421 protein-coding genes, 2 tRNA genes, 5 pseudogenes and 1 riboswitch (1 of these 429 only partly in view) are annotated in these 454551 nt (G+C 64.8%); of the genes and pseudogenes, 230 read left to right on the plus strand and 198 right to left on the minus strand.

The genetic code is table 11. From position 1 onward, the window contains the following. Window positions 1-423, plus strand: the 3' portion of a protein-coding gene (locus tag ACE10Z_RS01305; protein WP_375786337.1) for a DUF1330 domain-containing protein. Its footprint begins 3 nt before the window's first position; 423 of the gene's 426 nt are visible here — the last part of the coding sequence; its start codon lies off the left edge, out of view; it ends in the stop codon at window positions 421-423. 213 nt (window positions 424-636) lie between these two features. On the opposite strand, the gene ACE10Z_RS01310 is transcribed toward ACE10Z_RS01305, so the two are convergent. From ACE10Z_RS01310 to ACE10Z_RS01320, 3 genes are all read right to left on the minus strand, one after another. After that, entirely contained in the window at window positions 637-1863 is a 1227-nt protein-coding gene (locus ACE10Z_RS01310) for an ABC transporter substrate-binding protein (protein WP_375786338.1), read from the minus strand. Between the two features lie 380 nt (window positions 1864-2243). After that, on the minus strand, window positions 2244-3464 hold the full coding sequence (locus ACE10Z_RS01315; protein ID WP_375786339.1) for an ABC transporter substrate-binding protein: 1221 nt from the start codon (window positions 3462-3464) through the stop codon (window positions 2244-2246). Window positions 3465-3591: 127 nt separating this feature from the next. Next, window positions 3592-3954 (minus strand): DUF1304 domain-containing protein, encoded by a 363-nt coding sequence (locus tag ACE10Z_RS01320; RefSeq protein WP_375786340.1) that lies wholly within the window; start codon window positions 3952-3954, stop codon window positions 3592-3594. 205 nt (window positions 3955-4159) lie between these two features. Between ACE10Z_RS01320 and ACE10Z_RS01325 the strand changes: the two genes are divergently transcribed. After that, window positions 4160-4684: a methylated-DNA--[protein]-cysteine S-methyltransferase gene (locus tag ACE10Z_RS01325; protein ID WP_375786341.1), complete on the plus strand. Its 525-nt coding sequence runs from the start codon at window positions 4160-4162 to the stop codon at window positions 4682-4684. 643 nt (window positions 4685-5327) lie between these two features. Here ACE10Z_RS01325 and ACE10Z_RS01330 read toward each other — a convergent pair. The 3 genes from ACE10Z_RS01330 to ACE10Z_RS01340 all read right to left on the minus strand — a co-directional run bounded on the left by ACE10Z_RS01330 (window position 5328) and on the right by ACE10Z_RS01340 (window position 8235). Further along, entirely contained in the window at window positions 5328-5714 is a 387-nt protein-coding gene (locus ACE10Z_RS01330) for a response regulator transcription factor (RefSeq protein WP_375786342.1), read from the minus strand. A gap of 89 nt (window positions 5715-5803) precedes the next feature. Then, window positions 5804-6475 carry a response regulator transcription factor gene (locus ACE10Z_RS01335; protein WP_375786343.1) on the minus strand — a complete coding sequence of 224 codons (672 nt, stop codon included), beginning with the start codon at window positions 6473-6475 and terminating at the stop codon, window positions 5804-5806. Then, the gene (locus tag ACE10Z_RS01340; protein ID WP_375786344.1) at window positions 6469-8235 is read right to left on the minus strand and encodes a PAS domain S-box protein; all 1767 of its coding nucleotides are present in this window, start codon (window positions 8233-8235) and stop codon (window positions 6469-6471) included. The genes ACE10Z_RS01335 and ACE10Z_RS01340 overlap by 7 nt, the downstream gene beginning before the upstream one ends. 387 nt (window positions 8236-8622) lie before the next feature. Between ACE10Z_RS01340 and ACE10Z_RS01345 the strand changes: the two genes are divergently transcribed. From ACE10Z_RS01345 to ACE10Z_RS01355, 3 genes and pseudogenes are all read left to right on the plus strand, one after another. Then, the gene (locus tag ACE10Z_RS01345; RefSeq protein WP_375786345.1) at window positions 8623-8889 is read left to right on the plus strand and encodes a hypothetical protein; all 267 of its coding nucleotides are present in this window, start codon (window positions 8623-8625) and stop codon (window positions 8887-8889) included. A gap of 367 nt (window positions 8890-9256) precedes the next feature. Beyond that, entirely contained in the window at window positions 9257-10627 is a 1371-nt protein-coding gene (locus ACE10Z_RS01350) for an HlyD family secretion protein (RefSeq protein ID WP_375786346.1), read from the plus strand. Then, window positions 10624-12570 (plus strand): annotated as a pseudogene (locus tag ACE10Z_RS01355) (glycosyltransferase). Before ACE10Z_RS01350 ends, ACE10Z_RS01355 begins: the two are co-directional and overlap by 4 nt. Before the next feature lie 231 nt (window positions 12571-12801). Here ACE10Z_RS01355 and ACE10Z_RS01360 read toward each other — a convergent pair. Continuing rightward, the gene (locus tag ACE10Z_RS01360) at window positions 12802-15594 is read right to left on the minus strand and encodes a [protein-PII] uridylyltransferase (protein ID WP_375786347.1); all 2793 of its coding nucleotides are present in this window, start codon (window positions 15592-15594) and stop codon (window positions 12802-12804) included. A 199-nt stretch (window positions 15595-15793) separates the two neighbouring features. On the opposite strand from ACE10Z_RS01360, the pseudogene ACE10Z_RS01365 reads away from it, so the two are divergent. The 5 genes and pseudogenes from ACE10Z_RS01365 (at window position 15794) to ACE10Z_RS01385 (ending at window position 20043) form a co-directional block, all read left to right on the plus strand. Beyond that, window positions 15794-16768: pseudogene (locus tag ACE10Z_RS01365) on the plus strand (aliphatic sulfonate ABC transporter substrate-binding protein). 228 nt (window positions 16769-16996) lie between these two features. Further along, window positions 16997-17833: an ABC transporter permease gene (locus ACE10Z_RS01370; protein ID WP_375786348.1), complete on the plus strand. Its 837-nt coding sequence runs from the start codon at window positions 16997-16999 to the stop codon at window positions 17831-17833. Beyond that, entirely contained in the window at window positions 17833-18618 is a 786-nt protein-coding gene (locus tag ACE10Z_RS01375; protein WP_375786349.1) for an ABC transporter ATP-binding protein, read from the plus strand. Before ACE10Z_RS01370 ends, ACE10Z_RS01375 begins: the two co-directional genes overlap by 1 nt. 56 nt (window positions 18619-18674) lie before the next feature. Beyond that, window positions 18675-19184: an OsmC family protein gene (locus tag ACE10Z_RS01380; protein WP_375786350.1), complete on the plus strand. Its 510-nt coding sequence runs from the start codon at window positions 18675-18677 to the stop codon at window positions 19182-19184. A 58-nt stretch (window positions 19185-19242) separates the two neighbouring features. Then, complete coding sequence (locus ACE10Z_RS01385) at window positions 19243-20043, plus strand: hypothetical protein (protein WP_375786351.1); 801 nt, start codon at window positions 19243-19245, stop codon at window positions 20041-20043. Between the two features lie 189 nt (window positions 20044-20232). Here ACE10Z_RS01385 and mutS read toward each other — a convergent pair whose 3' ends face one another. Further along, the gene (gene mutS / locus ACE10Z_RS01390; RefSeq protein ID WP_375786352.1) at window positions 20233-22962 is read right to left on the minus strand and encodes a DNA mismatch repair protein MutS; all 2730 of its coding nucleotides are present in this window, start codon (window positions 22960-22962) and stop codon (window positions 20233-20235) included. 213 nt (window positions 22963-23175) lie between these two features. Between mutS and pcaF the strand changes: the two genes are divergently transcribed. The 7 genes from pcaF to ACE10Z_RS01425 all read left to right on the plus strand — a co-directional run bounded on the left by pcaF (window position 23176) and on the right by ACE10Z_RS01425 (window position 28809). After that, a complete protein-coding gene (gene pcaF, locus ACE10Z_RS01395; protein WP_375786353.1) occupies window positions 23176-24384 on the plus strand; it encodes a 3-oxoadipyl-CoA thiolase in 1209 nt (402 codons plus the stop codon). A gap of 105 nt (window positions 24385-24489) precedes the next feature. Next, on the plus strand, window positions 24490-25191 hold the full coding sequence (gene pcaH, locus ACE10Z_RS01400; RefSeq protein WP_375786354.1) for a protocatechuate 3,4-dioxygenase subunit beta: 702 nt from the start codon (window positions 24490-24492) through the stop codon (window positions 25189-25191). Then, window positions 25192-25794, plus strand: a complete 603-nt coding sequence (gene pcaG, locus ACE10Z_RS01405; RefSeq protein WP_375786355.1) for a protocatechuate 3,4-dioxygenase subunit alpha — start codon at window positions 25192-25194, stop codon at window positions 25792-25794. A 158-nt stretch (window positions 25795-25952) separates the two neighbouring features. Then, window positions 25953-26276: an ArsR/SmtB family transcription factor gene (locus tag ACE10Z_RS01410; RefSeq protein ID WP_375786356.1), complete on the plus strand. Its 324-nt coding sequence runs from the start codon at window positions 25953-25955 to the stop codon at window positions 26274-26276. Between the two features lie 10 nt (window positions 26277-26286). Beyond that, window positions 26287-26751 carry an SRPBCC domain-containing protein gene (locus ACE10Z_RS01415; RefSeq protein WP_375786357.1) on the plus strand — a complete coding sequence of 155 codons (465 nt, stop codon included), beginning with the start codon at window positions 26287-26289 and terminating at the stop codon, window positions 26749-26751. A 20-nt stretch (window positions 26752-26771) separates the two neighbouring features. Then, a complete protein-coding gene (locus tag ACE10Z_RS01420; protein ID WP_375786358.1) occupies window positions 26772-27623 on the plus strand; it encodes a shikimate dehydrogenase in 852 nt (283 codons plus the stop codon). Window positions 27624-27639: 16 nt separating this feature from the next. After that, window positions 27640-28809 (plus strand): Gfo/Idh/MocA family protein, encoded by a 1170-nt coding sequence (locus ACE10Z_RS01425; protein ID WP_375786359.1) that lies wholly within the window; start codon window positions 27640-27642, stop codon window positions 28807-28809. 191 nt (window positions 28810-29000) lie between these two features. Here the strand turns inward: ACE10Z_RS01425 and ACE10Z_RS01430 are convergent, their stop codons facing one another. The 4 genes from ACE10Z_RS01430 to ACE10Z_RS01445 all read right to left on the minus strand — a co-directional run bounded on the left by ACE10Z_RS01430 (window position 29001) and on the right by ACE10Z_RS01445 (window position 33997). Further along, entirely contained in the window at window positions 29001-30311 is a 1311-nt protein-coding gene (locus ACE10Z_RS01430; protein WP_375786360.1) for an ABC transporter substrate-binding protein, read from the minus strand. 279 nt (window positions 30312-30590) lie between these two features. Then, on the minus strand, window positions 30591-32147 hold the full coding sequence (locus ACE10Z_RS01435) for an MDR family MFS transporter (RefSeq protein ID WP_375786361.1): 1557 nt from the start codon (window positions 32145-32147) through the stop codon (window positions 30591-30593). A 202-nt stretch (window positions 32148-32349) separates the two neighbouring features. Beyond that, window positions 32350-33522: an HlyD family secretion protein gene (locus ACE10Z_RS01440; RefSeq protein ID WP_375786362.1), complete on the minus strand. Its 1173-nt coding sequence runs from the start codon at window positions 33520-33522 to the stop codon at window positions 32350-32352. Beyond that, window positions 33515-33997: a MarR family winged helix-turn-helix transcriptional regulator gene (locus tag ACE10Z_RS01445; protein WP_375786363.1), complete on the minus strand. Its 483-nt coding sequence runs from the start codon at window positions 33995-33997 to the stop codon at window positions 33515-33517. Before ACE10Z_RS01445 ends, ACE10Z_RS01440 begins: the two co-directional genes overlap by 8 nt. Window positions 33998-34177: 180 nt before the next feature. Here ACE10Z_RS01445 and ACE10Z_RS01450 point away from each other — a divergent pair, with 180 nt between their 5' ends. Beyond that, complete coding sequence (locus ACE10Z_RS01450; RefSeq protein WP_028338147.1) at window positions 34178-34663, plus strand: Fur family transcriptional regulator; 486 nt, start codon at window positions 34178-34180, stop codon at window positions 34661-34663. Between the two features lie 171 nt (window positions 34664-34834). Then, window positions 34835-35791, plus strand: coding sequence for a DMT family transporter (locus tag ACE10Z_RS01455; protein ID WP_375786364.1), 957 nt, complete (start codon window positions 34835-34837; stop codon window positions 35789-35791). Between the two features lie 291 nt (window positions 35792-36082). Here the strand turns inward: ACE10Z_RS01455 and ACE10Z_RS01460 are convergent, their stop codons facing one another. Beyond that, complete coding sequence (locus ACE10Z_RS01460; protein ID WP_375786365.1) at window positions 36083-37120, minus strand: IS110 family transposase; 1038 nt, start codon at window positions 37118-37120, stop codon at window positions 36083-36085. A gap of 197 nt (window positions 37121-37317) precedes the next feature. Next, window positions 37318-38193 (minus strand): sulfurtransferase, encoded by an 876-nt coding sequence (locus ACE10Z_RS01465; protein ID WP_375786366.1) that lies wholly within the window; start codon window positions 38191-38193, stop codon window positions 37318-37320. Window positions 38194-38502: 309 nt separating this feature from the next. On the opposite strand from ACE10Z_RS01465, the gene ispG reads away from it, so the two are divergent. From ispG to ACE10Z_RS01500, 7 genes are all read left to right on the plus strand, one after another. Continuing rightward, window positions 38503-39792 carry a flavodoxin-dependent (E)-4-hydroxy-3-methylbut-2-enyl-diphosphate synthase gene (ispG, locus tag ACE10Z_RS01470; protein ID WP_375786367.1) on the plus strand — a complete coding sequence of 430 codons (1290 nt, stop codon included), beginning with the start codon at window positions 38503-38505 and terminating at the stop codon, window positions 39790-39792. Window positions 39793-40079: 287 nt separating this feature from the next. Beyond that, window positions 40080-40973, plus strand: a complete 894-nt coding sequence (locus ACE10Z_RS01475) for a TauD/TfdA family dioxygenase (protein ID WP_028343560.1) — start codon at window positions 40080-40082, stop codon at window positions 40971-40973. A 139-nt stretch (window positions 40974-41112) separates the two neighbouring features. After that, entirely contained in the window at window positions 41113-41619 is a 507-nt protein-coding gene (locus ACE10Z_RS01480; protein ID WP_375786368.1) for a hypothetical protein, read from the plus strand. Window positions 41620-41728: 109 nt separating this feature from the next. Next, entirely contained in the window at window positions 41729-42775 is a 1047-nt protein-coding gene (locus ACE10Z_RS01485; RefSeq protein ID WP_375786369.1) for a TAXI family TRAP transporter solute-binding subunit, read from the plus strand. After that, the gene (locus tag ACE10Z_RS01490; protein WP_375786370.1) at window positions 42772-43395 is read left to right on the plus strand and encodes a hypothetical protein; all 624 of its coding nucleotides are present in this window, start codon (window positions 42772-42774) and stop codon (window positions 43393-43395) included. Before ACE10Z_RS01485 ends, ACE10Z_RS01490 begins: the two co-directional genes overlap by 4 nt. Before the next feature lie 5 nt (window positions 43396-43400). Further along, complete coding sequence (locus ACE10Z_RS01495) at window positions 43401-44033, plus strand: hypothetical protein (RefSeq protein ID WP_375786371.1); 633 nt, start codon at window positions 43401-43403, stop codon at window positions 44031-44033. 180 nt (window positions 44034-44213) lie between these two features. Further along, entirely contained in the window at window positions 44214-45554 is a 1341-nt protein-coding gene (locus tag ACE10Z_RS01500) for a Rieske 2Fe-2S domain-containing protein (protein ID WP_375786372.1), read from the plus strand. A 156-nt stretch (window positions 45555-45710) separates the two neighbouring features. Here ACE10Z_RS01500 and ACE10Z_RS01505 read toward each other — a convergent pair whose 3' ends face one another. After that, entirely contained in the window at window positions 45711-47318 is a 1608-nt protein-coding gene (locus ACE10Z_RS01505) for a Na+/H+ antiporter (RefSeq protein WP_375786373.1), read from the minus strand. Window positions 47319-47426: 108 nt separating this feature from the next. Further along, window positions 47427-47801 carry a nuclear transport factor 2 family protein gene (locus ACE10Z_RS01510; protein ID WP_375786374.1) on the minus strand — a complete coding sequence of 125 codons (375 nt, stop codon included), beginning with the start codon at window positions 47799-47801 and terminating at the stop codon, window positions 47427-47429. Between the two features lie 98 nt (window positions 47802-47899). Here ACE10Z_RS01510 and ACE10Z_RS01515 point away from each other — a divergent pair, with 98 nt between their 5' ends. Further along, complete coding sequence (locus tag ACE10Z_RS01515; RefSeq protein ID WP_375786375.1) at window positions 47900-48346, plus strand: GFA family protein; 447 nt, start codon at window positions 47900-47902, stop codon at window positions 48344-48346. Between the two features lie 6 nt (window positions 48347-48352). On the opposite strand, the gene ACE10Z_RS01520 is transcribed toward ACE10Z_RS01515, so the two are convergent. Further along, complete coding sequence (locus tag ACE10Z_RS01520) at window positions 48353-48811, minus strand: hypothetical protein (RefSeq protein WP_375786376.1); 459 nt, start codon at window positions 48809-48811, stop codon at window positions 48353-48355. Between the two features lie 259 nt (window positions 48812-49070). Between ACE10Z_RS01520 and ACE10Z_RS01525 the strand changes: the two genes are divergently transcribed. Further along, window positions 49071-50969: a caspase domain-containing protein gene (locus ACE10Z_RS01525; protein WP_375786377.1), complete on the plus strand. Its 1899-nt coding sequence runs from the start codon at window positions 49071-49073 to the stop codon at window positions 50967-50969. A gap of 224 nt (window positions 50970-51193) precedes the next feature. Here the strand turns inward: ACE10Z_RS01525 and ACE10Z_RS01530 are convergent, their stop codons facing one another. Next, window positions 51194-51874: a DUF1345 domain-containing protein gene (locus ACE10Z_RS01530; protein ID WP_375786378.1), complete on the minus strand. Its 681-nt coding sequence runs from the start codon at window positions 51872-51874 to the stop codon at window positions 51194-51196. An 18-nt stretch (window positions 51875-51892) separates the two neighbouring features. Then, entirely contained in the window at window positions 51893-52813 is a 921-nt protein-coding gene (locus tag ACE10Z_RS01535) for a polyprenyl synthetase family protein (protein WP_375786379.1), read from the minus strand. A 128-nt stretch (window positions 52814-52941) separates the two neighbouring features. Between ACE10Z_RS01535 and mtgA the strand changes: the two genes are divergently transcribed. From mtgA to ACE10Z_RS01555, 4 genes are all read left to right on the plus strand, one after another. Beyond that, entirely contained in the window at window positions 52942-53685 is a 744-nt protein-coding gene (gene mtgA, locus ACE10Z_RS01540; RefSeq protein ID WP_375786380.1) for a monofunctional biosynthetic peptidoglycan transglycosylase, read from the plus strand. 157 nt (window positions 53686-53842) lie between these two features. Next, the gene (gene rpmF, locus ACE10Z_RS01545) at window positions 53843-54028 is read left to right on the plus strand and encodes a 50S ribosomal protein L32 (RefSeq protein ID WP_021077536.1); all 186 of its coding nucleotides are present in this window, start codon (window positions 53843-53845) and stop codon (window positions 54026-54028) included. A 143-nt stretch (window positions 54029-54171) separates the two neighbouring features. Then, window positions 54172-54789, plus strand: coding sequence for a hypothetical protein (locus ACE10Z_RS01550; protein ID WP_375786381.1), 618 nt, complete (start codon window positions 54172-54174; stop codon window positions 54787-54789). A 19-nt stretch (window positions 54790-54808) separates the two neighbouring features. Further along, window positions 54809-55279, plus strand: a complete 471-nt coding sequence (locus ACE10Z_RS01555) for a YybH family protein (protein WP_375786382.1) — start codon at window positions 54809-54811, stop codon at window positions 55277-55279. 15 nt (window positions 55280-55294) lie between these two features. On the opposite strand, the gene ACE10Z_RS01560 is transcribed toward ACE10Z_RS01555, so the two are convergent. Next, complete coding sequence (locus tag ACE10Z_RS01560) at window positions 55295-55579, minus strand: hypothetical protein (RefSeq protein ID WP_375786383.1); 285 nt, start codon at window positions 55577-55579, stop codon at window positions 55295-55297. Between the two features lie 219 nt (window positions 55580-55798). Between ACE10Z_RS01560 and ACE10Z_RS01565 the strand changes: the two genes are divergently transcribed. After that, on the plus strand, window positions 55799-57490 hold the full coding sequence (locus tag ACE10Z_RS01565; RefSeq protein WP_375786384.1) for a putative bifunctional diguanylate cyclase/phosphodiesterase: 1692 nt from the start codon (window positions 55799-55801) through the stop codon (window positions 57488-57490). Window positions 57491-57664: 174 nt separating this feature from the next. On the opposite strand, the gene phaR is transcribed toward ACE10Z_RS01565, so the two are convergent. Beyond that, window positions 57665-58255 (minus strand): polyhydroxyalkanoate synthesis repressor PhaR, encoded by a 591-nt coding sequence (gene phaR, locus ACE10Z_RS01570; protein ID WP_298370742.1) that lies wholly within the window; start codon window positions 58253-58255, stop codon window positions 57665-57667. A gap of 312 nt (window positions 58256-58567) precedes the next feature. Between phaR and ACE10Z_RS01575 the strand changes: the two genes are divergently transcribed. The 3 genes from ACE10Z_RS01575 to ACE10Z_RS01585 all read left to right on the plus strand — a co-directional run bounded on the left by ACE10Z_RS01575 (window position 58568) and on the right by ACE10Z_RS01585 (window position 61747). Then, on the plus strand, window positions 58568-59746 hold the full coding sequence (locus ACE10Z_RS01575; protein ID WP_212311967.1) for an acetyl-CoA C-acetyltransferase: 1179 nt from the start codon (window positions 58568-58570) through the stop codon (window positions 59744-59746). A 269-nt stretch (window positions 59747-60015) separates the two neighbouring features. Continuing rightward, on the plus strand, window positions 60016-60741 hold the full coding sequence (phbB, locus tag ACE10Z_RS01580; RefSeq protein ID WP_375786385.1) for an acetoacetyl-CoA reductase: 726 nt from the start codon (window positions 60016-60018) through the stop codon (window positions 60739-60741). Between the two features lie 139 nt (window positions 60742-60880). Then, on the plus strand, window positions 60881-61747 hold the full coding sequence (locus tag ACE10Z_RS01585) for a DMT family transporter (protein ID WP_375786386.1): 867 nt from the start codon (window positions 60881-60883) through the stop codon (window positions 61745-61747). 116 nt (window positions 61748-61863) lie between these two features. Here the strand turns inward: ACE10Z_RS01585 and ACE10Z_RS01590 are convergent, their stop codons facing one another. Together ACE10Z_RS01590 and gloB are read right to left on the minus strand one after the other, a co-directional pair. Further along, the gene (locus ACE10Z_RS01590) at window positions 61864-62319 is read right to left on the minus strand and encodes a cupin domain-containing protein (protein WP_375786387.1); all 456 of its coding nucleotides are present in this window, start codon (window positions 62317-62319) and stop codon (window positions 61864-61866) included. Further along, window positions 62319-63086, minus strand: a complete 768-nt coding sequence (gene gloB, locus ACE10Z_RS01595; RefSeq protein WP_375786388.1) for a hydroxyacylglutathione hydrolase — start codon at window positions 63084-63086, stop codon at window positions 62319-62321. Before gloB ends, ACE10Z_RS01590 begins: the two co-directional genes overlap by 1 nt. A 183-nt stretch (window positions 63087-63269) precedes the next feature. On the opposite strand from gloB, the gene ACE10Z_RS01600 reads away from it, so the two are divergent. Beyond that, complete coding sequence (locus ACE10Z_RS01600) at window positions 63270-64022, plus strand: class I SAM-dependent methyltransferase (protein WP_207834498.1); 753 nt, start codon at window positions 63270-63272, stop codon at window positions 64020-64022. A gap of 61 nt (window positions 64023-64083) precedes the next feature. Here ACE10Z_RS01600 and ACE10Z_RS01605 read toward each other — a convergent pair whose 3' ends face one another. The 5 genes from ACE10Z_RS01605 to ACE10Z_RS01625 form a co-directional block, all read right to left on the minus strand. Beyond that, window positions 64084-64863, minus strand: coding sequence for a DUF4167 domain-containing protein (locus ACE10Z_RS01605; protein ID WP_375786389.1), 780 nt, complete (start codon window positions 64861-64863; stop codon window positions 64084-64086). Between the two features lie 514 nt (window positions 64864-65377). Next, entirely contained in the window at window positions 65378-66268 is an 891-nt protein-coding gene (prmC, locus tag ACE10Z_RS01610) for a peptide chain release factor N(5)-glutamine methyltransferase (RefSeq protein WP_375786390.1), read from the minus strand. Between the two features lie 100 nt (window positions 66269-66368). Continuing rightward, window positions 66369-67448, minus strand: coding sequence for a peptide chain release factor 1 (prfA, locus tag ACE10Z_RS01615; protein ID WP_375786391.1), 1080 nt, complete (start codon window positions 67446-67448; stop codon window positions 66369-66371). Between the two features lie 57 nt (window positions 67449-67505). Beyond that, entirely contained in the window at window positions 67506-69773 is a 2268-nt protein-coding gene (gene ptsP / locus ACE10Z_RS01620) for a phosphoenolpyruvate--protein phosphotransferase (RefSeq protein ID WP_375786392.1), read from the minus strand. A 437-nt stretch (window positions 69774-70210) separates the two neighbouring features. Continuing rightward, window positions 70211-71467 carry an aspartate kinase gene (locus tag ACE10Z_RS01625; protein ID WP_375786393.1) on the minus strand — a complete coding sequence of 419 codons (1257 nt, stop codon included), beginning with the start codon at window positions 71465-71467 and terminating at the stop codon, window positions 70211-70213. Between the two features lie 210 nt (window positions 71468-71677). Here ACE10Z_RS01625 and ACE10Z_RS01630 point away from each other — a divergent pair, with 210 nt between their 5' ends. Both ACE10Z_RS01630 and ubiG read left to right on the plus strand, forming a co-directional pair. Continuing rightward, window positions 71678-72145 carry a PH domain-containing protein gene (locus ACE10Z_RS01630; RefSeq protein WP_375786394.1) on the plus strand — a complete coding sequence of 156 codons (468 nt, stop codon included), beginning with the start codon at window positions 71678-71680 and terminating at the stop codon, window positions 72143-72145. A 14-nt stretch (window positions 72146-72159) separates the two neighbouring features. Next, the gene (gene ubiG / locus ACE10Z_RS01635) at window positions 72160-72918 is read left to right on the plus strand and encodes a bifunctional 2-polyprenyl-6-hydroxyphenol methylase/3-demethylubiquinol 3-O-methyltransferase UbiG (protein WP_375786395.1); all 759 of its coding nucleotides are present in this window, start codon (window positions 72160-72162) and stop codon (window positions 72916-72918) included. A 1006-nt stretch (window positions 72919-73924) separates the two neighbouring features. Here the strand turns inward: ubiG and ACE10Z_RS01640 are convergent. Further along, window positions 73925-74962 (minus strand): IS110 family transposase, encoded by a 1038-nt coding sequence (locus tag ACE10Z_RS01640; protein ID WP_375784156.1) that lies wholly within the window; start codon window positions 74960-74962, stop codon window positions 73925-73927. Between the two features lie 118 nt (window positions 74963-75080). On the opposite strand from ACE10Z_RS01640, the gene ACE10Z_RS01645 reads away from it, so the two are divergent. Then, window positions 75081-75362 carry a GIY-YIG nuclease family protein gene (locus ACE10Z_RS01645; protein WP_375786396.1) on the plus strand — a complete coding sequence of 94 codons (282 nt, stop codon included), beginning with the start codon at window positions 75081-75083 and terminating at the stop codon, window positions 75360-75362. Between the two features lie 170 nt (window positions 75363-75532). Then, on the plus strand, window positions 75533-76432 hold the full coding sequence (locus ACE10Z_RS01650) for an EamA family transporter (RefSeq protein WP_375786397.1): 900 nt from the start codon (window positions 75533-75535) through the stop codon (window positions 76430-76432). A 64-nt stretch (window positions 76433-76496) separates the two neighbouring features. On the opposite strand, the gene ACE10Z_RS01655 is transcribed toward ACE10Z_RS01650, so the two are convergent. From ACE10Z_RS01655 to ACE10Z_RS01675, 5 genes are read right to left on the minus strand one after another with little or no spacing between them, the layout of a single operon-like run. Further along, window positions 76497-76925: an EamA family transporter gene (locus ACE10Z_RS01655; protein WP_375786398.1), complete on the minus strand. Its 429-nt coding sequence runs from the start codon at window positions 76923-76925 to the stop codon at window positions 76497-76499. Beyond that, the gene (locus tag ACE10Z_RS01660; protein WP_375786399.1) at window positions 76922-77392 is read right to left on the minus strand and encodes a DUF1178 family protein; all 471 of its coding nucleotides are present in this window, start codon (window positions 77390-77392) and stop codon (window positions 76922-76924) included. The genes ACE10Z_RS01655 and ACE10Z_RS01660 overlap by 4 nt, the downstream gene beginning before the upstream one ends. Then, entirely contained in the window at window positions 77389-78267 is an 879-nt protein-coding gene (locus ACE10Z_RS01665; RefSeq protein WP_092120177.1) for a carbon-nitrogen hydrolase family protein, read from the minus strand. Before ACE10Z_RS01665 ends, ACE10Z_RS01660 begins: the two co-directional genes overlap by 4 nt. Next, window positions 78267-78539 (minus strand): glutaredoxin 3, encoded by a 273-nt coding sequence (gene grxC / locus ACE10Z_RS01670; protein WP_375786400.1) that lies wholly within the window; start codon window positions 78537-78539, stop codon window positions 78267-78269. Before grxC ends, ACE10Z_RS01665 begins: the two co-directional genes overlap by 1 nt. A 30-nt stretch (window positions 78540-78569) precedes the next feature. Further along, a complete protein-coding gene (locus tag ACE10Z_RS01675) occupies window positions 78570-79379 on the minus strand; it encodes a ComF family protein (RefSeq protein ID WP_375786401.1) in 810 nt (269 codons plus the stop codon). 78 nt (window positions 79380-79457) lie between these two features. On the opposite strand from ACE10Z_RS01675, the gene ACE10Z_RS01680 reads away from it, so the two are divergent. Then, window positions 79458-80300 carry a methyltransferase domain-containing protein gene (locus tag ACE10Z_RS01680; protein ID WP_375786402.1) on the plus strand — a complete coding sequence of 281 codons (843 nt, stop codon included), beginning with the start codon at window positions 79458-79460 and terminating at the stop codon, window positions 80298-80300. Window positions 80301-80647: 347 nt separating this feature from the next. Here the strand turns inward: ACE10Z_RS01680 and ACE10Z_RS01685 are convergent, their stop codons facing one another. From ACE10Z_RS01685 to ACE10Z_RS01695, 3 genes are all read right to left on the minus strand, one after another. Continuing rightward, window positions 80648-81685, minus strand: coding sequence for an IS110 family transposase (locus ACE10Z_RS01685; RefSeq protein WP_375784156.1), 1038 nt, complete (start codon window positions 81683-81685; stop codon window positions 80648-80650). 351 nt (window positions 81686-82036) lie between these two features. Continuing rightward, window positions 82037-82447, minus strand: a complete 411-nt coding sequence (locus tag ACE10Z_RS01690) for a (deoxy)nucleoside triphosphate pyrophosphohydrolase (protein WP_176528513.1) — start codon at window positions 82445-82447, stop codon at window positions 82037-82039. After that, entirely contained in the window at window positions 82429-82626 is a 198-nt protein-coding gene (locus tag ACE10Z_RS01695) for a hypothetical protein (RefSeq protein ID WP_375786403.1), read from the minus strand. Before ACE10Z_RS01695 ends, ACE10Z_RS01690 begins: the two co-directional genes overlap by 19 nt. On the opposite strand from ACE10Z_RS01695, the gene ACE10Z_RS01700 reads away from it, so the two are divergent. After that, on the plus strand, window positions 82625-83974 hold the full coding sequence (locus tag ACE10Z_RS01700; RefSeq protein WP_375786404.1) for a TadE/TadG family type IV pilus assembly protein: 1350 nt from the start codon (window positions 82625-82627) through the stop codon (window positions 83972-83974). The genes ACE10Z_RS01695 and ACE10Z_RS01700 overlap by 2 nt on opposite strands. Window positions 83975-84129: 155 nt before the next feature. Here ACE10Z_RS01700 and argJ read toward each other — a convergent pair whose 3' ends face one another. After that, the gene (argJ, locus tag ACE10Z_RS01705; protein ID WP_375786405.1) at window positions 84130-85371 is read right to left on the minus strand and encodes a bifunctional glutamate N-acetyltransferase/amino-acid acetyltransferase ArgJ; all 1242 of its coding nucleotides are present in this window, start codon (window positions 85369-85371) and stop codon (window positions 84130-84132) included. Window positions 85372-85625: 254 nt separating this feature from the next. Continuing rightward, window positions 85626-86564, minus strand: a complete 939-nt coding sequence (locus ACE10Z_RS01710) for a peptidylprolyl isomerase (protein WP_097671099.1) — start codon at window positions 86562-86564, stop codon at window positions 85626-85628. A gap of 392 nt (window positions 86565-86956) precedes the next feature. On the opposite strand from ACE10Z_RS01710, the gene secA reads away from it, so the two are divergent. After that, window positions 86957-89821 (plus strand): preprotein translocase subunit SecA, encoded by a 2865-nt coding sequence (gene secA / locus ACE10Z_RS01715; RefSeq protein WP_375786406.1) that lies wholly within the window; start codon window positions 86957-86959, stop codon window positions 89819-89821. A 56-nt stretch (window positions 89822-89877) separates the two neighbouring features. On the opposite strand, the gene ACE10Z_RS01720 is transcribed toward secA, so the two are convergent. Continuing rightward, window positions 89878-90099, minus strand: coding sequence for a hypothetical protein (locus ACE10Z_RS01720; RefSeq protein WP_375786407.1), 222 nt, complete (start codon window positions 90097-90099; stop codon window positions 89878-89880). A gap of 432 nt (window positions 90100-90531) precedes the next feature. On the opposite strand from ACE10Z_RS01720, the gene ACE10Z_RS01725 reads away from it, so the two are divergent. Next, window positions 90532-91134 carry a hypothetical protein gene (locus ACE10Z_RS01725; RefSeq protein ID WP_375786408.1) on the plus strand — a complete coding sequence of 201 codons (603 nt, stop codon included), beginning with the start codon at window positions 90532-90534 and terminating at the stop codon, window positions 91132-91134. A gap of 167 nt (window positions 91135-91301) precedes the next feature. On the opposite strand, the gene ACE10Z_RS01730 is transcribed toward ACE10Z_RS01725, so the two are convergent. Beyond that, window positions 91302-91892 carry a hypothetical protein gene (locus ACE10Z_RS01730; RefSeq protein ID WP_375786409.1) on the minus strand — a complete coding sequence of 197 codons (591 nt, stop codon included), beginning with the start codon at window positions 91890-91892 and terminating at the stop codon, window positions 91302-91304. Window positions 91893-92191: 299 nt separating this feature from the next. Next, window positions 92192-92632: a VOC family protein gene (locus tag ACE10Z_RS01735; RefSeq protein WP_375786410.1), complete on the minus strand. Its 441-nt coding sequence runs from the start codon at window positions 92630-92632 to the stop codon at window positions 92192-92194. Between the two features lie 351 nt (window positions 92633-92983). On the opposite strand from ACE10Z_RS01735, the gene ACE10Z_RS01740 reads away from it, so the two are divergent. Beyond that, the gene (locus ACE10Z_RS01740; RefSeq protein ID WP_375786411.1) at window positions 92984-95419 is read left to right on the plus strand and encodes a hypothetical protein; all 2436 of its coding nucleotides are present in this window, start codon (window positions 92984-92986) and stop codon (window positions 95417-95419) included. A gap of 14 nt (window positions 95420-95433) precedes the next feature. Here ACE10Z_RS01740 and ACE10Z_RS01745 read toward each other — a convergent pair whose 3' ends face one another. Continuing rightward, window positions 95434-95877: a MarR family winged helix-turn-helix transcriptional regulator gene (locus ACE10Z_RS01745; RefSeq protein WP_038387042.1), complete on the minus strand. Its 444-nt coding sequence runs from the start codon at window positions 95875-95877 to the stop codon at window positions 95434-95436. A 178-nt stretch (window positions 95878-96055) separates the two neighbouring features. Between ACE10Z_RS01745 and ACE10Z_RS01750 the strand changes: the two genes are divergently transcribed. The 8 genes from ACE10Z_RS01750 (at window position 96056) to ACE10Z_RS01785 (ending at window position 104892) form a co-directional block, all read left to right on the plus strand. After that, window positions 96056-97237 carry a substrate-binding domain-containing protein gene (locus ACE10Z_RS01750; protein ID WP_375786412.1) on the plus strand — a complete coding sequence of 394 codons (1182 nt, stop codon included), beginning with the start codon at window positions 96056-96058 and terminating at the stop codon, window positions 97235-97237. Between the two features lie 146 nt (window positions 97238-97383). Next, window positions 97384-98547 (plus strand): substrate-binding domain-containing protein, encoded by a 1164-nt coding sequence (locus ACE10Z_RS01755; protein WP_375786413.1) that lies wholly within the window; start codon window positions 97384-97386, stop codon window positions 98545-98547. A gap of 169 nt (window positions 98548-98716) precedes the next feature. Continuing rightward, window positions 98717-100231, plus strand: a complete 1515-nt coding sequence (locus ACE10Z_RS01760; RefSeq protein WP_375786414.1) for an amidase — start codon at window positions 98717-98719, stop codon at window positions 100229-100231. A gap of 42 nt (window positions 100232-100273) precedes the next feature. Next, the gene (locus ACE10Z_RS01765; protein WP_194457249.1) at window positions 100274-101131 is read left to right on the plus strand and encodes a branched-chain amino acid ABC transporter permease; all 858 of its coding nucleotides are present in this window, start codon (window positions 100274-100276) and stop codon (window positions 101129-101131) included. A gap of 5 nt (window positions 101132-101136) precedes the next feature. Next, window positions 101137-102357: a substrate-binding protein gene (locus tag ACE10Z_RS01770; protein WP_375786415.1), complete on the plus strand. Its 1221-nt coding sequence runs from the start codon at window positions 101137-101139 to the stop codon at window positions 102355-102357. 7 nt (window positions 102358-102364) lie between these two features. Next, on the plus strand, window positions 102365-103477 hold the full coding sequence (locus ACE10Z_RS01775) for a branched-chain amino acid ABC transporter permease (RefSeq protein WP_375786416.1): 1113 nt from the start codon (window positions 102365-102367) through the stop codon (window positions 103475-103477). Next, window positions 103464-104198 (plus strand): ABC transporter ATP-binding protein, encoded by a 735-nt coding sequence (locus tag ACE10Z_RS01780; RefSeq protein WP_375786417.1) that lies wholly within the window; start codon window positions 103464-103466, stop codon window positions 104196-104198. Before ACE10Z_RS01775 ends, ACE10Z_RS01780 begins: the two co-directional genes overlap by 14 nt. Then, window positions 104191-104892 (plus strand): ABC transporter ATP-binding protein, encoded by a 702-nt coding sequence (locus ACE10Z_RS01785; protein WP_375786418.1) that lies wholly within the window; start codon window positions 104191-104193, stop codon window positions 104890-104892. Before ACE10Z_RS01780 ends, ACE10Z_RS01785 begins: the two co-directional genes overlap by 8 nt. A 5-nt stretch (window positions 104893-104897) precedes the next feature. On the opposite strand, the gene ACE10Z_RS01790 is transcribed toward ACE10Z_RS01785, so the two are convergent. Beyond that, window positions 104898-105875, minus strand: a complete 978-nt coding sequence (locus ACE10Z_RS01790; protein WP_375786419.1) for a hypothetical protein — start codon at window positions 105873-105875, stop codon at window positions 104898-104900. A 61-nt stretch (window positions 105876-105936) separates the two neighbouring features. Between ACE10Z_RS01790 and ACE10Z_RS01795 the strand changes: the two genes are divergently transcribed. Both ACE10Z_RS01795 and ACE10Z_RS01800 read left to right on the plus strand, forming a co-directional pair. Next, on the plus strand, window positions 105937-106215 hold the full coding sequence (locus ACE10Z_RS01795) for a metal/formaldehyde-sensitive transcriptional repressor (protein ID WP_375786420.1): 279 nt from the start codon (window positions 105937-105939) through the stop codon (window positions 106213-106215). 146 nt (window positions 106216-106361) lie between these two features. Then, window positions 106362-106553, plus strand: coding sequence for a hypothetical protein (locus ACE10Z_RS01800; protein ID WP_375790072.1), 192 nt, complete (start codon window positions 106362-106364; stop codon window positions 106551-106553). Between the two features lie 34 nt (window positions 106554-106587). Here ACE10Z_RS01800 and ACE10Z_RS01805 read toward each other — a convergent pair whose 3' ends face one another. From ACE10Z_RS01805 to ACE10Z_RS01825, 5 genes are all read right to left on the minus strand, one after another. After that, window positions 106588-106983, minus strand: coding sequence for a nuclear transport factor 2 family protein (locus ACE10Z_RS01805; RefSeq protein ID WP_375786421.1), 396 nt, complete (start codon window positions 106981-106983; stop codon window positions 106588-106590). A gap of 204 nt (window positions 106984-107187) precedes the next feature. After that, complete coding sequence (locus ACE10Z_RS01810; protein ID WP_375786422.1) at window positions 107188-108681, minus strand: L,D-transpeptidase family protein; 1494 nt, start codon at window positions 108679-108681, stop codon at window positions 107188-107190. A 229-nt stretch (window positions 108682-108910) separates the two neighbouring features. Continuing rightward, window positions 108911-109873, minus strand: a complete 963-nt coding sequence (locus tag ACE10Z_RS01815) for an acetyl-CoA carboxylase carboxyltransferase subunit alpha (protein WP_375786423.1) — start codon at window positions 109871-109873, stop codon at window positions 108911-108913. 324 nt (window positions 109874-110197) lie between these two features. Further along, a complete protein-coding gene (gene xerD, locus ACE10Z_RS01820) occupies window positions 110198-111181 on the minus strand; it encodes a site-specific tyrosine recombinase XerD (protein ID WP_375786424.1) in 984 nt (327 codons plus the stop codon). A gap of 16 nt (window positions 111182-111197) precedes the next feature. Then, window positions 111198-111344, minus strand: coding sequence for a hypothetical protein (locus ACE10Z_RS01825; protein ID WP_050405944.1), 147 nt, complete (start codon window positions 111342-111344; stop codon window positions 111198-111200). Between the two features lie 145 nt (window positions 111345-111489). Between ACE10Z_RS01825 and ACE10Z_RS01830 the strand changes: the two genes are divergently transcribed. From ACE10Z_RS01830 to ACE10Z_RS01840, 3 genes are all read left to right on the plus strand, one after another. After that, a complete protein-coding gene (locus tag ACE10Z_RS01830) occupies window positions 111490-112122 on the plus strand; it encodes a shikimate kinase (protein WP_375786425.1) in 633 nt (210 codons plus the stop codon). Beyond that, window positions 112119-113261, plus strand: a complete 1143-nt coding sequence (aroB, locus tag ACE10Z_RS01835; RefSeq protein WP_375786426.1) for a 3-dehydroquinate synthase — start codon at window positions 112119-112121, stop codon at window positions 113259-113261. Before ACE10Z_RS01830 ends, aroB begins: the two co-directional genes overlap by 4 nt. Before the next feature lie 117 nt (window positions 113262-113378). After that, window positions 113379-114689, plus strand: a complete 1311-nt coding sequence (locus tag ACE10Z_RS01840) for an HlyC/CorC family transporter (protein ID WP_223972130.1) — start codon at window positions 113379-113381, stop codon at window positions 114687-114689. A 254-nt stretch (window positions 114690-114943) separates the two neighbouring features. On the opposite strand, the gene ACE10Z_RS01845 is transcribed toward ACE10Z_RS01840, so the two are convergent. Together ACE10Z_RS01845 and ACE10Z_RS01850 are read right to left on the minus strand one after the other, a co-directional pair. Continuing rightward, entirely contained in the window at window positions 114944-115432 is a 489-nt protein-coding gene (locus tag ACE10Z_RS01845; protein WP_375786427.1) for a hypothetical protein, read from the minus strand. Window positions 115433-115520: 88 nt separating this feature from the next. Then, entirely contained in the window at window positions 115521-115796 is a 276-nt protein-coding gene (locus ACE10Z_RS01850) for a BolA family transcriptional regulator (protein ID WP_028338206.1), read from the minus strand. 109 nt (window positions 115797-115905) lie between these two features. Here ACE10Z_RS01850 and ACE10Z_RS01855 point away from each other — a divergent pair, with 109 nt between their 5' ends. Further along, on the plus strand, window positions 115906-116541 hold the full coding sequence (locus tag ACE10Z_RS01855; protein WP_092120102.1) for a J domain-containing protein: 636 nt from the start codon (window positions 115906-115908) through the stop codon (window positions 116539-116541). A 296-nt stretch (window positions 116542-116837) separates the two neighbouring features. On the opposite strand, the gene ACE10Z_RS01860 is transcribed toward ACE10Z_RS01855, so the two are convergent. Further along, entirely contained in the window at window positions 116838-117932 is a 1095-nt protein-coding gene (locus tag ACE10Z_RS01860; protein WP_375786428.1) for a citrate synthase/methylcitrate synthase, read from the minus strand. Window positions 117933-118008: 76 nt separating this feature from the next. Between ACE10Z_RS01860 and ACE10Z_RS01865 the strand changes: the two genes are divergently transcribed. Further along, window positions 118009-119232: a citrate/2-methylcitrate synthase gene (locus ACE10Z_RS01865; protein ID WP_375786429.1), complete on the plus strand. Its 1224-nt coding sequence runs from the start codon at window positions 118009-118011 to the stop codon at window positions 119230-119232. Here ACE10Z_RS01865 and ACE10Z_RS01870 read toward each other — a convergent pair whose 3' ends face one another. Further along, the gene (locus ACE10Z_RS01870; protein WP_375786430.1) at window positions 119233-119895 is read right to left on the minus strand and encodes a DedA family protein; all 663 of its coding nucleotides are present in this window, start codon (window positions 119893-119895) and stop codon (window positions 119233-119235) included. 291 nt (window positions 119896-120186) lie between these two features. On the opposite strand from ACE10Z_RS01870, the gene cobS reads away from it, so the two are divergent. From cobS to ACE10Z_RS01910, 8 genes are all read left to right on the plus strand, one after another. Continuing rightward, window positions 120187-121185: a cobaltochelatase subunit CobS gene (gene cobS / locus ACE10Z_RS01875; protein ID WP_050405952.1), complete on the plus strand. Its 999-nt coding sequence runs from the start codon at window positions 120187-120189 to the stop codon at window positions 121183-121185. Between the two features lie 3 nt (window positions 121186-121188). Beyond that, the gene (locus tag ACE10Z_RS01880) at window positions 121189-121599 is read left to right on the plus strand and encodes a GNAT family N-acetyltransferase (RefSeq protein ID WP_375786431.1); all 411 of its coding nucleotides are present in this window, start codon (window positions 121189-121191) and stop codon (window positions 121597-121599) included. Continuing rightward, window positions 121596-123494 carry a cobaltochelatase subunit CobT gene (gene cobT / locus ACE10Z_RS01885; protein WP_375786432.1) on the plus strand — a complete coding sequence of 633 codons (1899 nt, stop codon included), beginning with the start codon at window positions 121596-121598 and terminating at the stop codon, window positions 123492-123494. The genes ACE10Z_RS01880 and cobT overlap by 4 nt, the downstream gene beginning before the upstream one ends. 3 nt (window positions 123495-123497) lie before the next feature. Beyond that, entirely contained in the window at window positions 123498-124604 is a 1107-nt protein-coding gene (locus tag ACE10Z_RS01890; protein ID WP_375786434.1) for an esterase-like activity of phytase family protein, read from the plus strand. A gap of 133 nt (window positions 124605-124737) precedes the next feature. Then, window positions 124738-125850, plus strand: coding sequence for an NADH:flavin oxidoreductase/NADH oxidase (locus ACE10Z_RS01895; protein WP_375786435.1), 1113 nt, complete (start codon window positions 124738-124740; stop codon window positions 125848-125850). 106 nt (window positions 125851-125956) lie between these two features. Then, on the plus strand, window positions 125957-127057 hold the full coding sequence (locus tag ACE10Z_RS01900) for an LLM class flavin-dependent oxidoreductase (RefSeq protein ID WP_375786436.1): 1101 nt from the start codon (window positions 125957-125959) through the stop codon (window positions 127055-127057). A 214-nt stretch (window positions 127058-127271) separates the two neighbouring features. Further along, window positions 127272-127403 carry a hypothetical protein gene (locus ACE10Z_RS01905; protein WP_375786437.1) on the plus strand — a complete coding sequence of 44 codons (132 nt, stop codon included), beginning with the start codon at window positions 127272-127274 and terminating at the stop codon, window positions 127401-127403. Between the two features lie 177 nt (window positions 127404-127580). Then, entirely contained in the window at window positions 127581-128000 is a 420-nt protein-coding gene (locus ACE10Z_RS01910) for a hypothetical protein (RefSeq protein WP_298378177.1), read from the plus strand. Here ACE10Z_RS01910 and ACE10Z_RS01915 read toward each other — a convergent pair whose 3' ends face one another. Then, window positions 128001-128621 (minus strand): TetR/AcrR family transcriptional regulator, encoded by a 621-nt coding sequence (locus ACE10Z_RS01915; RefSeq protein ID WP_375790073.1) that lies wholly within the window; start codon window positions 128619-128621, stop codon window positions 128001-128003. A 52-nt stretch (window positions 128622-128673) separates the two neighbouring features. Here ACE10Z_RS01915 and ACE10Z_RS01920 point away from each other — a divergent pair, with 52 nt between their 5' ends. The 4 genes from ACE10Z_RS01920 to ACE10Z_RS01935 all read left to right on the plus strand — a co-directional run bounded on the left by ACE10Z_RS01920 (window position 128674) and on the right by ACE10Z_RS01935 (window position 135513). Further along, window positions 128674-128931 (plus strand): hypothetical protein, encoded by a 258-nt coding sequence (locus tag ACE10Z_RS01920; protein WP_375786438.1) that lies wholly within the window; start codon window positions 128674-128676, stop codon window positions 128929-128931. A 286-nt stretch (window positions 128932-129217) separates the two neighbouring features. Next, window positions 129218-132676, plus strand: coding sequence for an acyl-[ACP]--phospholipid O-acyltransferase (locus ACE10Z_RS01925; RefSeq protein WP_375786439.1), 3459 nt, complete (start codon window positions 129218-129220; stop codon window positions 132674-132676). Between the two features lie 63 nt (window positions 132677-132739). Next, entirely contained in the window at window positions 132740-134515 is a 1776-nt protein-coding gene (locus ACE10Z_RS01930; protein ID WP_375786440.1) for an NAD(P)-binding domain-containing protein, read from the plus strand. Window positions 134516-134550: 35 nt separating this feature from the next. Then, window positions 134551-135513 carry an alpha/beta hydrolase gene (locus ACE10Z_RS01935; protein WP_375786441.1) on the plus strand — a complete coding sequence of 321 codons (963 nt, stop codon included), beginning with the start codon at window positions 134551-134553 and terminating at the stop codon, window positions 135511-135513. A gap of 200 nt (window positions 135514-135713) precedes the next feature. Here the strand turns inward: ACE10Z_RS01935 and ACE10Z_RS01940 are convergent, their stop codons facing one another. Continuing rightward, on the minus strand, window positions 135714-136931 hold the full coding sequence (locus ACE10Z_RS01940) for an ABC transporter substrate-binding protein (RefSeq protein ID WP_375786442.1): 1218 nt from the start codon (window positions 136929-136931) through the stop codon (window positions 135714-135716). 387 nt (window positions 136932-137318) lie between these two features. Next, window positions 137319-137546, minus strand: a complete 228-nt coding sequence (locus ACE10Z_RS01945) for a hypothetical protein (RefSeq protein ID WP_375786443.1) — start codon at window positions 137544-137546, stop codon at window positions 137319-137321. A gap of 981 nt (window positions 137547-138527) precedes the next feature. On the opposite strand from ACE10Z_RS01945, the gene ACE10Z_RS01950 reads away from it, so the two are divergent. Then, entirely contained in the window at window positions 138528-138725 is a 198-nt protein-coding gene (locus ACE10Z_RS01950) for a hypothetical protein (protein ID WP_375786444.1), read from the plus strand. A gap of 403 nt (window positions 138726-139128) precedes the next feature. Then, window positions 139129-139233: a DUF3223 domain-containing protein gene (locus ACE10Z_RS01955; RefSeq protein WP_375786445.1), complete on the plus strand. Its 105-nt coding sequence runs from the start codon at window positions 139129-139131 to the stop codon at window positions 139231-139233. 108 nt (window positions 139234-139341) lie between these two features. On the opposite strand, the gene rpmB is transcribed toward ACE10Z_RS01955, so the two are convergent. Next, the gene (rpmB, locus tag ACE10Z_RS01960; RefSeq protein ID WP_021080171.1) at window positions 139342-139650 is read right to left on the minus strand and encodes a 50S ribosomal protein L28; all 309 of its coding nucleotides are present in this window, start codon (window positions 139648-139650) and stop codon (window positions 139342-139344) included. A gap of 354 nt (window positions 139651-140004) precedes the next feature. On the opposite strand from rpmB, the gene ACE10Z_RS01965 reads away from it, so the two are divergent. The 6 genes from ACE10Z_RS01965 (at window position 140005) to ACE10Z_RS01990 (ending at window position 148731) form a co-directional block, all read left to right on the plus strand. Next, window positions 140005-140835: a DUF3108 domain-containing protein gene (locus tag ACE10Z_RS01965; protein WP_375790074.1), complete on the plus strand. Its 831-nt coding sequence runs from the start codon at window positions 140005-140007 to the stop codon at window positions 140833-140835. A gap of 651 nt (window positions 140836-141486) precedes the next feature. After that, on the plus strand, window positions 141487-145056 hold the full coding sequence (locus ACE10Z_RS01970) for a helicase-related protein (RefSeq protein ID WP_375786446.1): 3570 nt from the start codon (window positions 141487-141489) through the stop codon (window positions 145054-145056). Window positions 145057-145077: 21 nt separating this feature from the next. Continuing rightward, on the plus strand, window positions 145078-145362 hold the full coding sequence (locus tag ACE10Z_RS01975) for an RNA-binding S4 domain-containing protein (protein WP_375786447.1): 285 nt from the start codon (window positions 145078-145080) through the stop codon (window positions 145360-145362). Between the two features lie 218 nt (window positions 145363-145580). Then, the gene (gene fdxA, locus ACE10Z_RS01980) at window positions 145581-145919 is read left to right on the plus strand and encodes a ferredoxin FdxA (protein ID WP_092120017.1); all 339 of its coding nucleotides are present in this window, start codon (window positions 145581-145583) and stop codon (window positions 145917-145919) included. 419 nt (window positions 145920-146338) lie between these two features. Then, window positions 146339-147130, plus strand: a complete 792-nt coding sequence (locus ACE10Z_RS01985) for a CarD family transcriptional regulator (RefSeq protein ID WP_375786448.1) — start codon at window positions 146339-146341, stop codon at window positions 147128-147130. Between the two features lie 380 nt (window positions 147131-147510). Next, entirely contained in the window at window positions 147511-148731 is a 1221-nt protein-coding gene (locus ACE10Z_RS01990; RefSeq protein ID WP_375786449.1) for an MFS transporter, read from the plus strand. On the opposite strand, the gene ACE10Z_RS01995 is transcribed toward ACE10Z_RS01990, so the two are convergent. The 8 genes from ACE10Z_RS01995 to cyoA all read right to left on the minus strand — a co-directional run bounded on the left by ACE10Z_RS01995 (window position 148712) and on the right by cyoA (window position 156277). After that, window positions 148712-148888: a hypothetical protein gene (locus ACE10Z_RS01995; protein ID WP_375786450.1), complete on the minus strand. Its 177-nt coding sequence runs from the start codon at window positions 148886-148888 to the stop codon at window positions 148712-148714. The two genes, ACE10Z_RS01990 and ACE10Z_RS01995, sit on opposite strands and share 20 nt — an antisense overlap. A gap of 246 nt (window positions 148889-149134) precedes the next feature. Next, window positions 149135-149671: a response regulator transcription factor gene (locus ACE10Z_RS02000; protein WP_375786451.1), complete on the minus strand. Its 537-nt coding sequence runs from the start codon at window positions 149669-149671 to the stop codon at window positions 149135-149137. Continuing rightward, complete coding sequence (locus tag ACE10Z_RS02005) at window positions 149661-151043, minus strand: ATP-binding protein (RefSeq protein ID WP_375786452.1); 1383 nt, start codon at window positions 151041-151043, stop codon at window positions 149661-149663. Before ACE10Z_RS02005 ends, ACE10Z_RS02000 begins: the two co-directional genes overlap by 11 nt. Then, window positions 151015-151803, minus strand: a complete 789-nt coding sequence (locus tag ACE10Z_RS02010) for an SURF1 family protein (RefSeq protein WP_375790075.1) — start codon at window positions 151801-151803, stop codon at window positions 151015-151017. Before ACE10Z_RS02010 ends, ACE10Z_RS02005 begins: the two co-directional genes overlap by 29 nt. Before the next feature lie 269 nt (window positions 151804-152072). Continuing rightward, window positions 152073-152474 (minus strand): cytochrome o ubiquinol oxidase subunit IV, encoded by a 402-nt coding sequence (gene cyoD, locus ACE10Z_RS02015; protein ID WP_375786453.1) that lies wholly within the window; start codon window positions 152472-152474, stop codon window positions 152073-152075. After that, entirely contained in the window at window positions 152471-153100 is a 630-nt protein-coding gene (cyoC, locus tag ACE10Z_RS02020) for a cytochrome o ubiquinol oxidase subunit III (protein WP_212311896.1), read from the minus strand. Before cyoC ends, cyoD begins: the two co-directional genes overlap by 4 nt. Further along, a complete protein-coding gene (gene cyoB, locus ACE10Z_RS02025) occupies window positions 153097-155100 on the minus strand; it encodes a cytochrome o ubiquinol oxidase subunit I (protein ID WP_375786454.1) in 2004 nt (667 codons plus the stop codon). The genes cyoC and cyoB overlap by 4 nt, the downstream gene beginning before the upstream one ends. Before the next feature lie 10 nt (window positions 155101-155110). Next, entirely contained in the window at window positions 155111-156277 is a 1167-nt protein-coding gene (cyoA, locus tag ACE10Z_RS02030) for a ubiquinol oxidase subunit II (RefSeq protein WP_375786455.1), read from the minus strand. A gap of 246 nt (window positions 156278-156523) precedes the next feature. Between cyoA and ACE10Z_RS02035 the strand changes: the two genes are divergently transcribed. Further along, window positions 156524-157816, plus strand: a complete 1293-nt coding sequence (locus tag ACE10Z_RS02035; RefSeq protein ID WP_375786456.1) for an MFS transporter — start codon at window positions 156524-156526, stop codon at window positions 157814-157816. A gap of 158 nt (window positions 157817-157974) precedes the next feature. Here the strand turns inward: ACE10Z_RS02035 and ACE10Z_RS02040 are convergent, their stop codons facing one another. Next, entirely contained in the window at window positions 157975-158784 is an 810-nt protein-coding gene (locus tag ACE10Z_RS02040) for a transporter (protein ID WP_375786457.1), read from the minus strand. A gap of 218 nt (window positions 158785-159002) precedes the next feature. On the opposite strand from ACE10Z_RS02040, the gene ACE10Z_RS02045 reads away from it, so the two are divergent. Next, a complete protein-coding gene (locus ACE10Z_RS02045) occupies window positions 159003-159404 on the plus strand; it encodes a cytochrome c family protein (protein WP_097671042.1) in 402 nt (133 codons plus the stop codon). Window positions 159405-159689: 285 nt separating this feature from the next. On the opposite strand, the gene ACE10Z_RS02050 is transcribed toward ACE10Z_RS02045, so the two are convergent. Both ACE10Z_RS02050 and ACE10Z_RS02055 read right to left on the minus strand, forming a co-directional pair. Beyond that, a complete protein-coding gene (locus tag ACE10Z_RS02050; RefSeq protein ID WP_375786458.1) occupies window positions 159690-161129 on the minus strand; it encodes a M48 family metalloprotease in 1440 nt (479 codons plus the stop codon). Window positions 161130-161237: 108 nt separating this feature from the next. Then, window positions 161238-161960, minus strand: a complete 723-nt coding sequence (locus ACE10Z_RS02055; protein ID WP_375790076.1) for a thermonuclease family protein — start codon at window positions 161958-161960, stop codon at window positions 161238-161240. A 210-nt stretch (window positions 161961-162170) separates the two neighbouring features. Between ACE10Z_RS02055 and ACE10Z_RS02060 the strand changes: the two genes are divergently transcribed. From ACE10Z_RS02060 to ACE10Z_RS02075, 4 genes are all read left to right on the plus strand, one after another. Next, entirely contained in the window at window positions 162171-163376 is a 1206-nt protein-coding gene (locus ACE10Z_RS02060) for an ABC transporter substrate-binding protein (protein WP_375786459.1), read from the plus strand. Between the two features lie 140 nt (window positions 163377-163516). Then, a complete protein-coding gene (locus tag ACE10Z_RS02065) occupies window positions 163517-164311 on the plus strand; it encodes an enoyl-CoA hydratase (RefSeq protein ID WP_375786460.1) in 795 nt (264 codons plus the stop codon). Between the two features lie 15 nt (window positions 164312-164326). Then, the gene (locus tag ACE10Z_RS02070; RefSeq protein WP_375790077.1) at window positions 164327-165082 is read left to right on the plus strand and encodes a hypothetical protein; all 756 of its coding nucleotides are present in this window, start codon (window positions 164327-164329) and stop codon (window positions 165080-165082) included. 444 nt (window positions 165083-165526) lie between these two features. Next, window positions 165527-167641 (plus strand): acetate--CoA ligase family protein, encoded by a 2115-nt coding sequence (locus ACE10Z_RS02075; RefSeq protein WP_375790078.1) that lies wholly within the window; start codon window positions 165527-165529, stop codon window positions 167639-167641. A 160-nt stretch (window positions 167642-167801) separates the two neighbouring features. Here the strand turns inward: ACE10Z_RS02075 and ACE10Z_RS02080 are convergent, their stop codons facing one another. From ACE10Z_RS02080 to ACE10Z_RS02090, 3 genes are read right to left on the minus strand one after another with little or no spacing between them, the layout of a single operon-like run. Beyond that, on the minus strand, window positions 167802-168602 hold the full coding sequence (locus ACE10Z_RS02080; protein WP_024582673.1) for an enoyl-CoA hydratase/isomerase family protein: 801 nt from the start codon (window positions 168600-168602) through the stop codon (window positions 167802-167804). Window positions 168603-168620: 18 nt separating this feature from the next. Further along, a complete protein-coding gene (locus ACE10Z_RS02085) occupies window positions 168621-169781 on the minus strand; it encodes an acyl-CoA dehydrogenase family protein (protein WP_097671039.1) in 1161 nt (386 codons plus the stop codon). 30 nt (window positions 169782-169811) lie between these two features. Beyond that, window positions 169812-170879 (minus strand): acyl-CoA dehydrogenase family protein, encoded by a 1068-nt coding sequence (locus ACE10Z_RS02090; protein ID WP_375786461.1) that lies wholly within the window; start codon window positions 170877-170879, stop codon window positions 169812-169814. 382 nt (window positions 170880-171261) lie between these two features. Here ACE10Z_RS02090 and ACE10Z_RS02095 point away from each other — a divergent pair, with 382 nt between their 5' ends. Then, on the plus strand, window positions 171262-172023 hold the full coding sequence (locus tag ACE10Z_RS02095) for an N-acyl homoserine lactonase family protein (protein WP_375786462.1): 762 nt from the start codon (window positions 171262-171264) through the stop codon (window positions 172021-172023). Between the two features lie 230 nt (window positions 172024-172253). Further along, the gene (locus ACE10Z_RS02100) at window positions 172254-173036 is read left to right on the plus strand and encodes an SDR family NAD(P)-dependent oxidoreductase (protein WP_375786463.1); all 783 of its coding nucleotides are present in this window, start codon (window positions 172254-172256) and stop codon (window positions 173034-173036) included. Between the two features lie 78 nt (window positions 173037-173114). On the opposite strand, the gene ACE10Z_RS02105 is transcribed toward ACE10Z_RS02100, so the two are convergent. Together ACE10Z_RS02105 and ACE10Z_RS02110 are read right to left on the minus strand one after the other, a co-directional pair. Next, on the minus strand, window positions 173115-173393 hold the full coding sequence (locus tag ACE10Z_RS02105; protein ID WP_024582682.1) for a GlsB/YeaQ/YmgE family stress response membrane protein: 279 nt from the start codon (window positions 173391-173393) through the stop codon (window positions 173115-173117). 36 nt (window positions 173394-173429) lie between these two features. Next, window positions 173430-174032 (minus strand): YidB family protein, encoded by a 603-nt coding sequence (locus ACE10Z_RS02110; protein WP_375786464.1) that lies wholly within the window; start codon window positions 174030-174032, stop codon window positions 173430-173432. A 176-nt stretch (window positions 174033-174208) separates the two neighbouring features. Here ACE10Z_RS02110 and ACE10Z_RS02115 point away from each other — a divergent pair, with 176 nt between their 5' ends. The 3 genes from ACE10Z_RS02115 to ACE10Z_RS02125 are packed head-to-tail and all read left to right on the plus strand — an operon-like array spanning window position 174209 to window position 175924. After that, the gene (locus tag ACE10Z_RS02115) at window positions 174209-175216 is read left to right on the plus strand and encodes a 2-dehydropantoate 2-reductase (protein WP_375786465.1); all 1008 of its coding nucleotides are present in this window, start codon (window positions 174209-174211) and stop codon (window positions 175214-175216) included. A gap of 56 nt (window positions 175217-175272) precedes the next feature. After that, window positions 175273-175479: a hypothetical protein gene (locus ACE10Z_RS02120; RefSeq protein WP_375786466.1), complete on the plus strand. Its 207-nt coding sequence runs from the start codon at window positions 175273-175275 to the stop codon at window positions 175477-175479. Between the two features lie 22 nt (window positions 175480-175501). Next, window positions 175502-175924, plus strand: a complete 423-nt coding sequence (locus tag ACE10Z_RS02125) for a CAP domain-containing protein (protein ID WP_375786467.1) — start codon at window positions 175502-175504, stop codon at window positions 175922-175924. Here ACE10Z_RS02125 and ACE10Z_RS02130 read toward each other — a convergent pair. The 3 genes from ACE10Z_RS02130 to ACE10Z_RS02140 form a co-directional block, all read right to left on the minus strand. Next, window positions 175914-176582 carry a hypothetical protein gene (locus tag ACE10Z_RS02130; protein ID WP_375790079.1) on the minus strand — a complete coding sequence of 223 codons (669 nt, stop codon included), beginning with the start codon at window positions 176580-176582 and terminating at the stop codon, window positions 175914-175916. The genes ACE10Z_RS02125 and ACE10Z_RS02130 overlap by 11 nt on opposite strands. 215 nt (window positions 176583-176797) lie before the next feature. Then, on the minus strand, window positions 176798-177895 hold the full coding sequence (locus ACE10Z_RS02135) for a helix-turn-helix transcriptional regulator (protein WP_375786468.1): 1098 nt from the start codon (window positions 177893-177895) through the stop codon (window positions 176798-176800). Window positions 177896-178090: 195 nt separating this feature from the next. Then, window positions 178091-178741: a TetR/AcrR family transcriptional regulator gene (locus ACE10Z_RS02140; protein WP_375786469.1), complete on the minus strand. Its 651-nt coding sequence runs from the start codon at window positions 178739-178741 to the stop codon at window positions 178091-178093. Between the two features lie 85 nt (window positions 178742-178826). Here ACE10Z_RS02140 and ACE10Z_RS02145 point away from each other — a divergent pair, with 85 nt between their 5' ends. The 5 genes from ACE10Z_RS02145 (at window position 178827) to ACE10Z_RS02165 (ending at window position 184220) form a co-directional block, all read left to right on the plus strand. After that, window positions 178827-180332 (plus strand): flavin-containing monooxygenase, encoded by a 1506-nt coding sequence (locus ACE10Z_RS02145; protein WP_375786470.1) that lies wholly within the window; start codon window positions 178827-178829, stop codon window positions 180330-180332. Window positions 180333-180456: 124 nt separating this feature from the next. After that, a tRNA-Arg gene (locus tag ACE10Z_RS02150) sits at window positions 180457-180533 on the plus strand. Between the two features lie 152 nt (window positions 180534-180685). Then, complete coding sequence (locus tag ACE10Z_RS02155; protein ID WP_375786471.1) at window positions 180686-182092, plus strand: UbiA family prenyltransferase; 1407 nt, start codon at window positions 180686-180688, stop codon at window positions 182090-182092. A 2-nt stretch (window positions 182093-182094) separates the two neighbouring features. Next, window positions 182095-183474 carry an FAD-binding protein gene (locus ACE10Z_RS02160; RefSeq protein WP_375786472.1) on the plus strand — a complete coding sequence of 460 codons (1380 nt, stop codon included), beginning with the start codon at window positions 182095-182097 and terminating at the stop codon, window positions 183472-183474. Beyond that, window positions 183474-184220: an SDR family oxidoreductase gene (locus ACE10Z_RS02165; RefSeq protein ID WP_375786473.1), complete on the plus strand. Its 747-nt coding sequence runs from the start codon at window positions 183474-183476 to the stop codon at window positions 184218-184220. The genes ACE10Z_RS02160 and ACE10Z_RS02165 overlap by 1 nt, the downstream gene beginning before the upstream one ends. Here the strand turns inward: ACE10Z_RS02165 and ACE10Z_RS02170 are convergent. Further along, the gene (locus tag ACE10Z_RS02170; RefSeq protein ID WP_375786474.1) at window positions 184201-185454 is read right to left on the minus strand and encodes a glycosyltransferase family 87 protein; all 1254 of its coding nucleotides are present in this window, start codon (window positions 185452-185454) and stop codon (window positions 184201-184203) included. The genes ACE10Z_RS02165 and ACE10Z_RS02170 overlap by 20 nt on opposite strands. Window positions 185455-185767: 313 nt before the next feature. On the opposite strand from ACE10Z_RS02170, the gene ACE10Z_RS02175 reads away from it, so the two are divergent. Further along, window positions 185768-186526: a tetratricopeptide repeat protein gene (locus tag ACE10Z_RS02175; RefSeq protein WP_375790080.1), complete on the plus strand. Its 759-nt coding sequence runs from the start codon at window positions 185768-185770 to the stop codon at window positions 186524-186526. A gap of 422 nt (window positions 186527-186948) precedes the next feature. Here ACE10Z_RS02175 and ACE10Z_RS02180 read toward each other — a convergent pair whose 3' ends face one another. Continuing rightward, window positions 186949-187662 carry a hypothetical protein gene (locus ACE10Z_RS02180; protein ID WP_375786475.1) on the minus strand — a complete coding sequence of 238 codons (714 nt, stop codon included), beginning with the start codon at window positions 187660-187662 and terminating at the stop codon, window positions 186949-186951. A 320-nt stretch (window positions 187663-187982) separates the two neighbouring features. Between ACE10Z_RS02180 and ACE10Z_RS02185 the strand changes: the two genes are divergently transcribed. Further along, window positions 187983-189527 carry an aspartate ammonia-lyase gene (locus ACE10Z_RS02185; RefSeq protein WP_375786476.1) on the plus strand — a complete coding sequence of 515 codons (1545 nt, stop codon included), beginning with the start codon at window positions 187983-187985 and terminating at the stop codon, window positions 189525-189527. A gap of 15 nt (window positions 189528-189542) precedes the next feature. On the opposite strand, the gene ACE10Z_RS02190 is transcribed toward ACE10Z_RS02185, so the two are convergent. Next, entirely contained in the window at window positions 189543-191378 is a 1836-nt protein-coding gene (locus ACE10Z_RS02190; protein WP_375786477.1) for a di-heme-cytochrome C peroxidase, read from the minus strand. Window positions 191379-191652: 274 nt separating this feature from the next. Here ACE10Z_RS02190 and ACE10Z_RS02195 point away from each other — a divergent pair, with 274 nt between their 5' ends. Then, window positions 191653-192357 (plus strand): alpha/beta family hydrolase, encoded by a 705-nt coding sequence (locus ACE10Z_RS02195; RefSeq protein WP_375786478.1) that lies wholly within the window; start codon window positions 191653-191655, stop codon window positions 192355-192357. Window positions 192358-192487: 130 nt separating this feature from the next. On the opposite strand, the gene ACE10Z_RS02200 is transcribed toward ACE10Z_RS02195, so the two are convergent. Together ACE10Z_RS02200 and ACE10Z_RS02205 are read right to left on the minus strand one after the other, a co-directional pair. Continuing rightward, window positions 192488-193270 (minus strand): SDR family oxidoreductase, encoded by a 783-nt coding sequence (locus ACE10Z_RS02200; protein ID WP_375786479.1) that lies wholly within the window; start codon window positions 193268-193270, stop codon window positions 192488-192490. 36 nt (window positions 193271-193306) lie between these two features. Next, entirely contained in the window at window positions 193307-194281 is a 975-nt protein-coding gene (locus tag ACE10Z_RS02205) for a ketopantoate reductase family protein (protein ID WP_375786480.1), read from the minus strand. Window positions 194282-194460: 179 nt separating this feature from the next. Between ACE10Z_RS02205 and ACE10Z_RS02210 the strand changes: the two genes are divergently transcribed. Next, on the plus strand, window positions 194461-195261 hold the full coding sequence (locus tag ACE10Z_RS02210) for an enoyl-CoA hydratase-related protein (RefSeq protein WP_375786481.1): 801 nt from the start codon (window positions 194461-194463) through the stop codon (window positions 195259-195261). A 10-nt stretch (window positions 195262-195271) separates the two neighbouring features. On the opposite strand, the gene ACE10Z_RS02215 is transcribed toward ACE10Z_RS02210, so the two are convergent. Continuing rightward, window positions 195272-195523 carry a hypothetical protein gene (locus tag ACE10Z_RS02215; RefSeq protein WP_375786482.1) on the minus strand — a complete coding sequence of 84 codons (252 nt, stop codon included), beginning with the start codon at window positions 195521-195523 and terminating at the stop codon, window positions 195272-195274. Window positions 195524-195598: 75 nt separating this feature from the next. Beyond that, window positions 195599-196483 (minus strand): LysR family transcriptional regulator, encoded by an 885-nt coding sequence (locus ACE10Z_RS02220; protein WP_375786483.1) that lies wholly within the window; start codon window positions 196481-196483, stop codon window positions 195599-195601. A gap of 118 nt (window positions 196484-196601) precedes the next feature. Here ACE10Z_RS02220 and ACE10Z_RS02225 point away from each other — a divergent pair, with 118 nt between their 5' ends. The 4 genes from ACE10Z_RS02225 (at window position 196602) to ACE10Z_RS02240 (ending at window position 200737) form a co-directional block, all read left to right on the plus strand. Beyond that, window positions 196602-197963 (plus strand): FAD-dependent oxidoreductase, encoded by a 1362-nt coding sequence (locus tag ACE10Z_RS02225; RefSeq protein ID WP_375786484.1) that lies wholly within the window; start codon window positions 196602-196604, stop codon window positions 197961-197963. Between the two features lie 12 nt (window positions 197964-197975). Next, window positions 197976-198980 carry an ABC transporter substrate-binding protein gene (locus tag ACE10Z_RS02230; protein WP_375786485.1) on the plus strand — a complete coding sequence of 335 codons (1005 nt, stop codon included), beginning with the start codon at window positions 197976-197978 and terminating at the stop codon, window positions 198978-198980. A gap of 163 nt (window positions 198981-199143) precedes the next feature. Next, a complete protein-coding gene (locus ACE10Z_RS02235) occupies window positions 199144-199917 on the plus strand; it encodes an ABC transporter ATP-binding protein (protein WP_375786486.1) in 774 nt (257 codons plus the stop codon). Beyond that, window positions 199910-200737 carry an ABC transporter permease gene (locus tag ACE10Z_RS02240; protein ID WP_375786487.1) on the plus strand — a complete coding sequence of 276 codons (828 nt, stop codon included), beginning with the start codon at window positions 199910-199912 and terminating at the stop codon, window positions 200735-200737. The genes ACE10Z_RS02235 and ACE10Z_RS02240 overlap by 8 nt, the downstream gene beginning before the upstream one ends. A gap of 161 nt (window positions 200738-200898) precedes the next feature. Here ACE10Z_RS02240 and gtdA read toward each other — a convergent pair whose 3' ends face one another. Further along, the gene (gtdA, locus tag ACE10Z_RS02245; protein ID WP_375786488.1) at window positions 200899-201939 is read right to left on the minus strand and encodes a gentisate 1,2-dioxygenase; all 1041 of its coding nucleotides are present in this window, start codon (window positions 201937-201939) and stop codon (window positions 200899-200901) included. A 158-nt stretch (window positions 201940-202097) separates the two neighbouring features. Here gtdA and maiA point away from each other — a divergent pair, with 158 nt between their 5' ends. From maiA to ACE10Z_RS02260, 3 genes are read left to right on the plus strand one after another with little or no spacing between them, the layout of a single operon-like run. After that, entirely contained in the window at window positions 202098-202730 is a 633-nt protein-coding gene (gene maiA / locus ACE10Z_RS02250) for a maleylacetoacetate isomerase (protein WP_375786489.1), read from the plus strand. Then, on the plus strand, window positions 202720-203232 hold the full coding sequence (locus tag ACE10Z_RS02255) for a MarR family winged helix-turn-helix transcriptional regulator (protein WP_375786490.1): 513 nt from the start codon (window positions 202720-202722) through the stop codon (window positions 203230-203232). Before maiA ends, ACE10Z_RS02255 begins: the two co-directional genes overlap by 11 nt. Beyond that, window positions 203232-204416 (plus strand): 3-hydroxybenzoate 6-monooxygenase, encoded by a 1185-nt coding sequence (locus ACE10Z_RS02260; RefSeq protein WP_375786491.1) that lies wholly within the window; start codon window positions 203232-203234, stop codon window positions 204414-204416. Before ACE10Z_RS02255 ends, ACE10Z_RS02260 begins: the two co-directional genes overlap by 1 nt. A 310-nt stretch (window positions 204417-204726) precedes the next feature. On the opposite strand, the gene ACE10Z_RS02265 is transcribed toward ACE10Z_RS02260, so the two are convergent. The 6 genes from ACE10Z_RS02265 to ACE10Z_RS02290 form a co-directional block, all read right to left on the minus strand. Continuing rightward, window positions 204727-205764: an IS110 family transposase gene (locus tag ACE10Z_RS02265; protein WP_375784156.1), complete on the minus strand. Its 1038-nt coding sequence runs from the start codon at window positions 205762-205764 to the stop codon at window positions 204727-204729. Window positions 205765-205949: 185 nt separating this feature from the next. Further along, the gene (locus ACE10Z_RS02270) at window positions 205950-207560 is read right to left on the minus strand and encodes a benzoate-CoA ligase family protein (RefSeq protein WP_375786492.1); all 1611 of its coding nucleotides are present in this window, start codon (window positions 207558-207560) and stop codon (window positions 205950-205952) included. Beyond that, window positions 207557-208687 (minus strand): FAD-dependent monooxygenase, encoded by a 1131-nt coding sequence (locus tag ACE10Z_RS02275; protein WP_375786493.1) that lies wholly within the window; start codon window positions 208685-208687, stop codon window positions 207557-207559. Before ACE10Z_RS02275 ends, ACE10Z_RS02270 begins: the two co-directional genes overlap by 4 nt. Window positions 208688-208801: 114 nt before the next feature. Beyond that, window positions 208802-209014 carry a hypothetical protein gene (locus tag ACE10Z_RS02280; protein ID WP_050403806.1) on the minus strand — a complete coding sequence of 71 codons (213 nt, stop codon included), beginning with the start codon at window positions 209012-209014 and terminating at the stop codon, window positions 208802-208804. A gap of 109 nt (window positions 209015-209123) precedes the next feature. Then, the gene (locus ACE10Z_RS02285) at window positions 209124-209345 is read right to left on the minus strand and encodes a cysteine rich repeat-containing protein (protein ID WP_375786494.1); all 222 of its coding nucleotides are present in this window, start codon (window positions 209343-209345) and stop codon (window positions 209124-209126) included. 40 nt (window positions 209346-209385) lie between these two features. Next, window positions 209386-210156 (minus strand): cysteine rich repeat-containing protein, encoded by a 771-nt coding sequence (locus ACE10Z_RS02290; protein WP_375786495.1) that lies wholly within the window; start codon window positions 210154-210156, stop codon window positions 209386-209388. 204 nt (window positions 210157-210360) lie between these two features. Here ACE10Z_RS02290 and ACE10Z_RS02295 point away from each other — a divergent pair, with 204 nt between their 5' ends. Together ACE10Z_RS02295 and ACE10Z_RS02300 are read left to right on the plus strand one after the other, a co-directional pair. Next, window positions 210361-211563, plus strand: a complete 1203-nt coding sequence (locus ACE10Z_RS02295) for an efflux RND transporter periplasmic adaptor subunit (RefSeq protein ID WP_375786496.1) — start codon at window positions 210361-210363, stop codon at window positions 211561-211563. A gap of 10 nt (window positions 211564-211573) precedes the next feature. Next, a complete protein-coding gene (locus ACE10Z_RS02300) occupies window positions 211574-214744 on the plus strand; it encodes an efflux RND transporter permease subunit (protein WP_375786497.1) in 3171 nt (1056 codons plus the stop codon). Between the two features lie 563 nt (window positions 214745-215307). On the opposite strand, the gene ACE10Z_RS02305 is transcribed toward ACE10Z_RS02300, so the two are convergent. After that, a complete protein-coding gene (locus tag ACE10Z_RS02305) occupies window positions 215308-216309 on the minus strand; it encodes an NADP-dependent oxidoreductase (protein WP_375786498.1) in 1002 nt (333 codons plus the stop codon). Window positions 216310-216538: 229 nt separating this feature from the next. Between ACE10Z_RS02305 and ACE10Z_RS02310 the strand changes: the two genes are divergently transcribed. Together ACE10Z_RS02310 and ACE10Z_RS02315 are read left to right on the plus strand one after the other, a co-directional pair. After that, window positions 216539-217828 (plus strand): dicarboxylate/amino acid:cation symporter, encoded by a 1290-nt coding sequence (locus tag ACE10Z_RS02310; RefSeq protein WP_375786499.1) that lies wholly within the window; start codon window positions 216539-216541, stop codon window positions 217826-217828. A 12-nt stretch (window positions 217829-217840) separates the two neighbouring features. Further along, the gene (locus ACE10Z_RS02315) at window positions 217841-218797 is read left to right on the plus strand and encodes an amino acid ABC transporter substrate-binding protein (RefSeq protein ID WP_375786500.1); all 957 of its coding nucleotides are present in this window, start codon (window positions 217841-217843) and stop codon (window positions 218795-218797) included. A gap of 112 nt (window positions 218798-218909) precedes the next feature. Here the strand turns inward: ACE10Z_RS02315 and ACE10Z_RS02320 are convergent, their stop codons facing one another. The 3 genes from ACE10Z_RS02320 to ACE10Z_RS02330 form a co-directional block, all read right to left on the minus strand. Beyond that, a complete protein-coding gene (locus tag ACE10Z_RS02320) occupies window positions 218910-219137 on the minus strand; it encodes a hypothetical protein (RefSeq protein WP_375786501.1) in 228 nt (75 codons plus the stop codon). A 71-nt stretch (window positions 219138-219208) separates the two neighbouring features. After that, a complete protein-coding gene (locus ACE10Z_RS02325; RefSeq protein ID WP_375786502.1) occupies window positions 219209-219355 on the minus strand; it encodes a hypothetical protein in 147 nt (48 codons plus the stop codon). 116 nt (window positions 219356-219471) lie between these two features. Further along, window positions 219472-219738, minus strand: coding sequence for a hypothetical protein (locus tag ACE10Z_RS02330; protein WP_375786503.1), 267 nt, complete (start codon window positions 219736-219738; stop codon window positions 219472-219474). Between the two features lie 189 nt (window positions 219739-219927). Here ACE10Z_RS02330 and ACE10Z_RS02335 point away from each other — a divergent pair, with 189 nt between their 5' ends. Both ACE10Z_RS02335 and ACE10Z_RS02340 read left to right on the plus strand, forming a co-directional pair. After that, a complete protein-coding gene (locus ACE10Z_RS02335; RefSeq protein WP_375786504.1) occupies window positions 219928-220296 on the plus strand; it encodes a response regulator in 369 nt (122 codons plus the stop codon). Between the two features lie 26 nt (window positions 220297-220322). Next, window positions 220323-220523, plus strand: a complete 201-nt coding sequence (locus tag ACE10Z_RS02340) for a hypothetical protein (protein WP_375786505.1) — start codon at window positions 220323-220325, stop codon at window positions 220521-220523. A 33-nt stretch (window positions 220524-220556) separates the two neighbouring features. Here the strand turns inward: ACE10Z_RS02340 and ACE10Z_RS02345 are convergent, their stop codons facing one another. Beyond that, entirely contained in the window at window positions 220557-221492 is a 936-nt protein-coding gene (locus ACE10Z_RS02345; protein ID WP_375786506.1) for a RimK family alpha-L-glutamate ligase, read from the minus strand. A 297-nt stretch (window positions 221493-221789) separates the two neighbouring features. Here ACE10Z_RS02345 and ACE10Z_RS02350 point away from each other — a divergent pair, with 297 nt between their 5' ends. From ACE10Z_RS02350 to ACE10Z_RS02360, 3 genes are all read left to right on the plus strand, one after another. Beyond that, on the plus strand, window positions 221790-222563 hold the full coding sequence (locus ACE10Z_RS02350; RefSeq protein WP_375786507.1) for a ferredoxin--NADP reductase: 774 nt from the start codon (window positions 221790-221792) through the stop codon (window positions 222561-222563). A 236-nt stretch (window positions 222564-222799) separates the two neighbouring features. Next, a complete protein-coding gene (locus ACE10Z_RS02355; RefSeq protein WP_375786508.1) occupies window positions 222800-223669 on the plus strand; it encodes a patatin-like phospholipase family protein in 870 nt (289 codons plus the stop codon). Between the two features lie 648 nt (window positions 223670-224317). Continuing rightward, complete coding sequence (locus ACE10Z_RS02360; protein ID WP_375786509.1) at window positions 224318-225943, plus strand: FMN-binding glutamate synthase family protein; 1626 nt, start codon at window positions 224318-224320, stop codon at window positions 225941-225943. Window positions 225944-226043: 100 nt separating this feature from the next. On the opposite strand, the gene ACE10Z_RS02365 is transcribed toward ACE10Z_RS02360, so the two are convergent. The 12 genes from ACE10Z_RS02365 to ACE10Z_RS02420 all read right to left on the minus strand — a co-directional run bounded on the left by ACE10Z_RS02365 (window position 226044) and on the right by ACE10Z_RS02420 (window position 238611). Beyond that, window positions 226044-227513, minus strand: a complete 1470-nt coding sequence (locus ACE10Z_RS02365; protein ID WP_375786510.1) for an FAD-dependent monooxygenase — start codon at window positions 227511-227513, stop codon at window positions 226044-226046. 121 nt (window positions 227514-227634) lie between these two features. Continuing rightward, window positions 227635-228549, minus strand: coding sequence for a cation diffusion facilitator family transporter (locus ACE10Z_RS02370; RefSeq protein WP_375790081.1), 915 nt, complete (start codon window positions 228547-228549; stop codon window positions 227635-227637). 23 nt (window positions 228550-228572) lie between these two features. Then, window positions 228573-228881 carry a hypothetical protein gene (locus tag ACE10Z_RS02375; RefSeq protein WP_375786511.1) on the minus strand — a complete coding sequence of 103 codons (309 nt, stop codon included), beginning with the start codon at window positions 228879-228881 and terminating at the stop codon, window positions 228573-228575. A gap of 323 nt (window positions 228882-229204) precedes the next feature. Then, window positions 229205-230515: an AAA-associated domain-containing protein gene (locus ACE10Z_RS02380; RefSeq protein ID WP_375786512.1), complete on the minus strand. Its 1311-nt coding sequence runs from the start codon at window positions 230513-230515 to the stop codon at window positions 229205-229207. A gap of 13 nt (window positions 230516-230528) precedes the next feature. Then, on the minus strand, window positions 230529-232265 hold the full coding sequence (locus ACE10Z_RS02385; protein WP_375786513.1) for an ABC transporter permease: 1737 nt from the start codon (window positions 232263-232265) through the stop codon (window positions 230529-230531). A gap of 165 nt (window positions 232266-232430) precedes the next feature. Continuing rightward, entirely contained in the window at window positions 232431-232925 is a 495-nt protein-coding gene (locus ACE10Z_RS02390; RefSeq protein ID WP_375786514.1) for a hypothetical protein, read from the minus strand. Window positions 232926-233116: 191 nt separating this feature from the next. Continuing rightward, the gene (locus tag ACE10Z_RS02395) at window positions 233117-235114 is read right to left on the minus strand and encodes a carbohydrate porin (RefSeq protein ID WP_375786515.1); all 1998 of its coding nucleotides are present in this window, start codon (window positions 235112-235114) and stop codon (window positions 233117-233119) included. 307 nt (window positions 235115-235421) lie between these two features. Continuing rightward, entirely contained in the window at window positions 235422-235661 is a 240-nt protein-coding gene (locus ACE10Z_RS02400; protein ID WP_375786516.1) for a hypothetical protein, read from the minus strand. Then, on the minus strand, window positions 235658-237319 hold the full coding sequence (locus tag ACE10Z_RS02405) for an NRAMP family divalent metal transporter (RefSeq protein ID WP_375790082.1): 1662 nt from the start codon (window positions 237317-237319) through the stop codon (window positions 235658-235660). Before ACE10Z_RS02405 ends, ACE10Z_RS02400 begins: the two co-directional genes overlap by 4 nt. A gap of 37 nt (window positions 237320-237356) precedes the next feature. Beyond that, the gene (locus ACE10Z_RS02410; RefSeq protein WP_375786517.1) at window positions 237357-237650 is read right to left on the minus strand and encodes a hypothetical protein; all 294 of its coding nucleotides are present in this window, start codon (window positions 237648-237650) and stop codon (window positions 237357-237359) included. Further along, complete coding sequence (gene hisE, locus ACE10Z_RS02415; protein WP_375786518.1) at window positions 237634-238029, minus strand: phosphoribosyl-ATP diphosphatase; 396 nt, start codon at window positions 238027-238029, stop codon at window positions 237634-237636. The genes ACE10Z_RS02410 and hisE overlap by 17 nt, the downstream gene beginning before the upstream one ends. Window positions 238030-238317: 288 nt before the next feature. Next, entirely contained in the window at window positions 238318-238611 is a 294-nt protein-coding gene (locus ACE10Z_RS02420) for a hypothetical protein (RefSeq protein ID WP_375786519.1), read from the minus strand. Between the two features lie 337 nt (window positions 238612-238948). Between ACE10Z_RS02420 and ACE10Z_RS02425 the strand changes: the two genes are divergently transcribed. Continuing rightward, window positions 238949-239218, plus strand: a complete 270-nt coding sequence (locus ACE10Z_RS02425) for a metal-sensing transcriptional repressor (protein ID WP_375786520.1) — start codon at window positions 238949-238951, stop codon at window positions 239216-239218. 69 nt (window positions 239219-239287) lie between these two features. Here ACE10Z_RS02425 and ACE10Z_RS02430 read toward each other — a convergent pair whose 3' ends face one another. Beyond that, window positions 239288-240094, minus strand: a complete 807-nt coding sequence (locus ACE10Z_RS02430; RefSeq protein ID WP_375786521.1) for a creatininase family protein — start codon at window positions 240092-240094, stop codon at window positions 239288-239290. A gap of 145 nt (window positions 240095-240239) precedes the next feature. Between ACE10Z_RS02430 and ACE10Z_RS02435 the strand changes: the two genes are divergently transcribed. The 7 genes from ACE10Z_RS02435 to ACE10Z_RS02465 all read left to right on the plus strand — a co-directional run bounded on the left by ACE10Z_RS02435 (window position 240240) and on the right by ACE10Z_RS02465 (window position 246763). Then, on the plus strand, window positions 240240-241271 hold the full coding sequence (locus tag ACE10Z_RS02435; protein ID WP_375786522.1) for an ABC transporter substrate-binding protein: 1032 nt from the start codon (window positions 240240-240242) through the stop codon (window positions 241269-241271). A gap of 256 nt (window positions 241272-241527) precedes the next feature. Continuing rightward, window positions 241528-242334 carry an ABC transporter ATP-binding protein gene (locus tag ACE10Z_RS02440; protein ID WP_375790083.1) on the plus strand — a complete coding sequence of 269 codons (807 nt, stop codon included), beginning with the start codon at window positions 241528-241530 and terminating at the stop codon, window positions 242332-242334. Next, entirely contained in the window at window positions 242331-243119 is a 789-nt protein-coding gene (locus ACE10Z_RS02445) for an ABC transporter permease (protein WP_375786523.1), read from the plus strand. The genes ACE10Z_RS02440 and ACE10Z_RS02445 overlap by 4 nt, the downstream gene beginning before the upstream one ends. Next, a complete protein-coding gene (locus ACE10Z_RS02450; RefSeq protein WP_375786524.1) occupies window positions 243119-244102 on the plus strand; it encodes a 2-hydroxyacid dehydrogenase in 984 nt (327 codons plus the stop codon). The genes ACE10Z_RS02445 and ACE10Z_RS02450 overlap by 1 nt, the downstream gene beginning before the upstream one ends. After that, complete coding sequence (locus tag ACE10Z_RS02455; RefSeq protein ID WP_375786525.1) at window positions 244102-244797, plus strand: AprI/Inh family metalloprotease inhibitor; 696 nt, start codon at window positions 244102-244104, stop codon at window positions 244795-244797. The genes ACE10Z_RS02450 and ACE10Z_RS02455 overlap by 1 nt, the downstream gene beginning before the upstream one ends. Window positions 244798-244996: 199 nt before the next feature. After that, a complete protein-coding gene (locus ACE10Z_RS02460) occupies window positions 244997-245392 on the plus strand; it encodes a YciI family protein (protein WP_097670979.1) in 396 nt (131 codons plus the stop codon). Between the two features lie 87 nt (window positions 245393-245479). Continuing rightward, a complete protein-coding gene (locus tag ACE10Z_RS02465; RefSeq protein ID WP_375786526.1) occupies window positions 245480-246763 on the plus strand; it encodes an RNA polymerase sigma factor in 1284 nt (427 codons plus the stop codon). A gap of 20 nt (window positions 246764-246783) precedes the next feature. Here the strand turns inward: ACE10Z_RS02465 and ACE10Z_RS02470 are convergent, their stop codons facing one another. Then, on the minus strand, window positions 246784-247224 hold the full coding sequence (locus ACE10Z_RS02470; RefSeq protein WP_375786527.1) for a hydrogenase: 441 nt from the start codon (window positions 247222-247224) through the stop codon (window positions 246784-246786). A 245-nt stretch (window positions 247225-247469) separates the two neighbouring features. On the opposite strand from ACE10Z_RS02470, the gene ACE10Z_RS02475 reads away from it, so the two are divergent. Both ACE10Z_RS02475 and ACE10Z_RS02480 read left to right on the plus strand, forming a co-directional pair. Then, window positions 247470-248498 (plus strand): putative zinc-binding metallopeptidase, encoded by a 1029-nt coding sequence (locus ACE10Z_RS02475; RefSeq protein ID WP_375786528.1) that lies wholly within the window; start codon window positions 247470-247472, stop codon window positions 248496-248498. Beyond that, window positions 248495-249529, plus strand: a complete 1035-nt coding sequence (locus tag ACE10Z_RS02480) for an ATP-grasp domain-containing protein (RefSeq protein ID WP_171947882.1) — start codon at window positions 248495-248497, stop codon at window positions 249527-249529. Before ACE10Z_RS02475 ends, ACE10Z_RS02480 begins: the two co-directional genes overlap by 4 nt. A gap of 9 nt (window positions 249530-249538) precedes the next feature. On the opposite strand, the gene ACE10Z_RS02485 is transcribed toward ACE10Z_RS02480, so the two are convergent. The 3 genes from ACE10Z_RS02485 to ACE10Z_RS02495 all read right to left on the minus strand — a co-directional run bounded on the left by ACE10Z_RS02485 (window position 249539) and on the right by ACE10Z_RS02495 (window position 251916). Continuing rightward, complete coding sequence (locus tag ACE10Z_RS02485) at window positions 249539-249811, minus strand: hypothetical protein (RefSeq protein ID WP_375786529.1); 273 nt, start codon at window positions 249809-249811, stop codon at window positions 249539-249541. A 364-nt stretch (window positions 249812-250175) separates the two neighbouring features. Continuing rightward, on the minus strand, window positions 250176-250922 hold the full coding sequence (locus tag ACE10Z_RS02490; protein WP_375786530.1) for a Crp/Fnr family transcriptional regulator: 747 nt from the start codon (window positions 250920-250922) through the stop codon (window positions 250176-250178). 16 nt (window positions 250923-250938) lie between these two features. After that, entirely contained in the window at window positions 250939-251916 is a 978-nt protein-coding gene (locus ACE10Z_RS02495) for a lytic transglycosylase domain-containing protein (RefSeq protein ID WP_375786531.1), read from the minus strand. A 187-nt stretch (window positions 251917-252103) separates the two neighbouring features. On the opposite strand from ACE10Z_RS02495, the gene ACE10Z_RS02500 reads away from it, so the two are divergent. From ACE10Z_RS02500 to ACE10Z_RS02510, 3 genes and pseudogenes are all read left to right on the plus strand, one after another. Next, window positions 252104-253102 carry a L,D-transpeptidase gene (locus tag ACE10Z_RS02500; protein ID WP_375786532.1) on the plus strand — a complete coding sequence of 333 codons (999 nt, stop codon included), beginning with the start codon at window positions 252104-252106 and terminating at the stop codon, window positions 253100-253102. Between the two features lie 146 nt (window positions 253103-253248). Further along, a complete protein-coding gene (locus ACE10Z_RS02505) occupies window positions 253249-254784 on the plus strand; it encodes a serine hydrolase domain-containing protein (RefSeq protein ID WP_375786533.1) in 1536 nt (511 codons plus the stop codon). A gap of 175 nt (window positions 254785-254959) precedes the next feature. Next, window positions 254960-256075: pseudogene (locus ACE10Z_RS02510) on the plus strand (integrase core domain-containing protein); the annotation flags it as partial. Window positions 256076-256529: 454 nt separating this feature from the next. Here ACE10Z_RS02510 and ACE10Z_RS02515 read toward each other — a convergent pair. Next, window positions 256530-256706: a hypothetical protein gene (locus tag ACE10Z_RS02515; protein WP_375786534.1), complete on the minus strand. Its 177-nt coding sequence runs from the start codon at window positions 256704-256706 to the stop codon at window positions 256530-256532. 369 nt (window positions 256707-257075) lie between these two features. Here ACE10Z_RS02515 and ACE10Z_RS02520 point away from each other — a divergent pair, with 369 nt between their 5' ends. Then, entirely contained in the window at window positions 257076-257219 is a 144-nt protein-coding gene (locus tag ACE10Z_RS02520) for a hypothetical protein (RefSeq protein ID WP_375786535.1), read from the plus strand. A gap of 121 nt (window positions 257220-257340) precedes the next feature. Here ACE10Z_RS02520 and ACE10Z_RS02525 read toward each other — a convergent pair whose 3' ends face one another. The 4 genes from ACE10Z_RS02525 to ACE10Z_RS02540 are packed head-to-tail and all read right to left on the minus strand — an operon-like array spanning window position 257341 to window position 260943. Continuing rightward, complete coding sequence (locus ACE10Z_RS02525) at window positions 257341-258096, minus strand: GntR family transcriptional regulator (RefSeq protein ID WP_298373612.1); 756 nt, start codon at window positions 258094-258096, stop codon at window positions 257341-257343. Between the two features lie 6 nt (window positions 258097-258102). Then, a complete protein-coding gene (locus ACE10Z_RS02530) occupies window positions 258103-259083 on the minus strand; it encodes a Gfo/Idh/MocA family protein (protein WP_375786536.1) in 981 nt (326 codons plus the stop codon). Next, window positions 259080-259964: an NAD(P)-dependent oxidoreductase gene (locus ACE10Z_RS02535; RefSeq protein WP_375786537.1), complete on the minus strand. Its 885-nt coding sequence runs from the start codon at window positions 259962-259964 to the stop codon at window positions 259080-259082. Before ACE10Z_RS02535 ends, ACE10Z_RS02530 begins: the two co-directional genes overlap by 4 nt. 19 nt (window positions 259965-259983) lie before the next feature. Then, entirely contained in the window at window positions 259984-260943 is a 960-nt protein-coding gene (locus tag ACE10Z_RS02540) for a Bug family tripartite tricarboxylate transporter substrate binding protein (RefSeq protein WP_375786538.1), read from the minus strand. A gap of 137 nt (window positions 260944-261080) precedes the next feature. On the opposite strand from ACE10Z_RS02540, the gene ACE10Z_RS02545 reads away from it, so the two are divergent. From ACE10Z_RS02545 to ACE10Z_RS02555, 3 genes are all read left to right on the plus strand, one after another. Then, a complete protein-coding gene (locus tag ACE10Z_RS02545; protein ID WP_097670965.1) occupies window positions 261081-261470 on the plus strand; it encodes a carboxymuconolactone decarboxylase family protein in 390 nt (129 codons plus the stop codon). Between the two features lie 71 nt (window positions 261471-261541). Continuing rightward, window positions 261542-262903, plus strand: coding sequence for a 3-carboxy-cis,cis-muconate cycloisomerase (pcaB, locus tag ACE10Z_RS02550; protein ID WP_375786539.1), 1362 nt, complete (start codon window positions 261542-261544; stop codon window positions 262901-262903). Window positions 262904-263022: 119 nt separating this feature from the next. Further along, window positions 263023-264279 (plus strand): aminopeptidase, encoded by a 1257-nt coding sequence (locus ACE10Z_RS02555; RefSeq protein ID WP_375786540.1) that lies wholly within the window; start codon window positions 263023-263025, stop codon window positions 264277-264279. Between the two features lie 194 nt (window positions 264280-264473). On the opposite strand, the gene ACE10Z_RS02560 is transcribed toward ACE10Z_RS02555, so the two are convergent. Genes ACE10Z_RS02560 through ACE10Z_RS02570 form a run of 3 tightly spaced genes read right to left on the minus strand, consistent with a single transcriptional unit; the run spans window position 264474 to window position 267326 of the window. Further along, a complete protein-coding gene (locus tag ACE10Z_RS02560; RefSeq protein WP_375786541.1) occupies window positions 264474-265403 on the minus strand; it encodes a GNAT family N-acetyltransferase in 930 nt (309 codons plus the stop codon). An 11-nt stretch (window positions 265404-265414) separates the two neighbouring features. After that, a complete protein-coding gene (locus ACE10Z_RS02565) occupies window positions 265415-266464 on the minus strand; it encodes an amidohydrolase family protein (protein WP_375786542.1) in 1050 nt (349 codons plus the stop codon). A gap of 46 nt (window positions 266465-266510) precedes the next feature. After that, complete coding sequence (locus ACE10Z_RS02570; RefSeq protein WP_375786543.1) at window positions 266511-267326, minus strand: MBL fold metallo-hydrolase; 816 nt, start codon at window positions 267324-267326, stop codon at window positions 266511-266513. A gap of 174 nt (window positions 267327-267500) precedes the next feature. Here ACE10Z_RS02570 and ACE10Z_RS02575 point away from each other — a divergent pair. Further along, window positions 267501-268433: pseudogene (locus ACE10Z_RS02575) on the plus strand (alpha/beta fold hydrolase); the annotation flags it as partial. A 215-nt stretch (window positions 268434-268648) separates the two neighbouring features. Here the strand turns inward: ACE10Z_RS02575 and ACE10Z_RS02580 are convergent. Together ACE10Z_RS02580 and ACE10Z_RS02585 are read right to left on the minus strand one after the other, a co-directional pair. Then, window positions 268649-270166 carry a permease gene (locus ACE10Z_RS02580; protein ID WP_375786544.1) on the minus strand — a complete coding sequence of 506 codons (1518 nt, stop codon included), beginning with the start codon at window positions 270164-270166 and terminating at the stop codon, window positions 268649-268651. Continuing rightward, window positions 270163-270915 (minus strand): ABC transporter ATP-binding protein, encoded by a 753-nt coding sequence (locus ACE10Z_RS02585; protein ID WP_375786545.1) that lies wholly within the window; start codon window positions 270913-270915, stop codon window positions 270163-270165. The genes ACE10Z_RS02580 and ACE10Z_RS02585 overlap by 4 nt, the downstream gene beginning before the upstream one ends. Before the next feature lie 292 nt (window positions 270916-271207). Between ACE10Z_RS02585 and ACE10Z_RS02590 the strand changes: the two genes are divergently transcribed. From ACE10Z_RS02590 to ACE10Z_RS02615, 6 genes are all read left to right on the plus strand, one after another. Beyond that, window positions 271208-272083 (plus strand): branched-chain amino acid ABC transporter permease, encoded by an 876-nt coding sequence (locus ACE10Z_RS02590; RefSeq protein ID WP_375786546.1) that lies wholly within the window; start codon window positions 271208-271210, stop codon window positions 272081-272083. 10 nt (window positions 272084-272093) lie between these two features. Further along, entirely contained in the window at window positions 272094-273245 is a 1152-nt protein-coding gene (locus tag ACE10Z_RS02595) for a branched-chain amino acid ABC transporter permease (RefSeq protein ID WP_375786547.1), read from the plus strand. Further along, complete coding sequence (locus tag ACE10Z_RS02600; RefSeq protein ID WP_050403853.1) at window positions 273242-274000, plus strand: ABC transporter ATP-binding protein; 759 nt, start codon at window positions 273242-273244, stop codon at window positions 273998-274000. The genes ACE10Z_RS02595 and ACE10Z_RS02600 overlap by 4 nt, the downstream gene beginning before the upstream one ends. A 10-nt stretch (window positions 274001-274010) precedes the next feature. Next, window positions 274011-274790, plus strand: coding sequence for an ABC transporter ATP-binding protein (locus ACE10Z_RS02605; RefSeq protein WP_375786548.1), 780 nt, complete (start codon window positions 274011-274013; stop codon window positions 274788-274790). A 140-nt stretch (window positions 274791-274930) separates the two neighbouring features. After that, a complete protein-coding gene (locus ACE10Z_RS02610) occupies window positions 274931-276769 on the plus strand; it encodes an AMP-dependent synthetase/ligase (RefSeq protein ID WP_375786549.1) in 1839 nt (612 codons plus the stop codon). Window positions 276770-276847: 78 nt separating this feature from the next. Beyond that, the gene (locus ACE10Z_RS02615; RefSeq protein ID WP_375786550.1) at window positions 276848-278047 is read left to right on the plus strand and encodes an ABC transporter substrate-binding protein; all 1200 of its coding nucleotides are present in this window, start codon (window positions 276848-276850) and stop codon (window positions 278045-278047) included. Between the two features lie 126 nt (window positions 278048-278173). Here the strand turns inward: ACE10Z_RS02615 and ACE10Z_RS02620 are convergent, their stop codons facing one another. Continuing rightward, complete coding sequence (locus ACE10Z_RS02620) at window positions 278174-278926, minus strand: transglutaminase-like cysteine peptidase (RefSeq protein ID WP_375786551.1); 753 nt, start codon at window positions 278924-278926, stop codon at window positions 278174-278176. Between the two features lie 594 nt (window positions 278927-279520). Here ACE10Z_RS02620 and ACE10Z_RS02625 point away from each other — a divergent pair. Further along, window positions 279521-283684 carry a VCBS domain-containing protein gene (locus ACE10Z_RS02625; RefSeq protein ID WP_375786552.1) on the plus strand — a complete coding sequence of 1388 codons (4164 nt, stop codon included), beginning with the start codon at window positions 279521-279523 and terminating at the stop codon, window positions 283682-283684. A 93-nt stretch (window positions 283685-283777) separates the two neighbouring features. Further along, the gene (locus ACE10Z_RS02630; protein WP_375786553.1) at window positions 283778-286012 is read left to right on the plus strand and encodes a CHASE2 domain-containing protein; all 2235 of its coding nucleotides are present in this window, start codon (window positions 283778-283780) and stop codon (window positions 286010-286012) included. A gap of 185 nt (window positions 286013-286197) precedes the next feature. On the opposite strand, the gene ACE10Z_RS02635 is transcribed toward ACE10Z_RS02630, so the two are convergent. Beyond that, window positions 286198-287781 (minus strand): ABC transporter substrate-binding protein, encoded by a 1584-nt coding sequence (locus ACE10Z_RS02635; protein WP_375790084.1) that lies wholly within the window; start codon window positions 287779-287781, stop codon window positions 286198-286200. A 267-nt stretch (window positions 287782-288048) separates the two neighbouring features. On the opposite strand from ACE10Z_RS02635, the gene ACE10Z_RS02640 reads away from it, so the two are divergent. From ACE10Z_RS02640 to ACE10Z_RS02670, 7 genes are all read left to right on the plus strand, one after another. Beyond that, window positions 288049-289668, plus strand: coding sequence for an ABC transporter substrate-binding protein (locus ACE10Z_RS02640; protein WP_375790085.1), 1620 nt, complete (start codon window positions 288049-288051; stop codon window positions 289666-289668). Between the two features lie 197 nt (window positions 289669-289865). Beyond that, complete coding sequence (locus tag ACE10Z_RS02645; RefSeq protein WP_021080294.1) at window positions 289866-290819, plus strand: ABC transporter permease; 954 nt, start codon at window positions 289866-289868, stop codon at window positions 290817-290819. Window positions 290820-290910: 91 nt separating this feature from the next. Next, window positions 290911-291798, plus strand: a complete 888-nt coding sequence (locus ACE10Z_RS02650) for an ABC transporter permease (RefSeq protein WP_375786554.1) — start codon at window positions 290911-290913, stop codon at window positions 291796-291798. 3 nt (window positions 291799-291801) lie between these two features. Then, the gene (locus ACE10Z_RS02655) at window positions 291802-292875 is read left to right on the plus strand and encodes an ABC transporter ATP-binding protein (protein WP_375786555.1); all 1074 of its coding nucleotides are present in this window, start codon (window positions 291802-291804) and stop codon (window positions 292873-292875) included. After that, the gene (locus ACE10Z_RS02660; protein WP_092119665.1) at window positions 292872-293063 is read left to right on the plus strand and encodes a hypothetical protein; all 192 of its coding nucleotides are present in this window, start codon (window positions 292872-292874) and stop codon (window positions 293061-293063) included. Before ACE10Z_RS02655 ends, ACE10Z_RS02660 begins: the two co-directional genes overlap by 4 nt. Beyond that, on the plus strand, window positions 293060-294472 hold the full coding sequence (locus tag ACE10Z_RS02665; RefSeq protein WP_375786556.1) for an amidase: 1413 nt from the start codon (window positions 293060-293062) through the stop codon (window positions 294470-294472). The genes ACE10Z_RS02660 and ACE10Z_RS02665 overlap by 4 nt, the downstream gene beginning before the upstream one ends. Beyond that, window positions 294469-295446, plus strand: a complete 978-nt coding sequence (locus ACE10Z_RS02670; RefSeq protein WP_375786557.1) for an ABC transporter ATP-binding protein — start codon at window positions 294469-294471, stop codon at window positions 295444-295446. The genes ACE10Z_RS02665 and ACE10Z_RS02670 overlap by 4 nt, the downstream gene beginning before the upstream one ends. Here the strand turns inward: ACE10Z_RS02670 and ACE10Z_RS02675 are convergent. Further along, complete coding sequence (locus ACE10Z_RS02675) at window positions 295443-296351, minus strand: LysR substrate-binding domain-containing protein (protein ID WP_375786558.1); 909 nt, start codon at window positions 296349-296351, stop codon at window positions 295443-295445. The genes ACE10Z_RS02670 and ACE10Z_RS02675 overlap by 4 nt on opposite strands. 112 nt (window positions 296352-296463) lie before the next feature. On the opposite strand from ACE10Z_RS02675, the gene ACE10Z_RS02680 reads away from it, so the two are divergent. The 3 genes from ACE10Z_RS02680 to ACE10Z_RS02690 all read left to right on the plus strand — a co-directional run bounded on the left by ACE10Z_RS02680 (window position 296464) and on the right by ACE10Z_RS02690 (window position 300475). Continuing rightward, window positions 296464-297258: an acyl-CoA thioesterase domain-containing protein gene (locus ACE10Z_RS02680; RefSeq protein WP_375786559.1), complete on the plus strand. Its 795-nt coding sequence runs from the start codon at window positions 296464-296466 to the stop codon at window positions 297256-297258. Between the two features lie 149 nt (window positions 297259-297407). Next, the gene (locus ACE10Z_RS02685) at window positions 297408-299156 is read left to right on the plus strand and encodes a type I secretion system permease/ATPase (RefSeq protein ID WP_375786560.1); all 1749 of its coding nucleotides are present in this window, start codon (window positions 297408-297410) and stop codon (window positions 299154-299156) included. 8 nt (window positions 299157-299164) lie between these two features. Further along, window positions 299165-300475 carry an HlyD family type I secretion periplasmic adaptor subunit gene (locus ACE10Z_RS02690; protein ID WP_375786561.1) on the plus strand — a complete coding sequence of 437 codons (1311 nt, stop codon included), beginning with the start codon at window positions 299165-299167 and terminating at the stop codon, window positions 300473-300475. 309 nt (window positions 300476-300784) lie between these two features. Here the strand turns inward: ACE10Z_RS02690 and ACE10Z_RS02695 are convergent, their stop codons facing one another. After that, window positions 300785-301267, minus strand: coding sequence for a CinA family protein (locus ACE10Z_RS02695; RefSeq protein WP_375786562.1), 483 nt, complete (start codon window positions 301265-301267; stop codon window positions 300785-300787). Window positions 301268-301440: 173 nt separating this feature from the next. On the opposite strand from ACE10Z_RS02695, the gene ACE10Z_RS02700 reads away from it, so the two are divergent. The 3 genes from ACE10Z_RS02700 to ACE10Z_RS02710 are packed head-to-tail and all read left to right on the plus strand — an operon-like array spanning window position 301441 to window position 304038. After that, a complete protein-coding gene (locus tag ACE10Z_RS02700; RefSeq protein ID WP_375786563.1) occupies window positions 301441-302517 on the plus strand; it encodes an amidohydrolase family protein in 1077 nt (358 codons plus the stop codon). Beyond that, the gene (locus ACE10Z_RS02705) at window positions 302514-303623 is read left to right on the plus strand and encodes an amidohydrolase family protein (protein ID WP_375786564.1); all 1110 of its coding nucleotides are present in this window, start codon (window positions 302514-302516) and stop codon (window positions 303621-303623) included. The genes ACE10Z_RS02700 and ACE10Z_RS02705 overlap by 4 nt, the downstream gene beginning before the upstream one ends. A gap of 1 nt (window position 303624) precedes the next feature. Then, window positions 303625-304038, plus strand: a complete 414-nt coding sequence (locus ACE10Z_RS02710; RefSeq protein WP_375786565.1) for a Rieske (2Fe-2S) protein — start codon at window positions 303625-303627, stop codon at window positions 304036-304038. Window positions 304039-304155: 117 nt separating this feature from the next. Here the strand turns inward: ACE10Z_RS02710 and tcuB are convergent, their stop codons facing one another. The 4 genes from tcuB to ACE10Z_RS02730 form a co-directional block, all read right to left on the minus strand. Next, a complete protein-coding gene (gene tcuB, locus ACE10Z_RS02715) occupies window positions 304156-305271 on the minus strand; it encodes a tricarballylate utilization 4Fe-4S protein TcuB (RefSeq protein ID WP_375786566.1) in 1116 nt (371 codons plus the stop codon). A gap of 29 nt (window positions 305272-305300) precedes the next feature. Then, window positions 305301-306701: an FAD-dependent tricarballylate dehydrogenase TcuA gene (gene tcuA / locus ACE10Z_RS02720; protein WP_375786567.1), complete on the minus strand. Its 1401-nt coding sequence runs from the start codon at window positions 306699-306701 to the stop codon at window positions 305301-305303. Window positions 306702-306833: 132 nt separating this feature from the next. Then, window positions 306834-308162, minus strand: coding sequence for an MFS transporter (locus ACE10Z_RS02725; protein WP_375786568.1), 1329 nt, complete (start codon window positions 308160-308162; stop codon window positions 306834-306836). Window positions 308163-308330: 168 nt separating this feature from the next. Next, window positions 308331-309230: a transcriptional regulator GcvA gene (locus ACE10Z_RS02730; RefSeq protein ID WP_375786569.1), complete on the minus strand. Its 900-nt coding sequence runs from the start codon at window positions 309228-309230 to the stop codon at window positions 308331-308333. A 117-nt stretch (window positions 309231-309347) separates the two neighbouring features. Between ACE10Z_RS02730 and ACE10Z_RS02735 the strand changes: the two genes are divergently transcribed. Together ACE10Z_RS02735 and ACE10Z_RS02740 are read left to right on the plus strand one after the other, a co-directional pair. Beyond that, a complete protein-coding gene (locus ACE10Z_RS02735; protein ID WP_167529377.1) occupies window positions 309348-309566 on the plus strand; it encodes a DUF1127 domain-containing protein in 219 nt (72 codons plus the stop codon). Window positions 309567-309635: 69 nt separating this feature from the next. Continuing rightward, window positions 309636-310259, plus strand: coding sequence for a GNAT family N-acetyltransferase (locus tag ACE10Z_RS02740; RefSeq protein WP_375786570.1), 624 nt, complete (start codon window positions 309636-309638; stop codon window positions 310257-310259). Between the two features lie 315 nt (window positions 310260-310574). On the opposite strand, the gene ACE10Z_RS02745 is transcribed toward ACE10Z_RS02740, so the two are convergent. Continuing rightward, entirely contained in the window at window positions 310575-311405 is an 831-nt protein-coding gene (locus ACE10Z_RS02745; RefSeq protein WP_173640291.1) for an enoyl-CoA hydratase, read from the minus strand. 163 nt (window positions 311406-311568) lie between these two features. Then, window positions 311569-312270 carry an SDR family NAD(P)-dependent oxidoreductase gene (locus ACE10Z_RS02750; protein WP_375786571.1) on the minus strand — a complete coding sequence of 234 codons (702 nt, stop codon included), beginning with the start codon at window positions 312268-312270 and terminating at the stop codon, window positions 311569-311571. Window positions 312271-312341: 71 nt separating this feature from the next. Here ACE10Z_RS02750 and ACE10Z_RS02755 point away from each other — a divergent pair, with 71 nt between their 5' ends. After that, window positions 312342-314126: an acyl-CoA dehydrogenase family protein gene (locus tag ACE10Z_RS02755; RefSeq protein ID WP_375790086.1), complete on the plus strand. Its 1785-nt coding sequence runs from the start codon at window positions 312342-312344 to the stop codon at window positions 314124-314126. A 53-nt stretch (window positions 314127-314179) separates the two neighbouring features. Further along, window positions 314180-315268 (plus strand): Zn-dependent alcohol dehydrogenase, encoded by a 1089-nt coding sequence (locus tag ACE10Z_RS02760; protein ID WP_092119616.1) that lies wholly within the window; start codon window positions 314180-314182, stop codon window positions 315266-315268. A gap of 141 nt (window positions 315269-315409) precedes the next feature. Here the strand turns inward: ACE10Z_RS02760 and ACE10Z_RS02765 are convergent, their stop codons facing one another. The 4 genes from ACE10Z_RS02765 to mbfA all read right to left on the minus strand — a co-directional run bounded on the left by ACE10Z_RS02765 (window position 315410) and on the right by mbfA (window position 319403). Then, window positions 315410-315763, minus strand: coding sequence for a nuclear transport factor 2 family protein (locus tag ACE10Z_RS02765; RefSeq protein ID WP_375786572.1), 354 nt, complete (start codon window positions 315761-315763; stop codon window positions 315410-315412). Between the two features lie 148 nt (window positions 315764-315911). Further along, a complete protein-coding gene (locus ACE10Z_RS02770; RefSeq protein WP_375786573.1) occupies window positions 315912-317384 on the minus strand; it encodes an amidase in 1473 nt (490 codons plus the stop codon). A gap of 161 nt (window positions 317385-317545) precedes the next feature. Then, window positions 317546-318412 carry a hypothetical protein gene (locus ACE10Z_RS02775; protein ID WP_375786574.1) on the minus strand — a complete coding sequence of 289 codons (867 nt, stop codon included), beginning with the start codon at window positions 318410-318412 and terminating at the stop codon, window positions 317546-317548. A 19-nt stretch (window positions 318413-318431) separates the two neighbouring features. After that, window positions 318432-319403, minus strand: coding sequence for an iron exporter MbfA (gene mbfA / locus ACE10Z_RS02780; RefSeq protein WP_375786575.1), 972 nt, complete (start codon window positions 319401-319403; stop codon window positions 318432-318434). A 165-nt stretch (window positions 319404-319568) separates the two neighbouring features. Here mbfA and ACE10Z_RS02785 point away from each other — a divergent pair, with 165 nt between their 5' ends. After that, the gene (locus tag ACE10Z_RS02785; protein WP_375786576.1) at window positions 319569-320291 is read left to right on the plus strand and encodes a hypothetical protein; all 723 of its coding nucleotides are present in this window, start codon (window positions 319569-319571) and stop codon (window positions 320289-320291) included. 78 nt (window positions 320292-320369) lie between these two features. Here the strand turns inward: ACE10Z_RS02785 and ACE10Z_RS02790 are convergent, their stop codons facing one another. Continuing rightward, entirely contained in the window at window positions 320370-320741 is a 372-nt protein-coding gene (locus ACE10Z_RS02790) for a hypothetical protein (RefSeq protein ID WP_194458035.1), read from the minus strand. Window positions 320742-320952: 211 nt separating this feature from the next. Next, window positions 320953-322098, minus strand: a complete 1146-nt coding sequence (locus ACE10Z_RS02795; protein WP_375786577.1) for an alpha/beta fold hydrolase — start codon at window positions 322096-322098, stop codon at window positions 320953-320955. Between the two features lie 104 nt (window positions 322099-322202). Between ACE10Z_RS02795 and ACE10Z_RS02800 the strand changes: the two genes are divergently transcribed. Then, a complete protein-coding gene (locus ACE10Z_RS02800; protein ID WP_375786578.1) occupies window positions 322203-322709 on the plus strand; it encodes a hypothetical protein in 507 nt (168 codons plus the stop codon). A 248-nt stretch (window positions 322710-322957) separates the two neighbouring features. On the opposite strand, the gene ACE10Z_RS02805 is transcribed toward ACE10Z_RS02800, so the two are convergent. After that, on the minus strand, window positions 322958-324502 hold the full coding sequence (locus ACE10Z_RS02805) for an acyl-CoA synthetase (protein ID WP_375786579.1): 1545 nt from the start codon (window positions 324500-324502) through the stop codon (window positions 322958-322960). 193 nt (window positions 324503-324695) lie between these two features. Between ACE10Z_RS02805 and ACE10Z_RS02810 the strand changes: the two genes are divergently transcribed. Further along, window positions 324696-325733: an IS110 family transposase gene (locus ACE10Z_RS02810; protein ID WP_375784156.1), complete on the plus strand. Its 1038-nt coding sequence runs from the start codon at window positions 324696-324698 to the stop codon at window positions 325731-325733. A 342-nt stretch (window positions 325734-326075) separates the two neighbouring features. On the opposite strand, the gene ACE10Z_RS02815 is transcribed toward ACE10Z_RS02810, so the two are convergent. Next, window positions 326076-327248 carry an acetyl-CoA C-acetyltransferase gene (locus tag ACE10Z_RS02815; protein ID WP_375786580.1) on the minus strand — a complete coding sequence of 391 codons (1173 nt, stop codon included), beginning with the start codon at window positions 327246-327248 and terminating at the stop codon, window positions 326076-326078. Window positions 327249-327446: 198 nt separating this feature from the next. Between ACE10Z_RS02815 and ACE10Z_RS02820 the strand changes: the two genes are divergently transcribed. The 9 genes from ACE10Z_RS02820 (at window position 327447) to ACE10Z_RS02860 (ending at window position 337161) form a co-directional block, all read left to right on the plus strand. Continuing rightward, a complete protein-coding gene (locus tag ACE10Z_RS02820) occupies window positions 327447-328112 on the plus strand; it encodes a TetR family transcriptional regulator (RefSeq protein WP_375786581.1) in 666 nt (221 codons plus the stop codon). A gap of 46 nt (window positions 328113-328158) precedes the next feature. Further along, window positions 328159-328917, plus strand: a complete 759-nt coding sequence (locus ACE10Z_RS02825) for an SDR family NAD(P)-dependent oxidoreductase (protein WP_066513200.1) — start codon at window positions 328159-328161, stop codon at window positions 328915-328917. A 248-nt stretch (window positions 328918-329165) separates the two neighbouring features. Beyond that, a complete protein-coding gene (locus ACE10Z_RS02830) occupies window positions 329166-329972 on the plus strand; it encodes an enoyl-CoA hydratase/isomerase family protein (protein ID WP_375786582.1) in 807 nt (268 codons plus the stop codon). A gap of 41 nt (window positions 329973-330013) precedes the next feature. After that, window positions 330014-331879, plus strand: a complete 1866-nt coding sequence (locus ACE10Z_RS02835; protein WP_375786583.1) for an AMP-binding protein — start codon at window positions 330014-330016, stop codon at window positions 331877-331879. A 188-nt stretch (window positions 331880-332067) separates the two neighbouring features. Further along, a complete protein-coding gene (locus ACE10Z_RS02840; protein ID WP_375786584.1) occupies window positions 332068-333195 on the plus strand; it encodes an acyl-CoA dehydrogenase family protein in 1128 nt (375 codons plus the stop codon). Between the two features lie 131 nt (window positions 333196-333326). Beyond that, window positions 333327-334574, plus strand: a complete 1248-nt coding sequence (locus ACE10Z_RS02845) for an acyl-CoA dehydrogenase (RefSeq protein WP_375786585.1) — start codon at window positions 333327-333329, stop codon at window positions 334572-334574. A 28-nt stretch (window positions 334575-334602) separates the two neighbouring features. Continuing rightward, window positions 334603-335847 carry an acyl-CoA dehydrogenase gene (locus ACE10Z_RS02850; protein WP_375786586.1) on the plus strand — a complete coding sequence of 415 codons (1245 nt, stop codon included), beginning with the start codon at window positions 334603-334605 and terminating at the stop codon, window positions 335845-335847. 135 nt (window positions 335848-335982) lie between these two features. Further along, a complete protein-coding gene (locus tag ACE10Z_RS02855; protein ID WP_375786587.1) occupies window positions 335983-336681 on the plus strand; it encodes a nitroreductase in 699 nt (232 codons plus the stop codon). Between the two features lie 69 nt (window positions 336682-336750). Beyond that, window positions 336751-337161, plus strand: coding sequence for a hypothetical protein (locus ACE10Z_RS02860; RefSeq protein ID WP_375786588.1), 411 nt, complete (start codon window positions 336751-336753; stop codon window positions 337159-337161). Here ACE10Z_RS02860 and ACE10Z_RS02865 read toward each other — a convergent pair. Further along, a complete protein-coding gene (locus ACE10Z_RS02865; RefSeq protein WP_375786589.1) occupies window positions 337158-338153 on the minus strand; it encodes a helix-turn-helix transcriptional regulator in 996 nt (331 codons plus the stop codon). The two genes, ACE10Z_RS02860 and ACE10Z_RS02865, sit on opposite strands and share 4 nt — an antisense overlap. 83 nt (window positions 338154-338236) lie before the next feature. On the opposite strand from ACE10Z_RS02865, the gene ACE10Z_RS02870 reads away from it, so the two are divergent. Next, entirely contained in the window at window positions 338237-338890 is a 654-nt protein-coding gene (locus ACE10Z_RS02870; protein ID WP_375786590.1) for a glutathione S-transferase family protein, read from the plus strand. 14 nt (window positions 338891-338904) lie between these two features. Continuing rightward, the gene (locus ACE10Z_RS02875; RefSeq protein WP_375786591.1) at window positions 338905-339339 is read left to right on the plus strand and encodes a DUF6157 family protein; all 435 of its coding nucleotides are present in this window, start codon (window positions 338905-338907) and stop codon (window positions 339337-339339) included. Window positions 339340-339660: 321 nt separating this feature from the next. On the opposite strand, the gene ACE10Z_RS02880 is transcribed toward ACE10Z_RS02875, so the two are convergent. After that, entirely contained in the window at window positions 339661-340446 is a 786-nt protein-coding gene (locus ACE10Z_RS02880) for an enoyl-CoA hydratase/isomerase family protein (protein ID WP_375790087.1), read from the minus strand. A gap of 11 nt (window positions 340447-340457) precedes the next feature. Beyond that, window positions 340458-341570, minus strand: coding sequence for a cyclic nucleotide-gated ion channel (locus ACE10Z_RS02885; protein WP_375786592.1), 1113 nt, complete (start codon window positions 341568-341570; stop codon window positions 340458-340460). A 317-nt stretch (window positions 341571-341887) separates the two neighbouring features. Here ACE10Z_RS02885 and ACE10Z_RS02890 point away from each other — a divergent pair, with 317 nt between their 5' ends. Together ACE10Z_RS02890 and ACE10Z_RS02895 are read left to right on the plus strand one after the other, a co-directional pair. Then, the gene (locus ACE10Z_RS02890; RefSeq protein WP_375786593.1) at window positions 341888-342556 is read left to right on the plus strand and encodes a Crp/Fnr family transcriptional regulator; all 669 of its coding nucleotides are present in this window, start codon (window positions 341888-341890) and stop codon (window positions 342554-342556) included. Then, entirely contained in the window at window positions 342553-343467 is a 915-nt protein-coding gene (locus tag ACE10Z_RS02895; protein WP_375786594.1) for a DUF6537 domain-containing protein, read from the plus strand. Before ACE10Z_RS02890 ends, ACE10Z_RS02895 begins: the two co-directional genes overlap by 4 nt. A gap of 127 nt (window positions 343468-343594) precedes the next feature. On the opposite strand, the gene ACE10Z_RS02900 is transcribed toward ACE10Z_RS02895, so the two are convergent. Genes ACE10Z_RS02900 through ACE10Z_RS02910 form a run of 3 tightly spaced genes read right to left on the minus strand, consistent with a single transcriptional unit; the run spans window position 343595 to window position 344304 of the window. Then, window positions 343595-343816, minus strand: coding sequence for a hypothetical protein (locus tag ACE10Z_RS02900; protein ID WP_375786595.1), 222 nt, complete (start codon window positions 343814-343816; stop codon window positions 343595-343597). A gap of 47 nt (window positions 343817-343863) precedes the next feature. Then, window positions 343864-344079, minus strand: coding sequence for a hypothetical protein (locus ACE10Z_RS02905; protein ID WP_375786596.1), 216 nt, complete (start codon window positions 344077-344079; stop codon window positions 343864-343866). 33 nt (window positions 344080-344112) lie between these two features. Continuing rightward, window positions 344113-344304, minus strand: a complete 192-nt coding sequence (locus ACE10Z_RS02910; protein WP_375786597.1) for a hypothetical protein — start codon at window positions 344302-344304, stop codon at window positions 344113-344115. Window positions 344305-344547: 243 nt separating this feature from the next. Here ACE10Z_RS02910 and ACE10Z_RS02915 point away from each other — a divergent pair, with 243 nt between their 5' ends. The 5 genes from ACE10Z_RS02915 (at window position 344548) to ACE10Z_RS02935 (ending at window position 347668) form a co-directional block, all read left to right on the plus strand. Further along, entirely contained in the window at window positions 344548-344754 is a 207-nt protein-coding gene (locus ACE10Z_RS02915) for a hypothetical protein (protein WP_375786598.1), read from the plus strand. A gap of 92 nt (window positions 344755-344846) precedes the next feature. Beyond that, window positions 344847-345209: a PRC-barrel domain-containing protein gene (locus ACE10Z_RS02920; protein WP_375786599.1), complete on the plus strand. Its 363-nt coding sequence runs from the start codon at window positions 344847-344849 to the stop codon at window positions 345207-345209. A gap of 199 nt (window positions 345210-345408) precedes the next feature. Further along, window positions 345409-346167, plus strand: a complete 759-nt coding sequence (locus ACE10Z_RS02925) for a Crp/Fnr family transcriptional regulator (RefSeq protein WP_375786600.1) — start codon at window positions 345409-345411, stop codon at window positions 346165-346167. Window positions 346168-346442: 275 nt separating this feature from the next. After that, window positions 346443-346673, plus strand: coding sequence for a DUF6894 family protein (locus tag ACE10Z_RS02930; RefSeq protein ID WP_375786601.1), 231 nt, complete (start codon window positions 346443-346445; stop codon window positions 346671-346673). Window positions 346674-346966: 293 nt separating this feature from the next. Continuing rightward, on the plus strand, window positions 346967-347668 hold the full coding sequence (locus ACE10Z_RS02935; protein ID WP_375786602.1) for a Crp/Fnr family transcriptional regulator: 702 nt from the start codon (window positions 346967-346969) through the stop codon (window positions 347666-347668). Here ACE10Z_RS02935 and ACE10Z_RS02940 read toward each other — a convergent pair. Beyond that, complete coding sequence (locus tag ACE10Z_RS02940) at window positions 347657-347872, minus strand: hypothetical protein (RefSeq protein WP_375786603.1); 216 nt, start codon at window positions 347870-347872, stop codon at window positions 347657-347659. The genes ACE10Z_RS02935 and ACE10Z_RS02940 overlap by 12 nt on opposite strands. 458 nt (window positions 347873-348330) lie before the next feature. On the opposite strand from ACE10Z_RS02940, the gene ACE10Z_RS02945 reads away from it, so the two are divergent. After that, on the plus strand, window positions 348331-348573 hold the full coding sequence (locus ACE10Z_RS02945; RefSeq protein ID WP_375786604.1) for a hypothetical protein: 243 nt from the start codon (window positions 348331-348333) through the stop codon (window positions 348571-348573). Between the two features lie 273 nt (window positions 348574-348846). On the opposite strand, the gene ACE10Z_RS02950 is transcribed toward ACE10Z_RS02945, so the two are convergent. Then, complete coding sequence (locus ACE10Z_RS02950; RefSeq protein ID WP_375786605.1) at window positions 348847-350247, minus strand: TAXI family TRAP transporter solute-binding subunit; 1401 nt, start codon at window positions 350245-350247, stop codon at window positions 348847-348849. Window positions 350248-350664: 417 nt separating this feature from the next. Here ACE10Z_RS02950 and ACE10Z_RS02955 point away from each other — a divergent pair, with 417 nt between their 5' ends. Together ACE10Z_RS02955 and ACE10Z_RS02960 are read left to right on the plus strand one after the other, a co-directional pair. Further along, the gene (locus tag ACE10Z_RS02955) at window positions 350665-351018 is read left to right on the plus strand and encodes a DUF3307 domain-containing protein (RefSeq protein ID WP_223965945.1); all 354 of its coding nucleotides are present in this window, start codon (window positions 350665-350667) and stop codon (window positions 351016-351018) included. Window positions 351019-351192: 174 nt separating this feature from the next. Then, window positions 351193-351600 carry a hypothetical protein gene (locus ACE10Z_RS02960; RefSeq protein WP_375786606.1) on the plus strand — a complete coding sequence of 136 codons (408 nt, stop codon included), beginning with the start codon at window positions 351193-351195 and terminating at the stop codon, window positions 351598-351600. Window positions 351601-351664: 64 nt separating this feature from the next. On the opposite strand, the gene ACE10Z_RS02965 is transcribed toward ACE10Z_RS02960, so the two are convergent. Beyond that, entirely contained in the window at window positions 351665-352000 is a 336-nt protein-coding gene (locus tag ACE10Z_RS02965) for a YkgJ family cysteine cluster protein (protein ID WP_375786607.1), read from the minus strand. After that, the gene (locus tag ACE10Z_RS02970) at window positions 352000-352698 is read right to left on the minus strand and encodes a YafY family protein (RefSeq protein ID WP_028336549.1); all 699 of its coding nucleotides are present in this window, start codon (window positions 352696-352698) and stop codon (window positions 352000-352002) included. Before ACE10Z_RS02970 ends, ACE10Z_RS02965 begins: the two co-directional genes overlap by 1 nt. 182 nt (window positions 352699-352880) lie before the next feature. On the opposite strand from ACE10Z_RS02970, the gene ACE10Z_RS02975 reads away from it, so the two are divergent. Both ACE10Z_RS02975 and ACE10Z_RS02980 read left to right on the plus strand, forming a co-directional pair. Beyond that, window positions 352881-353114 carry a hypothetical protein gene (locus ACE10Z_RS02975; RefSeq protein ID WP_097677111.1) on the plus strand — a complete coding sequence of 78 codons (234 nt, stop codon included), beginning with the start codon at window positions 352881-352883 and terminating at the stop codon, window positions 353112-353114. A gap of 64 nt (window positions 353115-353178) precedes the next feature. Continuing rightward, complete coding sequence (locus ACE10Z_RS02980) at window positions 353179-353913, plus strand: glutathione S-transferase family protein (RefSeq protein WP_375786608.1); 735 nt, start codon at window positions 353179-353181, stop codon at window positions 353911-353913. On the opposite strand, the gene ACE10Z_RS02985 is transcribed toward ACE10Z_RS02980, so the two are convergent. After that, window positions 353910-354545 (minus strand): pyridoxamine 5'-phosphate oxidase family protein, encoded by a 636-nt coding sequence (locus ACE10Z_RS02985; RefSeq protein ID WP_375786609.1) that lies wholly within the window; start codon window positions 354543-354545, stop codon window positions 353910-353912. The two genes, ACE10Z_RS02980 and ACE10Z_RS02985, sit on opposite strands and share 4 nt — an antisense overlap. Window positions 354546-354663: 118 nt before the next feature. On the opposite strand from ACE10Z_RS02985, the gene ACE10Z_RS02990 reads away from it, so the two are divergent. Continuing rightward, the gene (locus tag ACE10Z_RS02990) at window positions 354664-355557 is read left to right on the plus strand and encodes a LysR family transcriptional regulator (protein WP_375786610.1); all 894 of its coding nucleotides are present in this window, start codon (window positions 354664-354666) and stop codon (window positions 355555-355557) included. Between the two features lie 17 nt (window positions 355558-355574). Here the strand turns inward: ACE10Z_RS02990 and ACE10Z_RS02995 are convergent, their stop codons facing one another. The 4 genes from ACE10Z_RS02995 to pobA form a co-directional block, all read right to left on the minus strand. Continuing rightward, complete coding sequence (locus ACE10Z_RS02995) at window positions 355575-355940, minus strand: hypothetical protein (RefSeq protein WP_375786611.1); 366 nt, start codon at window positions 355938-355940, stop codon at window positions 355575-355577. 352 nt (window positions 355941-356292) lie between these two features. Then, the gene (locus ACE10Z_RS03000) at window positions 356293-356748 is read right to left on the minus strand and encodes a PaaI family thioesterase (protein ID WP_375786612.1); all 456 of its coding nucleotides are present in this window, start codon (window positions 356746-356748) and stop codon (window positions 356293-356295) included. Between the two features lie 122 nt (window positions 356749-356870). Continuing rightward, window positions 356871-357449 (minus strand): glutathione S-transferase family protein, encoded by a 579-nt coding sequence (locus ACE10Z_RS03005; protein WP_375786613.1) that lies wholly within the window; start codon window positions 357447-357449, stop codon window positions 356871-356873. A 203-nt stretch (window positions 357450-357652) separates the two neighbouring features. After that, on the minus strand, window positions 357653-358822 hold the full coding sequence (gene pobA, locus ACE10Z_RS03010; protein ID WP_375790088.1) for a 4-hydroxybenzoate 3-monooxygenase: 1170 nt from the start codon (window positions 358820-358822) through the stop codon (window positions 357653-357655). A gap of 267 nt (window positions 358823-359089) precedes the next feature. On the opposite strand from pobA, the gene ACE10Z_RS03015 reads away from it, so the two are divergent. The 9 genes from ACE10Z_RS03015 to ACE10Z_RS03055 all read left to right on the plus strand — a co-directional run bounded on the left by ACE10Z_RS03015 (window position 359090) and on the right by ACE10Z_RS03055 (window position 368110). Beyond that, window positions 359090-360115 (plus strand): TRAP transporter substrate-binding protein, encoded by a 1026-nt coding sequence (locus tag ACE10Z_RS03015; protein ID WP_375786614.1) that lies wholly within the window; start codon window positions 359090-359092, stop codon window positions 360113-360115. A 188-nt stretch (window positions 360116-360303) separates the two neighbouring features. Then, window positions 360304-360813 carry a TRAP transporter small permease gene (locus tag ACE10Z_RS03020; protein ID WP_375790089.1) on the plus strand — a complete coding sequence of 170 codons (510 nt, stop codon included), beginning with the start codon at window positions 360304-360306 and terminating at the stop codon, window positions 360811-360813. An 18-nt stretch (window positions 360814-360831) separates the two neighbouring features. Next, on the plus strand, window positions 360832-362136 hold the full coding sequence (locus ACE10Z_RS03025) for a TRAP transporter large permease (RefSeq protein ID WP_375790090.1): 1305 nt from the start codon (window positions 360832-360834) through the stop codon (window positions 362134-362136). A 4-nt stretch (window positions 362137-362140) separates the two neighbouring features. Further along, window positions 362141-362602: a DUF3237 domain-containing protein gene (locus ACE10Z_RS03030; RefSeq protein WP_375786615.1), complete on the plus strand. Its 462-nt coding sequence runs from the start codon at window positions 362141-362143 to the stop codon at window positions 362600-362602. Window positions 362603-362857: 255 nt separating this feature from the next. Continuing rightward, window positions 362858-363652 carry a crotonase/enoyl-CoA hydratase family protein gene (locus ACE10Z_RS03035; protein WP_375786616.1) on the plus strand — a complete coding sequence of 265 codons (795 nt, stop codon included), beginning with the start codon at window positions 362858-362860 and terminating at the stop codon, window positions 363650-363652. Then, the gene (locus tag ACE10Z_RS03040) at window positions 363649-365532 is read left to right on the plus strand and encodes a feruloyl-CoA synthase (protein WP_375786617.1); all 1884 of its coding nucleotides are present in this window, start codon (window positions 363649-363651) and stop codon (window positions 365530-365532) included. The genes ACE10Z_RS03035 and ACE10Z_RS03040 overlap by 4 nt, the downstream gene beginning before the upstream one ends. Before the next feature lie 20 nt (window positions 365533-365552). Then, window positions 365553-366314: an SDR family NAD(P)-dependent oxidoreductase gene (locus ACE10Z_RS03045; RefSeq protein ID WP_375786618.1), complete on the plus strand. Its 762-nt coding sequence runs from the start codon at window positions 365553-365555 to the stop codon at window positions 366312-366314. Between the two features lie 63 nt (window positions 366315-366377). Continuing rightward, complete coding sequence (locus ACE10Z_RS03050; protein ID WP_375786619.1) at window positions 366378-366797, plus strand: acyl-CoA thioesterase; 420 nt, start codon at window positions 366378-366380, stop codon at window positions 366795-366797. A 161-nt stretch (window positions 366798-366958) separates the two neighbouring features. Beyond that, window positions 366959-368110 carry an ABC transporter substrate-binding protein gene (locus ACE10Z_RS03055; RefSeq protein WP_375786620.1) on the plus strand — a complete coding sequence of 384 codons (1152 nt, stop codon included), beginning with the start codon at window positions 366959-366961 and terminating at the stop codon, window positions 368108-368110. A gap of 89 nt (window positions 368111-368199) precedes the next feature. Here ACE10Z_RS03055 and ACE10Z_RS03060 read toward each other — a convergent pair whose 3' ends face one another. From ACE10Z_RS03060 to ACE10Z_RS03075, 4 genes are all read right to left on the minus strand, one after another. Beyond that, window positions 368200-368595, minus strand: coding sequence for an endonuclease domain-containing protein (locus tag ACE10Z_RS03060; protein ID WP_375786621.1), 396 nt, complete (start codon window positions 368593-368595; stop codon window positions 368200-368202). A 229-nt stretch (window positions 368596-368824) separates the two neighbouring features. Continuing rightward, window positions 368825-369556 (minus strand): ABC transporter ATP-binding protein, encoded by a 732-nt coding sequence (locus tag ACE10Z_RS03065; protein ID WP_375786622.1) that lies wholly within the window; start codon window positions 369554-369556, stop codon window positions 368825-368827. After that, complete coding sequence (locus tag ACE10Z_RS03070; RefSeq protein WP_375786623.1) at window positions 369553-371322, minus strand: ATP-binding cassette domain-containing protein; 1770 nt, start codon at window positions 371320-371322, stop codon at window positions 369553-369555. The genes ACE10Z_RS03065 and ACE10Z_RS03070 overlap by 4 nt, the downstream gene beginning before the upstream one ends. Window positions 371323-371327: 5 nt before the next feature. Next, window positions 371328-372368 (minus strand): branched-chain amino acid ABC transporter permease, encoded by a 1041-nt coding sequence (locus ACE10Z_RS03075; protein ID WP_375786624.1) that lies wholly within the window; start codon window positions 372366-372368, stop codon window positions 371328-371330. A 179-nt stretch (window positions 372369-372547) separates the two neighbouring features. On the opposite strand from ACE10Z_RS03075, the gene ACE10Z_RS03080 reads away from it, so the two are divergent. After that, the gene (locus ACE10Z_RS03080; RefSeq protein WP_097676731.1) at window positions 372548-373066 is read left to right on the plus strand and encodes a MarR family winged helix-turn-helix transcriptional regulator; all 519 of its coding nucleotides are present in this window, start codon (window positions 372548-372550) and stop codon (window positions 373064-373066) included. A 91-nt stretch (window positions 373067-373157) separates the two neighbouring features. Here ACE10Z_RS03080 and ACE10Z_RS03085 read toward each other — a convergent pair whose 3' ends face one another. After that, window positions 373158-373643: an adenosine-specific kinase gene (locus tag ACE10Z_RS03085; RefSeq protein ID WP_375786625.1), complete on the minus strand. Its 486-nt coding sequence runs from the start codon at window positions 373641-373643 to the stop codon at window positions 373158-373160. A 339-nt stretch (window positions 373644-373982) separates the two neighbouring features. On the opposite strand from ACE10Z_RS03085, the gene ACE10Z_RS03090 reads away from it, so the two are divergent. Further along, window positions 373983-375152: a saccharopine dehydrogenase family protein gene (locus ACE10Z_RS03090; protein WP_375786626.1), complete on the plus strand. Its 1170-nt coding sequence runs from the start codon at window positions 373983-373985 to the stop codon at window positions 375150-375152. A gap of 66 nt (window positions 375153-375218) precedes the next feature. Here ACE10Z_RS03090 and ACE10Z_RS03095 read toward each other — a convergent pair whose 3' ends face one another. Next, on the minus strand, window positions 375219-376016 hold the full coding sequence (locus tag ACE10Z_RS03095) for an adenosylhopane nucleosidase (protein WP_375786627.1): 798 nt from the start codon (window positions 376014-376016) through the stop codon (window positions 375219-375221). Window positions 376017-376332: 316 nt separating this feature from the next. Between ACE10Z_RS03095 and ACE10Z_RS03100 the strand changes: the two genes are divergently transcribed. Next, a complete protein-coding gene (locus tag ACE10Z_RS03100; protein WP_375786628.1) occupies window positions 376333-377550 on the plus strand; it encodes a GNAT family N-acetyltransferase in 1218 nt (405 codons plus the stop codon). On the opposite strand, the gene ACE10Z_RS03105 is transcribed toward ACE10Z_RS03100, so the two are convergent. The 11 genes from ACE10Z_RS03105 to ACE10Z_RS03155 form a co-directional block, all read right to left on the minus strand. Continuing rightward, entirely contained in the window at window positions 377519-378802 is a 1284-nt protein-coding gene (locus tag ACE10Z_RS03105) for a glycerate kinase (protein ID WP_375786629.1), read from the minus strand. The two genes, ACE10Z_RS03100 and ACE10Z_RS03105, sit on opposite strands and share 32 nt — an antisense overlap. Window positions 378803-378823: 21 nt before the next feature. Next, complete coding sequence (locus ACE10Z_RS03110; RefSeq protein ID WP_375786630.1) at window positions 378824-380056, minus strand: ABC transporter substrate-binding protein; 1233 nt, start codon at window positions 380054-380056, stop codon at window positions 378824-378826. A gap of 190 nt (window positions 380057-380246) precedes the next feature. After that, on the minus strand, window positions 380247-381473 hold the full coding sequence (locus tag ACE10Z_RS03115) for an ABC transporter substrate-binding protein (RefSeq protein WP_375786631.1): 1227 nt from the start codon (window positions 381471-381473) through the stop codon (window positions 380247-380249). Between the two features lie 161 nt (window positions 381474-381634). Beyond that, window positions 381635-382864, minus strand: a complete 1230-nt coding sequence (locus ACE10Z_RS03120) for an ABC transporter substrate-binding protein (protein ID WP_375786632.1) — start codon at window positions 382862-382864, stop codon at window positions 381635-381637. Between the two features lie 226 nt (window positions 382865-383090). Next, complete coding sequence (locus tag ACE10Z_RS03125; RefSeq protein ID WP_375786633.1) at window positions 383091-384317, minus strand: ABC transporter substrate-binding protein; 1227 nt, start codon at window positions 384315-384317, stop codon at window positions 383091-383093. 118 nt (window positions 384318-384435) lie between these two features. Then, on the minus strand, window positions 384436-385665 hold the full coding sequence (locus ACE10Z_RS03130; protein ID WP_375786634.1) for an ABC transporter substrate-binding protein: 1230 nt from the start codon (window positions 385663-385665) through the stop codon (window positions 384436-384438). A 29-nt stretch (window positions 385666-385694) separates the two neighbouring features. Next, on the minus strand, window positions 385695-386717 hold the full coding sequence (locus ACE10Z_RS03135) for a branched-chain amino acid ABC transporter permease (RefSeq protein ID WP_375786635.1): 1023 nt from the start codon (window positions 386715-386717) through the stop codon (window positions 385695-385697). A gap of 2 nt (window positions 386718-386719) precedes the next feature. Then, window positions 386720-387598, minus strand: a complete 879-nt coding sequence (locus ACE10Z_RS03140) for a branched-chain amino acid ABC transporter permease (RefSeq protein WP_163160471.1) — start codon at window positions 387596-387598, stop codon at window positions 386720-386722. A 12-nt stretch (window positions 387599-387610) separates the two neighbouring features. Further along, on the minus strand, window positions 387611-388324 hold the full coding sequence (locus ACE10Z_RS03145) for an ABC transporter ATP-binding protein (RefSeq protein WP_375786636.1): 714 nt from the start codon (window positions 388322-388324) through the stop codon (window positions 387611-387613). Then, window positions 388321-389118 carry an ABC transporter ATP-binding protein gene (locus ACE10Z_RS03150; protein ID WP_095731499.1) on the minus strand — a complete coding sequence of 266 codons (798 nt, stop codon included), beginning with the start codon at window positions 389116-389118 and terminating at the stop codon, window positions 388321-388323. Before ACE10Z_RS03150 ends, ACE10Z_RS03145 begins: the two co-directional genes overlap by 4 nt. A gap of 69 nt (window positions 389119-389187) precedes the next feature. Further along, window positions 389188-390054: an IclR family transcriptional regulator gene (locus tag ACE10Z_RS03155; RefSeq protein ID WP_375786637.1), complete on the minus strand. Its 867-nt coding sequence runs from the start codon at window positions 390052-390054 to the stop codon at window positions 389188-389190. A gap of 170 nt (window positions 390055-390224) precedes the next feature. Between ACE10Z_RS03155 and ACE10Z_RS03160 the strand changes: the two genes are divergently transcribed. The 6 genes from ACE10Z_RS03160 (at window position 390225) to ACE10Z_RS03185 (ending at window position 398930) form a co-directional block, all read left to right on the plus strand. Then, a complete protein-coding gene (locus ACE10Z_RS03160; protein ID WP_375786638.1) occupies window positions 390225-392321 on the plus strand; it encodes a 3-hydroxyacyl-CoA dehydrogenase NAD-binding domain-containing protein in 2097 nt (698 codons plus the stop codon). Between the two features lie 157 nt (window positions 392322-392478). Further along, complete coding sequence (pimA, locus tag ACE10Z_RS03165; RefSeq protein ID WP_375786639.1) at window positions 392479-394140, plus strand: dicarboxylate--CoA ligase PimA; 1662 nt, start codon at window positions 392479-392481, stop codon at window positions 394138-394140. A gap of 23 nt (window positions 394141-394163) precedes the next feature. After that, the gene (locus ACE10Z_RS03170; RefSeq protein ID WP_375786640.1) at window positions 394164-395351 is read left to right on the plus strand and encodes an acetyl-CoA C-acyltransferase; all 1188 of its coding nucleotides are present in this window, start codon (window positions 394164-394166) and stop codon (window positions 395349-395351) included. A gap of 167 nt (window positions 395352-395518) precedes the next feature. Then, a complete protein-coding gene (pimC, locus tag ACE10Z_RS03175) occupies window positions 395519-396709 on the plus strand; it encodes a pimeloyl-CoA dehydrogenase large subunit (RefSeq protein ID WP_375786641.1) in 1191 nt (396 codons plus the stop codon). Between the two features lie 192 nt (window positions 396710-396901). Then, a complete protein-coding gene (gene pimD / locus ACE10Z_RS03180) occupies window positions 396902-398047 on the plus strand; it encodes a pimeloyl-CoA dehydrogenase small subunit (RefSeq protein ID WP_375786642.1) in 1146 nt (381 codons plus the stop codon). A gap of 109 nt (window positions 398048-398156) precedes the next feature. Then, window positions 398157-398930: an SDR family NAD(P)-dependent oxidoreductase gene (locus ACE10Z_RS03185; RefSeq protein WP_375786643.1), complete on the plus strand. Its 774-nt coding sequence runs from the start codon at window positions 398157-398159 to the stop codon at window positions 398928-398930. A 138-nt stretch (window positions 398931-399068) separates the two neighbouring features. On the opposite strand, the gene ACE10Z_RS03190 is transcribed toward ACE10Z_RS03185, so the two are convergent. Then, entirely contained in the window at window positions 399069-400262 is a 1194-nt protein-coding gene (locus tag ACE10Z_RS03190) for an O-succinylhomoserine sulfhydrylase (protein WP_375786644.1), read from the minus strand. A 76-nt stretch (window positions 400263-400338) separates the two neighbouring features. Beyond that, a riboswitch (SAM riboswitch) is annotated at window positions 400339-400418 on the minus strand. A 181-nt stretch (window positions 400419-400599) separates the two neighbouring features. Between ACE10Z_RS03190 and ACE10Z_RS03195 the strand changes: the two genes are divergently transcribed. The 3 genes from ACE10Z_RS03195 (at window position 400600) to ACE10Z_RS03205 (ending at window position 404767) form a co-directional block, all read left to right on the plus strand. Next, complete coding sequence (locus ACE10Z_RS03195; protein WP_375790091.1) at window positions 400600-401658, plus strand: 2'-deoxycytidine 5'-triphosphate deaminase; 1059 nt, start codon at window positions 400600-400602, stop codon at window positions 401656-401658. 480 nt (window positions 401659-402138) lie between these two features. Further along, window positions 402139-403194, plus strand: coding sequence for a hypothetical protein (locus tag ACE10Z_RS03200; RefSeq protein WP_375786645.1), 1056 nt, complete (start codon window positions 402139-402141; stop codon window positions 403192-403194). Window positions 403195-403324: 130 nt separating this feature from the next. After that, on the plus strand, window positions 403325-404767 hold the full coding sequence (locus ACE10Z_RS03205; protein ID WP_375786646.1) for an MATE family efflux transporter: 1443 nt from the start codon (window positions 403325-403327) through the stop codon (window positions 404765-404767). A gap of 180 nt (window positions 404768-404947) precedes the next feature. Here ACE10Z_RS03205 and ACE10Z_RS03210 read toward each other — a convergent pair whose 3' ends face one another. Genes ACE10Z_RS03210 through ACE10Z_RS03220 form a run of 3 tightly spaced genes read right to left on the minus strand, consistent with a single transcriptional unit; the run spans window position 404948 to window position 406656 of the window. After that, window positions 404948-405364, minus strand: coding sequence for an SRPBCC family protein (locus tag ACE10Z_RS03210; protein ID WP_375786647.1), 417 nt, complete (start codon window positions 405362-405364; stop codon window positions 404948-404950). A gap of 36 nt (window positions 405365-405400) precedes the next feature. After that, window positions 405401-405760 (minus strand): VOC family protein, encoded by a 360-nt coding sequence (locus tag ACE10Z_RS03215; RefSeq protein WP_375786648.1) that lies wholly within the window; start codon window positions 405758-405760, stop codon window positions 405401-405403. 56 nt (window positions 405761-405816) lie between these two features. Beyond that, entirely contained in the window at window positions 405817-406656 is an 840-nt protein-coding gene (locus ACE10Z_RS03220; protein WP_375786649.1) for a helix-turn-helix transcriptional regulator, read from the minus strand. Between the two features lie 183 nt (window positions 406657-406839). On the opposite strand from ACE10Z_RS03220, the gene ACE10Z_RS03225 reads away from it, so the two are divergent. The 3 genes from ACE10Z_RS03225 (at window position 406840) to ACE10Z_RS03235 (ending at window position 408909) form a co-directional block, all read left to right on the plus strand. After that, complete coding sequence (locus tag ACE10Z_RS03225; RefSeq protein WP_375786650.1) at window positions 406840-408390, plus strand: 4-amino-4-deoxy-L-arabinose transferase; 1551 nt, start codon at window positions 406840-406842, stop codon at window positions 408388-408390. Between the two features lie 106 nt (window positions 408391-408496). Continuing rightward, window positions 408497-408570 (plus strand) — tRNA-Gly (locus ACE10Z_RS03230). An 87-nt stretch (window positions 408571-408657) separates the two neighbouring features. Next, window positions 408658-408909 (plus strand): DUF3551 domain-containing protein, encoded by a 252-nt coding sequence (locus ACE10Z_RS03235; RefSeq protein WP_375786651.1) that lies wholly within the window; start codon window positions 408658-408660, stop codon window positions 408907-408909. 426 nt (window positions 408910-409335) lie between these two features. Here ACE10Z_RS03235 and ACE10Z_RS03240 read toward each other — a convergent pair whose 3' ends face one another. After that, entirely contained in the window at window positions 409336-410355 is a 1020-nt protein-coding gene (locus ACE10Z_RS03240) for an LLM class flavin-dependent oxidoreductase (RefSeq protein WP_375786652.1), read from the minus strand. Between the two features lie 247 nt (window positions 410356-410602). Here ACE10Z_RS03240 and ACE10Z_RS03245 point away from each other — a divergent pair, with 247 nt between their 5' ends. The 4 genes from ACE10Z_RS03245 to ACE10Z_RS03260 all read left to right on the plus strand — a co-directional run bounded on the left by ACE10Z_RS03245 (window position 410603) and on the right by ACE10Z_RS03260 (window position 414170). After that, window positions 410603-411769, plus strand: coding sequence for an NADH:flavin oxidoreductase/NADH oxidase (locus ACE10Z_RS03245; RefSeq protein WP_375786653.1), 1167 nt, complete (start codon window positions 410603-410605; stop codon window positions 411767-411769). Window positions 411770-411807: 38 nt separating this feature from the next. Continuing rightward, window positions 411808-412737, plus strand: coding sequence for a dihydrodipicolinate synthase family protein (locus ACE10Z_RS03250; RefSeq protein ID WP_375786654.1), 930 nt, complete (start codon window positions 411808-411810; stop codon window positions 412735-412737). A gap of 129 nt (window positions 412738-412866) precedes the next feature. Next, entirely contained in the window at window positions 412867-413970 is a 1104-nt protein-coding gene (locus ACE10Z_RS03255) for a hypothetical protein (RefSeq protein WP_375786655.1), read from the plus strand. A 5-nt stretch (window positions 413971-413975) separates the two neighbouring features. Continuing rightward, entirely contained in the window at window positions 413976-414170 is a 195-nt protein-coding gene (locus ACE10Z_RS03260; RefSeq protein ID WP_375786656.1) for a hypothetical protein, read from the plus strand. A 253-nt stretch (window positions 414171-414423) separates the two neighbouring features. Here ACE10Z_RS03260 and ACE10Z_RS03265 read toward each other — a convergent pair whose 3' ends face one another. The 12 genes from ACE10Z_RS03265 to ACE10Z_RS03320 form a co-directional block, all read right to left on the minus strand. Continuing rightward, window positions 414424-415671, minus strand: a complete 1248-nt coding sequence (locus ACE10Z_RS03265; protein WP_375786657.1) for a DUF445 domain-containing protein — start codon at window positions 415669-415671, stop codon at window positions 414424-414426. Window positions 415672-415686: 15 nt separating this feature from the next. Next, window positions 415687-416526 carry an EcsC family protein gene (locus ACE10Z_RS03270; protein WP_375786658.1) on the minus strand — a complete coding sequence of 280 codons (840 nt, stop codon included), beginning with the start codon at window positions 416524-416526 and terminating at the stop codon, window positions 415687-415689. Beyond that, the gene (locus ACE10Z_RS03275) at window positions 416523-418640 is read right to left on the minus strand and encodes a heavy metal translocating P-type ATPase (RefSeq protein WP_375786659.1); all 2118 of its coding nucleotides are present in this window, start codon (window positions 418638-418640) and stop codon (window positions 416523-416525) included. Before ACE10Z_RS03275 ends, ACE10Z_RS03270 begins: the two co-directional genes overlap by 4 nt. A 26-nt stretch (window positions 418641-418666) precedes the next feature. Next, window positions 418667-419224, minus strand: a complete 558-nt coding sequence (locus ACE10Z_RS03280) for an HMA2 domain-containing protein (protein WP_375786660.1) — start codon at window positions 419222-419224, stop codon at window positions 418667-418669. Between the two features lie 147 nt (window positions 419225-419371). Then, window positions 419372-419767: a DUF5132 domain-containing protein gene (locus ACE10Z_RS03285; RefSeq protein ID WP_375786661.1), complete on the minus strand. Its 396-nt coding sequence runs from the start codon at window positions 419765-419767 to the stop codon at window positions 419372-419374. A 279-nt stretch (window positions 419768-420046) separates the two neighbouring features. After that, entirely contained in the window at window positions 420047-421216 is a 1170-nt protein-coding gene (locus tag ACE10Z_RS03290; protein WP_375786662.1) for a cytochrome P450, read from the minus strand. Between the two features lie 107 nt (window positions 421217-421323). After that, on the minus strand, window positions 421324-422121 hold the full coding sequence (locus ACE10Z_RS03295) for a helix-turn-helix transcriptional regulator (protein ID WP_375786663.1): 798 nt from the start codon (window positions 422119-422121) through the stop codon (window positions 421324-421326). A 61-nt stretch (window positions 422122-422182) separates the two neighbouring features. Further along, the gene (locus ACE10Z_RS03300; protein ID WP_375786664.1) at window positions 422183-422545 is read right to left on the minus strand and encodes a nuclear transport factor 2 family protein; all 363 of its coding nucleotides are present in this window, start codon (window positions 422543-422545) and stop codon (window positions 422183-422185) included. 106 nt (window positions 422546-422651) lie between these two features. Further along, complete coding sequence (locus ACE10Z_RS03305; protein ID WP_375786665.1) at window positions 422652-422972, minus strand: cupredoxin domain-containing protein; 321 nt, start codon at window positions 422970-422972, stop codon at window positions 422652-422654. A gap of 11 nt (window positions 422973-422983) precedes the next feature. Then, window positions 422984-423505 carry a DUF4142 domain-containing protein gene (locus ACE10Z_RS03310; protein WP_375786666.1) on the minus strand — a complete coding sequence of 174 codons (522 nt, stop codon included), beginning with the start codon at window positions 423503-423505 and terminating at the stop codon, window positions 422984-422986. A 94-nt stretch (window positions 423506-423599) separates the two neighbouring features. Continuing rightward, the gene (locus ACE10Z_RS03315; protein WP_298375871.1) at window positions 423600-424289 is read right to left on the minus strand and encodes an RNA polymerase sigma factor; all 690 of its coding nucleotides are present in this window, start codon (window positions 424287-424289) and stop codon (window positions 423600-423602) included. A gap of 103 nt (window positions 424290-424392) precedes the next feature. Further along, on the minus strand, window positions 424393-425301 hold the full coding sequence (locus ACE10Z_RS03320; protein WP_375786667.1) for a LysR family transcriptional regulator: 909 nt from the start codon (window positions 425299-425301) through the stop codon (window positions 424393-424395). 107 nt (window positions 425302-425408) lie between these two features. Here ACE10Z_RS03320 and ACE10Z_RS03325 point away from each other — a divergent pair, with 107 nt between their 5' ends. Both ACE10Z_RS03325 and ACE10Z_RS03330 read left to right on the plus strand, forming a co-directional pair. Continuing rightward, window positions 425409-426473: a Rieske 2Fe-2S domain-containing protein gene (locus ACE10Z_RS03325; protein WP_375786668.1), complete on the plus strand. Its 1065-nt coding sequence runs from the start codon at window positions 425409-425411 to the stop codon at window positions 426471-426473. 307 nt (window positions 426474-426780) lie between these two features. After that, window positions 426781-427821, plus strand: coding sequence for an alpha/beta fold hydrolase (locus ACE10Z_RS03330; protein ID WP_375790092.1), 1041 nt, complete (start codon window positions 426781-426783; stop codon window positions 427819-427821). A 78-nt stretch (window positions 427822-427899) separates the two neighbouring features. Here ACE10Z_RS03330 and ACE10Z_RS03335 read toward each other — a convergent pair whose 3' ends face one another. Further along, on the minus strand, window positions 427900-428250 hold the full coding sequence (locus tag ACE10Z_RS03335; RefSeq protein WP_375786669.1) for a RidA family protein: 351 nt from the start codon (window positions 428248-428250) through the stop codon (window positions 427900-427902). 212 nt (window positions 428251-428462) lie between these two features. Then, complete coding sequence (locus ACE10Z_RS03340; RefSeq protein WP_375786670.1) at window positions 428463-429908, minus strand: CDGSH iron-sulfur domain-containing protein; 1446 nt, start codon at window positions 429906-429908, stop codon at window positions 428463-428465. 105 nt (window positions 429909-430013) lie between these two features. Here ACE10Z_RS03340 and ACE10Z_RS03345 point away from each other — a divergent pair, with 105 nt between their 5' ends. The 4 genes from ACE10Z_RS03345 (at window position 430014) to ACE10Z_RS03360 (ending at window position 437897) form a co-directional block, all read left to right on the plus strand. Next, window positions 430014-430361, plus strand: a complete 348-nt coding sequence (locus ACE10Z_RS03345; protein ID WP_163153530.1) for a helix-turn-helix domain-containing protein — start codon at window positions 430014-430016, stop codon at window positions 430359-430361. Between the two features lie 522 nt (window positions 430362-430883). Continuing rightward, complete coding sequence (locus ACE10Z_RS03350) at window positions 430884-432857, plus strand: autotransporter assembly complex family protein (RefSeq protein WP_375786671.1); 1974 nt, start codon at window positions 430884-430886, stop codon at window positions 432855-432857. A gap of 122 nt (window positions 432858-432979) precedes the next feature. After that, a complete protein-coding gene (locus ACE10Z_RS03355; protein WP_375786672.1) occupies window positions 432980-437203 on the plus strand; it encodes a translocation/assembly module TamB domain-containing protein in 4224 nt (1407 codons plus the stop codon). A 334-nt stretch (window positions 437204-437537) separates the two neighbouring features. Then, window positions 437538-437897 carry a hypothetical protein gene (locus ACE10Z_RS03360; protein WP_375786673.1) on the plus strand — a complete coding sequence of 120 codons (360 nt, stop codon included), beginning with the start codon at window positions 437538-437540 and terminating at the stop codon, window positions 437895-437897. A 93-nt stretch (window positions 437898-437990) separates the two neighbouring features. On the opposite strand, the gene ACE10Z_RS03365 is transcribed toward ACE10Z_RS03360, so the two are convergent. After that, complete coding sequence (locus tag ACE10Z_RS03365; protein WP_375786674.1) at window positions 437991-439649, minus strand: FAD-binding dehydrogenase; 1659 nt, start codon at window positions 439647-439649, stop codon at window positions 437991-437993. Between the two features lie 277 nt (window positions 439650-439926). Here ACE10Z_RS03365 and ACE10Z_RS03370 point away from each other — a divergent pair, with 277 nt between their 5' ends. The 6 genes from ACE10Z_RS03370 to ACE10Z_RS03395 all read left to right on the plus strand — a co-directional run bounded on the left by ACE10Z_RS03370 (window position 439927) and on the right by ACE10Z_RS03395 (window position 445247). Then, window positions 439927-440403, plus strand: coding sequence for a hypothetical protein (locus ACE10Z_RS03370; protein WP_375786675.1), 477 nt, complete (start codon window positions 439927-439929; stop codon window positions 440401-440403). A gap of 71 nt (window positions 440404-440474) precedes the next feature. Next, entirely contained in the window at window positions 440475-440711 is a 237-nt protein-coding gene (locus ACE10Z_RS03375) for a hypothetical protein (protein WP_375786676.1), read from the plus strand. Window positions 440712-440729: 18 nt separating this feature from the next. Next, on the plus strand, window positions 440730-441320 hold the full coding sequence (locus ACE10Z_RS03380) for an SCO family protein (protein ID WP_342709080.1): 591 nt from the start codon (window positions 440730-440732) through the stop codon (window positions 441318-441320). A 91-nt stretch (window positions 441321-441411) separates the two neighbouring features. Next, complete coding sequence (locus tag ACE10Z_RS03385; RefSeq protein ID WP_375786677.1) at window positions 441412-442455, plus strand: transporter substrate-binding domain-containing protein; 1044 nt, start codon at window positions 441412-441414, stop codon at window positions 442453-442455. 120 nt (window positions 442456-442575) lie between these two features. Further along, entirely contained in the window at window positions 442576-444216 is a 1641-nt protein-coding gene (locus ACE10Z_RS03390) for a lysine--tRNA ligase (RefSeq protein WP_375786678.1), read from the plus strand. A gap of 245 nt (window positions 444217-444461) precedes the next feature. Then, a complete protein-coding gene (locus tag ACE10Z_RS03395; protein WP_375786679.1) occupies window positions 444462-445247 on the plus strand; it encodes a class II aldolase/adducin family protein in 786 nt (261 codons plus the stop codon). 226 nt (window positions 445248-445473) lie between these two features. Here ACE10Z_RS03395 and ACE10Z_RS03400 read toward each other — a convergent pair whose 3' ends face one another. Further along, a complete protein-coding gene (locus ACE10Z_RS03400; RefSeq protein WP_375786680.1) occupies window positions 445474-446127 on the minus strand; it encodes a helix-turn-helix transcriptional regulator in 654 nt (217 codons plus the stop codon). A 200-nt stretch (window positions 446128-446327) separates the two neighbouring features. Here ACE10Z_RS03400 and ACE10Z_RS03405 point away from each other — a divergent pair, with 200 nt between their 5' ends. Continuing rightward, a complete protein-coding gene (locus ACE10Z_RS03405; protein WP_163153508.1) occupies window positions 446328-446672 on the plus strand; it encodes a DUF952 domain-containing protein in 345 nt (114 codons plus the stop codon). Continuing rightward, on the plus strand, window positions 446669-447766 hold the full coding sequence (locus ACE10Z_RS03410; RefSeq protein ID WP_375786681.1) for a quinone-dependent dihydroorotate dehydrogenase: 1098 nt from the start codon (window positions 446669-446671) through the stop codon (window positions 447764-447766). Before ACE10Z_RS03405 ends, ACE10Z_RS03410 begins: the two co-directional genes overlap by 4 nt. A gap of 150 nt (window positions 447767-447916) precedes the next feature. Here ACE10Z_RS03410 and ACE10Z_RS03415 read toward each other — a convergent pair. The 5 genes and pseudogenes from ACE10Z_RS03415 to ACE10Z_RS03435 all read right to left on the minus strand — a co-directional run bounded on the left by ACE10Z_RS03415 (window position 447917) and on the right by ACE10Z_RS03435 (window position 453286). Continuing rightward, window positions 447917-449242 (minus strand): annotated as a pseudogene (locus ACE10Z_RS03415) (MATE family efflux transporter). 114 nt (window positions 449243-449356) lie between these two features. Further along, the gene (locus ACE10Z_RS03420) at window positions 449357-450091 is read right to left on the minus strand and encodes an MBL fold metallo-hydrolase (protein WP_375786682.1); all 735 of its coding nucleotides are present in this window, start codon (window positions 450089-450091) and stop codon (window positions 449357-449359) included. 22 nt (window positions 450092-450113) lie between these two features. Next, window positions 450114-450419, minus strand: coding sequence for a DUF6460 domain-containing protein (locus tag ACE10Z_RS03425; RefSeq protein ID WP_375786683.1), 306 nt, complete (start codon window positions 450417-450419; stop codon window positions 450114-450116). Between the two features lie 96 nt (window positions 450420-450515). Beyond that, entirely contained in the window at window positions 450516-452210 is a 1695-nt protein-coding gene (locus ACE10Z_RS03430; protein WP_375786684.1) for a cisplatin damage response ATP-dependent DNA ligase, read from the minus strand. Then, window positions 452207-453286, minus strand: coding sequence for a ligase-associated DNA damage response exonuclease (locus tag ACE10Z_RS03435; protein ID WP_375786685.1), 1080 nt, complete (start codon window positions 453284-453286; stop codon window positions 452207-452209). Before ACE10Z_RS03435 ends, ACE10Z_RS03430 begins: the two co-directional genes overlap by 4 nt. Before the next feature lie 133 nt (window positions 453287-453419). On the opposite strand from ACE10Z_RS03435, the gene ACE10Z_RS03440 reads away from it, so the two are divergent. Further along, on the plus strand, window positions 453420-454346 hold the full coding sequence (locus tag ACE10Z_RS03440) for a class I SAM-dependent DNA methyltransferase (protein WP_375786686.1): 927 nt from the start codon (window positions 453420-453422) through the stop codon (window positions 454344-454346). Window positions 454347-454551: the final 205 nt, after the last annotated feature.

Raw genomic sequence — 454551 nt, forward strand, 5'->3', positions numbered from 1 at the left:
GGCCATATCGATCCGACCAAGGACGTCTTCGCGCAATTCCGGGACAACAACCGGCCGGGCCCGATCCACATGCTCAATCTGGTACGGCTGCGTGAGTGGGCCGCCTATCCCGACGGCCGCAAGGCGACCGGCGCGGAGGCCTATGCCGCCTATGGCCGCGAGAGCGGCCCGGTGTTCGAACGACTTGGCGGGCGTATCGTGTGGCAGGGCCGCTTCGAGCTCATGCTGATCGGACCGCAAGACGAGCGCTGGGATCACTGCTTCATCGCGGAGTATCCAAGCGTTGCCGCCTTCGTCGAGATGATCCGCGATCCCGTCTATCGCGAGGCGGTGAAGCACCGCCAGGCCGGCGTCGAGGACTCGCGGTTGATCCGCCATGCCGTGCTGCCGGTCGGGAAGAATTTCGGCGAGATTCCGGCGTGACATCGCGTTAGCGCGAGGCGAATCTCTATCACCGTCACCCTGAGGAGCGCGCAGCGCGTCTCGAAGGGTGCACGGCCCGGTAGGTGGCCGTCGACCCTTCGAGACGCCGCTTCGCGGCTCCTCAGGGTGACGGGGATAGATGGTGCGGAAGCACCCAAAAACAAAATCGGCGGCCTGGAGGCCGCCGATTGCATCTCAAACCTGCGCGAACCGCTAGCCGGCCGCGCCGGCGTCCTCGAGGATCGGGCCGAACAGCTCCCAGCGCTCGCCGTTGAACTTCATCATCTGCAACTGCTTGTTGACGCGATAGTCGTTCGGCGTGGTGTTGCCCTTGATGCCCGGCAGCGCCATGTCGAGCTCGACGTTCTTCAGGTTGGTCGCCTGCTTCAGCACGTTCTCGCGCGTCAGCTCGTCGCCGCACTGCTTCAGCACATGCACCATCAGCTGGGCGGTGGAGTAGCCGTAGGTGTTGAAGTTCGAGTTCTTGTCGCCGTCGGGATAGTACTTGGCCATGAAGTCGAAATAGCGCTTCATGCCCGGATCGTCCTTCCACTGCGGATCGGCCGGATCCTTGCCGTAGTTGGTCGAGATCAGGCCCTTGGAGGCCTCCAGGCCCGCCGGCTGCAGCACGGCGCCGACCGAGGTGGCGTTGATGTCGACGATGTGGACCGGATGCCAGCCGAGCTCGGCGATCTTCTTGATCGCCTGGGCTGCCTGCTTCGGCGTCGAGGCTGAGAAGAACAGGTCGGCGCCGGCGTCCTTGATCTTGATCACCTGGGAATCGATGGTCGGGTCGGAGACCTCATAGGAGGCTTCGGCCACGATCATCTTGGCGGCCTTGTCGCCGAGGCCGGCCTTGATGCCGTTCAGATAGTCCTTGCCGAGGTCGTCGTTCTGATAGAGCACGCCGATCTTGGCGTTCGGATGCTCCTTCAGGATGTACTGGCCGTAGATGCGGCCTTCGACGAAGTAGTTCGGATTGAAGCCGAGCGTCCACGGGAAGTTCTTCGGATCGGTGAACTTCGAGGCGCCGGTGGCCGCGAACAGCTGCGGCACCTTCTTGGCGTTGAGATATTTCTGCACGGCGGCGTTCGACGGCGTGCCGACGATCTGGAAGGTCAAGAGCACCTCGTCGCTCTCGACGAGCTTGCGGATCTGCTCGACGGCCTTCGGCGGCGAGTAGGCGTCGTCATACTGGATCAGATTGATCTTGCGGCCGTTCACGCCGCCCTGATCGTTGATCATCTTGAAATAGGCCGCCTGGGTCTTGCCGATCGAGGCATAGGCGGAGGCCGGTCCGGAGAAGGGGACGGTCTGGCCGATCTTGATCTCGGTATCGCTCGCGCCGGGATCGTATTTCTTCTGCGCGGAGGCCGACGTTGCAGACAGCGCGATCGCGAGCGCCGTTCCCGTGACCAGGTGGAAAATCCCGTTCCTCATAATGCTGTTTTCCTCACGTGACTGATGGTTGGCCGATGATCTTGTCCGCGGGTTCAAGGTCCCGCGGTCGCCATCGCTGGGCCGGGATACTGGCGGAACCGTTGCTGCGACGCAAGACGACGGATGCCGAAAAGGTGAGCGATTTCAGTCAACGAAAGTAGGGGGCGGTGCGCAAAAGACGGCGGGGCCGCGGGCGAGCACCGGGCTGCGTTTCACCTCGCCCCGCTTGCGGGGAGAGGTCGCATCGCATCGAAGATGCGATGCGGGTGAGGGGGAGTCTCCGCGGGCGTACCTACATCCGTTGCGCGGCAGCAGCCCCTCACCCCAACCCTCTCCCCGCAAGAGCGGGGCGAGGGAGCACATCTCGTCTTTGGCGCGACCTAGCCCGCCGGTCCGGTGTCCTCGATGATCGGGCCGAACAGCTCCCAGCGCTCGCCGCTGAACTTCATCATCTGCATCTGCTTGTTGATGCGATAATCGTTCGGTCCGGTCGTGATCGACATGCCCGGCAGCGCGAGACTCGGCACGAACTTCTTCAGGCTGGTCACCTGCTTCATCAGGTTCTCGCGGGTGAGGTCGTCGCCGCACTGCTTGAGCACCTGGATCAGGAGCTCGGCCGTCGAATAGCCGTAGGTGTTGACGGTGTTGAGCTTGTCGCCTTCCGGGTAATATTTGTCCATGAAGGCGAAATAGGCCTTCACGCCGGGATCGTCCTTCCACTGCGGATCGGCCGGGTCCTTGCCGTAATTGGTCGAGATGATGCCCCTGGAGATGTCGAGGCCGGCCGGCTTCAGCGTCGCCGACACCGGGCTCGCATTGATGTCGAGGATGTGCACCGGGTGCCAGTCGAGGTCCGCGACCTTGCGGATCGCCTGCGCGGCGAATTTCGGTGTCGACGCGTTATAGAGCAGGTCGACGCCAGCGGCCTTCAGCTTGACGATCTGGGAATCGACGGTCGGGTCGGTCAGTTCATAGGACACCTCGGCGACGATCATGCTCGCGGCCTTGTCGCCGAGCCCGCTCTTCAGGCCGGTGATGTAGTCGCGGCCGAGATCGTCGTTCTGGTAGAAGATGCCGATCTTGGCGTTGGGATGATTGGCCAGGATGTATTTGGCGTAGATGCGTCCCTCGGACTGGTAGTTCGGGTTGAAGGCGATCGTCCACGGCGCGTTCTGCGGATCGGAGAAGCGTGAGGCTCCGGTGGAGGCCAGCAGCTGCGGCACCTTCCTGGCATTCAGATATTTCTGCACGGCGGCATTTGAGGGCGTGCCGATGATCTGGAAGGTGAACAACACCTCGTCGCCCTCGACCAGCTTGCGCAGCTGCTCGACCGCCTTCGGCGGCGAATAGGCGTCGTCATACTGGATCAGGTTCAGCTTGCGGCCATTGATGCCGCCCTGATCGTTGATCATCTTGATGTAGGCCGCCTGGGTCTTGCCGATGCCGGCATAGGCGGATGCGGGGCCCGAGAACGGCACGGTCTGGCCGATCTTGATCTCGGTGTCGGTCGCGCCGATGTCGTATTTCTTCTGCGCGGTGGCCGATGTAACCGACAACGCGATGGCAAGCGCTGTCGCAGCGAGCAATTGCACGCTCCTCATGTCCGTGACCTCCCATGTTGCCGGTGATCTTGTCCGCAAGCATTGGCCGGCGGATGTCACCGTTATCAGGGATGATGGAGGAACGCTGAGAGCATTGCAAGGCGATGCCCCGGCGCGCGATGTCGCGTCAGGCGAGCCAGAGCAGGATCAGCGCGAGTGCGGCGGGCGCCGCCTGCACATAAAGGATGCGCCGGCTGACGGTGGCGGCGCCATAGGCGCCGGCGACGATCACGCAGAGCAGGAAGAATGTCTTGATCTGCAATGCGAAGGCGGCATTGCCGTGCACCAGGCCCCAGATCAGTCCGGCGGCGAGGAAGCCATTATAGAGCCCCTGATTGGCGGCAAGCACCGCCGAATCGGTCGCCTTCTCGATCGAGTTGCGAAAGGTCCTCAGCCCGAGCGGCTTGGTCCACAGGAACATCTCGAGCACAAGGAAATAGACGTGCAGCGCGGCCACCACCGCGACCAGGACATTGGCAAGCAAAAGCATATTGCGGTCCCCCAGAGCTTCGGTTCTGATTGAATCAGAACCGAAGCTCAAGCTTCTTATTTTGACGCGGTTTCTTCACGCGAACCGGTGTCCCCTTCGCTCGAAAACGCTCTCACCGGAATTCGGGTGGACGCTAGCATGCGGGCGGTGAATTGTATGCCGAGCGACCCGTTTCGAGCGCGATGACTTTCCAGAGTGACGACAAATGGCCGACCGCAAGACCGCGCAGACCTTCAACCTCGACCGCCTCAAGACGCCGATCGGCACCGCGCTGCTGGTGACCGATGACGATGGCGTGCTGCGCGCGCTCGACTGGGACGATTATGAAGGGCGGATGCTCGACCTGCTGCGGCTGCATTATGGCGCCGTGACGTTGCGGGACGGCCGCGCACCGGCCACGATGCGCAAGGCGCTCGGCGATTATTTCAAGGGCGATCTCGATCGGCTGGCGGAAGTCGAGTGGCGCGTCGCGGGCACGCCGTTCCAGCAGAAGGTCTGGCACGCGTTGCCGAAGGTTCCGCCGGGCACCACGATGAGCTACGGTGCGCTGGCGGCGAAACTGAAAGTGCCGAACGCGATGCGCGCGGTCGGCCATGCCAACGGCTCCAACCCGATTAGCGTCGTCGTGCCCTGCCACCGCCTGATCGGCGCCAACGGCTCGCTGGTCAAATATGGCGGCGGGCTGGAGCGCAAGCGCTGGCTGTTGCGGCACGAGGGCGTGGAGATATAGCGGCCGAACTCAGCCGCAGTGAGACGATCAATCAAGATCCTCGCGCGGCATGTTGCGCAGATCGCGCACGATGTAGAAGAATACAACGAGCGAAGGCACCCACGCAAAAATCCGGCCTTCGCCGTCAGATCAGTTCTTCCGATGGGCCGCCGGTTCTCGGAGGGGATAGAGCCACTTCCAATAGACCTTGTTGCGCTCCAACTGCCGCTTGTAGATCTCGCGGCACTTCGTCGAGCAAAATTGCTCGAAGTACCAGCTGTGCCGGATCAGTCCGAAGGGCCGCCGGCATCCCGGATTCCCGCAACGGCCTGTCATGATGCTGCCTCCGCATTCGCTCGCCAAAGCCAGCGAATGAAGTTCTCCTGACCCTTGTGAAGACAGAGCCGCCCGCAGTAGCGTTCACCCGCTGGATTTCGCAGGCAGATGATCTTGGCATCTTCACTGTCACACTGGGCGCAGCGCAGTTCCGTACGCATGGCGACTTCCCTCCAAGGAACTGCCATTTGCCAATCAAGAATGTCTGATGCTGTCGTTGCCGCCGGTCTTCCTGAGGGACGGCGCCGCGAAGTCTCGCGCTGCCACCGTCCGTGTGCAACTTGTCCAGATGTTTCTCGGCATCATCCTTGCGTATATTGGTTTGAGCTCACGCGCGTGTCGCTGTGACATGCTGTGCGAGAGCGGCATCGAGGCATTTGACCAGCGCATCTCCGTCAAACGGCTTGATCAGAAAGCAGATCGCACCCGCCTCCATGGCTCGGGCCCGATCGGCTTCGACGGAGAAGGCCGTGATGAAAATGAACGGAAGGCGCCGACCATCGGCAATCAGACGTGCCTGCAGGTCGAGCCCGCTCATGGCCGGCATCCTGACATCGGCTATCACGCAGGAGGTGTCGTTCAGTTGCGGCGAATGCAGGAATTCTTCGGCTGACGCATAGGTCTGGACCGCATAGCCCAGCGACCTGACCAGATTGTCGGTCGCGGTGCGGACCGACATGTCATCGTCGACGATCGAGATCACCGGGTTGGACAAGAAGGGCTTCCTGGAACGGCCAGAGGGGCCTCTGGTGTCTGCTCTCACGGCGCCACAGTGCGTCGTCGGCCGCGGCCGGAGAATCATACTTAGGTTTGTGCGCTGCCGGATGCCTGCTTGATCCCGAGGATCTGCGCCATCCTGACCAGATCCGGCAACGACTTTGCCGCCATTTTCCGCATAATGTGCCCGCGGTGTATCTTGACTGTGATCTCGGCCACGCCGATTTCGGCGGCGACCTGCTTGTTCATGAGCCCCGCGGTGACGAGGCTCATGATCTGGCGTTCGCGAGGGGTCAACGTTGCGAAGGCTGCGCGCAGGCTCGCGAGCGCCCTGGCCTCATTGCGGCGCGTTCGGTCTCGTTCGATCGCAGTCGTGACGGCATCCAGCATGTCCTGATCGCGGAACGGCTTGGTCAGGAAGTCGACGGCTCCGGCCTTCATGGCCCTGACCGTCATCGGGATATCGCCATGGCCGGTCATGAAGATGATCGGAATATGAATGTCGGCCTTGGCCAACTCTGCCTGGAAGTCGAGGCCGCTCAGCCGCGGCAGCCTGATGTCCAGGATCAGGCAGCTCGGAACATCGGGGAGCTTGTGCTGAAGAAATTCATGGGCCGACCCGAACGCTGCGGTTCGCAGGCCGACCGACCGGAAAAGATTGCCCAGCGAGTCTCGCACTGACGCGTCGTCGTCGACGACGAACACGATCGGCTCGGCGTTCGCGAGGGCGGGAGACGATGCCGCGTGTCCAATCACCATGCATGATCCTCATGACGCAGCGGCAGGGTGAACTGGAATGTCGTGCCGGGGCCGATATTTCTTGACATGGACAGGCGCCCTCGGTGGGCTTCGACGATCGAGCGGCAGATCGACAACCCCATTCCCATGCCGCTGGCTTTGGTGGTGTAGAAGGCGTCAAACAACCGCTCGGCATTCTCTGTCGCAACCCCGACACCACAGTCGCTGACCGTGACCAGGATCTGCCCGGCATCGTCATGGCGCGTCCGGATCACCAGTTCCCGTGGCCTGTCCGTGACCGGCTGCATTGCCTCGATGCCATTGACGACGAGGTTGAGGATGACTTGCTGCAGCTGGACGCGGTCGGCGACGACAGGCGGGAGCGCGGGAGCGAGGTCCAGCTGCAGGGATACAAGGTGGCTCTGCAGTTCATGCTGCACCAGGCCAATCACCTGGTTGATGGCTTCATTGATGTCGAGCGGCGCCATCTGACCGGTTGTCTTGTTCACCAGCGCGCGGACGCGCTGGATGACCTCGCCTGCCCGGTTGCCGTCGCTGATGATCGACCGGACCGCCCCGCGCGCCTCGTTCAGGTCGGGGGCCGCCCGGTTGAGCCAGCGCAGGCATGCCGCGGCGTTGGCGACCACGGCGGCAAGCGGCTGGTTCACTTCATGGGCGATCGATGCGGCGAGCTCGCCGAGCGCCGTCACGCGCGTGACGTGCGCGAGGTTGGTCTGCGCGTCATGCAACTCCGCCTCGGCGCGCTTGCGGGCGGTCATGTCGGTGACCGCTCCGATGAATTCGATGTCGCCCGAGGGGTTGGTCACCGCATGCGCCCTGGCGTGAACATATTTGATCGCACCGTCCGGCATCAGCAATCGGTAGCCGTGCTCGAAATCCTTGCCGTCGAGCGAGGCGCTGTCGACGGTCCGTTGCACGCGGGTGCGATCATCCGGATGGATGCGTTGAAGGACCGTGGCATGCTTGATGGAGGGAGCCCTGTCGAATCCGAAGATCCTGAACGTCTCTTCCGACCAGATCACCTCACCGCTGGCGACGTGCCAGCCAAAGCTGCCGGTGTGGCTCAATCGCTGGGCTTCGCTCAGGTACATTTCGCTCTGCTGCAGTGCGTTTTCGGCCTGTTTGCGCTCGGTGATATCCTCGCATGCGATCAGGACGATCAATCGATCGTCCTGCCGCCGCACGGCCTTGGCATTTTCACGAACCCAAAGTCTTGAACCGTCCTTGCGGACCTTCCGGATTTCCCAATTGTGGGTTTGGCCGATGTTCTCGAGGCACGCCGCGACGTTGCGCTGGACCGTCTGATGGTCTTCGGCGGCAAAGACCCGCAGCACGGATTGTCCAAGCAATTCGTCGACGGTGTAGCCGAGCTGCGCCGCGCCGAACGTGTTGACCGACAGCACGAGACCCGTCGCGTCGACCATGAAGTACATGACCGGGTTGTGCTCGAACACCTCTCGCCATTGCGCTTCGCTGTTGCGCAGGGCCTCGACCGCGCGCTCTTCGCCGCTGGCCCGGCCGCGCAACATGGCTTCCATCTGCCTGTGGGTGCGGCCCACCACCCCCATCATCAGCAATGCGGCGGCAAGCGAGGCGATCAGCAGCGCCAGCGCGATCAGATGGGCGGAAGCTGCAGGCTGCGGACCAAGCAGCAGCCCTATGCAGGTTGCGGCCAAAGCCAGCACCATGCCGCCGAGCAGCCATTGCTCGGCCGACCAGGACTTCGTGGTCGGGATGCGCATCATCGGCAGCACCAGCACTTGGCTATCCAGCACTTTGGCCGTCCAGCACTTGGCCATCATGGGCCGCGCTGCGTCGCTAGGTGACCGCTACCATCAGCGGCGACAACGTCGCCCTCCTAACAAACTGCACATTAGCAGCTTTCCCGACGTCCGAACGGGATCGTGGGGGCGATTTTTGGCGATCCACTCGCATCGCGTGAGATCGCGCGGAAAGCGCAATCGTCGGACGAACGCAGGCCCAGGTTGCGGCTAAACCAAAGTATGTCGTCCCCATCCGAATGTAACGGCCGGATCAACCTCCGTTCAATGGCCGGTTTCCTCCCGGTGGCTACGCTTATTGGGTAACTCGATGACAGTAGAGGCCTCCAGGGTTCAGCAATCGCCAATCAGAGACGGGAGACTGAAATGCCCAACGCGCGCCTGCATCTGATCCTTTGCTCCAACGACGTCGAGCGCGAGACCGCGCGTCAGACACGCAACCGCAGCTTCCAGCCCTTCGTCATCGATGGCGGCAAGCCAGCAGCGAGCGTGCAGGCCGGCAATTCCTGGATCGATCTGCTCGACGTCTTCGATTTGGGCGTGGTGCTCTGTCAGGCGAGCTACCTGGCCTTGCTGGGGGCAAGCCTCGCGGCGCTGCAGCCGCAATTGAACGTGCCGGATCCAGGGTCGTAGCCCGCTCTGGATCCAAGTCCGGCAGGCTGCCGGGACCGACGCGCTGGCTGCTCACGCCTGGGTCGCGCAAACGGGTCCGACAACAGCCTCCGTGAGAGCCCGGAATCCACGCCCCACTAGCCCCGGCCCTGATGGATTCCGGGCTCAGCCTCTTCGGTCCGCTCCCCAATGACGGCGGAACAAGGCCGGCGCCGTCGCTGCGCCATCGATCTTCTGGCCGTCGCAAATTGCAGACATTTTTCCGAAAGATGCCCGGTTCGCTTTAGCCGCTTTTGAAGCACCTGATTGTTGGATCGGTCCGGCAACGGCATCGCTCCGCGGAGCTGTGCGTTGGGTTCGCGCACTGACAGTTCAGGGGCCGGTCAACATGAATCAGGCACAGCAGCAGAAGCCTTTTCCTGAAGGCGATGCTTCCGTCACCAAGGATGAGGAAGCGGGCGCACGCGGATTGCAGCGCGACTTGCAGGACCGGCTGCAGCCGGCGCACGACGAGCCGGTCAGCGAGCCCGTCGGCGACAGCACGCCCCACCCGGAAGCGCCTGCAGGCTCGGGACGGTGGCTTCGACGCCTGCTCAAGGTCGGCATCGGCCTTGCGATCGTTGCCGTGTTCGGATGGCTGCCGCTGAAAGCCGTGCTGCAGACCTCAAGCGTCGAGGCCGTGGTCAATGCCCGGATCGTGACCTTGCGCTCGCCGATCGACGGCACCGTAAGCGCGAAGCCGCCGCAGGGCTCGACGCAGCTCAGCGTGGTCCACGAGGGCGATGCGATCCTGCACGTCGTCAACGCGCGCGGCGATCGCGTGCGGCTCGACGATCTGCGGCGGCAAATGTCGCGGATGGAGAATGAGCGCCCGAGTCTCGCCGCCAAGCTGGCCGCCGCCGAGACGGCGCAACAGGACCTTGCCCGCCAGGCCGGCCAGTTCCGTGACGGTCGCATCCTTCAGCTCCAGGCACGCATTGCCGAAATCCAGACCGCGATCGAGGCCGCGGCCGCGCGGCGGGAGGAAGCCACCGCGGCGGTCGAGCGCGCCTCCTCGCTGATCAAATCGGGCAGCGTCTCGACGGTCGAAATGGCCCGGCTGACGCGCGAGCAGTCGATCGCCCAGCAGACCGAGATCGGCGCGCAGCGCCGGCTCGACGCCGCCAAGGTCGAACTCACGGCGGCAAGGAACGGCACCTATCTTGGCGATAGCTACAATGACCGGCCGAGTTCCGCGCAGCGCGAAGAGGAGATGCGCCAGCGCGTCAGCGATCTGCGCGCCGACCTGGCGCATTCCGATGCCGAGATCGATTGGCTCACCCACGAGATTGCCTCGGAGCAGCTGCATTACGTCAACCGGGCGGAAGCCGACATCAGGGCGCCGGTGACCGGGCGCATCTGGGAGATGATGACGTCGGCCGGCGAGGATGTCAGGGCCGGGCAGCCCCTGCTCAAGCTGCTCGATTGCAGCGGCGCGGTGGTCACCGCCAACGTCACCGAAGGCGTCTATAACCGCCTCAAGCTCGGCGAGCAGGCGAGCTTTGAGCCGAACGACGGCAGCGCCGCGATCCAGGGTGAGATCGTCAACCTCACCGGCGCGTCGGGTGCGCCCGCAAACCTTGCGATCAATCCGGATGCGCTGAACAAGGAACCGTATCGGGTGACGGTCTCGATGCCGGAGCTCGACACATCGGGCAAGGAATGCGCGGTCGGCCGCACCGGGCGGGTGGTGTTCAACACCGACGCGGCCAAGCCATGATGGCGGCATTCGCGCCCGGGCTGGTCGCCTTCGGCTCCTGCCTTGCGATCCTGCCTTTGCTCCGGCGCGAGCAGACGTTGGCCCGCATCATGATGACCGGCATGTCGTTCGTTCTGCTGCTGCACTACTTCATCTGGCGGGTGACCCAGACCTTGCCGCCTCTGGGGCTTACCGCCGATGCGATGGTCGGCTATCCCTTCGTGGTGGCCGAGGCGGCCTCGATGATCGCGGTGTGCCTGTCGCTGCTGTTCCTCAGCCGCACCATCGACCGCTCGCCCGAGGTCAATGCCATCCTGCGCCGGTCCAGGGCGTCGGCCGATGCGCCGCGCGTCGACGTCTTCATCTGCACCTAAAATGAAGAGAAGGCGATCCTCGAGCGCACCATCATCGGTGCGACCGGGCTGAACTATCCCAATTATCGCGTCTGGGTGCTCGACGACGGGCGAAGGCTGTGGCTGCGCCGGCTCGCCCAGGAGCTCGGCTGCAATTATCTGACCCGCCCCGACAACCGCCACGCCAAGGCCGGCAACATCAATCATGCGCTCCAGCACGTGTCCGCGCTAGCGGACCGGCCGGAATTCGTCTCGATCCTCGATGCGGATTTTGTCCCGATGCCGGACTTCTTGACGCGGGCGATGAGCCTGATGCAGGACGGCACCGTCGGCGTCGTACAGACGCCGCAGCATTTCATCAATCCGGATCCGATCCAGACCAATCTCGCTGCAACCGACGTCTGGCCCGACGAGCAGCGCTTCTTCTTCGACATCCTGATGCCGGCCAAGGACGCCTGGGGCACCGCATTCTGCTGCGGTACCTCATCGCTGATCCGCTTTTCCGGCCTGATGCAGATCGGCGGCTTCCCGACCGACTCGGTGACGGAGGATTACCTCGTCACGCTGCGGCTCAAGGAGAAGGGCCTGCGCACGGTCTATCTCAACGAGCGCCTGACCATCGGTCTCGCGCCGGAGGGATTGAAGGAATACATCACCCAGCGCGGGCGCTGGTGCCTCGGCTTCATGCAGATCGTCCGCGGTCGCAGCGGGCCGTTCTCGCGGCAATCCAGGCTCGAATTCATGGACCGGCTGTCGTTGGTCGACGCCTTCATGAGCTGGTCGGCGGTCTATGGCACCAAGGTGTTTGGCCTGGTCGTGCCGTGGCTCTTTTTGTTGTTCGGGATCAAGGCGGTCCACGCCGACCTGTCCGAGCTGCTGAAATACTTCATGCCGTTCTATGTCTGGCACGCCTTCACGATGGCCTGGATTTCGCACGGCCGCTCGCTCGCGATCATGACCGACGTTTCGCAATACATCGCCGCGCCCGCGGTGCTGAAGGCGGTCGTGACCGGCCTTGCCAAGCCGCAAGGCCACAAGTTCAAGGTGACGGCCAAGGGCGGCGACCGCAACCGCCGCTTCATCGAGTGGCCGCTGCTGCGGCTCTACGGGAGCGCCTTGCTGATCACGCTGGTGGCCATCTCCTACGCCTTCATCCTGCATCTGCGCGGCGAAAACATCGCCTATGGCGGACTGGCGCTGGCCTGGAGCCTGTACAATTGCGTCGTGCTCGCGATCGTGTGCTTCATCTGCATCGAGCAGCCGCGGCGCCGCAAGGCCGAGCGTTTCGAGCGCGACGAGCCGGTCCTGATCCACGAAGGCGCCGAGCCGCGGCTGGTGCGGATGGCCGACATCTCGATCTCGGGCGCGCGGTTCATCGATCCCGCCCCGCCCGCCATCGGCGCCTCGATCAAGTGCGATGTCTACGGACAGAACGTGGCCGCGCTCGTGGTCCGCCGCACCCGCGACGGCTTCGGCGTCCGTTTCGAAGACGCGGTTGCGACGCGGGTCAGTGTGGTGCGCGCATTCTATGCCGGCGAATATGTCCGCGCCTTCCGCAGCGTGCGCGCGGCGCCGGTCGGCAAGGCGCTGCTGATGCGGCTGTTCGGTTGATTCGCCAGGATTGGGCTTCGCAGCGCGGCCTTCCGTTCCGTCATCCCCGCGCAAAGGCTTCGCCTTTGTCGCTGCAGGAGCGCGGAAGCGCGTCTCGAAGGATCGACGGCCTGGATATTCATGCGTACTTCGACTCTTCCGCGGCAACAACGGGGCCGTCGATCCTTCGAGACGGCCGCTCCGCGGCCTCCTCAGGATGACGGATCTTGTACGCTTAGTTGCACGTTTGATCTAAGCCGCCGGCTTCGCCGCCTGGTCCTCGCTCGACAACAGATGCAGCAGCGCGCTCTTGATCGCGGCCTGCCGGGTCGGCGCGGTGATCTGGGCGCCGAGCAGGTCGGTGACGTAGAACACGTCGCGGGCGCGTTCGCCGAAGGTCGCGACATGCGCCGAGGCGATGTTGAGGTTGAGCTTCGAGATCGCGGTGGTCAGCTGGTAGAGCAGGCCGGGGCGGTCGAGGCCGGAGACCTCGATCACAGTGTAGCGGTCGGACCACTGGTTGTTGATGGTTACTTCCGGCTCGACGATGAACGGCCGCGCCTTACTGCGCACCGCGCGCTTGGCCACCGCCTCGGGCAGCCGCAGCTTGCCTTCCAGCACCTGCTCGATCATCTCGCCGATCCGCGTCGCGCGGCGGCCTTCGTCATCGTCGCGGTCGTATTCGCGCGAGATCGAGATGGTGTCGAGCGCGCGGCCGTCGGTCGTGGTGTAGATCTGCGCGTCGACGATGTTGGCGCCGGCCGAGGCGCAGGCGCCTGCGATGATCGACAGCAGCCAGGGATGGTCGGTCGCCAGGATTGTCAGCTCGGTGACGGCGCGGACCTCGTCGAAGCCGACATTGATCGCAAGCTTGTGGCCGGCCTGCTCGCTGGCGCGGATGAAGCGCGCCTGGCGGATCTTGCGCTGCAGCTCGACCTTGAGCCAATAGGCCGGGTAGTGCCGGCCGATATAGGCATTGAGCTCGACCTCTGGCCATTCGGTGAAGGCGCGGCGGAATTCGGCCTGCGCCACCGCGATGCGCTGGGCGCGGTTGACCTCCGAGAAGCCGCCGGTCAGCACCGGCTCTGTTTCATAGTACAGCGTGCGCAAGAGCTGCGCCTTCCAGCCGTTCCAGACACCCGGGCCGACGCCGCGAATGTCGGCGGTGGTCAGGATCGTGAGCAGCTTCATCTGCTCGACCGACTGCACCACGGCGGCGAAATTCTCGATCGTCTTGCGGTCCGACAAATCGCGCGATTGCGCCACCGTCGACATCGTTAGATGTTCCTCGATCAACCACGCCACCAGTTCGGTGTCGGCCGCGGAGAAGCCGAGCCGCGGGCATAGCCGCCGCGCCACCTTGGCGCCGGCGATCGAGTGATCCTCGGGCCGGCCCTTGGCGATGTCGTGCAGCAGGGTCGCGATATAGATCACCGGGCGGTGCTCAGGACGAATCTTGCGGAACAGGTCGCTGGCGACCGTGAATTCCTCGTTGCCGCCGCGCTCGATGTCCTGCAGGAAGCCGATGCAGCGGAGCAGATGCTCGTCCACCGTATAGTGGTGGTACATGTTGAACTGCATCATCGAGACGATCTTGCCGAAGGCGCGGATGAAATGGCCGAGCACGCCGGTCTCGTTCATCCGCCGCAGCACGGTCTCCGCATCGTTCGAGGTCAGGATCTCCATGAACAGGCGGTTGGCTTCCTCGTTGTCGCGGAGCTGGGTGTTGATCAGCTTCAGCGAGCGCGTCACCGTGCGCATCGCATCGGGATGGAAGGCGAGGTTGTTCTGCTGCGCGAGGCGGAAGATCCGGATCAGGTTGACCGGATCGTGCTTGAACACATCGGGCGCGGCGAGGTTGATGCGGTTGTTGTCGACGATGAAGTCGTCGCTGCCGGCCACCCGCCGTCGCTTGGCGCCGGGCCGCAGCCGCGCCACCATCCGGCTCAGCACCGGCGCCGGCTTGTTGTGCTCCTCTTCGAGCTTGGCGCACAGGATCGCGGTGAGGTCGCCGACGTCTTTCGCGATCAGGAAGTAGTGCTTCATGAAGCGCTCGACATCCTGCATGCCGGGATGCGAGGTGTAGCCGAGGCGCACCGCGATCTCGCGCTGCATGTCGAACGACAGCCGCTCCTCGGCGCGTCCGGCGAAGAAGTGCAAATTGCAGCGGACCGACCACAGGAAGTCGGCGCAACGGCGGAAGGTGCGGTACTCCTGCGCGTCGAACACGCCGCGTTCCAGCAGCTCGTCGGTCTCGCGCACGCGGTAGACGTATTTCGCAATCCAGAACAGCGTGTGCAGGTCGCGCAGGCCGCCCTTGCCGTCCTTGACGTTCGGCTCGACCAGATAGCGCGACTGGCCGGCGCGGCGATGCCGCTCCTCGCGCTCGGCGAGCTTGGCGGTGACGAATTCCGCCGCGGTGCCCTGCACCACTTCCTTGTCGAAGCGTTCGACCAGCTCGTCATAGAGCGGCTGGTCGCCGGTCAGGAAGCGCGTTTCCAGGATCGCGGTGCGGATCGTCATGTCGCCGCGCGCCTGGCGGATCGATTCATCGACCGAGCGCGTGGCGTGGCCGACCTTCAGCCCCATGTCCCAGAGACAATAGAGGATGGCTTCGGCGACCTGCTCGCCCCACGCGGTCTGCTTGTAGGGCAGGATGAACAACAGATCGATGTCGGACTCCGGCGCCATCAGCCCGCGGCCATAGCCGCCGGTCGCGACCACGGCCATGCGCTCTGCGCCCGAAGGGATCGGCGAGTGATACAGATGCCGGGTCGCCGCCGCGTAGAGGATGCGGATGATCTCGTCCTGCACGAAGCAGAGCCGTTCGGCGCAGCGCCGGCCGTGGCGGTCCTTCAGCAGCAGCGTCTGCGCCGTGGCGCGCGCTGCGATCAGCTCGGCCTTGAGCAGTTGCGCCATCGCGGCGCGGAACTGGTCCTCGCGCCCGGCATGCTGTTCGGCGAGTGCATTGACCGCCGCGGTGATCCGCTCGGTCTCGAAACGATCATCCGCTTCAGGGCGGACTTCGGCTACGACGCTGTCCATACGTTCATCCGATATCGGACCAAGCTGTTGCTGTCACTGACCAAAGTATAAGGACAGCAGCTCCATTCTGTTTCCTGGGCACCCTGAGCAAGTCTGTGCTCGCGCCGCCAAACAAAGGGTAGAGATTTTCTCGTTGACCGCAAGGCTAACTCATTGAATTAAAAGTGTGTTTCTTGATCAACCCAAGGGGGGTCGACGAATGCAGAATTTTTCCCGGCGCGCGTTTGCTGCGCTGCTCGCGGTCTCGACATTCTTGCCCGGCGCGGCGCTCGCCGCCGACGCGCTGAAGGAGATCCGGATCGACTGGGCGACCTACAATCCGGTGTCGCTGGTCCTGAAGCAGAAGGGCCTGCTCGAGAAGGAGTTCGCCAAGGACGGCATCAGCATCGTCTGGGTGCAGTCGGCCGGCTCCAACAAGGCGCTTGAATTCCTCAACGCCGGTTCGATCGATCTCGGCTCGACCGCGGGCTCGGCCGCCTTGGTCGCCAGGATCAACGGCAACCCGATCAAGTCGATCTACGTCTATTCGCGCCCCGAATGGACCGCACTGGTCACCACCAAGGACTCCAAGATCGCCTCGGTTGCCGACCTCAAGGGCAAGCGCGTCGCGGTGACCCGTGGGACCGATCCGCACATCTTCCTGGTCCGCGCGCTGCTCGGCGCCGGTCTGACCGAAAAGGACATCACACCGGTGCTGCTGTAGCACGCCGACGGCAAGACTGCGCTGATCCGCGGCGATGTCGACGCCTGGGCCGGCCTCGACCCGATGATGGCGCAGGCGGAAGTCGAGGACGGCGCAAAGCTGTTCTACCGCAAGGCCGATGCCAACACCTGGGGCATCCTCAATGTGCGCGAGGAGTTTTTGAAAGCTCATCCGGATATCGTCCGCCGCGTGCTCGCGACCTATGAAGAGGCGCGGAAATATTCGCTCGCGAACTATGACGAGCTGAAGAAGACCTTCATCGCGGTCACCAAGCTGCCCGACGCCGTGGTCGACAAGCAGCTCAAGGAGCGCACCGAGTTGACCCACAGCCGCATCGGCAGCCCCCAGCGCGAGTCGATCTTGGCCGCGGGCCTCGCCTTGCAGCAGGCCGGCGTGATCGATGCCAAGACCGACGTGAAGGCCGCGCTGGATTCGTTGATCGATGACCAGGTCCCTCTGCCCACCAACTAGCCGCCGCTGCACCCTCTCCCCTTGTGGGAGAGGGTCGCTTCGCGCAGCGAAGCGGGGTGAGGGGTTCTCTCCCCTCGGCGCACTCTCGCAATCGGATAGAGACCCCTCATCCGTCGCGGACTGCGTCCGCGCCACCTTCTCCCACAAGGGGAGAAGGGAAGAGGGCGCTGCGGCTCGCGTTTCGATCCACCTTGCAATCCCGCCGGAAGAATAGTTCTTGCTATGGTCATGACCGTTGACCTGCCCGCGCTGGAACAGACGGCCGCGCCGCGTGCGGCGGCGGCGCGGTGGTCGCGTTTTGCGCGCCCGGTGCTCGGGCTCGTGGTGCCGGTCGTGCTCGCGCTGGGCTGGGAGTTGCTCGTTGGTCTCGGCTATTCCAACGGCCGCCTGGTGCCGCCGCCGTCGAAGGTGTTCGAGACCATCGTGGCGCTCGCCAAAAGCGGCGAGCTGTCGCGCCATATCTTCGCGACGTTATGGCGCGTCGGCGCGGGCTTTGCGCTCGGCGTCGTCGCCGGCACCATCATGGGTGCGATCTCCGGCTACTGGGATTTTGCCAAGCGGTTGCTTGACCCGACGGTACAGGCGCTGCGCGCGATCCCCTCGCTCGCCTGGGTGCCGCTGTTCGTGCTCTGGCTCGGCATCTTCGAGACCTCGAAGGTGGCGCTGATCGCGGTCGGCGTGTTCTTTCCGATCTATCTCGGCGTGATGGGCGCGATCCTGGCGGTCGATCGCAAGATCGTCGAGGTCGGCCGCGTGTTCCGCCTGTCCGGACCGGCGATGATCCGCCGCATCCTGTTGCCGGCCGTGCTGCCGGCCTACGTGGTGTCGCTGCGGGTCGGCCTCGGCCTCGGCTGGATGTTCGTGGTCGCGGCCGAACTGATCGGCGCCTCCGAAGGCCTCGGCTATCTCCTGCTCGACGGCCAGCAACTCGGCAAGCCGGCGCAGATCCTCGCCGCGATCGTGATCTTCGCGATCCTCGGCAAGCTGACCGATTGGCTGATCGAGGTCGCCACGGCGCCGCTGCTGCGCTGGCAGGATGCGTTCGGCGCGCGGGGAGGGCAGTGATGCTGGCGCTGAAGGACGTCGGCAAGACCTATCCGAACGGCGTCCACGCGCTGGAACGCTTCTCGGCCGAGGTCCAGCCTGGCGAGATCATCGCGATCATCGGCGGCTCCGGTTGCGGCAAGTCGACCTTGCTGCGCGCCATCGCGGGCCTCGATCGCGCCACCACGGGCAGCGTGACGCTCGACAATGCGGTGATCACCTCGCCGCACGCCAAGATCGGCATCATCTTCCAGGAGCCGCGGCTGCTGCCCTGGCTCACCGTCGCCGACAATATCGGCTTCGGTCTCGCCGACCTCGCGGCCGACGTCAGGCGTCAACGGATCGCCGCGGCGCTGGCCCGCGTCGGCCTTGCCGACAAGGCCGCCGCATGGCCGCGCGAATTGTCCGGCGGGCAGGCGCAGCGGGTTGCGATTGCCCGCGCGCTGGTGCCGCAGCCGGAGGTGCTGCTGCTCGACGAGCCGTTCTCGGCACTCGATGCCTTCACGCGGCGCGACCTGCAGGATCACCTGCTCGATCTCTGGGCCGATACGCGGCCGACCCTGATCCTGGTCACCCACGACGTCGATGAGGCGGTGGTGCTGGCCGACCGCGTGCTGGTGATGCGGCCGCGGCCGGGCCGCCTGTTCGAGGAGATCACCATCAACCTGGCGCGGCCGCGCGACCGCAAATCGGAGCTGTTCGACACCTTCAAGCGCCGCGTGCTGACCGCGCTCGACCGCTCGCTGGACCGTCCGGTGCGTGACGTCACGGACAAATCCAACGCCGGCGAGGCGATGTGGTGGTGACATCGGCGCTATAAGGCCTTACATCGGAATAAAGAAGAACAGCCGGGAGCAGAACCATGGACTCCGCCGAACTCCGCGCAATGCAGGCCCCGATCAAGGAACGCTACAAGTCCGATCCTCAGGCCGCGGTGATCACCTTGAAGGCCAAGGGCACGATCGACAACGAAAGCCTGTCCTGCAAGGTCGAAACCGGCCGCGCGCTCGCGGTCGCCGGCCTGCATCCCGCCACCGGCGGCTCCGGGCTCGAGCTCTGCTCCGGCGACATGCTCTTGGAAGCGCTGGTCGCCTGCGCCGGCGTCACGCTGAAATCGGTCGCGACCGCCGTCGAGGTGCCGCTGAAGGTCGGCAACGTGTTCGCCGAGGGCGATCTCGATTTCCGCGGCACGCTCGGCGTCGACAAGGAGGCTCCGGTCGGCTTCCGCGAGATCCGCCTGCGCTTCGACGTCGGCACCGACGCGCCGCAGGACAAGCTCGACCTGCTGCTGAAGCTCACCGAGCGCTATTGCGTGGTCTATCAGACCATCAAGAACGGCCCGAAGGTGTCGGTGACGATGCAGCGGGTGTGATGTCTCGCTTACCCTCCCCTGGAGGGACCCTCCAGGGGAGGGTCAAGAAAAACAAGAAATGTCCCCCGAACTCCACTTCGTCCTGATCCTCGTGTTGCGCATGGCGGTTGCCGCCGCCTTCGTGGTCAGCGCGTCCGTCATCACGGAACGGTCGGGGCCGGTGATCGGCGCGCTGATCGCAACCCTGCCGATCTCGGCCGGGCCGTCCTACACCTTCCTCGCGCTCGACCATGACGCCGCCTTCATCGCCGAGGGCGCGCTGTCGAGCCTGCCGGTCAATGCCGCGACGATCTTCATGGGCCTCACCTATGCCGTGCTGGCGCAGCGCCGCAACATGTGGATCAGCGCGGGCTCCGCGATCGCGTTGTGGCTCGTGCTCGGCACTATCATTCGTCAGTTCGCGTGGACGCTTGCCGGCGGACTGATCCTCAATGCCATTGCTTTTGCGATCTGCATTCCGCTGCTGAGGCCCTATCGGCACGTCGCGAAAATGCCGCTGATCGCGCGCCGCTGGTACGACATTCCGCTGCGCGCCGCGCTGGTCGCAAGCCTGGTCGGCACGGTGGTCACCGCGTCGACCTGGGTCGGTCCGCGCGTCACCGGCGTGATCGCGCTGTTCCCGATCGTGTTCTCGTCGATGATGCTGATCCTGCATCCGCGCATCGGCGGCCCCGCCACCGCCGCCGTGCTCGCCAACAGCGCCTGGGGCCTGCTCGGCTTCGGTCTCGGCATCGCCGTGCTGCATGTCGCGGTCGCGCAATTCGGCTCGCCGATCGGCCTCAGCTGCGCACTCGCCACCTGCATCGTCTGGAATCTGGCGCTGTGGCAGCTCGGGCGGAGGAAGAAGGTGCGAGCCTAGCCGTCATTGCGAGGAGCGAAGCGACGAAGCAATCCATCGTTCCGCATCTCGGAGCGATGGATTGCTTCGCTTCGCTCGCAATGACGAGTGAGACATTCGTAGCCCGGATGGAGCGCAGCGCAATCCGGGGCGGTTGTGCAACGGAGAGAGCGTTCCCGGATTTCGCTTCGCTGCATCCGGGCTACAAAATCACTGCTTCGGCAGTTTCGCCCGCAGCGCATACAGCGCATCCAGCGCCTCGCGCGGCGACATCTCGTCGGGGTGCAGCGCCTTCACCGCCTCGACCAGCAAATCCGTCTCGCTCGGCGGCTTGTCCTCACTGGCGGCGCGGGAGGGGACGGCGAACAGCGGCAAATCGTCGGCGAGTGCGCGCGCGGTCTGGCCGCGGTCCTGGGCTTCGAGTTTTGCCAGCACCGATTTGGCGCGCGTAATCACGGCGGGCGGAAGGCCGGCGAGTTTGGCGACCTGGATGCCGTAGGAGCGGTCGGCGGAGCCCGGCAGCACCTCGTGCAGGAACACGACGTCGCCCTGCCATTCCTTGACCCGCACCGTGGCGTTGAACATCCGCGGCAGTTTCGCCGAGAGCGCCGTCAGCTCATGATAGTGGGTGGCAAAGAGCGTGCGGCAGCGGTTGCTTTCATGCAGATGCTCGATCGCGGCCCAGGCGATCGACAGGCCGTCGAAGGTCGCAGTGCCACGGCCGATCTCGTCGAGGATCACCAGCGACCGCTCGCTCGCCTGGTTCAGAATCACCGCGGTCTCGACCATCTCGACCATGAAGGTCGAGCGTCCCCGCGCCAGATCGTCGGCGGCGCCGACGCGCGAGAACAGCCGGTCGACGATGCCGAGCCGCGCCCGCGACGCCGGCACGTAAGAGCCGATCTGCGCCAGCAGCGCGATCAGCGCGTTCTGGCGCAGGAAGGTCGATTTGCCGGCCATGTTCGGACCGGTGATCAGCCAGAGTTGGCCGGACTTCTGTCCCGGCGCCGGCGACAGATCGCAGGCATTGGCGATGAACGGCTGGCCGTCGCGCTTCAGCGCCTGCTCGACCACCGGATGGCGGCCGCCCCCGATCGCAAAGCCCAGCGAGCCGTCGACGTCGGGCCGCACATAATTGTCGTCGATCGCAAGCTTCGCCAGCGAGGTCGCGACGTCGAGCATCGCAAAGGCATGCGCGGCGTTGCGCAGATCGTCGCTGGCGGCGAGCGCCAGCGCGCTGAGGCGTTCGAAGATCTCGAGCTCGAGATTGAGCGCGCGCTCGCCGGCATTGGCGATCTTGGCTTCGGTCTCGCCGAGCTCTGACGTGGTGAAGCGGACCTGCCCGGCCAGCGTCTGGCGATGGATGAAGGTCGCATTCAGCGGCGGCGCGAACAGCTTGTCGCCGTGCTGCGTGGTGACCTCGACGAAATAGCCGAGCACATTGTTGTGCCGGATCTTCAGCGTCTTGATGCCGGTGTCCTCGGCATAGCGCGCCTGCATCGCGGCGACGACGAGGCGCGAGGCATCGCGCAAATTCCGGCTCTCGTCGAGCGCGGCCTCATAGCCCTCGCGAACGAACCCGCCGTCGCGCTTGATCAGCGGCAATTGCTCTGACAGTGCCCGCGTGAATTCCCGCGCCAGGTCGCGCGAGGGGCGCTGCAAGGCCGCCATCACGGTGGAGACTTCCGCCGGCGGATTGGAAAGCTGCGCGAGCAGCTCCAGCGCCTGGTCGGCGGCGAGGATGCCGTCGCGCAGGCTGGCGAGATCGCGCGGGCCGCCACGGCCGACCGAGAGCCGTGCGAGCGCGCGCGACATGTCGGGCGCCGCGCGCAGCACGGTCCGGATGTCCTCGCGCGCCGCGGAATCCGCAACGAAGGCGGAGACGGCATCGAGCCTCCGCGCGATCACGGCCACATCGGTAAGTGGCGCGGCAAGGCGCTGCGCCAAGAGCCGCGAGCCGGCCGCGGTCACGGTGCAGTCGATCGCATCGAGCAGCGAGCCGCGGCGCTCGCCTGCGAGCGTCCGTGTCAGTTCGAGGTTGGCGCGGGTCGCCGGATCGATCGCCATCGTGGTGCCGGCGGCCTCGCGCGCCGGCGGCGACAGCGGCGGACGTTTGCCGACCTGGGTGCGGTCGATATAGGTGACGGCCGCGGCCGCGGCGGTCGCTTCCAGCCGCGACATCGCGGACAGGCCGTCCATGGTCGCGACCGCGAAATAGTCGCACAGCCGACGTTCTGATGTGGCGCTGTCGAACACGTCGCGGGTCAGCGGCGTCACCGACGGCAGTTCGCGCAAGGTCGGCGCGAGTTCATTGTCGCTGTAGAGCGCGTCGGTGACGATCGCCTCGTTCGGATTGATCCGCGCCAGCGTCGCCGCAAGCTCCGCGGTCGAACACTCCGTCACCATGAATTCCGAGGTCGAGATGTCGATCCAGGCAAGGCCAAGACGATCCGCGCCGGCCGAGCCGCGGGCGCGCGCGATCGCGATCAGGTAATTGTTGGTGCGGGCGTCGAGCAGCGTGTCTTCAGTCAGCGTGCCCGGCGTCACCAGCCGCACCACGCCGCGGCGGACCACGCTCTTGTTGCCGCGGGCTTTTGCCTCCGCGGGATTTTCCGTCTGCTCGCACACGGCGACACGGTGTCCCGCGCCGATCAGGCGGTGCAAATAGTCCTCGGAGCGTTCGACCGGAACGCCGCACATCGGGATGTCCATGCCCTGATGCTTGCCGCGCTTGGTCAGGACGATGCCGAGCGTCTTCGAGGCGATCTCGGCGTCCTCGAAGAACAGCTCGTAGAAATCACCCATCCGGTAGAACAGCAGCAGGCCGGGGTGGGCGGCCTTGATCTCCAGGTACTGTTCCATCATCGGCGTGACGCGCGATGGCGCCTCGGCGGCGGGGGGTGGCTCAGGCGGGGCGGGGATGGGCTGCTGAATGGTCATGAGGTGGCGGAAACTACAAAATTTCGTCGCGCGGTCCTATCCGCGAGGTCGGGGTTTTCCACCCTGTCCACGGTGCGAATTGTGTCAGCCCTCACGGTAATGCGTGCAGGGCGCGCTATGGCGTCAATTGACCTGCCGCGGGCACGCTCCTAAAACTCACCTCAAGTTCCAGCCGATCCAGCGCCTAAGTCGCGGCATTCAGGGAGAGATTCAATGCGTGATGTGTTCATTTGCGATGCCGTCCGGACACCGATCGGCCGTTTCGGCGGTTCGCTCGCCAAGGTGCGCGCCGACGATCTCGCGGCGGCCCCGATCAAGGCGCTGATGGCCAAGCATCCGACGCTGGACTGGAATCAGGTCGACGAGGTCTATTTCGGCTGCGCCAACCAGGCCGGCGAGGACAACCGCAACGTCGCGCGCATGGCGCTCCTGCTCGCCGGCATGCCGGAATCGGTTCCCGGCCAGACCCTGAACCGGCTCTGCGCGTCCGGCCTCGATGCGGTCGGTGCCGCGGGCCGCGCCATCCGCGCCGGCGAGATCGATTTCGCGATCGCGGGCGGCGTCGAATCGATGACGCGTGCGCCGTTCGTGATGGGCAAGGCTTCGGAAGCCTTCTCACGCTCGTCGGAGATCTACGACACCACGATCGGCTGGCGCTTCATCAATCCCTTGATGAAGGCGCAGTACGGCGTCGATGCGATGCCGGAGACCGGCGAGAACGTCGCCGAGGAATTCCAGGTGTCGCGCGCCGATCAGGACGCGATGGCGATCCGCTCGCAGCAGCGCGCGGGTGCTGCGATCGCGTCGGGCTATTTCGCCGAGGAGATCGTGCCGATCCAGGTGCCCGGCGGCAAGGCCGGTCCCATCACTGTCGACAAGGACGAGCATCCGCGTCCCGAAACCACGCTTGAAGGATTGGCGAAACTGAAGCCGATCGTGCGCAATCCGGGCACGGTGACCGCGGGCAACGCGTCGGGTGTCAATGACGGCGCCGCCGCGATGATCCTCGCCTCGGAAGCCGCGGTGAAGAAGCACGGCCTGACGCCGCGGGCAAAAATCCTCGGCCTCGCCTCGGCCGCGGTGCCGCCGCGCATCATGGGCATCGGCCCGGTGCCGGCGACCAAGAAGCTGGTCGAGCGTCTCGGCATCAAGGTGTCGGACTTCGATCTGATCGAGCTCAACGAGGCCTTCGCCTCGCAGGGCATCGCCTGCCTGCGCCAGCTTGGCGTCAAGGAAGACGCCGATTTCGTCAATCCGCATGGCGGCGCGATCGCGCTCGGCCATCCGCTCGGCATGAGCGGCGCGCGGCTGGTGCTGACCGCCGTGCACGGCATGGAGAAGCGGGGCGGGAAGCTTGCCTTGGCAACTATGTGCGTCGGAGTCGGCCAAGGCGTCGCGGTCGCGATCGAAAAGCTTAACTAATCCAATGGCTTGGAAGGGCTGAAAACAGCCCTTCCCCAATTTGGTTATGCATTATAATGATCTGATGTGAGCTCACCGGGCGCGTGGGCCGCGGAGGAATTCGCCATGACCCTGTTGTACCCGCTGCAATCGCTTGCGGCCCATCCGGCGCGGCTGTCGCCGGATTATCGCTCCACCGTGAAGCGCTCGCCGCAGAAGCCGCTGATCCCGATGCGGCACACGCTCTCGGAATTGACCGGGCCGGTCTACGGCCATGAGACGGTGCGCGCGCACGACAACGATCTCACCATCCAGGCCAAGGGCGAGCCGCTCGGCGAGCGCATCATCGTGCATGGTCATGTGCGCGACGAGGACGGCCGCGGCGTGCCGAACACGCTGGTCGAGCTGTGGCAGGCCAATGCCTGCGGCCGCTACATCCATGTCGTCGACCAGCATCCGGCGCCGCTCGATCCGAATTTCACCGGTGCCGGCCGCACGCAGAGTGATGCCCAAGGCTATTACAAGTTCATCACCATCAAGCCCGGCGCGTATCCGTGGGGCAATCACCACAACGCCTGGCGGCCCGCGCACATCCATTTCTCGGTGTTCGGCCACTCCTTCATCTCGCGGCTGGTGACGCAGATGTATTTCCCCGGCGATCCGCTGTTCCCGTTCGATCCGATCTTCAATTCGGTGTCCGATGAGAAGGCGCGGGCGCGGATGATCTCATCCTTCGATCTCGAGAACACCAAGCCGGAATGGGCACTGTGCTACCGCTTCGATATCGTGCTGCGTGGGCGCAACGCCACGCCGATGGAGACCAAGTAAGTGTCGAACCCGCGTCCTGATGGAATCACGCCCTCGCAGACCGTCGGTCCCTATTTCAAATACGGCCTGACGCCGAACGGCGAATATGAGTGGAACGATGCCTTCACCAACAATCTGCTGACGCCCGACGTCTCGGGCGAACGCATTCGTGTCGAGGGCACTGTCTATGACGGCGACGGCGCCGTGATCCCGGATTGCATGCTGGAGATCTGGCAGGCCGACAGCCAGGGCCGCTTCTCCGATCCGCAGGATGCGCGCGCGCTGCCCAACTCCTCGTTCAAGGGCTTCGGCCGCTGCGGCACCGACAAGAGCGGTGGCTATGCGTTCGACACCATCAAGCCGGGCGTGGTGCCGGATGCCGACGGCAAGCCGCAGGCGCCGCACATCGTGCTCGCGGTGTTCGCGCGCGGCATGCTGCTGCATCTCTACACCCGGATCTATTTCGACGACGAAGCCGGCAACGCCGGCGATCCCGTGCTCGCGCTGGTGCCGGCCGATCGACGCGCCACGCTGATTGCGAAGCGCAAGGCCGGTGCGGGCAACACCTACACGTTCGACGTCCATCTGCAGGGCGACAACGAAACGGTGTTCTTCGACGTCTAGCCGGCCGCCGCCTGCCTCGCGCGCCGTGAGCGGCGCGCAAATCCAGCAATGAACGGACGACCCAAATCTGCTGCGCGCCCTCGCCGCAGCGGATTTCGCTTGACTATGCGCAATCGGTTATATAGCAAGTTGGTTATATAACTGAGATGAGATCAAGCATGCCCAGCCTCGACGCCGCATTCTCCGCGCTCGCCGACCCGACCCGTCGGGCGATCCTGGCGCGCCTCGCCCTTGGCGAAGCGACGGTGATGGAGCTCGTCGAACCGTTCGAGATGACCCAGCCCGCGATCTCCCGCCATCTCAAGGTGCTCGAGGGCGCCGGCCTGATCGTGCGGCGTGTTGAAGGTACCAAGCGCCCATGCCGGCTGGCCCCGACGGCGGTCGCCGAGATCGATCAATGGCTCGGCATGCTCAGGCGGGCGCTGGAGGCCAATTACGACCGGCTGGACGGAGTGCTGGCCGCCATGAAGCCAGAGAAGTGAAGGGTATCCCATGAGCAAGTTGACGCTGAAGACCGAAGGCGATCGCCACATCGTTGTCACCAGGCGCTTCGTCGCGCCGCCCGAGGCGGTGTATCGCGCGCATACCGAGCCGGCGCTGCTGCAGAAGTGGCTGCTCGGTCCGGAAGGCTGGACCATGCCGGTCTGCATCAGCGATCTCAGGCCCGGCGGCAAGCTCCGCTACGAATGGACCGACGGCAAGGGCGGTGGCTTTCATCTGACCGGCGAATATCTCGAGCTCGAACCGTTCAGCCGCATCGTGCATGTCGAGCGCATGCATCTGCCGGATCCGACGCCGGACAATCATGTCGAGACGCGGTTTGCGCCCGACGGTGACGGCACCGTGATGACGATGCGCATGACATTGCCGAATGCCGAGACGCGCGCGGCGATGCTCGCGACCGGCATGGAGCACGGCATGGAAGACAGCTATGCTCGGCTCGACCGCATGAGTTGAGCACACTGACGTGAGGGACAATGCGCGATCGTTTCCTGACCGGTCTGATCGGGTATCCGATCGCGCATTCGGCGGCGCCCGCGATGCACGAGCAGGCCGCAGCAGCGCTGGGTGTTCATTGTCACTACCAGCTCATCGAGGTGAAGGGTGCCGGGCGCGATGAGCTGCGCGCGATGTTAGAGGGCATCAGGCGGCTCGGCTTTGCCGGCGTCAACGTCACCTTTCCTTACAAGGAGGCGGTCGTCGATCTGCTCGACGACCTCGCGCCGGATGCGCGCGCGATCGGCGCGGTCAACACCATCGTCGCCAGCGGCGCGCGGCTGGTCGGGCACAACACCGACGCGACGGGCTTTGCGCGTGCGATCGAACCGCTGCTGGCGTCGACGCCGCGCGGCCCGATCGCGCTGATCGGTGCCGGCGGTGTCGGCAAGGCGATCGCCTTCGCGCTGGTCGGCCTCGGCGTCGCCGGGATCAGGATCTTCGACGCCGATGTCGGCAAGGCCGCGCAGCTTGCTGGCCAGTTGCGGGATCGCCATGCGGTCCACGCCACCAGCGTCGCGGCCGCGGTGGACGGTGCCGCCGGTCTCGTCAATGCAACGCCGGTCGGCATGCTGCCGGGCCGCGACACGCCGGTGCCGGACGCGCTGCTGCATCCGGCGATGTGGGTCGCCGACGCCGTCTACACGCCGCTCTGGACGCCGCTGCTGACGGCAGCCAAGGCCAAAGGCGCAAGCGTCCTGACCGGACGTGAGCTCGCGATCAACGCCTCGGCCGATGCATTCAAGCTGTTCACGGGATTGTCGCCGCCGCATGTGGCGATGGCAAATGCGTTCGACGCCGTGATGGCTGCACGCTACTCTCCGCCTGCCTGAAGGGCGGAGGCATGAAATGAAAAAAATCAAGATCGGTCTGGCCGGCTGCGGCTTCGTGTCGGAGCTGCACATGGTTGCGTATCGTCGGGTCTATGGCGTCGATGTCGAGGTGAGGGCGGTGGCGGCGCGCGGCGATCATGTGGTCGAGTTCGCGCGCAAGCACGGAATCGCGAACGCCTGTCGCAGCTTCGCCGAGCTGGTCGCCGACCGCGAGCTCGACGTCATCGACATCTGCACACCGCCCAACCTGCACGCCGCGATGATTGTGGAGGCGATGCAGGCCGGCAAGCATGTGATCTGCGAGAAACCGTTCAGCGGCTATTTCGGCCGCGAGGGCGACAAAGCGCCGATCGGCAGACACGTCCCGAAGGCGCTGATGTACCAGCGCGTGATGGAGGAGATGGAAGCGACCCGCGCCGCGATCGAAAAGACCGGCAGGCTGTTCATGTATGCCGAGGATTGGATCTACGCGCCCGCGGTGACCAAGACCGCGGAGATCATCCGCGCGACAGGCGACAAGATCCTGTTCATGAAGGGCGAGGAGAGCCATTCCGGCTCGCATGCGGCGCACGCCGCAGAGTGGGCCATGACCGGCGGCGGCTCGCTGATCCGGATGGGCTGCCATCCGCTGGCGGCCGTGCTCTATCTCAAGCAGGTCGAGGCGAAGGCCCGCGGGGAGACCATCAACGTCGCGAGCGTCACCTGCGATGTCGGGAATGTCACCGCCGGTCTCAAGCCGGAGGAGCGCGCCTACATCAAGGCCAATCCGGTCGATGTCGAGGATTGGGGCACGCTGACCGCGACCTTCTCCGACGGCACCAAGGCCACGGTGTTTTCCGGCGACATGATCATGGGCGGCGTCCGGAATCTGATCGAGACCTACACCTCGGGCGGCTCGCTGTTCGCCAACATCACGCCGAACACGCATCTTGTGAGCTACCAGACATCAGAGCAGAAGCTTGCCTCCGTCTACATCACCGAGAAGGTCGATCGCAAAACCGGCTGGCAGTACGTTTGCCTCGAGGAGGAATGGACCCGCGGCTATTTGCAGGAGATCCAGGACTTCATGGAATGCGTCGCCACCGGCCGCGCGCCGCTCGCCGACCTCGCACTGGCGTTCGAGACGACGAAGGTGAACTACGCCGGCTATTGGGCCGCGGATGAGGGCAGGCGGGTGGTACTGTAGGTTAAGCGCAGCAGTGGAATTCCCTTCGCTTTACTCGCCCATGCCAGACCCGTCATCCTGAGGTGCGAGCGGAGCGAGCCTCGAAGGGTGCGCGGCCCCGCCGGTTGCCGTCGATCCTTCGAGACGCGGCCAAGAGGCCGCTCCTCAGGATGACGGGGCTGAGCTCACAGCATGCTGCAAGAGGCGGGACTCTACGCCCCGTACACCGAGCCCTTCGGCAGCGGAAACACCGGGTCTTGCGTCCTTATGTTGGTCGGCCACACCACGGTGATGCGCTCGCCGGCGTTCTGCATCACGACGGGTGTTGAGCGCTCGTTTTGGCCGGACATCGGCGTGCCCGGCGGATAGAACTTCACGCCGTAGCCCTGGATGGTGCCGCCCGGCGGGATGTCGACATCGAGCGCGGCCTTGCGGATCGCCTCGGGGTCGAAGCCGCCATATTTCTCCTTGGCGACCGGCAGCACATTGTTGAGCAGGACCCAGGTCTGGTTGAAGCCCATTGAGCAGTGCGGCGGCACTTCGGTGGCGCTGGTCTTCTCGCGATAGCGCGCCACCATCACCTTGGTGAGGTCGCCGACCCCCGGCGCCAGCTTGGCGGGATCGAGCAGCTGCGCCGGAACGGGGTCGATGTTGCAGAAATTGTCGATATCGGCGCCGAACGTCGTGCGCAGCTTGTCGAGCTGGCTGTAGCCGGCGCCTGCGCCGAACAGCATCTTGAACTTCAGCCCGCTCTCGCGCGCCTGGCGCAGGAACAGCGTGATGTCGGGGTTGTAGCCGGCATGCGAGATGATGTCGGCCTTGGCGCGCTTCAATTTGGTCACCAGCACCGAGAGGTCGGGCGCGGAGGCCGAATAGCCCTCCTTGAGCACGACCTGCAGCCCGGCTTCCTTCGCGAACATCTCGTCGGCGGCGGCAACGCCGACGCCGTAGGGACCGTCCTCATGGATCAGCGCGACCTTGACGTCCTTCGGCTCCATGCCGAGCCTGGCCTTGGCGTGCTCGGCGAGGAAGCCGCCGAAGGCCTGGCCGTACTGGTCGGAATGGATCTGGGCGCGGAACACGTATTGCAGGTTCTTGTCCTTGAACACGGCGGTCGAGACCGCGGTCGTGATCCAGAGGATCCGCTTCTGCTGCTCGACCTTGGCGGCGAGCGGCACTGCGTGCGAGCTCGCGAACACGCCGTTGAGGATGTCCACCTTCTCCTGGTCGATCAGGCGATTGGCCTCGTTGATCGCGACATCGGGCTTGCTCTGGGAATCGACGTTGACCGGCGCGATCTTGTACTTGCCACCGACGCCGCCTTTCTCATTGACGAGATCGATCGCGATCTGCGTGCCGATCGAGGAGGCGACCGAGCCGCCGGCGGCAAACGGGCCGGTCAGGTCATAGATCACGCCGATCCGAACCGTTTCGGCCTGCGCCTGCGCGCGTGTCCAATCGAAGCTGAAAGCAGCGGCGGCAGCCGCTGAAGTCTTCAGCAGCGTCCTGCGTGAAGTCGGCATCGCGTCCTCCCCTGAAGCCGTCATTTGCGACGGGTATCTGCTTTTTGCGAAGTATTGGGAGGCGAGGTCGGAAAGTCAACGCGGATGCGGCGGCGGTTCTTCACTCGTTGGTAGGGGTTCGCCATCAATCCCGTCATCCTTGAGGCGCGAGCTCTTGCGAGCCTCGAAGGATGCACGGCCCCGCTGGTGGCCGTCGATCCTTCGAGACGCCGCTACGCGGCTCCTCAGGATGACGGTCGGATAGTTTGCTCCGGGGCTCGGAGAAAACAGGCCGCAAACCTACTCCATCACCGCGGCATGATCCGACGGCGCCGATTGCGCGCGCAGCGTGGCCTTGGTCGAGCCGATCATCAGCGCGAGCGGGATCGAGACCAGGATGAACAGCATCACCAGCTGATAGTCGTGCGAGAACGCGATGATCTGCGACTGTGCCGCCACCATCCTGTCGGCCATCGCGCGGCCGGCATCGGTGTTGAGGTTGATCATGCCTGCGACGTCGGGCATCTGCAGCGCGTGGTTGAACGGATTGATCTGCTCCGACAGCTTCGCGTAGATCCGCCGCCCGCCTTCCGTCAGCTGCGCGATCACGATCGAGATGCCGACCGAGCTCGCGACGTTGCGGAACAGCGTCAGCATCGAGGTGCCGTCGGTGCGCAACTGGTTAGGCAGCGTCAGGAACGCCACCGTCGACAGCGGCACGAACACGAGGCCGAAGCCGAAGCCCTGGATCACGCTGACGACGATGATCTCGCTCGCCTGCGTCATGTCGGTCCAGCCGGTCATCTGGAACAGCGACGCCGCAGTCAGAGAGAGACCCGAGACGATCAGCGTCCGCGCCTCGATATAGCGCATCAGGCGGCCGACCAGCATCATCGCGACGAAGGTGCCGGCGCCGCGGGTCGCCAGCAACAGGCCGGCGGTGATGATCGGATAGCCGACCACGTTCTGCAGATACGGTGAGGACAGCGCCATGGTCGAATACAGCACGAGACCCATCACCGTCATGAACACGACACCGCCGAGGAAATTCCGGTCCTTGAAGATCGCAAACTGGATGAACGGCTTGTCGGTGGTCAGCGAATGGGCGAAGAAGAAGTAGGCGCCGACCGCCGCCACAATGAACTCGATCACGATCTCGTTGGATTCCAGCCAGCCGAGCTGTTCGCCGCGGTCCAGCGCGAGCTGCAGCGCGCCGATCGCGACCGCGAGCGCGCCAAAGCCGAACCAGTCGAAGCGCAGCGCGTGGTCCTGCCTGGTCTCGTCCATGAAGATGATCAGGCCGAGCACCGTGAACAAGCCGAACGGCAGGTTGACGAAGAACACCCAGTGCCAGGAATAGGTCTCGGTCAGCCAGGCCCCGAGCGAGGGGCCCATGATCGGGCCCATCATCACGCCCATGCCCCAGATCGACATCGCCTTGGCGCGCTCATGCAGCGCGTAGGAATCGAGCATCACCGCCTGCGACAGCGGCACCAGCGCCGCGCCGAACACGCCCTGCAACAGGCGGAACAGCACCATCTGGTTGATGTCCTGCGCCAGGCCGCAGAGCACCGAGGCGACGGTGAAGCCGGCCGAGCAGATGATGAAGATGCGTTTGCGGCCGAAGCGGTTGGCGATCCAGCCCACCGGCGCGGTCATGATCGCGGCTGCGACGATGTAGGAGGTCAGCACCCAGTTGATCTGGTCCTGCGAGGCCGACAGCGAGCCCTGCATATAGGGCAGCGCGACGTTGGCGATCGTGGTGTCGAGCGCCTGCATGATCGTCGCGGTCATCGCGCAGATCGTCACCATGTTCCGGCGCATGCCGGGCACGGCGGATGGTGACGGTGCATTCATTCAGGTCGGTCCTGTTGCAGCGACGGAAGTCACCTCTCCCCAACGGGGAGAGGTCGCGCCGAAGGCGCGGGTGAGGGGGATCTGGCCCCATGAGAGAGCTGAACCCCTCACCCGGATTGCATCTTGCGATGCAATCCGACCTCTCCCACAAGGGGAGAGGTGAACGAGCGTGCGGGTTCGGTCACTTCTCATTCAGCCATCACTACTCGTGGTCCGGGTGCGCGGAGGCTGAGCGCAGCCCGAGCAGGCCGGCCAGCGTGCGGCGGTGGTTGGTGTCGATCGTCGCGTAGACGCTCATGCCGGCCTTCAGCTTCTTCACGAACGGATCGTTCTCGTCGAAGTAGATCCGCACCGGCACCCGCTGCACCACCTTGACGAAGTTGCCGGTGGCGTTCTGCGGCGGCAGGATCGCGAACTGCGCGCCGGTGCCGGGCGACAGCGAGCCGATCTTGCCCTTGAATTCGTGGTTCGGAAACGCGTCGACGTCGAGCGACACCGGCTGGCCGACCGCGACATAGGTGAAGTCGCTTTCCTTCGGATTGGCGTCGACCCAGGGATGGTCGACGTCGATCACCGAGAACACCGGCGCACCCGCGGCGACGAAGCGGCCGAGCTGGATCTGGTCGACCTGGGTCGCCACGCCGTCCATCGGCGCGCGCAGCACGGTGTGATCGAGATTGCGCTGGGCGTCGTCGAGCTTGGCCTTGGCCTGGGCGTAAGGCGGGAACCGCTCGATCGGCAAATCGACGTCGCCGAGCAGCTGCGTCTTGGCGTTGGAGATCTGCTGCCTGATATATTGCGCCAGGCTCTCGGCCGTGACCTGCGCATTGGCCGCGTTGTCGAGGTCGAGCTGCGAGCCGAAATTCTGCTTGGCGAGCGTCGATTTGCGATCGACGTCCTTCTTCTTCAGCTCGATGCTCTGCTGGGCGAATTCCAGCATCCTGGTGTTGATCTTGATGTTGTCGACCAGATTGTCATAGGTGGTCCTGGTCTGGTCGAGCGCGGCCCTGGCCTGGTCGACCGCAAGGCGGAACGGCACCGGATCGATCTCGAACAGCTCGTCGCCCTTCCTGACGTGCTGGCCTTCCTTCACGACGATCTTGTCGATCTTGCCGGAGATTTCCGGCGTGATCAGCACCTTCTGCGCGCCGACATAGGCGTCGTCGGTGCCGACATAGCGGCCGCCATTGAGATAGAACGCGCCGCCGCCGATCACCGCCACGATCGGCAGCACGACGAGCAGCAGCACCCGGCGATAGCGCCGCAGGCCTGCCATCAGGCGGCGGCGCGGCGCGCGGCTCGCCTTGCCCGACGGCGCCGGCTCGCCCGGATTGCTCTTCTGCTCAGGGGCCAGTTTGAGAACGGGTTCAGCCATAGCGCTGTTCCTTTCGGGAGGGCTCGCCGGCTGGCTTTTGGATGGCATTGCGAACGTTTTCCTTGATCGATTCCAACTGGGTGAGCAGGCGATGCGCATCAGTGGGGCTGATGCCCTCGAGCGCGGTCGCGGTGAGTTCGGAGCGCAGGCCGGCCAGCTTCCCGAGCAGCGGGCGCGCGGCCTTTTTCAAATAGAGGCGGTTGACGCGGCGGTCGTTCTCGTCGCTGCGGCGCTCGATCCAGTCATTGTCGCAGAGCTTGTCGATCAGCCGCGTCAGCGTGATCGGCTGCATCTCGAGCAGCTCGGCAAGCTCGGTCTGCTTCAGACCTTCCTGGCGTTCCACCTTCGACAGGACGGCCCATTGCGCACGGGTGATGCCGTAGCGCGCGGCCTCCTTGTCGGCATAGACGCGGATCAACCGGAACAATTCGCCCAGCGTAAACATGAAGTTCGCGTCCACGGAACCGCGCATCAATCCTGCCTCCATAAGCTTGCAATATAATAAGCTTGCTTATGAATTCTGCATGCCGGGTTAACGGGAGGCTGCCCCGCATTGCACACATGGCTGCAAGGCGGTGAGGGACTGGCTTAGGTACTGGGCTTGGGCCGCCGCCGGGCTATGGGAACGGGCGCGGAAATGCTACATATCCAGGCAATGAGCCTCGCCAAGCCGACGTTTCCTGCTCCCGACCACGATCACGGCCGCTGCGCCGCGGACGCGATGGCGCATGCCGAGCAGGTTTGCGCGCGCCGCGGCCAGAAATTCACCCCGATCCGGCGTCAGGTGCTGCAGGCGCTGCTGTCGAGCCATCGCCCGCTCGGCGCCTATGAGGTGATCGACGAACTGGCCAAGACCATGCCGCGCCCGGCACCGATTACCGTCTATCGCGCGCTCGACTTCCTGATGGAGAACGGCCTCGTTCACCGCATCGAGAGCCGCAACGCCTTCCTCGCCTGCGCGCACGATCATGACGAGACCTCGATGGTGGCGTTCCTGATCTGCGACCATTGCGGCTCGGTCGGCGAGATTCCCGCCGCACCCGTCGCGCAAAGCCTGACCGCCGCGGCGCGGGCGTCGGGCTTCATCCCGAAACTGTCCGTGGTCGAGATCGCCGGCACCTGCGCGCATTGCCAGAAATGATCGTGCAAGACCCTTCCCCGTCATTGCGAGGAGCGAAGCGACGAAGCAATCAGCTCGCAATGATGTTGGGGGCAAGCTCTTCCTTACACCCTCCCCTGGAGGGGGAGGGTGGGCAGCAATGAGTGTCCGTTAAAGCAACAACAACGGCAGCAAGCCGGCCCGCGAGGAAACATGTCGACCCAAGCGATCTCCGCCAGCGTCACGAGGCCCGTCAGCGTCGGCCACGGGCTGCCGCCCGGCGCCATCGCATTGATGCTGATGCTGTGCGTGAGCTGGGGCTTCAACCAGCTTGCGGTCAAGCTCGCGCTGCCCGACGTGCCGCCGATGCTGCAGGCGATGATCCGCTCCTCGGGCGCGCTGCCGGTCATGCTCATCGTCGGCTGGCTGCGCGGCGTCAAATTCTTCGAGCGCGACGGCACGCTCGTCCCCGGCGTGATCGCCGGGCTGATGTTCGGCTGCGAGTTCGTGCTGATCTTCACTGGCCTCACCTTCACCTCGGCGTCGCGCGCCTCGGTGTTCCTGTACACCGCGCCGTTCTTCGTCGCGCTCGGCTCGCATCAGTTCCTCGGCGAGCGTCTTTCGACCGTGCAGTGGAGCGGGCTGGCGCTGAGCTTTGCCGGCGTCGCGCTCGCGATCGGCGTGCCGCAGCCGAACGTCGACGCCAAGGTGCTGCTCGGCGACCTCATGGTGGTCGGCGGCGGCGCGCTGTGGGCGGCGACCACGCTGGTCGCCAAGGGTACGAACCTGCGCAAGGCCGCGCCGGAAAAGGCGCTCGGCTACCAGGTCGCGATCTCGATCCCGATCCTCGGGTTCGCAGCCTGGATCGCCGGCGAGCGCATCGAGCACGTGCCGAGCGCGCTGTCGATCTCGCTGCTCGCCTATCAGGCGGTCTGGGTGGTGGGCTGCACTTTTGTCATCTGGTTTGCGATGGTGAAGACCTATTCGGCGAGCAAGCTGTCTGCCTTCACCTTCGTCACACCGCTGTTCGGCGTGGTCGCGGCCTATTTCATCATGCACGACACCCTGACGGCGGTGTTCGGCGTCGCCGCGCTGCTGGTGATCGCCGGCCTCTATCTCGTCAACAAGCCCGACCCGAAGGTGACGCCGGATCCGAACGTTCCGGCGTGAGGCTCAGCGTCGTCCTGGCGAAAGCCAGGACCCATATGTGGACGGCCCCCGTGGCACAAGAGCTTTCTGAGTAGATCGGATCGCTGCATCCATATGTCCGGCCTGTTGATGCGACGCGCAAAGGTCGCTGGCCAAGATGGGTTGCGCGACGCGAGCTCCAAACAACCCCGCGACCTGTTGGCGGCCAATGGGTCCCACGGACTGTCTCGCATCGTTGATCGACCGATTGCTCCATCTGCTCTTGCAGCTTCCGGGTCGGCTGGTGGGCGAACCCGCCGGCCGGCCAATCTGTTAGGCGGCGGCCGCCATGGCATTGAGCCGCGCGGCATCGTAACTCTCGCCCGTCGCCATCAGCTTCCAGGCGATGCGGGCAACCTTGTTGGCGAGCGCCACGGCGGCCAGCTTCGGCGGCTTGCGCTTGAGCAGCGCCAGCAGCCAGCGCGACGGATGGCCTCGGCCCCGCCGAACCTGCTGGATGACCGCAGTCGCCCCAACCACGAACAAGCGGCGCAGGTCTTCGTCACCGGCCCGCGTGATCTTGCCGAGCCTGGTCTTGCCGCCGGTGGAATGATCCTTCGGTGTGAGGCCGAGCCAGGCCGCAAAATGCCGGCCGGAGCGGAACGCATGCGGATCGGGCGTCTTCATCACCAGCCGTGTTGCGGTGATCGGGCCGACGGATGGGATCTGCGCCAGACGCCGGCTCAGCGCATCGGCGCGGTGCCAGGCCATCAGCCTAACCTCGAGTTGCTTGAGTTCGGCTTGCAGAGCAGCGTATTGGCGTCCCTGCACCGCAAACACCTCGCGCGCCATGGTGGGCAAGCTGTCGTCCTGCGCGATCCGCGCCAGCAGCGGCTCGATCTTGTCGAGCCCCTTGGGCGCGATCAGGCCGAGCTCCGCCGCATAGCCGCGGATCGCGTTGCTCAGCTGGGTGCGCCGGGCGATCAATCCATCGCGCAGCCCCGCCAGCATCAGCGCGGCCTGTTGCTCGGCCGTCTTGACCGGCACAAAGCGCATGTTCGGCCGGTCCATCGCTTCACACAGCCCTTCTGCATCGCGCCCGTCATTCTTGTTCCGCATCACGTAAGGCTTCACCAATTGCGGGGCCATCAGCCTCACCGCGTGACCGAGCTTGCCAAGCTCCCGCGCCCAATACTGCGAAGCTCCGCAGGCCTCCATCCCGATCACGGTCGGCGGCAATTTGGCGAAGAACTCCAGCACTTGCTTGCGCGACAGCTTCTTGCGCAGCACCACCTGCTCCGCCGCATCAACCCCATGAAGCACAAAAATATGCTTCGACGTATCCATTCCAATGCGGATAATCTCTCCCACGGACGGCTCCTTTGTCTGAGATTTGCAACAACCTCATTCTGGCACACTGATGCCGTAGGGGGCCGTCCACACCATCAACCCCAAATGTCGGTTGTCGCCCGGCGCTGGGGCCGCGTTCCCGTTCACAAGCAAATCCTGTGGTTATGGGTCCTGGCTTTCGCCAGGACGACGGAGGAGAGGCATCACGCCTCCGTCCGCTACCCCACTTCGATCGGCAAAGACTCATCCTTCGCCCATTCGCCCATCGAGCCGTCATAGAGCGTGAGATTGTCGTAGCCGAGCCGATGCAGCTGGAACAGGTCGATGGTCGCGGAGATGCCGCCGCCGCAATAGGCGACGATGCGCTTGTCCTTGCCGATGCCTTGCGCGGCGAAGGTCGCTTCCGCCTCCGCAAGCGGTACGAACGTCTTGCCCTTGGGATCGATCAGGGTTGCCGCCGGCACGCTGACGCTGCCGGGAATGCGGCCGGGCCGGCCGTAGCGGCTCGGCTCGAGCCCCTTGTAGAATTGCGGGCCGAGCGCATTGACGATCACGGTGTCGCGCTCCGTGGTCGCGGCGAGCACGTCGCGCTTGCTGACGAACATGCCGTCCCTCGGCCGCGCCGAGAACGTCGCCTGTGGATAGCCGCCGGCAAGCCCGGTCTCGATGTCGCGTCCCTCGGCAGTCCATTTGTCGATGCCGCCGTCGAGCACCGCGGCGCCGTCAAAGCCGAGCGAATGCAGCATCCACCAGAACCGCGTCGCCCACATCGCGGTGCCGATCGAATAGAGCACCACGCGGCTGCTGGCCGAAATGCCATGCCGGCCGAACGCGGCCTCGAGCTGGGCCGTCGGCGGCATCATGAAGCGCAGCTCGGTGCGGGGGTCGGAGAATTCGGCCTGCAGATCGAGGAAATTGGCGCCAGGGATGTGGCCGGCCTCGAACGTCTGGCGGCCCGAAACGACGATATAGGGAATGCCGCTGCCGGCGGGGGCCGGCTCCAGATAGGTCGTACAGTCGAACAGGCGCAACTCGGGGCGGGTCAGGATGTCGGCGAGTTCCGCCGTGGTGATCAGCTCGCTGTGGCCGGCCATGTCGCGCCCTCCCGGAATGATCTTAGGGGGATGCTAGAGCATGATCCGAGAAAGTGGGTACCGAAAAGATCATGCTCAGACCCAGGGAGTCCGCCAGACCAGATGAAAAGCTGTCACTTTGCCCTTTGATTCACCCCAATTCGGCCCAATATAGCTGTCCATGCAGGACGCCGCTGCATGGCTTGCGTTTGGCCTCAATCGGCGCCATAAGCTGTTGAATTCACTCCGAAACATCACCGTTTGGCCTGCCACGCGCGGGGCCCATCGTCCCCTTGGTGAATGTCACCAAAACCTGATATTCGAGACGCCATGAACAAGCCCGAGATTTTGCCGCAAGACGACGTCGCCGGCCCCGCACCGCGGCACAAAACCACGCAGGTCATGGTCGGCAACGTCGCCGTCGGCGGCGGTGCGCCGATCGTCGTGCAGTCGATGACCAACACCGACACCGCCGATATCGAGGGCACCATCGCCCAGGTCGCGGCATTGACCCGCGCCGGCTCCGAGATGGTGCGCATCACCGTCGACCGCGAGGAGGCCGCTGCCGCCGTGCCGCACATCCGCGACGGCCTGCGCAAGATGGGCATCACCACGCCCTTGATCGGCGACTTCCACTATATCGGCCACAAGCTGCTCGCCGAGTATCCGGCCTGCGCCGAGGCGCTCGACAAGTACCGCATCAATCCGGGCAATGTCGGCTTCAAGAACAAGCGCGACACCCAGTTCGCCGACATCATCGAGATCGCCAACAAGAACGGCAAGCCGGTGCGCATCGGCGCCAATTGGGGCTCGCTCGACCAGGAGCTGCTCACCAAGCTGATGGACGAGAACACGGCATCGCCCAATCCGCGCGATGCCCGCGCGGTGACCCGCGAGGCGATGGTGCAATCGGCATTGCTGTCGGCGGCCCGCGCCCAAGAGCTTGGCATGCCCAAGAACAAGATCATCCTGTCGGCGAAGGTCTCGGCCGTGCAGGATCTGATCGCGGTCTATCAGGAAGTCGTGCGCCGCTCGGATTACGCGATCCATCTCGGCCTCACCGAGGCCGGCATGGGCTCGAAGGGCATCGTCGCCTCCTCGGCCGCGCTCGGCATTCTCCTGCAGCAGGGCATCGGCGACACCATCCGCATCTCGCTGACGCCGGAGCCCGGCGGCGATCGCACGCTGGAAGTGCAGGTCGCGCAGGAATTGCTGCAGACCATGGGCTTCCGCACCTTCGTGCCGCTGGTTGCGGCCTGCCCGGGTTGCGGCCGCACCACCTCGACCACGTTCCAGGAGCTGGCGCGCTCGATCCAGGATTTCATCCGCGACGAGATGCCGGCCTGGAAGACCAGGTATCCGGGCGTCGAAGAGCTCAACGTCGCGGTCATGGGCTGCATCGTCAACGGCCCCGGCGAATCCAAGCACGCCAATATCGGCATCTCGCTGCCCGGCACCGGCGAAGCGCCGGCCGCGCCTGTCTTCGTCGACGGCAAGAAGTTCCGCACCCTGCGCGGTCCGGGCATCGCCGCCGACTTCAAGGCGCTGGTGATCGACTATATCGACCAGCGTTACGGCAGCGGCGCCAAGGTGCCGGAGCCGGCGGGCGCCGCGGAGTAATTTCGCTCCGCGCGTGATCCACACTCAACTGTCGTCCCTGCGAAAGCAGGGACCCATAACCACAAGACGTGGTTATGGCACGAGATGTGAGTTACCAGCCTTCGCAAAACACAATCCTGTGGTTATGGGTCCCGGATCTGCGCTCCGCTTCGCGGAGCCTGTCATCGGGCGGCGCTCCGCGCCGACCCGTTGGCTTGTCCGGGACGACGGATATGCTTGCGGCGCGGATTGCGCTTCGCTCCATCCGGGCTACGATGGTGAAAACAAGAACCATCGGGAGAACGCCCATGAGCTCGCTGTCCGGCAAGCAGGGTCCGCGTTACCGCCACCTCGCCGACCAATCCGAGCCCTATGAGACCATCGGCGTCGAGAAGCTGACACCGATCATCGGCGCGGAAATCTCCGGTGTCGATATTGGCAAGCTGGTTGGCGACGATGCGCGCTCCAACCGGCAGATGGACGAGATCCATCGCGCGCTCGCCGAGAACCTCGTCATCTTCTTTCGTGACCAGCACATCAGCCCCGACCAGCACCTCGCCTTCGGCCGCAAGTTCGGCGAGCTGCACGTGCACCCGGCCGCGCCCAATGAGGGCGATCCGGCGTTGATGAAGATCTATGCCGACAAGGATTCACCGCGTGCCAACGGCGAAGGCTGGCACACCGACGTGTCCTGCGATCTCGAGCCGCCGATGGGCTCGATCCTCTACATCAAGCAGTGCCCGCCGCGCGGCGGCGACACGCTGTTCGCCAACATGTATGCCGCCTATGAGGCGCTGTCGGACCGCATGAAGGCCTATCTCGACGGGTTGACCGCGCTGCATGACGGCGAGCAGACCTATCGCGGGCTCTACGCCAATTATGGCGTCGCCGACAAACGGGAATATCCCCGCGCCGAGCATCCGGTGGTCCGCACCCACCCGGTGACCGGCAAGAAATCCCTCTACGTCAATCGCGGCTTCACCCGCTTCATCGTCGGCATCCCGCGCGACGAGAGCGATGCCATGCTGGCCTATCTCTACCAGCATGCGGAGAACCCGCTGTTCCAGTGCCGCTTCCGCTGGACCGAGAACGCGATCGCGTTCTGGGATAATCGCTGCGCCCAGCACCGCGCGATGTGGGACTACTGGCCGCACACCCGCTCCGGCACCCGCGTCACCGTGAAGGGCGAGCGGCCGGTGTGAGGACAGCGCTGGCCTTGCGGCCGTCGCGGCGGCCGCGGCTGAGCTCGATGCTTCAGTGCCCAAAGCGGTGCGTTAACAGGGGTAATCCTTGCGGGTCATAGTATCCGTGAGCCGGTGAGCCCTATGATGGCGCATCATATTGGGCGATATCACCATGCTGCAGGTGATACTGGCGCGCAGACATGAAAGCATCGTCATTCGCGTCGACGGGAATTCAGCTTGTGAAAGTGCCGGCTCGCGCGTCAGATCGAATCGAGCGCCATTTGCTCCGAGGATGATGCGCCGGGCGGCTCCGCTATGGTGCGCAGCAACCCTCGCGCTGACGTGTCCTTCGGATGTACCGGGTTCTGGCGGCGGCGCGCCCGCGCAGTCCAACGGCATCGCCGGCAATTCCCCGCAACTTGCACAAGCCAGGACGAACCCTGCGAGTGACGTTGGTCCAGCCGCAGAACAGCCGCAAAGCGCGGACGTGCTCGCCCGCGAACTCGCCGAAAAACTGAAAAAATCGCTGAAGAACATGCCGCAAGGCGACGTGGCGGACTTGCAGAGATCGTTGCGAGAGGAGCGTGGCGTCCCTCTCGAACTGGGGAACGTATGGAACGTGCGGCGATGCGACCAAGGCGCGCGATCTCTATGCGAAGGCTGAGGCCGGTGAATCAAGGGGGCAAGGCGCGATTCAAGGCGCTGCGTTGATCGAACGATCTTTGCAGCAAGAGCGAACGCGCTGACGGGATATCGTGCAAAGGAGTTGGTCGATGAAAAGGTCTACCGGATTGCGTCCGCTGCTTCTGCTTGCGGCCCTGGTGTCGCTGCTCCTTGCGCCGCAGCCGCCCGTGGCGGATGCGGCGCCGCAGTCTGGTCGACCTCAAAAGGCTCGCTTGATCCGGGCTGAACCGCCTCCGCCCAGGCCTGAAGCTCTGGCCATGAATGCCTGGACCGTGGGCCTCGCTGGTGGCCTGCTCGAGGGCGCGCCGATCCGCCTGGCCGCGGAGATGGCCCGCGTGGTCGATGACGGCGACAATCTGCACGTTCTGCCGGTGGTGACGCGGGGGCCCGTGGAGAACCTGAACTCGCTGCTGTATCTGCGCGGCATCGACGCGGCGATCATCAATTCCGACGCGCTGGAGGAATACAAGAGCCAGGTGCCGGATATCCAGCGACGGATCACCTACGTCCTGAATCTGTTTCCGTCCGAGCTGCATATCTTCGTCCGGCCGGAAATTCAGAGCCTGAGCGACCTCGCCGGCAAGAAGGTGAACTTCAACAGCCAGGGTACGGCCGCAGCCTATTCAGGTCCGCTGATCTTCAGTCGCCTCGGCATCGAGGTCCAGAAGACCTTCATTCCGCACCAGATCGCACTCGAGCAGATGCGGAAAGGCGAAATGGCGGCCGTCGTCTTCATTACATCGAAGCCGGTCGATGCATTTGTGAAAGGCCGATTTGAATCGGGCTTCAAGTTTCTGCCCGTGCCGTATGACAGCAAGTTCGAAGACTACTATCTGCCGGCGGCTCTCGATGCGGCCGATTACCCAAATCTGATCAAGCCGGGTGACCGCGTCACCACGATCGCCGTGCCGACCGCTCTTGTCGCCTTCAATTGGCCGGCCAACAGCAACCGGTTCGAGCGCGTTGCACGCTTCGTCGATCATCTGTTCTCGCGTATCGACAAGCTGCAGGGAGCCGGCTTCGACCCGAAGTGGAAATCGATCAACCTCGGAGCGACCGTGCCCGGTCTCGCGCGCTTTCCTGCGGCGCAAACGTGGCTCGAAGGTCAGTCGTCGACGGCACGGGCATCGCGATGACCAGGATCGCCGCCCCGCTTCTTGTGGCAATCGCCGTCGTCAACGGCGTTGCCCTTGCGCAGGGGGTGGAAGATCCCATGGCACAGCTTCGGGCCTGTTCCCAGCTGCAACGTGAAGCGCGTCTGGAGTGTCTCGACAAGCTGTCGCGCGCCACTGCGCCGCCCCGCCGTGAGGCGTCGAAGGCGGATCATTGGACGATCAGCGAGACGACGTCCCCGGTCGATTATTCACCGATCGCCACTGCGACGACGTCCGATTCGGTCGATTCGTCCATGAAGCTGTCGATCCGGTGCCGCGGCGGGCGGACCGAATTGTCCTTCGTGGGGCCGGCTATCTCCGGCCGCGGCGACGGCTATGTGATCTCCTATCGCATCAACGACGGTCCGCCGGTGCAGGTCGCGGCGACTGTGCCGGCGCTTGGTTCCGGCGTCGCTGTCGCGGGCGATGCCGTTCGCTTGCTGCAATCGCTTCCCGATAACGCGGTCCTTGCCGTCCACCTCTCACCCGGTGCCGGGGCTGCCCATGACGCAAGATTCTCGCTCGCGGGGCTGGACGCGATGCGGGCGAGGATGGCCGCGACCTGCAAATGGCCGCTCGCTGTCGCAAGGCCCAGCAATTGAGAACTGTGTTCGACGATTTTTCGAGATGGAGATGCTTGATGCCCAATTCTAAGTCTGTTGCGAAATTCATTGCGATGGGTGCCATCGCTGTGCTGGCTTCCGCGTCCCTGGCGGTGGCCGAGCAAGGCGGAAAATACTGGGTGCCGGGTGAGCAGTCCGCAACTCACCGGACAAGCGACGCCCGGAAATCTGAAACGTCGCGATCCGCAGCCGAAGTACGCAAGCGCGCCGCATATGCGCGCATGCACGATCCGGCGGCGCCGAAAGAGAAAGAGCATCATCTGATCCTGCAGGTGAACAGCAATGATCCTGCCGCCATGAATCTCACGCTCAACAACGCAACCAACGTGGCCGAGTACTACAAGGGCCTCGGCGAAAAGGTGAGGATCGAGGTGGTCACGTTCGGCCCGGGCCTGCACATGCTGCGCGAGGATACGTCGCCGGTGAAGGCGCGCATCGAGGAAATGGCCCTCAGTTCACCCGAGGTGTCGTTCAAGGCCTGCGGCAACACCCAGGAGAAGATGCAGAAGGCCGAGAACAAGTCGATCCCGATCGTCAAGCAGGCGGAAGTCGTGAAGTCCGGCGTCGTGCGCGTGATGGAACTGCAGGAGAAGGGATGGGCCTACGTGAAGCCTTGAGCCGGAAGGCCAGCCTGCCTTGAAACACTCTGCGCGGGCGCGGACCGGCCGCGCAGAGAACCGGTTTAAATCCATCAGTGCGCGGGACAGGGTTGCCGGCCGCGCAGCCAATCGCATTGACGCCGCGCATCCGCTACGCCAAGCTCCGGGAAAATCAAAAACAACTCCCGGGGAAACGCCATGCTCCGCGCCGAAGACAACAAATTCCTCACCGAATCCGGTACCGGAACGGGAATGGGCGAATTGCTGCGCCGGTTCTGGATTCCGGTACTGCTGTCGGAAGAGCTGCCGGAGCCGGACAGCGACCCGAAGAAGATCGTGGTGATGGGCGAGGAGCTGCTGGCCTTCCGCGACTCGAGGGGCGTGGTCGGAATCATCGATCAGTATTGCCCGCACCGCGGCGCCAATCTCTGGCTCGGCCGCAACGAGGAATGCGGCATCCGCTGCGCCTATCACGGCTGGAAGTTCGACACCGACGGCCGCTGCGTCGACATGCCGACCTCTTATCCGGACCTCAACGCCAAGGACCTGATCCGCATCAAGTCCTACCCGGTGCGCGAATGGGGCGAGATGATCTGGGCCTATATGGGTCCAGCCGAGGCGATGCCCGAATTGCCCGCGCTGGAGATGGCGCTACTGCCGGCCTCGCATCGCTTCGTCACCAAGAAGTGGCAGGACTGCAACTGGGTGCAGGCGGTGGAAGGCTCGATCGACACCGCGCATTTCACCTTCGCGCATCTCTCCTTCGAGAAGGAGGAGAACGAAATCCTCGACATCAAGAAGCACTTTGTGAATCCGCTGACGCGGGTCGCGACCGACCACATGCGCTGGATCGCCGAGGATCCGCGGCCGGTGATCAAGATCAATCCGCATGAGGCCGGGCTGACGGTCGCGGGCGGGCGGCTCACCGGCAGCGACAATATCTACTGGCGCATCGCCCAGTTCCTGATGCCGTTCCACAGCTATGCGCCGAGCTCGATGCCGGGCGAGAACATGTTCGGCCAGACCTTCGTTCCGGTGACCGACACCAATTGCTGGATCTACACCTATGCGTGGAACCCGCATCGGCCGCTGACCGATGCCGAACGCGACGGCTATGCCAATGGCAACGGCGTGATGGCAGTGGTCGACGAGAACTACGTGCCGCTGCGCAACAAGGCAAACGACTATCTGATCGACCGCCAACTGCAGCGGACCAAGAGCTACACCGGGATCAAGGGCGTCTCCGAGCAGGACGCCGCGGTGCAGGACAGCCAGGGCCCGATCGCCGACCGCACCCGCGAGCATCTCGGCCCGACCGATCTCGGCATCATGCATTTCCGCAAGCTGGTGCTGGAGGCGGCCCGCGCGCTGCAAAAGGGCGAGGCGCCGCCGCACGCCAGGCATCAGGATCGCTACACCGTGCGCTCCGGTGCCTGCGTCACCAGCAAGACCAAGGACCTCACGGCCGTGATGATCGAGCGGTTCGGCGATCCCGCTGGCTTCGTCGGCGGTCCCGGCCAGAACGCCGCGGCGGAATAGGCACCGCTGTCGTCCCTGCGAAAGCAGGGACCCATAACCACAGGATGTGGGATCGAGCGAGCTGGGACCACAGCGTCGCGCAACAACAGCGCCCTGTGGCTATGGGTCCCGGGTCGCGCTTCGCTTGCCCGGGACGACGTGTGGAGATACCGCGCGCTACAACGGGATCCTGCGATACTCGCGGTTGGAGAGGCTCGCCTCCTCCAGATCGAGGTCGCGCTCGATGCGCCGCCTGGTCTCGTCGGTGATCTTGCCGTCGCGCAGCAGCATGTGGATGAACTTGCGTTCGGACGAGATCAGCTCCCGCGTCAGCGCGGTGCCGGCGGCGGAGACGTCGTGCTTGTCGGGATCGAGCGTATCAGGCAGCTGGTTGATGCGGATCTCGTGGCGCGACCGCAGCAGCTTGATCACTTCGTCGGAGAGCTCGCGGTCGTCGGTGATGGCGTCGAGCGATTTCAGCGCGGCGTTCAGCGCCTCGCGGCGCGCCTCGATTTCCTGCTCGTGCTCGGCGATATGCTCGTTGCGCCCGTCCTTGGCGAGGCCGAGCAGGCGCACCACCGGCGGCAATCCGAGGCCGAGCCCGACCAGGGTCACGAAGATCACGCCGAAGGCGACGAACAGGATCAGGTCGCGATACGGGAAGGCCTCGCCACCAGGCAATGTCAGGGGCAGCGCAAGCGCTGCGGCGAGCGAGACCGCGCCGCGCACGCCGGTGAAGCCGACCACGAACACCGCCCGCCACGACGGCAGCGGATCGCGCTCGCGCACGCGGGCGCTGATCCAGCGCGGCAGATAGGTGCCGGGAAACACCCAGACGAAGCGCGCGACGATCACGATGACGGCGACCAGCGCGGTGGCGGTCAGGATGTCGTGCAGCGGGAATGCCTTCGATTTCTCGTACAGCGAGCGCATCTGGAAGCCGGTCAAGAGGAACAGCAGGCCCTCGATCAGATAGATGATCAAGTCCCAGAAGAAGATGCCCTGCAGGCGCGTCGCGGCCGAGATCAGCAGCGGTCCGTTCCAGCTCATATAGAGGCCGCAGGCGACGGTTGAGATCACGCCGCTGCCGCCGAAATGCTCGGGGATCCAGTAGGCCAGATAGGGCGTGATCAGCGACAGCGTGATCTCGACCTGCGGATCCCTGGCGCGGCGGCGGGCGCGCAGGCTGAGCCAGCCGACCGCCGTGCCGAACGCGATCTCGCCGGCAACGATGACGAGGAACGTGCCGGTCGCCTTCGGCAGCGAGAACAGGCCGGTGGTGATGGCGGCGAGCGCGAAACGGTAGAGGATCAGCGCGGTCGCGTCATTGGCGAGCCCCTCGCCCTCGAGCACCACCAGGATGCGGCGGGGCATGCCGAGCTTGCGCGCGATCGCGAGCGGCGCCACGACATCCGGCGGCGCGACGATCGCCCCGAGCAGGAAGCCGATGCTCCAGGGCAGCCCGATCAGATAGTGGGTCGCGGCCGCGACCATGAAGGCGGTGAAGATCACGCAGCCGACCGAGAGCAGGATGATCGGCCGCAGATTGGCCTTGAACTCGCGCCAGCTCATCGCGACGCTTGCCGAATAGATCAGCGGCGGCAGCACCATCAGAAGCACGAGCTCGGGCGGCAGTTCCAGCGACGGCATGCCGGGCACGAAGGCGAGCACGATGCCGACCAGCAGGAGCAGGATCGCCGGCGCGATATCGGTCCGCCGTGCAACCAGGGCGGTTCCCGCCAGCACGCCGAGCAGGGTGAGAAAGATCTGAAACTTGGCTTCCATAATGGGCTCAATTCGCCCGGAAACCAGCGCCAGTCAATGCGGTCCGGCCGCAGCCGGACCGCTGGGGCGTGTCATAAAGCCGTCGGAGGGATGCGGTGGGCCGCCCGGTCAGTCCCGCACGTCGTAACGGTACGACTTAGAGACGATCTGCCAGCCATCGGCGAGCTTCATTGCGACGAGGTAGTCGGTGAAATAACGCGGCGGCAGCTGGCAACGCACCTTGATGAAGGCGGTGTTGTCGTCGGAGCGGTCGATGGTGACGATGAAATCCTCGCGCGGCTTGCCCTCGGCCTTCGCCGACGGCCGCTTGCGCACCAGAGCGAGCCAGTCCGGCACGCTGAGGACCTTCAGCTCGCCCTGGTCCACCCAGCGCAGGTCGGCACTGGGATGAAAGGCCGTCGCAAGCTTGTCGGCATTGCTCTCGTAGAGACCGTCGAAATAGGTTTGCACGACGCTCTCGACGCTGGATCGATCTTGGCTCATTGGTTAGTCCTCCCGGCAGGATTTGGCTGCCAGGATTTAGGCATGATCCGCCGGATAGCGCCATGGCCGGAGACAAAATTCCGCGTGAGGAGCAAGTTGTGACCGCATCTGCAGATTCGAACGCAAGTTCGAGCGAAACTATCCTGACCGGCGAGTGCTTCTGCCGCGACGTGCGCTACGAGGTGGCCGACGCATTTGGCTATGCGCTGAATTGTCACTGCTCGAATTGCCGGCGCACCACGGGCTCGGCGTTCAAGCCGTTCGCAGGCATCGTGCGCGAAAAATTTATCGTCACCCGCGGCGCCGAGGGTCTCTTGATCTACGGCGACGAACTCACCCACGACGCGCATTGCGGCCGCTGCGGGTCGCTGCTCTATTCGCAGGTCCGTAGCGGCGCCTATGTCCATGTCACGATGGGTACGCTGCGCGATGCGCCGACGATCCGGCCGACCGCGCATATCTTCGTCGGCTCCAAGGCGCCGTGGTACGAGATACTGGACGACCTGCCGCAATATCAGGAACATGTGACGCAGAGCGGGGAATAAGTCCGCTCAAGGCAGGTTCTTGCCCTGAGTTTGGTCCGCTTGTACCGCCGACGTCTCGGACGGCCCCAGCGAGAAGGCGAGCACGACGTCGTCGGCGCGCTGCTTGAACTCCTTGCCGACCGCGGCGCGCGCGGCGGCGGCGAGTTCATGCAATGGCTTGTCCTGTAGCAGGCTGGGGAAGGTGACGGTGACCGACGTGAGCCGGCCATTGTGCCAGTTGAACCCGACCGCCGGTTTGACCCCGACCATCGCAACCAGATCGTTCTCCACGGCCTTGGCGTGCTTGAAGCCGTCGAACACGGCGTCGACCAGGCCGCAGCCCGCGGCGCAGCCGGCCAACAGCGCGAGAGCGAGGAGGGCCTTTGCCATGCTGCGGACCTTGCCGGCTCTGGCGGATGGAACCGCCGCGCTTGTGCCCTGCATCATGTCCTCCGTGGCTCTGTTCTTGTTGCCGCGATCGTGCACGAAATCTCGTGACCAGCCAAATCCGAACCGCCGGTCTGTTTCGTCGACTAACAGTCAGGAAGGCATGGTCCACACCGTCGCAGATCGTGAGGCGCCTCACAAAGCACCCCGCCTGCTTCTGGTAAACGGATCTGCATGCTAGAGCGTTTTCGAGCGAAGCGGATACCGGTTCGCGTGAAGAAAACGCGTCAAACGAGAAACCAGAGCTTCGTTCCGATTCAACCGGAACGGGGCTCTAGGATACGGCCAGAGTGTCGCCATGAATGGGTCTGGGCTCTTGAACTTGAACCGGTTGCTGCTCGCCGTCGCGGCCTTGCTGCTGATCGTCTGCCAGCCCGCCTTCGCCGAGAAGCGCGTGGCGCTGGTGCTTGGCAATTCGGCCTATCGGAACACCGCGCCGCTGGCCAACCCGGTCAATGATGCCTCGGTGATGGCCGCGACGTTGAAGAATGCCGGCTTCGACGTGGTCGACTTCCGCAAGGACCTTCCGGCCGTCGAGACCCGCCGCGCGCTGCGCGAGTTCGCCGACCTCGCTCGCGATGCCGATATCGCGCTGGTCTACTACGCCGGCCACGGCATCGAGGTCGACGGCGCCAATTATTTGATCCCGGTCGATGCCCGGCTGGAGCGCGATACCGACGTCTATGACGAGGCGTTTTCGCTCGACCGCATCCTGGTCGCGATCGAGCCGGCGAGGCGACTGCGGCTGGTGATCCTCGATGCCTGCCGCGACAATCCGTTCGCCAAGACCATGAAGCGGACGCTGGCGACCCGGGCGATCGGGCAGGGGCTCGCCAAGGTCGAGCCGACCAGTCCGAATGTGCTGATCGCCTATTCTGCGAAGGCCGGCTCGACCGCGGCCGACGGCGACGGCAAGAACAGCCCGTTCACGATCGCGCTGTCGAAATTCCTGCCGACCCCCGGTCTCGATGTGCGCCGCGCCTTCGGCTATGTCCGCGACGAGGTGCTGAAGACCACCAACAACCGCCAGGAGCCGTTCGTCTATGGCTCGCTCGGCGGCGAGGACGTGCCGCTGGTGCCGGCACCGGCCAAGCCGGCGCCCGCCGCCGCCGCTGCCGCGCCCACAGCCCCGGCACCGACGCCGCAGTCGGAGGCCCGGCGCGATTACGAGCTGGCGCTGCAGATCGGCAACAAGAGCGCGATGAACGCCTTCCTCGCCCAATATCCCAGCGGCTACTACGCCAACCTCGCCAGGTTGCAGCTCGAGAAGTTCACCGCCGAGGACGCGCGCGTGGCCGCCACCGAGAAGGCGCGTCTGGCCGAGCAGGAGCGCGCCCGGCTCGCCGCCGAGGGCGCGCAGAAGGCGCAGCAGGCCAGGGCCGAGGCCGATGCGAAAGCCGCCGAAGCGGCGCGTCTTGCCGCGGAACGGGCCAAGCAGGTCGCACAGGACCAGGCCGCGGCCGCCGAGCAGAAGCGGCAGGCCGATGCCGCGCTGGCCGACCGTGATGCGACGAACACGGCGGTGACCGATCAAGCGGCAACGCAGGCTGCGGCCGCCGCGCCGCCTCCGCCGGCTGCTCCCGAGAAGACCACGACGGTGGCCGCATTGGCCACCGGGTCACCCGAGGTGGATGTGGTCAAATCGGTGCAGACCGAATTGCGCCGCGTCGGCTGCCTGACCGGCACCGTCGATGGCGACTGGAACGCAGCCTCGCAGCGCTCGCTGACGCTGTTCAACCGCTATGCCGGCACCAAGCTCGACATCAAGACCGCCAGCGTCGATACCCTCGATGCCGTCAAGCTGAAGCAATCCCGCGTCTGCCCGCTGGTCTGCGAGCACGGTTACAAGGCTGACGGCGATCGCTGCAGCAGGATCGTGTGCGCCGAGGGCTCGTTCCTCAACGACGACAATGAGTGCGAGAAGCGGCGCGAACGGAAGCCGGTCGCCAAGCGCGACAGCGACGAGCGGCCATCGCGCCGCGACCGCGAACGCGCCTTCCGTCCGCAGCGTGAGCCACAGGTCCCGTCCGCGGACATTCCGCGCCCGCAGGGCCGTGCGAGGGCGGAAGGCGGCGGCAGCGGTCAGATCATGTGCGATGCCTATCTGTGCCGTCCGGTGAGGCGCGGCTGCCATCTCGAGTACCGCGGCGGCGGCGGCCCCGGCGGCAACGTCGGCAATGTCGAGGTCTGCAACTAGAGCAGGATGAGTTTGGGTTGAATCGCGACCGCAGACTGCGGCTTACCTCTCCCCATTGGGGAGAGGTCGATTTGCGCAGCAAATCGGGTGAGAGGCCGCGGCTCCAATGAGAGAGTGTAACCCCTCACCCGGCGCTACGCGCCGACCTCTCCCAAGGGAGAGGTGAATTTCCGCTGCCGCTCCAGATCAAACCCTAATCTCATCACGCATCTAGCGCGTAGCGGCTAGATCGCGCTCGCGGCGATATTCACCATCAGGGCCAGCAGCGCGGTGTTGAACATGAACGAGATGATGCCGTGCACGGTCGCGGTGCGGCGGATGATCTTGTCGGTGATGCCGACGTCGGAGACCTGCGCGGTCATGCCGATCACGAACGAGAAATAGACGAAATCCCAGTAATCGGCGTCGGTATGCTGATCGCCGCTCGGGAACTGCAATCCGCCGGGCGTCTTGCCGCGGTAGAACTCGTGGGCGTAGTGCAGCGCGAACGCGGTGTGGACCGCAGCCCATGACAACGTGATGGTGACGATAGCCACCGCCAGTCCGGCCGAGGTGCCCTTGGATGCGCCGAGTTCGAACACGATGGCCAGCAGGCTCGCCAGCGCGCCGAACGCGGTCAGCAGCAGGATCAGGAAGCGGCCATCGTCCTGCAATATGGCGCTGCGCTTGATGTGGGCGACGCCGCAGCGCAGCATCATCACATAGGCGAGCACGAGATAGAGCGCCGCGAAGGCGTCCCAGCCGGCCAGCATGCGGGTGACGAGGCGCATCGAGCCGGGGATCAGCAGCGCAACGGCGATGCCGACCGTGATCGAAACGAAGGTGCGCGGCCGGCCCACCACCACGCGGACCGGCATCGGCAGCTTTCGGAAACGAACAAGGCGATCGTCGAACTCCTTGTTCATTTCGCGCTTTGCTTTCGGTTAGTTCTTGCGCTCTGCGACGAAGCGGGCGGCCGCGCGCAGCACGTCGCCCCGGTTCCCGAACACCGACAGCGCGGCGTCGGCGCGCGCCAGGAGGTCGCGCACGCGCTGCTTGGCGCCGTCGATGCCGAGCTGGGTGACGAAGGTGGTCTTGCCGAGCACGGCGTCGGCGCCTGCGGGCTTGCCCAGTGCGGCGGCATCGCCCTCGACGTCGAGCAGATCGTCGGCGATCTGGAAGGCTTCGCCGAGCGCTTTGCCGTAATCGTCGAGCGCCTGGTATTCCTTCTGCGAGGACTGGCCGAGGATCGCGCCGGCGATGCAGCCGAAGCGGAGCAGCGCGCCGGTCTTCATCTGCTGCACGCGCGCGACGTCGACCGGCTCGCGGTCGCCGAACCGGCCTTCGCCGGCGAGGTCGAGGATCTGGCCGCCGGCCATGCCGCCGACGCCGGAGGCGCGCGCCAGCGCACGGGTCAAGAGCAGGCGCACCTGCGCGTCCGTGTGGATCGCATCGCGGGTGATGATGTCGAAAGCAATGGTCAGCAGCGCGTCGCCGGCCAGGATCGCGGTGGCGTCGTCATAGGCCTTGTGCAGGGTCGGGCGGCCGCGGCGCAGATCGGAATTGTCCATCGCCGGCAGATCGTCGTGGATCAGCGAGTAGCAGTGGATGCATTCGAGCGCGGCGCCGACCAGCAGGGCGGATCCGCGAGGGATGCCGAACACCGCGGCGCTCTCGACCGCGAGGAACGGCCGCAGCCGCTTGCCGCCGCCGAGGCTCGAGTAACGCATGGCCTCGATCAGCCGCTTCGGGCGCACGATCTCGTCGCTCTCGGTCGCATCGGACAGTAGTTTGGCGAGCAGGGCTTCGGTATCCTCCGCGGTCTGGTCCAGCCGCTTGGAAAACTCTGCAGTACCGGTCGTCATTAAGAATTGCTCCAGATCGATTTTCGGCCGGACAATCGTTGATGGGATCGGCTTCGTCAATTCCCGCCCTGCGGCGGATTGCGCCTTAAAAGTGCTGGAAAAACCGTGAATTATCCCCCAGACGTCTGATGACGCCGGCCGGGTTCTGGCGGGCGGGTCCCAAATCCTCCCTGGAAAGGTCCTCCCCGGAAACCCCAGCTTTGCGCATTGTCCGGATTTTATTGCTGCTTTTGCTGGCCCTGCTGTTGCTGCCCTATCTGGTGACGCCGTTCTACCGCACCGGTCAGCCAGTTTCGGCCCTGATGGCGTGGCGGACCCTGCGAGGGGCCCCGGTCACGCGGCATTGGATCGATTTCGGCGCCATGTCGCCCTATCTGCCGCGGTCCGTGGTCGGCTCGGAGGACGCCCATTTCTGCAAGCACCGGGGCGTCGATTGGGGCGCGCTGCGCGAGGTGATCGACGACGCCGGGGACGGTGAGGCGGCGCGCGGCGGCTCGACCATCACCCAGCAGGTGGCCAAGAACCTGTTCCTGTGGCCCGGCCGCAGCGTCATCCGCAAGGGGCTGGAACTGCCGCTGGCGCTCTGGATCGATTTCGTGCTGCCCAAGCAGCGGATCCTCGAAATCTACCTCAACATCGCGGAAATGGGGCCATCCGGGCAGTTTGGGGCCGAAGCCGGTGCCCAATATGCCTTCGGCCGGTCGGCGGCAGAGCTGTCACCCCGGGAGGCGGCGCTTTTGGCGGCGATCCTGCCGAATCCGGTCAAAAGGAGTGCCCGGAACCCGGGTCCGGGGGTCCGCAGGCTGTCCGGCACCTATATCGCCCGGGCCAACTCGGTGACGCGTTGCTGGCGCGAAAGTCGCGGCTCTTGAGCGCGATTTCGGGCGGATTTTGCTATCTCCGGGCCTAGATTTACGCGGTCCCTTCCTCTATAAGCGCGGCCTTACCGGCATCGCAGCTTGCGCTTCGAAGCGCTGAGCCCGTCCGCATTTCGGACGATGCCTCCGCAACACCCTAGAGGACACCGTCATGGCCGTTCCCAGAAGAAAAACCTCGCCGTCGCGCCGTGGCATGCGCCGTTCGGCCGATGCGATCAAGACCCCGACCTATGTCGAGGACAAGGACTCCGGCGAACTGCGCCGTCCGCACCACCTCGACCTGAAGACCGGCATGTACAAGGGCCGCCAGGTCCTGAAGGCCAAGAAAGAGTCCTGATCGGACCTTCGGCTGTCGCGCCACAGCCATGCGGCGCTGCGCCTGAATTCGGCCAACGAGTGCGGTCAAGACGGGCGCGTCGGCGGCGAGGCCAATGAGCATCGCCGCATTGCTGGTTCTCCCTGAATAAGGCGCAAGCCCCGATGGTCGGTTTTCCGCTGCTGCTCGTTCCGCTCGCGGTCTACAACATCATCGCCTTCCTGATGCCCGGCGTGTCCTTCACGGACCCGCTGATCAGGCTGACATTGCTGTCGGGCGAGCAGTGGCAGATCACCCTCAGCGACATGCTGCTCGCCGTCGGCGTGCTGATGTTGCTGTTCGAGGTCATCAAGGGCGCGCGCCCCGGCGCGAAATATCTCACCGACCATCTGCTGTCGCTGATCGTGTTCGGCGCGGCGGCCGCCGAATTCGTGCTCTGGCCGAAATTCGGCAACTCGACCTATTGCCTGCTCACGCTGCTGGCGCTGGTCGATTTCATTTCCGGAATTGCGCTGCGCACCCGCCGCCGTGCGGTGGTCGCTGCGCCGGCGCCGGTCAGCAAGTCGCAGCCCGAGGCGCCACGGCACGCGCCTGCGGTGGAGCCTGCCCCGCCGCGGCCTGAGCCTGCACCTATCGTCACACCAGCGCCCGCCGCACCGATTCCTCCAGCGACGTCGGTTGCGGAATCCGTGCTGCTCGATCAGTCGGCGCCGAAGCCGACGGTCAATTCGCCGGATTTGCAGCCCGGCAGCCAGCCATCGTCGGACACGCCGCAACGCTAGAGCGTTCTCGAGGACGATCATGAGCGGAGAAACGGCCCTTCCGATCGCCGATTCGACGACCACTCAATCGATCTTCGATTGGCTCGAACGGTTCGCCGCCTGCGTCAGGGCGGTCGACTATGCGGCCGCCCGTCCGTTCTGGCATTCGGACATCATCTCGTTCGGCACCTATCAGGAACTCATCCACGGCCGCGCGCGCTGGACCGAGATGCAATGGGACAATGTCTGGCCCCGCACCGCGGACTTCGCCTTCGATCTCGAACATACGGAAGTGCTGATCAGCGCCGACGGCGGCATGGCGACGGTAATCACGCCGTGGACGAGCACCGGCTTCCATGCGGACGGCAGCCGCTTCGACCGGCCGGGGCGGGCGACGATCATTCTCGCGCGTCAGGCCGACGGGCGCTGGCTCGGCATCCATTCCCATATGTCGCTGCGCCGCGGCGTACCGCAGGACAGCCACGGCAACCGGCCCGTCAAGGCCCGTTGATCGCGAGATGATCAGCTAGATGATTTGCCGGGTGCGCCGCGCGACGCTGCGGCGTTCGTCGACATGCGGGCCGTAGGCGCTCTGCGCGTCGGCCAATGACCCACGCCGCAGCCCGCAGGTCTGCGGCTCATGGGCGGCGGTGGCGATCAGATGGGCGACAAACGACGGGTCGGCATGCGCCAGCGGGATCTTGGGCGCCCAATGCGTGGTCGCGGCCAGCGGCACCAGAGCCGTGCCGGTCGCCCCGGCAGTGTCTGTGAACTCGCCGTCCAGGACCTCTGATTGATCGATATCGCGCATCGCCTGCGACCCGTTGGAGCGTCATAGTCTGGGACGTTGCGTCCCTCTGCAACACCCTCATGGCAAGGGTCATGCCCGCCATCCCCAGTTCGTTCCGCGGCATTCGAAAACGTGGTTTCCAGATTATTTATCAAGTTCTCCTAGCGTTGGATTCGCCGGAACCACTATCTTGAGAGTGTATAGAATCACCGGGTGCCGTCCCAAATCGAGACATTGTCGATGCTCCCTGTCCCGCCGGCTGCCAGCATCCTCGCCTCGCTCGGCCAAGCGACATTCGCCTGGGACCTGGCGACCGACGCGATTGCCTGGAGCGACAATGTGGCGACGGTCTTCCCGGATATCCCCCTCACTGCGCTCGCAAGCGGCACCGAGCTCGCAAAGCTGATCGAGCCATCGCGCTCGGTCCGCATGGATGCGCTTGGCCAGTCCGCGCTGGTGCAGAGCGGCGAGGGCATTCCCTACCGGATCGAATATGGCGTGCGGGCCGTTACCTCAGCGCCGGTGATCTGGATCGAGGAGACCGGCTGCTGGTTTGCCGGCGCCGACGGCAGGCCGGCGCGCGTGCAGGGCGTCGTCCGCATCAACAATGAGCGGCACGCCCGCGACGAGCAGCTGTTGAAATTGTCGCGGCACGATCCGCTGACCAACGAGCTCAACCGCACCCATCTGATCGCCTCGCTCGCCGAGACGATCGAGGAGTGCGCACGCTTCCGTACCTCCTGCGCCTTCATGCTGATCGGCATCGATCATCTGGCGCGGGTCAACGATGCGTTCGGCTTCGACGTCGCGGACGCCGTCATCGCCGAGGTGGCGAAACGGATTCGTGCCCGGCTGCGCAGCGGCGACATGCTCGGCCGTTTCTCCGGCAACAAGTTCGGCCTGATCCTGCGCAACTGCACCGTCGACGACACTAACGTCGCGGCCGAGCGCTTCCTCGCCGCGGTGCGCGACGAGGTGGTGCCGACCAGGTCCGGCCCGGTGTCGGTGACGGCATCGATCGGCGCCGTCACCATCCCGCGCCATGCGAAGTCGGCGGAGGAGGCGGTCAATCGCGCCCAGGAGACGCTGGACGCCGCCAAGAGCCGCCGCGCCGGATCGTTCGCGCTGTGGAAGCCGAATGTCGAGCGCGATGCCCAGCGCCGCGTCAACATCCGCGTCACCGACGAGATCGTCACCGCATTGAACGAGCGCCGCATCGTGATCGGCTTCGAGCCGGTGGTCGATGCGCGCTCGCGGCAGCCTTCGTTTTACGAGTGCCTGGTCCGCATGGAGCAGGACGACGGCCGCGCGCTGCTCGCGCCCGATATCGTGCCGGTTGCCGAGCGGCTCGGCCTGATCCGGATGGTCGATCATCGCGTGCTGGAGCTTGCGATCGCCGAGCTCGCTGCCGCGCCGAGCGTGCAGCTCAGCCTCAACATCTCGCCCGACACCACGATGGATCCGGACTGGTGGGCCACCATCGAATCGTTGATGCACGCGCATCCCGGCGTCGGCGAGCGGCTGATCGTCGAGATCACCGAGACGGTCGCGATCCAGGATATCGACGACGTCCGTGGCTTCGTCACGCGGCTGAAGAATTTCGGCAGCCGGATCGCGATCGACGATTTCGGCGCCGGCTACACCTCGTTCCGAAACCTGCGCAAGCTCGGCGTCGACATCGTGAAAATCGACGGCGCCTTCGTGCAGAACATCGTGCGTTCGGCCGACGACCGCGCCTTCGTGCAGACGCTGATCGATCTCGCGCGCCGCCTTGAAATCAAGACGGTCGCCGAATGGGTGCAGGACGAAGAGGCCGCCGTGATGCTGCGCGAATGGGGCTGCGACTTCATCCAGGGCCGCCTGATCGGGCTCGCTTCGCCGGACCGGCCGTGGAACGCGCCGGCGGAGAAGGCCGTGCCGGCTGCGGGGTGATATCTGTTCGCCAAATCGACGGTGTCGTCCCGGCGAAAGCCGGGACCCATACGCCGCGGCTTCTCAATGAGGCAAAGTGGCAGACGCCTCGTTCAAACAACCGACATTTGTGGTTATGGGCCCCGGCTTTCGCCGGGGCGACGTTGGGGTGAGTAGCGGGCGCAAGAACGAGACCTACTCGTCCTTCTTCGTCGGCTGCGACATGCGCTCGAGGCGTTCCTGCATGTCCTTCATCTGGCGGCGAAGGTCGTCGATGTTGCCGTCCTCGGCCGCGGGCTCCGGCGCCTTCTCGGCTTCAGTGCCGCCACGTTGCGGCACGAACGGCTTGAACATCGAGAAGGTCTGCTGGAACAGCTCCATGTTGCGGCGGACCTGTTCTTCCAGGGGAGCAAACGGCGTCCCGCTCAGGGCGCCCGCGATCTGCTTGCGGAATCTCTCTTGTTCCCGGGTCAGCGTATCGATCGACTGCTCGAGATATTTCGGCACCACCATCTGCATGCTGTCGCCATAAAACCGGATCAGCTGGCGCAGGAAGGTGGTCGGCAGCAGGTTCTGTCCGGCCTTGTTTTCCTGTTCGAAGATGATTTGCGCGAGCACGGAGCGGGTGATGTCGTCGCCGGTCTTGGCATCATAGACGAGGAAATCCTCGCCTTCCTTCACCATCGCCGCGAGATCCTCGAGCGTCACATAGGTGCTCGTACCGGTATTATAGAGCCGCCGGTTCGCGTATTTCTTGATCGTGGTCGGTTGTTCAGATTTTGCCATGGGCTCACACTTCAACACCGAAGGACCTGGAACCCGGCAGCATCGCCGCTGGGCTAAATGCAACGCATCGCAGCAAAGGTAAGCATTTTCAAAGCCGTTCGGCTACCGTTTTGTGCTGCACGGTTAATCCCAAAGCAAAGGTATTGCTCAGGAAAGTGCCAAGGACGTCATTTTGAGTGCGTCGCGGCGCGATTTGCGCGTCAGCGCGATTGACATGGCTCAATGAGGTTTACAGGATAGCCATTAAGAGACAGGTCCGCCAACCGGCCGCCCGCCGTCGAGAAACCCAGCTACAACCCATAGGAGATGTCCATGTCAGACGATGTCGTCATCGTCAGCGCCGCCCGCACCCCGGTCGGCAGCTTCAACGGCGCGTTCGCCACCACGCCCGCCCACGACCTCGGCGCGATCGCCATCAAGGCGGCGCTGGAGCGTGCCGGCGTCGAGGGTGGTCAGGTCTCCGAAGTCATCATGGGCCAGATCCTCACTGCGGCGCAGGGCCAGAACCCGGCCCGCCAGGCCTCGATCGCGGCCGGCATTCCGGTGGAAAGCCCGGCCTGGGGCGTCAACCAGCTCTGCGGCTCGGGCCTGCGTACGGTGGCGCTCGGCTACCAGGCGCTGCTCAACGGCGACTCCTCGATCGTGGTCGCGGGCGGCCAGGAGTCGATGAGCATGGCTCCGCACGCGCAGTATCTGCGCGGCGGCGTCAAGATGGGTGACCTTCAGCTGATCGACACCATGATCAAGGACGGGCTGTGGGATGCCTTCAACGGCTACCACATGGGCAACACCGCCGAGAACGTCGCCAAGCAGTACCAGATCACCCGCTCGCAGCAGGATGAGTTCGCCGTCGGTTCGCAGAACAAGGCCGAGGCGGCGCAGAAGGCCGGCAGGTTCAAGGACGAGATCGTCCCGGTCACCATCAAGTCCCGCAAGGGCGACATCGTGGTCGACACCGACGAGTATCCGCGTCATGGCGCCACGATCGACGCGATGGCCAAGCTCCGCGCCGCGTTCGAGAAGGACGGCACCGTGACCGCCGGCAACGCTTCGGGCATCAATGACGGCGCCGCCGCCGTCGTGCTGATGACCGCCAAGGAAGCCGCCAAGCAGGGCAAGAAGGTGCTCGCCCGCATCGTCTCGTGGGGCCAGGCCGGCGTCGACCCCAAGATCATGGGCACCGGGCCGATCCCCGCCTCGCGCACCGCGTTGAAGAAGGCCGGCTGGAACATCGCCGACCTCGACCTGATCGAGGCCAACGAGGCGTTCGCGGCGCAGGCCTGCGCCGTCAACAAGGACCTCGGCTGGGATCCGGCCAAGGTCAACGTCAACGGCGGCGCGATCGCGATCGGCCATCCGGTCGGCGCGTCGGGCGCCCGCGTCCTTGTGACGCTGCTGCACGAGATGCAGAAGCGCGATGCCAAGAAGGGCCTCGCGACGCTGTGCATCGGCGGCGGCATGGGCATCGCTATGTGCGTTGCACGCGACTGAACAAGAGGCAGCGAGGTCGGTTAGGTGATGAAAAGATCATCTGTCAACCACGGCGCGAACTGATAAACATGATGCCCGGCTTTGCGCCGGGCATTTTTGTTTCGAGAGCATGATCCGGAAAAGTGCGAAGCGGTTTTCCGAAAGGATCATGCTCAGAAGAGGGAGCCAAAGCGCGATGACGATTGAGCCTAATCTCATCGCGCTTTGTTGAGTGAGTGCGCAAGACCGGAGCGATCCGGTCATAAAAGACGGCCAAGGAGGAGACGGACATGGCACGTGTTGCATTGGTGACGGGCGGAACGCGCGGCATTGGAGCTGCGATCAGCAAGGCGCTGAAAGCGGCGGGCTACAAGGTGGCGGCAAGCTACGCCGGCAATGACGCCGCGGCGGAGAAGTTCAAGGCGGAGAACGGCATTCCGGTCTACAAGTGGGACGTCGCATCGTTCGACGCCTGCGCGGGCGGCGTGAAGCAGGTCGAGGCCGATCTCGGTCCGATCGACGTGCTCGTCAACAATGCCGGCATCACCCGCGACACCGCCTTCCACAAGATGACGCTCGAGCAGTGGAATGCCGTGATCAACACCAACCTCGGCTCGTTGTTCAACATGACGCGCCAAGTGATCGAGGGCATGCGCGCCCGCAAATTCGGCCGCATCATCTCGATCTCCTCGATCAACGGCCAGAAGGGCCAGTTCGGCCAGGTCAACTACTCGGCGGCAAAGGCCGGCGACATCGGCTTCACCAAGGCGCTCGCGATCGAGAATGCCAAGGGTGGCATCACCGTCAACGTGATCGCGCCCGGCTACATCAACACCGAGATGGTGCAGGCGGTGCCGAAGGACGTGCTGGAGAAGAATGTCATCCCGCAGATCCCGGTCAACCGTCTCGGCGAGCCCGAGGAGATCGCGCGTGCGGTCGTGTTCCTCGCCGCCGATGATGCCGGCTTTATTACCGGCTCGACGCTGACCATCAACGGTGGCCAGTACCACGCCTGACGCGAGAAGCGTCGTCACGCCGCAGGCGCTCCATCAATGACGTCGTGATGCCCGGCCTTGTGCCGGGCATTTTCGTCGTTACAACCGCGAGGCGCGAAGCAAAGACGTGGCTGGCCCGGCCACGACGGATTGAATTCAGATGACGACCCGAACTGCCACCCTTGTCGGACTGACCGCCATCCTGATGTGGTCGCTGCTGTCGGTCATGACGGTCGCGACCGGGGCGATCCCGGCGTTCCAGCTCGCCGCCATGACGTTTGCGATCGGCGCCGCGGTCGCGTTCGCAAGCTTTCTCTTCCGTCCCGCAGCGTTCGGCGCACTGAAGCAGTCGCCGATTGCCTGGCTCGTCGGCGTCGGCGGCCTGTTCGGCTATCACGCGCTGTATTTCCTGGCGCTGCGCTTCGCGCCTCCGGCCGAGGCTGGCCTGCTCAACTATCTCTGGCCGCTGTTGATCGTGCTGTTCTCGTCGCTGCTGCCGGGCGAGCGGCTTGCGGTTCATCACATCATCGGCGCGCTGCTTGGCCTTGCCGGCACCGTGCTGCTGTTCGCCGGCAACACCGGCGCCTTCACAAGCGCGCAGATTCCAGGCTTCGCGGCGGCCTTTGTCGCGGCGTTCGTCTGGGCCGCCTATTCGGTGATGTCGCGCCGGCTCAAGGCGGTGCCGACAGATGCGGTGGCGGGCTTCTGCCTTGCGACAGCCGTGCTTGCCGCGCTGGTGCACCTGATGGTGGAAACCACGGTGTGGCCCGCGACACCGCTGCAATGGCTCGCGGTGATCGCGCTCGGCATCGGTCCGGTGGGGGCTGCCTTCTTTGCCTGGGATGTCGGCATGAAGCGCGGCGACATCCGCGTGCTCGGCGCCGCATCCTACGCCACGCCGCTGCTCTCGACCGCGTTCCTGATTGCCGCGGGCTTCGCCAAGCCCAGCGCCAACATCGCCATCGCCGCGATCCTGATCGCCGGCGGCGGGCTCATCGCGGCGAAAGACATGGTGCTGAAGAAGTAGGGTGGGCAGGGCGGGCCGATTCACCGTCACCCTGAGGAGGCCGCAAAGCGGCCGTCTCGAAGGGTCGACGGCCCGATTGTGGCCGTGCATCCTTCGAGGCTCGCTGCGCTCGCACCTCAGGATGACGGGGAAGGATCCTGCGACGCCGGCTCCCAGCCCTTCGGTGCCAGCTCAAACTTCGCGAACTCGAAGCCCGGCGCCACGGTGCAGCCGACCAGCGTCCAGTCGCCGCGGCTTTCCGCGGCCTGCCAGGCGCCTGCCGGCACGATCGCCTGGGGCTGTTCGCCGCTGATGACGTCGGGTCCGAGCGTGACCGCATGCGGTGGGGCGCCGTCCTGCGCGATCTTCAGCGTCAGCGGCGCGCCCGCGTAATAATGCCACATCTCCACGGCGTCGATGCGATGCCAGTGCGAGCGCTCGCCGCGCGCGAGCAGGAAATAGATCGCGGTCGAATGCGCGCGTCCGCCGGCGCCGCAGCGTTCGTCGCGAAACGTCTCGCGGTAATGCCCGCCTTCGGGGTGCGGCTGCAGCGCGAGCCGCGCGATGATGTCGGCAGCCGAGAGGTCGGCCATCACGACTTGTTCTTGCGCTCGCGGAGCTCGCCGAATACCAGCGCCGGGTCGGCGCCCTTCATGTGCAGCTTGGCGGCGACGACAGGCTCGTCGGCGCGCAGGAACACGTTGGCCTTCTTCTCGTCGCCCAGCAGCACCGGAATCGTCGGCTTGTTCTCGGCGCGCAGCTTCGTCACTTGCTCGGCGCGGGCCTGCAAATGCGGATTGTCGGGCTCGATGGTGAGTGCGAACTTCACGTTGGAGGCGGTGTATTCATGGCCGCAATACAGACGGAAATCGTCCGGCAGCGAACGCAGCTTCAGAAGCGAATCCCACATCATCGGATAGGTGCCTTCGAACACCCGGCCGCAACCGATCGAGAACAGCGTATCGGCGGCGAACACCGCCTTCTCGCCGTCGAACACATAGGAGATATGGTCGAGCGTATGGCCGGGAGTTTCAACCACACGGGCCAAGAGGCTGCCGACCTTGATGACGTCGGCATTGGCAGCGCGCAGATCGACATTGGCGATCTTGGCCGACTTGTCGTGCGGGGCGACGACGCGGCAGCCGTATTTCTGCTTCAGCCCGGCGACGCCGCCGACATGGTCGCCATGGTGATGGGTGATCAGGATGTCGGTCAGCGTCCAGCCTTCGCGCTCCAGCGCCTTGATGATCGGGCCGGCCTCCGGCGCGTCGATCGATGCCGTCGCCTTGGTGGCGGGATCGTGGATCAGGTACCCGAAATTGTCGGTGAGGCAGCTGAAGGTGCGAATTTCGGCGGTCATGATATCTCCACGAACAAACGGGACGGACGCGTCAGAGCATGATCTTTTCGAAATACCGGTGTCGCCGTTTCCGGATCATGCTCTCACCGCGCCCAATATAGGGGTGAAATATGGCGTTAACGCTCCGGCGGCAACGCAAATTTCGGCGCTCCCCGGCTGCAAGGGGCATGTTAGGCTGGGATCATGGACGTCATCGACCTCCGCGACTTCTATTCGCAGCGCCTCGGCATCGTGGCGCGGCAGCTGATCAACCGCGGCATCCGTGCGCGGTGGCCGAATGCGGAAGGCCTACGCGTGCTCGGGCTCGGCTATCCGACACCTTATCTCGGCCTGTTCCGCGATACCTGCGAGCGCTGCATCGCCTTCATGCCGGCGGCCCAGGGCGTGCTGAAATGGCCGACCGGCCGGCCTGCGCTGGCGACCCTGATCGACGAATTCTCGATGCCGTTGCCGGATGCCGCGGTCGACCGCGTGCTGCTGGTGCATGCGCTGGAGATGTCCGACGATCCCGAGCGGCTGCTGCGCGAGGTGTGGCGGGTGCTGTCGCCGTCGGGGCGGCTGATCGCGATCATCCCGAACAGGCGCGGCGTCTGGACCCGCACCGATGCCACGCCGTTCGGCCATGGCCGGCCCTATTCGCGGGCGCAGATCACCCAGCTGTTGCGGCAGACCTGGTTCACGCCGGCGTCATGGGGCGAGGCGCTGTTCATGCCGCCGGTGCAGGGCAGCTGGTTCCTGCGCTCGGCGATGGCGTGGGAGCGGGTCGGGGCGGCGCTGTCGATGCCGTTCGCCGGCGTGCATATCGTGGAAGCGAGCAAGCAGGTCTATCGCGCGATCCCGGCGCGCCGTGAGCGCACGCAACTGATCCCGTCGTTGCGTCCGGTGCTGGTGCCGTCCTCGACGGCGACGCGCAAATCCAGTCACGCGGAGTCGTAGACGACGCTGAGCCGTGGCACGGATTAGCCACCCTCCAGGGGAGGGTGGCTGCGCAGTTGCGTTACTCGTTGCCCGGATTGAAGTCGTCGCTCGGCGCCGGCTGCGCCGCCATGTCGGGGCGCGGGCCGTGCGGACGGCGGCGGCGGCGCGGAAAGCGCTCGCTCCGTTCGCCGCGTTCTGCGCCGCCATTGTTGGCGTCATAGGCGCCACCGTTGACCTGCGGCTGCGCGCCACCGGTGATGAACGAGGGCAGACGATCGACGCCGCCGGCATCGGCCAGCACCGGCTGCGGCTGGATCTGCGGTTGCGGCTGATACTGCGGCTGCGGACGATGCTCGCGTTCGCGGTGCTCACGCGGCTGCTGCTCGCGCGGCTGCTGGTCACGCTCGCGGTGCTCGCGCGGTTGCTGCTGGTAGGGCTGCTGGCCATTGTCGCGCATGAACGGCTGTTGCTGCTGCGGCACGAAGCCCGGCTCCTGGCCGAAGCTCGAATAGCCGTCGCTGTCGTCGTCGCCGTCTTCGCTCTGCGTCACCTCGGCGTCGGGGCGCGCCGGCTGCTGATTCTGCCGGAACTGCTCCTGCGCGGCCGCGATGATCCGGTAGTAGTGCTCGGCGTGCTGGTAGTAGTTTTCGGCTGCCACCGGATCGCCGGAGGAGCGTGCATCGCGCGCAAGCTGGACGTATTTCTCGGCCACGTGGGAGGCCGTGCCGCGGATCTTGATGTCGGGTCCGTTCGATTCGTACACCCGTGTCAGGGGATTCTGGCCGCGCCGGTTATTGTTGTTGTTATTGTTGTTGTTATTCCGGTTGCGCATCCGCTTGTTGTTCTGACCGTTTCTCATCTGTCGCCTTTTATTCCAGCCCTGAAGTTATTGCAGTCCACAGTCCGATTTCTCAGAAGTCCGAATTCTCAGAAGTCCGATTCCCAGAGTCCGATTCCCAGAGTCCGATTCGGCGCGCGCCTAGGCACACGGAATCGCAATACCGTTCGAAGTGGCATCGATGTCGCCGACCATCTCGTTCAGCAAAGTCGCGTTCAGCAAAGACGCGTTCCCCAACCGCCGCCGGCCAAACGCGCCAGCGACAAAATCATTACGCCCGTTGAGACAGGCCCAGTTCTCGTGCGTAAGTGTTCAAGCGCAATAACAGGCTTTCGTTCGCTTGGCGGTCGAGAGCAGCACAGCTTCGGCTATTGCGCTCAATGAGACCTGCGTTCCTGGAACCTTTCGATCGGCGGGCTCTGCTGAACCCTGGTCATCACCCGTAACGGTTACGGGGCCAGCACCGATGTTGTGGCCGGAACGTAGTCGTTCCCGGGGGATATTCCAAGAGGTTTTTTTGCGTTCCAATAGGACTTTATCGGGGCAGCCGGCGGGCTGAAACGGCCCTCGGAACGCCCCCGAGATCGGCCTTGGGCGGCCCCGTTGGGGATAACCCGGAAGCCGTCATCAGCGCTTCAACGTCGGCGCTCTGGCCTTGTCCGACTTCCACAACCAGAAATCCACCCGAGGTCAAAAGACCCGTAGATTGCGAAATCAGCGCGCGGTAGGCGTCGAGCCCGTCGGCCCCGCCATCGAGCGCCGCGCGCGGATCGTGCGTGCGCACCTCGATGTCGAGACCCGCGATCTCGGCCGAGGAAATGTAGGGCGGATTGGACACGATCAGGTCGAACGTGCCGGTCAGCGCGCTGCCGTAGTCGCACGCGATCCACGTCGCTCGATCCGCAAGTCCGAGCTCGGCGGCGTTCCGGCTCGCTGTCTTCAGCGCCTCCGCCGAGATGTCGGTGGCAAAGCCATGCGCGTGCGGCAGTTCCGAGAGCAGTGCCAGCAGGATCGCGCCGGAGCCGGTGCCGAGATCGGCGATCCGCAACGCGCGCCCGGCCGCACCGTCGGCGCGCAGCAGTTCGAGCGCGCGCTCGACCACGGTCTCGGTGTCGGGGCGCGGCACCAGCGTCGCGGAGGAGAGATGCAGCGGCAGTCCCCAAAATTCCTTGATGCCGAGAATGCGCGCGACCGGTTCGCCGGCGAGGCGGCGCCGCGCGAGGTTTTCGAGGTGGTTCGCTTCGTCTTGGGTCAGGATGCGTCTGGCGCCGCTGATCATGCCGGTCAGGTCGAGCCCCAGCGCGGCGCCGGTCAGCAGCCGCGCATCGAGCTCGGCGGAATCGTTGCCGGCCGATTGCAGTCGCGCAGCAAGTGCGCGGCGTGTTGCGTCGATGGTCTGGCCAGCAAATTGACTCACCGAGAACACCGTCCCGTAGCCCGGATGGAGCGAAGCGAAATCCGGGGAAGAGTTGTCCGCATGCACGACACCCGGATTGCGCTTCGCTCCATCCGGGCTACGGACATCGTCACGCCGCCGCGCCCTGTGCCGCGAGCTGCGCGGCCTGGTGTTCGGTGGTCAGCGCATCGATCAGTTCGCCGAGCGCCTCGCCCGCGATCACCTGCGGCAGCTTGTAGAGCGTCAGGTTGATGCGGTGGTCGGTCACTCTCCCTTGCGGGAAATTATAGGTGCGGATGCGCTCCGAGCGGTCGCCGGAGCCGACCTTCTCCTTGCGATCGGCGGAGCGTGCGGCGTCGACACGCTGGCGCTCGGCGTCATAGATGCGCGAGCGCAGGATGTTCATCGCCGACGCCCGGTTTTTGTGCTGCGAGCGGCTGTCCTGCATCATCACCACGATGCCGGTCGGCAGATGGGTGATGCGAATCGCGGATTCGGTCTTGTTGACGTGCTGGCCGCCGGCGCCGCCGGCACGCATGGTCTCGATCCGCAAATCCGTGTCCTTGATGTCGACGTCGACGTCCTCGACTTCGGGCAGCACGGCGACCGTGGCGGCCGAGGTGTGGATGCGGCCCTGCGTCTCGGTGTCGGGCACGCGCTGCACGCGGTGCACGCCGGACTCGAATTTCAGCTTGGCAAAGGCGCCGCGGCCCTGCACCTCGGCGATGATTTCCTTGTAGCCGCCGACGGTGCCTTCGCTCGCCGAGATCACCTCGACCTTCCAGCCCTGCAAGGCCGCGAAGCGCTCATACATCCGGAACAGATCGCCGGCGAACAGCGAGGCCTCGTCGCCGCCGGTGCCGGCGCGGATTTCCAGCACCACATTGCGGTCGTCCATTGCGTCCTTCGGCAATAGCGCGACGCGAATCTTCTGCTCGAGATCGCCGATGCGCGCCTGCAGCGTCTCCATCTCGGCTTCCGCCATGCTGCGCATCTCCGGATCGGTCCCGGCATCGGCGAGCATCGCCTCGGTGCCGGCAAGCTCCGTCCGTGCAGAGCGATAGACTTTCACCGCATCGATCAGCGGATTGAGCTCGGCGAGCTCGCGCGTGATCGCAACATAGCGATCGGAGTTGACCTGGCCGAGCAGCTCGGCCTCCAGCGAGGCGTGATGGGCAAGCAGGACGTCGAGTTTGGCTTCGGGTAGCATGGCGGAGTCTCGAATTGCTGAAAGCGCGAAGGGGTGGCGGAGGCGACGGCAGCGTCGCTACAAGGCCAGCCCCTCGGTTTCCGCAAACTTCGTCAGCGCCTCGCGGATCGAGACGCTGCCGACCGGCGCGTCCAGCAGCGGATTGATCATCGCCTCGGCCTTCTTGGCGTCGAGGTCGAGGATCAACGCCTTGACCGGGCCGTGCGCGGTTGCCGACAATGAAAGCGAGCGGTAGCCGAGCGCAATCAGCGCCAGCGCGCCGATCGGCTTCGATGCCATCTCGCCGCACAGCGAGGCGGCCTTCTTCGCGGTCCTGGCCTTGCGCACGATGTCGCGCAGCGCGCGCAGGATCGGCGCCGACAGGATGTCGAAGCGCTCCGAGACCTTGGCATTGCCGCGATCGACCGCGAACAGGAACTGGAACAGGTCGTTGGAGCCGACCGAGACGAAGTCGACCTTCTTCAGGAGCTCGTCGAGCTGGTAGAGCAGGGCCGGCACCTCGACCATGGTGCCGATATCGATCCGCTCGGGCAGCGAATGGCCGTGCTGGCGCAGATAGGTCAGCTCACGCTCGACGATCGCCTTGGCCTGGTCGAACTCGGAGATGTCGGAGATCATCGGGAACATGATCTTCAGGGCACGGCCGCCGCCGGCGCGCAGCAGCGCGCGGATCTGGCCGCGCAGCAGGCCGGGGCGGTCGAGGCCGAGCCGGATCGCGCGCCAGCCGAGCGCGGGATTTTCCTCGACCACGGTCTCCATATAGGGCAGCGCCTTGTCGCCGCCGATGTCGAGCGTGCGGAAGGTGACGGGCTTGGTGCCCGCGGCATCGAGCACGGTGCGGTACAGCGCGAGCTGGTCGCTCGAACGTGGCAGGCTCGGGCTCACCATGAACTGCAATTCGGTGCGAAACAGGCCGATGCCGGCGCTGCCGGTGTCCTCGATATGCGGCAGGTCGATGGTCAGGCCGGCATTGATCAGGAGCTCGATCGGCTGGCCATCCTTGGTCACGCAAGGCTTGTCGCGCAGCGCCGAATATTGCGCCTGCCGCCGCGCCCGGAACCGGACGCGCTCGGCGTAGGCGGATTCGATCTCGGCGGAGGGGCGGACATAGATCTCGCCGGAAATGCCGTCGACGATGATGGCATCGCCCGGATCGGCAATGCCGGGCGCGTTCGGCACCTCGCCGACCGCGGGAATGCCGAGCGCGCGCGCCACGATCGAGACGTGGGAATTCGCGGTGCCTTCCTCCAGCACCAGGCCGCGCAGCCGCTTGCGGTCGTAGTCGAGCAGCGCCGCCGGGCCCATCGCGCGCGCGATCAGGATGGCGTTGTCGGGCAGCTGCTCGCGCGTTGGTGCATGGTCCTGGCCGACCAGTTGCCGCATCAGGCGATGGCCGAGATCCTCGAGATCGTGCAGGCGGTCGCGCAGATAGGGATCGGTCGAGCGCAGCATGCGCGCGCGGGTGTCGGACTGCACGCGTTCGACCGCGGCTTCCGCGGTGAGGCCGGTGGCGACCGCCTCGTGCAGCTTGTGCGACCAGCCCTGGTCGTTGGCGAACATGCGGTAGGCTTCCAGCACCTCGCGGTGCTCGCCGCCTTCGGCGACGTCGCCGCGCTCCAGCATGCGGTCGAGATCGGCGCGCAGATTGGCGAGCGCGGTGTCGAGCCGCTTGATCTCCTTCGGCAGGTCCTCGGCGATATAGTTGGTGATGACGACGCGCGGCTCGTGCAGCACGACGTGGCCGAGCGCGATGCCGTCGGAGAGCACCGCGCCGGTCTTGTGCAGCGAGTGCCGCGCGGCGGGCTCGGCGCCGGGCTGGGCCAGCGCGGCAAGCTCGCCGGATGCGATCATCTCCGCCAGCACCATGGCGGTGGTCTGCAGCGCCTCGACCTCTTCCTCAACATAGGTGCGCTTGGCGCGGTTCTGCACCACAAGCACGCCGAGCGTGTTGCCGGCGCGCAGGATCGGCACGCCGAGGAACGAGTGGTAGATCTCTTCGCCGGTCTCCGGGCGGTAGGCGAAGGCGGGGTGGCTTTGCGCGTCGGAGAGATTGAGCGGCGTCGCCTCGCTGGCGACGAGGCCGACCAGGCCCTCATGCGCGCTCAGCACGGTGCGGTGGACGGCGTCGCGGTTCAGACCTTCGGTGGCGTAGAGCTCGAGTGTGTTGTCGATGCGCAGCACGTAGCAGGAGCAGACCTCGGCCACCATGTTGGCCGCGATCAGCACCACGATCTTGTCGAGGCGTTCCTGGGCGGAGACTTGCTCCGCCATGGTTTCGCGGAGCCGTCTCAACAGGACGCGGGGGCCTCCCGACGCGCTCCGCATGTGCTTCAATCCCTCCCCGCGAGGCCGGCGCACCGGGCCGGCCGGCCGTTGGCGCAAAACTCGTCAAAAACAACAATTTTAGTCATTCGGCGTCGCCGCTCGCGCCAGTTCCCGCCGATTCGGGATCGCACAAACTGTGCCACAGTTTGCGACAGCCCACCTGACTGGCCGTATAGCCAATCGAGGCTCGCTTTGCCAAGCAAAACGCCTGCCAGTAGCAAATAACGTCTGCGTCAGCCCGATGCTGCGCCCGCTAAGAGAAATTCTAACTCCGGGATGTGGGCGAGGCAGCTTCTTAACCTCTCCCGGAGGGAGAGGTCGGCGCGTAGCGCCGGGTGAGGGGATCAGGCCTATCGATGGACCGGAGCCCCTCACCCGGGCTTCTCGCTGCGCTCGAAACCCGACCTCTCCCTCCGGGAGAGGTGAAGCGGCACCGCCTACGCCTGGTCGAGCCCGTACAGCGTGTGCAGCGTGCGCACCGCGAGTTCGGTATAGGCCGCGTCAATCAGGACCGAGAACTTGATCTCGGAGGTCGTGATGGCGCGGATGTTGATGTTGCGGTCGGCCAGCGCCTTGAACGCCTTCGCCGCGACGCCGGCATGGCTGCGCATGCCGCTGCCGATCACCGAGACCTTGGCGACATCGGTCGCGGTGTCGAGCCTGGCGTAGCCGATCTTGGCCTTGGCGGAGGTGATGGTGTCCTTGGCGCGGTTGTAGTCGGTGGCCGGCACGGTGAAGGTGAGGTCGGTGGTCTTGCCGTCCTCCGACACGTTCTGCACGATCATGTCGACGTTGATGTTGGCATCCGCGAGCGGCCCGAAGATCGCCGCGGCCACGCCGGGCTTGTCCTCGATCTGGCGCACGGAAATCTGGGCTTCGTCCTTGGAGAAGGCGATGCCGGTGACGACGTGCATTTCCATGATTTCCTCCTCGCTGCAGATCAGCGTGCCCGGCGGCTGGTTGGCGTGCGGGTCGATATCCTCTGGCTTGTCGAAGCTGGAGCGCACGAAGATCGGCATGTTGTGCACCATGCCGAGTTCCACCGAGCGGACCTGCAGCACCTTGGCGCCCTGCGAGGCCAGCTCAAGCATGTCCTCGAACGCGATCTTGTCGAGCCGGCGCGCCTTCGGCACCACGCGCGGGTCGGTGGTGTAGACGCCGTCGACATCGGTGTAGATGTCGCAGCGGTCGGCGCGCAAAGCGGCCGCGATCGCCACCGCCGAAGTATCCGAACCGCCGCGGCCGAGCGTGGTGATGCGGCCGGTCTGCGGGTTGATTCCCTGGAAGCCGGCGATGACAGCGACTTCCTTGCGCTCCTTGAAGCGGTCGATGATCTCGCTGCCGTCGATATCGAGGATGCGCGCCGAGGCATGCGCGTCCGAGGTCTTGATCGGGATCTGCCAGCCCTGCCAGGAGCGCGCCTGGATGCCGATGCCCTGCAGCACGATCGCGAGCAGGCCCGAGGTGACCTGTTCGCCGGAGGCGACCACGGCGTCGTATTCGCGCGCATCGTGCATCGGCGAGGCCTCGGTGCACCAGGCCACCAGCTCGTTGGTCTTGCCGGACATCGCGGAGACGACGACGGCGACCTCGTGGCCCGCGTCGACCTCGCGCTTCACGTGCTGGGCGACGTTGCGGATACGATCGATATTGGCGACGGACGTACCGCCGAATTTCATCACGAGGCGGCCCATGACGACGCGTCTATTCCTTTAAGAGGATAAGTAGGTTAACCCACGCCGAAAACCGCAAGCGCGGGCACCGAAAGGCGCGTATACATAGCGCCGCGCCCGGGGGCAAGCCGGTTGGTAGGGGTCCCCTGAGGGACTTTTGGGGGTGCCCTGCCGGTTGCGGGCGGCCTGTGGCGCAAGGGTGACTCGCGGGTAACTCGAAGGCGGGATTGGATGGGACGCTATATCGACGAAATCCTGCAGCCCGGCGAGAAGGTGCTGTATTCCACCAATGCGCACTGGATGTTCTATCTGCCGGCGATCGCGGCCTGGATCGTGGTGCTGGTGCTGCTGATCCTGTCCCGGATGGCGACGGTCGACGCCCTGGTGCTGGCCTGCCTGGCGGCGGCCGCCGTAGTCGCGGTCGCGGCGCTGTACTGGACCGGCACCGCCTGGTTCCATCGGTGGACCACGGAAACCGACGTCACTAATTTCCGCGTGGTGCACAAGAGCGGCTTCATCAAGCGTCGCACCTTCGAGATGAGCCTCGACAAGGTCGAGAGCGTCGACGTCAACCAGAGCATCATGGGGCGCCTGCTCAACTATGGCGACGTCACCATCCGCGGCGTCGGCGAGGGCATCGAGACCATCAAGACCATCGCCTCGCCGCTGTCGTTTCGCAATTCGATCACCGCGCGATAGGGGCGCGCGCAATCATGGCCACGCAAACAACTCTGTCCAATGCTTCCGCCAGTTCGGTCGATCCGGCCGAAATCGCGAAGTTTTCAAAACTGTCCGATGAATGGTGGGATCCGCGCGGCAAGATGGCGCCGCTGCACAAGATCAATCCGCTGCGCCTGACCTATATCCGCGACGCCGCCTGCCGGAAGTTCGAGCGCAACGCCAAGAGCCTGAGCTGCCTGTCCGGCCTGCGCCTGCTCGACATCGGCTGCGGCGCCGGGCTGCTGTGCGAGCCGTTCACGCGGCTCGGCGCCCAGGTGGTCGGGATCGATCCGTCCGCCACCAACATATCAGCGGCGAAGCTGCACGCCGACAAGGGGCATCTATCGATCGACTACCGCTGCACCACGGTGGAGGAGATGGACGCACGCGAGCGCTTCGACATCGTGCTGGCGATGGAAGTGGTCGAGCACGTCAACGACGTCGGCGCCTTCATCAAGCGCTGCGCCACGATGCTCAAGCCCGGCGGGCTGATGGTGGTCTCGACCTTGAACCGCAACTGGAAGAGCTTTGCGCTGGCGATCGTCGGCGCCGAATACGTGCTGCGCTGGCTGCCGCGCGGCACCCATGACTGGAGCAAGTTCGTCACTCCCGCAGAGCTCGAGCGCTATCTCGGCGACGTCAACCTCACCGTCACCGAACAGGCCGGCGTGGTCTACAACCCGCTCGCCGACAAATGGAGCGTCTCGTCCGACATGGACGTGAACTACATGGTGGTGGCGGAGGAGGTTTAGGGCTGTTGGCATCCACATAACCGCTGTCGTCCCTGCGAAAGCAGGGACCCATAACAACCGGCCGATATTGTTGAGCGCGATCTGAGTTCAGGACGTGTCCTGCTCTGCAGCTGGCCAGATATGATCAGTGTCATGGCCCGTTCAGCCATCGTGCCCCAAGCCGCTTCCTGTGGTTATGGGCCCCTGCTTGCGCAGGGGCGACACCGAGTTTGTGCGCGACCAACGGAAATGTGAGACGCTGTTGCCCTCCGGCAGGTGTCGTCCCTGCGAAAGCAGGGACCCATAACCACCGGCCGATATTGTTGAGCGCGATCTGAGTTCAGGACGTGTCCTGCTCTGCAGCTGGCCAGATATGATCAGTGTCATGGCCCGTTCAGCCATCGTGCCCCAAGCCGCTTCCTGTGGTTATGGGCCCCTGCTTGCGCAGGGGCGACACCGAGTTTGTGCGCGACCAACGGAAATGTGAGACGCTGTTGCCCTCCGGCAGGTGTCGTCCCTGCGAAAGCAGGGACCCATAACCACCGGCCGATATTGTTGAGCGCGATCTGAGTTCAGGACGTGTCCTGCTCTGCAGCTGGCCAGATATGATCAGTGTCATGGCCCGTTCAACCATCGTGCCCCAAGCCGCTTCCTGTGGTTATGGGCCCCTGCTTTCGCAGGGACGACACCGAGTTTGTGGCGCGACCAACGGAAATGTGAGACGCTGTTGCCCTCCGGCAGGTGTCGTCCCGGCCTTGAGCCGGGACCCATATGTGGACGGCCCCCGTGGCACAAGAGCTTTCTGAGTAGATCGGATCGCTGCATCCATATGTCCGGCCTGTTGATGCGACACGCAATGGTCGCTGGCCAAGATGGGTTGCGCGACGCGAGCTCCAAACAACCCCGCGACCTGTTGGCGGCCAATGGGTCCCACGGACTGTCTCGCATCGTTGATCGACCGATTGCTCCATCTGCTCTTGCAGCTTCCGGGTCGGCTGGTGGGCGAACCCGCCGGCCGGCCAATCTGTTAGGCGGCGGCCGCCATGGCATTGAGCCGCGCGGCATCGTAACTCTCGCCCGTCGCCATCAGCTTCCAGGCGATGCGGGCAACCTTGTTGGCGAGCGCCACGGCGGCCAGCTTCGGCGGCTTGCGCTTGAGCAGCGCCAGCAGCCAGCGCGACGGATGGCCTCGGCCCCGCCGAACCTGCTGGATGACCGCAGTCGCCCCAACCACGAACAAGCGGCGCAGGTCTTCGTCACCGGCCCGCGTGATCTTGCCGAGCCTGGTCTTGCCGCCGGTGGAATGATCCTTCGGTGTGAGGCCGAGCCAGGCCGCAAAATGCCGGCCGGAGCGGAACGCATGCGGATCGGGCGTCTTCATCACCAGCCGTGTTGCGGTGATCGGGCCGACGGATGGGATCTGCGCCAGACGCCGGCTCAGCGCATCGGCGCGGTGCCAGGCCATCAGCCTAACCTCGAGTTGCTTGAGCTCGGCTTGCAGAGCAGCGTATTGGCGTCCCTGCACCGCAAACACCTCGCGCGCCATGGTGGGCAAGCTCTCGTCCTGCGCGATCCGCGCCAGCAGCGGCTCGATCTTGTCGAGCCCCTTGGGCGCGATCAGGCCGAGCTCCGCCGCATAGCCGCGGATCGCGTTGCTCAGCTGGGTGCGCCGGGCGATCAATCCATCGCGCAGCCCCGCCAGCATCAGCGCGGCCTGTTGCTCGGCCGTCTTGACCGGCACAAAGCGCATGTTCGGCCGGTCCATCGCTTCACATAGCCCTTCTGCATCGCGCCCGTCATTCTTGTTCCGCATCACGTAAGGCTTCACCAATTGCGGGGCCATCAGCCTCACCTCGTGACCGAGCTTGCCAAGCTCCCGCGCCCAATACTGCGAAGCTCCGCAGGCCTCCATCCCGATCACGGTCGGCGGCAATTTGGCGAAGAACTCCAGCACTTGCTTGCGCGATAGCTTCTTGCGCAGCACCACCTGCTCCGCCGCATCAACCCCATGCAGCACAAAAATATGCTTCGACGTATCCATTCCAATGCGGATAATCTCTCCCACGGACGGCTCCTTTGTCTGAGATTTGCAACAACCTCATTCTGGCACACTGATGCCGTAGGGGGCCGTCCACACCATCAACCACCAGCCCAAATAATTGGGCGAGATCCGCGTTCCGAGCATGTACTACGTCTACATCCTCGCCAGCCGGCGCCATGGCACGCTCTATATCGGCGTGACGAATTCCGTTCAGAAGCGGCTTGAGCAACATCGCAATGGCGAGGGCTCGTCTTTTGTCAAAGCTTACGGCGTTTATCGCTTGGTCCATGTCGAATCATATCAGCGCGCTGAAGAAGCCATCACGCGCGAAAAGCAGCTCAAGAAATGGAAGCGCGACTGGAAGATCGAGCTGATCGAGCGCGAAAACCCCGAGTGGCGAGACCTCAGCGACTTGCTTGTCTGACTGGTGTGCTACAAGCCGCTTCCTGTGGTTATAGGTCCCTGCTTTCGCAGGGACGACAATGAGTTTGGGGCGTGATCGCGGGCCTGCCATGCACCGCTTAGGTTGACCGCATCCATTACGCCGGGCACGTTGCGCGCGCACTCCCGCCCGGCGCACTTTCCTCATCCCGTATGTTCACAATCGCCTCGCTCTGGATTCCCTTCACCATCGTCGCTGCGTTCGGACAGGTGGCGCGCAATGCGATGCAGCGGCATCTGACCGGGCCGCTCGGGACCTGGGGCGCGACCAATATTCGCTTCCTGTTCGGGCTGCCGTTCGCGGTGGTGTTCTTCGCGCTGGCGCTGCTGCTGACCGGCGATCGCGTGCCGTGGCCGGCAGCATCGTTCTGGCCGTGGCTGTTGTCCGGCGCGCTCAGCCAGATTGTCGGCACCGGCTTCATGCTGCTGGCGATGAACGACCGCTCCTTCGTGGTGACCACGGCCTATATGAAGACCGAGGCGATCCAGACCGCGATCTTCGGCTTCATCTTCCTCGGCGACCATCTGACGACGCCTAAGGTGATTGCGATCGTGATCGCGACCATCGGCGTCGTCATCACTGCACTGCGGCCGGGCAGGCAAAAGAGTTTTGCCGATCTGCGGCCGACCGTGCTCGGCCTCGGCTCCGCCGCGGTGTTTGCGATCTCGGCGGTGAGCTTTCGCGGCGCCATCATTGCCGTGCCTTCCGTCTCGTTCGTGACCGCGGCGTCATACACGCTGATGTGGAGCCTGTTCGTCCAGACGCTGATCCTGTCGGTCTATCTGTTGCTGCGCGCGCCCGACGTGCTGCGAAAAATCCTCGGCCTGTGGCGGCCCTCGATGTTCGCGGGCTTCATGGGCGCGTTCTCCTCGCAGTTCTGGTTCCTGGCGTTCGCGCTCACCGCCGCCGCCAATGTGCGCACGCTGGCGCTGATCGAGGTGCTGTTCGCGCAGGGCGTGGCGTATTTCTCGCTCAAGCAGCCGTTCTCGCTGCGTGAGGTGATCGGCATCGTCCTGATCGTGATCGGCGTCGCGCTGCTGATCGCCGCTTAGTCTCTTGGTTTGACGCGTTTTCTTCACGCGAACCGGTAGCCACTTCGCTCGAAAACGCTATGGATTACCCCTTGACCGCAATCAGCACCGCCCCCGCCGAGATCAGCGCGATCCCGATCCAGCCATAGGCCGAGGGGCGTTCGCCGAGGAAGACGGCGCCGAACAGCGCCACCAGCACCACGCTGAGCTTGTCGATCGGCGCGACAAGTGTGGCGGGGCCGAGCTTGAGCGCGCGGAAATAGCAAATCCACGACGCGCCGGTGCCGAGCCCGGACAGCAGCAGGAACAGCCAGCTCTTGCCCGAGATCGGTCCGGCCTGGGTGAATTGTCCGGTCGCGAACAGGATGGCCGACAGCGTGATCAGCACGATCACGGTGCGGATCAGGGTGGCGAGATCGGAGTTGATGCCCTCGACGCCGACCTTGGCGAAGATCGCGGTCAGCGCCGCGAAAATGGCCGAAAGAAACGCCCAGACCTGCCAGGTCGCGGTCAATTCCGGTCTTCCGGCAGCGTCGGCAGCGGCGAGACCTCGACGCCCTCGTCGATCAGCGCGCGCGCCTCCTCGGGCGAGGCCTCGCCATAGATCGGCCGGTGCTCGATATCGCCGTAATGCATCTTGCGCGCCTCGTTCGGGAAGCGGTCGCCGACATTGTCGGCGTTCTTCACGATATGATCGCGCAGTTCCTTCAGCTTGCTGCGCAGCTCGCGCTCCTGCGCCATCATCAGCGACGTCGATTCGGTAGGCGGTGCCTCGACGGGGGCGGCCGGCGCCGGCTGGGCCCGTTCGCGGCCCTTCTTGCTGACGATTTGCGGCGCCATGATCGCGCGCTCGATCTTGTCAGAGCCGCAGGACGGGCAATCGATCAGGTGACGCCGCTCCTGCGTTTCATAGGCCGCGGAGCTCTGGAACCAGCTCTCGAACTGATGGCCGCGCTCGCAGCGCAGCGTGTAGCGGATCATGCCGAACCCCGGACGAGGTGCAGATGCTCCGGGCCGGCCTTGGGGTCGGCGATGCCGAAACGCCTGCCGTGCTGAAGTGAAGGGATGGTCTTGCGCGCGGTCTCGACCTTGGAGGGATCGATCTCGGCGAGGAACACGCCCGGCTCGACGCCGCCCTCGGCGAGGATCTCGCCCCAGGGGTCGATGATCAGCGAATGACCGAAGGTCTCGCGCTTGTTCTCATGCAGGCCGGCCTGCGCCGCTGCGAACACGAAGCAGCCGGTCTCGATGGCGCGGGCGCGCAGCAGCGTGTGCCAATGCGCTTCACCGGTCTTGCGGGTGAAGGCGGAGGGCACCGTGAGGAACGACGCGCCGGCCTCGGCAAGCGCGCGATAGAGCGCCGGGAAGCGCACGTCGTAGCAGATCGTCAATCCGATCCGGCCCCAGGGCAGGTCGGAGATCACGGCGGTCTCGCCGGGCTGGTAGTTGGCCGATTCGCGATAGCTCTCGCCGCCCGGCAGGTCGATGTCGAACATGTGGATCTTGTCGTAGCTCGCGAGCACATTGCCCTCGGGCCCGATCAGGAACGAGCGGTTCACCGCCTTCTCCGGCGAGTAGCGCAGCGCCAGCGAGCCGATATGCAGGTGGATCTTCAGTTCGGCGGCCAGCGCGCGATAGGCCTGCAGCGACTTGTCGTCCTCTTCGCTCGCCAGGTGCTCGAACAGCGCCTTGCGGTTCAGCTGCATCATGTTGCTGACCTCGGGGGTCAGCACGTATTTGGCGCCCTGTGCCGCCGCTTCGCGGATCAGCCGCGTGCCCTGCTCTAGGCTCGGCTCCGGCAGCAATCCGGTGCGCATCTGCACCATGGCGGCGGTGAAAATGTTGTCCGTGCTCATCAGGCGCCGCCTCCGTTGCTGAGCAGGCCGTCGAGCTTGCCCTCGCGGTCGAGCGCGTAGAGCTCGTCGCAGCCGCCGACATGGGTCTTGCCGATGAAGATCTGCGGGAACGTCGAGCCCGCGCCGGCGCGATCGTACATCTCGTCGCGATAGGTCGGGTTGCTGGCGACGCTGAGTTCGGTGAACGCGGCGTTCTTGCGCGTCAAAAGCGATTTGGCCGCGGTGCAATAACCGCAGCCCGGGCGGGTATAGATTTCGATGGCAGCGGTCATGGTGTGCTCGGTTGAACCAGAAGTTACAGATTATATGGGAGCGCGGTGGGTATCGACAACCCGGGCAAACACCAGCACGTCGACCTGCGCGGCCTTGGCGCGCAACAGCGCCCGCGCGCAGGCATCCACCGTGGCGCCCGAGGTCAGGACGTCGTCGACCAGGACCACGCGGCGGCCCTGGATGTCAGCCTTGCGTTCATCGGCGACCCCGAATGCGCCCTGCACATTGCTGGCGCGGTCCTTGCGCGACAGCCCGATCTGCTGCTCGGTGGCGCGGGTGCGCCGCAGCGCCTCGGATACCATTTTGACGCCGCTCTGGCGCGCGATCACCTTGGCGAGCGCGCCGGACTGGTTGTAGCGCCGGCTCCAGCCGCGCCGCCAATGCAGGGGAACCGGCACCAGCATGTCGGCACCCTCCAGCAATTCCTTCCCCGCGCGCGCCATCCAGCGGCCCATTGTCGGCGCCAGATCGGTGCGATCCTGGTATTTCAATGCGTGCACCAGGGTGCGCGCGACGTCGTCATAGCGCACCGCGGCGCGGGCGCGCTGGTAGGACGGTGGATTGGCGATCGCCTCCATCGACAGCAGCTCGGGACCTGGATCGTAGACAAAGGGAATCCCGAGCCGCGGGCAGAACGGCGGCGCGATGAACGACAATTTGGCCCAGCAGGCCGCGCAGACGCCCTCGCCATGAACCGGCTCGCGGCAGGACACGCACAGCGTCGGCAGCGCGATATCGAGCGCCAGCCGCGCGGTATGCAGCCACGTGCCCCCGACCGCACCAAGCGCGCGCTGGATGTGACCGGAAATGGAGCGTGTCGGTGATGCCTCGGCGTCCATGGCCGATGAGGCTAGCGTTTGAGCCGCACGGGCTCAAGGCGCATTGCCTGCGGCGGCCGTCCGGCGTAACCAGCGCGAATGGCAACGACCCCAGCCACGGCCCCGATCCTGTTCGACCGCGCATTGCTCGGCGCGCGGCTGGCGCGCGCGGGGCGCGAGGGGGCGGCGACGTTCCTGCTCGAGCGCGCCACCGAAGACATGGCCGACCGCTTGCAGGCGGTGTCGCGCAGCTTTTCTTCCGCGGCCGACGTCTGGACGCCGGGGGATGGACTCGCGGACGCCCTGCGCGGGCGAGTCGGATCGGTCGATCCGATCGGCTTCAGAGAGACGGAAGCGCTCGGACTGGCACCCGAGTCGCTCGACCTCGCGGTCTCCGCGCTCGCCTTCCAGTTCGTCAACGATCTGCCCGGCGTGCTGGCGCAGCTTCGCCGGGCGCTGAAGCCGGATGGGCTGCTGCTTGCTTCGATGCTCGGCGGCGACACGCTCACAGAACTCAGGCAGAGCTTTGCCGCGGCGGAGGCGGAGTGCGAGGGCGGCGTGTCGCCGCGCGTCGCGCCGTTCGCCGATCTGCGCGATATCGGCGCGCTGCTGCAACGGGCCGGCTTCGCGCTGCCGGTGACCGATGTCGACCGCGTCGTGGTGCGCTATGCCAGCGCGTTCGCGTTGATGGCCGATCTCAGGCGCATGGGCGCGACCAACGTGCTGCGCGAGCGCCGTCACACCCCGACGCGCCGCGCCACCATGCTGCGCATGGCGCAGATCTACGGCGAACGCTTCGCGGATGCCGACGGCCGCATCCGCGCCACCTTCGACATCGTCTGGCTGTCCGGCTGGGCCCCGCATGAGAGCCAACCGAAGCCGCTGAAGCCGGGCTCGGCGAAGGCGAGTCTCGAGGCGGCGGTGAAGGGCACGAAGCGCTGAAGCGTGAGGTGAGCGTGACGCCCGGAATCGAGAACCAACCTCAGCGTCGTCCCTGCCTAGTGCGCAATTGCGCACGGGAGCCGGGACCCATATGTGGACGGCCCCCGTGGCACAAGAGCTTTCTGAGTAGATCGGATCGCTGCATCCATATGTCCGGCCTGTTGATGCGACACGCAATGGTCGCTGGCCAAGATGGGTTGCGCGACGCGAGCTCCAAACAACCCCGCGACCTGTTGGCGGCCAATGGGTCCCACGGACTGTCTCGCATCGTTGATCGACCGATTGCTCCATCTGCTCTTGCAGCTTCCGGGTCGGCTGGTGGGCGAACCCGCCGGCCGGCCAATCTGTTAGGCGGCGGCCGCCATGGCATTGAGCCGCGCGGCATCGTAACTCTCGCCCGTCGCCATCAGCTTCCAGGCGATGCGGGCAACCTTGTTGGCGAGCGCCACGGCGGCCAGCTTCGGCGGCTTGCGCTTGAGCAGCGCCAGCAGCCAGCGCGACGGATGGCCTCGGCCCCGCCGAACCTGCTGGATGACCGCAGTCGCCCCAACCACGAACAAGCGGCGCAGGTCTTCGTCACCGGCCCGCGTGATCTTGCCGAGCCTGGTCTTGCCGCCGGTGGAATGATCCTTCGGTGTGAGGCCGAGCCAGGCCGCAAAATGCCGGCCGGAGCGGAACGCATGCGGATCGGGCGTCTTCATCACCAGCCGTGTTGCGGTGATCGGGCCGACGGATGGGATCTGCGCCAGACGCCGGCTCAGCGCATCGGCGCGGTGCCAGGCCATCAGCCTAACCTCGAGTTGCTTGAGCTCGGCTTGCAGAGCAGCGTATTGGCGTCCCTGCACCGCAAACACCTCGCGCGCCATGGTGGGCAAGCTCTCGTCCTGCGCGATCCGCGCCAGCAGCGGCTCGATCTTGTCGAGCCCCTTGGGCGCGATCAGGCCGAGCTCCGCCGCATAGCCGCGGATCGCGTTGCTCAGCTGGGTGCGCCGGGCGATCAATCCATCGCGCAGCCCCGCCAGCATCAGCGCGGCCTGTTGCTCGGCCGTCTTGACCGGCACAAAGCGCATGTTCGGCCGGTCCATCGCTTCACATAGCCCTTCTGCATCGCGCCCGTCATTCTTGTTCCGCATCACGTAAGGCTTCACCAATTGCGGGGCCATCAGCCTCACCTCGTGACCGAGCTTGCCAAGCTCCCGCGCCCAATACTGCGAAGCTCCGCAGGCCTCCATCCCGATCACGGTCGGCGGCAATTTGGCGAAGAACTCCAGCACTTGCTTGCGCGATAGCTTCTTGCGCAGCACCACCTGCTCCGCCGCATCAACCCCATGCAGCACAAAAATATGCTTCGACGTATCCATTCCAATGCGGATAATCTCTCCCACGGACGGCTCCTTTGTCTGAGATTTGCAACAACCTCATTCTGGCACACTGATGCCGTAGGGGGCCGTCCACACCATCAACCACAAATGCCAATTGTTGGTGACGCTGGAACGACGAGTCCCTTCAACAAGGTCCGCCGCGGCGTATGGGTCCCTGCTTTCGCAGGGACGACGGGTTGGAGGAAGCCGCAGACTCGCATCACGATTTCGGAATAATGGAATAGTGCCTGTGAGTTGCCCGACGTGTCAAGCCGTCGTGCTGAACGCCGGCGCCGCCGGCTACTTTGCATGGGGTTGTTTTCGATGTTTTGGGTAGCCGGGCTTCCCCCCCGCAAGCGGGAGAGGCGAACAAGATCACAGCAGCAGATCGATCAGATGCGGCAGCAGCGGAATGTCCGCCGGCGGCATCGGGTAGTCGCGCAGCTTGCTGGCGCGGACCCAGGCGAGGTTCTGGCCCTCGCGCGCCACCGCCATGCCCTCCCAGCGGCGGCAGATGTAGAGCGGCATCAGCAAATGGAAGGTCTCGTAGGCATGGCTGGCGAAGGTCAGCGGCGCGAGGCACGGCTCGCTCACGGTGATGCCGATCTCCTCGTGCAGCTCGCGGATCAGGGTCTGTTCCGGCCGCTCGCCGGGCTCGATCTTGCCGCCGGGGAATTCCCACAGCCCCGCCAATGCCTTGCCTTCGGGACGCTGCGCCAGCAGCACGCGCTTGTCGGCGTCGACCAGCGCGCAGGCGACGACGAGGGTCAGCTTGATGTCAGCCATGCAGCACGAATGTTCCTTGTTGTCTTGCAAGGGTTCATTAACCAGCAACGCGCGGTCAGCCAAACGATTTGTGCCTGCGCGCTTTTTCTGCCTTCGCGATAAGCCGGCCTTAATGCGCGGCCGGCAGGGTGAAGGTCCTGATTTATAAGCCCATCATTTTCTTTGCCGATATAACCCATGCGCACCTTGCTCCGGACCGTCAGCCGTTTCCGCCACGATCGCTCCGGCAACATCGCGATGATCTTTGGCCTGGCCCTGCTGCCGATCATGGTCGCGGTCGGATGCGCGGTCGACTATTCCCGCGCCAACCAGATCCGCAGCAAGCTGATATCCGCCGCCGACGCGGCGAGCGTCGGATCGGTCGCCAAGGCATCGCCGGGCTTCATCGCGGCCGGCGCCATGACCTCGGACGGCGAGATTTCGGCCGGCGAGGCCGACGCGAGGAAGATCTTCAACGGCAACATCTTCAACCAGAACGGCTTCACGCTGACCAGCGTGACGCCGACCATGACCAAGAGCGGCAGCGCCATCACCTCGACGGTCCAGTTCACCGCAGATGTCCCGACCATGTTCCTCGGCGTGCTGGGGCGGAGCAAGGTGTCGGTGTCGGGCACCTCGACCTCGACCGCGAACATGCCGCTGTATATCGATTTTTATCTGCTGCTGGACAATTCGCCGTCGATGGGCGTCGGCGCCACGCCGACGGACGTCGCCAAGCTGGTCACGGCCACCACCGGCAACAGCTTCAAGCCGAACGACCAATGCGCCTTCGCCTGCCACGACTACAACGATCCCAACAACTACTACAATCTGGCGAAATCGCTTGGCGTCACGACGCGGATCGACGTGCTTCGCAGCGCGACCCAGCAGTTGATGGATACCGCGGCGGCGACCCAGACCTATTCGAGCCAGTTCCGCATGGCGATCTATGACTTCGGCGCGTCCTCGGCGACCTACGGCTTGCGAAGCCTGTTTTCGCTGTCGTCGAGCCTGTCGAGCGCAAAATCGGCGGCCGGCAACATCGATCTGATGGGCGTCTACGGCAACAACGATTCCTACACCGCGGACAAGGACAGCCAGTTCACCGCGATTTTTCCCCAGATCAACAATGCGATCGCAAACCCGGGCGCGGGCACCTCGTCGGCCCCGCTCAAATATCTGTTCTTCGTATCCGACGGGGTCGCCGACGAGCCGAATTCAGGCTGCCTGAAGCCGATCACCGGCAGCAATCGTTGCCAGTCGCCGATCAATCCGGCGCTCTGCGATGTGATCAAGAAGCGCAACATCAAGATCGCGGTGCTCTACACCACCTATCTGCAGCTGCCGACCAACAACTGGTACATGAGCTGGATCGATCCGTTCAATCAGGGTCCGTTCGGCCCGTCGCCGAACAGCCAGGTCGCGCAGAACATGCAGGCCTGCGCGTCGCCGGGCTTCTATTTCGAGGTCAGCCCGACGCAAGGCATCGCGGATGCGATGAACGCGCTGTTCAAGAAGGCGGTCGCCGACGCGCGGATCTCGAGCTAGCGAAAGCTCACGCTCTCTCTCACCGTCACCCTGAGGAGGCCGCGAAGCGGCCGTCTCGAAGGGTCGACGGCCCGGCTTTCACCACGCGGCGACATCGGGGCCGTGCATCCTTCGAGACGCCGCTTCGCGGCTCCTCAGGATGACGGAAGAATGTCTCACGACCTGTAATCGCCGTTGATCGCGACGTATTCCTTGGTGAGGTCGCAGGTCAGCACGCGGTCTCTCGCCTTGCCGAGGCCGAGCGCGACCTTGATCTGGATCTTCGGCGCCTTCATCGCCTCCGACACCTCTTTCTCATTGTAGGACGGATCGCGCGCGCCGCTCTTGGCGACGCGGATGCCGTTGAAGGAGATCGAGAGCTTGTCGCGGTTGGCGGGTTCGCCGGCCTTGCCGACCGCCATCACCACGCGGCCCCAATTGGCGTCCTCGCCGGCGATCGCGGTCTTCACCAGCGGCGAATTGGCGATCGACATCGCGATCTTGCGCGCCGACGGCTTTGTCGTCGCGCCCTCGACCACGACCTCGACCAGCTTGCGTGCACCCTCGCCGTCGCGTGCCACCTGCTCGGACAGATTGGCGAGGATCTGCTGGAACGCCTTGGTGAAGGCCTTCAGGCGCGGGTCGCTGGCGCGCGAGATCTTCGGTGCGCCGTTGGCGGCTGCAGCGCCGGTCGCAAACGCGAGCAGGGTGTCCGAGGTCGATGTGTCGCCGTCGATGGTCAGCGCATTGAAAGTGTCCTCGACGCCGGCCTTGAGCAGCGATTGCAGCACGGATGCCGACAGCGGCGCGTCGGTGAAGATGAAGGACAGCATGGTCGCCATGTCGGGCATGATCATGCCGGCGCCCTTGGCCATGCCGTTGATGGTCACCTTGGCCTTGCCGAGCTTGACGGTCGCAGTGGCGACCTTCGGGAAGGTATCGGTGGTCATGATCGCCTTCGCCGCGTCCATCCACAGATCGGGGGTCGCGGTCTCCGCGAGCTGCGCCAGCACGCCGTCGAACTTGGTGGCGTCGAGCGGCTCGCCGATCACGCCGGTGGAGGCAAGGAACACGTCCGACGTCGAACAGCCGACCGCCTTCGCCGCGATCTGCGCGGTCAGCGCGGTGGACGACTTGCCGGTCTTGCCGGTGAAGGCGTTGGCGTTGCCGGAATTGACCACCAGCGCGCGCGCAGCTCCGCCCTTCAGCTTGGCGCGGCACCATTCGACCGGCGCCGACGGGCATTTCGATTTGGTGAAGACACCGGCCACCGTGGTGCCCTTGTCCATCAGCGCGAGCAGCACGTCGGTGCGCCCCTTGTAGCGGATGCCGGCGGCAGCGGTCGCAAGCCGCACACCCGCGATCACGGGCATCTCGGGGACGTCAGGCGGGGCGAGGGGGGAGACGGCGGTGGACATGGGAGGCTTCCGGCTACGGGGAGGGAAGCGCTGCATAACATCTCGTCGGCTGAAGCGGGAGAGGGCTGCGATAGTGTCATCAATTGTTCAAGGAAGCCGTAGCCCGGATGGAGCGAAGCGCAATCCGGGACAGGCCCGTCCGCGGTTACAGCGGCCCCGGATTTCGCTTCGCTTCATCCGGGCTACGGTTCACCGCAAAACGCAAATGGCCGGGACATGCCCGGCCATCGCAACTGCAACAATGTTCGAGAAGCTTACTTCTTCGCCGGCGCCATCTTGTTGTCGGCGGGCTTCGGCGCGTCCTTGGCGGCATCCGCCGGCGCCGTCGCGTCCTTGGCCGTCTCGGCCGGCTTGTCCATGCGCTCGACCTTGGCGGCCTCGCGCAGCTTGGCGACATAGTCGGCCTGGGCCTTGCGGGTCACATAGGTCTCGATCTGGGCCTTCACCTGCTCGAAGTCGGGCGCCTTGCGGTTGCGCTTTTCCTCGACCTTGATGATGTGCCAGCCGAATTGCGACTTGACCGGATCGGAGATCTTGCCCGGCTCGAGCGTGAAGGCGACCGCGGAGAATTCCGGCACCATCTGCTCCTTGGTGAAGAAGCCGAGGTCGCCGCCATCGGAGGCGCCGGGATCCTTGGACTTCTTCTTGGCGAGTTCGGCAAAGTCCGCGCCCTTGTCGAGCTCGGCCTTGATCGCCTTGGCCTCATCCTCGGTCTCGACCAGGATGTGGCGGGCGCGCACCTCCTGCTCGCCGGTGATCTGCTTGGAGGCCTCTTCATAGACCTTCTTCATGGCGTCGTCGGTGGTCGCGGCCTTGCCCTCGCTGGCAAGCAGGCTGTCCATCAACAGGCGGTTGCGGGTGAAGGCGAGCCGCTTCTTGAAGTCGTCATTGTTCTCGATCTTCTTGTCCTCGGCGGCCTTGGACACGATCTTCATGTCGATCAGGAAGGACAGCACGTTGTCCTTGCGGGTCGAGGGGTCCATCTGCTGCAGGCTCGGCCCGAGTTCCTCCTCGGCGAGCGCCACGTCGCTGGCATGGATCTCGGAACCGTTCACCTTCGCCAGCACCGGGTCGGATTCCGCGGCGCGGACCGGGAGGCCGGCAGCCAGCACTGCGACAAGACAGCCCGTGGCGGCCAGGGTGGCGAGGCCGAGGCGCAGGCCGGTTTTGGTTTCCGGAGGCGAGGTGGTCATGCAAAATCCTTGGTCTAAAGGGGGGAAGCTCGAGCGGGGCGGACACTCGCCCAATCGTGTTACATTGGCAACGCGAAAGTCTTGTCAAAATGATGAATTCCTTGACATCTTGGCGGCGTTGACAACCCCCCGACCGGGCCATATCTCTGGCCCACCGTGTCAGCGGCGAGAGCGCTTATTTTGCTGCGTTTTTCGCCGTTGAACCCAGGATGGCCTGTTTCCCACTCAATTGGCGGAGGAGCCCCGGGTCGGGGCTCGAACCGTAGCGCGTCACGGTGAGTTGATAGGCAATCCGGCGGACCATCTCAGGCTGTATTCCGAGACTGAAATTCAAGACTGAAATTCAAGACTGAACCAAGACCGAACTCGAGACCGAACAACAGGAATTTCGCATGATCGGCGCGCTCGCCCGCAAGTTTTTCGGCTCCTCCAACGACCGTCGGGTCAAGGGGTATCAGTCCCGCGTCAGCGCCATCAACGCCCTGGAGGGTGAGCTCGTCAAACTGACGGACGACCAGCTCAAGGCCCGCACCGCCGAATTCAAGCAGCAGCTCGCCAGCGGCAAGACGCTCGACGACCTCCTGGTTCCGGCCTTCGCCACGGTGCGCGAGGCGGCCAAGCGGACGCTCGGCCAGCGCCATTTCGACGTCCAGCTGATCGGCGGCATGGTGCTGCACGAGGGCGACATCGCCGAGATGAAGACCGGCGAAGGCAAGACGCTGGTTGCGACGCTCGCGGTCTACCTCAACGCGCTCGCCGGCAAGGGCGTCCATGTCGTCACCGTCAACGACTACCTCGCCCGCCGCGACTCCGGCTGGATGGGCCAGATCTATTCGTTCCTGGGGCTGACCACCGGCGTGATCGTGCACGGGCTCGACGACGCCGAGCGCAAGGCCGCCTATGCCTGCGACATCACCTACGGCACCAACAACGAATACGGCTTCGACTATCTGCGCGACAACATGAAGTACCGCCTGGAGGACATGGTCCAGCGCGAGCATTTCTACGCGATCGTCGACGAAGTGGACTCCATCCTGATCGACGAAGCGCGCACGCCGCTGATCATCTCCGGCCCGCTCGACGATCGTTCGGATTTCTACAACACCATCGACACCTTCATGCCGAAGCTCGTCAAGAAGGACGACTACGAGGTCGACGAGAAGCAGCGCACGGTGACGCTGACCGAAGGCGGTATGGAGAAGCTGGAGAACCTGCTGCGCGACGCCGGCCAGCTCAAGGGTGACTCGTTGTACGACGTCGAGAACGTCTCCGTAGTGCATCACGTCAACCAGGCGCTGCGCGCACACACGCTGTTCACGCGCGACAAGGATTACATCGTCCGCGACGACGAGCTCGTCATCATCGACGAGTTCACCGGACGCATGATGCAGGGCCGGCGCTATTCGGAAGGCCTGCACCAGGCACTGGAAGCCAAGGAGCACGTCACCGTCCAGCCCGAGAACCAGACGCTGGCCTCGATCACCTTCCAGAACTATTTCCGGATGTACCAGAAGCTGTCCGGCATGACCGGCACGGCGCTGACCGAAGCCGACGAACTGTTCGACATCTACAAGCTCGAGGTTGTCGAGATCCCGACCAACCTGCCGGTGGCGCGCCTCGACGAGGACGACGAGGTCTACCGCACCCAGAACGAGAAGTACGGCGCAATCCTTGCCGAGATCGAGCGCGCCAACAAGCGGCTGCAGCCGGTGCTGGTCGGCACGGCGTCGATCGAGAAGTCGGAAGTGCTGGCCGAGTACCTCAAGAAGCACGGCTACAAGCAGATCGATTTCACCTCCGAGTCCGGCATGGAGAAGCTCTACGCCGCGGCGCGCGCGGGCAAGCCGGCGAAACTGTTCGCGGTGCTGAACGCCCGCTTCCACGAGCAGGAAGCCTATATCGTCGCGGAAGCCGGCGTGCCGGGCGCGATCACGATCGCGACCAACATGGCCGGCCGCGGCACCGACATCAAGCTCGGCGGCTCGCTCGAGATGCGGATCCAGCAGGAGACCGCCGCGATCACCGACGAGGCCGAGAAGGCCAAGAAGATCGAGCTGATCAAGGCCGACATCGAGCGCTTCCGCGAGATCGTGCTGAAGGCGGAAGAGGATTTCGAGGTCGAGCCCGCCAAGGGCAACAAGCCCGCCAAGACCGTGAAGAAGCCGGGCGGCCTCTACATCATCGGCTCCGAGCGCCACGAATCCCGCCGCATCGACAACCAGCTGCGCGGCCGTTCTGGCCGTCAGGGCGACCCCGGCCGCTCGAAGTTCTTCCTGTCGCTGGAAGACGATCTGATGCGCATCTTCGGCTCCGACCGGCTCGACAGCATGCTGCAGCGGCTCGGCCTGCAGGAAGGCGAGGCGATCATCCATCCGTGGATCAACAAGGCGCTCGAGAAGGCCCAGCAGAAGGTCGAGGCGCGCAACTTCGACATCCGCAAGAACCTCTTGAAGTTCGACAACGTCCAGAACGACCAGCGCAAGGTGATCTTCGACCAGCGCATCGACCTGATGAAGGACGACAGCGTCGTCGAGACCGTGACCGACATGCGTCATGCCTTCATCGAGGACGTCGTCGCCAAGCACATCCCCGAGCACGCTTACGCCGAGCAGTGGGACACCGCGGGCCTCAAGGAAGAGTTGAAGCGCGTGCTCGATGTCGATTTGCCGGTCGACGAATGGGCCAAGGAAGAGGGCATCGCAGACGAGGAACTGCTGACGCGCGTCGAGAATCACGTCGACGAGCGCATGGCGGCGAAGGTCGCGCAATGGGGCCCCGACGTGATGCGTTACGTCGAGAAGACCATCCTGTTGCAGACGCTCGACCATCTCTGGCGCGAGCACCTGATCATGCTCGATCATCTGCGCCAGGTGATCGGCCTGCGCGGCTACGGCCAGCGCGATCCGTTGCAGGAGTACAAGACCGAAGCCTTCAATCTCTTCCAGGAGATGAGCGCGCATCTGCGCGAGGCGGTCACCGCCCAGCTGATGCGGGTCGAGATCGTGCCGCCGGAGGAGCCGCCGATGCCGCTGCCGCCGATGGAAGCGCACAAGCTCGATCCCAACACCGGCGAGGACGAGTTCGCCCAGGCCCGCCTGACCGAGGCCACCTACGCCCAGGCCTCGCTGGCGCCGGGGATGCCCGCCGCCGACCGCAATCCGAATGACCCGGCAAGCTGGGGCAAGGTCGGCCGCAACGAGGACTGCCCCTGCGGCTCAGGCAAGAAGTACAAGCATTGCCACGGGCGGTACGCGTAAGGCCGTCCGGAGCGCGGACGCGGCGGGCGAATGGCCCGCCGGTCGAGGGTTCGGGGTCATGGCTGCAGATAGATCCGATTGATGTAGGATCGAGCCACGCCAAAACAGCTTGATGAACCGGTAGTCGTCGAAGTTGCGATGAAATTCTCGGCATGCTCGGGCTTGGCGTCCGCGCGCGGCATAGACCACCACACCGACATCAGCGCGATGGTCGGCGTCGCCCGCAGGATTGCCGCGGCGGCGGCCAGCACGTCCGGGTTCTTGGCGATCGCAAACACACGCGGGGCGCGGGCCACGATGTTGGGAGAATAGTTCGCGACGTGGGTTTCCGGCCGCGGTTCGCAGGGAAGCGAAACGGACCGAGGTGTGACCGGTGCAGGTCGAAGCAATCCTTGCCGCTGAAATAGCGCAGCGTGTCGGCGACCCAGCCCAGCTGGGTGATGCGGCGATTTGCAGTGTCTGAAAGTGCATGACATCTCTGGCGGTGATCGCCTTCCTGGAAATCGCACTTCCTTCGAAATGACGTGAGTATCGCCGTCCGGCTTCTTGGAAATTTCGCCTTCCGAAATTCGTCCCACGCATTCAAGAGTTGCATGACTTGGCGTCGGCTGATTCTATGTCGTTGAGCTTCAGATGTTTGAATGCCGGATTCGCGCGGCTACAAGTGATGCCTCGAACCGCGTGCCGGCCTCTGCGACTTGGAATGCCTGATGTTACATACTCCCGCCTTTTCCCTCGTCCTGTTCAGTTGGCTGAGGCAAATCGGGGAAATCCTGCTTCTGGTTGGGTTGAGCGGCGAAGTCGCGCTTCTGGTCCTCGGGATTTCGAAAGGCGCCTGGGAGCGAGGGTTGGCGATTACATTTGCCGTTCTCGTCCTGGTCGGCTGTGGCCTCGAATGGTGGGCCGATAGTCCGAGGACGTTCGGCCCTGCGTCGCAACAGCGCGTTGCCAATACCCTCAAGGAGTTTCGCGGCACTCCGTTCGACTTCTCGGTCGAGCTTGACCCCGAAGCGGTTGCATTGATGGAAGATGTCGCCCAAGCGCTCGATGCCGCCGGCTGGAAGAGACAAGCCGTTGCGCAGGGCTCTGGATATATCCCGCCGGGACAGCCCGCGGCCGGCATTGTCGTGCTCAAAGGAGTCGAAGTGCAGATCGCCCAATCGCGACAGTCCGATTGGGGTGACGCTGGTAAGCCGGCGGCAATCCTGCTGCACGCCATGCGGAATGAAGGATTGACCGCCTTCGTGAAGCAGGTGCCGGACAGTCAAGAAAGCACCGACGCGATCCATATCAAGATTGGCGCCAAGCCCTGACAAGCACGCATCCGCTCGCGTGACGACAAAGGCCGGCATCAGCGCGCGACCGTCGATTGGCTAGAGCCTTTCCCGTTCCGATCGAATCGGAACCGGGCTCTAGCTTCTTGCCTTGACGCGCTTTCTTCACGCAAACCGGCGTCCACTTCGCTCGAAAACGCTCTAGTCTAGCCGATCGTATTGAAGAGGCGCAAAATCCATGTCGTTTGGTACACGAGGGTGCCAAGAACGAAAATGGCGTGAAACCTTCGATTGCTGGTCAGAACGGCAACCACGGACAGGACGATGAGAACCGGCGTTCGAAAAACATACTCATGGCCAAATTGAGCGAAGTGGGCTTCTCCCTTCAAGAGAGTGTCGACGACATCGAGGATGTAAGTGAGGGCGAGCAGGCCGAAGAACCACATTCGTCGTGAATAGAAATACTCTTCGTAATTGCGATAGCCATCCATCGAGTCCGGAAAGAGCATCGCGCAGATCAAGAACAAGACAATCGCGTACCCGATCAGAAACAGGTACGTCCCGAAGGTCCAATGCTCGATCTTGAAAAGACCGAATTCCCACCACCAGAAGTGAACGAGCATCAAGAGCGCGACGAGGACCCAGGCGAGATGCGCGGGATAAACGCGGTATTGCTTGGGGTGCTGGACGATGCGGGCCACCCCGGACAAAAGACGTGTAACCCCCAGCCCGACGACCATACCCAATACGATTCGTATATGCGGGAAGATATCGTGGGCCGTAACTATCTTATCCATCCGATTCCTGGTGCTGGTTTGCAGAATAGATACGCCAGGAAACGGTCCAAGGCGACCGCCCTCTCCGCCATCGATTTCCCAAGCATCTGGATCCGCCCAAGGGCATTGAGTTGTAGGAATCGCTTGAGCGCGCAGTGGTACAGGAGCGCGCTCGATGTGGTCCGTTGCATGGCGGCAGGGTTGGTGTTGTCCGGTACGTCCGCACCGCAGCCGCGGACCTGCTTTCAGCGGAGAAGACCCGGTGCGCCCAGTTGCCGCAGACGACGCGGCGGGCGATTGGCCCGCCCGTCGAAGCCGCATCACTGTGAGCCGGCGAACGCTCTGTCGAGATCGGCGATGATGATCTTCTGCATCTTCAGCATCGCCTGCATCGCGCGATCGGCCGCCTTGCGGTCGGGATCGCCGAGATAGCGGCTCAACGCGGTCGGGATCACCTGCCAGGACAGGCCGAAGCGGTCCTTGAGCCAGCCGCAGCGCGATTCCTGGCCGCCGTCGGTGAGCTTCTCCCAGAAGTAATCCACCTGCTCCTGGGTCTCGACGCTGAGGAAGAACGACACCGCCTCGTTGAACTTGTGCTGCGGCCCGCCATTCAGCGCGTAGAACCGCTGCCCCTCGAGCTCAAAACTCGCCATGAAGTCGCTGACGGTCTCGATCTCGGCGTTCGGGAACACCGATTTGTAGAAGGCGACGGCGTCGCGGACGTTGTTGTCGAGCCAGAGGAACGGCGTGATCGAAGTCATGACGGGGGAATCCTTGTGATCGATGAGGAGGATGAGCCGGAACCGCGCGCGCAGCGTTAGCGCATTCGAAGGACGAGCCCGCGACCGGCGCTCCGACATGTTGACCGGACTTTTTGTTGGAGCCTCCCGGATGGGTGTCTGTCGGCGAGGCGGCATTTTCGCGATTTTGGGTTCCCGGGTAACCCCGCGCTAAGCCCGCCGATGGTCCGGCCACTACCCAAAGTCGGAGTTGGCTCGTCCAATCAATCACTTGTTAGTGCTCTGTGCTCCAATATTGCCGGGCGCGTGGGGTGAGCCGCCAACGCGCATCAAAGCGTCTCTTTGGTCAAGGCTCGATCCGGAGGCCGCGCCTTGCAGACCGCGACGACTATGCCCGGCCGCTACTATCCGGCGATCTTCGTGCTGGCGTCGGCCACGCTGGCCTATCAGATCCTCATCACCCGCTTCTTCAGCGTGATGGTGCACTACCACTTCGCTTTCGGGGCCATCGCGCTTGCGATGTTCGGGCTGACGCGCGGTGCAATGAAGGTCTATGAGGATTCCACCCGTTATGCGCCGGAGCGTGTGGCGCCGGAATTTGCCCGTCACGCCGCGCGGTTCGCGATCAGCGGCGTCGTCGTCATGTGCGCCTTTCTGTATGCGCCGCTGGTCGTGCCTGGCGCATATGCCATGTCTGCGCTCGCCGTGGTGGCGCTGGCTTTCACCATTCCGTTCGCCGAGGGCGGCATCTGCATCACGCTTCTCCTGACCCGGCTGCCCAATGTCGGCGGCTGGCTTTACGCTGCCGATCTGGTCGGCGCCGCGGTCGGATGCCTCGGCATCATCTTCGTGCTGCTGGTGATCGATCCGGTCAGCGCGACGCTGTGGATCGGCGCCTGCGCCGCGGCCGTCGGCTGGTTCGTGGTCGGTCACGGCGAAGGCCGAAGCGATGTGCGCCTGAGCCGCAACGCCGCGCTTGGTCTCGCCGCGCTCGCCGCGGTTCACACCGCGCTTGCCGCCACCGGCAGCAGCCATCTTGGCGTGATCTGGGCCAAGGGCACCGAGCAGACCGGAACTTTGTTCGAGCGCTGGAACACCTATTCGCGCATCCGCGTGACCGATCTCGGGCTCACGATTCCGTTCGGCTGGTCGTTCTCGCGCACCCCGGATACCAGGATCGAGCAGCTCTATCTCGACATCGATGCCGACGCAGCGACGCCGATCACCCGCTTCTCCGGTGATCTGACCAAGGTTTCCTATCTCAAGGACGATGTCATCAACGCGCCCTATCTGGTGCAGCAACGGCCGGGGGACGTGGCCGTGGTCGGCGTCGGCGGCGGCCGCGACATCCTCTCCGGCCTCTATTTCGGCGCGCAGCGAATTCACGGCATCGAAATCAATCCTGCGATCTTCGAAGTGCTGACCGACAAATTCGCCGATTATTCGGGCCATCTCCATCGCCAGCCCGGCGTGTCGCTGGTCAATGCCGAAGCGCGCAGTTACATCAACCACTCGCCCGATCGCTACGACCTGATCCAGATCTCGCTGATCGACACCTGGGCCGCTACCGCAGCCGGCGGGCTGACGCTGACCGAGAACCGGCTCTACACCGTCGAGGCGTGGGACGATTTCTTCCGCGCGCTGAAGCCGGGCGGCATGCTCTCGGTGTCGCGCTGGTACGAACCAACGGTCTATCGCGGCGAATTCTATCGCCTGATTGCGATCGCGGCCGAGGCGCTGCAGCATCAGGGCGTGCCGATGACCGAACTGTCGCAGCATGTGATTGCGGCGAATGTCGGCAGCGTCGTCACGGTCATGACCCGGCCCGAGGCGTTCACGGCGGCGCAATGGCAGGGCGCGCGCGAGCGGCTGGAAGCACGGGGATTCAAGCTGCTGCTCGGGCCTGACATCGCGTATGACAATGTCACTTCGGCTCTTCTATCGGGCAAGGCCGACCAGCGCTTCCTTGATTCATTGCCGGTAAACATCGCGGCCTCGACCGACGACAAGCCATTCTTCTTCTATACCGCGCGACTTGGCGATCTGTTCCTCAAGAACGGCTTCGAGGCGCAGAACAACGCAGCGCTCGGCATCATCAAATGGGTGCTCGTCTTCCAGCTCGGCATCTGCATCTTCTACATCGGCATTCCCTTCGCGCGCCTGATGCGGCGGATGCCGGTGGCCACACTGGTGCCGCCGGTTTCCTATTTCGCCGCGATCGGCATGGGTTTCATGCTGATCGAGATTTCGCAGATGCAACGGCTGATGGTGTTCCTCGGCCACCCGGTCTACGGGCTCAGCGTCGTGCTGTTCACGATCCTGCTGTTCGGTGGCATCGGCAGCGCCACGGTGGGGGCCGCGCCTTCGCGGCCGGCCATGTTGATCGCTCGCCTCGTGGCGCTGGCCGCAACGCTGGTGGCCGCAGGCCTGCTGACGCCGGCCGTCACCGCTTGGGCGCGCTCGGCGCCGACCGACATCCGCATCCTGGTGTCGGTCGCGCTGTTGGCGCCGCCGGCTTTCTGCATGGGCATGATGTTCCCGCTGGGCCTCGGCATCTGGCGGCGGCATGACGGGCTGCTGCCGTTCTTCTGGAGCACCAACGGCATCACTTCGATGCTTGCGTCCGTGCTCGGCATGGCGCTGTCGATCCAGTTCGGCATCACCACGACATTCGCACTCGGCGTCTGCTGCTATGTGGTGTGCGCGATCTTGATCGTCGGCAACCGGCTGGCCCATCCGGTCGCTGATACCGCCCTCACGCCGGTGCGGCCGGCCGGACTGGTGGCGCAGGACGAGGTGGCGTCGTAGCGGAGGCTGTTGCCTCAGTTGGCGCTGCCGATCAGGCTTTCCAGCAGACGCTTGAGTTCGGTGGTCGACTTGTCGCCATAGCTCTCGACGATGTGCTCTTCCTGGCTCACCGCCAGCGAGTTCAGCCGGCGGCACAGCGCCTTGCCGCGGTCGGAGACGAACATCAGCACCTTGCGGCGATCCTTCGGATCCTGCACGCGATAGACCAGCGCATCCGACACCATGCGGTCGATCATCTTGGTCAGCGTCGGATGGTTGAGCAGCACCGCGTCGGCAAGCTCGCCCATCGAGTGTCCGTTGCCGTCGGACAGCACTTTGAGGATGCGCCACTGCTCGACCGGCACGCCTTCCTTGGCCAGCCGCGTCTCCAACTGCCGGTTGATCTCCCGGTTGGCTTGCGCGAGCAGGTAGGTGAGGTGTTCGGTGATCGGGGAATTTTCTTTCGGCGGTTTAGCCACGGCGTGAGACCTGGTTCCTGACCCGGTGAATGAATGTCCGGCAACTCATGCCATTTCTATATGCACTTCAATTGTTGAATATTCAATATTTTCCCCTAGAATATTCCCCCAACCAAGGGGCGGATGCCGTGACCGCCCGCTGGCTGCGTTGCGTACTGCTTCCCAGACAGGAGTTGGCGTGCTCTCGACGGTCTCCTTCCAGGCGTATGGCGGCATGCCCGTCGCGCCGCCGCACCTGTTTCGAAATCCGTCGTCCTGCGCGGCCGATCTCGCTTTGACCGTCAAGCCGGGCTCCTCGCGCCGTGGCGGCACCGACAGCAAGCTTAGAATCGGCAATTTCATCACCTTCTCCGGCGCGCCCGGGATCTGGGGGCCGATTTCGGCCAACAGCGTCATGCTCGCGGTCGCCGAGATCAACCGGCGCGGCGGCATCCGCGGCCGCGAGGTCGAATTGTCGATGTACGACGCCGGCGGGCCGATCGAGGAGGTGGTGCGCCGCGCCGAGCGGGCGATCGCGTTCGACGAGATCGACGTGATCATGGGCTCGCATATCTCGGCGGTCCGCCTCGCGCTGCGCAAGGTCACGGCCGGCCGCATCCCCTATGTCTACACGCCGGTTTATGAGGGCGGCGAGCGGACGCTAGGGGTGATGGCGATCGGCGAGACGCCGCGCGCCGAAAGCCGCCCGGCGATCCACTGGCTCACCGAGGTCAAGAAGGCGCAGCGCTGGTACCTGATCGGCAGCGACTATGTCTGGCCCTGGCAATCGCATCGCGCGGTGAAGCGCTACATCAAGGAGGCCGGCGGACAGGTGGTCGGCGAGGAATTCGTCCCGCTCGGCGAGGACGATCACGAGCCGCATCTGGCGCGGATTCGCGCAGCCCAGCCTGATGTCGTGCTGATCACCCTGATCGGCACCGACAGCATCACCTTCAACCGCGCCTTCGCCGACGCAGGACTCGCCGCCACCACGCTGCGCTATGCGGGTGCGATGGACGAGACCGTGCTGCTCGGCATCGGGCCGGACGCGACCGAGAACCTGTTCTGCGCCTCCGGCTATTTCGGCTGCGTCGATTCGCGCGCCAATGACGAGTTCCAGAGCAGCTACCGCGCGATGTTCGGCTCGCACGCGCCGCCGATCGGCTCGGTCGGGCAATCCAACTATGAGGGGATGCGCTTTCTCGAAGCGGCGGCCAACCGGGCCCGCTCGCTGTCGACGGGGCCGTTGTCCGCTGCGGCGCGCAACCTCGTCTACAGCGGCGCCCGCGGCATCGTGACCATTCGCGACGGCCGTGCCGAAATGCCGATCTATCTTGCCGAGGCCGACGGTCTCGACTTCAATGTGATCAAGACGATCTAGAAGCGTTCTCGAGCGAAGTGGGTACCGGTTCGCGTGAAGAGAACGCGCCAAAACAGGAGCTAATGGCACCGTCGCCCGTGGGGGCGATGCCGTGAGCGGCGTGCCGGTGCCGGACAGGAGCAGGTGTGCATTCGACGCCCAACGTCATGGCAAGAAACCTCCCGTTCCCGCCGTCCCTGCTGTTCAGGAACCTGGCATCGGCGGCGTCGGATCGCGTGCTTGCGCCAATGGATCGTGGCGGGTTCGGTCCGCGCGGCGCGCGCAACCGGCTGCGGATCGGCGGCTTCGTCTGTTGCTCCGGTTCGCCCGGGATGTGGGGGCCGGCTGCGACCTCGACCGCGCAACTCGCCGTTGCGGAAATCAACCGGCGCGGCGGCATCCTCGGCCGCGAGATCGAGTTCCAGGTCTACGACGCCGGCGGACCGATCGACGAGGTGCTCGACCGCGCCGAGCAGGCGATCGCGTTCGACGAGGTCGATCTCATCATGGGCATGCACACCAGCGCGGTGCGTGTCGCGCTGCGTCACCTCATCACCCGCAGCAAGATCCCCTACATCTACACGCCGGTCTATGAGGGCGGCGAGCGGACGCCGGGCGTCATCGCGATCGGCGAGACGCCGCGCTGGCAGAACCGGCCGTCGATCCACTGGCTGGCCGAGGCGAAGCGCGCCAAACGCTGGTACCTGATCGGCAGCGACTATGTCTGGCCCTGGCAGTCGCATCGTGCGGTGAAGCGCTACATCAAGGAGACCGGGGGCCTCGTGGTCGGCGAGGAGTTCGTGCCGGTCGGCGAGGACGATCACGCGGCGCATCTGGAGCGGATCCGCGCAGCGAAGCCCGATGTCGTGCTGATCTCGCTGATCGGCACCGACAGCGTGACCTTCAACCGCGCCTTCGCCGACGCCGGGCTCGCCACCACCACGCTGCGCTTTGCCGGCTGTTTCGACGAAACGGCGCTGCTCGGCATCGGCGCCGACAAGACCGAGAACCTGTTCTGCGCCTCCGGCTATTTCCCCTCGGTCGGCTCGCAGGCCGGCGACGATTTCAGGGACCGCTATCGCGCGATGTTCGGGGCGTTCGCGCCGCCGGTCGGTTCCTGCGGCGAGTCCGCCTATGAAGGCTTCTGCCTGTTGGAGGCTGCCGCCAACCGCGCCGGCTCGCTGGACCTGCGCCCGCTGCTCGCGGCCGCCGACAACCTCGTCTATCGCGGCCCGCGCGGTCCGGTCACGGTTCGCAATGGCCACGCCAGGATGCCGATGTATCTGGCTGAAGCCGACGGCCTCGACTTCAGGGTGATCAAGGCGATCTGACGCCGGATACGACAGCCTGCCGAACCGATCCGTGAAATAATACTTGAAAAGGAAAATATTTCCGTTTTCAATACAACAACGGGGTGAGCGGTTCGCGCGGTTCAAACGCGCCGCCCGCCGCCCCGCGTCGAGGGATCAATCCAAAGATCAAAAGCTTCAGGAGAGCGCCGTGACCGTCGTCCTTCCCACGCCAACGCAACTTCGTGCCGTCGCCGAGCAGTGCGGCCTGTCCCTGACCGATGAGGACGTGGCCTCGTTCCGCGGCCTGATGCAGGGCTCGGTCGACGCCTACAACCTCGTCGCCGCGATGCCGGACGAACTGCCCGAGGTGAAGTATCCGCGCACGCCCGGCTATCGGCCGGCGCCGGAAGACAACAAGCACAACGCCTGGTACCGCAAGTCGACGGTGAAGGGCGCGGCCTCCGGCAAGCTCAAGGGCAAGACGGTGGCGCTGAAGGACAACATCATGCTGGCCGGCGTGCCGATGACCAACGGCTCGTCGACGCTGGAAGGCTATATCCCCGATTTCGACGCCACCATCGTCACGCGCATGCTGGATGCCGGCGCCGAGATCGCCGGCAAGACGCACTGCGAGCATTTCTGTCTGTCCGGCGGCAGCCACACCGGCTCCTACGGGGCGGTGCACAATCCGCACAAGATGGGCTATTCGGCCGGCGGCTCGTCGTCGGGCTCCGGCGTCGTGGTCGCGCTCGGCGAGGTCGACATGGCGATCGGCGGCGACCAGGGCGGCTCGATCCGCATGCCGTCCTCGTTCTGCGGCACCTACGGCATGAAGCCGACCTGGGGTCTCGTGCCCTACACCGGCATCATGCCGATCGAGATCTATGTCGACCACACCGGCCCGATGACCGCGACCGTGGAAGACAACGCGCTGCTGCTGGAAGTGCTCGCCGGCGACGACGGCTATGATCCCCGGATCAAGGCGCCGAAGGTCGAGGACTACACCAAGGCGCTCGGCAAGGGCGTCAAGGGCATGAAGATCGGCATCGTCAAGGAAGGCTTCGAGCAGCCGACCGCGGAGGCCGCGGTAAATGAAAGCGTGCACGAGGCGGCCAAGCGCTTAAAGGATCTCGGCGCCAGCGTCGAGACGGTGTCGATCCCGATGCACATGCTCGGCGGCGCGATCTGGACGCCGATCGGCACCGAGGGCCTGACACAGACCATGATGTTCGGCGACGGCTATGGCCTCAGCCGCGGCGACCTCTATTCGACCTCGCTGATGGATCACCATCGCGGCTGGCGCCGCCAGGCCGATTCGCTGTCGGAGACGACGAAGCTGTTCATGATGCTCGGCACCTACATCAACAACACCTTCGGTCCGCGCTTCTACGGCAAGGCGCTCAACATCTCCCGCCGGCTGGCCGCGGCCTATGACAAGGCCTTCAAGGATTACGATCTGCTGCTGATGCCGACCACGCCGATGAAAGCGACGAAGTTGCCCGAGGCCAATGCCAGCCGTGAAGAGTACGTCGCCCGCGCACTGGAGATGATTTCCAACACCGCGCCGTTCGACATCACCCATCATCCGGCGATGTCGCTGCCCTGCGGCATGGTTGACGGCCTGCCGGTCGGCCTGATGCTGGTCGGCCGGATGTTCGAGGAATCCACCATCTACCGCGCCGCGCACGCCTTCGAGCAGGCCGGCGACTGGAAGAAGATGTGAGGCGCCGCTTGTCGCAGACGCAGGGTCGATGGATCGAACACCATGGCTAGCACCTTCGCCGCGGTGTTCGAGATCGTGAGCTTCGGCGCGATCATCGTGCTGGTCGTGCTCGGGCTCGGCATCATCGCCAGCATGATGGGCATCTTCAACTTCGCGCAGGGCGAGTTCGTCCTGCTCGGGGCCTATGTGACCTATCTGGCTTACGCCCATGGCGCGCCGGTCTGGGCCGGCATGGTCGCGGCGCCCTTCGTGGTCGGCGCGATCGGCTTCGTGCTGGAGGCGCTGATCATCAGGCGCTTCTACGCCGCGCCGATCGTGGCGATGCTCGGCACCTATGCGCTCGGGCTGATCATCCGCGAAAGCGTCCGCGGGCTGATCGGCGGCTTCTATCTCACGGTGCCGGAGCCGATCGGCGGTTCGATCGACCTCGGCTCCGTCCACATCTCGGCCTGGCGCTTCACCATCATCGTGATCACGCTACTGGTGATGGGCGGCTGCTATCTGCTGCTGGCGCGCACGAGCTTCGGGCTTCGGGTCCGCGCCACGCTGGAGAACCCGGCGCTGGCGCGCGCGTCGGGCATCTCGACGCCGCTGATCTACGGCGCGACCTTTGCGTTCGGCGCGGCGCTCGCCGGGCTAGCCGGCGCGCTGATCGTGCCGGTGTTCTCTCTGTTTGCCGATCTCGGCATCCGCTTCCTGATCCAGGGCTTCGTCGCCGTGATGGTCGGCGGGGTCGGCTCGTTCATCGGGCCGGTCGCCGGCGCCGGCGTGATCGGCACGCTCAGCGCGGCGCTGCCATGGGTGATGTCTCCCGTCGTCGCCGACGTCCTCGTCTTCGTGCTCGCCATCGCCTTCATCAAATTCCGGCCGCAAGGCCTCATTGCTGGGAAAGGGGTCTAATCACCATGTCGATCGAACGCATGAACATCACGCGCCGCCGCTTCATGAGCAATTTCGCCTTCGCGACCGGTGCGCTCGCGACCGGGGTCGGAAGCTGGGTGGTGAGGCCCGATTGGGCCAACGCCGCCGAGGGCCCGATCAAGGTCGGCATCGCAACCGACCTGACCGGTCCGATCGCCTATGCCGGCAACGCCGACGCCAACGTCGCCAAGATGGTGATCAAGGAGATCAATGCCGGCGGCGGCCTGCTCGGCCGGCCGCTCGAGCTCTACATCGAGGACACCGCCTCGAACGAATCGGTCGCGGTCGGCAATGTCCGCAAGCTGATCCAGCGCGACAAGGTCGACATGGTGCTGGGCGGCATCACCTCGTCGATGCGCAACGCGATCAAGGACCCGATCGTGGCGCGCGGCAAGACGCTCTACATCTATCCGCAGCTCTACGAGGGCAAGGAGTGCACGCCCTATCTGTTCTGCACCGGGCCGACGCCGGCGCAGCAATGCGACGAGTTCATTCCGTGGCTGATCAAGAACGGCGGCAAGAAGTTCGCGCTGCCGAGCGCCAACTATGTCTGGCCGCACACGCTCAACGTCTACGCCCGCAAGGTGATCGAGGACAATGGCGGCGAGGTGGTGTTCGAGGAGTACTACCCGCTCGACCAGGTCGACTTCTCGTCGACCGTCAATCGCATCGTCTCCAACAAGGTCGATGTGGTCTTCAACACCGTGATCCCGCCGGGCGTCGGGCCGTTCTTCAAGCAGCTTTATGAAGCCGGCTTCCTCAAGAATGGCGGGCGGCTCGCCTGCGTCTACTATGACGAGAACACGCTCAACATCAACCAGGCCAACGAGATCGAGGGGCTGGCGAGCTGTCTCGATTACTTCAAGGTGCTGACCAAGGAGGATCCGTTCAACGCCAAGATCCAGGCGGCCTATGAGAAGGATTTTCCGGGCAACTTCCTGTTCGCGGCGGGCAGCGCCGCCACTGGAACCTATCGCGGCCTCAAGCTCTGGGAAGCGGCAGTCAAGGAAGCCGGCAAGGTCGACCGTGACTCGGTTGCGGCCGCGCTCGACCACGCCAAGATCGCCGAAGGGCCCGGCGGCCCCGCCGAAATGGTGCCGGGCAAGCGTCACTGCAAGATGAAGATGTACACCGCTGTTGCCAAAGCCGGGAACTATGAGATCGTGGCGCGCAGCGCCGGTCTCGTCGATCCCAAGGAATGCTGAGCAATCAATGGGTGGAGCAGAGCAGGCCGTCGCACGCATCGGTGAGGGACCGGATGTCGTGACGCGCGAGGACGCACCGGCCGCGAGCGCGCCGGCGGGACAGGCATCGGCAGGGTGGAAGGTCCTGCCGATCGTGGAAGGGCTGGTGCTCTTGATCGCACTGGTCCTGCCATGGGTGCTGCAGGATTATCTCACGGTGTTCGCCACCCGCGTGGTGATCCTCGCGCTGTTCGCGCTGTCGTTCGACCTGGTGTGGGGCTATGCCGGCATCATGAGCTTCGGCCAGGCGTTGTTCTTCGGCGCCGCCGGCTACGGCGTGGCGTTGCTCGCGCGCGATCTCAACGTCACCTCGATCCTTCTGATCCTGCCCGCCGGCATGCTGATCGGCCTCACTGCGGCGCTGCTGCTCGGCGGTTTCCTGCTGCTCGGGCGCTATCCCTCGAGCGTGATCTTCGTCTCGCTCGGCACCCTGACCGGCTCCTATGCCGCCGACCGGCTGGCGCGCGGCTGGTACTATCTCGGCGGCCAGAACGGCATCCCGTCGATCCCGCCGCTCACGCTCGGCGGCTACGAGTTCGAGGAGGGGCCGGTCTACTACTACATGGTGCTCGGCATCCTCGTGGTGGTCTATCTGCTGTGCCGCTTCCTGGTCCGCTCGCAATTTGGCCTCGCGCTCGCCGGCCTGCGCGAGAACGAGCAGCGCATCGCCTTCTTCGGCTACAAGGCGCAGCACCTGAAGGCGATCATCTTCGCGGTCGGCGGCACCATCGCCGGCCTCGCCGGCAGCCTCTATGCCTTCCACGAAGGATTCGTCTGGCCCAACATGCTGGGCGTCGTGTTCTCGACCCAGGTCGTGCTCTACGTGTTGTTCGGCGGCTCCGGCACGCTGATCGGCGCCGTGATCGGCACCGTGATCATCGAAGGTGTCAGCTTCTGGCTGTCGGACAATTACCGCGACGTCTGGCCGATCATCCTCGGCGTGCTGCTGCTGCTCGTGATCATGTTCCGCCCGCTCGGGCTGGTCTCCTTCGTGCTCGGCGAGCGCGAGCGGGTCGGTAGCTTCGGCAAGGGACCGAACAAGGCGCCAAAGCCAAAGGAGACCGGTCATGCCGCTCCTTGAGGCGTCAGGCATCAGCAAGGTGTTCGGCAAGCTCACCGCGCTCGACGGTGCGGCGCTGACCGTCGGCGAGAACGAGTTTCATGGCCTGATCGGCCCCAACGGCTCGGGCAAGAGCACGCTGATGAAATGCGTCGCCGGCGCCGAGGTGCCGACCACAGGAAAGGTTTCCTTCGTCAACACCGACATCACGGCATTCACGCCGACCGAGCGCGCCCGCGCCGGCATGAGCCTGAAATTCCAGATCACCTCGGTGCTGCCGACGCTGACGCTGTACGACAACATCCTGCTGGCGCTGCAGGCGCATTCGTCGCTGTTCGATCTCGTGCTGTCGCGCACCCGCAACAGGCTGCACGATCAGGTGATGACGATGCTGACCCAGTTCCGTCTCGCCGATCGCGCACATGACGCCGCAGCGGCGCTGTCGCACGGCCAGCAGCAATGGCTCGAGATCGCGATGGCGCTCGCCGGCAAGCCGCGGCTGTTGCTGCTGGACGAGCCGACCGGCGGCATGAGCCTCGAGGAGCGCCGTGTCACCGGCGAGCTGTTGCAGCCGATCAAGCAGCATTGCTCGCTCGTCATCGTCGAACACGACCTCGATTTCATCCGCGACATCTGCGACCGCCTCACCGTGCTCGACCAGGGCAAGGTGCTGGCGTCGGGGACGGTCGCGGAAATCCAGGCCAACAAGAGCGTCCAGGAGATTTATCTTCGCCGTGCCTGACCAGTCCTTCCTCGATATCCGGCATCTCGATGCCGGTTATGGCCGCAGCCAGGTCCTGTTCGATGTCAACATCGGCATTCCCTGGCGCGGCGGCGTCGCCGTGCTCGGCCGCAACGGCGCCGGCAAGACCACGCTGATGAAGACCATCGTCGGCGAGCTCGCAAGCTCGCAGGGCGAGCTGCACTTCGACGGCCGCGACATCACGCGGCGCCGCACCGAGGAGCGGGTGCGCTCCGGCATCGGCTACGTGCCGCAGGAGCATTCGGTGTTTGCCCGCCTGTCGGTGCGCGACAACCTCGCCGTCGGCTCGCTGACCAATTCCGATGCGCGGGCGGTCGATCGCGTGCTGGCGATCTTCCCGAAGCTCGGCCAGCGCCTCGACCAGCCGGCCGGCACGCTGTCCGGCGGCGAGCGCAAGATGCTGGCGATCGGCCGCGCCATGCTCGGCAATCCGAAGCTGCTGCTGCTGGACGAGCCGACCGAAGGCGTCTGGATCGGCGTGATCGAGGAGATCACCGAGCGGCTGATCGAGCTTGCCAAGAGCATCTCGGTCGTGATCGTCGAGCAGCATCTCGACCTCGCGCTGCGCGTCGCCGACTACGCCTATGTGCTGGACCGCGGCCGCGTCGCGCTGCAGGGCGCAGCAGGCGAGGTACGCAACGATCCGGAACTGCTGCGGTATCTGGCGCCGTAGCGCGCCTACCACGCAATCTGGCTGCGCTCGGGCCGGTCGCTCAACAGCGGCTTCCCGAACAGCGACGGCACAAGGTCATCGAGGAAGAGCAGCAGTTGGGCCCGGAAGCCCGGTCCGGTACCGCCGGCGCGGTTCAGCGGGATGATCGCTTCGGCGGCCACCTGCCAGGTCACCGCCACATATGCAAAGCCGGGATTTGCGGTCGCCGCGGTCGCCTGGCCGCGCGGGCTGTCGAACTGTAACTCAACCAGCGGCACCAATTGATTCAACGGCTCGTCTTTCGGCGGTCCGCCGTCGAATCGCTTAGTCAGATACAGCGTGCTGTATTGGATCGAGAAGCCCCAGTGCAGCGTCTCGACCGCGGGCGAGAGGACGGTGTCAAACCGGCCTGTCAGCGCATTGGGTGCCAGTGCCCGGCCTCCCGTGCCGACCGGTACCTCGCCGACGACCGCGCCTGTGACGGCAAACGGGCGCAGCCATGATACCGAGTCCGGGAGATCGCCAAACCCTTTGCCGAAGAAGATGCCGGGCTGGATCGTGTCGGGCGCGTCGGCGCCGACCGCGACGGCACCGGAGTGGCCGATCCCCCAGGCGAGGCTGACCGACATCAGCGCTTCGTGGCGGTTGTCGCGGTAAGCCTCATATTTGAGTCCGATATTGGTCTTGTCGAAACCTGACGTGCGGCCGGTCGGCCAGTTCTGGTGCAGCCATGAGCTGTCGACGGTGAACGCGAGCGTCGGCGTCAACAGCCGGGCAAAGGCCCCATTGATGCGGTTCTCGGCGACATTGCTGCCCTGTGCGGGATGATCGAGGTAGCTGAAATTGGGCAGGATGAGCTCATCTGCGACGGCGGGGTCGTCAAATGTCATCGTGCCGGCGAAGTAACGGTTGCCGGCGATGCCATGCGCGTGCGCCGCCTGCGTCCACAGCAGCGGCGCGATCAGGAGCGCGCCTCTGCGGAGAGTTTTCGGCCTGCTCGACATCGCCCTGCCTGGAGTAAACTGTCGCTTGATCAATATAGGGTACCCCCCTATATTACAATCCATGTCGCACACCATCAAGCACAAGTCCAAGCTCATGGGCCGGGTCAGGCGCATCAAAGGGCAGATCGAGGCGGTCGAGCGTGCGCTCGAATCCGAGCTCGGCTGTGCCGACGTGCTGATGCTGGTCGCCTCGGTGCGCGGCGCGGTGAACGGGCTGACCGCCGAGCTGCTCGAAGATCATATCCGTCATCACGTCGTCGATCCCGCGCAAGAGAAAGACCCCGAGAAGGCGCAGGGCGCGGCGGACCTGATCGATGTCGTCCGCACCTACCTCAAGTGAGGCGATAGCCGGCAAGGGCTCCAGCAAGCCAAAGCCGGGTAAGTGACGACCCTGGTTCCCAGGAACGAAGGGCGCCGCCTGCCGTTAGCCAGCGGGAGGATTCATCGATGCGCTATCTTTCGATCGCCGCTTTCGGTGTCGCCGCGATGATGAGCAGCGGTGCCGTATTGGCTCAGCATTCCGGCACCAAAGAGGAACAGAGTGCGTGCTCGCGCGACGCGCAGCGTTTCTGCCGCAAGGACCTCGGCAATGACGGCGCCGTGCAGAGCTGCCTTCAGATGAAACGCGCCAGTCTGAGCCGAAGCTGCAGGAAGGTCTTCGAAAGCCACGGCATGTAACCGTCACCAGCCGGTGCGGCGTAAGTCTTGTTGATCAACGCGACGGCGTCTCGCCGACGTGTTCGACAAGGTGCGCGCGCGAGGGCGACGGCTCAAACCGGTCGGCGAAGTACTGCGTTTCGTGGACGACCTGTCCGTCGCGGAATTCCATGATACTCACCGTGTAGGACGGGATGCCGTCATAGGTCAGCACGAATTCGGTGACCCAGAGGTCGCCGCCGCCGATCATGCGCTGGATCGTGAAGCGCTTCGTGTTCGGCTGCACCGTCCGGCTCTGCTGAATGTTGCGCCGGCCGCGGATCCGCTCGCCCGATTGCGGATAATCGAGCACCGCATCCTCGCGATAGATCTCATGCTCGCGCTCGAAATCGCTCGCGTCCGAAGCCTCCCAATGGCGCTCCAGCGCCGTGCGTATGGCTCGATCGTCCATCGCAATCTCCCGGCTTTGCCCCGTGTGCTGATCTGACGACCGTCGACGCGTGATTGGCAAGGGGAATGTGGCGGCGAAGGGGGCTACGATTGCCATCCTCATCGTCGTCCTGGCTTTCGCCAGGACGACGGTTGGAGATTGTTTGCGCTACAGCAGTATTGCGACTCGCGGCGGCGACCTGTCTGTGCGCGGTCGCGCCCCCGCCTACTTCACCGCGGAGAAGCGGGTGTCGAACGAGTTTGTCTGCACGACCGGCGCGGAGCCGGCGAGCTGGGTCGACGCTGGCGCGGCCGGCGCTGCGGCGGCGTTGGTCACCTGCGGCTTCGGTGCAGGCTTGGCAGCCTGCTTCGGCTCCGCCTTCGGGGCGACGCGCAGCACCGATTGCGGCTTGGCCTCGGCGACCTTCGGCTTGGCCGGCGCGGCGGCGGCCGGAGCGGGCTGCGACGCGGCCGGCTTGCTGGCGTCGGCGGTGGCGTCACCGATGCCGACCTTGCGGGCAAAGCTCGAGAAGAAACCTTCGGATTTGTCGGACGCGTTCGCCGAAGCAACCCGGGTGCTGGCCGGCGACGTGGTCGACGACGGTGTCGCGACCGAGGTCGACGACGTCGTCGCCACGACAGGCTCTTCCCGCTGGACCGCGAGATTGGGCCGCGGCGGATTGACCGTGCCGGGGATCGTGCCGGGCGCGCGCGCCAGCGCCATCGATGCCAGCGCCTGGCTGTCGCCGCCTTCGGACAGACCGGTGTTTCCTTCAGGAATCTTCGAGGCGAAGATCGCATTCATGCCGCCGTCGATGCCGGTGTTGAGGCGCGCCACGGGCGTACCCTTCGCGGCCAATTTGGCCATCTCGGCGTCGTCGCGCTGCTCCTTCCCGCGCACGGCGCTCGCGATCTCCTCGGGGATCACATAGGCCGGGCACTTCGCCGATGCATTGAACACCGGATCGCGCACAGCGTCAGGCGGCTTCACCGCGTCGAAGACGTATTTCTTCTCGCAGAAGTCGACCTTCGGCTCCTGCTTCGTCACCTCGAAATGATCGTTGCCTTCCTTGATCATCTTCCAGAAAGGCATGTTCGGGTTGTTGCGGTGCTTGGCCATGTTCACCGGCGTCATCCGGAACGGATAGGCCTGAAACTGGAAGGCCTTCTGGCCACCGAAGAACGACTCGCGGCCGAGCGAATAGATTTCCGCGATCTGCTCGTCGGTCATCGCGTAGCAGCCGCGCGACGAGCAGTCGCCGTGCACCATCAGCTCCGAGCCGGTGCGGCCGAGCGACTTGTCGAACGCGTTGGGGTAGCCGGTGTTGAACGACAAATAGTAGGCCGACTGCGGATTCATCTGGCTCGGGTTGATCGAGTAGAATCCTTCGGGCGCCTGGCGGTCACCCTCGCGGACCTTCGGGCCGAGATCGCCCGACCAGCGGCAGATCGGATAGGTCTTGAGCAGCGCGAACTGGCCGGAGCGGGTCTGCTTCCAGACCTCGAGCTCGGCCTCCTGCTTGAACAGCCGCACCAGGATCGGCGACTGCATGTCCATGTCCTTCTCGGTCATGGCAGCGACGAGCTTTGGCGGGACCGGCTGGTTGGCCTTGGCGTTCTGGGCGAGCGAGATCTGGTCGCTGTCACAGCCGGCGAGCATGACACCCGCGGCGAGGACCGCCGAAGTCAGAAGCGCGCGTACGAGCGTGCGATGAGTCAAGTCCGAGCTCCACACCCACCGGGCGATTTTCGCGACCCCAACACGGCGAATATGCCCTGAAGCCATTGTGTAAAATATTAGCCTTCGACGCCCCCTGCTCGCAACCTGAACGAAGGCTGACACCGCTCACGGTAGCAGGCATGGTTCAAGGAACGTTAAAGACCCGGCTCGGGGCCCAATTGCGGCAAAATCGACCGATTTGGTTGAAAAATCCGGCGGTTCGGGCGCCTCAACCCAGCTTGCGGCCGATATCCAGGAACTTCTGGCGCCGCTGCTTGCGAATCGCGTCCGGATCAAGATTTCGTAGGTCGTTGAACGCCTGGGCGATGGCGTCGCCCGTGGTCGCGATCATCGCGGCGGGGTCGCGATGAGCGCCGCCGGAGGGTTCTTTCAGGATCTGGTCGATCACGCCGAAGCGCAGCATGTCCTGGGCGGTGATCTTCATGCTGTTGGCTGCTTCCTGGGCCTTGGTGCCGTCGCGCCACAGGATCGAGGACGCCGCTTCCGGCGAGATCACGCTGTAGATCGCGTGCTCCATCATCAGCACGCGGTTGGCCGTGGTGATCGCGATGGCGCCGCCCGACATGCCTTCGCCGGTGACGATCGCGACATTGGGCACGCCGAGCGACAGGCAGGCGTCGATCGAGCGCGCGATCGCCTCGGCCTGGCCGCGCTCCTCGGCGCCGATGCCGGGATAGGCGCCGGCGGAATCGACGATCGACAGCACCGGAACGCCGAACCGGTCGGCCATCTCCATCAGGCGCACTGCCTTGCGGTAGCCCTCGGGGCGCGCCATGCCGAAATTGTGCTTGATGCGGCTGTCGGTGGTGGCGCCCTTCTCCTGACCGACCACGCAGATGCTCTCGCCGCGGAAGCGGCCGAAGCCGCCGATCAGGGCCTCGTCGTCGGCGAATTTGCGGTCGCCGGCCATCGGGGTGAATTCGGTGATCAGGCTGCCGATGAAATCGGTGAAGTGCGGCCGCTGCGGATGCCGCGCCACCAGCGTCTTCTGCCACGGCGTCAGATTGGCATAGAGGTCGGTGAGGGCCTGCGCCGCCTTGTCCTCGATCCGCGCGACCTCGTCGCCGATGTCGCTGCCGCTCGCGGCAAGCGCACGCAACTCGTCGATCTTGGATTCAAGCTCGGCGACGGGTTTTTCGAAGTCGAGATAGCTGCGCATCGGGTCGGGCATCAACTCAATATAGGGAGGAACAATGCGAGGGGCGAAGCGGTTTTGGCGGTGGCAAGAGAAGTTTTGTAACTTCAATCGGTTAACGCGCATTCGGGTGGAATGCACGCTTCGGGACGCAGGCAGGTGACGCTCTTTCTGCGGAGACGCAGCGGAAGTCAAGGTGGATCAGGTGAAGGTATCGAGGTCTCCGACGCTTGTAACCGGGATGAAGCGACTTGTCCGCCGTAGCTCGAAGAGCGAAGGCGGAAGCGTAATCCGGGGAAGCTATATCCGCGGAAATACCTACCCCGGATTTCGCTTGCGCTGCATCCGGGCTACGGGCCGCTACGATTTCTCCGCCAGCGGATGCAGGTCGCGGACCAGGCTCTTCAGCCGCTCCTCGACCACATGGGTGTAGATCTGGGTGGTGGAGATGTCGGTGTGGCCGAGCAGGGTCTGCACGATGCGCAGGTCCGCGCCATTGTGCAGCAGGTGGCTGGCGAAGGCGTGGCGCAGCACGTGCGGGGAGACCAGCCGCGGCGCCAGGCCGGAGGCGGCCGCGAGCTCCTTCAGGTCGCGGGCGAAATGCTGCCGGGTCAAATGGCCGCTCTCGCCGGAGGACGGAAACAACCACTTCGACGGCGCGGCCTTCTTCGCCTTCGGCTGCATCACCTCCAGCGCGGCGAGGTAATCCGCCATCGCCTGGCGCGAGGCGTCGTTCAGCGGCACCAGCCGCTCCTTGTTGCCCTTGCCGCGCACCACGATCATCCGCGCGTCGCGCCGCGCCGCGGAGACCGGCAGCGACACCAGCTCGGAGACGCGCAGGCCGGTGGCGTAGAGCACCTCGAGCAGGCAGTACAGCCGCAGCGCGCGCAGCCGCTGCGCCGGCGAGACGTCGGTCTGGGTCAGCTCCTTGGCGCGGGTCAGCATGCGGTCGACGTCCGCGATCGACAGTACCTTGGGCAGGCCGCGGCCGCGCTTCGGGCCGGACAGGATCGCGGCCGGATCGTCGCCGCGGACCCGTTCGTTGAGCAGGAAGCGGTAGAGATGCCGCATTGCCGACAGCCGTCGCGCCACGCTCGTCGACTTGAAGCCTCTGGTATCGAGATCGGCGAGATAGCCGCGCAACGCTTCGGTGTCGGCGCTGGTGAAATCGGCGCCAGCGTGGGCGAGGTAGTCGGAGAAATCGGTGAGGTCGCGCCGGTAGGCGTCGAGCGTGTTGCGGCCTGCGCCCTGTTCCGCGGCGAGCATGTCGAGGAACAACGCGGTCAGCTTGGCGTCGGAGGACTTGGTTTTGGGCTTGGCGGGAGCTTTGGCAGCAGCGGGCATGCCAGAATCATAGCGCCTATTTCTTGAGGAACTTATCCGGTGGGATGGTCACGCTCATTTCCCGCGGTTTCGGGTGCACGAAATTCGCCAGCGCGAAGACGATGCCGTAGCCGATCCCGAAAATCACGGCGACGACCGTCAGGAAGCGGAACAGGCTGGGCATGGAGGCGACTCAGGCGGCGAATTAACCAATGAAATCATCCAACATGTTCCCCGCGCGGTTGCAAGAGTCGCTGGTAACGGTATCGCCGGGGGTAGTATAGGTGGCTCGAATTCTGAACAAATCGTCCCAATATCCGAGCTTTTTGATGTCCGACGCAGCCGTCCCGGCGCCCACCCACCCGACCCTGGAGGCCGATATCACGGCCGCGCTGGGGACGCGGTCGATCGTGCTGGTCGGCATGATGGGGGCGGGCAAGTCGACGATCGGCCGGCGGATCGCGACGCGGCTGCAATTGCCATTCACCGACGCCGACACCGAGATCGAGACGGCTCACCGGATGACGATTCCGGAAATCTTCCAGGAATATGGCGAGCCTTATTTCCGAGACGGCGAGGCGCGGGTGATCGCCCGCATCCTCGACGGCGGCTCGGTCGTGCTGGCGACCGGCGGCGGCGCCTTCATGCGCGAGGAGACCCGCAACAAGATCCGCGACCGCGCCGTTTCAATCTGGCTCAAGGCCGACAGTGATATCATCATGCGCCGGGTCCGCCGCCGCGCCGACCGCCCGCTGCTGCAGACCGCCGACCCCGAGGCGACCGTCAACCGGCTGCTCAGCGAGCGCGAGCCGGTCTACCAGAACGCCGATCTGACGATCGCCTCGCGCGACGTGCCGCACGACCGCATCGTCGACGAATGCCTCGAGGCCCTGCACGCGCATCTGTGCGGCGTGCGTCCGGCCGACGAGCCACCAGCTGATGGATTGAACGCGACCCCATGACTGCGCCCTTGAAACACTCCGCCTCCGTTACCGTCGACGTCGCGCTCGGCGACCGTGCCTATGACATCGTCATCGGCCGCGACGTGCTGGCCTCGCTGGGCGAACGCGTCGCGGCGCTGCGGCCCGGCGTGCGCACCGCCATCGTCACCGACCGCACCGTCGCGAAACATTGGCTGGAGCCGGCCGAAGCGTCGCTGGCGGCCGCAGGCGTGCCGACATCGCGGATCGTCGTCGAGGAGGGCGAGGGCTCGAAGGGCTACGCCACGCTGACGCAGGTCAGCGAGGCGCTGATCGCGGCGAAGATCGAGCGCAACGATCTGGTGATCGCGCTCGGCGGCGGCGTGGTCGGCGATCTCGCCGGCTTCGCGGCTGCGATCCTGCGCCGCGGCGTCGATTTCGTGCAGGTGCCGACCTCGCTGCTGGCGCAGGTCGATTCTTCGGTCGGCGGCAAGACCGGCATCAACTCGCCGCAGGGCAAGAACCTGATCGGCGCGTTCCACCAGCCGGTGCTGGTCATCGCCGATACCTCGGTGCTCGACACGCTGTCGCCGCGCCAGTTCCGCGCCGGCTACGCCGAGGTCGCCAAATACGGCATCCTCGGTGACGAGGCGTTCTTCGCCTGGCTCGAAAAGAACCACGCCGACATCTTCTCGGGCGGCGCGGGGCGCGAGCACGCGATCGCAACCTCCTGCCGCGCCAAGGCCGGTGTCGTTTCCCGCGACGAGCGCGAGACCGGCGAGCGCGCGCTGCTTAATCTCGGCCACACCTTCGGCCATGCGCTGGAAGCCGCGACCGGCTTCTCCGACCGCCTGTTCCACGGCGAGGGCGTCGCGGTCGGCATGGTGCTCGCCGCTGAATTCTCGGCGCAGCTCGGCATGATTTCATCTGACGATGCGGCCCGCATCGCGCGTCATCTTTCCGCGGTAGGATTGCCGACGCGCCTGCAGGATATCGCAGGCTTCACGCAGGAAGGGCTTGCCGATGCCGACGCTCTGTTGGCGCTGATGGCGCAGGACAAGAAGGTCAAGCGCGGCAAGCTCACCTTCATCCTGCTGGAGGCGGTCGGCCGCGCCGTGATTGCCAACAATGTCGAGCCTCAGCCGGTGCGCGACTTCCTGCAAGCCAAGCTGAAGGCCTAGAGCGGGATGACTCTCCTTCGGATCGTCATGCCGCTCTATCTCTTTGATTTGAGCATGATCTTTTCGGAAAACCGCTACACACTTTTCCGGATCATGCTCTAGCCACGGATCAAGCCAGTGGGATGGTTGACCTTCTCGATCGTGCTGCTCTGTCTGCTCGTCTCCGCCTTCTTCTCGGCGAGTGAGACGGCGCTGACCGGTGCCTCGCGCGCCAGCATGCTGCGGCTGTCCAAGCAGGGCAACAGCGACGCCACGGTGGTCTCGAGCCTGATGGCGATGCGCGAGCGGATGATCGGCGCGCTGCTGCTCGGCAACAATATCGCCAATATCGGCGCCTCCGCGCTCGCCACCGGCATCTTCACCGCCTGGTTCGGCGATGTCGGCGTGCTCTATGCCACCGGCGTGATGACGGTGCTGGTGGTGATCTTCGCGGAAGTGCTGCCCAAGACCGTCGCCATCAACGCGCCGGACCGGGTGTCGCTGCTGGTGGCCCGGCCGATGCGGCTGACGGTGTTCGTGCTCGGCCCGCTTCTCACCATCATCGAAGGGATCGTCCGCGCCCTGATGCGGCTGCTTGGCATCAAGATCGGCGCGCATCAGGCCATCCTGTCGCCGACCGAACGCCTGCGCGGCGCGGTCGATCTGCTGCATCACGAGGGCAAGGTCGAGAAGCAGGACCGCGACATGCTCGGCGGGTTGCTGGACCTCAGTGAGCTGCAGGTCTCCGACGTCATGGTCCACCGCACCGAGATGACCATGGTCAACGCCGACCTGCCGCCCGAGGAGCTGGTGCGCGAGGTGCTGGCCAGCGAATACACCCGCATCCCGCTGTGGCGCGAGAAGCCGGAGAACATCGTCGGCGTGCTCCACGCCAAGGACCTGCTGCGGGCGATGCGCGCCAATGAGGGCGACATGTCCGCGATCGACGCCTCCGCGATCGCGCTGCCGCCGTGGTTCGTGCCGGAGATGCGCCCGGTCTCCGAACAGCTGAAGGCGTTCCGCCGCCGCAAGACCCACTTCGCCCTCGTGGTCGACGAGTATGGCGAGGTCGAAGGCATGGTGACGCTGGAGGACATCCTGGAGGAGATCGTCGGCGACATCTCCGACGAGCACGATGTCGTCGTCGCCGGCGTGCGTGCCCAGCCGGACGGCTCGGTCGTGGTCGACGGCTCGGTGCCGATCCGCGACCTCAACCGCGCGATGGACTGGCGCCTGCCGGACGAGGAGGCGACCACGGTTGCCGGCCTCGTGATCCACGAGGCGCGGTCGATTCCCGATCGCGGCCAGAGCTTCACCTTCCACGGCTTCCGCTTCCGCGTGCTCCGCCGCGAGCGCAATCGCATCACCGCGCTGCGCATCGTCGCCGTCCCGCGCGAGGCGGCCGAGCTCGACGAGAAGAAGCCGAAGCGGGCGGGGACGGCGTTCTAGTTCGCGTAGGCAGTCTGCATGCACCGTCACCCTGAGAGGATGTGAGGCTATATCCTCGTCCACCGCTGTCATCGCCCGGCTTGACCGGGCGATCCAGTACGCCGCGACCTCTCGGCTCAAGCACCGCGGTCTCTGGGATACTGGATCACCCGCATGCGCGGGTGATGACACCGAGCAAGCTGAGCAATCACCCCGTCACCCTGAGACGCGCTACGCGCTCCTCAGGATGACGGGTCTGATAGGCGCGCCAATGGTTACTCGATGTCGATCGTGATGCCCGACAGCTTCCACGCGCCGTCGGAGGGGATGAAGCCGAGCTGATACTTCACCTGCTTGGGCGTGGTGTCGAAATGGCCCTTCAGCCGCAACACGCCCTTGTCGTCGATCTTGGCGTCCTCATCGAGGACGATCGGCTTGGCCACCACGGCGTCGAACACCGCGTGCTTGTCGACCAGATCCTTGAAGATCGTCTTCAGCTTGTCCGGCGAAAACTGGTCGCGGAACGGCTTTGAGATCTTGGCGTGGAACACGGTGAAATTGTTCGCGGCCACCGCGTCGTTGAGCGAGACCAGGATGCTCTTGATCAGCACCTCCTGGACGAACGGGCTCGGCATATCCAGCGCCGAGGCCGGGCGCATCGCGCAGATCAGGAGCAGGCCGGCGGCGGCGACAATCGACCGGAAACGTGGCCAGCAAGGGATCATCAATGGCCCCATATCAAGCGTGGCGATACGATCCATCATTCACCTGCTCGCATATGGAGCAGGCCCGTCGCCCGAGGTCCCATTCTCATAACGGAAAACCACTGCTTCGTCTTGAGCCAAGCGCGAGCTAGCGCGGCTTTTCCCCGGGGCCGTGGGCATGGATCGCCAGCGCGTGCACCGAGCCGGCGAGTTCCTGCGCCAGCGTCGCATTTATCATGCGATGGCGTTCGATCCGGCTCTTCCCTTCGAAGGCCGGAGACACAATATATACCCTGAAATGCGTCTCGCCGCCTGGCCTGTGGCCGGCGTGGCCCTCATGCAGATGTGACTCATCGACCACGTCGAGGCTTTCAGGCAAGAAAGCTTCACGCAACTTGTTTATGATAGCGTCTTTGGTGCTCATGGCGGCGGAGTTAGGTCCGCGACGGCTTTTCGTCAATGGTGCAAGCGGGAAACGAGGTCTGCGCAATGTCAAGACTTGAAGATTTGTGCATTGCGTAGTCAAAGAGAACATGCCGATCGATTCATCAAAATTCTTCGACTCCATTCGCATCAAGCCGACCAAGGTGAGTGCGAAGCGCCAGGCGCAAGCCGGTGAGCAGGCCGTTGCCTGCGAGTGGGCGGGTTGCCAGAACAAGGGCGCGCACCGCGCCCCGAAGGGCCGCGAGAATTCGCGCGAGTATTGGCACTTCTGTCTCGATCACGTCCGCGAGTACAACCAGTCCTACAATTTCTTCCAGGGCATGAATCCTGACGACGTCGCGCGCTACCAGAAGGACGCGCTGACCGGCCATCGCCCGACCTGGAAGATGGGCGCCAACAACGGCAAGAAGGAGAGCGGTCTCGACGCCGCCTCCGATCCGTTCCACGTGTTCTCCGAGCTCAACGGCCGCGGCCGCTGGCGTCCCGGACCGGGTGGCGCGGAGCCCAAGCCCGAGACGCGCAAGGTGATGAATGCCGAGCGCAAGGCACTGCTGGTGATGGGGCTCGGCGCCGGGGCCACGCTCGAAGACGTCAAGTCGAAGTACAAGGCGCTGGTGAAGCAGCACCATCCCGACGCCAATGGCGGCGACCGCTCCACCGAGGATCGCCTGATCGAGATCATCAAGGCGTATAATTATCTGAAGACCGTGGTGCGCGAGGCATGAACTCTCGCCTCCGTCGCCCCTGCGAAAGCAGGGGCCCATAACCACCGGCGGTTATTGTTCACGCGAGACGTTTGCCAGATTGCCCCATCGTTGGGCCGCGGCGTATGGGTCCCTGCTCCCGTGCGCAACTGCGCCCTAGGCAGGGACGACGGCGGAGATTGTGGCTCCGCCATCGTCCAACGGTGCGGTTTTGTAGCCCGGATGAAGCGAAGCGCAATCCGGGGCACATCTATCCGCGGTCATACCGTTCCCGGATTTCGCTGCGCTCCATCCGGGCTACGGTTCGCGGTTAGCTCTCAGTCCTTCGGCACTGCCCCGACATAGGACGAACTCGGCCGGATCAGCCGGCCGGTGCGGCGCTGCTCCAGCGCGTGCGCAGTCCAGCCGGCGGCGCGGGCCACCGCAAAGATCGGCGTGAACGCCTGGCGTGGGATCTCCAGCCCGTCGAGCAGGATCGCGGTGAAGAACTCGACATTGGTCTCCAGCGGCCGCTCCGGATTCTTCTTGCGCAGTGCTGCGCGGATATAGGCCTCGACCTCGCCGGCAAACGGCAGGTCGGCGCCGCTGGCCTCCAGGCGTTCGATCGCAACCTTCAGCACGTCGGCGCGCGGATCGCGCACGCGATAGACGCGATGGCCGAACCCCATCAGCCGTTCGCCGTGCGCCAGCGCGCCGTCGACCCAGGGCTGGATGCGCTCGCGCGTGCCGATCGCGTCCAGCATCTCCAGCACCGGCTCCGGCGCGCCGCCATGCAGCGGGCCGGTCAGCGCGCAATAGCCGCCGGTGATCGCCGCGAACAGATCGGCCTGGGTCGATGCGATCACCCGCGTGGTGAAGGTCGACGCATTCATGCCGTGATCGCACACGGTGACGAAATAGGCGTCGAGCGCGGCGACCTCGCGCGGCTCGGTCTTGCCGCCCCGCAGCATCCGCAGCGTGTCGGCGGCGTGGCTGGCATTCGGGTCCGGCGCGATCGGGGCATGTCCCTTCGCGCGCTGGACCAGGGCGCCCGCGATCACCGGGAAGGCGCCGACGATGGTCGCCTCGTGCTCAAGCCCGTTCTCGCCGCGGAGGCCTGCGACCGCGGCGCGGAAGCCGTCGACAACAGACATGCCGCGCGTCGCCGGCAGCAGGTCCGGCAGGCGGGCAAAGGCGCGTTCGCGGGCGGCGCCGAGGCTGGCGCGGACATTGGCTTCGCTCAGTGACTTGCCGGTGGCGCCGTTCCACAGCCGCGCCGTGACGCCCTCGAAGCTCGACTTGCCGGCGAGGTTGGCGACGTGCTCGCCGGCGATGATCAACTCGCCGCGCTCGCCGTCGACATGGCTCAACACGGTCTCGGCGGCGGGAACGCCGTCCAGACCGATCTGGCTCTTGGTGAGAATCATGTTCATGGCCCGATCTCCTTGCTTCACGCCTCAAAGGTCGGGCCTCTCGACGAGTTGATCAATCTTGATTATATAAATCAATATGAAAAAATCCGCCGAGCTTTACCTCTCCGCGCGTGAAGCCGCCGCCGAGCTCGCGATCTCGCCGGCGACCCTCTACGCCTATGTCAGCCGCGGCCTGATCCGCTCCGAGCCGTCGCCGGATTCGCGCAGCCACCGCTACCGCGCCGAGGACATCAGAGGCTTGAAGGAGCGCCGCGTGCCGTCGCCGGAGCCGCGCGGGTTTCGCAATTTCGATGCCGACCTGCCGGTGATGGATTCGGCGATCGCAACCATCACCGAGCAGGGCCCGATCTATCGCGGCGTGAACTGCGTCGATCTCGCCCAGCGCGACACGCTGGAACACACCGCGACGCTGCTGTGGGACGTCACCGGCGTCGATCCGTTCGCGGCGGACAATTGCCCGCATGTCTCCGATGAAATGCGGGCGATCGCGGAAGCCGCGCGGCGCGCCCAGCCGATCGACCGGACGGTCGCCGTGCTGGCGCTGGCGGCGAGTGCCGATCCCGGCGCCTTCACCCGCGCGCCCGATGGCCGCGCGATGGTCGGCGGGCGCATCCTGCGGCTGCTGGTCGCGACCATGCTCAATGCGGCGCCGTCGGCGGACCTGTTGCATGAGCAGGTGGCGCGGGTCTGGACATCAGACAACAAGCACGCGCCCGACCTGATTCGCCGCGCGCTGGTGCTGCTCGCCGATCACGAATTGAATGCCTCGACCTTCACCGCGCGCTGCGCGGCATCGACCGGCCTCAATCTGTATGACGCCGTGATTGCCGGGCTCGTCGCGCTGAAGGGGCCGATGCATGGCGGCGCCGGGGTGCTCGCCTCACGTCTGGTCAAGACGATGATCGACAACGACGTTGCGCCTGTCGTCCGCGAGCGCGTCGCGCTCGGCGAGCGCTTCGCCGGCTTCGGGCACGGCGTCTACAAGAAGGGCGACCCGCGCGCGATCTCGCTGCTCGAGGCCCTGACCCGGGCCGGCGCACCGCGCAAATTCACCCGGGAAGTGCCGGAGCGGATCGCGGAAGCAACCGGCGAGTTCGTCAACATCGATTACGCGCTGGCGGTGCTGGTGCATGCGCTGCGAATGCCGGCGGGGAGCGAGCTCGCGCTGTTCGCGATGGCGCGCAGCGTCGGCTGGATCGCGCATGCGAGCGAACAGCTTCAGCTCGGCAAGCTGATCAGGCCCCGCGCGCGCTATGTCGGACCGGCACCCGGGCGCGCCGGCACCACCAACAGTATCTAGCTATTTCGCCGGCCTGGCCGGTTCGATCAGGCCGCCGCCATGCCGGCGGCGGATGGTCCAGATCGCCAGCGACAGGATGACGGCGCCGCCCGCGACCGCGAACATCCACAGATGCTTGCCGACATGTTCATGATGCGGCAGGCCGGCATAGTCGTGCAGCGCGGTGACGGCGAGCACGCCGGGCAGCACATGGGCTGGCGCCCAGAGCAGGATCGCGGGAATGTTGACCGCGTAGAAGCGCGCCGGCGGCATGTCGAGCGCGCCGGCGGTGATCGGCACAAAGGCGCGAATCGGCGGCACGAAGCGGGCGAAGAACACCGCGAGCACGCCCCAGCGGTTGAAGAAGGCCTCGCTCTGCGCGACCACGCGCGGGTAGTTGGAAAGCGGCCAGGCCGACAGGATCTCGCGCTGGCTGCGGTGGCCGATCAGATAGGCCGTGCCGTCGCCGAGCATCGCGCCGGCGGCCGCGGCGGCGAGCACCGGCACAAGCTTCAATTCGCCACCCGGGACCAGCGCGCTCAGCGCCAGGATGATGGTCGAGCCCGGCACCAGCGAGCCGACCACCGGGACTGCTTCCAGCAAGGCGGCCAGAAACAGCGTCAGATAGGCGAGCCAGGCATGGGCCGAAACGAACGCGATCAAAGGGTCAAGGAATGACGTCACTGAATTCCTGGGTGGCGATGAAACAGGTCCGAGAGCTAACAACTCCCCGCGGGGCTGAAAAGTGCCTGCGGACAGGCCGCCGTGGCGCTGCGGCGAAAGTACGGCGGGATTTGCAGAGCAGCCTTCCAAAAACCGAGTTTTGCGCCTATCTTTATGATACAACAACGGAACTTTGATTTGCCCGTGGGCTTCTGCCGGCCGATGCTCTCTGCTAGGCTCGCGCGTAGCACCCCATCCGCAGCCAAATGACCTAAATCTGGTTTCGGGAATGCCCGGGACCTCGGAGGATGAATGACGACGGCCGTCCAGACCAAAGCGCAAGAACCCGTCGGTTTGCCCGACATGAAGGTTTCGGTTCGGCAGGTCTTCGGGATCGATAGCGATCTGGAAGTTCCCGCCTATTCCGAAGTCGATCCGCATGTGCCGGAAGTCGACAGCGACTATCGCTTCGACCGCGCCACCACGCTTGCGATCCTCGCCGGCTTTGCCAAGAACCGCCGCGTGATGGTCACCGGCTATCACGGCACCGGCAAGTCGACCCACATCGAGCAGGTTGCGGCCCGCCTCAACTGGCCCTGCGTGCGCGTCAACCTCGACAGCCATATCAGCCGTATCGATCTCGTCGGCAAGGACGCCATCGTGGTCAAGGAAGGCAAGCAGGTCACGGAATTCCGCGACGGCATCCTGCCCTGGGCGCTGCAGCACAACATCGCGCTGGTGTTCGACGAATACGATGCCGGCCGTCCGGACGTGATGTTCGTGATCCAGCGCGTTCTGGAAGTCTCCGGCCGCCTGACGCTGCTCGACCAGAACAAGGTGATCAAGCCGCATCCGGCGTTCCGCCTGTTCTCGACCGCCAACACGGTCGGCCTCGGCGACACGTCGGGCCTCTATCACGGCACCCAGCAGATCAACCAGGGCCAGATGGACCGCTGGTCGATCGTCACCACGCTGAACTACCTCGCCCATGACGAGGAAGTGGAGATCGTGCTGGCGAAGGCGAAGCACTATCGCACCCAGGAGGGCCGCGACATCGTCAACAAGATGGTGCGGCTGGCGGATCTCACCCGCAACGCGTTCGCCAATGGCGACCTGTCGACGGTGATGAGCCCGCGCACGGTGATCACCTGGGCCGAGAACGCTGACATCTTCAACGACATCGGCTTTGCGTTCCGCGTCACCTTCCTCAACAAGTGTGACGAGCTGGAGCGGCCGCTGGTCGCCGAGTTCTACCAGCGCTGCTTCAACGTCGAGTTGCCGGAATCCTCGGTCAACGTGGCGCTCAGCTAGTCCATGCCGAAAATCTCCGTCGAGCGCACAGTCACACAGACGAAGAAGGCGGTGCTCGGCGGATTGCTCCGCTACAACAACGAGAAGATGGGGAAGCAGAAGTACAAGCGCTTCGCCATCTCGCTGCGGCAAGGCGACGAGATCGTCGGCGGCATCGTCGGCGAGGTCTGGACCGCGGTGTTGTTCATCCAGCTGTTCTGGATGGAGCAGAAGTTTCGCAACAAGGGCTTTGGCACGAAGCTGATCAAGGCGATCGAAGACGAGGCGCGGCGCTTCGGAGCCACGCAATCCTATCTGGATACGATGAGCTTCCAGGCGCCGGGATTCTACCGCGCCAATGGATATAAAGAGTTCGGTTCGATTGAGGGGTATCCCGGCGGCGTCACGCGCCACTGGTTTACGAAATCGCTATGACAACCTCCAATATCAAATTCCGTCCCGGATCAAAGGAAGCGCCGACCGAGCCGTTCAAGCGCTCGGTGTCGGCCTGCCTGAAGGCGATCGCCAAGAAGCCGGAGCTCGAGGTCAGCTTCGCTGCCGAGCGACCGGGGCTTGCGCCCGGCAAGGCGCGGCTGCCGGAGCCGGCGCGCAAGATGACCAAGCGCGATGCGGCGATCGTGCGCGGCCACGCCGACTCGATCGCGCTCAAGATCGCGTGTCACGATCCGAAGGTGCATCGCAAGCTGATGCCGGGCAATCCGCAGGCGCGCGGCGTGTTCGAGGCGGTCGAGCAGGCGCGCGTCGAGGCGATCGGCTCGCGGCGGATGGCCGGCGTCGCGAAGAATCTCACCGCGATGCTCGACGATCATTTCCACCGCGGCAAGTATGACGAGATCACCGACCGCGCCGATGCGCCGCTGTCGGATGCGCTGGCGATGCTGGTGCGCGAACGCCTGACCGGCATGGCGCCGCCCGCGGCCGCCAAGAAGATGGTCGATCTCTGGCGTCCGACGCTGGAGGACAAGATCGGTTCGCGGCTCGACCAGCTCAGCCGTTTCACCGAGGACCAGGCCAGGTTCGGCGACATGGTTCACGATCTGCTGTCGGCGCTCGATCTCGGCGACGACCGTAACATGGATTCCGACGACGACGATGACCAGGACGAGAACCAGGACGGCGAGAACGATCAGTCCGGCGCCGAGGGCTCGCCCGATTCCGACGCCGCGCAGGAGATGAGCGCCGACCAGGCCCAGACCACCGCGGAAGAGATGAGCGAAAGCGCGATGGAGAGCGCGCAGGCCTCCACGTCAGACACGTTCGACGACGGCGAGCTCGGCGACGACGAGACGCCGGGCGAGGCGACGCGGCCGAATTCCCGCGGCCAGAACGAGCCGCGCGGCCCGGAATATCATGCGTTCGCGCCGAAGTTCGACGAGGTGATCGCCGCCGAAGATCTCTGCGATCACGACGAGCTCGAGCGGCTGCGCTCCTACCTCGACAAGCAGCTTGCGCATCTGCAGGGCATCGTGGCGCGGCTCGCCAACCGCCTGCAGCGCCGCCTGATGGCGCAGCAGAACCGCGCCTGGGACTTCGATCTCGAGGAAGGCATCCTGGATCCGGCGCGGCTGTCGCGCGTCGTCACCGATCCCTATCATCCGCTGTCCTTCATGCATGAGAAGGAGGCGACCTTCCGCGACACCGTGGTGACGCTGCTGCTGGATAATTCTGGCTCGATGCGCGGCCGTCCGATCACGGTTGCCGCCACCTGCGCCGACATCCTGGCGCGCACGCTGGAGCGTTGCGGCGTCAAGGTCGAGATCCTGGGCTTCACCACCCGCGCCTGGAAGGGCGGGCAGTCGCGCGAGGCGTGGCTTGCGGCCGGCAAGCCGGCCAATCCCGGCCGGCTCAACGATCTCAGGCACATCATCTACAAATCGGCCGACGCACCGTGGCGCCGTGCGCGCAAGAATCTTGGCCTGATGATGCGCGAGGGCCTGCTCAAGGAGAACATCGACGGCGAGGCGCTCGACTGGGCGCACAAGCGCCTGCTGGCGCGTCCCGAGCAGCGCCGCATCCTGATGATGATCTCCGACGGTGCGCCGGTCGACGACTCCACGCTCTCGGTCAATCCCGGCAACTATCTCGAGCGGCACCTGCGCCACATCATCGAGGAGATCGAGACCCGCTCGCCGGTCGAGCTGATCGCGATCGGCATCGGTCACGACGTGACGCGCTATTATCGTCGCGCGGTCACCATCGTGGATGCCGAAGAGCTTGGCGGCGCCATCACCGAAAAGCTCGCCGAGCTGTTCAGCGAGACCCAAGGCTCGGCGCCCGCACCGGGCACGCGGCGCCGCCTCCACTCGTGAGACATGCGCTCATCAGTTAGCCGTCGCCATGTCCTGCGAGGGATGGCGGCGGGGCTGTCGACCGCGGCATTGCCGCGTCTCGCGCAGGCGCAGGGCGCGAGCCAGCCGGCGCTGACGCCGGGACCGCCCGGTAGGCCGGGCCGTCACCGCGTCGACGAACCCGCAGCGGTCGAGGTCAATGCACGGCCGCTGCCGTCGTTCGATATCCGCGATCGCGCGCGGGTACGATTCGGCGCGCTGGAATATCGCAGCGGCCTGATCCTGACCTCGTCATTCGCCGGGTTCGGCGGACTGTCCGCGCTGCGGCTCGATGCCAAGGGCGAACGATTCATTGCGGTCAGCGACCAGGGCACCTGGTTCACCGGCCGCATCGTCTATCGCGGCCGCGACATGGCCGGGCTCGACGATGTCGAGGCGGCGCCGCTGCTCGACGCCCGCGGTAAACCGATCACCGCCACCCGCGGCTGGTATGATTCGGAATCGCTCGCGCTCGACGGCTCCATTGCCTATGTCGGGCTCGAGCGGGTCAACCAGGTGCTGCGCTACGATTTCGCCAAGGGCTTCACCCGCGCGCGCGGCGAGGTGGTGCCGCTGCCAGCTGCGGCGCGCAAGCTGCCCCTGAACAAGGGGCTCGAGGCGCTCGTCTTCGTGCCCAAGGTCATGCCGAAAGCCACACCGGCGAGCCCGCCGCTGGCCGGTACGCTGATCGCGATCTCGGAACGCGGGCTCGATGCCGGCGGCAACCTGATCGCCTTCCTGGTCGGCGGCAACACGCCGGGCCAGTTCAGCGTCCGCCGCACCGAGAATTTCGACATCAGCGACGCGGTGCTGCTGCCGTCGGGCGATCTGTTGATCCTGGAGCGGAAATTCTCCTGGCTCGGCGGCGCCGGCATTCGCATCCGCCGCCTCGCTTTGTCTGACATCGCGCCCGGCGCCGTCGTCGATGGTCCGGCGATCTTCAATGCCGATCTCGGCAACGAGATCGACAACATGGAAGGCATCGACGCCTATGTCACTGATGAGGGCGAGACCGTGCTGACGATGGTTTCCGACGACAATTTCTCCCTGATCCAGCGCAATTTGCTGCTGCAGTTCACGCTGGTGGACTGAGGCGCCGGCCTGCGGGCCACCGTTATCGCATTGCTGATCTGCCCCGGCCCGTTCGGCGACCGCGACAGTTGGTGATCGCGGCGGCCCCCTCTATCTTGTGGTGGCCGTTCCCCCGATCCCGGATATCCCTCGCATGAGCACCCTGTTTTCCCCGATCGAACTGCGCAGCCTAAAACTCTCCAATCGGATCATGGTCTCGCCGATGTGCCAGTACTCGGCCGACGACGGCTCCGCCAATGATTGGCACTTCACCCACATCAACATGCTGGCGCTGTCGGGCGCCGCGATGTTCTGCATCGAGGCCACCCATGTCGAGGATATCGGGCGGATCACGCCGGGCTGCCTCGGCCTTTACAGCGATACCAACGAGGCGGCGCTGAAGCCGATCCTGGCCTCGGTGCGCAAGCATTCGAAGGCCGCGGTCGCGATGCAGCTCGCCCATGCCGGACGCAAGGCTTCGAGCCAGCGTCCGTGGGAGGGCGGGCAGCTGATTCCGATCGCCGAAGGCGGCTGGCAGACGGTGGGGCCGTCGGCTGTCCCGCACAAGGACGGTGAAGCGCCGCCGCTGGCGCTCGATGATGCCGGCCTGAAGCGCATTCGCGAGGCCTTTGTCGCGGCCGCCAGGCGGGCTGATCGGCTCGGCATCGATGCGCTCGAGCTGCACGGCGCGCACGGCTATCTGCTGCACCAGTTCCTGTCGCCGATCGCCAACAAGCGGACCGACCGCTATGGCGGCTCGCTCGAAAACCGCATGCGCTTCCCGCTCGAAGTGTTCGACGCGGTACGCGCCGTATTCCCCGATCACAAGCCGATCGGCATGCGGGTGTCAGCGACCGACTGGGTCGAGGGCGCCTGGGACCTCGCGCAGACCATCGAATTTGCCAAGGAGCTGAAGAAGCGCGGCGTCGACTGGATGGACGTTTCCTCCGGCGGCGTGTCGCCACTGCAGAAGATCCCGCTCGGTCCGGGCTACCAGGTGCCGGCGGCACAGGCGGTGAAGGAGGCGACCGGCGTCACCACGATGGCGGTCGGCCTGATCACCGAAGCGAAGCAGGCCGAGGAGATCGTCACCTCAGGCAAGGCCGACATGGTCGCGCTTGCCCGCGGCATGCTCTACGACCCGCGCTGGGGCTGGCACGCCGCCGCCGAGCTCGGCGGCGAGGTGAGCGCGCCGCCGCAATACTGGCGCTCGCAGCCCTCGACGCAGAAGACGCTGTTCGGCAAGACCACATTCGGGACGCGGTAAGACCTGCGATGAGGGGCTGCGACAAAGCCATTGTTCTGTCGTAGCCGGGGCAGGTACTCTCCGGAGGGCGTGCGGAAGACACGCATCGAACAAAGAGAGGAAACCCATGGAACTCGGATACTTCGCGATGCCGTCGCATCCGCCGGAGTGCGGACTGAAAGAGGGCCACGATTGGGACCTGCAGGTGCTGCGGTGGCTGGACGAGCTCGGCTATCAGGAAGCCTGGATCGGCGAGCACCACACCGCGCCCTGGGAGCCGCATCCGTCGCCGGATCTGTTGATCGCGCAGGCGCTGCTGCAGACCAAGAACATCCGCATCGGACCCGGCGGCTTCCTGCTGCCGTATCATCATCCGGCCGAACTCGCGAACCGGGTTGCGATGCTCGATCACCTCTCGAATGGGCGGCTCAATTTCGGCGTCGCGGCCTCAGGCCTGCCGAGCGACTGGGCGATGTTCAATGTCGACGGCATGTCCGGCCAGAACCGCGACATGACCCGCGAGGCGCTCGAAATCATCCTGAAGATGTGGACCGAGCCGGCTCCGTGGACCCACAAGGGCAAGTTCTGGACGGTGACCAAGCCGGACGCGATGTTCGATTTCCTCAAACCCCACATCAAGCCGCAGCAAGCACCGCATCCGCCGATCGGCGTCGCCGGCCTCTCGAAGAACTCGGACACGCTCAAGCTCGCCGGCGAGCGCGGCTTCATCCCGATGAGCCTGAACCTCAACCCGGCCTATGTCGGCAGTCACTGGGACTCGGTGGAAGCCGGCGCCGCCAAGACCGGCCGCAAGCCGAGCCGCAAGGACTGGCGGATGGTGCGCGAGGTGTTCGTCGCCGACACCGACGCGGAGGCATGGAAGCTCTCGACCGGCGACATGATGGGCCGGATGATGGGCGAGTACTTCCTGCCGCTGCTCGGTCACTTTGGTTTCAAGGATTATTTGAAGGCGTCGCCCGACGTGCCCGATAGCGACGTCACGGTCGAGTATTGCGCCCGCAACAACTGGATCGTCGGCTCTCCCGCGACCGTCACCGAGAAGATCGAGAAGATCTATCAGGAGGTCGGCGGCTTCGGCGTGTTGCTGGTGTTCGGCTTCGACTACAAGCACAAGCCCGAAGCCTGGCACAATTCGCTGCGGCTGCTGAAGCAGGAGGTCCTGCCGAAGCTGAAGCATCTCGACGCCTCGGTCGGCCGCGCGGCGTAGGCTTGAGGGTAAGGGAGAGCGCGGGGCAGCAACGCTGCCTCGCGCTCTTTCTTGATCGCCGGACCGCAATGGCCTGACGCGGGCTGCGCCGAGCAGCGTCGCGCTGAACCAGACCAGCAAGGCCGTGAGCAGGAACGGAACGACATGCCGCTTCCCGACATTGAGGATCCACTGATAGACCGTGCTGGTGCGGAATCGATCGATCGCATCGTGCATGAACCCGGAGAGCGGCGTCGGGTTCGCGCGGTTGCGCCAGATGATCCGCATCCTGTCGCTGATCGTGGCGCTGAGCGAACTGCCCACGGCCATCAGCACGAAAACGGCGATGATGGATGGCGCAACGTAGTGGTAGCGGATTCGATTGCTACCTTGGATCGGTATTTAGTCATTCTGTGCCACGACAGATGTGAACTGACGCACAAAAAGCGTCACGAGGTCGCGGCCATTTGAGAGGTGACGACTTTCGCGTTGCTGCGAAAAGGCCTAGCCTGATAGTGGCACAATTCATTGATGAGGCACAGCAATGCGCAGCCGCGTCAGAAAATTTGCCCATGTGCTGGAGCGCTTCGGCCTTGCCCTGGCGGGAGCTGCAAGCGGTCTGTTCGTCGCCATCCATGTCGGCTCGAGCGTGTCGGCGCTGACGTCGCAGGCGTTCCTGCTGATCATGATGCTCAGCGGCGCGATCGGATTCTATCTCGGCATCGATACGCCGCCAAAGCTGTTCCATCCGAAGGACGGGAGCTCGACACGCAAGATCGACGCGGCGGAGCTGCTCAGCGCGATCGGCACCTTCCTGGCCACGATGGTCGCGTTCTTCTCGGTCGGCGTCGTCGTGCTTCGCAGCGAGCCGGACATCGCCTGGACCGCGGCGATCATGGCGGGCTGGGTGCTCGGCGTCGCCATGCAGATCGTCGCCGGCACGATCGCTCGCACCCGCGTCTGATTACCCACCGCGCGTGACGCCCAATCCCGCAAGATGCGTGTCGACGAATTGTGCGAGGCGCTCGCGCAGCTGCTCCGGCGGCACCGCGACCATGCGCTCCTCGAGGCCGAGCGAGATGATGCCGTGGACCGCGGAGAACATCATCCGCGACAGCAGCGCGACGTCGTCGGGATCGCGACCCGGCAACAGCCGCACCAGCGGTGCATGCATCAGCGCGAAGGCATCCATCACCATCGCCAGGATATCTTCCGGAAACGGACGGTCGTCCTCCATCCGGTGCTCGAACAGCGAGCGCAGCAGATTGGCGTGCTCTGTGGCGAAGCCGAGATAGGCGTCCGCCAGCCCGTGCAACTGGCGCAGGGGATCGTCAGCCGGGACTGCCTTGAGCCGGGCGGTCAGGGCCTGAACGGTCTCCCGGTTCACGGTCAGGATCAGGCCGTCGAAGTCGCCGAACTCATTATAGACGCTGCCGATGGAGCAGCCGGCGGCCTCGGCGACATCGCGAACCTTCAATGATCTCAGGCCTTTAGTCGCGATATACCGGCGCGCGATCTCGAGCAGCAGAACTCGCCGCTGAAGTTTTTTCCGGTCCCGTCGCGATTCTTCTTGAACAATGTTCATTTTCGAGCTACTAATTTGAGCATTGCTCAAGTTGGCATAGGAGGCCACTCACATGCAGACCCTAGCACTTCAATTGACCACCACCTTTGTCGATGACGCGATCGAGCTCGTGAAGAGCTTTGGCCACGCCATCTTCTCCGTGGCGACCGCGCCGATCGAGCGGATCGCCCGCGCCTGCGACGTCGCAGGTGTCCTGGAGCAGCGGCGCGCCGATCGGCGCGCGCCGCGCCCGGCGGCCCGGCGGGGTAGCCGGCGAAAGTCACGCGGCTGCCGCTGGTCGCCGTTCGACGGCTTGCGTGATCTGACCTGACGCGCCACTCCGCAATTGTCGCCGAAACCTCAACAAAGTGCTCACCATGTCCCTCGCGAGCCCGTTTCGAAGTCGATCGATCACAGCCCTGGATAAGGTCTCGTACATTTCTGCCGGGCATTGTCGCGGCGCCCGGCGCGGACCGATCTGCGCCGGTTCGAACCGATACGTTGCGGAAAAGACTAAAGGCTGCGGCATCTCCGTTATTTTCACCATGCTCCCCATTCTCTGCCACGCGAATTCGCAGACCTGCCAGCGCCGTGCGCGCTAACCCAAGGAACCGGTCATGATCAAGGAATTGATGACGTCCCGCCGCTTCGCGCCGCTGTTCTGGTCGCAGTTCTGCTCGGCGTTGAACGACAACGTGCTGAAGAACGCGCTGGTCATCATGCTGCTGTACGGCGTCGCCAACGAGCAGGGGCCGGCGCTGGTCCAGCTCGCGGGTGCGGTCTTCATCGCGCCGTTCTTCGTGCTGTCGGCACTCGGTGGCGAACTCGCCGACCGCTTCGTCAAGTCCATCGTCGCCCGCCGGCTGAAGTTCTTCGAGATCTTCGCCGCCGCCTTCGCCGCCGCCGGCTTCTTCACCCATTCGATCCCGCTGCTGTTCATCGCGCTGGCGCTGTTCGGCATTGTCGCCGCGCTGTTCGGCCCGGTGAAATATGCTGTGCTGCCCGACCAGCTGTCGGTTTCCGAACTCGCGACCGGCAACGCGCTGGTCGAGGGCGCGACCTTCATGGCGATCCTGATCGGCACCATCGCGGGCGGCATGTTCGTCGCGGGCGCCAGCCATATGGGCTGGATCTGTGCCGCCGTGGTCGGCCTGTCGGTGCTGTCCTGGGGATTTGCGTCGCGCATCCCGGTGACGCAGCCCTCCGCGCCCGATCTGCCGATCACCAAAAATCCGTGGACCTCGACGGTGCGCCTGTTGAAGTCGCTCTATGCCGAGCAGCGGCTGTGGGACGGCATGGTGATCGTGTCTTGGTTCTGGATGGTCGGCGCGATCGTGCTGTCGCTGCTGCCTGCGTTGATCAAGGAGGGCGTCGGCGGCACCGAAGGCGTGGTCACGCTGTGCCTCGCCGTGTTCGCGATCGGCATCGCCGCCGGCTCGCTGTTCGCCGCGCAGCTGAGCCATGTCCGCCCGAATCTCGCGCTGGTGCCGATCGGCGCCATCGTGATGGGCGTGATCGGCCTCGACCTCGCCTGGGCGATCGCCACCACCTCGCTCGGCAAGGACGTCTCCGCGGCGGCGTTCGCGGCCTCGTTCGGCGGTTTCCGCATGCTCGCTGACTTCTTCCTGTTCGCGTTCGGCGGCGGCCTGTTCGTGGTGCCGTCGTTTGCCGCCGTGCAGGCGTGGACCGCGCCGTCCGAGCGCGCCCGCATCATCGCTGCCGGCAACATCCTGCAGGCAGGCTTCATGGTTGCCGGCGCGGTGTTCGTCGGCGCCTTGCAAGCTGCCGGCCTGCCGATCGCCTGGATCTTCTTCGGCCTTGCGATCGCGAGCTTCGGCACCGTCTGGTTCGTGCTGAACAAGTGGGGCAAGGAAGGCGTGCGCGATTTCGGCGCGCTGCTGTTCCGGGCGCTGTTCCGGCTCGAGGTGCGCGGCATGGAGAACCTGCCGCCCGCAGGCACCCGCATGCTGATCGCGCCCAACCATGTCAGCCTGGTCGACGGTCCGCTGCTGCACGCCATGCTGCCGATCGATGCGAGCTTCGCGGTCGACACCGGCATCGCCAAGGCGTGGTGGGCCAAGCCGTTCCTGAAGATGATCAAGCACTACACGATGGACCCGTCCAAGCCGCTGGCCGCGCGCGACCTGATCAAGCTGGTTGCCGCCGGTGAGCCGGTCGTGATCTTCCCGGAAGGGCGCATCACGGTCTCGGGTTCGCTGATGAAGGTCTATGACGGCACCGCGATGATCGCCGACAAGGCCGACGCGGTCGTCGTTCCGGTCCGCATCGAGGGCGCGCAGCGTTCGCATCTCAGCTATCTCAAGAATGGCGAGATCAAGCGCTCCTGGTTCCCCAAGGTGACGATCTCGATCCTGCCGCCGGTGAAGCTGCCGATCGACCAGTCGCTGAAGGGCAAGACGCGCCGCAATGCGGCCGGCGCCGCGCTCCAGGACGTCATGATCGACGCCATGGTGCAGAATGCGATGCTCGACCAGACGCTGTTCGAGGGTCTCGGCCACGCCTATCGCGACCGCGACACCGGCAAGCCGATCATCGAGGACGCGCTCGGCACCAAGCTGACTTATCGCAAGCTGATCCTCGGCGCGCAGGTGCTGAGCCGCAAGCTCGAGCAGGGCACCGCGGTCGGCGAGAATGTCGGCGTGCTGTTGCCGAACTCGGCCGGCGTTGCCGTGGTGTTCATGGCGCTGCAGACCATTGGCCGCGTGCCGGCGATGCTCAACTTCTCGGCAGGTCCGGTCAACGTGCTGGCCGCGATGAAGGCGGCGCAGGTGAAGACCGTGCTGACCTCGCAGGCCTTCATCGAGAAGGGCAAGCTCGACAAGCTGATCACGGCCATGGCGGGCCAGGCGCGCGTCGTCTATCTCGAGGATATCAGGGCCGGCATCGGCCTTGGCGACAAGATCGCGGGCTTCCGCGCCGGCATTGCGCCGCGCGTCGCCCGTGAGGCCAACGATCCCGCGGTCATCCTGTTCACCTCCGGTTCGGAAGGCACCCCGAAGGGTGTCGTGCTGTCCCACCGCAACATCCTCGCCAATGCGGCGCAGGCGCTGGCGCGGGTCGATGCCAACGCCAACGACAAGGTGTTCAACGTGCTGCCGGTGTTCCACTCGTTCGGTTTGACCGGCGGCATGATGATGCCGCTGCTCGGCGGCATTCCGATCTTCATGTATCCATCGCCGCTGCACTACCGGATCGTGCCCGAGCTGATCTACCAGACCGGCGCCACCATCCTGTTCGGCACCGACACGTTCCTCACCGGCTATGCCCGCTCGGCGCATGCCTATGACTTCCGCACGCTGCGGCTCGTCATTGCCGGCGCGGAAGCGGTGAAGGAGCGCACGCGGCAGATCTACATGGAGCGCTACGGCATCCGCATCCTCGAAGGCTACGGCGTCACCGAGACCGCGCCGGTGCTGGCGATGAACACGCCGATGGCGAACCGCCAGGGCACCGTCGGCCGCATTTCGCCGCTGATGCAGTATCGCCTCGATCCGGTTCCCGGCATCGAGGAAGGCGGACGGCTGTCGGTGAAGGGTCCGAACGTGATGATCGGCTATCTCCGTGCCGAGAATCCCGGCGTGCTCGAGCCGCTGCCCGAAGGCTGGCACGACACCGGCGACATCGTCACGGTCGATGCGCAGGGCTTCATCGCGATCAAGGGGCGCGCCAAGCGCTTCGCCAAGATCGCCGGCGAGATGGTCTCGCTGTCGGCGGTGGAGACCATGGCATCGGCGCTGTGGCCGCAGGCAATGTCGGTCGCGGTGACGCTGCCCGATCAGCGCAAGGGCGAACGCATCGTGCTGCTCACCACGCAGAAGGACGCCGACCGCGCCGCGATGCAGCGCCAGGCCAAGAGCACCGGCGCCTCCGAGCTCGCGGTGCCCGCCGACATTCGCGTCGTCGACAAGGTGCCGCTGCTCGGCACCGGCAAGACCGACTATGCCGGCGCTACGGCGCTCGCCAAGGAACTTGCCGCCGCGCCTGCGCCGCAGGCCGGGACCGCCAGTGAAGAGCCCGAGGCCGAGCCGGCGTCGCTGCAGCAACACGTCGCATGATGGTTGTGCTTTTCGGGAGCATGTTGTCAGATAGACGGCAACTGCTCCCGAGAAAGCACGATCATGCTGGACAAACTGAACCCGGCTACAGAGGACGCGCCTGAACTCATAGCCGAGCGCTGGATCGCCGCGCTGGATGCGGCGCTCGCGAGCCGCTCCCTTAATGCTCTCTCCGCGCTGTTTGCGCCCGAGAGCCACTGGCGCAACATCTTCGGTATCTCCTGGCATTTTGCGACCTTCAGCGGACGGCAGAGCGTCGTTGCCGAGCTGCTTGCGCGTGCTGCCGCGGCGAACGCGCGCGGCTTTCGTCTCGATGACCGTGCCTTGATACCGCGGCGCGCCGTGGTGGCTGGACGCGAGGTGATCGAGGCGGTCTTCAGCTTCGACACGTCGAATGGCCCCGGCACCGGCGCGATCCGCCTGTTGCGTGCGAGGGACGGAAATTCCGCGGCGTGGACGTTCTCCACGATGCCTGACTTCGACCGCATCTGCGATGCGCGCGCCAAACGCGCCACTGAGGAATCACACGCGCGCGATTTCGCCGCACCCGATTGGCTGGAACAGCGGCAGGCTTCGCGCGCCTATGCCGAGCGCGAGCCGGATGTGCTTGTCGTCGGCGGCGGCCATGCCGGCATCGCGGCCGCCGTCGAGTGCAAGCGGATCGGGCTCGATGCCCTGATCGTCGATCGCGAACGCCGCGTCGGCGACAATTGGCGGCTGCGCTATCGCGGCCTCAAGCTGCACAACAAGACGCCGGTCAATCTGTTCCGCTATCTGCCGTTCCCACTGAGCTTTCCGGACTACATCCCCAAGGACAAGATCGCGAACTGGCTGGAAAGCTATGTCGACATCATGGAGCTCGACTTCTGGACCGAGACCTCATTCGAAGGCGCACGCTATGACGACACGACGCAGCGCTGGACGGTGACGCTGCAGCGGAGCGACGGGCCGCGCACGCTGCACCCGAAGCACATCGTGCTCGCGACCAGCGTCAGCGGTACGCCGAACATCCCACGGATCGCGGGCATCGAGCGCTTCGAGGGCCGGGTGCTGCATTCCAGCGCGTTCGCGGCGGGGCGCGAATGGGCAGGGCGGTCGGTCGTCGTGTTCGGCACCGGCACCAGCGCACATGACATCTGCCAGGAGCTGCATGCCGCGGGCGCCGACGTCACCATGGTTCAGCGCAGCCCGACCATGGTGGTCAATGTCGAGCCCGCGCAGCTCTACGACAAGACCTATCTCGGCGACGGTCCGCCGATCGAGGTGCGCGACATCCTCAATTCCGGCGTACCGCTGCCGGTGATGAAGACCGCGCACAAGATCATCACCGACGAGGTGAAGCGGCTCGATGCGCCGCTGCTGGCGCGGCTCGAGCGCGCCGGCTTCCGGCTCGAATTCGGCGAGGACGGCACCGGCTGGCCGCTGAAATTCCGCTCCCGCGGCGGCGGCTATTACTTCAATGTCGGCTGCTCCGAATTGATCGCCGACGGCAAGATCCGCCTGATCCAGGCCGCCGACATCACGGATTACACCGCCGATGGCCTCGCGCTGAAGGACGGCACGGCGCTCGCCGCCGAGCTGTTCGTGCTCGCGACCGGCTACAAGAGCCACGATCATCTGCTCGCAAAACTGTTCGGCGAGGACGTCGCCGAGCGCGTCGGCCGCGTCTGGGGCTTCGACGATGCGACACAGGAGCTGCGCAACATGTGGACGCGTACGCCGCAGCCCGGCCTCTGGTTCACCGGCGGCGCCTTCTCGCAGGCCCGCATCTACAGCCGCTTCATCGCGCTGCAGATCGCCGCGATCGAGGCCGGCAGCCTTTCCAAGCATCTGACCTGAACTTGAACTGCAAGCGCTGACCTAGAAGGACCACCATGCCGCTTCCGCTCGATCCCGTCATTGAGAATATCATCCCGCTGCTGCCGCTGCGCGAGCCCGCAACCATGACGCCGCAGAGCTGCCGCGATTCGCTCCGCGCGCTGGCCGATGCGCGCGCCGCGGTGCCGCCGCCGCCGGTCGATGTGGCGCGCGATATCGAGGTCTCGGGCGCGGCGGGCAAGCTCGCGGCGCGGCTCTATCGCAACGGCAGCGGCACGGCGCCGACCGTGATCTTCTTCCACGGCGGCGGCTGGGTCGCCGGCGATCTCGAAACCCATGACCGCCAGGCCCGCAACCTCGTGATCGAGACCGGCGCCGTCGTGATCTCGGTCGACTACCGCCGCCCGCCTGAGACGCGCTTTCCCGGCGCCTTCGAGGATGCATTCACTGCTGTCCGCGACGTGGTCGCGCGCATCGCCGAATTCGGCGGCGATCTCGCCCGTGTCGGCGTCGCCGGCGATTCCGCGGGCGGCAATCTCGCCGCCACCACCGCGCTCGCCTGCCGAGACGCCGGCATCCGGCTCGCCGGGCAATTGCTGGTCTATCCTGTCACCGACGTCGTCGGCAATTTTGCCGATGCGGGCGAGAACGCGAAATTTCCGTCGCGTGCCGAGAATGCCGAGGGCTACTTCCTGACCCGTGCGACGATGCAGTGGTTCGCGGGGCATTATCTTGCGGACAAGGCTGAGGGTGCCGACTGGCGCGTCTCGCCACTGCGCGCGAAGTCTCTCGCCGGCGTCGCGCCGGCGGTCGTCACCACCGCCTGGTTCGACCCGCTGCGCGACGAGGGCCATGCTTATGCCAAGGCGTTGCAGGCGGCGGGCGTGCAGGTCGCGTATCATGCCGGCGAAGGCCTCATTCACGGCTATTTCGGCCTCGGCGATAGCTCGGAGGCCGCACGCGCCGAGGCGCAGCGTGCGCGGGCGGATTTTCGGGTGCTGTTGGAGCGGGGAGTTTAGTCTCCCGTCGCGGCAGCCATTGTTGGCGAAGGAAGTGTAAACACATCGTCGTGCCGGCGAAGGCCGGGACCGATAACCACCGCAGCCTGTTGCTACAGCGGGCTGCGGCCCCAGCTTCGCCCCACGCGAGCATTCGGGGTAATGGATCCCGGCCTTCGCCGGGACGACGATGTGGATAGTTCAGCCTTCAATCACATCCCTCAATCATTCCCGATCGTGTCGCCGAACAGCTGCCAGGTCTCGCCGTTGAACTTCTGCAGCCGCATCGCTTCGACCGGGAAATAGTCGGTCGGCGAGGTCTTCACCTTGATGCCGGGCAGGAACATCGGCAGCGCGATGTCGAGGTTGGCGGCCTGCTTCATGATGTTCTCATGGGTGAGGTCGTCGCCGCACTGCTTCAGCACCTGCACCGTCGCCTCCGCCACCACATAGCCGTAGACGATCAGCTGGTCCTGCAGATTGCCGTCCGGGAAATACTTCTTCATGAAGTCCTGCCAGGCGATCACGTCCGGATCCGTCTTCCATTGCGGATCGTTCGGATCCTTCAGCGAATAGGACGAGATGATGTCCCTGGAGTATTCGAAGCCGGCCGGCTTCAGCACCGAGGACACCGAGGTCGAGGTCGCCGCGAGGAAGAACAGGTCCGGCTTCCAGCCGATCTCGCCGATCTTCTTGATCGCCTGCGCCGCCTGCTTGGGGATCGCGTGCATGAACAGCACGTTGGCGCCGGAGGCTTTCAGCTTCACGATCTGGCTGTCGACCGTAGGATCGGTCGATTCATAGGTCGTCTCCGCCACCACCATCTTGGCGGTGTTCTCCGGCCCCAGCCCCTTCTTGAAGCCGTTGCCGTAATCCTTGCCTGCGTCGTCGTTCTGGTAGAACAGCGCGATCTTGGCGTCCGGCTTGTTGGTCAGCACATATTTGGCGTAGACCGCGGTCTCGGCCTGGTACGACGGCTGAAAGCCGATCGACCACGGATAATGCTGATAGTCGCCCCACAGCGTGGCGCCGGCGCCGACGAACAGCTGCGGCACCTTCTTGTCGTTGAGATATTTGCGTACCGCAAGGCCGGTCGGCGTGCCCAGCGGATTGAGGATCGCGGCGACCTCCTCCTGCTCCACCAGCTTGCGGGTCTGCTCCACCGTCTTCGGCGGCGAGTAGCCGTCGTCGAGCGTGATCAGATTGATCTTGCGCCCGTTCACGCCGCCTTGGTCGTTGATCATCTTGAAGTAGGCGGCCTGCGTCTTCGCGATCACGCTGTAGGCCGACGCCGCGCCGGAGAATGGCGAGGTCTGTCCGAGCTTGATCTCGTTGTCGCTGGCGCCTAGCCCGTATTTCTTCTCGGCGGCGTGCACCTGTGTCGCGAGCGCAAGCGCGAGTGCTGCCGTGATGGCCTTGCAAATGGCCTTCGATGTCATCGTGAGCCTCCCTGTGCGTTTTTTGTTGTTCGCGAGGGACAGCTTACGCAGGTCGAGGGAGGCAGGCTTGCGACGAGGCGCCGGGGCAGGGATGCGAAAATGCGGCGGGGTGCGATGCCGAGGCTGGCGAAATCAGCGAGTGTGCGGTGGCCTGCCGCGGTGTGGAATGTTTCTCAAAATCTCCCCGCGTGCGGGGCGTTTCTTACCTCGCCCCGCTTGCGGGGAGAGGTCGGATCGCATGGAGCGTAGCGCAATGCGATCCGGGTGAGGGGGTACAGGTATGTCCGCGAGTCTTGCTGGCGGAGAGAGCCCCTCACCCCAACCCTCTAAGAGCGAGCTTCGCTCGTCTCGACCCCGCAAGAGCGGGGCGAGGGAGAACTCCTAACCTCAGCGGACCCGCACGCTGCCGGTGGTCACCGGATCGGTCGGCAGCACGGTGGCGCCGGCTCTGCTGGCGGCGGCGGAGGTGATCATGCCGGGCTCGGCCGCGGCCTGCACATCGCGGGGCGGGTTGAATTCGAGGATGACGAGGACTGCCGTGGCCAGCACCGCCACGGCGGCGGTTGCGAGCGCAGGCACCAGTCTTCCGCGCGTATCGGCTGCGCGAACTTGCATTGACCAATTCCTTTATTGGGGTCGTTCTTTGGACGTGATGTAAGAACGGCCAGGCTTCTTCCCAAGAGTGCGGCGCACATGCCTCACAATCAGTTGTGCCGGCCGTGATGTCCTTCACGGTCTTCGAGCGACGCGGGCTTGGCCTGCGTCGAATCGCATTCGTGTCGGACGGCTTGTTTGCACACCATGAGTTGGAAGAGATCGTGGCGTTTTGCATGTGCCTCATGCGCTCGTGATCGATCGCGTGAGGTTGTGATTAACAGCGCTGCGACACGCCGATTTTGCCGTGATTTAGAGGCTTTCTTCGTTGTGCGCGGCGCGTGCGTTAAGGCTTTCTTCACGCGCTCTCGACGCATCAAGCGTAGATTCGCGTGACGGAAGAAATGACACCGCTGTCATTGGCGGCAGCTGTCAGCGGACCTGTCGCAAGCATCGCTAAGCCGTCATTGCGGGAAGCGAAGCGACGAGGCAATCCATCTCTCCTCGTGCAGCACGATGGATGATTTTACTTCACGCGTCATTGCGCGAAGAAGAATCCACCCCGCGATCGCGCGCGTTGGTCGGATCGATTCGCCTGTCAGACAGCGGGGAGAAGGCGCGTGCTCGTGGTCTCGCGGCGCGATCGGCCCGAGCTTTGCGGCGGCTGGACAGGCTGTGTCGCGTGAACTTGGTGGTGAAACTAGAGTTTTGGCGCACGGCGCCCTCACCGTGGAACATGCGGCTGCGGCTCCGACTTGATGCAGCGGGCTGATTACCGGCCTGCACGGTCCTGCAATTTCCTGCCCCCAAAGCCAGGGCCGTGCACTCCCCGGGGCGGGCGCCAGCTCCCTTCAGTCGATTTCCTTCCCTGTGTTCACTAGTGCACCGTCCGGCCACGCCCCGCAGGCGTAGGCTCGGTCCATCACCGCGCCAATATCCGGCACTGCCGGTGACCGAGAACGCCAGTTGCGCTCCCGCCTTCGAACGGAATGGAGCAGCGTGATGCAGACCAGCCTTCCCGACCCGCGCAGGTCCCCGGAGCAACGCCTTGCCGATGAATCGATCCGCCTCCGCGGCGAAGCCCGCGTCATGCCTCCCGGCGTCGCACGCGACCGCCTGATCCGCATGGCCCGCCAGGCCGAGACCGCCTCGCACATCAACGCGTGGGTGATGTCGCTGGGGTTGCGCTCGCCGAAGTGAGACGGGCGATGGCGCGATCCGTCCTGTCCGCGCGACGTGTCACGATCCGGAGCGCGTGATCCGGCAGCGGCCCCGAGGTCGGTGAATTCGACGAGGCTGGTCGCGATCGCGCAAGCGGTCGGTCGCTCGATGCCGATTTAGGACATTGCGAGATGGCCGCGTGCATTTGCGCGGCGCGACCGGCCGAGGTCGTGCGGCAGCTTGATCCTCGCTCGTGATGCAGAGCGCGCAGGGAGCGCCCGCGAGGCCGGGCTTGTTTGCCGCCGCCCGCGCAACAACTTTCATGTTTTGCAAAGGGGACGCCAGCCACAAGTGATGGAGACGCTAGGGACCAAGCCTCACTTCTGAACGGCATCCGCATTCGTCTGAGAACATTGGACCTAGCATAAATCACTTTGAGGTCATGTCGGCCGACTATCACAGTCAGTGCTTTCGGGTGGTTCGGACTGACGAGACTATCGAACGATTTTCATACAAGGCGCGCATCGGTCCTGACAGCAAGGACTAGAGTTTTTCTCGCCGCTGTACCCGTGCATGCCAAAACAAAAACGGCCGGGTCATCCGACCCGGCCGTTCAAAACTCTCTCCGCGTATTCCGCGTGTGCGGCTAGCTAGCTCAGCTCGCCTTCTTCACCGGCGCCGGCTTGCCGACCTTCTTCTCGATCGCGCGCTTGAGATCGAGGGCGCGGGGCGACAGCACGTCGGCCTTGGCCTTGAGCAGGTAGGCGTCGAGGCCGCCATTGTGGTCGACGCTCTTCAGCGCGTTGGTCGAGACGCGCAGGCGCACGTTGCGGCCGAGCGCATCCGAGATGAAGGTCACGTTGGCCAGGTTCGGCAGGAAGCGCCGCTTGGTCTTGATGTTCGAGTGGCTCACCTTGTGGCCCGTCTGGGGGCCCTTGGCCGTCAGTTCGCAGCGCCGGGACATCTTACAAAATCCTTATTGCATCCCCGCCTCTCTGCCAGGCGTGCAATCACACGGCCCGCGCGGGGGTTTTGAATTCGCGTCCATTTTCCAGGAACCGCGGGTGTATAGGGGGAGAATACCCAAGCGTCAAGATTATATCGCCGCATGGACGTCCCGGGAAATGGCGGTTCATAAGCGCTTCCAGCCACTTAACGGCAGATATGGCAACCATATAAAGGGCGTATTCGGCTGCAAGTCTTGGTTCCATAACAGATGCGCGCGTTGTCCGGCCGAATTGAAGGACCAAATGGACGACGAACAGAGCGCCGATAGCAGGACCGTCAGGTAGGTTAAGTGACCACCGCCATTGCCCTTTTGCCCCCGCTCGGCCGGCTCATCGGCCTGTGCGCTGGTGCCCTCTTGCTGTTTTGCGCCGAGCGCGCGAGCGCGCAAGGGCGGCTCGACGCCCATTATGAGGCGACGCTCGCCGGTATCCCGGTCGGCAAGGGCACCTGGACCATCGAAATCGGCGACGACACCTTCTCGGCCTCGGCCCAGGGCGGCACCGCGGGCCTCCTGAAGGCGTTCTCCGGCGGCAGCGGCTCGGGCGCCTCGCAGGGCCGCGTCGTCAACGGCGCGCCGGCCGCCACCTCCTACACGGCGACCACCACCACCTCGAAGAAATCCGAGACGATCCGGATGGTGCTGGCCAATGGAGGCATCAAGGAATCCACCATCGAGCCGGAGCCGCCGGTCGATGCCGACCGCCTGCCGGTGACCGATGCGCAGAAGAAGAACGTGTTCGATCCGATGACCGGCTCGTTCCTGCGCGCGCCCGGCAATGCCGAATTGATGAGCCCGGATGTCTGCCGCACCGGCGCCGGCGTGTTCGACGGCCGCATGCGCTACGACCTCAAGCTCGATTTCAAGCGGGTGGAGATCGTGAAAGCCGAGCGCGGCTATCACGGCCCGGCGCTGGTCTGCGCGCTCTATTTCGTGCCTGTTTCGGGCTACATCCCGGATCGCCCGGTCATCAAATATCTCGCCGCCCAGCGCAACATCGAGATCGCTTTCGTGCCGATCGCGGGCACCCGTCTTCTGGTGCCGTTCCGCATGACGATCCCGACCCCGCTCGGCCAGGCCATGCTGGAAGCCACCTCGTTCGTCACCACAGCCGCGCCGCCGCGCGTGGCGAAGACGCAGTAAGGGATCTGATCGCGGCGGCCTGTGCCGGACCCGTCATCCTGAGGAGTGCGAAGCGCGTCTCGAAGGATCGACGGCCACCAGCCGGGCCGATGCATCCTTCGAGGCTCGCTCCGCTCGCACCTCAGGATGACGGGTCAGGGAAGGCGACCGGTCCAGGGAATGCAACAAACGTCACCGGAATCCAGTTGACTCTTGCCTGCTTCTGATTCGACTCGGCGGCCCTGGAACTTAAGGAATTCAGTCCGCATATCCCATGCTTGTGGAGCCCTCTCAAACTTGATCTAGTGCCGCCGCCGTCAGCCTGCCCGAGATGTTGCGGTGAACGTTTCAGGTCTGGAAGGGAGTCACCGATTCGGCCGCGATTCGTTCTCAACTCGTTCCGAAGCTTAAGGGCGGCGCAGAAAGCGTCGCATTGTGAGACAGATTTTGCGAAACACGCTGCCAATGCGAAACATGCAGCCAGACCGTCACCCTGAGGAGGCCGCGGAGCGGCCGTCTCGAAGGGCGACAGCCCCGCTCCGTCCGCGAGAGGAAAGTCCGATCAAAGCGCGCGGATAGGTCTCGGCCGTGCATCCTTCGAGACGCGCTGACGCGCTCCTCAGGATGACGGAATAGGCAGCGCCCTAACAGTTCAAGAAACACCTGCAAAATATGGCTTTCTCAACTTCGTTCGGAAATGACCGCGTGCCCGGCGCAGGCGTCACTGCGGTGCTGGGGCCGACCAACACCGGCAAGACGCATCTCGCCATCGAGCGCATGCTGGCGCATTCGTCCGGTTTGATCGGGCTGCCGCTGCGGCTGCTCGCGCGCGAGGTCTACAACAAGATCGTGGCCCGCGCCGGCGTCGACAATGTCGCGCTGATCACCGGCGAGGAGAAGATCAAGCCGAAGGCGCCGCGCTTCTGGGTCTCGACCGTCGAGGCAATGCCGCGCGATCTCGATGTGTCGTTCCTTGCGGTCGACGAGATCCAGATCGCTGCCGATCTCGAACGCGGGCATGTGTTCACCGATCGCATGCTCAACCGCCGCGGCCGCGACGAGACGCTGCTGCTCGGCGCTGCCACGATGCGGCCGATCATCGAGCGGCTCTTGCCCGGCGCCTCGATCGTCACGCGGCCACGGCTGTCGCAGCTCGAATTCGCCGGCGACCGCAAGATCACGCGGCAGCCGCGGCGCACCGCGATCGTCGCGTTCTCCGCGGATGAAGTCTACGCGATCGCCGAACTGATCCGCCGCCAGCATGGCGGCGCGGCGGTGGTGCTGGGCTCGCTGTCACCGCGCACGCGCAATGCGCAGGTCGAGATGTTCCAGAACGGCGACGTCGATTATCTCGTCGCCACCGACGCGGTCGGGATGGGGCTCAATCTCGACGTCGATCACGTCGCCTTCGCCTCCGACCGCAAATATGACGGCTATCAGTTCCGCCGGCTGACGCCGGCCGAATTCGCGCAGATCGCGGGCCGCGCCGGCCGCGCCACGCGCAACGGCACATTCGGCACGACGGGTCGCTGCGCGCCGTTCGAGCCGGAGCTCGTCAACGCGCTACAGAACCACACCTTCGACAGCGTCAAGATGCTGCAATGGCGCAACGCCAGGCTGGATTTCGCCTCGCTCGGCGCCTTGCAGGTGTCGCTGGCGCTATCGCCCAATCATGAGGCACTGACGCGGGCCCCGGTGGCCGAAGACCTGCGGGTGCTCGAACATGTCGCACGCGACGCCGAGGTGCGCGAATTCGCGCATGGGGCGGCCGCGGTGGAGCGGCTGTGGGAGGCCTGCCAGGTTCCGGACTACCGAAAGCTGGCGCCGGCGGCCCATGCCGAACTCGTGACCACGCTGTATGGCTTCCTGATGCAAAAGGGGCGTATCCCTGACGCATGGTTTGCCGCCCAGGTCGACCAGGCCAACCGGACCGACGGCGATATCGACACGCTATCGGGCCGGATCGCGCAAATCCGGACCTGGACCTTCGTTGCCAACCGGCCGGACTGGCTCTACGACCCGGACCACTGGCAGGGGATCACGCGCGATCTCGAAAATAAATTATCCGATGCGCTGCATGAACGGCTCACGGAGCGTTTCGTTGACAGGCGGACCAGTGTATTGATGCGCCGCCTGCGGGAGAACTCAGTTTTGAATACGGAAATTGGCAAGACCGGTGAAGTGATCGTGGAAGGCCACGTGATTGGCCGGCTCGATGGTTTCACCTTCGCACCTGACGCGGCCGAGGCCGGCAGCGACGCCAAGGCGCTGCAAGCCGCCGCCCAGCAGGTGCTGGCGCGCGAGATCGATACGCGTGCCGAGAAACTGGGCGGCGCCCCCGACGAGCAGTTCGTGCTGACCTCCGACGGCACCATCCGCTGGACCGGCGATGCTGTCGCCAAGCTGGTGGCCGCCGACGACGCGCTGCATCCGCGGCTGCGCATCATTTCCGACGAGCGGCTGACCGGCGCTTCGCGCGAGGCCGTGCAGACCCGGCTCGATCTCTGGCTCAAGACGCATATCGAAAAACTGCTCGGGCCGCTGTTCGAACTGTCCAAGGCCGAGGATATCCAGGGCATCGCCCGCGGCATCGCCTTCCAGCTCGTCGAGGCGCTCGGCGTGCTCGAGCGCAGCAAGATCGCCGCCGAGATGAAGGATCTCGACCAGCCCTCGCGCGCAGCGCTGCGCAAATACGGCGTGCGCTTCGGCGCCTATCACATCTATTTCCCGCAGCTCTTGAAGCCCGCGGCGCGCTCGCTGGCCTCGCTGCTGTGGGCCGAGAAGCAGAGCAATGTCGACATGGGCGCGCTGTCCAATGTGCAGCATCTCGCCTCCAGCGGCCGCACCTCGTTCCCGGTCGACAAGGCCCTGCCGCGCGACGGCTATCGCGTGCTCGGCTATCGCCAGTGCGGCGAGCGCGCGGTGCGCGTCGATATCCTGGAGCGGCTCGCCGATCTGATCCGGCCGGCGCTGGCCTGGCGCGAGACCTCGCCGGGCGAGAAGCCCGCCGGTGCGTTCGATGGCCGCGGCTTTGTCGTCACCCAGGCGATGACCTCGCTGACCGGCTCCGCCGGTGAGGATTTTGCCTCGATCCTGCGCGCGCTCGGCTACCGCATGGACCGCCGTCCGCCGCTGCCGCCGAAGGCTGTCGAGATTGCGCCGGTGGAGACCACCGAGACCGTTGCTGCCGAGACGCCGCCGGTCGAGGCGACGTCCGAGGCGGCCGCAGACGCAACGGTCGATGCCGCCACGAAAGTCGTGGCCGATGCGCCGGAGGCTGCCACGGATCAGCCGGTGTCCGGCGATCCCGCGCCGTCGGCCGCGCTGCTGCCCGATGTCGGCTTTGCCGAGGTGGTCGCCAGCGAAACGACGCCGGTGGTGCTCGAGACCCAGCAGGATGCGGTGGCCGAGCGCGCCGCGCCGGTCGATGAGCCCGCTGTTGCCGAAGCGCCCGTTGCTGAAGCCGCCGCTGCTGAAGTCCCTGCTGCTGAAGGCTCTGCTGCTGAAGTGCTGGCCGAGCCCGCGCCTGCCGTGGAAGCCGCTGCGGAGACGCCGCACGAGGCCGTTGCCGAAGCGACACCGTCAGAACCCGCCGCCGAAGCGCCTGCGGAGACCGCGAGCGCTGACGCAGCGCCCGCCGAGACCGCTCCCGCGTCCGCGGAGACGCCGGCCGAGCCGCAGCTGGTCGAGGTCTGGCGGCCCGGCGGCCGCTCCGACGAGCGCCGACCGCATCATCGCGGCCACGACCGCAACCGCGGCCGTCATCAGAACAAGCCCGCCGAGGGCGCGCAGGCCGCAGAGGGCGGCGGCGAAGGCGAGAAGCGCGAGCATCATCGCCGGCCGCGCCGCCACCAGGATTTCCGCGTGCCGCGCCCAGGCGCGCCCGCTGACGGCTCTGCACCGGTCGCTGCCGCGCCGGCCGATGGCGCGCCGCGCGAGGACAAGGGTCAGCGCCGCGAGCGCTTCGAGGGCAAGGGCTTTGAGGGCAAGGGCCGCGATCGCGACAATGAGCGTCGCCGGGACAACAAGTTCGGCGGCGGCGATCGCAAGGGCGAGCGCGGTGATCGTGACCGCGGCGGCCGCGATTTCGGCAAGGGCGGCCGCGACAAGCGCGAGGGCGGCCCGTCGCATCGGCCGTACGCGTCGAGCGCGCCGCGCGAGCGCGACCGTCCGATCGATCCGAACTCGCCATTCGCCAAGCTTGCGGCCCTGAAGGAGCAGCTCGCCGGCCGAAAGGAATAGTCCAACCCCTTGGTCTGACGCTTGGACAGACAGCGGCTCGACAAATGGCTGTGGCACGCGCGGGTCGTGAAGGCCCGCACCAGCGCGGCTGAACTCGTCGCATCAGGTCATGTCCGCATCAACGGCGCGCGCGAGAAATCGCCGGGCCACGCGGTGAAGGCGGGCGACGTCATCACCGTCGCGCTCGACAACAGCGTCCGCGTGCTGAAGGTGACCGGCTTCGCCGAGCGTCGCGGCGACGCCAGTTCGGCGCGCGTGCTGTATGAAGATTTGCAGGCCGGCAATTTGCAGGCCGGTAAGGAGTAGTTATCTAGCGCTTGCTATCTCAATTGAGCATGATCCGGAAAAGTGGGGTCCGGTTTTCCTCGCGACAAACGCATAGCGTTTGCCCGGGGATCATGCTCACAATAAAATCGGTGGCAGGGGCGTGAGAATACTGGCGTTTTTCGGGTGCGGCTTCCCTTGCGGCCCCGGTATTCCTGCGCTACGCAACCCCAGAAAAATCGATCGTTCCGGAGTTTTGGATGACCTACGTCGTCACTGAAGCCTGCATCAAGTGCAAATATACCGACTGCGTCGAGGTCTGCCCCGTCGATTGCTTCTACGAGGGCGAGAACATGCTGGTCATCCATCCCGACGAATGCATCGATTGCGGCGTATGCGAGCCGGAATGCCCGGCTGACGCCATCAAACCGGATACCGAGCCGGGGCTGGAGAAGTGGCTCGAGGTCAACACCGAATATGCCAAGAGCTGGCCGAACATCACCCAGAAGAAGGACTCGCCCGAGGACGCCAAGGAGTGGGAAGGCAAGGAAGGCAAGTTCGAGAAATATTTTTCTCCGAATCCGGGCAGCGGCGACTGATTCGCTGACGTTCGCAAACAGCCGTCGAGACTACCCCGATAAGGGCGGGCCTGGGCCCGCCGCGGCCGCCGATTTAACCCTAATGACGGACATATGACCTGAGGATGCCCTGTTATGCCCGGAATCGGGCGTAAACCATTGATTTTTGCGGAAAATGTGCTATATCTGCACCATTACAGGCCAAGAACCCCCTGCCATGCGTACCTTGTGGCGTCGAGGTTCCCGCAAACATCGAACAGGGGCGTGGCAGTTTCCGCGCGCAGGCTGTGTCACAGAAAACGCGTAAAAAGAGTGCTTCAAAGACGACGAAGAAAGCCGCTGTCGTTGCTCGCAGCGCAACCAAGGGCCGTGCCAAGGCGTCCGTGAAGGGGGCCAAGAAGGCGGCGGCTGCAAAGTCCTCAAAGAACAAAAGAAGCGTGATGCCAGAAAAGACTGCCAAGACTGCCGCGAAAGCGGCAGCTGCGAAGCCCGCTGCTGCCAAGGTCGCCCCCAAGACTGCTGCTGTTGCGCCGAAGCCGGCCGCCCCGAAGGCTGCCGTCCCCGCCGTTGCTCCGAAGGTTGCCGCCAAGCCGGCCGCTCCGTCCCGCCCGGAAGAGAAGAAGGTCGTGACCCAGCGCCAGGGCTTCAAGGCCAATGAATTCGTCGTCTATCCCGCTCACGGCGTCGGCCAGATCCTGGCGATCGAGGAGCAGGAGATCGCGGGCGCCAAGCTCGAGCTGTTCGTGATCAATTTCATGAAGGACAAGATGACGCTGCGGGTGCCGACGGCGAAGGTCGCCAATGTCGGCATGCGCAAGCTGTCGGAGCCGGCGCTGGTCAAGAAGGCGCTGGAGACGCTGAAGGGCCGCGCCCGCGTCAAGCGCACCATGTGGTCGCGCCGCGCCCAGGAATACGAAGCGAAGATCAATTCGGGCGACATCGTCGCGATCGCCGAGGTGGTCCGCGACCTCTATCGTTCGGAATCGCAGCCCGAGCAGTCCTACTCCGAACGCCAGCTGTACGAAGCGGCGCTCGACCGGCTGTCGCGCGAAATCGCTGTTGTCCAGCATTCGACCGAGACCGAGGCGATCAAGGAGATCGAAGGCCAGCTCGCCAAGAGCCCGCGCCGCGGCGCCAAGGCGGAAGCCGAAGGTGAAGGCGAGGGCGATGCCGACGGCGAGGATGCCGATACCGATGGCGACGATACCGCCGTCGAAGACGAAGCCGCCTAAGCAGCGTTGCAGGATTTCGAGAAGCCCGGTCGCAAGACCGGGCTTTTTTGTTTTTTGGACGAAGTGTCGCGCGCGCCGCTGCACCTCTCCCCTTGTGGGAGAGGTCGGATTGCATCGTCAGATGCAATCCGGGTGAGGGGTGAGGTCTATCCGTCGACGGCAGTCCCTCGAGAGACCACGACCCCTCACCCGGAGCGCATTCCGCTGCGCTGTATGCGCTCCGGCCTCTCCCACAAGGGGAGAGGCGGTCGGAATATGAGGACGGCGCCGCGCAACCTTGCATATCGCCCCGCCGCAATCGCCCCTTGGCTGATCGCCGCGACTCATGACCTGCTGCGCCGCGCTGGCGGCGAGATCGCGGAGCCGGCGAGGGGCGCGGCATGCATGCAAGACGGTCGCTGGGGCGCGGTTACGACTGGCTGTGGACCGCGTTCGCGGTCTCGACGTTCGGCAGCTGGATCGCCTTCGACGCCTTCCCGCTGCTTGCGATCCTGGTGCTGCATGCAAGGCCGGAGGCGGTCTCGGCGCTCGCAGCGGTCGGCCTGCTGGCCGGGGCTGCGGTGGCGATGCCGCTCGGGCCCTGGATCGAATTCCGCCGCAAGCGGCCGGTGATGATCGCGATGGACCTGATCCGCTTCGCTGCGACGATCAGCGTTCCCATCGCCTTCGTGCTGGGACGGTTGACCTTCGTCCAGCTCGTCGTCGTCGCCGTCATCATGGCCGCCGCGGACATTGCGTTCCGTGCCGCGAGCGGCGCCTGCCTGAAGGCACTCGTAAGACCGGACGATCTGGTGATTGCGAACGGGCGGCTCGAAGCCACGACCTGGACCGCGACCGCGATCGGTCCGCCGCTCGGGGGCGCTGCGATCGGCGTGTTCGGCCCGGTGGTGACCGTGGTCGCCAACGCGGTCAGCTTCCTGCTCTCGGCGGTGGCGATCCGGCGGATCGGCGGAAGCGAGCCTGCGCCCGCTCGGCGCCAGGCGCGGGGATTTCGCGCGGCCGAGCTGATCGAGGGATGGCGGGCGATCCTCGCGCATCCGGTGCTCCGCCTGCTGTTCTTCAACACCGTGCTGGTCAATGGCCTGATCATGGCGACGGCGCCGCTGCTCGCGGTGCTGATGCTCCGCGATCTCGGCTTCGCGCCCTGGCAGTACGGGCTCGCCTTCGGAGCGCCCTGTATCGGCGGCCTGATCGGCGCGCGGCTTGCGCCTTCGCTCGCCGCCCGCTTCGGGCAGCACAATGTGTTGCTCGCGGCCGGCACGCTCCGTGCCTGCTGGTCGCTCGGCCTTGCCTTCATGCCCAACGGCGCGGCGGGCATCGCTGTCGTCTTTGCGCTTCAGTTCGGTCTCGTCGCCTGCGCCGGCATCTTCAATCCGGTGTTTGCGGCCTATCGTCTGGCCCAGATCGAGATGGAGCGGACCGCGCGCGTGCTCTCGGCCTGGACGATCACCAGCAGCGCAACCATCGCGGTGCTGACGGCGCTCTGGGGCGTGCTGGCGGGCTTCGCCGGTGTCCGGACAGCGATCGCGCTGAGCGGTTTGCTTCTGTTGACGACGCCATTATTGCTGCCGCGCCGCGCTCTCAATACGAGCGCTGCTTGATGCCCCAGCGGCCATCCTCCGACGTCACGACCCACAGATTGCGGTGACGGCTGGCAATCGAGCCGTCGGCGCGGTCGCGGCTGTATTCGACCAAAAGATGCACCTTGCGCGGACTGACTAGCACCGGCTCCTTGCGCTGATGGTGCTGTTCGCCCATCCGCGTCGGGCTGGAACAGGTCGTCGGTATTGCTCATGCGGCTGCTATACACTGGCGGCGAAACGGGCCGCAACGATGCGCCGGATGCGTAGCCCGGATGAAGCGAAGCGAAATCCGGGGCCGCTGCAACTGCGGATGAAGCTGTCCCGGATTGCGTGGAGCCTGTCATCGGGCGCGCGTTCGCGCGACCCGTTGGCTCCATCCGGGCTACGGGACTTCGCTTCATCCGGGCTACGCGTACGGCAGCTACTTCACCCGCTGCTTCTCGAGCTTGCGCGCCAGCGTGCGGCGGTGCATGCCGAGCCGGCGCGCGGCTTCGGAGATGTTGAAGTCGGTCTCCATCAGGGTCTGGTGGATGCGCTCCCATTCCAGCGTCTTGATCGAGGTCGGCCGCGCGCCGACCTCGATGGCGGCGTTGCCTTGCGCTTTAAGGAACGCGGCCTCGATGTCGTCGGTGTTCGACGGCTTGGCCAGATAATGGCAGGCGCCGAGCTTGATCGCCTCCACCGCGGTCGCGATGCTGGCAAATCCGGTCAGCACCACGATCAGCATCTCCGGGTCGTGCGCGTGCAGCGCTTCGACGCAGGCAAGGCCCGACGCGCCGCCGGCGAGCTTCAGATCGACAACGGCATAGCCGGGCGAGTGCTGCTCGAGCAGCGCGCGGACCTCGTCGAGCGAGGCCGACACCGCGACGCCATAGCCGCGGCGCTCGAACGAGCGCTTCAGCGTGCGGGCAAAGCCCGCATCGTCCTCGACGATCAGGAGCTGGCGTTCATCTGTCAAGAGGGTCTCCGATCGCAAGCGTCGAGAGCGGCAGCTCGAGCCTGACCGCGGCGCCGATGTCCGGCCGGTTGCGCGCCGTCACCACGCCGCCCAGCTTACGCACGACATTGACGACCAGGAACAGGCCGAGGCCGCTGCCGGAGCTGCCCTTGGTGGACTGATACGGCTTGCCGACATGCGCCAGCATCTCGCGCGAGAAGCCCGGGCCACGATCGGTCACCGACAGCACCAGCTTGTCGGCATTGCGTTCGGCCATCAGCTCGATCCAGTCACGCGAGACCTCGGCGGCATTGTCGAGCACGTTGAAGATTGCCTGCTTGAGCGCGATGTCGGAGACGATCGCGAGATCCGTGCCGAAGGCGTTGCGGAAATACAGCGTCGCCGACGGCCGCGTCGTTCGCCATTCCTCCACCAGCGCCGTCAGGAACGCCGCGACCGTGGTCGGCGAGGAGCCTTCGCCGCGGGCTTCGCCGGCCGACAGCAGGATGCCGGTGACGATCGACTTGCAGCGCTGCACCGAGATCTCCATCTCGCCGAGGTCCTGCGACAGCTCGGGATCGGAGACGAGCGCCGGCATCCTCCGCCAGTCGCCGAGGATGACCGAGAGCGAGGCGAGCGGCGTGCCGAGCTCATGCGCGGCGCCGGAGGCCAGAAGGCCCATCTGCACGATGTGGTCCTGCTCGGCCGCGTGCTGGCGCAGCGCCGCGAGGCGCAGGTCGCGGTCGCGCAGGTTGCGGTTGATCCGCGTCATGAACACCACGAGCAGCACGGCGTCGAGCACGAGCCCGATGAACGTGCCGGCGATATAGAGATTGAAGGCCTCGGCAAAGCCCTGCGGCAGCTCCAGCGGCCGGTAGTAGCTGGTCAGCCAGGCGAAATTCATGCAGACCAGCGCCACCAGCGACCAGGTCGAGGGGGCATCGAGCAGCACTGCGCCGAGCGTCACCTGCAGCAGATAGAGCGACGTGAAGGGATTGGTGGCGCCGCCGCTTAGATAGAGCAGGGCGGTCAATGCCGCAACGTCGAGCGCCAGCGCGACCAGGAGCTCGCGGTTGTTGATATCGGCGCGGTAGCGCAGCCACAGCAGGCTGACGAGGTTCAGCGCGACGAGCCCGAAGATCACGGCGGCCATCGGCAGCAGCGGCAGCGCGACGCCCATCCAGAACTGCACGAAGCCGATGGTGGCGATCTGCCCGATCACGGCGATCCAGCGCAGCTGGACCAGCAGGGCCATGTTCTTGCGATTGGTCGCGAGGTCGGCGGGCGCTGAGAGGTCGAACGGCATGCCGGCAGCTGCGCTCACGGCGGCTGGCATCACAGCGGTGCCGGTCGCGGTGTTTTCGTCATGCAGATCCGATGTGCGCTCGAGCATCTGGGCCTGTGTCGCGAGACAGATTGCGGGCTGCGCCGATCAGGCGGCGCACGGCGACGCGCCGTGAGCCCCACCCCGGATCGGAGGCGCCGGCGCGGCCCCTGCCGCGCAGGACGCGCAGGAGCGCGCCCGCCAGCATAAAGGCCAGCGCGAACCATGTCAGCGCGTAAATCAGGTGGTTGTTCGGAAACCGCACGATCGTGAGCCCGCCGACCGGATACCCGCCCGGATTTGGCGTCGCATCGGCGTCGATGAAGAAGGGGGCTACCCGCGACAACCCATGCGTGGCAGCGATCGCGGCGACGTCGCGCGAATACCAGCGGCCCGCCGCGGGGGCATTGTTGCGCAGGAAACCGCCCTTGGGCTCGGACATCCGCAGCAGCCCGGTGACGCTGACCGGTCCCTGCGGAACGCCGTCGCGCCGCGTGGCGGGATCGCGCCTGTCCGGCGGAACGAAGCCGCGATTGACCAGCACCGTGGTTCCGTCGGCCGTTTGCAGCGGGGTCAGCACCCAGAAGCCAGGGCCGTCTGCCGTGACCGCCTGCACCAGCGTCTCGTCGGCGTTGCGGAAGGTGCCGCGCACGGCGACGCGGCGATATTCGTCGCTCGCGGCCGTGACAGCCGGCCATGACGTGGGAGGCGGCGGCGCTGTCGGCGCCGCATGCATCCGCTGCTCGACCCGCTCGATCAGCGCCAGCTTCCAGGTCCTGCGTTCGATCTGCCAGATACCGAGCGCGCCCAGCAGCACCACGCCCAGCATGCCGAGCGTGAGCAGCGCGTAGCGACGGAGAGCAAAGTCGCGGCCGCGTCGGGGCTGCACTCCCTCTCCCGCTTGCGGGGGAGGGCCGGGTTGGGGGTATCGCCGCGAATCGGAAGAGTCATTGTGCGGAGAGAGCCCCCACCCGCCACGCGCTGCGCGCGCCATAGCCGAAGCTTTGCTTCGGCGTCCTTCAAGGACGGCCGCCAAAGGCGGCCTATGCTCCCCCGCAAGCGGGAGAGGTGAAGAGGAGCGTGAGGCGCCCCGCATCGTCACGGCATCTGGCTCATGTCGTGCATCGGCATCATGTTGATGTTGAGGTGATGCATGACCCACAGCGAGCCGGTCAGCCCGATCACCACCATGATCACGGTGAAGATCATCGCCATCATGGTCCAGCCGTTCTCGGATCGCGTGTTCATGTGCAGGAAGTACACCATGTGCACGACGATCTGCACCGCGGCGAGCACCAGCACGATCAGTGCGGTGACCTGCTTGTCGGCAATGGCGCCGGTCATCACCAGCCAGAACGGCACCGCGGTGAGGATCACCGAGAGGCCGAAGCCGATCAGATAGCTCTTCAGCGAACCATGTGCCGCGCCGCCGTGATCGTCATGGCCGTGGCCGGCATTGGCCTCGAGAGTATGAGCCTCAGCGTGAGCTTTTGTTGTCATCGCAGCATTCCCAGGAGATAGACGAAGGTGAAGACGCCGATCCAGACCACGTCGAGGAAGTGCCAGAACATCGAGAGGCACATCAGCCGGCGCCGGTTGGCTTCGGTGAGGCCGAAGCGCGCGGTCTGCACCATCAGCGTCACCAGCCAGACCAGGCCGAAGGTGACGTGCAGGCCGTGGGTGCCGACCAGGGTGAAGAAGGACGACAGGAAGGCGCTGCGCTGCGGCGTCGCGCCCTCATGGATCATGTGCGCGAATTCGGTGAGCTCGATGCCGAGGAAGGCGAGGCCGAACAGCCCGGTGATGGCGAGCCAGGCCTGCGTCGCGCCGATCCTCGATTTCTCCATCGTCAGCATGGCAAAGCCATAGGTGATCGAGGAGAGCAGCAGCATCGTGGTGTTGAGCGCGACCAGCTTGAGGTCGAACAGGTCCTTCGGCGCCGGACCGGCGGCATAGTTTCCGCCGAGCACGCCATAGGTCGCAAACAGCATCGCGAAGATGAGGCAGTCGCTCATCAGGTAGATCCAGAAGCCCAGCATGGTGCTGGCGCCTTCCGGATGCGCGTGCTCGTCGATGACGTGGAAGATCGGTTCGGAGCTTTGGGTGGAGACGGTAGCAACGGTCATGTCTGGGCTCCCGCGGCGAGAACGCGCGTCCGCGCGTCTTCGGTCCGCACCACCTCATCCGCCGGGATATGGAAGTCGCGGTGATAGTTGAAGGTGTGGCCGATCGCGACCGCGAGCAGCGCAACGAAGCTGACGGCGGCAAGCCACCAGATGTACCAGATCAGGCCGAATCCCATCACCGTCGCGAAGCCTGCGAGGATGATGCCGGTGCCGGTGTTGGACGGCATGTGGATCGGCTTGAAGCCGGTCAGCGGCCGCCTGTAGCCGCGGCGCTTCATGTCCCACCAGGCGTCGTTGTCGTAAACCACCGGTGTAAAGGCGAAGTTGTAATCCGGCGGCGGCGACGAGGTCGCCCATTCCAGCGTGCGCGCGTCCCAGGGATCGCCGGTGGTGTCCTTGAGCTGCTCGCGGCGCAGGATGCTCACCGCGAACTGCACCAGCATCGCGCCGATGCCGAGCAGGATCAGGAAGGCGCCGAAGGCCGCGATGACGAACCAGATCTGCAGGGACGGATCGTCGAACACGCGGAGCCGGCGGGTCACGCCCATCAGGCCGAGCACGTAGAGCGGCATGAAGGCGAAGTAGAAGCCCGACACCCAGAACCAGAACGACAGCTTGCCCCAGAACGGATCGAGCCTGAAGCCGAACGCCTTCGGGAACCAGTAGTTGATGCCGGCGAACAGGCCGAACAGCACGCCGCCGATGATCACGTTGTGGAAATGCGCGATCAGGAACAGGCTGTTATGCAGTACGAAATCGGCGGGTGGCACCGCGAGCAGCACGCCGGTCATGCCGCCGATCACGAAGGTCAGCATGAACGCCACCGTCCACATCATCGGCAGCTCGAAGCGGATGCGGCCGCGATACATCGTGAACAGCCAGTTGAACATCTTCGCGCCCGTCGGGATCGAGATGATCATGGTGGTGATGCCGAAGAACGAGTTGACGCTGGCGCCGGAGCCCATCGTGAAGAAGTGATGCAGCCAGACCAGGTAGGACAGGATGGTGATGACGACCGTGGCGTAGACCATCGAGGTGTAGCCGAACAGCCGCTTGCCGGAGAACGTCGCGGTCACCTCCGAGAAGATGCCGAACGCCGGCAGCACCAGGATGTAGACCTCGGGGTGGCCCCAGATCCAGATCAGGTTCACGTACATCATCGGGTTGCCGCCGAAATCGTTCGTGAAGAAGTTGGTGCCGACGTAACGGTCGAGCGACAGCAGCACCAGCACCGCCGTCAGCACCGGGAAGGAGGCGACGATCAGGACGTTGGTGCAGAGCGAGGTCCAGGTGAACACCGGCATCTTCATCATCGTCATGCCCGGCGCGCGCAGCTTGACGATGGTGCAGACCAGATTGATGCCCGATAGCGTGGTGCCGACGCCGGCGACCTGTAGTCCCCATATGTAATAATCGACGCCGACGTCAGGACTGTAGCCGATGTTCGACAGCGGCGGGTAGGCGAGCCAGCCGGTGCGGGCGAATTCGCCGACGAACAGCGACATCATCACCAGCACGGCGCCGCCCACCGTCATCCAGAAGCTGAAATTGTTGAGGAAGGGGAAGGAGACGTCGCGGGCGCCGATCTGCAGCGGCACCACGTAGTTCATCAGGCCGGTCACCAGCGGCATCGCCACGAAGAAGATCATGATCACGCCGTGCGCGGTGAAGATCTGGTCGTAGTGATGAGCCGGGAGATAGCCGTCGGAGCCGTTGAAGGCGATCGCCTGCTGCAGGCGCATCATCAGCGCGTCCGCGAAGCCGCGCAGCAGCATCACGATGCCGAGGACCATGTACATGATGCCGATGCGCTTGTGGTCGACGGTTGTGAACCACTCGCGCCACAGATAGCCCCAGAGCCGGAAGTAGGTGACGATCGCGAACAGCGCGAGGCCGCCGGTCGCGACCACCGCAAAGGTGCCGACCAGGATCGGCTCGTGCAGCGGCAGCGCGTCCAGGTTGAGGCGGCCGAAGATCATCTTGATGAGATCGGGATTCATGCGGCGTTCCTCAGGAGTCTGATTTCGGGCGCTGGCCTAGCAGCAAGGATGTCGATGACGGATGCGCCGGCGAGAACGGCGGGCGCTTCAGCCCGACGCCACGCAGCGGCGTCAGGTCGAGCGGTGCGAGAACGTCGCGCGCCGGCGCGTCCTTGATCTCGTCCATCGAGCAGATGCCGGCGACGAAGGTCGGTGAGGCGCCGAGCGGCGCGCCGCGGCGGGCATATTTGTCGTAAGTCAGCGGCAGCGTGTTGTTGAGGCCTTCGCGGCCGAGGCCGCCCTTGGCGTCGATTGCCATCATCTCGCTCATGCACATCTTGCCGGGCTCGACGCACATGTTGAGGATCGCCTTGTAGAGATCGCGATCGACCGAGCGATAGAGCCGGACCGGATCGTTCTGGCTCGGACGCTCGAGCTGCAGATAGTCGCTGCGGCCGAGCATGTTGCCGCTGGCCCTGGCGGTGCCGATCCACTTGTCGAAATCGGCGCTCGAGAGGCTCTTGAACTCGAAGTGCATGCCGGAGAAGCCGGCGCCGCTGTAATTGGCGGAGAAGCCTCTGTAAGTGCCTTCCTTGTTGGAGACCGCGTGCAGCTTGGTCTCCATGCCCGGCATGGCGTAGATCTGGCCGGCGAGAGCGGGGATGTAGAACGAATTCATCACGGAAGACGCCGTGATGCGGAAGCGGATCGGGCGGTCGACGGGAGCTGCGAGCTCATTGACGGCGGCGACGCCGTAGTCCGGGTAGATGAACAGCCACTTCCAGTCGAGCGCGACCACCTCGACATTGAGCGGGGCGTCCTTGCTCTCGATCGGCTTGTCGGCGGCGATGCGCCCGAGCGAGCGGTAAGGATCGAGCAGATGGGTGCCCATCCAGGTCAGCGCACCGAGGCAGATGATGATCAGAAGCGGCGCCGACCAGATCACGAGTTCGAGCTGGGTCGAGTGATCCCACTCCGGCTCATACGGCGCCGTGGTGTTGGACTGGCGGTACCGCCAGGCGAAGAAGATGGTCAGCGCCATCACCGGAAGCACGATGATGAGCATCAGCACGGTGGAGATCACGACGAGGTCGCGCTGCTGGATGGCGACGTCGCCGGCAGGGGCCAGGACGACGAAATCGCACCCGCCAAGGAACGCCGCGAACGGCAATAAGGCCAATAATTTCAAGGCGCGCACGGCTCACCCCACTTGAATTTTATGAGTTCTGCCAAGGGGTAGCTGCGATGCAGCAAAGTGGACATTGGACAATTTGTCCAATGTTGCACTGCGGGATGGAAGGTCAGAAGGTGAAGTGGACTGCGTGGCAAAAGGTGCCCGTGGCCTCATCTCAGGTTCGAGCACGGTCGGTTCGGAAAACCGGTTTCCACTTTTCCGGATCATGCTCCAAAGGACGGTTCTCCGGCGATGGCACAGGCCCCAGCAATGGCTCACGGCACCCCGACGGCATCAGGTCACGGGCAGGCGAAACCCGGCGAAATCGCCATCGGCGTCATCATCGGGCGCACGTCGGAATTCTTCGACTTCTTCGTCTACGCGATCGCCTCGGTGATCGTGTTTCCGAAACTGGTGTTCCCGTTCGTCAACGAGCTGACCGGCACGCTCTATTCATTCGGCATCTTCGCGCTGGCGTTCGCTGCGCGGCCGCTCGGCACCGTCATCTTCATGGCGGTCGACCGCCGCCACGGCAAAGGCGCCAAGCTGGTCATCGCGCTGTTCCTGCTCGGCACCGCCACGGTCGGGCTAGCCTTCTTGCCTGGTTACGACACGATCGGCGTCGCGGCGATCTGGCTGCTCGCCGCCGCGCGCGTCGTGCAGGGCATCGCCTGGGGCGGCGCATGGGACGGCCTTGCCTCGCTGCTCGCGATGAACGCGCCGGTCAATCGGCGTGGCTGGTACGCGATGGTGCCGCAACTCGGCGCGCCGCTCGGGCTGATCGTGGCGAGCGCGCTGTTCGCGTTCTTCGCCGGCAACCTCTCGGCGGATGATTTCTTCGATTGGGGCTGGCGCTATCCGTTCTTCGTCGCCTTCGCCATCAACGTGGTGGCGCTGTTCGCGCGGCTGCGCATGGTGGCGACCGACGAATATTCCGAGCTGTTCGAAAGCCGCGACCTCGAACCGGCGCGCGTCGGCGAGACCGTGGCGCAGGAGGGCCGCAACATCCTGCTCGGCGCCTTCGCGCCGCTGGCGAGCTTTGCGCTCTTCCACATGGTCACGGTGTTTCCGCTGTCCTGGGTGTTCCTGTTCACCAGGGAAAGCCCGGTGCGCTTCCTGATCATCGAGATGGTCGGCGCCATGGTCGGCGTCGTCGCGATCATCGCCTCGGGCATGATCGCCGACCGCGTCGGTCGCAAGCCGCTGCTGCTGGGCTCCGCGGTCGCGATCGCGGTCTATAGCGGCTTTGCTCCGCAGCTGCTCGATGCCGGAGCATTCGGCGAGACGATCTACATGGTGCTTGGCTTCGTGCTGCTCGGCCTGTCGTTCGGCCAGTCGTCCGGCGCGATCGCTTCGAATTTCGCGCGGACCTATCGCTACACCGCCTCGGCGTTGACCTCGGATTTCGCCTGGCTGTTCGGCGCCGGCTTCGCGCCGCTCGCCGCGCTGCTGCTGGCGACGCATTTCGGCCTGATCTCGGCCGGTGCGTATCTGTTGTCGGGCGCGGTGTGGACGCTGCTGGCGTTGTGGCTGAGCGGCCTGCGCGAAGCGGAAGTCAATTAGTCACGCGGCCCGTCTCCTTCCTCTTGTAGCCCGGATGCAGCGCAGCGAAATCCGGGACTGCTCTCACCGCGGATGGTTCTGCCCTGGATTGCGCGGAGCCTGTCATCGGGCGCGCGTTCGCGCGACCCGTTGGCTCCATCCGGGCTACAGAGCTTCGCTTAGCGGAACAGCCCGTCGACGCGGAACGAATACCCCAGGCCGACGATGTAGTTCGGCGAGTTGCGGTTGAGCCCGAACGCGACGTGGAGGTCGAGCTGCTGTGTCGGCGTGAGGCGGTACAGGCCGCCGGAATTGATCAGCTGGATCGGCCGTGTGCCGTCGGGATAGTCGCCGACATATTCGGTGAACACGCTGATCCGATCGGTCAATTTCTTCTCGATCACGAAGGTCGTCTCCGACATGTGCTGGCCGGTCAGCTCAGTGGGGCGGAAGAATTCCGTGAACATGCCGCTGAGGCCCCAGCCGTCATGCAGCTCCCATGACCATGGCAGCTGGATGTAGGGCTGCGCGCCGCGCCCGGCGATGGCGGCCGCGCCGGTCGGCAGCGCGACGCCGGCAGTGATCGACAGGTCGATCTTTCCCGGCACCGGGCTGATCTGCCATTTGATCCCCGGCGCGACGTCGGAAAAGCCCGCGGCGCCCGGCGACCTCATGGTGCCGGTGTAGCTCGGCAGGTCGATCAGGAGCTCGAGGCAAGGCGCGATGCCGAGCCGCCAGCGGCTGTTGCTGCCGTCGATGCTGCGGCCACTGTCGCGGCCGGTGAGGTTGATGCCGTTTTCGCTCTGCAGGCTCCCGACCGGCACGACGATACTCGAATTGGTGACGTCGGGCCGGTCGGTCGCAATTTCGTCGCTCGGCTTGGGACAACCGTCCGCGCGCGCGGCGGTGGCTGCTGCGAGGGTGAGCGCAGCAAGCACGCACCCGAGTTCGGCAAGTCGAGCGACGGCGCCGAACCGATTGTGAAACACTGGGGATGCTCCAAAAACCCGGCGCCGCTGCGGAGGTGGCAGCTTGGATAGTGATCGGCTGACGGCGCGGATATTCCTCGTCGGCGGCAAAAAACTTCGACAATAAGTGCCATTCTTGGCGATCGATGCGGCTGGTGTCCAGCGGGCGGGCGAAATTTCAGGGAATAGAATGGCGGCCCGGCTGCTCCTGTTGTGGTGGCAAACAGGAGACCCCGGGAATGACCATTCGTTCGATCGCGGGCGCGCTGGCGCCGCGGCACGCCAAGATCGCCGCGATGGCGGCCATCGCGATCCTGCTCGCGCTGAACAGCGCCCGTGCGGCGGGCGATGCGTCACGTGGGGCCACGCTGTACCAGGGCTGCGGCGATTGCCATTCGATCGAGAAGAACGACGTTGGTCCGATGCACAAGGGGGTCGTGGGCCGCCTTGCCGGCTCGGTCGCGGGCTACAATTACTCGCCGGCGCTGAAGAATTCGAAGATCGTATGGACCGAGGCCAATCTCGACAAATGGCTCACCGGTCCGGACGCGATGGTGCCGGGCACCAAGATGTTCTACGAGGTTCAGGATCCGAAGGATCGCGCCGACATCATCGCCTTCCTCAAGGAGAAGGCGAAGTAGGACTCCCTGTAGCCCGGATGCAGCGCAGCGAAATCCGGGAAAGTGTGTCCACGGAGGGACTAGTGTCCCGAATCCGAAGTTCGTATCATTCGCCGCACCTTCGGAGCGAACTTCGGATTCGATAAGGACACTAGCAAACTTATGATTCTAGTGTGCTTTATGAAATGCGAAGTTCGTGAAAGCGGCTGCCGCGAAATCGCACGAACTTCGCATTCAGCACACTAGCCCCGGATTGCGCTGCGCTGCATCCGGGCTACGGGGTTATGCTTCGCGCGGCGTGCCGTTTCAATCCACCACGATCTTGACGCGGTCGCGCGGCTTCACCTGGGCGTGGGCATCGAGGCCGTTGAGCACGCGGAAGCGCTCGGCCGGATGATCGACGCCGGCCATGCGATGCGACAGCGATTCCACGGTGTCGCCGGGCTGCACGTTGATGACCTTGATGCGCAGCGGGCGCGCGGCCTGGATCTCGTCGAGCGTCAGGCGGCGGAACGAGTTGACGGTCTCGCGCGCGTTGCGCTCGCTCTCGGTGGATTTCTGCTTGGCGGCGAAGATGAAACGGTAGACGTCGCTGCCGAAGCGCAGCGCGTAGACCTTGAACTGCCACTGATCGCCATGCGCGGTGGCCGATGCCGCCGGAAAGCCGTTGATGTTGAGGTCCTCGGTCGAGGACTTCTCGACGCCTTCCATCCAGCCAGAATTCAGGTAGTCGCCGAGCGACTGTTCGGCCGGCACCCGCACCACGTCGAAGCGCATCGCCTGGCTGCCGCCCTCGCGCACGCCGATCACCGCCTGCGCGGTATTGTCGAGCGTGAAATTGTCGGGCGCGGTGAAGGTAAAGCCGAGCTTGGGATGCAGGAAGCGGCGGCCGCGCACAAAACCTTCGCTGGGATCCTCGCCATAGACGATGTTGTCGATCGCGGCGAGGTAGGTCTCGCGGTCGCGCTCGTTGCTCTCGGGCGATGAGTATTGCCGTGCGGTGGTCTGCGCATTGGAGATGCGCTCCGGCGTTGCCGGATGCGACGAGGTGAAATCCTGCGCACGTGGATCGAGCGCGGTCTTGCCGATCTTGAGCGCGGCATTGCGCTCCATCGCGGTCAGGAAACGCGACGCGCCGTAGGGATCGAAATGCGCGCGCGCGGCGATCCCGACGCCGATGCCGTCGGCCTCGAACTCCTGCTGCCGCGAGAAGCTCGCCATCGTCAGCTTGGTCTTGGCGAGCGCCAGCGCCGTGAGATCGGGATCGGTGCTCATGTCGGTGACCACGCGCGTCACCACCGCCGCCTGGCGCGCCTGGTCCTCGCGCATCGCGGCGTGCTTGGCCAAGACATGCGCCATCTCGTGGCTCAGCACCGAGGAGAGCTCGGAGGTGTCGCTGGCGAGCGCGATCAGGCCGCGCGTGACGTAGAGCTGGCCGGTCGGCAGCGCGAAGGCGTTCACCGCGCCGGAATTGAGGATCGTGACCTTGTAGGCCTGGTCGGGCCGTTCGGACGCCGCGACCAGCCGGTCGACGGTTTTGCTGATCAACGCCTCGAGCTTCGGGTCGTCGTAGGCGCCGCCATAGGACGACAGGATGCGCTCGTGCTCGCGCTCGCTGTTGGGCGTCTGCTGCACCACCCGGTTCGGCTTCACCGGCGCCGCCGCCGCGGTCGGGGTGACCTGCTCGAACCGGCCGACATTGCCGCAGGCCGACAGCGTCAGGGCCGCGCAGACGAGCGCCGGCACAGCCGAAAGCCGGCGGCCAGTTCCATCTTCACGCCCTCCAGCGCGTTCAATCACGTCAAAAACCCACAACTTGTCCCGTGAATCGGCCGAGCCGTGGCCTGTGGGCCCCTAGTTCCCGCCGAGCACTTCAATCTGCCCCACCCGGAGCAATTCGATTCGTGGCCCACGCCGTGCTTCCACCCAGCCTCGGACACGAATCCTACGATTTTCCAGAGACTTGGGCGCAAGCCCGGCCGCCTCAAACGCAGGGACTATGCGCCTTGAAATAGTCAGAGCAAAGTCCCGTGTCCAGTTTCGGCCGAAATTCAGGTAGGTCGTCGCGCCCGCCTGACGCACGGACAAAACCCTGCCCTCGACCACGGTAAAGCGCCCGATCCCGGCCAAAATATCGTCCGGACTTTCGGCGTTTTTTATGACGGCGGACTCGGCCCAGGTTCCCGATCGAGCGGCCCGCGCCTCGGCCTCCGCCGCCATCAGCGCACTGACACAGTCCTTGTCCGCGATCTCGGACGACACCAGCGCGAGGCCCTGGCGCAGCAGCTCGTTTTGCACCGGCATCTCTTGGCCATCGAGGAATGCGTAGGCCGGCTGCCGGCCATAGCGGTCCGGCGTGTCGTCCTGTCCGCGCAGCGTCACTTCGCGGCCGACCAGCAGCACCGACAGCGCTGCCATGGCCTTCGCTCGGTCCGCCACCTCGATGCCGGCGAGCCTGACCTCGCGGCCGTCGTCCAGCCGCAGGCTGCGCGCATCGACCACAGCAGCGACGCGGCCTTCGCCCTGAGTCTCGAAATTGCATCCAGCCGCATGACTTGCCCCGCAAGCAAGCAGCATCGTGTAGGCGAGGAGAGTGCCGCGAGCCAGCATCGGCAGATTCTGCATCGACAATATCTGCATGGGTCGATCTTCGCACATCTCGACCATTCCGTTCAGCGGAAAACACGTGTCAGCTCCTCGGCTTGCCGCTGTGCATGGCATGCGGCATGATCCGGCCCTCGAAACGGACCTGATGGAATGCGGTCCGTTCTTCCAGGGAGGGTTTGAATGAGACGGGTTTTGGCCGGCGTGTTGGCCTGTGTGTTTGCGATTTCGGCGAATGCGTCGCTGGCGCAGGACAAACCCCCGCTGAAGCTCGGCGGCATCCTCGATATGTCGAGCCTTTATGCCGACATCACCGGTTCGGGCAGCGAAACCGCCGCCAAGATGGCGGTCGAGGATTTCGGCGGCACGGTGCTCGGCCGCAAGGTCGAGATCGTGGTCGGCGATCATCTCAACAAGGCCGACCTTGCCGCCAACATCGCCCGCGACATGATCGACAACCAGGGCGTCGAGATGATTTTTGACGTCGCGGCGTCCGCGACCGCGCTCGCCGCCGGCGAGATCGCCAAGGCCCGCGGCAAGATCATCATGTTCAACGGCCCGGGCTCGATCCGCCTCTCCAACGAGGCCTGCGGCCCCTATACCGTGCACTACGTGTTCGATACCTTCGCGCAGGCCAATGTGACCGGCCTTGCCGCGGTGAAATCCGGCCTCGACACCTGGTTCTTCCTGACCGCGGACTACGCGTTCGGCCAGGACCTGGAAAAGGACACCAGCAATGTCGTGGTGAAGTCGGGCGGCAAGGTGCTCGGCAGCGTGCGGCATCCGATCAACACCTCGGACTTCTCCTCCTTCCTGCTGCAGGCGCAGGCCTCCAAGGCCAAGGTGATCGGGCTCGCCAATGCCGGCGGCGACACCATCAACGCGATCAAGCAGGGCGCCGAGTTCGGCATCACCAAGGGCGGCCAGAAGATCTCGCCGCTGCTGGCCTTCGTGACCGACATCGACAGCGTCGGGCTTGAGACCGCACAGGGGCTGCTGCTCGCAGAAGCGTTCTATTGGGACCTCAATGACGACACCCGCGCGTTCTCAAAACGCTTCATGGAGCGCACCAAGCGGGTGCCGACCTCGGCGCAGGCCGGCGTCTACTCCTCCGTGCTGCATTACCTGCAGGCGGTGAAGGCCGCCGGCACCACCGATGCGGCCGCTGTCATGAAGGTGATGAAGGAAACCCCGATCAACGACATGTTCGCCAAGAACGGCCGGATTCGCGAGGACGGCCGCATGGTGCACGACATGTATTTGTTCGAGGTCAAGAAGCCCTCGGAATCGAAGGGCCGCTGGGATGATTACAAGCTGCTTGCGACCGTGCCGGGCGACCAGGCGTTCCAGCCGCTGTCGGAGTCGCGCTGCCCGCTGGTGAAAAAATGACGAAGTCATCCCGGGGCGATGCGCAGCATCGAACCCGGGATCTCGAGGTTCCCCGATGCGCAATTGCGCATCTGCGGTCTGGTGCTTGCGCACCATCCCGGAACGACGGCGCGACCAACAACAACGAAAGGCAAAACGCCATGAGCGATAATCAGATGGTTCTCCAATCCCTCGACAAGGGCCTGCTCACCATCACCATGAACCGCCCGGATCGGCGCAATGCGCTCAATCCCGACATGACGCGCGGCCTCGTCGAGGCGGCACGGCGCGCGCAAGACGATACCGAGGTGCGCGCGGTGCTGATCCGCGGCGCCGGCGGCACCTTCTGCGTCGGCGGCGACGTCAAGTCGATGGCGGAAGGCCGCGCGCCGCTGCCGTTCGAGGCCAAGATGGCCAATTTGCGCCGGGGCATGGAGGTCTCGCGCATCCTGCACACGATGCCGAAGCCGGTGGTGGCGCAGCTCGACGGTGCGGCGGCCGGCGCAGGGCTCTCGATCGCGCTGTCCTGTGATCTGCGCGTCGCCAGCGCCTCCTGCAAGATCACCACCGCGTTTGCCAAGGTCGGCTTCTCCGGCGACTACGGCGGAACGTATTTTCTGACCAAGATGCTCGGCAGCGCCAAGGCGCGCGAGCTCTACATGATGTCGCCGGTGCTGTCGGCACAGGAAGCCTACAACCTCGGCATGGTTTCCAAGGTGGTGCCCGACGTCGATGTCGAGGCCGAGACGTTGGAGCTGGCGCGATCGCTCGCGCAAGGGCCGTCGGTGGCGCTCGGCTACATCAAGCGCAACATCAACAATGCCGAGACCATGACGCTGGAAGCCTGCTTCGACGGCGAGGCGATCCATCACACCCGTGCCGGCGAGACCACCGACCACAAGGAAGCGGCCAAGGCCTTCGTCGAGAAGCGCAAGCCCACCTTCCAGGGGCAGTGAGCCGTGACCAATCACATGGCCGACTACATGCGGCTGCGGCAGATCTGCCTGGTGGCGCCGCAGCTTGCGCCCGTGATCGCTGATATCTCCGCGATCATGGGCCTCAACGTCTGCTACCGCGACGGCAATGTCGCGAAATACGGCCTCGAGAACGCGCTGCTGCCGGTCGATACCATCCTGTTGGAAGTGGTGGCGCCGTTCCAGCCAGGGCCGGGCACCGCGGCCGGCCGCTTCATGGAAAAGACCGGCGGCCGCGGCGGTTACATGGCGATCTTCTGCTGCGAGGACCCCGACGCACGCGGTACGAAGGCCAATGCGATGGGCGTGCGCACAGCGAACGTGATCACGCACGCGCCCTATCACGGCGTGCAGCTGCATCCGCGCGACTGCCGCGCCGCCTTCATCGAGTTCAACCACACCGACGGCAGCGACGATGTGCTGGGGCCGTATCCACCGGCCGGTCCCGACTGGCAGAAGTCGATCCGCAAGGACACGACCTTGGCGCTGACCGAGGTCGAGATGCAGAGCCCCGACCCGCAGGCACTCGCGACGCATTGGGGGAAGATCGTCGGCATTCCCGCTGCTGATGCTGTGGTGAAGCTGCCGAACGCGATCTTTCGGTTCGTCAAGGGCGACAGCGAGATCATGAGCGGCTTGACGTTCAAGGTCGCCGACAAGGCCAAGGTGCTGGATGCCGCGAAAGCCAGGGGCTGCGCGGTTGATGGCGATGAGTTCCAGCTTTGCGGCGTGACGTTCAAGCTGACGGCCTAACTTCGTAGCCCGGATGGAGCGAAGCGCAATCCGGGACTACTCCGTCCGCGGACGGACCGCCCCGGATTGCGCTGCGCTGCATCCGGGCTACGCGTTCGTTATTCCGTCATCCTGAGGAGCGCGTAGCGCGTCTCGAAGGATGCACGGCCACCGACCGGGCCGATTCATCCTTCGAGACGGCCGCGATGCGGCCTCCTCAGGGTGACGGGGTGATTGCTCAGCTTGCTCGGTGTCATCACCCGCGCATGCGGGTGATCCAGTATCCCAGAGACCGCGGTGCTTGAGCCGAGAGGTCGCGGCGTACTGGATCGCCCGGTCAAGCCGGGCGATGACAGCGGTGGACGAGGATATAGCCTCACATCCTCTCAGGATGACGGGGAAAGATTGAGCGAGTGGCCGCTATCCAATATCGTCGAGCGCAACAAGAACAACGGGACGCCCGCCATGCCGCATCCGCTCGATTCCTTCTTCGCCCCAAAGAGCATCGCGCTGATCGGCGCCTCGCGCGATCACGAGAAGATTCCCGGGCGGTTGCTCGCGATGCTGCGCAAGAACGGCTATCCGGGCGGGCTCTATCCGATCAATCCGAACTATGACGAGATCGACGGCTTGAAATGCTTCAAGTCGATCGCCGAGATCGGCGCGCCGATCGATCTCGCGGTCATCGTCATTCCGGCCCGCGCGGTGCTGCCCGCGCTTGAGCAGTGCGCGGCCGCCGGCGTCAAGAACGCGGTCATCATCTCGTCCGGCTTTGCCGAGGAGGGCGGCGACAGCGCAGCGATGCAAGATGCGATCGTGGCGCTGGCGAAGCGGACCGGGATGCGGATCTCCGGTCCGAACGCCGAAGGATTCTATAGCCAGGTGCAGAAGGTCGCCGCGACCTTCAGCCCGACCGTCGACGTCAAGCCGGATGCGCCGGCGCTGGTCGCAAGCCAACGGCGGATCGGCATCGTCGCGCAGAGCGGCGGCATCGGCTTTGCGATCTATCATCGCGCCAAGGCGCTCGGCGTCGCCCTCAGCTATGTCGTCAGCGCCGGCAATGAGAGCGATCTCGGCGCCGGCGAATTCCTCGACCATATGGTGCAGGACCCATCGACCGACGTGATCCTGCTGTTCATCGAGGGCATCCGCGACGTCGACAAGTTCCTGGCGGCGGCGAAGCGCGCGGCAGAGCTCAGGAAGCCGGTGATCGTGACCAAGGTCGGCCGCTCCGGCGCCGGCGAGCGCGCGGCGGCCTCGCACACCGCGAGCATGGCGGGCTGGTCAGCGGCCTACGATGCAGTGTTCGCCAAATACGGATTCATCGTCTCCAACGACCTCGACGAGGCCGTGACCATCGCCGCTGTTATGACCACCAATCCGTTGCCGAAGGGCGATCGCGTCGCGGTGCTGACGGTGTCCGGTGGCGCCGGCATCTGGGGCGCAGATACCGTGTCGATGCAGGGCCTGCGTGTGCCGGAGCTCTCAGTCGCGATCCAGAGCCAGATCAAGCAATGGATGCCGTCCTATGGTGCGGCCGGCAATCCGGTCGACGTCACCGCGCAGGGCGTCTCCTCCGGCGGCCTGCAGAAGAGCATCGAGCTGTTCGACGCCTCCGACGAGGTCGATGCGACCTTGGTCGTGCTGTCGCTGTCGAGCGAGGTGCGGATGCCGTTCAAGGAAGCCGAGCTGAAGCCTTTGGTCTCGGCGCAGAACAAGCCGGTGGTGTTCTATTCCTACACGCTGCCGTCGCACTTCGCGCGGCAGGAGCTGGCGAAGTCGGGCGTGGTGGTGTTCTCGGGGCTGACCCATGTCGGCGTCGCGATGCGGCGGCTGGCGGATTTTGCGGCCTTCAAGCCTGCGCCGGAGATGGTGGCGCCAGCATCGCAGGCGCACGATCTTTCTGCGCATCTCACATCGAAGACGTTGTCCGAGCATGACAGCAAGGCGCTGCTGCGCGCCGCCGGCATCGCGCTGCCGGATGAGGTGCTGGTGACCGATCGCGACGGGCTCGACGCCGCGATCGAGCGGGCGCAATTTCCGCTGGTCATGAAGATCCAGTCGCCCGCTATCGCGCACAAGAGCGAGGTCGGCGGCGTCCGCGTCAACATCGCGGCCAAGGGCGCGGCGTTCACGGCCTATCGCGACATGCTGGAGAGCGTGCAGCAGCAGCGACCTGAAGCAAAAATCCAAGGCGTGCTGGTCGGGCCGATGGCCAGGAGAGGCGTCGAGATCATCGTCGGCACCATGCTGGATGCCACCTTCGGGCCGATGGTGATGGTGGGCCTCGGCGGCATCACCACCGAGCTGTTCAAGGACGTCGTTTATCGTCCGGCGCCGGTGAGCCCGGCTGAGGCGACCACGATGCTGCAGACGCTGAAAGCCGCGCCGCTGCTGCACGGTTTCCGTGGCGCGCCGAAAGCGGATGTCGCGGCGCTCGCACGGCTGATCTCGCAGATTTCAGTGCTGGCAGCGCAGCACCGAAGCGAGATCGCCGAGATCGAGGTCAATCCGGTGCTGGTGCATCCGGAGGGGCAGGGTGTCACGATCGTCGATGCGCTGGTGGTGCCGAAGGGCTAGCGAGCTTTCTCCCCACGTCGTCCCTGCGAAAGCAGGGACCCATAACCACCGAACGTGGTTGGAGGAGCATAGCAACGCCGCTTGTGCCCTTTCCGCGGGCCGCGGCGTATGGGTCCCGGCTTTCGCCGGGACGACAAGTTGAGAGAGCAGCGCTCGCGGCTTACCGCCCCTTGAAGTTCGCGACGCGGCGCTCGGCGGTGGCCTTGACGCCTTCCTTGAAGTCTTCGGTCGCGCGCAGCTTGGTCTGCTCTTCCAGCTCATGGTTGGTTGCGGCGAGCACGCGGTCGGCGAGGCCGGCGCGCATGGTGGCGCGGGTCGAGACCAGGCCGAGCGGCGAGCATTCGGCGATCTCCTGCGCGAGCTTCATCGCTTCGGCGCGCACTTGGTCCTGCGGCACCAGCACGTTGGCAAGGCCCCAGCGATAGGCCTCTTCGCCGGTGACGCGGCGGCTGGTGTAGAACATCAGCTCGGCATTGTTCTTGCCGATCAGCTCCGGCAGCGTCGTGGTGAGACCAAAGCCCGGATGGAAGCCAAGCTTGGTGAAATTCGCCGCGAAGCGCGCTTCGGGGCAGGCGACGCGGAAGTCGGCGGAGACCGCAAGGCCAAGGCCACCGCCGATCGCAGCGCCATGGATCGCCGCGACGATCGGCTTCTTGTTGCGGAAGATGCGCACCGCCTGAACGTAGAGATGGTTGATCGGCAGGTTCGAGGCCGGATCGCTCTTGGCGCGTTCCTCCTGCTCCTGGCGGGCCGGGTCGCCGAAATTGGCGCCGGCGCAGAACGCCTTGCCCTGGGCTGCGAGCACCGAGGCGCGGATCTCGATGTTGTTGTCGAACTCCTCGAGTGCGTCGGCGATCTGGTTGATCAGCGCGACGTCGAAGAAGTTCAGCGGGGGTTTTCGGATTTCGATCAGGCCGACATGGCCGTGGGTCTCGACGCCGATATCCGTGTATTTGGTCATTGATCTGTCCTCGTTGAATTAACGCAAGCCCAAACCGCGGGCGATGATGCCGCGCAGCACTTCCGTGGTGCCGCCCTGGATCGTCAGCTTGGGTGCGGTCTTGATGGCGAAATCGAGCTGCTTTTCCAGCGTCTCGCGGTTGGTCGCGGTCTCCTCGACGAACGCCGCGAGATCGCGCACGCGATGCGGCAGCTGCTGCTCCCACACCGTGCCGATGTCCTTGACGATGGAGGCCTCGACCACCGGCTCCTTGCCGGCTTGCAGCATGCCGGCGACCGACACCGACATGCGGCGCATGGTGTGCACCTGCGCCACCAGGCGGCCGATGCCTTCGGCGCTGCGGGTGTCCGGGTTCTTGCCGACCGCACGCACCAGCTCGGTGAGCACGTAATAGGTCTCGAGGAAGCGCTCGGGGCCGGAGCGTTCATAGGCAAGCTCGGAGGTCGCCTGCTTCCAGGCGCCGTCGACTTCGCCCAGCACGTGATCGTCGGGCACGAAGTAGTCGGTGAACACCACCTCGTTGAATTCGAACTGGCCGGTGATCTGGCCGATCGGATTCACCTGGATGCCCGGCTGCTTCATCTTGACCAGGAACTGGGTCAGGCCGTGGCGGCGGTTTTCCTTGGTCGGCGGCGAGGTGCGGAAGATCGCGATCATGTAGTCGGCGATGTGCGCCGACGAGGTCCAGATCTTGGTGCCGTTGATCAGATAGCCGCCGTCGGTCTTGGTCGCACGGGTCTTCGCCGCGAACAGGTCGGAGCCGGAGTTCGGCTCGCTCATGCCGATCGCGAAGCAGACCTCGCCGCGGCAGATGCGCGGCAGGATGTCCATCTTGATGTGCTCGGGGGCGTATTTCAAAAGCACCGGCCCGCTCTGGCGGTCGGCGACGAAGAAGCGCCGGGTCGGCGCGTTCGCCACCCGCATTTCCTCGGTCACCACGTAGCGTTCGAGGAACGAGCGCTCCTGGCCGCCATATTTCTTCGGCCAGGTCATGCCGAGCCAACCCTTGGCGCCGACGCGGCGGGAGAATTCCGGCGCGTCATTGTCCTCGCGGTTCGGCGCGTAGGGATCGAAGGTGCCGGCGGCGATTTCCTCGGCGAGGAAGGCGCGCACCTCCTTGCGAAGCTGCTCGCACTTTTCCGGCAGGCGGATCGGATCGAAACGAAGGGCTGCAGTCATGATGTCGAGTCCTGATCTTTCTGCCTGATCTCAGCGCGAAGCCACCAGCGGCCACAATTCATCGGCGCCACGGTCGGCGACGAGCTTGCCGAGCTCGACCGCCCAGTAGCTCTCCGAGCCGAAATCGTCGCGCCACGCCAGTGCACGCAGCGAATAGCGGTGCAGGATGTGCTCGTTCGTGAATCCGATCGCGCCGTGCACCTGGTGGGCGATGCCGCTGCCCTTCTCGGCCGCTTCCGAGCAGCGGATCTTGGCCGCCGCGGCTTCGAGGAACACCGCGTCATTGTCGAGCGACTTGGCGTTGGCGATGGTGTCGGCCGCCGACGTCGCGGCGGCCAGTGCTGCCGCCGACTCGCCGGCGAGACGGGCGAGGTTGTGCTGCACCGCCTGGAACTTGGAGATCTTCTTCTCGAAGGCGACGCGTTCGTTGGAATAGCGCACGGAGATGTCGAGCATCGATTCCAGCGCGCCCGCAATCTGCAAACTGCGCACCACGCCGCCCATCAGCATCAGCGTGGTCTGGTCAAAACCCTTCGGCGCCGATTTGGTCGTGACCGGCTGCACCTTGTCGAGCGTGACGGTGTCATTGTGATCGCCGCCGAGCCCGATGCCGGATTCGATCCGGCACTTTGCGGCATCGACCAACGCAATCGAGATGCCGCCGTTGCTTTCAGCCAGCACTGCGAAATGTTTTGCGTCTTTCGCAAACGGCACGCCGCGGGCACGACCCGAGAGCGAGCCGTCGGCGTTCAGCGTGACGCGGTCTTTCGGGCTTGCCGGCAGCACGGTCATCTCGCCTTCCGGGGAGGTGATCTTGCCTTGCGTCAGCAGCCAGCCGGCCAGCATTGTTTCGGCCAGCGGAACAGCGATCGCGTGCCGCCCGGCGACGTTGAGCACGCTGAAACCTTCCGCGAGGCTGGCGCCGGAACCGCCGAGATCGTCGGGCACCCAGGACAGCGGCAGGCCGGCTTCGGTCAGCGCCTGCCACAGCGGCGCCTTCCATGCGCCCTGCTTGTCGTGATTGATGGTCTGGGCATCCGCGAGATCGGCGAAAATCTTTTCCGCGGTCTCGGCGACGATGTTCTCACTCTCCGCCACAGCGTTCCTCGTATTGATTGGCTTGGGGCTCGCCGTTCGGCTGGCCCTGCTTGCGATGTTGTCTTGCGCTCAATGATGCGGAAAAGCCATAGCCGTGACAAGCGTTGCCCGCAGGGCCACTTGCGCGGATGGCATGAAGCCGGACCGGGTGCATGAATTCCGCATAGTGAACTTTCGATCGGCTCGGTTTGTATGCCACGCGCGGCAGTAAATTGGCCGGCGACATGAGTTCAGTCCGCCAGATGAAACTCGATCGCCTTCTGCGATCGGCGGCAGGTTCGGGCCGACGACGCCCGCGCCGGGCGTGACCGGGCCGAGCGACAAGCATATGAGTTCTGATGAACTCATGCTTAGCTTGAGGCCGGGATCGGAGGTGGCTTGCATGAAGATGCATATGCTGTCTGGCGGACGTCTGCGGATGTCCAGGCGGACCTATCTGCCGGATGCCGCGCGCGGCGAGACGATCGATTTGCCGGTCGCCTGCGTGCTGCTGCGGCACACGCAGGGCAATGTGCTGTTCGACACGGGATGCCATCCCGACGTCGCGACCGATCCCGAAGGGCGGCTCGGCACGCTTGCCAAATACATGCAGCCGATCATGCCGGCAGACGACCATGTGCTGACGAGCCTGAAAGCCGTCGGTCTTGGTCCTGACGATATCGACGTGGTGATCTGCTCTCACCTGCACACCGATCATTGCGGCTGCAACGCCTTCTTCAAGAAGGCGACGATCTTCGTCCATGCGCTCGAGATCGAGGCCGCGAATGCGGATAACGCGTTCGATCGCGGATACATCAAGGCGGATTGGGATCATCCGCTGAAGATGGAGATCTTCGACCGGCAGATGGATGTGTTCGGCGATGGCAAGTTGACGCTGGTCCCGCTGCCGGGACATTCGAAGGGAACGACCGGCGCGCTGGTCAAGCTGGATCAGAGTGGCGAATATCTGCTGGCCTCCGATGCGCTCAGCGTGCGCGCCAGTCTCGACCAGCGGACCTCACCGAGGAACAGCCTCGACGTCGACCAGTTCCTGAACTCGCTCGACGAGATCGCCAGGCTCGAGGCATCCGGCGTCAAGATCATCTGCGGTCATGACGAAGCACAGTGGGCCAGTTTGCAGAAGGGCCCGCACGCTTATACGTGAGACGACAGCATGATGAGATTGAGCTGAACCGAGGCGGCGCCGGGATTTTACCTCTCCCGTCGGGAGAGGTCGGCCGTAGCGCCGTGTGGGAAGAGGTGAACCGAAGTCGCCGTCAGACCGATTCAACACAATCTCATCGCGCTTCAGGCGCGGTTTGCAGATGATGCTCCGCGCGATATGGTATGCCACCGCCGGAGTTCATCTGGCTCACAAAAACAAGGAAAATGCAGATGTCCAAGGATGGTTTGTGCGCGATCGTGACGGGATCGGCATCGGGCCTCGGCGCCGCCACCGCGCAAATCCTCGCCACGCAGGGCGCGCGCCTCATCATCAACTATTCCAACAGCAAGGCGGAAGCCGAGGCGACCGCAGAAGCCTGCCGCAAGCAGGGTGCCGAGGTGCTGGTGGTGCAGGGCGACGTCTCGCGCGATGAGGATTGCAAGAAGATCGCAGCCGCTGCGCAGGGCTGGGGCCGCCTCGACGTGCTGGTCAACAATGCCGGCACCACCAAGCATGTGCCGCATCACGATCTCGACGAACTGACCGCGGAAGATTTCCAGCGCATCTATGCCGTCAACACCATCGGCCCGTTCCAGATGGTCCGTGCTGCGCGCGCGCTGCTCGAGGCCGGCGCAAAGGCATCCGGCCGTCCGTCGGCGGTGGTGAATGTCTCCTCGGTCGCCGGCATTTCCGGCGGCGGTTCTTCGGTCGCCTATGCCGCGAGCAAGGGCGCGCTCAACACCATGACGCAGTCGCTGGCGCGCGCGCTGGCGCCCCTGATCCGCGTCAACACGGTGTGTCCGGGCTATATCGATACGCCCTGGTTCACCAAGGGCCGCGGCGAGGCGCAAGCAAAGCAGGTGCGTGATACCGTGATCGCCCGCGTGCCGCTGAAGGTCGCGTCAACTGCCGAAGATATCGCCAATCTCGTCTGCTTCCTGGCGAGCCCGGCGTCGAGCAACATGACCGGCGAATTCGTCCGCATGGACGCCGGCATGCATCTCATTCAGTGACGCAGCGCCGTTGCAGAAAGGAAAATGCCCGGGCCAGGCCCGGGCATTTTGATTTTGAACCAGTGTTCGGCTACGGCGTCACCTGTTGCCGATGTCCGGGATCACGCGCGCCGCGACCAGCCGGTTCCAGATGAACAGCACCACCAGCGCGCCGATCGTGGCGGTGATGAAGCCGGCGCCCTGTTCAGGACCGTAATGGCCGATGGCCTGGCCGATGAAGGTCGCGAGAAACGCGCCGGCGATGCCGAGCACGGTGGTGAGAATGAAGCCGCTTGGATTATTCGGGCCTGGTGACAGGAATCGCGCGATGATCCCCGCGACAAAGCCGACGATGATGACCCAGATGATGCCGCCCATGACTGTCGTCCTCCTCAGATGGAATCAACGCTGGCGCTAGAGCCGGCCGTTCAGCTCGTCGCCGCTCGGCAGCCGGCCGTCCGGCGTCAGATGATTGATCGCGTCGGGCAGATACTGGCTCAGGCCCTGCAGCAATTGGTCGCGCGACATGCCGCTCTGCGACGCCAGCGAGTCGATCTGGTCGGCGCCGAGCGCGTTGGCGAGATCGCCGGGCGCGATCTGCTTGTTGGGGCCGTTGCTGACCCAGGAATTGGCCGTGTCGCCATGGCCCTTCTGCTGCAATTGATTGAGCAGATCACCGAGGCCGCCGCTGAGCACGGTGCCGGCTGCGCCGCCGGCGAGCAGGCCGCCAAGGCCGCCCTTGAGCAGATCACCGAGCCCGCCACCACCGGCGCCGCCGGGCAGGCTCGCGGTGACGTTGCCGGGCAGCGACGGCGCTTGCGCCGGCGTCGGCGGGGGGGCGGTCGCGCCCGGCTGGCCGCCGGTGAAATGCTTGACCGCCTTCCAGGCCAGCAACGCCAGGATGGCCATCGTCATCGGCGACATTCCGCCGCCGCTCGAGCTGTCGGATGGGGTGCTTGGCGCGCTTGGGCCGCGGGGGCCGTTCTGCATGCCGTTGAGTACGTCGAGTAAACCCATGATCGTCTCCTGCCGCAACCGTGCCCCGAGCCGGAAACATAGCTTCGGGCCATGACGGTTACAAGGCGGGCCAGCCGGGCGGCGGCGCGTGGAAATAGGCAGGCAACCCCAGGTCTGCTATCGAGATCTGCTATCGAGGTCTGCTATCGAGCCATGATGAACGGACGTTTAGCCAGATGAACGCGGACCGGCCGATCGGCATCGCAGGCGCCGGAAGCATCGGTTGCTTCGTCGGCGGCATGTTGGCTGCGTCCGGCCGCCGCGTCGCGCTGCTGGCGCGGCCGCGGTTGATCCAGGAGATCGCAGCTAACGGGTTGCGGGTCAGCAGTTTCGATGGCTCGGAGCGGATGGTATCGGCGGACCGGCTCGTTCTGTCCGACGATCCGTCGATCCTGCGCGACGTCGAGACGGTGCTGGTGACGGTGAAGAGCGTCGATACAGCCGAGATCGCCGAATTGATCGCGCGCCACGCAGCTACTGACGCCGCGGTGATCAGCCTGCAGAATGGCGTCGGCAATGTGCCGCTGCTGCGCGACCGCCTGCCGGGCCGCAAGGTGCTCGGCGGCATGGTGCCGTTCAATGTGGTCGCGCTCGGCGACGGCCGCTTCCATCGCTCGACCTCGGGCGACATCGTGATCGCGCAGGATGATGCCGGCACCGCGGCGCGGCTCTCGGTGCCGGGCCTTGCGATGAAGGGCACCGGCAACATCGATGGCGTGCAATGGGGCAAGCTGATCGTCAACCTCAACAACGCGCTCAATGCGCTGTCCAACATTCCGCTGCGGCAGCAGCTCGCACAGCGCGGCTGGCGACGCCTGTTCGCCGACCAGATGGCCGAAGGGTTGGCCGCTCTTCGCGCCGAAGGGATTGTGCCGGTGTCGCCGACACCGCTGCCTTCGGGCTGGATGCCGACATTGTTGCGGCTGCCGGACGCGCTGTTCGACATGCTGCTCGGCCGCACCATGAAGATCGATCCCGAGGCGCGCTCCTCGATGTGGGAAGATCTGCAGCGTGGCCGGCGTACCGAGATCGACTATCTGCAAGGCGTGATCACCGCGATCGCGGATCGCCGCGGCCTCGAGGCTCCGCTGTCGCGCCGCGTCATCGCGCTGATCCGGAAGGCGGAGGCTGACGGCAAGGGCTCGCCGGGGCTGACGCCGGAGCAGATTCGCGATGGCTGCTGACCATGAGCGCCGATGGTCGTCTGTTATGACGTTCGGATAACCAAGGAGGTGACATCATGAAACGATCCTGCATCATGCTGCTCACGCTTGCTGTGCTCGCGGCCGTCCCGGTCCGCGCCGCGCCGCCGACCGTGACACCTTCGCCGGGCTATGACGCGCGTTTGCAGGAGCAGCGCGCGGCGGCCGCGGCGTCGAGCCGATCGGCTGGGCCTGCGCACAAACCGGTTACGCCTCGACACCACAAGCGCGGTCGCGCGCACTGATCCATTGCAGAGAAGACCTCAGATGAAGCTGCTGTTCCTCGCGCTCACCTTCGTGCTCGGCATCACCACGGCCGCAAGCGCCGCCGACTATGCCGGTTCGATCAGCGCCTACCGGCGCGCCAACCATATGCCTGCGGTGAAGCTCGACGCGAAGCTGAATGCGATGGCGCTGAAGCAGGCGCAGGCGATGTCGGCGACCGGATCGGTCAGCCACTCCGCGGGCGGCAGCTTCTTCACCCGCATCGCGCCGCTGAAGAAGCAGCGCGCCGCGGAAAATATCGGTGCCGGCTTCATCGCCTTCGCCGAGATGCTGAAGCAGTGGGAGAATTCGGCGGGGCATCGCGAAAATCTCTTGATGCCGGGCGCGAAGCGCGTCGGTGTGGCCTTCGTCGACAATCCGAAGTCGCCGTACCGCAGGTTCTGGGCGATGGTGATTACCGACTGACGTCGGTTCGCTTCGCGAGCTTGGTCGGCGGCGGCGATGCCGGCGTGAACAGCTTCTTCAGACCGTCCAATCCCTCGGAAAGCCGCGGCCATTCGCAGGAGAACGTGCCCTTGACGCAGCTTGCCGCCTGCGGCCGCACCTTGGGGAGAGGGGCGGCGGCGACCCGCGGCTTGACCGGTCGTGCGACCGGGACCGGGACTTTCGCCGGCTCGCTGTGCACTGGCTCGCTGTGCAGTGACGCCTGCTGAAGCTGCGGCGGCCGCACCTGCTGCTTTTCCTGACGCTCGAGCTGCTTGGCATTGAACGCCGCGACGATGCTCGAGCGGCGCTCCTTCTCGAGATAGCCGGTATATTCCTGGTCGATCTTCTTCTGCTCGTCCGGCGTCGGATTGGGGCCGGCGATGTCGAAGCTGCGGTCCTGCATGAAGTCGTAATAGGTGTAGCCGCCGCTGGGTTTGCGGCGTCCGGCGAACTTGGCATTGCAGTCGGCGAGTTGCGCGGTCTTGTCTTCCCTGGACTTCGCCTTCTCGGCGAGGTCGGCGCAATCTTCAAAATCCTTCGGCGCGCTGCGCCACCATTGCGCGCGCGCCGTCATTGGCGCCAGCGCGAACGCGGCGACGAAAACGGCAACAGCCAACGTCGATGATCGTGACGGCATCACGGACATTGCTACCAAATCCGAACGACACAGAGTGAGCAGATTGTCGCCATTTTAGTGACCCTTGTCACCTGGAACCGGACGATTTCCCTGATCATTTAAGTCGCAGATCAGTCGTTTGGCCTGATCGAGTAATCGCTGTACGTAATTGCAATGTTTCAAGAATTCTTACCGTAACGGCACGCCGGAAATTGGAACAATTCGTCTCGAATCGTTCACTTGACCCTATGCAGCAATGCGACGAGTTCCGCCTGCCGGTGCGTGCCGGTCTTCTGGAAAATCGTCTTGAGCTGATTGCGCGCGGTGGCAAGAGCAATGCCGGCTTCCTGTGCGGCGGCCTCGACCGAATCGCCGCGCGCAAGCCGCGTGGCGAGGCGCGCCTGCGCCGGCGTCAGCTCGAACGCCGCCGCCAGCAGCGACTGATCGAATGCGGCGTTGCCCTCGAGATCGCGGATCAACAGGATCGCGCGTGCACCCAGGAACGGTGAGCGCGCGGCGGGAGGCACCGGCTGCATCTGGATCACGATCGGCCGCTTGTCGATCCTGCGCACCACGATCGGCGATGTCGGGAGCGGATGCAGGTCCGAGCTGTGGGCCAGCAGATCGATCTGCCTGGTCAGATCGGTATTGGCCTGCCGGTCGGCCAAGGTGAGGCGGTTGTTGCGGATCGCAAGTTCATGGCCGAGGCAGGCTTCCGCCTGGCCGTTCATGCCGATGACGGCGCCGAAGCGGCCGACGGCAATCGCCGCGACCTGGATCAGGTCAAGTGCGCTGGTGATGCCCGAAATCGCGGAGCGGCCGACGACGGTGGACAGCGTCGCGGCTTCGGTCAGCCGCGCCGATATTCTCGAGAGCGCCTTGACCTCGTCGGCGTCGAACATGCCTTCCTTCGGTGAGCGCTGGATCGTCAGTCCCCACAACGCCGGACCGGCGCGGAAGCCGACGGCGGCAAACCATTTCAGCCCGAACTCGCCGAGCGAGGAATAGAGCGGGTCGCGCAGCATCTCGGTTTCGCCGCCGAACAGGTCGGCGTCGGTGATGACGTTGGTGCCGGCCAGCATCAGCGGCACGCCGCGTGCCGCGCGAATGTCGCTGAGATGAAAATTCTGCGGGAAGTAGGTCTTGGTGAAATAGTCGGTGATCGATTGCGTGCGCGGAATGTCTTCGGTGCGGATATCGCTCTGAAGCATCGCAGCCCCGGTCGCGCCGACGGCCGCGCAGACCTCGTCCATGAAGGACGGCCAGGTCGCGGGATCGAGAACCACATCGCCAAGGCGCGCGGTTACGTCGTCCAGCCGGTGCACGTCGACCAAAGGCTCAGCTCCGCCTGATGCAGATTGTCGTTGTTTCACAGGACGAAACAGGTCCGACCTGATTGCGCCCGGTACCATGCATAAGAAAGCCTGGAGCGCCAGATATGCAAGTTAAATCAGCGGTGCGGCCGAGGGCCGGGCCCGCAAACCCTGGCGAAACATGATCGAAAATCGGCGAGGGGTGCGAGCCCACCGCTACAGCAGGTGCAGATCCCGGCGGCGATCGGCCTCGGTCAACGCGACGCGGCAGAAGCCGGCGGCGATCGCGACGACGTCCTCGATGGCTTGCGGATATTGCTTCGAGACCCAGCGCAGCGCGATCGAGATCACCGCGCCGACCATGCCGATCGAGAGCAGCGTGGCTGCCGCGGCCTTGTTGCCGTGTTTGGGGTCAAGCGTCGGCGGCACCAGGATGTCGCTGAAGACGCGCAGGGCGTCGAGCTTGACGGCATCGACCGCCGGACTGATGCCGGAAATCTCGAGCAGGAAGACCCGCGCGGGCTTCGGGTGCTCCTTCAGCCGCGTGAAATACAGCGTCAGCGCGGCGCGCAGCCTCATCTCGGCGTCGCCGCCGGCGGCCGCCGCGGCTGCCGTCATCTCCTCGTGCAGGTGGCCGACGACATGGTTGTAGGCGGCGATCAGCAGGGCTTCGCTGTTGGAAAACGATTCGTAGAAATAGCGTTCGGTGAGCTCGGCCGCCTCGCAGATCGCCTTCACGGTGGCGACCCGATAGCCGACCTCGCCATAGACCTCGATCGCGGCATTGATCAGTTTCAGCCGCCGCTCGGCGCGGCGTTCCTCGGCGTCCATACCGCCATAGAGGCGGGCTTTCCGGCTGCTTGTCATGAAAAGTGTATTGACACGAGCCGTTGTCAGATGTCAAGTTATCTGACAATACACATTGTCAATTCTGCTGCGGGAGGGTCAGGGCATGTCTGCTCATTTCGACGTGTTGATCGTGGGTGCCGGGCTGTCGGGCATCGGCGCCGGCTATCACCTGCAGACCAACTGTCCGGACCGCAGCTACGCCATTCTCGAAGGCCGCGATTGCATCGGCGGGACCTGGGACCTGTTCCGCTATCCCGGCATCCGCTCCGACTCCGACATGTACACGCTCGGCTATTCGTTCCGGCCGTGGACCGAGCCGAAAGCGATCGCCGATGGCGCGTCGATCCTGAGCTATGTGCGCGAGACCGCGCGCGCGTACGGCATCGACAAGAACATCCGCTTCAACCACCGCGTCGTGCGCGCCGACTGGTCGTCGGCCGACTCGCAATGGACGGTCGAGGTCGAGCGCGGGCCGGAGCAGACGATCGAGCGCCTCACCTGCAACTTCCTGTTCATGTGCAGCGGCTACTACAAATATGAGCACGGCTACACGCCTGACTTCCCCGGCATCGCCGATTTCGCCGGCCGCGTCGTCCATCCGCAGAAGTGGACCGACGACATCGACTATACGGCTAAGAAGGTGGTGGTGATCGGCAGCGGCGCGACCGCGGTGACGCTGGTGCCGGAAATGGCCAAGACCGCCGCCCATGTCACGATGCTGCAGCGTTCGCCGACCTATGTCGTGGCGCGGCCGGACGAGGACAAGGTCGCCAACTGGCTGCGGGCGCGGCTGCCGGCCAAACTCGCCTACGGCCTGACGCGCTGGAAGAACGTGCTGTTCGGCATGTATTTCTACCGGCTCTGCAAGCGCGATCCGGAGCACGTGAAGAAGCTGATCCTCGGCGGCGTGCGCCATGCGCTAGGCCCGGACTACGACGTCGCCACGCATTTTACGCCGAGCTACAATCCGTGGGACCAGCGGCTCTGCCTGGTGCCGAACGGCGATCTCTTTCAATCGCTGCGCAGCGGCGGCTCGTCTGTCGTGACCGACCAGATCGAGACCTTCACGCCCGGCGGCATCAAGCTCAAGAGTGGCAATGTGCTCGACGCCGATGTCGTGGTGACCGCGACCGGCCTCGACCTGCAGGTGCTCGGCGGGCTCGAGATCAAGGTCGACGGCGCGCCTGTCGATCTGTCGAAGACCATGAACTACAAGGGGCTGATGTATTCGGGCGTGCCGAACCTCGCCGCGGCCTTCGGCTACACCAACGCGTCCTGGACGCTGAAATGCGACCTGACCTGCGAATATGTCTGCCGCATGCTCAACCACATGAAGGCGAACGGCTACGCGCAAGTGACGCCGCGGCGGAACGATCCTGATGTCACCGAACTGCCCTGGGTGGATTTCTCCTCGGGCTATATCCAGCGCGCCGCCGCCAGGTTTCCCAAACAGGGCTCGCGCCGGCCGTGGCGGCTCTACCAGAATTATGCGCTCGATATCATGACGCTGCGTTTCGGCTCGCTGAAGGATGAGGCGATCGAGTTTCTGCCGGCGCGCCGGGCCGGCGCGGCCAATGCTGCCTCCAATCCGGCCCGGCAGGTGGCGTAGCGCGCGAATCGCCGAGCGCGGTGCCCACTTCGCTCGAACACGCTCTGGTGTGGCGCGGGCTGGCGATCATTCGGCACGTCTGCTATGGGAGGGTGACGCCCGCGTGCTTCGCTGCGGGCGGTGCGGTCCCGTAGCTCAGCCGGATAGAGCGACGGTTTCCTAAACCGTAGGTCGGAAGTTCGAGTCTTCCCGGGATCGCCATTTTCCGCCTGGCTGCACTCCGTGCGCTCCGCAGGTAAGGCGGTTGCGCAACGCATTCCGGCCACGGTCTGCCGGGCATCTCACCCCCGAGTTCACGCCAAATTAGGGAAAGCCCGGGACAATGGGGAGGGGGCCACCGGAAAACCGCGCGCATGCGAGCCAGCGTTCCAGAACGGGTTGAAGAGGGCGGCAGCGACGCCCTTCGCGATCCGCTGCGTTCGAAGGGTCGGCCGCTCGTTGTCGATATCGACGAGGTGATGGTTCCGGGAAGCTCCTACCCGGCGGATATCGCTTCCGGGATCACAAGCCGCTTTCGCGCCGTCACCACGCCGGTTGCCACCGCGTTCGGACTGGCCGCACGCATTGCTGATAGATCGGGCTTCGATCCATCCCGCGCACGGTTCGACCACGACGCCGTGACCTTCCTCTTGCAGGTGCTCGGCGAAGGTCGTCCGGTCTATCTCTGTTCGGAAACCCATCCCGAGCCGTCCGTCAGCGCGGTTGCCCAGCATCTCGGCGTCTTCACGGCGTGGGCTGCCGCACCGGGCGGCCGGTCAGCGGTACAGGGCGACGACCTGCCGCCCGTGCTCCTGCAGGGCTTCGACTACATCGGCGGCGAAGCGGTTGCGCTGCCCGGGTTCGCGTCACGCCTGGCGCGCCCCGGTCGATCCGCCCCGGCTGCACCCGCGCGGGCCGGTGTGCGCAGCTGGCTGAAGCTGCTTCGGGTGCATCAATATGCCAAGAACGCCCTCGTGCTGGTGCCGCTGCTGACCGCGCATAAGTTTGCACTTGCGTCGGCGGCGACGTCGCTGCTTGCGGTGATCGCGTTCTCGCTCGCGGCGTCGGGTGCCTACATCCTGAACGACATTCTCGACGTCAAGGCCGACCGCGCGCATCCGGCCAAGCGCAACCGTCCGATCGCAAGCGGTGACATCCCGGTGCCGCGAGCTGCCGGCGCGATGGCCCTGGCGCTGGTCGCCGCGTTCGCGACCGCGTTGGGCATATCGGTCGCGTTCGGCGGCGTCCTGCTCGGCTATTTCGCGCTGACCACATCCTATTCGATGTGGCTCAAGCGCATCGCGATCGTCGACGTCGTCGTGCTGGCGACGCTTTACACCGTCCGCGTGATCGGCGGCGCGGTTGCGATCAGCGTGCCGATGTCGGAATGGCTGCTCGCGTTCTCACTGTTCATCTTCATGTCGCTGGCGCTGGTGAAGCGCCATGTCGAGCTCGCGAGCCATCCGGACGGCGCGGTGCTCGCGGCGCGCGGCTACCGGATCGAGGACAAGTCGATGGTCGCGATCCTCGCGGCCGCGTCGGGCTTCAACGCCGTCGTGATCTTCACGCTCTACATCTCGTCCGATACGGTTCGCGCGCTCTACAGCCATCCGCAGCTGCTCTGGGTCTGTTGTCCGATCCTGATGTACTGGATCGGCCGCGTGATGCTGTTCGCGCAGCGCGGATTGATCGATGATGATCCCGTGATGTTCGCGCTCCGCGATCGCGCCAGCTGGGCCGCCCTTGGCGCGATCGGCGTCATCATGCTCGCCGCCATCTAGCGATGCCGGCGGCTGTCTTGCCAGGACGCGCGACCTCCAATCCGGGCGAGATTTGCCTCTCCGGCTGGGGCAACTATCCCAAGGTATCGACAGAGCTGCTGGCGCCGCAGACGCCCGCAGGCGCACGGGACCATTTGCTTGCGCGGTCCGGCGTTGTCGCGCGCGGGGCGGGCCGCGCCTATGGCGATGCCGCGATCGGCACGAAAGCCACGATTTCCTCGCGCGGCCTGAACCGGATGCGAAGCTTCGATGCGGCGACCGCCCAATTGACGGTCGAAGCCGGCGTGACCATCGCCGACATCCTTGCCGCGTTCGAGCCGCGCGGCTTCTTCCTGAAAGTCGTGCCCGGCACGAAATTCGTGACGGTCGGGGGCGCGATCGCAGCCGATGTCCATGGCAAGAACCACCATCGCGATGGCGGCTTCGGCGCTATCGTTGATTCATTCCGCCTCGCGCTGCCGGGCGGCGAGATCGTTTCCTGCTCGAGATCGGAAAACGCCGCGCTGTTCGCGGCGACGCTGGGCGGCATGGGCCTGACCGGCATGATCCTCGACGCAACACTGCGGCTGTTCCCGATCGAGACGGCCTGGCTGCGGCAGGACACACGCGTCGCCGGCAATCTCGACGCGGCGATCGATCAGTTGGAAAGCAACGCCTCCGCCACCTATTCGGTGGCCTGGATCGACTGCCTTGCGCGCGGCGCGGCGCTCGGACGGTCGCTGGTCTATCTGGCCGAGCACGCCACGCGCCGCGACATGGACGTGCTGGGGCCCGGCCTCGCGCCGTTCCCCAGCCCTCGCACGCAGCGACTGTCGGTGCCGGAGCTGTTTCCCGGATGGCTGCTCAATCGCACATCGATGCGGGTGTTCAACGAGCTGTATTTCTGCCGCGGCGCTGTGCATCAGGGCAAGCAGCGGCTCGTCCACTGGGATCCCTACTTCTTTCCGCTCGATGCGATCTCCGATTGGAACAGGATCTACGGCCGGCGCGGCTTCGTGCAGTATCAATGCGTGATCCCGCTCGACCGCGCACGCCGCGTGCTTGCCGACATCCTGGATCGGGTATCCCGGCGCGGCGATGCCTCGTTTCTTGCGGTGCTCAAGCAGCTCGGCGATGGCGGCGGGCCGATGTCGTTTCCGCTGCGCGGCTTCACCCTGACGATGGACTTTCCCGTCAGCGACACGCTGTTCGCGTTTCTTGATCAGCTCGATGCGCTGGTGATCGATGCCGGCGGCCGGCTCTACCTCGCCAAGGACGCCCGGCAATCCCGCGCGACATTCGAATCCGGATATCCCGGTCTTGCGGCCCTGCGGGACATCCGCCAGCAGACCGGGGCGACAACGCGCCTTGCGTCCCATCTTTCAGCACGGCTTGGAATTTGATGACCGGCACAAAATCAATTCTGGTGATTGGCGGCAGCTCGGATATCGGGCACGCGACCGCGCTGCGCTATGCAAAGGAGGGGTGGCGCGTGACGCTCGCCGCCCGCGATCTCGCGGCCGCGCAGCGCAACGCCGATGATATCAGGACGCGAAGCGGCGTCGAAACAACGGTTCAGTCGCTCGACGTGCTGCAGACCGGGCAACTTGCCGGCTTCGTCGCCGGCCTTTCCGCGCTCCCCGACACCGTCGTGTGCGTTGTCGGAGAACTCGGTGATCAGCTGCGGGCCCAGACCGATCCCGAGCTTGCGACGACAATCATGCGGACCAATTTCGAGGCACCCAGCCTGTTGCTCGAACAGTTCGCGCAGGCCTTCGCGGCGCGCGGCTCGGGAACCATCGTCGGGGTCAGTTCGGTCGCCGGCGATCGCGGCCGGGCTTCGAACTATTACTACGGCGCGGCCAAGGCCGGTTTCACGCAATTCCTGTCCGGCCTGCGCAACCGCCTGACACTGGCGGGTAAGGTCCGCGTCGTCACCGTCAAGCCCGGCTTCGTGCGCACGAAAATGACGGCGCATATGAAGCTGCCGGCGCCCTTGACCGTGCAGCCGGACCGGGTTGCGGAGGATATCTACTGCGCCGACGTGACGAGGCCGCGGGACGTGATCTATGTGGCCAGGCGGTTTTGGCTAGTGATGACGATCATCTGCGCGCTGCCGGAGACGATCTTCAAGCGGATGCGCATCTGACGGTCGATCCGCTGACTGCTTCCGTCCCTGAACTGCGCAGCAGCACAATTCCGACAATGAACGCGATCAGCGGAATGATCGCGAAGCCGCCGATCGAGAGCGTGCCGAATGACTGCGCGCCCGGGTGGGCGGTCGTCATCTGCGTCGCTTGCAGGTAGCCAAACGCTCCGATCGGGATCGGCAAGGCGTAGATGATGCCTCGCTCCCATTCACGCGCGCTCGCCAGCAGCGCCGGCAACAGCAGCACCAGGCCGACGCTGAAGATCAGAAAGTCGTAATCGTAGGCGTAGGGGCTGATGCAGACCGACACGATCGCAACGAGGCCGAGGCGCTCGTGGGTCGGCATCGTCCGGAAGGCGGCGATGAGAACGACGGCAAGCGCCAGGACCGCGACGGCACCCTGGGCGACAAACGCTGCCGACGCGGACATCCCTGCGGTTCGCAACGCGGCATAGATCGAGATCATGCGATGCATCGGGTAGTTTCCTTGCTCCAGGAACACCGACGAATCGCGCACGCTCTGCAGGAACGCGCTCCAGATCTGGACGCCGAAAACCGCCGTACAGATCGCTGAGCTGATCAGCACGACGGCGGCCGCCGTCATCACGACGATCCAGGAACGCCGCAGGATGGCGTAGACTGCGAACGCGATGGCGAGGTGCGGCTTGATGACCATCAGACCGAGGGCGACCCCGGCGAGGGCCGGCCGCTCTTCAAAGAACAGGCAGACCATTCCGATCAGCGCGGCGGTCAGCAGGCCGTTCTGTCCGCATGCCAGTGTGATCCCGATCGTCGGAAAAAACACGATGAGCACGAGCACAAAGTTATTGCCGGCGAGACGGCGCAGCACGGCAAGGTAGAGCGTCAGCGTCGAGGCGGCGAACAGCAAATAGGCAATGCCGACCGGGATCAGCGCGAAAGGCGCCAGCAGCAGGCTGAACTGCGGCGGATAGGTCCACGACATGAAACCATCGTGCCCGCCCGATGCCTCCTTCTGGATGACGATGAGCTTCGCGAATTGATAGGCCTGATCCACGGTGCCCAGCCACACCAGCTTTGCGGTGATGTAGAAGGCGGCAAAGTCAACGAGCTCGCGGCCATGCCCGAGCCCCACTTGAGCGAGCCACACCGCCTTGAAGATGATGGCGATGGCCAGAAGCGCGAGGATTCCGCGGATATAGGCGGTCCGCTTCGACGTGGTCGACCGAATTGCTTCGAGGGTAGTTGCGAACATCAAGCCGGGCCCTGTTTCGGCCGTTCAGGCTAGGTCGAATAGGTTAAACAGTCGAAAAATCGGGCGGGAGAGCGCGGTTCGGTGCCTGTCGCCCGACCGCCGCAGGGATGCATCACACCGGCCCGTGCCGGCGCTGCCGGAACCGGGCGGTATCTCGGTGCCCGGCCGCGACTTTCGCTGGAGCTCCGTCGGCGGCAGTGATAACGGCTGGGAGAACCATCTCACGACGGGCCGTATGCCGAAACCTCCGCCTCCTTCCAATCGCGGGCCCAGCCCATCCCCGGCTCTGCATCGTGCCATGGTCGCGTTGCAGATGGGGCAGGTCGTCGAAGCTGAGCGGCTAGCGGCCGAAGTGTTGAAGGCAAACCGGACCGATGTCGGCGCGGCCTCGATCCTGGCACGGGCGCTGATGGCCCAGAACCGCAACGAGGAGGCGATCGCGCCGCTCGAGCGGATCGCGCGCCGCGTCGAGGACCCCGGCCTCGAGACCCTGCTCGGCGCGGCGCTCGGCGGCGCCGGTCGGCGCAGCGAGGCGATCGATGTGTTGCGGCGAACCGCGGCGCGACGGCCACCGTTCCTTCCTGCATTTCAGGGCTTGGCAGGGCAATTGGGCGCGGCCGGCCGCATCGACGAGGCGGTTGCCGTCATTGAGAGCGCGCTTGCTTTCGCGCCCGGCAGCGTCGAGTTGCTGCTTCTGCTCGCGCAGCTATTGCCCCATCGCAATGAGCGCGGCCGCGCGCGCGAGATTCTGGAGAAGCTTCGCACCGTGGCGCCGGGACATCCCGATATTCTGGCCGCGCTCGCGCGCGTGCTGCTGCTCGATGGCGAATACGCGGCTGCGGCGGATCTCTACCGTCAGGTGCTGGCGCAGCGCCCCGACGATCCCCTGACGCGTACCAGCTTCTCCGCCTGTCTTCTGGAAATGGGCGACCGCGCCGCCGGCGAAGCCAATCTGCGTCTGGCGTTGCGCGGCCGGCCGCAAATGATCGGCCGCACGACGTCGGCGCTAGCCATGGCATCGCATGGCCGCTTCTTCTTCCGTCCCAGCGCGGTTGCGAAGTTTCTGAGCTAGGCGGTCCGGCCGCTGCCGCACGGGTTTCGCCGCGCTCGACCCATCATGGGCAGCCTTGGACGATCCATGTGGCGAGAACGCTGAGCTGCATCCCAACCACACCTGTCATCGCCCGGCTCGACCGGGCGATCCAGTACGCCGCGGCTTCTCGGTTCAAGCGCTGACGTCTCTGGAATACTGGATCGCCCGGTCGAGCCGGGCGATGACAGCGAACTTGCTCAGGATCGCGCCACACAATTCAGTGTCGTCCTGGCGAAAGCCAGGACCCATTACCCCAAATCTCGATTGCCGAGCGACGCTGGGGCCGCGATCCCGTTCATCATCAAAGCGGTGGTTATAGGTCCTGGCTTTCGCCAGGACGACGGCGGTGGATACTGAGCTTCCGACAGCAGGAGGCCGCAGCGCCGTCTCTTGCGCCCGCTCTACGTCCGAAACTGCCGGCGATAGAGTCCGGGCTCGCGGGCCATCCGGTTGGACAGTTCCTGTGCGCGCGATGTTTCATCCGGCGTCATCGCCGCGGTCTGCGCGACCCAGTTTTCGCGCTTGACCGGGAAGCATTGCGCGACCGGCGTGCCCTTGGGCAAGATGCCGCTGAAATTGGTGTCGTGCCAGCGCGCCGGGAAATGAATCCAGCTGTCGTGAAACTGATCGCAATCGACCATGCCGGTCAGTGTGGTGAACGGCAGGTCGAACCGGTTGATCGGATGCGTGAAGAACAGCGAATAGCCCGCCGGCGCCTCGATGGTCCACAGATTGACGAACTTGATGAGGAAGCGGTCCTGTTCGAACAGCGGCGAGCCGATCACCTGGCTTTCGTCGTGGAAGCCGACCGGCGAGCGCGGGAATTCAAGCACGCCTCCGGACGGAAGGTCGTTGTCCCATGTCATCTCGCCATTCTCGATCTTGAGGTCGCAGATCAGCGGCATCAGGAAACCCGATGTCATCGCATCGACGAATGGCGGGCAGCGCTTGACGGTATCCTCCTCGCGATTGCTCATCGCATTGAAGGCCTGCGTCGGCATCGCCTTGAGCCATCCGGGAAGGCCCAATGACGCGGGCACTGGCGCTGGAATCTTGCCCTCGAGCTCCGCCGGGCAGCGGAATTTGATGGTTATCGCTTCGTTGTTGTTGGACACGGTTTGGCCCTTGGTTCGTTCAGTGTCGGCAGCACCCTTGCGCCAGTCGATGCTGATCTAGCACGCGATGACGGGGCGGAGAAAGCAGCCGCATCTCGCGCAGGGCGAGCCGCGGCATAGAGTCATAAGTTGTTGTTATCATGACGGATAAGGAAAGCCGGCGATTCCCGATGCGGCGCGCATGCAATCCCGTTTTGATCCGTCTTTCCGCTCGCTGATGTGCAAGACTTTGCCGATAGGCATTGGCTTTCGATGCCTGTCGGGCGCATCATGGCTGGTGTCGCTGATGACGAGACTTGCAGCAGGTAACGGAGGGACTGATGGTCGAATCGAAGGTTGAGACCGCCAACACCGCAGGCGCCGCGCCACCCTCCGGCGATAGCGGCGGCGTCAGCGAGCTCGCGATCGCGACCGTCCGCACCGTGCCGATCGACCAGGCGCAGTCCCGCACCGAGCACGATCTGCTCGGCGAGGACGATGTGCCGGCCAATGCGCTGTGGGGCATCCACACCAAGCGCGCGGTGGTGAACTTTCCGATCACCGGCGTGCCGGTCGGCCATTTCCCTGAATTCGTCCGCGCGCTGGCGCTGGTGAAGCAAGCCGCCGCCCGCGCCAACAAGCGCCTGGGCTATCTGGCGCCGGAAAAGGCCGATGCGATCGACAAGGCCTGCACCCGGATCGCGACCGACAAGGTCTATGCCGAGTCCTTCGTGGTCGATGCGATCCAGGGCGGAGCCGGGACCTCGACCAACATGAACGCCAACGAGGTGATCGCCAACGTCGCGCTAAAGCTGATGGGCAAGAAGCCCGGCGACTATCACACGCTGCATCCGAACGACGACGTCAACATGGCGCAGTCGACCAACGACGCCTATCCGACCGCGTTGCGCCTCGCGGTGATCTTTGCCACCCAGCCGCTGGTGCGCGCGCTCGATGACCTTGCCTATGCCTTCAAGGGCAAGGCGGTGGAGTTCGCCGATGTCCTGAAGATGGGCCGCACCCAGCTTCAGGATGCGGTGCCGATGACGCTCGGTCAGGAGTTCGACGCCTTCCACGCCACCGTGAAGGAGGACGTCGCCCGGCTGAACGAGATTTCGAGCCTGTTCCGCGAGGTCAATCTCGGCGCCACCGCGATCGGGACCGGGATCAATGCCGATCCGCGCTATGCGGCGCTTGCGGTCGAGGAGCTGTCGCGATTGTCGGGCCAGCCGATGGTGCTGGCCTCGAACCTGATCGAGGCGACCTCCGACCTCGGCGCCTTCGTGCTGTTCTCCGGCGTCTTGAAACGCGTCGCGGTCAAGGTGTCGAAGATCTGCAACGACCTCCGCCTGCTGTCGTCGGGGCCGCGCACCGGCATCGGCGAGATCCGGCTGCCTGCGGTGCAGGCCGGCTCCTCGATCATGCCCGGCAAGGTCAACCCGGTGATTCCGGAGGTGGTCAACCAGGTTGCCTTCCTCGTGATCGGGCACGATCTCACGGTGACGATGTGCGCCGAAGGCGGCCAGCTCCAGCTCAATGCCTTCGAGCCGACCATCGGCTATTGCGTGTTGAGCTCGCTGCGCATGCTGACGGCGGCGATCGATACGCTGACCAAGCGTTGCGTCGACGGCATCGAGGCCGACCGCGAGCGTTGCCGCAGCCTGGTGCAGGGCTCGATCGGCCTGATCACGGCGCTGGCGCCGGCGCTCGGCTATGAGGCCTCGTCGCGCGTCGCGCGCCGCGCGCTGAAGGAGAATCGCTCGGTCGCCGATATCGTGCTGGAGGAAAAGCTCCTGACCGAGGAGCAGCTCAACCAGCTGCTCGAGCTCGAAGCCATGACCCGCCCGGCGCGCCGTCAGCCCGTCCCCAAATTGAAGGACATTTGATCTACGCCGCGGGCGCTACAGCGTCTTGATGAACTCGATCAAAGCGCGGCGCTCGTCTTCCTTCAGCTCCGCCCCGATCACGCCGAGGCGCTTCTCGTTCGAGAATTCGTGTCCGGAATTGCTGTTGCCGCGCTTGCTGGTGTCGAGCACGAAGGCGTTCTTGACCTTGTCCTTCCAGACATAGCCGAGATCCTTGGGGTCATACTCCCGGTTGCCGAGATGGAAGGTCGAGGGACGATCCTTCACCGGCGACAGCAGTGCGTAGATGGTCGGCACCGATCCGTTGTGCAGATAGGGCGGGGTCGCCCAGATGCCGTTGAGCGGCCGGACCTTGTAGGCCAGTGGCGCCTGGATCTCGTTCGGCCGGTAGCCGTTGATGCGCTTGCGATCCTCCGGCGGGGTCTTGTTCTGGTCATACCAGGTGTCGACGGTCTTCTCGACGAGGTCGCCGAGCGCCGGTCCGAAACCGCCGTCCTTGATCTTCAGATTGGCCGGCGTTTCGACAGTGCGGTTCTTGAGGCCCTCGGCCTGCGCGCTGTCGGTGCCGATATGGCTGATCGGAATCATCTCGACGTCGAGCAGCGGCTGGCCGGCGTCGTTCTTGATCCAGCGCTTCTTGTCCTTGAACAGCGCGAAGGCCTCGCTCGCCGGCAGCGCCTTGCTGTCGATCGCAGGTCCATGGCAGTCCTGGCAATGCGTCTTGTAGAGTTCGCCGCCCTTCTTGGCGAGATCCATGTTGATCTGCCCCAGGATGTTCTCCGGCCATTTCGGCGACGCCAGGCCGCCAAAACCCTTGTCCTCGCTCGGCGGCTCGCCGGCGATCATCCGCTCCATCTCGTGCAGCACGTCGATCCGTGCGCTCGATTTGTAAAGTCCCTTGGACTCGTCGAGCAGATTGAGCTCAGCGCTGACGCCGAGCGCCTCGCCGGCATTGCGCACCATCGGCTGCATGATCGAGCCGTCATACTGCACCCAGCTGAACCACGGCGCGTTCCAGATCCGCGGGAAATGCACCGGCGCCGAATGTGCGGCGTAGTTGTTCGGATTGTTCAGATCGATCGAGAATACCTGGTTGCCGATCCGGTTGAGTGCGTCGAGCCGCGCATAGCCTTCCTCGACGCTGTTGGCGGCGACCTTGTTCTCCAGTGAATTGATGTTGGCGTATTGCTTCAGCACGAGATCGAGCTGGCCGCGCAGCGCCATGCGCTCGTCAACAGTGGCGTCCTTGCCGAGGATCTCGTCGGCAAAGCGCGCGAAGCGGCCCGGCCAGAACCGGGTCAGCAGCAGCGAGACGCCGACGCTCTTCTGGAACTCGAACAAATTGGTGTTGGCCGGCCCGCCGTCGATCACGACCTCGGTGCCGCGATAGCTGAAGCTTCCGGTGTGGCAGGCCGAGCAAGTCAGCCCGACCCCGTTCATGTCGGCTTTGCTATGCGGGTTGCGCCAGGGCGCGCCGTTGGCGTCGGCCATCGGGCCGCTCGGCGCAAAGCCGATCGGCAGCGCATCGGGGCTACCCGGAATCACGGTGTCGGGAATGAAGCCGAAGCGGCCGAGATAATTGGTCTCGCTGAGCCGCGGTGCCGCCGTGAGAAGCGGCCAGACCGTCGGCTGCTCCAGCACCATGAACCACTCAAGGGGAATGCCGAAAGTCCGCGTGCCCTGGTCGGCGTGATAGAACCAGCGCAGCCGTTCGGCGCTGACATTCTGATCCAGCCACACCGTCTTGGCCGACGGCTGGTAGTCGACGACCTTGACGCGGAAGCCGCTGACCACGGTCTCGATATCGTCCTTGAGGTAGAGGGCGCCGGCGACAATCAGCAGCCCGATGAAGAAGATCGTCTTGCGAGGCATGCCCCATCCCTCAATTCGCGGTACCCGCGCGTCATATTGATGAGATATTAAAAATCGCCGAAATAGGTTCGCGTTAAGCGTGTGATGCGCTGTGCCCAATCCTACAGTAGCGGCTGTCGGTCTAACAACGGAAATGTTGCAGAAGAAATGTTGCAAAAGAAATGTCGGTTGGCTGTGAGCCAGTTCACTTGCGGCGCGCTCTCCCCGGCGGCATTTGCGCGCATGGCTGCCTGCGGCTAGAAATGACAGAGCAACGCTTCTTCGAGATGTCATCTTGAACACGTCAGCCGCACAGCCGCTCACGATCACGGTCTCGGACGACAACGCGGTGTCCGCACTGCTGCTGCGCCCGGCGCAAGCACGTGCCGCTTATGTGTTTGCGCATGGCGCCGGCGCCGGCATGACGCATTCGTCGATGGACGTGATATCAGAAGGATTGGCGGAGCGCGGCATCGCGACGCTGCGCTATCAGTTTCCCTACATGGAGAAAGGCAGCAAGCGGCCCGATCCGCCGGCCGTCGCGCAGGCGACTGTGCGTGCTGCGGTGGCGGAGGCCGTGCGCCGTTGCGGCGAACTGCCGCTGTTCGCCGGCGGCAAGTCGTTCGGCGGACGCATGACCTCGCAGGCGCAGGCGAAAGCGCCGCTCGCAGGCGTGCGCGGGCTGGTATTTCTCGGCTTTCCCCTGCATCCCGCCGGCAAGCCGTCGAGCGAGCGGGCCAAACATCTCGCCGAGGTCAAGGTCCCGATGCTGTTCCTGCAGGGCACGCGCGACGCGCTGGCCGAGCTCGACCTGCTCGAGCCTTTGGTAAATGGGCTCGGCGCGCGCGCGACGCTGCAGCTGGCGCAGGAGGCGGATCATTCCTTCCACGTCCTGAAGCGCTCCGGCCGCAACGACCGCGAGGTGATGGCCGAGATACTCGATGGCTTTGCGGCCTGGGTCGCGAAGCATTCGCAAGCAGGCGAAGTCTTTGCCTTGTAGCCTTGTAGCCCGGATGGAGCCAACGGGTCGCGCGAACGCGCGCCCGATGACAGGCTCCGCGAAATCCGGGGCAGGTTTTTCCTCCTGTGACACCGTCCCGGATTGCGCTGCGCTGCATCCGGGCTACGCGTCAGCCTGACGCCGCGCCGCCATAGATGCGGTCGCGCAGGCGGCGCATGCCGGACAGCCAGCGCTCGCGATTGGTGGCCTTGCGCTGCATGTATTCCTGCACCTGGGGATGCGAGAGAATCAGGAAGCGTTCCTCGGCCATCGCCTCGATCACCATCCTCGCCACCTCTCCGGGCTGCAGCACGCCGTCGACGCGCGCCGCGCTCGGGCCCGGCGTCGTCATTCCGGTCTGCACCGATTGCGGGCAGAGCACGGAGACGCGGATGCCGCGATCGCCATACTGGATGGCGAGATGTTCGGCGAGCGCGACCGCGGCGTTCTTGGTCACGCCGTAAGGCATCGAGTTCAGCGAGGCCAATAGCCCCGCCGCGGATGCCGTGTTGAGCAGATAGCCGGAGCCACGCGCGAGCATGCCGGGCACCAGCGCGCGCGCCGCGAACACGTGGCTCATCACATGCACGCGCCAGCTCACATCCCAGTCGGCATCGGACGCGGCTTCCTGTCCCTTGCGCGACAGCCCGGCATTGGAGAAGAACACGTCGACCGGGCCATACTTGTCCTCGGCCGCGGCGATCAGCGCCTTGATATCCTCCTCGAGCCCGACATCGGCCGTGACCGCGAGCCCGTCGATATCGCCGGCGACGCTGGCGAGCCGGTCGCGCGAGGTCTTGAGATCGGCGACCACGACGCCGCGCGCGCCGGCCTCCGCGTAGGCCCGCGCCACCGCCTCGCCGATCCCGCTCGCGCCGCCGGTGACGACGCAGACCTTGTCCTTGACTTGCATGGTTCGATGTTCCCGCTTGATATCGTGCTCGGATTGTCAGCCCTGATACAGCCCCTTGTCACGCGCCTTCTGGATCGCGATCGCGGCCATCAGGTCGAGCATCGGGGTCGGAATATCAGCTGCGCGCGCAAACGCCGCCGGTGCGCGCACCAGCACATCGATCTCCATGGCGCGGCCGAGCTCGTAGTCCTGCAGGATCGACGGCTTGTGGTCCGGCGCCGGCCCTGAGCGGGTGACGCGCTTGACCTCGGGAATGTAGTGCGTCGCCACCGCATTGGCCTCGTCGAGCAGGCGCGGGATCACGTCCTGCATGTCAGGATCGTCGCGGACGCCGCGCGCGGTCAGCCCGGTCAACAGGCAGAGCACCGACATCGACATGTTGGTGAGCAGTTTCGACCAGATCGTCTCGCGGATCTCCTTGACCTCGGGCGATTCGATCAAGGCGTCGTTGAGTGCCGCACGCAGATTGGCGATGCGCTCGCTCTGGCGATCGTCGCATTCGCCGATCAGGAGGCGGTTGCGATCCGGCGACAGGTTCGCCGCCACGCCGGGCGCGATCACCTCATTGGAGGAGAAGATCACGCCGCCGATGATCCGTTCCTTCGGGATGGCGCCGCGCAGGTGCCCGCCGGGAACGAGCAAGCCCAGATCGGGAATCGCGGGATGCTGCGGCGGCAGGCCGAGATCGTACCACCAGGGAATGCCGTTCTGCGCGAACACGATCGATGTGTCGTGCTGAAGCAGCGGCGGCAACCCGGTTGCCAGCGCGCCGATGTCGGTGGCCTTCAGGGTGCTGATGACGACGTCCTGCGGCCCCAGCTCGGCTGGATCGGCCGACGCCTTCACCCGCGCGGTGACGCCGGTATCGCCGACCTTCAGCGTCAACCCGTTGGATTTGACCGCGTCGAGATGCGGGCCGCGCATCACGCAGGACACATCGTGGCCGGCGCGTGCCAGCCGGACTGCGAAATGGCTGCCGACGGCGCCCGCGCCGAAAATGCAAATACGCATGGGTGGAACAATTCCTTGCAACGTGCCGCGTCAGTTTCCACAAGCGCGGGGCATTGCGCAACCCGCCATGCATGCGGCGCGGTCGCGCGCGCTCGAAAGTGATGGATCAAGCCATCTCCTCTCGCCATAGTGCAAGGCTAGTACAAGACAACAGCAATGCCGAACGAGGGAGAAACGTCATGTCGACCAGCCCAGTCCTGTGGAGCCTCGATGCGCGTGGGGTCGCGACCGTCACGCTGAACCGCCCCGAGGTCAACAACGCCTATGACGGCGCGCTGATTGCGGGCGTGCTGGCCGCGATCGACGATCTCTCGACCAAGCCGGTGCGTGTCGTCGTCCTGAACGGCAACGGCAAGCATTTCCAGGCCGGCGCCGACTTGAAATGGATCAATGGCGTGCGGCCGAAATCAGCAGAGGAGAACGAGGCGGCGTCGCGCGCCACCTTCGAGGCGGTGCAGCGCCTCAACACGCTGCCGGTCCCGACCGTGGCGCTGGTGCAAGGCGGCTGCTTCGGCGGCGGCACCGGCGTGATCTCAGCCTGCGATATCGTGATCGCCGCCGATAACGCGCTGTTCTCGATCACCGAGGTGCGCTGGGGCCTGACCGCTGCGATCATCATCCCGCAGCTTTGCGATGCCATCGGCGTGCGCCAGGTGCGCCGTTACGCGCTGACCGGCGAACGGTTCGGCGCCGAGGATGCTCGCCGCATCGGCCTCGTCCATCAGGTGGTGCCGCTTGCCGATCTCGCGAGCGCAGGGGCCAAGGTCGTGGAGCAGCTGCTCGGCAATGCCCCGGATGCGATGGCCGAGACCAAGAAGCTCGCGATGGAAAGCTCGTTCGGCGGCATGGCCGTCGACGATGAGGCCTACAACCGCCTGGTAAACCTGCACTCGGCCAAGCGGCAGACCGCCGAGGCGGCCGAAGGGCTCGCGTCCTTTGCCGAGAAGCGCGCGGGCCGCTGGGGTGGCGGCGGGGCATAGGCCGCGCCGCTCAGCAGCCGCGGCAGATGCCACGCATGCTGCGATAGACCTCCTCGTCGTCGCGGCGCATCTGCTGCAACTGATCGAACGTCTTCGATTCGCTCGACTGGGTGATCGGCGGCTCGGGCTTGCGCTTGGCCGCCAGCTCCTCCTCTTGCCGATGGTAGCAGGCTTCGCGCTCCGCCTTGGCCTCGATGAAGCGGCAGGTCTCGATCGCCGCTGCGGGCCCGGCGACGATGATGAGACTAAGCGACACTGACATCAGGAGTTTCAAAGCGGGCGATCCTTATCCGTCCTTGTCTCAGGTCGGCGTGCAGGGAGCAAGACCGCCGCCGCGTCAAAGCGATTGCGACAGCGACTTTCTCAATGTCTTCAGCAGCGCCTGCACCGCGGCGGCATTGATGCGGCGTTCGGGGACGGCGGCCTTCACCCACAGTTCCGGGATCGGAAACTCGGCGAGCACCGGCCGCAATGCGCCGTCGCGCAGCGCGTCTGCGACGAGATAGTGCGACAGCAGCGCGATGCCGTTGCCGGCGATCGCGCTCTGGGTCAGCACACGGCCCTCGTTCGAAGAGAGGATCGGGCGGACCTGGACATTGATGCGACCGCGCGGTCCCTCGAATGGCCATTCCGGTCCGGTCGGCAGGAAGCTGAGGCAGCGATGATCGACCAGGTCGCGCGGATGCTTCGGCGTGCCGTGCTTCTTCAGATACGCTGATGAGGCGCACAACAGCCGCGGCAGCCGGCACAGCGGCTCGTCGACGACGCCGCCGAAGGAATGCGGAAAGGCGCCGATCGCGATGTCAAAACCTTCGGTCACCGGATCGACCGGGCGATCGATCATCACGATCTCGAGCTTCACGCTTCTGTTCTGCTTCTGGAAGATCGTGAAGGCATCGGCGAGCCGCGCCACCGTCAGCGACGTCGGCGCCTTCACGCGCAGATGATCAGTGAGGTCGCGCTGCTTCTCGCCCATCCGTGACAAGAGATCGCCGACATCGGCAACCACGCCGCGGGCGCGATGGACATATTGCTGCCCGGCTTCGGTCAGCCGCAATTGGCGGGTCGAGCGGTGAAACAGCGCGGTGCCGATCCGCTCCTCGAGCTGGGTGACGCGCTTGGCGACGACCGACGTCGCGACGTTGAGCTTGCGCGCCGCAGCCGAAAAGCCGCCGGCGTCGGCGGTGGCGAGGAAGGCTTCGAGGTTGACCAGCGTATCCATCTGCTCTTCCCAAGCGCCTTTCTCGATTCGCGAAAGCTGATTACATAATTTAGTGGATTGTACTGCAATCCGCATCAATTCATAGTTGGCCCAATCAACTTTGTTCAGGGCGGAAATGATGCGAGCGAGTACGATCGAAGAGCCTGCGCGGCAGGTCCCGGTCTATGGCGAGTATGACGTGGTGGTGCTTGGCGGCGGTCCGGCCGGCATCGCCGCAGCGGTCGGCGCGGCGCGTGCCGGACGGCGGACGCTCTTGATCGAGCGCTACGGCTTTCTCGGCGGCATGGGCACCGCGGCGGGCGTGACGAACTTCTGCGGGCTGCACGCCAACATCTTCGGCGAGATGCACCGGGTGGTGCAGGGCATCGCCTCCGACCTCTTGGCGCGGATCGACCGGCTCGGCGGGTTGAACGCGCCGCACCTGATCCTCGGCAAAATCCTTGCGCAGGCCTATGACACCGCGGCCTACAAGATCGCCGCCGACGATCTGCTGGCGCATCACAAGGTCGACATCCTGTTCCACGCGCTCGGCGCCGGCGTCGTCATGGATGGCGCGCACATCCGCGTGCTGATGGTGGAAACCAAGGCCGGCCGGCAGGCGGTGCGCGCCGGCATCTTCATCGACTGCTCCGGCGACGGCGACCTCGCGGTCTGGGCGGGCGCGCCCTATGAGGTCGGCAACAATGCCGGCGGCATGCTCTACCCCTCGATGATGTTCCGCCTCAACGGCATCGATCCGGCGAAAGCCGGCGATGCCTGGCGGACGATCCCCGCGCTGATGGCGGAGGCTGAGGCCGCCGGCACGCATAAATTCCCGCGCAAGTCGGCGATCGTGCGGCCGCAGAAATCGCAGATCGAATGGCGGGTGAATTTCACGCAGGTGACGCGAAGCGATGGCGGCGCCATCTCGGGCATCGACCCTGATGACATGACGCGCGGCGAGATCGAGGGCCGCCGTCAGGCGGTCGAGGCGTTCAAGTTCCTGCGCACGGTGCCCGGCTTCGAGAACTCCTACATCGTCGATCTGCCGCCGCAGCTCGGCATCCGCGAGACGCGGCGCGTGATCGGCGGCTACATGCTCTCAGGCGAGGACGTGCTGGGCTGCGCCTCGTTCGAGGACTCGATCGGCGTCAATGGCTGGCCGAAGGAGTCGCACGTGCCGGGCGACGTGATCTTCGAGTTTCCGCCGATCCCGGAAAGCCGCGGCTATAACGAGTTGCCGTATCGCATGCTGGTGCCTGATGGCGTCGACAATCTGCTGGTCGCCGGCCGCTGCGCTTCGATGACCCATGAGGGTCAATCGGCGGCGCGCGTCTCCGGTGCCTGTTTCGTGATGGGCGAGGCGGCCGGAACCGCGGCGGCGCTCGCGCTGTCGGGCAATACGATTCCGCGCGACATTTCCGTCGAAAAGTTGCAACAACAGCTTGGCAAACAGGGCGCGTTCATCGGCCGCGATCAGGCCGTGCCTGAAGGATTATGAGTGGAGACGGCAATGAAGGGTTGGGCGCGGCTCGCACTCGCGGGTCTGCTAGTGTGGGCCGCGAGCGGCATTGCGCGGGCCAATGATCTGCTGAAGGCGAAGATCGGTGTGCTGCGGCTGTCGTCCTCTGCGCCCGTGTTCATCGCGCAGGACAAGGGCTATTTCCGCGACGCCGGCCTCGATGTCGAGCTGAAGTTCTTTGACGCCGCGCAGCCGATCGCGGTCGCGACCGCGTCAGGCGACGTCGATTTCGGCGTCACTGCCGTCACCGCAGGCCTCTACAATCTTGCCGGCAAGGGCACGCTGAAGGTGATCGGCGGCATGAGCCGCGAGAAGGCCGGCTATCCCCTGATCGGCTATTTCGCCAGCAACAACGCCTATGCCGCCGGCCTCAAGACCCCGAAGGATCTCGCCGGCAAGCGCGTCGCGGTGACCCAGGTCGGCTCCAGCTTTCACTACTCGCTCGGCCTGCTCGCCGACAAATACGGCTTCAAGCTGTCCGATGTGAAGATCGTGCCGCTGCAGTCGCTGTCGAACGCGGCCGCAGCGCTCAAGGGTGAAACCGTCGACGCCGCGCTGTTGCCGGTTTCGACCGCGCGAACGCTGATCGATTCCAACGGCGCGAAATTTTTGGGTTGGGTCGGCGACGAGACGCCGTGGCAGCTGGGGGCCATCTTCGCTTCGCCGAAGACGCTGGCCAATGCCGCTTTGGTGACCAGGCTGCTCACCGCGCTCACCCGCGCCGATCACGAATATCACGACGTGATCCTGACCGCGATTAGGGATGGCGTGGCGCCGATCAACGAGAAAACAAAACCGCTGCTCGAGATCATCGCCAAATACACCAACCTGCCGGTCGAGCAGGTGGTCGGCAACTGCGCCTATATCGATCCCGATGGCAAGCTCGACGTGAAGAACGTCGACAATCAGATCAAATGGCTGCAAGGGCAGGGTTTCGTCGACAAGGGCTTTGACGCTGGCGCGATCATCGCCAAGGACTATGTGAAGGCGGATTGATGGTAAGCCGCGTAAACCATTATCAACCCGTCATCCTGAGGAGCGCGCACTTGCGCGCGTCTCGAAGGATGCACGGCCGAGCTGCTGCATCCGGGCCGTCCATCCTTCGAGACGCGCTTCGCGCTCCTCAGGATGACGGATTTGGTAGCGAGTTTGTAACGCCATGGACCTGATCGCCGACCATATCAGCCATCGCTTCGGCGCGCTCGACGTGCTCGACGATGTCTCCTTCACGGTTCGCGTCGGCGAGATCGTCGGCATCGTCGGGCCGTCGGGCTGCGGCAAGAGCACGCTGCTGTCGATCCTCGGCGGCCTGCTGCGGCCGAGCGCGGGGGCGGCCGAGTTGCGCGGGGCGCCGCCGGCCGGCAGCCTCAATCCGTTGACTTTCGTGTTTCAGGACTTTGCCTTGCTGCCGTGGAACACGGTCGAGGAGAACGTCGCGTTTCCGCTGCTGCACGCGGCCTTGAGCGCCGGCGAGCGCCGCGCCGTGATCGACGATGCGCTGCGCCGCACGGGCTTGACGGACTTTCGCGCGGCCTATCCGAAGCAGCTGTCCGGCGGCATGCGGCAACGCGTCGGCATCGCGCGTGCGCTCGCGGTTCGTCCGGCCATATTGTTGATGGACGAGCCGCTGTCGGCGCTGGATTCGCAGACCCGCGAGCTCCTGATGGAGGATTTCGTCGGCCTGCTTGCCGACGGTGCGATGGGCGCGGTCTATGTCACGCATAATCTCGAGGAAGCGGTGCGGCTAGCCGACCGCGTCGTGGTGTTGTCGCGCCGCCCCGGCCGCATCCGGGAGATCGTGACCATCCCGATGACGCGCGCCGAGCGCGGCGCGGCGGATGCCCGCGGCCAGATGGCCGCCTTGCAGGGCGAACTGTGGTCGCTGATCCGGAAAGAAGCGATCGATGCCGAGCGCGAGGTCCAGCATGCTTGACCGCGCACCGCCGGAGACGAAAGACCAATCGGCGGAAGCGACGCGGCCGGTCGCGTTTCGCGGCGCCGGCTTCACGCCAGGCGGCAGCCGTTTTGCCGGCTGGATCGCGCTCGCGCTCGTCATCGCGCTCTGGCAGCTTGCGGGCAGCACAGGATTGGTCAACCCGCTGTTCCTGCCGGCACCGTCGGCGATCGCGGTTGCGATCACCAAGCTCGCGATGTCGGGGGCGCTGTGGCAGCACCTCTCGTGGTCGATCATGCGGATCGGCACCGGCTGGATCATCGGCACGGCAGCGGGCGTTATTGTCGGCTTCGCGATAGGGCTGTCGACCATGGCGCGCGGCGTCGGCATCACCTTCATCTCGGCGCTGTTCCCGATTCCGAAGATCGCGCTGCTGCCGCTACTCATCCTGTGGCTCGGGATCGGCGAGGAGCCGAAGATCGCGACCATTGCGCTCGGGGTGTTCTTCTCGACCGCGATCTCGGTCTATAGCGGCGTCGATGCGGTGCCGCGCAACCTGATCCGGATGGCGCAGAGCTTCAACGTGCCGTTCCACGCCATCGTGCGCCGCGTGATCTGGCCGGGCGCGTTGCCTTCGATCCTCGCCGGCTTCCGCATCACCGCATCGGTCGCGCTGCTGCTCGTCGTCAGCGCCGAGATGATCGGCGCGCAATACGGCATCGGCGCCTTCGTGCTGCAGGCCGGCAATCTGATGCAGACCGATCAGCTGCTCGCCGGGGTCGTGATCCTGTCGCTGTTCGGGCTCGCGGTGGGAAAGCTGATCAACTGGATGGAAGTGCGCTTGCTGCACTGGCGGTGAAAGCCACGCCGTTCGCCACAAATTCAATGTCGTCCCTGCGAAAGCAGGGACCCATAACCACAGGATGTCGTTGTTAGAAAAGGCTGGGGCTCCAGCGCCTCGAACAACAAGACCCTGTGGTTGGGTCCCGGGTCGCGCTTCGCTTGCCCGGGACGACGGTGCTACGCGTTGCCGCGATCCTCGCGGAACAGGTCGAGCTTCTGCTGCACCGGGCGGTCGGAGAACGAGAACAGCACGGAGTCGGCGTCGGCCTCGTGGGTGACCCAATGCCAGCTCGGCACCACGAACAAATCGCGCGGTCCCCATTCGAAGGTCTGGTCACCGACCCGGGTGCGGCCCTTGCCCTCGATCGCGGCGAACACGGTGGCGTCGGTGGCGCGATAACGCGCGGTCTTGAAGCCCTTCGGCAGCAGCTGGATGAAGGTGCCGATGGTCGGCATCGCGAAATCGCCGGTCTCCGGGTTGGAGAATTTCAGCTTGAGGCCGTGACAAGCATCCCACTCGTCGCCGGCCCTAGCCTTCTCCAGCGCCTCGCGGGTGTATTCATAGGGGTAGTTGAAGATCGGCGAGGTCTTCGAGGTCCGCTTCTGGTCGATCGGCAGCAGATTGTGGCCGTAGCGCGCGAAGCTCGCGCCGGCGGGTTTGGAGATCGACTGCTGATCCTCCTTGGCGCCTTCCGCAAACGAGCAGTCGAAGAACTGCACCATCGGGATGTCGAGTCCGTCGAGCCAGAACATCGGCTCATTGGTTTCGTTGGAATGGTCGTGCCAGGTCATCGACGGCGTGATGACGAAGTCGCCCGGCGACATCGCCGTGCGCTCGCCGTCAACGGCAGTGAAGGCGCCCTTGCCCTCGAGCACGAAGCGCAGCGCCGACTGGGCATGGCGATGAGCGGGCGCGATGTCGCCCGGCACCACCATCTGCACGCCGGCAAACAGCGAGGTCGTGATCTTTGATTGGCCGCGCAGTCCGGGATTTTCCAGCACCAGCACGCGGCGCTCGGCTTCCTTGGCCGTGATCAATTTGCCGGCCTCGTTCATGTAATCGCGGATCTGGTCGAACTTCCACAGATGCGGGCGGCAGGCGCTCTTCGGCTCCGGCGTGATCAGATCGTTCATCACGTTCCACAGCGCCGAGAGGTTTTGGCCGTCGATCTTCTTGTAGAACGCTTCGCGCTCGGGGGTCTTCTGCACGGCTTCCATGGCAAGCCTCCCATCATTCTTGTCGGTTCAATTGATTGACAGTATACTTACAATATGGCTAGCGTCAATCAAACAAGCCGTAGCGTTTTCGAGCGAAGTGGATGCCGGTTCGCGTGAAGAAAACGCGTCAAAACCAGAATAATGCAAGGGAGGTTCTGATGAAGCTGCATGGCTATTTCCGGAGCAGCGCGTCCTACCGGGTCCGGATCGCCCTCAATCTGAAGGGGCTGACGTCAGAGCATCTGCCGCATCATTTGCGCAAGGGCGAGCAATGCGCGCCGGCCTATCTCGCGATCAATCCGCAGGGGCTGGTGCCGACCCTGGAGAGCGATGCCGGCGCGATCCTCACCCAGTCGCTCGCGATCATCGAATGGCTCGACGAGACCAATCCCAATCCGCCGCTGTTGCCGAAGGATCCGCTGCGGCGCGCCAAGGTGCGCGCGTTCGCGCAGGCGATCGCCTGCGACACCCACCCGGTGCAGAATTTGAAAGTGCTGGCGCGGCTGCGCAAGCTCGGTTTGCCCGAGGAGCAGGTGACGGAATGGGCCGCCTGGGCCAATCGCGAGGGCCTTTCGGCCTGCGAGACCCTGATCGCGGCGGAGGCCGGGCCGTTCTGCTTCGGCGATGCGCCGACACTGGCCGATCTCTGCCTGGTGCCGCAGCTCGCCAATGCACGGCGCTTTGGCGTCGACGTGTCGGCCTATCCGCGCCTGCTCGAGGCCGAGGCCGCGGCGAAGCAAGTCAAGGCGTTCGCCGACGCCGCCCCGGACAAGCAGCCCGATGCCGAGTAGCAAGCCAACGCCCGTCACGATGGACGCGGTCTACACCGCGCCCGGCTATCTGTTCCGGCGCATGCAGCAGATCGCGGTCGCGCTGTTCATCGAGGAGTGCAAGGCGTTCGACCTGACGCCGGTGCAATACGCCGCGCTGGTCACGATCTCGACCCATCCCGGCATCGACGCCACCCGGCTCTCCGCGGTGATCGCGTTCGACCGCTCGACGCTCGGCAATGTGATCGAGCGGCTGCAGGCCAAGGAATACATCGTGCGCAAGCCGGCGTCCGAGGACAAGCGCGTCAAGCTGCTCTACCTCACCAAGGCCGGCGCCAGTGTGCTCAACGACATCATGCCCTCGGTCGACAAGGCGCAGGCGCGGATGCTGCAGCCGCTGAAGCCGGCCGATCGAAAGACGCTTCTCTCGCTCTTGACCCAACTTGTCGACCTCAACAATGAGGCCTCGCGCGTGCCGCTGCGCGCCGAGGATGCGCTCGAACATCTCGGGAGGTCGGGCTGATGGCGGAGACGAGACCTGTCCTGATCGCGGGCGGCGGCATTGGCGGCCTCGCCGTCGCGGTCGGCCTCGCGCAAAAGGGCATCCGCTCGATCCTGCTGGAGAAGGCCGCAACGCTCGGCGAGATCGGCGCCGGCATCCAGCTTGGTCCGAACGCGTTCCACGCCTTCGACTATCTCGGCGTCGGCGAAGCCGCGCGCAACATGGCGGTCTATATCGACCAGCTCCGGTTGATGGATGCGCTGACCGCCGATGAGATCACGCACATCGATCTCGGCGACGCCTTCCGCACGCGGTTCGGCAATCCCTATGCCGTCGTGCATCGCGGCGATTTGCACGGCGTGTTCCTGCGCGCCTGCCAGAATCACGCGCTGATCGAGCTGCGCGTGTCCAGCGAGGTGACAGGCTACGAGCAGGATGGCTCATCGGTGACCGCAAGGCTTGCCAATGGCGAGCGCATCGCCGGGCGTCTGCTGATCGGCGCCGACGGGTTGTGGTCCAACATCCGCAAGCAGGTGACGGCGGACGGCCCGCCGCGCGTCTCCGGCCACACCACCTATCGCTCCGTGATCCCGACCGAGCAGATGCCGGAGGATCTGCGCTGGAATGCGGCCACGCTGTGGGCCGGCCCGAAATGCCACATCGTGCATTATCCGCTGTCGGGCTGGAAGGTGTTCAACCTCGTCGTCACCTATCACAACGATGCGCCGGAGCCGGTCGCGGGCAAGCCGGTTTCCGAAGATGAAGTGATGAAGGGTTTTACCCACGTCCATGAGCGGGCGCAGAACATCATCCGCCACGGCACCAACTGGAAGCTCTGGGTGCTGTGCGACCGCGACCCCACCGAGCGCTGGATCGACGGCCGTGTGGTGCTGCTCGGCGACGCCGCGCATCCGATGCTGCAATATTTCGCGCAGGGTGCCTGCCAGGCGATGGAGGACGCGGTGTGCCTGTCGCACATGCTGGCCAATCACGACGAGCAGGCGGTCGCGCTCGATGCCTATCGCGCGCAGCGCTTCCCGCGCACCGCGCGCGTGCAACTGATGTCACGCGCGATCGGCGAGCACGTCTACCATCCCGCCGGCGACCACGCCCGCATCCGCAACGCAATCATGAGCGCGAAATCGCAAGACCAGTGGTGCGACGACATCGCGTGGCTGTATGGCGGGACGGGGCTGGGCGGTTAGCTGCTGCAAACTCAGTTGTCGTCCCGGACAAGCGAAGCGCGATCCGGGACCCATATGTGGACGGCCCCCGTGGCACAAGAGCTTTCTGAGTAGATCGGATCGCTGCATCCATATGTCCGGCCTGTTGATGCGACACGCAATGGTCGCTGGCCAAGATGGGTTGCGCGACGCGAGCTCCAAACAACCCCGCGACCTGTTGGCGGCCAATGGGTCCCACGGACTGTCTCGCATCGTTGATCGACCGATTGCTCCATCTGCTCTTGCAGCTTCCGGGTCGGCTGGTGGGCGAACCCGCCGGCCGGCCAATCTGTTAGGCGGCGGCCGCCATGGCATTGAGCCGCGCGGCATCGTAACTCTCGCCCGTCGCCATCAGCTTCCAGGCGATGCGGGCAACCTTGTTGGCGAGCGCCACGGCGGCCAGCTTCGGCGGCTTGCGCTTGAGCAGCGCCAGCAGCCAGCGCGACGGATGGCCTCGGCCCCGCCGAACCTGCTGGATGACCGCAGTCGCCCCAACCACGAACAAGCGGCGCAGGTCTTCGTCACCGGCCCGCGTGATCTTGCCGAGCCTGGTCTTGCCGCCGGTGGAATGATCCTTCGGTGTGAGGCCGAGCCAGGCCGCAAAATGCCGGCCGGAGCGGAACGCATGCGGATCGGGCGTCTTCATCACCAGCCGTGTTGCGGTGATCGGGCCGACGGATGGGATCTGCGCCAGACGCCGGCTCAGCGCATCGGCGCGGTGCCAGGCCATCAGCCTAACCTCGAGTTGCTTGAGCTCGGCTTGCAGAGCAGCGTATTGGCGTCCCTGCACCGCAAACACCTCGCGCGCCATGGTGGGCAAGCTCTCGTCCTGCGCGATCCGCGCCAGCAGCGGCTCGATCTTGTCGAGCCCCTTGGGCGCGATCAGGCCGAGCTCCGCCGCATAGCCGCGGATCGCGTTGCTCAGCTGGGTGCGCCGGGCGATCAATCCATCGCGCAGCCCCGCCAGCATCAGCGCGGCCTGTTGCTCGGCCGTCTTGACCGGCACAAAGCGCATGTTCGGCCGGTCCATCGCTTCACATAGCCCTTCTGCATCGCGCCCGTCATTCTTGTTCCGCATCACGTAAGGCTTCACCAATTGCGGGGCCATCAGCCTCACCTCGTGACCGAGCTTGCCAAGCTCCCGCGCCCAATACTGCGAAGCTCCGCAGGCCTCCATCCCGATCACGGTCGGCGGCAATTTGGCGAAGAACTCCAGCACTTGCTTGCGCGATAGCTTCTTGCGCAGCACCACCTGCTCCGCCGCATCAACCCCATGCAGCACAAAAATATGCTTCGACGTATCCATTCCAATGCGGATAATCTCTCCCACGGACGGCTCCTTTGTCTGAGATTTGCAACAACCTCATTCTGGCACACTGATGCCGTAGGGGGCCGTCCACACCATCAACCACCGATGGCTGTTGTTATGGCGAGCTGGGGCCCCTGCCTTCGTGCCACGAATATTTGTGGTTATGGGTCCCTGCTTTCGCAGGGACGACAGCGAGTGTGTGGCTGTCACATCCGCATCACCGCCTGCCGGTCGATCTTGCCGGTGCCGGTCTTCGGCAGCTCGTCGATGAATTTTACTTCGCGCGGATATTTGTACGGCAGCAGCTTGGCCTTGACGTAATCCTGCAGCCGCCGTGTCGCCTCATGGGTGTCGAAGCCGCCCTTGTTCATCACCACAACCGCCCGCAGCGTCATGCGGCGGTCCGGCAATACGGCCGCGTAGACGGCGCATTCGCGGACATCGGGGTGATCGGCAAGACACAGCTCGACCTCCAGCGGATAGACCCACTGGCCGGAGATCTTGACCAGATCGTCGGCGCGGCCGCGGAAGAAGTGAAAGCCGTCGCTGTCGCGCATGAAGCGGTCGCCGGTGTAGATCCAGCCGTCCTCGCGCACCGTCTCGGCGGTCTTGTCCGGCCGGTTCCAGTACAGCGGCGTCGCGGAATCGCCGCGCACCCACAGGATGCCCTCCTCATTATCGCCGACCTCGCGGCCGTCGCTGTCGCGCAGCATGATCTCGTAGCCGGGCACGCGCAGGCCCGCGGCGCCGAGCTTCTTCTGCTCCGCGCGGTTGCTGAGATAGACGTGCAGCACCTCGGTCGAGCCGAGCCCTTCGATGATCTCGAGCCCGGTGAGCCGCTTCCAGCCGTTGAACACGTCGGCCGACAGCACCTCGGCGGCCGAGACCGCCATCCGCAGCGAGGAGAAGTCGGCTTGCTCGGCGCCTTCGGCCTTGGTCAGGGTGATGTAGAGCGTCGGCAGGCCGAAGAACACGGTCGGCCGGTACTGCGCGATCGCCGCGAAGACCGCGGCGGGCTTCGGCTGGCCCGGCAGCAGCAGCGTCGCGGCGCCGACCGAGAAGGGAAACGTGATCGAATTGCCGAAGCCGTAGGCGAAGAAGATCTTCGGCACCGAGAAGCAGATGTCGCCGGGCGAAAGCTTCAGCACGTTGCGGGCAAACGCGCGCTCGCTATAGGCCATGTCGTGCTGCAGATGCACGATGCCCTTGGGGCGACCGGTCGAGCCCGACGAATACATCCAGAACGCCATCTCGTTGCGGTGGGTGTCGGCCTCGTCGATCTCGGTCGGAAACGTATGCAGCCAGTCGCCGGCATTGCGCGTCTCCGCGACGACATGCCCGGTGCCCGTGCCATTGACCACGACCAGCGTGCGCAGCGGCGTGTCCTTGCAGGCCTCGGCGTTGAAGCGGGCGCAGAATTCTGCATCGGTGACGGCAACCTGCGCGCCGGCATCGGACAGATAGAATTGCAGCAGCTCCGGCGTCGTCAGCGTGTTGATCAGCAGCGGCACGAAACCGGCGCGCACCGCGCCGAAGAACGCCGCCGGATAGACCGGCGTGTCGTCGAGGAACAGCAGCACGCGGTCGCCGCGCTGCAATCCAAGCGACTGGAAGGCGTGGCCCCAGCGGGCGGCCTCGGCGCAGAGCTCGCGATAAGTCCGCGTGCCGGCGGGGCCGGTCAGCGCCAGGCGTTCGGCATTGCCGTTGCCGAGATTGTCGAACAGGATCCGGCTCGCATTGTAGCGCTCGGGGATCGCAAAGCCGATCTCGCGCGCACCGGGATTGTCCTGCGGAACCAGGTCGGCGATCCCAGTCATGAGCGTCCCTTTGCGGCCTCAAAACGGGCCATGAAGGCGGGCGACATCGCGCGCAACCGCGCGTCGTCGATCCGGCCGGAGCGGGTGATGTAGCTGTAGGCGAAATCCATCAGATCGCGCTTCATGTGCGCGGGGAAATGCTCGTACCAATCGGCGCTGGTCCGCGCCGCGGTGACGAGCTTCTTCACGATCGGCTTGCGCTCGCTCTCGTAGCGGGCCAGCGCGGCGGCGGTGTCGCTTTCGGACTCCAGCGCCTTGGTCAGCGCGATTGCATCCTCGATCGCCAGCCGGGTGCCCGAACCGATCGAGAAATGGGCGGAATGCAGCGCGTCGCCGATCAGCACCATGTTGCCGTGCGACCAGCGCTCGTTCCAGATCCACGGGAAATTGCGCCACACCGATTTGTTCGAGATCAGCTTGTGACCATCCAGGGTCGCGGCGAACACCTGTTCGCAAATCGCCTGCGATTGCTCGATCGTCTTGTCGGCGAAGCCGTAGGCCGCCCAGGTCGCCGCGTCGCACTCGACCAGGAAGGTGCTCATGTCCTTCGCATAGCGATAATGATGGGCGTTGAAGCAGCCCACGTCGGTCGCCACGAAGGTCTGCGACAGTGTCGCGAAGGTCTTGGTGGTGCCGTACCAGGCGAATTTGTTGGTCGAATGCGAGACCGACGCGCCGAATGCGGCCTCGAAATCGCGGCGGACCATCGAGTTCAGTCCGTCGGCGGCGACGATCAGGTCGTAACCCCTGAGCTCGCCGACCGATTGCACCACGTTGTCGAAGCGCGGCGTGACGCCGGTGCTGCGCACGCGCTCCTGCAGGATCGTCAGCAGCGCCAGCCGGCCGATCGAGGAGAACCCGACGCCGTCGATCTCGACGCTCTCGCCGCGCAGATTGAGCGTGATGTTCTTCCAGCTCTCCATCCGTGGCGCGATGGCGTCGACCGTCTCGGGGTCGTCGGCGCGCAGGAACTCCAGCGCCTGCTCGGAGAACACCACACCGAAGCCCCAGGTGGCGCCGGCGGCGTTCTGCTCGAACAGATCGATCTCGGCGTCAGGGTGACGCTTCTTCCAGAGATAGGCGAAATAGAGCCCGCCGGGCCCTCCGCCAATCACGGCGATCCGCAATGTCTGCCTCCCAGATTGACAGTGTACTTACTATTTGGGTCCAGACTAATCGCCCTCTGGCGGGAACGCCAGAGGGAAAATGCGTCCGCGACGACTAGCGTGGCCGCGAATGGCTCAGTAGCAGCGGCGGACCTTGACCCCGCCGACCCACACCCAGCGACAGCCGACAACGGCCGGCCTTCGGACGACGGCCGCGCCGCGATAGCCGGCGCACCCGGCGCGATAGACGCCGCGCGCGCAAACCACGGCGTTGGCATCGGAGGACTCGAAGGTCATGGTCGCGGCAAAGGACAGCAGGGCCGCAGCGATCAGCAATAATGAGCGCATGATGTTCCCTCTCCCGGGGTGAGGTTGGTTGGCCTGTTTGTGACGACAAGGTGCTGCGGCTCCGTGCCCGGCAAATCGCCGGGCACCTGTCGTCTTACCGCCTGCGCGGCTATTTCTTTTCCGCTTCCGCCAGCACCTTCTTGCAGGCGGGGGTCAGCTTGTCGCTCTGCTTGGCAAGACAGGCGATGATGCGCCCGCCGCCGGGCGTCACGTTCTTGCAGAACTTCTGGTAGTCGCCCATACAGGCGTCGCGTTGCGCTGATGTCAGCTCCTGGGCGTAGACGGCGGTTGAGCCGCAAAGCAGAACGGCGGTCAGGACTAGACGCAGCATCGATCGCTTCCTTTTCCGATCAGTCGGCTGAACAACAGGATCACCGCGCCGCGAACGGCGCCAGCACGTCGCGGCACGCCGGCGAGAGCGAGCCGGCATTGGTTGCCAGGCATTGCACGATCCGCCCGCCCCCCGGCTGCACGCCGCCGCAGATCGAGCGGACGTCGCCGCCGCAGGCCGAGCGCAGCACGAACAGCTCTTCGCGCGGCCGCAGCGGCCGCAACACGATCACCGCCGGAGCCGCGGCCGGTGCTGCCGTTGTCGCGGCACCCGCGGCCGGCGCGGCGCCACCGCCGCCGGCGGCCGCCACGGCCTTCTCGCAGGCCGGCGAAAGCTTCTCCTTGTTCTTCTCGAGACACTGCAGCGCCGGCGCACCGCCGGTCGGCACGCCCGCGCAGACCTTGGGATAATCGGCGCGGCACGCGCTGCGGATCGCGGAGATCTGCGCGCTGCTTGGCTTTGCTGCCGCGGCCTTCGGTGCCGCCGCCTCCGCGGGCTTGGCCGCCGTCGCCGCCGGAGCCGCGTCGGTCTTGGCTGCTGCGGGCGCAGCGCTTGGAGCTTCCACGGCTTTCACGGCGCTGGCGCAGCCAGGCGCAAGGCTTGCCATGTTTTTCTGCAGGCATTGCAGTGATGCTTCGCCGCCGGGCGGAACGCTGGAGCAGTGTGCGATGTAATCGTTGCGGCATTGCGACTTGATGGCGTCGCGCTGCGCCTGGGTCGGCGCCTGCGACAAGGCCGGTGCGGTGCTCATCAATGCCGCAAGCGCAAGCCATGCGGAGAGCCTCGTTGCACGTGTCAACGCGTTGATCATTTGAATAAATCCTCTCGTCGCGCCGGAAGCCTCCGGCTCAACTGAACTGAGTCTGAAAATGTTTTGTTCTAACAACCTTCGCGAGCGGCATCATTTTCGCTTTCGAGTTCCGCTGCAAGCGGATTGTTGCTATGGAAGAGATCGGCTGATTTTTTTGCTCGCTTCGACATCTTTGACTTAAGTCATTTGGATTGAGGCTCGGAAATGAGGCATGCGCGCGTGTCGGCGCATTTCAGTCAGAGCGATTTTGTGCGGCTGCGAAATGCGCCGCTTGTGCGCATCGCTTTCGTCGCAGCGGCCTTTGTCAGTTTAAGTGCCTGCGAGCAAAACAGTTTTGTTGCGCCGCCGCCGCCCAAGGTCGAAGTCGCGCCGCCGGTGCAGCGCGCCATCACGCGCTACCTGGACGCAACTGGAAACACTGCGCCGATCAAGACCGTCGATCTGGTCGCGCGCGTGCAGGGTTTTCTGCAGGCGATCAACTATCAGGACGGCTCGCCGGTGAAGGAGGGGACCACCCTGTTCACGATCGAACCCGAGACTTACAAGCTGAAGCTGGAGCAGGCGCAGGCCGCGGAGGTCGGTTCGCAGGCGACGCTGAAGCAGGCCGAGGCCGACTTCAAGCGGCAGACCGATCTGGTGCAGCGCCAGGCGGTCTCGCAGTCGACGCTCGATAGCTCGACCTCGGCGCGGGACAACGCCCAGGCCAGCCTGCAGCAGGCCCAGGTCAATACCAAGATCGCCGCGGTCAATTACGGCTACACCAACGTCGCCGCACCGTTCGACGGCATCGTCAGCAACCATCTGGTCTCGGTCGGTGAACTGGTCGGCGTGGCTTCGCCCACCCAGCTTGCCACCATCGTGCAGCTCGACCCGATCTACGTGAATTTCAACGTCAATGAGCAGGACGTGCAGCGGGTGCGGGACGAGGCGCGCCGCCGCGGCCTGACGTTCAACGATCTCAGGCAGCTGCCGATCGAGGTCGGGTTGCAGACCGAGACCGGCTATCCGCACAAGGGCAAGCTCGATTATCTTTCGCCGACCGTCAGTCAGTCGACCGGAACGCTTGCCGTCCGCGGCCTGGTGCCCAATCCGGATCGCGTGCTGCTGCCAGGCTTCTATGTCCGCGTTCGCGTGCCGATCGACAAGCAGGACAATGCGCTGCTGGTGCCGGACGTTGCGATCGGCAGCGACCAGGGCGGCCGCTACGTGCTGGTCGTCAATGCCGAGAACGTGGTCGAGCAGCGCAAGGTGACGACCGGTCCGCTCGACGAGGGGCTGCGCGTCATCGAGAGCGGGCTGAAGGCCGACGACCGCGTCGTGACCGCCGGATTGTTGCGCGCGATCCCGGGGCAGAAGGTCGACCCGCAGATGCAGAAGGGCGACGCGACGCCGGCACCGGCCAAGTGAGGGGCGCGCCATGATCTCGAAATTCTTCATCGAGCGGCCGGTCCTTTCCAACGTCATCGCCATCCTGATGATCCTGATCGGCGGTGTCGCGCTGTTCAATCTCGCGGTCGCGCAATATCCCGACGTGGTGCCGCCGACGGTCCAGGTGACGACGCGCTATCCCGGCGCATCGGCAAAAACCGTGATCGACACCGTGGCGCTGCCGATCGAGCAGCAGGTGAACGGCGTCGAGGACATGCTCTACATGCAGTCCTACAGCGGCGCCGACGGCACCTACACGCTGACGGTGACCTTCAAGATCGGCACTGACCTCAACTTCGCGCAGGTGCTGGTGCAGAACCGCGTCTCCTCGGCCCTGTCGCAATTGCCGAGCGCGGTGCAGAACCAGGGCGTCACGGTGCAGAAGCGGTCGACCTCGATCCTGCTGTTCGTGACGCTGACCTCGCCGAACAAGACCTACGACAGCCTGTTCCTGTCGAACTATGCCACCATCAACATTCGCGACGAGCTGTCGCGTCTGCCGGGCGTCGGCAACGTCACCGTGTTCGGCGCAGGGCAGTATTCGATGCGGGTGTGGCTCGATCCCAACAAGCTGCAGGCGCGCGGGCTGATGCCGCAGGACGTCATCCAGGCGATCCAGCAGCAGAGCCAGCAGGTCACCGCGGGGCAGGTCGGCGCGCCGCCCGCGCCGCAGGGGCAGGCGTTCCAGTATACGCTGAACGTCAACGGCCGGCTCGACGATGCGAGCCAGTTCGAGAACATCATCGTCAAGACGGGCAATGTCGGCGACGTCATCCGCGTCCGCGATCTCGGCTCGGTCGAGCTCGGCGCGCAGACCTACAGCCAGGTGTTCTCGCTCAACCAGAAGCCGGCCACCGGCATCGGCGTGTTCCTGTCGCCCGGCGCCAACGCGCTGCAGGTCGAGAAGGAAGTGCAGAAGAAGGTGGCGCAGCTTGCCCGGCAGTTCCCGCAGGACATCAAATACGACACGCCGTTCGACACCACCAAATTCGTCCAGGCCTCGATCGACGAGGTCTACCGGACGCTGATCGAGGCCGGCCTCTTGGTGCTGGTCGTGATCCTGGTATTCCTGCAGGACTGGCGGGCGATGCTGGTGCCTGCGACCACGGTGCCGGCCACCATCATCGGCGCGTTCGCGGCGATGGCCGCGCTCGGCTTCACCATCAACCTGTCGACGCTGTTTGCGATCGTGCTGGCGATCGGCATCGTGGTCGACGACGCCATCGTGGTGGTCGAAGGGGCCGCGCACAATATCGAGCGCGGCATGTCCGGCCATGACGCCGCGATCAAGGCGATGGACGAATTGTTCGCGCCGATCGTCGGCATCACGCTGGTGCTGATCTCGGTGTTCCTGCCGGCGGCCTTCCTGCCGGGGCTGACCGGCCGGATGTACGCGCAATTCGCCCTGGTGATCGCGGCGACCGCGCTGCTCAGCGCCGTCAATGCCGCGACCCTGAAGCCGACGCAATGTGCGCTGTGGCTGCGCCCGCCGGTACCACTGGCGCAGCGCAATTTCTTCTACCGCGGCTTCAACGCGGTCTATGACCGGGTGGAGCGGGGCTACACGCGGATGATCGGCGGCATTGCCGGCCACGCCAAGACCTCGGTCCTCGTCGCGCTGATCCTGATCGGAGTTGCCGGCTACGGGCTGTCACGGGTGCCGACCGGCTTCATTCCGATCGAGGACCAGGGCTACCTGCTGGCCGCGGTGCAGCTGCCCGACGGCGCCGCGATCGATCGCACCCAGCGGGTGCTCGATCAGGTCACCGAGATCGCCCGCAAGACACCGGGTGTCGAGCAGGTGGTCGCCATCGCCGGCATCTCCGCGCTCGACAACTCGTCGAGCCTGGCCAATGCCGGCGTCGCCTATGTGATCCTGAAGGATTGGGGCTCGCGCGGCCCCGGCGAGGACCTGCGCTCGCTGGTCTATGGCCTCAACGACAAGCTTGCGGTGATTCCGGAGGCGCGGATCCTGGTGATCCCGCCGCCGCCGATCCAGGGCATCGGCAACGCCGCCGGCTTTGCCATGCAGGTGCAGCTCCGCGACGGCAACGCCGACTACGGCAAGCTGCAGGCGGTCACCGGCGCCGTCGTCAGCAATGCGCAGACGCAAAGCGCGCTGCAGCGGGTGCAGTCGTCGTTCCGCTCGATGGTGCCGCAGTTCGATGTCCAGGTCGACCGCGTCAAGACCGAGACGCTGCACGTCACCACCGACCAGATCTTCTCGACGCTGTCGTCCTATCTCGGCGCGAGCTACGTCAACCAGTTCACCAAGTTCGGCCGCACCTTCCAGGTCTACACCCAGGCCGATGCGCAATACCGCCTGACGCTGCGCGACATCCAGAACATGATGGTGCGCAACAGCAATGGCGACATGGTCCCGCTCGGCACCGTGGCGAAGATCACGCCGTCGGTCGGGCCGTCGCTGATCAGTCTCTATAACCTCTACCCGTCCGCGACCATCATCGGCCTGCCGTCGCAGGGCTACAGCTCCGGCCAGTCGATGACGTTGATGGAGGAGATCGCCGCGAAGACGCTGCCGCCCGGGACCGGCTATGAGTGGACGGCGATGTCGTATCAGGAGAAGGAGGTCGGCGGCCAGATCTACTTCGTGTTCGCGCTGGCGCTGCTGCTGGTCTATCTCGTGCTCGCCGGGCAGTATGAGAGCTGGTACGCGCCGATCTCGGTGATCCTGGCGGTGCCGCTGTCGCTGCTCGGGCCCATGCTGGTGCTGACGTCGCTCCGGATCGAGAACAATCTCTACACCCAGATCGGCACCATCCTCTTGATCGCGCTGTCGGCCAAGAACGCGATCCTGATCGTCGAGGTCGCGCTCGAGCATCACATCCGCGACGGCAAGCCGGTGCTGGAGTCGGCGATCGACGCGGCACGTGCCCGGTTCCGGCCGATCCTGATGACGTCGTTCGCCTTCATCCTCGGTGTGCTGCCGCTGGTGATCGCGACCGGCGCCGGCGCCAACGCCCGCAAGTCGATCGGCATCACCGTCTTCTCCGGCATGATCGCCTCGACCTGCCTCGCGGTGCTGTTCGTGCCGGCGTTCTTCGTCGTGGTGCAGAATTTCGAGAACTGGCGCAAGGCGAAGAACGGCAAGGCGGCGACGCCGCAAGCCGCACCGCAGGCATCGGGCACGGTGCATTAGGGCCGCGCACCAAATCCATCCCCGTCACCCTGAGGAGGCCGCGGAGCGGCCGTCTCGAAGGGTCGACGGCCACCAGCGGGGCCGTGCATCCTTCGAGACGCGCTACGCACTCCTCAGGATGACGGGATCAACAGCGGAGGGTGAGTTAGCCGCAGGCGTCGAGCATGGTGCATTAAGGCCCCGCGCACCGAATCCATCCCCGTCACCCTGAGGAGGCCGCGAAGCGGCCGTCTCGAAGGGTCGACGGCCACCAGCGGGGCCGTGCATCCTTCGAGACGCGCGGAGCCTGTCATCGGGCCGCGCTTTGCGCGGACCCGTTGGCGCTCCTCCAGCGACAAAGGCGAAGCCTTTGCGCGGGGATGACGGGATCAACAGCGGAGGGTGGGTTAGCCGCAGGCGTCGGGCATGGTGCATTAAGGCCCCGCGCACCAAATCCATCCCCGTCACCCTGAGGAGGCCGCGAAGCGGCCGTCTCGAAGGGTCGACGGCCACCAGCGGGGCCGTGCATCCTTCGAGACGCGCTAACGCGCTCCTCAGGATGACGGGTTTGAGAGCGCTTCCCGTTACACCTTCACCATGCGCTTGCCGCGGTTTTCGCCGGCGAGCAGGCCGATCAGCGCCTGCGGCGTGTTCTCGATGCCGTCGATGACGTCTTCCTGGACCTTGAGCTTGCCCGAGGCGACCCAGGATTGCAGGTCGGCGAGCGCGGCATCGCGCTGGTCCATGTAGTCCATCACGATGAAGCCCTGCATGATCAGCCGCTTCACCACGATCAGACCGGGCACGCCGCGGGGGCCGTGCGCGGAGGGCACGCCGTCATATTGCGAGATCGCGCCGCAGCAGGCGATGCGGCCGCGGTTGTTCATCTGGGCCAGGCAGGCCTCCAGGATGTCGCCGCCGACATTGTCGAAATAGACGTCGATGCCCTTGGGCGCCGCGGCGCGCAGCGCCTTGTAGGTGGCGCCGTCCTTGTAGTCGACCGCGGCGTCGAAGCCGAGCTCCGAGGTCAGCCAGTGGCACTTGTCCTTGCCGCCGGCGATGCCGACCACGCGGCAGCCCTTGATCTTGGCGATCTGGCCGACGATCGAGCCGACCGAGCCGGCGGCCGCCGACACCACCACGGTCTCGCCCTCCTTCGGCTTGCCGACATGAAGCAGGCCGAAATAGGCGGTCAGGCCGGCAATGCCGTAGACGCTGAGCAAATGCGTCATCGGCTCGAGCTTCGGCATCCTGGCCAGGTGCTTGGCGGGCACGGCGGCATAGTCCTGCCAGCCGGTGTCGCCGAACACGATATCGCCCGGCTTCAGGCTCGGGTCATTCGACGACACCACTTCGGCGATGCTGCCGCCGGCCATCACGGTGTTGGCTTCCACCGCAGCGCGGTAGGTGGCGCCGTGCATCCAGGCGCGGTTGGCGGCGTCGAGCGAGATGTAGCGCGTCCGTACCAGCGCCTCGCCGTCCTTCGGCGCGGGGACCGTGCCCTTGGTCAGGCGAAAATGCTCGGGGCCGAGCTTGCCGGTCGGCTTTTCAACAAGCAGGATCTGGCGATTGACGGTGTCGTTCATAGGCGGTGTCTCCCCTTGCCGTTCCTTTGGCGTTGGTCGTTTCGCATGCAGACTGACTGCACTGTGCGCAGCTCATTGCACAGATTGTGCGCTGCATGAACGCTAGTCTCCGCGCTGGCATTCCACAACCGGAACAGATCGGCAAAGTCCCGCGCGGCGCGAAGCGTGTTGCGTAGCTGCGTAAATCTGCCACACTTGCCCTTCGCCGGGAACTTACGGGGGTAAGAGAATGTCGAACAGGTTTACGCAGTATATCCTGCTTGCGATGGTCCTTGGCATCGCAATGGGAACGATTGTCTTCAACTATTTTCCTGACAGCCGCGCCGAGATCGCAGCCGACGTCAACCTGATCGCAATGCTGTTCCTGCGCCTGATCAAGATGATCATCGCGCCACTGGTGTTTGCAACCCTCGTCGGCGGCATCGCCCATATGGGAAGCGGCGCCAAGCTCGGGCGCATCTTCGCCAAGACCATGGGCTGGTTCATCTCCGCCTCCTTTGTTTCGCTGCTGCTCGGCCTCGTGATGGTCAATTTGTTGCAGCCGGGCGCCAATTTCCCCGGCACGCTGCCCGACAAGGCGCAGTCGACCGGCCTGCCGGTCTCAGCCTTCTCGATCGAGAAATTCCTGACCCATCTGATCCCGACCTCGATCGCGGACGCGATGGCGCAGAACGAGATCCTGCAGATCGTGGTGTTCGCGGTGTTCTTCGCGGTCGCGCTCGGCGCCATGCCTGAGCGGGCCAAGCCGATCATGAGCCTGATCGACGATCTCGCCCACATCATGCTCAAGGTCACGAGCTATGTGATGCTGTTCGCGCCGATCGCGGTGTGGGCCGCGATCATGGCGACCGTCTCGAAGAACGGCCTCGGCGTGCTCTGGAAGCTGATCGTCTTCATGGGCGGCTTCTATCTGTCGCTGCTGATCCTGTGGGGCATCCTGGTGATGGTCGGCTTCATCGTGATCGGGCCGCGCTACAGCCATCTGCTGAGGCTGATCCGCGAGCCGCTGATGATCGCGTTCTCGACCGCCTCCTCGGAGGCGGCCTATCCGAAGACGCTGGAGGGGCTGAACAAGTTCGGCGCCTCCTCGCGGATCTCGGCCTTCGTGCTGCCGCTCGGCTATTCCTTCAATCTCGACGGCACGATGATGTACTGCACCTTCGCGAGCATCTTCATCGCGCAGACCTACCACATCGAGATGTCGCTCGGCACGCAACTCGCGATGCTGGCCACCTTGATGATCACCTCGAAGGGCGTCGCCGGCGTGCCGCGCGCTTCGCTGGTGGTGATCGCCTCGACACTGTCGCAGTTCGGCATCCCGGAGGCCGGCCTGTTGATGATCATGGGCATCGACACCTTCCTCGACATGGGCCGCAGCGCCACCAACGTGATCGGCAACTCGCTGGCGACCGCCGTGGTCGCGAAGTGGGAAGGTGAGTTGAAGGCCGAGCACGAGCTCGGGCCCGACGACGCGGTGCCGCAGGATGCGGTGCCCGGCGCCGTGATGGCCGGTCATTGACGGGAGGGATGCATGCATCGCGCCCGCTGGAGGCCGATACGGGCTGAGGCGCCTCGACTGTCGACATGCCTGCTGTCAGCATGTCTGCTGGCGGCAAGCCTGCTGATCGGACCGGTGTCCGCACAGCCGGCGGGCGAGGGGCTCAGCCCCACGCTCGCCAACATCAAGGCCACGCACGCGGTGCGGATCGGCTATCGCGAAAGCTCGCCGCCGTTCTCGTTCCTCGACCACTCCAACCGGCCGATCGGCTACAGCCTCGAGCTGTGCGATGCGATCGTCGATGAGATCGCGGCCGAGGTCGACGACGCCAACCTCAAGATCGACTACGTCAAGGTCACCTCGGACGACCGCATTGCGGCGGTCGTCGACAAGAAGATCGATCTCGAATGCGGATCGACCACGGCGAATGCCGAGCGCGGCAAGCAGGTCGCGTTCTCGCCGCTGATGTTCGTGGCCGGCACCAAGCTGATGGTGCCGAAGGCCTCCGGCGTCAACCAGGTCGCCGACTTGAAGGGCAAGACGGTGGTCGTGACCAAGGGCACCACCAACGAGCAGGCGATGCACAATGTCGACGCCAGGCAACAGCTCGGCCTCAACATCGTGACCGCCGGCGACCATGAGCAGTCCTACCAGATGCTGGTGGAGGGCAAGGCGGATGCGTTCGCGACCGACGACATCCTGCTCTACGGCCTGATCGCGCGGCACAAGTCGCAGGACAAATTCCGCGTCACCGGCGACTATCTGTCCTACGATCCCTACGGGATCATGTACCGCAAGGGCGAGCCGCAGATGAAGGACGTGGTCGAGCGCGCCTTCCGCAAGCTCGCCTCGAACCGCGACATCATCCCGCTCTACAACAAGTGGTTCGTCGCCCGCCTGCCGACCGGCGAGAAGCTCAATGTCGCGCTCTCACCGCAGCTCGAAGACGCCTTCAAGGCGCTCGACGATTCTGCGGGCGGAGCCAACTAGCCTCGAAGTGCGGCCTCTCTCCTTGCGGGAGAGGCCGGATTGCGTTGCAGACGCAATCCAGGCGAGGGCAACCGGAGCGGTCCCGAACTGTCCCGACGAAGCGCGGCTTCGTTCATCGCCAATAGCGATGCGACAAATCCAGGCACTGCCGGACCCAGAAGCCGTTCACATGGATCAACTGGCATGTGCTCGGCGGCGGCTCCTTGATGATCGGATAGCCGTGGATGTCGATATTCGTCGGTGCCGTGACGCCGCGCCAAAATACGGCGTTGGCGGGCGCTGGATCGAAGGCAGCGGCGAACGCCGCGACTGCGAGGAAGCTCAAAAGGAGTTTGCGCATAATCTGCATCCGGATCGATTAATGCGCATCAGCGTACTCCCTTGAGCCGGATGAGCAAGTCGCTGAATCGGTCAAAGTGACGGAGTGAATTTTGCCGCAAGCTGCACCGCCGCGCGCGCATAGCCGCCGTGGACCGCCATAGAAGCGAGGGCAACGATGCCGACCGCCGCCAGAACAACCATGACCTGAAAGATCGCGCGTCCGAGGATCGCTCCCATCAAAACTCCATTGATCCGGCGGGGATCTTGCTTCGAGTTTCCACGCCGCGATCTCTGGAGCATCATCGGCAGGCGAGTTTCCGCTGTTGAAGTCTGCGAACTCGTCGCTTCACGAGCTAATGTCGTTCCGCGACAAGCCGATCGACTTGCTGTTTGAGCTCCGCTTCCATTTCGGAAACGACGTCAGGCGGCAGGCGAGCACCAAGGCGGTCGCCAAGCGAACCGGCCGTCTGTCGCTCCATCGCCTGATGCCGCACGACGTTGGCATCAGAGACCGGGTCTTCGACCCGTCGTCCAGAGGACAGATAGCTGGGTGCGCCAGCCGCCGCGTCGGCTTTGTAGGGTTCAGAAAAATCCTGCTCCGACCGTACAGCGTTCTTCATCAGCTTTGCCTCCTGGCAAGACTTCCTTTCCCCAGGCCCCGAACCGTCTGGCTCGTCTCTCATCAATGACGCGGTAACCTCGAATGTTGTTCCGCTCGGAACTTGCAAACGTCCGCCGGAACCCGCCGGTTATCGAGTCCGGAACCAGAACTTTAAGCGTCCTCAGTCATTGACACTGGGGTTGACCGTTTGGAGGTTGCCATGGGCTACGCGAGGTCAATTCACCAAACCGCAATTGTGGTCGAAGACGACACGATCCAGCGCGACATGATTGCGCTGTTGTTGAAGGAAGGGCATTTCGACGTCATCCAATGCGAGGATGGCGAGACGGCTGCGCTGGCCATCAAGATGCGTCATCCGTCGCTGCTGGTCACCGACATCAAGCTCACGGGCAGAATGAACGGCATCGAACTCGCACAATGGGCCCTGGATTGCGACCCACGCGTGCGCGTGCTCGTGATCTCGGGCCTGGCGCCGCCCAGCGATCTGCCTGACGGCGTCAAATTCTTTGCCAAACCGGTTTATCCATCCACGCTGCTGCGCGAGCTGGCGTCGTAATTCCTGGCCGATCGAGACACAGACCCATGCAAGACGATCCCGAAATCGATTGGCACCGCGAGCAGATCACGAGGAATCGTGAACTTCTCGCGGAGTTGCAGTCTGGAAATGCGGCAGGCGCTGACGTGTTTCCGGAGACGCAAGCCGAGATCGACCGTCTCACCGCACAGGTCGAGCAATCGGAACTGATCGTCGCCGCCTATGAGAAAGAGCACCCGCTGGAATGATCGGGCGCTCAAGGCAAGCGCGTGGCACGCTGCTTACGCGAACGCGGCGTCCAGCGCCGCCGAATACGCCGCCTCGACCAGCGCCGGATGGCGGCGGCCCAGCGCTTCCATCTTGACGCCCGAATTCACCTCGAGGACCTGCCACGCGCCGTCAACGCGCACGACGTCGATCGAGGCGAAGCGGATGCCGACGGCCTGCGCGGCCTTGATGGCGAGCGCGACGCAGGCGTCGCGCGTCATACCATCCGTGAGCAGCACCGGCTCGGCACCGGCATCGAGATTGTGCCGCCAGTTGAGCAGAAGCGGTTGGCCGGCCGGCGGAATGGCGTCGAGTGCGGCGGCATCGAAATCCTCGCAGAGGTCCTTCAGTTGTTCGGCCGTCGCGGCCGCCTGCGCCAGCGCGCGCAGCGAGCGAACGCCGTCGCCAATCACCGACGGGCGCGTCTTGCCGTAGACGATCAGCGCGCGATCATCGAGCAGCACGACGCGCACCTCGTCCTTGATCTCGACGTAAGGCGAGATCGCAAGGCTTGGATGCGCGGCGAGGATGCGCGCGACCGCGGTCTCCAGCTGCGTTCGCGTCGTGACGCGGAAGACGAGTTCGCCGGACGTCCCCTCATTGGGCTTGACGACAAGTCCGTGCGGATGCTGCGCGAGCAGTAGCAACATCGCGTCCAGCGAGTCCGATCCCGGGATGTGCTTGCTTAGCCTAGTGCCGAGAAACAGCGCGTGCGGAATGGCTGACACGCCGGCCGATGCCAGCACTTCAGCGCAGGCCGATTTGTCGTTGGCGACCTGATGCGCGACGGCGCTGTTCAGCCCGATGTCGTAGCCGATCGCAAGCCGCCGCGTGTCGCCCCTGGTCATGATGACCAGCCAGCCGCCGGACCGCACGTCGACGGCAATGGAGCGCGCCAAACAATATTTTTTGATGGTTTCCAGGAAGATTCGCTGGCTGATCAGGACCACGAGATCATTTTCCCTTCACCGCGGGTTTCGTAGTAATTAATTGCCAGATCGGCGCCGATCTCAGCAAGTAAATTACCTGCAGCGCCACGTGTTAACGATGTCGTGGCTGAACCTCTGCGCGAAATCGAACGACTGCCATTCTGAGATCGCAATTGCACGCCAGTTGATCTTGACTATCTCCTGCATTGGCGCAATGGACACGCGAGATCTTCAATGATTTCGGCCACATCAGCGCCGTCGCGAGCAGTCTAGAAATCAAACCATTCTAAATCTGATCAGTCGAGAAAACGAAATCCCATGAGCGCGTTCTATCGAGAGAAAGTTCTTGCTGTCCAGCACTGGACCGATACGCTTTTCAGCTTCCGAGCCACCCGCGATTCCGGTTTCCGCTTCCAGAATGGCCAGTTTGCCATGATCGGCCTCGAGGTCGACGGCCGGCCGCTGCTGCGCGCCTATTCGATGGCGAGCGCCAATCACGAGGAAGAGCTCGAGTTCTTCTCGATCAAGGTGCAGGACGGCCCGCTCACCTCCAAGCTGCAGAAGATCCGCGAAGGCGACACCATCCTGGTCGGCCGCAAGGCGACCGGCACGCTGATCACCGACAATCTGATCCCCGGCAAGCGGCTGATGCTGCTGTCGACCGGCACTGGTCTTGCGCCGTTCGCGAGCCTGATCAAGGACCCCGAGGTCTATGATCGCTACGATCAGATCCTGCTGGTGCATGGCTGCCGCCAGGTCTCCGAGCTCGCCTACGGCGAGGAGCTGGTCGCCAAGCTGCGCGACGACGAGCTGTTCGGGCCGCTGCTGTCCGAGAAGCTCTCCTACTATCCGACCGTGACGCGCGAGCCGTTCCGCAACCGCGGCCGCATCACCGACCTGATCACCTCCAACCAGCTGTTCGCCGACCTGCATCAGGGCCCGCTCGACATCGAGACCGATCGCATCATGATGTGCGGCAGCCCGGCGATGCTGGAAGAACTGAAGCAGCTGTTCGAGACCCGCGGCTTCAAGGAAGGCAGCGGCAACACCCCCGGTCACTTCGTGATCGAGAAGGCGTTCGTCGAGCGCTAAGGCCGTCGAGCGTTAAGAGGTTGTCGTCCTGGCGAAAGCCAGGACCCATTACCACCGTTCCCTGTTTTGCGAAGGCTGGGGCCCCATCGGGCTCCAGCCTTTTGCATTCGGGGTAATGGGTCCTGGCCTTCGCCAGGACGACGACGGCGACTGTGGCGTGCACCGTTTCTCACTTGCTATAACGGTCCCAACGCCGCGCAGCCGTTTCCCGAACGCGGCGATCAGGGAGCAGCACCTTGTCCATCACCGATCCGGATGCACCCAAGACCGCCTTTGTGTTCGCCGGCGGCGGTAGCTTTGGCGCGATCCAGGTCGGCATGTTGCAGGCGCTGGCTGCGCATGGCGTGGCTGCCGACATGGTGGTCGGCTCCAGCGTCGGCGCCTTGAACGGCGCGTTCTATGCCGGCGACCCGACGGTCTCGGGCGTCGCACGGCTGGCCGAGATCTGGCGCGGCCTGAACCGGCAGGACGTGTTTCCGGTGACCTGGCGGACGCTGGTGGGCTTCCTGTGGCGGCGCGACTTCCTGATTTCGCATGACGGCGTCCGCAAGCTGATCGACGATTACATCCCGTTCCGCAATCTCGAGGACGCGCGGCTCCCGATCCACATCGTCACGACCGACATCATCAGCGGCGACAGCGTGGTGCTGTCGGAGGGCTCGGCGGCCGAGGCGATCGTTGCGTCGACCGCGATCCCCGGCGCGTTCACGCCGGTGCACTATCGCGATCGTTTCCTCGCCGATGGTGCGATCTCCAGCAACACGCCGGTCCGCGTCGCCGTGAAGCATGGGGCCAAGCGCCTGATCGTGCTGCCGACCGGGCATGCCTGCGCCAACCAGGCGCCGCCGGTCGGCGCGCTCGCCAATGCGTTGCATGCGCTGACGCTCCTGATCGCGCGGCAGCTGGTCAACGAGCTCGAGAACATCGGTCCCGACGTCGAGTATTTCGTGGTCCCGCCGCTCTGTCCGCTGGTCGGCTCGCCCTACGATTTCTCCCGGACATCAGATCACATCGCACGCGCCCTCGACACCACCAATGCGTGGCTCGCCAGCGACGGCCTGAAGGCGGGGCATATCCCCCACGAATTGCAGCCGCACAGCCATTAGGCGAACGGTGCTCTTTCCTCACTCCCCCCCAAGCGCACCCACACGCGCGGGTGATCACACCGCTTGGGGCGACGCTTTGAAACGAGAACCATCCTCATCGTCGTCCCTGCGAAAGCAGGGACCCATAACCACAAGTGCTAATTGTTGGGCGATGCCGGAACGACGAGTCCCTCCAACAAGGTCCGCCGCGGCGTATGGGTCCCTGCTTTCGCAGGGACGACGTGGTGGAGGTGCCGCGGACTCAATGGCGGGCGTCTCGAAGGATGGCCGCAGGGAAGCGACGCAGCAGGGCTTTCCCATATACGATGGCCCCGGGGCGTCCGCACGATTTCTGGATAATGGAATAATGCCGGTGAGTTGCCCGACGTGTCAAGTTGCCCTGTCCGCCGGCTACTTTGCATGGGGTTGTTTTCGATATTTTGGCCGCGCGCCTGCCCGCAAGCGGGAGAGGGGGCGCAGTCTTTGTGAAGCTCCCCTTCGTTGCACTGCAAAAGCCGGTTTCGTTTCGATATGCTTGGCACCCGTACCCGCCCGATCGGGCGGTTGTCACATCTGTGACCGCTCGGCCGTATAACCGTAGTGCACTTGTTCCGCGAGTTGGATTAGGCTTACGGCCGACAGGGTATTCAAGGCAGACCGGAGGATTTGATGGAAACGATGCTGCTTCCGTTCTCGCCGCGCTTCATCGTGCTGACGATCTGCGCCGTCGTCACCACGCTGCTGCTGCTGGTCGGAATTTTCGACCACAAGGTCTTCAAGATCATCCTGATCCCGCTCGTGATCTTCGGCGCGCTGACACTGCTCGGCATCCGCGACTTTACGCAGAAGAACCATGCGGTGCTGCGCAACTACCCGATCTCAGCCCATGTCCGCTTCCTGCTCGAGGAAATCCGCCCCGAGATGCGGCAGTATTTCTTCGAGAGCGAGAAGGACGGCATGCCGTTCTCCCGCGACACCCGCGCGGTGGTCTATCAGCGCGCCAAGATGGTGCTCGACAAGCGGCCGTTCGGCACCCAGGAGGACGTCTACCGCGAGGGCTATGAGTGGATGCACCACTCGGTGGCGCCGAAGCCGCGTGCCGACGAGAAATTCCGCATTACGATCGGCGGCCCCGACTGCACCAAGCCGTATTCGGCCTCGGTCTTCAACATCTCGGCGATGAGCTTCGGCGCGCTCAGCCCGAACGCGGTGCGGGCGCTGAATGCCGGCGCCAAGAAGGGCGGCTTCGCCCACGACACCGGCGAGGGCGGCGTCAGCCCCTATCACCGCGAGATGGGCGGCGACATCATCTGGGAGATCGGCTCCGGCTATTTCGGCTGCCGCAACCGCGACGGCACCTTCAATCCGGAGCTGTTCGCCAGCGTCGCGGGCGACGATCAGATCAAGATGGTCGAGCTCAAGATCAGCCAGGGCGCCAAGCCCGGCCACGGCGGCGTGCTGCCAGCCGCCAAGGTCTCCGAGGAGATCTCCAAGATCCGGGGCGTGCCGATGGGCGAGGACTGCATCTCGCCGGCCTATCACAAGGCGTTCTCGACGCCGCTGCAGATGATGGAATTCGTGGAGCAAATGCGCAAACTGTCCGGCGGCAAGCCGGCCGGGTTCAAGATGTGCATCGGCCATCCCTGGGAGTTCCTGGCGATCTGCAAGGCGATGAAGGAGAGCGGGCTCTATCCCGACTTCATCGTGGTCGACGGCAATGAGGGCGGCACCGGCGCCGCGCCGCTCGAATTCATGGATCATCTGGGCATGCCGATGCGCGAGGGCGTCAATTTCGTCCACAACGCGCTGATCGGCATCGGCGCGCGCGACCGCATCAAGATCGGCGCTGCCGGCAAGATCGCGACCGCCTTCGACATGGCGCGCGCGATGGCGATCGGGGCCGACTGGTGCAATTCGGCGCGCGGCTTCATGTTCGCGCTCGGCTGCATCCAGTCCCTGAGCTGCCACACCGATCGCTGCCCGACCGGCGTCACCTCGCAAGACCCGATCCGCAACCGCGCGCTCTACGTGCCGGGCAAGATCGAGCGCGTGTACAACTACCACCACTCGACCCTGCACGCGCTGACCGAGCTGCTGGCCGCCGCCGGCCTCGAGCACACCAAGGATTTGCGCCCGATCCACTTCTCGCAGCGAAGCTCGACCACCGACGTCCGCACCTTCGCACAGCTCTATCCGACGCTGCGCCCGGGCGAACTGCTCGAAGGCACCCAGGATTCCCGCTTCCGCGACGCCTGGGCGATGGCGCGCGCGGATTCGTTCCAGCCGGCGGGGTAGCGGCGAAAGCGTCGCTTCGTAGCCCGGATGAAGCGTAGCGAAATCCGGGGCCGCTCTCTCCGGATCGACCGTTTCGCTCCATCCGGGCTACGCATGTTCGTCAAGCTGATGGCGCGCCGAACCATCTGGTCAGCGCCGCGGCAAGTCCTGACTGACTCCGATCTCCGACCCACGCCACATAACCGTCGGGCCGGACCAGCACCGCGGTAGGTGCCGGAACCGTTCCGAGGGCGGGAAGCTCCCACGCGCCGGCATAATCGGCGTCGATCAGCTGAACCAGATCTTTCCATCCCGCGATGTCGAAGCTGCCGGGCTCACCGAAATTGAACAGCACCGGCCGTGCCTCGTGCAGCAGCGCGAAGACCCGCAGCGGACCGTCGCGCGTCACCAGATCGAGATCGGGCATGCGGCGTCCGAGCAGCGGATGGCCACAGCCGAGATCGTAGTGCAGGTCGAGGCCCGACATCATCGCGGCGAATTTTCGGCGCGGCTCGTCCATGCGCAGCAGTTCGGAGACGATCTCGTGCAGCGCCTTGCTGCGCGCGTCGGTCCACCCGAGCGCGACATGCGCCATGGTGTTGCGCAGCACGCGGGCCGCCACCGGATGCCGTTCGGCCTGATAGGTGTCGAGCAGGCTGTCCGGCGATGTCTGCTTGATCACCTGGGCGAGCTTCCAGCCCAGGTTCACCGCATCCTGCACGCCGATATTGAGGCCCTGTCCGCCCATCGGCGGATGCACATGGGCGGCATCGCCGGCCAGCAGCACGCGCTGCTTGCGGTAGGTCACGGCCTGCCGGGTCATGTCGGTGAAGCGCGAGATCCAGACCGGACTGTGGATGCCGAAATCGGTGCCGTACACCGCGACCAGCCGCTCGCTGACGTCGCGCAGGGTCGGCTCCCTGTCGGTGCCGAGTTGCCGCTCGGTCAGCACGAGCCGCACCCGTTCCCCGTCTTCCACCTTGCCGATGGCATAGATGCCGGTGTCGTCCTGGCGAAAGCCCCATTCCGGTTCGTCCGATGCCTCGGCCTCGGCGATTAGCCAGCTCCGGGTCGGATCCCATCCGGCGAATTCGATGCCGGCCGCCTTGCGGACGATGCTGCGGCCACCGTCGCAGCCGACCAGATACTGTGCGCGGAGCAATTGGCCGTCCGACAGCGCGACGTCGACGCCGTCGTCGTCCTGCGTGAATCCGGTCACGTCGCGCCCGCGATCGATCGGTACCGCCAGTTGTTCGGCCCATTCGCCGAGCACACGCTCGATATGGTTCTGCCGCAGCCCCAGCGTGAAATTGCGCCGGGTCGGGAAGTCGCCGATCTCGAGCGGAACCAGATGGGAGTGGAACAGCACCGCCGGATGGCGCGTCCCCAGCGCGACGAAGCGGTCGCCGATGCCGCGCTGGTCGAGCACCTCGATGGTGCGCGCGTGCAGACCGCCCGCCCGCGCGCCGATCAGGTCCGGACTCTCGCGCCGCTCGACAATCGCAACATCGACGCCGGCCAGCGCCAGCTCGCACGCCAGCATCAGCCCGGTCGGCCCTCCGCCGGCAATCACCACAGCATGTTCCCGCATCCCGCACCCCTCCGTTCGATTGGGCGCGCGTTCTACGGGATGACCCCGGGCTTGCGGCAAGCCCGGGGGGTCTACATATATTTAAGTGGGGAGAGGGCGTTGGCCGCCCCGACTTTGTCGTTCACGATACAACGGCACTGGCGGGTTTCGCCTCGTGCGCCGGCTCGACATGGATCGTCGTGATCGCGCCTTCGAACCGGTCCCTGATTCCGGCCTCGATCCGGTCGCAGATTTCGTGCGCATTCCCGGTGCTCATTTCGGTCGGGACCACCAGATTAAATTCGACGAACAAGGCCTTACCGGCGTGACGTGTCCGCAGGCCATGAGCCTCGATAGCACCGCTCGCATTACGGGTGATCGCCTCCTTGATCGCCGCGACCTCCTCGGCCGGCGCAGATTCGTCGAGCAGCCCGCTGGTGCTTTCGCGGATAACCCCCCAGCCGCTCCAAAGAACATGCAGCGCGACCAGCGCTGCGATCGCCGCGTCGAGTTCGACGATGCCCGTGACGACGACGAGGCCAACGCCGACGATGACGCCAACGGACGTCGCAACGTCCGCCATCAGATGCTTTCCGTCCGCGACTAGCGACGCCGATTTGTGGTTGCGTCCCTGACGGATCAAGAACAGGCTCCAGCCCAGATTGAACGCGGTTGCGATCAAGCTCACGGACAGACCGGCGCCCGCCGACTCGATCGGCTTGGGCGACAGGAAGCCTCCATACGCCTCCTTCATGATGGCGACGGCGGCAGCAACGATCATGATGCCGACGACGACAGCAGACAGATACTCCGCCTTGTGATGACCGTACGGATGCTCGGCATCGGGCGGATTAGCCGCGATCTTCACGGCAACGATAACTGCCGACGCCGTCACGACGTTGATGATGCTCTCGAGCGCGTCCGAATAGAGCGCGATGCTTCCCGTGATCAGGTACGCGACGTACTTGATCGAAAGCACAGCGACGCTGACGGCAAAGCTTCCGATCGCAATTCTGAGCGAACGATCGAGACCGCTTCCGGGAGGACGCACTGGCATCGGCTCGTCGATCACCTTGATCGTCATACGGTCCCCTTGGCGAAATAGGATCGCGCCGAATCCATCACGGGCTTGCACGAAGGCGCAGCCTCTTCGACGACCTTTTCCGGCGTTTTCCTCTTCAGCCAGACGTCGAGTGCGATCACGATCGCCCATTGCGGATCGTCCGTCGCGCGCCGCACTAGCGCGGGCAGCGACGACTTCGTGCACTCGCTCACTTGGGTGATGATCTGCGGCGGTACGCGCGCCCTCACAAGGCGGTCGGAAATCTCTGTCTGCAAGGGATCGAGGATCACTGTCTGTACGATGAAGTAGGCGATGCCGCTCAGCATGTTTGCTCCTTGTCGGCGGGCGAGCGATGTAATCCGACATCGCGCAAGCCGCCGATGAAGCTCACGCCAGAGGGGCCCGGATCTCCGTTGTCGCGCAGATATGGAGTTCGCCGAATAGCGTCAATCGAGGTGTTTGCGAAGGATTTGCATGAGCGAAGTAATGCGAGGCGTTCGCATCGGACGCACGGCAAACATTGGCATTTTCCGGCCGACCTGCGGCGGCGGCATCACTTTGTCGCAGCTGTGCTTACGCTAGAAAATCGACTGAGGATGCTTCCAACGTCTCCTCAGCCGCCGGGAGAGCGCGCGAACATGACCACTGGCTAGTGAGGATTCTCCAGGCTGAACAGCTCCGACTGCTCATCATACGCGAATAGTTCGGCGTAGCGGCCCCACGACACAATCGTCTTCAGCGTCTCGTCGGCGTAGTCTTCCGACATATAGTCTTCCAGTTCGTTGCGGAAGCGCGCTGCCGGAGCCGAGTGCGACGGCCGCTCATCGAGCACGCGGCGGATCAGACCCATCACCGGCACATAGTTGACGAGGTGCTCCGCGAACAGCCGCTTGCGCGCGTCAGTCTCGAGGTGGGCGAATCGCTTGCCGGCATCGCTCAGCATCAGGTCGCCTTCGCTCAATTGCGCGAACCGTAACAATTGCAGCGCTTCACCGAGGTGAAAGATGTCGTCAGCCTCGAGCTGCAGATGACCGGCAAGGACCGGCAGGTCGGCGTGCCCGTCATATGGTGGGCCGGCAAGGGTCTCGATCAGGCCCGAAAGCACGTTCGACGAAACGTGATTGAGGACCATCCCCACGCCGCTGCCCGGGATACCCTCGATGGCGGGCGTTTTGGGCTCCGGACGCTGCGTCATGCGGGCATAGATGCTGTCGACCAGTTGTCGAAACATTGGATCGAGGCGGTTGCGCGGATGGGGCAGGTCGACCTTGATCTCGGCTGCGACGCGTCCGGGATTGGACGAGAAGACAAGGATGCGGTCGCACATCAGGACCGCTTCCTCGATGTTGTGCGTCACCATGAGCACCGATTTGATCGGCAGCCGACCCTCGATCCAGAGGTCGATAAGATCGGTCCGCAGTGTCTCGGCGGTGAGCACATCGAGCGCCGAGAACGGCTCGTCCATCAACAGCAGGTCCGGATGGACCACCAACGCCCGGGCAAAGCCGACGCGCTGTCGCATGCCACCCGACAGCTCTTTGGGGTAGGCCGACTCGAACCCGTCGAGGCCGATCAGGTCGATTGCGGCGAGCGCCCGTTTGCGGCGTTCGGCGCTATCGATCCCCAATGCCTCCAGTCCGAGCTCGACGTTCTGCAGAACCGTCAGCCAAGGGAACAGTGCAAACGACTGGAACACCATCGCGACCCCGTTCGGCGGTCCCTTGATTGCTTCGCCCCGGCATTTCGCGTCGCCGGAGGTTGGCGTGACCAGGCCGGCGATGATGCGCAGCAGTGTCGATTTGCCCGACCCGGAGCGGCCGAGCAGGCCCACGATCTCGCCCGACCGCAGCGTCAGGTCGACTTTCTCCAGCACCAGTAGCTCCTCGCCGCTACCCTTGGGAAACGACCGGCAGACGCCACGGATATCGAGCAGGCTGGGTTGGTTGGGTTGATCGAGCATGCAGTCCTCCTGATTAGCCAAGGCGAAGGCGGCGCTCGCCAAAGGCATACAGCGGCCTCCACAGGAGGCGATTGAACAGCGTTACCAACACGCACATGATGGCGATGCCGAGGACGACCCGGGGGAAGTCGCCGGCTTCGGTCGCTTTCGCGATGTAGGCCCCGAGCCCTGTTGCGGTGAGATGGGTATCACCCCAGCTTGCGACCTCCGCGACGATCGAGGCATTCCAGGATCCGCCCGAGGCGGTGATGGCGCCGGTGATGTAATAAGGGAAAATCCCGGGCAGCACGACCTTGACCCACCACCGCCATCCCTTGAGGTGGAAACTGCCGGCAGCTTCACGAAGATCGGTCGGGAATGCGCTGGCGCCCGCGATCACGTTGAACAGGATGTACCACTGGGTGCCCAGGATCATCAGCGGACTGAGCCAGATATTCGGGCTCAGGCCGAAGCGAACGATGATGACCACGAACACCGGAAAGGCGAGATTGGCGGGAAACGCCGCCAGAAACTGCGCGAGCGGCTGAATCCGCTCGGCGAGCTTTGGCCGCAGCCCGATCCACACTCCGATCGGGACCCATATCAGGGTGGCCAGCGCGATCAGCACGGCCACGCGTGCCAGAGTGATGAAGCCGTACCCGACCGCGGTGACGACGTCGGAAAGATCGAGCGTCGCCGACAGATACTGATAGCTCTTCCAGGCGGCGAATCCGGTGCCGGCAAGGATGATGGTGAGCCAGACGGCGTCGATCACCCGAGATGGCCGCTCGCTCTTGCCCTTCGCCGCTACGGCGCCGCGCGGAAATCCGATATGCAAGTTCGAGACGGCCTTGTTCAATGCCGCGAACGGATAGGTCAGTGCACGAAGCGCACGCGTCCGCCGAAACAGATCGAGCATCCATGACGTCGGTGCGCTGGCCGAGGCGGTCTGCTCGAATCGGAATTTGTCGGCCCACGCCACCACCGGGCGAAACAGCAATTGATCATAGGCGATGATCACCAGAAGCATCGCCATGATGGCATAGCCGATCGCAGCCAGGTTCTGCTGCTGAATAGCCAGAGCGACGTAGGAGCCGATGCCCGGCAGCGTCACCGTGGTGTTTCCGACGGTGATGGCCTCGGAGGCCACCACGAAGAACCAGCCGCCCGACATCGACATCATTGTGTTCCAGATCAGCCCCGGCATGGCGAACGGTACGTCGAGCCGCCAGAACCGCTGCCACCCCGTCAGATGAAAGCTTTGGGAAGCCTCCTCCAGATCCTTGGGCACATTGCGCATCGACTGGTACATGCTGAAGGTCATGTTCCAGGCTTGGCTGGTGAAGATCGCGAACACACACGCCAGTTCGGCGCCGAGCACCTTGCCCGGAAACAGGTTCAGGAAGAAGACGACCGTAAAGGTGAGAAAGCCGAGGATCGGGACCGATTGCAGGATGTCGAGCAGCGGGATCAGGACGATCTCGGCACGCCGGCTCTTCGCCGCGAGCGCCGCATAGATGAACGTGAAGACGATCGAGCATGCGATTGCCAGCAGCATGCGCATGGTCGTGCGCAACGCATACAGCGGCAAATTGGCTGGATCGAGCGATACCGGATTGACGTCGAGTGTCGACAGCGGAAGCGTGGTCTGCTCGCCGCCATAGACGAGCGCCACCATGGTGCCGGTGATGAGAACCAGCGCGACCACGTCCCAAACGTTTGGCCGCAGCGCCTGTCCAAGGGCTGGCGTCCGGATATCCTGCAGGTTCATTACGGGCGCCTTGTCTGGGATTTGCCGTGCAACCGGCAGGAGAAAGCGGAAGGCCGTCCGCGATTGACGTTGGTGTGATTTGCGACCAGCTGATAGTCGGTGGTGACGATGAAGTTCGCATGGATCGCGAACGCGTAGTGGGCCATAAGCATCCGTTCGCTGTGCTCAATCGATCCGTTCACTGCGCAAATCCCGGTCGGTTTGTTGAGTTTGTCGTCGGGCTCCGAGAACCAGCCACTCTCCAAGCCGCTCCAACCATCGCGTTCCTGATAAGACGTTTCGAAGACTGGTGTGTGAAATCCAGCGCTCTCGATGCAGATCTAAGGCGCTGTGCAAGACGAAGCTTGTCAGCGAAAGAATTCCGACGGCTGCCCATCGTCTGAAGCCTTCGATGGCCATCGATCGCCTCGCCATCATGACGAAATCCAGAAGATGGCAGCGAAGATCGCTGTGCAGGAAGCCAGCGTCACCGGTACAAGCGCGAGCAGGCGACGATTTAATGGCTTCCGCCGAAGCAGATGCGGCATTGGACACCTCGGCGCCGAAGAAGGCTGCGGTAGCGAAAATCGCGACGGTCACCCAGGCTGGAGCGGTGACCTCTCGCCGGGTCGGTGGCGAGCGGGGCGTCGGACCGTAAGGGGAGGCGAGTGAAAGGTCCATCGGCCGTCGATCTGCGTTACGATTGTTCTCCCCGGTGATGCCGACATATCCCCATTTGGACGAACGCACTAGTCGTATGCCAAAAACCGAATGTGTGGGGCTCCGCGTACCATGTCCGATCGGTCAAGGAACGGTGGGACTGCCGGGGGCGGTAGTGCCCCAGCACCCTCTCATCGGGAGAGCGCCATTGCTCAGAATTCCCCGTGGATGCGGCCGGAGAAGATGTGCACCGGGCCGCGATCGGCATTGTAGGCGGGGTTGGTGATGAACTGATAGTCCGCGGTCAGCGTCAGGTTCTTGTTCACCTGGTAGGCGTAGTAGGTCTCCAGGATCCGCTCCGGGCTGTAGTTCAGCGCGCCGTCGCCGATCAGAAGGCCGAGGCCGCCGGCGGCGAGGTAGTCGCGATGTGCAGCTGAAAGGCCGTTGACCGCACCGCCGATGCCGATCGTGTCGTTCGCCCGGCCCCAGTAGCTGCCCTTGATCGACAGGCCGCCGGAGACGCTGCGATCAACATCGGTGAACGACAGGATCTCGTTCCGGCCATCGTTCCAGCTGAGGCGGCCGAACAGGCCGACATCGGTTGCGATCTGCTGCTCGCCATTCAGGTAGAAGCCGTACTTGGTGTTGGCCTTGCGGATGCCGGCCATCACGTCGTTGATGTCGAGCCCCGGATTGGCATCCTCGATCGCGAGCGCTTGGCGATAGTTGCCGGTGAAGCCGCGATTGCCGAACACGCCGACACGCACCTTGCCGGGTTGGTCGAAGATCGAATAGCGGCCTTCGAATTCCACCACCGCACCGCCATTGTTGGCGTTGAAGACCAGCACGTCGCTGTTCGGTGCATCAGGCACCTCGAATACGCCGGCGCGCACCGCCCAGTCCTTGCGGTTGAACTCGACCACGACGCCGCGGGTGTAACCGGGCAGGTCGGCCGGGAAGTCATAGGCGGCGGACGACCACATCGCCCAGTTCATGAAGTCGGCGCGGGGGTCCTTGGCGTAGGAATTGCCGTCGAAGAAATCGCCGATTGCGAAGCGGCCAACGATAAGGGTGAGGCGATCAATGTCGCGCTTGCCCGCGATCTGGTTGGGGCCATCAGGGACGTCTTCCTGCTCGCCGCCGAAGCCGAAGGTCTGCTTGAGATAGTAGCGCTGCGGCCGGATCCTCGGATACTCGGCGCCGGCCTTCTGAGCCTCGCCGTTCGGGAAGCCGGCAAGGCCGAGCGTGCCGTTGAGGCCGAAGCCCTGCGCGGTCTCGGGATTGAAATAGAGCTCGCCGCCTTCCCAGAGCCGCACGCCGAGAAACGCCGTCGTGGTCCAGGTCTGCTGCGCCTGTCCGCCCGCCGGAAGGCTGTCGGTGCCGCTATAGGCCGAACGAATGGCCGGGTAGCCCTGTCCGATCAGCGTCGTCTGCGCATGAACGGACCAATTGTCGGATTCCGGCAGCAGGGGCTTGGCCGGCGTCGCCGACCAGGGCGAGTCGCCAAGCTGGTAGTTCAGGCCGAATTTCAGCATCTGCAGCCGTGGCTCGATGCTGACGCCGGGCATGCCGAAGTCGTTGAGACCGAGCGTGCGGCGCGACAGGTCGATGTAGTCGTATTCGAGCTTGGCGGTCCAATTGCCGCTGAGCGCGAATTCGGCGCCGGCGCCGACAGTCCAGCCGGTCTGATACTGGCCGGGCTCCGAGATCACGTTGCCGGCGGCATCGTTGACCCTGACCTGGCTGTGGCCCCAGGCGAAGCCCCCGGTGATGTATGGCATCCAGGTGCCAAAGCTGTAGCCGGCGCGACCGCGCACGGTGCCGACATAGTCGATGGCGCTATTGAAGGGGCCGAGCCTTCGCCGCGGCAGATCGACCGGGCCCACGAATGTCGCATCGGCCTCGACGCCGAGCACGAAGCGGTTTGCGAACTGGTGATTGTATCCGGCCTGGAAGCCGCCGATCCCTCCCGTGACACTGTGCGGAAAGAAGACGCCCTGCAAGGGAAGCGGATTGGTATCGGGACCGAGGCTGCCGTCGCCATAGCCGACATGGCCGCCGACGTAGAAGCCGGTCCAGGTGTAAACCGCCGCGTCCATCGCCGGTGACTTGACGGCCATATCGGCCGCGGATGCCGGCGCGCCGAATGCCGCCGCGCCGAGCGCTGCGCCGGCGGCGATCCGAACCCGGAAGAGACGGACGCAGGTCATGACGCGGCTTTCCGCGAACGGTTGGCGGTTTCGCCCGGCATTGCAGATTTGGCGGCCACTGGCCACCCGAGATTTGAATTCATTGCCCGCCGTCCCCGGTCCGATCCGTGTCGTCCCATCCAAAGCCAGATCAGCACCTAGCATCCCCAGTTGCTTGTTGCAAGTAATTCGCAATAGCAACTGAGGCGCGCCGGTTATCTCTCCGATTTGCACGCCACTATGACAGTCGCGTAACACCACGAGGCTGTGGGTCTCATCCGCTGCGATCGACCGCGCATCTGTGGCAAATCGGTCGAGATCCGACCGTTCAATCGAGGCCACCATTGTCTTCGTCCCTTGTCTTGATGAATGCCGGCAGCGATGGCCTGCCGAGCACGACCCTTGCGCCGGCCCGTTCGACGCATCGCGCCATCGACAGCGCCGTCCGCAGATCGGCGCCTGAAATCACACGCCGCTGATAGAGCGCGGTCGCGCCGCGCAGGATGGCGCTCGCCAGCCTGAACAACACGATCGCGCCCCATCGTCGGCCGCGGCCGAGTGTCGTCACGCCCCCACCGTGGCGAGCTGGACGATCCGCAGCAGCACGAGGCCGGCAGCGACGACCAGATAGCCACGCAGCACCAGCATCCAGATCCGGCTCAGCGGGCTGAGCCGCGCGGGCGGCAACCGGTCAAGCGGCGGCATCCGCCAGGTGTCGCGGTCGAACAGCGGCGGCTTGTGCTTGAAGCGGGCGGACGCGCGACCGTGCGACAACGTCTCGTACAGTTTGACGGCCGCCGTGACCGCGAGCGCGAGCAGGCTGCCGCCGACCAGGATGCCGATGATCCATTGCTCGCTGAGATCCGGGAACAGCACCGCGGCAGTCAGGATCACCGACAGCATCACGAGGCCAGCGACCACCGCGCCAGTGAACAGGTTCAGCCGGGTCGAATTGATCCAGGGCCCGAGGATGTGGCGGTCGTTGCAGAGCAGCAGCAGGAACACGGTCGCGCTCGGCAGTAGCACGCCGGCCAGCGTCTGCACCGCGTTGGTGAGCAGTCCGAGCGGCGTGCCCGGCGTCAGCACCAGCACGGCAGCGAGCACGATCAGCCCGCAATAGACGCCGTAGAAGCCCTTCGCGTCCCACGGCTTGCGGTGCAGCGAGTGCTTGACCGCGAACACGTCACCGATCGCATAGGCCGTCGAGAGGGAGACCGCGGCCGCGCCGATGATGCAGGCATCCAGCAATGCGAGGGCAAACAGCACCGCCGGCAGCCGGCCGGCATACTTCTCTAAGCCGACCGCGGTTCCCAGCGCGTCGGTGTAATTGCCGAATTCGAGCTTTCCGGCGAACACCTCGGCGCAGAACGAGATCATCGCCACGGCGCCGACCACGACCAGCACGATGCCGATGCACAGATCCATCCGCTCATAGCGGATGAAGCGCGGCGTGATCCGCTTGTCGACGATGTAGCTCTGCTGGAAGAACAACTGCCACGGCGCAACCGTGGTGCCGACGATGGCGACGATCAGCAGCATCACCTCGCTCAGCTTGGCGTCCTGCGGCATCTTCGGCACCAGGAAATCAGCCGCGATCTGCCCGACCGGCGGATGCACCATCAGGATGATGGGCACCAGCAACAGGCTGCCTGCAACCAGCACGATGCCGAAGCGTTCGAAACGGCGGAAGTCTCCGGTCGACACCGCCAGCATCACGATAACAGCCGAGGACAATACGCCCCAGAACTGCGAGACGCCGAGAAAATGAAGCGCGAACGTGATGCCGATGAATTCGGTGACGATGGTCAGCGCATTCAGCACCAAGAGGTCGATGACGCTGAAGGCGCCCCAGAACTTGCCGAAGCGCTCGAAGATCAGCCGCGCATGGCCGACGCCGGTGACGGCGCCGAGCCGCACCACCATCTCCTGGTTGACGTAGAGTACGGGGATCAGCAGCAGCAGCGTCCACAGCAGCGTGGTGCCGTAATTCTGACCGGCCTGGGTATAGGTGCCGAAGGCGCCGGCATCGTTGTCGCCGACCATCACGATCAGGCCGGGACCGACGATCGCCAGCAGGGTCTTCAACCGGGCCAGTAATGTCGCGCGCGGCGCGACGTCATCCTCGGCGATGCTTCCAAGCGCGCCGTGGATATCACCGAGATGCGCGCGGTCCAGCACGGCAGTGCCGACAGAGCAGGCGGTCGCCTCACGATCGGACGCGTGCATTTTCAAGTCATTGACGACGGTCATGACTCATTCCTTCTCATTTGCGTGGTTTGGTATTTTTGGGAGTCGGAAAACGGATGATGTTGTTGGCTTCAGGCGCCGGGACAGGATCTGCCGCCGGCCGGCGCCGCGGAGGCGCGCGGTCGGTGTCGAGCATCAGCACGATGCCGAGCGCGGCGAGATGGCGCACGAGGCCCGCGCTCTCGTTGATGAGACCGATGACGCTCTGCATCACTGGGACGAGCGGGTCGTTGGCCGTTGCGGGACGCCTGACGGCATCGGCGGCGGTCGGCCGACGGGCTTGTCCGAAGATGTCATTTGTCTTGCTCATGGCCGCCCCCCTGCCGCCTTGTTGCTGGGGTGGACGGACCTGAGTCCCGGTGGCGCGCTTTCGGCGGCTTTTCGGCAATTCCAAGTTCGTCAGCGCGGCGACGCATCTCGATCCAGACCGATCCGGGGTCGACGCCGGCGCGATGCCATAGCGCGACGAGGTGGTAGAGCAGATCGGCGCTCTCGCGGACGATCGCCTCGGGCCGGTGCTTGACCGTCTCGAGCGCAACCTCTCCGGCCTCCTCGATCACCTTCTGGGCAATCTTGCGGGTGCTCGATGCGAGCAGCCTCGCGGTGCGCGGGTGATTGTCCGGCGTCACGGCGGCGAGCGACGCATGGAGCCGCTCCATTTCGCCTTGTTCGTCCGGCGATGCGCGCAAGCGGCCGCCGTCGGGGCGTCCTCCGGCTCGTCGGAGGGGACGTCTTCTCCGGCTGGCCAATTCCGGCCCGGGATGTCTGGCGGTCTCTGTCATGCTTGCTCCGATCGTCTCCCCGCTGCCTGTTGGGCACGGCATGAGGGACGCGGAGCAGCTCTATGCGCGCGCGCAGCCTCCGCTGCCGTGAGCAGCGGCAATTCCAAAAGTGATGTCGTTCCCCGCAGGGAGTCCCGTTGCCGCGCCGCGATGGCGCGCAACGGGACAACTAGGTCCCTCGTCCATGTCGGTCCTTCAGGCGCTTGCGGTCATCTTTGCTGCGGAATGCGCAAGTGTTGCGCGCGGGCCGGAATACCGGTCCGCGCGCCGCTTTCGATCGAGATCATTCGTTGATGATTCGAGGGTGGTTTCGACGATCCACCGGCACTCCAGGCGGCCGTCGATCAGGATCCAATGACAGGCCGGGGTTGGACGCCGGCGGTCCACCGGGCGGCGAAAACCCGGCAGGTTGTCATTGGAATAGGTGGCCGCCCGCGGCGGGATCTGCCGCGGCTCGAACGGCCGGAATTTTGCGAGCTTTTCGAACATCGCTCACCTCCACTTCCGCTGTCGCGCGGCAGGCCGGTGAGGAGCAGGCGGTTACGCGAGGCGTGACCACCCATCCACGCAGGCGAAATCTGCGCGATCAGTCTTGCTATGTTGCGGCTTCAATAGTCCCGTTGTCGGTCTACTGTCGCCTGAGTTGCTACTGCCCATGTGCCTTCTGCGTTGGCTCGTGGTCGGGTTGATGTCCGGGGTCAGACCCCGGTGCGGAACGCATGTTCCGCCAATCGGGCACTACGCCTGCCACAATGGCCTGTCAAGTCGATTCTGCTATCCTCCGGGGAGGATCATGATTATCCTCCGGGGAGGATAGGAGAACCGAATGTCAGACGACCATCCGCACGCTGCGATCGCCCGGCGCCTGAAGCGCGCCAACGGCCATCTCGAGACCATTGTCGAGATGATCGAGCGGGGCCGGCCCTGTGCGCAGATCGCCCAGCAATTGCAGGCGGTGGAGAGCGCGATCGAGAGTGCCAAGAAGGCGCTGATCCACGATCACATCGGCCACAGCCTGGAGGAGACGCTGAAGGTATCGGGTCCAAAGGGCCGCAACATGCTGCGCGACTTCCGGCTGATCGCGAAATATCTATGATCCGAGCCTGCATGTCGCGAGCTCGCAACGGTTGACCCGCCCGGGGGGATCACCGGACGGGAATCTGAGTCAGTTGCCCCCGAACACGCCCGGATCGAACCTGTCGACGTCGGCCAGCAGCTCGCAGAATGCGCGCGCGCCGTGCTCGAGCAGCCGCTCGCCCTTCTCGGCCGAGGCCTTGGTCGCATCGCCGATCGCGCCGCCCGGATTGAGGTCCTGCGCCTGCCAGGCGAACGGCGCCGGCCGCTGCGTCGACAGGAAGCGGTGGTCCTTCTCGATCTGTACGCTCGCGGGCTTGAAGTCCGCGATCGCATCCTTGCGCACGGCTTGCGGATATTTCGCCAGCATGATCGAGGTCTCGACCGCGCCGCCGTGGATGCCGTGGCGCAATTCGTCGGCATCGAACAGCCCATCGGGCGTGCCGAAGCGCGACCAGCTCGTGGTCACCACCAGCATCTTGTGTCGCGCGCGCAGGTCCTGCGCCACCAGCTGCATCGCGGCGGAATTGCCGCCATGGCTCGTCACCATCACGAGCTTCCTGACGCCGGCGCGCGCCACGCTCGCGCCGAGCGCCATCCAGCTGTTCAGTGCCACCTTGGTCGGCAGGGTCAGCGTGCCGGGAAAATCGATGTGCTCGGTGGAGATGCCGACCGGCTGCAAGGGCAGGAACGTCGCCGGGATGGCCGCCGGCAGCAGCTCCTGAACCCGCGCCAGATATGCCTCACCGATCATGACGTCGGTTCCGAGCGGCAGATGCGGCCCGTGCTGCTCGGTCGCGGCCAGCGGCAGCACCGCGATCCAGCGCGCGGCTGCACCCTTGGCGAGGTCGGGCCAGTGGATGGCGGTCCAGTCACGGGGCGGGAGCTGAGAAGTCATCAAGCCGGTCGTTTCAATACAAGCGTTTCATGGGATGGATTTGCAGGCTAGTTTGTTTAACATCGGCGAGGCGTTCGCGTCTCCGGGCGCGATCGACGTCTTCCCGCCTTCCATCATGGGCCATAATGATCGACGGAGTCCAACCATGATCCCGGCCTTTTTGCCGCGAGCGTTAACCACGGCCGTTCTGGCCGCGACCCTCGGCGTTTCCGCAGGCCTCTTCCCGGCGCGGGCGCAGACTCTGGACAAGGTCTCGTTCGGCACCAATTGGGTCGCCGAGGGCGAGCATGGCGGGTTCTTCCAGGCGCTCGCCGACGGCACCTACAAGAAGTACGGCCTCGACGTGACAATCGTGCCCGGCGGTCCGAACGAGAACAACCGCATGCTCTTGATCGCGGGCAAGCTCGACTTCTTCATGAGCGCGAACTCGCTGCAGACCTTCGACGCCGTCACCAACAACGTGCCGCTGGTCGCGGTCGCGGCGATGTTCCAGAAGGACCCGCAGGTCTTCCTGACCCATCCCGAGGTCAAGGTCGGCAAGATCGAGGATCTGAAGCCGCTGACGCTGCTGATCTCGAAGGAAGGCATCACCAGCTACTTCCAGTGGCTGAAGTCCGAATACGGCTTCGACGAGAACAAGGTGAAGCCCTACACCTTCAACCCGCAGCCCTTCATCGTGAACAAGCAGACCGCGATGCAGGGCTATGTCACCTCGGAGCCCTTTGCGGTGGAGAAAGCCGCCGGCTTCAAGCCGAACGTGCTGCTGATTGCCGATTACGGCTTCAACTCCTATTCGACCTTGATCGAGACCCGCCGCGACCTGGTCGACAAGAAGCCGGACCTGGTGCAGCGCTTCGTCGATGCTTCCGTTGTCGGCTGGTACACCTACGTCTACGGCGACAACTCGGCCGGCAATGCGATGATCAAGAAGCTCAACCCTGATATGAACGACGAGCTGCTGGCCTATTGCGTCGCCAAGATGCGCGAGCACGGCATCGTCGATTCCGGCGATTCCATCAAGAACGGCATCGGCGCCATGACCGACGAGCGGATGGCGAGTTTCTTCGACAAGATGGTGCGTGCCGGCGTGGTCAAGAGCACCATCGACTATCGCCAGGGCTACACGCTGCGCTTCGTCAACAAGGCGGTCGGCGTCGAGCTCAGGCCGAAGAACTGACGATGATTCGACCTGCCACGGTATCGGCGGTCCACCTCTCCCCCTGTGGGAGAGGCATAGGCCGCCTTCGGCGGCCGTCCAAGGTGACGCCGAAGCAAAACTTCGGCTATGTCGCATCGATAGATGCGATCCGGGTGAGGGGTTCTGCTCTTTCATGGGACCTGCACCCCCTCACCCGGCGCTTCGCGCCGGCCTCTCCCCGGTGGGGAGAGGTGCAGTTTGCGGCACCATCGTGCTCAGCAATATCCGGCCGTCGATGGTAGAGGGCACCGTGCCGGAAACTGATGCCAGTGACCTCGCAGTGCGCCTGCGCGGCGTCACCAAGATCTATGACAGCGGGGTGATGGCGCTCGGGCCGATTGACCTCGATGTCAACAGCGGTGAGTTCGTCTCGCTGCTCGGCCCCTCCGGCTGCGGCAAATCCACGGCACTCCGGCTCATTGCAGGTCTTGCCACACCAAGCACCGGCACGGTCGAGCTCTCGCATCATGGCGCCGAGCAGCGCGGCAGCCACAGAGTAGGCTTCGTGTTTCAGGAGCCGACGCTGATGCCGTGGGCCAATGTGCGCGACAATGTCCGCCTGCCGCTCAAGCTCGCCCGCGCACCGGCGACAGACGCCGAAGCACGCATTGAGGCGGCGCTCGATCAGGTCGGGCTTGCGGAGTTCGCGACCGCCTATCCGCGCGAATTGTCCGGCGGCATGAAGATGCGGGTGTCATTGGCGCGCGCGCTGGTCACCGATCCGGATATCCTCTTGATGGACGAGCCGTTCGCGGCGCTCGACGAGATCACGCGCTTTCGCCTCAACAACGACCTGCTGTCGCTGTGGCGCAATTTGCACAAGACCGTCATCTTCGTGACGCACTCGGTGTTCGAGTCGGTCTACCTCTCGCAGCGCGTGATCGTGATGACGGCGCGCCCGGGCCGGATCGGTGCCGAGTTTCGCATCACCTCGCCGGAGCCGCGCGGCGAGGAGTTCCGCACCTCGGCCGAATATGCCGCGTTCTGCCGCGAGGTCTCAGGCGCGCTGGCACCGTCTTATGCAGGGCAGGCGGGCGCATGAAGTCTCCGCAAGACCTCGTCCGCTTTCTGCTTCCGCTTGCGGTGTTTGCCGCGGGCCTCTTGTTTTGGGAAGCCATCGTCCGCGCCTATGGCATCCAGCCCTATGTGCTGCCGAGCCCGCTCCTCGTGCTGAAGACGCTGGTCGCGGACTGGCCGGTGCTGTCGCAATCGCTCGGTGTCACATTGCTGACCACGCTCGAAGGCTTCGTTGCCGCGGCAGTCGGCGGCGTCGTGCTGGCGCTGCTGTTCAACCAGTCGAAATGGCTGGAATATTCCCTGTTCCCTTACGCGGTGGTGCTGCAGGTCACGCCCGTCATCGCGATCGCGCCGCTGCTCCTGATCTATCTGCAACAGCAGACCGCCGTGATCGTCTGCGCCTGGATCGTGGCGTTCTTTCCGGTGCTGTCGAACACCACGCTCGGCCTCAACTCGGTCGATCGCAACCTCGCCGGATTGTTTCAACTTTATGGCGCCTCGCGACTGCAGACACTGCTGTTCCTGAAGCTGCCCGCGGCGCTGCCCTATATCCTCGGCGGCCTGCGCATCGCCGGCGGGCTCTCGCTGATCGGCGCCGTGGTCGCGGAGATCGCGGCGGGCAGCGCCGGCGCCGGTTCGGGCCTCGCCTTCCGGATCGCTGAATCAGGCTACCGGCTGAATATTCCCCGCATGTTCGCAGCACTTCTGCTGCTATCGCTGGCCGGGATTGTCATCTATGGGGTGCTGGCGCTAGTTTCGCACCTTCTGTTGCGGCGTTGGCATGAAAGCGCGTTAGGAAAGGACAATTGATGGCCCCGATTTCTTCCGAAAAGATCGATCTGTTGATCTATGGACCGATCCGGCCAATCCTCGAAAACGGCTTTTCCGATCAATACGTGCTGCATCGGGCCGAGAGCCGCGGCGACCTCGAGCGCCTGACGCCGGACACGATGGCCAGGATCCGCGGCATCGCCGTCACCTATCACACGATGGCGACCGACAAGACCGCGATGGCGATGTTTCCCAAGCTCGAGATCGTCGGCAGCTTCGGCGTCGGCTACGACCACGTCGATTCCGCCTACGCGCGGGATCACAATATCGTGGTCACCAACACGCCCGACGTGCTGACCGAGGAGGTCGCCGACGTCGCGATGGGGCTGCTGATCGCGACGCTGCGTGAATTCGTCAAGGCCGACCGCTATGTGCGTTCCGGCCTGTGGCAGACCCAGAATTATCCGCTCAGCGTCGGCTCGTTGCGCGATCGCAAGATCGGCATCGTCGGCATGGGCCGCATCGGCCAGGCGATCGGGCGCAGGCTCGAGGCCTCGCGCGTGCCGGTGTCCTATCACTCGCGCAATCCGTCCAAGGACGTCGCCTACAAGCACTATCCCGATCTGATCGAGATGGCGAAGGCGGTCGATACCCTGATCGTCATCGTGCCGGGCGGCGCCTCGACCGCGAAGATGATCAATGCCGACGTGCTGAAGGCACTCGGCCCGCGCGGCGTGCTGATCAATGTCGCGCGCGGCTCTGTGGTCGACGAGCCGGCGCTGGTCGCGGCGCTGAAATCCGGCACCATCCTCGCCGCCGGCCTCGACGTGTTCGCGGCCGAGCCGAACGTGCCGGATGAATTGAAGGCGATGCAGAACGTCGTGCTGCTGCCGCATATCGGCTCAGCCTCGGTGGTCACGCGCAATGCGATGGATCAGCTCGTGGTCGACAACATCACAAACTGGTTCGCCGGCAAGCCGCCGCTGACGCCGGTTGCGGAAACGCCGGTGAAGGGCCGCTGATGCCGCAGTCCCGCTTCAACGTCGTGCTGCTTGTGCTGCTGGCCGCGTGCGGTCCGGCAGCCGCGCAGGACGTCTCGACGTTGAAGAAGGACATGATCGGGCAGTGGGAGCTCGCTACCACCGAGCGCAGCAAGACCTGCGTCGTGACGCTGAAGAGCGATGCGACGCCGCAAGGTTTCAAGCTCGAGCTCGAGCCGGCCTGCGCCGCAGCACTGCCCTTCACCAAGGACATTACGGGCTGGAGCATCAAGGGCCTCGGCGACATCGTGCGGTTGCAGAATGCGGCCGGCGAGGCGGTGATCGATTTCACCGAGGTCGAGACCGGCATCTTCGAGGGGATGCGCACCAACGAGGGCGTCTACATCCTGCAAAACCTCGCCGCTGCCCGCGCGCTCGCCAAGTCGATGGACCAGATGATCGGCGACTGGTCGATGGTCCGCGGCAACGGCCAGGCGATCTGCGCCCTGGTGCTGACCAACACCGACGCCGGCAACGACAATTTCCAGGTGTTCCTGAAAGGCAAATGCGATCCCGCGGTCGCGGCCTTCAACCCGACGCTGTGGCGGCTCGACCATGGCCAGATGATCCTGATGTCGCCCAAGGGCGAGACCTGGCAGTTCGAGGCCGACGACAACGCCCAGTGGCGCCGCGTCCCGGACAGCGCCGACCCGCTGATCATGCTGCGCGAGCAGTGAGGCGCGGCGCTGCCGCGAACTCCGTGGGTCCCTGCTTTCGCAGGGACGACGATGGGGCGGGTGAGATCTAGTTCGCGCTGCCACCGCCAAAAATAATTCCCTTTTCCTTGTCGATCCGGCATGCCCCGGATCGTCGTTTCCCATAGCGAGCCGGTTTTGCGGCGATGACCGTCGCTTCTCGCTCTACAGGAGTTTTCCGATGCGGTTCATGTATATCGTCACCTCCGCCCAGCCCCCGCGCCCGCCGACGCCGGCCCTGATGGAGGCGATGGGCAAGCTCGCCGAGCGGGAAATCAAGGCCGGCCGCATGATCGACACCGGCGGGCTGCTGCCGGTCGCGATGGGGGCCCAGGTCCGCATCACCGACGGCAAGCTCAACGTGATCGACGGGCCGTTCGTCGAGGCCAAGGAGATGATCGGCGGCTACGCGATCTTCGAGCTCCGCAACAAGGAAGAGGCGGTCGCGGCCGCGGTGGAGTTCATGCAGCTGCACAAGGAGCATATGCCCGGTTGGGACGGCACCTGCGAGGTGCGTCCCTTCGCCACCCCGGGCGTCGACGGCGCCTGCCAGGTCGATGTGTCCGCTATCGCCTGATGCGCAGCGGACAGGGCGCGTTCACGCGAGGCGGCCTCCGGTTCGCGTGAGGAAAGCGCGTCCAGACGGCAACCCAGGTCGGCGGCGATGACGGCCGCCGACCTCCAGGCGACGATCCTTGCGGTGTGGCGCATCGAGCAGCCGCGGCTGATCACCAGCCTGTCGCGGATGCTGCGCGACGTGCCGCTCGCCGAGGATCTGACCCAGGAAGCGCTGATCGCGGCGCTCGAGCACTGGCCGCTCAGTGGCGTGCCGGAGAAGCCGGGCGCCTGGCTGATGGCGACCGCCAAGCGGCGTGCGCTCGATCATATCAGGCGCAACCGCATGCTGACCGAAAAGCACAGCATGCTTGCGCATGATCTGGTACGGGAGCAGGAGACCATGCCCGATTTCGATTCCGCGCTCGACGACGACATCGGCGACGAATTGCTGCGGCTGATCTTCACCGCCTGCCATCCGCTGCTGTCGCGCGAGGCTCGCGCCGCGCTGGCGCTTCGGATGATCTGCGGTCTCACCACCGAGGAGATCGCGCGCGCCTTCCTGCAGGCGGAGGCGACCATCGCCCAGCGTATTGTGCGCGCCAAGCGCACGCTGTCGGAGTCAGGTCTGGCCTACGAGACGCCGCGTGGCGAGGCGCTGTCGGAGCGGCTCGCCTCGGTGCTCGAGGTCGCCTATTTGATCTTCAACGAGGGCTATACCGCGGCGAGCGGCGACGAATGGCTGCGGCCGCAGCTCTGCAACGAGGCGCTGCGCATCGGCCGCGTGCTGACCTCGATCGCGCCGCACGAGCCGGAGGCGCACGGCCTGCTGGCGCTGATGGAATTCAACGCCTCGCGGATGGCGGCGCGCACCGACGCGGCCGGCGAGCCGATCCTGCTGACGGAGCAGAACCGCGCGCTGTGGGACCGCCTGCAGATCCGCCGCGGGCAACTGGCGCTGGCGCGTGCCCGCGAGCTCGGCGGCGCCGGCGGCTTCTACGCGCTGCAGGCCGCGATCGCCGCCTGCCACGCCGAGGCCGATACGCCTGACGCGACCGACTGGCGCCGCATCGCCGCGCTGTACGGCGATCTCGCCGCGCTGCTGGATTCGCCAGTGATCGAGCTCAACCGCGCGGTTGCGATCGGCATGGCCGAAGGGCCGCAGGCGGCGCTTGCGATCGTCGACGGTCTCGCGGACGAGCCGGCGCTGAAAGCCTATCATCTGCTGCCGAGCGTGCGCGGCGATCTGCTGCAACGGCTGAGCCGCTTTGCGGAGGCACACACCGCGTTCGAGGCCGCCGCCGCATTGGCCGGCAATGCGCGGGAGCGTGAGCTGCTCAAACGCCGCGCTGCGGTCGCGGCACGCGCCGCGCAAGATCACGGCCAGCGCTAGCGACGGGAAGTCAGGAGAAGCTATCTCGCGTCACGGGAAAGCGCAGCCTTGCCGCGCAGCCCCCACAGCAGCAAGATCGATGCTGCGATGATCGCAAGACCGATCGAGACGAACCCTATGGTCACCAGCGTTTCCTGCCACGGCGCGGCACCACGCCCGGCCGCAGTGACCGGTGACAGTGCGCCGGTTCCGAGAACGGCAGCGAGCGTTGTCACGGCCCAGTTGCCGTATGTCCCGCAGAGCAGCGCCCAGTAGGCTACGGCGCTCGCGCGGGGCGGCAGCCTGACCTCGCTCCAGATCGCGCCGACTGCGAGCAGGAACGTGCCGTTCATCACGCCTTCGAGATGCGCCGCGAGCGCCATCCGCACATTGCTGAAGTGCTGCTCGAGCAGGCCGGTCAACAGCCCGATCAGGAACAGGGCCATGCCGTGAAAAAGCAGCCGCCGTCGCCGATCATCCATGTCGCCCCCTCAAAGAACCTTGCCCGGAAAACGGCCCAATCATAACAGAAGGCGCGAAGCTGTCCCTGCGGCGATCTGGGCCATGGCCCGGCTCTCGGCGTCCTGCCGATCTGTGGCTGAAGCACGGCGGCGGGGCCGGCACAAAGCGGCACGGACCGGAGTCTGGCGCAAAAGCCCGGCGGTTGTTGCCGGCGGCAACCTATGACACCATCCAGATTCCGGTTTGTTTTTGACTTTGGAAGCCTATGCCGCGCCGCAAATTTGCCTGGGAGAAGCTCACGGATGCGCAGTTGCTCGAGCAACGCCTCAGCAGTCTGAGGGTTGCGGTCGAAGGCACCTGGCTCGCGGATTGTGTCAGCACACTCTACGAAGAGCTCGAAGAGCGCGGCATCCGGCTGCGGCCGCACGCATGGATCTCGAGCGAATGGTTCAGCCCGGCCGATGTGCCCGGCATCGCCATTCCATTCTATCTCGCCCATCCCCGCCTGATGAAGCTCGAGAAGAAGATGATGCTCGACGTCGAGGGCGCCTCGTGGTCCGAGTGCATGGCCATTCTCCGCCACGAGGCGGGGCACGCCATACAGCACGGCTACCAGCTGCAACGCCGCCGGCGCTGGCAACAGCTGTTCGGCCCGTCGTCGCAACACTATCCGCGCTACTACCGGCCCAATCCGGCCAGCCGCAACTATGTCCAGCATCTCAGGCTCTGGTACGCGCAGAGCCATCCCGACGAGGATTTCGCCGAAACCTTCGCGGTGTGGCTGCGGCCGCGTTCGAACTGGCGGACGCGGTATGCCGGCTGGCCGGCGCTGAAGAAGCTCGAATATGTCGACGAGCTGATGGGCGAGATCGCGGGCAACCGGCCGTTGCTCACGACGCGCGAGCGGGTCGATCCGCTGCATACGCTCAAGCAGACGCTCGGCGAACACTACAAGAAGAAGCAGGCGTTCTACGCGTTCACGCCGCCGAAGACCTACGACCGCGATCTGTCCAAGCTGTTCTCTGCCGATCCGCGGCATCACCGGCATCCGCCGGCTGCGTCCTTCATCAGGCGGCACCGCGCCCAGATCAGGCAGCTGGTCGCGCGGTGGACCGGCGAGAACCAGCTGACGCTCGATGCGGTGCTCGACGACATGATCTCGCGCTGCCGCGAGCTCAATCTGCGTGCCGTCGGCCCCGAGCAGAAGCTGGTGACCAATTTCACCATCCTGCTGACCGCCAAGACCATGCACGCGCTGTTCGGCCCGTCGCGCCGGAAATGGATCGCGCTATGAAACACTTTCGCATTCTGGTGCTGATGCACCCGGACTGTGTGCCGCCGGACTCCAGCGACGGATACTCCGCGCGGGAAATCAACGAGTGGAAAACCGAATACGACGTGGTGAGTACCCTGCGTGCGGCCGGCCATGAGGTTCGTCCGCTCGGCGTGCAGGAGGAAATCAAGCCGGTGCGCGACGAGATCGAGGGCTTCAAGCCGCACGTGGTGTTCACGCTGCTGGAGGAGTTTCACTACGACGTCGTGTATGACCAGCACATCGCGAGCTATCTCGAGCTGATGAAGATCCCCTATACCGGGTGCAATCCGCGCGGCCTGATCCTGGCGCGCGGCAAGGATCTGTCCAAGACACTGGTGCATCACCGCCGCATCCCGGTGCCGGCCTTCGCCGTGTTCCCGATGCGCCGCAAGGTCAAGCGGCCGCCGCGGCTTGCGCTGCCGCTGATCGTCAAGAGCCTGAGCAGCGATGGATCGCTCGGTATCTCGCAGGCATCGATCGTCGATACCGACGAGAAGCTCGCGGAGCGCGTCGCCTTCATCCATGAGCGGATCGGAACGGCCGCGATTGCCGAGCAGTTCATCGAGGGACGCGAGCTCTATGTCGGCGTGATCGGCAACAACAGGCTGCGCGTCCTGCCGGTTTGGGAATTGAAGTTCGGCAGCATGGGCGGCCCCGCTGCGCGCCAGATCGCCACCGAAAAGGTCAAGCACGATACCAGCTATCAGGAGCGCATCGGAATTGCGGACGGGCCGGCGGAGGATCTTACGCCGGAACTGTCCGCCCATATTCAACGGCTGGCGAAGCGCATCTACCGGACCTTGGGGCTCGATGGCTACGCGCGCATCGACTTCCGCCTGTCCACCAACGGCGTTCCGTATTTCATCGAAGCCAATCCCAATCCCGAAATTGCCAAGAGCCAGGAGTTCGCAACAGCCGCCGGGCATGACGGACTGGATTACCCGGTTCTGTTGAATCGCATTGTGGCGCTCGGGATCAGCCGCGCCAAGGCCGGCGTATCGCTGGGCTGAATCGGAGCGTTAAAGGCTGCGCTGCATCAGGTGGCGTCGCGCGTCCTTGGGGATGAACATCGCAAACGTTTCCCTAACGCGCGCCGCCGGCGTCGCGTTGGCAGTGGCTTCCGGAGCGGATTCCGCCGTCGGGCGAAACGCATCCAACTCCGGCCAGCGCCGTGCGATCACGTCGCTCACGGGAACTGCCCTCAGCAAGCCGTCGCTGCGGCAGACATCGTAGACGTACAAAACGGCGAGAAAAATCGATACGACAACAAGGATCGTCCTGAAAATCGGCATTGTGATTGCGCCTTCTTGATTAAGGCGAACAATGCCCGGCGACGGTGAACCGCGCGTTTAGCGCGCCCGCTGATCGGCCGATACGGTTCCCAACTCATGAACGGGCTTGCGTAAACGGCTCGCTTACCAATGCCTTCAAGGTTGCGGCAACCAGCTTTCCTCACCGGCGGGAAAGAAGTCTCTGGCATCAAGAGACCAACAAGAAGACAGAGGAGGCACCATGTTCGTCGCCATTCGAGTCATGATCCTTATCGCCAGCGCTTACGCCGGCTCGGCCGTTGCAGAGATGCAGTTCGCGCCGCTGCCGAGCCTTGCGGCGTCGTCCGCGCCGTAGCAACGGCAAGCGACGCCGTGCCGCGGCGCGTTACGCCGGATTGGGCGTTGCCGCGGCAACTCCGATGGCGCGGGCTGCGTTTTCCGTCATCCGGGTCGCCGTCAGCCGCAGGAAATACAGCGACAGTCCTGGATTGCGTTCGCACAGCTTTCGCAGCGCGTCCTCGCTGATCCACAGCAAATCCACGTCGGTTGCCGCCATGGCGGTTTGGGTGCGGCGGCGCGCGAGTGAGAACAGTCCAATCTCTCCGAACAATTCGCCTGCCGATACCCCGCGATCGATCTCGGGAAACCTGACATCGCCCGATACGACCATGTACAGCAGGTCGGCGTCGTCGCCTTTCCTGAAGATCGTTTCCCCTGCCTTGATGTGCTTCGGCCGCATGAACGGTTGCAGCCAGCTTGGAGACAGGTCCGTCGCTGCGGCGCGCCTGGCTTTGCGAAGCAGCTGAACCATCTGGAACAGCAACACCACGTTCAGCGGAAGCAGAATGATGTGCAGGATGAGCACCGGGTAGATCCGGTCGCCCAATCCATAGCTGATGAATGCCAGGTTGCTGAATATCGCGACGGCGCGCAGGCTCAACATCGTGCTCATGCAGAACGTCAGCAACACAAGAGCCGACGCCAGGTAACCCAAGCCATCAATAAATATCATGACAGCGCCCACTGAAAAATGAATGGCAAGCAAAGCGATCTGAAAACGACCGGCAACATACACCAGGGCGTTTGTTTTCCTGAATGGAAATCCATCCGGCCCGCGCTTGCGGCGGTGCACGCGCCGTGACGTGGCCTCAGCTCGACGAGCGCGAACGCGAGGCCACGCGAATGGCACGACCCTTCGCCGAGTTTGCCTTGGCCGCGACGATGGCCGGGCGCGCGTTGCCGAGCCGGCCTGAACCGGACGAGCCCTTTCCGATCAGAAGCACGAGCCGCCTGCGCGTGCGGCTGGCGGCGGCCCTTGCCGCCTGCTGGGCGGCCTCGGCCTTGCGCATGAGCGTGGTCACGGCGGATGCGGCCAATGCCGAGACGAAAGCGACATCCTTCGACTTCGACAGGCCGCCGGTTCCCTCGCAAGGTGCTTCGCTCGGCAGGTCGATGCGAATGGCGAGCGTGTCGACATTCTCGATCCAATCCTCCGCCTTCGTTCCGGTGATGATCCGGACATAGTCGCGTGTCTCGCGCGGCAGCTCGCCTTGCCTGGCGAGCCACTTCTGGACCCGGCCGCTGGCGGCGTTGTAGGCGGCCGCCGCTAGGCCGAGATTGCCGAAGTCGTCACGCAACTTGCGGAGAAGTCTTGCGGAGGCGGGCAACGCCTTGAGCGGATCGAAGGGATCGTCGAGCCCGACTTCCGCGGCGGTCTCCGGCATGAACTGCGCAACGCCCTGCGCGCCAGCGTGGCTGACCTCGTTCGAGCGAAAGCGGCTCTCCTGCCAGATCAGGCGCGCAAAGAACGCGACGGGGATTTCACTCGCCTGGGCCGCGTCCTTCAAGGAGTGGCAGAACGTTTCGATCGCGGACGCCTGCGGCTCGGCCAGAGCATCGCGCTGCTCGACCGCAGGCGCCGGCGTTTCATTCTCCACCGTCGCACCGGGCGCCTCGCTGGCATCGGCGCTTTCGATGAAGCGGGCAGCAAAGGGAACGGCGTCCGTTGTGGTGTCGTGCGAGAGCGCAGGGGCCTGGGTTGTCGTGGTGTTGATGGAGCTTGGCGAACGATCGACGTCGAGCATCAAGACAAGAAACGCGGCAAGCGCCGCGATGAAGAATCGCATTTGCTTCGAGAGACCTGAACTGTGATGTGAGCTGCGCGCAAATGCGGTTCTGATAACGACTTTTTAGCGGGTCGATTGCGGCGAAGCCGCGATATCGGCTGTTCCACCGCAGAACTCCGCCGCTGTTTGCATTGGAACTTCGGCGCTTTCCGTAACTTTACGGAATGTAGCCACGTTGGGATGCACGATGTTCCGACATTTTTCCGTCGCGTGTTTTGCTGTTGTACTTTTGCTTGTCTCCGCCGCGCCAGTGGTGGCGGCGGGTCTCGATGCCGCCGCGATCAACGATGCGGCGGCGCCAACGGGAAAATTGCCGGGCCGTCACCAGGCCAGCGCCTCCATTGCCAAGCTCGAGATTATGCTCGATCGCGCGCACTTCTCTCCCGGCGAGATCGACGGCCAGCTCGGCGAGAACGCGCAGAAGGCGCTCACGGTGTTTGCCGGAGCGAATGGATTGCCGTTCGACAAGGCGGTCACGCCGGATCTCTGGAACAAGCTCGCCGCCGCCAGCGAAGGGCCCGCGGTCGTCAACTACACCATCGTCGATGCCGACGTGAAAGGCCCCTTCCTGGCGAAGGTCCCCGCCAAGATGGAGAGCATGCAGGACCTGCCCGCGCTGAACTACACCAGCCCGCGCGAAGCGCTGGCCGAGAAATTCCACATGAGCGAGGCGTTGCTTCAGGCACTCAATCCCGGCCAGAAGTTCGACAAGGCCGGTGACAGCATCGCGGTTGCCAACGTCCTCGACACTGGCGCTTCGGCGCCGGTTGCGCGCGTCGAAGTCGACAAGGCGCGACAGACGCTCAGCACATTCGACGCCGCAGGAAAGCTCACGGCCTTCTATCCCGCAACGGTCGGCAGCACCGAGAAACCGACGCCGAGCGGCACGTTGAAGGTGACGGCGATCAACAAGAACCCGACCTATCGCTACAATCCCGAATACAGGTTCAAGGGCGTCAAATCCAGGAAGCCGTTCACCATCAAACCCGGCCCCAACAATCCGGTCGGCTCGGTCTGGATCAATCTCTCGGCGGAAGGTTACGGCATCCACGGCACGCCCGATCCCGGCAAGGTCTCCAAGGCCGCGTCCCATGGCTGTGTTCGGCTGACGAACTGGGATGCGCAGCACGTCGCGGCCGGTGTCGCGAAGGGGACGCCGGTTACGTTCGTGGACGGGACGCGATAATGCGATAGGAGGGACCGAGCTGCGCCGGCCATCGGAAAGCGCTTCCGTCACGGCGGCACCGAGATTGACAGGTAATCCTGGGATCGCGGATGGTGCGGTGACAGCCGCATCCTGATGGGGCGCCGATGCATCTCAGACATTTGGCCGTGTCGACGCTACGGGGGCTGTCGCTTGCCGCGCTGATCTGGTCAGGCGCAGCCCGCGCAGAAGGGGCCGCCGATCCGGTGTGGCCGACCCGGCAATGGCAGACCACGACACCGGAAGAGCAGGGGATGGATTCCGCCGCGCTGGCGCGGCTCGTCAACTTTGGCGCGGCTCACAGTTTCGATAGTCTCCTGATTGCGCGTCATGGCCGGATCGTGCTCGACGCTTACTATGCGCCGTACACGCCGGAGATCCCGCATCTGATCAATTCCGTCACCAAGGCGGTGACCGGCACGCTGGTCGCGATGCTGCTCAAGGACAAGGTGCTCGACAGCCTCGACCATCGCATGGTGGATTTCTTCGGTGACCGCACCATCGCCAATCTCGATGGCCGCAAGCGGGCGATCACGATCCAGACCATGCTCGACATGACCTCGGGGATGGCCTGGACGGAGGGCGTCGAGGGCGGCAGGCCGGACTCGCTGATCGAATGGGGGCGTAGCCCCGATGCGATCCAGTTCATCCTGGACCGTCCGATGGCGAAGGCGCCGGGCGAGGCGTTCTATTACAACACCGGCAATCCGCAGCTATTGGCCGCGATCATCGACAAGCTCACTGGTGTGAGCGCGCGGGATTATGCGGTGACGAAACTGTTTCGTCCGCTCGGAATTGCCGCGCCGTACTGGCACAGTATCGCACCGGGGTTGACGCAGGGCGGCGGCGGGCTTCTGCTCGCACCGCGCGACGCCGCCAAGATCGGGCTGCTCTATCTACATGACGGCGAATGGGAGGGGCAGCGGCTGCTGCCGTCCGGCTGGGTCGATCGCATCAGGCACGCGACGACAGAGATGCACGCCTCGTTCGATCCGTCCCTGCACTACGCCAATTTCTTCTGGGTGATGCCGAAGCAGCAGGTCTTCATGGCGGTCGGCGACCGCTGCCAGCTGATCATGATCTTTCCCACGCTTGACATCGTCACGGTCGTGACCGCGCGCGACTACTGTTCGTTCGGCAGGATGGCCGACGACATTTCCGGCGCCGTCAAGTCCGACACGGCGCTGCCGGTGAACTCCGCCGGCGGCAATCAGCTCGCTGCGGCGCTGCGCGATAGCGCGACGGAAAAGCCGTCGGCGGTCGGTGCGGTGCCCGAGACCGCGGCTGCCATCTCGGGCAAGACCTGGCACTTCCCGGCCAATGGTCTCAATCTGCGGACGCTGACGCTGCATCTGACCGATCCGTTCGCGCACTATGAGCTGGAAACGGCGACGCCGGATGCGGCGCGGTCGGTAATCAAGTTGGCGGGACCGATCGGGCTCGACGGCACCTACCGTCTCGGCCAGCCAACGCCGCTCGGCGTGATGGCGCTGAAGGGGACGTGGCAAGACGGTCAGACGTTTGCGATCGACCTGCGCCTGGTCGGCGGCGATACCGACCGTAGATGGCTGCTCACATTCGACGGCGGCAAGGCCAGGCTCAGCGGCAAGGATCGCTCCGGCCACGATGTGCAGGTCGATGCGGAAGCGCAGGGCGCGCAATAACGATTCGTCATTTTGAGGCGATGCGCACGGTGCAACGACGGTGAGGTGAGCACGCTCTCAGGCTCCCTCTCCCGCAAGGGGAGGAAGCCCCTTGGTCCTAACCGGCTACATAGGTAACAGAATAGACCGGCGACATGGGTAACAGGTCAACTGATCGGCAAGGAGGAGCTTGCCGATGGGGTGGATGGAGACCTGTGCTGTGGATGAGCGGATGCGGTTTGTGGTTGCGGCGCAAAAGCACGAGGAGTCATTTGCGGCGGTGTGTCGGCGGTTCGGAGTGAGCCGTCGGGTGGGCTACAAATGGCTTGCACGGTTCGAGGAAGAAGGCGCGGCCGGACTGTTCGATCGTCCGCGAGCTCCTCTGCATCGTCCGCAAAGCGTTGCGGAGGAGATCGCCGAGCGCTGCCTTGAGGTGCGTCGGGCGCATCCGACCTGGGGGCCGATCAAGGTGCTGGCCTTTCTTGAACGGAAGTCACCTCGGACGGCATGGCCTGCGGCAAGCACGATCGGCGAGCTGTTCGATCGTGAGGGCCTGACGGTGAAGCGCAAGCTGCGCCGGCGTAGCCCGCCCTCGAGCGCGCCCTTTGCCGGTTGCGATGCAGCCAACGATACCTGGTGCATCGACTTCAAGGGCTGGTTCCTGACCGGGGACGGCATGCGCTGCGAGCCGCTGACGATCACCGATGCCTACAGCCGCTACCTGCTGCGCTGCCAGGTTCTGGCGCGCACCGACACGGATCATGTCTGGCCGGTGCTGGACGCGGCGTTCCGCGAGTTTGGGTTGCCGCATTACATGCGCTCGGACAACGGCTCGCCGTTTGCCTCGCGCGGCGCCGGAGGATTGTCGCGGCTGTCGGTCAAGCTGATCAAAGCCGGCGTGACGCCAGAGCGCATTGCACCGGGCAAACCTCAGCAGAACGGCCGCCATGAACGCATGCATCTGACCCTGCTGCAAGACGTTGCCAGTCCGCCGGCTCCCACCATGCGCGAGCAGCTCAAGCGCTTGCACAGCTTCCAGCATCTCTACAACCAAGAACGTCCGCACCAATCGCTCGACAACGCCACGCCAGCCGACCGTTACCAAGCCTCCTCGCGCCGCTTCCACGGTGTCTTGCGCGAGCCGGAATACGCTGACGATCAGGAGGTCCGCTCGGTCCGGCAGAACGGAGAGATCAAGTGGCTGGGCAACACGATCTACATCAGCGAAGCGCTGATCGGTGAGCCCGTCGGCCTGGCCGAGGACCAAGACGGCTGGACCGTCAGCTATGGCCCGATCGTGCTCGGCACGATCGCTCGCCGCGGTGACCAACTCCGCAGGCCGAGACGCAAAGCAAGAGGCTGTGGACTTGAGGACAACGCTGCGCGTTGCCCTCAGGGTCCACAGCCTCAACAACAACAGACCTGAACGAAACGAGAATTGTGTTACCCATGTCGTCGGTCTGAACTGTTACCCATGTTGCCGGTTGCTCACCCTTCCGCCGCTAGCTCCCTCACGCGCGCGCCACTGAGTGCCCGGCGGCCGAGAGGGCGGAACGAAGAGCAAAGCTCGGACGATTGATGACGTGAGGATGCGAAGCTGTATCCTCGTTCACAGCCGTCATCGCCCGGCTCGACCGGGCGATCCAGTACGCCGCGGCTTCTCGGCTCAAGCACAGGCGTCTCTGGAATACTGGATCACCCGCATGCGCGGGTGATGACACCGAGTAGCTGTTCGACAGTTGAATCGGAAGCGGGCGGCGGCGCGCCTAATGGTCGGTCTTCGGCGTCTTGGCTGCGAAGTCGAGGCCGAGCCGGATGGCGCGTTCCTGGCGCTCTTCCGTCAGGAACTGCAACTCCCGTTCCAGCGATCGCGCGACCTCGTCCTGCGTTTCCTTGGCGTGGCGGCGGGAGCCGCCGTGCGGTTTGGCCGATTGGGCAGTCACGGGAGAACCCTTGTCATCGCAGTGTCACAGGCCCTGATGCCACGGCCGGAGTCCGGCGGACAATCAAAAAGAATTCAGCGGGAGCTCTTTGGAACGTTTGTTGTGCATCTGACTCAAATTTAAGCAGGATATTCTCTTAGCCTTCCGCGAACGCCGAAGCCGTTGAGACCCGCGGTCTCATCAATTCGGATGAGAGGGCCCGGTTCCCACGAAATCATTTCCGGATTCGCACGAAGACGTCCCGAAACCGACAAGGTCTAACCTTAGTAGCGTTGTGAAGGACGGGTGCCTGGTGAGACGCTGACGATTGAGGTCGTGAGATTCACGACCGAGGTTGTAAGGTTCGTCGGTGCACCTGAGACGTTGGGGATGATCTCGGAAATGAAGAAGCCGAATGCTGTGCCATATGTCTGGGCCGCCGCGCTGATCGCCGTCGTGATCTGGGGCGTGAGCGGAACCCCGCAGATGGCACATACCTCTGCCAGCAGCACGCATCTGGCTCGGGCGCGCTAGCGCGATTTCAAGCGAACTGGCACCCGGTTCGCGTCAAGACAACGCGTCTCCACAAAAGCCAGAGCGTTTTCGAGCGAAGCGGACACCGGTTCGCGTGAAGAAAACGCGTCAAAACTAGAATCTAGAGCTTCGGTCGCAGCGAGCGCTGCATATCCATCGTGTAGGTGTAGCGCCCTTCCGGGTGCGTGGTGATGGTGACCTCGAACAGTTCCTCGCGCAAGCCGTAGTAGCGACGTACCACGGTGAGCGCCGGCGATCCGGTCTTGACGCCGAGTGCCTTGGCGATCGGCGCCGGCATCCCCCGCACGAAGATTTCCATCTGCGCACGCTCGGTGACCTGGCCATACATCTTGGCGATCTGCTCATGCACCGGGGTGCGGCCGTGGTCGCTGCGGGTCACGACATCGGCGAAGCGGCGCAGCACGTAGATCTCGGTCCAGCCGAGCGGAGCTGCGAACTGGTCGGAGCGGCGCACGGCCTCGATCAGGAACCAGCTCTTGCCGGGCTCGCATTTCAGGAGCGCAGCCAGCTTGCGGTCGGCGACGATGTCGCTGCTGCCAACCACGTCGCGGTAGGTCTCGTTGGAATAGCGCAGCCACTCGCCGAGCGACTTGACGCTGTGGGTGAACAGCACGGGCGGTTCGGATGCGATCACCACCGAACCGAGGCCGGCGCGGCGCACGATCAGGCCCTGGTCGATCAGGATGCGCAGCGCCTCGCGCACGGTCTGGCGGCTCGCCTGATAGCTCGCCATCAACTCGGTTTCGGTCGGCAGCAGATTGCCGACCGCGTAGGTGCCGAGACGGATGTCCTTCTGCAGCCCGGTGGCGATGTCGCGGTAGCGGGACGATCTCGCCCTCTCCGGTTGTTCAGACATGGCGGATCACTGGTATGCCAAATGGCAGGCAACCGGATGTCCAGACTGCATCGACTGCAACGCGGCTTCGAACGCTGAGAGCGTCGCCAGCACATCCGCTTCGGGCACCGGGAACGGCTGCCTTCGTTCGACCGCGTCGGCAAAGGCGGCAAGTTCCGCAGTGAGCGTGTTGACCGCCGGATAGCGCGTCGTCGCAGGCGTCTCGCCGGATTTCCGTAGCACCATCGTCCCTTCGTCGAGCACCTCTGCGGATCCCTTCGTCCCGAACACATGCACGCGCCAATAGAACGGTGTTGCGCGGACAGTAGCAAGGGTTGCACTCACGCCATTCACAAATTCAATCGCTAAAGTTGCAGTGTCGAGCGGCGGCGGTCCGGCCTCGCGCTCACTCAACCGGGCATAAACCTGTCGGGCGGGACCAAGCAGGCTGACGAAGCCGTCGAGCACATGCAGGCCCGCGCCGGTCAGCCCACCGCCCGGCGACTCCTCGGGCGACAGCCGCCAGCCCTGCGTGATGCCTTGCGAGTTCTCGTTGCTGTTGTGGCCCTCGACATGCAGGATCGTGCCGAGCTCGCCGCCTGCGACAATCGCGCGCAGCGCCTGCATCGACGGCCAGAACCGGCGGTTATGCCCGACCGCGAGCAGCACGCCGGCATTGCGGCAGGCTGCGAACATTTCGGCCGCGTCGCTGCGCCTGAGCGCCAGCGGCTTCTCGCAAAACACCTGCTTGCCGGCCGCGGCGGCCGCGATCACCTGGCTCCTGTGCAGCGAATGCGGTGTCGCCAGTAGCACCGCATCGATGGCGGGGTCGGCGAGGACATCGTCCAGGCTGGCCGCAGGCGACAGGCCATGCGCCGCGCAGAAGCTCGCGGCGCTGGCCGTGTCGGGTTCCACCGCATGGACGATCCTCAGCCGCGGCTCACTCTGCGCAGCCTCGACCAGCGCGCGGCCCCAGCGGCCGAGGCCCGCAATCGCACAATTGATCATGAGTGTTCCTTGTCCTGGTCGCGTCCGGCACGGATCGCCTCGATGACCGCGGCACTGTCGCTGTCCGGGCCTTGCAGCGCGATCGCCGCGCGCAGCAGCTCGGCCTGCACCGAGGTCAGCGGCAAGGGCAGGCCGTGCCGGCCGGCCTCCTGCAGGATCAGCTCGGCGTCCTTCAGGGTCTGCGCGATATGCGATTGCGGCGCGAAATCCCGCGCCAGCATCTTCGGTCCCTTACTGTCCATCACGGCGGAATATGCTGCCGATTGCCGCGCCGTCGCAAGGAACGTCGCGCCGTCGAGGCCGAGGCTTTCGGCAAAGGCGATGCCTTCGGCCAAAGCGGCGCGGTTGTTCTGCAGGATCAGGTTGATGGCAAGCTTGGTGCGGCTGGCATGGCCGATCGCGCCGACATGGATCCGCTGCGGGCAGAGGATGTCGAGCGTCGCCGCGGTCGCAGCGATGACGTCGCGATCGCCGGCGACCAGCGCGGTGGCGGTGCCCGCGCGGACCTCGGCGCTGGTGCCCGAGATCGGCGCTTCGATGAAGGAGAGGCGCGAGCGCGCCGCGAATTCGGCAATCGCCGTGATCTCGCCGGGTGCGCAGGTCGTGGTGCAGATGACGAGCGGCGGCGCGGCGTTCGCGAGGTCCGGCAGCAAGCCCGTGACCTGGGCCGCGTCATACACCGCGATGACGATGGTCCGGCATCGCGCCGCCACGTCAGCGGCGAAGGCCGCGAACTCGGCGCCGCTGGCTCGCAATCCGTCCGTCTTCGCCGCATCGACGTCGAAGCCGATCACCCCGACACCGGCATCGATCAACCGCGCAGAAAGTGCCGATCCCATCAACCCCAGGCCAATCATGCCGACAGGTGTCTCGCGAGCCATGGTGCGACGCCACTTCGCGCTATTGCGGCTGGATGCCGGCCGCCTTGACCTCCGCCGACCAGCGCACGACCTCGCTCTTGACGAAGGCGCCGAACTCGGCCGGCGACAGCGGCGCCACCATCACGCCGACGTCGGCGAGCTTCTTCCGGGTCTCCGGCATTGCGAGGTACTTGGCGCACTCGGCGTAGATCTTGTTGACCACCGGATCCGGCGTGCCGGCGGGCGCGAACAGCCCGTACCAGATGGTGGCCTCGAAGCCGGGCATCGCTTCGGAGAGCGCGGGCAGGCCGGGCGTGAGTTCGTTGCGGGTCGCCGACGTCACGGCGATCCCGCGCAAGGTGCCGCCCTGCATCTGCGGGATCGCGACCGAGAAATCGCCGAAGGTCAGGTCGATGACGCCGGCCATCACGTCGGTCATCGCCTGCGGCACGCCGCGATATGAGGCCGCAATCAGCGCCAGGCCGCCGCGCGATTGCAGCTGCGCGATCGAGATTTGCGACGCACCGGAGCCGTAGCCCGCGGTCAGATTGGGGGTGGCCTTGGCGTAGGCGAGGAACTGCGGCAGGTCCTCGGCCGCGAGCTTCGGGTTGACCAGCAGCACCATCGCCGTGGTGGTGGTGCGGATCACCGGCGCGAAATCCTTCACCGGGGCGTAGGGCAGGCTCTTGAGCGTTGCGACGTTGCTGGCATGGGTGGTGTTGGTGCCCATCAACAGCGTGTAGCCGTCGGGCGCGCTGCGGGCGACTTCCTGGGCGCCGATGCTGCCGAGCGCGCCCGCACGATTCTCGATCAGCACGGTCTGGCCGAACGCGTCCTGGAGGTGCTGGCCGACCAGCCGCGCCACATTGTCGGGCCCGGCGCCGGCCGGAAACGGCACGATGATCTTGATTGGCCGTTGCGGGAAATCGTCCGCCGCCGAGGCCGGCAGGGCTGGAAGCGCAGCGAGCAGGACGACGAGCAGCCCCAGCCGTAACTTCATCCCGATCCCCTCCGCCTCTGCTTTTGACGAATTTATACGGACAAATAGATCAGAGTGGCAAGCATCAAGCCTATCGGAATATTGAGGTGCAGCATATTTATCCGTATAAATAGTCCGTACAGGGGAGCCAGACGACGATGGTGGACACCAGCGATCTCCATGCCCGCGGGCTGCGCCGGCGCCAGAAGATGTTCGGCGAGGTCGATGTCGCCAAGCGGATGGCGGCCGCGGGCGATTTTGGCACGCCGCTGCAAAACATCATCAATGCCTACGTCTATGGGGACGTCTGGGAACGCAGCGGGCTCTCCGACCAGATCCGCAGCCTCGTGATGCTCGGCATCACCGCGGCGAGCAGCAAGCCGACCGAGTTCCGCGTTCATGCCAAGGGCGCGCTGGCCAATGGTTGCACCGCCGCGCAGGTGCAGGACGTGCTGCTGCTGGTCGCAATGTATTGCGGCATTCCGGCCGCGATCGAGACCAGCAAGATTGCAGCCGAGGTGTTCGGCGAGGCGCCGGCGGAGGGGTAGGGCGCGGGCGTGCGCCGTGATAGGGACGTTGCCGACTGCGACCGGCAACAGGATGTGCCCAAGGATCTGCCATGTCCGCCTTCCCGACCTCGACCACCGTGCTCGATTCCGTGCTGTTTCGCGATGCTTTCGGCACGCGCGCGATGCGCGAGGTGTTTTCCGACCTGCGGCTGCTCCAGCGCTATGCCGAGGTCGAAGTCGCGCTGGCGAAGGCTGAAGCGCGCTGTGGCGTGATCCCGGCGGACGCGGCCGAGGAGATCGCAAAACGCACGGACGTCGCCGCGTTCGATTTCGACCTGCTGCGGCAGGAGACCGACATCGTCGGCTACCCGATCCTGCCGCTGGTGCATCAGATGGCCAAGCAGTGCGGCGAGGCCGGGCGCTACGTCCATTGGGGCGCCACCACGCAGGACATCATGGACACCGCCGTGGTGCTGCAACTGCGCGATGGCCTTGCGATCATCGAGGATGACATCGCCGCGCTGCGCGGCATCCTCGCCGATCTCTCGAAGAAATACCGCGACACGCCGATGGCCGGCCGCACCCATCTGCAGCAGGCGCTGCCGGTGACCTTCGGCTACAAGACCGCGATCTGGCTCGCCGCCTTCGATCGCCACGCCGCGCGGCTGGCCGAGCTGAAGCCGCGCGTGCTGGTCGGCCAGTTTGCCGGCGCTGCCGGCACGCTGGCCTCGCTCGGTGACAGGGGGTTCGAGGTCCAGAACGCGCTGTGCGAGGAACTCGGCCTCGGCGTGCCCGTCTCGACCTGGCATGTCGCGCGCGACGGTCTGGCGGAAGCGGTCAATTTCCTCGCGCTGGTCACGGGAACGCTCGGCAAGATCGCGCTCGACATCATGATTATGGCGTCGACCGAATTCGGCGAGGTCTACGAACCGTTCGTGAAGGGACGCGGCGCTTCCTCGACGATGCCGCAGAAGCGCAACCCGATCTCATCGGAGCTGATGCTCGCCGCTTCCAAGGCGGTGCGCCAGCACGCCGGCCTGATGCTGGATGCGATGGTGCAGGATTTCGAACGCGCCACCGGCCCGTGGCACGCCGAATGGATGGCGATCCCGGAAAGCTTCGTGCTGACCGCAGGCGCGCTGCACCAGGCCAGGTTCGCGCTTGGCGGCTTGATCGTCGATGAGAAGCGGATGGCCGGCAATCTCGACATCAGCCGCGGGCTGATCGTCGCCGAAGCCGTGATGATGGGCCTTGCGCCCGTGATCGGCCGGCAGGAGGCGCATGATGTGGTCTACGACGCCTGCCGGGTCGCCAACGACGAGGGCCTGACGCTGGCCGAGGCGCTGGCAGCGGATGATCGCGTCGCGAGCCGGATCGATCGGGCGACCATCGACCGTCTCACCGCGCCGAAAAACTATCTCGGTCTTGCACCCGAGATGGTCGACCGGGTGCTGGCGTCGATGAAGCGGTAAAATTCGCGGCAATTGCTCGCCGTTGCGTGATCGGGCGCAGCGGGCGGGAACCTTGCGAACGCGGATCGAATTGGACTACGAATCCTTAAAAGCCCTCAAACGACACGGCCGGACACTTCATGACCGCACATCAACGTAACCTCTCCGCCTCGATCGATCCCGTGAAGCTCGATCGGCTCGCCGAAGTGGCGATCAAGGTCGGCCTGCAGCTGCAGCCCGGGCAGGACCTGCTGCTGACGGCGCCAGCCGCGGCGATGCCGCTGGTGCGGCGGGTGGTGGAGCATGCCTACAAGGCCGGTGCGGGCCTCGTGACCCCGTTCTTCTCGGACGAAGAGCTCACGCTGGCGCGCTATCGCTACGCTAACGATGCGAGTTTCGATCGTGCCGCGAGCTGGCTCTATGAGGGCATGGCGAAGGCACTCGGCGCCAACACCGCGCGGCTTGCGATCGTCGGCGACAATCCGATGCTGCTGTCGGGCGAAGACCCGACCAAGGTGGCGCGCGCCAGTAAGGCCAATTCGATCGCCTACCAGCCGGCGCTGGAGAAGATCGTCAATTTCGACACCAACTGGAACATCATCGCCTATCCCAGCACGTCGTGGGCCAAGCAGGTATTCCCCGACGATGCCGAAGACGTCGCGGTGGCCAAGCTCGCGGATGCGATCTTCTCCGCGTCCCGGGTCGACCAGGACGGCGCCGTCGCCAACTGGGAACAGCACAATGCCAGGCTGCGCGAACGTACCGAATGGCTGAACGGCCAGCGCTTCCACGCGCTGAAATATTCCGGTCCCGGAATGGACCTCACCATTGGCCTTGCCGACGGTCATGAATGGGAAGGCGGCGCGTCGACCGCCAAGAACGGCATCGTCTGCAATGCCAACATCCCGACCGAGGAGGTTTTCACCACGCCGCACTGCCGCCGCGTCAGCGGCCACGTCGTCAGCTCCAAGCCGCTGTCCTATCAGGGTACGCTGATCGACAATATCTCGGTCAAGTTCGAGGAAGGGCGCATCGTCGAGGCCAAGGCCTCGCGCGGCGAGGAAGTCTTGAAGAAGGTGCTCGACACCGACGAGGGCGCGCGCCGCCTCGGCGAGGTCGCGCTGGTGCCGCATTCCTCGCCGATCTCGAAGAGCGGGCTGCTGTTCTTCAACACGTTGTTCGACGAGAACGCCGCCTCGCATATCGCGCTCGGCCAGTGCTACTCCAAATGCTTCGTCAATGGCGACAAGCTGACGCCGCAGCAGATCGCCGAGCAGGGCGGCAACAAGAGCCTGATCCATATCGATTGGATGATCGGCTCCGCCCACACCGACATCGACGGCATCCATGCCGACGGCCGCAGCGTGCCGGTGTTCCGCAAGGGCGAGTGGGCGTAAGGCAGTAGCTAGCGAAGCTTGAGCAACTAAGTCCCGTCATCCTGAGGTGCGCGCTCTTGCGCGCCTCGAAGGATGGACGGCCCGGATATCGCCGGTGTGGAAAGAGCCCGGCCGTTCGCCCTTCGAGGCTCGCTCCGCTCGCACCTCAGGGTGACGGGGATAGATTCGCGTCCCGGGATTGGTGCTGTAGGCTATTAAAACCGCCGCGCACGCGCGGCGAGCAGTGCACCGCGCGGCGCGCTGAAGCGGCAGGTCTCGTGCTGCGGCCGGAAGCCGAGCCGGCGGTAGATTTTCAGCGCGGGCGCGTTGCGGCTCGAGACGTTGAGCCAGCAGGGATGCTCGACCGACACGTCGTGCGCGCTGAGCACGCGGTAGACCAGCAGCTGGCCGAGCCCGCGTCCTTGCCGTGCCGGGTCGACGGCGACCGACTCGATCCACATCGAGTTCCGCTCCGGCTCGGTCAGGCAGAAGCCCGACATCTGGCCATCCTCTGAGGCGATCCAGACTTCGCTCTCGGTCAGGACCTGCGCCATCTCCTCCGGCGAATACCGGCGGAACGCGGAGTCCGAGGCATAGGCGGCGTTGTGGATGCGGGCGACCTCGCCGGCGCAGGCGGTGACGTCGCTGACCTGCTCGATGGTGGCGCGGGCCGCCGCGAGCGTACGCGCCGGCTGCAACGGCTCGACGCATTTCATCCCGATCTCTGACTCAAGATGAACAAAGCCGAAGGCGGCCACGAACGCCATTCCCGCCGGCCAGTCGCTGCTCACCAGCGTCTGGACGGTGAGATCGGGGTTGGTGTCGATCGCAAGCACGTCGTCGAACAGCGCGAGGCCAATCCGGCGGCGCCGCATCTCGGGCGCCACGACGATCTTGAGGAACCGGGAATGATGCGCTCCCTGATCGCGCAACGAAGATTCGGCCAAGCCGATGAGCCGGCCATTTCGCTCGGCAATGCGGAAGTCGCGGCCGCCACGGTTCTGCGGCAGCTTCAGGAACTGGTCCCACTGCGGCAGCGTGACAGGGCCCAGCCGCGGTTCCACCGCAGCCGCCTTTGCGTAGAGTTCGACCACCGCTTCTGCATCAGCCTCACGAAGCGGCCGGATGGTGATGCTGTCATCCATGAGTCGAGAGTTTACCCGATATCGAGCCGATAGACATCCTTTGCCGTCTGCAAGAACAACGCCGTCTTCTCGGCTTCGCTATATTGTGATGCAAGCCGTTTAAAGGTGTTGAAGATCACCTGGTAGCTGCACTGTCCCTTATCAGGTGGGAAGTTGCTTTCGAACATGCAACGGCTCGGGCCGAACGCCTCGATGCAGGTCTCCACGTAGGGCCGCCAGGCGGCGGAGAGTTCCTCCGACGAGGGTGGCCTGGGGCGGAGGTGGAAGTCGTAGCCGAGCAGGCACATCGCCAGCCCGCCGAGCTTGACCACGACGTTCGGGCATTTGGCGATTTCCTGGATCGACGCCTTCCAGACCGGAAAGGTCTCCTCGCGCTTGCCGGCGAAGCGGCCGGTGCCGACCGGGCCGCCGCAATGGTCGAGCACGATCCGGGTGTCGGGAAAGGCACGGGCGAGGTCGGTCAGTTCGCCGATCTGCGGGTGGAACAGCCAGGCATCGAAGCTGAGGCCGAGCGGCGCCAGGCAGGCGAACCCCCTACGAAAGGTGGAATCCAGCAAGATGCCCTTCGGCCGACTGGCATACATATAGGCGACGTTGGGATCCTCGTCCCAGGCCGAGGAGTGGCGGATGCCGCGGAACCGACCGTTGCCGGCGGCGATTTCCGCCTCCAGCACCGCCTTGGCCTGATCGCCGATCAGAAGGTTAACGTGGCTGACGATGCCGGCGCAGATCGCCGCCTTGCCATAGCCGCCGCTCGCCGCCATGGCCGCGACGCCGTTGGCGAACTCGACCTCGCCGACCGGGCGGAATGCCTCCGGCCCGTCGGTGCGATACATCGACCGGCAGTCGACATAGACGGTCGCCACGATGTTGTGGCCCGAGGCGATGTCGTCGCGCATCTCCTCGATCAGGTAGCGCAAGCCTCCGCGGTCCCAGAGATGATGGTGCGGGTCGACGATCGGCCTGTCAGGATCGATGATCTCCTCGGCATATTGGGCGAGCCAGTCTTCGCGCGGGTTGGCATAGAGCCCGCTCGCAGAGGCGGGCAAGGTACTGGTCATCGATTTCACTCCCGTTCTGGTTTTGCTTCTTCTTGAAAATGCGGCCTCACACCCCGTCGAGGATGATCACCGTCGGCGTCGCCGGCAGGGTATCGCGCGAAATCCGCAAGGTGCGCTCGCCGCCGCGGCGGTCGATCTCGAATTGCTGGCCGATCAGGCGCATGAACTCGTCGAGCGGGGTGGCGAAGCGGTGCATCGGCAGCACGACGGCTGAGTGCAACCGCCTGGTGATCTCGGAGATGCCGTCGAGCGACATTGTATAGGTGCCGTCGATCGGCACCATCACGATGTCGAGCCGGCCGATCGCCGCGAAATGGCTGTCGTCGAGCTTGACGTGGAGGTGGCCGAGATGGCCGATGCACAGGCCGGCGACCTCGAAGATGAAGATCGAATTGCCGTCCTTGATCATCTCGCCGCCGGAGTCTTCGCCCCAATAGCGGCGGATGTCGGTGGTGACGTTGCGGATATAGACGTCGCCGATGCGCTCGGCGTAATGCGCGGCCTGGCCGTTCTCGCCCCAGCCATGCAGCACGTGGGGAATCCCGGGATCGGGAAACAGCGTGTAATGCGTCGCGTGAGCCCGGTTCATGGTCGCGACGTCGGGCAGCCGCCCGGTCCGATAGACGCCGTTGTAGTCGGTCGCGATCCTGATGCCGCCGGGCGTGTCGATGTAATAGGTGGAATGGCCGGCATAGGTGATCGCGACCTCGTCCGCTTTGGCCGCGATGCGCCGGTAGCTCACCGGGACGGCACGCGGCGGTGCATTGGCCATCGCCAGGCATTCGCTGCGCTGGGCGTCCTGCGCGAAGGCGTGACCGGTCAATGGTCCCAGCAAGAGGAGCGCGGCAAGAAATCTCAGCATGAGCTGTTCCGTCTGCGGCGATATCCGCCGGCGTCAGACTATCGCGCAATCGGCGTGCCGTCATGATGAGGCGGGCGCATCGCTCCATGGCGTTGGCTGCAACGCGATGTACGCGATTATTGCGCCCGGACGCGCTACCATGCCGCGCAGACAACAGAGATCAGGGAGTTATGCGTGACCGACACTGCCCCCTCGCCGCGCGCGCCTTCGACCAAACGGCTCGAGCCATTGCGCCATGTCGACGCAGGCGTGCTCACCATCGCCTATTATGAGTCTGGCCCCTCCGATGGACCGGCGGTGATTTTGATGCACGGCTTTCCCTACGACATCCACTCCTATGTGGACGTTGCGCCGACATTGGCGGCGCAGGGTTGCCGGGTCATCGTGCCCTATCTGCGCGGCTACGGACCGACGGTGTTCCGCGACAAGGCGACGCCGCGCTCGGGCGAGCAGGCGGCGGTCGGCGCCGACCTGATCGCGCTGCTGGATGCGCTCGGCATCAAGCGAGCGGTGTTCGCCGGCTATGACTGGGGCGGCCGCGCCGCCTCGATCGGTGCGGCGTTGTGGCCGGAACGATGCGTCGGGCTCGTCTGTACCAATGGCTACATGATCCAGGACATTGCGAACGCGATGGTGCCGGCGCGGCCGGATCACGAGGTGGCGCTCTGGTATCAGTATTATTTCCAGCTCGAACGCGGACGCGCCGGGCTTGCCGCCAACCGGGATGGCATTGCAAGGATTCTGTGGTCGCAATGGTCGCCGAGCTGGGTGTTCGACGACGCCTGTTTCGAGCGATCCGCGATCGCATTTGACAATCCGGACTATGTCGACGTCGTCGTCCACAGCTATCGGCATCGCTTCGGCCTCGCCGACGGGGACCCGCAATATGCGGAGGTGCAGCGGCGGCTGGCCGCATTGCCGGTGATTACTGTCCCGACGATCTCGCTCGATGGCGCCGACGACGGCGTGACGCCTGCGCGCGACGGCAGCGCCAGCGCGGCAAAATACACCGCACGCCGGGCGCATCGCGTGATCCCGGGCGCCGGCCACAATCTTCCGCAGGAAGCGCCGGAGGCGTTTGCCGCGGCGGTGATGGAAGTGATGAGGGGTAGACCGGCTCACCGCGGTTTCGGTTCACCTCTCCCCGTCGGGGAGAGGTCGGATTGCGCCTGGCGATGCGAAGCATCTTCCAGTGCAATCCGGGTGAGGGCTCTTGCTCTCTCGATAGACCGTAACCCCCCACCCGATTTGCTGCGCAAATCGACCTCTCCCAAGGGAGAGGTGATCGACGCCGTTCCAGCTCAACCTGATCTCGTCATGCTTTAGCGCCGCGGGCTGATCTTCCAGGCGATGGCAAGCGTCAGCAGCGTCAGAATGCCGCTGACGAGCGCGGCCATCGGGATCGTCAGGGCCAGCGCTGCGGTTGCGGCCCAGCCGATCGAGGAGAAGGCTTCCGCGAAGGTGGCGATGCGGGAGGAGGTCTGGCGCCGGCGGAACTGGCTGCGCTTGGCCTGCGCGCGGAACCAGAGCTGGACCGCGGCGGCGGATGCGGTCGCGATGACGATCGCGATGGCCGTGACCGCGGCCTGCCCCGGCGAGGCGAACGCCAGCGCGGCCACCAGCGGCGCGAAAACCGAAGCGATCGCGATCAGGACGACCTCGACCTTGGCGCGGGTCACGCGCGACGGCGGCAGCGGCGCGGTAGCCACCAGATCGGGCGCGTCCTCGCCCGAGATGGTCAACCACGCCAGCCCGCCGGCGAGCTGGCCTGCGGCCATCACGATGACAGGCGTGATCAGCACGATCGCGGTCGACGTACCGGAGAAGCTGCGCCACAGCATCAGCGCCGGCGGCAGCAGATAGAGCATCTGCATCAGGCTCTGCGACAGCAGCCACGGATCGCGGCGCAGCAGCAAGAATTCCTTGCGCCGCAGCGCCTGCTGCCGCGAGCCGGTCCGAAACGCGCGGGCGCGTCCTTGCGTGACCGTCGCCGGATTGGCGGCAACGCGTGCGACGGTGTCGGCAAACCGAGGCGCGAACACCGCCATCACGACGCCGAGCAGCACGAGCGCTGTGGCGAGCAGCAGCAGCATGATCTCGACATCGCCGAGTGATGCGCGCGCCGGCCACCAGAGCAGGCTGTCGGGGGCCGGGGCAATTCGTGCCGCGGTATCCGAGGTCAGAAAGGCAAAGCGCGACAGCGTGCCATAGGACAGCACGGCGACGACCTGCAACGCGATGACGAAGCCGGCGCCGATGACGGCGGAGACGATCTGTGCCACCAACCGCGTCCGGCCCGGTCCGATCAGGCGAAACAGCAACGCGGTGACGGCGATCGCCGCGGCAGCCGCCGACAGCCCGATCGCAAGCACGACGCCGAACCCGGCGAGCCAGCGTGGCCCGCCGAGGTAGACCAGCACGTCGATGAACGGCGTCGACAGCAACAGCGCCATGCTGCTCACCGTCAGCGCGATGGCGGCGATCCGGATCGAGAAGATGTTGGTGAGCTTCGCCGGCGACGACATGATCAGGTCGAGATCGGCGCGGGCGTAGAACACGCGTGTCACCGACTCGATCGCCTGCGAGAGCATCAGCGCCCAGGACAGGAAGATCGTCGCGGTCAGCACGATCAGCGAGGACGGATCGAGCGGAAACCGCAGGTCGACATAGCGGGCGACCACGGCATAGGCCGGCAGATGCAGGATCACCGCGAAGATCAGCAGGCCGATCAGGGCGCGATTGCGCCGGCGCCGGCCGCCGGTCATCATCGCCAGCCATTCGCGCCACGCCAGGCGGAATTCGTGGCGGGCAAACCAGGTGAGATGGGCGGTCGAGCTCACGCGGCGGCCGCCTCGGTATCGACCAGCGCGATGAACATGTCCTCGAGGGTGGTGTCGTTGCGGCCGTTCTGCTCGCGCAGCTCGGCCAGCGTGCCCTCGGCGATCAGCCTGCCGGCCGCGATCACGCCGATGCGGTCGGCCATGCGCTCGGCGACCTCGAGAATGTGGGTGGTCATGATCACGGTGCAGCCGGCGCGGACGCGCTCCTGCAGCAGCCCCTTGACGTGACGCGCCGACAGCGCGTCGAGGCCGGTCAGCGGTTCGTCGAGAATGATCAGGCGGGGATCGTGCACCAGCGCACCGGCGAGCGCCACCTTCTGGCGCATGCCCTTGGAGAAGCCCTCGCAGCGCTCGTTGAGATGCGGCTCGAGCCCGAGCGACACCAGGAGATTGCGCGCAGACTTCTCCGACGTGCGGGGATCGATGCCCCACAGGCCGGCGACGAATTCGAGATATTCCAGCGGCGTCAGCTTGTCGTAGATCATCGGCTCGTCGGACACCCAGGCCATGATCTGCTTGGCTGAGACCGGGTCGGCCAGCGCATCGATGCCGAGAATCGCCACCGAGCCGGCATCGGGCCGCAGCAGGCCCGCCACCATGCGCAGCGTCGTGGTCTTGCCGGCGCCGTTCGGTCCGAGCAGTGCATAGAACTCGCCGACACGGACGGTCAGATCGAGCGCGTCGACTGCCGGGCGGTCAAAACGCTTGGTTAACCCTCGCACGGCGAGTGCGGACAGTTCCGAAGTCATGGTGTGTGGCGATCCGGGAGTTCGCTCGTCGGTTGCGCGAGCTTGGACAAAAACCGTTTCGGTGCAGTGAATCGCACGGGGCAAATCGACCGCGATATCCGTATTAGTCCGTGCTGCGGCAAATCTCCGCAAATATGATGATACAGCCGGATCAGCGGTTTGTTGACAGGGAACGGGCCTTTTGGCTCAATCCGAGTGGACATAGCGGCTTTCAGCGCTTCCGACACAAGGGCGTGAAAGCGGGATGCAGCGAGCGATCGGATAAGAATCGCCGGGCATCGGGGAGGGAACGATGCTGGACTTTGTTCAGCAGCTCGTCAGCGGCATCGCGCTCGGCTGCGTTTACGGCCTGATCGCGCTCGGCTTCGTGCTGGTCTACAAGGCAACCGAGGTCGTCAATTTCGCGCAAGGCGATTTGATGATGCTGGGCGGCTTTTTCGCCTTCACCTTCATCGGGATGCTCGGACTGAATTACTGGGTCGGCTTCGCCGGCGCGGTGATCTGCATGGCGCTGTTCGGCATGCTGGCCGAGCGGCTCGTTGTGCGGCCGATCCTCGGCTATCCGCAATTCTCCATCATCATGGCGACGATCGGGCTCGGCTATTTCCTGCGCTCGGTCACCGGCATGATCTGGGGCACCGACGACTTCAAGATCGAAACGCCGTTCAGCCAGGGTGTCCTGCGGATCGGTAGCCTAGTGCTCGCCTATGACAAATTGTCGGTGATCGCGGCGACCATCATCCTGTGCGCGCTGCTCTATCTGTTCTTCAACCGCACCACGCTCGGCACTGCGATGCGCGCCAGCTCCGAGAACATGCTGGCTGCCTATTACATGGGCATCCCGGTCAAGCGCGTGGTCTCGATCGTCTGGGCGATCTCGGCGGCGGTGGCGACCTGCGCCGGCGTGCTGCTGGCGCCGATCACCTTCATCCATTCCAATGTCGGCCTGGTGCTGGGGCTGAAGGCGTTTCCGGCCGCCGTCCTTGGCGGCTTCGGCTCGATCCCGGGCGCGGTGGTCGGCGGCGTCCTGATCGGCGTGATCGAGAGCATGGCCGGGTTCTACCTGCCGCAAGGATGGAAGGACGTCGCGCCCTACATCGTGCTGCTCGCGGTGCTGCTGCTCAAGCCCGAGGGCCTGTTCGGCCTTCATGTTCGCAAGAAGGTTTGAGGGGTAACGCATGCGGTTCCTCTTCAAGACCGACTATGAAGACGACATCAGGCTGTTCCCGCATTCCGGCTATATCTATTCCTACGGCCTGCTGCTGGCGGTGCTGTTGATCGCGCCCTACGTGCTCTCAAGCTACCTGATGAGCCAGCTCGTCTTCGTCTGCATCTATGCGACCGTCGGCGTCGGGCTGTTGATCCTGACCGGCTTCACCGGACAGGCCTCGCTCGGCCATGCTGCGTTTCTGGCGATCGGCGCCTACACCGCGGCCTATCTGCAGCAATTCAACGTGCCGTTTCCGGTCTATTTCCTCGCCGCGGGGCTGTTGACCGGCGTGGTCGGCGCGCTGGTCGGATTTCCGGCACTGCGGCTGCAGGGCATCTATCTGGTGATCGCGACGATCTCGTTTGCCTTCATCGTCGAGGAGATCATGGCGCGCTGGGAAAGCGTGACCAACGGCAATGAGGGCATGCGGGTCAAGACCATGCAGTTGCTCGGCACCACGGTGTCGCGCGACGGCCCGACCTTCTATTACCTCTGCCTTGCGGTGCTGGTCCTGACCATCGTCGGCACGCTCAATCTGCTGCGCTCGCCGACCGGGCGCGCCTTTGTCGCGATCCGCGACAGTGAGACCGCAGCGCGCAGCATGGGCATCAACGTCGCGCTCTACAAGGTGAAGTCGTTCGCGATCTCGGCGGCGATCACCGGCTTTGCCGGCGTGCTGTTCGCCCACAAGCTTTCCTTCATCTCACCCGAGATGTTCACCTTGCAGCTCTCGATCGAGTTCATCATCGTGATCCTGATCGGTGGCACCTTCAGCCTGCATGGCGCGGTGCTGGGCGCGATCTTCCTGGTCATGATCGATCCGTTCCTGACCTACCTGAAGGACGACATGCCCGGCGTGATCGCCGGCGTCGCGGCCACGCTCGGCGCCGGCACGGAACGCGCAGGCCACATCCAGGATGCGGTCGCAGCGATTGCCTCCGCCAACGGGCTGAAGGGCGCGATCTACGGCATCATCATCGTGGTGTTCGTGCTGTTCGAGCCCTTGGGGCTCTATGGCCGCTGGCTCAAGATCAAGCTCTTCTTCCAGCTGTTCCCGCTCTACAAGCGCGCGACCTTCAAGCGGCAGAAGATCTACGTGAAATCGGAGCGGAACCGATGAGCTATTTCCGCGCCGAGAACCTGTCCCTGCATTTCGGCGGCCTCAAGGCGGTCGATGCCGTCAGCTTCGCGGTCGAGAAGGGCGAGATCCTTTCGATCATCGGGCCCAACGGCGCCGGCAAGAGCTCGATCTTCAACCTGATCTCGCGCATCTATCCGCCGACCTCGGGCAAGATCTTCTTCGAGGATCAGGACATCACCCAGCAGCCGGCCTACGATATCGCCAAACTCGGCATCGCGCGCACTTTCCAGAACATCGAGCTGTTCGAGAATGCGACCGTGCTGAGCAATCTGCTGGTCGGCCGCCATCGCCATTCCACCACCCAGCTCTGGCAGGAGCTCTTGTTCCTGCCGAGCGTCCGGGCCGGCGAGAAGGCGCATCGCCGCCGGGTCGAGCAGGTGATCGAATTCCTCGATCTCGAGCCGTACCGCGATAAGCTGATCTCGGGGCTGCCTTACGGCGTGCGCAAGGTGATCGAGCTGGCGCGCGCGCTGTGCTCGGAGCCGAAGCTGATCCTGCTCGACGAGCCGTCATCCGGCCTCAATGTCGAGGAGACCGACGACATGTCGTTCTGGATCCGCGACATGAAGAGCGAGCTCGGCATCACGGTGCTGATGGTCGAGCACGACATGACGCTGGTCAACCGGGTCTCCGACCGCGTGATTGCGCTGAACTACGGCCGCGTGCTGGCGATGGGCTCGCCGTCCGAGGTGCAGCACCATCCCGACGTCGTCGCAGCGTATCTCGGCGCATGAGGATGATGCCATGAGCGCAGCAGACATCATCCTGAAACTCTCCAACATCGAAAGCTATTACGGACCGATCATGGCGATCCGCGGCATCAGCCTCGAGGTGCCGCGCGGCCAGATCGTGACGCTGCTCGGCGCCAACGGCGCCGGCAAGACCACGGTGCTGAAGACGATCTCCGGCATCCTCGATCCGCAGAAGGGCTCGATCGAATTCCTCGGCAAGCCGATCCAGCGCATGGAGGCCGACAGGATCGTGCGGCTCGGCCTCAGCCATGTGCCGGAAGGACGCGAGGTGTTTCCGTTCCTGTCGGTGCGCGAGAACCTGATGATGGGTGCCTATCTGCGCAAGGACCGCGACGGTGTGGCGCAGGACCTCGAACGCGTCTACGGTTATTTTCCACGGCTGAAGGAGCGGCTCGGCCAGCCGGCCGGGCAGCTTTCGGGTGGCGAGCAGCAGATGCTTGCGATCGGGCGGGCACTGATGAACCGGCCGACCTTGCTGCTGCTGGACGAGCCGTCGCTTGGGCTGTCGCCGATCCTGGTGAAGGAGATTTTCACCATCATCCGCCGCGTCAATCAGGAGCAGGGCATGTCGATCCTGCTGGTCGAGCAGAATGCCAAGATCGCGCTGGAGACGGCGCACTACGGCTATGTGCTGGAGATCGGCCGCGTCGTCATGAACGATACCTGCGAGCGGCTGCTGAATTCGCCCGATATCCAGGAGTTCTACCTCGGTGCCAAGGAAGCGGGCGCGCGGGGCGAGCGGCGCTGGAAAAAGAAGAAGACGTGGCGCTGAGGTCAGGTTGGCGTCGACTAAAGTTGGCCGAGGAAGGTTTGGCGCTAAAAGCGAGTTGGAGCTAGATTTCAGGCCTGCTTCGCGAACAAGACCGGCATTCGAGCCGGCGGGCGAGGCAAGCGGCAGAGGAGGGAGCGCGCATGGCAGGACCAGCGGTGCTGACGGTTGCCGACACGATCGCGAGGAGCTTTCTGCTCGCGGTGCAAACGCGTGGCGACAGGCCCGCGATCCGCGAGAAGAAGTTCGGCATCTGGCAGCCGACCAGCTGGCGCGAATGGCTGCAGATATCCAAGGACATCGCGTTCGGCCTGCATGCGACCGGCTTCCGCCCCGGCGACGTCGCCTCGATCATCGCCAACGCGGTGCCGGAATGGGTCTATGCCGACATGGGCATCCTGTGCGCCGGCGGCGTGTCCTCCGGCATCTATCCGACCGATTCGGCGGCGCAGGTCGAATACCTGGTCAATGATTCCCAGACGCGGGTGATCTTCGTCGAGGACGAGGAGCAGCTCGACAAGGTGCTGACCTGCCGGTCGCGCTGCCCGACGCTGCAAAGGATCGTCGTGTTCGACATGGAGGGCCTCTCCGGCTTCTCCGACCCGATGGTGCTGTCGCTCGCCGAATTCACGGCGCTCGGCCGCAACCATGCGCAGGGCAACGACGCCTTGTGGGATGAAATGACCGGCAGCCGCACCGCCTCCGATCTCGCGATCCTGGTCTATACCTCGGGCACCACGGGGCCGCCCAAGGGCGCGATGCATTCCAACCGCAGCGTCACGCACCAGATGCGCCACGCCAATGATCTCTACCCCTCGACCGACAGCGAGGAGCGGCTGGTGTTCCTGCCGCTCTGCCATGTCGCCGAGCGGGTCGGTGGCTACTACATCTCGCTCGCGCTGGGTTCGGTGATGAATTTTGCCGAGAGCCCTGAGACGGTGCCGGACAATCTGCGCGAGGTGCAGCCGACCGCGTTCCTCGCGGTGCCCAGGATCTGGGAGAAGTTCTATTCCGGCATCACCATCGCGCTGAAGGACGCGACCCCGTTCCAGAACTGGATGTACGCCCGGGCGCTTGCGATCGGCAACCGGATGACCGAGTGCCGGCTGGAGGGCGAGACGCCGCCGCTGTCGCTGCGGCTCGCCAACCGTGCCGCCTACTGGCTGGTGTTCCGCAACATCCGCCGCATGCTCGGGCTCGACCGCTGCCGGATCGCACTGACCGGCGCGGCGCCGATCTCGCCGGATCTGATCCGCTGGTATCTCGCGCTCGGCATCGATATGCGCGAGGTCTACGGCCAGACCGAGAATTGCGGCGTCGCGACCATGATGCCGGCGGACCGCATCAAGCTCGGCTCGGTTGGCAAGGCCGCACCCTGGGGCGAGGTGATGATCTGCCCGAAGGGCGAGATCCTGATCAAGGGCGACTTCCTGTTCATGGGCTATCTCAACCAGCCGGAGAAGACCGCCGAGACGATCGATGCGAAAGGCTGGCTGCACACCGGCGACGTCGGCGCGATCGACAACGAAGGCTATGTGAAGATCACCGACCGGATGAAGGACATCATCATCACCTCCGGCGGCAAGAACATCACGCCGTCCGAGATCGAGAACCAGCTGAAATTCTCGCCCTACGTCTCCGATGCGGTCGTGATCGGCGACAAGCGGCCGTATCTCACCTGCCTGATCATGATCGATCAGGAGAATGTCGAGAAATACGCCCAGGACCAGGACATCCCCTTCACCAACTATGCGAGCCTGTGCCGTGCCCGCGAGATCCAGGACCTGATCCACCGCGAGGTCGAGGCAGTCAACGCCAAGTTCGCGCGCGTCGAGACCATCAAGAAATTCTATCTGATCGAGCGCCAGCTCACACCCGAGGACGAGGAGCTGACGCCGACCATGAAGCTGAAGCGCAGCTTTGTGAACAAGCGCTACGCGGCCGAGATCGACGCCATGTATGGCGAACGCGCGGTCGCATAGCCGAAGAGAAGGAATTGGCGAAGGAGCGAGCAGGCCCGACCCTTCGCTCAACATGGGCCACGTAAGGAGGAGACTGCAATGTCGAAATCGCTGAAGGCGCTGGGCCTTGCGGTGAGCGCGCTGGCGCTGACCTGTCTGCCGGCCGCAGCCCAGACCAAGGTCACCAATGAAGGCATCTCGCCGACCGAGATCGTGATCGGAACGCATCAGGACCTGTCCGGCCCAATCAAGGTCTGGGGCGTTCCCGTGTCCAACGGCATGAAGATGGCGGTTGAGGAAATCAACGCCAGCGGCGGCATCAACGGCCGCAAGATCAAGATGATCCTGGAAGACAATGGTTACGACCCGAAGAAAGCCGTGCTGGCCTCGCAGAAAATGGTCGAGCGCGACAAGATCTTCGCGATGATCGGCCCGATGGGCTCGCCGACCGTGCTCGCCGCGCAGGACATCCTGTTCGACGCCGGGGTGCTGCAGCTGTTCCCGCTGACCGCCGCCGAATTCACCTTCAAGTTCGATCCCGCCAAGCCGCAGGAGCGGCTGAAGTTCAACAATTTGCTGCCCTATGTCGAGAGCACGCGCGCCGCGATCAAATACATGATGGAGTGGAAGAACTTCAAGAAGCCCTGCATCATGCACCAGGACGACGAATACGGTAAGAACGTGCTCGACGGCTTCACCCAGCAGCTCGGCGCGATGAAGGTGCAGCCGGCCTCGGTCACGAGCTACAAGCGCGGCGCCTCCGACTTCTCGGCGCAGGTCGCCAAGATGAAGTCCGACGGCTGCGATCTCGTCGTGCTCGGCACCGTGATCCGCGAGACCATCGGTGCGATGAACGAGGCGAAGAAGCTCGGCTGGGACGTGACCTTCCTCGGCGCCACGCCGACCAACGTGCTCGAAGTGCCGGCGCTCGGCAAGGAAGCCGTCGAGGGCCTCTACGCAGCGTCGGGCTTCGAGATTCCCTACGAGGATACAGCCAAGGGCAAGGTGAAGGACTGGCTGGTCAACTACAAGAAGATGTTCAACAGCGAGGCCAACACGCAGGCGATCATCGGCTACAACGCGGTGATGACCTTCGCCTTCTACGCGCAGAAGGCGGGCAAGGATCTCACCGGCCAGAAGATGCTGGACGCGCTGGAGTCAGGTGACAAGTTCCTCGACATCTTCAGTTCGCCGCCGACCAAGTTCTCCAAGACCGATCATCTCGCCAACACCATCACCCAGGTGCAGCAGGTCAAGGGCGGCCGCTGGGTGCTGGTGAAGGACAATTTGATGTTCTGAGCGGCAGGCGCTCCTCTCGATTCAGTCGTCATTGCGAGGAGCAAAGCGACGAAGCAATCAGCTTTCCTCGGAAGGATGGATTGCTTCGCTTCGCTCGCAATGACGGAAACTATGTCTGGCGGTCTCTCAGTTCACGCCCGCCGCCGGCCGCCACGCGGCCTCGGTGACGAGTGGCGCATCGACGTAACGGCTGACGCCGTTCTGGTCGATCACGAAGGTCGGCCGAAAACGTCTGATGTCGGCGTCCTCGATCATCGCCATGCGGCGGTTGTCGAGCGTCAGCCAGTGGCCGTCGAGCCGCGCCGCGACCACGGCATGGTCCTCGCCGCCGAGCAGGTCATGCATCACGACGATGCGCAAATCTTCCGGCGCGACGCCGGCCTTGCCGAGCGCCACGAATTTCGCGATCGCATAGTCCTCGCAATCGCCGCTGCCGCGGGCAAAGGTGGCGAGCGGCGTGGCCCAGACGTCGGGCTCGCCATAGGTCGCGAGATCGCTGCCCGGGCGGATCGCCAGATTGATCGCGCGGTTGATCTCGCCGAAACGGGCGCGGCCGGTGCGCGCGCGTCCGGCATCGACGATCGCCAGGAACCGCAGCGCCTCCGGCGACGCACACCCCGCGCGGTCGCTCTCGCAGGCTGCGAGCTGCACCAATTCGTCGGCAAGCTGGCGTTGCACGCCGAGCCATTTGTCGCGCAGGCCGCCGCCGGCAAGCAGGCGGGTCGCCAGGCCGAACGGTTCGGTCGATTTTCTGAGGAGGGTCGCCGGGCCGGGCGACAGCACCGAGGCGGCATGGAGCTCGGCAATTGGTGCGGCCAGGGCCAGGCCGAAGCCCAGCATGACGGCGCGCAGCGCAAACGAGCGAAGCGAGTTACCCATGTGACACCCCCTGTCCGCTCATCGACGGGTGGATACTGCACCGCGCACGCGACCGGACCGTTCATGCCGACAGCATGGCCAACGATCCCTTCGAATCGACTTAAGATGTGGGGAAACCGGGCAGGAGGCTAAAGGGCGTGTGGTCGGGGTCCCGAAAACTTTACCGATTTGTGAAACCGACCAGCGAACCTTTTTCCACTGCGAAATGCCTCATCCTTGCCTTCTGGTTAACCCGGCCGGTTCTGCGCACGGGATAGCTGCGATTTGTAAGCCAGGTCACAGCTTTAGCCGGAAAATTGGGGTCAAATGCCCTCCCGGGGCTGCGGGGAAATAAAGGCAAGTAGAGAAATGTCAGTGAATACCACGAATACGTGGCTCAGTATCCATCTTGGCTTGAATCCCATCTCATGGTACCGTCAAGTGAGTCACAAATACATGACTCATGAGAGCGTGAGCCAAGTCACACCCAGTCAAACCGCGCAATCAGAGCACCTCGCGAAAGCACAGGATGGTTTCGCGAAGCTTTATCCGATGATATGCAGGCGTAATCATTCGGATATTCTACCAATATTAACCTTCGTGCGGTGATCCGCAGTGAATTTTGTCGAGAAATTCGACGGCTATTTGCCGAACACGGACGCTTATGCCCGTGGATCGGTGCATGTCGACAGCGTTTCCACCCACGCCCCGCCCGGCGCAATCACCGTCGACGACGGGCAATTGCTGTTCACCGGCGATTTCAAGCGCACCAGGCTCGATCTCGTCATCTCCAAGGATGACCGGGAACTCGTCCTGCACGACTATTTCAAGGGCGAGAAACATGCGGCCCTGGCGTCGCCTGAAGGCGCGCATCTCACCGGCGACCTCGTCAACGCGCTCACCGGCCACACCCAATATGCCCAGGCCGGCGGCGCGGTGGAACCGGCCAAGGTCATCGGCCACGTCACCAAGCTGACCGGCAGCGCCACCGCGATCCGCAATGGTGTCGCGATCGTCCTGAACCAGGGCGACAACGTCAACAAGGGTGACGTGGTGCAGTCCGGCGGCGACTCGACGCTCGGCATCACCTTCATCGACGGCACCGTGTTCGGTCTCGGACCGAATGCCAAGATGGTGCTGAACGAGATGATCTACGACCCGAACGGGTCGAGCAACTCGTCGCTGATGAGCCTCGTCTCGGGCACGATCTCGTTCGTTGCCGGCGCGACCGCCAAGCATGGCGACATGAAGGTCGATACGCCGGTCGCGACCATGGGCATCCGCGGCACCGCGGTGCTGGTCGAGATCGATTTCGACGTGCAAGGCGCGGGTGGCGTGCCGCCGGCCAAATTCCAGGTGCTGGTCGAGCCCAACGGCACCACCGGCTCTTACATCCTGTTCGACAAGACGACGCTCAATCCGATCGCGACCGTCGATCAGGCCGGCACCCAGACCATCGTCAACGGCCAGGGCAGCGTCAGTTTCGTCTCGTCGGCGCAACTGTCGACCGATGCGCAGAAACTCATCTCCGATGTCTTCGCGCTGAAGTTCACCGACAATTCGAATCCCAACACCAAACTCACGTCGAACTTCACGGACAGCGTCGTCCCGGTCACGTTCGGCCTGAAACTCGCGACCGGCGAGGCCATCGTGCCGATCAGCTTTCTGCTGGGGTTGACCAACAATCCCGGATCGCAGGCCGCGCCCATCAAGTCCGACCACATCGCCGGGGCGCCGCATGTCGTGACGCAGAATGCGGCGTTCACCGAACAGGCCGGACAGACCCACAGTGGGCTGCCCGACACGGTGAGCGGCCAGATCACGTGGGTGGACGTCAACCTCGGCGACAAGCCGACTGCAACCGTCAACTTCAGCACGTTCAGCTACCACGACGCCGGCGGCAACGACGTCACCTCGTCGCTGACGGCGGCGGAACAGGCGGCCATCGCGGCCGTCGAGGTCCAGGTGCTGCTCGAACCCAACCCGCTGAACACCAACATCGGCTCGGCAACCTGGACTTACAGCCTTGCCGACGGCGCCTTCGACTTCCTCGCCGCCGGCGAAACGCTGACGCTTACCTATATGGTGCGCGTCGATAACAACTACCCGCTGAGCAACGAGACCGCATTCAAGACCATCACCATCACGATCACCGGCACCAACGACACGCCGGTCGTGACGTCCGCGGCACAGGCCGGTTCGATCACCGAACTGCCATGGACGACGAATTCCGCCGTGCACGATACGGCGCATGGCACGGTGACGTTTACCGATGCGGATTTGACCGACACCCACACGGTCACCATCACCGGCGTCACCGAGGCCGGCGTCACCAGCGGACTTGCCAACGAGGCCACGGTGCTGAGCTGGCTTTCGCTGGGCGCACTGACCGATTCGACCGACGGCGTGATGGGATCGCGCTCCTGGACGTTCACGGCCGCCGACAAGAGTTTCGATTATCTCGCCGCCGGCGAGACGCTGACGCTGATCTACACGGTCCAGATCGACGACCATCATGGCGGCGTCGTCACGGTCCCCATCACGATCACGATCGTCGGCACCGACGACAAGCCGGTGATCACCTCGCCGACACAGGCAGCAGCCATCACCGAGGCCGAGGGCGTAACCGGTTCGGCGAATCCGGATACCGCGTCCGGCACCGTGACCTTCACCGATGTCGATCTCAGCGACACCCACAGCGTCACCGTGGCCGGTGTCACCGAAACGGGCGTTACCACCGGGCTCCCCGATCAGGCGACGATCCTGAGCTGGCTGTCGCTCGGCACGCTGAAGGATTCGACCGGCGGCGTCACCGGATCCAATGCCTGGACGTTCTCGGCCGCCGACAAGAATTTCGACTATCTGGCGGCCGGCGAGAAGCTGACGCTGACCTACCTGATCCAGGTCGACGACCACCATGGCGGCGTCGTCACCCAGCCGGTCACGATTACGATCACCGGCACCAACGACGTGCCGACGTTCACATCGGAGCCTCAGACCGCGACCATCGCCGAGCAACCCGACACGACAGGTTCATCCAAGCCGGACGTCGCATCGGGCGTGGTCGGATTTGCCGACGTCGATCTCAGCGACACCCATACCGTGTCCATCACCGGCGTGTCGGAATCCGGCACGACCACGGGCCTGCCCGAGAACGAGTCCACGGTCCTGAACTGGCTGTCGCTGGGGACCCTGACGGATTCGGCCGGCCATGTGAACGGATCGCAGGCCTGGACCTTCTCTGCCGTGGACCAGAACTTCGATTATCTCGCCGTCGGCGAGACGCTGACGCTGACCTACACAATCAAGATCGACGACCATCATGGCGGCGTGATCAGCCAACCGGTGACGATCACGATCGTCGGCAGCAATGACGTGCCCACCGTCACGGCGGAGCCGCAGGCCGCCACCATCGCCGAGCAGCCCGACACGACGGGTTCATCCAAGCCGGACGTCGCATCGGGCGTGGTGGGATTTGCCGATGTCGATCTCAGCGATACTCACATCGTATCCATCACCGGCGTGACCGACTCCGGGGCGACCACGGGCCTGCCCGAGGACAAGTCCACCATCCTGAACTGGCTATCGCTGGGGACGCTGACGGATTCGACCGGCCATGTGAATGGATCGCAGGCCTGGACCTTCTCGGCCGCGGACCAGAATTTTGACTATCTCGCCGTCGGCGAGACGCTGACGTTAAAATATACGATCCAGATCGACGACCATCATGGCGGCGTCATCACCACGCCCGTGACGATCACGATCAACGGTGCCAACGACGCGCCGACGTTGGCCGACATCAACGCTGGCACGCTCACCGATACCGCTGCCTACGACACGTTCAGCCCTCTCACCGGTGTGCTGCACGGCCATGACGTCGACGATGGCGAGACCGCGACGCTGACCTATGCCGCCCTCAATTCGGACCATGTCGCGGTCAACTCGCCGATCGCGGGCCTCTATGGCTCGCTCACCGTCAACGCCGACGGCACCTACAGCTACGTTCCCGACGCCGCCGCGATCAACGCGCTGGCCAAGGGCACCTATGCCGACACGTTCACTGTCGAGACCATCGATGCCCATGGCGCGACCGGGACTGCGACGCTGACGGTCGATGTCATCGGGGCCAACGATGCGCCCGTGATCCATGCCGACAATATCAGCATCACGGATAATCCCAACGGGACCGAAACGATCTCCGGCCTGACCGTCACGGATGTCGATGCCGGCGCCAACGAGAACTTCACCCTGGCGGCCGCGACGAACCCCGGTTCGGGCAGCAGCGTCGCGCCGCCGGCGTTGCTTGGCCATCTCTCGGATATCAACACCGCGCTCGGGTCACCGAGCCTCGTTTACAACCCCGGCCAGACCCCGCCGGCGACCGACAAGATCGCGCTCTCCGTCACCGACGGCCATGGCGCGAGCGATACGGTCAACCTGATCTTCAATGTTCAGCAAAATCCGTCTCAGCCGGTGACGCTGACGGGCACCAGCGAGAAGGACGTGTTTTTTGGATCGGGCTATCAGGACAAGTTTGTGTTTGCGCCGAACTTCAATCACGACACGATCCTGAACTTTACGCCGGGCCAGGACCAGATCGACCTGTCCACGGTCGTCTCGACAAGCACCTTCAGCAGCTGGTTCGATCAGAATGTGACGACGTCGCCGACGAATTCGGCGGATACGCTGATCACGGTCGACAGTGCAGACACGATCACGTTGCACAATATCTCGAAGGCGAGTTTGCATCAGAACGACTTCATCATTCATTATGCGTGATGGGCGTCGGCCTCCTGAAAAGGCCGGCTGGATACTGCATTGCGCAACGTCTGCTCGATTGGAACAACTCTCCGCGCGTGATATCCAGACGGCATGAAACGGCTGAAGGCGATACGAAGGTGGTTCGGACGGCGCTTCGGCTATGCGCGGCTGGTCTGCGTAGCGCTATTGATCGGCTTTGCCGCGCTGCGGGTCGCGGATCCGGCTCCGGTGCAGGAGCTTCGCGTCAGGACGTTTGACACCTTCCAGGTACTCGAACCACGCCAGAAGACCGCGCGGCCTGTCACCATCGTCGACATCGACGAGAAGAGCCTCGCTGACCCCCGGCTCGGGCAATGGCCGTGGCCGCGGACTCGGCTTGCCGACATCGTCATCAACCTCACCCGGCTCGGCGCCGTGGTGATCGCGTTCGACGCGGTGTTCTCCGAGCCCGACCGCCTCAACCCCGATATCGCCGCCGATACGTTCAGCAGCCTCGACGAGGAGATGCGCGCCAGGCTGCGGCAACTGCCGAGCAACGACAGCATCCTGGCCGACGCCATCAAGAACTCGCGTGTGGTGCTCGGCGAGTCCGGCGGTCCCAATGTGCGCGCCGACCTCAACGAAAAGCTGCCGGTTACCGGGCTTGCGATGCTCGGCGAGGAGCCGCAGCGCTTCATGTTCCAGTTTCCGGGATTGTTGCGCAACGTGCCGGTGCTCGAGGAGGCCGCGGCCGGGCGCGGCCTGTTCACGATCAGGCCGGAACGCGACGGCATCGTCAGGCGGGTGCCGATGATGATGGTCGCGCAGGGCGTGACCATGCCGTCACTGACCTTCGAAATGCTGCGGGTGGCGGGCGGCTCGGGCACCATCCTGATCAAGGCCGACAAGGCCGGCATTCAGAGCCTCGGCATCAAGGGCTTTGCGATCCCGACCGATCTCTACGGCCAGCTCTGGATCCATTACGCGCGCCGGGACCCCTCGATCTACGTCTCGGCCGTCGACGTGCTGGATGGGCGGGTGCCGCCGGACCGGATCGCCGGCAAGCTGATCCTGATCGGCACCTCCTCGGTCGGGCTGAACGACATCAAGACCACGCCGGTGACCCCGGCGATGCCCGGTGTCGAGGTTCACGCCCAGGTGCTGGAGAGCGCGCTGACCGGCGACGTGGTTTCGCAACCGAACTACGGCATCGGCATCGAGTTCTTCGCCGCGCTGATCATGGGGCTGCTGGTCATCGCCTTCGCGCCGAAGTTCGGTCCGATCACGCTGGTGGTTGTCGGCGGGATGTTCGCCTCGGTGCTGACCGGCACGTCCTGGTATTTCTATTCCCAGCACCGGCTCTTGATCGACTTCACCTATCCGTTGATGTCGACCACGGCGATCTATCTCACCCTGATCTTCTCCGCCTTCGTGCGCGAACAGCAGCAGCGCCGGCAGATCAGGTCGCAATTCGTGCAGTACATGTCGCCCGCGCTGGTCGAGCAGCTGGCGCAGGCGCCGGAGCGGCTCGTGCTCGGCGGCGAAGAGCGCGAGATGACCATCATGTTCTCGGACATGCGCGGCTTCACCACGATCTCGGAAACCTACAAGCGCGATCCGCAGGGCCTTACGGCGCTGATGAACCGTTTCCTCACGCCGCTCACCAACGCGATCCTCGCCCGCAAAGGCTATATCGACAAATATATGGGCGACGCCATCATGGCATTCTGGAATGCGCCGCTCGACGACAAGCAGCACCAGCTCAACGCCTGCGACGCCGCGCTTGACATGCTGCAGCACGTCGGCGACCTCAACCGCAAGCGCGAACGGGAAGCGCAGGACGGTGGCCACGTCTATGTGCCGCTCAACATCGGCGTCGGCCTCAACACCGGCACCTGCGTGGTCGGCAATATGGGGTCTGATCTCAAGTTCAATTATTCGGTGCTCGGCGACAGCGTCAATCTGGCGGCGCGGCTGGAGGGACAGTCCAAGGAATACGGCTTCCCGATCATCGTGGGATCGAAGACCGCGCTCGCGGTGAAGGAGAAGTTCGCGATCCTCGAGCTCGACTTCATCATGGTGAAGGGCAAGAAGGAGCCCGAGGTGATCTACGCGATCGCCGGCCGCGAGGAGATGGCGAATTCCGGTCGCTTCCAGCGGCTGCGCAACCTGACCATCGAGATGCTTGCCTGCTATCGCGGCCGCGACTGGGACGGTGCGCTCGCCGCGATCGAGCGCGGCCGCAAGACCGACGAGGCGCAGACGCTGCAATATCTCTACCGCCTCTACGAGGCGCGCATCCGCGCCTTCCAGAAGGAGCCGCCGCCGCACGATTGGGACGGTGCCTTTGCGTTGACGACGAAATAGGCGACGCGCAATCGATGTCGTCCCGGCGAAGGCCGGGATCCATAACCACAAATGGGTGCTGTCACAAAGCCGTCTGGCCGCTTGCCTATTACGCCGGCCGCGGCGTATGGGTCCCGGCCCCCGTGCGCAATTGCGCACTAGGCCGGGACGACGGTGGAGAGGTTCACGCGGCGATGACCAACAACCTACTCCAGCCCGATCTGCGTCAGATCCTGAAACCAGTGCTGCGCCTGCACGAAGGTCTTCACCTTCGGCGACAGCGCGTGCGGATTGGTGTCGTGCACCACCCATACCAGCGCGGCATCGTCGACGATCAGCGCGTGCGCCTGCGCCAGCAGCGCATCCTGTTTGGCGCTGTCGAAGGTCTGTTTGGCCTCGTCGATCAGCGCGTCGACCTTCGGATTCTTGTAGCCGCCCCAGTTGACGCCTGTCGGCGCGACCTGGCCGGAATGGAAGAAGCGGACGATGGCGTAGAGCGGGTCGGACGTGACATAGGCGATGTTGTTGGCGGTGATGCCGGCGTTCATCTCGTCGGCCGCGCCCTTGCGCCAGTGGGCATATAGCGTCTCGAGCTCGACCACCTTGAAGTCGATATCGATGCCGATCTCCTTGAAGCTCTGCTGCAGGAATTCGTTCATCGGCAGCGACAGCATCTGCCCAGTGCCGCCCTGGGCGATGATGAAGGTCGTCTTCAGCGGCTTGTCCCTGGAATAGCCGGCTTCCTCCACCAGCTTTTTCGCTGCCGCGAGGTCATATTTCAGCTCGAAGCTCGGCTTGCCGAACCACGGGCTCGACGGGTCGACCTGGCCCTTGGCTGGCTTGGCGAGGCCGTTCATCAGGCCAACCACCGCATCGCGGTCGATCGCGAGGTTGAGCGCCTTGCGCAGGCGGATGTCGGTCCAGGGCGAACCCGGCAGCACGCTCAAATGATAATTCCAGACATGCGGCGTCACGTTGTCGACGATCCTCATGCCGGCGGCCTTGAGCTGCGGCACGGCGTCCGGCGCCGGCGTTTCGATCAGGTCGACCTGACCGGCCAGCAGCGCGTTGGTGCGGGTCAGCGCTTCCGGCATCGGGATCAGGATCATCTTGTCGACCTTCGCCAGCCGCTTCTTGTCCCAATAGTCCGGGTTCTTGGTCAGCTCGGCGAGCTCGCGCGGCACCAGCTTGGTCAGCTTGAACGGGCCGGTACCGGAGGGCTGGCTGGCGAACTTGTCCCAGTCCTTGCCGAGCTTCTCATATTGTGCGGGGCTCGAGACCAGGAACCAGAGCATCTGATAGGGGAAGAAGGAGTCGACCGTCTTGGTGGTGATCTCGATGGTCTGGTCGTCGATCTTGGCGTAGCTCGCGACCGAAGGCAGCCGTGTCTTGACCTGCGCGCTCTGCCGCTTGTCGAACTGCGGTGCCTTGTCGTTCAGCACCTTGTCGAGATTCCAGATCACCGCGTCGGCGTTGAAGTCGCTGCCGTCGTGGAATTTGACGTTCTTGCGCAAGGTGAAGCGCCATTTGGTCTTGTCGCTATCGTCGACCTTCCATTCGGTCGCAAGCCCGGGCACCAGTTTGCCCGGCCGGTCGGCAACGTCCATCTCCCAGGCCACCAGCGGATCGTAGATCGTGTAGGCCGTGAACTGATAGGCGCCGGCGCCGCGATCGGGCTGGCCGGTCGTCAGCGGAATGTCCGCCATCGAGATGCCGTAGCGCACAATGGACTCTGCCCGCGCTGAGATGGCCGGCCAGCCCGCGGTCAGGGCGAGCGCCATTGCCGCCATCAGGATCGAATTGCGCGCGCGCATATGAAGGCTCCGTTGCTGAAAGTCGGAGCTGAAACGTGCAAGCATGGTGCCAGAATAGGCACCATTTCCCCGTCTTAGCCTAAGGTGGGAAGAAATGACGCGCCCAGCGGTTATTTGCCGAAGAAACTATTCCCCTTGGCACAGGCATTGCATACGCTTGCCCAAGAAATAATCACCAAAACGTCACCAGACTTCGAAGGGGTTGCTCAAATGCGTAACAGGAAGACCAATGCGACGGCGATCATGCTGGCGCTTGCGATGGCCAATTGTGTGCCTGTTATCGCCAACGCCGAGACCGTGCTGCGCATTGGCATGACGGCTGCCGATATTCCGCGCACGCTCGGGCAGCCCGACCAGGGTTTTGAGGGCAATCGCTTCACCGGGCTCACGATGTATGACGCGCTGACGATGTGGGACCTGTCGTCGTCGGACAAGGCGAGCGCGATGATCCCGGGCCTCGCCACCGAGTGGAAGGTCGACGATGCCGACAAGACCAAATGGGTCTTCAAGCTGCGTCCCGGCGTCAGCTTTCACGACGGCTCACCGTTCAATGCCGACGCGGTGGTCTGGAACGTCGACAAGGTGCTGAAGCCGGACGCGCCGCAATACGATGCGAGCCAGGTCGGCGTCACCGCCTCGCGTATGCCGACCTTGGTGTCGGCGCGCAAGATCGACGACATGACAGTTGAGCTGACCACCAAGGAGCCGGACAGCTTCCTGCCGATCAACCTCACCAATCTGTTCATGGCGAGCCCGGCCAAGTGGCAGAAATTCTACGACAAGGCCGAAGGCGCCGATGCCAAGGCGAAGTCGCAGGCCGCATGGGCGGCGTTCGCCAAGGACGCTTCAGGCACCGGCCCCTGGAAGATGTCGAGCTTCACCCCGCGCGAGCGGCTCGAACTGGTGAAGAACGAGAACTACTGGGACAAGGCCCGCGTGCCGAAGACCGACAAGATGGTGCTGCTGCCGATGCCCGAGGCCAACGCGCGCACTGCGGCGCTGCTGTCGGGGCAGGTCAACTGGATCGAGGCGCCGGCGCCCGACGCACTGCCCGAGATCAAGCAGCGTGGCTTCAATCTGTACTCCAACGAGGAGCCGCATGTCTGGCCGTGGCAGTTCTCCCGCGTCGAGGGCTCGCCGTGGAACGACATCCGCGTCCGCAAGGCCGCCAATCTCTGCGTCGATCGCGAAGGGCTGCGTGACGGCCTGCTCGCGGGGCTGATGGTGCCGGCCACCGGCACGTTCGAGCCCGGCCATCCCTGGCGCGGCAACCCGACCTTCCAGATCAAGTATGACAAGCCGGCCGCGCAGAAACTCATGCAGGAGGCCGGCTTCGGTCCCAACAAGAAGCTGACGGTCAAGATCCAGACCTCGGCGTCGGGCTCGGGCCAGATGCTGCCGCTGCCGATGAACGAGTATCTGCAACAAGCTTTGGCCGAGTGCTACTTCGATGTGCAGCTCGACGTCATCGAGTGGAATACGCTGTTCACCAATTGGCGGCGCGGCGCCAAGGATCCGTCGGCCAACGGATCGAACGCGACCAACGTCACCTATGCGGCGATGGATCCGTTCTTCGCGCTGGTGCGTTTCCTGCAATCCGGTATGGCGCCGCCGGTCTCGAACAATTGGGGCTTCATCAACAACCCCAAGTTCGATGAGCTGGTGAAGAAGGCCCGCCAGACTTTCGAACCGGCGGCGCGCGACGCCGCGCTCGCCGAATTGCACGCCGCCTCAGTCGACGATGCAGCGTTCCTGTACGTCGCCCACGACGTCGCGCCGCGCGCGATGAGCCCGAAGGTCAAGGGCTTTGTGCAGCCGAAGAGCTGGTTCGTCGACTTCTCGCCGGTCTCGGTGGTGCCGTGACGCCGACGGCATAGATCGGTGCACCCTCTCCCGTTGTGGGAGAGGGTGGCTTCGCGAGAGCGAAGCCGGGTGAGGGGTTGTCACCGCGGACGCTCCTCGCTGAAACGAAATGACTGTATCCGCGGATAGAACCTCTCATCCGGCGCGCTCCGCGCGCCACCTTCTCCCACAAGGGGAGAAGGAAGAAAGAACCCAACGTGCTCGCCTATACGTCCAGACGGATCGTCTACGTCATTCCGATCGTGCTCAGCGTTGCGCTGGTGTGCTTCCTCTTGGTGCACATCACGCCCGGCGACCCGCTGGTCGCGGTTCTGCCGGCCGATGCCTCGCAGGAGCTCGCCGCGCAATTGCGCAGCGCTTACGGCTTCGATCGCCCGTTGCCGGTGCAATTCGGCCTGTGGCTGTGGCGCGCGATCCATGGCGATCTCGGCAATTCGATCGCCACCGGGCGGCCAGTGCTGTCGGAGGTGATGCGCGCCGTCGGCAACACCGTGATGCTGGCGATCGCGGCTGCGATGATCGGCTTCACGCTCGGCCTGCTGTTCGGCCTGATCGCCGGCTATTTCCGCGACACCTGGGTCGACAAGGTCGCGACATCGATCGCCATCGCCGGCGTCTCGCTGCCGCATTACTGGCTCGGCATGGTGCTGGTCATCATCTTCTCGGTGCAGCTCAACTGGCTGCCCGCGGTCGGCGCAGGTCCCGGCGGCTCCGGCGCCTGGGCGTGGGACTGGGAGCATCTGCGCTATCTGGTGCTGCCCGCGATCACCACCTCGGTGATCCCGATGGGCATCGTCACTCGCACGGTGCGCGCGCTGACCGGCGATATCCTGAGCCAGGATTTTGTCGAGGCGCTGCGCGCCAAGGGCCTGCGCGAGACCGGCGTGTTCCGCCACGTCATCAAGAACGCGGCGCCGACCGCGCTTGCGGTGATGGGTCTGCAACTCGGCTACATGCTCGGCGGCTCGATCCTGATCGAGACCGTGTTCTCCTGGCCCGGCTCGGGCCTGCTCTTGAACTCGGCGATCTTCCAGCGCGATCTGCCGCTGCTGCAGGGCACGATCCTGGTGCTGGCGCTGTTCTTCGTGCTGCTCAATCTCCTGGTCGACATCGCGCAGGCCGCGATCGATCCGCGCATCAAGCGGAGCTGAGCATGATCCGGAAAAGTGGAGACCGGTTTTCCCTCGCGACAAACGCGGAACGCGTTTGCGCGGAGATCATGCTCCAACAAAGAGCCAGCGCATGAGTGCGATGTCAGATACTGCATTGCAGACCGCTCCCGCGACCAAGGCGCGCGGCTACTGGGCGACGGTTGGGCGTCGCATCAGGCGCGACAAGGTCAGCATGGCCTGCGCCGTCATCCTGGTGCTGATCTTTGCCTCCGCGTTGCTGGCGCCGTGGCTGCATCTCGCCGATCCCTATCAGGGCTCGATGATCCGCCGTCTCCGCCACATCGGCACGCCGGGCTATCCGCTCGGCACCGACGAGCTCGGCCGCGACATGCTGGCGCGGCTGATCTATGGCGGACGGCTGTCGCTGGTCATCGGCATCCTGCCGGTGATCCTCGCCTTCACGATCGGCACCTCGCTCGGCCTCGTCGCCGGTTACGTCGGCGGCAAGCTCAACACCGCGATCATGCGCACCGTCGACGTGTTCTACGCCTTCCCGTCGGTGTTGTTGGCGATCGCCATCTCGGGCGCGCTCGGCGCCGGCATCACCAATTCGATCGTGTCGCTGACCATCGTGTTCGTGCCGCAGATCACCCGCGTCGCCGAGAGCGTCACCACCGGCGTCCGCAACATGGACTTCGTCGAGGCGGCGCGCGCCTCCGGCGCCGGTCCGTTCACCATCATGCGCGTGCACATGCTCGGCAATGTGCTCGGCCCGATCTTCGTCTACGCCACCGGCCTGATCTCGGTGTCGATGATCCTCGCGGCGGGTCTCTCGTTCCTCGGGCTCGGCACCAAGCCGCCTGAGCCGGAATGGGGCTTGATGCTGAACACGCTGCGCACCGCGATCTATGTCAATCCATGGGTCGCGGCGCTGCCGGGCGCGATGATCTTCGCGGTCTCGATCTGCTTCAATCTGCTCAGTGATGGCATGCGCAGCGCCATGGACATCAGGAACTAAGGTATGAGCGAAGCCAATCTCTCCGTCGATATGCTGGAGCCGGTCGCCGATATCGGCGGCGCCGCGCAGCCGCTGCTGCAGGTCAAGGGACTGACCAAGCACTTCCCGGTGCGCGGCGGGCTGTTCAGTCCGCGCAAGACCGTGCGTGCCGTCGACGACGTCAGCTTCGCGGTCATGAAGGGTGAGACCGTCGGCATCGTTGGCGAATCCGGCTGCGGCAAGTCGACCACCGCGCGGCTGTTGATGCACCTGATGGCGCGCGATGCCGGCGACATCATCTTTGACGGCCGGCAGGTCGGCCCGGCGCTCTCGCTGCGCGATTTGCGGCGCGGCGTGCAGATGGTGTTCCAGGACAGCTACGCCTCGCTCAATCCGCGCCTCACCATCGAGGAATCGATCGCCTTCGGGCCAAAAGTCCATGGCATGGCCGACGACACGGCGCGGACGCTGGCGCGCGAGCTGCTCGGCAAGGTGGGCTTGCGGCCGGAGATCTTCGCCAACCGCTATCCGCACGAAGTGTCCGGCGGCCAGCGCCAACGCGTCAACATCGCCCGTGCGCTCGCGCTGTCGCCGCGGCTCGTGATCCTGGACGAGGCGGTTTCCGCGCTCGACAAATCGGTCGAGGCGCAGGTGCTCAATCTGCTCGCCGATCTGAAGCGCGAATTCGGCCTGACTTATCTGTTCATCAGCCACGATCTCAACGTGGTCCGCTACATCTCCGATCGCGTGCTTGTGATGTATCTCGGCGAGGTCGTCGAGCTCGGCCCGGTCGATGCGGTCTGGGACGCCCCGGCGCATCCCTATACCCGCGCGCTGCTGGCGGCGATGCCGTCATCCGATCCCGACCGGCGCACCGAGGTGCCACCGATCTCGGGCGATCCGCCCAATCCGATCGATCCGCCGGCCGGTTGTCGATTCCACACCCGTTGCCCGTTTGCGGAGCCGCTCTGCGCAAAAGACACGCCAAAACTCAGCGATCTCGATACAATGGGCCATCAAGCGGCGTGCTACATGGCCATTCCAGGCTCCGGGCACAGCCGCGCGCCAGCAAAAGCAAAAGGAGAAAACGCGGCATGACCAGACCAACTCCCAAGGACGTCAAGGTGATCGCGCACGTCGCCGACGTGCCCGCCGATGATGATGTCGCCACCCGCATCGCGAACTCGATCGGCCCGGCATTCGACGGCTTCGCACCGATCTCCGGCACGCTGCCGTTCGATCTCGAACCCGCGAGCTTCCTGCTGGCGCAGAAGGTGTCGAAATGAGCACCGAATCGGCCCTGATGACGCTGACCGCGGTCGCCAAGGCGATTGCCGACAAGAAAGTCTCCTCGCATGAGGTGACGCGCGCCGTATTGCATCGCATTGCGGAATGGCAGCCGCGCCTCAACGCCTATATGTCGATCGAATCCGAGCAGGCGCTTGCGGCCGCGACCGAGGCCGATGCCGCGCTCGCCAAGGGCAACAGCCGGGGTCCCCTGCACGGCGTGCCGCTGGCGCACAAGGATATGTATTACGAGGCCGGCAAGGTCGTGACCTGCGGCTCGCTGATCCGCCGCGACTTCGTGCCGAAGACGACGGCGACGGCGTTGCAGCGGCTGAAGGATGCCGGTCAGGTCCGGCTCGGCTCGCTGCAGATGGTCGAGTTCGCCTATGGGCCGACCGGGCACAATGTGCATTACGGCGCGGTGCGCAATCCCTGGAATGTCGAGCACATCACCGGTGGCTCGTCGTCGGGCTCGGGCTCGGCGGTCGCCGCGCGACTCACTTTTGCCGCGCTGGGTTCCGACACCGGCGGCTCGGTGCGCATGCCCGCGCATTTTTGCGGCGTCACTGGCCTCAAGACGACGGTCGGCCGCGTCAGCCGCGCCGGCGCGATGCCGCTGTCGCAGTCGCTCGACACCGTCGGTCCGCTGGCGCAGACCGCGGAGGACTGCGCGCTGCTGCTCGGCCTGATGGCCGGCGCCGACCCCGAGGATCTCACCGCGTCAACTCAGCCGGTGCCCGACTATTTGGCTGCGACGAGACAGTCGCTGAAGGGTCTCAAGATCGGCGTCCCGACGGCGTTCTATGTCGACGACCTCGATGGCGAGGTGGCGCGCATCCTCGATGAGACGGTGGCGACCCTGAAGAGGGAGGGCGCCGAGATCGTCAAGGTCGAGCTGCCCGATCAGCGCCAGCTCAGCGCCGCGTCGCAACTCGTGCTCGCGGCCGAAGCCGCGGCCTACCACAAGCGCTGGATGATCGAGCGGCCGCAGGATTACGGCGCGCAGGTCCTGATGCGACTGCAGAACGGCCTCACCATTCCCGCGGTTACGTATCTCGAGGCGATGCGCTGGCGTGGCCCAGCGGTCGCCGCGCACAACGCGGCGGTCAGCGGTGTCGATGCTGTCATCGCGCCGTCGGCCCCGGTGCCGGCGCCGACCATCGCCGAGAGCGACGTCGGCAACGGTCCGGGCGCGGAAGCGGTGATCCAGCGGCTGACCCGGTTCACCCGGCCGGTCAACTATCTCGGCCTGCCGTCGCTCTCGATCCCCTCGGGCTTCACCAAGGCGGGTCTGCCGGTCGGCATGCAACTGATCGGCCGCTCCTTCGAGGAAGCGGTGTTGCTCCGGATCGGCGCGGCGTTCCAGCGCGCGACCGACTTCCACGCCAGGGTCCCCAAGCTCGCATGACCAGCCTCGTCGAGATCAACAACCTCAACATCCGCTTCACCGGCGATCGCACGGTCCATGCGGTGAACGATCTCAGCCTGTCGCTCGGCGAGGGCGAGGTGTTGGGGCTGCTCGGCGAGTCCGGCTCGGGCAAGAGCGTGACGCTGCGCGCGCTGATGCGGCTGTTGCCGAAGAAGCGCACGCAGATCTCCGGCAGCGTCAAGGTGCTTGGCCGGGACGTGCTGGCGATGGATGACGAGGCGCTGTCCGCGTTCCGCGGCCAGACCGTCTCGATGATCTTCCAGGAGCCGGCGCTGGCGCTCGATCCGGTCTACACCATCGGCCGCCAGATCGCGGAGACGGTGATGCGCCACGAGGGCAAGAGCGAGCGCGACGCCACGGCGCGCGCGCTCGAGATGCTCGAAGTGGTGCGGATCCCCTCGGCGAAACGAAGGCTGGACTCTTATCCGCATGAGATGTCGGGCGGCATGCGCCAGCGTGCGATGATCGCGCTGGCGCTGGCCTGCAAGCCGAAGATCCTGCTCGCGGACGAACCGACCACGGCGCTCGATGCCACCGTGCAGATTCAGATCCTGCTGCTGCTGCGCGAGCTGCAGCGCGAATTCGGGATGTCCGTCATCTTCGTCACCCACGACATCGGCGTCGCCATCGAGATCTGCGATCGGGTCGCGGTGATGTATGCCGGCCAGATCGTGGAGCAGGGCGCCCTGCGCGATATCGTGCGCACGCCGGTTCATCCCTATGCAAAGGGCTTGCTGGCCTCGACCATTCACGGCGCGATGCGCGGTCAGCGGCTCGAGACCATTCCGGGCACGCCGCCCTCGCTCGATCACGCGCCGGCCAGCTGCTCGTTTGCACCGCGCTGCAAGTTCGCCGAGCCGCGCTGCAGCGAGCAATTGCCGCCCAGCGTGCAAACCGCGCCCGGGCATCTGGCGCGCTGCGTCCTGGCCGAACCGGTGGTCGCCGCGGTTTAGGATGCCCGCGCAACCGCGCCGGCGATCCAGCGCCGCACCGCCGCGATCCGCCGGTCCCGTGCCTGCTCGGTGCGGGAGACCAGGTAGATTGTCTCGTGATGCGCGGCCTCGAACGTAAACGGCGCCACCAGCCGCTTGCCGAAGCCCGGCCGCGCCTTGATCAGGGGCGCCATTGCGAGCGCCACGCCGAGCCCGTGTTCGGCGGCCTCCAGCATCGCCGGCACGCTGTCGAGCCACAGATGCCCGCGCGGGGCGAGATGCGGCAGCCCGGCCTCCTTCAGCCAGGCCGGCCACGCCCGCGGTTGCGTCGTGACATGGATCAGCACCTCGCGGGACAGGTCCGCAGGGCTCCGAAGCCCTGCCTTGACCATCGCCGGCGTGCACACCGGCACTCCCTTGACCTGGACCAGCGGCTCGACCTTCAGCCCGGCGGCAAGTTCCCGCCCGTAGCGGACCGCGACATCGACGCGCGAGCCGTTGAAGTCGGCATATTGGTGCGTGGCCTCGATCCGCAGCGTCAGTTGCGGATGGCGCCGCTTGAACTCCGGCAGCGCCGGCAGCAGCACGGCGCTGGTGAAGAACGGCAGTGAGCTGATCCACAACTCGCCGCTGGCCTCGCCGCGCTGCCGCAGCATGTCGCGGCTTGCTTCCTGCAGCGTCGCCAGCGCGGCCGACACCTTTGCAAGGTAGCGTTCGCCGTCGGCGGTCAGCCGCACCGAGCGCGCGCCGCGGACGAACAGCTTGGTGCCGAACTGCTGCTCCAGTCCGCGGATCTGGTGGCTGATTGCGGACGGGCTCAGCGACAGGTCGCGCGCGGCGCGGCGGAAGCTGAGCTGGGTTGCCGCGCGCTCGAACGCGAGCAGCGCCGTCAGCGGTGGGATTGCCCGCGGATCCGGGGCGTCCAATGGGTGAATCCTGTTCACCTGAAGTGATGAATGGCCTTTTGTCATGGCCGCTATTCTTGGATCAGATTGTCCCTGCGCTCAATCCTGCTCACCTCAGGAGATATCATCCGCCTTGGCCATCTTCGAACCGCTCGCCACGCCGCACCACTGGAAGCCCGCCGCGCTGGCGGCGGGGCCGTTCGCAGGCCTCCAGGGCGGAGCGGTCGCAAGCCTCCTGACCGCCGAGGTCGAGGCGATGGCAGGTCCGCGCAACTGGGGCACCGCGATATCGGCTTCAGCCTGGTTCCTGCGGCCGACGCCGATGGCGGAATTGCGCACGCAAGTCGCCGTTGTGACCGAGGGCGGCCGGGTCAGCGTCGTCGACAACACGCTCTGGCCGGCCGGCGAGGAGCAGCCTTGTGCGACGGTGCGCGTGACGTTGTCGCGCGAACGTGCGGTCGAGGTCCCCGGCTTTCGCGGCAGCGCGGCCGATCCAGTGGATCCCACCATGTTTCCATTGCGCAGCCTGCACGCCGTCCATCGCCGCAGCTGGTTCATGGACGCGATGGAAGCCCGTGTCGGCGGCGATGTCGCCTGGTTTCGCATGCATCATAGCGTGATTAGCGATGCCGGCCCGCTGGCGCGGGTGCTCGGACCAGCCGACTGGACCCACGGTATCGCTCGCCCGGTGCAGAACGTGGTGGCCGATCCCAATCCGAACCTCACAGTCCAGCTGTTCAGGCCGCCGCGGGGTGCGTGGATCGGCGTGCGCGCCGAGGCGCGCTGGCGCCCGGAGGTCGGGCTTGGCGTCGGCAGCGGGATCCTGCTCGATGTGGATGGCGAAATCGGCCGGGTCTCGATGTCGGTCATTCTCGTGCCCTATCCAGGAGGCGCGCCCGCTTCGGGCCAGGGTTCCGCGGCCGGTTAACCGTAATTATTCCGTCAACCGTCGGTGCGGTCACAAAAATAGATCATGAACCATGCTCTGGTTGGCGCGACTTGAAATGGACGGTGGTCGCAAACGACTGTACAACGTTGTGATCACGTAACTCTTTTGATTTGCAGAGATCGGTTTTTATGGCAGTCGCGCCCGCTGTCCGGCGTTCCGAACTGGCTGAGGCGCTGCGTGCGTGCCGCAGTGCCTTCATCGGCGTCGGCCTCATCAGCTGCATGATCAACCTGTTGTATCTGACAGGTTCGATGTTCATGCTGCAAGTTTACGACCGGGTGCTGCCGAGCCGCAGCGTTCCGACCCTGGTCGGCCTCGTCGTCATCGCCGCGGTCCTCTACATGGCCCAGGGCGCGCTCGATCTGCTGCGCGGACGAATCCTCGGCCGCGTCGGCACCTCGCTCGACGAGGCGCTCAATGCGCGGGTGTTCGACACCATCGTGCGGCTGCCGCTGATGGCCGGCAATCGCAGCGAGGGCCTGCAGCCGCTGCGCGATCTCGACAATGTGCGTTCCTTTCTCGGCAGCATGGGTCCCGGCGCATTCTTCGACCTGCCCTGGCTGCCGTTCTACATGCTGATCTGCTTCGCGTTCCATTGGCTGCTCGGCGTCACGGCGCTGGTCGGCGCCATCATCCTGGTGACGCTGACGCTGATCACCGAATACATGTCGCGCACGCCGGCCAGGGAAGCGATGTCGCTCGCGGCGCGGCGCAACGATCTCGCCGCCTCCAGCCGCCGCAACGCCGAAGTGCTCGTGGCGATGGGCATGGCCGGGCGGATGAACAAGCGCTGGAACGAAGCCAACGAGGAATATCTGTCCGGCAACCAGCGTGCGAGCGACGTGAGCGGCGGGCTCGGTGCGGTCGCCAAGGTGCTGCGCATGATGCTGCAGTCGGCCGTGCTCGCGGTCGGTGCCTATCTCGTGATCCATCAGGAGGCCACCGGCGGCATCATCATCGCCGGCTCGATCCTGAGCGCGCGGGCGCTGGCGCCGGTCGATCTCGCGATCGCACATTGGAAGAGCTTCGTCGCCGCGCGGCAGAGCTGGCAGCGCCTCAACCGCCTGCTGCAGCAGATTCCGGCGCGGCCGGAGCAGACGCTGCTGCAGGCGCCGGTGAAGAAGCTCTCGGTCGAGGCGGTGACGATGGTTGCGCCGGGCGACCAGCGCCCGATCGTGCAGGATGTCACCTTCGCCGTCGAAGCCGGCAGCGGCGTCGGCGTGATCGGCCCGAGCGGGTCCGGCAAGTCGTCGCTGATCCGGGCGCTGGTCGGCGTCTGGGTGCCGGTGCGCGGCAAGGTACGGCTCGACGGTGCCGCGCTGGATCAGTGGTCGTCGGACCAACTCGGCCGCCATGTCGGCTATTTGCCGCAGGACGTCGAGCTGTTCGCCGGCACGGTTGCGCAGAACATCTGCCGGTTCGATCCCGACGCCAAGTCCGACGGCATCATCGCGGCGGCCAAGGAGGCCGGCGTGCATGAGATGATCATCAAGATGCGCGAGGGCTACGACACCCAGGTCGGCGAGCAGGGCACTGCGCTTTCCGCAGGTCAGGCGCAGCGCGTCGCGCTGGCGCGCGCGCTCTACGGCAATCCGTTCCTGATCGTGCTGGACGAGCCGAACTCCAATCTCGACAGCGAAGGCGACGAGGCGCTGACCCGCGCGGTGCGTGGTGCCCGCGAGCGCGGCGCCGTCGTCATCGTGGTCGCACACCGGCCGATCGGCATCGAGGGCGTCGACCAGCTGCTGGTGCTCAAGGACGGCCGCATGCAGACCTTCGGGCCGAAGGAGACCGTGCTCGCGCAGGTGCTGCAGCGCGCGCCGACGGCGCCAACGCCGATCAAGATCGTCGCCGATGCGGGGGCGACCAAGTCATGAGCGACCGCATGACCGATCAGCCACGCAACGCACATGCTTCGATCAGAAAGCACCTCGTGGTCGGCCTCGTCGTGGTCCTGGTGCTGGGCGGCGGCGTCGGCGGCTGGGCCGCGACGGTGCCGATCTCGGGCGCGCTGATCGCGCCGGGCTCGGTGGTGGTCGATACCAACGTCAAGAAGGTGCAGCATCCGACCGGCGGCGTCGTCGGCGAAATCCTGGCGCGCGACGGCGACACGGTCAAGGCGGGCGACGTCGTCGTGCGTCTCGACGAGACCGTCGTGAAGGCGAGCCTTGCGATCGTTGTCAAGACGCTGAATGGTCTCTATGCACGTGCGGCCCGGCTCCAGGCCGAGCAGCAGGGCCTCGACAAGATCGTGTTTCCGCCGCAGCTCACCGAGCAGGCGAAGGATCCCGACGTCCGCGATATCATGGCGAGTGAAACCAAGCTGTTCGAGGTCCGCGTCAACGGCCGCGCCGGCCAGAAGGCGCAGCTGCGCGAACGCGTCACCCAGCTCAACGAGGAAATCGCCGGCCTGCAGGCGCAGGAAACCTCCAAGGACAAGGAGATCGCGCTGGTGCAGCAGGAGCTGGTCGGCGTCCGCCAGCTCTATGAGCAGCATCTGGTGCAGCTCACCCGCCTCACCACGCTGGAGCGCGACGCGGCGCGGCTCTCCGGCGAGCGCGCGCAGTACATTGCCTCGCGCGCCCAGGCCAAGGGCAAGATCACCGAGACCGAGCTGCAGATCATCCAGGTCGACAAGGACATGCTCTCGGAGGTCTCCAAGGACCTGCGCGAAGCCAACGACAAGATCGGCGAGTTCGTCGAGCGCAAGGTGACCGCCGAAGACCAGCTCCGCCGCATCGATATCCGCGCCCCGCAGGACGGCGTGGTGCTGCAATCGACCGTCCACACGGTCGGCGGCGTCGTCACCGCGGGCGATGCCATCATGATGATCGTGCCGAGGGCCGACGATTTGTCGGTCGAGGCCAAGGTCAATCCGCAGGACATCGACAAGCTCCAGGTCGGACAGAAGACCGTGCTGCGGCTCTCCGCCTTCAACCAGCGCACCACGCCGGAGCTGAACGGCGTCGTCACCCGCGTCTCCGCGGACGTCAACACCGACCAGCGCACCGGGCAGAGCTACTACACGATCCGCGTCTCGATGCCGCCGCAAGAAGTCGCGCGCCTTGGCAGCGAAGTGAAGATCATCCCCGGCATGCCGGTGGAAGCCTTCGTCCAGACCGGCGACCGCACCATGATGTCGTATTTAATGAAGCCGCTGAGCGACCAGTTCATGCGCTCGTTCCGCGAGAAGTAGGTTCTCGCGAATCTTCGTAGCCGGATGAAGCCAGCGGGTCGCGCGAACGCGCGCCCGATGGCAGGCTCCGCGAAATCCGGGAACGGTCGCGCAGTGGATGCAGTTGCCCCGGATTGCGCTTCGCTCCATCCGGGCTACGAGGCTATCCAGAGTTGACCCGTCATCCTGAGGAGCCTGCGCAGCAGGCGTCTCGAAGGATGCACGGCCCCGCTGGTGGCCGTCGAACCTTCGAGACGCGCTTCGCGCTCCTCAGGATGACGGGGATAGATCGATGATCCGACATCGCCGAGTGCGGCACGTGTGGGGCGGTCACCGTGCCAGATTCTTCAACAACAGCTCCAGCGCCGCTTTCGCGAACGCTTGCATGTTGGCCTGCCGGTCGTCGCTGGCGGTCTCCAGCGTGATCACCTGTTGCCGGGGACCTGCGACCGCCATGCAGCTGTGGCCGGCGGCATCGCCGTAGCGGTTGCCGGTCGGGCCGGCGGCGCCGGTCTCCGACAATCCCCAATCCGTGGAAAGGCGTTCGCGGATCTGGCGCGCCAGCAACTGCGCGTAGGGTTCCGACGACGAGCGGAGGCCGCGCATGGCGTCGTCGGGAATATCCATCAGCGCGCGCCGTGCATCGCGGGTGTAGATCACGCCGCCGCCGAGGAAATAGGCCGATGCGCCGGGCACCGCGAGCAGCGATGCCGAGATCAGCCCGCCGGTGGAGGATTCCGCGACCGCAATCGTCTGCTTGTTCGCGATCAGATTCGCGGCGATCTGTTCGGCGATGGATATGAGTGCGTTCATCGGCGCTCTTTCTCGTTGCTTGCCATGAAAATCCCGTGGGGCGTTCTGCCTTCCTAGCACACCACATCGGCCTCTGCCGAGTTGCGGACCGCAGCCCGGCCTGATTGAATATCGGCTAACAACCAAGCGGCGCCCGACAAGTTGTTGTGAGAGCGTGCGCCGGAGGAAACACCATGACGTCGCCGATCGCGGGTGGCGTGGATTGCGATCTGCATCCCGCCGTGCCTCACCTCACCAGCCTGCTGCCGTACATGAACGACTACTGGCGCGACCAGGTGACGACGCGCGGCATGACCGACCTGATCTCGCAATCCTATCCCGCCAACTCGCCGATCGCCTCGCGCCCGGACTGGCGCCCCGCGCAGGGCAAGCCGGGTTCGAGCCTTGCCGACATGCAGAGCCAGGCGCTCGACCGGTTCGGCACGGCGTATGGCATCTGCAATCCGCTCTATGGCGTGCAGATGGTGTTCTCCGAGGACATGGCCGATGCCTTCTGCCGCGCGCTGAACGACTGGCTGGTCAAGGAATGGCTCGACAAGGACGATCGTCTGCGCGGCTCGATCGTGATCCCCGTGCAGAGCATCGAGAAGGCGGTCGCCGAGATCGAGCGCTGTGCGCAGGACAGCCGCTTCGTGCAGGTGCTGATGCTGGTGATGGGCGACATGCCGCTCGGCAAGCGTCACTACTGGCCGATCTACGCAGCGGCCGAACGGCTCGGTTTGTCGATCGGCATCCATGCCGGCAGCGCCTATCACAATCCGCCGACCTCGGTCGGCTGGGGCTCCTATCACATCGAGGACTATGTCGCGCAGGCGCAGGCGTTCCAGACCCAGCTGACCAGCTTGATCGTCGAGGGCGTGTTCGCGCGTCATCCGAACCTGAAAATGGTGATGCTGGAGTCGGGCTTCACCTGGCTGCCGCCGTTCCTGTGGCGGCTGCACAAGTTCTGGCGCGGCGTACGCATGGAGACGCCGTGGGTCGACCGCGCGCCGTTGGAGATTGTGCGCAGCAACATCCGTTTCTCGCTGCAGCCGGTCGACGCGCCGCCGGAACCGGACACGCTGAACCGGCTGTTCGACCATATGCAGTCGGACGAATTGATCCTATTCTCGACCGACTACCCGCATTGGCAGTTCGACGGTGACGAAGTGCTGCCGAAGGGGCTGTCGCAGGATCTGGTCCGCAAGATCATGATCGATAATCCGCATGCGACCTATCCGCGCTTGCAGGTGAAGGAGACGGTGCGATGAACATCCAGATTCGGGAGCGCCCCGAGGCGGCCGCGTCGACCGGCATCAAGACCGCGATCGCCGATTGCGACATCCATCCGGCGCGCGCGACCAGGGATGAATTGTATCCTTATCTGGCCAAGCGCTGGCACAGCCATCTCGAAACCTTCGGCGTTCATGCCTATCAGGGCATGATGGAAGGTCCGCCCTATCCGAAGGCGCAGCCCAATGCCTCGCGCCGCGATGCCTATCCGCCGGAAGGCGGGCCGCAGGGCTCGTCGCTGTCCTTCATGCAGAAGCAGCATCTCGATCCCAACAATGTCGCGCTCGGCGTGCTCAACCCGCTCAACACCGGGCAGGGCATCCGCAACCAGGATCTCGCCGGCGCGATCTGCTCTGCGATCAACGACTGGCAGATCGAGAAATGGACCAGCAAGGATTCGCGCCTGAAGGGATCGGTCGTCGTCGCCAATGAGGACGGCGTGTCGGCCGCCGCCGAAATCCGCAAGCGCGCAGGCGACACGAATTTCGTCCAGGTGCTGCTGTTGAGCCGCAATGTCGAGCCGCTCGGCCAGCGCCGCTACTGGCCGATCTATGAGGCGGCGCAGGAGGCCGGCCTGCCGATCGGCGTGCACGCCTTCGGCTTCGGCGGCAACCCGATCACCGCGTCGGGCTGGCCGAGCTATTACATCGAGGAGATGGTCGGGCATTCGCAATGCCAGCAGACGGCGCTGGCGAGCCTCGTGCTCGAGGGCGTGTTCGAGCGCTTCCCGAAACTGAAGATGGTGATGGTCGAGGCCGGCTTCGGCTGGGCGCCGTCGCTGGCATGGCGGCTCGACAAGGTGTTTGCGCGGCTGCACGCCGAGGTGCCGCACCTGAAGCGCAAGCCGTCGGAGTATATCCGCGATCACATCTGGTGGACGACGCAGCCGATGGAGGATCCGGAAAGCCGCGACCATCTGTTCCAGACCATCGAGTGGATCGGCTGGGACAGGCTGTTGTTCGCAACCGACTACCCGCATTGGGATTACGACGAGCCGTCGCGCGTGCTGCCGGCCGGCGTCAGCGACGCCAACCGCCAGGCGTTCTATCTCGACAATGCGAAGCAGCTATACGGTATCTCTTAAGATGGCGCGTCATGTGATTGGCCCGGTGGACGAACTGCCGCCAGGGTCGCGAAAATTCCTCGAGATCGACGGGCGGCCGATCGCCGTCTTCAACGTCAAGGGCGAGTTCTTCGGCCTGTTGAACCGCTGCCCGCATCAGGGCGCGGCGCTGTGCGAGGGGCCGCTGATCGGGCTCGCGTCGTCGTCGGACCCCGGCGAGATCGAATACACCAAGCTCGGTGAGATCCTGCGCTGTCCCTGGCACGGCTGGGAGTTCGATATCCGCACCGGCCAATCCTATTGCGACCCGCGCCGCTTCCGCGTGCGCGCCTATCCGGTCAGCGTCGAGCCGGGCACCAATGTGGTGAAGGGGCCCTATGTCGCCGAGACCATCAAGGTCGCGGTGGAAAGCGACTACGTGGTGGTGGATCTCTGACCACTCGTCATTCCGGGGCGCCGCGAAGCGGCGAGCCCGGAATCCATTTCACCGCTTGTTCTGTGGCCCGATGGATTCCGGGTTCGCTTCGCGCCCCGGAATGACGGTGGTCGGAGCTCACTCCGCCTTCCCCTGCACCATCATCTGCCGTTCCCGCGCGTAGCGTACCAGCGCGACGAAGCGGTAGATGCCATGCACGAATTTCCCGTAGGGCATGGTGATGAACAGCGCGAACACCACGCCGAGATGCAGTGCCAGCAGCGGGCCCATCGCAGCGCCTTCGCGCCACAGCAACAGGGCAAGGCCGGTGACGCTGGTCAGGAACAGCATCAGGATGAACGCGGTGTCCATGCCCATCTGCTGCTCGTCGACCAGCACGCGGTCGCGTTTCCATTTCTCGTTGAGCAGCCCAATCGGGCCGATTGCGAGGCCGATGCCGCCGAGCGTGCCGAGCACGACGGGCAGGTCCCACCACGCATAGGGCGCCTCGCGCGCCAGCAGATAGTGGTACAGCGTGCCGACGCAGGTTGCGGCGAAGCACAGGGCGAAGCCGTAGAAGGTGAAGTGGTGATACAGCTTGCGGCGGTCGGTCGGGTGGTCGCCCTCGTTGAAGCAGCCGACGCCGCCGCCGTCGAGATAGCGCAGCTCGCCGGCGTCGCGGACCGCCTGCAACAGCGCTTTCGCATCGGTCGTCATGCCGACCGGCTCGCCGATCGCGCGCCAGAACGCACGCACGCCCATCGCCAGCGCGACGATCGCGTAGAGCAGGGCGGCGCCGAACAGCAGCGCCATCGCATTGTGCGGCATCAGTTTGTAGAATGCGCCGGGGCCGGTGTGGACGCCGGTGAGCACGCCGCGGTCGTTGATCGCGGCGAAGCCGAAGATGAAGGCGGCGACGCTGATTGCCGCGATCAGGCTGATGACGAGGCCGTTGCGCGCGAACGCGCCGGAGAAGGCGCGCGGCCAGGCGTAGGCGGCGTAGGATTCGGCGCGCGCCACTGCCAGCGTTTTCGGGACGTTGACGTTGAACTCGTGCGGCGGCGAGAACTGGCAGTCGGTGTAGCAGGCGCCGCAGGCATGGCACAGATTGGCGAGATAGTTGAGGTCGCCGTCGGAGAAGGCGCGGCGCATCTCCATCGCGGGAAACACCGCGCACAGGCCCTCGCAATAGCGGCAGGAATTGCACACCGTCATCAGACGGTCGGCTTCCTGCAAGATCCTCGTCCCGTGCATCGCGCCAGCCTTGTCCTCAGTTCCGCGCGTCAATTCCGCGCATTCTTCGCCGCTTCCCGCCCGGCGACGCGGCCGAACACGCTGCCGATGGTCATGCCGATGCCGGCGGCGTAGCCCTTGCCGAGTACGTTGCCGGCCATGATCTCGCCGGCGGCGAACATGTTGGCCGACGGCTTGCCGTCCTTCATCAGCATCCGCGCCTGCTTGTTCACGCGGGTGCCGAGATAGGTGAAGGTGATGCCTGGCCGTACCGGATAGGCGAGATAGGGCGGCGTCTCGATCCTGCGCGCCCAGTGCGTCTTCGCCGGCGTGATGCCTTCGGTCACGCAGTCGTCGAGGATGGTGTGGTCGAAGGTGCCGGGCTGCACCGCGGCGTTGAAGTCGGTGATGGTCTTTTCCAGCGCGGCGGCGTCGAGCTCGAGCTTGCCGGCGAGCTCAGCGATGGTCGCGCCTGCGATCGGCGGAAACAGCGTCGGCATGAAGCTCGTCACGACAGTCGAGTCGAAGATGATGTAGGCGATCTGGTCCGGCTGCGCGGCGACCAGGCGACCCCAGATCGCGTAGCGCTTCGGCCAGATGTCTTCGCCCTCGTCGTAGAACCGCTCGGCGTGCTTGTTGACGACGATGCCGAACACGACCGAGTCGTGGCGGGTGATGATGCCGCCGTCGAATTTCGGCGCACGGGCATCGATCGCCACCGCATGGCATTGCGTGGGATCGCCGATCTCCTGCACGCCCTTGGCCAGCAGCATCTTGAGGATCGCGCCGCGATTATACGGCGTGCCGCGGATCAGGAAATTGTCGGCGGCCTCGCCCCAATATTGCTTCAGCCATTCGATATTGGCCTCGAAGCCGCCGGCCGCCGCGACCAGCGTCGAGGCGCGCGCCTCGGTCTTGCCGCCGACCGGTTGCTTCAGCTGGGCCGAGAGAAACATGCCGTGCTCGATCACGAGATCGATGACCTCGGCATCGTAGAGGATGTCGACGCCGAGCTCCTCGGCGGTGCGATAGAGCGCGTTCAGCATCGCGCGGCCGCCGCCGAGGAAGAACGAGTTGGTGCGGCCAAGGCTCAGCGTGCCGCCGAGCGAAGGCTGCCAGCGCACGCCCTGTTCGACGATCCAGTTCAGGATGTCCTTGGACTCGTGGATCATGAAGCGGGCCAGTTCCTCGTCGGTCTGGCCGCCGGTCACCAGCAGTAAATCCTTCCAGAACTCCTCCTCGGTATAGGGACCGGTGAGGATCTCGGTCGCCGCGTCATGGGCGCAGCGCATGTTGCGGGTGTGGCGGGTGTTGCCGCCGCGGTAGAATTTCGGGGCGCCCTCCAGCACCAGCACGGAGGCGCCGGCGCGCCTTGCGCTGATCGCAGCGCAAAGGGCGGCGTTGCCGCCGCCGATCACCAGCACGTCGAACCTGCGCGTCAGATCAACCATGCGCTCTTGTTATCGTTGTTGGCATGGAAAGCAACAGGGGCAGGCGAATGAGCACGATCCGGAAAAGTGTGTAGCGGTTTTCCGAAAGATCATGCTCAAATCAAAGAGTCTGCCCCAATTGCATGCACAGGATCAGGCAGCAACCGTCTCGCGCTGCTCGATGGTCTGGCCGCCACGATAGACGATCAGCGCGGCGATGATGCCGAGAACCGCGCCGAACATGAGCCAGTAGGCAGGCGAGGCCTTGTCCTGGCCGGTCATGGCAATCAGCTTGGTCGCGACAAAGGGGGTCGACGTGCCGAATATGCCCGCCGCCAACGCGAACGCGATCGAGAAGCAGGTGGTGCGGACATGCGCCGGCACGATCTCGACCAGGCATCCCAGCATCGTGCCGCTGTAGACGCCAAAGTAGAACGAGAACATCATCTGCACGGCCAGCAGTTTTCCGAGCGTGGGCTCATGCGCGAGCCACGACAGTGCCGGATAGGCGGTCACGAACGACAGGCTCGCGATCGCGATCAGCACCGGCTTGCGGCCGATCCGGTCGGACAGCGCGCCGCCGACCGGATTCCAGATGAAATTCGTCACCGCAACGAGCAGGGTCACCAGCAACGTCCCGGACGCCGAAAGGTGCAGCTCCTTGCCGAAGCCGGGTGCATACACCGTGATGAAGTAGAACGTTGTGGTGGTCAGGACCGCGATCATCATGCCCAGGATGACGATGCGCCAGTTCTCCAGCGCAGAGGCGAACACTTCGCTAGGCGTCGGATGCTTCTTCATGGCCAGGAAGGCCGGCGTTTCCTCGAGCGAACGCCGCAGCATGAAGATCACGGGAATGATGAGGCATCCAATGAAGAACGGGATGCGCCATTTGGCGACGCCGCCGCCGATCGCATCCAGGAAGGTGTCGCCTGGAATCGCTTCCCTCAGGACGAAGCCGATCACGGCTGCGACGAAGATGGCGACCTGCTGACTGGAGGATTGAAACGAGGTGTAGAAGCCGCGGTTGCCGGGTGTTGCGATCTCGGAAAGATAAACGGAGACGCCGCCCAGTTCGACGCCGGCGGAGAAGCCCTGTATCAGCCGGCCAATCAGCACAATGATCGTTGCGGCAATGCCGATCGATGCGTAGGACGGGCAGAACGCGATCACCACCGTACCCAGCGCCATGAGCGCGAGCGTCACGATCAGGCCCTGGCGGCGGCCGATGCGATCGATGTAGGAGCCGAGCACGACCGCGCCCACGGGACGCATCAGCGCGCCGAGCCAGAACACGCCATACGCATTGAGCAGTGCCGCGGTCTCATTCTGGGCGGGGAAGAATGCTTTCGCGATGTCCTGCGCATAGAAGCCAAACAGGAAGAAGTCGAATTGCTCGAGGAAATTGCCGCTGGTCGCGCGCAGGATGGCGCCGAGACGCGACTTGATCTGCGGGACTTGCGATGAACTCGACTGCGACATAACGCCCTTTCCTCCCCGTGACAAAACGGCCGGCGCAAATTGTCTCGCCGGCCAAGGCAGTTAACTGCCATATGCGGCAATTTGGCACGGCTGTCCGGCGCGACCAACCCGAAATCGCGCCGCCGCTATCGGAAAAAAGCCGTAGATGGAAATCTTGCTTGCGCGGAATCAAGGTGCGGTATGCGCCGTGGCGCCGAGCCAGGAGCGGAATGCAGAGAGCTTCGGTGAATCGGCGCGTCCCTGCGGTGTGACCAGATAGAAGCCGGCATCCGCCGGCAGCGCGATCTTGAAGGGAACCACGAGGCGGCCCTTGGCGATGTCGTCCTGCACATAGGAGGTGCGGCCCATCGCGATGCCGATGCCGTCGATCGCAGCCTGGATCGTCACGAACAGCAGGTCGAAGGTCACGCCCGGCTGCTTGGAAATGTCGGTCGCAAGGCCCGCCGCGGTCAGCCACAGCCGCCAGTCGTCGCTGTTGGCGTTGCTGGTGTGCAGCAGCACATGGTCCCTGAGATCTTCGGGGCATTTGAGCGGCCTGGTTCCATCAAGCAGCGACGGACTGCACACCGGAAACAGCTCGTCCGCCATCAGCCAGTCCGCGCGCAGGCCCGCCCATTGTCCGCGGCCGTAGCGGATCGCCGCGTCCACCTTGTCGCGCTGGAAGTCGACCAGGCTGGTCGAGGTGGTGATGCGCACATCGATGCCGGAATGCGCCTCCTGGAACGCCGACAGTCGCGGCAGCAGCCATTTGGCGGCGAGCGATGCCAGCGTCGAGACGGTCAGCACGTGATCGTCGTCCCGGCGCAGCAGGCGATCGGTCGCGAGCCTGAGGTCATTGAAGGCGGCGCGGACGCCGGGAAGGTATTCGGCGGCCTCCGGCGTCAGGCTCAACGAGCGGTTCTGCCGGACAAACAGACGAACGCCAAGTTCCTCTTCGAGGCGCCGGATCTGATGGCTGATCGCGGTCTGCGTCACGTTCAGTTCGGAGGCTGCGACCGTGAAACTCATATGCCGCGCTGCGGCCTCGAACGCCCTCAGGCCATTCAACGAAGGCAGGCGGCTGGTCATGTCGGGTAGTCTCCAGATGCATGACTTTAATTCATGCGAAGCGGTACAAAGTGTCGTTTGTGAACACGCCGAATAGCTTAGATATTACCGCCAACAGGTTACCGATAGGAGCCGTAGATGTCCATTTTCACCCATGAATCGATGACAAATCATCATACGCCGGATCATCATGCATCCGGGCTTTTGAACCAGGTCGGCGAGACGCTGCATGTCTGGTGGGAGCGCTACGAGCGCCGCCGTGAGCTGTCGCAGTGGACCGAGCGCGACCTGCACGACATCGGCATGTCCCGCAGCGACATCGTTTTCGAGACCGAGAAGCCGTTCTGGCGGGCCTAATGGGCCGCCATCGCCGGCGCCGCCTCGATCGAGGGGCGCCGGCCAATTCCTTCACCCGAGGAGCGTGTCATGACTGCGCTGCATCTCGACAATCTCAAGCAATACTCTGACGTGCTGCGCGCGAAGAACGGCAGCGAGATCAGGGTGCGCTTCGTCGAGCCGCGCGATCGTGAAGAGCTGCAGAATTATATCCGCTCGCTCTCCGCGGGGTCCCGTTACAACCGGTTCCTGGGTGCACTAAGCGAGCTGCCGAAGATGGAGCTCGAGCGTTTCATTCACGTCGGCGAGGCAGACCGGTTCACGGTGGTCGCGACGATGCTGGTCGATGGCTTTGAGATCATCGTCGGCGAAGCCCGCTATGCCTTCCATGCCGATACGTCGAGCGTCGAGTTCGGCCTGTCGATCGATGACCGGTGGCAGGGCCACGGCATTGGCAAGGCGCTGCTGAAGAATCTCGAATGCCGCGCGGCGTCTTTCGGAGCCGAGCGCATTTTCGGCGATACGCTACGGTCCAACGCCACGATGATCGGCCTCGCCCGCAAGTCCGGCTATGCCTTCACTGCGAGCCCCGGCGATTGGAAGCTGGTGCGCTTTGCGAAAGAGATCCACGTCGAACCACAAGACATTCCCTGTGCCAGCTGGCGGCTCGCCGCCACTTCCCGCTCGGCCCCGATGTCCTCGCTTGCGGTTTGACTGACTAGGCCCGGTTCTGGCCCCTCCAGAACCGGGCCCTTTTCTTTTTGACTGCTCGGAACCTGTAGCCCGGATGGAGCCAACGGGTTGCGCGAAGCGCGCCCGATGACAGGCTCCGCGTCATCCGGGATCGCTCTCACAGCCGAGAAGCCTGCCCCGGATTTCGCGTCGCTGCATCCGGGCTACACGCTTCTGCCACGATTCTTGCTCGTCATGCGCGAGCTTGACCCGCGCATCCATCGAGCAGAAGCGTTTGTCGCGCGATGGATTGCCGGGTCAAGCCCGGCAATGACGGTCCGCGCAAGCCGTCGCCCCTCAATTACCCCGGAACACCGGCTTGCGCTTCTCGATGAAGGCCTGCACCGCCTCCTTGTGATCGGCCGTCGTGGTGAGGCGGATCAGCCGTTCGGCCTCGTGGTCGCGCGCGGTGGCGAAGTCGAATTGCAGCGCCTCGTCGAGATTGTCCTTCATGTAGCGCAGCGCGAGCGTCGGGCCTTCGGCCATCGACTTAGCCAGCGCGAACGCCTCGTCCTGCAGCGTCTCGTCCGGCACCACGCGGTTGACGAGACCGATCTGCTCGCACCTTGCGGCGTCGACCTTCTCGGACGTAAACATCAGCTCGCGGGCGCGCGAGGTGCCGACTAGGCGCGTCAAGAGCCAGGCCATGCCGTAGTCGCCGCTCAGCGCCACGCGCAGATAACCGGTCGAGATGAAGGCGGATTGCGCCGCGATCCGGAGGTCGCAGGCCATCGCGATCGCAAGACCGGCGCCCACCGCCGGGCCGGGCAGCGCGGCAATGGTCGGCTTGCGCACCGAGGCCAGCGCGCCGGTGAGCAGGCGCTGGCGCTCCTGCAGGTCGGCGACCTTGTCCTCATAGGACATTTCGAGCTTCTTCGGGTCGCGATTGGCGCCCATGCCCTTGACGTTGCCGCCGGCGCAGAACGCCTTGCCGGCGCCGGTGACGAGCAGCACGCCGACCTCGGGGTTCTCGCCGCAGGTCCGGATCATCGTGCGCAGCGCCGGCGTCAGCGTGTCCGACAGCGAGTTGCGGGCGTCCGGGCGGTTCAGCGTGATGATGGCGACGCGGTCGCGGATCACGCAGAGCAGTTCGTCGGTGCCGGTCTCGATCTTGATTTCAGCGGTCATGGTTCCTCTCCAAGCCAATCGTTGCCGTCATTGCGAGGCGTGAAGCGCCGAAGCAATCCATTTCGCCGCGCGTGGTGGCATGGATTGCTTCGCTCCGCTCGCAATGACGGATGCAGCGGATGGTTGTCGCCGACGTTACGCCGCTTACATGATCTCCGTCATCTCAAAACTTCTCAACCCAGGGCCGCAATTCCAGCTCCCAGGTCCAGGCGCTGCGCGGCTGTTGCAGCACGTTCCAGTAGCTCAACGCGATCGCGTCGGGATCGAGCATCGAATCCGGGCGGTCGGCGGGCTCGGCGCGCGCGGCGCTGCGGATGCCGCCGTCGATCACGAAATGCGCGACATGGATGCCTTGCGGCGACAATTCGCGCGCCATGCTCTGCGCCAGTCCGCGCAATGCGAACTTGCCCATCGCGAACGGCGCCGATTGCGCATAGCCCTTGACGCTGGCAGAGGCGCCGGTGAACAGGATCGCGCCTTTCTTGTTGGGCAGCATGCGCTTCGCCGCCTCCTGCGCCACCAGGAAACCGCCGAACGCCGAGACCGCGATCGCCTGCTCGACCTCGGTAGGGACGAGCTCAACGAAGGGACCGCGGCTGCGACCGGAAGCGTTATAGACCACGAGGTCGGGTGTTCCGATCTCGCGCTCGACGAGGCCGAAAAGACGCGCGACATCCTCGGCCTTGGTGGCATCGCAGGCATAGGCCCGCGCGCCGGTTTCGTTGCAGAGTGCTCCGAGCTTTTCGATGCTGCGCGCGCCCAGCGCCACGCGAATTCCCTCCCGCGAAAATAGCCGCGTCAGCGAGGCGCTGAGGCCCTCGCCGGCGCCGACGATCAGGGCGATCTTGTACTTCGGAATATCCATTGGGCTTTCCTTTGCTCGGCCGGAGGAGGATAGTCGTGCTCAAACAAATGAGCACCGCAGCCGGGAATTCAATGCAGCCGCACAAGCAGGATCTGAGAACGTCGTCCGCCAGCCACCAGCCGGGCCTGTTGGCGCCCGATACGACGGGAATGAATTTCTACCGGGCCGATCCGGCGCTGACCGATCTTCTGAAACTGCATCTGCCCGAGGCGTTGTTCCGTCACATCGAGCCGCATCTCGACCGGCTCGGCGGATTGGCCGGCGGCTATCTCGACGAATGCGCACGGCTTGCCGACCGTCACACGCCGGTGCTGCACCAGCGCGACAAGTTCGGCCGCGACGTGCAAACAATCGAATATCATCCGGCCTATCGCGAGATCGAGAAGGCCGCGTTCGGCGAGTTCGGCATTCACGCGCTGTCGATCCGCAAGGGCATCATGGGCTGGCCCGACAAATATCCTGTTGTGGCCAAGCACGCCTTCACCTTCCTGTTTAACCAGACCGAATTCGGCATGGGCTGTCCGATTAACGTCACCGATGGCTGCGCCAAGCTGCTGGCGAATTTCGGCAGCGAGGCGCTGAAGGCGAAATATCTCGACGGCCTGACCCAGACCGACATGAGCAGATTGACGCAGGGCGGCCAGTTCATGACCGAGAAGGAGGGCGGCTCCGACGTCGGCACGCTGACCACGCGTGCGGTGCAGGAGGGCGACCACTGGCGGCTCTATGGCGAGAAGTGGTTCTGCTCGAACGCCGACGCCAAGGTGGTGATGCTGCTGGCGCGCCCCGAAGGCGCGGGGCCGGGCACCCGTGGCGTCGGCCTGTTCCTGATGCCGCGTTTCCTCGATGGCGGCTCGCAGAACCATTACCGGATCGTGCGCCTGAAGGACAAGCTCGGCACCCGCTCGATGGCCTCGGGCGAGATCAAGCTCGACGGTGCGATCGCTTACGCCGTCGGCAAGCTCGACCGCGGCTTCGTGCAGATGGCCGAGATGGTGAATTCGTCGCGGCTGTCCAACGGCGTGAAGTCGACCGCGCTGATGCGCCGCGCCTGGCATGACGCGATCACCGTCGCGAGGAGCCGCGTGGTGTTCGGCCAACGGATCATCGACCTGCCGCTGGCGCGGCGCCAGCTGATGAAGATCATGCTGCCGACCGAGCAGGCGCTGTCGATGAGCTTTTTGACCGCCGATGCGCTCGACCGCGCCGAGGCCGGTAGCCAGGATGCCGCGGCATTGCTCCGCATCCTGACGCCGACCCTGAAATTCCGCGCCACCCGCGACGCCCGAAAAGTCTGCGGCGACGCGATGGAGATGCGCGGCGGCATCGGCTACATCGAGGAATTCGTCACGCCGCGGCTGCTGCGCGATGCGCATCTCGGCTCGATCTGGGAGGGCACCGGCAACATCGTCGCGATCGATGCGCTGAAGCGCGCGGTCGGACGTCATGGCGCCGACAATGCGCTGGCTGCCGATCTGCATGCGCGGCTCGATGACAGCCCGAATGTGCCCGAGGGGTGGCGCAATCGGCTGCGCGATCTCAGCGATCGTGCGATCGGGTTTGCGCGCGAAGTCGCAGGCCGCATCGACAATGAGGGCGATGCGCGGCGCGCCACCAGCCTGCTCTATCACGTCGCGAGCGCCGTGGCGCTGGCGTGGGAGGGCGGTCGTATCCACGAGATGCGCGGCGATGCGCGCCGGCTGCTGCTGTCGCGGATGGTGATCGATCACCGCGTGATGCCGGGCGATCCGTTCCGGCTTACGGAAAATACCGTTCAGCGCAGGATGACCGAGCACCTGCTCGGCGATCGCACTGTGGGCATGGCCGAGGTTGGCGAATTGCTATCGGCGGCGTAGTCTGCCGCGCGAGCGCACCGTTCAAACAATCAGAAACGCCAAGGGAGATCCCGATGAAGGCCGCCGTCCTGCATGAAGTCAATCAGCCGCTGGTGATCGAGGATGTCAGCGTGCCCAATCCGGGGCCGCGCGAGGTCCTGATCCGCACCGCGGTTGCGGGCCTCTGCCATTCCGACCTGCACTTCATGGAGGGTCTCTATCCGCATCCGCTGCCGGCGGTGCTCGGCCATGAATCGGCCGGTGTGGTCGAGAAGGTCGGCTCCGACGTCAATTACGTGAAGCCCGGCGATCACGTCGTCACCTGCCTGTCGGTGTTCTGCGGCACTTGCGACAATTGCACCACCGGCCGCACCGTGCTGTGCACCGACACCACGGTGAAGATGCTGCCCGGCGCCTCCAACCGGCTGTCCTGGGGCCGGAAGGAGAAGCTCAACCAGTTCCTCAATCTGTCGTCCTTCGCCGAGCAGATGCTGGTGCACGAGAACGCCATCGTGAAGATCAAGAAGGAGATGCCGCTCGATCTCGCCGCGCTGATCGGCTGCGGCGTCATCACCGGTTATGGCGCCGTGGTGAACACCGCGAAGGTGACCGCCGGCGAGACCGTCGCTGTGATCGGCTGCGGCGGCGTCGGCATGGCCGCGATCAACGGCGCGCAGATCGCCGGCGCCGGCCGCATCATCGCGATCGACACCAATCCGGCGAAGCTGCAGCTTGCGACCAAGCTCGGGGCCACCGACATCGTCGATCCCGCGCGCGGCGATGTGGTCCAGCAGGTGCGCGAACTGACCGGCGGCGGCGTGCATCACTCCTTCGAGGTGCTCGGCCGCAAGGAGACCGCCGAGCAGGCCTTCGCGATGCTGGCGGCGGGCGGCACCGCGACCATCGTCGGCATGATCCCGTTCGGCCAGAAGATCGAGCTGCACGGCTTCGACTTCCTGCGCGAGCGCCGTATCCAGGGCTCGTCGATGGGCTCCAACCACTTCCGCGTCGACATGCCGCGCCTCGTCGACTTCTACATGCGCGGCAAGCTGCATCTCGAGGACTGGATCTCGGCCAAGTTGAAGCTCAGCGAGATCAACGAGGGTTTTGCCAACATGAAAGCCGGCAAGACGCTGCGTAGCGTGATCATGTTCGACAGCTGACGAACTTGTCGTCGCCCGGCTTGACCGGGCGACCCAGTACGCCGCGGCCGGTGTTGTGTACGCCAACTGCAGCCGCGGAGTACTGGATGCCCCGCATGAAGCGGGGCATGACAGCGGAGGGTGACACTGCGAACGTTGCGCTCACCGTGCGACGTGTGCAGACACCGCGAGCCATTTGCCATTCTGCCTTGCCCAGCAATCGGTGTAGCGGCCGTGCGCAGGCTCGCCGTCCGCGCCGGTGTAGCTGGTCTGGGCGTGGATGATGGCGAAATCGCCGAGGATGCGGATCTTGACGTCCTCGGCCTTCAGTCCCTTGATCTTCACCGGGATGGCCGTCTGCTTCAGGAAGGTGGCGCGATCGACCAGGCTCTTGTCGGGATTGGTGCAGTAGAAGTCTTGCGCCAGGATTTCATCGAAACGCTTGACGTCGCAGTTCTGAACTGAATCGACGTAGTCCTTGTTGAGCTTTGTGAGCTCTTCGAGATCGTTGCTCATTGGTCTTTCTCCCATCTCGCCCCATCGTCATTGCGAGGAGCTCGCGACAAAATTGCAAAGCAATTTTGCGCTGAAGCGACGAAGCAATCCATGTCTCCGCGGGTATATGGATTGCTTCGCTTCGCTCGCAATGACGGTGGCGTCGCACTCAATCGTCGAACATCTTCGGCGGCACGAAGCCGCCGAACTCGCGCTCGATCAGCTCGGCGAGCTTCAGCGGCGTACGGTCTTCCAGCATGGGACCGACGATCTGCACGCCGACCGGCAATCCGTCGGGCGCAAAGCCCGTCGGGATCGCAGTCGAGGGCAGGCCGGGCAGCGTTGCGATGCCGGGCCAGGCGAGCTGGTCGGTGTAGACGTGCGGCTCGCCGTCGATCAGGATCCGCCGCTGCTCCTGGTCGGGCGAGTGATCATGCGGATAGGCCGGCGTCGGCATGATCGGGCAGATCACGGCGTCGAACGATCTGAACAGCTCGCGCCATTGCGCGCGCAGCCGTGTGCGGCCGCCGTCGGCGATCACCCAGTCGCGATGGCTGAGCGCGATACCGCGCAGCCGCTCGGCCTGCAGGCTGGTGTCGCCGGCCGGCAGCGCGGCTGCCGCCGCGCAGGCGCCCGCATAAACCTCCGGCGCGAAGGTCGCTCCCAGGAACGACAGCAGGATCCGCATGTAAAGCCGCGACGATGTAGCGAAGTCCGGCAGCAGCGGGCTCGAGCGAGACACTTTCGCGCCGGCCCTGTCGAGATTGCTCGCGAGCTTGTCGATGCTTCCCCGGATCACCTTGTCGGTCGGCATCACCGGATCGCTGTCGATCACGAGGATGCGGAAATCCTTCAAGACGGTGTGGCGCGCCGCCGCCAGGTCCAGCCGGTAGGCCTTGCCGGCTTCCAACGGATCGGGACCGGCCATCACGTCGAGCAGGAGGGAGAGGTCGGCCGCGCCGCGCGCCATCGGTCCGATCACGGAAAGATCGCGATCGAACGGCAGTGGCGGCAGCGGCGGCGGGGTATGGCCGCGCGACGGCAGCAGCGCGAAGGTCGGCTTGTGCGCATAGATGCCGCAGTGGAATCCCGGCACGCGCAGCGAGCCGCCGATGTCGGAGCCGAGCGACAATGCGCCGTAGCCAGCGGCAAGCGCCGCCGATGATCCGCCGGAGGAGCCGCCCGGAGTGCGGCCGAGGTCGTAGGGATTGTTGGTGGTGCCGTAGATCTCGTTGTAGCTCTGCCAGTCGGCGAGGGCGACCGGCACGTTGGTCTTGCCGAGGATGACGCCGCCGGCGTCCTTCACACGCGTGATCGAGAGCGCGTCCTCAGCCGGCACAAAATCCTTTTGCGGCGGGAAGCCCCAGGTGGTCGGCAATCCGGCAACGTTGAAGGATTCCTTCACCGTCATGGGAATGCCGAGCAGCGGCTTGTGCTCGCCGCGTGCGATGGCCGCATCGGCGGCGCGGGCCGCAGCGAGGCCGCGCTCGAAGTCGCGCACGCAGACCGCGTTGACCTTGCCGTCGTGACGCTCGATGCGGCCGATCGCGTCTTCTGCGAGTTCGACGGCAGAGACCTGCTTGTTGCGCAGCGCCTTCGACAGTTCGACGGCGGTCTTGAAACTGTATTGCGATTTGGCCACGGCGTGCTCCCTGATTTTGGCGGCGATCATGCGCAGAATGGAGCGGACGGGCAAGACCGGCTTGATCGCAATTGCGCTGCTGCGCAGTGTCGGCGTCACACATCGCATGACGCGATCGTGATCATCGAGTAGTGCTTGATGCCGACGCGCCCGAGGCGCGCCTAGTAAGGCGTGCTGCGCGCCGACAGATGCGCCATTGGATTGATGGGGCCGCTCGCGCTGGCGCGCTCGCTGTTCTCCTTGGTCCCGGGCACCGGGAAGGCGTATCCAATGATGGTCTTGACGACGAGCCGGTCGGATGCCCGCGTCAGGCCGTAGCCGACGCCGAAGTCGATGTCGACATCGCCCACCTTGAAGTCGGTCACCGCGAACAATGTGTGCTGCTGCTCGGCGAGCGGGCTGAAGGCACCGATCTTGCCGAAGTCGGCGTAGTATTCGAGGCCGACATACACATCGTCCTTCAGCTTGCGCGCTACGCGCGCGGCAGGAGCGAAATCCGCCTCGCCATATTTGCCGAAGCCGACGTCGACGATCGGGTTGACGATGAATTCATAGTCCGCGGTGCGCACGCCGATGATCGGCCGAATCTCCAGGCCCCAGCGGGTCTGCGCGAATTTCGGCATCTCGTAGCTGAGCTCGAAATTGATGCCGTAAAACAGGTTGCGCTTGTCGGCGTTCGGCGAGACGAACAGCGTGCGCAGCTTGAAGGCGTCGGACAGGAATTGCCGGTCCTGCACGGCAAACGGGAGATAGAGTCCGAGCTCCCACCAATCCGTCATGCCATAGGCAAACTCCGGCGTGCCGTTGAGGCTTTGGTTGGACGGGAAGCCGCCGGGAAATGGCGGGTCCTTCTGGCCGATGCCGACATAGTTGAGATGCTGCTGGACGGTGAGCTGGCCGACCGCCGCGATGCCGGCATTGTAGACCTGGATCTCGTCGGCCGCTTGCGCGCGACCGCTACATCCGAGCGCGCCCAGGAAGGTCAATGCTGTGCCGGCCAGAACGCGATGTTTGCGGAGACGGCACATCAGATACCTCGGTTCCGCGCTACGCCGCGCCGATCAATATGCCGACCGCGAGCACGATCGCGCCGCCGAGCACGATCTGGAACACCGCCTGCAGGAACGGCGTGTCCATGTAGCGCGAGCGGATGAAGGCGATCGCCCACAATTCGAAGAACACCACGATCCCGGCGATCGCAGTCGCGATCCAGAATGCATTCGGCCAGGCGTCGGGAACCAGATAGGGAATGGTGTGGCCGAGGCCGCCGACCGTCGTCATCAATCCGCAGGTCAGGCCGCGCAGCCAGGGCGAGCCGCGCCCGGTCAGCGACCCGTCGTCGGACAGCGCCTCGGCAAAGCCCATGCTGATGCCGGCGCCGATCGAGGCGGCGAGGCCGACCAGAAAGGTCTGCCAGTTGTGATGCGTGGCGAAGGCGGCGGCGAACAGCGGCGCCAGCGTCGAGACCGAGCCGTCCATCAGTCCGGCGAGGCCCGGCTGCACATATTGCAGCACGAACATCCGCCGCCGCGTGCGGTCTTCCTCCGCGCGCACGTCGGGCTTGAGGATGTCGCCGGTCAGGCGCACCGCGAGCTTCTCGTGGCCCTTCTCCTCCTCGGCGAGATCGCCGAGCAGTCGGCGCACGCCAACATCCTCGGCCCTTTCGGCAGCCCGGGCATAGAAGCGCTCGGCCTCCAGCTCCATGGTCTCGACTTCCTTGCGGATGGTGTCGAGCGGCAGGTTCTTGGTCAGCCAGGTCGGGCGCCTGCGCAGAAAGCCTTTGACGTCCTCGCGCCGGATCGGCGGCAGATGCGGGCCGAAGCGCTGCTCATAGGTTTCCAGCAGTCGATGGCGATGGCCGCGCTCTTCCTCCGCCATCTCCTCGAAGATCTTTGCGGTATCGGGATAGCGGCCAGCAAGGTCTTCGGCGAATGACATATAGATGCGGCTGTCCTCCTCCTCGGAGGCAATCGCGACCGCCAGCACCTCGCGCTCGGTCAAATCGGCGAAATTCTTCACGGCAACGCCTTGTTTACGGAGTTTAGAATTAGAATAATTCTAATATTGGTAGACCGTGCTGGGGTCAATCCACTAAGCCGCGCTATGGCCCTGTTCGTGATCACGATGAAGGGAACCGGGCCGTCCTGTGCCCGTTCGAGTTCCTATGGCTGACAAGGGGATTGTATGGACAGGGTCAAATATCGGCTGAATGACGCGCGACTAGCGCCGCGGCGGACGAAACTCGAGATTCCGGGCTGGGCCGGCAACCGTGAGCCGCGCAGCGATGGTTCGCGCGAGCAGGTGTGGCATTGCGTGCCGTTCTCGGAAGGCGCGCAATACGGGATCGAGCTGTTCTATCCCTATGATTTCGAGCTGCACGTCACCACGAAGGACGGAAGGTTGCAGCTCGACGCCGATTGGGGTGAGCCGCCGGACAGCGGCGTGCAGTGGCCGCCGTTCCGGAATTTCGGCGACGCGTTCTACACCTATCAGATATTGCTCGACCTCAAGGTCGAGAAGGGCATGGCGATCCGTACCGAACCGCATCCGCGCTTCTACACCGATCGCACCGACACCGTGCCAATCGCCGTTCCGGCGCTCGTGCGCAATTGGTGGCCGATGATGTTCTTCACGGTGTTCAAGGCGCCGGCGGAAGGGCGCACTCACATTTTTCGGCCGAACGAGCCATTCGCCCAGATCATCGTGATCCCCGAGGAAGCGAACTTTCAGCTCGAGCAGATGGGCGAGGAGGAGGCCGCCGAACGCGAATTGCAAGCACGCCGCATCTACAACAATCGGCCCAAACTGGCCGCCGGAACGGAATGGACGTCGTCATCGGACACGGTGTTCGACGGCACATATCGCCATCTGCACCGCGCCGCAAAGGAGAAGGCGCGCAACGATTGAGCGAGATGCAGCATCATGGTTGACAAAACAACGGGGCCCGCGGGCCCCGTTGTGGTATCGCCGATCGGTCGCCATCGCTCAGTAATCGCGACGGTAGAAGCTGTGATGATGATGGTGGTGATGATGGTGATGGTGATAGCGCCGATAGCGCGGCACCACGATGACCGGGCGATCGTAGTAGTCGCGGCGATAGTAGCCGTGATGATGGTGGTGGTGATGATGGTGGTGGTAGTAGTACTGTGCAAGCTGCACGTTCTCGCGGACCGGAGCGGGCGCAGCCTCGTCGAGCGCCTGCAGCTTTGCGGAGGCGTTCGAGATCGGCTCCAGCAGGTCCGCGTATGAGTTCGCCTGCAGAACGTCGGCAGGGTTCGGCCCAGGCGCAGCTTCGGCGGCACCGACCGCGCCGAACGCGGCCACCGCTCCCAGAAGTCCAGCGATTTTCCTATCCATCTTTGCTCTCCTCAAAAGTCGCCGGACCGAGTGCCGGTTTCTAGCAACGCCAATCATTGCCCAATGTTTCGTGAACCGCGCATTAACGCCCTGTGACGGGATCGTGGCGGCACGCATCCGCATCTGACGCGGGACGGATGCCGGTTCGCGTGAAGAAAACTTGCCAGAACAAGAATCTAGAGCGACTGATTCGATCAGAACCGAAGTGGCTCTAGCTTGCGCGGTCGAGGAACTGCAGCAGCAGGCGGCTCACTTCCTCCGGCTGCTCCTGCTGCACCCAGTGACCGGCGCCGTCGACCAGATGGCAGCCGATCATTTTGGTACAGGCCCTGGTCTGCATCGCCTCGAACACGCCGGGCCGCTGATGGGTGCCCCAATCCTGCTTGCCCGAGATGAACGCGGACGGCTGGTCGATGCTGCGGCCGCTCCAGGTCTGCAGTTCCGCCGTGAACGCGCCTGATGTGCCGCAGCGATACCATTGCAGCCCGCCCTGGAATCCCGTGCGCTGATACTCAGCGCTGTAATAGGCGAGCTCGCGGTCCGGCAACCATGTGTTGGCGGCGATCGCCTCGCGCGACGGCATCTCTTCGGCGACCGTCGCGGCCATGTCCTTGGCGAGATCCATCACATAGTAGGTCGGCAGCTTGGCCAGCTCGCCTGCCGACCAGGATTGCAGCGGATACGGCTTGTTGTCTTGCCAGTCCGCACTCTTGTGATGGTAGTAGGCGCGCAGGAAGTCGTGCACGCCCTGCGGCGCGCGATGCATGTCGGCATTGGCTGGGCGCGTCGAATAGTACCATTGGTAATGCTTGCGCGGACGCGGCAGTGCCGCCAGCTCGCGATGCACGGGGTCTTCGCCCGCGAGTTTCGCCGGTTCGTTCGCGATGTTGAGCGGCAGCGACGGCGGCCCCGAGAACGGCGCGCTCATCATCACGACCGCGCGGAACACGTCGGGGCGGATCAGCGCGCACCATGCCGCGACCGATGAACCGAAATCATGCCCGATCACGGCGTCGACGTGCGTGTAGCCGAACGCCGCGACCAGCCCGAGCGCATCGCGCACCAGATTGGGCAGGCGGAATGATGTGAGGTCGCCGTCATAATCCGCGCTCCAGCCGGTCGTGCGGCCATAGCCGCGCTGGTCCGGCGCGATCACGTGATAGCCGGCCGTGGCGAGCTTCGGCATCACCTTGCGCCAGGAAAACGCCAGCTCCGGAAAGCCGTGCAGCAGCAACAGGCAAGGCCGGCCGGATGTTTCGAAGCCCGCTTCGAGCACATGCATGCGCAGGCCGTTGATCCCGTCGACATAACGCGAGCGGATGGTGGCGGGGAGCGGGACGTCGGGAAGCGTTTCCATCGTGCAGATCACCTGTTGGGCATCGCCGCACAACCAGCGCATTTGGCTGTATGCTGGCGGCCATTGATTCACGATAGCAACTTTGGCTACGGGATGGATACCGCATGCGCCACGCGAGGATTGCAGAGCTGCCCGGCTGGATGTCGCGTCTCGGCCTGACACTCGTCGCTGCGGGCCTGTTGCTGACGTCGGCGGCGCGGGCGGCCGATATGAAGGAGCTCACCGAAAAATTGCCGCGCGCCTATATCGGCGAATTCCTCTGGGATGGCGACAACACGGTGCAGAACGTCGTCATCACCTTCGACAAGGTGCAGGCCCTGAACGAGCAGAACGCGGAAGCGCGCGGCTGCGGTTCATATGAGGTCGGCCGTCACGTGACCAGGATCAGTGTGCAGATGTTCATCCGGCTGTCCGATCTCGAGGTCGAGATATTCGAACAGTCGCCCGATGGCAACGGGGCGTTCGAGACCGACGGCAGCCACCGCGGCAAGCTGTCGGAGGATCTTCAGCAAATCGATGCCCAATGGACCACCACGGCATCGGGCAAGCACGGCCAACTGCATTTGCGTGCCGCGGCGTCGGTGGCATGCGGACCGGCGGAGGATTTGTAGTGCTGCGTAACGCTAGAATTGGAAACGGGGGAAGCGTCGTCCGTCCTTCACCCTCCCCTGGAGGGGCCTGGAGGGGGAGGGTCGGCTCACAGCGAGCGCAGCGAGATGTGAGGCGGGGTGGGGTGGTCTCTCAACACGGCAGAGCGCGAGCTGATAGGCTGTCACCCCACCTCGGTTCGCATTTCATGCGAACCGATCCCAGAGCGAGCTCCGCTCGTCTCGACCCCTCCAGGGGAGGATAAGAGGAATCACGCCTTCGCCGGAGTCTTCGGCCAGTACCTGTCGCGCAGATGGCGCTTCACCAGTTTCCCGGTCGGGGTGCGCGGCAGCTCCGTTTCGAAGTCGATGCTCTTCGGGCATTTGATCGGCGACAGATGCTGGCGGCAGAAGGCGATCAGCTCGGCCTCCAGCTCCTTGCCGGCCCTGGTGATGTCGTGCGGCTGCACCACGGCCTTGACCTCTTCGCCCATCTCCTCGTTCGGCACGCCGAACACCGCGACGTCCGAGACCGCCGGATGCGTGATCAGCACGTCCTCGGTCTCCTGCGGATAGATGTTCACGCCACCGGAGATAATCATGTAGCTCTTGCGGTCGGTGAGATAGAGGAAGCCTTCCTCATCGAGGTAACCGACGTCGCCGAGCGTCGACCAGCCCTTGGCGTTGTAGGCCTTCTTCGTCTTCTCGGGATCGTTGTGATAGGTGAACGCGGGCGCGTCGGCGAAATAGACCTGACCGATCTGGCCGGTCGGCGCCTCCTCGTCGTTCTCGTCGAGAATCTTGACCTTGCCGACCACGGCGCGGCCGACCGTGCCGCGATGGGTCAGCCATTGCTGCGAGGTCGACACCGTGACGCCGTTGCCTTCGGAGCCGGCATAATACTCGATCAGGATCGGTCCCCACCATTCGATCATCTTCGCCTTGACGTCGACCGGGCAGGGCGCCGCGGCATGGATCGCGCCCTTCAGCGACGAGACCTTGTAGCGGGCGCGGACCTCGTCGGGCAGCTTCAGCATGCGCACGAACATGGTCGGCACCAGCTGCGACTGCGTCACCTTGTGCTTCTCGACCTGCTTTAGAAACTCCTCGGCGTCGAAATGCTCCATGATGACGGAGGTGCCCCCGAGCACGGTCGCCATCATGTTGAAGCGCAGCGGAGCCGCGTGATAGAGCGGCGCCGGCGACAGATAGACGGAGTCGGCGTTCATGCCGCACATGTCGGCGGTGAGAATCCGCAGGAACGGGTTCGGCACGTCGATCCGGTTGCCTTCGAACTCCTTCTTGATGCCCTTGGGCCGGCCGGTGGTGCCGGAGGAATACAGCATGTCGTAGCCGGCGACCTCGTCGGCAACCGGCGTGGTCGGCTGTGCGCTGGCCTCCTTGTCGTAGGAGCGGAAGCCCGGTGCCGGCTCATCCATCATGTAGAACAGCGGTTCGCCCGGCTCGCCCTTGATCAGGCCCTTCACCTTGTCGGCGCATTGCGGCGTGGTGATGAACACCTTCGCGCCGCAGTCCTTGATGATGTAGGCGATCTCCTCTTCCGTCAGATAGCGGCTGATCGCCGTGTAATAGAGGCCCGAACGCTGCGCGGCCCAGCAGATCTCCATGAAGGCGAGGCGATTTTCCATCAGGAGCGCGATGTGGTCGCCGGCCTTCAGGCCGAGCGAGCGGAACAGATGCGCGCCCTGGTTCGAGAGCTCGTCGAGCTCGCGATAGGTGATCGCCTTGCCGGACGCCGCCATCTGGTAGGCGATCTTGTCCGGATGGTTGCGCGCGTGGATGGACGGATGGGTCAAAGATGTTTCCTCAAACAAGGTGGTCGTCCCTGCGAAAGCAGGGACCCATAACCACTGCTTTTATTTATTGAAATGAGCTGGGGCCTCAGCTCGCCCTAACCACATCGACCTGTGGTTGATGGTGTGGACGGCCCCCTACGGCATCAGTGTGCCAGAATGAGGTTGTTGCAAATCTCAGACAAAGGAGCCGTCCGTGGGAGAGATTATCCGCATTGGAATGGATACGTCGAAGCATATTTTTGTGCTGCATGGGGTTGATGCGGCGGAGCAGGTGGTGCTGCGCAAGAAGCTATCGCGCAAGCAAGTGCTGGAGTTCTTCGCCAAATTGCCGCCGACCGTGATCGGGATGGAGGCCTGCGGAGCTTCGCAGTATTGGGCGCGGGAGCTTGGCAAGCTCGGTCACGAGGTGAGGCTGATGGCCCCGCAATTGGTGAAGCCTTACGTGATGCGGAACAAGAATGACGGGCGCGATGCAGAAGGGCTATGTGAAGCGATGGACCGGCCGAACATGCGCTTTGTGCCGGTCAAGACGGCCGAGCAACAGGCCGCGCTGATGCTGGCGGGGCTGCGCGATGGATTGATCGCCCGGCGCACCCAGCTGAGCAACGCGATCCGCGGCTATGCGGCGGAGCTCGGCCTGATCGCGCCCAAGGGGCTCGACAAGATCGAGCCGCTGCTGGCGCGGATCGCGCAGGACGAGAGCTTGCCCACCATGGCGCGCGAGGTGTTTGCGGTGCAGGGACGCCAATACGCTGCTCTGCAAGCCGAGCTCAAGCAACTCGAGGTTAGGCTGATGGCCTGGCACCGCGCCGATGCGCTGAGCCGGCGTCTGGCGCAGATCCCATCCGTCGGCCCGATCACCGCAACACGGCTGGTGATGAAGACGCCCGATCCGCATGCGTTCCGCTCCGGCCGGCATTTTGCGGCCTGGCTCGGCCTCACACCGAAGGATCATTCCACCGGCGGCAAGACCAGGCTCGGCAAGATCACGCGGGCCGGTGACGAAGACCTGCGCCGCTTGTTCGTGGTTGGGGCGACTGCGGTCATCCAGCAGGTTCGGCGGGGCCGAGGCCATCCGTCGCGCTGGCTGCTGGCGCTGCTCAAGCGCAAGCCGCCGAAGCTGGCCGCCGTGGCGCTCGCCAACAAGGTTGCCCGCATCGCCTGGAAGCTGATGGCGACGGGCGAGAGTTACGATGCCGCGCGGCTCAATGCCATGGCGGCCGCCGCCTAACAGATTGGCCGGCCGGCGGGTTCGCCCACCAGCCGACCCGGAAGCTGCAAGAGCAGATGGAGCAATCGGTCGATCAACGATGCGAGACAGTCCGTGGGACCCATTGGCCGCCAACAGGTCGCGGGGTTGTTTGGAGCTCGCGTCGCGCAACCCATCTTGGCCAGCGACCATTGCGTGTCGCATCAACAGGCCGGACATATGGATGCAGCGATCCGATCTACTCAGAAAGCTCTTGTGCCACGGGGGCCGTCCACATATGGGTCCCGGCTCGAGGCCGGGACGACACCTTTTGTATGGAGGCTCTTGCGGCCTCTCAAACGCTTCTTAAAGGCCAAGCGCTTCTTACAGCCGCTCGACGATCGTCACGTTGGCCATGCCGCCGCCTTCGCACATGGTTTGCAGGCCGTAGCGCTTGTTGCGCTGCTTGAGGGCATGCAGCAGCGTCGTCATCAGCTTGGTGCCGCTGCCGCCGAGCGGATGGCCGAGCGCGATCGCGCCGCCATTGACGTTGAGCCTGGCCGGATCGGCGCCGGTGGTCTTCAGCCACGCGGTCGGCACCGAGGCGAAGGCCTCGTTGACCTCGAACAGGTCGATGTCGTCGATCTTCATACCGGACTTCTGCAGCGCGCGCTGGGTTGCCGGCAGCGGCGCTTCCAGCATGATCACGGGGTCGCCGCCCATCATGGTCAGGTGGTGGATGCGCGCCATCGGCTTGACGCCGAGCGCCTTCAGGCCCTTCTCGTTGACCACCATCACGCCGGAGGCGCCGTCGCAGATCTGGCTGGCGCTGGCCGCGGTCAGCTTGCCGTTCTCGGCGATCAGCTTGACGCCCTTGATGCCGTCGAGGCTGGCGTCGAAGCGGATGCCTTCGTCGATGTGGTGGATGTCGGTCGAGCCGTCGGCGCGGGTGATTGTCACCGGCACGATCTCGTCCTTGAAGTGGCCGGCTTGCGTTGCCGCGATCGCGCGCTGATGGCTGTTGTAGGAGTATTCGTCGAGCTCGTCCTTCGACAGGCCGTACTTCTCGGCCATCATCTCCGCGCCGGTGAACTGGCTGAAGACGATGTTGGGATACTTCGCCTCGATGCCCGGGCTCTTGTAGTGGCCGAAGCCGTTCTTGGCGGGCAGCGAGGAGGCGAGCCCCATCGGCACGCGGGTCATCGATTCCACGCCGGCCGCGATCACGCAGTCCATGGTGCCGCTCATCACAGCCTGCGCCGCGAAGTGCAGCGCCTGCTGCGAGGAACCGCACTGGCGGTCGATCGAGGTCGCGGGCACGCTCTCCGGCAGCTTAGAGGCCATCACCGCGTTGCGCGCGACGTTGGTGGATTGCTCGCCGGTCTGCATCACGCAGCCCATGATCACGTCCTCGACCTGCGCGGGGTCGGCGCCTGATCGTTCGACCAGCGCATTCAGCACGGTCGCGGCCAGATCGGCCGGATGCCAGCCGGAAAGGCGCCCTCCCTTGCGGCCGCCCGCGGTGCGAGCGGCGGCGACGATATATGCCTCGGCCATGTCTGATCTCCCTGATGTTTCTGGATTGGGCGGTTTTGAAAGTTGGGCCGGATTTAAGGGGCGGCTCAGCATTTAGTCAATCAATCAATTAACTCTTGAGTGCAGCCCCGCCATGGGCTTATGTGCGGCCTCGATTTACCGGCGAGCCAAAAAACAGCTAGGGAACAGCCGGGGACACAGAGCGGGACCAGAGCGCAGTTGAATACCAGCGTACCGACGAAACTTCCGGCCGGCAAAAATGCCACTGCCGACAAGCTATTGGTCGCAGCCAGCGAGCTGATGATCGAGCGCGCCTCGATCGAGGTCTCGCTGTCCGACATCGCGCAGAAGTCGGGCGTCAACGCTGCGCTGGTGAAATATCATTTCGGCAACAAGGACGGGCTGTTGCTGGCGCTGCTCGCGCGCGACGCCGCCACCGAGATTTCGCAGCTCGAATATCTCATCGGCCAGCCGATCACGCCGTCCGCGAAGCTGCGCCTGCATATCGGCGGCATCATCCGCGCCTATCACCAGTTCCCCTATATGAACCGGCTGATTCATTATCTCCTGCACGAGAGCTCGACTGCTGCTGCGAACGAGGTGTCGAAATTCTTCGTCGCGCCGCTTTTGGATTTTCATCGCCGGCTGCTCGCCGAGGGCATCAAGGCCGGCGAGTTCCGCAAGATCGATCCGGTGCTGTTCTACACCAGCCTGATCGGCGCCTGCGATCACCTGTTCTTCGGCCGCCACGCGATGTCGCGCGCGGTCGGCGTCGGTCCGGTCACCGACGAGGTCTGCCGCGAATACATCAAGCACATGGAAGCCTTGATCTTCGGCGGCGTGCTCAATCCCGATAAGGAAACGGCTGCGGTCGCCGCCGGATAACAAAGTTCAAGTCCAGAGAAGAAACGCCCAAGGAAAGGTTGTTCCCATGCAGTTGAAAGACGTTGCCGTTCTCATCACCGGCGGTGGCTCCGGCCTCGGTGCCGCGACCGCGCGCGCCATGGCCGCCAAGGGCGCCAAGATCGGCGTGATCGACCAGAACAAGGAAAACGCCGAGAAGGTCGCCGCCGAGGTGAAGGGCGTCGCCCTGCACGCCGACGTCACCGACGAAGAAGCGATCAAGGCCGCGATCGCCAAGGCCGAGGCCGCGCACGGCATCGCGCGCGTGCTGATGAACTGCGCCGGCATCGGCGGCTCGCAGCGCATCGTCGGCAAGGACGGCGTCTATCCGCTGGCGAAGTTCGTCCGCATCATCAACGTCAACCTGATCGGTACCTTCAACGTGCTGCGGCTGTTCGCCGAGCGGCTGGCGACCGAAGCCCCGATCGGCGAGGAGCGCGGCGTGGCGATCAACACCGCCTCGGTCGCGGCCTATGAAGGCCAGATCGGCCAGATCGCCTATTCCGCCTCGAAGGGCGGCGTCGTCGGTCTCACCCTGCCGGCCGCGCGCGACCTCGCCAGCCTGAAGATCCGCGTCAACACCATCGCGCCGGGCCTGTTCCTGACGCCGCTGCTGATGGGTCTCAACGAGGAAGCCCGCAAGAGCCTGGGCGCCCAGGTGCCGCATCCCGCCCGCCTCGGCGACGCCTCGGAATACGGCAACCTCGCCGTTCACATCGTCGAGAACCCGATGCTCAACGGCGAAACCATCCGCCTCGACGGCGCCATCCGCATGGCGCCGCGCTAACAGATGCCGCACTTCCCTTCTCCCCTTGTGGGAGAAGGTGGCCATAGGCGGCCTTTGGCCGCCGTCCTTAAAAGGGACGCCGATGCTTTGCATCGGCTATGCGCAGTCCGCGACGGATGAGGGGTTCTCTCCGCGGAGATAGACCCCTCACCCAAGCGAACACGCGGTGACCTACGCACATGCCCTCTCCCACAAGGGGAGAGGGCGCAGTTATCGACACCGCATCCGCAAATGCAGGAGTGTGACGCGTGTCTCAGCCGCTGCTGATCGAACATCACGATGGAGTCGATTGGGTCACGCTCAATCGCCCCGAGAGCCTCAACGCGCTCGATCCTGCGCTGATCGATGCGCTCAATACTTACTTCCAGGGCCTTCAGCGCAACCGCGACACCCGGGTCGTGGTGCTCAAGGGTGCCGGCGCGAATTTCTGCGCCGGGCTCGACCTCAAGCATGCGATGGCGCGCCGCGGCGGCCAGACCGAGCTACCCGGCGTCACCGAGTCGCTCGACTCGCAGCGCCGCATTGCCGACATCGTGATGCTGATGCGGCGCTGTCCGCAGCCGATCATCGCGCTGGTGCAGGGTGCCGCCGCCGGCGGCGGCTTCGCGCTGGCGCTCGCGGCCGACATCCGCATCGCCGCGAAGAACGCGCGCATGAACTGCGCCTTCATCAAGCTCGGCCTCGGCGGTTGCGACATCGGTACCAGCTACTTCCTGCCGCGCCTCGTCGGCGTCTCCATCGCTTCCGAGTTGATCCTCACCGGACGCTTCATCAACGCCGATCGCGCGCTTGCGGTCGGCCTGGTGTCCGAGGTGGTCGAGGCCGCCGATCTCGACGCTGCTGCCAATCCTTATGTCGAGGCGATGATGACGGCCTCGCCGGTCGGCCTTCGCCTCTCGAAGGAATGCATCAACATGAGCGTCGATGCCGGCTCGATCGAGGCCGTGATTGCGATGGAAGATCGCAATCAGGTGCTGTGCAGCCGCTCGGAAGATTTCCAGGAAGGCATCAAGGCCTTTCTCGAGAAACGAAAGCCTGTCTATATCAGGCGCTGAGAACAGATCCTCAAAAGGACAAGAATTCCGGGAGACGCAAAATGGATGGAGACGCGGCGATGCTGACGAAGCCAGCCTTTCGCAAGGTGGATTGGCTCGCGCGTGACATCGCGGTCGAGCGGCGCACTGACGGTACCGTCGTCCTGAAGTCGCGGATTCCGCTGCAAGCCTACGAGACCCACATCCCGGCCTATCTCGCCAAATGGGCGGCGCAGGCCCCGGAGCGGATCTGGCTGGCGCAGCGTGGCGGTCCCGACCGGCAGTGGCGCAAGGTCTCCTATGGTGACGCGAAGCGCACCGTCGATGCGCTGACGCAAGGCCTGCTCGGTCTCGGCGTGGGCGACGGCCGGCCCGTCGCGATCCTGTCAGGTAATTCGATCGAGCACGCGCTGATGACGCAGGCCGCGATGCAGGCGCGGCTGCCGGCCGCGCCGGTGTCGCCGGCCTATTCGCTGATGAGCCAGGATCACCTCAAGCTCAAATACCTGTTCAACCTGATCAAGCCTGCCGTCGTGATGGTGCAGGACGGCCCGACCTTCGAGAAGGCGTTGAAGGCGATCGATCTTACCGGCATCACGGTCGTTCACGTCCTTCGTCCCTGCGAGGGGATCAAGAGCACAGCCTTCGCCGAGCTCGCAGCAACGCCGGTGACAGCCGATGTCGGCGCGTCGATCGCGAAGATCGCGCCCGACACCGTCGGCAAACTGCTGTTCACCTCGGGCTCGACCGGCATGCCCAAGGCCGTCATCAACACCCAAGAGATGATGTGCGCCAACGCGGCGATGATGATGCAGGTCCGCCCGCGTGAAACGGCCGGCCCGATCCCGACCGTGCTCGACTGGATGCCGTGGAACCACACCATGGGCGGCAACGCCGCGTTCAATCCGGTGCTGGTCGATGGCGGCACGCTCTATATCGATGACGGCCGGCCGATGCCAGGCCAGCTCGAGGAGACCATCAGGAATTTGCGCGAGGTGTCGCCGACCTATTACGCCAACGTGCCGGCGGGCTATGCCGCGCTCGCAGCCGCGATGGAGAAGGACGAGGCGCTGTGCCGGAGCTTCTTCAAGAACCTCTCGATCATGGCCTATGGCGGCGCCCGGCTGCCCGACGATCTCTATGACCGCATGCAGGCGCTGGCGGTGAGGACCGCAGGCGAGCGCATCGTGTTCTACACCGGCTGGGGTTCGACAGAGACCGCGCCGACCTCGACCGGCACCTATTGGGACACCGAGCGCGTCGGCCTGATCGGCCTGCCGTTCCCCGGCGTCGAGCTGAAGATGGTGCCGTGCGGCTCGAAATACGAATTGCGGCTGCGCGGCGTCAACGTCACGCCCGGCTATTTCGGCCAGCCGGAGCTCACGGCCAAGATGTTCGACGAGGAAGGCTTTTACTGCATCGGCGATGCCGGCGTGTTCGTCGATCCCGAAGATCCGTTGCAGGGCATCATCTTTGCCGGCCGCGTGGTCGAGGACTTCAAGCTGACCACCGGCACCTTCGTCCACGTCGGCTCGCTGCGCACCGATGCGATCGCTGCCGCGACGCCGGTCGTGCACGACGCGCTGGTTGCGGGGCAGGACCGCGAGTTCATCGGCCTGTTGTGCTGGCCCAACCTGCATGCCTGCCGCCAGCTCGTCGGCAATGCGGATGCGAGCTACGAGGACGTGATCCGGCATCCCGAGGTGGTCGATTGCCTCAGGAAGGGTCTGCAGGCGCACAATGCATCTTGCACCGGCAGCAGCATGCGCATCGCGCGCGCGATGCTGATGGTCGAGCCGCCGTCGATCGATGGCAACGAGCTCACCGACAAGGGCTACATCAACCAGCGCGCCGGCCTCGAACGCCGGGCCGCGCTGGTGGAGCGGCTCTACGCCGGCAAGCCCGGCGATGAGGTGATCGTGCTGTGATGAAGCCCATGCTCTCTCCATTCGTCATTCCGGGATGCGCCCACTTGGGCGCAGGCCCGGAATCCATCAAGCCACATCATCTGCGGCTCAATGGATTCCGGCCTCGCGCTTCGCGCGCCCTCAGATGCGCAATTGCGCATCGGGGAATGACGGCGAATTGAAACGACAAGAACCAAGAAGGTAGCGCCATGAATTTCGATTTCTCCGACGAACAGAAGCAGATGCGCGACGAGGCGCGGAAATTCCTCAGCGAGCAATGCCCGCCGAAGGCCGTGCGCGAGGTGCTCGACGGCAAGGCGCCCTACGACAAGGCACTGTGGAAGGGGCTCGCCGAGATGGGCTTCCTCGGCGTCGCGATCCCGGAGAAGTTCGGCGGTGCCGGCGCTGGCCATCTCGAGCTCTGCGTGATCGCGGAGGAAATGGGCCGCGCGCTGGCGCCGGTGCCGTTCTCCTCCACCGTGTATCTTGCCGCCGAAGCGATCCTGATCGCCGGCAATGACGCGCAGAAGCAGAAGTGGCTGCCGAAGATCGCTTCGGGTGACGCTATCGGTACGCTGGCGCTGTTCGAGGGCAAGGGCAATCCGTCGCCGAAGGCCGTCAACGTCACGGCCAATGGCGGCGTGCTCAACGGCGTCAAGAAGCCGGTCGCCGACGGCGCGATCGCCGATTTCGCCGTGGTCGCCGCGCGCACCGGTTCGAGCGGCCGCGAGTCCGACATCTCCCTGTTCATCGTCGATCTCAAGGCCGCCGGTGTCGACGTCAAGTCGCTGACCAACATCGACCTGACCCGCGGCCAGGCCGAGATCACCTTCAAGGACGCCAAAGCCGAGCCGCTCGGTGCCACCGGCGAGGGCTGGAGCGTCATCACCCAGGTGCTGGATCGCGCAGCCGTGTTGACGGCGTTCGAGCAGGTCGGCGGTGCCGACCGCGCGCTGGAGATGGGCCGCGACTACGCGCTCGACCGCATCGCATTCGGCCGTCCGATCGGCTCGTTCCAGGCGGTCAAGCACATGCTGGCCGACATGTATGTCTCGGCGACCCTGGCGCGCTCGAACTGCTACTACGGCGCCTGGGCGCTTTCGACCAATGCCGGCGAATTGCCGGAAGCGGCTGCTGCCGCGCGCATCAGCGCGACGCAGGCGTTCCAGCACTGCGCCAAGAACAACATCCAGGTCCATGGCGGCATGGGCTTCACCTGGGAGTTCGACTGCCACATGTACTACCGCCGCGCCAATGCGGTGGCGCTCGGCCTCGGCAGCCTGTCCTATTGGGAAGACGCGCTGATCGATCGCATGCGCAAGAAGAACGCGGCGTAACCGGGCACTCGTGTCCCGGACGCGGTGCAGCGTGCAACGCTGCTCCGCAGAGCCGGACCCATTGGACCCCGGAACAGCAGCGCACCACTTCGTGCTGCGCGGCGTCCGGGGAACGCAGGAGAGAAAGAGCGATGAATTTCGACGACACACCGCAGGAAGCCGCATTCCGCGCCGAGGCGAAAGCCTGGATCGCGGCCAATGCGCCGAAGCAATATGAGGAGGAGCTGCGCAAGGCCTCGCTCGGCCGCGTTCAGCTCAAGGGCGCCAACATTCTCGAAGTCGCCAAGGCCTGGCAGAAGAAGAAGGCCGATGCCGGCTGGGCCTGCCTGCACTGGCCGAAGGAGTATGGCGGTCGTGGCGCCTCGCCGATCGAGCGCGTGATCTGGCAGCAGGAGGAGGGGCCGTTCGGCCGTCTCAGCTCGATGTTCATCATCGGCCACGGCATGTGCGGCCCGACCATGATGGCGTTCGCCGGCGAGGAGCAGAAGCGCAAATATCTGCCGCCGCTGGCCTCCGGCGAGAAGGTCTGGTGCCAGCTGTTCTCCGAGCCGGCCGGCGGCTCCGACGTCGCAGGTCTGCGCACCCGCGCCGAAAGGCAGGGCGACGAATGGGTGATCAACGGCCAGAAGATCTGGACTTCAGGCGCGCATTATTCCGACTACGGCATCCTCTTGACCCGCAGCGATCCGACCGTTGCGAAGCACAAGGGCCTCACCATGTTCTTCCTGGACATGAAGAGCCCGGGCGTCGAGGTCAGGCCGATCAAGCAGGCGAGCGGCGCCTCCGACTTCAACGAGGTCTATTTCACCGACGTGCGCATTCCGGACTCGCAGCGGCTCGGCAATGTCAATGACGGCTGGAATGTGTCGCTGACCACGCTGATGAACGAGCGGATGTCGATCGGCGCCGGCGTCTCGACCGGCTTCCCCGAGCTGTTCGATTTCTGCAACAGCCTGATGCTGGAGGACGGCCCGGCAATCGAGGACCGCGCGGTGCGCTCCAAGCTTGCGAACTGGGCGGTGAAGGCGAGCGGGCTGAAATACACCAGCATGCGCGCGATCTCCGCGCTCTCCCGTGGCGAGCGCCCGGGACCGGAGAACTCGATCGGCAAGCTGGTTGCCGGCTCGATGATCCAGGACGTCGCGACCTATGCGCTCGATCTGCAGGGCGCCGCCGGCGCGCTGAGCGGGCCTGAGGATGCCGAGGTCGCCGGCAAATTCCAGGCGATGCTGCTGCGCGCGCCGGGTACCCGCGTCGAGGGCGGCACGGACGAGATCATGCGCAACATCATCGCCGAGCGCGTGCTGGGTCTGCCCGGCGACATCAGGGTCGACAAGGACGTTCCCTTCAACAAGATCCCGACCAAGGGTCGCGCCTGAGCGCGCGGAAAATCAAGAGAGGTTCGCCATGAATTTCGATGACACGCCGCAGGAAGCCGAGTTCCGCGCCATCGCCCGCAACTGGATCGCCGCCAACGCGCCGAAGGAGTTCGAGGACGAGCTCTCGAAGTCCTCGCTCGGCCGCATCAGGCTGGCCAAGCACGACATGGTCGAGGTCGGCAAGGCCTGGCAGAAGAAGAAGGCGGAAGGCGGCTGGGCCTGCCTGCACTGGCCGAAGGAATATGGCGGCCGCGGCGCCACCCCGATCGAGCGCGTGATCTGGCAGCAGGAAGAGGGCGTCTACGGCAAGCTGACCCAGCCGTTCCAGATCGGCGAGGGCATGTGCGGCCCGACCGTGATGGCCTGGGGATCTGAAGATGCCAAGCGCCGCTATCTGCCGAAGCTCGCCTCCGGTGAGGAGATCTGGTGCCAGCTGTTCTCCGAGCCGTCGGCCGGCTCCGACGTCGCCGGCCTGCGCACCCGCGCCGAGAAGAAGGGCGACAATTGGGTGGTCAACGGCCAGAAGATCTGGACCTCCGGCGCGCATTACTCCGATTACGGCCTGTTGATCGCGCGCACCGATCCGAATGTGCCAAAGCACAAGGGCCTCACCATGTTCTTCCTCGACATGAAGAGCCCCGGCGTCGAGGTCAGGCCGATCAAGCAGGCCAACGGCATGCAGGAGTTCAACGAGGTTTATTTCACCGACGTCGTGATCCCGGACAGCCAGCGGCTGGGTGCGGTCGGCGAGGGCTGGAGCGTGTCGCTGACCACGCTGATGAACGAGCGCATGTCGATCGGATCGCGGCTTGCGACCGGCGTGCCTGAAATGTTCGAGTTCTGCTCGAATTTGATGCTGGAAGATGGCCTTGCGATCGACGATCCGGCGGTGCGCTCGAAGCTGGCGAGTTGGGCGGTGAAGGCGAGCGGGCTGAAATACACCAGCTACCGTGCCATCTCGGCGCTGTCGAAGGGCGAGCGGCCCGGTCCGGAAAACTCCATCGGCAAGCTCGTCTCCGGCCTGATGCTGCAGGACATCGCGACCTACGCGATGGACCTGGAGGGTGCCGCAGGCAGCCTCACCGGCACCGACGAGGAGCAGGCCAACGGCCAGTTCCAGCAGATGCTGCTGTCGTCGCCCTCGATGCGCATCGCCGGCGGCACCGACGAGATCCTGCGCAACATCATCGCCGAGCGCGTGCTCGGCCTGCCGGGCGACATCCGGGTCGACAAGGACGTGCCCTACAACAAGATCCCGACCAAGGGCCGCTGACGATTCTCGTGTCCCGGACGCGATGCGGCACGTAGTGCCGTGTCGCAGAGCCGGGACCCACCTCTTGTATGGGCCCCGGCTCAGCAGCGCATCACTTCGTGCTGCGCTGCGTCCGGGGCAAGAAAGCGAGCACCAATGGACGCTGTCGTGAAACAAGACAACCGCATCGGCGCGCTGGAAGAGCTGCTCAACGAGCGCTACTCGGTGCGTGCGTTCCAGCCGCGCGAGGTGCCGCGCGACGTCATCGAGCACATCCTCGCCACCGCGCAGCGCACCGCGTCGTGGTGCAACAGCCAGCCCTGGGAAGTCCTGATCGTCTCCGGCGCGGCCAAGGAGCGGTTTCGTAAGGCGATCTATGCCGAAGCCTCGCGCGGCCTCGGTGAGGACTATGACTTCACACCGCCGCGCGAATATGTCGGGGTCTATCTGGAGCGCCGCCGCGAAAGCGGCTTCCAGCTCTACAACACGCTCGGCATCGCGCGCGGCGACAGGGCGGCCTACGCAAAACAGGCGCTGGAGAACTACAATTTCTTCGGCGCGCCGCACATTGCCGTGATCCACACCAATGAGCCGCTCGGCATCTATGGCGCGATCGATTGCGGCGGCTATGTCTCGAACTTCATGCTGGCCGCGCAGGCGCTCGGGCTCGGTACCATCCCGCAGGCCGCGATCGCGCGTCATTCCGGCATGATCCGCCGCCATTTCAACCTGGCCGACGACCGCCGGGTTGTCTGCGGTATCTCGTTCGGCTATGCGGATCATGCGCACAAGGTGAACAGCTACCGCACGTCGCGCGCAACTGTGGCGGATACTGTCACATTTATGGATGTATAGTTTCCTCAAGGCGGGACGGTCGGCTCACCCTCCCGCCGAGGACAAGAAGAAACGACGACTAGAACAACAATGGCGAATAACGCCTCCCTGACGCCGGCCGAGATCAGCTGGCAACTGCACCGTCTGCCTGCGCTTGAGCGCGACGCGTTCATCGCCGCGCATTATCTGGGACAGCCCGTCGCCTGGAAGACCCGCTTCTTCGACGCGATCGACTGGGGCGCGGGCTCCGTGCTGCAATTCAGCTTCCTGCAGCGCGGCTGGCATCGCCATTCGCGGCTCGACAACCCGATCTATGCCTATATCGACATCGAGCAACATCCGGAAACACGTGGCCTCCGCCGCGGCCGGCGGATCGATCTCGAAGGCACGATCAAGGGCGTCGACTTCGTGACCGGGATTACGCTCACGCTCGACCGGTTCGAAATCCTGCCGGTCAATTTTCTCGACCGCTTCGTCATCAGCTCCGACAGCCGTTACTAACGGCGGGCAGCGCGGCGCGGCGGGGCGTCCGCATAGCGCGCGGCCATCGCGCCCGCCAGCTCGGCCATCTTCGCGCGTAGCTCCGCGGGCGCGATCACCTCGGCCTCGGCGCCGAGCCGCAGCAGCTCCGAGGCGGCGTGCCACACCGTCTTGCCGACCGGCATGGTGGCGACGCGCCAGCCGTCGGGCTCAGTGCCATCGGCAAGCCGCATCCGCGCCTTCACGTAAGGGTGGGCCAGCGCATCGAACAGTTGCAGCCCGAGCGGCGACAGCCGCACCGTGGCCTCGTTCGGATGCAGCTCGGCCTCGAGCCGCGCGATCGAGGCGCGCCAATAGGCGGCGAGATCGAACTCCGCCGGCCGCGCGAACGGCGCCTCCAACGCCGTGCAATCCAGCACCCGCGCGACGCGGTAGGTGCGCACATTGCCGTCGACGAGGCCGGCGAGATACCAGCTGCCGCCCTTCAGCACGAGGCCGAGCGGCGCCACGCGCCGCCGCTTCTCGGCCTTCCAGCTCTGGTAGCGGATCTCGATCAGGGTCTCGCGCAGCACCGAGGCTGCAATGGCGCGCAGATGCTTCGGCTCCTCGGTCTCGCCGAACCAGCCCGGCGCGTCGAGATGGAAGCGCTGCTGCATGCCCCGTGCATTGGGGCGCAGCTTCTCCGGCAGCGCCGCCATCAGCTTGGTCTGCGCCGCGACCATCGCGGCATCGAGGCCGAGCGCGGCGGCGGGGCCGGGCAGGCCGGCCATGAACAGCGCCTCGGCCTCGCCCTGCGACAGCCCGTTCAGCCGCACCCGATAGCCGTCGAGCAGGCGATAGCCGCCCTCGGCGCCGCGGTCGGCATAGACGGGGACGCCGGCGGCCGAGAGCGCATCGATGTCGCGATAGATCGTACGCACCGAGACCTCGCAGGCTTCGGCCAATTCGGGCGCGGTGACCTGTCCCCGCGCCTGCAGGGTGGTGAGGATGGAAAACAGCCGACTCGCGCGCATGGGGCGATCATACCTGACACAAGATGTCAGGTATAGGCGGACATAAGGAGGCCATGCCCCTGACGGCGCAAGGAGATCCGCTGATGACCACCGCTGCCCCCAACGACCGCGTCACGCTGTATTACTCGCCGCAGAGCCGCGCCACCGGCGCGCGCGTGCTGCTGGAGGAGCTCGGCGCGCCCTATGATCTGCAGGTCCTCAACATGAAGGCGGCCGAGCAGCGCAAGGACGCCTATCTCGCGATCAATCCGCTCGGCAAGGTGCCGGCGATCCGCCACGGCGACGCGCTGGTCACCGAGCAGGTCGCGATCTTCATCTATCTCGCGGATCTATTTCCGCAGGCGGGCCTGACGCCCGCGCTGAACGACCCGCGCCGCGGCCCGTATCTGCGCTGGATCGCCTATTACGGCGCGTCGTTCGAGCCGGCCGTGATCGACCACTTCATGAAGCGCGAGCCGGCGCCGATCACGCAGTCGCCCTACGCCGACTACGACACCATGCTGGGCACGCTCGAGGCGCAGCTGGCAAAGGGGCCCTATCTGCTCGGCGAAGAGATCACGGCGGCCGACATCCTCTGGGGCATCGCGCTCAGTTGGACCATGATGTTCGGCATCGTGCCGAAAAGGGACGTCTTCGTCCGCTATGCCGAACGGATTGCCGCGCGCCCGGCTTTCGTCCGGATCTCGAAGGCCGACGACGAGATGGCGGCGCAGCATGCAGCGGTCGCCGGAGTGTGATACGGATCGAGCCGATGGCGAAGCCGCTGTACAGCACCAACTGCTTCAACACCCTGATCCGCGTCGCCGAGGATTGCCCGGCGCAGAGCGGCGAGGAGCCGCAGCTGCGTGGCGGCCAGCCCACGGTTGCCGTGCTGCAATTCCGGATGATCGCGGGCGCGCCCTACAAATACACGTCCGACGACGTGGTGTTCGCGACGTCGTCGGCCGGCCGCGCGCTCGATGCCAAGGCTGCGAAGAAGGCGCGCAGCCTCGCCCGCGAGACGTTCTTCTCCCGCGGCCAGGCCTGCATGCGCGCCTCGCCGCTCGGAAAACGCTTCGGCTGGGGCGTCCACGCCGATGCCGAAGGCCGCATCGCGCTCTACGCCATCGACAGCAAGCGCTACCAGGCGCTCGCCGCGGACCCGGCCATCGCGCAGACGCGCGCGATGCGGTCGAAGCGGGCGTGACGCTTTTTATCCTCCCCTGGAGGGGGAGGATCGACGCGAATGAAATGAGCGGCGAGGTGGGGTGATCTCTCCACTCGGGCACCGCTCGTGTTGAGAGATCACCCCACCCCGTCTCACATTCCGCTGCGCTCCATGTGAGCCGACCCTCCTCCTCCAGGGGAGGGTGAGAGGAGACTTCCGCACGTCCCTGCCAGATCCGTCATCCTGAGGAGCGCGTAGCGCGTCTCGAAGGATGCACGGCCACCGGCCGGGCCGTCGACCCTTCGAGACGCCGCTCCGCGGCTCCTCAGGGTGACGGTGCTGATAGTGTAAGACGCCGAACTAAAACCTTGGCGCCCGCTTCTCGGCGAAGGCCTTGATGCCTTCCTTGATCTCGTCACCGCGCATGCTGTCGCGGTGGCGCTGGTCGGCGGCGGCCTCATCCAGTTCGCCGCGGGCGAATTCGTTGATTGCGCGCTTCATGCCGGCCATCGCCTTGGGTGCATTGCCGGCCATGATCGTGGCGAGCTTGTCGACCTCCTCGTCGAGCAGGTCGAGCGACACCATCGCGGTGAGGTAGCCGATCCGCAGCATCTCCGGCGCCGTGATCTTCTGCGCGGTCAGGAACAGCATCCTGGCGTTGTCGACGCCGAGCCGCGTGACGTAGCGCTGGATGCCGCTCTTGTAATAGTGCAGCCCGAGCCGCGCCGCCGGCATGAACATCTCCGCGGTATCGACGCCGATGCGGAAGTCGCAGGCGAGCGCGAGGTCGGTCGAGCCGCCGTAGACGCCGCCATTGAGCCGGCAGATCGTCGGCACGCTGAGATCCTCGAGCCGGTTGACCACCACCTCGAATGCCGAGCCCGCGCTCTGCTGCTCATTGGCGCTCACCGCGCGCTCGGCGACCGAGTTGAGATCATAGCCGGCGGAGAACGCGCGACCGGTTCCGGTCAGCACCAGCACGCGAATCGCGGGATCGGCCTCGATCCGGTCGAACAGCCTGACCAGCTCGCCGAGATCCTCGGCCTGCAGGCGGTTGAGGTGCTTCGGCCGGTTGAGGCGGATCGTGGCGCGGGCGCCCGCGATTTCGAGCACGGGTCCACTGGCGGTGTCGGCCGCGTCGGCCATCTTGGTCTCCATCATTGGTTCTCACGTTCGCGCCGCTTCGCCTCGGCGTCGATGGTTTCGGCGAGATCGGGATGCCTTGCCATCAACAGGCGGAAATCGACGAGGTCAAGCACCAACAGCCGGGTCACCTTGCTGGTCGAGACGCTGGCGCCGCGCTTGGCGTTGCCGAGCAGCGCCATCTCGCCGAAGAACGCGCCTTCGCCGAGCTTCACCTTGCGTCCGGGCAGGTCGACCTCCACCTCGCCGGCGGCGACGAAATACATGCAGTCGCCATTGGTGTCCTTGCGGATGATCATGGTGCGCGGCGGCAGGTCCATGGTCCGCAGCACCTGGGTGACGTCGGCGATCGCGGCCGGGCCGAGATGCGCGAAGAACGGCACCTTGCTGACGGTCTCCCAGGTTCTCAGAAAATTGTCGCGACGGGTTTCCGCGGCAAAGCCGGTCGCCAAAATACCGGTCCACAGTCCGAACACGCCGAGGCCCGAGATCATCACCATGGCGGCGACGATGCGGCCGAGCGGGGTGATCGGCACCACGTCGCCATAGCCTGTCGTGGTCAGCGTCACCACCGCCCACCACAGCGCCGCCGGCACGCTGCCGAAGGTCTGCGGCTGGACGTCCCGCTCCAGGAAATATTCGGCGACCGAGGCGAGGAACACCACCATCAGGAAGATCACCAGCACGCTGAGCAGCGGGCCGGATTCCACCACGAGCACGCGCCGAAGCTGGCGCAGGCCGGGAATGCCCGGCACCACCTTGAGCACCCAGAGCACGCCGAGCAGCCATGCGGTTTTCGGCTCGATGCCGGCAAGCAGCGCCAGCGGCACCGCCAGCGCGCCGATCGCATCGACGATGCCGGCGCTGGACAGCGCGTAGAACCAGAGCTTGTCCTGCCGCCGCATATGGCGCAGCCGCACCAGCCATTCGAACACGAAATAGGCAAGGCTGGCCCACAGCAGCGCATCGACCCAGTGCGGCACCGCGTCATAGGCCGGCGCGACCGTCAGCAGCGTCATCATGGCGACACCGACCGTGACCGCGACATAGGCTGCCGTGGTCATGTTGCGGCCGGCGGTGGCGGAAACGAGGCGCGTCAAGGCCGGAAGGACGAGCGGCTTGGACATCGGAACGGAGCTTGCCTGTCGCTGAACTGCTGGAATTGAGGCCCCGCGAATGGCGGAGCCTGTATCACAACGTGCCTCTCCCGGTTGAGGCCGTCAACGCGCAGGCGGTGGTGGGATGATCGCGGCGAAAGTCCTAAATGTTGGACGAATGGCCTAACCATGTTGGCCCGTTTTTGCGCCCGCGAATGTGAGAAATCAGACAAATCGTCGCTTTTTCACCGTATATCAGGGATGCTGGTCGCCGATGCGACCTCGGCCGGAATGAAGCGACTAATAAGGCGATCTTGTTCACTTCTTGAGAAATTGGTTGGTTTCCGATGGATACCTCACATCTCGCGGAGCACGCCGGCGCCGCCGGCAGTTTCTTCGCATCGATCTTCGTGGTTGCCACGCTGTCGATGCGGACCATGATCCCGTTGCGGGTCTTCGCCATCCTGACCAACATCATCCTGATCGCGACCGCCGTCCCGACCCATAATTACGCGACGCTGATCCTGCATGCCGTGCTGCTGCCGGTGAACACCTATCGGCTGCACCAGATGCTGCAGCTGGTTCGCAGCGTGAAGAGATCGGTCAACAGCGATCTGTCGATGGACTGGCTCAGGCCGTTCACCACGGAGCGCAAATGCACCGCGGGCGAAGTCCTATTCTACAAGGACGAGAAGGCCGACAGCATGTTCTACATTGTCAGCGGCCGCTTTCGGCTGGTCGAATCGGGCATCGAGCTGCCGGTCGGCGCGCTGGTCGGCGAGTTCGGCATGCTGTCGCCGTCGAACACGCGCACCCAGACGCTGGAGTGCGTCGAAACCGGCATGGTGCTGTCGGTGACCTATGACCAGGTCGAGCAGCTCTACGTGCAGAACCCGGCGTTCGGCTTCTACCTGCTGCGTCTGTTCAGCGCCCGCCTGTTCGAGAATATCTCGACGCTCGAGCAGCGGCTCGCGCAGCACGCCACCCCACAGGTCGCGGAGCCAAAATCTGCATGAGCCCCTCGACGAGTCCTGGAGGCGCCGCAGTGCCGGATGACGACAGCCTGCTGGCTTCGCTTCGTTACCTGTTTGCCGATATCATCGGCGATGAGGACGAGGGGCCGCCGGTGCTGCCGGACGCCTGCCCGGATCACCTCGGACCGGCGGTCACCGACGCCATCGATCTGTTGATCGCCTATCAGAGCACGAGGTACGCCCAGCTCTATATCGACCGGCTCAAGCGCTTCGTCGGCCGCCGCGGCGTCGACGATGGCCTGCTTGCCGAGATCGCGCGGCTGATGGCGGAGCGCATGGCCTATGAGGATGCGATCCGCATCGCGCAGCTCAAGCTCGGCGAAGTCAACGCGGCGGGCGGCCTTGCGGCGCGCTCGGCCGACGACGTCAAGAAACTCCGGCTCGACGAGTTGATCGACGCCCTGCCGGAGATGGTCGCCGATCCGGTGCTTGCCGTGCTCGACCGGCTCGGCTGGCGCCGCCGCCGGGTCTCGATCCGCTTCAGCGCCAACAATCGCTTCAGCGTTCGCCGGCTCAGGATCGAGGCCGGCCTGAAGCGCTGGCGGCTGTTCTCGGGGCGTTACGCCAAGGAGCGTGTCTGGGTCGAGCGCTGGCTGCACATGATCGACCGCAGCCTGACCAAGCAGCCGCGTGCGGCCCCGGTGGTCGTGCAGACCGCGACCATGATCCAGGGCTACGGCGATCCCTATCGCCAGGGCATCGCGGACTGGCACGTGATCATCGACGGACTGGTCAAGCCGACGTTCGACGGCGTGCTCGCGCTTCCCGATCTTGCCGCCGCCATTACCGAAGCCCGCGCCGCCACCATGCCCGATCCGCGGCAGGCCGCGCTGAAGCGAAAGATCGCAGAGATTCGCGCGCGGGTGCCGGCGAAACCATCACCGTCATCCTGAGGAGCGCGCCCTCGCGCGCGTCTCGAAGGGTCGACGGCCCCACTGTGGCCGTGCATCCTTCGAGACGCGCTTCGCGCTCCTCAGGATGACGGGTCTGAACGGGTACTCGCGGCTCTGCTGAAGCCAACTACCGCTTGATAAGCGGCGGCTCGTCGTAGCCGCGGCGGCTGGAATAGAACAGTAGGCCCATCAACCCGGCGCCGACCGCGACCAGCAGGGTGATCCCGATCGTGAACATGACGATGCCATAGGTCGGCACCGGTGCATCGGGCACGATCAGGCCTTCGAATGCGTAGGCGCCGACGGCGGCCAGGATGACCAGCAGGCCGATGCTGATTGCAATGCGCATGCGTAACTGCCTCTGCCGTAGGCCGAGAGCAGGGCAGGTTGCAGCGGCTATTCCGCCGCGGCGGCGACTTTGGCCAGCGCCTGCCGTCCGGCTTCGGTGAGCTCGGGCAGCGTCGTCCTGCCGCTCCTGGCGCATTTGATGATGTAGCGGGCAACGCGCTTGCGGGTGTCGTGTTCCTCGCCGTGCAGCGCATCGGCGCAGACGCGATCGAGCGCAAAATTCATGGCGGCGAGGGTACGTGAGTCGAATTTCTCCTCGATCATCGCGGCCCTCCCTTGGACCGGTGTCCGGAGCGGCTATTTGCGGAGCGTCAGGCATTCGCTGACTTCCACCACCGCTTCGGTCTGCCTGGCTTTCTTCATCAGCGTTTCGCGCTCCCGTCCTGGCGGCAGCTTGCGTGCTGCTTCGCGCGAATCTTCGGCGAATCTTTGCAGGCGGTCCTCGAATGACCCGGACGGCCTCGACCTGTTGCGTTTCTTCTTGATCATGTCGTCCCCGAACTGGATACAGCAACTCTAGCCATGTTCCCCGGATGCCGTCGTTAACCCATGACATCGGGTTCAACGAAATCGTCGCCGGGACCGCAGGAACGATCGCGGGTGCACCGCGTAACACCGATGCGTCCGCTGCTTGCTCCCCGAAAAGCGGTGGACCACTCCGGTGACGGGCCTCGGCGAATTTCATCGCCGGGGCCCGCATGCCTTCAAGGAAATCAGCCAGGGAGTTTGGTCATGGCACATTCCAATCACGGCATCGTCAAGGACGACAAGGGTCAGGAGCAGCCGGCGGACAAGGAGCGCGCGCGGAGCGCTCACAAGACCGATCTCCGAAAGCCGCCGACGCGCGAAGCGACGCGTGATCCGAAACTGAACGACCCCGACAAGACGCCGGGCTCCGGCATGACGTCAGACGATCGCGGCGATCCTCCAACAGGCTGAACGAGCGTTCTGCCGTGCAGCAACTGCGGCAATCCGGCAGGAACGACGGTCCGGCTCCGCCGTTGGCTTTCGGACATCAATGGAGAATTGACATGGCAATGGACGAGAAAGAGGTCGGAAACCTGATCGGCAGCGACAAGGTCGAGGGTACCGCGGTCTATGGATCGGACGAGCGCAAGATCGGCTCGATCGAACGCGTGATGATCGACAAGAAGAGCGGACGGGTGTCCTACGCGGTGCTCGGCTTCGGCGGCATCCTCGGGCTTGGCAATGACCATTACCCGCTGCCCTGGCAGTCGCTCAAATACGACACAAGGCTCGGCGGCTACATCACCGGCGTGACCGAGAGTCAGCTGCGCGGCGCGCCCAAATACGGCAGCGATCGAGACTGGAATTGGGCCGATACCGGCCGCACACGCGCGGTGGATGATTACTACGGCGTGCCGCTCGTCTGAGCGACGACGAATCCCGGAGGTCCGCGCTAAAGGGGCGCGGGCCTTCGTGGCTAAGTCGTACGGCGCCTGAGGACGTAGCCGTTACGGCTTCTGGCGTCTGTACACTAGTGAACATACGTCAATAGCTGTGCAATGTAACATAGGTAATTGAAATCGGCCCGGCGGTTACTCGATGAGATATCCGGGGAGACCAATGTCGTTGGCGTCGCTAGTCCGGAAATTGGAGCAGTTCGTACGGCTTTCGCCCGTAGACCACGCTATTCTCAATCGCGCGTCGACCGAACGCGTTCGTCACTTCGGGCCGCGCGTCGACATCGTCCGCGAAGGCGAGAAGCCGAAGGACGTCCACCTGATCCTGTCCGGCTGGGCCTACCGCTACAAGCAGCTCGAGGACGGCCGGCGCCAGGTGGTGTCGTTCTTCCTGCCCGGCGATATCTGCGACGTGAACGTCTTCATCCTGCGCGAGATGGATCATTCGATCGGCACCATCACCGCGGTGTCGATCGCCGACCTCTCCCGCGATTTCTTCGACAAGGTCGCTGCCGAACATCCGCGCATCGTCACTGCGTTCTGGTGGGAAACCTTGGTCAATGCTGCGATCCAGCGCGAATGGACCATGAGCCTTGGCCAGCGCACGGCGCTGGAGCGGATCGCCCATCTGCTCTGCGAGATCTGGCTTCGCCTGCGCCTCGCCGGCCTGACCCATGGCAACAGCTGCGACTTCCCGCTGACCCAGGGCGACCTCGCCGACGCCACGGGGCTCTCCAAGGTTCACGTCAACCGGACCCTGCAGGAGCTGCGCGCCGATGGCCTGGTCGTGCTCAGGGGAAAGACCCTGGCCGTCCCTAATCTCGACCGCCTGATGCGCGCAGGCCTCTTCAACCCGAATTACCTGCACATGGATCATGAGGGACGGCAGCTCGATGCCGCCGGAACGACCGACGCCGTGGCCGGGTGATCGGGCCGCCACCCGAGGGCTGTGCAAAAACTCCGACGGCGAAGCGCGCCCGGGATGCGTCGTCTTCAATGGTCGCTGATCGAAAAGGGCCCCGGTTCGGCAATGGTCCGACGACCCGGAGCCGGTCAAGAAAGGCGTGGGCGAATAGGAACGAAACCGCTGCGGGGAATGTTGGCTAACGTCGCACTCTCATCGGATGAGCGGCATTGGTCGGTCGAGGCTCCCGGCTCATCGTACCCCAATGGGGCCTCGATCGTTCAACCCACAGGCCACCAATGCCGCAGTACTTCTTTCACATCCATCACGATGGTCCTTCTCGTGATGACCGGGGCGAACACCTGCGCGACAACCATGCCGCGTGGAAAGAAGCCACGGTTATGGCGGGCAAGATGCTCGAGGACATGGACGGTAGGCTGAAGCCGGGACACGACTGGAGCCTGGAAGTCACGGACGCAGGGGCAAAGGTGATCTTCCGGCTGATCATCTCTGCGGAATATCCGCAGTAACGCCAGCGCGCGGAAGCACAGGCGAGCCGCTCCAATGTCGGATACCGTGCATATAAAGTCGTGGATAGCGTCGTGTAACCGAAGGCAAGCGTGGGGTTGTCGCCGCCGAAACCGCCTGCGACGGTGATGTCCTTCCGTTCGCATGTCATTTGGGCAAAGCGCACTAAGACGGATATCGGACCGACAGCACCGGTTCGAGTCTATCAAATGGGATGTTCCCGCCTGGCACGTGCTCTCGGAGCGTGCTCGCAACCGTGCGGAGATCGGCCCGACCGACCGGGCGGGATACCGCGGTGCCACAGTCAAAGGCCTCGACCGGACGAACCAACGGCTTGCTGTCGGCGTTGGGGCGTGACCAATTCAATTTGCTCTCGCCTCACATGACGACTGAGCATCTGGAACAGGGCATCATCCTCAGCGAAGCCGGCGACGAGACTGAATTCGTCTATTTCCCGCATAGCGGGATGCTCTCGCTGCTCGCCGTCTTGAAGGACGGCAGAGCGATCGAAACGGCAATGGTGGGTCGCGAAGGTGCCGTGGGCGCGATGGCGGGCCTCGGTCTCTACATCTCGGAAGTCCGCGTCGTGGTACAGCTCCGGGCCGAGGTCTCGAAAATCGCGGCGAGCCGTTTTCGAAGGGCAACGGCGCGAAGCGACGTCCTCCGCGATCTCTGCATGAGCAGCAATGAGGTGCTGTTGTCTCAAACGAGAATAACGGCGGCCTGTAACGCCGTGCATGTCATCGAGGCGCGGTTTTGCCGATGGCTCCTTCACACGGCCGACCGGGCGGGAAGTGATCCGATCAATCTCACGCAGCAATTTCTGGCCGAAATGCTCGGGGTGCGTCGGACATCCGTGACCGAAGTCGCAAGGAAGGTGCAGGCCTTGGGCGCGATCGAGTATTCCCGCGGATCAATAAAAATTCAGGACCGCAAGCTGTTGGAGAGCATGGCATGTGAATGCTATGCGACCTTGTCGGCCCGATCAGAACTCTAGCTGACGCCGTTGCGGATTCCCTTGAGGCTCCAGCGTCGCAACCTTGCGTGTGCCGCACCAGAGTTCGACAGGACGACCCGCCATCAGCAACTCCGCGTACGCTTTGGCATCGGCGTCGTTCACGCTGTCAATATCGAAGCGCGCTTGAATGCCGCCATCGTCACCGATCACGTACACCCGGTAGACTGGCTCGGAATCGGCCATCAGTCGGGCGTTCGCAGTCCTGGCGATTGTAGCCAGTCCGACACGTGTGCGGCGGTCTCTGCCTGTCGAGCCCTGCGGACCAATTGCTCGCGTTCGACGCACGGAGGCATTCTGCGAGCTTCGGCGCGCAGCCGTTCGGCTTCCTGAGCAAGTCGGTCTTCGAGTGATTGGGTTTGATTGACACGGCGTCGTTGCTGCACGGCGCTGCTCCCTGTTCGAGTGGGGCGGGAGCGCAACCGGCGTTCTCATCACCGATAGTAGCCATGGGCGGTGCGGTGATGTGCTAGTGTCGGACATCCGACATAGGAACGCCAGTCTTTTATTTGCGCTGATCGGAGGAACAACCGGCGGAATAACCTAGGTTATTCCGAAGGATGACGCCCTGTTGGCGCCTGTTCGACGGAAATACATTGAAGGCCGCTGGTCACCGGGCGTAAGGCTGGATCAGGTAAGGGCACATGACCGAAACAGCGCGCGAATATATCGACTTCTGGGTGGAGAATAGCGTTCACGCAGCCGAGCAGTTTAGAACGCCGGGCGCGTCGCAGGACGTCGAGGAATTGGTGCGGCGCCTCATTGCCGGCGCCGAAGGGCAGGGCATCACGGAACAGGCCATGCGGGACGAGGTCGGCGATATCGCCGACTACATCCGGGAAAAATTGAAGGCCGCCAACAAGGCCGAAAGCGGTCGGCAGCAGTAGTTGCGGTAGCCAAGCTGCATTCGAGCGGGATGTTCGAAAGAGGATGAGCGTCACGCCTCGGACGATTCACGTCGCGAGAATGTGGAAGCGTGATTCATCGGCCATCCAACATAGGCGGTGTCGTCCTGGCGAAAGCCAGGACCCATTACCCCAAATGCAATTTGTTTTCGCAACGCTGGGGCCGCAGCTTGCTTCAACAACACAACCCTGTGGTTATGGGGCCGGCTTTCGCCGGGACGACAGCTATATTTGCGGCGCAGCCGCCCGCCCGCCTCACCCGTTCGCGGTCTTCACCACCACGAGATTGTCATCGACTGCCGGCGGGTGGCGCTTGAGATGGTCGCGGCGCAGCGCGATCTCGTCGCGGACCAGCTCATAGCCGAGCTTGAACGTGTCCATCCCGTCGCCGGAGACGGTGCCGTCGCGCAGGCCGATCACCGCGCCGCGCAGGATCGCCTCGAGCTCGTCCTGCAATTCATCGAGATGTTCGGCGCAGGTGGTGTGCTCGACGCGCTCGCCGATGTCGAGGATCCGGCCCGCCAGTTCGCTGGCCTTCTCCGGCGCGACGCGGGTGATCTTGGTGTAGATCGCAGCGAAGATCGAGCCGATGATGCTGAGCGCGGCGGCGCCGAGATACATCACGTCGCTGTAGCGATCCATGAACGATTTGGTATCGTCGTTGATATATTCGGCCGCGCCCTGATGGGCGACGATGAAGGCGTCCTTGTCGGTCGCCGCCGGCTCGATCCTGGAGGCGAAGCCGTCGTCGAGTGCGAGCTCGGACTTGTTCTCATAGACGATGCGCGCAAGCTCGGCCGCCGTCGTCGTGGGTAGCCAGGATTGCGCCACCAGCAGCCATTCCAGTCCGATGGTGTCGACGTCGTCGTCGGGGATCGCCGGCGAGGACGACAGCATGCCGGTCGAGACCGTCTCCTCCGTGATCGCCGGATATTTGCGCGCCAGCGCCTTGGCGGCGTCGATCGCGTTCAAGGTGAAGCCGCCGGCGCGCTTGGCATATTGCTCGTAGGTCTTGTCCTTCATGATCTTCGAGGCATGCTCGATTGCGACCACGGCGGCGAAGCCCGAAGCGAACAGCTTGTCGAATGGTGTGTTCGGCGGCGCCTGCTGCACCCGCTGCGCGGCATCCGGGCTGTCGGAAATCTGCAGCGCGCTGCGGACGAAATTGACGCTGTTCTCGCCGTCGCCGACCACAGCGATCCGCTTCTTCTTGAGCTCGGTGAGCGATTTGATCTTCCTGCCGCCGGGGCTCAGCACCAGCACCACGTCATGCTCGAGGATTGCGATGGCGCGGGCGCGCGGCGGCACCCTTGCATCGGTGCGCAGGATCGCAAGCGTCGCGGCGCGGCGATCGAACTGCACCAGCGCCTTGGCGTTGTCGGGGTTCGGCGCGATCTTCAGCCGCAACCGCGACGAATTGGTCTTCAGCACGGTGGCGAGGCGGGCGGCGAACCTGGCCTCCGGGCCGTTGGAATCGCCGACCGCAAACACCAACGTTTCCGAGTTGCGTAGCCAGACCCGGCCGCCGACCACGGTGATCGCGCTCAGGAACAGCGTCAGCATGGTGAAGATGATGATCTGCGCGCGGTTGCTCTTGGCGACCGGAGGGCGTGGCCGCGGCAGCACTGGCGAAGGCGCGGGCGCTCCGGCACTCATGGCTGATCACCTGGCTCGTCACCCGTCCGGGACGGTCGTTGCCGCAACGGCGCAGCGCTGCCCGGTGAATCCGTAAATGACTATAAAAGAAAGAAAATTTCCTATGCCGCCGACGATATACCTCCCCGGTGGGAATGCAAACCGGCCACCCGCCGTAACCTTAATCCCGGTTCGCCTGCGCCGCGATGCCACATGACCATCGCCACTATCGACGCCCGAACCCAGATGTGATTTTCGAGGGGCCGCAGGTGCATTCCGCCGCCGGAGATGTCATAAATGAGACAAGCTTCGCTTTGCGGATCGCGCTGACGGCCTGACCCGGATTTCTTGCAATCACATTCATCGAAGTAAAAGGGCGTCAGCTTGTTGTTTCCTTCCATGTCATCGTCGGTGTCGGTTGGTGCCCTCGTGGGATGGATGTTGCTTCTCACCGCAAAGCACATCATCGCTGACTTCATGCTGCAGAACGCCTGGATGGCGATCGGCAAGGACCAGAGGACCGGCTGGGCCATGCCGTTGCTCGCGCATTGCCTGGTCCATCTCGCGGTCGCGCTGGCGCTGATCCTGGTGGTGGCACCGCGGTTCTGGTACGTCGCCTTCGTCGACTTCGTGATCCACATCATCGTCGATCGCTGCAAGGGCATCTGCGCCTCGCATTTCGGCGTGACGCTGGAGTCCGGCCATCCCTGGTTCTGGACCCTGATCGGGGTCGATCAGGCGCTGCACCATCTCACCGGATTCGCGCTGTCGATCTACATGGCCGCGAACTGAGCGGCTCGCGGACGTCTCTTTCCACATCCCGTCCCTGACCAGGACCCTGCGGCTTGCCGCGGGCGGATGTGATTCGCGTGCAACGGGCAAGGGTCCCCGGAGGCGACCGGAGGCCGTGGTTAACCTTTCGTTAGAGGATTGCGCGGCATCTTCCCGATCGAGGGGGATTTGCAAATGTTTTCAAGCCGCGACGCGTTCGAGAACGATGCCTGCCCAGTTGCGGACGACCTGCTCGGCCAGATGTACCGCGCCAATCCGAACGGGCTTTCGCTGCTGGTTGCCAATGTCGCGCCCGACGTCAGGGCGATGCTCGCGCTGTTCTGCTATCGCCGCAGCCATCTGCATGCACTCGCACTCGCGATTGCATCGAGCTGCAGCGAGTGGGAGCTGGCCAATTGGGGCGGCCGTGTCGGGTCGACGCTCTACGCGTTGTCGCGCGAGCCGGCTCGCGTTGCGACCGTGTCGCATGGGGGCCGCAAGCCGATCACGCTGTCGACCAAGCCGCTGTCGAGCTTCGCGCCTGTTGTCGATGACGAGCTCGACGACGAGGACGTCAGCGAGACGGTGACTGTGACGGCTTAAGCATGATCCGGAAAAGTGGAAACCGGTTTTCCGCAAAGATCATGCGCAAATAAGAAGGCCGGGCTCAATCCGGCTGCGCGCTCGGGATGAGCGGCAGCCCGTGGCGGCGCCGCGCCATCGCGCATTCCGCGTCGCCCGGCAGACAGGTTCGGCACACCTCCGGCCGCACCGCATAGACCTCGCAGCGCGTTGCCTCGCCGACCCGGCCTGACAGCGCCGAGCAGCGGTCGCCCTCGCAGCGCATCCCCGACTGTCGCGCGTTGACGAATTGCGGCGGGATCAGATCGAGCTGCGCGTCGTCCTCCACGGTGAAGCGCGGCCAGTTCTCCGAATAGCTGCAGCAGGCGCCGCAGGACTGGCAGGGGCTCGCGTCCGCCGCGTCGATCGCGTTGCCGGTCATCAGGTGTCCCTCGGTGCTTCCCACACCAGGCTACGCCGCCAGCGCGCCCTGAGCAGGTCGCGCCGTTCCGGATACTTCTCGTCGTGATAAACAGCGGTGACCACGCGGTCGGTGCGGAAGCTGCGGAAATCCTTGCGCAGCTCGCACCAGGCGGCGAGCAGCCGCACCGCCTCGTGATAGCCGACCGCGATCGGCCAGATCGTGCGCTCTGAGTCGCGGCCATGCTCGTCGCGATAGTTGAGCGTGATCTTCTTGCCCTCGTGGATCTGGCTGCGGGTCCTGACCATGTCGATGCGGTCCGGCTCCCGGTTCCAGGCGGAGCGGGCGCGGCTTGCCGGCTCCAGCACGAACGGCCGCAGGCGGTCGGGCACGGTTTCGGCGATCTTGGCCATCAGGTCCTCGGCCGCGCGCGCCAGCGCCGGATCGGCGTGACCGACCACCCATTGCGCGCCGAGCACGCAGGCCTCGATCTCGTCGGGTGTCAGCATCAAGGGCGGCAGGTCAAAGCCCTTCTCCAGGATGTAGCCCATGCCGGCCTCGCCGCGGATCGGCACCCGCTGCTCGATCAGGCTGGCGATGTCGCGATAGATGGTCCGCTTCGATGTCTCGAGTTCGGCTGCGATCGCATCCGCGGTCAAAGGCTTACGGGTGCGGCGGAGCACCTGGATGATCTGAAACAGCCGGTCGGCGCGTCTCATGGCAATTCTCTTGGTCGCTCTCTTGGCACGTGTCTTGGCAGCTGTCTTGACGAGTGTCTTGACGGGTCTCGCAGGCGCTCGGCGCGTCGGCTTTTCGCGCCCCCTGTCACTGCTGCTGACAGCATGTTGGCAGCAGGTGGGGGCTATATCAGGACAACACCTCAAGTGAAGGGAATTTGTCCATGACGAATCTTGATGAACTCGGTTTCCGGCAGGCGCAGAGCTTCGCGCTGGAACAACTGGTCACGGTCTACTCCACCTCCGGCGACCTGCGCTGGGCCCTGGTTGCGCTGGTCGCACAGTCCATCAGCGCAGCCTGGTCCTACGGGCGGGCACGGCTGGTCAAGCGCGTTCGCGAGGCGGTTCGCCGCCTCGCGCCCGTCGGCCCGCTCGACAGTGAATGCCACTACTGCTGACACCATGCTGGCAGCAGGGGACGGCTAGCTTCAATTCACGACCACAGGCGATCGGGAGCTTCATATGATTACGCTTTTTGGCTTTGGCACGGGCTTCGGCTTGCCGGAAATCAGTCCATTCGTGACCAAGACCGAGGTCCAGCTCAAGATGGCCGGGCTCGACTACATTAAGGAAAAAGCGATGCCGCCGGCCTCTCCCAAGGGCCAGCTGCCTTTCATTGCCGATGACGGTGAGACGATCGCCGATTCGACCTTCATCCGCGCCCATATCGAGGGAAAATACGGCTTCGATTTCGATGCGCCGCTGAGCCTGCAGGCGCGCGCGCAGGCCTGGGCCTTCGAGCGCATGATCGAGCATCACGTCTACTGGGCGCTGGTCGGCGCGCGCTGGGTCGACGACACCAATTTCGCCAAGGGGCCCGCGCATTTCTTCGACGGCGCGCCCGATCACATGCGCGACAAGATGCGCGAGGATGCCCAGTTCCGCGTCGCCGAGAACTATCTGTTGAGCGGGCTTGGCCGCCACGGCCCCGACGAGGACGTCGATCTCGCGATTCGATCGCTGTTTGCGCTGTCGGTGCAACTCGGCGACAAGCCGTACCTGATGGGCAATGCGCCGTGCGGCACCGACGCCACCGCGTTCGGCGCGCTGGCGGGAATCCTGACGCCGTTCTTCGATTCGCCGCTGCGCGAGCGCACCGAGAAATTCGACAATCTCACCGCCTATGTCGGCCGGATGATGCAGCAATATTATCCGGAGTTCGCCTGGGCGCCGTTGCAGCAGCAAGCGGCGGCTTAGCCCGCTACGACGGGAGCGGGCTCGCCCTTCAGTGCGGCGAGCTCCGCCTCGAGCTCGGCGATGCGCTGGTCGCGTGAGGCAAGCGCGCTCGCCACATCGGTCGCATCGAATTTCTGCGGAATGTGCTGCGGGCAGTTGGTGTCCCACGCCGCGACCTTGAACAGGATCACCTGCTCGGGCCGCGCACGATAGCCCTGCGGCATCAGCGAACGCGTCAGCGCCGGATCGTCTTCCACCACCCGCGCCTCGCCCCAGATCTTCACCCGCTGCCGGTGGGCGTAATTCATCACGAAGATATACGCCTTCGGGTTCTCCGAGAGATTGCCCTGGGTGATGAACTGCCGGTTGCCGCTGTAATCGGCGAACGCGATGGTGTGCCTGTCGAGCACCTTGATGAAGCCCTTCGGTCCGCCGCGATGCTGGATATAGGGCTGACCGCCGGCCGAGGCGGTCGCGAGATAGAAGCTGTTGGTGTTGGCGAGAAAGGCGGCGAGGTTCTCGTCCACCTCGGTTTGCCAGCCGCCGTGGGCCTCGACATCGGCATAAGTCGCGCGCGAACCCTTGCGGGTCTGGATTTCCTTCACCGCCGGGGTGAACCCGACATCGCTCGAATAGCTGCGAACCTCTGACATCTCAGCCTCCCGCCACGGGCGACAAAGCGGCCGTCCTCGCGCCCTAAGATGGGTATTTCCGGATCGTAGGCAATCTGGTGCATTGACACTTCACTGTTGCCGATTATGCAATAGTGCCATGGACCGGATCGACGCCATGCAGGCCTTCGTCGCGGTGGCGGACCTTGAGGGGTTTGCCCCCGCAGCCCGCAAGCTCGGCCTGTCGCCATCCGCCATCACACGGCTGATCGCGGCGCTGGAGGAGCGGCTCGGCGCGCGGCTGCTGCAGCGGACCACGCGGCAGGTGACGCTGACCGACGCCGGCTCGCGCTATCTGGAGCGGGCGCGGCGGATCCTTGCCGACGTCGAGGAGGCCGAGGACGCGGTCGAGAGCGAGCGCACCCGCCCCGAAGGCCGGCTGGTGATCTCGGCGCCGTTCGGCTTCGGGCGGCTGCATGTCAGCCCGGTCGTGACCGCCTACCTGAAGCGTTATCCGGACGTCGGCGTCGACCTGCGGCTGTCGGATCGCCGGATCAACCTCGTCGAGGACGGCGTCGACCTCGCGGTCAGGCTCGGGCACCTGCCGGATTCGACGCTGGTGGCGCGCCATGTCGGCCAGATGCGCCGGATCGTGGTGGCCTCGGCCGGCTATCTCAAGCTTCGCGGCGAGCCGAAGCGGCCGGCGGACCTCACCGCCCATGACACTATCCAGTTCGGCGCGATGACCGCGACGCCGGATTGGCGCTTCATGGAGGACGGCCAGGAGATCCGCATCATGCCGACGCCACGCTTCACCAGCAACAGTTCGGACGCTGCCATTCAATACGCCGAGCAGGACGGCGGGCTGACGCGGGTGATGGCCTACCAGGCCGCCGAATCGCTCAAAGCGCGGCGGCTCAGGATCGTGCTCGCCGAATTCGAGCAGCCGCCGGTGCCGATCCATGTCGTCTACCCGACATCCCGACTGTTGTCGGCCAAGGTGCGGACCTTCATCGATCTCGTCACCGAGACCACCGACTGGCACTTCGGCTAGCTAGCTCAGGCGGCCCGTCATCTGGCGTCCTTGTTCAGCTCGATGGTGACCTGCGACAGCCAGGAGCCGGGCGCTTCCATCACGAACGACTGGTGGTCGCCCTTGGTTCGGATCGTCACCAGTGCGGCAACGGTCTCGCCCTCGATGCGCGCCTCGATCAGTCCGTTGGAATTGGTCCCGGTGATCTTGCCACCCTGCCGGTACTCGCTCTCGAACCAGTTGCCGGAAAGCTGCGTGTCGTTCTGGTTGATGTTTGCGGACAACGACATCTTGTAGGCATCGCTTGCGCATCGGAGATCCAGGCTGATCGACTTGCCTGGCTTTGTGACGTTGTAGGCGACCTTGCAGCGGACCTTCTCCCAGTCCCCGTTCGAGGGCTTCATCGAACCGGATCCGGACCATCCGCCCGCCAGGTTGTCCAGACTTGTCGCCGCATACGACGAAATTGAGGTCATCAGTGCGAAGCACGCCGCGATGCTGCCTCGCACGATCCAAAATTTCCAGGACAGTTTCCAGGACGGTTTCCAAGGCAATTTCCAGGACATTGGGCCAATCTCCGAATCGGAATGCGATTGATCCTACCCGCGCCCGGCCGTGGCGGTGTGGCGAAGACGTGGAGAGATGTTGCGGAATTTGCTCTTCTGTTTACCGCAGCGCGCCGCAGGCAGTCCGCGGATATTGGCAGATTTCGACGCATTTGTCGGCCGCCGGCGTGTGATCCGCTTGGGGAGAACCTCAGGTCACGCGCGCCTTCTTCGGCACCACGCGGAACGTGCCGCTGGCGCGCGCGATCGTCACGCCGTCGGCCTTGATCAGGCTCTGGGCGAAGCAGATCGTGCTGCCGGTCTTGATCACATCGCTCTCGATTGCGAGCCACTGCCCGACATTCGCCGACCCGACGAAATCGACCGTGAGCGAGATCGTCAAATACGAGGTCGTCCAGCCGGTCGCCTGGCCGCAGCTATAGCCCATCGCGTTGTCGGAAAGGGCTGCGATCAGCCCGCCGTGGATCAGGCCGCGGCCGTTGGTGTGCGGCCGCGCCAGCCGCAGGCCGATGATGACGGACCGCTCGGTTTTCTTCTGGTAAAGCGGCTCCCAGGGCTCGGTGAGCGGGCTCTTGCGGAACAGCGGCTCGAAGCCTTCGGGGACGTCTTGAGGAATGTCGGGGGCGACTTGCGTATCGGTGGTCATCTGAATCTCGTGCATGGCGTTGCGTTGACGCCATTGAACGCGATGTCGATCGCGGTTTCACCGCCTACAAAGTTTTAAACGGGATTTGCGCAGATGTTTGAAAGCGCCGATGTGCCGCCCGATCACGCCGGCAATTCGTAGCCGACTTCGCTCTCGATCTCGATCGTTTTCTGCACCGCCGGCCGCGCCATCATCTTCTCGTAATGCGCCGTGAGGTTGGGGAACGTCTCCGGCGGCAGCTTGAGCGAATTGGCGAGCCGCCAGTACAGCCGGAACAGATGGATGTCGGCGATCGAGTAGCTGCCGATCGCCCAGCCGTGACCGAGCCGGCGGTCGGCGATGGCCCAGACCGCCTTCGCGTGGTCGAGCCCGCGCGCCCTTGCAGGATGCAGCGTCGAGGCGATGAAGGACATCCACGACAGCGCCTGCGCCTCGGCCTCGATGTCGTCGCGCGGCAGCAACTCGGCTTCAGGATAGCGCCGGGCGAGATAGAACAGGATCGCCGCGACCTCGGTCAGCGGCCGGCCGTCGATCACCAGCGTCGGGACCTTGCCTTCCGGATTCAGCGCGAGATAGTCGGGCGCACGCATGTCGTTGCGCTTGAACGACATCGGATGGGCCGCGAAGCCCGCGCCGATCTCGTTCAGGGCGATATGCACCGCCATCGAGCTGGCGCCCGGTGCGAAATAGAGGGTGAGCATGGCGGGTGCTCCGGCGTCGTATGATGCAGAAGCTGAACGTCAGCCGCGCCTGATGCAAGCGCGATCTCTAATTCCGTCACCCTGAGGAGGCCGCGGAGCGGCCGTCTCGAAGGGTCGACGGCCCCGCTAGTGGCCGTGCATCCTTCGAGACGCGGCCAAGAGGCCGCTCCTCAGGATGACGGATCAACTATCCTGCAAGCTGTCTAGAACGGCAGCCCCACATAGTTCTCCGACAGCGAGGTCGACGCCGCCTTCGAGCTGACGAGGTAGTCGAGCTCGGCGATCTGGATCCGCGCGGCGAATTCACCCTCGTCGGGGAATTTGTGCAGCATCGAGGTCATCCACCAGGAGAAGCGCACCGCCTTCCAGACCCGCGCCAGCGCCGTGGCCGAATAGCCGTCGAGGCCGGCCGAGGATTTCTCGTCATAAAATTCGCGCAGCGCCTGCGACAGATAATGCACGTCGCTGGCGGCAAGGTTCAGCCCCTTGGCGCCGGTCGGCGGCACGATATGCGAGGCGTCGCCCGCGAGGAACATCCGGCCGAACCGCATCGGTTCGGCGACGAAGCTGCGCAGCGGCGCGATGCTCTTTTCGATCGACGGGCCGGTGACGATCTCGTCGGCCGCCTTCTGGTCGAGGCGCCGCTTCAACTCGTCCCAGAACCGCTCGTCCGACCATTGATCGACATGATCGTCGAGCGGGCACTGCACGTAATAGCGGCTGCGATGGGTCGAGCGCATCGTGCAAAGCGCAAAACCGCGCGCGTGGTTGTTGTAGATCAGCTCCGGCGAGACCGGCGGCGTCTCCGAGAGGATGCCGAGCCAGCCGAACGGATACACCCGTTCATAGCTGGTGATCGCCGACGCCGGCACGCTGGCGCGGCTGATCCCGTGGAAGCCGTCGCAGCCGGCGATGAAATCGCAGGCGATTTCGTGGGTGACGCCGTCCTTGACGTAGCTGACACGCGGATGGTCGGTGTCGAAATCGTGCGGCTTGACGTCGGCGGCGGAGTAGACCGTGGTGAGGCCGGCCGCCTTGCGCGCGTTCATCAGATCGAGCGTGACCTCGGTCTGGCCGTAGATGGTCACGGTCTTGCCGGTCGCCGCATGCATGTCGATGCGGTGCCGCGCGCCGCCGAACGCCAGCTCGACGCCGTGATGAACCAGGCCTTCCTGGTGCAGCCGGGCGCCCGCGCCGACGCTGTCGAGCAGCGACACGGTGCCTTCCTCGAGCAGGCCGGCGCGGATCCGCCCCAGCACGTAATCCGGCGTCTGGCGCTCGAGAATGACGTTGTCTACGCCGAAAGTATGAAGTAGTTGCCCAAGCAACAGTCCGGCCGGACCTGCGCCAATGATTGCTACTTTTGTCCGCAACACCTGCTCCTCCCGATCGGATAGGCTTCCAGCCGGGCGCTTGCGCCGGGCGGTCGTCATCAACTTGCCAAGGCAACTATATCATATAACAGTTTTGGCAAGGCGGATTTGCGCGGGACCAGCGTTCGCCGCAGCGCAAGATGCCGGAGGGGCGGGTGCGACGAGGCGTCGTCCCTGCGGATTTCGGCTTGAATATCTGCGCGAATTAGATAACATGTTAAGTAATGAGACCGGGCACGAAGCCCGTCCTGGAGAGGAGGAGAGGTGATGAGGAAGAGTTTGTTGGCGCTGCTGACGGCAGCCGCCGCCGTCGTGCCAGCCGCAGGTCCTTCGCAGGCGCAGGACAAGACCGTCAATCTCAAGGTGTCGCTCTGGGTGCCGCCGGCGCATCCGCTGGTGCCGGCGACGCAGGCCTGGGCCGCCGACATCGAGAAGGCATCGGGCGGCACCATCAAGGTCACCGTGTTTCCGTCCGAGCAGCTCGGCAAGGCGTTCGACCATTACGACATGGCGCGCGACGGCATCGCCGACGTCACCTATGTCAATCCCGGCTATCAGCCCGGCCGTTTCCCGATCGCGGCCGCGGGCCAGCTTCCGTTCGTGTTCTCGGACGGCAAGAAGGGCACGCTGGCGCTGAACGAGTGGTACCACAAATACGCGCCGACCGAGATGAAGGACACCAAGCTCTGCTTCGCCTTCATCCATGATCCGGGCGCGCTGCACGGCAAGAAGAAGATCCTGCTGCCGAGCGACCTCTCCGGCGTGAAGGTGCGGCCCGCGCAGAGCACCATCGGCGAGATGGTGAAGATGTTCGGCGGCACCAATGTGCAGGCCTCTGCCCCGGAATCGCGCGATGCGATCGAGCGCGGCGTCGCCGACGAGATCACCTTCCCCTGGGGCTCGATCTTCCTGTTCGGCATCGACAAGGTGGTGAAGTATCACATGGATGTGCCGCTCTACACGACGGTGTTCACCTACAATATCAACCTCGCCAAATATAATGCGATGTCGGATGCCCAGAAGAAGGTGATCGACGATCATTGCACGCCGGAATGGGCCTCCAAGGTCACCGATCCCTGGACCGATTTCGAAGCCAATGGCCGCACCAAGATGAAGGCGCTGCAAGGTCACGAGGTCTATCCGCTGACGGCGGATCAGCTCGCCGAGTGGAAGAAGGCGGTCAAGCCGCTGCGCGACAGCTGGGCCGAGGCGGTGAAGAAGGCCGGCGGCGACGCGGAGAAGATCGAGGCCGATCTGCAGGCCACGCTGAAGAAGTACGAGGCGGGGATCTAGCCGAACCGCCGAGGTAAATGAGGCCGTCATGCCCGGGCTTGACCCGGGCATCCACGCCCTTACCGCCCGATCGAAATGAAGTCGTGGATGGCCGGGTCGAGCCCGGCCATGACGCGGGGTAGATTTCAACAATGGCTGCCAATTCCGAAGTTTCCCAGGACGGCGCGATCACCGGTCCACCCGATCCGGTGCGCAAGAATTTCATGGATCGCTTCATCGATTCGATCGAATGGGTGGCGGCCTTCTTCGTCGGCGTCGTCGCGCTCAACACCTTCACCGCGGTGTTCATGCGCAAGTTCTTCGCGGTGACGATCCCCGACTACTACAATTTCGGCCAGTTCCTGCTCGGCATCCTGATCTTCTGGGGCATCGCGGCGACGAGCTATCGCGGCACCCACATCACGGTCGATCTGGTCTGGGCCAATGCCTCGCCGCGCCATCAGCGCTGGATCGACATCTTCGCGACGCTGGTGCTGCTGTTCGTAGTGAGCGTGCAGACCTATACGCTGGTCGACAAGGTGATCGACACCAGGAACAGCCACATCGTCACCATGGATCTCGGCGTGCCGGTCTGGCCGTTCTTCCTGGTGTCGTGGATCGGCGATGTCTCCGCGGTGCTGCTGATTGCGATCCGGACCTACCGCCTGATCTTCCATCCGGAAGATATCCATGATGCCAAGATCAAGACCGCGGAGTAGACGGCCATGAGTCTCGATTTGAGCCCCGAGGCCGTCGCCGTCATCGGCTTCGTCTGCCTGTTCGCGCTGATGCTGTTGCGCGTGCCCGTCGGCATGGCGATGGGCCTCGTCGGCATCACCGGCTTCGGCTATCTCACCGGCTTCGCGCCGGCGCTGAAACTGGTCGGCCAGACCACGATGCGCACGGTGACGGATTATTCCTTCGGCGTGATCCCGATGTTCCTGCTAATGGGCGCCTTCGTGTCCGTCTCGGGCATCAGCCGCGAGCTGTTCCGCGCCGCCAACACCTTTGTCGGCCATTGGAAGGGCGGGCTCGGCATTGCGACCATCGCCGCCTGCGGCGGCTTTGCCGCGATCTCGGGCTCGTCGGTCGCGACCGCCGCGACCTTCTCGGCGGTGGCCTATCCCGAGATGCGCCGCTTTGGCTATCCGCAATCCTTCTCCACCGGGGTGATCGCGGTGGGCGGCACGCTCGGGGCGATGCTGCCGCCATCCACGGTGCTCGCGGTGTACGGCATCATCACCCAGCAGGATATCGGCAAGCTGTTCATCGCGGGCGTGGTGCCGGGCCTGCTCGCGATCCTGATGCACATGATCACGATCGGTATCATCGGCGTCACGCGGCCGGGGTTCCTGCCGGCAGGCAAGAAGGCGTCGTGGCACGAGCGTATGCTTGCGATGCGCGACGTCTGGTCGCCGCTGCTGCTGTTCCTGTTCGTGATCGGCGGCCTCTATGGCGGCTTCTTCGTTCCCACCGAAGCGGGCGCGGTCGGCGCGGTCGGTGCCTTCATCATCGGCATCCTCCGGGGCAAGCTGACCAAGGACGGCATCCTGCAATCGCTGCTGCAGGCGACGCGCACCGCCGCAGCGGTGTTCACGGTGCTGATCGGCGCGCTGTGCTTCGGCTATTTCCTGACCATCACCCAGACGCCGCAGAACGTCACTGAATTCCTCACCGGGCTCGGCATCGGCCCCTATGGCGTGCTGGCGCTGATCCTGATGATGTATCTGGTGCTCGGCTGCCTGATGGACGCGATGGCGATGGTGATCCTCACCGTGCCGATCGTGTTCCCGGTGGTGACCGCGCTCGGCTTCGATCCGATCTGGTTCGGCATCATCATCGTCATGACGGTGGAGCTCGGGCTGATCCATCCGCCGGTCGGCATGAACGTGTTCGTGATCAAAAGCGTGATCAAGGACGTCAACATGTCTACGATCTTCGTCGGCGTGCTGCCGTTCGTGATCACCGATCTGATCCGGCTGGTGATCCTGATCCTGTTCCCGCTGCTCGCGACCTGGCTGCCGCAGCGCATGATAGGTTAGATCAATGGCACCAGAGCTCCAGACCAGATACGTCTTCACCATCACCGCGCGGATCGCCGAGGTCACGTCCGCCGGCGACATCGGCACCGGCGTCCGCCGGATCATCCCGATCATCGGCGGCGAGGTGAAAGGCGAGGGGATCAACGGCAAGGTGCTGCCCTTCGGCGCCGACTTCCAGATCATCCGGCCCAGCGAGCTGATCGAGCTGGAGGCAAAATATGCCTTCGAGACTGACGACGGCGCCGTGGTCTATGTCGAGAACAAGGGCATCCGCTTCGGACCGCTCGATCTGCTCGAGAAGCTCAAGCGCGGCGAACCGGTCGACCCGAACCTGATCTATTTCCGCACCGTGCCGAAATTCGAAACCGGTGCCGAAAAGTACCGCTGGCTGATGGAGCACATCTTCATCGGCTCCGCCGCCCGCCACGCCGACCGCGTCGTGATCGACGTGCATCAGGTGCTTTGATGCCCCGCTCCGATCCTCCCCTGGAGGGGAGGATCGACGCGCATGAAAATGCGCGGCGAGGTGGGGTGATCTCTCCACACGGGCACTGTCCGGGTGGAGAGACCGTCACCCCACCCCGTCTCACATTCCGCTTCGCTTCATGTGAGCCGACCCTCCCCCTCCAGGGAGGGTGAAGTCCTGCGTCGCCATGCGCGCCTTGACTCCTGCGATGATAGTTATAAAACATAACTATTCTGAATAGGAAACAATAACGCCATGGGAAACGCTGCCGACGCGGGTGATGCCGCGCTGCTCAGGATCGAGACGCGAGGGGCGGTGCTGACCGTCGGGCTCAACCGGCCGGCCAAGCGCAATGCGCTGAACGACGGCATCATCCTGGCGCTGCGGGATTGTTTTTCCGCGATTCCCGACACGGTCGGCGCCGTCGTGATCCATGGTGTCGGCGATCATTTCTCGTCCGGCCTCGATCTCTCCGAACTGACCGAACGCGATGCCACTGAGGGCCTGGTGCATTCCCAGATGTGGCACCGCGTGTTCGACCGCATCCAGTATTGCCGCGTGCCCGTCATCGCCGCGCTGAAGGGCGCAGTGATCGGTGGCGGGCTGGAGCTGGCGTGCGCCGCGCATATCCGCGTCGCCGAGCCGTCGGCCTATTTCGCGCTGCCCGAGGGCCAGCGCGGCATCTTCGTCGGCGGCGGTGGGTCGGTGCGGCTGCCGCGCCTGATCGGCGTGCCCAGGATGGCGGACATGATGCTCACCGGCCGGGTCTATTCGGCGACCGAGGGCGCGGCCTACGGCTTCTCGCAATATCTCACCGAGGCCGACGGCGCGCTGCCCAAGGCGCTGGAGCTTGCCGAGCGCGTCGCCGCCAATGCGCCGCTGACCAATTTCGCCGTGCTGCAGGCGCTGCCGATGATCGCCGAGGCCAATCCGCAGACCGGTCTCTTGATGGAATCGCTGATGGCGACGGTGGCGCAGAGCGACAAGGAAGCCAAGAAGCGCATCCGTGCCTTCCTGGATCGCAAGACCGCCAAGGTGAAGCCGACATGAGCGCCAAGGCTGATATATCTGCGTCCGCGTCCACCGCGAGTGCGCATCCGCTGCGCCCGATCTCGTTCGGCAATCCTGATGTCACCGTCGAGCGCCGCGACGACGGCACGATCTATCTTCGCCCCAAGCTCAATCTCGCCGATTACCCCGTTCGTCTCACCGATCGCCTGCACCACTGGGCGAAAGCCGAGCCGAGCCGGGTGTTCATGGCCGAGCGCGCAGCCGGTGGCGGCTGGCGCCAGATCACCTACGCGCAATTGCTCGAGGCTATCAGGCGCATCGCCTCGGCCCTGATCGCGCGCGGGCTGTCGGCCGAGCGGCCGATCATGATCCTGTCGGGCAATTCGATCGATCACGCGCTGATCGCGCTCGGCGCGCTCTATGCCGGCATTCCGTTCTGTCCGGTGTCGCCGGCCTATTCGCTGGTGTCGCGCGACTACGGCAAGCTCAGCTTCGTCATCAAGCTTTTGACGCCGGGTCTCGTCTTCGTCGACGACGCCGACAAATTTGCCGACGCCCTGCGCGCCAATGTCGGACCCGATGTCGAGATCGCGGCGAGCGGCGGGACCGTGCCCGGCCGCGAGGTGACGCGGCTCGCCGGTCTTATGGCGACGCCGGAAGATCCCCACCTCGACGCGACCCATGCGACGATCGGTCCGGATACGATCGCAAAATTCCTGCTGACGTCGGGCTCGACCGGCAATCCCAAGGCCGTCATCAACACCCAGCGCATGATCTGCGCCAACCAGGTGATGCTGCGCGAGACGCTGGCGTTCCTGAAGGATGAGCCGCCGGTCATCGTGGACTGGCTGCCGTGGAATCACACCTTCGGCGGCAACCACAATGTCGGGCTGACGCTCTATAACGGCGGCTCGATGTATCTCGACGAGGGTAAGCCGATGCCCGGCGGCATCGAGGAGACCGTGCGAAACCTGCGCGAGATATCGCCGACGGTCTATTTCAACGTGCCCAAGGGTTATGAATCGCTGCTGCCCTATCTGCGCGACGATGGAGATCTGCGGGCGAAATTCTTCCACCGGCTGCATGCGATGTTCTTCTCCGGCGCGGCGCTGTCGCCGTTCGTCTGGAACAGCCTCGATGCGCTCGCGGTGCAGGAGAAGGGCTATCGCGTGCCCATGCTGACCGGGCTCGGCGCCACCGAGACCTCGCCGTTCTTCATGTCGGTGCGGCCCGATACCAGCCGCTCCGGCCATGTCGGGCTTCCGGTGTCGGGCAATGATGCGAAGCTGGTGCCGAACAACGGCAAGCTCGAGGTGCGCGCCAAAGGCCCGAACGTGACGCCCGGCTATTGGCGGCAGCCCGAACTGACCGCCAAGGCGTTCGACGAGGAGGGCTTCTACAAGTTCGGCGACGCGCTGAAGCCCGCCAACGCCGGCGATCTCGATGCCGGTTTCGATTTCGACGGCCGCATCGCCGAAGATTTCAAGCTGGCGAGCGGCACCTGGGTCAGCGTCGGGCCCTTGAGGGCGCGCTTTGTCGGCACCTGCGCGCCGCTGGTGCGCGACGTTGTGATCGCAGGAATCAACCGCGACGAGCTGGCGGCGATCGTGATCCTCGATCTCGACGGCTGCCGCCTGATCAATCCGGCACTTGCCGCTAGCGACATCGCGACTGCGGCCAACGACCCGCTGGTGCGCGCGGCGTTCCGTGAACGCTTCGCGCGCGTGCTTGCGAGCGCCACCGGTTCGTCGAACCGGATCGCGCGGGCGATCCTGCTCGACACACCGCTGTCGATCGATCGCGGCGAGGTCACCGACAAGGGCTCGATCAACCAGCGCGCGGTGCTGGAGCATCGCACTGACATCATCGAAGCGCTTTATGCGCCGGTGCCGCCGGCATCGGTGATCACGTCAGCCTGAATATCTGAGAGGAGAATGCCATGCAGTTGAAGGACCAGGCCGCCATCGTCACCGGCGGCGCATCGGGATTGGGTGCCGCGACCGCGCGCCGTCTGGCCGCGCAGGGTGCCAAGGTCGCGGTCTGCGATCTCAACGCCAAGCTCGCCGAGAGCGTCGCGGCCGAGATCGGCGGCATTCCTGTTGTCTGCGACGTCGCCGATGCAGTGGCGGCCGAAGCCGCGGTCGCTGCCGCCGCCAAGGCGCATGGCCCGGCGCGCGTGCTGGTGAACTGCGCCGGCATCGGAGTGGCCAAACGCGTGATCGGCCGCGAGGGGCCGATGGCGCTCGCCGATTTCGACAAGGTGATCAAGGTCAATCTGATCGGCTCCTTCAACATGCTACGGCTTGCGACCGCCGATATGGCGAAGCTCGAACCGCTCGCGACCGGCGAGCGCGGCGTCGTGATCTCGACGGCTTCGGTCGCGGCCTATGACGGCCAGATCGGGCAGGCGGCCTATTCGGCCTCGAAGGGCGGCATCGTCGCGATGACGTTGCCGATCGCGCGCGAGCTCGCCCAATTCGGCATCCGCGTGCTGACCATCGCGCCCGGCCTGTTCATGACGCCGTTGCTGGCCGGCCTGCCGCAGGAGGCACAGGATTCGCTCGCCGCCGGGATCCCGTTCCCGCGCCGGCTGGGCCAGGCCGACGAGTTCGCCTCGCTTGCGCTGCATATGATCGACAATCCCTACCTGAACGGCGAAGTGGTGCGGCTCGATGCCGCGCTCCGGATGGCGCCACGCTGAAGCATGATCCGGAAGAGCGCAAAACGCTCTTCCGGATCGATCCCGCTCAATCGAGGATAGACCATGTTCGTCAACCGGCGCGACGTGCAGATCCAGTGGGGCGATTGCGACCCCGCCAATATCGTCTACTACCCGCGCTACTTCGCGATGTTCGACGACTCGACCTCGATCATGTTCGAAGCGGCTGGTTGCTCGAAGCAGGACCTCGTCCACAAATATGGCCTGGTCGGCATTCCCATGGTCGACACGCGGGCGAAATTCCACATCCCGTCGACCCATGGCGACTGGATTACCATCGAGAGCCGGATCGAGAGCATCAAGCGCTCGAGCTTCGAGGTGGTGCACCGCGTGTTCAAGGGCGAGGCGTTGGCCATCGAGGCGTTCGAGACAAGGGTGCTGGTCGGCCGCCACCCGGACGATCCCTCCAGGCTGAAATCGGCGCCATTTCCGCAGGAGGTCATCGACCGCTTCCTGAAGGGCTGACTTGTTCAGGGCTGACTTGCAGCCCCTCATGACTCGACTTTTGGAGCATGATCCTCTCGGAAAACCGGTTTCCACTTTTCCGGATCATGCTCTAAAGAAGGGGCTGAATTGGCCCGCAAAACTGGTCTAAACCCAAAAAACATATCCGCAGGGAGGAATGAATGAGGAAGGCCACTCTCGCCGCCGCCGCGCTCGCAGCTGTTTTCGCGCTGCCGGGCGCGCCCGTGCTGGCGCAGACCAATGAAATCACCATCGGCATCTCGATCTCGACCACCGGCCCCGCCGCCGCGCTCGGCATCCCCGAGCGCAACGCGCTCGATTTCGTGCCGAAGGAGATCGGCGGCGTGCCGCTGAAGCTGATCGTGCTCGACGACGCCGGCGATCCGACGGCTGCGACCACCAATACGCGGCGCTTCGTCACCGAGTCCAAGGCCGACATCATCATGGGCTCCTGCATCACGCCGACGACGATCGCGGTATCGACGGTCGCCAACGAGGCCGGCATCCCGCATCTCGGTCTTGCGCCGTTCCCGATCAACGAGGCCCGCGCGAAATGGTCGGTCGACCTGCCGCAGTCGATTCCGATCATGGGCAAGGTGCTCTACGAGCATATGAAGGCGCACAACATCAAGACCGTCGGCTATATCGGCTATTCGGATTCCTACGGCGATCTCTGGGTCAACGACTTCAAGGCGCAGGCCGTGCCGATGGGCCTGACCATGACCGATGAGGAGCGCTTCGCGCGTCCGGATACGTCGGTCGCGGGTCAGGTGCTGAAGCTTGTCGCCGCCAATCCCGACGCCATCCTGGTCGGCGCCTCCGGCACCGCCGCGGCGCTGCCGCAGTCCGCGCTGCGCGAGCGCGGCTACAAGGGCCTGATCTACCAGACCCACGGGGCCGCCACGATGGACTTCATCCGCATCGCGGGCGCGTCCGCGGAAGGCGTCATCATGTCGGCCGGCCCGATCATGTCGCCGGAAACCCAACCCGACAGCGCACTGACCAAGAAGCCGGGCCTGACGCTGAACGCGGCCTATGAAGCCAAGTACGGCGCCAACAGCCGCAGCCAGTTCGCCGGCCATTCCTTCGACGCCTTCGAGGTGCTGAAGCGCATCATCCCGACAGCGCTGAAGACCGCCAAGCCAGGCACGCCGGAATTCCGCGAGGCGATCCGCCAGGCCTTCATCTCCGAGAAGGAGATCGTCGCGTCCCAGGGCGTCTACAACTGGACCGAAAAGGATCGCTACGGCCTCGATGACCGCTCACGCATCCTGCTGACGGTCAAGGACGGCAAATACATCCCGGCGATGTGAGCTGGGTGCGATCCACGAAACGAAGAAGCCGGTCGCGATCAGGGGCCGGCTTTTTCTTTACCCTCCCCTGGAGCGGGTGGGGTGACACTCTATCGTCGTCGGTGGTGCTTCAGCGGCACAGCTTCCGCTTCGCGAGCGCCGTAGAGCTCGACATAAATCCGCTCCAGCACGGCGTTGAGGTCAGCCGCGATCTCCGAATTCCAGAACCGGATGACGCGGTAGCCTTCTTTCTCAAGCCATTGTTGCCGCTCGCGATCGTGTTTCGCGGTCTCGTCTTCGTTGTGGTGTCCGCCGTCCAGCTCGATGATGAGTCGTTTGGCCGGGCAGAAGAAATCGACGACGTAAGGGCCAATCGGTGCCTGTCTTCGAAAATGCGTTCCGTCCGTTGGCAGCTCCCTCAGCGCACGCCACAGTATTCGTTCATGCGGCGTTGCGTTGGCGCGCAGCTTCTTTGCGGCGGTTCTGCGGATCGATGCTGAGACCATTTGTGCGGCTTCACCCCACCCCGATCGCACCCGACGATGCTACGCATCGCCGCGCGCGCTCGACCCTCCCCCTCCAGGGGAGGGTGAAGTGGAACGCAATCTTCGCGCGAATGCAAGCATGGTCAGAAGGTCGCAGCCGTCTTCATCCTCCCCTGGAGGGGGAGGATCGCCGCGCATGCAATGCGCGGCGAGGTGGGGTGACAGTCTCTCCGCGGTGGAGCTGCGCGTCCTAGATCGCGCTCTCGCCTTCGTGCTGGAAGCCGAGATAGCTCGCGGCGACGCCCTTGTTGGCGGCAATCTCCTTCGCGGAGCCACTAAGCACGAACTCGCCAAGCTCCATCACATAGGCGCGGTCGGCGATTTGCAGCGCCGCCTGGGCGTTCTGCTCGACCAGCAGCACCGAGACGCCGGCTGCGCGGAGCTCGCCGACAATGCGGAAGATGTCGGCGACGATGATCGGGGCGAGGCCGAGGCTCGGCTCGTCCAGCATCAGCAGTTTCGGTGCGCCCATCAGTGCGCGGCCCATCGCCAGCATCTGCTGCTCGCCGCCGGACAACGTGCCGGCGAGCTGCTTGCGGCGTTCCTTGAGCCGCGGAAACAGCGTGTAGACCCGCTCCAGCGAGCGGGCCGCGGTTGCCTTCGCGATCCGGAAGGCGCCGAGCTCGAGATTGTCCTCGACATTCATGGTGCCGAACAATTCGCGATGCTCGGGCACCAGGCTCAGGCCCGTTGCGACGCGGTCCTCGATATCGAGCGGCGCCATGTCGACGCCGGCGAAGGTGGTACGGCCTCGCAGCGGCAGCACGCCCATGATGGCGTTGAGCAAAGTGGTCTTGCCGGCGCCGTTGGCGCCGATGATGGTGACGATCTCGTTCTCGCCAACGTCGAGCGAGACGCCGCGCACGGCCTCGACCTTGCCGTAGGCAATGTGGACGTCGGTCACCGTCAGCAGGGCACTCATGCGGCGGCTCCGAGATAAGCCTTGATCACGTCGGGGTTGCGCTTGATCGCGGCGGGCGTGCCTTCGGCGATCTTGGTGCCGAAATCGAGCACCACGATGCGGTCGGCGAGATCCATCACGAACCCCATGTCGTGCTCGACCAGCAGCACCGACATGCCGCCGTCGCGCAACTGCCGGAGCAGCGCGGCCAGCCGCTGCTTCTCCATGTGGCGCAGGCCGGCGGCCGGCTCGTCCAGCAACAGAAGCATCGGATCGACGCACAGTGCCCGCGCGATCTCGACGATGCGTTGCTGCCCGAGCGACAACGAGCCGGCGAGCTGGTCGATCTGGTCGGACAGGCCGACGCGCTCGATCTGCCGCGCGGCTTCCGCCAGCAGTTTCGCCTCGTCAGCGCGGTCGAGCCGCAGCATGCTGGAGATCGCCCCGGAATTGCCGCGCAGATGCGCGCCGATCGCGACGTTCTCGAGCACGGTCATGTCGGGCACCAGCTTGACGTGCTGGAACGTGCGCGCCACGCCGAGCTTGACCACCTCCTGCGGCGGGGCATTCGCAACCTCGTTGCCGAGCACGGCGATCTTGCCGCTGGTTGCGGCCAGGACGCCGGTGATCAGGTTGAAGGTCGTGCTCTTGCCGGCGCCGTTCGGCCCGATCAGCGCGACGATCTCGCGGGCGTTGACGTCGAACGAGACGTCGTTCACCGCAAGCACGCCGCCGAACTGCTTGCGGGCCTTGTCGATGTGCAGGAGAACCGGCGACGTTCCCGGCGCCCGCTCGCGGTGTTCCAGCTTCACCGACGTGTCCGGCGTCTTGCGGGCCGGCTTGAACGGCAGGTGCGACATCAGCCAGGGCCAGACGCCCTGCGGTGCGAGCTGCAGCAGCAGCACCAGCATGATGCCGAACACGATGGTCTCGAGCTGGCTCTGCCCGCCGAAGATGTAGGGCAGGTAGCTCTGCAGCACCTCCTTCAGGATCACGACGATGCCGGCGCCGAGCACCCCGCCCCAGACGTAACCGGCGCCGCCGACGACGGCGATGAACAGATATTCGATGCCGGCCTGCGCGCCGAACGGCGTCGGGTTGGCGGCGCGCTGGAAATGCGCGTAGAGCCAGCCGGACAGGCCGGCCAGCACCGCCGCATAGATGAACACCAGCAGCTTGGCGCGCGGCGTCTGCACGCCGAATGCCTCGGCTGCGATATGGCCGCGCCGCAACGCGCGGATGGCGCGCCCGGTGCGGGAGTCCAGCAGGTTCATGGTCAACAGCGCGGAAAGCAGCACCGCGACCCAGATCGCGTAATAGATCGTGTCCGGGCTCAGCATCTTGAACGCGCCGATCGAGAGCGGCGGGATGCCCGAAATGCCATCGTTGCGGCCGAGGAATTCGAGCTTGCTGAACAGATAGAACAGCCCGATGCCCCAGGCGATGGTGCCGAGCGGAAGATAATGGCCTGACAGCCGCACCGTGACGAGGCCGAGCAGCACGGCCGCAATGCCGCTGACCAAAAGCGAAGCCGGCAGCGTCAGCCACGGTGAGATGCCGTAGGCGGTGGTCAGCACCGCCGTGGTGTAGGCGCCGAAGCCGCAGAACGCAGCCTGTCCGAACGAGGTGAGGCCGCCGACGCCGGTGAGCAGCACCAGCCCCATCGCGACCAGCGCGGCGAGGCCGATATTGTCGAGCAGCACGATCCAGAACGGCGGAATGCCCGGCAGAAGCGGAATCACCGCCATCACGAGCGCGAAGATGATGAGAGGAAGCCGCTGCGTCATCGTGCTCAATCCTTCTCTTCCTCGACCTGGGGCGCTGCGAGCGAGCGCAGCACCAGGACGGGAAGGATCAGCGTGAACACGATGACTTCCTTGAAGTTACTTGCGTAGAATGACGAGAAGGCCTCGACGATGCCGACCACGATGGCCGCGACCGCGGTCAGGGGATAGCTGACCAGGCCGCCGATAATGGCGGCGATGAAGCCCTTCAGGCCGATCAGGAAGCCGGTGTCGTAATAGAGCGTCGTGATCGGCACGATCAGGATGCCCGAAATCGCGCCGATCACGGAGGCGAGCAGGAATGCGATCTGGCCCGACAGCGTGGTGCGGATGCCGACCAGGCGAGCGCCGAGGCGATTGACCGCGGTGGCGCGCAGCGCCTTGCCGGTCTTGGTGTAGCCGAAGAACAGCCACAGCCCCACGATGAAGCCGACCGTCAGGGCATACACGGCAAGGCTCTGGCCGGTGAAGCGCAGCGGACCGGCGGTCACTGCGGCGCTCGACAGCGCCGGGCCGCGCAGGCCCTCGGCGCCGAAGAACACCAGGCCGAGGCCTTGCAGCGCCAGATGGCAGCCGACCGAGGCGATCAGGAGCACCAGCACGGAGGTGTGCGCGATCGGCTGGAACGCAATGCGATAGAGGAACAGCCCGATCGCCGCCACGATCAAGAGCGCCAGCGCAATGTTGACGGCAATCGGCGTGTTGGGGCCGACCAGCGCATAGACGAGGCCGAGCAGCGCGACAGGGAAGACGATGTTGAGCGCGACCGAGCGCATCACCAGCCGGGTGTGCAGTGCCTTGCGGGCGAAGAACAGGTCCAGCGCGAACGCGACGAGGCCCATCGCGACGGCAAGGCGCACGGTGCCGGGCACCTGCCCGGTCGCCAGCATGGCGTAGCTCAGCGCGCCGTAGGTGACGAATTCGCCCTGCGGGATCAGGATCACCCGCGTCACCGCGAACACCAGCACCAGGGCCAGCCCGAGCAGTGCGTAGATCGCGCCATTGGTGATGCCGTCCTGCAGCAGGAACAGCATGATCGTTGTGTTCAAGGCCGAGCGCTCCCCCTCAAGCGTCGGACCGCCGCAGCCGGCTGTGCCGGTCGGGTCGGCCGATATCGGCTGTTGATAGCCGTCGATATTTGATATGGTGCATAACGATTATTGGATATAATCTCAAGGTCCCCGAGCGTCCCGCGGGGTTTTTGTACCGGGATTGCGAGCCTGGAGCGATGACTGTTTCCAAAACCGCCTCCGATGCCGTCCGATCGTCGCGTGCCCTGCGCAGGGAACCGGTCGATCCGGCCGGGGACGACAGCATGCTGCAACTGGGCGAACTGTCCGGACTGCTCGGCTATTCGCTGAAGCGTGCGCAGCTCAAGGTGTTCGAGGACTTCCTGCGCTGCGTCGCGCCGCTGCAGCTGACACCGGCGCAGTTCTCGGTGCTGCTGCTGCTCGACAAGAATCCGGGCCGCAACCAGACCGAGATCGCCAACACGCTCGGCATCCTCAGGCCGAATTTCGTCGCGATGCTGGACGCGCTGGAGAGCCGCGACCTTTGCGCGCGGATGCGCTCCACCAACGACCGGCGCTCCCACATCCTCGTCCTGACCGACAAGGGCCGCGCCGTGCTGGCGCGCGCCAAGAAGCTGGTCGCCAACAAGCACGAGGCGCGGTTGATCGAGGTGCTCGGCCCCGCCAACCACGCCGCGCTGCTGGAGATGCTGGCGAAGCTCGCGCAGGAGTTTTGAGGGGGCGTGACGGCCCATCCGCTCGCAATGACGCGTTGGGTTGATACATATCCGACGTGCGGGCGTCGCCAGGCGACGAACCCGTCGCGGTCTAAAGCTTGTAGCCGATGTTTCGCAACAGATCCTTCCGCCACGCTATGTCGGCGTCGGTTTCGACGCCGAGCGGCGAGGCGCCATCCACCACTCCGAGCACGCCGCGCCCGAGCTCCGTCTGCGCGACGATCACCTGTGTGGGATTGGCCGTCGCGCAATAGATGCGGCAGACCTCCGGCACTGCGCGCACCGCCGCCAGCACGTTGACGGGAAAGAACCCGTCGCCGAGGAAAATCAGGAAGGTGTGACCGGCGCCGATCGCCAATGCGTTGTCGCGTGCCAGGGCGAGCGAGGCGTCGTCGTTACCGGAGCAGCGCAGCAACCGCTTGCCGGAGGCCTCGCAGAAAGCCACCCCAAAGCGGATGCGCGGGACCGCGCCCACCAGCGCTTCGTGAAGGTCTTCCACGGTCTTGATGAAATGCGACTGGCCGAAGATGAAGTTGGTCTCATCCGGCTTGACGATGGGCACCACGGTGAGTTCCATGGCTTCGCTCCTGCACGGTGAGCTCCCCAATCCATGGTAGGCCGCCGGAGGGCGTTTGCAAGCGGCCACAGGCGCTCAAATGTGCCGGCTGTCTGCTTTTCCACCTCACGCCGATCAGACCCAGCATCCGTACTCACTCACGACGGCTCCCAAGGGAAGACCGGAAATCGCCGGGAGGTTGCGCGCCCAAGAGCGGGAAATGTGGTATCCTCCATCAAGCGCGACAGGACGTGCGCGAATGTTGCACGGCCCCTCGCCAAAGCGACCGCGAAGCGGACCGAGCGTTTGCCGACGGATCTGAAGGGAGCGCTTCGAGGGGGCTCGAGGAGGATCAACGCCGTGAAGCGGGACTTCGATCTCATCGTCTATGGCGCAACGGGTTACACCGGCCGTCTGATCGCCGAATATCTGGCGACGTCCTATCGCGGCGACGATGCTCCGTCCTGGGCAATTGCGGGACGTTCGACCGACAAACTCCAGAAGGTGCGTGCCGATATCGGCGCACCGGACGATTTGCCGTTGGTGAAGGCGGATGCTGCCGAGCCGGCCAGCCTGCGTTCGATGTGCGAGCGCGCGGCCGTGGTCGTCACCACGGTCGGGCCCTATCAGCTCCACGGTCCCGAGCTAGTGGCGGCCTGCGCGGCCACCGGCACGGCCTATGTTGATCTTTGCGGCGAACCGGGCTGGATGCGGCGCATGATCGACGCCCATCACGAAGAGGCGAAACGGACCGGCGCGCGCATCGTCTTCTCCTGTGGCTTCGATTCCATCCCGTTCGACCTCGGTGTGCTCACGTTGCAGGAGAAAGCGCGCGAGAAATTCGGACGCCCGGCGCGGCGGGTCAGGGCCCGTCTGCGCAAGGTGAAGGGCGGCATGTCCGGTGGCACCGCAGCGAGCGCTCAGGCGACGCTGGCCGCCGCGGCGCGCGACCCGGCCCTGATCCGGCTGCTGACCGATCCGTTCGCGTTGACGCCGGGCTTCACCGGGCCGTCTCAGCCGTCGGGCCTCGTCCCCGAATATGACACGAGCATGCACGCGTGGCTCGTGCCGTTCCCAATGGCGCCGATCAACACCAAGAACGTGCACCGCACGAACTTCCTGTTGGGACATCCGTACGGCAGGGACTTTGTTTATGACGAGATGATGGTGGCGCCGGGACTTGGGGACATCGCGAGCGTGACGACGGAGACGTTCGCCACGGTGCTGTCCTTGTTCGGGACCGGCGGTCTCAAACGCGGCGCAGGCCCGACCCGGGAAGCGCGCGAGAGGGGCTTCTATGACATCTTCTTTCTGGGCGAGGTGCCGGATGGCGGACGGGTCGAGGCCGTCGTCACCGGCGACCGCGATCCGGGCTACGGCTCGACCAGCAAGATGATCGCCGAGAGCGCACTCTGCCTCGTGCGCGACGTGCAGGGCGAGGGCGGCATCTGGACGCCAGGTGCGCTGATGGGACCGGCCTTGCGCGAGCGTCTGAAGGCGCGTGCCGGTCTCACTTTCAGCGCGCGTTGAGGTCGCGCGCAGTCGGCATGACCAATGATGCTGAGCACCTCAACTGTCTGCTCATCGTAGCGAGCGTCAACGAACGCCGCTACGCTCGCGCCCATCCGAGCAAGCTTGCGATATAGCGTATCGCGGGCGCCTCAGATTGCGCTCATCCAGGCTGCATTCGGAATACACGATGCTTGAGCTTGGCTCCGGCTCGCATGCTTGCAAGGAAGGCAGCCCTAAGCCCGGGCCAAGCAATTGACGGCAGCGAAGCAGCGCCGCGAATCCGAACAATGCGTCGAGACCGGTCCGAAGCAGCATCGGTAACTCGCTCGGTCGTTTCATTATCGCACGGACCAGTGCGGCGAGATCGATCGTCCCGTTCGCACGCACTGCGGCCAAGGCGGCAGCAGGAAGCTGCCGACCGGCCGGATCCATGATCACGCGGACGGCAGTCATAGGGAGGCCGTGCGCAGCAGCGACACTCGCCGCCACATGGGATTCGTTATCGACCGCCAGCGCGCCCATACTCATATGCAGTGATCGCTTCGCCTCTGTATGCATGGCGACGGTTGTCACACCGGCGATAGGACCAAAAATCGAATCGGGGATGAGCCGAAGCAAGGCTTGCGACCAATTCCGATCAGTGGAGAGCTGAATCGTTTCCGAAATGATCGTCGATGCTACGATGCATGCGCCTGCCGGGAGATCAGGCGAAAGGCCGCCTGCGACACCAAAACTGATGAGACCGGAGCAATCCTCGGCAACTGCCGACGCAAGGGACGCTGCGAGCGTGCTGCCGTCGCCACCGCAGATCGCCTCCGTGTGCAGGTCTGCAGCGATCCGCGCCTCGAATGCAAGTCCCGTGACTCCAATCACGACTGCCATGAGTCCCCTCCCGAATGTCGCGCTGGACGGCGCGCATGATAATTCGCGGGTGCCCGCGCACCGCAGGGCGATCGGCGGGCCACTCGCATGCAATGATGCCAATGCATGCGGGCCGTGTCAGGCAGGATGTTCCGCTCCAACACCAAGTCGCAAATGACTAATGAGTTAGTTTCTGACGGATAAGTCAGCTGTTCTGTTTTGGCGTTGTGATAAATGCTGCCCCACGGGCAGGATCGGTGGTGAGCGCGAGATCGTGCCGGAAGCTGGAGCAGCGCACTCGACGAGCCAAATCGGCGCCTCCTCGGGATACGAGCCGATGCAATATGCGCGGCGTCTTGAAGTCATTGTGCGGGATGATTTGCAGCATTGTCCGCGCTGGCAGTTCGCTTTCGCGAACGAGCGTAAGGATCACCGATATTATGAATTGGTCGAGGATACCCTTCATCCTGAGTTCGATTACCGGTATTTTGTCATCAAGGACGCTGTTGACCAGGTTTGTTCCGTTCAGCCCTTTTTCCTGATGGACCTGGATTTACTGGTCGGTGCGAGCCCGCGATTTGGCGTGCTCATCGACACCATTCGCCGGATGTGGCCCCGCCTGATGCGTGCCCGTGCGCTCATGGTGGGATGCGTTGCCGGGGAAGGTCATCTTGATGGGGACGAGGCCTGCCATCGGGCCAGCGCGGAACTGCTGGCTTCAACGATTGCAGGACATGCTCACACGTTCGGGGCACGGTTGATCGTATTCAAGGAGTTTCCCGCGCGATACCGAGCGCCCCTCGACTGCCTGACTACTCATGGATTCACCTGCATCCCCAGCCTGCCCATGACCAGGCTTTGCATCGATTACGCCAGCTTCGATGACTATATGAATCACGCTCTCAATAGTGCCACCCGCAAGAAGCTACGCAAGAAGTTTGAGGCGACGGCGCGAGCCTCCCCGCCTGTCGAGATGAGCGTCGTCAACGACGCGACGCCGGTGATCGCGCAGATCTATCCATTGTATCTCCAAGTCTATCGGCGTTCGAAACTGCACTTCGAGAAGCTGACGGAGCAATACTTCCGCGACCTGGGACGGCGGATGGGAGACAGGGTCCGCTTCTTCCTCTGGCGTCAGAACGAGCGGATCGTCGCGTTTGCGGCGTGCATAGTGCACGGTGACACGATCTATGCGGAGTACATAGGACTCGACTACAATGTCGCCCTAGACCTGCATCTCTATCATTATGTATTTCGTGACATGGTGAGCTGGGCAATCGTCAACGGGTACAAATGGTTTCGCAGCAGCGGGCTGAATTATGATCCCAAGCTGCACCTGAGGCACTTGCTTGACCCGATTGACTTATACGTTCGGCACACCTCGACGTCGATCAACGCAGTGTTGAAGCGCATTCTGCCGGCGCTTGAGCCGACGCGATATGACGAGACGCTTGCGAAGTTTCGCAATTATCACGAGCTTTGGGCGCAGCCTGAGACTGGCCCAGGTCCGTCGAGTACACGGCCTAATCCACCAGGATCACGCGGACGTCGTTGACGTTGGTCAGCGTTGGACCCGTCAGCAACAGATCGCCGGTCTGCGCGAAGAAGCCGGTGGCATCGTTGTTCGCGAGATAGGCTCCGGGATCGAGGCCGATCGACTTCATCTTCGCGAAGGTTGCCTGATCGATCACGGCCCCGGCGGGGTCGCTCGCGCTGCCGGCGCCGCCGTCCGCGCCGTCGGTGTCGGCGGCGAGCGCCGAGATGTCGGGCGTATCCTTGAGCAGGTCGGCCAGCGCCAGAGCGTACTCCTGGTTGGGGCCGCCGCGGCCATTGCCGCGCACGGTCACCGTGAGCTCGCCGCCGGAGATGATCGCGACGCGCTTGCCTTCGCTGCGCGCCTTCAGCGCCAGCTGTGCGTGCGCGGCCGCGACGTCGCGGGCCTCGCCCTCGAGATCGGCGCCGAGCGCGATGGTCTCGTAGCCGGCGTCCTGCGCGACCTTCACCGCAGCGTCGATCGAGGCCTTGGGCTTCGCCAGCAGCTCGAACGTCGCGCGCGCGAACGCGGGATCGCCCGGCTTGCAGCTCTCGTTCCTGGGATCGTCGAGCGCGCGGCGGACCGCGTCATCGACCGAGAGATTGTACTTGGCGACCAGCGCGCGGGCATCCGCCAGCGTGGTCGGGTCCGGCACCGTCGGCCCCGAGGCGATCGCGGAGGGATCGTCATGCGGCACATCGGAAATCGCCAGCGTGACGATCTCGGCGGCGTGCTGGCCGGCGCGTGCCAGCCGTCCGCCCTTGATGCGCGACAGATGCTTGCGGACGATGTTCATCTCGCCGATCGGCGCGCCGGAGCGCAGCAGCGCGCGATTGACCTGCTGCTTCTGGGCGAAGCTCACGCCTTCGACGGGCGCGATCCAGTTCGCCGAGCCGCCGCCGGTCAACAGCACCAGCAGGAGATCGTCGGGTGTGGCTTCCGCCGCCAGCCGCAGCGTATCGTCGGCCGCGCGCAGGCCGGCCTCATCAGGCACCGGGTGACCGGCCTCGACCACCTTGATACGGCGGGTCGGCACGCCATGGCCGTGGCGGGTGGTGGCGATGCCGACCAGCCGTGACGGGTCGAGGCCGAGCGTGTCGAGATAGTGCCGTTCCGCCGCGGCCGCCATGGCGCCGGCGCCCTTGCCCGCGGCGAGGCAGATCACGCGTCCCTTCGGCGCCGGCCGCAGCCGCGATGCCAGCACGACATCGGGATGCGCAGCCGCCACCGCGGCATCGAAGATTGAACGCAGGAAGGGACGACGGTCGGTCATGGCTGTGCTTTCGTTACGCGGTCAGTTTCCGCCGGCTTCGCCGCTGATGACGTCGCCGAACAATTGCCAGCGCTCGCCCTTGAACTGCATCAGCTGCAATTGCTCGATCGGCTGGAAGTCGGCAGGCCCGGTCGACAGCGTCACGCCGGGCAGCAGGCCGCCCTGCGCAAACTGCTTCAGGCTCGCCGCCTGCTTCATCACATTGGCGCGGGTGAGGTCGTCGCCGCAGCGGCGCAGCACCTCGACCATCGTGGTCGCCATGTTGTAGCCGGTCATCGCCGATGCATCGACACGGTTGGTGTCGGGCATGTATTTGGCGAGCAGTTCGTCGAACGCCTTCATGCCGGCGTCGTCCTTCCACTGCGGGTCGCTGGCGTCCTTGGCGTAGGCCGCCGAGATCACGCCCTGCGCATTGTCGAGCCCGGCCGGACGCATCACCGTCGCGGTGGAGGCCGAGACGTTGGAGACGATCGTCATCGGCTTCCAGTTCATCTCGCCGAGCTTCTTGATCGCCTGGGCGCCGAATTTCGGCGTGGTGAAGAAGATGATGACGTCGGGGTTGGCGGATTTCAGCCGCACCACATGGGAATCGATGGTGGGCTCGGCGACCTCGTAGCTCTCCTTGGCGGCGATCCGCGCGGGGTCGCTGGCGAAGCCGTCTTCCAGGCCCTTCAGGTAGTCCTTGCCCATGTCGTCGTTCTGGTAGAGCACCGCCACTTTGGCCGCGGGCTTCTCCTTGAGCAGATATTTCGCGTAGATCCGCGACTCGCTCTGGTAGCTCGGCAGCCAGCCCATGGTCCACGGGAACGCCTTCGGATCGTTCCACTTGGTGGCGCCGGTGGCGACGAACAGCTGCGGCACCTTCTTGGCGTTGAGGTATTTCTGGATCGCGGTGTTGGAGGCGGTGCCGAGCGTGCCGAACAGGAACAGCACCTCGTCGCTCTCGACCAGCTTGCGCGCCTGCTCGACCGCCTTCGGCGGCGAATAGGCGTCGTCGTAGGAGATGAAATTGATCTTGCGGCCGTTGATGCCGCCGTCGTCGTTGACCTTCTTGAACACCGCGGCCATCGCCTTGCCGACCACGCCATAGGCCGACGCCGGGCCGCTATAGGGCACGATGTTGCCGATCTTGATCTCGGTATCGGTCGCACCGGTGTCGTATTTCTTCTGCGCCCATGCGGCATTGCCAGTGACGGCGGCGACGGCGAGGCCGAGCAGGGCGGCTGCGACACGGTGACGGATCGGCTTCGGCATTTCCCGAAAACTCCTTGTTGTTGCCGGCGCGCGGGGGCGTCGGGTTCTCTTCGGTTGTTGGCGGATTTCCTAGCGCATTGCCGGGCAAAGTGTAAGCAGGCATCGCCGGGGCGGGCCGGCCCATGGTGAATGAAAAGCCCCCTGCGACGGTATCGCAGGGGGCCATTGTCGGTCGATTGTCGGCAGGAAATCAGCCGCCGACGTCGGCGCTGATGACGTCGCCGAACAGTTCCCATTTCTCGCCCTTGAACTTCATCAGCTGCAACTGGCTGATCGGGGCGAAATCGTTCGCGGCGGTATTGATCTTGATGCCGGGCAGCAGCACTTCGGTGCGGAAGTCCTGCAGGCTCGCCGCCTGCTTCATGATGTTCTCGCGCGTGAGGTTGTCGCCGCACTGCTTCAGCACCTGGACCAGCGTCTGGGCCACGCCGAAGCCGACCACCGTGCCGCCGTCGAGCTTGTCGCCCTCGGGGAAGTCCTTGGCCATGAAAGCGTAGAATTCCTTCATGCCGGGATCATTGTCCCATTGCTTGTCGGAAGCGTCCTTCAGGTAGGCGGCGGATATGATGTCCTGCGCATTCTCGAAGCCGGCCGGTTTGATCACACTGCCGACTGAGGCCGACACGTTGTTGAGGAAGTGGGTCGGCTTCCAGCCGATCTCGGCGACCTTCTTGATCGCCTGCGCCGCGAATTTCGGTGTCGCGATGTCGATGAAGACGTCGGCGTTGCTGGCCTTCAGCTTGACGATGTTGCTGTCGATGGTCGGCTGGGACGTCTCGAAGCTCTCCTCGGCGACGATCATGCTGGCGGCCTTCTGGCCGAGGCCGTCCTTGAGGCCCTTCAGATAGTCCTTGCCGTAATCGTCGTTCTGGTAAAGCACGGCGATCTTGGCGTTCGGCATGTTCTTCAGGATGTACTTTGCGTAGATCTGGGTCTCGCTCTGGTAGTTGGGCTGCCAGCCCATGGTCCAGGGAAAGTCCTTCGGATCGTTCCACTTGGTGGCGCCGGTGGCGACGAACAGCTGCGGCACTTTCTTGGAGTTCATGTATTTCTGGATCGCCGAGTTCGACGGCGTGCCGAGCGAGTTGAAGATCAGCAGCACCTCGTCGCTTTCGACCAGCTTGCGGGCCTGCTCCACGGCTTTCGGCGGCGAGTAGGCGTCATCATAGGAGATGAAGTTGATCTTGCGGCCGTTGATGCCGCCGGCGTCGTTGATCTTCTTGAAATAGGCGGCCTCGGTGCGGCCGATGATGCCGTAGGCGGAGGCGGGTCCGCTATAGGGCATGATGTTGCCGATCTTGATCTCGGTGTCGCTGGCGCCGGTGTCGTATTTCTTCTGGGCAAGCGCAGCGCTGCCGGATGTCGCGACGAGCGCGAGCGCGGCCCCGAAGACCGCAAGTTTTTTGGTAGCGGACATCTATGTCTCTCTCCCTGTTGTCAGACGAATGTGTTGCGGCCCTCTTGTTTCGAGGGCTCTGTTATTTGGCTGCAATGATTAGCATTTCAGGCGGCCCGTCTCAATGAAAAGCCCCTGCGACAACGCCGCAGGGGCTCTCGTCTTTAGTCGACAATTATGGGTTAACCGCCGACGTCGCCGCTCAAAATGTCGCCAAAGCGCTCCCAGGTCTGGCCCTTGAAGCGGATCAATTGCAGTTGCGAGAGCGGCGCGAAATCGGTCGCCGAGGTGTTGACCTTGACACCCGGCAACAGGCCGCCGGGTTCGTAATCGCGAATGCTGGCCGCCTGCTTCATGACGTTCTCGCGGGTCAGATCGTCGCCGCACGCCTTGAGCACATGCACCAGGCCCTGCGAGACGATGTAGGCGTACATCACGGAGGCATCGGCGCGGTTCGCTTCCGGATAGTATTTATCGAGGAACTCGTTCCAGGCGATCATTGCCTTGTCGGTCTTCCACTGCGGGTCGGTCGGGTCCTTGAAATATTGCGACGAGATGATGTCCTGGGCGTTCTCGAAGCCCGCGGGCTTGATCACACTGCCGATCGATCCGGAGACGTTGTTGAGGAAATGCAGCGGATGCCAGTTGAGTTCGGCGTTCTTCTTGATCGCCTGCGCCGCGAATTTCGGCGTCGTGATGTTGAAGAACACGTCGGCGCCGGAGGCCTTGAGCCTGACGATGTGGGAGTCGATGGTCGGCTCCGTCACCTCGTAGCTGTCCTCGGCGACGATCATGGACGCCGCCCTGCTGCCGAGCCCGTCCTTGAAGCCCTTCAGATAGTCCTTGCCGTAGTCGTCGTTCTGGTAGAGCACCGCGATCTTCGCGTCCGGCTTGTTCTTTAAAATGTACTTCGCGTAGATGATGGACTCGCTCTGGTAGTTGGGCTGCCAGCCCATCGTCCAGGGAAATTCCCTCGGGTCGTTCCATTTGGTGGCGCCGGTGGCGACGAACAGCTGCGGTACCTTCTTCTGGTTCATGTATTTCTGGATCGCCGAGTTCGGCGGCGTGCCGAGCGAATTGAAGATCAGCAGCACCTCGTCGCTCTCGACGAGCTTGCGCGCCTGCTCGACGGTCTTCGGTGGTGTGTAGGCGTCGTCATAGCTGATGAAGGTGATCTTGCGGCCGTTGATGCCACCCTCGGCATTGATCTTGCGGAAATAGGCCTCCTCGGTCTTGCCGATTACACCATAGGCGGACGCCGCTCCGCTGTAGGGCATGATGTTGCCGATCTTGATTTCGCTGTCGGAGGCACCGACGTCGTATTTCTTCTGCGCGGCGGAGGGGCTCGCGGTCGCCGCGAGCAATGCGAGGGCAGCCGAAAAGGCCCCCAACCGCAAACGGATAGCAGGCATTTTGATCTCCCTTGGATCACGGTGAATGTGTCACGATTTTTGGAGTGGGAGCACTTTGCGGCTCCTTCCGACATTGAATACCTTTCACCTGGTGCCAGCAACAGAAAGCCCCCCGCGGCGCTGCCGCGGAGGGCGTCATTTAGTCGAACGCGTTGCGAGGAAAGCCGGTGCCGCGGAATCGCTTCGCGACACACGCGAAGCGTTTGCGTGGAGACCGTGCGTCGTCCTAGTTGCTGAGCCCGCTCGAGATGATGTCGCCGAACAGCTCCCACTTCTCGCCCTTGAAGCGCATCAGCTGCAACTGCTTGATCGGCGCGAAGTCGGTGGCCGAAGTGTTGACGCTGATGCCCGGCAGCAGCGTGCCGGGGACATAATCCTTCAGGCTCGCGGCCTGCTTCATGATGTTGGCGCGGGTGAGGTCGTCACCGCACATCTCGAGCACCTGCGCCATGGTCTGTGCAGCGGCGTAACCGTAGGAGGTGGCGCCGTCGAGCTTGTTGGCGTCGGGATAATCCTTCTTGAGGAAGGCAAGGAATTTCTCCATGCCGGGATCCTTGTCCCATTGCGGATCGGCGCCGTCCTTGAGATAGGACGCCGACAGGATACCTTGCGAATTCTCGAAGCCGGCCGGCTGCATGACGCCGCCGACCGAGGCCGAGACATTGGCGACGAATTGCAACGGCGTCCAGGCGATTTCGGCGGCCTTCTTGATCGCCTGCGCCGCGAATTTCGGTGACGTGATGCTGATGAAGGTGTCGGCGCCGGCGGCCTTCAGCTTGACGATGTGATTGTCGATCGCAGGCTCCGACGTCTCGTAAGCTTCTTCGGCGACGATCATCGAGGCCTTGTCGCCGAAGGCATCCTTCAGGCCCTTGAGGTAGTCCTTGCCGAAATCGTCGTTCTGGTAAAGCACGGCAACCTTGGCGTCTGGTTTGTGCTTCATGATGTATTTTGCGTAGACCCGCGCCTCGTCCTGGTAGGACGGCTGCCAGCCCATGGTCCAGGGATAGTTCTTGGGGTCGTTCCACCTGGAGCCGCCGGAACCGACGAACAGCTGCGGCACCTGCTTCTCGTTCATATACTTCCGGATCGAAGCGTTGGTTGCTGTACCGATCGAGCCGAACACCAGCAGGACCTCGTCGTCCTCGACCAGCTTGCGGGTTTGCTCCACCGTCTTGGCCGGCGAGTAGTTGTCGTCATAGGAGATGAACGTGATCTTGCGGCCGTGGATGCCGCCGGACTCGTTGATCATCTTGAAGTAGGCCGCCTCGGTCCTGCCGATCACGCCATAGGCTGAGGCGGGGCCGCTGTAGGGCGCGGTGTTGCCGATCTTGATCTCGGTGTCGCTGGCCCCGGTGTCGTACTTCTTCTGCGCCAGCGCGACATTGCAGCTCGTCAGGATCAGAGCCAATGCGGACAAGAGCGCCGTCAGGGACGGACGTGCGGCAGTCATGGTTTCCCCACCTCGAGTTCTTAGTTTGCAGTATTCAATACCATCGGCGCGGGGCGTCAACAAAAAGCCCCCGCGACTGTCATCGCGGAGGCTGTTGTTTTAATCCCGCAGTGCAACCTCACTCAGAGGGGACGTCGCCGGAAATGATGTCACCGAACAGTTCCCACTTCTGACCCTTGAAGCGCTGCATCTGCAGCTGGGCGATCGGGGCGAAGTCGGTGGCCGAGGTGTTGATCTTGACGCCGGGCAGCAGGGTGTCGGGCGTAAAGTCCTTCAGGCTCGCCGCCTGCTTCATGACGTTGGCGCGGGTCAGGTCGTCGCCGCACATTTCCAGCACCTTGGCGAGCGTCTGTGCGGCGCCGTAGCCGTAGACATAGCCGCCGTCGGTCTTGTCGGCGCCGGGCATGTACTTGTCGAGAAACTCCGACCACTTCTTCATGCCGGGGTCGCTATTCCACTGCGAGTCGGCACCATCCTTGGCATAGGCCGCCGACAGCACGCCCTGGGCGTTGTCGAAGCCGGCCGGCTGCATCACGCTGCCGACCGAGGCCGACACGTTGGTGATGATCTGCAGCGGCTTCCAGCCGAGTTCGGCGGTCTTCTTGATGGTCTGTGCGCCGAACTTCGGCGTGGTGTAGATCAGCAGCACGTCGGGATTGGCGGCCTTGATCTTCACGATGTGGCCGTCGATCGACGGCTCGGACACCTCATAGCTCTCCTCCATGATGATGCTGGAGGCCGCCTTGGCGCCAAAACCGTCCTTGGTGCCCTTGAGGTAGTCTTTGCCGAAATCGTCGTTCTGATAGAGGATCGCGACCTTGGCGTCGGGCTTCTCCTTCATCAGCCACTTGGCGTAGATCTGCGCTTCGCTCTGGTAGCTCGGCTGCCAGCCCATGGTCCACGGGAAGTTCTTCGGGTCGTTCCACTTGGTGGCGCCGGTGGCGACGAACAGTTGCGGGATCTTCTTGGAATTCAGGTATTTCTGGATCGCGGTGTTGGACGGCGTGCCGAGCGGGTTGAAGACCAGCAGCACTTCGTCGCTCTCGACCAGCTTGCGCACCTGCTCGACCGCCTTCGGCGGCGAATAGGCGTCGTCATAGCTGACGAAATTGACCTTGCGGCCGTTGATGCCGCCGCGGTCGTTGATCATCTTGAAGTAGGCTTCTTCGGTCTTGCCGATCACGCCGTAGGCGGAGGCCGGTCCCGAATAGGGGATGATGTTGCCGACCTTGATCTCGGTATCGCTTGCGCCGGTGTCGTATTTCTTTTGAGCGAATGCGGCGGTGGACGTCGCGGCAACAGCGACGATCGCCGCGGAAATCGCGGCGATCCGAACGGTAGAAAGCATAATATCTCCTGGTTTGGTTCTATAGGCTGTTAGTTCTTCTTGAGCTTTGCGGCCAGCTGCTGGGCAACGATCGCAACCTGCCTGGCGCCGTGCGGCACGAGGAAGATGACGAGGAACAGCAGCACGCCGAACACCGCGCCGGAGAGGCCCTTGGAAATGCTCTCCGCCATGTTGGGCACAAAGATGATGAAGGCGCTTCCGACGATCGAGCCGGGCAGCCAGCCGACGCCGCCGACCACCATGCCGAGGAACAGTGAGATCGCGAGCTGGATGGTGTAGCCGTCGGGCGCCACGAACTGCACCGCGATGGCGCCGAGACCGCCGGCAACGCCGGTGATGCCGGCCGAGACGCCGAACGCCAGCGTCTTGTACAGCGCGACGTCGACGCCCATCGCGGAAGCCGCGATCTCGTTGTCGCGGATCGCCATGAAGGCACGGCCGGAGCGCGAGCGCAGCAAGTTCACCGAGGCGACGTAGATTCCGATCGAGACCGCCAGGGTGAAGTAGTAGAGCCACATGTCCTGCGACAGCGGCAGCCCGAACGGGGCATCCGGCTTGGTGACCACGAGGCCCTGCACGCCGCCGGTCCAGTGCTCGAAATAGCCGAGCTTGAGCAGCTGCGGCATTGCGGTGGCGAGCGCGAAGGTCGCGAGCGCCAGATACACGCCGCTGAGCCGCAGCGCCGGCTGACCGAACAGGAAGCCGAAGCCGAAGCAGACGATGCCGGCGACCGGCAGCGTCAGGGCATAGTTCATGCCCGCATGCTCCATCAGGATCGCCGACGTATAGGCGCCGACCGCGTAGAACGCGCTCTGGCCGAGCGAGAACTGGCCGCTTCCGCCGGTCAGGATGTTGAGCGCCATCACCGCGAGCGCGTAGATCAGAAGCATCGTCATCTGGAAGATGATGAAGTTCTTCACGAACAGCGGGATCAGGATCAGCGCGGCAAGCACGACCAGCGACGTGCCGTAGCCCAGCGTCATGGCACGCTTGGGCACGGCCTCGACGGCCTGGCCTTCGGTGACGACTTCGACTTCTTCAGCGGCGCTCATGATCAAACTCGCTTGACGATGGCGCGGCCGAACAGGCCTGCCGGTTTCACGACCAGGACAACGATGATCAGCGCAAGCGCGATCGGAAGTTTCAGCTCATTGCCGACGCCGGGGATGTAGGTGCCGACGAGGTTCTCGAAGATGCCGACCAGGAAGCCGCCCATCACGGCGCCGAACGGCGAGGTCAGGCCGCCGAGCACGGCTGCGGCAAATCCGTAGATCAGCACGCCGAGCATCATGTTCGGCTCGAGGAACACCACAGGGGCGATCATCATGCCGGCGATCGAGCCGATCGCGGACGCCATGCCCCAGCCCAGCGCGATCATCCAGGAGGTGTTGATGCCGACCAGCCGGGCCGATTCAGGCAGCGAGGCGGCCGCCCGCATCGCAAGGCCGACCCGGGTGAACCGGAAGAAGAAGAACAGCAGGGCCAGCATCAGCAGCGTGATGCCGATCATGCCGGCCTGGTGGGTCGAGATCAGCTGGCTGCCGAGGAACGGCGAGGAGCCGAACGGCGTCGGATACTGCTTGATGGTGAAGTCCCAGATCAGGCCGGCGACCGAGTTGATGATCGCATACAGCGCGATGAAGCCGGCGACATTGGTCAGGATCGGGGCCTTGGCCAGCGGCTTGAACAGCAACCGCTCGATGACGATGCCGGCGGCAAACGAAAAGGCGACGGTGAGCACGAAGGCGCCCCAATATGGCACACCCCATTGCATCAGCTGCCAGGATACGAAGGTCGAGAACATCGCCATTTCGCCCTGGGCGAAATTCAGGTGGTCGATGGCCTGGTAGATCATCACGACCGCGAGCGCCATGCAGGCATAGATCGCGCCCGTGGCGATGCCGGCCAGGACCTGGTTGGCAAAAAGCTCCATTGTGCCAGCTCCTCAGTAGCCGAGATAGGATTTGCGGACGTCTTCGTTGTTCGCGATGTCCTTGGCATTGCCCGACATCACGATCCGTCCGGTTTCGATCACATAGGCCTGGTCGGCGAGTTCGAGCGCGAGCTGCGCGTTCTGCTCGACCACCAGGATGGTCACCTTTTCCTCGCGATTGATCTTGCCGAGGATACGGAACAGGTCGCGCACGATCAGCGGCGCGAGGCCGAATGACGGCTCGTCGAGCAGCATCAGGCGCGGCCGCAGCATCAGCGCGCGCGCCACCGCGAGCATCTGCTGCTCGCCGCCGGACAGCGTGCCGGCCTGCTGGGTGTAGCGCTGCTTCAGCACCGGGAAATGCTCGTACATCCGCTCGATGTCGGAGCCGATGGCGCTCTTGTCTGAACGGCTGATCGCGCCGAGCTGCAGATTCTCCTCCACCGTCATGTTGGTGAAGGTGCCGCGGCCCTGCGGCACATGGGCGATGCCGAGCCGGACCACGTTTTCGGTGGAACGGGTGCCGATCGGCTTGCCCTCGAACTCGATCGCGCCGGTCGAACGCACCATGTTGCAGATCGCCCGCAGCGTGGTGGTCTTGCCGGCGCCGTTGGCGCCGAGCAGGGTGGTCAGCGAACCCTCGTTGAGCGAGAAACTGAGGCCGTGCAGGGCCTGGACCTGACCGTAATAGGCGCGCAGGTCCTTGACGTTGAGCATCGCGGTCATTGGTCCTTGCTCCCCAGATAGGCCTTGATGACGTCGGGGTCGGCCTGGACCTGGGCCGGCGTGCCTTCGGCCAGCTTGCGGCCGAAATTGAGCGCGACGACGTGGTCGGCGATCGACATCACGAGACCCATGTGATGCTCGACCAGCAACACCGTAATTTTACGGTCGTCGCGGATTTTGCGGATCAGATCGCCGAGCACGTAGACTTCCTCGTGATTGAGGCCGCCGGCCGGCTCGTCGAGCAGCAGGATCTTCGGATCCGCGGCCAGGGCGCGCGCCAGCTCGACGCGCTTCTGGGTGCCGAAGGGAAGGCCCGAAACCACGGTGTGGGCGACGTCCTCGAGATCGAGATAGCCGAGGATGTCGTGCACCTTCTTGTTCATGTCGTTCTCGCCGCGGCGAACCCAGGCAAGGCGCAGCGAGTCGCTGACGATGTCGCTCGAGGTGCGCGCATGCGCGCCGACGCGCACATTGTCGATCACGGACAGGTTGGGGAACAGCGCGACGTTCTGGAAGGTGCGGCCGATGCCGATCTCGGCAATCCGGTGCGGCGGCCGCGACAGGATGCTCTTGCCTTCCATCAGGATATCGCCGGACGACGGCTGATAGAGCCGCGACAGGCAATTGAACAGCGTCGTCTTGCCGGCGCCGTTCGGTCCGATCAGGCCGAGGATCTGCCCATGGCGCATGTCGAACGACACGCCATTCAGTGCGATGATGCCGCCGAACACGACGCTGACGTCGCGAACCGCGAGCAGGGGATCATTCCCCTGCGCGAGCTGTGCCTGCGTCATCTCGTCTCGCCCGCCATCTCTGAGCGGTGCGAGCGGCCCTGCGATGGATTTCGCCGGACGCGATGGAGGCTATCTGATCCCCTCGGCCAAACGTGCAACTTTCCCTCCTACTCTAGACTTTTTGCTTTGTTCTTTTTTGGATTGCGGCGCTATTCCACCGAGCGCCTGCTCGATGTTCCTTACCATCGCGACAAGGCGAGGTCCAATGTCGTTGAGCAATCGATCTTCCGTGAAGCGGAATGCCGGCGCGCCGCAATTGAAGGCGTAAGGACCGGTTCCGTCGTTCAGTCTCAATGCAACGCCAACCGCGGCGACGTCGTCCTGCCAGTCGCCGGTCGACATGGTGAAGCCGTGCTTCGCCACCGTCTCGCCGGAGCGCTCGATGCCGTCGCGCATCTTGGCCCAGCGGCTGCCATAGTGATCCCGCAGCTCGCGTAGTAGAGCCGCACGTTCTTCGGGTGGCAATGCCCAAATATAGGCACGGCCCATCGCGGTAGTCGCGATCGGCACCCGCGAGCCGACGTCGAGCTGCACGCCGAGCGCCAGGCCGTTCCGGCTCTGGCCGAAATAGATCATGCTGTGACGGTCGCGGCCGCCGACGGCGACGGCGCCGCCGGTCGCGCGCATCACTTCTTCTCGATACGGCTCGGACAAATGCCGAACGCCGAGATTGGCGAGCGCGGCATAGCCGAGCGCCATCGCCGACGGTGCGAGCTGATACTTTTCGAATTTCGGTACAGGTGTAAGGTATCCCAGCTTGGTCAGCGTGTAGGTCAGCCGGGAAATGGTTGGCTTCGGTAACTTGGTGCGGGCTGCAATCTCCTGATTGCCGAGCAGCCCGTCATTGGGTTGAAATGCACGCAGGACATCCAGTCCGCGGGAAAGCGCGACGACGAAATTGCGATCGGTCGCTGCTTTCTTGCTGGCGCGCTTCATTCCCTGCCCTTGTCATGCTCGTTGACAAGGCTCGTGCTTCAAAATAACCCTCCGTGTCAAGATGTGGAATTAAATTTCGCAGTGCGAAATTGGTCTAATCGTAGCGGCTCGACGCAAGTCGTGCAGCTACTCAACGCAAGTTCAAGAACAAGCATCCAGGGAGAGTCCCGGTGAGTGAAGTCGTCAAGCTCGAACGTCATGACAACATTGCCGTCGTCACGGTTAACAGTCCGCCTGTGAACGCGCTGAGCGCTGCCGTGCGCGGCGGCATCTTCGATTGCGTCAAGAGCGCGATCGATGACGCTCAGGTCCAGGGCATCGTGCTGACCTGCGCCGGCCGCACCTTCATCGCCGGCGCCGACATCACCGAATTCGGCAAGCCGCCGAAGCCGCCCGGGCTCGCCGAAGTGCTGAGCCTGATGGAGAGCTCGCCGAAGCCGATCGTTGCCGCGATCCACGGCACCGCGCTCGGCGGCGGCCTCGAGGTCGCGCTGGCCTGCCACTATCGCGTCGCCACCAAGGACGCCAAGCTCGGTCTGCCCGAGGTGAAGCTCGGCCTGCTGCCGGGCGCCGGCGGCACCCAGCGTCTGCCGCGTGCGGTCGGTCCCGAGCTCGCGGTCAAGATGATCGTCGGCGGTGATCCGATCGGTGCGGACGCGGCGCTGAAGGCCGGCCTGATCGACGAGATCGTCGAGGGGCCGGCGTCGGGCGGTGAGGCGTTTGCGCGCCAGGTGGTCGCCGAGAAGCGTCCGCTGCGCAAGCTCCGCGATGACGACAGCAAGCTCGCCGCGGCCAAGGCCGACCGTTCGATCTTCACCAATGCCGTCGCCGCACTGACCAAGAAGTCGCGCGGCCTCGAGGCGCCGTTCGCCGCGGCCGATGCCGTCGGCGCCGCGATCGACCTGCCGTTCGATGAGGGCCTGAAGAAGGAGCGCGAGGGCTTCCTCAAGCTGATGAACGGCGACCAGTCCAAGGCGCAGCGTTACGCCTTCTTCGCCGAGCGTGAAGCCGCCAAGATCTCCGGTGTTCCCGAGGGCACCAAGGGCCGCAACGTGGCGCGCGTCGCCATCCTCGGCGCCGGCACCATGGGCGGCGGCATCGCGATGTCGTTCGCCAATGCCGGCATCCCGGTCACGCTGATCGAGACCGGCGAGGAGCAGCTCAAGCGCGGCATGGGTATCATGCAGAAGAACTACGAGGCGACCGCCGCGCGCGGTGGCATCCCGGCGGACGCGCCGGCCAAGCGCATGGCGCTGATCAACGGCGTCGTCGGCATCGAGAACATCGGCGACGCCGATCTCGTGATCGAGGCGGTATTCGAGACCATGGCGGTCAAGAAGGAAGTGTTCGGCAAGCTCGATCAGTACGCCAAGCCGGGCGCGGTGCTGGCCTCCAATACCTCCTACCTCAACATCGACGAGATCGCGCAATCGACCAAGCGTCCGCAGGACGTGCTCGGCATGCACTTCTTCTCGCCGGCCAACGTCATGAAGCTGTGCGAGATCGTGCGCGCCGACAAGACCGCGCCCGACGCGCTGGTGACTGCGGTTTCAATCGCCCGCAAAATTGCAAAAGTGCCGGCCGTGGTCGGCGTCTGCGACGGCTTCGTCGGCAACCGTATGCTGGCGCAGCGCGGCAAGCAGTCCGAGAAGCTGTTGTTCGAAGGCGCACTGCCGCAGCAGGTCGACGCGGTCGTCACCAAGTTCGGCATGCCGATGGGCCCGTTTGCGATGGGCGATCTCGCCGGTCTCGATATCGGCTGGCGCTCGCGCAAGGATCGCGGCATCAAGTCGGAGATCGCGGACGCGCTGTGCGAAGCCGGCCGTTTCGGCCAGAAGACCGGCAAGGGCTACTACAAGTACGAGCAGGGCTCGCGCGCGGCGCTGCCGGATCCGGAGGTCGAGAAGCTGATCGACGAAACGCTGGCGCGCCTCGGCCGCAAGAAGCGCGTCGTCAGCGACGACGAGATCCTCGAGCGCATGATGTACCCGATGATCAACGAGGGCGCGAAGATCCTCGCCGAGGGCATCGCGGCGCGGCCGTCTGATATCGACGTGGTCTGGCTCTATGGCTATGGCTGGCCGATTTATCGCGGCGGCCCGATGTTCTGGGCCGACACCGTGGGCCTCAAGCACATCGCCGATCGCCTGGCCTTCTACGCCAAGGAGACCAACGATCCTTCGCTCGAGCCGGCGCCGCTGCTGAAGAAGCTCGCCGACGAAGGCAAGACCTTCGCCTCGCTCGCCGCGGCGTCGAAGGCGGCGTGATTGGCTGAAGGCCTAACTTTGCGTCGTTCCGGGGCATCGCGAAAGCGATGATCCCGGAACCCATCGCGCCTCGGCGCGTGTGGATTGATGGATTCCGGGTCTGGCCCTTCGGGCCATCCCGGAATGACGACTTCAAAGAGTCCCTGCGAAGGCATCCATGACCTATCCCGGCGAACAATATTATCCCAAGGGCGTGCAGTGGAGCGACGAGATCACGCGCGGCACGCTGCCGGACCTGCTCTCCAATGCCGCCGCCGAGTTCGGCGCGCGTCCGGTGCTCGAATTCCGCGATCGTCAGATCAGCTACAGCGAGCTCGAGGCGCTGGTCGAGACCGCGGCGGCCGCCTTCATGCGGGCCGGATACGGCAAGGGCACCTCGGTCGCGCTGTTTCTCGGCAATTCGCCCGATCACCCGATCAACTTTTTCGGCGCGCTGAAGGCAGGCGCCCGCGTCGTGCATCTGTCGCCGCTCGACGGCGAGATCGCGCTGTCGCACAAGCTCTCCGATTCAGGCGCACGGGTCCTTGTCACCAGCAACCTGTCGGCGCTGTTGCCGACCGCGCTGAAATTCCTCGCCAAGGGTCTGCTCGACCGCCTGATCGTTTGCGAGGATGATCATTGGGGCAAGGTCGGCACACAGCAAGCCGCGTTGCCCGATAACCCCGCGATCATCACCCACCGGCAATTCATCGACGGCGCAGTCAAGCCGTCGCAATGGCCCGTCGTCGACGTCGAGGACGTCGCGCTGCTGCAATATACCGGCGGTACCACCGGCCTGCCCAAGGGCGCCATGCTCAGCCACGGCAATCTCACCGCGGCGGTGTCGATCTATGATGTCTGGGGCAAGCCGGGGCGGCTCGAACGCAACGCGGTCGAGCGCGTGATCTGCGTGCTGCCGCTGTTTCATATCTACGCGCTGACCGTCGTGCTGCTGTCGGCGATCCGGCGCGGCCATCTGATCTCGCTGCATCAGCGCTTCGACGTCGAGGCCGTGATGCGCGACATCGAGGTCAAGCGCGCGACGGTGTTCCCCGGCGTGCCCACGATGTGGATCGCGATCGCCTCGCTGCCCGATCTCGACAAGCGCGATCTCTCTTCGCTCGTGGTCGCCGGCTCCGGCGGCGCGCCGCTGCCGGTCGAGGTCGCCAAGATCTTCGAGCGCCGCGTCGGCATGAAGCTGAAGAGCGGCTGGGGCATGACCGAGACCTGTTCGCCCGGCACCGGCCATCCCAAGGAAGGGCCGGAGAAGCCGGGCTCGATCGGGCTGATGCTGCCCGGCATCGAGATGGACGTGGTGTCGCTGGAGGATTCCACCAAGGTGATGCCGGTCGGCGAGGTCGGCGAAATCCGCATCCGCGGCCCGAACGTCACCAAAGGCTACTGGAACAGGCCGGCGGAGACCGCGGAGGCCTTCGTCGGTGACCGCTTCCTGACCGGCGACATCGGCTACATGGACGCCGACGGCTATTTCTATCTGGTCGACCGCAAGAAGGACATGATCATCTCCGGCGGCTTCAACGTCTATCCGCAGATGATCGAGCAGGCGATCTACACCCATCCCGCCGTGCAGGAGGTGATCGTGATCGGCATCCCTGACGACTACCGCGGTGAGGCGGCAAAGGCCTTCATCAAGCTGCGCGACGGCGAGAAGGTGTTCTCGATCGACGAGCTGCGCGCGTTCCTCACCGGCAAGGTCGGCAAGCATGAGCTGCCGGCGGCGGTCGAATTTGTCGACGAGCTGCCGCGCACCCCGGTTGGGAAGCTGTCGCGGCACGAATTGCGGCAACAGCAGCCGAATGCATCTCAAACCAAACCATAACAGACTGTATCAGGATCCCGCGCATGACCGACGCCGTTATCGTCTCCACCGCCCGCACGCCGATCGGCAAGGCCTATCGCGGCGCGCTCAACGCCACCGAGGGCGCGACCCTGCTCGGTCACGCGATCGGCGAAGCGGTGGCGCGGGCCAAGGTCGATCCGAAGGAAATCGAAGACGTCGTGATGGGCGCGGCGATGCAGCAGGGCGCGACCGGCGGCAACATCGCGCGCAAGGCGCTGCTCCGTGCCGGCCTGCCGGTGACGGTTGCCGGCACCACCATCGACCGGCAGTGCGCCTCCGGCCTGCAGGCGATTGCGCTTGCTGCCCGCTCGGTGATCTTCGACGGTGTCGAGATCGCGGTCGGCGGCGGCGGTGAATCGATCTCGCTGGTGCAGAACGACAAGATGAACGCGTTCCACGCCCAGGATCCGGCGTTGCTCAAGATCAAGGGCGAGGTCTACATGCCCATGATCGACACCGCCGAGGTGGTCGCCAAGCGCTACGGCATCTCGCGCGAGAAGCAGGACGAGTATGGGCTGGAGAGCCAGCGCCGCACCGCGGCCGCGCAACAGGGTGGCAAGTTCAAGGAAGAGCTCGCGCCGATCACCACCATGATGGCGGTGACCGACAAGGCGACCGGCGCCGTGTCGATGAAGGAAGTGACGCTGTCGCAGGATGAAGGTCCGCGGCCGGAGACCACTGCCGAAGGGCTCGCCAGCCTCAAGCCGGTGCGCGGCGAGGGCTTCACCATTACCGCCGGCAATGCCAGCCAGCTTTCGGACGGCGCCAGCGCGTCGGTGATCATGAGCGACAAGGAAGCCGCGAAGCGCGGCCTGAAGCCGCTCGGCATCTTCCGCGGCTTCGTTTCCGCCGGCTGCGAGCCGGACGAGATGGGTATCGGCCCGGTGTTCGCGGTGCCGCGGCTGCTCAAGCGTCATGGCCTCAAGGTTGACGACATTGGTCTCTGGGAGCTCAACGAGGCGTTCGCGGTGCAGGTGCTGTATTGCCGCGACAAGCTCGGCATCGATCCGGAGAAGATCAACGTCAATGGCGGCGCGATTTCGGTCGGCCATCCCTACGGCATGTCGGGTGCGCGGCTCACCGGCCACGCGCTGATCGAGGGCCGCCGCCGCAAGGCGAAGTATGCCGTCGTCACCATGTGCGTCGGTGGCGGCATGGGCGCGGCCGGCCTGTTCGAGGTGTTGCAGTAATTCGCCGTCGTCCTGGCGAAAGCCAGGACCCATACTCCGCGGCCGGGGTGAGGGGCACAGACGGTAGTCGCCTTCGCAAGACAACGAAGGCCGGTGGTAATGGGTCCTGGCTTTCGCCAGGACGACAACGGAACAAGGCGTTAATTTTCGCTCAAAAGGAGGATCCGATGGATCTCGCTTTCACCAAGGAAGAGATAGCGTTTCGCGAGGAGGTACGGGAGTTCTTCAAGAACAACGTGCCGCCGGACACAAGGCGCAAGCTGCAGGAAGGCCGCCATCTGTCGAAGGACGAGATGGTCACGTGGTGGCGCATCCTCAACAAGAAGGGCTGGGGCGTCACCCACTGGCCGAAGGAATATGGCGGCACCGGCTGGACCACGGTGCAGCATTACATCTTCAACGAGGAGCTGCAGTCCTATCCCGCGCCGCAGCCGCTCGCCTTCGGCGTCAGCATGGTCGGCCCGGTCATTTACACGTTCGGCAACGAGAAGCAGAAGAAGGAATATCTGCCGCGCATCGCCAATGTCGACGACTGGTGGTGCCAGGGCTTCTCGGAGCCGGGCTCGGGTTCGGACCTCGCCTCGCTGAAGACCAAGGCCGAGCGCCGTGGCGACAAGTGGATCATCAACGGCCAGAAGACCTGGACCACACTCGCCCAGCACGCCGACATGATCTTCTGCCTCTGCCGCACCGACAACAACGCGAAGAAGCAGATGGGCATCTCCTTCATCGTGTTCAGCATGAAGTCGAAGGGCGTCACCGTGCGCCCGATCCAGACCATCGACGGTGGCCACGAGGTCAACGAAGTGTTCTTCGACGACGTCGAGGTTCCCTACGAGAATCTGATCGGCGAGGAGAACAAGGGCTGGGATTACGCCAAATTCCTGCTTGGCAACGAGCGTACCGGCATCGCCCGGGTCGGCGTCTCGAAGGAGCGGCTGCGCCGCATCCGCGCGCTGGCCTCCAAGGTCGAAGCGGGCGGCCGTCCGGTCATCGAGGATCCGGCGTTCCGCGAGAAGCTCACGGCCTGCGAGATCGAGCTGAAGGCGCTCGAACTCACCCAGCTCCGCGTCGTCGCCGACGAGGGCAAGCACGGCAAGGGCAAGCCCAATCCAGCTTCTTCCGTGCTCAAGATCAAGGGCTCGGAAATCCAGCAGACCACGACCGAGCTGCTGATGGAGATCATCGGTCCGTTCGCCGCGCCCTACGACGAGCATGGCGATGCCGGCTCCAACGAGAGCATGGATTGGACCGCGCAGATCGCGCCGAGCTACTTCAACAACCGCAAGGTCTCGATCTACGGCGGCTCCAACGAGATCCAGCGCAACATCATCAGCAAGGCGGTGCTGGGGCTGTAGCTTCCTTCCCTCTCTCCGCGTTTGCGGGGAGAGGGTTGGGGTGAGGGGCATCTCTCCGCGCAACGACTGTCGAGAGACCTGTACCCCCTCACCCGGATCGCATCTTGTGATGCGATCCGACCTCTCCCCGCAAGCGGGGCGAGGTGAAGAGGTCCCGGTTTCGGTAATGACTTTCAGTTTAAAGGAACGAACATGGATTTTGATCTGTCCGAGGAGCAGCGGCTTCTCAAGGAAAGCGTCGACGGGTTGCTGGCGGATGCCTACGACTTCGATGCGCGCAAGAAGTACATGAAGGAGAAGGGCGGCTGGAGCAAAGCGCTCTGGGGCAAGCTCGCCGAGCAGGGCCTGCTTGGTCTGCCCTTCGCCGAGACCGATGGCGGCTTCGGCGCCGGCGCGGTCGAGACCATGATCGTGATGGAAGCGCTCGGCAAGGCGCTGGTGGTCGAGCCCTATCTCGCCACTGTCGTCGTCGCCGGCGGCTTCCTGCGCCATGGCGGTTCGGCCGAGCAGAAGGCCAAGTACATCCCCGGCATCATCGACGGCAGCAAGACCTTCGGCTTCGCGCAGCTCGAGAAGAACTCGCGCTACGATCTGTTTGACGTCGTGACCACGGCGAAGAAGAAGGGCGACGCTTACGTGATCGACGGCGAGAAGTTCGTCGTGCTGAACGGCGAGAACGCCGACGCGCTGATCGTGACCGCGCGCACCAAGGGCGGCCAGCGCGACAAGGCCGGCATCGGCGTATTCCTGGTTCCGGCGGACGCCAAGGGCGTCACCAAGAAGGGCTATCCCACCCAGGACGGCCTGCACGCGGCCGACATCACCTTCACCAATGTCGAGGTCGGTGCGGATGCCGTGATCGGCGATCCCGAGAACGGCCTGCCCCTGATCGAGCGCGTGGCGGACGAAGCCCGCATTGCGCTGTGCGCGGAAGCCGTCGGCGCGATGGACGAGTCGCTGAAGGAGACCGTCGAGTACATCAAGACCCGCAAGCAGTTCGGCGTGGCGATCGGCTCGTTCCAGAGCCTGCAGCACCGCGCCGCCGACATGTTCGTGGCGCTGGAGCAGGCCCGCAGCATGTCGATGTTCGCGACCATGGCATCGGACTTCAGCGATGCCAAGGAGCGTTCGTCCGCGGTCGCGGCCGCCAAGGTGCAGGTCGGCAAGTCCTTGAAGTTCGTCGGCCAGCAGTCGATCCAGCTTCATGGCGGCATCGGCATGACCATGGAAGCCAAGATCGGCCACTACTTCAAGCGGCTCACCATGATCGAGAACACGCTCGGCGACACCGACTACCACCTCCGTCGCGTCAGCGAGGGCGGCGGGCTGTTGGCTTGAGATGTCGTTGCCGGGCTTGACCCGGCAACCCATCGCTTCTTGAAAAGATGGATGCGCGGGTCAAGCCCGCGCATGACGAGTTCTGGTAGAAGTCAGGGAAACAACAACAATGAAGAACACCCCGTTCGATCTCACCGGCCAGGTCGCCGTCGTCACCGGCTCGAGCCGCGGCATCGGCCGCTCCTCGGCGGAGTTGCTCGCAAAACTCGGCGCCAAGGTCGTGATCTCCTCGCGCAAGGCGGATGCCTGCCAGGAAGTCGCCGACGGCATCAAGAAGGCGGGCGGCGATGCGCTCGTCATCCCCTGCAACATCGCGCGCCGCGCGGAGGTCGAGGGGCTGATCTCCGGCACGATCAAGCACTACGGCAAGATCGACATCCTGGTTTGCAACGCCGCGGTGAACCCCTATTACGGTCCGCTGCTCGACATCACGGATGAGGCCTTCGACAAGATCATGGGCTCGAACGTCAAGAGCAACATCTGGCTGTCCGCGCTGGCAATCCCGCAGATGGCCGAGCGCGGCAAGGGCTCGGTCGTGATCATCTCCTCGATCGGCGGACTTCGGGGTTCTACGGTAATCGGCGCCTACGGCATCTCCAAGGCGGCGGATTTTGCGCTGTGCCGCAGCCTCGCCGGCGAATGGGGCCCGAAGGGCGTGCGGGTCAATTGCGTGGCGCCGGGCCTGGTGAAGACCGATTTCGCCCGCGCGCTGTGGGAGGACCCGGATAATCTGAAGCGCCGCACCGCATCGACGCCGCTCCGCCGCATCGGCGAGCCCGACGAGATCGCGGGCGCGGTGGCCTATCTGGCTTCCGATGCCTCGACGTTCATGACCGGCCAGACCATCGTGGTCGATGGCGGCGTGACGACGGCTGCGGCGTAACGAATCGCTTTACAAAAAGCACACCAAAGAATCGTCATGCCCGGCCTTGTGCCGGGCATCCACGTCTTTGGCGGTTGCTGCGAGCAAGACGTGGATGGCCGGGACAAGCCCGGCCATGACGAGTCTTGCGGGTCAGCCTCAAACCTGCTCCAGCGCGCGCTCAAAATCCTCGATCAGATCGTCGGGGTGCTCGAGCCCGGCCGAGAACCGAATAAAGCCTTCGCTGATGCCGAGCTCGGCGCGAGCCTCCGGCGCCAGGCGCTGATGCGTCGTGGTCGCGGGATGTGTGACCAGGCTCTTGGCATCGCCGAGATTGTTGGAGATGCGCGAGATCTTCAGCGCATTCAGGCAGCGGAAGGCTCCGGCCTTGCCGTCCTTCACCTCGAAGCCGACCAGTGTCGAGCCGGCGCCCATCTGCTTCTTCACCGTCTCGGCCTGCGGATGATCGGGACGGCCGGGATAGACCAGCCGCGTGATCTTCGGATGGTTGGCCAGCGCCTCGGCGATCTTCGCCGCGTTCTCGGTCTGGGCGCGAACCCGGATGCCGAGCGTCTCCAGCCCCTTCAGCAGCACCCAGGCGTTGAACGGCGACAGCGACGGACCGGTCTGACGCATGAAATTATGGATGTGCTCGGCGATGAACGCCTCCGACGACAGGATGACGCCGCCGAGGCAGCGGCCCTGGCCGTCGATATGCTTGGTCGCGGAATAGACCACGACGTCGGCGCCGAGCGACAGCGGGCTCTGCCAGATCGGCGTCGCGAACACATTGTCGACGATCAGCCGGGCGCCGCCGCTATGCGCGATCTCGGCGATCGCGCCGATGTCGAGCACGTCGAGCGTCGGGTTGGTCGGGCTCTCCAGGAAGAACGTCTTGGTGTTCGGCCGCAACGCGCGCTGCCACTGGTCGAGATCGAGGCCGTCGACCAGCGTCGTCTCGATGCCGTAGCGCGGCAACAGGTCCTGCACGACATAGAGGCACGAGCCGAACAGGGCCTTCGACGCCACCACGTGATCGCCGGCCTTCAGCGGTGCAAGGATCGCGGTGGTCACCGCGGCCATGCCGGTTGCGGTCGAGCGCGCGGCTTCCGCGCCCTCGAGCTCGATCATGCGGCGCTCGAACATCGCAATGGTCGGATTGGAGTAGCGCGAATAGATGAAGCCGGGATCCTGGCCCTTGAAGCGCGCCTCGCATTGCTCGGCGGTGTCGTAGACGTAGCCCTGGGTGAGAAACAGCCCTTCCGACGTCTCCCCGAACTGCGAGCGCAGCGTGCCGCCATGGACGAGGCGGGTTTCAGGACGGAAGCGGGCGGTAGCGTTAGATTCAGACATGTGACCTCCGAAGTGGCCATTTCCCTCGGAAACTGGCCACAAAAAAACCGGCCTGGAGCAACCTCCACAAGCCGGGATCACACTGTCCCCGGCCTGTTTAGCGACTTATTTAACGTGGCTGCAAGCCGGCCGGCTCAAATCACCACGGGATAAGTGCAGCTGATATTCCCTCGCGCCCTTTCCGTCAAGACGGTCATCGGATAACCCGTAAAAGCCCATAATTTGGGGCTTGGTGGCCGCTCGGAGTATGATTTTGGGCCATCTCGAGGGATCGCCGAGGGACCGCGCCGTGTCGTTCACGCTGGAAGACGAATCCAACGGAATCCTGCCCGACCGCATGATCGCGGAGATGGCGGAGGCCGGCCTCATCCTGCCCGCCTACGACTTCGTCGAGAGCCAGATCCAGCCGGCGAGCCTCGACCTGCGCCTCGGCGACATCGCCTACCGCGTCCGCGCCAGCTTCCTGCCGGGGCCCGATGCCACGGTCGCCGAGCGGATCGACCAGCTCAAGCTGCACGAGATCGATCTGTCCGACGGCGCGGTGCTGGAGACCAATTGCGTCTACATCGTGCCGCTGCTGGAGAGCCTGGCGCTGCCGCCGGAGATCGTCGCCGCGGCCAACCCGAAGAGCTCGACCGGACGGCTCGACGTGTTCACCCGCGTGATCGCCGACGGCACCCGCCGCTTCGACATGATCGGCGCCGGCTATCACGGTCCGCTCTATGCCGAGATCAGCCCGAAGACGTTTCCCGTGCTGCTGCGCGAGGGCTCGCGGCTCAGCCAGGTCCGTTTCCGGATCGGCGAGGCGACCTTGACCGCCGACGAGCTCGATGCGCTGCATGCCGCCGAACGCTTGGTCGATGCCGACGATGCCGATCTCACCCACGGCGTCGCGCTGTCGGTCGATCTGTCCGGCGAGAACTCGGGCGGCTTCGTCGGCTATCGCGCCAAGCGCCACACCGGCGTGGTCGATGTCGATCGCCGCGGCGGCTATTCGGTCGAGGAATTCTGGGAGCCGATCAAGGCGCGCTCCGACGGCAGCCTCATCCTCGATCCGGGCGAGTTCTATATCCTGGCTTCGAAAGAGGCCGTGCAGGTGCCGCCGGACTACGCCGCGGAGATGGTGCCGTTCGATCCGCTGGTCGGCGAATTCCGCGTCCACTATGCCGGCTTCTTCGATCCCGGCTTCGGCTATGCCGGCGCCGGCGGCAAGGGCGCGCGCGCCGTGCTCGAAGTGCGCTCGCGCGAAGTGCCGTTCATTCTCGAGCATGGCCAGATCGTCGGCCGCCTCGTCTATGAACGCATGCTCGAGCGCCCCGACGCGCTGTATGGCCAGCGCATCGGCTCGAACTACCAGGCGCAGGGCCTGAAGCTCTCCAAGCATTTTCGCGTTTAATTCCGTAGCCCGGATTTCGCGTCATTCTCCGCCGTCATTCCCCGCGTAAGCGGGGAATCCAGTACGCCGCGGCCTCTCCATCGACAACGACCGCCTCTGGAATACTGGATCGCCCGATCGAGTCGGGCGATGACACCGCGCGTAATTCCGTAGCCCGGATGCAGCGAAGCGAAATCCGGGACGGCGCATACGCGGATTGAGCCGCCCCGGATTGCGCTTCGCTGCATCCGGGCTACGATTGCCGTCATTCCCCGCGAAAGCGGGGAATCCAGTACGCCGCGGCCCCTCCATCGATAACGACTGTCTCTGAAATACTGGATCGCCCGATCCCGTCTACGCCAAGGCTTCGACGGGGCTCACAGTCTCAGGCGCGCCGGAGCTTCAGCGGAGGCGCCAAGTCGGGCGATGACACCGAGTGTGTTGGTTGCGCTGTCTCTTACGCGATGACACAGTCCAGCAAACAACAAGCCGGGAGCAAACATGAGCGCCGCATCAGATTCAGCGCAGCAAGAAGCGCAATGGCGGAAGTGGCGCAGCGTCGCCGATCTCTATCACGCCTTCTTCACTGGGCTGATCCTCACCGTGGTGACGCGGCGCGGCACCGCCGACGCCGCCGAATTCGTCTTCCGCGTGTTTCGCCGTCAGCAGCAAGAGCGCTTCCTGCCCGGTCTGAAGAAGCTCGGCCTCGACGGCCTGCCGCCTGCGGTCGCGGCCGCGCAGTATCACTATCTCTCCAACTGGATCGGCGGCGTGCATGTCGAATACATGGTCGAGTCCGACCGCAAGGCCTGGATCCGCTATCCGCCGCCGCGCTGGATCTGGAAGGGCACGGCGATCTGCGGCGTGCCCGGCGAGGTCTCGCGCGCGATGCTGCGCGGCTGGCACGCCAACAATGGCGTCGCGCTTGGCGATACCAGGCTCGGCTTCGTCTGCACCAAGCAGAGCGTCGATGGGCAGGACGGGCTCGAGGGCTATTATTGCGAATACGATCATCCGCTCGAGCTCGACCAGCGCCTGGTGTTTGCGCGCCATCTCGAGGCGCCGCTGTTCGATTCCAGAACCGCGCCGGCATTGCCGGTCGACAGTTGGCCGAAGCCGCGGCTGGAGAAGGCCTATCGCAACTACGCGATGGAGTATGTGAAGACGGCCGCGCCGGTCATCGTGCAGGTGTTCGGGCCTGAGGATGCGAGCTATCTGCTGCATCTCACCGGCAAGCTGATTGGCATGCAGTATTTCGACGAGGTCGCGCAGGCGCTCGGCGGGCGTCGTGGCCATGCCGCGGAATTTGCCGCATTCCTGCGCACTCTGTTCGAGTCGCAGGATGATGTCGCTGACATCAGCGAGTCCGAGGGCCAGTTCGAGATCCGCCAGCAGGGCTGGAAGCTGATGGCCGACGTGGCCGATTATCACCCGGCCTGCGCCAGCGTTCTGACAGGCCTGTTCGAAGGGCTGGCGGCCGGCTGCGGCCGGCATATTCCGGTGCATCTGAAGCCGAACAGCGCCGCCGGCGCGCCGTTCGTCTGGTCGATCGGCTAGCGCCAAGGTTCATCCCGGTTCACCTGCAATCACGCAGGCCCCCCTTGCGTCCCGCGCACGTGGAATCCACCGCTGCCATGGTAGGGAAACACCATGGCGCGGCTCCCGAAGATCGCGCGTGGGAGTGGAAATGTCCGATCTCGGCCTCGCCGAAATACCTGTCGACGAACAAGAACGGCCGCTGCCGCCGCCGGTGACGAGGCCGGCGCGCAACGCGCTGCTCGACGGGCCGATCCTGCGCACGCTGTTGTGGCTGGCGTGGCCGAACGTGATCGCGCTTTCCGCCGGCACCTGCGTGGTGATCGCAGAGACCTCCTATATCGGCCGGCTCGGCGTCGAATCGCTCGCGGCGATGGCGCTGGTGTTTCCCTGCGTGATTCTGACCATGACGATGTCCGGTGGCGCGATGGGCGGCGGAGTTGCATCCGCGATCGCGCGCGCGCTCGGCGCCGGCGAGATCGAGCGCGCCTCGACGCTTGCAATGCATGCGCTGCTGATCGGATTGACGTTCGGCGCCACCTTCATGCTGGGCATGCTGATCTTCGGCCCGCGCCTGCTCGAATTGCTCGGCGGCCGCGGCAATGTGCTGGCGAATGCGATCGCCTATTCGCAAGTGTTCTTCGGCGGCGCGATTCTGCCCTGGCTGATGAACACGATGGCCGGCATCCTGCGCGGCACCGGCAACATGAAGCTGCCGTCGACCATGATCCTGTCCTCGGCGGTGTGCCAGATCATTCTCGGCGGCACGCTCGGGCTCGGCCTCGGGCCGGTGCCGCAATTCGGCATGCGCGGCGTCGCGGCGGGTTCGCTGATCGCCTATTCGATCAGCATCAGCGTGATGGGCTGGTATCTGTTCTCGGGCCGCGCCCGCGTGAAGCCGAAGCTCAGGGGGGTGCGCGTGCAATGGGCGATGTTCATCGACATCCTCAGGGTCGGCGCGGTCTCCTGCTTCTCGCCGCTGCAATCGGTTCTGACGATCTCGATCTTCACCCACATGCTGGCGCAGTTCGGCACCGCGGTGCTTGCCGGCTACGGCATCGGCGCGCGGCTGGAATTCATGCTGACCTCGGTGGCGTTCGCGGTGGGTATCGCCTCGGTGCCGATGATCGGCATGGCGGTCGGGGCCGAGCGCGTCGCGCGGGCGCGGCGCATCGCCTGGACCGCGGGCACGCTGTCGTTCTTCGCGGTCGGCGTGGTCGGCAGCTTCATCGCCGTGTTCCCCGATCTCTGGGTCAACCTGTTCACCAACGATCCGCATGTGCGGGCGACCAGCCACCAATACCTGTCGACCGCCGCGCCGATGTACGCCTTCATCGGCCTCGCGATGTCGATGTATTTCTCCTCGCAGGGCGCTGCGAAGGTGCTGGGTCCGGTGCTGGCGCAGACCGCGCGGCTGATCTTCATCGGCACCGGCGGCTGGTGGCTGTCCACGCATGAAGCGAGTGCGCAAGATTTCTTTACACTCGCCGCCGCATCGATGGGCGTGCTCGGCGTGCTCTCCTGCCTCAGCGTGATCCTGACGCGCTGGGGCAAGTCAGCGCCGGTCGCCGAGGCGCAGCCGGCGCTGTCGTAGGCTATTAGACCCGTCATCCTGAGGAGCGCGCAGCGCGTCTCGAAGGATCGACGGCCCCGGTGTTTCGGCGTGCGCTCGTAGCAACAGCGAGGCTGTCGCCCTTCGAGACGGTCGCTTCGCGACCTCCTCAGGGTGACGGTCATAGTTCGAAATGCGCGGCCAGTCGCATGACCTAGCGGGTCACGCCGCGTTCTTCCCCTTGGCCGACCGGGCCTGCGCGACCTGCATCGCGGCCGCGCCGAGGTCCATCTGCGCGTCCATATAGGGCGCGATCTCGTGCGGCAGCACGTCGGCGATCCACACCACCCGGCAGCGCGCATCGCCCTCGGTAAACACCTGCACCGAGGCGGAATGCTGTTTCACCCGCTCGCTGGTGATCGCATAGACCAGCCGTCGTCGCTTGTCGTCGCAATCGACCAGCGTCTCACGCGCCACCGTGCCGTTGGCGAAGCTGACGGTGCGGACGTCGCCGTCAAGCTTGGTGTCGGTCACGAAGCCCGGCACCAGCCGCGTATGCAGCGCGCCGAAATCGCGCAGTGCGTCCCAGACATGATCGGCCGGCGCGTCGATCGGGATGTCCTTGTGAATTGAAGCCATGGAATGTGGTCCTTTAATCAGGATGACGATTGAGGTTTACGTCGACACCGCCTCGACATTGTTGCCATCGGGGTCGAGCAGGAACGCCGCGTAGTAGGTCGGGCTGTAGTCCTTGCGGTGGCCCGCCGCGCCGTTGTCCTTGCCGCCGGCCTTCAGGCCCTCGGTGTGGAATGTCTTGATCGCGTCATGGCTCGGGGCGCGGAACGCGATGTGCGCGCCGCCCTGGATCTTGCCCTTGTGCAGATGCAGCCAGAGCGCGGGCTCGCCCTTCGGGCCGAAGCCCGCGCCGCTGTCGTCGCGCGAGCAGAGCACGAAGCCGAGCGGTGCCAGCACCGCGGTGTAGAAGCGCACGCTGGCGTCGAGGTCGGCGACGCGCAATCCGATGTGGTCGTACATGATGGCTCTCCAGTCGTTGGGCGCGTCGACGGACGCGCGGACCGGAGCGAACCTAGCTATTGCAGCGCGAGACGTTCTTGGAAAATCTTGCGGTCGCCGCGGGAGGCCTGACGGAATTTCAGCGGCGAGGCGCCGGCGGCGCGGTGGAAGCTGCGCACGAAATTGGAGAGATCGCCGAAGCCGACGTCATAGGCGATATCGGTGACCGGGCTGTCGTCATCCACCAGCCGTCGTGCCGCATGGCGCAGCCGCGAGCGCACGAGATATTGATGCGGGGTCACGCCGAGCACGGCGGAGAACAGCCGCAGGAAATGGAAGGTGCTTAGGCCGGCCTGCTCCGCGGCATCGTCGAGATCGATCTGATGGTGTGAATTGGCGTCGATCCACAGCGCCGCTTCAACGGCGCGGCGGCGGTCGCGCAGGCCGGCGGTGAGGGGCTTCGCCTTGCGGTCGGACACCAGTTCGACAAGGCGGCTGGCGAGGAGATGGCCGACCTCATCGAGGCCGACGTCGCTGTTGCCAGCTGCCGCCGTTTGGGCGAGCTCCCCGATCACCATCAATTCGGGCAGCGGCGGCACCGAGCCGACCTGCCAGACCGAGGTGCGGTCGCCGATCGTCTCGACCAGCTCCGGGTCGAGGAAGAACGACAGGCATTCGTCACCGACCACATGGTCGTGCGTGCAGGTGTATTCATCGCCGGGATGGCCGACCAGGATCGAGCCTGCCACCAGCTCATGGAAGCGGCCGCGGCAATGGCAGCCGAAGCTGCCGCTGCGCACATAAGACACGGAATGGCAGGCGAACTGCTCGACGAACGGCTTGTCGCCGGGCTCCGCCGTGCAGCGAAACTCGTTCACCGTGATACGATCGCGCTGCAACAGCGTGGTTCGGGTCATACCCCAGATTTAGGCTTGCGGCCGGGGCCGTGCAACGCCCAGCAGCGCCGCGGTCCGGCGCATCCGGAATCTTGACGTTTAGTTAAGCATGTCGCGGCCGGTTCTGTGTGATCCCGCCAACGTCCAGTCACGCATCCTCCGGTCACGCATCTTAAAGGCTTTGCCCGCTATCTGGTCGCCGGCATGCTGCTCCAGAAGACGATCGGCGGAACGATGACGAGCACGAGCGCCGATGCCGCGCCCGGCGGCGCAGGCATGGTCGGGCGCGCCAGCGGGCGTGTTCACCCGCTCGTCGCGTTGCTGGTGCTGGCGTTGGTCTTGCGCCTCGCGGCCGCCGTCTGGCCCAACGTGATTTATCCCGACGAGACCTATCAGTATCTCGAGCCGGCGTGGCGGATGCTCGGCCATGACGGCATCTTGACGTGGGAATGGCGCGACGGCATTCGCGGCTGGTTGCTGCCGACATTGATGGCCGGGCCGGTTGCCCTCGGCGATGCGATTGCGCCTGGTGGCGCAGGTGCGTTCCTGGTGCCGCGTCTGATCGCCGCATGCGCGTCGCTGTCGATCGTGGTCAGCGCCTGGCTTCTTGGCGCGCGGATCTCGCGAACCCATGCCGTCGTCACGGCCTTCGCGGCCGCGGTCTGGTTCGAATTGATCATGCTCGCGCCGCACACATTGGGCGAGCCGCTGGCGACAGCGCTCATCGTGCCGGCGGCGCTGCTGGTCACCGATGGTCCGTCGCCGCGGCGTCTCGCGATTGGCGGCGCCTTGCTCGCCTTCGCCTTTGTCTGCCGCTTCCAGTTTGCGCCGGCCATCGCGGTGCTGGCCCTCGGGGCGTGCTGGACGCGCTGGCGAAACCTGGTTCCGCTGGTCGCCGGCGGGCTGGTTGCGCTGCTGCTCGCCGCCGCGATCGACCTTGCGCATGGCAGCGTGCCGTTCGCCTGGCTGATCGCCAATATCAGGGAAAACCTCGTCCACGATCGCGCCATCGAATTCGGCGTGTCGCCGCCGTCGGCCTATCTGATCGACTTCATGACCGTGTGGTCGGTGGCGATCCTGCTCCCGCTCGTCGCGATCTGGCGCAGCTCGCGGCACGCACCGTTGCTGCTGGCCGTGGCGCTGGTCAACCTCGTCTTCCACAGCCTGATCGCGCACAAGGAATACCGTTTCATCTTCCTGTCCGTGGTGCTGTTCACCATCGTCGCGGCGCTGGGATCGGCCGATTGGGTGCAATGGCTGCGTACGAAAGCCAGGTGGCGCCGCTGGGCATTGCCGATCGTCCTCAGTGGCTGGGCGCTGCTGTCGGTGGCGCTGGCCGGCGCCAGCGACGAGATGCGCGAGTACTGGACGCGCGGCGTCGGTGCTGCGCGGCTCGCGGCTGAGCTGCGCAGTGATCCGCAGATGTGCGGCCTTGCGCTTTACGACGTTCGCTTCCAGCAGTTGCCGGGGCGGGAACGACTGGTCGGCCCGGTGCCGCTCTATGCGCTGCAGCCCGCCGATCCGCTCGCCGAGCTGATCCTGCCGCCGCTGCTGCTGCGGGCGACCAAGCCGGGCTTCAACCGCATCCTTGCGCGGCCCGAGGCCGCAGCCGATCTGCCGGCGGATTTTTCACAGCAAAGCTGTGCCCGCGTCGGCTTCAGTGATGCCTGCATCTATGCGCGCGGCGGAAGCTGCGACGCATCCGCCGCGGCGCCCTTTGTGATCAATGACGTGCTTGTGAGGATGGGCTGGTAGGGGAGGCGGCGACGATCGGTGTCAATGCACGCTTGATCCTCTGCCTCGGCCCGGGCTATGGTCCGGCGGTCGCACCCGTGAGGGTCGACCTCAAGCAATTGAGATCGCGGGCGTAGTTCAATGGTAGAACGGCAGCTTCCCAAGCTGCATACGAGGGTTCGATTCCCTTCGCCCGCTCCAGCCCCAAGGTCCGCCCCAAGGCCAGATTGCGCGGGACAGTCCTGTCGGCGAGACAATGTATTTCACGGCAATAGCGGGAGACTTGACGTGAGGTTGCTTGGAGCGCTGCTGCTCGCGCTGGGCGCGCTTTGCACGACGAAGCCGGCATCGGCACAAATGTATGATCCCCGCTATCCGGTCTGCATGCGTGTTTACGGGGAACTGGTCGGCGATCGAATGGATTGTATCTTCATGTCGATGCAGCAGTGCCAGGCGAGCGCCGTGGGGAATCCGGCAACCTGCCTGGTCAACCCCTTTTATGCGCCAAGACCTGTGCGTCCTGGCAAGCCTGAACGATGACCTTTCCGCTCGTATCCGCGAGCGTTCATTTGAGATCGATGTATGGAATGGTGGCCCTACGCGCTGTTTGCGATTGTTGTGATCGGATGCGTATTTGTCGTTCGCGCCCGCCGCGGCGGGAATTCGAGCGAGGATGAGGAATTGAACCGGCGGATTGACGAGCGTGTCGATCGCCTCGATCTCACGCGTCGCAATCGCGATCGGGATTCCTGATCTGGGCAATCCACAAACCGGTCTCGCGGGATGATCCCGGGATATTACGGCGGTCTGTTCACGCAACGTGCGCGCCTAACGCACTGTACTTGACCTGTTCTTATCACAACACGCAGCTATGTTTCCGTAGTTCTCCGCGTTTGAGAACGGAGTTCCAGCGGAACACGTGAGCGGCCGGCAAGTGGCCGAGGTTGCATGATCGTTCGGTGGTGATCAGCGCCATCCCATGGCGGGCGCGATGTGAGTCAAAATGCTCTCGATCACATGCGCGTTGTAGGCGACGCCGAGTTGATTGGGGACGGTCAGCAGCAGGGTGTCGGCCTCCGCGATCGCCTCGTCTGTCTTGAGCTGCTCGATCAGCCTGTCCGGCTCGGCGGCGTAGCCGCGGCCGAAGATCGCGCGCGTCCGCTCGTCGATGAAGCCGATCTGATCTTCCTCCTGCCCATTGCCGAAATAGGCGCGGTCGCGATCGTCCACCAGCGCGAAGATGCTGCGGCTCACCGAGACCCGCGACTCACGGGTGTGGCCGGCCTCCTTCCAGGCGGCGCGGTAGGCCCGGATCTGCGCGGCCTGCTGGATATGGAAGGCTTCTCCGGTCTCGTCGCTCTTCAGTGTCGAGCTCTGCAGGTTCATCCCGAGCTTCGCCGCCCAGACCGCGGTGGCGTTCGAGCCGGCGCCCCACCAGATCCGCTCGCGCAGGCCTTCCGAGAGCGGCTCGAGCCGCAGCAGGCCGGGCGGATTGGGAAACATCGGCCGCGGATTCGGTTGCGCAAAACCTTGTCCGCGCAGCATATCGAGGAAGATCTCGGCATGACGGCGGCCCATGTCGGCGTCGGTCTCGCCTTCGCCCGGCTGATAGCCGAAATAGCGCCAGCCATCGATCACCTGCTCGGGCGAGCCGCGGCTGATGCCGAGTTGCAAACGTCCCCTCGCGATCAGGTCGGCCGCGCCGGCGTCCTCGATCATGTAGAGCGGATTTTCGTAGCGCATGTCGATCACGGCGGTGCCGATTTCGATCCGGCTGGTCTTGGCGCCGACCGCCGCCAGCAGCGGGAAGGGCGAGGCCAGCTGGCGGGCGAAGTGATGGACGCGAAAATACGCGCCGTCCGCGCCGAGCTCTTCGGCAGCGATCGCGAGGTCGATCGATTGCAGCAGCACATCCGCGGCCGAGCGGGCCTGGGATTGCGGTGAGGGCGTCCAGTGCCCGAACGAGAGGAATCCGATTTTTTTCATATCGGCAATGTAGGCATATCCGGCACGAATTGCGATCCGTGGCGTGACCCGCCGATGACGGAAAATGTTTACCAACCGGGAAAAATATCTGCGGCAAGTGTTGCGGGTTTTGCGGATCGCGCCGCTGTGTACGCGCTGCATGCGCGCTGGTCTTGCCGCCTGCGCTGCGGCGCGGCTTGCGATCGGCTCGCGCGCCGCCTAGTTTTCCGCCCGCCATTTTCCCGCCACCACGTTCCCGCAGGACCCGATGTCGCAGCCGTTTCTGTTTCAGCCGATCACGCTTCGCGGCGTGACCTCCCGAAACCGCATCCTGATTTCGCCGATGTGCCAGTATTCGGCGACCGACGGCCTCGCCAATGACTGGCATCTTGTTCATCTTGGTAAATTCGCCCAGGGCGGCGCCGGGCTCGTGATGGTCGAGGCCGCGGCGGTCACGGCCGAGGGCCGCATCACACATGGCGACGTCGGCATCTGGAACGACGAGCAGATCGCGCCGCTCGAACGCATCGCCGCCTTCCTGAAGGACAACGGCGCGGTGCCCTCGATCCAGCTCGCGCATGCCGGCCGCAAGGCCAGCATGCAGCGCCCGTGGTACGGCAATGCCGCACTCGACGAGGCCGACCGCGCCCGCGGCGATCTGCCGTGGCGCACCGTGGCGCCGAGCGCGATCCCGATGGAGGAGGGCTGGCTGATGCCGCACGCGCTCGACGTCGGCGAGCTCGCCGCGTTGCGCGAGCAATGGCGCCGCGCCACCTTGCGCGCAGTGGAGGCCGGCTTCGAATTCGTCGAGGTGCATTGCGCGCATGGCTATCTGCTGCACGAATTCCTTTCGCCATTGTCGAACCGCCGCAGCGACGGCTATGGCGGCGAGCGCGCCGGGCGGATGCGCTATCCGCTCGAGATCATCGAGACCGTGCGCGCCGCCTGGCCCGCGGAGCGGCCGCTGTCGGTGCGCATCTCCTCGGTCGACGGTGTCGATGGCGGCCTGACGCTCGAGGATCAGGTCGCGTTCGCGCGCGAAGCCAAGGCGCGCGGCGCCGATCTGATCGATTGCTCCTCGGGCGGCTTGCTCGGCTCGGCGACCGCGGCACGGATTCCGCGCGGCTATGGTTTCCAGGTGCCGTATGCGGAGGAGATCCGCCACGCCGCCGAGGTCGCCACCATCGCGGTGGGCCTGATCCTGCATCCGCAGCAGGCGGAAGATATCCTGGCGGGCGGCCAGGCCGATCTGGTCGCGATCGGCCGCGAAGCGCTGTTCGATCCGAATTGGCCGCTGCATGCCGAGCTTGCGCTTGGCGGCGGAGGCGGCGAGGTGTTCGCGTCGTGGCCGAAGCAGTATGGTTGGTGGCTGGAGCGGCGCGAGCCGGGCCTGCGCAGGCTTGAGGGTCCGCCGCTGCCGTTCCGCAGGGTGTGACGGATCAAGCTGCGACAGTTCATGAGGGAGGATTTGACATGACGATTTCGGCACAGCGTCCCTATCGCGGCGTCTTCCCGGTGGCGCCGACCATCTTCGACGCCGGCGGCAACCTCGACCTCGATGGACAGCGGCGCTGCATCGATTTCATGATCGATGCCGGCTCGCACGGCATCTGCATCCTCGCCAACTTCTCCGAGCAGTTCGTGCTGACCGATGCCGAGCGCGAGACCGTGATGCATGCGGTGCTCGAGCACGTCGCGGGCCGCATTCCCGTGATCGTCACCACGACGCATTTCTCCTCGGCGGTGTGTGCCGCGCGCAGCCGCGAGGCGGAGGCCGCGGGCGCTGCGATGGTGATGATCATGCCGCCCTATCACGGCGCGACCTTCCGCGTTGCCGAGCCCGGCATCTACGAGTTCTATCGGGTGGTGTCTGACGCCATCAACATCCCGATCATGATCCAGGATGCGCCGGTCGCGGGCACGCCGCTTTCGGTGGACTTCCTGGCGCGGATGGCGAAAGAACTCGCCAATGTCAGGTATTTCAAGATCGAGGTGCCGATGGCCGCGGGCAAGCTGCGCGGCCTGATCGAGAAGGGTGGCAGCGTGATCGAGGGGCCGTGGGACGGCGAGGAGGCGATCACGCTGATGGCCGATCTCGATGCCGGCGCCACCGGCGCGATGACCGGCGGCGGCTATCCCGACGGCATCCGCCAGATCATGGATCCGTTCTTCGCCGGCCGCCGCGACGAGGCCGTGCAGGCTTATGCGCGCTGGCTGCCGCTGATCAACTACGAGAACCGCCAATGCGGGCTGCAGGCCTGCAAGGTGCTGATGCGCGAGGGTGGCGTCATCAAGTCGGACACGGTGCGGCACCCGTTGCAACCGCTGCATCCGGCCGCGCGCGCCGGCCTGATCGAGATCGCGCGCACGCTCGATCCGGTCGTGCTGCGCTGGGGGCGCTGAGCACGCCACCCGGCTGCTATGTTCACATAACCGTCAACAAGCACATCTACCGTTTCCGTCGGTTAAGGGAAGCGGGGGACGTGCCCCGCGTGCACTCTGGATTGGTCGGAGCGGTCGGGCGGCAGCGGGATGATCGAAACCTTCCGGGTTGGTCGTTTTGCGATGCGCTACGGCCACTTCGTTCCGCGGCTCTACAATTACTGCCGGTCGCTCGGCCTTGAGCGGCAGCACATGCTGCCGTCACGCGCCTTCTGCTCCGACGAGAGCCAAGGCTATCCGGTCATGCTGCTGGCCCAGCATTTCGGAACCTTTCCGTTCGACCACGGACGCGTCGGCGGCAAGGTCGCGATCAACCGCCACGGGCCGTTTGCCCATCACGGCGAAGACCTGGTGCTGATCCAGGCCAGCCATGTCGGCTACAATCCCGATGATGGCCGCTTCGGGGTCTATCAGCGCCACCGCACCGAAGGCTGCCGGTTCGGGGATTGCTGCGGCAAGCTCTGCGGCGTGCTGCGCTGGTATGAGGACGAATACGCGCATGCCTGCCGGCAAGTGCAATGCGGCCGGCTCGATGGCGAGGCGGTGTTTCGGATCGACAATCAATATCTCGACGACAGCCGCAGCGCAGGTCTCCTTCTGCGGCTCGACCGCATGGTCGAGACGCCGCACCAGCCGCTGAGCGTGCTGAGCACGTCGAAGGTCTTTCGCGCAAGTGCAGCGATCCGCGAACGGCTCGGCGAAGCCTGCTTTGGCAAGCCATCGGCACCGATCGGCACGGCGTTGTCGCCCGATCTGTTTCACTTCCGCCGTGCGCAGGCCGAAGGTCCGGAGGGCCATGACATTCTCGAGGCAGCGCTCGCGCCTGTGATGCCGGCGCTGGTGACGTCGCCGCATCCTGCATTGGATGCCGCCCGCTTCGTCACCCAGGCCGAGTTCGACCGGACATACCGGAGCATTCTGCGTGAACCGGCGTTCCAGACCAAGAACGTGCTGTTCGTGTCCGGCCTGAACATCGACGTGTCGCCGCGCGAGGGATTTCCGTTTCCGTTCACCAAATTCGTTCCCTGGGCGGCCTATGCCCGCCTGCGCGACGGCCGCTCGTTCTTGCTGGAGCAGGAGCAGCTGGTCGAGACGCTGCGCCGGATGCCGGGCGAGAATCCGGATTGCCTGTCGTTCGACAGGACCATCGAGCAGATGACCACTGCGCCGGAAATTCGGATTCCGATCGGCTGATGCCTATGACGACGCTCCCCGCCCTGCGTACGCACACTGTTCCCGAACCGCGTCTCCAGCGCCTGGAATTCGCGGATCGCGAGCGCGGCTTGACCCGTCGCCATTTCATGCTCGGCTGCCTCAGCCTGGCCGCAGGCCAAATGGTACGCCTGCTCGACAAGCTCCAGCAGTTGCCGCTGCTGCGAATTCGCTTTCCCTGAGCGCGAGCGAACGCACTAAAAGCGGAATGAGTTTTGGTTGAATCGGCTTGGCGCGATCTCGGTTCACCTCTCCCCGTTGGGGAGAGGTCGGATTGCGCTCGGCGATGCGAAGCATCGTCCGGCGCAATCCGGGTGAGGGCTCTTGCTCTCGATAGACCGTAACCCCTCACCCGATTTGCTGCGCAAATCGACCTCTCCCAAGGGAGAGGTGAACTTGCGACGCCGTTCCAACTCAACCTAATCTCATCATGCTCTAAAGCCAGCGCGAGACGGAGAAGATCAGCAGGCCGACCAGCCCTCCGACGACAGTTCCGTTGATCCGGATGAATTGCAGGTCGCGGCCGACCTGCAATTCGATCCGCATGATCAGCGTTTCGGTGTCCCAGTTCTCGACCACCTTGCGGATGAAGGCGGCGATCTCCTGGCGTCGCGATGCAACGGCCCGCAATGCGGCAACGCGAAGCCAGCGGTTGATGCGATCGCGCATCTCGGCATCGTCGCGGACCCGAGCGGCAACCGAGATCAGGGCGGTTTCGATGGCGTCCGCGATCGCGGCCGAGGTCGCCGCGGAGTTCAGCCGCGCCTCGATGGCTTGCCACATCGCGTCGATCTGCCGGATCACGGCGGGATTGTCGAGCATCTGCTGCTTCAGCTCCTCGCCTTTGGCGAGGTAGTCGGGATCGGTGGCGAGCCGGTCGATCAGGCGCTCGATCTCGGCCTTGAGTTCGATCCGCCAGGGATGGTTCGGCTCGCGCATCTCGTCGAGCGTCTGACTGACGCCGGAGATGACGCGGTCGGCCACCATGCCATCGACCCATTTCGGCACGAACCGGTAGGAGCGCTGCGAAACCTTCTTGCGGATGGTTTCCTTGTTGTTGGCGAGCGCCGTGCTCGCCGATGTGATCAGGCGCTCGACGAGCGCCTGCGCGTCGCCATGCGCCCACAACAGCGCCAGCACCCGCGAGGCGAGTGGAGCCACCGGAACCGCCGCGATCCCCTGCCGGGTGCGGCGCGTCAGAAAGGCGTTGAGGTCGGCGCTCGGCGTGGCCTGCAGGGCCTGATGGGCCGCCGAGACCGTGCGTTGCGCGGCGCTGCGGGCGTGCGACGGCCGCTCGATCCATTGCGCAGCCCAGCCGGCGATATCGACGTCGCGGATGCGATCGCCGATCACGCGCGGCGACAGGAAGTTGTTGGCGATGAAGCGTCCCAGCGCCACCGCGATGCGCTGCTTGCTCTGCGGAACGATCGCGGTGTGCGGGATCGGGATGCCGAGCGGATGACGAAACAATGCGACGACCGCGAACCAGTCGGCACAGGCGCCGATCATGCCGGCTTCGGCGAAGGCGCGCGGATAGGCCAGCCACGGCCAGTGCGGCTGCGCCATCGAGGTCGCCAGAAAAACCAGCAGCATGAGCACGAGCAGGGCCGTGGCGAGGGCCCGCATGCGACGAAGGTCGCGCAGCCTGGTGTCCTCAGGCGGAAGCACGGCGCCGATGTCCAATTGCAGCCATCCGCCTCATGCCGTCGCGACGCCGCGGCGCGGTGTGAGCCCGGCTGCGATCGCCGCATAATGTTGCCGAACGCCGGCGCTGCCATGGAGCCGTTCCAGCCGGCGCACGGTGAAGTGCCCCTTCGCGATCTTCTGGAAATGGTCCATGAAGATGACGTTGACGGTCGCGCCGAACGCTGCGCCGATGATCGGCACCGCGCCGGCTGCGGCCTTGTCCGAGACCACCAGCCCGAACCTCGAGACGATCTCGCTGACCAGATTGGAGATCACGGGGGCGGAGGCATCGACCGCGCCGCGCTCCAGGATATAGGCCGCCGCGTCGCTGGTGTATTTGCTGATCAGCGCGCGGGCGGCGTAGTAGCCGATGTCGACACTCTCGTCGGTTCGCTTGGTGCCGTAGGCGAAGACTTCGAGACAGGCGAGCCTTGCCTCGATCCTGGAGAGATCCTCACCCTGGTGCCGCGCGATCTCGGCGATCGCGCGCAGCATCAAGGTCGTCGTCAGGGGAAGCTCGACCGCGAGCGCACCGAAGCCGAACAGGCCGCTCACGCCTCCGGTTACCCCGGCGAGAAGCGACGAGAAGGTCACCGCTGGTGAGGGCGGCGGCTTTTCGTCGAGCGTGTCGACGGCGACCTCCAGCCCCTTCATGACCGCCGTGCGCACCAGCCCGCTGAGCTGGCGGTTGGCGGCTTTCGGCAGCAGGTTGAGGACGCGATTGACGGGGATGCCCGCATAGTCGGCGATCCTTGCTGCGAGGTTGGAGCTTTCCAGCGTCTTGACGGCGGCTTGCAGTGCGGCGTGATCGCCGGGAGGAAGGACAGCGAGCTGGGTGAGATCCTGGCTCATTGATAACGCAAGATTGGCCGTATGCCGTTGAAGCTTGCGAGGATCGCCGAGCCGTTGCTGATGAGCGCGGTCACCTCGGGCGTGATCAGGCCGCCGGGCAGGGCAAGGCCCAGCGCCAGCGTGTTGAGCGCGGCGACGATGGCGTAGTTCTGCTTGATGAGGCTGACGGCGCCTTGCGAGATCTCGACCGCCTTGACGAGCTTCCAGAGCGAATCTTCCATCAGGATGACATCGGCGGATTCGTGCGTGACCTCGGCACCATGCTTCATCGCGATGCCGACGTCAGCGAAGCTGAGCGCGGGGGAATCGTTGATGCCGTCGCCAACCATGGCGACCCTGCGTCCCTGGCGTTGCAGCTCCTGGATGACGTTGGCCTTGTCGGCCGGCAGCATGTCCGCGAAGTGCTCGGTGAGTCCGAGATTCTCGCACACGGCGCGCGCCACCACCGCATTGTCGCCGGTCAGCATGATGCTGTTCTTGACGCCCAGCGCATGCAGCCGCTGGATCACCGATCGGCTCTCCTCGCGGATCTCGTCGGAGTAAGGCACAAGGCCCGCGAGCTTGCCGTCCACGGCAATGTAAAGGCTCGAATAGCCGCGCTCGTCGAGCGCAGCGCGATCGAGGGCCGAGGCGTCGACGGCGATCTCGCTCTGGCGCATGAAGCGCTGGTTGCCGACATGGACGTAGTAGCCGTTGACCTGGCCCTCGACGCCGAGGCCGAGGCGGTAGGTCGTCTCGTTGCAGGGCGGGATGTTCACCGCGAGCTGCCGAGCCCGGGTGCGCAACGCTTCCGCGACCGGATGCTGCAGCTTGGTTTCGGCGGCGGCGGCGAGCCCGAGCAGGTGGTTCGGCGTGATCGAGTTCTGGTAGGAGATCACGTCGATGACCGCAGGCGTGCCGTGGGTCAGCGTGCCGGTCTTGTCGAACACCATGGTGTCGATCCCGGCGAGCTTCTCCATGTGGCCGCCGCTCTTGATGATCATCCCGGTGCGGGCGGCCAGCGTCATCGAGGACAGCACCGAAGTGGGCGCCGCAACGCGGATGCCGGTGCCGTAGTCGACGATAACAAGCGAGAGGAAGCGATTGAAGTCGCCCGAGACCATGGCAGTGCCGGTGGCGAGCGCCAGCGTCGGGGTTACGAGCCGGTCGGCGAAGCGTTCCGCATGGTTCTGCATGCGGGTGTCGCCGATCGGTGCGGATTCGATGAGCCGAACGATCTGGCCGGCCGTGGTCGCGGTTCCGACGCGCAGCGCACGCAACGTGATCTGGCCCTCGCGGATCACGGTGGCGGCGAAGGCGGCTTCGCCCTTGCCGCGATGCACCGGCAGGCCTTCGCCGGTGATCGTCTTCTGGTCGATGGTGGCGGAGCCGTCGATGATCTCGCCGTCGACCGGGATCATCTCGCCGGGATACACCACGACGATGTCGCCGTTCTGCAGCTCGGCAGCGGGGATCGACACCACCTCGCCGTCGCGCAGCAGCCAGGCCGTCTTCGACTGGAATTCAAGCAGCTCATTGATCGCCCGCCGCGAGCCCGCGGCGGTCAGGTCGCGGATCCAGTCACCGAGCTTGATCAGCCAGGTGACGATGCAGCCGGCCAGCGGGTTGCCCTGGAGCACCGAGGAGGTGATCGCGAGTGTATCGAGCACGTCGATGTTCAGCCGGCTCTCGTTCGCCCAGACCTTCCAGGCGCGCTTGGCGATCGGGATCGCATTCCAGAGCATCAGCGGCATGTTGATCGCCGTGATCACCGGATTGGCGCTGAACGCCATGAACAGGGACAGCGTCGGCAGCGCCAGCGGCGAGCGCTTCGAGACTTCCGGTACGCCGGCGCGTGGCGTGCCCGCGTCCTGCGCGGCGCCGGCGCAGAGCGCCTTGACGTCGGCCAGGCTCATGCTCTTGAAGCCGTTCAGCAGGGCGAGCAGCCTTTGCTCGTGAGCCGGATCGTATTCCAGCACGAGGCTGGCGCAGTCGTAATTGATCCGTGCAGTCCTGATGCCGTCCTGTGCCCGCAGCCACCCAAGACAGATCTCGCCCAGCTTGCGGTTCTGCCCGAGCGCCGGAATGCTCAGGCGAATGCGCCCAGGCATGGAGTGGCAGAAACTGAAATCCATGAATTTGCGCTCTCGCCCCTGGCGGGTCAGGCCGTCGTGCCTGCCGGTTCCGCCTGCTCCGCGGCGGCCATGTTGGCCTGGATCATGTGGTTGAGGGCAAAGATCGCCAGCGTGACCCAAACCGGCGTCGCCGCACTGGCGCCGACCTCGAAGATGGTGAAGCCGGCGATACCCGCGGCGAGCAGGATCTTCAGATCGACGACGTTTCCGGTGGTGATCTTGATCCCGCTGTCGAGCTCCTTGAAGAAATCGACAACGACCCTGGCCGTATGCGAATGCTCGGCGAGGTACTCGGCTTCCTGCTCGATCTTGGTGGCCAGGGCGTCGATTTCATTGGCCGGTGGCTTGTAGTGGCCGCCGGTATGGTGCTCCAGCCGGCCGTGAAACTCGTCGTGCCGGTGGGTGTCGTAATGCAGCACGATGCTTCCGGTCGCCGGATTGACGATGACGTCCTCGATGCCGGGAATAACGCTGAAGGTTTGCCTGATCTGTTCGAGAAGCTCGGGGTTTTCCTTGGCCGACGGTACCTTCATGCGAATCCGGCCTGGAACCTGATGCGCAATCTGCAGCTTCATCTTGGTCATCGCATTCCTCTAACAGCGTTCCAACGCCGGCGCGGACGCGAATGATGCCGCCGCCAAACACGCTTGCCTGCTGCGCCGATTTCAACGTCGCAAGCAGGCTCACCGGCGCATGTCGTCGCCTCGTATCTCGAGCGTCTGACGTTGAACTCAGGCCGCAGGCCTGGCCCGGCTCTCTGCCGCCGTCTTGCCGTCCTGCGCCTGGTTTTCGGCTTTCACTTCCGCGACAATGTCGTTCACCTGCTCGTGGGCCTCGGCAAACATCTCGCGCGACTTCTGTGCGAACTTGTAGGTGCCACGAACGGTGGATTTGAACAGCGGATTGAGTGCGCCGGCCAGTTTCGGCAGATATTTCGGTGCCGCGACCGCTGCAACGCCAAGTGCAAGTCCCGGGAGCAAGGCAGCTTCGAACACGGCAGCACCCACAGCCACCACCGCGACAACCGCAACCGTCTTGTTGATGCCGCCGCTTTCCTCGGAATCCTGTTCGGGGGCGTCATCGTGGAGGCCGGTATCGTGACTGCTACCATTGTGGTTCGGGTTCATCTGAAATCCCTTGTGACCGCTCAACTGACTGCAGTTTCATCAATAACGGCGGATTGAAATGGATTCATGACAGTTTGATAACAGGCATCCGACCAGTTCCGGCGGCATGGTGTCGCAATGCAACTGGACGCGTATTTGCCCGTCGATGGGGCGTCCGAACGGAGCGCGGAAAGCCTCGGCGGACGACGTTTCCATGTCTCGATGTGTCTGCGCAGCTGTGCTTACATGGATCCGGCGCAAGGCAGGCTTTGTGCTTCCGGCGACTGGCCGCGCGACGTCCTATCGGTCCCACGTCACCGGCAAATCCAGCAGGCCGCGGAACGCCCAGCCGCCGATCCGCGGCGGCTTGTCCGCGATCAGGCGGAGATTGGTCAGCCTGCTGAAGATCGCCGGCAGTGCGACGTCGGCGACCATGGCGCGCGAGGCCCAGGCGCCGGCGCAGAAATGCGGACCGGCGCCGAAAGCGATGCTCTTGCTGGCGTCGCGGCGCACATCGAATGCATCGGGCTTGTCGAAATGCTTCTCGTCGCGGTTCGCCGAGCCGAACATCAGGAACACCCGTTCGTTGGTCTCGAATGCAACGTCCCTGATCGTCCAGGGCTTTGCGATCCGCCGCGGCGACATCCCGATCGGCGAGATCCAGCGCGCATACTCCTCGAACACCTGCAGCCATGGAATCGCGCCACTCGTCGCCAGCGCCAGCTGATCCGGGTGGGTCAGCAGCGCCCATACCGTGCCGGCGATCGCGTCACGCGGCTCGTTCTGGCCCCCCGAGATCGCAAGCTTGATGTTGGCGCGCACGCTCTCCATCGGCATGTCGGTCTGCAGCATCACGCCGAGCAGGCTGAGGTCGGGCGTCTTGCGCAGCCTGGGGACCATGTCGTCGATCGCGGCGTCGATGCCCGAGGTTGCCGCATGGCAGCGCGCCTCGATCGCGGGATCGCCGGTGTAGTTGGCGATGCCGTCGATCATGCCCTGCGACCACGCGTTCATGTCCTGGAAGCGCATATTGGTGAGGCCGGTGATCGATTTCAGGCATTCGGCCGAGAATGGCAGCGCGAAGGCCTGCACGAAATCCACGACGCCGTCCGGCGTCAATTCATCGAGGATGCGGCTCGCGTGTCCGGCGAACAGTGCGGTCCAGTGCGATCGCACCGTCTTCGGCGAGACCGCCGGGAAGATCGCCTTGCGCTCGTTCATGTGCGCGTCGCCGTCCTTCCGCATCATGTTGTGGCCCATCAGTCTGTTCATCAGCCCTTCGGGCTGGTGCGACGAGAACACGTCGATCTGCTTCTCGGAGACGAAGATGTCGTCGCGATCGCACAGCAGTGTGCTGCCGAGCTGCGGCACAAAGGCGATCGGCGCCTCCTTGCGCATGCGCGCCAGCGTCGGATAGGGGTCCTGCCAGAAGGCTGGGACGTCGATGTCGAAATGGGGAGCGGTGCTCACGACGTGATCTCAGGTTGGCCTTAAGGTTTCGAACCGAGCATAGGCCGGCAGGCGCTAGCGGTCTGTCCCCACCGTTGGGGACAGAGGGAGGTTGCCGCTCAGGCTCTTCAGTTCAGCTGGCGTGCCGACGCCATCAGGCGCAGTGCGATCGCGAACAGCTCGTTCTGCGAAGAGATGCCGAGCTTGTCATAGGCGCGTTTGCGATAGGTGAGGGCGGAGTGCAGCCCGATGCCGAGCTCGGCGGCGATCGCTTCCGAGCTGAGGCCCGAAAGGATGCCGAGGCAGACCTCTTTCTCACGGCCGGTCAGTCGGGCGAGCGGTTCGGCGGTCGCAAACAGGGTCGTCAGCCGCGCAATCGGATCGGCGTCCGCTGCCGGGTCGCGCTGGAAGTGCCGCGCCACGGCTGCGGTCAACGCGGGCGCGACCGCGGACAGGCGCGCGATCTGCTCGCGGCTGAACCGGCCTTGCTCGGTGATCTGGTAGAAATTGACGTAGAAGCAGGTGTCGCCAGTCCAGATCGCGGAGGCGAACTTGTCGACGATGTCGGAATCGTCGAAGAAAATCTTGCGGTAGCCGTCGCTGTACATCCGGCGCGCGAAGGTCGGCAGCACGATCGGCACGGCCTGCGCCTGCCCCTCGAACACCGCATCGCGGTTCGGGTCGGCCTGATGGAAATGTTCGGAATAGGCGATCCCGAGCTCGCGGCCGGTCGGGATGTTGCCGACGTCGAGCAGGCACGCGGCGGACCGCGGGCCCGTGAACGAGAACACCATGCAGTGACCGACACCGGCGACGCGGCGCAGCGCGCCGATCAGCGCCTGCGGAAAGCTGTCGCGGCCGATCGCCAGCAGCGCCGGCGTGATGTCGCTGACGACCGAAGTCTTGAAGGCGAAATCTGCCTTCATGGCGTCCTCCCTGGGTTTCGGGAAGACTAGCAGCGACATCGCGGGGGTGGAAGCGGTTGCGTCAGGCGCCCGGCACCTGGTCGAGGAAGCCGGTGATGCTCCTGATCCGGCCGTCCTTCAGCATGGCGAAGTCGGTGCCCTTGATCGGGCTGTCGACGCCGTCGGGCCCGAGGCCCCAGGAGAAGCGGACATGGTCGCCGAAGCCGTTCGGCTCGCCGATCAGCTTGAAGGTGAAGTCCGGAAACTTCTGCTGCACGCCCGCGATCAGCGCGTCGACGCCGTCATGGCCGTCGCCGCTCATCATCGGATCGACATAACGCGCGTCGGCGGTCCAGTTCTGGCTCAGCATCTCGCGCCGCCGGCTCGGCATCCGCTCGTTCCAGAGCTCGATATAGCGGCGGGCGATGGTGGTGTGGTCGGTCATGGTGCTCTCCTTCTGATGGGCCGGACTGTGCGGCTGTCCGGACTATCGAAGGTTCGCGTGCTCCGATCGATTACCTCGCAGGTCATCGTGCAACTCATCAGGCAAGCTATGGCGCGATGGTCAGCACCGCCTTCATGTTGGGGTGGAAGCGGCAGTAATAGTCGACAGTACCGGCCTTGGTCAGAACCGACCTGGCCGTCTTCTTCGGTGCAATCGTCACGTCGAAGTCGCCGTTCTTCGCGGTGGCGGTGTGCGCCAATACGTCCTTGTTGACCCATTCGATGGTGTCGCCGACCTTGGCCGATACCTCGGCCGGCGAGATCACCAAATTCTCCATCACGATCTGGATGGTGGCAGCATGCGCCGGAACAGCCATCGCGCCGAGCGCGAACAATGCCAGCGTTGCGAGATAGCGTCCGGGCGACATCGCGCGTCTCCTTACTTCATGCTGGCCGCAACATGTTCGGCATGCTGCTCGTGGCCCTGGAAGATCTTCAGGCCGGTCTGCAGCAGGCTCTTCAGCTCGGGATTGCTGGCCGACGGGATCAACTGCGTCTCCAGCGCGGTGTTGACGGTCTTGTGGTAGGCGACCTCGTTGTCGATATAGGCCTTGTCGTAGGCTGAGCCCTTCAGCTTGCCGAGCTCGGCGAGCTTGTCGGCCGCCTGTTTCGACAGCGCCTTGCTGGTGTCGTTGTCCTCCGGCGTCACCTTCAGCTTCTTGACGAGGTCGAGCGCCTGCTTGTTCACCGCCTCATGGTCGCGTGCCATGTCCTTGGCGAACGCCTTGACGTCCTTGTTGGATGCTTTGGTCTCCGCCTGCTTGGCGGCGTTGATGTCGATCACACCTGCCGTGTAGGCGATGTGCGCGATCTGCGGATCGGTCAGCTTTGCGCCCTGGGCCAGCGCAGCGCCGGTGAGAACGCTGAGCGCGGCGACCGCGATGCTCAATCGAACGAACATGGTTTGACACTCCTGTTGAGCCGGGCGTAGTGCACGGCACGTCGTTGCTTGCACAGGAGTTGGATGGTGCTGATAGCCAGAGGTTCCCAAAAATCTATGCTGTGACGCCGAGCCGTTTCAGGACCGCCTCGGTCAATCGCTCGCAGCGTTTGCCCGCAAAGGGAAAGGCCTCCATCACGATCGGGCCGATCTTCCGCTCGACATTGTCGCGCAGCATGGTCCGGGCGCGGTGCAGGCGGGTCTTCACGGTCTCCGGCTTGAGGCCGAGGATGTCAGCGGTCTCCTCGACATTCATGCCCTCGATCACTCGGGTGATGAAGACGAGGCGGAACGCCTCGGGCAGCTCATCGATCGCATGCTCGACGACATGCTGGATTTCGCGCTGGGCCATGGATTTTTCCGGATCGTCCGCCGACGAAAGCGGGAACGGGATGATTTGGGCTTCTACGGCGCCTTTCGGCAGCTCGGACCACTCCACGCTTGCGCGTTTGCTGCGCAGGCGGCCGAGCGCCTCGTTCATCGCGATCCGCGACAGCCAGGTCGAGAGGCTGGAATCGCCCCGGAATTGGTCCAGATGGGTGAAGGCGCGCACATAGGCGTCCTGAACCACATCCTCGGCCTCGTTGTCGTTGCGGAGGATGCCGCGCGCCAGCCGGAACAGCCGGCGATTGTTCGCCTGCATGATGGCCCGGATCGCGGCCTCGTCGCGGGCAAGCGCGCGCTGCACGAGCTCGGCATCGCCTGAGCGGATCGGCGGTGGAGACGTTACGTGGGCCTGGCGCATGGCGGGCTCGCCCTCACTGTTGGCGGTATATCACCATTGGATGCCAACCGGCCGGACAGGTTCCCGAGAAAATGGTGATCGGCCAAAGTGACCCGGTCAGCGGCTACGGCCTGATATAGGCCTCCGGATCACCGCGCGCGTGCGCTTCCATCGCATCGAGGAAGCAACGCACCTTGGCCGGGACAAATTGCCGCGCCGGCAGCAGCGCGTGCACGTTGAGCGGCTCGCAGGCATGGTCCGGAAGCAGCCGCCGCAACTCGCCGGCCGCAACCGCGGCGCGGGTGTAGCTCGCAGTGACCCGCAGCACGCCATGGCCGGCGAGCGCGGCCTGCAGGCGGACATGGGCATTCGAGCTGGTGAGGCGCGCGCGATCCACGGCGAGATGCTCGACGGCACCGCCGGGTGCGGTGATCGCCCATGGCGGATCGCTGGGGCCGGTCAACAGCGGCAGCTTTCTCAAATCGTCCAGCGTGCGCGGCTCGCCGAATTTCTCCAGCAGCGTCGGTGCCGCGAACAGGCCACGCTCAAGGGTGAAGACGCGGCGGATCACGATGCCGGCCGACGGCAACGGCGCCTCCAGCATTGCGAATACGATGTCGTAATTTTCGGCGATCGGGTTGACGATGTCGTGCTCGACGTCGATCCGGATCGCGAGCTCCGGATAGCGCCCCATCACCGCGCAGGCGACCGGCCCTGCGTGGTGCGCGCCGAATTCGTACGGCGCCTTGATGCGCAAGGTACCAGCGACCGCGCTCGACATCGCCAGCGCCTCGCTGTGGGTGTCGTGCAGCGCGGCGAACAGCGGGCGAACCTTGCGATAGATGGTGTCGCCGGAATCGGTCAGCCGCAGGTGCCGCGTGGTCCGCTCGATCAGCCGCAGCCCGAGATTGGCCTCGAGACGCTGCACCGCAGCACTGAGGCTCGATTTGGGATGTCCGAGCACGCGCGCGGCCGCGGTGAAGCCGCCATGCTCGACAACCTCGCAAAACAGCTCCCAGTCGCGCCATTCCATGACCGATTGTCCATCCAGCGGTACAGTGTGTCCAGCCAAATCGGATTATCCCGATGACCGGGATCACTTAAACCTCATGGCAAGCAACATTGCATTGGGAGGGTGACATGGCTGACGACGGAATTTTCCTGCGCAACGCCTGGTATGTGGCGGCGATGAATCACGAGCTGATCGACGGCAAGAAGCTGGCGCGCACCATCCTGGAGCGGCCGATCGTGATCTATCGCGGCTCCAGCGGAAAGGTGGTCGCGCTCGACGACCGTTGCTGCCATCGCGCCGCGCCGCTCTCGATGGGGCGCGTCGAGGGTGACGACATTAGGTGCATGTATCACGGCATGAAGTTCGCGGCTGACGGCAAGTGCATCCAGATCCCGGGCCAGGACGCGATCCCCGCCAAGCTCGGCGTGCGCAGCTATCCGGTGGTCGAGCGCTACAACATGATCTTCATCTGGACCGGCGATGCCGAGAAGGCCGATCCGAAGCTGATCCTCGACTATCCGCCGCTCGAGGATCCCAAATGGCGCGGCTTGCCGGGCTACATGCACTACAAGGCCAATTGGCTGCTGATCGTCGATAATCTCAGCGATTTCGCCCATCTCGCCTTCGTGCACACCAACACGCTCGGCGGCTCCGAGGAATACGCCTACAAGACCAAGCCGGTCGCGATCGAGAAGCTCGACGACGGCTTCCGCGTCGAGCGCTGGCACATGGGCGCCGATGCGCCGCCCTACCACAAGAAGGTGATCTCCAACCGCGACGACAAGGTCGATCGCCGCAATATCGGCCGCATGATCGTGCCGGGCATCTTCACGCTCGACACGACGTTTGCGCCGGCCGGGGAGGGCGCTGAGAAGGGCATTCAGGTTCCGGGCACGCGGTCATATCGCAACGCGCAGTTCATGACGCCGGAGACGCGTTCCTCGACGCACTTCTTCTGGAATTACCTGCACGATTTCGACACCGACAATCCGAACATTTCGCTGTCGCTGCGGCATTCCCTCGAGGAGGCCTTCAACGAGGACAAGGATTTCATCGAGGCGCAGCAGAAGGTGCTCGACGTCGATCCGGATTATCAGCTGCTTGCGATCGGCGCCGATGCGCCGCTGACCTATTTCCGCTGGCTGTTTGCACGCAGGCTCGAGGCGGAGAAGGGCACGGCACGCGCCGCATAGTCGGTGGCGTGACGGTGTCACCGCCTCGGCGCAAGCCGCGCCGGGATCGCGAGATCGTGACGTCCTGGCGTGGCTGCCGTCCAAGCGGGTTTGGCGTAAGGTGATCAGCGTGAATTCGTCGGTTCTTGATCCGGGTCGAGGTTTTTGCCTGCACCAGCCAGACTATCGCCGGTGGCGATCAAATCGGTGAACGAGCTTGCACGAAAAGACGGATCCATCGGAACGAAGTGCAGCTCCCAGCTGGGTGCAGTACGCCTGGCTATGGCCGTTTGAAGCCACGCGATTGGCGCTCGAAATCTACTCGCAGATGTACCCCGCTCGCGCGCCCGATCCCATGGATGCGCCGGGTGAAGCGGCAACACTGCCGTGGACGACGGCCCATTCGGTGGCGCTGCAACTGCCATCGATGCGCCTGCTGGATTTCTCGAGAGCTGTCGAAGGCCAGCCATTGCTGGTCTGCGCGCCCTACGCGCTGCATCGCGCGAAGATAGCGGACCTTGCACCCGGCCACAGCCTGATGGAGGCGTTGCAAGCGGCGGGTATTGCGCGCCTCTATCTCACGGATTGGCTCTCGGCGGCACCGGAGATGCGATACTTCTCGATCGACACCTATCTGTCCGATCTCAACGTGGCCGTCGACACGATCGGGCCGCCGGTCGACCTTGCAGGTCTCTGTCAGGGCGGCTGGCTGTCGTTGCTCTATGCGGCGCGCTTTCCCGGCAAGGTACGGCGGCTCGTGCTTGCCGGCAGCCCGGTCGATATCTCGGTGCCGTCGGACCTTTCCAGGATGGTCGCCTCGCTTCCACCGCAAGGCTTCGAGGCGCTGGTCCGTCAGGGGGATGGGATCATCAGCGGCAAGCACATGCTGCAGGTATGGAGCGCCCCACTCAGCACCTTTGACGTGGAATCGGCGCTGCAGCGGCGGCTCGACGGCAAGTCGGAGGATGCACGGGCGCTGCTCGATTGCTTCACACGCTGGAATCGAGACACGCTTGATCTGCCGGGCACCTACTATCTCGAAGTGACCGACTGGATATTTCGCAGGAACCGGATCGCGACGGGAGACTTTGTCGCGCTCGGCAGCAAGGTCGATCTTGCCACGGTGAAGCTGCCCGTCTTCCTGCTCGCTGCGGAGAACGACATCGTTGTTCCGGCCGATCAGGCATTTGCGACATTGCGGCTCCTGGGTACGCCGCCCGCGTGGCTGCAATGCGCCACCGAGCCATGCAGTCACCTCGGGCTGTTCATGGGTTGCAGGGCTCTGGCCGGTCCGTGGCGCCGGATTGCCCGCTGGCTTCAGTCCGATCTCGGTGAGACCGCCGGCGAACGATCGCGGATCTGCGCATGAGGCGCCAAATGAAATGCCCCGAACTGCGGTTACGCAATCCGGGGCCTTGGTGCTTTGTCGCGATGACCTGCGCCGCGCTTACTTGGCGGCGACGACCATGATCTCGACATTGTACTGCGGCGCCGCGAGCTTGGCCTCGACGGTGGCGCGGGCCGGGGTGTTACCCTGCGAGACCCACGAGTCCCACACCGCGTTCATCTCCGGGAACGTCTTCATGTCGGTGATGTAGATCGTCGCGCTGAGCAGCTTCGACTTGTCGGTGCCGGCCTTGGCGAGGTGGCCGTCGATGATCGACAGGATGTCCTTGGTCTGGTCGGTGACGCTGCCGCCCGCGGCCTTGCCGGCAACGACGCCGGCGAGATAGACGGTGTTGCCGTGCACGACGGCCTGGCTCATGCGCGGGCCGGTTTCGAAACGCTGAATGCTCATTTGGGTCTCCAGTGAGTGGCGGGCACTGTCTATACTGCCATGGCGACCGCCGCCACTGCACAATTTGCAGCACCGTTCCCGGAAAATGCTCGAGATTGCACCGAGGTCACCTCGGCACAATTCGCGTCGTCAGGAACGCGGCCCACGTCACAGGAGGTTCGCCAAAGCCCGCATGTGGCTCCCGTCGCTGCAGGCTACGCTTCCTTTTGCAATCAGGTCGGCGCGTTCAGCGCACTTGTCCAGCGCGCGAACAGCGCGATCCGCTCGGCCGGCCAAGCGCCGTCGCAAGGCATGGTCCCCGCCTCAAGGCGAGCCAGAATCCGCCGACTGTGCTTGGCAACATCCTCCTCTTTCCAGAGATCGAAGGCGAACAGCATCGAGTTGCGGTCCATCGGCCGGAACAGCGGCCGGATGTGTTGCTCGAACTGCACGGTCTCGCAAGGATCGGGCAGCGCGACGCTGACCTCGTTTGCAGCCGGCGCGTCACCTGCGGTTGCCGACGGCCGCGCGGCGGGCGTTGCGTTGCAGACCCACCACCAGCGCGGCACCGGCATGTTCGGCGGCGGCCTCGCGCCGGTGCCGGAATTCTCCAGCGCGATCCGCGAGCCCCATTCGATATAGGCGACGAAGGCGGCGCGGAATTCCGGATCGGACGGCAGCCCGGCATCGTCGGCGCTCTGCACCATGTAGGTGGCCCACAGCGCGCGCTGCTCCGGCCTGATCTCCTTGCCGATATGCTGCGATACCATCCGCCGATAGCCGCCATAGCGTTCGGTGTAGAAGCGCGGTCCGCCGAACACCTCGCTGAGCCAGGCCGCAACCCGTTCGGGATGGTCCGGCGACATCTCGGCGAACAGCGGGGAGAGCAGCGGATCTTCCGGCACGTAGCGGCTGTAGAAGATGCGCGTCATGTCGAGCAGCGCGGGATAGCCGCCGGCCCATTCGAACAGCGTCGGCTCGCGCAGCGGATCAGGAACGGGATCATGAAATGCGACGCTCCAGTGCATGCCGCTACAGAACGGCTTGTTCAGCGACGAGCCGCAGCGGCACAGGCTGACATGTTCCTGCGATGCACCCGCATTCTGCGCGATCGGCGCGCCATCCTCGTCGACCAGTTCGACCTGGCCGGTGATGCGATAGGGACCGTCCTTCGATACTTCGATCTGTGGCGGCCGGTCGACGTCGGTCAGGTTGGCATCGCGCGCGGGGCCGATGCCGAGCGCGCCCGATGGGCATCTGCGCACCGCATTGATGAGGTCGTCGAAGCGCGCCCCGCTCGGCGCGACGAACGGCTCCTCGCCGAGATGAAACACCGAGTTGAGCCGGTCGGTGCAGAGGCCGGAATGCGCGCAGGTGCCGCGATTGTCGAACACGTAGGCCTGCTGCCCCGCATAGACATCGAGCTTGTCGGGCACGCGCCGCGGATCCCTGGCGTCGGTGAAGCCGCGCGCGATGTGGCTGTCGTCGCAGAACGGCTTGGTCTGCGATTGCCCGCAGCGGCAGAGCCGCACCGGCGCCTCGGCGGCAATCGGCACGCCGAGATGATCGACGATCGGAATGCCGGGGTCGGGCTCGTAGGGCCCGTTGCGTCTGACGATGATGCGCTTGCGCGGCTGTTGCCGGTCGCTCGGGCCTCGGGCGGAACTGTCCTCTGTCATGCCTTGCAATGATCCCTGAACTCACCCAACCCGTGCGAAGCGTGCTTAGATGGATCGACGGCGGCTCTCAACGAACCAGATGGAAAGTGCCGCGGGAGAGTTGCGATGATCCGCAAGACCAAGCGCAAATATGGTTGCCCGGTCGAGTTCTCGATCGATCAACTCAGCGGCAAATGGAAGACGGTGATCCTGAGCCGGCTGAAGGTCCGGCCGATGCGCTATGGCGAGCTGCGCCATGACATCCCGCAGCTCAGCGACAAGGTCTTGACCGAGCGTCTGCGTGATCTCTGCAATTCAGGCTTCGTCAAGCAGGAGCGCGGCGGCGGCTCCTCACGCTATTGCCTGACCAAACGCGGCGAGATGCTGAAGCCGATGCTGCAGGCACTCTATGACTGGGGCGAGGCCAACGCCGACACCTTCGGCGTCCGGTTTCTCAGTGCGGAGGCGGACTAGGTAGAGCCTCGCGAGGAAAAATTGACCTGACCGATACGTTCTCGGCAGGCGAGCTTCTGCGAAGCCGCACCTCTTGCGTGGGACTCAACCGCAAGTCATTCCCATATCCTCGCGCTTCATCACGGCGCCCATCTATGAGCCATCGCAGTTCCAAAAGAATTTCGTCCTGAACCGTCACCCTATCACCACAGTGGTTAAGAGCGCTGTGGTTCGAGCACGACGAGTTATTATGGAGAGCCGTCTGTAATCGCGCAGCTTTCTCAAGCGTCGCGACATCGGTTCGATTAACGCCACTCTCAATGGCGTCCCGACTGCTGCCCCACATTATCCATCATGATCTCTATCACTTGTGCGTGTGGCGCCTGTTGAAATAAAGAGGCAGGAGAATCGTCAAACCTGAGCGCCACAGGCCTCGGGTCTAAGTCAGTCGACGCGTTCGGGAGCGGAACCATCCGAGAGACAGTGGTGCCACCTTGCCGCCCCCCTGCACCGGGGCGGGCAAGCCAGGTGAATTATTCTTCCATGGGACGGAAGATTCTGCGCACGGGTTGTGCAGTCGTTGCGGCAGTCAGTTGGTTGCTGTGCGAGTCGGCTCACGCCTTCGACTTCTTCGGCCTGCTCGGTTCCGACGATCCGCCACCAGTTGGCGCCACGACGTTGTCATACCGCCTCACGATCGAAACCAAGACAACCGAAGGCAAGAATGATAGCGACGCCGAGCAAGCATTGCGCGACGCTTCCGGGACATATCGTCTCCGGCAAGAACCGCCGCTGGACGGAGAAGGTCTTGCGCGCCGACTTCAGGCCGACGTCAATCCGCTCCTGGATGCACTTTGGGGACTGGGCCACTACAACGCAGAGATCGATATCACGATAGACGGAGTTCCCGTCTCATTCGACGAGGCCGGACTGGCCCTCGCCGCGCAGCGTGCAGACAAGTTTCGCAACCGCTCGATCATTCCCATTGCGATCATCGCTCGGCTCGGCCCGACGTTCAAATTGCGGACTGTCGATGTCGATTATCCTCGCGACCAAGCGCCGCAGGGACTGCCAATTCGCGCCTTTGCTCTGAAGCCAGGCGATCCGGCTGTGTCCGCCAACCTGCGCGCCGCGCAGCTGAAACTCGTCGACTGGTTCCGCAGTCATGGACATCCGTTGGCGAAAATCGTGGACGTCAAGGCAACAGTGGATCACGCGGCGAGCGCGATGGATTTCCGCCTGCGGGTCGAACCAGGCCCGAAGGCCGGTATCGGTGCCGTCACTATCTCGGGCGACGGGGCCGTCGACCCGCGGGTGGTGGCGACCCATGTTTACCTGAAGGAAGGCGAGCCCTATTCTCCCGAGCGGCTGGCGCTGACCAAGACCTCGATCGCAAAAATTCCGGCGATCGGCGGCATTCGCATTCGTGAGGCCGACAAGCTGGACGCCAACGGCAACCTGCCGGTCTTCATCGATGTGACGGATCGACCCAGGCACGCGGTGGGCCTGTCGGCAAAATATTCTACCGTCGATGGTCCCGGCATTTCGGGCTACTACGAGGACCGGAACATATTCGGCGGCGGCGAGCGTCTGCGGCTTGAGGCGTCCGCTTCCCTGTTGCAACGGATCGATGGAACGTCCTCCAGCGGGTTCAATAATCTCCACGCGTCAGATTTTGGTGCGCGATTCACCGGAACCTTCATCAAGCCGGGCTTGTTCGGCACCCCGAACGACCTCTTGATCGAAGCCACCGCCTTCCGCGAGCGCGTCGGCAACAATGTGCTAGGCGGCTATACCGACGAAACGGTGCGCGGCACGCTCGGCGTGGTCCATCGTTTTTCGGAGACCGCTTCGCTGCAAGGCGGCATTCAGGTCGAGCAGTCGAGATCGCAGGACGTGCTGGGGCGGGTCGATGCGACACTCGTCGGCTTCACCGCGACCGGCCGCTACGACACCACGGACAATCCGCTCGATCCCACGCGCGGTGTGCGCCTTGCTGCGACCGTCAATGCCTATTCGAAGCTGATGGGCTCCACGATCGACCTCTTCGAGGGCCGCGTCTCAGGTTCAGCCTATTACGCGCTCGATGAGCAGGCCGACTACGTGCTGGCGGGCCGGCTGGCTGCGGGCTCGCTCGCCGGAGCGCCGCTGGCTGACATTCCGGATTCGCACCGCTTCTTCGCGGGCGGCGGCGGATCCGTGCGCGGCTACGGATTCAACACCATCTCGCCGATGATGTTCGGTCAGATCACCGGTGGCAGCAGCCTGATCGAAGGCTCCGCTGAAGTGCGCGTCAGGATCACACCTACCATCGGCCTCGTGCCGTTCTTGGACTTCGGTTCGGTGTCCCGTTCGTCGCTGCCGGGCTTCAGCGATTATGTCGGCTACGGGGCCGGGCTTGGCCTGCGTTATCTCACGCCGGTGGGCCCGATCCGGCTCGACGTCGCGACACCGCTGAACCCGCGGCCCGGCGACAGTCGCTACGCCATCTATGTCAGCATCGGGCAGGCCTTCTGATGCGCGTGCGACGGGCCTTCATTGTCGGTTCTGCCATAGCGGCGCTTGGAGTCGTCTCTGTTGCTGTGCTCGGCGTCGTCTTCCATGGAATGGTAGGCGGAAGCGGCGAAAATCAGCAGGACATGCTCGCCGACCTCGTCTCGCGAACGCTCTCGACGCCCGCGACCCAGGTTCATATCGGCGCCGTCGACGGCGTCCTCTCGTCGGATGCGACGGTGCACGATGTCAGCATCACCGACAGGGACGGAGTTTGGCTGACCCTCGACAAGGCCCGTCTCGTCTGGCGGCGCACTGCGCTGCTCATGGGGCGGCTGGAGATCGATCGGCTCGAGATCGGCACGCTCGATATCAAGCGAAAGCCGCTGCCGTCCGACCAGCCCGCCGCAGAGTCCGGCCAGCCGACCCTGCCGGACCTTCCCGTGAAAGTACAGGTGAAGGCTTTCGACCTGCGTGCCCTGGTGCTGGGCCAGCCTATTCTCGGCGAGGCCCTGAGCGTCAAGGCGACCGGCAATGCCGAGCTGGGCTCCCCCTCGGAGGGCCTCGTTTTCAATCTCGATGCGATCCGCACTGATTTCCCGGGCCATTTCAAGGCCGCGCTCGCCTTCGTACCGCAGGGCAACGCGTTGACCCTCGATGTCACGCTCGACGAACCCGCCCGCGGACTGATGTCCAAGATCGGTCATTTGCCGGGCGAGCCGCCCGTGACATTCGCGCTGGGCGGCAAGGGCACGCTCGACAGCTTCCGCGGCACGCTGAAGTTTCAGGCCGGCCCTACCATTGATGCGACCGGTGCGATCACGCTTGACCGCAACGGGGCGGGCCGCGTCCTTGCAACCCGTCTCACGAGTCATCTCGGACCGCTGCTGCCGTCAGTTGCCGCGCCCGTCTTTGCCGGCGAGACCAATCTCGACAGCACGACGCATTTCGGCGACGACGGCAGCGTCGCGCTGGACGGGCTGACGCTCACGAGCCGCCTCGCGCGGCTCGACGTGAAGGGCCTGCTTGGCGCCGACAGCGTGATGGATTTCAGGGCCTCCATCCGCGCCCTGCCCAGCAATGGCGACGTCACGGAAACGGATCAGGGGTCGATCCGCAGCCTGGTGTTTGACAGCAGGGTCAACGGACCGATCAAGGCGCCGACGCTCACGGCCAAGCTCGCAATGTCAGGCGCCCGCCTGCCGGATGGAAATCTCGACGCGCTCGACGCCTCGCTGACGGCAGTCCCGCGCGCCGAGCCCAGCGACCTCGCAACGCATATCGTGCTGGATGCAAATTTGCGGGCCTCGGGCATCGCGCCGCGCGATCCCGGTCTCGCGGCAGCAATCGGCAATAGTGCGTCGCTCGTGCTCCACGGCAGCACTGATCTCGGTGGCCACGCCACCATCGAGCGGCTGGAGATCGGCACGCCGACCGTTCAGGCCACCTATGCCGGTGACGTCAGTCCCGATCGGCTGCATGGCCGCGCGACCGGAGCCATGCCTGACCTCGGCCGCTTCAGCGATTTCGTCGGGTTGAAGCTCAAGGGCGCGGTGGCCCTCGGCCTCGATCTCGACGCCGATCGCGAGCACGGCCGCGTCGACGCCAAATTGTCCGGCACCGGCGAGGGGATCGCGACCGGGCTCGCGGCGCTGGATGGGCTCACAGGACCGCGCGTCACGCTTGCCGCCGATGTCGGCGCAGATAGCGCCAGCGACACCTATACGGTCCGCGACGTTTCGCTCGACGGCGCCCATGTCAAGGTTCGCGCCAAGGGAAAGGTGACCCACGAAACGAGCGATCTGTCGGCGCGTGTCAGTCTGCCCGATCTTGCCGCGGCCGATGCTCGCCTCACCGGTGCGGCAGCCGTCGACGTCGGCCTCACCGGAGGGCTCGCGCATCCCGGCGTGTCGTTCTCGGCCTCGGTCGATCGCGCCACCGCAATGCGGCGCCCGATTCCGCACCTGGAGCTCGTCGCGACCGTCAATGACGTCAAGGGACCGTGTGTCATCGACGCCAGGCTCGATGGCTCGATCGACGGCAAGCCGGCGCGCGGGATCGTGCAAGCGAGCCGTCAATCGGGCGACACACCTGCTCCCGCTTTTGCCGGATGGGACGCCAAGACGGTCGACATCGCGATCGGTTCGGTATCCTTGAAGGGGGCGGGCACGATCGACGCGCAAAGTCTCGCACGCGGGCAGATCCATTTCGCCGCCGGCTCGCTCGCCGACCTCGCACCGGTCGCGCTGATGGACCTCGTCGGTTCGGCGTCGCTCGATCTTGCCGCATCGGTCGATGACGGCCAGCAATCCGTCCGTCTCGCCGGCAAGGGCGCGGGGATCCGCGCAGCCGGCGCCGCGATCCGCAGCTTCGATCTGCGCGCCGATGCGACCGATCTCTACCGCCATCCGCTCCTCAACGCCGACGCCAAGGTCACCGGCGCCGAGATCGCCGGCCAGACTGTCTCGAGCATTGCGCTGACCGCGCGTGGGAACGCCGGCACCAGCACCCTTGGCCTGTCGGCCAAGGCGGCCGGCTTCGATCTCGATGCCGCAGGCGTGCTTACCGCCAAAGATCGCACGCGGTTCGATCTCAACCGCTTCACCGCGCGACGCGGCGCCAGGGCGATCGCGTTGCAGGGGCCAGCGAGTTTCACGCTCGACGACGGGAGCGTGCTGATCGAGCATCTGGCTCTCGGCATCGGCAAAGGTCGCTTCACGGTTGACGGCAGTGCCGGCAAGACGCTCAACGTCAAGGCGCTCGCAAGCGCGATCCCGCTCGGCGAGGCCGATATCGTGATGCCGGGCCTGGGCCTTGCCGGGACGCTCGACGCCTCGGCGACGATTGCCGGCTCGACCAGCGCTCCGACGGGTCAGTACAAGGTCACCGTCAAGCAGCTGACCGCGCCGCAGAGCCGCAGCGCGGGCCTGCCGCCGATCGACGTCTCAGCAGATGGGCGCCTCGACGGAAGCCGCGCGAGCATCGCCACCACGATCGCCGCCGGAAAAGCCGGCACGATCTCCGCCTCGGGCACGGTGCCGCTCGATGCGGCCGGACCGATCGCGCTGACCGCGAAGGGCCGTCTCGATGCCGCCGTCGCGAACGCCGCGCTCTCGGCGTCCGGCCGCACCGTGTCCGGCAGTGTCGTGCTCGATGCGCGGTTAGGCGGCACACGCGCCAAGCCCCAGATCGGCGGCGCCGCCAGCTTGAGTGGCGGTACATTCCGCGACAGCCTGCTCGGCACACGCTTCGACAATATCGAGGCGAAAGTCACCGCCGACGGAGATCGTATCGTCGTGGAGCGCCTGACCGCCGCGACGCCCAACGGTGGCACATTGTCTGGTACCGGCCAGGTGCGGGTCGCCCCGGATGCAGGTTTCCCCGGCACGGTCTCGATTCGCGGACAACAGGCGACGCTCGCGGCCAGTGCGCTCGCGACCGCGCAGGCCAATCTTGCGATCGACGTCAGCGGTGCACTGGCGCGCGATCCCCGGATCGGCGGCCGGATCGACCTGACCCACGTCGCCATCGACATTCCCGATCGTCTGCCGTCGACGCTGAAGCCGATTGACGGCATCAACCACGTGAATGCGTCGGGCCAGGCCGCTGCACGCCTCGCGGCGGAACGCACGGCCGAAGCCCTGAAGGGCAGCAAGGGGCGCGCGGCGCTGTTCAATGCTGCGCTCGACGTTACGGTGTCGGCACCGAACCACGTTTTCATTCACGGCCGCGGGGTGACTGCGGAACTCGGCGGCTCCGTGCAAGTGGGCGGCACGACCAACGCTCCGGTCCCGAAGGGTGCCTTCTCGCTCTATCAAGGCAAGCTCGTGGCGCTCGGAAAGACGTTGACCTTCACCAAGGGCAATCTCTCCTTCAACGGCGATCTTGCCCCCGAGCTCGACTTTGCGGCGGAGATCTCGGCCTCCGACATCACCGCGCAGGTCGGCATCTCCGGGCCCGCATCCGCGCCGGTCTTTGCCTTCACCTCGCAGCCCCAATTGCCGCAGGACGAGATTCTGTCGCGCATCCTGTTCCAGAAGGCGTCAGGCAGCCTGTCGACGTCGCAGGCCCTGCAGCTCGCGGAGGTGGCGGCACAGTTCGCAAGCGGTGGTGAAGGCACAATGGACCGTATGCGCCGCTCGCTCGGCGTCGACAGCCTTGATGTCGGCGTTGGAGCGGGCGGAAGTCCGATGGTTGGCGCGTCGCGCGCGATCGGCGACAGGTTGAGCGTCGGGGTACGGACGGGCGCTAGCGCCAGTCAGTCCGGCGTGTCCGCCAATGTGGACGTCACGCGTCATATCCGCGTGGAATCCGACGTCGATGCAACCGGTGCAACGTCGGTCGGGGTCGGCACGCGCTTTGAATGGTGAGTTGAGAACACTGGCTGCGAATTGAGGCGCGTTTCCTCTCCCGCCTGCGACGTGGCAGCGCCAGTTGCGGAAGCCCGCAAACGCCATATGTCCCAGCCTTGGCCGAGGGACACTGCGCGATTTCGGAATATTAGAAGAATACCCCTGAGTTGCCCGATGTGTCAAGGTCGAGCGCCCGCCAGGTCGAGCGCCCGCCACCGCCGGCTACTTTGCATGGGGTTGTTTTCGATATTTTGGCAGCGCCCCCTGCGACGAACGGATTGCCGGCCGGAACCTTAAGCAAGGAAAGGTCGTTGTCGCGGGATGTTGGGGGCAATCAACACAAGGAATGCTCATGCGCATCCGCATCTCGACGGCATCCATCATTGCTGCTGCACTCTCGCTCGGAACACCTGTCTGGGCGCAAGTGCAGGGAACGCAACCGAAGACGCCGCCGCAGGCTCAGTCTGACGAGTCTACCGTCATCCGGAGCATACAGGTCGTGGACGTCAAGGAACTGCAGCCCGAGGTCCGCTCAAAGGTCGAGGCTGTCGTGGCAAAGGCAAGCGAGGACGACCTGAAGAATTTGCGGGGTTCCATCGACGCGTCCAAGGAAGCCGTATCCGCGCTCAAGGCGAAGGGCATGAGCTCGGCACAAGTCGTCGCCGTCAATCTCTCCAACGGCGTCCTGACGCTTTTCACCAAGACGGCCTGAAGAAACTCCGAATTCAACAACAGAGACCCGCCGGTTCACGCCCGGCGGGTCTTGAACACGGCATTCTCAGCCGACCTGACGAGTGTCCATGTCCTAACCGACGGCCTTCGCCGCCGCGCGCCCTGCGTTGCGACCCGAAAACAGGCAGCCGCCGAGGAACGTGCCCTCCAGCGAGCGATAGCCGTGCACGCCGCCGCCGCCGAAGCCCGCGGCTTCGCCGGCTGCATAGAGCCCGCGGATGATCTGGTGATCGTTGCCGAACACGCGCGAATCGAGGTCGGTCTCGAAGCCGCCGAGCGTTTTGCGGGTGAGGATGTTGAGCTTCACCGCGATCAGCGGACCGTGCTCGGGATCGAGGATGCGGTGCGGCTTGGCGGTGCGGATCAGCCTGTCGCCGATATAGCGCCGCGCATTGTGCAGGTTCATCACCTGCGCATCCTTGACGTAAGGGTTGGTGATCTCGCGGTCGCGCGCCTCGATCTGCGTCTTGATGGCGTCGAGCTGCAGGCGGTCACTGCCGACGAGCTTGTTCATGGCGCCGACGAGCTCAGTGAGATTGTCGCGCACGATGAAGTCGGCGCCGTGCTGCTTGAAGGCTTCCACCGGCGCCGGCGCGCCCTTGTTGGTGGCGCGCTTGATCGTCATGCGCCAGCTTTTTCCCGTGAGGTCGGGGTTCTGCTCGGAGCCCGACAGCGCGAACTCCTTCTTGATGATGCTCTGGGTCAGGATGAACCACGAATAGTCGTAGCCGGTGCCCATGATGTAGTGCAGTTGCCCGAGCGTGTCGGAGCCCGGGAACAGCGGCGCCGGCAGCCGCTTGCCCGTGGCGTCGAACCACAGCGACGACGGCCCCGGCAGGATCCGGATGCCGTGACGTGGCCAGATCGGGTTCCAGTTCTGGATCCCCTCGACATAGTGCCACATGCGGTCGCGGTTGATCAGCCGGCCGCCCGCCGCCTCGGTGATGCCGATCATGCGGCCATCGACATGTTCGGGCACGCCGGAGATCATGAACTTCGGCGGTTCGCCGAGCCGTTTCGGCCAATTCTGCCGCACCAGGTCATGATTGCCGCCGATGCCGCCGGAGGCGACGATGACTGCCTGTGCGCGCAGCGAAAAATCACCGACGACGTTGCGCGAGGAACTCTTGCCGCGCTCGACGCCTGACGGTTCCAGGATCGCGCCGCTCACACCGTCGACCATGCCGTTGGTAATGCTGAGTGCATCGACGCGATGGCGGAACTTGAACACCAGTTGTCCGTTCCTCGCGGCCTCGCGCGCGCGGCGCTCGAACGGCTCGACGATGCCGGGGCCGGTGCCCCAGGTGACATGGAAGCGCGGCACCGAATTGCCGTGGCCCATGGCGTCGTAACCGCCGCGTTCGGCCCAGCCGACCACCGGGAAGATGCGGTGCCCCATCGCGCGCAGCCAGTCGCGTTTCTCGCCTGCTGCGAACGCGACATAGGCTTCGGCCCATTTGCGCGGCCAGTGATCCTCGTCGCGATCGAAGCCCGCGGTGCCCATCCAGTCCTGCAGCGCGAGTTCGACGGAGTCCTTGATGCCGAGCCGGCGCTGTTCCGGCGAATCGACCAGGAACAGTCCACCGAACGACCAGAAGGCCTGGCCGCCGATGCTCTGTTCCCCTTCCTGGTCGAGCACGATGACGCGCTTGCCCGCGTCGGCGATCTCGGTTGCGGCGACCAAACCCGCAAGTCCGGCGCCAATCACGATCACATCTGCATCGTCAGCCATTTTGATTTCCCCGTCCCGCCGGAATTCAAGACCACGTCGTTGTACGCGGTCAACGCCAAATGGACCTTGCCTGTGGCGGCGAGGCACCAAATGGTTGCGGCAAGTTGTTCCAGTTTGGGACCTTTTCCACACTCCACTGCAGCGTGCGCGCAACACCCAATTTGAATTTGTTTTGACCGGCTTCGCTCGTCTGGACAAAAATCCGCGGCCGCAACACGCTCACCATTGTCTTGCATCACAGACCAAACAGATTCGGTTTCGACTGGGGCTGGCCAAAATGAAGTTGATGACGGGGTTGCTCGCTGCGGTTCTCCTGCTGGCGGGAATGGGGGCGTCTCAAGCAGTGGTCAGGATCGCCGACGATCGCGGCGGCAAGATCGGCGTCTATGTCGACAGGTATCAGGACCTGCGCACGTCGGGTGAGACCGTGATCATCGACGGGCTGTGCGCCTCGGCCTGCACCATCGTGCTCGGCAAGGTCCCGCATGACCGGATCTGTGTGACCTCACACGCCAGTCTCGGCTTCCATGCCGCCTGGGATTACGGCGACAACGGCCGCCCGGTTCCTAATCCCGAAGCCACCCATATGCTCTACCTGATGTACCCGCCGGCGGTGCGCAGATGGATCGCGGAACGCGGTGGGCTGACCCGGCACATGATCTTCCTGCGCGGCAAGCAACTGCAGGCGCTGTACAAGCCGTGTTACCTCAACGCCCAGGCCTCGGCGCCCAAACCCGTCGAGCCCGCGCGCTGAACTGCCGATCCCGGCAGTGGCATGGCGAGGTTAGGGCCTGGAATCGCCTCGCTATCATTTGACGGCCTGCGATGGCCATTGCGCTTGCTGCCTGCCGGAACCCGGCTTATCTCAACCGCATGGTTCAGCCGATCTCCACCCGATCCGAGCTCGTGACGGCTCCGCAGGGCCGGGTGGCATCTGCGATCCTGTGGGGCGCTGCCGGCATCGGCGGATTGGCCTTGCTCGCCGCTGCCGCGCTCTGGTTCCACTACGGGACCGCGGTGTTTTTCGAAATGATCACGGCCGGCATCTCCGCCTGCTTCTGACAAGGACGCCATCGCATCATGCCCCGGACCACGCGCCCATTGGTGATCTTTGCTGCCTTCGCGGGCAGTCTGGCGGTCGGCCTGTTCCTCATGTTGTGGGCGGTCGGCGGCTTGCGCACTGTCGCCGCGCCAGCCGCGATCGGCGGGCCGTTCCAGCTTACCGACCAATCCGGCCAGACCGTCACCGACAAGAACCTCCAGGGCAAGCCGACGCTGATCTTCTTCGGCTTCACCCATTGCCCGGACATCTGCCCGACCTCGCTGTTCGAGATCTCCGAGGTCCTGAAGGCGATGGGCAAGGACGCCGACCGCGTGAATGCCTATTTCGTCTCGGTCGACCCGGAGCGCGACACGGCCACGGCGATGAAGGACTACCTTTCGAGCTTCGATCCGCACCTCAAGGGCCTGACCGGCGATCCCGCCGCGATCGCCAAGGTTCTGTCGAGCTACCGGGTCTACGCCAAGAAGGTACCGCTGAAGGATGGCGACTACACGATGGATCACACCGCGCTGATCTATTTGATGGACCGCGACGGCCATTTCGTCGCGCCGTTCAATCTGAAACGGACGCCGGAAGAGGCGGCGACCGATCTCAAACGGTATCTCTGATCGCTTTTTCCGGTTCAGAATTAGCCCAATCTGCGCTCGCATCACGCGCCGGATGGTCTATAAGCCGTTCAATTCCCTAAAATTGCCGGTTATGCCAGATTTGTCCGCCCAGCCCTTTGCCGTCCGCTCGCGCCAGCTTCGCCTGGCCGTGGGGATGATGGCGGTCGCCCTGCTGGCCTTGGCGGAGCCTGCGCTCGGGCAGACGCCGCCGGTGCCGCAGACACCCGCGGCCAAGCCGGCGCCTGCGCCGGCCCAGCCCGCCAAGCCTGCCCCCGCACAAGCGGCACCAGCGACGCCCCCGGTAGCAACGCCGCCGGCAGCTGCCGCCCCGTCGCCTCCAAACCAGTCGCCCAAGGCTACCGAGGCTGCGCCGCAGGCGGTGCCGGGCTTCTGGGACCCGCGGCGGCGGCCGGATCGGCCGGACCTGTCGCGCCTCACCGTGATCCGCTTCCTGACCGAGACCGACTATCCGCCGTTCAACTTCACTGGTCCGGACGGCAATCCCGCCGGCTTCAATGTCGACCTGGCGCGCGCGCTCTGCGACGAGATCAAGGTCACCTGCACCATCCAGATGCGCCGCTTCGAGACCCTGATCGATGCGCTGGCGACCAACCGCGGCGATGCCATCATCGCGTCGATGGCCGTGACGCCGCAGCTGCGCGCCAAGGTCGATTTCACCGATCCATATTACCGCGCGCCGGCGCGCTTCGTGTCGCGCCGCGAGAATGTGATGCCGGAAATCCGTCCGGAATATCTCGAGGGCAAGAAGGTCGGCGTCATCGCCGGCACCTCGCACGAGGCCTACCTCAAGGCGATGTTCACCGACGCCGAGATCCATTCCTATCCGGATAGCGATGCGCTGCGCGCGGCACTGCGCCGCGGCGAGGTCGACTTCATCTTTGGCGATGCGATCTCGCTCGCGTTCTGGATCAACGGCACCGATTCCGCCGAATGCTGCGCCTTCTCCGGCGGTCCCTTTGTCGAAAGCCGCTATTTCGGCGAGGGCGTCGGCATCGCGGTGCGCAAGGGCAACGATCTGCTCCGGCAGTCGCTCAACTGGGCGCTGTTCCGGATCTGGGAAAAAGGCCGCTTCACCGATCTGTGGCTGCGCTATTTCTCGATCAGCCCGTTCTGAATCCGTCATTCCGGGTTCGATGCTGCGCATCGCCCCGGAATGACGACAAACTTCCCGTCGTTTTGCATTTTGCCGCGAAAGCGTTAGTTTTCGCGGCCTTTTTGGAGAAAGCCTGAAGAAATGTCCGTGATTGATCTTGCCGCCAGCCCGAGCGACCTGCGGGCGCTCGCCGAACAATCCAACGCCTGGCCGTTCGAGCAGGCGAAAGCGATTGTGGCGCGGCTGAAGAAAAATCCGAAGGACGAGGTGCTGTTCGAGACCGGCTATGGCCCCTCGGGCCTGCCGCATATCGGCACCTTCGGCGAAGTCGCGCGCACCACGATGGTGCGCCACGCCTTTCGTGTGCTCACCGAGGACAAGATCAAGACGCGTCTGCTTGCCTTCTCCGACGACATGGACGGCCTGCGCAAGGTGCCGGACAACGTGCCGAACAAGGAATTGCTGGCGCAGCATCTCGGCAAGCCGCTGACCAAGGTCCCCGATCCGTTCGGCACCCATCCGAGCTTCGGCCAGCACAACAACGCGCGGCTGCGCGCCTTCCTCGATCAGTTCGGCTTCGACTACGAGTTCGCGAGCTCGACCGAGTATTACACCTCCGGCCGGTTCGATGCCGCGCTGCTCCGCATGCTGGAGCGGATCGAGAAGGTGATGGCGATCATGCTGCCGTCGCTGCGCGAGGAGCGGGCAGCGAGCTACTCGCCGTTCCTGCCGATCTGTCCGCGCACCGGCCTCGTGCTCTACGTGCCGGTAACGGCGCACGACGCCAAGGCCGGCACGATCTCCTACGAAGATCCCGAGACCAAGGAGAGCGTCACCGTTCCCGTCACCGGCGGCCGCTGCAAGCTGCAATGGAAGCCGGATTGGGCGATGCGCTGGTACGCGCTCGGTGTCGACTATGAAATGGCCGGCAAGGACCTGATCGATTCGGTGAAGCTGTCCGCCAAGATCTGCGCGGCGCTCGGCGGCACGCCGCCCGAAGGCTTCAACTACGAGCTGTTCCTCGACGAGAAGGGCCAGAAGATCTCGAAGTCGAAGGGCAACGGCCTGACGATCGACGAATGGCTGCGCTACGCCTCGCCGGAATCGCTGTCGCTGTTCATGTATCGCGAGCCCAAGGCGGCGAAGCGGCTCTATTTCGACGTCATCCCGCGCAATGTCGACGACTACCAGCAGTTCCTCGACGGCTTCACGCGGCAGGAGGCACGGCAGCAGCTGCAGAATCCGGTCTGGCACATTCATTCCGGCAAGCCGCCGCAGGCCGACATGCCCGTCACCTTCCAGCTGCTGCTGACGCTGGTGTCGTCGTCGAATGCGGAGAACGCCGAAACGCTGTGGGGTTTCATCGGCCGCTATCGTCCGGGCGTGACGCCGCAGACCCATCCGAAGCTCGATGCGATGGTCGGCTATGCCATCAACTATTATCGGGACTTCGTGGCGCCGACCAAGCAGTTCCGCGAGCCCACTGAAGGTGAGCGCGCCGCGCTGCAGGACCTGCGCGATGCGCTTGCCAACATGCCGGCTGACGCGACCGCCGAAGACATCCAGAACGTGGTCTACGAGATCGGCCGCCGCGAGCCGTTCCTCGACGTGGTCAAGAAGGGCAAGGACGGCCGGCCCGGCGTCTCGCTCGACTGGTTCAACATGCTCTACCAGGTGCTGCTCGGCCAGGAGAAGGGCCCGCGCTTCGGCTCCTTTGTCGCGGTCTACGGTGTGCAGAACGCGGTCAACATGATCGACGGCGCGCTGGCGCGGTCGTCGTAGTTTGAGGGACGTGTAGCCCGGATGGAGCGCAGCGAAATCCGGGAAGCGTTCCCAGCGGCCCCAGGTGCCCCGGATTGCGCTGCGCTCCATCCGGGCTACGGCACCACGGCTGCGGCGTAGCGCCGCAAAATCCGGATGGCTGATCCTCGGCAATTTCACCGGAGGTTGCTCCGGATTGCGCTACACTCCGTCCCATAAATCAGCACGGCCTCCGTCGAGCGGCCGGCACAGATGGGAGCATGCGCATGCAGTTCAGGGTTTCGCCGACATCGCTGCAGGACAGTTCGAGCGCCGAGGAATGGCAGGCGCGGGTCGATCTCGCGGCCGCGCATCGGCTCGCTTATATCCACGGCTTTTCGGAAGGCATCTTCAACCATCTCACCTTCGTGGTGCCCGGCCGCACCGACCGCTACTACCAGATCCCGTTCGGCATGCATTGGTCGGAGGTGACCGCGTCGTCCTTCATGGAGGTCGGCATCGACGATGCTAAGGTGAAGCGCGGCGAGGGCGAGGTCGAGCGCTCCTGTTTTTGCATCCATGCGCCGATCCACAAGGCGCTGCCGCAGGCCAAGGCCGTGTTCCACACCCATATGCCGTATGCGAGCGCGCTGACGCGGCTCGAGGATCCGCGCATCAAGGAGATCGGGCAGACCGAGGTCGGACTGTCGGAAGCGATCGCCTATGACGATCTCTACACCGGCCCAGCGCTGGATCCTGAGGAGGGCGCAAGGCTCGCCAAGGTGATCGGCAACAAGACCATCCTGTTCATGGCCAACCATGGCATCTCGACTGTCGGCGAGACCGTCGCCGATGCCTATGACCGGCTCTATTACATCGAGCGCGCCGCGCAGGTGCAGATCTACGCGATGTGGACCCAGCAGCCGCTCAAGCAATTGCCGCAGCATGTGGTCGACAAGACCAAGCGCGATTTCCGCGACGACCATCTCTACAAGGGCCCAAGCCCGTCGCAACGGCATTTCGATGCATTGAAACGGATGCTGGACCGCAAGGAGCCGGATTACGCGACGTAAGAGCAGGCTGCGAGGCGCAACCGCAACCTCCGCTGTCGTCCCTGCGAAAGCAGGGACCCATTACCACCGCTCGCAAATGTCGGGTACGCTGTTGCCACAGCGCGCTCAACAACTCGGTATCGTGGTTATGGATCCCGGGTCGCGCTTCCGCCTTCGCTCGTTGAGCTACGGCGGACAAGTCGCTTGCCCGGGACGACATCGGTTTTGTGGTTACCGTTTCGTCGAATCACTGGCTCGCCCACACGACGCGCGCGATCCACGCGACCTCCTCGGCGTCGAGCATGCGGTCGGGATGCTCCGGATTGAGCGATGCAAGTTCCAGCACCTTGCCGGTGCGTCGCTTCAGTTCTTTCACCATCACCTCGCCGCCGGTCGTGCGCACCACGACGCGGTCGCCGCGGCGGATCGCGGTCGCGGGTGACACCACGATGATGTCACCTTCGCGATAGGCCGGCTTCATCGAGTCGCCCTCGATCTCCAGCGCATAGGCGTGCTCGTCTGATGTCGCCGGCAGCGCCACCTCGTCCCAGCCCTTGCCTGCTGGAAAGCCGCTGTCGTCGAAATAGCCGCCGGCGCCGGCCTGCGCGAAGCCGATCAACGGCACCGACTGGCCGCCACGCGGACCATCGCCGAGCAACTGCACGAAGGTCTCCATGCTGGCATTGCTCGCGGCCAGCGCCTTGGAGAGCGATTCGGTCGATGGCCAGCGCTCGCGCCCGTCGCCGGTCACGCGCTTGGACTTGTTGAAGGTGGTGGGGTCGAGACCGGACTGCTTGGCGAGGCCGGACGGCGACAGCCCGGCGCGTTCGGCGAGCCGGTCGAGCGCGGCCCAGACCTGCGCGTGGGTCAGCGGTCGGGCGGCTTTGGACTGTTTGGCCATCGAGGACACCCCGGATGGTAGGAATTATTACCTGAAACTGGGAGTTTCCGCAAATCTGCCGTCGGATGTGCCCCACCACCGCTTGAGTTGCGCCGCCGCCGCCGATACGGTCCCTCGCTCGCCGAATGGCGTCTGGGGCATTTCCCCTCAAATCCGGATAAAACCTCAAGAGACTCAAGGACAAAAGGGAAGGCCGGGCCGTGCCCATGATCTACAAAATCACTCCCGCTTCGGCCTGGCGCGAAGCCGAGCGGCAGGGCGTCTACCGGGGCAGTGCGGACGACAATCGCGACGGCTTCATCCATTTTTCCACCGCCGCCCAGGTGGCCGAGACCGCGCGCAAGCACTACCACGGACAAACCGGCCTGTTTCTGGTGGCGGTCGACGCCGATGCGCTCGGCGACGCCTTGCGCTGGGAACGATCGCGCAATGACGAACTGTTCCCGCATCTCTATGGCGAACTCGACCTCGGCGCGGTCACCGAAATCCTCAGCCTTCGCGCGCGCTCCGACGGCGGCCACGATGTTCCGGAGCTCAAGCCGTGATCCGTGCCTTCGACGCTTTCTCGCTGCCGCTGCTGCGCTGGTTCGATCCCGAAGATGCCCATCGCATGGCGATCCAGGGCCTGAAGCTGCTGCCGCCGATCCGGCAGCGGCCGGATGATCCGAAGCTCGCGGTGCGCGCCTTCGGGCTGAACTTTCCGAATCCGATCGGCATGGCGGCGGGTTTCGACAAGAGCGCCGAGGCGCCCGACGCGCTGCTGCGGCTTGGTTTCGGCTTTGTCGAGATCGGCTCGGTGACGCCGAAGCCGCAAGCCGGCAACCCGCGGCCGCGGCTGTTTCGCCTCGAGCGTGACGAGGCCGTCATCAACCGCATGGGCTTCAACAATGACGGCGCGGAAGCCGTGCTGCGCCGGCTCGCCGCGCGCGCCAGCGGCGGCGGCATCGTCGGGGTCAATGTCGGGGCCAACAAGGATTCGACCGACCGCGTTGCCGACTATGTGAAGCTGATCGAGACCTTTGCCCCGGTCGCGAGCTATTTCACCGTCAACGTCTCCTCGCCGAATACGCCGGGCCTGCGCAATCTGCAGCAATCGGCGGCGCTCGACGATTTGCTGGCGCGGGTGATCGATACCCGCGAGCGCGTGCGCAAGAACGCCGGCGATTCGCCGGTGCTGCTGAAGATCGCGCCGGACCTGAGCCTCGCCGAGCTCGACGACGTCGTGCACATCGCCCGCTCGCGGCGCGTCGACGGCATGATCGTCGCCAACACCACGCTGGCGCGGCCCTCGACCTTGCGCGAGGAGAACCGGGCCAGGGAGCAGGGCGGCCTGTCGGGCCGTCCGCTGTTCCGCCTCTCGACGCGGATGGTCGCCGAGACCTATGTCCGCGTCGAAGGTGCATTTCCGTTGATCGGCGTCGGCGGCATCGATTCGGGCGGCGCCGCGCTGACCAAGATCCGCGCCGGGGCCAGCCTGATCCAGCTCTATTCCTCGCTGGTCTACAAGGGCATCGGCCTGGTCGAGGATATCAAGCGCGATCTGTCCTCGACCTTGCTGCGCACCGGCCGCGACTCCCTGTCGGAAATCGTCGGCGCCGATGCCGCGACCATCACCGCCGAGGATTGGCCGGTGAGGTAACGACGCTCTCGTGCCCCGGATGCAGTGCAGCGCGCCGCGGTTGCGGCGTGGTGCGCTGCTGGTCCGGGGCCCATGGTTGACATGGGTCCCGGCTCTGCGGCGCGTCACTTCGTGCCGCACCGCGTCCGGGACACGAGGGGCTTAGCCGAGTCAAGTGGCCTTGAACGACTTCCTCAGCAGCGCCGGATAGCGCAGGCCCTGCAGGCCGCCGCGTGCGACGTAGAAGCCGAGCAGCGCGATCCAGAGGCCGGTGTTGCCGAATCCGCTGAGCGCCCACCACGCGGCGAGGAAGATCGCGAGCGAGGCCAGCATCAAATTGCGCATTTCGCGCGCCTAGGTCGCGCCGACATAGATGCCGTCGAAGCCGAAGGCGAACACGCCGGGCAGAGGTGCCAGGATCACGAACACCAGGAACGCGCGCGCATAGCGGCGCACGTCCTCGCTTGTCGTCATCAGGTTGATCAGCGCCGGTCCGAACAGCGCAAACAGCACCGAGACGACCAGCGCGAAGCCTATACCCCACAGCAGCACCAGCCGGGTCGAATCGGCAAAGCCGCGTGCGTCGCGCGCGCCGAAGGCGCGGCCGCAGAGCTGTTGCGCGGCGTTGGCGAGGCCGTCGAGGAAGAAAGCGCTCACCAGCAGGAAATTGTTCAGCACCGAATTCGCAGCCAGCGTGACGTCGCCCTCGCGCGCGCCCTTGGCGGTGAAGAACAGGAACACGACGATCAGCGCCGCAGTGCGGACCATGATGTCGCGGTTGACGGCCAGCATGCGCATCAGCTTGGCGCGGTCGAACAGCGTGGCCGCGGGAACCGCAAAGCCGCCTTGCGAGATCCGCCATGCCACCACGATGCCGGCAGCGAAACCGGTCGTCTCGGCAAGCACGGCGGCGATCGCGGCACCGGCGATGCCGGCGCCGTAGACCTGCACCAGCAGCACGGTTGCCGCCATGTTGATCAGGTTGATCACGATCTGAAGCGCCAGCGCCAGATTGGCGCGCGCCTGCCCGACCAGCCAGCCCAGGATGACATAGTTGGCGAGTGCCAGCGGCGCCGACCAGATCCGGATCATGAAATAGCTCTTGGCCGCGCGCGTGACGCCTTCGCTGCCGCCCATCAGCTGGAATGTGACAGCGGCCAGCGGCACCTGCAACGCGATCAGCGCAGCGCCGATCAGGCCGGCGACGATGAAGCCGCGCACCAGGATCGCGGCATATTCCTGCGGCTCGCCCGCGCCCTGCGCCTGCGCGGTGAAGGCCAGCGTGCTCATGCGCAGGAAGGCGAACAGCCAGAACAGGCAGTCGAAGATCACCGAGGCCATCGCCACGCCGCCGAGCAGCGCGGCATCGTCGAGCCGGCCGATCGCGGTGGTCGAGACGATGCCGATCAGCGGCGTGGTCAGGTTGGCGACCATCGCGGGACCGGCGATGGCGAACACCTGGCGTGTCTTGATCTTCGGGTGGGTGGGTGCGTGCATGGCTACAGTTGCAAGGAATAGGCGTTTCTATCGCGACATTCGTCGCGCGACCATGCTGGAATTGTACTCAGAGCAATGCGGTGGCGGAGGGGCGGCCGACAAGGCATGGCATGGTCAGAACACCACGACCATGCCGTCGCTCGCTGCCGTGTAGGGCAGGTTGTCGGCGCGGCCGAGCATGTCGTCGCTCATATGGGTCAGCACCACGCGCCTGGCGTTGATGGCCGGCAAATGCGCCTCCAGCGCTTTCAGGCTGAGATGGTTCTTGACGATTCTGTCGTAGGTATAGGCCTCAGTGATGAAGAGGTCCGCGTTCTGCGCGGCCGGGATCAGCGCGTCGGTCCACTCGGTGTCGGCGCTGTAGCTGACGACGCGGCCTTCCGCCTCGACGCGATAGGCGAGAAATGGCCCGCCGGATTCGCCATGCACCACCGGGTAGGGCGTCACGCTCACCTCGCCGAAGCTGCGCCGCTCCCGCGGTGCGAGCGTGACGACGGACAGATCGAAGCGTTGCCTGGTTTTGGAGGAATGCTCGAACATCACCTCCATCACCTCGGGCAGTTTCGTCTCGATGCCCTGCGGCCCGGCGATCACCAGCGGCCGGGTGCGGCGGGAGAATTGCGCATCGAGCAGGAAGAAGGGCAGGCCGGCGAAATGGTCGCCGTGGAAATGCGTGATCAGGATCAGGTCGATCGCGTCGCGATCGATCTCGAGCCGCTTCAGCGCCGGCAGCGAGGACGCGCCGCAATCGATCAGGAAATTGGCGCGCGCGCCGGTGACATGGAAGCAGGTGTTGAAGCGGCCACCGGAGCCGAACGCATCGCCGCAGCCGACAAATTGCAATTTCATCGGCTGCGCGTGCTCCTTTGGATCAGCGGCCGCGCGGCGCGCCGAACAGCCGCGACAACAGCCAGATCGGGATCACGATTACGGCGCCGAGCAGGAAGTAGCGCCACGCCCAGTTGATCGCGTCGAACCCGAAATCCCAGAGGCTCTGGAACAGCCGGCGGACGCTGTAGAGAATGTTCCACGGGTCGAGGCCGATCGCGGCGAGCACGACGCCGACCAGGATCGAGAGCAGGATCAGCCGGAACGCCACCGAGAGCGGCGATCCGCCGAGAAAGCGGTACAGGCCGTCACTCTGGCCGGCCGGCAAGTCCCGGATGTTGTCTGGCATTGCTATCTCCCGCGGAATCGCCCGCATTATAGGTCACGGCGCAGCACATGGGAAACCCGCGGACCGCGATCAATGGCTGCCATGCGGCTTGCGGGTTTAACTTCCTGTCATGGAGATTAACATCCGTTCAAGTGTCTCCAGCCGGTCGGCTTCGTCAGGCTTCTTGTCCCAGCGCAGGCGGCTGATCCGGGGAAAGCGCATCGCGACGCCGGATTTGTGACGCGGCGAGCGCTGCAAGCCCTCGAAGGCGACTTCCATCACCAGCCCCTGATCCGGCTCGTGCACGACATGCCGCACCGGACCGAACTTCTCGGTGGTGTTGCGGCGGACGAAGCGATCGATCTGCAACAGCTCCTCATCGGTGAAGCCGAAATAGGCCTTGCCGACCGGCACCAGCTCGTCGCCGGCCTCGCCACGGGTCCAGACCCCGAACGTGTAGTCGGAGTAATAGGACGAGCGCTTGCCGTGGCCGCGTTGGGCATACATCAGCACCGCGTCGATGATGTGCGGATCGCGCTTCCACTTCCACCACGGACCCTTCGGGCGTCCGGGCAGATAGGGCGCGTCGCGCCGCTTCAGCATCACGCCTTCGACCGCGTCGGCATCGTGGGCGGCGCCCGCGCTCTTCGGATCGGCGCGCGCTGCCGCCAGTTCTTCCCAGCTCGCGAACGGGACCGTCGGCGACAGATCGATGCGCGGATCGTTCAGCTTGGCGATGAACGCTTCGAGATGCGCGCGCCGTTCGGTGAAAGGCAGCTCGCGCAAATCGTTCGCGTCATCGCCGAGCAGGTCGTAGGCGCGTAAGTGGATCGGAAATTCCTTGATCAGCTTCGGCGAGACGACTTTGCGGTTCAGCCGTTGCTGCAACACGTTGAAGGTCTGCACGCGGCCCTCGCGCAGCACCAGCAATTCGCCGTCGATCGCGCCTGGCAGATGCAGCGACGGCACGAGGTCGGGGAAGCTGCCGGTGATGTCCTCGCCGGTGCGCGAATAGAGCCGCGCCTGGATGTGGCCGCGCGCGTCGTGGCCGGCGACCGCCTGCACGCGGATGCCATCCCACTTCCATTCTGCGCTGAAATCGGCGGCGTCGAGATTGGCGAAATCGCCATCCTCGATCGCATGCGCCAGCATCACCGGTCGGAACGGCACAGGGTCCAGGTTGACCGGCTTGTCGCCGCGGCCTTCGAGCCAGGCGAACAATTCGAGATAGGGCGGCGACAGGCCGGGCCACATCAGCTCGACCTCGTGCGGGTCCTTCTCGCCGAGAGTGGCTGCTGCGGTCTTCGCGAGCCGCGCCGAGATTCCGATCCGCATCGCGCCGGTGACGAGTTTCAGCAGTGCCCAGCGCCCGGTCTCGTCGAGCTCGTCCAGCCAGCGCGCCAGCTGCGCCGGCAGCTCGGCCTTGCCGAGTGTGCGCAGCGTGGTGACGACGTCGGTGAGGGCGGGAGGCGGCGGGTTGTTGTGGCGGGTACTGGGCGGCGGGCCTTCTTCACCTCTCCCGCTTGCGGGGGAGGGAGAAGATTTCGGCCACATCAGTGCGACGGTTTCGGAGAGATCGCCGACGTAATCATAGGAGTAGCCAAACAGCACCGGGTCGGTGCGTTCGGTGATCAGGTCGCGGATCAGGCCCGGCTTGGCGTGCTTGAACGACAGCGCGCCGGTCAGCGCCGCCAGCGCGTAGCCGCGGTCGGGATCCTCGGTCTCGCGGAAATAGGCGACCAGCAGCTTGATCTTGTTGTTGCGGCCCGGCTCGTAGGCGAGCCGGTCGAGCAGCTCGGCAAAGCGGTTCATGGCTTCTTGGTCTCGCCGACGGGCTTGCCTTCGCCGGCGGGCTCCGCCTCGCCGGTGACTGCCGCCGTCTCGCCCTCGTCCTCGTCGCCATAGCCGACCAGATCGAGCGGCCGTGCGGCAAGGCCCTTGCTCTTGCACCAATGCACCAGCGCGTCTTCCTGGCCGTGGGTGACCCAGATCTCGCCCGCGCCGGTCGCGGCGATCGTCGCCGTCAGCCCGTCCCAGTCGGCATGATCCGAGATCACCAGCGGCAGCTCGACGCCGCCCTGCCGCGCCCGGGCGCGGACGCGCATCCAGCCCGACGCAAAAGCCGTAACCGGATCGGGGAAGCGCCGCGTCCAGACATCGGAGGTCGCGCTCGGCGGCGCCAGCGTGATGGTGCCGGCAAGCTCGGCCTTCTTCATGCCGCGCGCCAGCCTGAGCTCGCCGAGCGGAATGCCGCGCTCCTGATAATAATAGGTGATCTTTTCCATCGCGCCGTGCAGATAGATCGGCGCGTCGTAGCCGGCCTCGCGCAGCAGCGCGATGACGCGCTGCGCCTTGCCGAGCGAATAGGCGCCGACCAGGTGCGCGCGCTCCGGAAACAGTTTTACGGACGCCAGCAGTTTCTTTACTTCATCGGCGGCATCGCCATGGCGAAATACCGGCAGGCCAAAGGTCGCCTCCGTGATGAAGACGTGGCAAGGGACGAGCTCGAACGGCGCGCAGGTCGGGTCGCGCGCGTCCTTGTAGTCGCCGGAGGCGACGATGCGGGTATCCTTGCAGGTGACCGATATCTGGGCGGAGCCCAACACGTGGCCGGCGGGATGAAACGTCACCGTGACGTCACCGAGACTGATCTCTTCGCCGTAGGCGATCGCCTGCGTCGAGCCTGCGAAATTCTCGCCGTAGCGCAGCCGCATCATGTCGAGCGTTTCTTGGGTGGCGAGAACCGCGCCGTGGCCCGGCCGCGCATGGTCGGAATGGCCATGCGTGATCAGTGCCCGCTCGACCGGCCTGACAGGATCGACGTGGAAGCCGCCGGGCTTGCAGCAAAGCCCGGCCGGGACGGGCATCAGGATGTCTTGCGGGCGCATTGTCCCTATATAGGCGATCGATCCGCGATGTTTAGCGGTCACGCGCAGGCTTGACCCGTGCCTCCATCTTCGGAAAGAGTCCGTGCTTTGATGGATGGCCGGACCCCGGCCCAGATGGTTCCTTAGAAAGCGAATGGCCCCCCGCCTGTTTCTGTCCTCCGGCGACCTCGTTGCCGACCGCCGCTACGAGTTCGCGCGCGACCTGCAATTGAAGGGCGATCTGGCGGCTGCCGCCGAGCTGCTCGAACAGGCGATCGAGCTGGTGCCGAAATTCCCGTCGGCCTGGTACACGCTGGGTAAGATCCGCCTCGAGCTCGGCCAGCGCGACACCGCGATCGCAGCCTTCCGCGCCGCGCGCGACGCCGATCCCGAAGACCGCCATGGCGCCGGCCTGCATCTCATGCAGCTCGGCGTCGAGGCCGTCGGCGCGATGCCGCCAGGCTATGTGCAGACGTTGTTCGATCAATATGCGCCGCGCTTCGAGGCCGCGCTGGTCGGCGATCTCGGCTATCGCGGCCCGGCGCTGCTGTTCAAGGCGGTGCTGTCGGTGCGCGCGTCTGCGAGGAAGCCTGCGTTCTTCAAGCGCGCGATCGATCTCGGCTGCGGCACCGGCCTCGCGGCCGCTGCATTCGCGCAGCACGTCGATCGCTTCATCGGCATCGACCTGTCGCCGCGCATGATCGACAAGTCGCGCGCCACCGGGCTCTATGCCGAGCTCGAGGTCGACGACATGCTGAAGGGCATTTCGGGCAAGCCGGACGCCAGCGCCGAATTGATCCTCGCGGCCGATGCGATGGTCTATGTCGCCGATCTCGCGCCCGTGCTCACTGAAGCCGCGCGCGTGCTGGTCGGGGACGGCGTGCTCGCCTTCACGACCGAGACCCATGACGGCGATGGCGTCATCCTCGGCGAAGGGCTGCGTTACGCCCACAGCGCAGCCTACGTGCGTGCCTCCGTCGCGGCCGCGGGGCTGACGCTGGCTCTGCTCGACGATCTCTCGGCTCGCAATGAGGACAACATCCCGGCGCCCGGGCTCGTCGCCGTCGCCGTCAAGCCGTGACGTGCTCACCCTCCCCTGGAGGGGGAGGGTCGGTTCGCATGAAGCGTAGCGAAATGCGAAGCGGGGTGGGGTGATCTCTCAACACGGGCAGCGTTGTTCGCGGAAAGACCCTCACCCCACCCCGCCTCACATCTCGCTACGCTCAATGTGAGTCGACCCTCCCCCTCCAGGGGAGGGTGAAGCCACGATCCTGCGCACCCCGATC

Source organism: Bradyrhizobium sp. Pha-3 (genome assembly GCF_042258615.1).
Lineage (GTDB): Bacteria > Pseudomonadota > Alphaproteobacteria > Rhizobiales > Xanthobacteraceae > Bradyrhizobium.

Coding starts and splice junctions, on each gene's coding strand:
- ACE10Z_RS01985 (WP_375786448.1), top strand. CDS start 146,339: ATGCCAGAAAAGACTGCCAAGACTGCCGCGAAAGCGGCAGCTGCGAAG.
- ACE10Z_RS02255 (WP_375786490.1), top strand. CDS start 202,720: ATGCCGAGTAGCAAGCCAACGCCCGTCACGATGGACGCGGTCTACACC.
- ACE10Z_RS03345 (WP_163153530.1), top strand. CDS start 430,014: ATGATCCGCAAGACCAAGCGCAAATATGGTTGCCCGGTCGAGTTCTCG.
- ptsP (WP_375786392.1), bottom strand. CDS start 69,773: ATGCGGAGCGCGTCGGGAGGCCCCCGCGTCCTGTTGAGACGGCTCCGC.
- ACE10Z_RS02140 (WP_375786469.1), bottom strand. CDS start 178,741: ATGACAAGCAGCCGGAAAGCCCGCCTCTATGGCGGTATGGACGCCGAG.
- fdxA (WP_092120017.1), top strand. CDS start 145,581: ATGACCTACGTCGTCACTGAAGCCTGCATCAAGTGCAAATATACCGAC.
- ACE10Z_RS02410 (WP_375786517.1), bottom strand. CDS start 237,650: ATGAGCAAGACAAATGACATCTTCGGACAAGCCCGTCGGCCGACCGCC.
- ACE10Z_RS02120 (WP_375786466.1), top strand. CDS start 175,273: ATGAAACGATCCTGCATCATGCTGCTCACGCTTGCTGTGCTCGCGGCC.
- ACE10Z_RS02385 (WP_375786513.1), bottom strand. CDS start 232,265: ATGAACCTGCAGGATATCCGGACGCCAGCCCTTGGACAGGCGCTGCGG.
- ACE10Z_RS03355 (WP_375786672.1), top strand. CDS start 432,980: ATGCTCGCCGACCTCGTCTCGCGAACGCTCTCGACGCCCGCGACCCAG.
- ACE10Z_RS01370 (WP_375786348.1), top strand. CDS start 16,997: ATGACCGTTGACCTGCCCGCGCTGGAACAGACGGCCGCGCCGCGTGCG.
- ACE10Z_RS02825 (WP_066513200.1), top strand. CDS start 328,159: ATGCAGTTGAAAGACGTTGCCGTTCTCATCACCGGCGGTGGCTCCGGC.
- ACE10Z_RS03065 (WP_375786622.1), bottom strand. CDS start 369,556: ATGAGTGCCCTGCTGACGGTGACCGACGTCCACATTGCCTACGGCAAG.
- ACE10Z_RS02190 (WP_375786477.1), bottom strand. CDS start 191,378: ATGCCTCGCAAGACGATCTTCTTCATCGGGCTGCTGATTGTCGCCGGC.
- ACE10Z_RS01450 (WP_028338147.1), top strand. CDS start 34,178: ATGAGCCTCGCCAAGCCGACGTTTCCTGCTCCCGACCACGATCACGGC.
- ACE10Z_RS01605 (WP_375786389.1), bottom strand. CDS start 64,863: ATGAGAAACGGTCAGAACAACAAGCGGATGCGCAACCGGAATAACAAC.
- ACE10Z_RS03030 (WP_375786615.1), top strand. CDS start 362,141: ATGGCACCAGAGCTCCAGACCAGATACGTCTTCACCATCACCGCGCGG.
- ACE10Z_RS02730 (WP_375786569.1), bottom strand. CDS start 309,230: ATGACCAGCCGCCTGCCTTCGTTGAATGGCCTGAGGGCGTTCGAGGCC.
- ACE10Z_RS02615 (WP_375786550.1), top strand. CDS start 276,848: ATGTCGAAATCGCTGAAGGCGCTGGGCCTTGCGGTGAGCGCGCTGGCG.
- ACE10Z_RS01660 (WP_375786399.1), bottom strand. CDS start 77,392: ATGATCCGCTACACGCTGCGCTGCGAGCGCGGCCATCAGTTCGAGAGC.
- ACE10Z_RS03045 (WP_375786618.1), top strand. CDS start 365,553: ATGCAGTTGAAGGACCAGGCCGCCATCGTCACCGGCGGCGCATCGGGA.
- ACE10Z_RS02360 (WP_375786509.1), top strand. CDS start 224,318: ATGGAAACGATGCTGCTTCCGTTCTCGCCGCGCTTCATCGTGCTGACG.
- ACE10Z_RS01490 (WP_375786370.1), top strand. CDS start 42,772: ATGACCAGGATCGCCGCCCCGCTTCTTGTGGCAATCGCCGTCGTCAAC.
- ACE10Z_RS02365 (WP_375786510.1), bottom strand. CDS start 227,513: ATGCGGGAACATGCTGTGGTGATTGCCGGCGGAGGGCCGACCGGGCTG.
- ACE10Z_RS01815 (WP_375786423.1), bottom strand. CDS start 109,873: ATGCCCGACCCGATGCGCAGCTATCTCGACTTCGAAAAACCCGTCGCC.
- ACE10Z_RS01790 (WP_375786419.1), bottom strand. CDS start 105,875: ATGTCGAGCAGGCCGAAAACTCTCCGCAGAGGCGCGCTCCTGATCGCG.
- ACE10Z_RS03080 (WP_097676731.1), top strand. CDS start 372,548: ATGACTGTTTCCAAAACCGCCTCCGATGCCGTCCGATCGTCGCGTGCC.
- ACE10Z_RS02815 (WP_375786580.1), bottom strand. CDS start 327,248: ATGGCCGAGGCATATATCGTCGCCGCCGCTCGCACCGCGGGCGGCCGC.
- ACE10Z_RS02455 (WP_375786525.1), top strand. CDS start 244,102: ATGCCGCAGTCCCGCTTCAACGTCGTGCTGCTTGTGCTGCTGGCCGCG.
- ACE10Z_RS03280 (WP_375786660.1), bottom strand. CDS start 419,224: ATGACCAAGATGAAGCTGCAGATTGCGCATCAGGTTCCAGGCCGGATT.
- ACE10Z_RS03240 (WP_375786652.1), bottom strand. CDS start 410,355: ATGAAAAAAATCGGATTCCTCTCGTTCGGGCACTGGACGCCCTCACCG.
- ACE10Z_RS03400 (WP_375786680.1), bottom strand. CDS start 446,127: ATGGCCAAACAGTCCAAAGCCGCCCGACCGCTGACCCACGCGCAGGTC.
- ACE10Z_RS01360 (WP_375786347.1), bottom strand. CDS start 15,594: ATGGACAGCGTCGTAGCCGAAGTCCGCCCTGAAGCGGATGATCGTTTC.
- ACE10Z_RS01795 (WP_375786420.1), top strand. CDS start 105,937: ATGTCGCACACCATCAAGCACAAGTCCAAGCTCATGGGCCGGGTCAGG.
- ACE10Z_RS02160 (WP_375786472.1), top strand. CDS start 182,095: ATGCCGGCGGCTGTCTTGCCAGGACGCGCGACCTCCAATCCGGGCGAG.
- mtgA (WP_375786380.1), top strand. CDS start 52,942: ATGACGCCGGCCGGGTTCTGGCGGGCGGGTCCCAAATCCTCCCTGGAA.
- ACE10Z_RS01380 (WP_375786350.1), top strand. CDS start 18,675: ATGGACTCCGCCGAACTCCGCGCAATGCAGGCCCCGATCAAGGAACGC.
- ACE10Z_RS03255 (WP_375786655.1), top strand. CDS start 412,867: ATGATCGAAACCTTCCGGGTTGGTCGTTTTGCGATGCGCTACGGCCAC.
- ACE10Z_RS01310 (WP_375786338.1), bottom strand. CDS start 1,863: ATGAGGAACGGGATTTTCCACCTGGTCACGGGAACGGCGCTCGCGATC.
- ACE10Z_RS02470 (WP_375786527.1), bottom strand. CDS start 247,224: ATGGATGATCGGCGACGGCGGCTGCTTTTTCACGGCATGGCCCTGTTC.
- ACE10Z_RS02595 (WP_375786547.1), top strand. CDS start 272,094: ATGCGGTTCCTCTTCAAGACCGACTATGAAGACGACATCAGGCTGTTC.
- ACE10Z_RS03195 (WP_375790091.1), top strand. CDS start 400,600: ATGATCGCGGAGATGGCGGAGGCCGGCCTCATCCTGCCCGCCTACGAC.
- ACE10Z_RS03100 (WP_375786628.1), top strand. CDS start 376,333: ATGCAATATGCGCGGCGTCTTGAAGTCATTGTGCGGGATGATTTGCAG.
- ACE10Z_RS02875 (WP_375786591.1), top strand. CDS start 338,905: ATGGCGAAGCCGCTGTACAGCACCAACTGCTTCAACACCCTGATCCGC.
- ACE10Z_RS01335 (WP_375786343.1), bottom strand. CDS start 6,475: ATGGTGATTGGACACGCGGCATCGTCTCCCGCCCTCGCGAACGCCGAG.
- ACE10Z_RS01800 (WP_375790072.1), top strand. CDS start 106,362: ATGATGAGCAGCGGTGCCGTATTGGCTCAGCATTCCGGCACCAAAGAG.
- mutS (WP_375786352.1), bottom strand. CDS start 22,962: ATGACCATTCAGCAGCCCATCCCCGCCCCGCCTGAGCCACCCCCCGCC.
- ACE10Z_RS02165 (WP_375786473.1), top strand. CDS start 183,474: ATGACCGGCACAAAATCAATTCTGGTGATTGGCGGCAGCTCGGATATC.
- tcuA (WP_375786567.1), bottom strand. CDS start 306,701: ATGGTTGATCTGACGCGCAGGTTCGACGTGCTGGTGATCGGCGGCGGC.
- ACE10Z_RS02600 (WP_050403853.1), top strand. CDS start 273,242: ATGAGCTATTTCCGCGCCGAGAACCTGTCCCTGCATTTCGGCGGCCTC.
- ACE10Z_RS01860 (WP_375786428.1), bottom strand. CDS start 117,932: ATGAACATGATTCTCACCAAGAGCCAGATCGGTCTGGACGGCGTTCCC.
- ACE10Z_RS02795 (WP_375786577.1), bottom strand. CDS start 322,098: ATGGAAACGCTTCCCGACGTCCCGCTCCCCGCCACCATCCGCTCGCGT.
- ACE10Z_RS03060 (WP_375786621.1), bottom strand. CDS start 368,595: ATGGTCTCAGCATCGATCCGCAGAACCGCCGCAAAGAAGCTGCGCGCC.
- ACE10Z_RS03215 (WP_375786648.1), bottom strand. CDS start 405,760: ATGTACGACCACATCGGATTGCGCGTCGCCGACCTCGACGCCAGCGTG.
- cyoD (WP_375786453.1), bottom strand. CDS start 152,474: ATGACAACAAAAGCTCACGCTGAGGCTCATACTCTCGAGGCCAATGCC.
- ACE10Z_RS01855 (WP_092120102.1), top strand. CDS start 115,906: ATGCCGATCGATTCATCAAAATTCTTCGACTCCATTCGCATCAAGCCG.
- ACE10Z_RS02285 (WP_375786494.1), bottom strand. CDS start 209,345: ATGCTGCGTCTAGTCCTGACCGCCGTTCTGCTTTGCGGCTCAACCGCC.
- ACE10Z_RS01990 (WP_375786449.1), top strand. CDS start 147,511: ATGCATGCAAGACGGTCGCTGGGGCGCGGTTACGACTGGCTGTGGACC.
- pcaH (WP_375786354.1), top strand. CDS start 24,490: ATGACCCTGTTGTACCCGCTGCAATCGCTTGCGGCCCATCCGGCGCGG.
- ACE10Z_RS01560 (WP_375786383.1), bottom strand. CDS start 55,579: ATGCGCGATATCGATCAATCAGAGGTCCTGGACGGCGAGTTCACAGAC.
- ACE10Z_RS01780 (WP_375786417.1), top strand. CDS start 103,464: ATGCCGCTCCTTGAGGCGTCAGGCATCAGCAAGGTGTTCGGCAAGCTC.
- ACE10Z_RS01325 (WP_375786341.1), top strand. CDS start 4,160: ATGGCCGACCGCAAGACCGCGCAGACCTTCAACCTCGACCGCCTCAAG.
- ACE10Z_RS02590 (WP_375786546.1), top strand. CDS start 271,208: ATGCTGGACTTTGTTCAGCAGCTCGTCAGCGGCATCGCGCTCGGCTGC.
- ACE10Z_RS01915 (WP_375790073.1), bottom strand. CDS start 128,621: ATGAACATTGTTCAAGAAGAATCGCGACGGGACCGGAAAAAACTTCAG.
- ACE10Z_RS02995 (WP_375786611.1), bottom strand. CDS start 355,940: ATGAAGCCCTCGAACGGGGACTGGGAGAAGGTCCGCTGCAAGGTCGCC.
- ACE10Z_RS02865 (WP_375786589.1), bottom strand. CDS start 338,153: ATGCGCGCGAGTCGGCTGTTTTCCATCCTCACCACCCTGCAGGCGCGG.
- ACE10Z_RS02620 (WP_375786551.1), bottom strand. CDS start 278,926: ATGGGTAACTCGCTTCGCTCGTTTGCGCTGCGCGCCGTCATGCTGGGC.
- ACE10Z_RS02900 (WP_375786595.1), bottom strand. CDS start 343,816: ATGCGCATTGCAATCAGCATCGGCCTGCTGGTCATCCTGGCCGCCGTC.
- ACE10Z_RS02390 (WP_375786514.1), bottom strand. CDS start 232,925: ATGGACCTTTCACTCGCCTCCCCTTACGGTCCGACGCCCCGCTCGCCA.
- ACE10Z_RS02460 (WP_097670979.1), top strand. CDS start 244,997: ATGCGGTTCATGTATATCGTCACCTCCGCCCAGCCCCCGCGCCCGCCG.
- ACE10Z_RS03310 (WP_375786666.1), bottom strand. CDS start 423,505: ATGTTCGTTCGATTGAGCATCGCGGTCGCCGCGCTCAGCGTTCTCACC.
- ACE10Z_RS01675 (WP_375786401.1), bottom strand. CDS start 79,379: ATGGACGCCGAGGCATCACCGACACGCTCCATTTCCGGTCACATCCAG.
- ACE10Z_RS02930 (WP_375786601.1), top strand. CDS start 346,443: ATGCCGCAGTACTTCTTTCACATCCATCACGATGGTCCTTCTCGTGAT.
- ACE10Z_RS01385 (WP_375786351.1), top strand. CDS start 19,243: ATGTCCCCCGAACTCCACTTCGTCCTGATCCTCGTGTTGCGCATGGCG.
- ACE10Z_RS01625 (WP_375786393.1), bottom strand. CDS start 71,467: ATGGGCCGCCTCGTGATGAAATTCGGCGGTACGTCCGTCGCCAATATC.
- ACE10Z_RS02640 (WP_375790085.1), top strand. CDS start 288,049: ATGCTGGCGCTTGCGATGGCCAATTGTGTGCCTGTTATCGCCAACGCC.
- ACE10Z_RS02685 (WP_375786560.1), top strand. CDS start 297,408: ATGGCAGTCGCGCCCGCTGTCCGGCGTTCCGAACTGGCTGAGGCGCTG.
- ACE10Z_RS02070 (WP_375790077.1), top strand. CDS start 164,327: ATGGCCGACTACATGCGGCTGCGGCAGATCTGCCTGGTGGCGCCGCAG.
- ACE10Z_RS03420 (WP_375786682.1), bottom strand. CDS start 450,091: ATGAAATTGCAATTTGTCGGCTGCGGCGATGCGTTCGGCTCCGGTGGC.
- ACE10Z_RS02960 (WP_375786606.1), top strand. CDS start 351,193: ATGTTTTCAAGCCGCGACGCGTTCGAGAACGATGCCTGCCCAGTTGCG.
- ACE10Z_RS03325 (WP_375786668.1), top strand. CDS start 425,409: ATGGCTGACGACGGAATTTTCCTGCGCAACGCCTGGTATGTGGCGGCG.
- ACE10Z_RS01995 (WP_375786450.1), bottom strand. CDS start 148,888: ATGGGCGAACAGCACCATCAGCGCAAGGAGCCGGTGCTAGTCAGTCCG.
- ACE10Z_RS03150 (WP_095731499.1), bottom strand. CDS start 389,118: ATGACGCAGGCACAGCTCGCGCAGGGGAATGATCCCCTGCTCGCGGTT.
- ACE10Z_RS01755 (WP_375786413.1), top strand. CDS start 97,384: ATGGCAAGAAACCTCCCGTTCCCGCCGTCCCTGCTGTTCAGGAACCTG.
- cyoC (WP_212311896.1), bottom strand. CDS start 153,100: ATGACCGTTGCTACCGTCTCCACCCAAAGCTCCGAACCGATCTTCCAC.
- ACE10Z_RS02320 (WP_375786501.1), bottom strand. CDS start 219,137: ATGCGCAAACTCCTTTTGAGCTTCCTCGCAGTCGCGGCGTTCGCCGCT.
- ACE10Z_RS02375 (WP_375786511.1), bottom strand. CDS start 228,881: ATGCTGAGCGGCATCGCCTACTTCATCGTACAGACAGTGATCCTCGAT.
- phaR (WP_298370742.1), bottom strand. CDS start 58,255: ATGGCAAAATCTGAACAACCGACCACGATCAAGAAATACGCGAACCGG.
- ACE10Z_RS02425 (WP_375786520.1), top strand. CDS start 238,949: ATGTCAGACGACCATCCGCACGCTGCGATCGCCCGGCGCCTGAAGCGC.
- ACE10Z_RS01930 (WP_375786440.1), top strand. CDS start 132,740: ATGCTGGACAAACTGAACCCGGCTACAGAGGACGCGCCTGAACTCATA.
- ACE10Z_RS03115 (WP_375786631.1), bottom strand. CDS start 381,473: ATGTCCGCTACCAAAAAACTTGCGGTCTTCGGGGCCGCGCTCGCGCTC.
- ACE10Z_RS03440 (WP_375786686.1), top strand. CDS start 453,420: ATGGCCCCCCGCCTGTTTCTGTCCTCCGGCGACCTCGTTGCCGACCGC.
- ACE10Z_RS03250 (WP_375786654.1), top strand. CDS start 411,808: ATGACGATTTCGGCACAGCGTCCCTATCGCGGCGTCTTCCCGGTGGCG.
- gtdA (WP_375786488.1), bottom strand. CDS start 201,939: ATGGAAGCCGTGCAGAAGACCCCCGAGCGCGAAGCGTTCTACAAGAAG.
- ACE10Z_RS01770 (WP_375786415.1), top strand. CDS start 101,137: ATGTCGATCGAACGCATGAACATCACGCGCCGCCGCTTCATGAGCAAT.
- ACE10Z_RS02920 (WP_375786599.1), top strand. CDS start 344,847: ATGGCAATGGACGAGAAAGAGGTCGGAAACCTGATCGGCAGCGACAAG.
- ACE10Z_RS01350 (WP_375786346.1), top strand. CDS start 9,257: ATGAATCAGGCACAGCAGCAGAAGCCTTTTCCTGAAGGCGATGCTTCC.
- ACE10Z_RS03385 (WP_375786677.1), top strand. CDS start 441,412: ATGCCAGATTTGTCCGCCCAGCCCTTTGCCGTCCGCTCGCGCCAGCTT.
- ACE10Z_RS02085 (WP_097671039.1), bottom strand. CDS start 169,781: ATGACTGCAGCCCTTCGTTTCGATCCGATCCGCCTGCCGGAAAAGTGC.
- ACE10Z_RS03350 (WP_375786671.1), top strand. CDS start 430,884: ATGGGACGGAAGATTCTGCGCACGGGTTGTGCAGTCGTTGCGGCAGTC.
- ACE10Z_RS02520 (WP_375786535.1), top strand. CDS start 257,076: ATGATCTCGGAAATGAAGAAGCCGAATGCTGTGCCATATGTCTGGGCC.
- ACE10Z_RS02740 (WP_375786570.1), top strand. CDS start 309,636: ATGACTGCGCTGCATCTCGACAATCTCAAGCAATACTCTGACGTGCTG.
- ACE10Z_RS03055 (WP_375786620.1), top strand. CDS start 366,959: ATGAGGAAGGCCACTCTCGCCGCCGCCGCGCTCGCAGCTGTTTTCGCG.
- ACE10Z_RS02440 (WP_375790083.1), top strand. CDS start 241,528: ATGGTAGAGGGCACCGTGCCGGAAACTGATGCCAGTGACCTCGCAGTG.
- ACE10Z_RS02975 (WP_097677111.1), top strand. CDS start 352,881: ATGACGAATCTTGATGAACTCGGTTTCCGGCAGGCGCAGAGCTTCGCG.
- ACE10Z_RS03210 (WP_375786647.1), bottom strand. CDS start 405,364: ATGGCTTCAATTCACAAGGACATCCCGATCGACGCGCCGGCCGATCAT.
- ACE10Z_RS02725 (WP_375786568.1), bottom strand. CDS start 308,162: ATGTCGCAGTCGAGTTCATCGCAAGTCCCGCAGATCAAGTCGCGTCTC.
- aroB (WP_375786426.1), top strand. CDS start 112,119: ATGACTGCGCCCTTGAAACACTCCGCCTCCGTTACCGTCGACGTCGCG.
- ACE10Z_RS02755 (WP_375790086.1), top strand. CDS start 312,342: ATGCAGCCGCACAAGCAGGATCTGAGAACGTCGTCCGCCAGCCACCAG.
- ACE10Z_RS02990 (WP_375786610.1), top strand. CDS start 354,664: ATGGACCGGATCGACGCCATGCAGGCCTTCGTCGCGGTGGCGGACCTT.
- ACE10Z_RS03360 (WP_375786673.1), top strand. CDS start 437,538: ATGCGCATCCGCATCTCGACGGCATCCATCATTGCTGCTGCACTCTCG.
- ACE10Z_RS01410 (WP_375786356.1), top strand. CDS start 25,953: ATGCCCAGCCTCGACGCCGCATTCTCCGCGCTCGCCGACCCGACCCGT.
- ACE10Z_RS03000 (WP_375786612.1), bottom strand. CDS start 356,748: ATGACCACCGATACGCAAGTCGCCCCCGACATTCCTCAAGACGTCCCC.
- ACE10Z_RS01945 (WP_375786443.1), bottom strand. CDS start 137,546: ATGCAAGTTCGCGCAGCCGATACGCGCGGAAGACTGGTGCCTGCGCTC.
- ACE10Z_RS02530 (WP_375786536.1), bottom strand. CDS start 259,083: ATGATCAATTGTGCGATTGCGGGCCTCGGCCGCTGGGGCCGCGCGCTG.
- ACE10Z_RS01555 (WP_375786382.1), top strand. CDS start 54,809: ATGAGCGGAGAAACGGCCCTTCCGATCGCCGATTCGACGACCACTCAA.
- ACE10Z_RS02800 (WP_375786578.1), top strand. CDS start 322,203: ATGCGCCACGCGAGGATTGCAGAGCTGCCCGGCTGGATGTCGCGTCTC.
- ACE10Z_RS01730 (WP_375786409.1), bottom strand. CDS start 91,892: ATGGATAAGATAGTTACGGCCCACGATATCTTCCCGCATATACGAATC.
- ACE10Z_RS03135 (WP_375786635.1), bottom strand. CDS start 386,717: ATGAGCGCCGCTGAAGAAGTCGAAGTCGTCACCGAAGGCCAGGCCGTC.
- ACE10Z_RS02695 (WP_375786562.1), bottom strand. CDS start 301,267: ATGAACGCACTCATATCCATCGCCGAACAGATCGCCGCGAATCTGATC.
- ACE10Z_RS01765 (WP_194457249.1), top strand. CDS start 100,274: ATGGCTAGCACCTTCGCCGCGGTGTTCGAGATCGTGAGCTTCGGCGCG.
- ACE10Z_RS03205 (WP_375786646.1), top strand. CDS start 403,325: ATGTCCGATCTCGGCCTCGCCGAAATACCTGTCGACGAACAAGAACGG.
- ACE10Z_RS03365 (WP_375786674.1), bottom strand. CDS start 439,649: ATGGCTGACGATGCAGATGTGATCGTGATTGGCGCCGGACTTGCGGGT.
- ACE10Z_RS02485 (WP_375786529.1), bottom strand. CDS start 249,811: ATGCCGATTTTCAGGACGATCCTTGTTGTCGTATCGATTTTTCTCGCC.
- ACE10Z_RS03005 (WP_375786613.1), bottom strand. CDS start 357,449: ATGCTCACCCTCTATTTCGCACCGGGCGCCAGCTCGATGGCGGTGCAT.
- ACE10Z_RS02860 (WP_375786588.1), top strand. CDS start 336,751: ATGGCGAATAACGCCTCCCTGACGCCGGCCGAGATCAGCTGGCAACTG.
- ACE10Z_RS02235 (WP_375786486.1), top strand. CDS start 199,144: ATGGACCTGATCGCCGACCATATCAGCCATCGCTTCGGCGCGCTCGAC.
- ACE10Z_RS02175 (WP_375790080.1), top strand. CDS start 185,768: ATGGGGCAGGTCGTCGAAGCTGAGCGGCTAGCGGCCGAAGTGTTGAAG.
- maiA (WP_375786489.1), top strand. CDS start 202,098: ATGAAGCTGCATGGCTATTTCCGGAGCAGCGCGTCCTACCGGGTCCGG.
- ACE10Z_RS03380 (WP_342709080.1), top strand. CDS start 440,730: ATGCCCCGGACCACGCGCCCATTGGTGATCTTTGCTGCCTTCGCGGGC.
- ACE10Z_RS03155 (WP_375786637.1), bottom strand. CDS start 390,054: ATGAAGCGCGCCAGCAAGAAAGCAGCGACCGATCGCAATTTCGTCGTC.
- ACE10Z_RS01645 (WP_375786396.1), top strand. CDS start 75,081: ATGTACTACGTCTACATCCTCGCCAGCCGGCGCCATGGCACGCTCTAT.
- ACE10Z_RS02005 (WP_375786452.1), bottom strand. CDS start 151,043: ATGCTCGAGCGCACATCGGATCTGCATGACGAAAACACCGCGACCGGC.
- ACE10Z_RS03125 (WP_375786633.1), bottom strand. CDS start 384,317: ATGACTGCCGCACGTCCGTCCCTGACGGCGCTCTTGTCCGCATTGGCT.
- ACE10Z_RS01425 (WP_375786359.1), top strand. CDS start 27,640: ATGAAAAAAATCAAGATCGGTCTGGCCGGCTGCGGCTTCGTGTCGGAG.
- rpmF (WP_021077536.1), top strand. CDS start 53,843: ATGGCCGTTCCCAGAAGAAAAACCTCGCCGTCGCGCCGTGGCATGCGC.
- ACE10Z_RS02310 (WP_375786499.1), top strand. CDS start 216,539: ATGTCGAACAGGTTTACGCAGTATATCCTGCTTGCGATGGTCCTTGGC.
- ACE10Z_RS03315 (WP_298375871.1), bottom strand. CDS start 424,289: ATGCGCCAGGCCCACGTAACGTCTCCACCGCCGATCCGCTCAGGCGAT.
- ACE10Z_RS02340 (WP_375786505.1), top strand. CDS start 220,323: ATGCAAGACGATCCCGAAATCGATTGGCACCGCGAGCAGATCACGAGG.
- grxC (WP_375786400.1), bottom strand. CDS start 78,539: ATGACCGCTGCCATCGAAATCTATACCCGCCCGGGCTGCGGTTATTGC.
- ispG (WP_375786367.1), top strand. CDS start 38,503: ATGAACAAGCCCGAGATTTTGCCGCAAGACGACGTCGCCGGCCCCGCA.
- ACE10Z_RS03260 (WP_375786656.1), top strand. CDS start 413,976: ATGACGACGCTCCCCGCCCTGCGTACGCACACTGTTCCCGAACCGCGT.
- xerD (WP_375786424.1), bottom strand. CDS start 111,181: ATGCCCGCTGCTGCCAAAGCTCCCGCCAAGCCCAAAACCAAGTCCTCC.
- ACE10Z_RS02315 (WP_375786500.1), top strand. CDS start 217,841: ATGCATCGCGCCCGCTGGAGGCCGATACGGGCTGAGGCGCCTCGACTG.
- ACE10Z_RS03435 (WP_375786685.1), bottom strand. CDS start 453,286: ATGCGCCCGCAAGACATCCTGATGCCCGTCCCGGCCGGGCTTTGCTGC.
- ACE10Z_RS02955 (WP_223965945.1), top strand. CDS start 350,665: ATGTTGCTTCTCACCGCAAAGCACATCATCGCTGACTTCATGCTGCAG.
- ACE10Z_RS01905 (WP_375786437.1), top strand. CDS start 127,272: ATGAACCCGGAGAGCGGCGTCGGGTTCGCGCGGTTGCGCCAGATGATC.
- ACE10Z_RS02290 (WP_375786495.1), bottom strand. CDS start 210,156: ATGATCAACGCGTTGACACGTGCAACGAGGCTCTCCGCATGGCTTGCG.
- ACE10Z_RS02100 (WP_375786463.1), top strand. CDS start 172,254: ATGTCCAAGGATGGTTTGTGCGCGATCGTGACGGGATCGGCATCGGGC.
- ACE10Z_RS01940 (WP_375786442.1), bottom strand. CDS start 136,931: ATGACATCGAAGGCCATTTGCAAGGCCATCACGGCAGCACTCGCGCTT.
- ACE10Z_RS03300 (WP_375786664.1), bottom strand. CDS start 422,545: ATGACCGACCACACCACCATCGCCCGCCGCTATATCGAGCTCTGGAAC.
- ACE10Z_RS01315 (WP_375786339.1), bottom strand. CDS start 3,464: ATGAGGAGCGTGCAATTGCTCGCTGCGACAGCGCTTGCCATCGCGTTG.
- ACE10Z_RS02610 (WP_375786549.1), top strand. CDS start 274,931: ATGGCAGGACCAGCGGTGCTGACGGTTGCCGACACGATCGCGAGGAGC.
- ACE10Z_RS02185 (WP_375786476.1), top strand. CDS start 187,983: ATGGTCGAATCGAAGGTTGAGACCGCCAACACCGCAGGCGCCGCGCCA.
- ACE10Z_RS01925 (WP_375786439.1), top strand. CDS start 129,218: ATGATCAAGGAATTGATGACGTCCCGCCGCTTCGCGCCGCTGTTCTGG.
- ACE10Z_RS02890 (WP_375786593.1), top strand. CDS start 341,888: ATGGATACCTCACATCTCGCGGAGCACGCCGGCGCCGCCGGCAGTTTC.
- ACE10Z_RS01435 (WP_375786361.1), bottom strand. CDS start 32,147: ATGAATGCACCGTCACCATCCGCCGTGCCCGGCATGCGCCGGAACATG.
- ACE10Z_RS02075 (WP_375790078.1), top strand. CDS start 165,527: ATGCCGCATCCGCTCGATTCCTTCTTCGCCCCAAAGAGCATCGCGCTG.
- ACE10Z_RS01665 (WP_092120177.1), bottom strand. CDS start 78,267: ATGAGCACGGACAACATTTTCACCGCCGCCATGGTGCAGATGCGCACC.
- ACE10Z_RS02325 (WP_375786502.1), bottom strand. CDS start 219,355: ATGGGAGCGATCCTCGGACGCGCGATCTTTCAGGTCATGGTTGTTCTG.
- ACE10Z_RS01690 (WP_176528513.1), bottom strand. CDS start 82,447: ATGGCTGACATCAAGCTGACCCTCGTCGTCGCCTGCGCGCTGGTCGAC.
- ACE10Z_RS02915 (WP_375786598.1), top strand. CDS start 344,548: ATGGCACATTCCAATCACGGCATCGTCAAGGACGACAAGGGTCAGGAG.
- ACE10Z_RS01775 (WP_375786416.1), top strand. CDS start 102,365: ATGGGTGGAGCAGAGCAGGCCGTCGCACGCATCGGTGAGGGACCGGAT.
- ACE10Z_RS01550 (WP_375786381.1), top strand. CDS start 54,172: ATGGTCGGTTTTCCGCTGCTGCTCGTTCCGCTCGCGGTCTACAACATC.
- ACE10Z_RS02850 (WP_375786586.1), top strand. CDS start 334,603: ATGAATTTCGATGACACGCCGCAGGAAGCCGAGTTCCGCGCCATCGCC.
- ACE10Z_RS01805 (WP_375786421.1), bottom strand. CDS start 106,983: ATGGACGATCGAGCCATACGCACGGCGCTGGAGCGCCATTGGGAGGCT.
- ACE10Z_RS02080 (WP_024582673.1), bottom strand. CDS start 168,602: ATGACCAAATACACGGATATCGGCGTCGAGACCCACGGCCATGTCGGC.
- ACE10Z_RS03095 (WP_375786627.1), bottom strand. CDS start 376,016: ATGGCAGTCGTGATTGGAGTCACGGGACTTGCATTCGAGGCGCGGATC.
- ACE10Z_RS01700 (WP_375786404.1), top strand. CDS start 82,625: ATGCGCACCTTGCTCCGGACCGTCAGCCGTTTCCGCCACGATCGCTCC.
- ACE10Z_RS03085 (WP_375786625.1), bottom strand. CDS start 373,643: ATGGAACTCACCGTGGTGCCCATCGTCAAGCCGGATGAGACCAACTTC.
- ACE10Z_RS02570 (WP_375786543.1), bottom strand. CDS start 267,326: ATGCTGAGATTTCTTGCCGCGCTCCTCTTGCTGGGACCATTGACCGGT.
- ACE10Z_RS01535 (WP_375786379.1), bottom strand. CDS start 52,813: ATGACGACCGGTACTGCAGAGTTTTCCAAGCGGCTGGACCAGACCGCG.
- ACE10Z_RS01565 (WP_375786384.1), top strand. CDS start 55,799: ATGCTCCCTGTCCCGCCGGCTGCCAGCATCCTCGCCTCGCTCGGCCAA.
- ACE10Z_RS01475 (WP_028343560.1), top strand. CDS start 40,080: ATGAGCTCGCTGTCCGGCAAGCAGGGTCCGCGTTACCGCCACCTCGCC.
- ACE10Z_RS02225 (WP_375786484.1), top strand. CDS start 196,602: ATGCGAGCGAGTACGATCGAAGAGCCTGCGCGGCAGGTCCCGGTCTAT.
- ACE10Z_RS01505 (WP_375786373.1), bottom strand. CDS start 47,318: ATGGAAGCCAAGTTTCAGATCTTTCTCACCCTGCTCGGCGTGCTGGCG.
- ACE10Z_RS03185 (WP_375786643.1), top strand. CDS start 398,157: ATGAAGAACACCCCGTTCGATCTCACCGGCCAGGTCGCCGTCGTCACC.
- ACE10Z_RS02785 (WP_375786576.1), top strand. CDS start 319,569: ATGGACAGGGTCAAATATCGGCTGAATGACGCGCGACTAGCGCCGCGG.
- pimA (WP_375786639.1), top strand. CDS start 392,479: ATGACCTATCCCGGCGAACAATATTATCCCAAGGGCGTGCAGTGGAGC.
- ACE10Z_RS02210 (WP_375786481.1), top strand. CDS start 194,461: ATGTCGACCAGCCCAGTCCTGTGGAGCCTCGATGCGCGTGGGGTCGCG.
- ACE10Z_RS01320 (WP_375786340.1), bottom strand. CDS start 3,954: ATGCTTTTGCTTGCCAATGTCCTGGTCGCGGTGGTGGCCGCGCTGCAC.
- ACE10Z_RS01415 (WP_375786357.1), top strand. CDS start 26,287: ATGAGCAAGTTGACGCTGAAGACCGAAGGCGATCGCCACATCGTTGTC.
- ACE10Z_RS01525 (WP_375786377.1), top strand. CDS start 49,071: ATGAATGGGTCTGGGCTCTTGAACTTGAACCGGTTGCTGCTCGCCGTC.
- ACE10Z_RS03245 (WP_375786653.1), top strand. CDS start 410,603: ATGTCGCAGCCGTTTCTGTTTCAGCCGATCACGCTTCGCGGCGTGACC.
- ACE10Z_RS02630 (WP_375786553.1), top strand. CDS start 283,778: ATGAAACGGCTGAAGGCGATACGAAGGTGGTTCGGACGGCGCTTCGGC.
- ACE10Z_RS02270 (WP_375786492.1), bottom strand. CDS start 207,560: ATGACTGGGATCGCCGACCTGGTTCCGCAGGACAATCCCGGTGCGCGC.
- ACE10Z_RS02035 (WP_375786456.1), top strand. CDS start 156,524: ATGGCTCACGGCACCCCGACGGCATCAGGTCACGGGCAGGCGAAACCC.
- ACE10Z_RS01590 (WP_375786387.1), bottom strand. CDS start 62,319: ATGGCCGACCTCTCGGCTGCCGACATCATCGCGCGGCTCGCGCTGCAG.
- ACE10Z_RS03375 (WP_375786676.1), top strand. CDS start 440,475: ATGGCCATTGCGCTTGCTGCCTGCCGGAACCCGGCTTATCTCAACCGC.
- ACE10Z_RS03225 (WP_375786650.1), top strand. CDS start 406,840: ATGCTGCTCCAGAAGACGATCGGCGGAACGATGACGAGCACGAGCGCC.
- ACE10Z_RS02940 (WP_375786603.1), bottom strand. CDS start 347,872: ATGGCCGATTCCGAGCCAGTCTACCGGGTGTACGTGATCGGTGACGAT.
- ACE10Z_RS02395 (WP_375786515.1), bottom strand. CDS start 235,114: ATGACCTGCGTCCGTCTCTTCCGGGTTCGGATCGCCGCCGGCGCAGCG.
- ACE10Z_RS02965 (WP_375786607.1), bottom strand. CDS start 352,000: ATGACCGGCAACGCGATCGACGCGGCGGACGCGAGCCCCTGCCAGTCC.
- gloB (WP_375786388.1), bottom strand. CDS start 63,086: ATGACCGCCGAAATTCGCACCTTCAGCTGCCTCACCGACAATTTCGGG.
- ACE10Z_RS01585 (WP_375786386.1), top strand. CDS start 60,881: ATGACGACCCGAACTGCCACCCTTGTCGGACTGACCGCCATCCTGATG.
- ACE10Z_RS02560 (WP_375786541.1), bottom strand. CDS start 265,403: ATGGATGACAGCATCACCATCCGGCCGCTTCGTGAGGCTGATGCAGAA.
- ACE10Z_RS01630 (WP_375786394.1), top strand. CDS start 71,678: ATGGGACGCTATATCGACGAAATCCTGCAGCCCGGCGAGAAGGTGCTG.
- ACE10Z_RS03330 (WP_375790092.1), top strand. CDS start 426,781: ATGTACCCCGCTCGCGCGCCCGATCCCATGGATGCGCCGGGTGAAGCG.
- ACE10Z_RS02300 (WP_375786497.1), top strand. CDS start 211,574: ATGATCTCGAAATTCTTCATCGAGCGGCCGGTCCTTTCCAACGTCATC.
- ACE10Z_RS02845 (WP_375786585.1), top strand. CDS start 333,327: ATGAATTTCGACGACACACCGCAGGAAGCCGCATTCCGCGCCGAGGCG.
- pimC (WP_375786641.1), top strand. CDS start 395,519: ATGGATCTCGCTTTCACCAAGGAAGAGATAGCGTTTCGCGAGGAGGTA.
- ACE10Z_RS03335 (WP_375786669.1), bottom strand. CDS start 428,250: ATGAGCATTCAGCGTTTCGAAACCGGCCCGCGCATGAGCCAGGCCGTC.
- ACE10Z_RS02885 (WP_375786592.1), bottom strand. CDS start 341,570: ATGTCCAAGCCGCTCGTCCTTCCGGCCTTGACGCGCCTCGTTTCCGCC.
- ACE10Z_RS02125 (WP_375786467.1), top strand. CDS start 175,502: ATGAAGCTGCTGTTCCTCGCGCTCACCTTCGTGCTCGGCATCACCACG.
- ACE10Z_RS01430 (WP_375786360.1), bottom strand. CDS start 30,311: ATGCCGACTTCACGCAGGACGCTGCTGAAGACTTCAGCGGCTGCCGCC.
- ACE10Z_RS01890 (WP_375786434.1), top strand. CDS start 123,498: ATGCGCTCATCAGTTAGCCGTCGCCATGTCCTGCGAGGGATGGCGGCG.
- ACE10Z_RS02445 (WP_375786523.1), top strand. CDS start 242,331: ATGAAGTCTCCGCAAGACCTCGTCCGCTTTCTGCTTCCGCTTGCGGTG.
- ACE10Z_RS02790 (WP_194458035.1), bottom strand. CDS start 320,741: ATGGATAGGAAAATCGCTGGACTTCTGGGAGCGGTGGCCGCGTTCGGC.
- ACE10Z_RS03295 (WP_375786663.1), bottom strand. CDS start 422,121: ATGAAGGCAGATTTCGCCTTCAAGACTTCGGTCGTCAGCGACATCACG.
- ACE10Z_RS01735 (WP_375786410.1), bottom strand. CDS start 92,632: ATGACTTCGATCACGCCGTTCCTCTGGCTCGACAACAACGTCCGCGAC.
- ACE10Z_RS02660 (WP_092119665.1), top strand. CDS start 292,872: ATGACCAGACCAACTCCCAAGGACGTCAAGGTGATCGCGCACGTCGCC.
- ACE10Z_RS02980 (WP_375786608.1), top strand. CDS start 353,179: ATGATTACGCTTTTTGGCTTTGGCACGGGCTTCGGCTTGCCGGAAATC.
- ACE10Z_RS02060 (WP_375786459.1), top strand. CDS start 162,171: ATGAGACGGGTTTTGGCCGGCGTGTTGGCCTGTGTGTTTGCGATTTCG.
- ACE10Z_RS02910 (WP_375786597.1), bottom strand. CDS start 344,304: ATGATCAAGAAGAAACGCAACAGGTCGAGGCCGTCCGGGTCATTCGAG.
- ACE10Z_RS02110 (WP_375786464.1), bottom strand. CDS start 174,032: ATGGGTTTACTCGACGTACTCAACGGCATGCAGAACGGCCCCCGCGGC.
- ACE10Z_RS02690 (WP_375786561.1), top strand. CDS start 299,165: ATGACCGATCAGCCACGCAACGCACATGCTTCGATCAGAAAGCACCTC.
- ACE10Z_RS03130 (WP_375786634.1), bottom strand. CDS start 385,665: ATGCTTTCTACCGTTCGGATCGCCGCGATTTCCGCGGCGATCGTCGCT.
- ACE10Z_RS01485 (WP_375786369.1), top strand. CDS start 41,729: ATGAAAAGGTCTACCGGATTGCGTCCGCTGCTTCTGCTTGCGGCCCTG.
- ACE10Z_RS03320 (WP_375786667.1), bottom strand. CDS start 425,301: ATGGAATGGCGCGACTGGGAGCTGTTTTGCGAGGTTGTCGAGCATGGC.
- ACE10Z_RS01865 (WP_375786429.1), top strand. CDS start 118,009: ATGAAAAAATCCGCCGAGCTTTACCTCTCCGCGCGTGAAGCCGCCGCC.
- ACE10Z_RS02045 (WP_097671042.1), top strand. CDS start 159,003: ATGACCATTCGTTCGATCGCGGGCGCGCTGGCGCCGCGGCACGCCAAG.
- pimD (WP_375786642.1), top strand. CDS start 396,902: ATGGATTTTGATCTGTCCGAGGAGCAGCGGCTTCTCAAGGAAAGCGTC.
- ACE10Z_RS02565 (WP_375786542.1), bottom strand. CDS start 266,464: ATGACCAGTACCTTGCCCGCCTCTGCGAGCGGGCTCTATGCCAACCCG.
- ACE10Z_RS02220 (WP_375786483.1), bottom strand. CDS start 196,483: ATGGATACGCTGGTCAACCTCGAAGCCTTCCTCGCCACCGCCGACGCC.
- pcaB (WP_375786539.1), top strand. CDS start 261,542: ATGTCCGCCTTCCCGACCTCGACCACCGTGCTCGATTCCGTGCTGTTT.
- ACE10Z_RS03190 (WP_375786644.1), bottom strand. CDS start 400,262: ATGTCTGAATCTAACGCTACCGCCCGCTTCCGTCCTGAAACCCGCCTC.
- ACE10Z_RS02420 (WP_375786519.1), bottom strand. CDS start 238,611: ATGTTCGAAAAGCTCGCAAAATTCCGGCCGTTCGAGCCGCGGCAGATC.
- ACE10Z_RS02745 (WP_173640291.1), bottom strand. CDS start 311,405: ATGACCGCTGAAATCAAGATCGAGACCGGCACCGACGAACTGCTCTGC.
- cobS (WP_050405952.1), top strand. CDS start 120,187: ATGACGACGGCCGTCCAGACCAAAGCGCAAGAACCCGTCGGTTTGCCC.
- ACE10Z_RS01845 (WP_375786427.1), bottom strand. CDS start 115,432: ATGATGGATCGTATCGCCACGCTTGATATGGGGCCATTGATGATCCCT.
- ACE10Z_RS03200 (WP_375786645.1), top strand. CDS start 402,139: ATGAGCGCCGCATCAGATTCAGCGCAGCAAGAAGCGCAATGGCGGAAG.
- ACE10Z_RS02475 (WP_375786528.1), top strand. CDS start 247,470: ATGCCGCGCCGCAAATTTGCCTGGGAGAAGCTCACGGATGCGCAGTTG.
- ACE10Z_RS01600 (WP_207834498.1), top strand. CDS start 63,270: ATGGACGTCATCGACCTCCGCGACTTCTATTCGCAGCGCCTCGGCATC.
- ACE10Z_RS02495 (WP_375786531.1), bottom strand. CDS start 251,916: ATGCGATTCTTCATCGCGGCGCTTGCCGCGTTTCTTGTCTTGATGCTC.
- rpmB (WP_021080171.1), bottom strand. CDS start 139,650: ATGTCCCGGCGCTGCGAACTGACGGCCAAGGGCCCCCAGACGGGCCAC.
- ACE10Z_RS02950 (WP_375786605.1), bottom strand. CDS start 350,247: ATGAGTGCCGGAGCGCCCGCGCCTTCGCCAGTGCTGCCGCGGCCACGC.
- ACE10Z_RS02635 (WP_375790084.1), bottom strand. CDS start 287,781: ATGGCGGCAATGGCGCTCGCCCTGACCGCGGGCTGGCCGGCCATCTCA.
- cobT (WP_375786432.1), top strand. CDS start 121,596: ATGACAACCTCCAATATCAAATTCCGTCCCGGATCAAAGGAAGCGCCG.
- ACE10Z_RS02605 (WP_375786548.1), top strand. CDS start 274,011: ATGAGCGCAGCAGACATCATCCTGAAACTCTCCAACATCGAAAGCTAT.
- ACE10Z_RS02855 (WP_375786587.1), top strand. CDS start 335,983: ATGGACGCTGTCGTGAAACAAGACAACCGCATCGGCGCGCTGGAAGAG.
- ACE10Z_RS01650 (WP_375786397.1), top strand. CDS start 75,533: ATGTTCACAATCGCCTCGCTCTGGATTCCCTTCACCATCGTCGCTGCG.
- ACE10Z_RS01900 (WP_375786436.1), top strand. CDS start 125,957: ATGGAACTCGGATACTTCGCGATGCCGTCGCATCCGCCGGAGTGCGGA.
- ACE10Z_RS02970 (WP_028336549.1), bottom strand. CDS start 352,698: ATGAGACGCGCCGACCGGCTGTTTCAGATCATCCAGGTGCTCCGCCGC.
- pcaF (WP_375786353.1), top strand. CDS start 23,176: ATGCGTGATGTGTTCATTTGCGATGCCGTCCGGACACCGATCGGCCGT.
- ACE10Z_RS02145 (WP_375786470.1), top strand. CDS start 178,827: ATGTCTGCTCATTTCGACGTGTTGATCGTGGGTGCCGGGCTGTCGGGC.
- phbB (WP_375786385.1), top strand. CDS start 60,016: ATGGCACGTGTTGCATTGGTGACGGGCGGAACGCGCGGCATTGGAGCT.
- ACE10Z_RS02525 (WP_298373612.1), bottom strand. CDS start 258,096: ATGTCTGAACAACCGGAGAGGGCGAGATCGTCCCGCTACCGCGACATC.
- ACE10Z_RS01830 (WP_375786425.1), top strand. CDS start 111,490: ATGTCCGACGCAGCCGTCCCGGCGCCCACCCACCCGACCCTGGAGGCC.
- ACE10Z_RS01710 (WP_097671099.1), bottom strand. CDS start 86,564: ATGACCACCTCGCCTCCGGAAACCAAAACCGGCCTGCGCCTCGGCCTC.
- ACE10Z_RS02380 (WP_375786512.1), bottom strand. CDS start 230,515: ATGCTCGATCAACCCAACCAACCCAGCCTGCTCGATATCCGTGGCGTC.
- ACE10Z_RS02870 (WP_375786590.1), top strand. CDS start 338,237: ATGACCACCGCTGCCCCCAACGACCGCGTCACGCTGTATTACTCGCCG.
- ACE10Z_RS02055 (WP_375790076.1), bottom strand. CDS start 161,960: ATGCTGCTTGCTTGCGGGGCAAGTCATGCGGCTGGATGCAATTTCGAG.
- ACE10Z_RS03285 (WP_375786661.1), bottom strand. CDS start 419,767: ATGAACCCGAACCACAATGGTAGCAGTCACGATACCGGCCTCCACGAT.
- ACE10Z_RS01880 (WP_375786431.1), top strand. CDS start 121,189: ATGCCGAAAATCTCCGTCGAGCGCACAGTCACACAGACGAAGAAGGCG.
- ACE10Z_RS03070 (WP_375786623.1), bottom strand. CDS start 371,322: ATGACGCAGCGGCTTCCTCTCATCATCTTCGCGCTCGTGATGGCGGTG.
- ACE10Z_RS02545 (WP_097670965.1), top strand. CDS start 261,081: ATGGTGGACACCAGCGATCTCCATGCCCGCGGGCTGCGCCGGCGCCAG.
- ACE10Z_RS03270 (WP_375786658.1), bottom strand. CDS start 416,526: ATGAGCCAGGATCTCACCCAGCTCGCTGTCCTTCCTCCCGGCGATCAC.
- ACE10Z_RS02840 (WP_375786584.1), top strand. CDS start 332,068: ATGAATTTCGATTTCTCCGACGAACAGAAGCAGATGCGCGACGAGGCG.
- ACE10Z_RS02065 (WP_375786460.1), top strand. CDS start 163,517: ATGAGCGATAATCAGATGGTTCTCCAATCCCTCGACAAGGGCCTGCTC.
- ACE10Z_RS02750 (WP_375786571.1), bottom strand. CDS start 312,270: ATGGATATTCCGAAGTACAAGATCGCCCTGATCGTCGGCGCCGGCGAG.
- ACE10Z_RS03430 (WP_375786684.1), bottom strand. CDS start 452,210: ATGAACCGCTTTGCCGAGCTGCTCGACCGGCTCGCCTACGAGCCGGGC.
- ACE10Z_RS03105 (WP_375786629.1), bottom strand. CDS start 378,802: ATGACCGACCGTCGTCCCTTCCTGCGTTCAATCTTCGATGCCGCGGTG.
- ACE10Z_RS01680 (WP_375786402.1), top strand. CDS start 79,458: ATGGCAACGACCCCAGCCACGGCCCCGATCCTGTTCGACCGCGCATTG.
- ACE10Z_RS02430 (WP_375786521.1), bottom strand. CDS start 240,094: ATGACTTCTCAGCTCCCGCCCCGTGACTGGACCGCCATCCACTGGCCC.
- ACE10Z_RS02350 (WP_375786507.1), top strand. CDS start 221,790: ATGAGCGCGTTCTATCGAGAGAAAGTTCTTGCTGTCCAGCACTGGACC.
- ACE10Z_RS02735 (WP_167529377.1), top strand. CDS start 309,348: ATGTCCATTTTCACCCATGAATCGATGACAAATCATCATACGCCGGAT.
- ACE10Z_RS01850 (WP_028338206.1), bottom strand. CDS start 115,796: ATGAGCACCAAAGACGCTATCATAAACAAGTTGCGTGAAGCTTTCTTG.
- ACE10Z_RS02215 (WP_375786482.1), bottom strand. CDS start 195,523: ATGTCAGTGTCGCTTAGTCTCATCATCGTCGCCGGGCCCGCAGCGGCG.
- ACE10Z_RS03370 (WP_375786675.1), top strand. CDS start 439,927: ATGAAGTTGATGACGGGGTTGCTCGCTGCGGTTCTCCTGCTGGCGGGA.
- ACE10Z_RS01575 (WP_212311967.1), top strand. CDS start 58,568: ATGTCAGACGATGTCGTCATCGTCAGCGCCGCCCGCACCCCGGTCGGC.
- argJ (WP_375786405.1), bottom strand. CDS start 85,371: ATGTCCACCGCCGTCTCCCCCCTCGCCCCGCCTGACGTCCCCGAGATG.
- ACE10Z_RS03275 (WP_375786659.1), bottom strand. CDS start 418,640: ATGGATTTCAGTTTCTGCCACTCCATGCCTGGGCGCATTCGCCTGAGC.
- ACE10Z_RS02130 (WP_375790079.1), bottom strand. CDS start 176,582: ATGCCGTCACGATCATCGACGTTGGCTGTTGCCGTTTTCGTCGCCGCG.
- ACE10Z_RS03140 (WP_163160471.1), bottom strand. CDS start 387,598: ATGGAGCTTTTTGCCAACCAGGTCCTGGCCGGCATCGCCACGGGCGCG.
- ACE10Z_RS01910 (WP_298378177.1), top strand. CDS start 127,581: ATGCGCAGCCGCGTCAGAAAATTTGCCCATGTGCTGGAGCGCTTCGGC.
- ACE10Z_RS02985 (WP_375786609.1), bottom strand. CDS start 354,545: ATGTCAGAGGTTCGCAGCTATTCGAGCGATGTCGGGTTCACCCCGGCG.
- ACE10Z_RS02700 (WP_375786563.1), top strand. CDS start 301,441: ATGACGTCGCCGATCGCGGGTGGCGTGGATTGCGATCTGCATCCCGCC.
- ACE10Z_RS01725 (WP_375786408.1), top strand. CDS start 90,532: ATGTTACATACTCCCGCCTTTTCCCTCGTCCTGTTCAGTTGGCTGAGG.
- ACE10Z_RS02670 (WP_375786557.1), top strand. CDS start 294,469: ATGACCAGCCTCGTCGAGATCAACAACCTCAACATCCGCTTCACCGGC.
- ACE10Z_RS01920 (WP_375786438.1), top strand. CDS start 128,674: ATGCAGACCCTAGCACTTCAATTGACCACCACCTTTGTCGATGACGCG.
- ACE10Z_RS01950 (WP_375786444.1), top strand. CDS start 138,528: ATGCAGACCAGCCTTCCCGACCCGCGCAGGTCCCCGGAGCAACGCCTT.
- ACE10Z_RS03340 (WP_375786670.1), bottom strand. CDS start 429,908: ATGACAGAGGACAGTTCCGCCCGAGGCCCGAGCGACCGGCAACAGCCG.
- ACE10Z_RS02095 (WP_375786462.1), top strand. CDS start 171,262: ATGAAGATGCATATGCTGTCTGGCGGACGTCTGCGGATGTCCAGGCGG.
- ACE10Z_RS03395 (WP_375786679.1), top strand. CDS start 444,462: ATGCAGTTCAGGGTTTCGCCGACATCGCTGCAGGACAGTTCGAGCGCC.
- ACE10Z_RS03305 (WP_375786665.1), bottom strand. CDS start 422,972: ATGTCGCCCGGACGCTATCTCGCAACGCTGGCATTGTTCGCGCTCGGC.
- ACE10Z_RS02765 (WP_375786572.1), bottom strand. CDS start 315,763: ATGAGCAACGATCTCGAAGAGCTCACAAAGCTCAACAAGGACTACGTC.
- ACE10Z_RS01825 (WP_050405944.1), bottom strand. CDS start 111,344: ATGCCCAGCCTGTTCCGCTTCCTGACGGTCGTCGCCGTGATTTTCGGG.
- ACE10Z_RS02705 (WP_375786564.1), top strand. CDS start 302,514: ATGAACATCCAGATTCGGGAGCGCCCCGAGGCGGCCGCGTCGACCGGC.
- ACE10Z_RS02500 (WP_375786532.1), top strand. CDS start 252,104: ATGTTCCGACATTTTTCCGTCGCGTGTTTTGCTGTTGTACTTTTGCTT.
- ACE10Z_RS02330 (WP_375786503.1), bottom strand. CDS start 219,738: ATGAAGAACGCTGTACGGTCGGAGCAGGATTTTTCTGAACCCTACAAA.
- ACE10Z_RS02535 (WP_375786537.1), bottom strand. CDS start 259,964: ATGGCTCGCGAGACACCTGTCGGCATGATTGGCCTGGGGTTGATGGGA.
- ACE10Z_RS02480 (WP_171947882.1), top strand. CDS start 248,495: ATGAAACACTTTCGCATTCTGGTGCTGATGCACCCGGACTGTGTGCCG.
- ACE10Z_RS03110 (WP_375786630.1), bottom strand. CDS start 380,056: ATGCCGAAGCCGATCCGTCACCGTGTCGCAGCCGCCCTGCTCGGCCTC.
- ACE10Z_RS03015 (WP_375786614.1), top strand. CDS start 359,090: ATGAGGAAGAGTTTGTTGGCGCTGCTGACGGCAGCCGCCGCCGTCGTG.
- ACE10Z_RS02465 (WP_375786526.1), top strand. CDS start 245,480: ATGACGGCCGCCGACCTCCAGGCGACGATCCTTGCGGTGTGGCGCATC.
- ACE10Z_RS03220 (WP_375786649.1), bottom strand. CDS start 406,656: ATGACCCGAACCACGCTGTTGCAGCGCGATCGTATCACGGTGAACGAG.
- ACE10Z_RS02010 (WP_375790075.1), bottom strand. CDS start 151,803: ATGCTGGGCGTGGTGCTGCTGGGCGCGCTCGGTATCTGGCAGATCGAA.
- ACE10Z_RS02295 (WP_375786496.1), top strand. CDS start 210,361: ATGAGGCATGCGCGCGTGTCGGCGCATTTCAGTCAGAGCGATTTTGTG.
- secA (WP_375786406.1), top strand. CDS start 86,957: ATGATCGGCGCGCTCGCCCGCAAGTTTTTCGGCTCCTCCAACGACCGT.
- ACE10Z_RS01345 (WP_375786345.1), top strand. CDS start 8,623: ATGCCCAACGCGCGCCTGCATCTGATCCTTTGCTCCAACGACGTCGAG.
- ACE10Z_RS03050 (WP_375786619.1), top strand. CDS start 366,378: ATGTTCGTCAACCGGCGCGACGTGCAGATCCAGTGGGGCGATTGCGAC.
- ACE10Z_RS01500 (WP_375786372.1), top strand. CDS start 44,214: ATGCTCCGCGCCGAAGACAACAAATTCCTCACCGAATCCGGTACCGGA.
- ACE10Z_RS03145 (WP_375786636.1), bottom strand. CDS start 388,324: ATGACCGCGATGCTCAACGTCAAGGACCTGCGCGCCTATTACGGTCAG.
- ACE10Z_RS02760 (WP_092119616.1), top strand. CDS start 314,180: ATGAAGGCCGCCGTCCTGCATGAAGTCAATCAGCCGCTGGTGATCGAG.
- ACE10Z_RS01895 (WP_375786435.1), top strand. CDS start 124,738: ATGAGCACCCTGTTTTCCCCGATCGAACTGCGCAGCCTAAAACTCTCC.
- ACE10Z_RS01420 (WP_375786358.1), top strand. CDS start 26,772: ATGCGCGATCGTTTCCTGACCGGTCTGATCGGGTATCCGATCGCGCAT.
- ACE10Z_RS02280 (WP_050403806.1), bottom strand. CDS start 209,014: ATGCGCTCATTATTGCTGATCGCTGCGGCCCTGCTGTCCTTTGCCGCG.
- cyoB (WP_375786454.1), bottom strand. CDS start 155,100: ATGAATCCCGATCTCATCAAGATGATCTTCGGCCGCCTCAACCTGGAC.
- ACE10Z_RS01935 (WP_375786441.1), top strand. CDS start 134,551: ATGCCGCTTCCGCTCGATCCCGTCATTGAGAATATCATCCCGCTGCTG.
- ACE10Z_RS02880 (WP_375790087.1), bottom strand. CDS start 340,446: ATGGCCGACGCGGCCGACACCGCCAGTGGACCCGTGCTCGAAATCGCG.
- ACE10Z_RS02905 (WP_375786596.1), bottom strand. CDS start 344,079: ATGATCGAGGAGAAATTCGACTCACGTACCCTCGCCGCCATGAATTTT.
- tcuB (WP_375786566.1), bottom strand. CDS start 305,271: ATGCACGGGACGAGGATCTTGCAGGAAGCCGACCGTCTGATGACGGTG.
- ACE10Z_RS02260 (WP_375786491.1), top strand. CDS start 203,232: ATGGCGGAGACGAGACCTGTCCTGATCGCGGGCGGCGGCATTGGCGGC.
- ACE10Z_RS03425 (WP_375786683.1), bottom strand. CDS start 450,419: ATGCCAGACAACATCCGGGACTTGCCGGCCGGCCAGAGTGACGGCCTG.
- ACE10Z_RS03170 (WP_375786640.1), top strand. CDS start 394,164: ATGACCGACGCCGTTATCGTCTCCACCGCCCGCACGCCGATCGGCAAG.
- ACE10Z_RS01455 (WP_375786364.1), top strand. CDS start 34,835: ATGTCGACCCAAGCGATCTCCGCCAGCGTCACGAGGCCCGTCAGCGTC.
- ACE10Z_RS03035 (WP_375786616.1), top strand. CDS start 362,858: ATGGGAAACGCTGCCGACGCGGGTGATGCCGCGCTGCTCAGGATCGAG.
- ACE10Z_RS02155 (WP_375786471.1), top strand. CDS start 180,686: ATGCGAGCCAGCGTTCCAGAACGGGTTGAAGAGGGCGGCAGCGACGCC.
- ACE10Z_RS02405 (WP_375790082.1), bottom strand. CDS start 237,319: ATGCACGCGTCCGATCGTGAGGCGACCGCCTGCTCTGTCGGCACTGCC.
- ACE10Z_RS01955 (WP_375786445.1), top strand. CDS start 139,129: ATGTCGGCCGACTATCACAGTCAGTGCTTTCGGGTGGTTCGGACTGAC.
- ACE10Z_RS03120 (WP_375786632.1), bottom strand. CDS start 382,864: ATGCCTGCTATCCGTTTGCGGTTGGGGGCCTTTTCGGCTGCCCTCGCA.
- ACE10Z_RS02665 (WP_375786556.1), top strand. CDS start 293,060: ATGAGCACCGAATCGGCCCTGATGACGCTGACCGCGGTCGCCAAGGCG.
- ACE10Z_RS02435 (WP_375786522.1), top strand. CDS start 240,240: ATGATCCCGGCCTTTTTGCCGCGAGCGTTAACCACGGCCGTTCTGGCC.
- ACE10Z_RS02240 (WP_375786487.1), top strand. CDS start 199,910: ATGCTTGACCGCGCACCGCCGGAGACGAAAGACCAATCGGCGGAAGCG.
- ACE10Z_RS02895 (WP_375786594.1), top strand. CDS start 342,553: ATGAGCCCCTCGACGAGTCCTGGAGGCGCCGCAGTGCCGGATGACGAC.
- ACE10Z_RS03390 (WP_375786678.1), top strand. CDS start 442,576: ATGTCCGTGATTGATCTTGCCGCCAGCCCGAGCGACCTGCGGGCGCTC.
- ACE10Z_RS02655 (WP_375786555.1), top strand. CDS start 291,802: ATGAGCGAAGCCAATCTCTCCGTCGATATGCTGGAGCCGGTCGCCGAT.
- ACE10Z_RS01530 (WP_375786378.1), bottom strand. CDS start 51,874: ATGAACAAGGAGTTCGACGATCGCCTTGTTCGTTTCCGAAAGCTGCCG.
- ubiG (WP_375786395.1), top strand. CDS start 72,160: ATGGCCACGCAAACAACTCTGTCCAATGCTTCCGCCAGTTCGGTCGAT.
- ACE10Z_RS02170 (WP_375786474.1), bottom strand. CDS start 185,454: ATGTTCGCAACTACCCTCGAAGCAATTCGGTCGACCACGTCGAAGCGG.
- ACE10Z_RS02205 (WP_375786480.1), bottom strand. CDS start 194,281: ATGCGTATTTGCATTTTCGGCGCGGGCGCCGTCGGCAGCCATTTCGCA.
- ACE10Z_RS02775 (WP_375786574.1), bottom strand. CDS start 318,412: ATGTGCCGTCTCCGCAAACATCGCGTTCTGGCCGGCACAGCATTGACC.
- ACE10Z_RS02305 (WP_375786498.1), bottom strand. CDS start 216,309: ATGAACGACACCGTCAATCGCCAGATCCTGCTTGTTGAAAAGCCGACC.
- ACE10Z_RS01465 (WP_375786366.1), bottom strand. CDS start 38,193: ATGGCCGGCCACAGCGAGCTGATCACCACGGCGGAACTCGCCGACATC.
- ACE10Z_RS02710 (WP_375786565.1), top strand. CDS start 303,625: ATGGCGCGTCATGTGATTGGCCCGGTGGACGAACTGCCGCCAGGGTCG.
- ACE10Z_RS02105 (WP_024582682.1), bottom strand. CDS start 173,393: ATGGGCGGCATCATCTGGGTCATCATCGTCGGCTTTGTCGCGGGGATC.
- ACE10Z_RS02835 (WP_375786583.1), top strand. CDS start 330,014: ATGGATGGAGACGCGGCGATGCTGACGAAGCCAGCCTTTCGCAAGGTG.
- ACE10Z_RS01375 (WP_375786349.1), top strand. CDS start 17,833: ATGCTGGCGCTGAAGGACGTCGGCAAGACCTATCCGAACGGCGTCCAC.
- ACE10Z_RS02230 (WP_375786485.1), top strand. CDS start 197,976: ATGAAGGGTTGGGCGCGGCTCGCACTCGCGGGTCTGCTAGTGTGGGCC.
- ACE10Z_RS02370 (WP_375790081.1), bottom strand. CDS start 228,549: ATGCCAGTGCGTCCTCCCGGAAGCGGTCTCGATCGTTCGCTCAGAATT.
- ACE10Z_RS03040 (WP_375786617.1), top strand. CDS start 363,649: ATGAGCGCCAAGGCTGATATATCTGCGTCCGCGTCCACCGCGAGTGCG.
- ACE10Z_RS02115 (WP_375786465.1), top strand. CDS start 174,209: ATGAACGCGGACCGGCCGATCGGCATCGCAGGCGCCGGAAGCATCGGT.
- ACE10Z_RS01440 (WP_375786362.1), bottom strand. CDS start 33,522: ATGGCTGAACCCGTTCTCAAACTGGCCCCTGAGCAGAAGAGCAATCCG.
- prfA (WP_375786391.1), bottom strand. CDS start 67,448: ATGCTACCCGAAGCCAAACTCGACGTCCTGCTTGCCCATCACGCCTCG.
- ACE10Z_RS02450 (WP_375786524.1), top strand. CDS start 243,119: ATGGCCCCGATTTCTTCCGAAAAGATCGATCTGTTGATCTATGGACCG.
- ACE10Z_RS01510 (WP_375786374.1), bottom strand. CDS start 47,801: ATGAGCCAAGATCGATCCAGCGTCGAGAGCGTCGTGCAAACCTATTTC.
- ACE10Z_RS01970 (WP_375786446.1), top strand. CDS start 141,487: ATGGCTTTCTCAACTTCGTTCGGAAATGACCGCGTGCCCGGCGCAGGC.
- ACE10Z_RS02540 (WP_375786538.1), bottom strand. CDS start 260,943: ATGAAGTTACGGCTGGGGCTGCTCGTCGTCCTGCTCGCTGCGCTTCCA.
- ACE10Z_RS02945 (WP_375786604.1), top strand. CDS start 348,331: ATGACCGAAACAGCGCGCGAATATATCGACTTCTGGGTGGAGAATAGC.
- ACE10Z_RS02650 (WP_375786554.1), top strand. CDS start 290,911: ATGAGTGCGATGTCAGATACTGCATTGCAGACCGCTCCCGCGACCAAG.
- ACE10Z_RS02585 (WP_375786545.1), bottom strand. CDS start 270,915: ATGACTTCGGAACTGTCCGCACTCGCCGTGCGAGGGTTAACCAAGCGT.
- ACE10Z_RS02200 (WP_375786479.1), bottom strand. CDS start 193,270: ATGCAAGTCAAGGACAAGGTCTGCGTCGTCACCGGCGGCGCGAGCGGG.
- ACE10Z_RS02555 (WP_375786540.1), top strand. CDS start 263,023: ATGACCGCACATCAACGTAACCTCTCCGCCTCGATCGATCCCGTGAAG.
- ACE10Z_RS01695 (WP_375786403.1), bottom strand. CDS start 82,626: ATGGGTTATATCGGCAAAGAAAATGATGGGCTTATAAATCAGGACCTT.